Origin of the sequence: Pseudanabaena minima str. Chao 2107 (assembly GCF_051131155.1) — a bacterium.
In the GTDB taxonomy this organism is placed as follows: domain Bacteria; phylum Cyanobacteriota; class Cyanobacteriia; order Pseudanabaenales; family Pseudanabaenaceae; genus Pseudanabaena; species Pseudanabaena minima.
In genome coordinates, this window is sequence record NZ_CP159508.1 from 691,461 (window position 1) to 1,152,833 (window position 461,373).

At 41.4% G+C, this 461,373-nt stretch carries 364 protein-coding genes, 4 tRNA genes and 5 pseudogenes (2 of these 373 running past the window's edge); 180 read left to right on the plus strand and 193 right to left on the minus strand.

Features of this window, described 5'->3' with window-relative positions; all coding sequences use genetic code 11:
• Positions 1-430, plus strand: partial view of a WD40 repeat domain-containing protein gene (locus tag ABM313_RS03145; RefSeq protein ID WP_434688345.1) — the 3' portion only. It extends 71 nt beyond the left edge of the window; 430 of the gene's 501 nt are visible here — the last part of the coding sequence; the start codon falls outside the window, past its left edge; the stop codon is at positions 428-430.
• A 164-nt stretch (positions 431-594) separates the two neighbouring features.
• Here the strand turns inward: ABM313_RS03145 and ABM313_RS03150 are convergent, their stop codons facing one another.
• Both ABM313_RS03150 and ABM313_RS03155 read right to left on the minus strand, forming a co-directional pair.
• Positions 595-3,249: a response regulator gene (locus ABM313_RS03150; protein WP_434686253.1), complete on the minus strand. Its 2,655-nt coding sequence runs from the start codon at positions 3,247-3,249 to the stop codon at positions 595-597.
• An 84-nt stretch (positions 3,250-3,333) separates the two neighbouring features.
• Positions 3,334-4,962: a methyl-accepting chemotaxis protein gene (locus ABM313_RS03155; protein WP_434686254.1), complete on the minus strand. Its 1,629-nt coding sequence runs from the start codon at positions 4,960-4,962 to the stop codon at positions 3,334-3,336.
• Between the two features lie 309 nt (positions 4,963-5,271).
• On the opposite strand from ABM313_RS03155, the gene murD reads away from it, so the two are divergent.
• From murD to grxC, 3 genes are all read left to right on the plus strand, one after another.
• Complete coding sequence (murD, locus tag ABM313_RS03160) at positions 5,272-6,675, plus strand: UDP-N-acetylmuramoyl-L-alanine--D-glutamate ligase (RefSeq protein WP_434686255.1); 1,404 nt, start codon at positions 5,272-5,274, stop codon at positions 6,673-6,675.
• A gap of 21 nt (positions 6,676-6,696) precedes the next feature.
• Entirely contained in the window at positions 6,697-8,550 is a 1,854-nt protein-coding gene (locus ABM313_RS03165; protein WP_434686256.1) for a penicillin-binding transpeptidase domain-containing protein, read from the plus strand.
• A 196-nt stretch (positions 8,551-8,746) separates the two neighbouring features.
• Positions 8,747-9,004 (plus strand): glutaredoxin 3, encoded by a 258-nt coding sequence (gene grxC, locus ABM313_RS03170; protein WP_434686257.1) that lies wholly within the window; start codon positions 8,747-8,749, stop codon positions 9,002-9,004.
• Between the two features lie 41 nt (positions 9,005-9,045).
• Here the strand turns inward: grxC and ABM313_RS03175 are convergent, their stop codons facing one another.
• The 3 genes from ABM313_RS03175 to ABM313_RS03185 all read right to left on the minus strand — a co-directional run bounded on the left by ABM313_RS03175 (position 9,046) and on the right by ABM313_RS03185 (position 15,332).
• Complete coding sequence (locus tag ABM313_RS03175; protein ID WP_434686258.1) at positions 9,046-11,763, minus strand: DNA gyrase/topoisomerase IV subunit A; 2,718 nt, start codon at positions 11,761-11,763, stop codon at positions 9,046-9,048.
• Positions 11,764-11,882: 119 nt separating this feature from the next.
• The gene (locus tag ABM313_RS03180) at positions 11,883-14,552 is read right to left on the minus strand and encodes a GAF domain-containing protein (RefSeq protein ID WP_434686259.1); all 2,670 of its coding nucleotides are present in this window, start codon (positions 14,550-14,552) and stop codon (positions 11,883-11,885) included.
• Positions 14,553-14,792: 240 nt separating this feature from the next.
• The gene (locus ABM313_RS03185) at positions 14,793-15,332 is read right to left on the minus strand and encodes a shikimate kinase (protein WP_434686260.1); all 540 of its coding nucleotides are present in this window, start codon (positions 15,330-15,332) and stop codon (positions 14,793-14,795) included.
• Positions 15,333-15,807: 475 nt separating this feature from the next.
• Between ABM313_RS03185 and ABM313_RS03190 the strand changes: the two genes are divergently transcribed.
• Positions 15,808-17,349: a YcjF family protein gene (locus ABM313_RS03190; protein WP_434686261.1), complete on the plus strand. Its 1,542-nt coding sequence runs from the start codon at positions 15,808-15,810 to the stop codon at positions 17,347-17,349.
• A gap of 40 nt (positions 17,350-17,389) precedes the next feature.
• On the opposite strand, the gene psb30 is transcribed toward ABM313_RS03190, so the two are convergent.
• A complete protein-coding gene (gene psb30, locus ABM313_RS03195) occupies positions 17,390-17,530 on the minus strand; it encodes a photosystem II reaction center protein Ycf12/Psb30 (protein WP_094530094.1) in 141 nt (46 codons plus the stop codon).
• A gap of 224 nt (positions 17,531-17,754) precedes the next feature.
• Here psb30 and ABM313_RS03200 point away from each other — a divergent pair, with 224 nt between their 5' ends.
• Positions 17,755-18,648: a tetratricopeptide repeat protein gene (locus tag ABM313_RS03200; protein ID WP_434686262.1), complete on the plus strand. Its 894-nt coding sequence runs from the start codon at positions 17,755-17,757 to the stop codon at positions 18,646-18,648.
• Positions 18,649-18,794: 146 nt separating this feature from the next.
• Here ABM313_RS03200 and ABM313_RS03205 read toward each other — a convergent pair whose 3' ends face one another.
• The 7 genes from ABM313_RS03205 to ABM313_RS03235 form a co-directional block, all read right to left on the minus strand.
• The gene (locus tag ABM313_RS03205; protein ID WP_434686263.1) at positions 18,795-20,501 is read right to left on the minus strand and encodes an NAD(P)H-quinone oxidoreductase subunit 4; all 1,707 of its coding nucleotides are present in this window, start codon (positions 20,499-20,501) and stop codon (positions 18,795-18,797) included.
• Between the two features lie 491 nt (positions 20,502-20,992).
• Positions 20,993-22,705, minus strand: a complete 1,713-nt coding sequence (gene ureC, locus ABM313_RS03210; protein WP_434686264.1) for an urease subunit alpha — start codon at positions 22,703-22,705, stop codon at positions 20,993-20,995.
• Between the two features lie 4 nt (positions 22,706-22,709).
• The gene (locus ABM313_RS03215) at positions 22,710-23,021 is read right to left on the minus strand and encodes an urease subunit beta (RefSeq protein ID WP_434686265.1); all 312 of its coding nucleotides are present in this window, start codon (positions 23,019-23,021) and stop codon (positions 22,710-22,712) included.
• 114 nt (positions 23,022-23,135) lie between these two features.
• Entirely contained in the window at positions 23,136-23,780 is a 645-nt protein-coding gene (locus ABM313_RS03220) for a Uma2 family endonuclease (protein ID WP_434686266.1), read from the minus strand.
• Between the two features lie 32 nt (positions 23,781-23,812).
• Positions 23,813-24,115 (minus strand): urease subunit gamma, encoded by a 303-nt coding sequence (gene ureA, locus ABM313_RS03225; protein ID WP_126386079.1) that lies wholly within the window; start codon positions 24,113-24,115, stop codon positions 23,813-23,815.
• A gap of 121 nt (positions 24,116-24,236) precedes the next feature.
• The gene (locus tag ABM313_RS03230; RefSeq protein WP_434686267.1) at positions 24,237-25,061 is read right to left on the minus strand and encodes an urease accessory protein UreD; all 825 of its coding nucleotides are present in this window, start codon (positions 25,059-25,061) and stop codon (positions 24,237-24,239) included.
• A gap of 12 nt (positions 25,062-25,073) precedes the next feature.
• Positions 25,074-25,688, minus strand: coding sequence for a Uma2 family endonuclease (locus ABM313_RS03235; protein ID WP_434686268.1), 615 nt, complete (start codon positions 25,686-25,688; stop codon positions 25,074-25,076).
• 300 nt (positions 25,689-25,988) lie between these two features.
• Between ABM313_RS03235 and ABM313_RS03240 the strand changes: the two genes are divergently transcribed.
• Positions 25,989-26,270, plus strand: coding sequence for a hypothetical protein (locus ABM313_RS03240; protein WP_434686269.1), 282 nt, complete (start codon positions 25,989-25,991; stop codon positions 26,268-26,270).
• Between the two features lie 147 nt (positions 26,271-26,417).
• On the opposite strand, the gene urtE is transcribed toward ABM313_RS03240, so the two are convergent.
• From urtE to urtA, 5 genes are all read right to left on the minus strand, one after another.
• The gene (gene urtE, locus ABM313_RS03245) at positions 26,418-27,140 is read right to left on the minus strand and encodes an urea ABC transporter ATP-binding subunit UrtE (protein WP_434686270.1); all 723 of its coding nucleotides are present in this window, start codon (positions 27,138-27,140) and stop codon (positions 26,418-26,420) included.
• Between the two features lie 237 nt (positions 27,141-27,377).
• Positions 27,378-28,130, minus strand: a complete 753-nt coding sequence (gene urtD, locus ABM313_RS03250; RefSeq protein WP_434686271.1) for an urea ABC transporter ATP-binding protein UrtD — start codon at positions 28,128-28,130, stop codon at positions 27,378-27,380.
• Positions 28,105-29,295: an urea ABC transporter permease subunit UrtC gene (gene urtC / locus ABM313_RS03255; protein ID WP_434688347.1), complete on the minus strand. Its 1,191-nt coding sequence runs from the start codon at positions 29,293-29,295 to the stop codon at positions 28,105-28,107. Before urtC ends, urtD begins: the two co-directional genes overlap by 26 nt.
• A gap of 36 nt (positions 29,296-29,331) precedes the next feature.
• The gene (locus tag ABM313_RS03260) at positions 29,332-30,501 is read right to left on the minus strand and encodes an ABC transporter permease subunit (protein ID WP_434686272.1); all 1,170 of its coding nucleotides are present in this window, start codon (positions 30,499-30,501) and stop codon (positions 29,332-29,334) included.
• Positions 30,502-30,638: 137 nt separating this feature from the next.
• Positions 30,639-31,982, minus strand: a complete 1,344-nt coding sequence (gene urtA, locus ABM313_RS03265; RefSeq protein WP_434686273.1) for an urea ABC transporter substrate-binding protein — start codon at positions 31,980-31,982, stop codon at positions 30,639-30,641.
• Between the two features lie 583 nt (positions 31,983-32,565).
• On the opposite strand from urtA, the gene ABM313_RS03270 reads away from it, so the two are divergent.
• Both ABM313_RS03270 and nadB read left to right on the plus strand, forming a co-directional pair.
• Positions 32,566-33,249, plus strand: a complete 684-nt coding sequence (locus tag ABM313_RS03270; protein WP_434686274.1) for a hypothetical protein — start codon at positions 32,566-32,568, stop codon at positions 33,247-33,249.
• A gap of 214 nt (positions 33,250-33,463) precedes the next feature.
• Positions 33,464-35,056, plus strand: coding sequence for an L-aspartate oxidase (gene nadB / locus ABM313_RS03275; RefSeq protein ID WP_434686275.1), 1,593 nt, complete (start codon positions 33,464-33,466; stop codon positions 35,054-35,056).
• A 93-nt stretch (positions 35,057-35,149) separates the two neighbouring features.
• On the opposite strand, the gene ABM313_RS03280 is transcribed toward nadB, so the two are convergent.
• From ABM313_RS03280 to dnaB, 5 genes are all read right to left on the minus strand, one after another.
• Entirely contained in the window at positions 35,150-36,280 is a 1,131-nt protein-coding gene (locus tag ABM313_RS03280) for a CO2 hydration protein (RefSeq protein ID WP_434686276.1), read from the minus strand.
• 69 nt (positions 36,281-36,349) lie between these two features.
• Positions 36,350-38,356, minus strand: a complete 2,007-nt coding sequence (locus tag ABM313_RS03285; RefSeq protein WP_434686277.1) for an HAD family hydrolase — start codon at positions 38,354-38,356, stop codon at positions 36,350-36,352.
• A gap of 102 nt (positions 38,357-38,458) precedes the next feature.
• Positions 38,459-39,304 carry a hypothetical protein gene (locus tag ABM313_RS03290; RefSeq protein ID WP_434686278.1) on the minus strand — a complete coding sequence of 282 codons (846 nt, stop codon included), beginning with the start codon at positions 39,302-39,304 and terminating at the stop codon, positions 38,459-38,461.
• Positions 39,305-39,480: 176 nt separating this feature from the next.
• Positions 39,481-40,077, minus strand: coding sequence for an antibiotic biosynthesis monooxygenase (locus tag ABM313_RS03295; protein ID WP_434686279.1), 597 nt, complete (start codon positions 40,075-40,077; stop codon positions 39,481-39,483).
• Between the two features lie 99 nt (positions 40,078-40,176).
• On the minus strand, positions 40,177-41,559 hold the full coding sequence (gene dnaB, locus ABM313_RS03300; RefSeq protein ID WP_434686280.1) for a replicative DNA helicase: 1,383 nt from the start codon (positions 41,557-41,559) through the stop codon (positions 40,177-40,179).
• A gap of 493 nt (positions 41,560-42,052) precedes the next feature.
• Between dnaB and ABM313_RS03305 the strand changes: the two genes are divergently transcribed.
• The 5 genes from ABM313_RS03305 (at position 42,053) to ABM313_RS03325 (ending at position 46,876) form a co-directional block, all read left to right on the plus strand.
• A complete protein-coding gene (locus tag ABM313_RS03305) occupies positions 42,053-43,525 on the plus strand; it encodes a hypothetical protein (protein WP_434686281.1) in 1,473 nt (490 codons plus the stop codon).
• Positions 43,526-44,012: 487 nt separating this feature from the next.
• Positions 44,013-44,669 carry an Npun_F0813 family protein gene (locus ABM313_RS03310; protein ID WP_434686282.1) on the plus strand — a complete coding sequence of 219 codons (657 nt, stop codon included), beginning with the start codon at positions 44,013-44,015 and terminating at the stop codon, positions 44,667-44,669.
• A 115-nt stretch (positions 44,670-44,784) separates the two neighbouring features.
• On the plus strand, positions 44,785-45,726 hold the full coding sequence (locus ABM313_RS03315; RefSeq protein WP_434686283.1) for a hypothetical protein: 942 nt from the start codon (positions 44,785-44,787) through the stop codon (positions 45,724-45,726).
• A gap of 551 nt (positions 45,727-46,277) precedes the next feature.
• Positions 46,278-46,571: a hypothetical protein gene (locus ABM313_RS03320; protein ID WP_434688349.1), complete on the plus strand. Its 294-nt coding sequence runs from the start codon at positions 46,278-46,280 to the stop codon at positions 46,569-46,571.
• Positions 46,572-46,579: 8 nt separating this feature from the next.
• A complete protein-coding gene (locus tag ABM313_RS03325; RefSeq protein ID WP_434686284.1) occupies positions 46,580-46,876 on the plus strand; it encodes a hypothetical protein in 297 nt (98 codons plus the stop codon).
• A 44-nt stretch (positions 46,877-46,920) separates the two neighbouring features.
• On the opposite strand, the gene ABM313_RS03330 is transcribed toward ABM313_RS03325, so the two are convergent.
• Positions 46,921-47,613 carry a sugar transferase gene (locus ABM313_RS03330; protein WP_434686285.1) on the minus strand — a complete coding sequence of 231 codons (693 nt, stop codon included), beginning with the start codon at positions 47,611-47,613 and terminating at the stop codon, positions 46,921-46,923.
• Positions 47,614-47,654: 41 nt separating this feature from the next.
• Here ABM313_RS03330 and holA point away from each other — a divergent pair, with 41 nt between their 5' ends.
• The 3 genes from holA (at position 47,655) to infC (ending at position 50,566) form a co-directional block, all read left to right on the plus strand.
• Positions 47,655-48,638, plus strand: a complete 984-nt coding sequence (holA, locus tag ABM313_RS03335; RefSeq protein ID WP_434686286.1) for a DNA polymerase III subunit delta — start codon at positions 47,655-47,657, stop codon at positions 48,636-48,638.
• A 93-nt stretch (positions 48,639-48,731) separates the two neighbouring features.
• Positions 48,732-49,862: a 3-dehydroquinate synthase gene (gene aroB / locus ABM313_RS03340; RefSeq protein WP_434686287.1), complete on the plus strand. Its 1,131-nt coding sequence runs from the start codon at positions 48,732-48,734 to the stop codon at positions 49,860-49,862.
• 179 nt (positions 49,863-50,041) lie between these two features.
• Positions 50,042-50,566: a translation initiation factor IF-3 gene (infC, locus tag ABM313_RS03345; RefSeq protein ID WP_009627301.1), complete on the plus strand. Its 525-nt coding sequence runs from the start codon at positions 50,042-50,044 to the stop codon at positions 50,564-50,566.
• Between the two features lie 329 nt (positions 50,567-50,895).
• On the opposite strand, the gene ABM313_RS03350 is transcribed toward infC, so the two are convergent.
• Positions 50,896-51,759, minus strand: coding sequence for a hypothetical protein (locus tag ABM313_RS03350; protein WP_434686288.1), 864 nt, complete (start codon positions 51,757-51,759; stop codon positions 50,896-50,898).
• A gap of 533 nt (positions 51,760-52,292) precedes the next feature.
• Between ABM313_RS03350 and ABM313_RS03355 the strand changes: the two genes are divergently transcribed.
• From ABM313_RS03355 to ABM313_RS03385, 7 genes are all read left to right on the plus strand, one after another.
• Entirely contained in the window at positions 52,293-52,940 is a 648-nt protein-coding gene (locus ABM313_RS03355; RefSeq protein ID WP_434686289.1) for a DUF2301 domain-containing membrane protein, read from the plus strand.
• Between the two features lie 51 nt (positions 52,941-52,991).
• Positions 52,992-53,687 carry a class I SAM-dependent methyltransferase gene (locus ABM313_RS03360; protein ID WP_434686290.1) on the plus strand — a complete coding sequence of 232 codons (696 nt, stop codon included), beginning with the start codon at positions 52,992-52,994 and terminating at the stop codon, positions 53,685-53,687.
• 53 nt (positions 53,688-53,740) lie between these two features.
• Positions 53,741-54,028, plus strand: a complete 288-nt coding sequence (locus tag ABM313_RS03365; protein WP_434686291.1) for a small RNA NsiR4-regulated ssr1528 family protein — start codon at positions 53,741-53,743, stop codon at positions 54,026-54,028.
• 107 nt (positions 54,029-54,135) lie between these two features.
• Positions 54,136-54,645 (plus strand): L,D-transpeptidase, encoded by a 510-nt coding sequence (locus ABM313_RS03370; protein ID WP_434686292.1) that lies wholly within the window; start codon positions 54,136-54,138, stop codon positions 54,643-54,645.
• Positions 54,646-54,908: 263 nt separating this feature from the next.
• Positions 54,909-55,100, plus strand: a complete 192-nt coding sequence (locus ABM313_RS03375; RefSeq protein ID WP_009626231.1) for a photosystem I reaction center subunit IV — start codon at positions 54,909-54,911, stop codon at positions 55,098-55,100.
• 201 nt (positions 55,101-55,301) lie between these two features.
• Positions 55,302-56,171, plus strand: coding sequence for a DNA-formamidopyrimidine glycosylase (locus tag ABM313_RS03380; protein WP_434686293.1), 870 nt, complete (start codon positions 55,302-55,304; stop codon positions 56,169-56,171).
• Positions 56,125-56,325 carry a hypothetical protein gene (locus tag ABM313_RS03385; protein ID WP_434686294.1) on the plus strand — a complete coding sequence of 67 codons (201 nt, stop codon included), beginning with the start codon at positions 56,125-56,127 and terminating at the stop codon, positions 56,323-56,325. Before ABM313_RS03380 ends, ABM313_RS03385 begins: the two co-directional genes overlap by 47 nt.
• On the opposite strand, the gene ABM313_RS03390 is transcribed toward ABM313_RS03385, so the two are convergent.
• From ABM313_RS03390 to ABM313_RS03405, 4 genes are all read right to left on the minus strand, one after another.
• Positions 56,309-57,223, minus strand: a complete 915-nt coding sequence (locus ABM313_RS03390) for an Rpn family recombination-promoting nuclease/putative transposase (RefSeq protein WP_434686295.1) — start codon at positions 57,221-57,223, stop codon at positions 56,309-56,311. The genes ABM313_RS03385 and ABM313_RS03390 overlap by 17 nt on opposite strands.
• A 173-nt stretch (positions 57,224-57,396) precedes the next feature.
• Positions 57,397-57,645, minus strand: a complete 249-nt coding sequence (locus ABM313_RS03395; RefSeq protein WP_142656499.1) for a DUF4926 domain-containing protein — start codon at positions 57,643-57,645, stop codon at positions 57,397-57,399.
• Between the two features lie 18 nt (positions 57,646-57,663).
• Positions 57,664-57,996, minus strand: a complete 333-nt coding sequence (locus ABM313_RS03400; protein WP_434686296.1) for a DUF6883 domain-containing protein — start codon at positions 57,994-57,996, stop codon at positions 57,664-57,666.
• A 275-nt stretch (positions 57,997-58,271) separates the two neighbouring features.
• Entirely contained in the window at positions 58,272-60,623 is a 2,352-nt protein-coding gene (locus ABM313_RS03405) for an NACHT domain-containing protein (protein ID WP_434686297.1), read from the minus strand.
• A gap of 370 nt (positions 60,624-60,993) precedes the next feature.
• Between ABM313_RS03405 and ABM313_RS03410 the strand changes: the two genes are divergently transcribed.
• Complete coding sequence (locus ABM313_RS03410) at positions 60,994-61,152, plus strand: hypothetical protein (RefSeq protein WP_434686298.1); 159 nt, start codon at positions 60,994-60,996, stop codon at positions 61,150-61,152.
• Positions 61,153-61,209: 57 nt separating this feature from the next.
• On the opposite strand, the gene ABM313_RS03415 is transcribed toward ABM313_RS03410, so the two are convergent.
• A complete protein-coding gene (locus ABM313_RS03415) occupies positions 61,210-64,155 on the minus strand; it encodes a cation-translocating P-type ATPase (protein WP_434686299.1) in 2,946 nt (981 codons plus the stop codon).
• Positions 64,156-64,627: 472 nt separating this feature from the next.
• Between ABM313_RS03415 and ABM313_RS03420 the strand changes: the two genes are divergently transcribed.
• The 3 genes from ABM313_RS03420 to ABM313_RS03430 all read left to right on the plus strand — a co-directional run bounded on the left by ABM313_RS03420 (position 64,628) and on the right by ABM313_RS03430 (position 67,250).
• Entirely contained in the window at positions 64,628-66,169 is a 1,542-nt protein-coding gene (locus ABM313_RS03420) for a protein kinase domain-containing protein (RefSeq protein WP_434686300.1), read from the plus strand.
• A 132-nt stretch (positions 66,170-66,301) separates the two neighbouring features.
• Positions 66,302-66,901, plus strand: coding sequence for a hypothetical protein (locus ABM313_RS03425; protein WP_434686301.1), 600 nt, complete (start codon positions 66,302-66,304; stop codon positions 66,899-66,901).
• 190 nt (positions 66,902-67,091) lie between these two features.
• Positions 67,092-67,250 carry a hypothetical protein gene (locus ABM313_RS03430; RefSeq protein ID WP_434686302.1) on the plus strand — a complete coding sequence of 53 codons (159 nt, stop codon included), beginning with the start codon at positions 67,092-67,094 and terminating at the stop codon, positions 67,248-67,250.
• A gap of 267 nt (positions 67,251-67,517) precedes the next feature.
• Here the strand turns inward: ABM313_RS03430 and ABM313_RS03435 are convergent, their stop codons facing one another.
• Genes ABM313_RS03435 through ABM313_RS03450 form a run of 4 tightly spaced genes read right to left on the minus strand, consistent with a single transcriptional unit; the run spans position 67,518 to position 69,224 of the window.
• Positions 67,518-68,168 carry a glucosaminidase domain-containing protein gene (locus tag ABM313_RS03435; protein ID WP_434686303.1) on the minus strand — a complete coding sequence of 217 codons (651 nt, stop codon included), beginning with the start codon at positions 68,166-68,168 and terminating at the stop codon, positions 67,518-67,520.
• A gap of 21 nt (positions 68,169-68,189) precedes the next feature.
• A complete protein-coding gene (locus ABM313_RS03440; protein WP_434686304.1) occupies positions 68,190-68,372 on the minus strand; it encodes a hypothetical protein in 183 nt (60 codons plus the stop codon).
• Between the two features lie 59 nt (positions 68,373-68,431).
• The gene (locus tag ABM313_RS03445) at positions 68,432-68,818 is read right to left on the minus strand and encodes a hypothetical protein (RefSeq protein ID WP_434686305.1); all 387 of its coding nucleotides are present in this window, start codon (positions 68,816-68,818) and stop codon (positions 68,432-68,434) included.
• 10 nt (positions 68,819-68,828) lie between these two features.
• Entirely contained in the window at positions 68,829-69,224 is a 396-nt protein-coding gene (locus tag ABM313_RS03450) for a hypothetical protein (RefSeq protein WP_434686306.1), read from the minus strand.
• Positions 69,225-70,107: 883 nt separating this feature from the next.
• On the opposite strand from ABM313_RS03450, the gene ABM313_RS03455 reads away from it, so the two are divergent.
• Positions 70,108-72,234, plus strand: coding sequence for an NB-ARC domain-containing protein (locus ABM313_RS03455; protein WP_434686307.1), 2,127 nt, complete (start codon positions 70,108-70,110; stop codon positions 72,232-72,234).
• Between the two features lie 34 nt (positions 72,235-72,268).
• Here ABM313_RS03455 and ABM313_RS03460 read toward each other — a convergent pair whose 3' ends face one another.
• A complete protein-coding gene (locus tag ABM313_RS03460; protein WP_434686308.1) occupies positions 72,269-73,204 on the minus strand; it encodes an NAD-dependent epimerase/dehydratase family protein in 936 nt (311 codons plus the stop codon).
• Between the two features lie 74 nt (positions 73,205-73,278).
• Positions 73,279-74,232, minus strand: coding sequence for a type IV pilin-like G/H family protein (locus ABM313_RS03465; protein WP_434686309.1), 954 nt, complete (start codon positions 74,230-74,232; stop codon positions 73,279-73,281).
• Positions 74,233-74,857: 625 nt separating this feature from the next.
• Here ABM313_RS03465 and ABM313_RS03470 point away from each other — a divergent pair.
• Together ABM313_RS03470 and ABM313_RS03475 are read left to right on the plus strand one after the other, a co-directional pair.
• Positions 74,858-76,957 carry a helix-turn-helix domain-containing protein gene (locus tag ABM313_RS03470; RefSeq protein WP_434686310.1) on the plus strand — a complete coding sequence of 700 codons (2,100 nt, stop codon included), beginning with the start codon at positions 74,858-74,860 and terminating at the stop codon, positions 76,955-76,957.
• A gap of 173 nt (positions 76,958-77,130) precedes the next feature.
• Positions 77,131-77,478 (plus strand): type II toxin-antitoxin system RelE/ParE family toxin, encoded by a 348-nt coding sequence (locus tag ABM313_RS03475; protein WP_434686311.1) that lies wholly within the window; start codon positions 77,131-77,133, stop codon positions 77,476-77,478.
• On the opposite strand, the gene ABM313_RS03480 is transcribed toward ABM313_RS03475, so the two are convergent.
• The 4 genes from ABM313_RS03480 to ABM313_RS03495 form a co-directional block, all read right to left on the minus strand.
• Positions 77,479-77,802, minus strand: a complete 324-nt coding sequence (locus tag ABM313_RS03480; protein WP_434686312.1) for a helix-turn-helix domain-containing protein — start codon at positions 77,800-77,802, stop codon at positions 77,479-77,481.
• A 159-nt stretch (positions 77,803-77,961) separates the two neighbouring features.
• Positions 77,962-80,586 (minus strand): DEAD/DEAH box helicase, encoded by a 2,625-nt coding sequence (locus ABM313_RS03485; RefSeq protein WP_434686313.1) that lies wholly within the window; start codon positions 80,584-80,586, stop codon positions 77,962-77,964.
• Positions 80,587-80,812: 226 nt separating this feature from the next.
• A complete protein-coding gene (locus ABM313_RS03490) occupies positions 80,813-82,477 on the minus strand; it encodes a ShlB/FhaC/HecB family hemolysin secretion/activation protein (RefSeq protein ID WP_434686314.1) in 1,665 nt (554 codons plus the stop codon).
• A gap of 158 nt (positions 82,478-82,635) precedes the next feature.
• The gene (locus ABM313_RS03495) at positions 82,636-85,311 is read right to left on the minus strand and encodes a beta strand repeat-containing protein (protein WP_434686315.1); all 2,676 of its coding nucleotides are present in this window, start codon (positions 85,309-85,311) and stop codon (positions 82,636-82,638) included.
• 87 nt (positions 85,312-85,398) lie between these two features.
• Here ABM313_RS03495 and ABM313_RS03500 point away from each other — a divergent pair.
• A protein-coding gene (locus tag ABM313_RS03500) for an IS630 family transposase (protein ID WP_434683792.1) occupies positions 85,399-86,552 on the plus strand; the annotation gives its coding sequence in 2 pieces (ribosomal slippage) (positions 85,399-85,840 and positions 85,840-86,552; 1,155 coding nt in all).
• Positions 86,553-86,571: 19 nt separating this feature from the next.
• Here ABM313_RS03500 and ABM313_RS03505 read toward each other — a convergent pair.
• On the minus strand, positions 86,572-87,585 hold the full coding sequence (locus ABM313_RS03505) for a filamentous hemagglutinin N-terminal domain-containing protein (RefSeq protein ID WP_434686316.1): 1,014 nt from the start codon (positions 87,583-87,585) through the stop codon (positions 86,572-86,574).
• 625 nt (positions 87,586-88,210) lie between these two features.
• Positions 88,211-91,276 (minus strand): filamentous hemagglutinin N-terminal domain-containing protein, encoded by a 3,066-nt coding sequence (locus ABM313_RS03510; protein WP_434686317.1) that lies wholly within the window; start codon positions 91,274-91,276, stop codon positions 88,211-88,213.
• A 580-nt stretch (positions 91,277-91,856) separates the two neighbouring features.
• Here ABM313_RS03510 and ABM313_RS03515 point away from each other — a divergent pair.
• On the plus strand, positions 91,857-92,273 hold the full coding sequence (locus tag ABM313_RS03515; protein ID WP_434686318.1) for a VOC family protein: 417 nt from the start codon (positions 91,857-91,859) through the stop codon (positions 92,271-92,273).
• Positions 92,274-92,471: 198 nt separating this feature from the next.
• Positions 92,472-94,316, plus strand: a complete 1,845-nt coding sequence (modB, locus tag ABM313_RS03520) for a molybdate ABC transporter permease subunit (RefSeq protein WP_434686319.1) — start codon at positions 92,472-92,474, stop codon at positions 94,314-94,316.
• A 139-nt stretch (positions 94,317-94,455) separates the two neighbouring features.
• Here the strand turns inward: modB and ABM313_RS03525 are convergent, their stop codons facing one another.
• A complete protein-coding gene (locus tag ABM313_RS03525) occupies positions 94,456-96,207 on the minus strand; it encodes a ShlB/FhaC/HecB family hemolysin secretion/activation protein (protein WP_434686320.1) in 1,752 nt (583 codons plus the stop codon).
• Between the two features lie 96 nt (positions 96,208-96,303).
• Positions 96,304-100,485 (minus strand): CHAT domain-containing protein, encoded by a 4,182-nt coding sequence (locus ABM313_RS03530; RefSeq protein ID WP_434686321.1) that lies wholly within the window; start codon positions 100,483-100,485, stop codon positions 96,304-96,306.
• A gap of 768 nt (positions 100,486-101,253) precedes the next feature.
• Between ABM313_RS03530 and aroC the strand changes: the two genes are divergently transcribed.
• The gene (gene aroC, locus ABM313_RS03535) at positions 101,254-102,336 is read left to right on the plus strand and encodes a chorismate synthase (protein WP_434686322.1); all 1,083 of its coding nucleotides are present in this window, start codon (positions 101,254-101,256) and stop codon (positions 102,334-102,336) included.
• A gap of 60 nt (positions 102,337-102,396) precedes the next feature.
• Here aroC and ABM313_RS03540 read toward each other — a convergent pair whose 3' ends face one another.
• From ABM313_RS03540 to recJ, 3 genes are all read right to left on the minus strand, one after another.
• Positions 102,397-103,032, minus strand: a complete 636-nt coding sequence (locus ABM313_RS03540; protein WP_434686323.1) for a hypothetical protein — start codon at positions 103,030-103,032, stop codon at positions 102,397-102,399.
• A gap of 80 nt (positions 103,033-103,112) precedes the next feature.
• A complete protein-coding gene (locus ABM313_RS03545) occupies positions 103,113-103,949 on the minus strand; it encodes a hypothetical protein (RefSeq protein ID WP_434686324.1) in 837 nt (278 codons plus the stop codon).
• A 37-nt stretch (positions 103,950-103,986) separates the two neighbouring features.
• Positions 103,987-106,425, minus strand: a complete 2,439-nt coding sequence (recJ, locus tag ABM313_RS03550; RefSeq protein ID WP_434686325.1) for a single-stranded-DNA-specific exonuclease RecJ — start codon at positions 106,423-106,425, stop codon at positions 103,987-103,989.
• Positions 106,426-106,484: 59 nt separating this feature from the next.
• Here recJ and ABM313_RS03555 point away from each other — a divergent pair, with 59 nt between their 5' ends.
• The gene (locus ABM313_RS03555; protein ID WP_434686326.1) at positions 106,485-107,597 is read left to right on the plus strand and encodes a histidine kinase; all 1,113 of its coding nucleotides are present in this window, start codon (positions 106,485-106,487) and stop codon (positions 107,595-107,597) included.
• Positions 107,598-107,641: 44 nt separating this feature from the next.
• Here the strand turns inward: ABM313_RS03555 and ABM313_RS03560 are convergent, their stop codons facing one another.
• On the minus strand, positions 107,642-108,367 hold the full coding sequence (locus ABM313_RS03560) for an NnrU family protein (protein WP_434686327.1): 726 nt from the start codon (positions 108,365-108,367) through the stop codon (positions 107,642-107,644).
• Between the two features lie 70 nt (positions 108,368-108,437).
• A complete protein-coding gene (locus ABM313_RS03565; RefSeq protein ID WP_434686328.1) occupies positions 108,438-108,692 on the minus strand; it encodes a SemiSWEET transporter in 255 nt (84 codons plus the stop codon).
• A 68-nt stretch (positions 108,693-108,760) separates the two neighbouring features.
• Here ABM313_RS03565 and coaE point away from each other — a divergent pair, with 68 nt between their 5' ends.
• The gene (gene coaE / locus ABM313_RS03570; RefSeq protein WP_434686329.1) at positions 108,761-109,369 is read left to right on the plus strand and encodes a dephospho-CoA kinase; all 609 of its coding nucleotides are present in this window, start codon (positions 108,761-108,763) and stop codon (positions 109,367-109,369) included.
• Between the two features lie 111 nt (positions 109,370-109,480).
• Here the strand turns inward: coaE and secG are convergent, their stop codons facing one another.
• The 6 genes from secG to ABM313_RS03600 all read right to left on the minus strand — a co-directional run bounded on the left by secG (position 109,481) and on the right by ABM313_RS03600 (position 114,949).
• Positions 109,481-109,822, minus strand: coding sequence for a preprotein translocase subunit SecG (gene secG / locus ABM313_RS03575; protein ID WP_434686330.1), 342 nt, complete (start codon positions 109,820-109,822; stop codon positions 109,481-109,483).
• Between the two features lie 162 nt (positions 109,823-109,984).
• Positions 109,985-110,611 carry a global nitrogen regulator NtcA gene (gene ntcA, locus ABM313_RS03580; RefSeq protein ID WP_052017741.1) on the minus strand — a complete coding sequence of 209 codons (627 nt, stop codon included), beginning with the start codon at positions 110,609-110,611 and terminating at the stop codon, positions 109,985-109,987.
• Between the two features lie 661 nt (positions 110,612-111,272).
• Positions 111,273-112,271, minus strand: coding sequence for a ribose-phosphate pyrophosphokinase (locus tag ABM313_RS03585; RefSeq protein ID WP_434686331.1), 999 nt, complete (start codon positions 112,269-112,271; stop codon positions 111,273-111,275).
• Positions 112,272-112,422: 151 nt separating this feature from the next.
• Positions 112,423-113,706, minus strand: coding sequence for a cell division protein FtsZ (gene ftsZ / locus ABM313_RS03590; RefSeq protein WP_434686332.1), 1,284 nt, complete (start codon positions 113,704-113,706; stop codon positions 112,423-112,425).
• A 139-nt stretch (positions 113,707-113,845) separates the two neighbouring features.
• Positions 113,846-114,658 carry a cell division protein FtsQ/DivIB gene (locus ABM313_RS03595; RefSeq protein WP_434686333.1) on the minus strand — a complete coding sequence of 271 codons (813 nt, stop codon included), beginning with the start codon at positions 114,656-114,658 and terminating at the stop codon, positions 113,846-113,848.
• Between the two features lie 24 nt (positions 114,659-114,682).
• Entirely contained in the window at positions 114,683-114,949 is a 267-nt protein-coding gene (locus ABM313_RS03600; protein ID WP_434686334.1) for a hypothetical protein, read from the minus strand.
• 256 nt (positions 114,950-115,205) lie between these two features.
• Between ABM313_RS03600 and htpG the strand changes: the two genes are divergently transcribed.
• Entirely contained in the window at positions 115,206-117,101 is a 1,896-nt protein-coding gene (htpG, locus tag ABM313_RS03605; RefSeq protein WP_434686335.1) for a molecular chaperone HtpG, read from the plus strand.
• 222 nt (positions 117,102-117,323) lie between these two features.
• On the opposite strand, the gene truB is transcribed toward htpG, so the two are convergent.
• Positions 117,324-118,229, minus strand: a complete 906-nt coding sequence (truB, locus tag ABM313_RS03610) for a tRNA pseudouridine(55) synthase TruB (RefSeq protein WP_434686336.1) — start codon at positions 118,227-118,229, stop codon at positions 117,324-117,326.
• 423 nt (positions 118,230-118,652) lie between these two features.
• Between truB and ABM313_RS03615 the strand changes: the two genes are divergently transcribed.
• Positions 118,653-119,426 (plus strand): metallophosphoesterase family protein, encoded by a 774-nt coding sequence (locus ABM313_RS03615; RefSeq protein ID WP_434686337.1) that lies wholly within the window; start codon positions 118,653-118,655, stop codon positions 119,424-119,426.
• Positions 119,427-119,440: 14 nt separating this feature from the next.
• Here ABM313_RS03615 and aguB read toward each other — a convergent pair whose 3' ends face one another.
• Positions 119,441-120,295, minus strand: coding sequence for an N-carbamoylputrescine amidase (gene aguB / locus ABM313_RS03620; RefSeq protein WP_434686338.1), 855 nt, complete (start codon positions 120,293-120,295; stop codon positions 119,441-119,443).
• A gap of 115 nt (positions 120,296-120,410) precedes the next feature.
• On the opposite strand from aguB, the gene yidD reads away from it, so the two are divergent.
• Positions 120,411-120,659, plus strand: a complete 249-nt coding sequence (yidD, locus tag ABM313_RS03625; RefSeq protein WP_434686339.1) for a membrane protein insertion efficiency factor YidD — start codon at positions 120,411-120,413, stop codon at positions 120,657-120,659.
• Here yidD and ABM313_RS03630 read toward each other — a convergent pair.
• The 12 genes from ABM313_RS03630 to ABM313_RS03685 form a co-directional block, all read right to left on the minus strand.
• On the minus strand, positions 120,648-121,751 hold the full coding sequence (locus tag ABM313_RS03630) for a late competence development ComFB family protein (protein WP_434686340.1): 1,104 nt from the start codon (positions 121,749-121,751) through the stop codon (positions 120,648-120,650). The two genes, yidD and ABM313_RS03630, sit on opposite strands and share 12 nt — an antisense overlap.
• A 739-nt stretch (positions 121,752-122,490) precedes the next feature.
• Complete coding sequence (locus ABM313_RS03635; RefSeq protein WP_434686341.1) at positions 122,491-123,219, minus strand: winged helix-turn-helix domain-containing protein; 729 nt, start codon at positions 123,217-123,219, stop codon at positions 122,491-122,493.
• A gap of 114 nt (positions 123,220-123,333) precedes the next feature.
• On the minus strand, positions 123,334-124,836 hold the full coding sequence (locus ABM313_RS03640; protein WP_434686342.1) for a hydroxysqualene dehydroxylase: 1,503 nt from the start codon (positions 124,834-124,836) through the stop codon (positions 123,334-123,336).
• A gap of 77 nt (positions 124,837-124,913) precedes the next feature.
• A complete protein-coding gene (locus ABM313_RS03645) occupies positions 124,914-125,612 on the minus strand; it encodes a PHP domain-containing protein (protein ID WP_434686343.1) in 699 nt (232 codons plus the stop codon).
• Between the two features lie 262 nt (positions 125,613-125,874).
• Positions 125,875-126,099: a DUF2997 domain-containing protein gene (locus ABM313_RS03650; RefSeq protein ID WP_434686344.1), complete on the minus strand. Its 225-nt coding sequence runs from the start codon at positions 126,097-126,099 to the stop codon at positions 125,875-125,877.
• A gap of 191 nt (positions 126,100-126,290) precedes the next feature.
• Positions 126,291-126,914: a type I restriction endonuclease gene (locus ABM313_RS03655; RefSeq protein ID WP_434686345.1), complete on the minus strand. Its 624-nt coding sequence runs from the start codon at positions 126,912-126,914 to the stop codon at positions 126,291-126,293.
• A 28-nt stretch (positions 126,915-126,942) separates the two neighbouring features.
• Complete coding sequence (locus tag ABM313_RS03660; RefSeq protein ID WP_434686346.1) at positions 126,943-127,971, minus strand: S-layer homology domain-containing protein; 1,029 nt, start codon at positions 127,969-127,971, stop codon at positions 126,943-126,945.
• The gene (locus ABM313_RS03665) at positions 127,971-128,420 is read right to left on the minus strand and encodes a DUF29 domain-containing protein (RefSeq protein WP_434686347.1); all 450 of its coding nucleotides are present in this window, start codon (positions 128,418-128,420) and stop codon (positions 127,971-127,973) included. The genes ABM313_RS03660 and ABM313_RS03665 overlap by 1 nt, the downstream gene beginning before the upstream one ends.
• A 107-nt stretch (positions 128,421-128,527) precedes the next feature.
• Positions 128,528-130,321, minus strand: a complete 1,794-nt coding sequence (locus tag ABM313_RS03670) for a cation:proton antiporter (RefSeq protein WP_434686348.1) — start codon at positions 130,319-130,321, stop codon at positions 128,528-128,530.
• A 91-nt stretch (positions 130,322-130,412) separates the two neighbouring features.
• The gene (locus ABM313_RS03675; RefSeq protein ID WP_434688351.1) at positions 130,413-132,716 is read right to left on the minus strand and encodes a protein kinase domain-containing protein; all 2,304 of its coding nucleotides are present in this window, start codon (positions 132,714-132,716) and stop codon (positions 130,413-130,415) included.
• Between the two features lie 269 nt (positions 132,717-132,985).
• Complete coding sequence (locus ABM313_RS03680; protein ID WP_434686349.1) at positions 132,986-134,161, minus strand: NAD(P)/FAD-dependent oxidoreductase; 1,176 nt, start codon at positions 134,159-134,161, stop codon at positions 132,986-132,988.
• Complete coding sequence (locus tag ABM313_RS03685) at positions 134,154-135,533, minus strand: glycosyltransferase (protein WP_434686350.1); 1,380 nt, start codon at positions 135,531-135,533, stop codon at positions 134,154-134,156. The genes ABM313_RS03680 and ABM313_RS03685 overlap by 8 nt, the downstream gene beginning before the upstream one ends.
• A 253-nt stretch (positions 135,534-135,786) precedes the next feature.
• Between ABM313_RS03685 and sppA the strand changes: the two genes are divergently transcribed.
• A complete protein-coding gene (sppA, locus tag ABM313_RS03690; RefSeq protein WP_434686351.1) occupies positions 135,787-136,587 on the plus strand; it encodes a signal peptide peptidase SppA in 801 nt (266 codons plus the stop codon).
• 37 nt (positions 136,588-136,624) lie between these two features.
• Here the strand turns inward: sppA and ABM313_RS03695 are convergent, their stop codons facing one another.
• From ABM313_RS03695 to ABM313_RS03745, 11 genes are all read right to left on the minus strand, one after another.
• A complete protein-coding gene (locus tag ABM313_RS03695; RefSeq protein ID WP_434686352.1) occupies positions 136,625-140,890 on the minus strand; it encodes an amino acid adenylation domain-containing protein in 4,266 nt (1,421 codons plus the stop codon).
• Positions 140,887-146,001: an amino acid adenylation domain-containing protein gene (locus ABM313_RS03700; protein WP_434686353.1), complete on the minus strand. Its 5,115-nt coding sequence runs from the start codon at positions 145,999-146,001 to the stop codon at positions 140,887-140,889. Before ABM313_RS03700 ends, ABM313_RS03695 begins: the two co-directional genes overlap by 4 nt.
• A 923-nt stretch (positions 146,002-146,924) precedes the next feature.
• Positions 146,925-151,295 carry an amino acid adenylation domain-containing protein gene (locus ABM313_RS03705; RefSeq protein ID WP_434686354.1) on the minus strand — a complete coding sequence of 1,457 codons (4,371 nt, stop codon included), beginning with the start codon at positions 151,293-151,295 and terminating at the stop codon, positions 146,925-146,927.
• A 352-nt stretch (positions 151,296-151,647) separates the two neighbouring features.
• Positions 151,648-152,457 (minus strand): class I SAM-dependent methyltransferase, encoded by an 810-nt coding sequence (locus ABM313_RS03710; RefSeq protein ID WP_434686355.1) that lies wholly within the window; start codon positions 152,455-152,457, stop codon positions 151,648-151,650.
• 48 nt (positions 152,458-152,505) lie between these two features.
• Entirely contained in the window at positions 152,506-156,876 is a 4,371-nt protein-coding gene (locus ABM313_RS03715; RefSeq protein ID WP_434686356.1) for an amino acid adenylation domain-containing protein, read from the minus strand.
• A complete protein-coding gene (locus ABM313_RS03720; protein WP_434686357.1) occupies positions 156,873-160,142 on the minus strand; it encodes a non-ribosomal peptide synthetase in 3,270 nt (1,089 codons plus the stop codon). Before ABM313_RS03720 ends, ABM313_RS03715 begins: the two co-directional genes overlap by 4 nt.
• Positions 160,143-160,783: 641 nt before the next feature.
• On the minus strand, positions 160,784-162,175 hold the full coding sequence (locus ABM313_RS03725) for a hypothetical protein (RefSeq protein ID WP_434686358.1): 1,392 nt from the start codon (positions 162,173-162,175) through the stop codon (positions 160,784-160,786).
• A 197-nt stretch (positions 162,176-162,372) separates the two neighbouring features.
• Complete coding sequence (locus tag ABM313_RS03730; RefSeq protein ID WP_434686359.1) at positions 162,373-170,037, minus strand: amino acid adenylation domain-containing protein; 7,665 nt, start codon at positions 170,035-170,037, stop codon at positions 162,373-162,375.
• A 388-nt stretch (positions 170,038-170,425) separates the two neighbouring features.
• Entirely contained in the window at positions 170,426-172,021 is a 1,596-nt protein-coding gene (locus ABM313_RS03735; RefSeq protein ID WP_434686360.1) for a cryptochrome/photolyase family protein, read from the minus strand.
• 54 nt (positions 172,022-172,075) lie between these two features.
• Complete coding sequence (locus ABM313_RS03740) at positions 172,076-174,160, minus strand: M3 family metallopeptidase (RefSeq protein WP_434686361.1); 2,085 nt, start codon at positions 174,158-174,160, stop codon at positions 172,076-172,078.
• Between the two features lie 77 nt (positions 174,161-174,237).
• Positions 174,238-175,083 (minus strand): M28 family peptidase, encoded by an 846-nt coding sequence (locus ABM313_RS03745; RefSeq protein ID WP_434686362.1) that lies wholly within the window; start codon positions 175,081-175,083, stop codon positions 174,238-174,240.
• Between the two features lie 538 nt (positions 175,084-175,621).
• Here ABM313_RS03745 and ABM313_RS03750 point away from each other — a divergent pair.
• A complete protein-coding gene (locus ABM313_RS03750) occupies positions 175,622-176,359 on the plus strand; it encodes a glycoside hydrolase family 19 protein (protein ID WP_434686363.1) in 738 nt (245 codons plus the stop codon).
• Positions 176,360-176,419: 60 nt separating this feature from the next.
• On the opposite strand, the gene ABM313_RS03755 is transcribed toward ABM313_RS03750, so the two are convergent.
• Positions 176,420-176,492 (minus strand) — tRNA-Thr (locus tag ABM313_RS03755).
• 257 nt (positions 176,493-176,749) lie between these two features.
• Here ABM313_RS03755 and ABM313_RS03760 point away from each other — a divergent pair.
• Positions 176,750-177,460, plus strand: a complete 711-nt coding sequence (locus ABM313_RS03760; RefSeq protein WP_434686364.1) for a J domain-containing protein — start codon at positions 176,750-176,752, stop codon at positions 177,458-177,460.
• Between the two features lie 8 nt (positions 177,461-177,468).
• Here the strand turns inward: ABM313_RS03760 and ABM313_RS03765 are convergent, their stop codons facing one another.
• Positions 177,469-178,389: a TIGR04168 family protein gene (locus tag ABM313_RS03765; protein WP_434686365.1), complete on the minus strand. Its 921-nt coding sequence runs from the start codon at positions 178,387-178,389 to the stop codon at positions 177,469-177,471.
• Positions 178,390-178,559: 170 nt separating this feature from the next.
• On the opposite strand from ABM313_RS03765, the gene ABM313_RS03770 reads away from it, so the two are divergent.
• Positions 178,560-179,513 (plus strand): ABC transporter permease subunit, encoded by a 954-nt coding sequence (locus ABM313_RS03770; RefSeq protein ID WP_434686366.1) that lies wholly within the window; start codon positions 178,560-178,562, stop codon positions 179,511-179,513.
• 58 nt (positions 179,514-179,571) lie between these two features.
• A complete protein-coding gene (locus ABM313_RS03775) occupies positions 179,572-181,044 on the plus strand; it encodes a DASH family cryptochrome (protein WP_434686367.1) in 1,473 nt (490 codons plus the stop codon).
• Positions 181,045-181,280: 236 nt separating this feature from the next.
• On the opposite strand, the gene ABM313_RS03780 is transcribed toward ABM313_RS03775, so the two are convergent.
• Together ABM313_RS03780 and ABM313_RS03785 are read right to left on the minus strand one after the other, a co-directional pair.
• Positions 181,281-181,766, minus strand: coding sequence for a hypothetical protein (locus tag ABM313_RS03780; protein ID WP_434686368.1), 486 nt, complete (start codon positions 181,764-181,766; stop codon positions 181,281-181,283).
• Between the two features lie 36 nt (positions 181,767-181,802).
• Complete coding sequence (locus tag ABM313_RS03785; protein ID WP_434686369.1) at positions 181,803-184,484, minus strand: eCIS core domain-containing protein; 2,682 nt, start codon at positions 184,482-184,484, stop codon at positions 181,803-181,805.
• Positions 184,485-184,910: 426 nt separating this feature from the next.
• On the opposite strand from ABM313_RS03785, the gene ABM313_RS03790 reads away from it, so the two are divergent.
• The gene (locus ABM313_RS03790) at positions 184,911-185,096 is read left to right on the plus strand and encodes a hypothetical protein (protein WP_434686370.1); all 186 of its coding nucleotides are present in this window, start codon (positions 184,911-184,913) and stop codon (positions 185,094-185,096) included.
• Positions 185,097-185,188: 92 nt separating this feature from the next.
• Here ABM313_RS03790 and ABM313_RS03795 read toward each other — a convergent pair whose 3' ends face one another.
• From ABM313_RS03795 to ABM313_RS03815, 5 genes are all read right to left on the minus strand, one after another.
• On the minus strand, positions 185,189-185,995 hold the full coding sequence (locus tag ABM313_RS03795; RefSeq protein WP_434686371.1) for an IS5 family transposase: 807 nt from the start codon (positions 185,993-185,995) through the stop codon (positions 185,189-185,191).
• Between the two features lie 893 nt (positions 185,996-186,888).
• Complete coding sequence (locus tag ABM313_RS03800) at positions 186,889-187,467, minus strand: hypothetical protein (RefSeq protein ID WP_434686372.1); 579 nt, start codon at positions 187,465-187,467, stop codon at positions 186,889-186,891.
• 153 nt (positions 187,468-187,620) lie between these two features.
• The gene (locus tag ABM313_RS03805) at positions 187,621-189,666 is read right to left on the minus strand and encodes an eCIS core domain-containing protein (RefSeq protein ID WP_434686373.1); all 2,046 of its coding nucleotides are present in this window, start codon (positions 189,664-189,666) and stop codon (positions 187,621-187,623) included.
• Positions 189,667-189,891: 225 nt separating this feature from the next.
• Complete coding sequence (locus tag ABM313_RS03810; RefSeq protein WP_434686374.1) at positions 189,892-191,598, minus strand: eCIS core domain-containing protein; 1,707 nt, start codon at positions 191,596-191,598, stop codon at positions 189,892-189,894.
• A 76-nt stretch (positions 191,599-191,674) separates the two neighbouring features.
• On the minus strand, positions 191,675-192,349 hold the full coding sequence (locus tag ABM313_RS03815; RefSeq protein WP_434686375.1) for a pentapeptide repeat-containing protein: 675 nt from the start codon (positions 192,347-192,349) through the stop codon (positions 191,675-191,677).
• A gap of 142 nt (positions 192,350-192,491) precedes the next feature.
• Between ABM313_RS03815 and ABM313_RS03820 the strand changes: the two genes are divergently transcribed.
• Complete coding sequence (locus ABM313_RS03820) at positions 192,492-193,232, plus strand: energy-coupling factor ABC transporter ATP-binding protein (protein WP_434686376.1); 741 nt, start codon at positions 192,492-192,494, stop codon at positions 193,230-193,232.
• Positions 193,233-193,559: 327 nt separating this feature from the next.
• A complete protein-coding gene (locus tag ABM313_RS03825) occupies positions 193,560-195,275 on the plus strand; it encodes a tetratricopeptide repeat protein (RefSeq protein ID WP_434686377.1) in 1,716 nt (571 codons plus the stop codon).
• A gap of 57 nt (positions 195,276-195,332) precedes the next feature.
• On the opposite strand, the gene ABM313_RS03830 is transcribed toward ABM313_RS03825, so the two are convergent.
• Complete coding sequence (locus ABM313_RS03830; RefSeq protein ID WP_190575733.1) at positions 195,333-195,542, minus strand: Nif11-like leader peptide family natural product precursor; 210 nt, start codon at positions 195,540-195,542, stop codon at positions 195,333-195,335.
• Between the two features lie 124 nt (positions 195,543-195,666).
• On the opposite strand from ABM313_RS03830, the gene ABM313_RS03835 reads away from it, so the two are divergent.
• The 13 genes from ABM313_RS03835 to ABM313_RS03895 all read left to right on the plus strand — a co-directional run bounded on the left by ABM313_RS03835 (position 195,667) and on the right by ABM313_RS03895 (position 219,112).
• The gene (locus tag ABM313_RS03835) at positions 195,667-198,096 is read left to right on the plus strand and encodes a PstS family phosphate ABC transporter substrate-binding protein (protein ID WP_434686378.1); all 2,430 of its coding nucleotides are present in this window, start codon (positions 195,667-195,669) and stop codon (positions 198,094-198,096) included.
• A gap of 284 nt (positions 198,097-198,380) precedes the next feature.
• Positions 198,381-198,557: a hypothetical protein gene (locus ABM313_RS03840; protein ID WP_434686379.1), complete on the plus strand. Its 177-nt coding sequence runs from the start codon at positions 198,381-198,383 to the stop codon at positions 198,555-198,557.
• Complete coding sequence (locus tag ABM313_RS03845; RefSeq protein ID WP_434686380.1) at positions 198,554-199,063, plus strand: phage tail protein; 510 nt, start codon at positions 198,554-198,556, stop codon at positions 199,061-199,063. Before ABM313_RS03840 ends, ABM313_RS03845 begins: the two co-directional genes overlap by 4 nt.
• Before the next feature lie 3 nt (positions 199,064-199,066).
• On the plus strand, positions 199,067-207,040 hold the full coding sequence (locus ABM313_RS03850) for a hypothetical protein (RefSeq protein WP_434686381.1): 7,974 nt from the start codon (positions 199,067-199,069) through the stop codon (positions 207,038-207,040).
• Positions 207,041-207,099: 59 nt separating this feature from the next.
• The gene (locus tag ABM313_RS03855) at positions 207,100-207,537 is read left to right on the plus strand and encodes a hypothetical protein (protein ID WP_434686382.1); all 438 of its coding nucleotides are present in this window, start codon (positions 207,100-207,102) and stop codon (positions 207,535-207,537) included.
• 63 nt (positions 207,538-207,600) lie between these two features.
• On the plus strand, positions 207,601-209,493 hold the full coding sequence (locus tag ABM313_RS03860; protein ID WP_434686383.1) for a VgrG-related protein: 1,893 nt from the start codon (positions 207,601-207,603) through the stop codon (positions 209,491-209,493).
• A 31-nt stretch (positions 209,494-209,524) separates the two neighbouring features.
• Complete coding sequence (locus ABM313_RS03865) at positions 209,525-209,917, plus strand: DUF4280 domain-containing protein (RefSeq protein ID WP_434686384.1); 393 nt, start codon at positions 209,525-209,527, stop codon at positions 209,915-209,917.
• Between the two features lie 16 nt (positions 209,918-209,933).
• A complete protein-coding gene (locus ABM313_RS03870) occupies positions 209,934-210,341 on the plus strand; it encodes a GPW/gp25 family protein (RefSeq protein WP_434686385.1) in 408 nt (135 codons plus the stop codon).
• A 142-nt stretch (positions 210,342-210,483) separates the two neighbouring features.
• Positions 210,484-212,694, plus strand: a complete 2,211-nt coding sequence (locus ABM313_RS03875; protein WP_434686386.1) for a putative baseplate assembly protein — start codon at positions 210,484-210,486, stop codon at positions 212,692-212,694.
• Positions 212,695-212,724: 30 nt separating this feature from the next.
• A complete protein-coding gene (locus ABM313_RS03880) occupies positions 212,725-213,798 on the plus strand; it encodes a phage tail protein (RefSeq protein WP_434686387.1) in 1,074 nt (357 codons plus the stop codon).
• 161 nt (positions 213,799-213,959) lie between these two features.
• Positions 213,960-215,396, plus strand: a complete 1,437-nt coding sequence (locus ABM313_RS03885) for a hypothetical protein (RefSeq protein ID WP_434686388.1) — start codon at positions 213,960-213,962, stop codon at positions 215,394-215,396.
• Positions 215,397-215,435: 39 nt separating this feature from the next.
• Positions 215,436-216,824 carry a cache domain-containing protein gene (locus tag ABM313_RS03890; protein WP_434686389.1) on the plus strand — a complete coding sequence of 463 codons (1,389 nt, stop codon included), beginning with the start codon at positions 215,436-215,438 and terminating at the stop codon, positions 216,822-216,824.
• A 122-nt stretch (positions 216,825-216,946) separates the two neighbouring features.
• Positions 216,947-219,112, plus strand: a complete 2,166-nt coding sequence (locus tag ABM313_RS03895) for a hypothetical protein (RefSeq protein ID WP_434686390.1) — start codon at positions 216,947-216,949, stop codon at positions 219,110-219,112.
• Positions 219,113-219,166: 54 nt separating this feature from the next.
• Here ABM313_RS03895 and ABM313_RS03900 read toward each other — a convergent pair whose 3' ends face one another.
• Genes ABM313_RS03900 through ABM313_RS03915 form a run of 4 tightly spaced genes read right to left on the minus strand, consistent with a single transcriptional unit; the run spans position 219,167 to position 221,322 of the window.
• Positions 219,167-220,006, minus strand: a complete 840-nt coding sequence (locus ABM313_RS03900) for an SWIM zinc finger family protein (protein WP_434686391.1) — start codon at positions 220,004-220,006, stop codon at positions 219,167-219,169.
• Between the two features lie 28 nt (positions 220,007-220,034).
• Positions 220,035-220,454 (minus strand): XisI protein, encoded by a 420-nt coding sequence (locus ABM313_RS03905; protein WP_434686392.1) that lies wholly within the window; start codon positions 220,452-220,454, stop codon positions 220,035-220,037.
• Positions 220,442-220,699, minus strand: coding sequence for an element excision factor XisH family protein (locus tag ABM313_RS03910; protein ID WP_434686393.1), 258 nt, complete (start codon positions 220,697-220,699; stop codon positions 220,442-220,444). The genes ABM313_RS03905 and ABM313_RS03910 overlap by 13 nt, the downstream gene beginning before the upstream one ends.
• 26 nt (positions 220,700-220,725) lie before the next feature.
• Positions 220,726-221,322, minus strand: a complete 597-nt coding sequence (locus ABM313_RS03915) for a GUN4 domain-containing protein (RefSeq protein ID WP_434688353.1) — start codon at positions 221,320-221,322, stop codon at positions 220,726-220,728.
• Between the two features lie 546 nt (positions 221,323-221,868).
• Here ABM313_RS03915 and ABM313_RS03920 point away from each other — a divergent pair.
• Positions 221,869-222,366 (plus strand): annotated as a pseudogene (locus ABM313_RS03920) (IS66 family transposase); the annotation flags it as partial.
• A 143-nt stretch (positions 222,367-222,509) separates the two neighbouring features.
• Positions 222,510-222,734 carry an IS66 family transposase gene (locus tag ABM313_RS03925; protein ID WP_434686394.1) on the plus strand — a complete coding sequence of 75 codons (225 nt, stop codon included), beginning with the start codon at positions 222,510-222,512 and terminating at the stop codon, positions 222,732-222,734.
• Here the strand turns inward: ABM313_RS03925 and ABM313_RS03930 are convergent.
• Positions 222,714-223,841 (minus strand): CHAT domain-containing protein, encoded by a 1,128-nt coding sequence (locus tag ABM313_RS03930; RefSeq protein WP_434686395.1) that lies wholly within the window; start codon positions 223,839-223,841, stop codon positions 222,714-222,716. The genes ABM313_RS03925 and ABM313_RS03930 overlap by 21 nt on opposite strands.
• A gap of 189 nt (positions 223,842-224,030) precedes the next feature.
• Here ABM313_RS03930 and ABM313_RS03935 point away from each other — a divergent pair, with 189 nt between their 5' ends.
• Both ABM313_RS03935 and ABM313_RS03940 read left to right on the plus strand, forming a co-directional pair.
• A complete protein-coding gene (locus ABM313_RS03935; protein ID WP_434686396.1) occupies positions 224,031-224,261 on the plus strand; it encodes a type II toxin-antitoxin system Phd/YefM family antitoxin in 231 nt (76 codons plus the stop codon).
• Between the two features lie 25 nt (positions 224,262-224,286).
• On the plus strand, positions 224,287-224,652 hold the full coding sequence (locus ABM313_RS03940; RefSeq protein ID WP_434686397.1) for a type II toxin-antitoxin system VapC family toxin: 366 nt from the start codon (positions 224,287-224,289) through the stop codon (positions 224,650-224,652).
• A 63-nt stretch (positions 224,653-224,715) separates the two neighbouring features.
• Here the strand turns inward: ABM313_RS03940 and ABM313_RS03945 are convergent, their stop codons facing one another.
• The 3 genes from ABM313_RS03945 to trxA all read right to left on the minus strand — a co-directional run bounded on the left by ABM313_RS03945 (position 224,716) and on the right by trxA (position 229,929).
• Complete coding sequence (locus tag ABM313_RS03945) at positions 224,716-228,063, minus strand: DEAD/DEAH box helicase (protein WP_434686398.1); 3,348 nt, start codon at positions 228,061-228,063, stop codon at positions 224,716-224,718.
• Positions 228,064-228,335: 272 nt separating this feature from the next.
• Positions 228,336-229,463, minus strand: coding sequence for a PAS domain S-box protein (locus ABM313_RS03950; RefSeq protein WP_434686399.1), 1,128 nt, complete (start codon positions 229,461-229,463; stop codon positions 228,336-228,338).
• Between the two features lie 142 nt (positions 229,464-229,605).
• The gene (trxA, locus tag ABM313_RS03955; RefSeq protein ID WP_434686400.1) at positions 229,606-229,929 is read right to left on the minus strand and encodes a thioredoxin; all 324 of its coding nucleotides are present in this window, start codon (positions 229,927-229,929) and stop codon (positions 229,606-229,608) included.
• Positions 229,930-230,115: 186 nt separating this feature from the next.
• Between trxA and ABM313_RS03960 the strand changes: the two genes are divergently transcribed.
• From ABM313_RS03960 to ABM313_RS03970, 3 genes are all read left to right on the plus strand, one after another.
• Positions 230,116-230,505 (plus strand): recombinase family protein, encoded by a 390-nt coding sequence (locus ABM313_RS03960; protein WP_434686401.1) that lies wholly within the window; start codon positions 230,116-230,118, stop codon positions 230,503-230,505.
• Positions 230,506-230,783: 278 nt separating this feature from the next.
• Positions 230,784-232,034: a CBS domain-containing protein gene (locus tag ABM313_RS03965; RefSeq protein WP_434686402.1), complete on the plus strand. Its 1,251-nt coding sequence runs from the start codon at positions 230,784-230,786 to the stop codon at positions 232,032-232,034.
• Positions 232,035-232,144: 110 nt separating this feature from the next.
• Positions 232,145-232,603, plus strand: a complete 459-nt coding sequence (locus ABM313_RS03970) for a pentapeptide repeat-containing protein (protein WP_434686403.1) — start codon at positions 232,145-232,147, stop codon at positions 232,601-232,603.
• Here ABM313_RS03970 and ABM313_RS03975 read toward each other — a convergent pair.
• The 3 genes from ABM313_RS03975 to ABM313_RS03985 all read right to left on the minus strand — a co-directional run bounded on the left by ABM313_RS03975 (position 232,600) and on the right by ABM313_RS03985 (position 236,072).
• The gene (locus ABM313_RS03975) at positions 232,600-232,815 is read right to left on the minus strand and encodes a DUF6760 family protein (protein ID WP_434688355.1); all 216 of its coding nucleotides are present in this window, start codon (positions 232,813-232,815) and stop codon (positions 232,600-232,602) included. The two genes, ABM313_RS03970 and ABM313_RS03975, sit on opposite strands and share 4 nt — an antisense overlap.
• Positions 232,734-233,042 carry a hypothetical protein gene (locus ABM313_RS03980; RefSeq protein WP_434686404.1) on the minus strand — a complete coding sequence of 103 codons (309 nt, stop codon included), beginning with the start codon at positions 233,040-233,042 and terminating at the stop codon, positions 232,734-232,736. Before ABM313_RS03980 ends, ABM313_RS03975 begins: the two co-directional genes overlap by 82 nt.
• 129 nt (positions 233,043-233,171) lie before the next feature.
• Positions 233,172-236,072 (minus strand): transcriptional regulator, encoded by a 2,901-nt coding sequence (locus ABM313_RS03985; protein ID WP_434686405.1) that lies wholly within the window; start codon positions 236,070-236,072, stop codon positions 233,172-233,174.
• Between the two features lie 397 nt (positions 236,073-236,469).
• On the opposite strand from ABM313_RS03985, the gene ABM313_RS03990 reads away from it, so the two are divergent.
• Genes ABM313_RS03990 through ABM313_RS04000 form a run of 3 tightly spaced genes read left to right on the plus strand, consistent with a single transcriptional unit; the run spans position 236,470 to position 240,013 of the window.
• A complete protein-coding gene (locus ABM313_RS03990) occupies positions 236,470-236,691 on the plus strand; it encodes a hypothetical protein (protein ID WP_434686406.1) in 222 nt (73 codons plus the stop codon).
• A 5-nt stretch (positions 236,692-236,696) separates the two neighbouring features.
• Positions 236,697-238,700, plus strand: a complete 2,004-nt coding sequence (locus ABM313_RS03995) for an ATP-binding protein (RefSeq protein ID WP_434686407.1) — start codon at positions 236,697-236,699, stop codon at positions 238,698-238,700.
• Positions 238,691-240,013, plus strand: coding sequence for a pentapeptide repeat-containing protein (locus tag ABM313_RS04000; protein WP_434686408.1), 1,323 nt, complete (start codon positions 238,691-238,693; stop codon positions 240,011-240,013). The genes ABM313_RS03995 and ABM313_RS04000 overlap by 10 nt, the downstream gene beginning before the upstream one ends.
• 479 nt (positions 240,014-240,492) lie before the next feature.
• Here ABM313_RS04000 and bioU read toward each other — a convergent pair whose 3' ends face one another.
• Complete coding sequence (gene bioU / locus ABM313_RS04005) at positions 240,493-241,476, minus strand: (S)-8-amino-7-oxononanoate synthase BioU (RefSeq protein WP_434686409.1); 984 nt, start codon at positions 241,474-241,476, stop codon at positions 240,493-240,495.
• Between the two features lie 170 nt (positions 241,477-241,646).
• On the opposite strand from bioU, the gene ABM313_RS04010 reads away from it, so the two are divergent.
• Genes ABM313_RS04010 through ABM313_RS04020 form a run of 3 tightly spaced genes read left to right on the plus strand, consistent with a single transcriptional unit; the run spans position 241,647 to position 243,415 of the window.
• Positions 241,647-242,513: an Rpn family recombination-promoting nuclease/putative transposase gene (locus ABM313_RS04010; protein WP_434686410.1), complete on the plus strand. Its 867-nt coding sequence runs from the start codon at positions 241,647-241,649 to the stop codon at positions 242,511-242,513.
• A gap of 40 nt (positions 242,514-242,553) precedes the next feature.
• A complete protein-coding gene (locus ABM313_RS04015) occupies positions 242,554-242,883 on the plus strand; it encodes a CU044_2847 family protein (RefSeq protein ID WP_434686411.1) in 330 nt (109 codons plus the stop codon).
• The gene (locus ABM313_RS04020; RefSeq protein ID WP_434686412.1) at positions 242,876-243,415 is read left to right on the plus strand and encodes a S1 family peptidase; all 540 of its coding nucleotides are present in this window, start codon (positions 242,876-242,878) and stop codon (positions 243,413-243,415) included. Before ABM313_RS04015 ends, ABM313_RS04020 begins: the two co-directional genes overlap by 8 nt.
• Positions 243,416-243,435: 20 nt before the next feature.
• On the opposite strand, the gene ABM313_RS04025 is transcribed toward ABM313_RS04020, so the two are convergent.
• On the minus strand, positions 243,436-244,287 hold the full coding sequence (locus ABM313_RS04025; RefSeq protein WP_434684046.1) for an IS5 family transposase: 852 nt from the start codon (positions 244,285-244,287) through the stop codon (positions 243,436-243,438).
• Positions 244,288-244,411: 124 nt separating this feature from the next.
• Between ABM313_RS04025 and ABM313_RS04030 the strand changes: the two genes are divergently transcribed.
• Positions 244,412-245,368 (plus strand): hypothetical protein, encoded by a 957-nt coding sequence (locus tag ABM313_RS04030; RefSeq protein ID WP_434686413.1) that lies wholly within the window; start codon positions 244,412-244,414, stop codon positions 245,366-245,368.
• 361 nt (positions 245,369-245,729) lie between these two features.
• Here the strand turns inward: ABM313_RS04030 and ABM313_RS04035 are convergent, their stop codons facing one another.
• A complete protein-coding gene (locus tag ABM313_RS04035) occupies positions 245,730-246,335 on the minus strand; it encodes a hypothetical protein (protein ID WP_434686414.1) in 606 nt (201 codons plus the stop codon).
• A 1-nt stretch (position 246,336) separates the two neighbouring features.
• On the opposite strand from ABM313_RS04035, the gene ABM313_RS04040 reads away from it, so the two are divergent.
• The 7 genes from ABM313_RS04040 (at position 246,337) to cbiQ (ending at position 253,183) form a co-directional block, all read left to right on the plus strand.
• Positions 246,337-248,550, plus strand: a complete 2,214-nt coding sequence (locus tag ABM313_RS04040) for an AAA family ATPase (RefSeq protein ID WP_434686415.1) — start codon at positions 246,337-246,339, stop codon at positions 248,548-248,550.
• A 61-nt stretch (positions 248,551-248,611) separates the two neighbouring features.
• Entirely contained in the window at positions 248,612-248,827 is a 216-nt protein-coding gene (locus tag ABM313_RS04045) for a hypothetical protein (protein WP_434686416.1), read from the plus strand.
• A 28-nt stretch (positions 248,828-248,855) separates the two neighbouring features.
• A complete protein-coding gene (locus ABM313_RS04050) occupies positions 248,856-249,263 on the plus strand; it encodes a type II toxin-antitoxin system VapC family toxin (protein ID WP_434686417.1) in 408 nt (135 codons plus the stop codon).
• A 220-nt stretch (positions 249,264-249,483) separates the two neighbouring features.
• A complete protein-coding gene (locus tag ABM313_RS04055) occupies positions 249,484-251,175 on the plus strand; it encodes an NAD-binding protein (RefSeq protein ID WP_434686418.1) in 1,692 nt (563 codons plus the stop codon).
• A 138-nt stretch (positions 251,176-251,313) separates the two neighbouring features.
• Complete coding sequence (locus ABM313_RS04060) at positions 251,314-252,021, plus strand: energy-coupling factor ABC transporter permease (protein ID WP_434686419.1); 708 nt, start codon at positions 251,314-251,316, stop codon at positions 252,019-252,021.
• A 26-nt stretch (positions 252,022-252,047) separates the two neighbouring features.
• Entirely contained in the window at positions 252,048-252,365 is a 318-nt protein-coding gene (locus tag ABM313_RS04065; protein ID WP_434686420.1) for a PDGLE domain-containing protein, read from the plus strand.
• A gap of 14 nt (positions 252,366-252,379) precedes the next feature.
• Positions 252,380-253,183, plus strand: coding sequence for a cobalt ECF transporter T component CbiQ (gene cbiQ, locus ABM313_RS04070; protein ID WP_434688357.1), 804 nt, complete (start codon positions 252,380-252,382; stop codon positions 253,181-253,183).
• A gap of 134 nt (positions 253,184-253,317) precedes the next feature.
• On the opposite strand, the gene ABM313_RS04075 is transcribed toward cbiQ, so the two are convergent.
• A complete protein-coding gene (locus ABM313_RS04075; protein ID WP_434686421.1) occupies positions 253,318-253,944 on the minus strand; it encodes a Uma2 family endonuclease in 627 nt (208 codons plus the stop codon).
• Positions 253,945-254,048: 104 nt separating this feature from the next.
• Here ABM313_RS04075 and ABM313_RS04080 point away from each other — a divergent pair, with 104 nt between their 5' ends.
• Positions 254,049-255,149 carry a glycosyltransferase family 4 protein gene (locus ABM313_RS04080; RefSeq protein WP_434686422.1) on the plus strand — a complete coding sequence of 367 codons (1,101 nt, stop codon included), beginning with the start codon at positions 254,049-254,051 and terminating at the stop codon, positions 255,147-255,149.
• A gap of 192 nt (positions 255,150-255,341) precedes the next feature.
• Here the strand turns inward: ABM313_RS04080 and ABM313_RS04085 are convergent, their stop codons facing one another.
• A complete protein-coding gene (locus ABM313_RS04085; RefSeq protein ID WP_434688359.1) occupies positions 255,342-257,546 on the minus strand; it encodes a sigma 54-interacting transcriptional regulator in 2,205 nt (734 codons plus the stop codon).
• Positions 257,547-258,053: 507 nt separating this feature from the next.
• Between ABM313_RS04085 and ABM313_RS04090 the strand changes: the two genes are divergently transcribed.
• From ABM313_RS04090 to ABM313_RS04135, 10 genes are all read left to right on the plus strand, one after another.
• Positions 258,054-259,949 carry a response regulator gene (locus ABM313_RS04090; protein ID WP_434686423.1) on the plus strand — a complete coding sequence of 632 codons (1,896 nt, stop codon included), beginning with the start codon at positions 258,054-258,056 and terminating at the stop codon, positions 259,947-259,949.
• A gap of 118 nt (positions 259,950-260,067) precedes the next feature.
• A complete protein-coding gene (locus tag ABM313_RS04095) occupies positions 260,068-260,484 on the plus strand; it encodes a hypothetical protein (protein ID WP_434686424.1) in 417 nt (138 codons plus the stop codon).
• Between the two features lie 78 nt (positions 260,485-260,562).
• A complete protein-coding gene (locus tag ABM313_RS04100; RefSeq protein WP_434686425.1) occupies positions 260,563-260,880 on the plus strand; it encodes a hypothetical protein in 318 nt (105 codons plus the stop codon).
• Positions 260,881-260,961: 81 nt separating this feature from the next.
• Complete coding sequence (locus ABM313_RS04105) at positions 260,962-261,360, plus strand: response regulator (RefSeq protein WP_434686426.1); 399 nt, start codon at positions 260,962-260,964, stop codon at positions 261,358-261,360.
• The gene (locus ABM313_RS04110; protein WP_434686427.1) at positions 261,360-263,678 is read left to right on the plus strand and encodes an ATP-binding protein; all 2,319 of its coding nucleotides are present in this window, start codon (positions 261,360-261,362) and stop codon (positions 263,676-263,678) included. Before ABM313_RS04105 ends, ABM313_RS04110 begins: the two co-directional genes overlap by 1 nt.
• A 200-nt stretch (positions 263,679-263,878) precedes the next feature.
• A complete protein-coding gene (locus tag ABM313_RS04115; protein WP_434686428.1) occupies positions 263,879-264,373 on the plus strand; it encodes a response regulator in 495 nt (164 codons plus the stop codon).
• A gap of 18 nt (positions 264,374-264,391) precedes the next feature.
• Positions 264,392-266,839 carry an ATP-binding protein gene (locus tag ABM313_RS04120; RefSeq protein WP_434686429.1) on the plus strand — a complete coding sequence of 816 codons (2,448 nt, stop codon included), beginning with the start codon at positions 264,392-264,394 and terminating at the stop codon, positions 266,837-266,839.
• 142 nt (positions 266,840-266,981) lie between these two features.
• The gene (locus ABM313_RS04125) at positions 266,982-267,356 is read left to right on the plus strand and encodes a response regulator (protein WP_434686430.1); all 375 of its coding nucleotides are present in this window, start codon (positions 266,982-266,984) and stop codon (positions 267,354-267,356) included.
• A gap of 136 nt (positions 267,357-267,492) precedes the next feature.
• Positions 267,493-267,876 carry a response regulator gene (locus tag ABM313_RS04130; protein WP_434686431.1) on the plus strand — a complete coding sequence of 128 codons (384 nt, stop codon included), beginning with the start codon at positions 267,493-267,495 and terminating at the stop codon, positions 267,874-267,876.
• A 483-nt stretch (positions 267,877-268,359) separates the two neighbouring features.
• Positions 268,360-269,364 (plus strand): pentapeptide repeat-containing protein, encoded by a 1,005-nt coding sequence (locus ABM313_RS04135; RefSeq protein WP_434686432.1) that lies wholly within the window; start codon positions 268,360-268,362, stop codon positions 269,362-269,364.
• A gap of 40 nt (positions 269,365-269,404) precedes the next feature.
• Here ABM313_RS04135 and ABM313_RS04140 read toward each other — a convergent pair whose 3' ends face one another.
• From ABM313_RS04140 to ABM313_RS04150, 3 genes are all read right to left on the minus strand, one after another.
• Entirely contained in the window at positions 269,405-269,665 is a 261-nt protein-coding gene (locus ABM313_RS04140) for a hypothetical protein (protein ID WP_434686433.1), read from the minus strand.
• 144 nt (positions 269,666-269,809) lie between these two features.
• On the minus strand, positions 269,810-271,273 hold the full coding sequence (locus ABM313_RS04145; RefSeq protein WP_434686434.1) for a sugar transferase: 1,464 nt from the start codon (positions 271,271-271,273) through the stop codon (positions 269,810-269,812).
• A 266-nt stretch (positions 271,274-271,539) separates the two neighbouring features.
• Positions 271,540-272,316, minus strand: a complete 777-nt coding sequence (locus ABM313_RS04150; RefSeq protein WP_434686435.1) for a WecB/TagA/CpsF family glycosyltransferase — start codon at positions 272,314-272,316, stop codon at positions 271,540-271,542.
• Positions 272,317-272,406: 90 nt separating this feature from the next.
• Here ABM313_RS04150 and ABM313_RS04155 point away from each other — a divergent pair, with 90 nt between their 5' ends.
• A complete protein-coding gene (locus tag ABM313_RS04155; RefSeq protein WP_434686436.1) occupies positions 272,407-272,829 on the plus strand; it encodes a hypothetical protein in 423 nt (140 codons plus the stop codon).
• 246 nt (positions 272,830-273,075) lie between these two features.
• A complete protein-coding gene (locus ABM313_RS04160; RefSeq protein ID WP_094535383.1) occupies positions 273,076-273,288 on the plus strand; it encodes a hypothetical protein in 213 nt (70 codons plus the stop codon).
• A gap of 674 nt (positions 273,289-273,962) precedes the next feature.
• Here the strand turns inward: ABM313_RS04160 and ABM313_RS04165 are convergent.
• Together ABM313_RS04165 and nrdR are read right to left on the minus strand one after the other, a co-directional pair.
• A complete protein-coding gene (locus tag ABM313_RS04165) occupies positions 273,963-274,271 on the minus strand; it encodes a DUF3155 domain-containing protein (protein ID WP_040689531.1) in 309 nt (102 codons plus the stop codon).
• Positions 274,272-274,451: 180 nt separating this feature from the next.
• Entirely contained in the window at positions 274,452-274,904 is a 453-nt protein-coding gene (gene nrdR, locus ABM313_RS04170; protein ID WP_434686437.1) for a transcriptional regulator NrdR, read from the minus strand.
• 582 nt (positions 274,905-275,486) lie between these two features.
• Here nrdR and lipA point away from each other — a divergent pair.
• Positions 275,487-276,368: a lipoyl synthase gene (gene lipA, locus ABM313_RS04175; RefSeq protein WP_434686438.1), complete on the plus strand. Its 882-nt coding sequence runs from the start codon at positions 275,487-275,489 to the stop codon at positions 276,366-276,368.
• Here the strand turns inward: lipA and ABM313_RS04180 are convergent.
• From ABM313_RS04180 to ABM313_RS04200, 5 genes are all read right to left on the minus strand, one after another.
• Positions 276,360-279,413, minus strand: a complete 3,054-nt coding sequence (locus ABM313_RS04180; RefSeq protein ID WP_434686439.1) for a response regulator — start codon at positions 279,411-279,413, stop codon at positions 276,360-276,362. The genes lipA and ABM313_RS04180 overlap by 9 nt on opposite strands.
• Before the next feature lie 76 nt (positions 279,414-279,489).
• Positions 279,490-280,503: an ABC transporter substrate-binding protein gene (locus ABM313_RS04185; protein WP_434686440.1), complete on the minus strand. Its 1,014-nt coding sequence runs from the start codon at positions 280,501-280,503 to the stop codon at positions 279,490-279,492.
• Positions 280,504-281,724: 1,221 nt separating this feature from the next.
• Positions 281,725-284,232, minus strand: a complete 2,508-nt coding sequence (locus ABM313_RS04190) for a VIT domain-containing protein (protein ID WP_434686441.1) — start codon at positions 284,230-284,232, stop codon at positions 281,725-281,727.
• A 211-nt stretch (positions 284,233-284,443) separates the two neighbouring features.
• Positions 284,444-284,530: transfer RNA gene (locus ABM313_RS04195), tRNA-Ser, on the minus strand.
• A gap of 108 nt (positions 284,531-284,638) precedes the next feature.
• A complete protein-coding gene (locus tag ABM313_RS04200) occupies positions 284,639-285,736 on the minus strand; it encodes a WD40 repeat domain-containing protein (protein ID WP_434686442.1) in 1,098 nt (365 codons plus the stop codon).
• A 153-nt stretch (positions 285,737-285,889) separates the two neighbouring features.
• Here ABM313_RS04200 and glyA point away from each other — a divergent pair, with 153 nt between their 5' ends.
• The 3 genes from glyA to ABM313_RS04215 all read left to right on the plus strand — a co-directional run bounded on the left by glyA (position 285,890) and on the right by ABM313_RS04215 (position 287,627).
• Complete coding sequence (glyA, locus tag ABM313_RS04205; RefSeq protein WP_434686443.1) at positions 285,890-287,188, plus strand: serine hydroxymethyltransferase; 1,299 nt, start codon at positions 285,890-285,892, stop codon at positions 287,186-287,188.
• A 62-nt stretch (positions 287,189-287,250) separates the two neighbouring features.
• Positions 287,251-287,367 (plus strand): ribbon-helix-helix domain-containing protein, encoded by a 117-nt coding sequence (locus ABM313_RS04210; protein ID WP_434686444.1) that lies wholly within the window; start codon positions 287,251-287,253, stop codon positions 287,365-287,367.
• Positions 287,368-287,492: 125 nt separating this feature from the next.
• Positions 287,493-287,627: a hypothetical protein gene (locus tag ABM313_RS04215; RefSeq protein WP_434686445.1), complete on the plus strand. Its 135-nt coding sequence runs from the start codon at positions 287,493-287,495 to the stop codon at positions 287,625-287,627.
• Here the strand turns inward: ABM313_RS04215 and ABM313_RS04220 are convergent.
• On the minus strand, positions 287,611-288,510 hold the full coding sequence (locus tag ABM313_RS04220) for a hypothetical protein (protein WP_434686446.1): 900 nt from the start codon (positions 288,508-288,510) through the stop codon (positions 287,611-287,613). The two genes, ABM313_RS04215 and ABM313_RS04220, sit on opposite strands and share 17 nt — an antisense overlap.
• 2 nt (positions 288,511-288,512) lie before the next feature.
• Entirely contained in the window at positions 288,513-291,476 is a 2,964-nt protein-coding gene (locus ABM313_RS04225) for an AAA family ATPase (RefSeq protein WP_434686447.1), read from the minus strand.
• A gap of 236 nt (positions 291,477-291,712) precedes the next feature.
• Between ABM313_RS04225 and ABM313_RS04230 the strand changes: the two genes are divergently transcribed.
• Positions 291,713-293,467 carry an ABC transporter ATP-binding protein gene (locus ABM313_RS04230; protein WP_434686448.1) on the plus strand — a complete coding sequence of 585 codons (1,755 nt, stop codon included), beginning with the start codon at positions 291,713-291,715 and terminating at the stop codon, positions 293,465-293,467.
• Positions 293,468-293,545: 78 nt separating this feature from the next.
• Here ABM313_RS04230 and ABM313_RS04235 read toward each other — a convergent pair whose 3' ends face one another.
• The 5 genes from ABM313_RS04235 to ABM313_RS04255 all read right to left on the minus strand — a co-directional run bounded on the left by ABM313_RS04235 (position 293,546) and on the right by ABM313_RS04255 (position 302,253).
• Positions 293,546-295,141, minus strand: a complete 1,596-nt coding sequence (locus ABM313_RS04235; protein ID WP_434686449.1) for a diguanylate cyclase domain-containing protein — start codon at positions 295,139-295,141, stop codon at positions 293,546-293,548.
• The gene (locus ABM313_RS04240; RefSeq protein ID WP_434686450.1) at positions 295,122-296,012 is read right to left on the minus strand and encodes a FecR family protein; all 891 of its coding nucleotides are present in this window, start codon (positions 296,010-296,012) and stop codon (positions 295,122-295,124) included. The genes ABM313_RS04235 and ABM313_RS04240 overlap by 20 nt, the downstream gene beginning before the upstream one ends.
• 470 nt (positions 296,013-296,482) lie before the next feature.
• Positions 296,483-299,014, minus strand: a complete 2,532-nt coding sequence (locus ABM313_RS04245) for an EAL domain-containing protein (RefSeq protein WP_434686451.1) — start codon at positions 299,012-299,014, stop codon at positions 296,483-296,485.
• Positions 298,995-299,879, minus strand: coding sequence for a FecR family protein (locus tag ABM313_RS04250; protein WP_434686452.1), 885 nt, complete (start codon positions 299,877-299,879; stop codon positions 298,995-298,997). The genes ABM313_RS04245 and ABM313_RS04250 overlap by 20 nt, the downstream gene beginning before the upstream one ends.
• A gap of 355 nt (positions 299,880-300,234) precedes the next feature.
• Positions 300,235-302,253 carry a protein kinase domain-containing protein gene (locus ABM313_RS04255; RefSeq protein WP_434686453.1) on the minus strand — a complete coding sequence of 673 codons (2,019 nt, stop codon included), beginning with the start codon at positions 302,251-302,253 and terminating at the stop codon, positions 300,235-300,237.
• Positions 302,254-302,424: 171 nt separating this feature from the next.
• On the opposite strand from ABM313_RS04255, the gene ABM313_RS04260 reads away from it, so the two are divergent.
• Positions 302,425-303,321, plus strand: a complete 897-nt coding sequence (locus ABM313_RS04260) for a branched-chain amino acid ABC transporter permease (RefSeq protein ID WP_434686454.1) — start codon at positions 302,425-302,427, stop codon at positions 303,319-303,321.
• 181 nt (positions 303,322-303,502) lie between these two features.
• Here ABM313_RS04260 and moeB read toward each other — a convergent pair whose 3' ends face one another.
• The gene (gene moeB, locus ABM313_RS04265; RefSeq protein ID WP_434686455.1) at positions 303,503-304,675 is read right to left on the minus strand and encodes a molybdopterin-synthase adenylyltransferase MoeB; all 1,173 of its coding nucleotides are present in this window, start codon (positions 304,673-304,675) and stop codon (positions 303,503-303,505) included.
• 419 nt (positions 304,676-305,094) lie between these two features.
• Between moeB and ABM313_RS04270 the strand changes: the two genes are divergently transcribed.
• Entirely contained in the window at positions 305,095-305,349 is a 255-nt protein-coding gene (locus ABM313_RS04270) for a hypothetical protein (protein WP_434686456.1), read from the plus strand.
• Positions 305,350-305,543: 194 nt separating this feature from the next.
• Positions 305,544-305,867, plus strand: a complete 324-nt coding sequence (locus ABM313_RS04275) for a DUF1825 family protein (protein WP_094529010.1) — start codon at positions 305,544-305,546, stop codon at positions 305,865-305,867.
• A gap of 23 nt (positions 305,868-305,890) precedes the next feature.
• Here ABM313_RS04275 and ABM313_RS04280 read toward each other — a convergent pair whose 3' ends face one another.
• From ABM313_RS04280 to ABM313_RS04290, 3 genes are all read right to left on the minus strand, one after another.
• The gene (locus tag ABM313_RS04280; RefSeq protein WP_434686457.1) at positions 305,891-306,628 is read right to left on the minus strand and encodes a ComF family protein; all 738 of its coding nucleotides are present in this window, start codon (positions 306,626-306,628) and stop codon (positions 305,891-305,893) included.
• Between the two features lie 76 nt (positions 306,629-306,704).
• Complete coding sequence (locus ABM313_RS04285) at positions 306,705-307,154, minus strand: NAD(P)H-quinone oxidoreductase subunit N (RefSeq protein WP_434686458.1); 450 nt, start codon at positions 307,152-307,154, stop codon at positions 306,705-306,707.
• A gap of 246 nt (positions 307,155-307,400) precedes the next feature.
• The gene (locus tag ABM313_RS04290) at positions 307,401-307,784 is read right to left on the minus strand and encodes a hypothetical protein (RefSeq protein ID WP_434686459.1); all 384 of its coding nucleotides are present in this window, start codon (positions 307,782-307,784) and stop codon (positions 307,401-307,403) included.
• Positions 307,785-308,158: 374 nt separating this feature from the next.
• Between ABM313_RS04290 and ABM313_RS04295 the strand changes: the two genes are divergently transcribed.
• The 8 genes and pseudogenes from ABM313_RS04295 to ABM313_RS04330 all read left to right on the plus strand — a co-directional run bounded on the left by ABM313_RS04295 (position 308,159) and on the right by ABM313_RS04330 (position 316,271).
• A complete protein-coding gene (locus ABM313_RS04295; protein WP_434686460.1) occupies positions 308,159-309,493 on the plus strand; it encodes a TrkH family potassium uptake protein in 1,335 nt (444 codons plus the stop codon).
• A 276-nt stretch (positions 309,494-309,769) separates the two neighbouring features.
• A complete protein-coding gene (locus ABM313_RS04300) occupies positions 309,770-310,546 on the plus strand; it encodes a potassium channel family protein (protein WP_434686461.1) in 777 nt (258 codons plus the stop codon).
• Positions 310,547-310,819: 273 nt separating this feature from the next.
• Positions 310,820-311,212: pseudogene (locus ABM313_RS04305) on the plus strand (transposase); the annotation flags it as partial.
• 71 nt (positions 311,213-311,283) lie between these two features.
• Positions 311,284-311,784, plus strand: coding sequence for a helix-turn-helix domain-containing protein (locus ABM313_RS04310; RefSeq protein ID WP_434683803.1), 501 nt, complete (start codon positions 311,284-311,286; stop codon positions 311,782-311,784).
• Between the two features lie 2 nt (positions 311,785-311,786).
• Entirely contained in the window at positions 311,787-312,356 is a 570-nt protein-coding gene (locus ABM313_RS04315) for an IS630 family transposase (protein ID WP_434683804.1), read from the plus strand.
• Between the two features lie 8 nt (positions 312,357-312,364).
• Positions 312,365-313,555, plus strand: a pseudogene (locus ABM313_RS04320) (IS5 family transposase); the annotation flags it as partial.
• Positions 313,556-313,661: 106 nt separating this feature from the next.
• Positions 313,662-314,762: a hypothetical protein gene (locus ABM313_RS04325; RefSeq protein ID WP_434686462.1), complete on the plus strand. Its 1,101-nt coding sequence runs from the start codon at positions 313,662-313,664 to the stop codon at positions 314,760-314,762.
• 126 nt (positions 314,763-314,888) lie between these two features.
• Positions 314,889-316,271 (plus strand): UDP-N-acetylmuramoyl-tripeptide--D-alanyl-D-alanine ligase, encoded by a 1,383-nt coding sequence (locus ABM313_RS04330; protein WP_434686463.1) that lies wholly within the window; start codon positions 314,889-314,891, stop codon positions 316,269-316,271.
• Positions 316,272-316,430: 159 nt separating this feature from the next.
• Here ABM313_RS04330 and ABM313_RS04335 read toward each other — a convergent pair whose 3' ends face one another.
• The gene (locus tag ABM313_RS04335) at positions 316,431-319,631 is read right to left on the minus strand and encodes a PAS domain S-box protein (RefSeq protein ID WP_434686464.1); all 3,201 of its coding nucleotides are present in this window, start codon (positions 319,629-319,631) and stop codon (positions 316,431-316,433) included.
• Positions 319,632-321,084: 1,453 nt separating this feature from the next.
• On the opposite strand from ABM313_RS04335, the gene ABM313_RS04340 reads away from it, so the two are divergent.
• The 9 genes from ABM313_RS04340 to ABM313_RS04380 all read left to right on the plus strand — a co-directional run bounded on the left by ABM313_RS04340 (position 321,085) and on the right by ABM313_RS04380 (position 338,453).
• Entirely contained in the window at positions 321,085-322,299 is a 1,215-nt protein-coding gene (locus ABM313_RS04340) for a response regulator (protein ID WP_434686465.1), read from the plus strand.
• A gap of 76 nt (positions 322,300-322,375) precedes the next feature.
• A complete protein-coding gene (locus ABM313_RS04345) occupies positions 322,376-322,741 on the plus strand; it encodes a response regulator transcription factor (RefSeq protein ID WP_434686466.1) in 366 nt (121 codons plus the stop codon).
• 13 nt (positions 322,742-322,754) lie between these two features.
• Positions 322,755-323,276, plus strand: a complete 522-nt coding sequence (locus ABM313_RS04350) for a chemotaxis protein CheW (protein ID WP_434686467.1) — start codon at positions 322,755-322,757, stop codon at positions 323,274-323,276.
• A 62-nt stretch (positions 323,277-323,338) separates the two neighbouring features.
• Entirely contained in the window at positions 323,339-325,687 is a 2,349-nt protein-coding gene (locus ABM313_RS04355) for a methyl-accepting chemotaxis protein (protein ID WP_434686468.1), read from the plus strand.
• 78 nt (positions 325,688-325,765) lie between these two features.
• Complete coding sequence (locus ABM313_RS04360) at positions 325,766-328,378, plus strand: methyl-accepting chemotaxis protein (RefSeq protein ID WP_434686469.1); 2,613 nt, start codon at positions 325,766-325,768, stop codon at positions 328,376-328,378.
• Between the two features lie 56 nt (positions 328,379-328,434).
• A complete protein-coding gene (locus ABM313_RS04365) occupies positions 328,435-331,812 on the plus strand; it encodes a response regulator (protein ID WP_434686470.1) in 3,378 nt (1,125 codons plus the stop codon).
• An 82-nt stretch (positions 331,813-331,894) separates the two neighbouring features.
• On the plus strand, positions 331,895-332,350 hold the full coding sequence (locus ABM313_RS04370; protein ID WP_434686471.1) for a chemotaxis protein CheW: 456 nt from the start codon (positions 331,895-331,897) through the stop codon (positions 332,348-332,350).
• Positions 332,351-332,450: 100 nt separating this feature from the next.
• A complete protein-coding gene (rppA, locus tag ABM313_RS04375) occupies positions 332,451-333,134 on the plus strand; it encodes a two-component system response regulator RppA (protein ID WP_434686472.1) in 684 nt (227 codons plus the stop codon).
• A 201-nt stretch (positions 333,135-333,335) separates the two neighbouring features.
• On the plus strand, positions 333,336-338,453 hold the full coding sequence (locus tag ABM313_RS04380) for a translocation/assembly module TamB domain-containing protein (protein ID WP_434686473.1): 5,118 nt from the start codon (positions 333,336-333,338) through the stop codon (positions 338,451-338,453).
• 220 nt (positions 338,454-338,673) lie between these two features.
• Here the strand turns inward: ABM313_RS04380 and ABM313_RS04385 are convergent, their stop codons facing one another.
• The 14 genes and pseudogenes from ABM313_RS04385 to ABM313_RS04450 all read right to left on the minus strand — a co-directional run bounded on the left by ABM313_RS04385 (position 338,674) and on the right by ABM313_RS04450 (position 347,655).
• The gene (locus ABM313_RS04385; protein WP_434686474.1) at positions 338,674-339,015 is read right to left on the minus strand and encodes a nucleotidyltransferase domain-containing protein; all 342 of its coding nucleotides are present in this window, start codon (positions 339,013-339,015) and stop codon (positions 338,674-338,676) included.
• A 156-nt stretch (positions 339,016-339,171) separates the two neighbouring features.
• A complete protein-coding gene (locus tag ABM313_RS04390) occupies positions 339,172-339,453 on the minus strand; it encodes a type II toxin-antitoxin system RelE/ParE family toxin (protein ID WP_434686475.1) in 282 nt (93 codons plus the stop codon).
• Positions 339,453-339,674 carry a hypothetical protein gene (locus tag ABM313_RS04395; RefSeq protein ID WP_434686476.1) on the minus strand — a complete coding sequence of 74 codons (222 nt, stop codon included), beginning with the start codon at positions 339,672-339,674 and terminating at the stop codon, positions 339,453-339,455. The genes ABM313_RS04390 and ABM313_RS04395 overlap by 1 nt, the downstream gene beginning before the upstream one ends.
• 76 nt (positions 339,675-339,750) lie before the next feature.
• Positions 339,751-339,861: pseudogene (locus ABM313_RS04400) on the minus strand (class I SAM-dependent DNA methyltransferase); the annotation flags it as partial.
• Positions 339,862-339,879: 18 nt separating this feature from the next.
• Positions 339,880-340,053, minus strand: a complete 174-nt coding sequence (locus ABM313_RS04405) for a DUF5615 family PIN-like protein (protein WP_434686477.1) — start codon at positions 340,051-340,053, stop codon at positions 339,880-339,882.
• Positions 340,054-340,069: 16 nt separating this feature from the next.
• Positions 340,070-340,396 carry a DUF433 domain-containing protein gene (locus ABM313_RS04410; RefSeq protein WP_434686478.1) on the minus strand — a complete coding sequence of 109 codons (327 nt, stop codon included), beginning with the start codon at positions 340,394-340,396 and terminating at the stop codon, positions 340,070-340,072.
• A gap of 19 nt (positions 340,397-340,415) precedes the next feature.
• Positions 340,416-340,601 (minus strand): annotated as a pseudogene (locus ABM313_RS04415) (hypothetical protein); the annotation flags it as partial.
• Positions 340,598-341,011: a type II toxin-antitoxin system VapC family toxin gene (locus ABM313_RS04420; RefSeq protein WP_434686479.1), complete on the minus strand. Its 414-nt coding sequence runs from the start codon at positions 341,009-341,011 to the stop codon at positions 340,598-340,600. The pseudogene ABM313_RS04415 and the gene ABM313_RS04420, both read right to left, overlap by 4 nt.
• The gene (locus tag ABM313_RS04425) at positions 340,998-341,264 is read right to left on the minus strand and encodes a CopG family transcriptional regulator (protein ID WP_434686480.1); all 267 of its coding nucleotides are present in this window, start codon (positions 341,262-341,264) and stop codon (positions 340,998-341,000) included. The genes ABM313_RS04420 and ABM313_RS04425 overlap by 14 nt, the downstream gene beginning before the upstream one ends.
• Before the next feature lie 45 nt (positions 341,265-341,309).
• The gene (locus ABM313_RS04430) at positions 341,310-341,462 is read right to left on the minus strand and encodes a hypothetical protein (protein WP_434686481.1); all 153 of its coding nucleotides are present in this window, start codon (positions 341,460-341,462) and stop codon (positions 341,310-341,312) included.
• A gap of 5 nt (positions 341,463-341,467) precedes the next feature.
• On the minus strand, positions 341,468-341,878 hold the full coding sequence (locus tag ABM313_RS04435; RefSeq protein WP_434686482.1) for a type II toxin-antitoxin system VapC family toxin: 411 nt from the start codon (positions 341,876-341,878) through the stop codon (positions 341,468-341,470).
• The gene (locus tag ABM313_RS04440; protein WP_434686483.1) at positions 341,875-342,147 is read right to left on the minus strand and encodes a hypothetical protein; all 273 of its coding nucleotides are present in this window, start codon (positions 342,145-342,147) and stop codon (positions 341,875-341,877) included. The genes ABM313_RS04435 and ABM313_RS04440 overlap by 4 nt, the downstream gene beginning before the upstream one ends.
• Before the next feature lie 55 nt (positions 342,148-342,202).
• Positions 342,203-346,120, minus strand: coding sequence for a class I SAM-dependent DNA methyltransferase (locus ABM313_RS04445; RefSeq protein WP_434686484.1), 3,918 nt, complete (start codon positions 346,118-346,120; stop codon positions 342,203-342,205).
• Positions 346,121-346,395: 275 nt separating this feature from the next.
• Positions 346,396-347,655, minus strand: coding sequence for an aspartate aminotransferase family protein (locus ABM313_RS04450; RefSeq protein WP_434686485.1), 1,260 nt, complete (start codon positions 347,653-347,655; stop codon positions 346,396-346,398).
• A 199-nt stretch (positions 347,656-347,854) separates the two neighbouring features.
• Here ABM313_RS04450 and ABM313_RS04455 point away from each other — a divergent pair, with 199 nt between their 5' ends.
• The 6 genes from ABM313_RS04455 (at position 347,855) to ABM313_RS04480 (ending at position 354,623) form a co-directional block, all read left to right on the plus strand.
• Positions 347,855-349,552, plus strand: coding sequence for an adenylate/guanylate cyclase domain-containing protein (locus tag ABM313_RS04455; RefSeq protein ID WP_434686486.1), 1,698 nt, complete (start codon positions 347,855-347,857; stop codon positions 349,550-349,552).
• A 277-nt stretch (positions 349,553-349,829) separates the two neighbouring features.
• Positions 349,830-350,906, plus strand: coding sequence for a hypothetical protein (locus ABM313_RS04460; protein ID WP_434686487.1), 1,077 nt, complete (start codon positions 349,830-349,832; stop codon positions 350,904-350,906).
• A gap of 94 nt (positions 350,907-351,000) precedes the next feature.
• Positions 351,001-352,101, plus strand: coding sequence for a pentapeptide repeat-containing protein (locus ABM313_RS04465; protein ID WP_434686488.1), 1,101 nt, complete (start codon positions 351,001-351,003; stop codon positions 352,099-352,101).
• Positions 352,076-352,477: a hypothetical protein gene (locus ABM313_RS04470; RefSeq protein WP_434686489.1), complete on the plus strand. Its 402-nt coding sequence runs from the start codon at positions 352,076-352,078 to the stop codon at positions 352,475-352,477. Before ABM313_RS04465 ends, ABM313_RS04470 begins: the two co-directional genes overlap by 26 nt.
• A 127-nt stretch (positions 352,478-352,604) precedes the next feature.
• A complete protein-coding gene (locus tag ABM313_RS04475; RefSeq protein ID WP_434686490.1) occupies positions 352,605-353,108 on the plus strand; it encodes a hypothetical protein in 504 nt (167 codons plus the stop codon).
• Positions 353,109-353,219: 111 nt separating this feature from the next.
• Positions 353,220-354,623, plus strand: a complete 1,404-nt coding sequence (locus ABM313_RS04480) for a cobyrinate a,c-diamide synthase (protein WP_434686491.1) — start codon at positions 353,220-353,222, stop codon at positions 354,621-354,623.
• Between the two features lie 50 nt (positions 354,624-354,673).
• Here the strand turns inward: ABM313_RS04480 and ABM313_RS04485 are convergent, their stop codons facing one another.
• A complete protein-coding gene (locus ABM313_RS04485) occupies positions 354,674-355,642 on the minus strand; it encodes a leucine-rich repeat domain-containing protein (RefSeq protein WP_434686492.1) in 969 nt (322 codons plus the stop codon).
• 163 nt (positions 355,643-355,805) lie between these two features.
• On the opposite strand from ABM313_RS04485, the gene mnmA reads away from it, so the two are divergent.
• Positions 355,806-356,891: a tRNA 2-thiouridine(34) synthase MnmA gene (gene mnmA / locus ABM313_RS04490; protein WP_434686493.1), complete on the plus strand. Its 1,086-nt coding sequence runs from the start codon at positions 355,806-355,808 to the stop codon at positions 356,889-356,891.
• 27 nt (positions 356,892-356,918) lie between these two features.
• Here the strand turns inward: mnmA and ABM313_RS04495 are convergent, their stop codons facing one another.
• Together ABM313_RS04495 and ABM313_RS04500 are read right to left on the minus strand one after the other, a co-directional pair.
• On the minus strand, positions 356,919-357,437 hold the full coding sequence (locus ABM313_RS04495; RefSeq protein ID WP_434686494.1) for a tetratricopeptide repeat protein: 519 nt from the start codon (positions 357,435-357,437) through the stop codon (positions 356,919-356,921).
• Positions 357,438-357,800: 363 nt separating this feature from the next.
• Positions 357,801-358,478: a hypothetical protein gene (locus ABM313_RS04500; protein WP_434686495.1), complete on the minus strand. Its 678-nt coding sequence runs from the start codon at positions 358,476-358,478 to the stop codon at positions 357,801-357,803.
• 384 nt (positions 358,479-358,862) lie between these two features.
• Here ABM313_RS04500 and ABM313_RS04505 point away from each other — a divergent pair, with 384 nt between their 5' ends.
• From ABM313_RS04505 to ABM313_RS04525, 5 genes are all read left to right on the plus strand, one after another.
• On the plus strand, positions 358,863-360,533 hold the full coding sequence (locus ABM313_RS04505; RefSeq protein ID WP_434686496.1) for an NACHT domain-containing protein: 1,671 nt from the start codon (positions 358,863-358,865) through the stop codon (positions 360,531-360,533).
• 199 nt (positions 360,534-360,732) lie between these two features.
• Positions 360,733-360,806, plus strand: a tRNA-Arg gene (locus tag ABM313_RS04510).
• Positions 360,807-360,966: 160 nt separating this feature from the next.
• A complete protein-coding gene (locus ABM313_RS04515; protein WP_434686497.1) occupies positions 360,967-362,091 on the plus strand; it encodes a THUMP domain-containing class I SAM-dependent RNA methyltransferase in 1,125 nt (374 codons plus the stop codon).
• 28 nt (positions 362,092-362,119) lie between these two features.
• Positions 362,120-362,518: a nucleotidyltransferase domain-containing protein gene (locus ABM313_RS04520; RefSeq protein ID WP_434686498.1), complete on the plus strand. Its 399-nt coding sequence runs from the start codon at positions 362,120-362,122 to the stop codon at positions 362,516-362,518.
• A complete protein-coding gene (locus ABM313_RS04525; protein WP_434686499.1) occupies positions 362,515-362,667 on the plus strand; it encodes a HEPN domain-containing protein in 153 nt (50 codons plus the stop codon). The genes ABM313_RS04520 and ABM313_RS04525 overlap by 4 nt, the downstream gene beginning before the upstream one ends.
• A 3-nt stretch (positions 362,668-362,670) precedes the next feature.
• Here the strand turns inward: ABM313_RS04525 and ABM313_RS04530 are convergent, their stop codons facing one another.
• Positions 362,671-363,522, minus strand: a complete 852-nt coding sequence (locus ABM313_RS04530; RefSeq protein ID WP_434684046.1) for an IS5 family transposase — start codon at positions 363,520-363,522, stop codon at positions 362,671-362,673.
• 66 nt (positions 363,523-363,588) lie between these two features.
• On the opposite strand from ABM313_RS04530, the gene ABM313_RS04535 reads away from it, so the two are divergent.
• The 13 genes from ABM313_RS04535 to ABM313_RS04595 all read left to right on the plus strand — a co-directional run bounded on the left by ABM313_RS04535 (position 363,589) and on the right by ABM313_RS04595 (position 374,620).
• Positions 363,589-363,834: a HEPN domain-containing protein gene (locus tag ABM313_RS04535; RefSeq protein ID WP_434686500.1), complete on the plus strand. Its 246-nt coding sequence runs from the start codon at positions 363,589-363,591 to the stop codon at positions 363,832-363,834.
• Between the two features lie 150 nt (positions 363,835-363,984).
• Entirely contained in the window at positions 363,985-364,329 is a 345-nt protein-coding gene (locus ABM313_RS04540; RefSeq protein ID WP_434686501.1) for a hypothetical protein, read from the plus strand.
• A gap of 131 nt (positions 364,330-364,460) precedes the next feature.
• Positions 364,461-365,813, plus strand: coding sequence for a leucine-rich repeat domain-containing protein (locus tag ABM313_RS04545; RefSeq protein ID WP_434686502.1), 1,353 nt, complete (start codon positions 364,461-364,463; stop codon positions 365,811-365,813).
• A gap of 66 nt (positions 365,814-365,879) precedes the next feature.
• Positions 365,880-367,033 (plus strand): IS630 family transposase gene (locus ABM313_RS04550; protein ID WP_434683792.1). Its coding sequence is split into 2 segments (ribosomal slippage): positions 365,880-366,321 and positions 366,321-367,033, totalling 1,155 coding nucleotides; the frame shifts between segments, so codons are not numbered across the junction.
• A gap of 103 nt (positions 367,034-367,136) precedes the next feature.
• A complete protein-coding gene (locus ABM313_RS04555; protein WP_434686503.1) occupies positions 367,137-367,703 on the plus strand; it encodes a hypothetical protein in 567 nt (188 codons plus the stop codon).
• A 33-nt stretch (positions 367,704-367,736) separates the two neighbouring features.
• Complete coding sequence (locus ABM313_RS04560; RefSeq protein WP_434686504.1) at positions 367,737-368,207, plus strand: DUF6636 domain-containing protein; 471 nt, start codon at positions 367,737-367,739, stop codon at positions 368,205-368,207.
• A gap of 127 nt (positions 368,208-368,334) precedes the next feature.
• Positions 368,335-368,661, plus strand: coding sequence for an SH3 domain-containing protein (locus tag ABM313_RS04565; RefSeq protein ID WP_434686505.1), 327 nt, complete (start codon positions 368,335-368,337; stop codon positions 368,659-368,661).
• Between the two features lie 137 nt (positions 368,662-368,798).
• Positions 368,799-369,194: a hypothetical protein gene (locus ABM313_RS04570; protein WP_434686506.1), complete on the plus strand. Its 396-nt coding sequence runs from the start codon at positions 368,799-368,801 to the stop codon at positions 369,192-369,194.
• Between the two features lie 76 nt (positions 369,195-369,270).
• Positions 369,271-370,416 (plus strand): hypothetical protein, encoded by a 1,146-nt coding sequence (locus ABM313_RS04575; RefSeq protein ID WP_434686507.1) that lies wholly within the window; start codon positions 369,271-369,273, stop codon positions 370,414-370,416.
• Between the two features lie 109 nt (positions 370,417-370,525).
• Entirely contained in the window at positions 370,526-371,062 is a 537-nt protein-coding gene (locus ABM313_RS04580) for a hypothetical protein (protein ID WP_434686508.1), read from the plus strand.
• 45 nt (positions 371,063-371,107) lie between these two features.
• A complete protein-coding gene (locus tag ABM313_RS04585) occupies positions 371,108-371,713 on the plus strand; it encodes a hypothetical protein (RefSeq protein WP_434686509.1) in 606 nt (201 codons plus the stop codon).
• A 215-nt stretch (positions 371,714-371,928) separates the two neighbouring features.
• Positions 371,929-372,870, plus strand: a complete 942-nt coding sequence (locus ABM313_RS04590) for a hypothetical protein (RefSeq protein ID WP_434686510.1) — start codon at positions 371,929-371,931, stop codon at positions 372,868-372,870.
• A gap of 148 nt (positions 372,871-373,018) precedes the next feature.
• Positions 373,019-374,620, plus strand: coding sequence for an NAD(P)/FAD-dependent oxidoreductase (locus tag ABM313_RS04595; protein WP_434686511.1), 1,602 nt, complete (start codon positions 373,019-373,021; stop codon positions 374,618-374,620).
• A gap of 196 nt (positions 374,621-374,816) precedes the next feature.
• Here ABM313_RS04595 and ABM313_RS04600 read toward each other — a convergent pair whose 3' ends face one another.
• From ABM313_RS04600 to ABM313_RS04610, 3 genes are read right to left on the minus strand one after another with little or no spacing between them, the layout of a single operon-like run.
• Complete coding sequence (locus ABM313_RS04600) at positions 374,817-375,461, minus strand: class I SAM-dependent methyltransferase (RefSeq protein WP_434686512.1); 645 nt, start codon at positions 375,459-375,461, stop codon at positions 374,817-374,819.
• The gene (locus ABM313_RS04605) at positions 375,448-376,215 is read right to left on the minus strand and encodes a DUF4386 domain-containing protein (protein WP_434686513.1); all 768 of its coding nucleotides are present in this window, start codon (positions 376,213-376,215) and stop codon (positions 375,448-375,450) included. Before ABM313_RS04605 ends, ABM313_RS04600 begins: the two co-directional genes overlap by 14 nt.
• Positions 376,216-376,252: 37 nt before the next feature.
• The gene (locus tag ABM313_RS04610; RefSeq protein ID WP_434686514.1) at positions 376,253-376,873 is read right to left on the minus strand and encodes a hypothetical protein; all 621 of its coding nucleotides are present in this window, start codon (positions 376,871-376,873) and stop codon (positions 376,253-376,255) included.
• Positions 376,874-376,955: 82 nt separating this feature from the next.
• Here ABM313_RS04610 and ABM313_RS04615 point away from each other — a divergent pair, with 82 nt between their 5' ends.
• Both ABM313_RS04615 and cobN read left to right on the plus strand, forming a co-directional pair.
• Positions 376,956-378,005, plus strand: coding sequence for an AraC family transcriptional regulator (locus tag ABM313_RS04615; protein WP_434686515.1), 1,050 nt, complete (start codon positions 376,956-376,958; stop codon positions 378,003-378,005).
• A gap of 49 nt (positions 378,006-378,054) precedes the next feature.
• Positions 378,055-381,963: a cobaltochelatase subunit CobN gene (gene cobN, locus ABM313_RS04620; RefSeq protein ID WP_434688361.1), complete on the plus strand. Its 3,909-nt coding sequence runs from the start codon at positions 378,055-378,057 to the stop codon at positions 381,961-381,963.
• Between the two features lie 33 nt (positions 381,964-381,996).
• Here the strand turns inward: cobN and ABM313_RS04625 are convergent, their stop codons facing one another.
• The 8 genes from ABM313_RS04625 to ABM313_RS04660 form a co-directional block, all read right to left on the minus strand.
• Positions 381,997-382,404 (minus strand): putative toxin-antitoxin system toxin component, PIN family, encoded by a 408-nt coding sequence (locus ABM313_RS04625; RefSeq protein WP_434686516.1) that lies wholly within the window; start codon positions 382,402-382,404, stop codon positions 381,997-381,999.
• A complete protein-coding gene (locus ABM313_RS04630) occupies positions 382,397-382,612 on the minus strand; it encodes a hypothetical protein (protein WP_434686517.1) in 216 nt (71 codons plus the stop codon). Before ABM313_RS04630 ends, ABM313_RS04625 begins: the two co-directional genes overlap by 8 nt.
• 25 nt (positions 382,613-382,637) lie before the next feature.
• Positions 382,638-384,563: an AAA family ATPase gene (locus tag ABM313_RS04635; RefSeq protein ID WP_434686518.1), complete on the minus strand. Its 1,926-nt coding sequence runs from the start codon at positions 384,561-384,563 to the stop codon at positions 382,638-382,640.
• Between the two features lie 12 nt (positions 384,564-384,575).
• Positions 384,576-384,911, minus strand: coding sequence for an endoribonuclease MazF (mazF, locus tag ABM313_RS04640; RefSeq protein WP_434686519.1), 336 nt, complete (start codon positions 384,909-384,911; stop codon positions 384,576-384,578).
• Positions 384,905-385,147, minus strand: coding sequence for an AbrB/MazE/SpoVT family DNA-binding domain-containing protein (locus ABM313_RS04645; RefSeq protein ID WP_434686520.1), 243 nt, complete (start codon positions 385,145-385,147; stop codon positions 384,905-384,907). Before ABM313_RS04645 ends, mazF begins: the two co-directional genes overlap by 7 nt.
• A 41-nt stretch (positions 385,148-385,188) precedes the next feature.
• Entirely contained in the window at positions 385,189-385,311 is a 123-nt protein-coding gene (locus ABM313_RS04650; RefSeq protein ID WP_434686521.1) for a hypothetical protein, read from the minus strand.
• A 9-nt stretch (positions 385,312-385,320) separates the two neighbouring features.
• Positions 385,321-387,120 (minus strand): aspartate--tRNA ligase, encoded by a 1,800-nt coding sequence (gene aspS / locus ABM313_RS04655; protein ID WP_434688362.1) that lies wholly within the window; start codon positions 387,118-387,120, stop codon positions 385,321-385,323.
• A gap of 118 nt (positions 387,121-387,238) precedes the next feature.
• A complete protein-coding gene (locus tag ABM313_RS04660; protein WP_434686522.1) occupies positions 387,239-388,045 on the minus strand; it encodes a pentapeptide repeat-containing protein in 807 nt (268 codons plus the stop codon).
• Between the two features lie 78 nt (positions 388,046-388,123).
• Between ABM313_RS04660 and ABM313_RS04665 the strand changes: the two genes are divergently transcribed.
• A complete protein-coding gene (locus tag ABM313_RS04665) occupies positions 388,124-389,080 on the plus strand; it encodes an ABC transporter ATP-binding protein (protein WP_434686523.1) in 957 nt (318 codons plus the stop codon).
• Between the two features lie 132 nt (positions 389,081-389,212).
• Here the strand turns inward: ABM313_RS04665 and ABM313_RS04670 are convergent, their stop codons facing one another.
• The 6 genes from ABM313_RS04670 to ABM313_RS04695 all read right to left on the minus strand — a co-directional run bounded on the left by ABM313_RS04670 (position 389,213) and on the right by ABM313_RS04695 (position 395,889).
• Positions 389,213-391,822, minus strand: coding sequence for an EAL domain-containing protein (locus ABM313_RS04670; RefSeq protein ID WP_434686524.1), 2,610 nt, complete (start codon positions 391,820-391,822; stop codon positions 389,213-389,215).
• A gap of 510 nt (positions 391,823-392,332) precedes the next feature.
• Positions 392,333-392,560, minus strand: coding sequence for a hypothetical protein (locus ABM313_RS04675; protein WP_434686525.1), 228 nt, complete (start codon positions 392,558-392,560; stop codon positions 392,333-392,335).
• Between the two features lie 300 nt (positions 392,561-392,860).
• Positions 392,861-392,933: transfer RNA gene (locus ABM313_RS04680), tRNA-Val, on the minus strand.
• 150 nt (positions 392,934-393,083) lie between these two features.
• The gene (locus ABM313_RS04685) at positions 393,084-394,445 is read right to left on the minus strand and encodes an 8-oxoguanine deaminase (protein WP_434686526.1); all 1,362 of its coding nucleotides are present in this window, start codon (positions 394,443-394,445) and stop codon (positions 393,084-393,086) included.
• Between the two features lie 89 nt (positions 394,446-394,534).
• Positions 394,535-395,683 (minus strand): IS66 family transposase, encoded by a 1,149-nt coding sequence (gene tnpC, locus ABM313_RS04690; RefSeq protein WP_434688364.1) that lies wholly within the window; start codon positions 395,681-395,683, stop codon positions 394,535-394,537.
• Positions 395,680-395,889, minus strand: a complete 210-nt coding sequence (locus ABM313_RS04695; RefSeq protein WP_434683819.1) for a hypothetical protein — start codon at positions 395,887-395,889, stop codon at positions 395,680-395,682. Before ABM313_RS04695 ends, tnpC begins: the two co-directional genes overlap by 4 nt.
• A gap of 479 nt (positions 395,890-396,368) precedes the next feature.
• On the opposite strand from ABM313_RS04695, the gene ABM313_RS04700 reads away from it, so the two are divergent.
• Positions 396,369-397,199 carry a hypothetical protein gene (locus ABM313_RS04700; RefSeq protein WP_434686527.1) on the plus strand — a complete coding sequence of 277 codons (831 nt, stop codon included), beginning with the start codon at positions 396,369-396,371 and terminating at the stop codon, positions 397,197-397,199.
• A gap of 102 nt (positions 397,200-397,301) precedes the next feature.
• Positions 397,302-397,796: a GNAT family N-acetyltransferase gene (locus ABM313_RS04705; RefSeq protein ID WP_434686528.1), complete on the plus strand. Its 495-nt coding sequence runs from the start codon at positions 397,302-397,304 to the stop codon at positions 397,794-397,796.
• A gap of 232 nt (positions 397,797-398,028) precedes the next feature.
• On the opposite strand, the gene ABM313_RS04710 is transcribed toward ABM313_RS04705, so the two are convergent.
• Both ABM313_RS04710 and xth read right to left on the minus strand, forming a co-directional pair.
• Positions 398,029-398,475 (minus strand): pentapeptide repeat-containing protein, encoded by a 447-nt coding sequence (locus ABM313_RS04710; protein WP_434686529.1) that lies wholly within the window; start codon positions 398,473-398,475, stop codon positions 398,029-398,031.
• Between the two features lie 101 nt (positions 398,476-398,576).
• Positions 398,577-399,368, minus strand: coding sequence for an exodeoxyribonuclease III (xth, locus tag ABM313_RS04715; RefSeq protein WP_434686530.1), 792 nt, complete (start codon positions 399,366-399,368; stop codon positions 398,577-398,579).
• Between the two features lie 259 nt (positions 399,369-399,627).
• Between xth and ABM313_RS04720 the strand changes: the two genes are divergently transcribed.
• Both ABM313_RS04720 and ABM313_RS04725 read left to right on the plus strand, forming a co-directional pair.
• Entirely contained in the window at positions 399,628-399,891 is a 264-nt protein-coding gene (locus tag ABM313_RS04720) for a BolA family protein (RefSeq protein WP_094532289.1), read from the plus strand.
• Positions 399,892-399,996: 105 nt separating this feature from the next.
• On the plus strand, positions 399,997-400,920 hold the full coding sequence (locus ABM313_RS04725) for an energy-coupling factor transporter transmembrane component T family protein (protein WP_434686531.1): 924 nt from the start codon (positions 399,997-399,999) through the stop codon (positions 400,918-400,920).
• A 33-nt stretch (positions 400,921-400,953) separates the two neighbouring features.
• On the opposite strand, the gene era is transcribed toward ABM313_RS04725, so the two are convergent.
• Together era and ABM313_RS04735 are read right to left on the minus strand one after the other, a co-directional pair.
• Positions 400,954-401,862, minus strand: coding sequence for a GTPase Era (era, locus tag ABM313_RS04730; RefSeq protein WP_434688365.1), 909 nt, complete (start codon positions 401,860-401,862; stop codon positions 400,954-400,956).
• Positions 401,863-402,016: 154 nt separating this feature from the next.
• Positions 402,017-402,277 carry a chlororespiratory reduction protein 7 gene (locus ABM313_RS04735; RefSeq protein WP_434686532.1) on the minus strand — a complete coding sequence of 87 codons (261 nt, stop codon included), beginning with the start codon at positions 402,275-402,277 and terminating at the stop codon, positions 402,017-402,019.
• A 94-nt stretch (positions 402,278-402,371) separates the two neighbouring features.
• Between ABM313_RS04735 and scpB the strand changes: the two genes are divergently transcribed.
• The 3 genes from scpB (at position 402,372) to ABM313_RS04750 (ending at position 404,635) form a co-directional block, all read left to right on the plus strand.
• Positions 402,372-402,998, plus strand: coding sequence for an SMC-Scp complex subunit ScpB (scpB, locus tag ABM313_RS04740; protein WP_434686533.1), 627 nt, complete (start codon positions 402,372-402,374; stop codon positions 402,996-402,998).
• Positions 402,999-403,229: 231 nt separating this feature from the next.
• Positions 403,230-404,081 (plus strand): hypothetical protein, encoded by an 852-nt coding sequence (locus tag ABM313_RS04745; RefSeq protein WP_434686534.1) that lies wholly within the window; start codon positions 403,230-403,232, stop codon positions 404,079-404,081.
• Positions 404,082-404,302: 221 nt separating this feature from the next.
• Positions 404,303-404,635: a hypothetical protein gene (locus ABM313_RS04750; RefSeq protein ID WP_434686535.1), complete on the plus strand. Its 333-nt coding sequence runs from the start codon at positions 404,303-404,305 to the stop codon at positions 404,633-404,635.
• 116 nt (positions 404,636-404,751) lie between these two features.
• Here the strand turns inward: ABM313_RS04750 and ABM313_RS04755 are convergent, their stop codons facing one another.
• The gene (locus tag ABM313_RS04755) at positions 404,752-405,948 is read right to left on the minus strand and encodes a DNA cytosine methyltransferase (RefSeq protein ID WP_434686536.1); all 1,197 of its coding nucleotides are present in this window, start codon (positions 405,946-405,948) and stop codon (positions 404,752-404,754) included.
• Positions 405,949-406,039: 91 nt separating this feature from the next.
• Here ABM313_RS04755 and ABM313_RS04760 point away from each other — a divergent pair, with 91 nt between their 5' ends.
• The 4 genes from ABM313_RS04760 to ABM313_RS04775 all read left to right on the plus strand — a co-directional run bounded on the left by ABM313_RS04760 (position 406,040) and on the right by ABM313_RS04775 (position 409,389).
• Positions 406,040-406,243: a hypothetical protein gene (locus ABM313_RS04760; RefSeq protein ID WP_434686537.1), complete on the plus strand. Its 204-nt coding sequence runs from the start codon at positions 406,040-406,042 to the stop codon at positions 406,241-406,243.
• Positions 406,244-406,269: 26 nt separating this feature from the next.
• Positions 406,270-407,676, plus strand: a complete 1,407-nt coding sequence (locus ABM313_RS04765) for a dihydroorotase (protein ID WP_434686538.1) — start codon at positions 406,270-406,272, stop codon at positions 407,674-407,676.
• 107 nt (positions 407,677-407,783) lie between these two features.
• Positions 407,784-408,509 carry a hypothetical protein gene (locus tag ABM313_RS04770; protein WP_434686539.1) on the plus strand — a complete coding sequence of 242 codons (726 nt, stop codon included), beginning with the start codon at positions 407,784-407,786 and terminating at the stop codon, positions 408,507-408,509.
• Positions 408,510-408,579: 70 nt separating this feature from the next.
• Positions 408,580-409,389, plus strand: a complete 810-nt coding sequence (locus tag ABM313_RS04775) for a PhzF family phenazine biosynthesis protein (RefSeq protein ID WP_434686540.1) — start codon at positions 408,580-408,582, stop codon at positions 409,387-409,389.
• Between the two features lie 57 nt (positions 409,390-409,446).
• Here ABM313_RS04775 and ABM313_RS04780 read toward each other — a convergent pair whose 3' ends face one another.
• The 3 genes from ABM313_RS04780 to ABM313_RS04790 all read right to left on the minus strand — a co-directional run bounded on the left by ABM313_RS04780 (position 409,447) and on the right by ABM313_RS04790 (position 412,910).
• Positions 409,447-409,719, minus strand: a complete 273-nt coding sequence (locus ABM313_RS04780) for a hypothetical protein (RefSeq protein WP_434686541.1) — start codon at positions 409,717-409,719, stop codon at positions 409,447-409,449.
• Positions 409,720-410,296: 577 nt separating this feature from the next.
• Entirely contained in the window at positions 410,297-411,397 is a 1,101-nt protein-coding gene (locus ABM313_RS04785) for a hybrid sensor histidine kinase/response regulator (protein WP_434686542.1), read from the minus strand.
• Positions 411,398-411,647: 250 nt separating this feature from the next.
• Positions 411,648-412,910: a hybrid sensor histidine kinase/response regulator gene (locus ABM313_RS04790; protein ID WP_434686543.1), complete on the minus strand. Its 1,263-nt coding sequence runs from the start codon at positions 412,908-412,910 to the stop codon at positions 411,648-411,650.
• A gap of 202 nt (positions 412,911-413,112) precedes the next feature.
• On the opposite strand from ABM313_RS04790, the gene ABM313_RS04795 reads away from it, so the two are divergent.
• The 3 genes from ABM313_RS04795 (at position 413,113) to ABM313_RS04805 (ending at position 415,796) form a co-directional block, all read left to right on the plus strand.
• A complete protein-coding gene (locus ABM313_RS04795) occupies positions 413,113-413,865 on the plus strand; it encodes a glycosyltransferase (protein ID WP_434686544.1) in 753 nt (250 codons plus the stop codon).
• Between the two features lie 252 nt (positions 413,866-414,117).
• Positions 414,118-415,218: a murein transglycosylase A gene (gene mltA, locus ABM313_RS04800; protein WP_434688367.1), complete on the plus strand. Its 1,101-nt coding sequence runs from the start codon at positions 414,118-414,120 to the stop codon at positions 415,216-415,218.
• 317 nt (positions 415,219-415,535) lie between these two features.
• Complete coding sequence (locus ABM313_RS04805; protein WP_434686545.1) at positions 415,536-415,796, plus strand: hypothetical protein; 261 nt, start codon at positions 415,536-415,538, stop codon at positions 415,794-415,796.
• A 48-nt stretch (positions 415,797-415,844) separates the two neighbouring features.
• On the opposite strand, the gene ABM313_RS04810 is transcribed toward ABM313_RS04805, so the two are convergent.
• Both ABM313_RS04810 and ABM313_RS04815 read right to left on the minus strand, forming a co-directional pair.
• Positions 415,845-416,399, minus strand: coding sequence for a cupin domain-containing protein (locus tag ABM313_RS04810; RefSeq protein ID WP_434686546.1), 555 nt, complete (start codon positions 416,397-416,399; stop codon positions 415,845-415,847).
• Positions 416,400-416,509: 110 nt separating this feature from the next.
• Positions 416,510-417,112 (minus strand): sigma-70 family RNA polymerase sigma factor, encoded by a 603-nt coding sequence (locus ABM313_RS04815; protein ID WP_434686547.1) that lies wholly within the window; start codon positions 417,110-417,112, stop codon positions 416,510-416,512.
• Between the two features lie 136 nt (positions 417,113-417,248).
• Between ABM313_RS04815 and ABM313_RS04820 the strand changes: the two genes are divergently transcribed.
• Both ABM313_RS04820 and ABM313_RS04825 read left to right on the plus strand, forming a co-directional pair.
• A complete protein-coding gene (locus tag ABM313_RS04820; protein WP_434686548.1) occupies positions 417,249-417,899 on the plus strand; it encodes a ferritin-like domain-containing protein in 651 nt (216 codons plus the stop codon).
• A gap of 67 nt (positions 417,900-417,966) precedes the next feature.
• Positions 417,967-419,190, plus strand: coding sequence for an MFS transporter (locus ABM313_RS04825; protein WP_434686549.1), 1,224 nt, complete (start codon positions 417,967-417,969; stop codon positions 419,188-419,190).
• Between the two features lie 114 nt (positions 419,191-419,304).
• Here the strand turns inward: ABM313_RS04825 and ABM313_RS04830 are convergent, their stop codons facing one another.
• The 6 genes from ABM313_RS04830 to gvpA all read right to left on the minus strand — a co-directional run bounded on the left by ABM313_RS04830 (position 419,305) and on the right by gvpA (position 423,262).
• Entirely contained in the window at positions 419,305-419,874 is a 570-nt protein-coding gene (locus ABM313_RS04830) for an IS630 family transposase (RefSeq protein ID WP_434683804.1), read from the minus strand.
• Between the two features lie 24 nt (positions 419,875-419,898).
• The gene (locus ABM313_RS04835; RefSeq protein WP_434686550.1) at positions 419,899-420,378 is read right to left on the minus strand and encodes a helix-turn-helix domain-containing protein; all 480 of its coding nucleotides are present in this window, start codon (positions 420,376-420,378) and stop codon (positions 419,899-419,901) included.
• Positions 420,379-420,552: 174 nt separating this feature from the next.
• On the minus strand, positions 420,553-420,885 hold the full coding sequence (locus tag ABM313_RS04840; RefSeq protein ID WP_434686551.1) for a gas vesicle protein: 333 nt from the start codon (positions 420,883-420,885) through the stop codon (positions 420,553-420,555).
• Entirely contained in the window at positions 420,885-421,766 is an 882-nt protein-coding gene (gvpN, locus tag ABM313_RS04845; protein ID WP_434686552.1) for a gas vesicle protein GvpN, read from the minus strand. The genes ABM313_RS04840 and gvpN overlap by 1 nt, the downstream gene beginning before the upstream one ends.
• Positions 421,763-422,797 (minus strand): hypothetical protein, encoded by a 1,035-nt coding sequence (locus tag ABM313_RS04850; RefSeq protein WP_434686553.1) that lies wholly within the window; start codon positions 422,795-422,797, stop codon positions 421,763-421,765. Before ABM313_RS04850 ends, gvpN begins: the two co-directional genes overlap by 4 nt.
• A gap of 246 nt (positions 422,798-423,043) precedes the next feature.
• A complete protein-coding gene (gene gvpA, locus ABM313_RS04855; RefSeq protein ID WP_009626980.1) occupies positions 423,044-423,262 on the minus strand; it encodes a gas vesicle structural protein GvpA in 219 nt (72 codons plus the stop codon).
• A gap of 385 nt (positions 423,263-423,647) precedes the next feature.
• On the opposite strand from gvpA, the gene ABM313_RS04860 reads away from it, so the two are divergent.
• The 4 genes from ABM313_RS04860 (at position 423,648) to ABM313_RS04875 (ending at position 429,139) form a co-directional block, all read left to right on the plus strand.
• The gene (locus ABM313_RS04860) at positions 423,648-423,872 is read left to right on the plus strand and encodes a DUF3285 domain-containing protein (RefSeq protein WP_434686554.1); all 225 of its coding nucleotides are present in this window, start codon (positions 423,648-423,650) and stop codon (positions 423,870-423,872) included.
• A 439-nt stretch (positions 423,873-424,311) separates the two neighbouring features.
• Entirely contained in the window at positions 424,312-424,803 is a 492-nt protein-coding gene (gene ybeY / locus ABM313_RS04865; protein WP_434686555.1) for an rRNA maturation RNase YbeY, read from the plus strand.
• Positions 424,804-425,144: 341 nt separating this feature from the next.
• Entirely contained in the window at positions 425,145-425,639 is a 495-nt protein-coding gene (locus ABM313_RS04870; protein WP_434686556.1) for a diacylglycerol kinase family protein, read from the plus strand.
• A gap of 197 nt (positions 425,640-425,836) precedes the next feature.
• A complete protein-coding gene (locus tag ABM313_RS04875) occupies positions 425,837-429,139 on the plus strand; it encodes an efflux RND transporter permease subunit (RefSeq protein WP_434686557.1) in 3,303 nt (1,100 codons plus the stop codon).
• A 183-nt stretch (positions 429,140-429,322) separates the two neighbouring features.
• Here the strand turns inward: ABM313_RS04875 and ABM313_RS04880 are convergent, their stop codons facing one another.
• On the minus strand, positions 429,323-430,039 hold the full coding sequence (locus ABM313_RS04880) for a pyridoxine 5'-phosphate synthase (RefSeq protein ID WP_434686558.1): 717 nt from the start codon (positions 430,037-430,039) through the stop codon (positions 429,323-429,325).
• A gap of 309 nt (positions 430,040-430,348) precedes the next feature.
• Here ABM313_RS04880 and ABM313_RS04885 point away from each other — a divergent pair, with 309 nt between their 5' ends.
• On the plus strand, positions 430,349-431,614 hold the full coding sequence (locus tag ABM313_RS04885; RefSeq protein ID WP_434686559.1) for an aminotransferase class I/II-fold pyridoxal phosphate-dependent enzyme: 1,266 nt from the start codon (positions 430,349-430,351) through the stop codon (positions 431,612-431,614).
• A gap of 33 nt (positions 431,615-431,647) precedes the next feature.
• Here ABM313_RS04885 and ABM313_RS04890 read toward each other — a convergent pair whose 3' ends face one another.
• On the minus strand, positions 431,648-432,913 hold the full coding sequence (locus ABM313_RS04890; protein ID WP_434686560.1) for a two-component system response regulator: 1,266 nt from the start codon (positions 432,911-432,913) through the stop codon (positions 431,648-431,650).
• A 360-nt stretch (positions 432,914-433,273) separates the two neighbouring features.
• On the opposite strand from ABM313_RS04890, the gene ABM313_RS04895 reads away from it, so the two are divergent.
• Positions 433,274-434,800 carry a DUF3086 domain-containing protein gene (locus ABM313_RS04895; RefSeq protein ID WP_434686561.1) on the plus strand — a complete coding sequence of 509 codons (1,527 nt, stop codon included), beginning with the start codon at positions 433,274-433,276 and terminating at the stop codon, positions 434,798-434,800.
• A gap of 69 nt (positions 434,801-434,869) precedes the next feature.
• Here the strand turns inward: ABM313_RS04895 and ABM313_RS04900 are convergent, their stop codons facing one another.
• Positions 434,870-435,694: a Tic22 family protein gene (locus ABM313_RS04900; protein ID WP_434686562.1), complete on the minus strand. Its 825-nt coding sequence runs from the start codon at positions 435,692-435,694 to the stop codon at positions 434,870-434,872.
• Between the two features lie 486 nt (positions 435,695-436,180).
• Between ABM313_RS04900 and ABM313_RS04905 the strand changes: the two genes are divergently transcribed.
• Both ABM313_RS04905 and ABM313_RS04910 read left to right on the plus strand, forming a co-directional pair.
• Positions 436,181-437,602, plus strand: coding sequence for a GTP-binding protein (locus tag ABM313_RS04905; protein ID WP_434686563.1), 1,422 nt, complete (start codon positions 436,181-436,183; stop codon positions 437,600-437,602).
• A 70-nt stretch (positions 437,603-437,672) separates the two neighbouring features.
• Positions 437,673-438,455 (plus strand): MOSC domain-containing protein, encoded by a 783-nt coding sequence (locus ABM313_RS04910; RefSeq protein ID WP_434686564.1) that lies wholly within the window; start codon positions 437,673-437,675, stop codon positions 438,453-438,455.
• 124 nt (positions 438,456-438,579) lie between these two features.
• Here ABM313_RS04910 and ABM313_RS04915 read toward each other — a convergent pair whose 3' ends face one another.
• On the minus strand, positions 438,580-440,076 hold the full coding sequence (locus tag ABM313_RS04915) for an AAA family ATPase (protein ID WP_434686565.1): 1,497 nt from the start codon (positions 440,074-440,076) through the stop codon (positions 438,580-438,582).
• Positions 440,077-440,154: 78 nt separating this feature from the next.
• On the opposite strand from ABM313_RS04915, the gene ABM313_RS04920 reads away from it, so the two are divergent.
• From ABM313_RS04920 to ABM313_RS04930, 3 genes are all read left to right on the plus strand, one after another.
• Positions 440,155-440,718 (plus strand): Uma2 family endonuclease, encoded by a 564-nt coding sequence (locus tag ABM313_RS04920; RefSeq protein ID WP_434686566.1) that lies wholly within the window; start codon positions 440,155-440,157, stop codon positions 440,716-440,718.
• A 193-nt stretch (positions 440,719-440,911) separates the two neighbouring features.
• Positions 440,912-442,837, plus strand: coding sequence for a biosynthetic arginine decarboxylase (gene speA, locus ABM313_RS04925; RefSeq protein WP_434686567.1), 1,926 nt, complete (start codon positions 440,912-440,914; stop codon positions 442,835-442,837).
• Positions 442,838-443,280: 443 nt separating this feature from the next.
• Positions 443,281-444,492, plus strand: a complete 1,212-nt coding sequence (locus tag ABM313_RS04930; protein WP_434686568.1) for a lipid-A-disaccharide synthase-related protein — start codon at positions 443,281-443,283, stop codon at positions 444,490-444,492.
• A 60-nt stretch (positions 444,493-444,552) separates the two neighbouring features.
• On the opposite strand, the gene ABM313_RS04935 is transcribed toward ABM313_RS04930, so the two are convergent.
• Positions 444,553-445,686, minus strand: a complete 1,134-nt coding sequence (locus ABM313_RS04935; protein WP_434686569.1) for a hypothetical protein — start codon at positions 445,684-445,686, stop codon at positions 444,553-444,555.
• A gap of 86 nt (positions 445,687-445,772) precedes the next feature.
• A complete protein-coding gene (locus ABM313_RS04940; RefSeq protein WP_434686570.1) occupies positions 445,773-448,310 on the minus strand; it encodes an O-antigen ligase family protein in 2,538 nt (845 codons plus the stop codon).
• Between the two features lie 377 nt (positions 448,311-448,687).
• Here ABM313_RS04940 and ABM313_RS04945 point away from each other — a divergent pair, with 377 nt between their 5' ends.
• Complete coding sequence (locus tag ABM313_RS04945; RefSeq protein ID WP_434686571.1) at positions 448,688-449,872, plus strand: GAF domain-containing protein; 1,185 nt, start codon at positions 448,688-448,690, stop codon at positions 449,870-449,872.
• Positions 449,873-450,064: 192 nt separating this feature from the next.
• On the opposite strand, the gene ABM313_RS04950 is transcribed toward ABM313_RS04945, so the two are convergent.
• Complete coding sequence (locus ABM313_RS04950) at positions 450,065-450,262, minus strand: hypothetical protein (RefSeq protein WP_434686572.1); 198 nt, start codon at positions 450,260-450,262, stop codon at positions 450,065-450,067.
• A gap of 221 nt (positions 450,263-450,483) precedes the next feature.
• Here ABM313_RS04950 and pdhA point away from each other — a divergent pair, with 221 nt between their 5' ends.
• On the plus strand, positions 450,484-451,512 hold the full coding sequence (gene pdhA, locus ABM313_RS04955) for a pyruvate dehydrogenase (acetyl-transferring) E1 component subunit alpha (RefSeq protein ID WP_434686573.1): 1,029 nt from the start codon (positions 450,484-450,486) through the stop codon (positions 451,510-451,512).
• Between the two features lie 136 nt (positions 451,513-451,648).
• Here the strand turns inward: pdhA and ABM313_RS04960 are convergent, their stop codons facing one another.
• From ABM313_RS04960 to ABM313_RS04980, 5 genes are all read right to left on the minus strand, one after another.
• Positions 451,649-452,407, minus strand: a complete 759-nt coding sequence (locus ABM313_RS04960) for a pentapeptide repeat-containing protein (RefSeq protein WP_434686574.1) — start codon at positions 452,405-452,407, stop codon at positions 451,649-451,651.
• A gap of 62 nt (positions 452,408-452,469) precedes the next feature.
• Positions 452,470-453,387 (minus strand): NAD(+) kinase, encoded by a 918-nt coding sequence (locus ABM313_RS04965; RefSeq protein ID WP_434686575.1) that lies wholly within the window; start codon positions 453,385-453,387, stop codon positions 452,470-452,472.
• A gap of 280 nt (positions 453,388-453,667) precedes the next feature.
• On the minus strand, positions 453,668-455,209 hold the full coding sequence (locus tag ABM313_RS04970) for an ABC transporter ATP-binding protein/permease (protein WP_434686576.1): 1,542 nt from the start codon (positions 455,207-455,209) through the stop codon (positions 453,668-453,670).
• A gap of 67 nt (positions 455,210-455,276) precedes the next feature.
• The gene (locus ABM313_RS04975) at positions 455,277-455,720 is read right to left on the minus strand and encodes a hypothetical protein (RefSeq protein ID WP_434686577.1); all 444 of its coding nucleotides are present in this window, start codon (positions 455,718-455,720) and stop codon (positions 455,277-455,279) included.
• Positions 455,721-455,759: 39 nt separating this feature from the next.
• Positions 455,760-456,215 carry a hypothetical protein gene (locus ABM313_RS04980; RefSeq protein ID WP_434686578.1) on the minus strand — a complete coding sequence of 152 codons (456 nt, stop codon included), beginning with the start codon at positions 456,213-456,215 and terminating at the stop codon, positions 455,760-455,762.
• A 301-nt stretch (positions 456,216-456,516) separates the two neighbouring features.
• Here ABM313_RS04980 and mnmG point away from each other — a divergent pair, with 301 nt between their 5' ends.
• Positions 456,517-458,451: a tRNA uridine-5-carboxymethylaminomethyl(34) synthesis enzyme MnmG gene (mnmG, locus tag ABM313_RS04985; RefSeq protein ID WP_434686579.1), complete on the plus strand. Its 1,935-nt coding sequence runs from the start codon at positions 456,517-456,519 to the stop codon at positions 458,449-458,451.
• Between the two features lie 49 nt (positions 458,452-458,500).
• Here the strand turns inward: mnmG and ABM313_RS04990 are convergent, their stop codons facing one another.
• Together ABM313_RS04990 and ABM313_RS04995 are read right to left on the minus strand one after the other, a co-directional pair.
• A complete protein-coding gene (locus ABM313_RS04990; protein WP_190576610.1) occupies positions 458,501-458,770 on the minus strand; it encodes a type II toxin-antitoxin system RelE/ParE family toxin in 270 nt (89 codons plus the stop codon).
• Positions 458,763-458,978 (minus strand): hypothetical protein, encoded by a 216-nt coding sequence (locus ABM313_RS04995; protein WP_103669632.1) that lies wholly within the window; start codon positions 458,976-458,978, stop codon positions 458,763-458,765. Before ABM313_RS04995 ends, ABM313_RS04990 begins: the two co-directional genes overlap by 8 nt.
• A gap of 95 nt (positions 458,979-459,073) precedes the next feature.
• On the opposite strand from ABM313_RS04995, the gene ABM313_RS05000 reads away from it, so the two are divergent.
• Both ABM313_RS05000 and ABM313_RS05005 read left to right on the plus strand, forming a co-directional pair.
• Positions 459,074-460,696 (plus strand): GUN4 domain-containing protein, encoded by a 1,623-nt coding sequence (locus tag ABM313_RS05000; protein WP_434686580.1) that lies wholly within the window; start codon positions 459,074-459,076, stop codon positions 460,694-460,696.
• Between the two features lie 651 nt (positions 460,697-461,347).
• Positions 461,348-461,373 carry the 5' end (the start) of a transposase gene (locus ABM313_RS05005; RefSeq protein ID WP_434686581.1) on the plus strand. It continues 454 nt past the right edge of the window, so 26 of the gene's 480 nt are visible here — the first part of the coding sequence; its start codon is at positions 461,348-461,350; its stop codon lies beyond the right edge, outside the window.

Here is a 461,373-nt window from a genome sequence, read left to right on the forward strand (position 1 = left end):
AGCCAGTGGTAGCTATGATTGCTCGATTCGACTCTGGAACCCTTTAGAAAAAAAATCGAAACTTACACTTACTGGACATACAGATTATGTCAACTGTATTGCCTTTAGTCCTTTTAATGATTTACTAGCTAGCGGTAGTCGTGATGGCACGATTAGGTTATGGCGACCAGAAACAGGAACTACGATCAAAGTTCTCAAAGGACATACTGCGGGTGTTAACTCTCTTACGTTTAGTCCTAATGGCGATATTCTTGTTAGTGGTAGTAGCGATCGCTCAGTTAGATTATGGAATACGAGAGTTGGTGAGGAGATAGGAATTCTGACTGTAGGTTCACATCCAGTTCTCTGCGTACATTTCTCTAAAGATGGTAAACAGTTAGCTATGGGAAGTAGTTGGACTGACAATATTAAGATTTGGAACTGTAGCTAATACCAACGCCATTTACGTCGTGCGAAGCACGACGTAAATGGCAATATCGAACTCACGTTAATACCAATGTACAAAATAGAGTAGCCACTTTGTGTCTTGAAAACCCTTACTAAATTTGGCTTTTATCCAAATAGAGAGATGCGGCGCTTTGCGCCGCATCTCTTTTAGACAAGACTTTTTAGTTCGATTAGAGAGCTAACTTTATTGACTAATTCTAAGGTTGAGAAACCTTTAGTAAGATAATCAGTTGCCCCAAGACGACTTGTCTCACGTGACCATTCTTCTGCAAGACGAGACGAAATCACCAGAATCGGCATATCTAATCCTGCTTGACGACAGCGATCAATCAACGTGAATCCATCCATACGTGGCATCTCAATATCCGTAATTAACAGAGCAGGTTGACTGTGTCGTTGTAGCCATTGCCAAGCCTCCATACCATCATCGCAGGTTGTAATTTCATATCCTTGTGGCGACAAACTGCTTTCAATTCGGCGACGCATCAGAGCGGCATCATCTACAACTAAAATTTGCCGATCGCTAGATAGATCGAGGAAAGAAGCTGTTGACTGCGAACTAGAAATCGTGAGGCGTTCAATCCCTGACGAGAAGAAGGTTTCCACAAAGGAAAGTGCATCAATGACAGGAATCAATTTTCCGTCAGGCATCAAGCTCATACCGATTAAACCAATTGGAGCAACCAGAGGTGCAGGAATTGGATTTACTAATAGATCACTCTGTCCAACTAAGGTATCGGCAATTAACCAAACACCACGATCGCTATCTGATTGTTTAGTCCGTACAGCGATCGCTGATGGTAAAAGTATGCGGGTTTCAGTTTGTCCTTGCCAATACTGATAGAGATCGATCGCTGGTGTTTTCCCTTTCTCCTCTTGTACCTCAATGGTGTAGTCTGAGCGATCGGTCTTTTGCCAGAGTAAACTTTCAACGAGGGTAGTTGTGTAAATTTCAGAAGTAGGAACCGCAAAGGTGCGATCGCCTGCTTGCAGGAGCATACAGCGTACAAACAGATGCGGTACGGGAATCTGAATCGTAAAAGCTGTACCTTTGCCAAGTTGAGAGATAAGGCTGAGCTTGCCATTCATTAGTGCGACTTGGCTTGCCACCACATCCATACCCACACCCCGACCAGAAATATCGCTAACGACTGTAGTGGAAGTAAAGCCCGATTGACATAGGACGCTTAATAGTCGATCAGAAGTGCTGGTATCCGTCAGTGGTAATCCTTTGGATTGGGCAATTTGACTAACGCGATCAGGATCAATACCTCTACCATCATCACGAATACTGAGGTCAAACATGCTACCACGTCGTTTCAGAGACATTTCGATTTTGCCCTGTAGTGGTTTGCCTAATTTCTCTCGTTCAGGCGCGTCCTCAATGCCATGATCGTAGGAATTACGCAATAAATGTAGAAGCACAGGCTCTAAGCTGCGAAGTGTGCCTGCATCAAGTTCCAGTTGCTCACCAATAATCGTAAACTGTACGACTTTACCAACACGAGTCATTAAATCTCGTAAAATCCCTCTCGATCTAAAAGCTAAAGTTGAGAAGGGAACAAGGCGACTTTCTTCGATGGTTTGTTGGAGATTGCGTAAGCTGCGGTCAAGAGTTTGGATGCTATCGGCTGTGCGCCTTGCCGATTCACCTGTTTCTGAGCCTAGTTCAATTAAGCGCAGACTAATTTCTAGTAAGCGGTTAATGGCAGTATACCCTTGACGATAGCGCTCAACTTTTAGCCCATCTTGCTCCCCTGATGCGTCTAGCAATGCATAATCATCTTGAACTTCGCGTAATTGAGTAATGTATTGAACACTGTTTTGCGCGAGTGAGACTAGCGGCAGTAGATTGGAGTAAACCGATTGGTAGAATCCCTGTGTAGCACGAGTTGCCATTAAGGTTTCAACTAGATACTGAGATGATCGCTCTAAGCGATCAAGTGGCACAGGGATTTGAATGTCCGCCGTTGGCGAAACTGGTAAATTAGTTGTAGAAGGGACTTCATTGCCTGCGACTAAGGTCGGTTCTATGCTTACGGAGGGTGCTATTGATTCTTGTTCAATCTCAAAAATTCCACCTTGACGAGCGCTTTCTTTAACCTTTTGCAGAAATGGCATCCATTCTGCGTGCCATTGCTCACAATCTAGGCGATCGCAAAGTTCACTTCCCTTTTGTAAAAATTCATGCCAAGTTGCCGCTAAGTTTATTTCTGAGCCAATTTCTTGTAACTGGGCAATAGTTTGCTTAGCGATCTCACAAGCTTCTTGTGGAACCTCACCTGTAAGCGGTAAATCTTCGATCGCCATTTCTAGCTCAAGCGTCACCAAATCAAAACCTTGATCAGCAAATTCTTGCTGAACTTGGCGCATTTCGTTCCATTCGGGTAAATATTTAGATTGAATGCGATCGCGTAGAGTTTGAATATAGTTAACTGCGGCTTCGGGGTCGCTGAGTTCACCCATCTGAACTGCACCGATCAATAACTCACCAGCTTCAATCAAAGACTTCGCTAATTCGCCATCAGCTAGTGGTGGGGCAACATCGAGATACCGCAGATCGGAAAGAACATCCTCTAGTATCGTCGAGACTTGAAGTACCGCTTGAAAACCTACAGTAACAGAACCACCTTTAATCGTATGTACACAGCGATATAGCTGCTGAATATCTTCGCGCCAACTGGCTATGCTTAACTGATGGACAGTCTGCACATAGAGTTGCAAATATTTCTGGGTATCTAATTCAAATAGAGTACGCAGTTCTTCTTGCAGTTGTAAATCATCAAATTCAGAATTTGGCATTATTTCGCTATTCGCTATCAATTTGTGATTAGGGTTCTGCGATAACTTATCTGGGGCGAGGCAACATCACAGATAAGTTATTTGTCAGTTTACAACCTGAAATTTTTCAACTTCAATCGATTCCATCTCGTCCATTTCCGTAATCTGCGTTTCTAGCATTGGTGGTAAACGGAAAAACTGCACCCTTTCTAGTAGTTGACGAGCCAACATACCCATTTTGCCTGATTGATCACGGGTAAATTGAGCTTGAGAAGCAGAACGTTCCGCGATCGCTTCAATATCTTGGATCGAGGCTAAGCTAAATTTGACGGCTTCCGCAATTGAGCGTGATGAATCAGTTACGGCAACGCCAATTTCGGCTAGTTCCTCCGTTACAGTGGCGATGTTGGTAAATGACTGCTCCGAACTATTCACACTGTTAGTGAAGTCCGACACAAGGCTATTCACATCACGCACGTCTTGATCAATACCCGATACAACCACATCCACAAATCCCGTCCTTTGTTGCAATACCACTAGCCCCTGATTGGTTTGGGTTGCCAAGTTATTTACCTGTGAGGCGATCGCTTCAAATTCCCTTGCGACGGAGACAAATTGTTCAGGATCGCGTTGTTCTAGCGCTCTTGCTGCCACCATCGAAGCATTAGTTGCTAAAACTTGCGTTAAGGAAGCGAGGCGTTTTTGATCCAACACAAATTGTTTAGCAAGCGCCACGAATTCCCCCAGATTTTTAATTCTTTGCACCATCTGCACCGTTGCGGCTTGTAGAGACTCAATCGAAGCCGTCAAGTAAATAATTTGTTCCTCCCCTTGTCTAACTGCCGATCGCACCCTCTGCACAGCTTTGTTGGCGGCGATCGCTTGTTGCGCCGCATCTTGGGCTAACTGGTTTACGTCCTCAATTCCTAAACGGGCTTGTACCACTAAAACTTCCTGTTGCTCAGCATTTTGGGATACGGCGATCGCTAACTGCTCAAGGCGATTAGTCCGAAGAGTTACCTGTTGTGCAGTCTGCAATACGGCTGCCAGCACCTCCGCTAGCTGCTCAGATAGACGATTGAGCGTATCCGCAATTAAACCAGTCGCATGGGGACTGACCTCAGCCTTAGCTGTTAAATCACCCATCTCCAGTTCTGAAACCACATCCAACAGGTGCGAAATTTCATCTTGAAAAATATTATTTTGGGCTTCAGCCTCGACTTGAGCCGTAGACTGCTCCTGCTTGTTTTGGGCAAGGTTAAAAGTCATCTGATTAAAAATATCAGCTAATTTGCCAATTTCATCCTGTGCGCCAAGCTCCACAGTTGCACCAAAGTCCCCTGAGGCATATCGTCTGGCGATCGCTTCTAGACCCCGAATCCTCTTGCTAAGCGTACTACCGATAAATAAACCAAATAGCGCACTAATCACAATCAAAACCACTCCTAAGCCAAACACAAATAAGGTGGCATCGGACAGTTGCCTTTTTGCCTCTTGGTTGACAATCGGTGCAAGACTATTATTTAAATACAAAGCGGCGATCGCAAAGCCAACTAAGGATAAAAAGCTAGTTGAACCGATCGCAAAGAGGATTTTGGCGCTAATCGGCAAATTATTTAACCAACTGCTCTTATTGGAAGCTTGTCTAGATATCGGGGCAGCAGCAGCAACGGCAGCCTTCCTCTTTCTTTTTGCATTCGCTTTTTTGCTTGAAAAGGGAGGTTTATTTGCCATATATAAACATATTCAACAGTTTAGAAATGTCAAAGATCAGAATAGTTTGAAGTTTGCTGATTAGTAAACCGTCAATTATCTTGTCTTTTTAGGTTGGATGTTAACAACATACAGCTTTGTGTTGAAACTCTTGAGTGTGCTTCGCAACAATGTCAAAACCAATTTTAGAGTTTTCAACGCCTACGGCGTTGAAAACTCTAAAATTGGTTTTGCTGCTCTCTTAGCAGCTATAAAACAAATGTCAGCAAGTTCCTGTATTCTTGACTATTAACTTTTTAATTTAATAAATTTACCAATCAAGCGATCGCCATGCATCAAGCGTATGTACTGGGACTGGGACAGTCTGGAATTTCTGCGGCAAAACTTCTCAAAGCTGATGGCTGGCAAGTAACAGTTAGTGATAGTAACGCCAGCACCAGCTTAGAGCAACGTAAGCAAGCCTTAGAGTCAGCAGGAATTGCAGTTGAGCTTGGTGGATTTCCTGACTTTGCCCAATTAATTGAGTCGGGTCAAAGTGTGGAACTCGTCACTGTTAGTCCGGGGGTTGCTTGGGATTGCCCTGTTGTTGAACAGGCACGATCGCTCGGTATTGATACGATTGGTGAGATCGAACTAGCTTGGCGCTATCTCAAGCATATTCCTTGGGTAGGTATCACAGGAACTAACGGCAAGACGACTGTGACATCTTTGACGGCAGCAATTTTTCAGGCGGCGGGACTAAAAGCGATCGCCTGTGGCAATATTGGTTTTCCCGCTTGCGAAATAGCGTTACAGGTCTTGCATAAACAACTTAAGCCCGATTGGATTATTGCAGAGTTAAGCAGTTATCAGATTGAATCAACGCAAAATGTTAAGCCTCAAATTGGTATCTGGACAACCTTTACCCCAGATCACCTTAATCGCCACTATACCCTTGAAGCCTATCGAGATATTAAGGCAAGTTTGATCGATCAGTCCGCCCATATCGTTCTCAATGGTAATGATCCCTACTTGGAGAATTTTGGGGCAGCCATGTGGCCAAAAGCAATCTGGACAGGAATTGATGATCAGGTGGTGGAGGCGATCGCCGATGGTGCTTGCATTGACAAAGGTTGGGTTAAGTTTCGTGGTGAGCCAGTTTTTCCGATCTCCCATTGGCAGCTTTTAGGAAGTCATAATCGTCAAAATTTATTGATGTCGGTGGCTGCCGCCAAACTGGCTGGGATTGATGCAAAACATATCGATCTTGCCATCTCTAATTTTCAAGGTGTCCCCCATCGCCTTGAGCATGTGTGCTTTTATGAAGGCATTGCTTTTATTAACGACAGCAAAGCCACTAACTATGATGCTGCCGAAGTAGGCTTAAGAGCAGTCAAGCCTCCTGTGGTCTTGATCGCTGGCGGTCAACCAAAGCAAGGTGATGCAAGTGCATGGCTAGAGCAAATTCGTCAAAGAGCGATCAGCGTATTATTAATTGGAGAAGCTGCGACCTTGTTTGCAGAAATGCTCAAAGATGTAGGGTTTAAGGATTATGCCATTGTAGACACCCTTGAAAATGCTGTAAGACAAGCAGCCCATATTGCCCATAGTCGCGCTCATAACCACCCTAGTCAGCCTTTGCCAACTGTGCTATTCTCGCCTGCATGTGCTAGCTTTGACCAGTTTGCTAACTTCGAGCAACGTGGCGATCGCTTCCGCCAACTTTGCCAAGAGCTTAGCCCAGAATTTCGCTAAGAATTTCGCCAAAATATAGTCATGAACCCATCGCTTCCACCCAGAGACCTAGCCACTATTAATCTTTTTAAACGTCGCACTGTACTGATCTGGATGATTCTGGCTCTGTCGATGATGGGGTTAATTGTGCGCTTAGTTTTTTTACAGGTGGTGACATCATCTGAATTACTCGAAAAGGCGCGAAGACAGCAAATGTTTACTTTGCGACCATTTATTCCCCGTCGCACGATTACTGATCGCAAAGGTGCAGTTTTAGCTCTAGATCGCCCTGTCTACACATTATTTGCCCATCCACACCTTTATAAGGAAAAACCTGAGGTGATTGCTGAAAAGCTTGCGCCAATCCTCAGACGACCAGCCGACAAACTGCTCAGTATTCTCAGCCGTGATACTACTTCTACTCAAGTGGAGTATTGGCTATCGGAGGAGAATGCTGATCGCATTCATAATTTGCGTCTAGATGGATTAGACCTAGTCCAACAGCGCCATCGCCTCTATCCCCAACAGGATCTTGCTGCTGAACTTCTCGGCTATGTAAATGTCGATCATCGTGGTCAAGCAGGGATAGAGCTTAGTCAAGAAAAGTTATTAGAGCGAACCGATCAATCGCCCTCAGTTACCCAAGATGGTAATGGCAAGTTAATTCCTAACCGTATTCCTGCGGGAATGCTCCAAAGCGATCGCACAAGCTTGCAAATGACAATTGATTCGCGCATTCAGAGGACTGCTAGGCAAATTCTCAAGCAGCAAATGGTGAAGTTTGGTGCTAAGCGTGGCTCAGTGATTGTCATGGATGCCAGAGATGGTGGGCTGCTCACCCTTGTAACTGAGCCAACCTACGATCCTAATCGCTACTATGAGTCCGATGTCAAACTCTTCAAAAATTGGGCAGTTTCTGACCTCTACGAACCAGGTTCTACTTTTAAACCTCTCAATGTGGCGATCGCCCTCGAAGCAGGAGCAATTCAGCCTGACACAGTATTTAACGATGAAGGCGCTTTAACCATTGGCGGCTGGCCAGTCGCTAACTTTGACTACGATCAAGTGGGTGCAGTTGGACCTCTCAGTATTAGCCAAATTCTAGAGCGATCGAGCAATGTGGGTATGGTGCATATTGTCCAACGCATGAAGCCTTCAGTTTATTACGGTTGGCTAGAGCGAATTGGGCTAGGAGATATCTCTGGTATTGATTTGCCGTCGGAAACACCTAGTACCCTAAAACCCCAAGAGCAGTTCCTTGAATATGTGATCGAACCAGCAACAACTTCTTTTGGACAAGGATTCTCACTCACACCAGTTCAGATGGTGCAATTGCAAGGTATCCTCGCCAGTGGTGGTAAATTGCTCACGCCCCATGTGGTCAAAGGTTTAATTAATGAAGAAGGAGAGGAGTACTATCAGCCTAAATTACCCACGCCTCGACAGGTAATTTCGCCAGCTACGGCTCAAAGGGTTGTGGAAATGATGACTAATGTTGTCGAAAAAGGAACTGGTCTACCTGCACGTATTCCAGGATATCGAATTGCTGGCAAGACTGGTACTGCCCAAAAGGCTTCAACTACTGGTGGTGGTTATTCCAATGCCAAGATCACTAGTTTTGTCGGTATTTTTCCCGCTAAAGAGCCTCGCTATGTGGTGTTGGCAGTAATTGATGAACCCGTTGGAGCTGATGCGTTTGGTTCTACTGTAGCGGCTCCGGTTGTGAAGACAGTAATCGAGGATATCATTGTTAGTGAGGGCATTCCACCTAGTCATCCTGAAGAAGTAATCTCCAAAATTCCCATTCTCGCTGATCCAACCCCACCTCCCGACTTAAAACCTGCTCCCAATAATTCTCCTAATCCTGAGCCTAAACCACCTCGCGATCGCACTTAATATTAAAGCCCTTACTGAAAGAGTGCGTCCCGAAGGGACGCACTCTTTCAAATTAAAAGGTAAAGGGCTGCGCTTCGCGCAGCCCTTTACCTTTTAATCCTTGCGTTTGCAGGACTACCCTCAAATTTGTGAATTGATATATCGGTAGTTAAGATTTGTTAAAATGACATAGGTTAAACAAGTCTAGGAAATAGTGATGGCAAAAGTTGAGATTTATACATGGCGGATGTGTCCTTTCTGTATTAGGGCAAAACATTTACTCGATAAGAAAGGCGTAGAATACACGGAATATGTCATCGATGGGGATGAAGCAGCGCGATCGGCTATGGTAGCTAGAGGTTCTGACGGCAAACGTTCTGTCCCCCAAATTTTTATCAATGATCAGCATATTGGTGGTTGTGATGCTATCCACGCGCTAGATGCTAAGGGAAAACTTGACCCTTTGCTAGCATAAAACAATAAAAATAAAAGCCTCGCACAGCGAGGCTTTTATTTTTATTTGGCAACTACGCGAATGACTTTTTCTGATCGCACTAAGTCACTTTCACCTGCAAAAATCGAGCGCCCTTGACTATTAGGTAACTCTAGAGGAATCGCACCCAAAGGCATTTGCACAGTTCTTAAACCAATATCATTTTCTTGACCTATCAAGAAAGTTACAGGTAAATCAAGACGAGGCTTGGCGATCGCAGTCATGCTGACTAATCGATCAGCTCGCGATTGGAACTTGAAGCATTGTGAGCCAATCGCCCCTCGCACCGCAGAGCGAATATTCGCCGCCGCTATGCGTTTGGCAAAACCCTCAGCCGTAATCAAAATCAGTTCAGAATTGGGGTTATTTTGTAAATCAAGAATCGACACACCAATTTGAGTTTCTGAACTGCCTAGACGCAGAGCAATATTTCCAGCAGCGGTACGTCCAACGGTGGGAATTTGGGTTTCATCAGCTTTGAGGCGTAGGATTCTACCAGCAGAGGTGGCGATCGCTAGTTCTTGGTCTAAGCCGACAATATCAGCCCAGAATAGAGCATCATCTTCTTTAAATTTCGCAGCAATCAGTCCGCGTGCGGTCATATCGGCAAATTCAGCAAGAGGCGATCGCTTGATTTTGCCTTGACTAGACAGCAGGACTAAGCCTTCCGTTGATTCAGGATTCTTTTCCCAGACAAACTGCGACACAATGCGATCAGTACTATCGGGTAATAGTGTAATTAAAGGCGTAGCCCGTCCTTTCCCTTTGATGATAGGTACATTGGCAAGGGTAAGGGGAAACGCTCTACCTGAACTAGTCATAACGACCATTTCGCGATCGCTACGGGTGTCATAGGAAGCGATCGTCACATCATCTCCTAAATCCGCAGATTGCGAGGCTCTAGAATTAGGCTCTAGGCTTTTGATATAGCCTTTATGCGTGAGTTGAACTGTAATATCTTGCGGCTCGGCTATGGGAATATTTAGCTCAGTTGTCAGAGAAATTAAGGGAACTTCTACTGGTTTGGGTTGTTTATTAGTTGTTGATTTAGGAGATTTGCGATCGTTTACTTTCTCAGTGACATTCCCAGTGTCAAGGGTTTGCTGAATCTGGCGATCGCTTTCAGTGTTTTTAGATTTAGAACTTTTCGAGGTGGCTCTTGTTGGTTCTACTTCGTCAATGTCGGTCACTTCGATACTTTGTCGATTTCCTAGTAATTGCCATGCAAGATGCGTGCGCCTAGGGTCACTATGACGTTTTTTATGATCGCGCAATTCTTTTTTTAAGAATTTCATTAACTCGCGGCGATCGCCCAATAATCTCTCTAATCTCGAAACCTGTTGCTGTAAGGTTTCTAGTTCTTCACGGATCTTCTGTTGCTCAATTGCTGTAATTCGACGTAAAGGCATCGAGAGAATCGCTTCAGCTTGGATTTCTGACAAGGCAAATTCTGTTTGTAGATCAGTCTTAGCCAGAGCGCTATTATTCGCAAATCGGAGAATCCTGATCAGGCGATCAATATCTTGAAGAACTAGCACTAGTCCTTCCAATAGATGCGATTTTTCTTGGGCTTTTTTTAGCTCATAACGGAAGCGCTTCGCAAGGGTTTCTTCTCGAAAAGAGAGGAATTCTTGCAATAGTTCGCGCAGACTCATTTGCTTTGGTTGCGAACCTTTGAGTGCTAACAGGATCACCCCAAAATTTGATTGCAAAGCTGTTTGACGATATAGCTGATCGATAATTACTTCAGGGGCAATGTCTTTCTTTAATTCAATAACAACTCGCATCCCTGCGCGATCGCTTTCATCGCGAATATCGGAAATGCCCTCGATTTTGCCATTGTTCACTAGTTCGGCTATTTTCTCGATCCATGCCGATTTATTAACTTGATAGGGCAGTTCAGTCACAATAATTGCTTGTTTCTGGCGCTTGCCTGTACCTTTGCCCCCAAAATGCTCAACGGTCGCAACACCGCGAATCGTAACGCTACCACGTCCAGTTAAGTAAGCCTCGCGCACACCATCCTCATTCATGATGATCCCGCCTGTAGGAAAGTCTGGAGCAGGAATCAAGCTCAGTAACTGCTCGTCAGGCAAATTAGGATTATCAATTAAAGCGATCGCGCCATCGACAACTTCACTCAAATTGTGCGGCGGAATATTGGTAGCCATCCCCACAGCAATCCCTGTAGAGCCATTGAGTAATAGCATTGGCAATTGAGCAGGCAGCACGGCTGGCTCTTGCTCTGAGCCATCAAAGTTATCAACAAAATCAACAACATCTTCTTCGATTTCGCTCAGCAAAGCCTCATTACCGATCGCTGCCAAGCGACATTCGGTATAACGCATCGCCGCCGCAGGGTCATTATCGACAGAGCCAAAGTTGCCATGCCCCGCCAATAATGGGTAACGGCTGGAAAAGTCTTGCACCAAACGTACAAGGGCATCGTAAACCGATTGATCGCCGTGGGGGTGATATTTGCCCAATACGTCACCAACGACACGGGCGCACTTACGAAAGGGACGCTCTGGCACAAGTCCCAGCTCATGCATGGCATAGATAATCCTGCGATGCACAGGTTTAAGACCATCACGGGCATCAGGCAAGGCACGTCCGACAATCACGCTCATTGCGTACTCAAGGTACGAGCGCTGCATTTCTGTATGCAATGAGGTCGGTATGATATTTCCCCCGTTAGACTCCAACCCGAAATCTAGCTGTTGTTGCCCTTGCTTTGCCATAAAATCTACGAACGCTGTACAAGATAATCACGATAACAAAAACAATGTAACAGCAAAATCAATACCACATCAAAAAAGAGAGATGGTGCTTAGCACCATCTCTCTTTTTTGATGTTTATTTACTTTTCTGTCATTCTCCATACACCATCCCAGTCATCTTCAGGAGCATTTAGTAAAAAATGCTGACAACGGGTGATATGAATATTCGCCGCCTTGTTGTTTTTATCAAGTTCTAGTACCTCGGCAAACTCAGCAACGGCTTTACTAAACTTCCGCGTCAGGTAATGCTCACGGGCTGCATGGTAATGCTCAATGATGCGAGTTTGGATCTCGGTCAGTGGATCGGATTTTAAACCGATTAATTCATACACACTCACAGGCTGATTTTTGCCCTTGACTTGAATACGATCAAGTTCGCGTACCCAAATGCGATCGCTACAGAGATTGTAAGTAGTTTCGCTAATGATCGCATCTGTACCATATTGCTTACTTGCGCCCTCTAGTCGTGAACCAAGATTCACACCATCGCCGATCGCTGTAAATTCCATCCGTCTGGTAGAGCCAATATTGCCACTGATCACCGTATCAGAGTTAATACCGATGCCAATTTTGATCGTAGCCATATCGATTTCTTTTTGATTTTGTGGCTTCAGTTTTTCGATCCGCTTGACATTAAACTCCTTTAAACGATGGCGCATATCGATCGCCGTCTGTACTGCCATCCATGCATGATCAGGAATTGGCAAAGGCGAACCAAACACCGCCATAATCGCATCACCGATGTATTTATCCAGCGTGCCTTTGTAATTAAAGACTGCCTCCACCATCGTTTCAAAATATTCGTTCAACATCATTACCACGTCTTCAGCAGCAAGGGATTCTGTCAGTGTGGTGTAGCTGCGAATATCGGAGAATAATACGGAAACCTCTTTGCGATCGCCGCCCATCTTGGCATCACCACCAGCGAGAAGCTGTTCAGCTAGCTCTTGGGTCATGTAGCGATACATCGTACTTTTGAGGCGTTTCTCTTGACTAATATCTTCCATCACGACTAGAGCGCCATGAACACCTTCGCCTTCGTCTCCTTCAGACATGGTGTTAATGGAAATATTGATGCTGTGTTGTTCACCATCAGTAGAGCGCAGGGTTTGATCGGGATAATATTGCTTACGGCTTTTTTCGTCACCACCCTGCAAGCTCGTATCAAACCATTTAGTGAAATTTGCCTTTTCAATATTGATCAGTTCATACACTGATCGACCTTCTAACAGAGCATTACCGACTCCAAGTAAGTCATAGGCGCGTTCATTGGCAGCGATAATTTTGCCATGTTTATCCGTAGAGATCACGCCATCGGAAAGGCTTCGCAAAATGTCTTTTTGCATTTGCTGTTCTTGTTTGACCTTGGCGAATAGCTTGGCATTTTCTAGCGCCACACCAGCTTGAACGTTGAAGACCTTCATGAATTCTTCATCATTACTATTAAAGCTTGCCTTGAATCTTTCAGGGGAAGCTGGCCATGTGTTGGGATCATATTCAGGAAAATCGCCACGCTGAATCTTGTTAACTAATTGAGTAACACCAATTAACTCTTTGTTAGAGTTGAAAATTGGCATACAAAGCAGGCTGCAGGTGCGATAGCCATTAGCCTGATCGAATTTTTTAGAATTATCAGCATCAGGATGCTCGTAAAGGTCAAAGGGAATATTTAAGACTTCGCCTGTAATAGCCACACGACCCGCAAAACCTACGCCCATCGGTACGCGCAATTCCTTAGTTAGCCCATACTGATCGACTATTTGTGTCCAGAGATCATTGCGATCGCGATCAATTAGCCACAATGTACTGCGATCGGCATTCATCAATAACTTGGCTTCGCCCATCACCTTTTTGAGGGTAGCCTCTAGATCTAAACTTTGTCCTAGAGACATGGCTGCTTTCATCAGTGCATCGGCAGCACGTTGTTTTTGGGCTGCTGAATAAAAAGCCTGCGAGCTTTCTAAAATTAGGCGCATTGATGGTGCAAACTGAGCAAATAGAGCCTGATCTTCTTCCGTAAACCCAATGCGATCAACACTTTCTTCGAGGGGGACAGAAGGATCGTTAATTCGTAACTTATTAATTAACTGCACCACTGCAACTAGTTGATCGTTATCGTTCAACAGGGGCATGGCAAGCATGGAGTAAGTGCGATAACCAGTACGCTCAAACTGCCTTTTAGCTTGAGATGATCGCGGATCATCAAAAAAGTCAAAGGGAATATTGACAATATGACCATAGGTAGCAACTTCACCAGCGATGCTAGTTGGTTCTGTCGAAATCCGAATTTCAATATTTTTGCCATCTTCACTAGGCACATTTGTCCAGAGTTGATTTTTATCGGCATCTAATAAAAAAATCGTGGTGCGATCGGCCGAGAGCAATTCACCAATTTTGCCGCGAATTGCTTGCAGCATTTCATCAAGGATCACATCAAAGTCGGTGTTGAGCATTCCGAGTGTTTGATTGACGATCCTTAGTCGCTGCTCAACATCATTAACGACTTGGCTAAACTTTTCGGGAGTAAGTGGGGCAAGCACAGAAGCAAAATTACCTCCTGCGGTTACCGCTAAGGCACTGGAGCTGCGATCAGAACTATCTTGAAAATTAGTTAAAGCTGGGGCTGGATTGTTAGGCTTGACAGATGAAGATTCGCTTGACGATTCGCTCTCTGCAATCACATCGATCGTAGCCTCAATCGTAGCGTGGGTATCTATGGATGGTATGCGAGAAGGGGATGATGGTGTCATATCAGCACTAAGATTTTCGGTTTAGTCCCAACTTTTTAAGAGCGTTGATGCTTATCGAAGCACTCTTGTTCCACTTGCACTGTTGCTTTTGAGTTTATGCAAAGCCAATTTCGTCAAATTGAAAAAATTATCTTAGCACTCCTCAGATTGAGATCGCAAACCTAGAAACTATAGGCGGCGCGAATAAACGCCTTAAGTAAATCAACAAGATTGCGCCCTGTGGGGCGTAGTCTTGTTGATTTACTTAAGACGATCAGGAATAATTCGAGCTTGGATCATCTCGAACAGGCGATCGCTAACGGCTTCAGTGGTTTCATCCTCTGTGACCATGATCGAAATATCGGCTTGAGCATAGCGATCGCGGCGTTGGTTATAAATATCATTAAGGGTTTGTAATGGATCAGCGGTTTGTAAAAGAGGGCGTTGCTCAGATGCTGTTTTGAGACGATGGTATAAAGTCTCAACTGGGACATCAATCCAAATAACGATGCCATCGTGTAGGTGTGACCAATTGAGCGATCGCATGACGATCCCGCCACCTGTAGCCACGACTAGACGGGTATAAGCCGAGACTTGTGAAAGTACCTGTTGTTCAAGATCGCGAAATTTATCTTCACCATCATTGGCAAAAATTGCTGGAATTGATTTCCCTGCACATTGCTCAATCAGTGGGTCGGTATCTAAAAAGTTGTAACCTAGTTTTTGCGCTAAGAGTTTGCCGACGGTGCTTTTACCTGCACCCATCATCCCAATTAAAAATATATTCGTTCCGTTGAGCATTTGCCTGTATCTAAAATTTATGATGGGTAGTTTGCATTCCATCGTGACTAAAGCAATATTCTCATAGCATCAGGTTTACAAATCATCTGCGCCAACGTACTTATACGCTTTCACAAAAATATCGTCGCAATTTTGTAAATTAACGTGAGTTAGATAAAGCCATTTGCGTCGTGCGAAGCACGACGCAAGCGGAAAATTAACCTCAGATCGAGTTGGTTTCAAACTAGCTCCTAGATGTCTAAGACCCAAACAGTAAAAGCCTCGCTAAGCGAGGCTTTTACTGTTTGGGCTTTTAAAATTTTGTAGCTTATCCCAAACTCACGTTACTTCTGCTTTTTCGGTCGGAGATTGCTATAAAATTTTTATTGCTATCTTGACGATTATGGTAGAACTGTACGCTTAAGATATTTAAGATTAAATTTTCAAAAGTACGTTGTGAATGCTGAACTATCGCACAGTCTTGTCTCATAAAAATTTGACTAAAAAATGGATATTAGGTTTAGGGATTGTCAGTGTTGCCGCGATCGCCAATACCTTATTTTCTCTTGAGCATGACTGGCATTTACTGAGCATAAGCACACTGATGATCGGCGGCTCACTTTTATTTGTGAATGTGCGAAAGAGCTTTGCTGCTGGGATAGAACAACCGACAGTAATTGATCGCAGTTATCTATTTAAAGAATTACAGCAAGCACAAAAGGCGATCGCCAAAATTGCCGATCCCAGTAAGCGCATCACTTTAGAACAGCAAGCGCAGCAAATTACCAGTAATCTACAAAAAAATCATTTTCAGATCGTCGTTTTTGGTACAGGCTCCGCAGGAAAAACTTCGGTAATTAATGCCTTATTGGGACGTAAGGCAGGTAAGACGGGAGCAGCAATTGGCACAACGATCGCTCGCCAAGAATATGACTTTCAAGGAATTGATGTCTCACCTGTTGGGATAACGCCAATTCATAGTGAAAGCAAAGTAAAACGACAAATTTCTTTGCTTGATACGTCAGGGATTCAAGAAATGGGGGCAATGGGGCAACAAAGAGAAATTGAATCTTTGCAAGTCGCCCAGAATGCCGATCTGATGATTTTTGTAACGGCGGGTGATTTAACTAATAGCGAATATGGCGAACTCGAACGCCTTGCTGGCTTAGGTAAACGTGTAATTCTTGTTTTTAACAAGACGGATTTATACTTACCAAGCGATCGCGAAAATGTATTAGCTAAACTCAGAGAACGCACTCAGCATTTCTTAGCTTCCACTGATATTGTGGCGATCGCCGCTCAGCCCAGTCCCATCAAAGTACGTCAATATGCCAATGCTGAAGATTCAGTTCACAATGCCGCCATCCAAGAATGGTGGGAAGATCTACCGCCCGATGTGACTGCTTTAAAAGAACGCATTGAGACAATTCTTTCTAATGAGTGGGAAGATTTGCTAATTCACAATACCCATCTGCAAATCAAGAATTTGCTACAGGAAATCAATGGCACAATTAATCATCAACGTCGCCAAGATGCTGCCACAATTATTAATCGTTATCAATTAATCGCCGCTACGACAGTTTTTGCGAATCCTATCCCTGCGATTGATCTGCTGGCTGGAGCGGCAATCAATACCCAAATGTTGATGGATCTCAGCAAAATTTATGATCGTCCCCTCAATTTTAAGCAGGCTCAACAATTTGCGATGATCATCGCCCAGCAATTATTACAACTTGGCTGCATCGAGATCGCCAGCTCAGCGATCGCCTCTTGCTTTAAGGTAAATGCCATCACCTATGCGATCGGTGGCTCGATGCAAGCTGTTACGGCTGCTTATCTAACTCACATTGGTGGCATGAGTTTTGTGGAATATCTTGAGCAGCAAACTGAAACGCAATCTGCTCCTGCAATGACTAATGCAATGCAACAAATATGTCAAAAAACCTTTAACGCCCTACAAGGCGATCGCTTCTTTATCGATTTTGCAACTAGTATTTCCAGTCGCATCGCTAGCAAATACAGCACTTTGCGCTCATAAAAAAAGGAGGGTGCTTTGCACCCTCCTTTTTTTTGTTTAATTACAAGTCGCCACTGTTAGCAGATAACAAAAAGATAATGACGGGACCAGAAACGACAATCAGCGCTAAACAAGTTAATTGGAAAATTAGCTGAAAATTAATACTGGAAAATGCGGAAAATACAGGGTTTAGGAAGTCCATAGCGGTTTTCTTAAATATGATTAATAAATCAAACAAAAATTCTAGAGATATTCTAGCAAGCATCGCTACTCAAAAAATCTTTAAAAACCAGAAAGTTAGAGAGAGTCGCTTGGGTAATCTCTCTAATTTTCTGAGTTTTGTGAAAACCTGAAATCGGTTTTGATAAAGAAGCGCTATCATTTGAAATATATTCAAAACATTCAGAATTGGTAAGAGTTATACCTGTGCGTCATCGAATTTGGTTGTTGGCAATACTTGCATCAGTCAGCGTTGGAGCCTCTCCACTACGCGCTCAAGCTCTTCTGCCCCACACAACAAGGATCAATTTTGGAAACTTAGAAGAGCAAGCACTCAATTTGGCAAGGGAAGCAGCCCAACTCGCTCAATTTGAGCAGTACGATTTGGCATTACCTCGCGCTCGCCTAGCCGCACAACTAGCGCCCAAAGCATTTCAAACTCAAGGTATTCTCGGCAGTATCTATCTCCGCAAAGAGCAATATGCTGAAGCTATTACAGCCTTGAAATTGGCTCTTAATCTCAAAAAAGATGAGCCGACGATTTTATTCAGTTTGGGGGCTGCCTATCTCCGCAATAAAAACTATCCCGAAGCAATTAGTCACCTCAAACAAGGACTAACCCTTGAGCCAAAGTCAGCAACAGCGATGTTTGACCTAGGGAATGCTTACTTTTTGACCAAACGTTACGATGAAGCGGTGACTATTTACAACGATGTCCTAGTTCTCGATAACAAGTTTTGGGCGGCTACCAATAACATCGGTCTAGTTGAGTACGAGCGTGGCAATGTCGATCAGGCGATCGCTAAATGGCAAAACTCACTCAAGCAAGCCGAAAAAGTCGAGTTTCTTGCGGCTGAGCCAACCCTTGCCCTTGCCACGGCTTTTTATCGTAAAGGCGATCGCACTAAAGCCGTTGAGCTAGCTGTTGAAGCGATGAAAATCGATCCACGCTATGGCAAAATCCCATATCTAGTTGAAAATCTCTGGGGCGATCGGCTGATTGCTGATGTGCAAATAGTCCTGTCACAACCTCAAGTCAAGCAAATTTTAGCTGAGAGCGATCTATCAACTCGCCAAGTTCCCAAGATTCGCCGTAATTAATCCAATATCAAAAAAAGAAAGCCACACTTTGTGTGGCTTTCTTTTTGATATTGGATTAACGTCAGTTCGACTAAAGCACTTACCAATTTCTGACATTTGCGGCGTGCTTTGCACACCACAAATGGCAATATCGAACTCACGTTAATTTAGTTGTTGCTTGCTACAACTTCCTTGCTTTTAACTTCGGAAAGTCTAGGGAAAGAAGATTGCTCAGCAAAAGTTTCATTATGCCTGATCAAAGCAACCTGTTCATGGGCAAAACGCATCTGTGAATTGATTGCAGTTGTAGTTGCATCGTAGAGATTGGTTGCTATTTTAGGATAGGCTCCAATCGCAATGATCGGCACTAAAAAGCAAACTGCAATAAAAACTTCGCGAGGTCTGGCATCACTAAATTCAGCTTCACTAGGCAAAACGCAATTTGTACCGAAGCAAACTACATCTTGGTTACCTTGAGCCTTGAGACTAATGTCCGAAATATCGCAGGATGGGTTGATATCACAGGTAGGATTCGCATCGGAAGCGTAGAAAATCTGACGCAACATAGACAACAAATAAATCGGCGTGAGAATTACTCCGACTGCGGCTAGAAACACTGTCACCGTACGGAAGGTGGAGCTATAAACATCACTGGAAGTCATCCCAACAAAGATTGAGATTTCACTAGCAAACCCACTCATACCAGGAAGGGCTAGGGAAGCCAATGCCCCAACAGTAAATAGTGCAAATACCTTGGGCATTACCTTCCCGATATAACCCATCTCGGTCATTAACATCGTGTGGGTGCGATCATAAGTTACACCTGCGAGGAAGAACAACACAGAAGCAATTAAACCGTGAGAAAGCATTTGCAACATCGCGCCACTGATTCCCAAGTCAGTGAACGATGCAATCCCGATTAGCACAAATCCCATGTGCGACACCGATGAAAAAGCAAGGCGGCGTTTCATATTGACTTGGGCAAAGGAATTCACAGCACCGTAAACAATATTTATGACACCGAGCATTGCTAAAACTGGCGCAAAGTAGACATGGGCATGGTCAAGTAATCCCATATTCAGACGGATTAGACCATAACCACCCATTTTAAGTAATACACCTGCCAAAATCATCGATACGGGAGAAGATGCTTCACCGTGGGCATCAGGCAACCAAGTATGCAAAGGGAAAATTGCGAGTTTGACACCAAAGGCAATTAATAAACCTGCATAAAGTGAAAGTTCTAAAGCAAGCGGGAACTCCTTAAGAGTTAGCTCAGCCATGTCAAAGGTGAGGTTGTTGCCGTAGAGAGCCATCGCTAAGCCAGCAACTAAGATAAAAATAGATGCGGCGGCAGTATAAAGTAAAAATTTGGTAGCTGCGTACTGACGTTTCTGACCTCCCCAAATCGAAACGAGCAGATAGACGGGAATTAGTTCAACTTCCCACATGATGAAGAATAGCAATAAATCTTGGGCAACAAATACGCCGATTTGTGCAGAATAAAGCATCAACATCAAGAAGTAAAAAAGGCGTGGTTTGATATTAACTTGCCATGCAGCAAAGATGGAAAGAGTGGTGACTAGTCCTGCTAGCAGCACCAGAGGTGCAGAGATGCCATCAACTGAAACTGCCCAACTAAGACCTAATTGGGGTATCCAAGTGTACTTTTCCGCGAGTTGAAATGTCGCGCTGCTCGGATCATAGTTCTTCCAGAAGGCATAGCACATCAAAATGAAGTCTGCGATGCCTACACCTAATGCATACCAACGTACAGTTTTGCCTTCTTTGTCAGGCAGTATGGGTATGAGTAAGGAACCTACGAGGGGCAGCAGGACGATCGCGGTAAGCCAAGGAAATTGGGCTGATGTCATGTCAATGAGAATAAATACTTACTCTAGGGAATGTTAAGCATTGTACTAAACTTTACAAAGTTTTAAGCATTATTCTTTTCGATGCTTATCATTAAAACAGCAAGGGCTTTGCTTGAAGCTATCTTTATGTATTAAATCCAAGCAAGCCTAGTTCGACTAGATGCCTATAAACTACATACCTATAGCTGTGCAAAACCCGTAAAGTTGCACCCCGCAGGGGTGCAACTTTACGGGTTTTGTTAGTTTGCGCCGCAAACTACTTCTTGGGTTTGGAGCCTAACAAGAATGGCGACAGATATAAAAAACAAATTGTAGGGGCAATTCATGAATTGCCCCTACGGCTAAATTTTGCTTAATGATTCGTTGCTGATACTCCCTTCCTACGCAAGAATTAGTGGCGCAGCACGAAGACCGCACCACTAATTCTTGGGTGGGAAAGGCTAAACGATCACCTTTTGATAAAGGACGTTTATAACTGTGAAAGCGATCGCCTAAAACAAGAAATATCGCTGTGCCATTGGCAATACTGACGCTGGCTCACAGGTCAATAATTCTCCATCAGCACGAACTTCATAGGTCTCTGGATCGACTTCCATCACTGGCAACGCATCATTGAGCTTTAAATCACGTTTACTGATATTACGAGTTCCTTTAACCGTAAGTACTTGCTTCTGTAAACCTAATTGACTAGGAATACCTCTCTCCATTGCAGCTTGAGAAATGAAAGTAAAAGATGTAGGTGCGATCGCGCCGCCATAGCTGCCAAACATTGGACGCATATAGACAGGTTGAGGTGTAGGGATACTGGCATTGGCATCACCCATCTGCGCCCATGCAATGAAGCCTCCTTTCAATACCATTTCGGGCTTTACGCCAAAAAAGGCAGGATGCCAGAGAACGAGATCGGCGATTTTGCCAACTTCAATGGAACCGACATATTCAGAAATACCATGCGTGATCGCAGGATTGATCGTGTACTTTGCCACATAACGCTGTGCGCGGAAATTGTCGGCTCTGGTAGCTTCGGGACTCGCCAGCACTCCTCGCTGTACCTTCATTTTGTGAGCAGTCTGCCAAGTGCGGATAATTACTTCGCCAACCCTTCCCATAGCTTGTGAATCGGAAGAGAGCATACTAAACGCACCGATGTCGTGGAGAATATCTTCAGCAGCGATCGTTTCGCGACGGATTCTTGATTCTGCAAAGGATACATCTTCGGGAATGCTAGGATCGAGATGGTGACAGACCATTAGCATATCCAAATGTTCGTCAAGAGTATTTAAAGTATAGGGACGAGTAGGGTTTGTGGAAGAAGGAAGTACATTCGCTTCACCGCAAATCTTGATGATGTCGGGGGCGTGACCGCCGCCAGCACCTTCAGTGTGATAGGTGTGGATGACACGATTTTTAAAAGCAGCGATCGTATCTTCCACGAATCCTGCTTCATTGAGCGTGTCCGTGTGGATGGCAACCTGCACATCGTACTCATCGGCAACACCTAAACAAGTATCAATCGTGGCAGGAGTAGTTCCCCAATCTTCATGGAGTTTCAACCCAATTACCCCAGCTTCGACTTGTTCAATTAGTCCTTCGGGCTTGCTGCTATTGCCCTTACCCGAAAAACCTATATTCATCGGAAAAGCATCGGCAGCTTGCAACATTCGATAAATATTCCAAGGGCCGGGGGTGCAGGTGGTGGCATTTGTACCTACAGCAGGACCAGTGCCACCACCGATCATCGTCGTGATCCCAGAGGCGATCGCTACTTCAATTTGTTGGGGACAGATGAAATGGATATGGGTATCAATGCCGCCTGCGGTGAGAATCCTGCCTTCTCCTGCAATGATTTCTGTACCCGCACCGATAATGATGTTTACATTATCTTGAATGTAAGGATTTCCCGCCTTCCCGATCGCGACAATTTTGCCATCTTTAATCCCCACATCCGCCTTTACCACGCCCCACCAATCGAGAATTAAAGCGTTGGTAATCGCGACATCAACGGCTCCATTGGCATTGGTAATTGGTGATTGTCCCATGCCATCACGGATTACCTTACCACCACCGAATTTGACTTCATCGCCATAGGTGGTGTAGTCACGTTCCACTTCAATAAATAATTCTGTGTCAGCCAAGCGAACTTTATCACCAACGGTAGCGCCATAGGTTTCTGCGTAGGCGCGGCGGGACATTCTATAACTCATTCGTTTAATTCTCCAATTTGCCTTCTACTAAAGCATTAAATCCATAAATCTCGCGAGTACCCACATAGGGAACGAGATTTACTTCCTTTTCATCCCCCGGCTCAAAGCGGATGGAAGTTCCCGCAGGAATATCAAGGTGTGTACCTTTGGCGCGATCGCGATCAAAGATCAGCGCTCGATTAGTTTCATAGAAATGATAATGGGAACCAACTTGGATCGGGCGATCGCCTGAATTAGCAACCTTGAGCGTAGTCACTTCGCGACCCGCGTTTAATTCAATATCACCTTCTTGAGTAATGATTTCACCAACAATCATAAGTTCTTCTCCAATTAAAATTTGTTTTTTGCCATTTGAGCCTTGAGATTCCCGACTTTTTTGTTGACAGCATAGATAACTTCTGAATTTATAGAAAAATCGGGGATCTGTTTGCTAGATATTGAGGATCTCGGTAGCAGTTAAGTCCAATTCAGGAAAAGTCCGTGAAATAATTTTGTCATCTCCTGTAAATCTAGTTGTTTGATATTTACCATTTTCATCTAGCAAATTCACAAACACCGTGGGGACTTTGGGATTACCAAGAAATTCACGACTAGCGATCGCTAAATAATCCACAATCCAATATTCGGGAATACCAATCCGTTCATATTCCTCAAACTTGTCAATATAATCATCCTCCCAATTTGTAGAAATGACTTCAACAGCTAACTGAATTTTGTCACGAAATCCTTTATAGTCACTACGATTAGAGCGCCAAGATGTTGCATCAATCACACTTAAGTCAGGTACACGTCCACGCTCATTTCCGTCTTGGTCGATACTTCTTATGGGAACCGCTCTCTTAATGACATAGTTAAGAGATAATCGTTCGACTTCACGGTAAAAACGTCTATCGATAAACTCTCCAACATCGTCATGATTGCGTGTAAATGCCATCTCAAAAATCTCAACTAGCTCACCATCAATAAGTTCATAATGTCCATATTCAGGATAAACTTTTAGAAACTGCTCGAAGGTAAGTTTCGGTTCTACCTCTGTTGTTTTTTGTTGTTTCTGGGGTGTTGCGATCGCAATCATCTCAGACCTCCATAAATTATTTGGATTGCTGGTTAGCGAATAGGATTATGTACTGTCACCAGTTTAGTTCCATCAGGGAAAGTAGCTTCCACTTGCACATCATGAATCATTTCGGGAATACCTTCCATCACATCATCACGGGTGAGCAAAGTCGCGCCATAGGACATCAACTCGGCAACCGTGCGACCTTCCCTTGCTCCTTCCAAAATCTCCGCAGTGATGAAGGCGATCGCTTCAGGATAATTTAATTTCAAACCTTTAGCTTTACGACGCTCCGCTAATAATGCAGCCGTAAAAATCAATAATTTATCTTTTTCTTGAGGCGTAAGTTGCATGAATATCTACCAAACTCATTTACTTAGTTTGTGATTTTGGCTTCACCAAAATCACAAACTCACCAAACTCTAGGTATGCATTTATTGAGTTTCTAGTTTTAGCGAAGCCAAAATTAGAAACTCACCAGACTCTAGGTACGCATATTGCTCTATCCCTATAGGATACACGCAAAAGCTGCCAAATTTGTTGAAACCATTTACGTGCATCACTGGAGGAGTCCCCACAATAGCGGCAAACTAAACCTGAAAGCGATCGCGTAACTCCTGACATTCCTTGATAACTTCCCTGCTCCCAAGTAGAGCGAATCTGTGTAATTAATTCAGGTTCTACAATAGCGCCAACAAAAATAAAATTTGCAGCGATCGCATAATTATTTAAGCCATTAGGACTTCCTAACATTTCCGAATTTCCATTGAGATATTGCCGATCAATCCATAGGGGGCTTTGGTCGCGCCATACCTCCGTATGCGATCGCCAATTCCCATCTAGAAATTTCTCACCACGAGCCGTGCGCCCAAACCTGACAATTTCCCACATGGTCAATGTGGCGGCTGGTGCGAGTTCAATTCTGGTTCGCTGTCGATATTGCGCTTCGGAAAATACAATTGTCTCCTGTGGGAACCATTCCAAACTTGCCCCTTCATCGATGTGAATATGGAGATTTTGTAAAGATTCAGCGCCTGTGCTGCGATAGATTTTGCTAGCAGCAGCAGTAGTAATCAGGGCTTGGGTTTGCGGTTGTAAATGAATTTTTGCAGACAGGCGATCGCCGCCGACTAAACCACCTGCGGTATGTAAGAGAATGCAATGACAAACTTCTTCACCTTCGGGATAAAGCGATCGCTGAATTTTCCAAGGTGCTACGGTGTAATTACGGGTTAATACGGTTTGTTGATTCCGTTTCGCGAATTCTAATTCTAATTCTCCCGCCCAAGGTGAAGCCATAGGAATATCTAGTTAACTTTGTAAATTCTCTGCAATAGGAAACATAGCATCTAATGCGATCGCTACATCAGGAAATGCTTGCATAGCGATACTATCACTGCTATTCAAAACCAATTCTTCTCGATAGGTGTTTTCCTCTGGCTGACGGAAAACATAAACTTGTCGCTTTTGTAAGTCGAGAATCCAATATTCTAAAACCCGATTTTTGGCATAGATACGCGCTTTCTGCTTGCGGTCTTTAGCAATAGTTGAATCGGCTACTTCGATCAATAGATAAATATCCGACGCTTCAGGATGTCGAAAGGAATATTCATTATTATCAAATCTCACAACCGCAAGATCTGGCTCTGGTTCAGAGTCGTTGCCTAGTATTACGGGTAATTGAACGCGAATATAGGCTTTGCCTCTTAATAATTCATAAAGATGATTGGCACTGCGCTGTACACTTGCAGCATGAAATGGTCTTTGTGGACTCATACAAACAATTTTTCCTTCCAAGAGTTCGACGCGATCGTCCTCATCCAAAATTCCTGCTTCAATCATTTGGTGATAATCTGCGATCGACCAAAGATGGATTTGTGGTTCAAGTTCTTCTTCTATTTCAGGAGTAATTATAATTGCTTGCATGGTATTTCTGCTCCTTATCTATCTTGATTTTAGCAAAAAACGAAGTAAAGCTCTTGAACGTTTTGTCGCTCATCGGGATCGCTTAGCTATTAAATAACCAAGTAAAGCGTAAAAATCGTTAGGTTAAGCATGAAAAAAGAGGCTAATAGAGATAAAATTAGCAAGAATAAATTTAAAAATCTTAGTTTTGAAATTTACTCAAAAAGTACACTGTTTTGCGGTTTTACTAACAACTTACATGTTTATATCGCAGTCACAGATGAATTATAAGTTAGACCCCAACTTTAACTAGGGTTATTTATGGAAAATGAAGAATTAAAAGAGCGTCTCCAAAAATTTATTGGTTGTTTTGAGATGGTATTTGATATTGATTGGAATTACACAAAAAATTCGATTGCAGATGAATATTTGATTGATAATCATGGAACATTTCTAGATCCTTTTCCTGGAGAACACTATACTGGAGGAAAAGGGGATAACTGGGCTAATAGATCATCTTTTCTTGCTGCTTACCGAGAACTAAAAGCATTTGCTATCAGTGAAGGCTTATATAATCCAGATGAAGAACCGTGGAAAATGTAGCTTGGTTTTTCGCTCTGATCGCAGTTTGGAAGGACATTTAACTGGACTAGTCGATTACTTTATCAAGCACTTGTTTAGAAGTAAATGGAGAAGGGCTAACAAAAAAAGAGGGGGAGTGCTAAGCACTCCCCCTCTTTTTTTGTGTTTCTAAACTGCTAGGAATTTCTGAATGACTTCGTTACTGAGTTCTGAAGTTTTTCCAGAGGCGACAATGCCGCCTTTTTGCATGGCGTAATACCAATCAGCTTGGCGGACAAAGTGCAAATGCTGCTCCACAAGTAGGATCGAAATCCCAGTAGTTGCAACAATATGCTTAACTGCTGCTTCAATTTCGAGAATAATTGAAGGTTGAATTCCTTCCGTTGGTTCATCAAGAATTAATAATCTAGGCTGTCCCATCAACGCACGGGCGATCGCTAACTGTTGTTGTTGACCGCCGCTAAGGTCGCCGCCCATCCGATTGAGCATTGATTTCAACACTGGGAATAACTCGTATACCATATCCAAAAGATTTTGGCGGACGGCAGGTGTAACAGGACGCGATTCTAAACCAAGCAAGAGATTTTCTCTAACTGTCATACGGGGCATCACTTCCCGACCTTGAGGCACATAGCCCACACCCATTCTGGCGCGTTGATCGGGAGTAAATTGAGTGATTTCTTTTCCAAAAAAGGAAACATCGCCCTGTCTAGGTTTTAGTAATCCCATAATTGTTTTTAACAGAGTGGTTTTACCGACACCATTGCGCCCAATTAAGCAGACCATTTTGCCAGAAGCAACACCCATATCTACATTACGAAGAATATGGCTTTCACCATAATAAACATTGAGATTATTAATTTGTAAAATCGGATCGTAAGTTTCTTCCATAGATTACCTCTGCTTTAATACCAATTCACGAAAGTGTGACAACACTTTTGCGAATTAAAAACTAAACCCAGTAAGGGTTTTTAAAACTCGAAATGGCTACGCCATTTTGAGTTTTGGTATAAATTGGCTATTAGCTGTTAGCTATTAGTCTTTAGCTGTTAGCTATTAAATTCGTCAATTACCAATCACCAATTCCCAATCACCAAAAGCTAAAAGCTAAAAGCTAAAAGCTAATCGCTAATGCTCTTCTTCCTGTTGTCCCAAATAAACTTCAATGACTCGTGGATCGTTCTGCACTTCTTCAAAATTGCCTTCGCAAAGTACGCTACCTTGATGCAAGACTGTTACCTTCCGCGCAATTTGACGTACAAACTCCATATCATGCTCAATGACGATGATGGAATGAGTTTCTGCTAGTGACATCAAAAGTTCACCCGTTTTTTCTGTCTCTTCATCAGTCAAACCTGCAACGGGTTCGTCCACTAGCAATAGGTCAGGAGACTGGGCAATCAACATGCCGATTTCTAGCCATTGTTTTTCACCATGCGATAGAAACTCAGCTTTCATTTCTGACTTATTGATCAGTCCGATCGTCCTCAAAAGATCATTGACCTTTTGCTTTTCTACTACTGATGGTGGTTTAAACAATGTAGAGAAGACATTTTTGTTGGGATTGCTAGCTAGCTCTAAGTTCTCTCTGGGCGTGAGATTAAGGTATACGCGAGGTGTTTGAAACTTTCTCCCCACACCCATTCTGGCAATTTTATGTTCAGAAAGCGATCGCGTATTTTTGCCTTTAAATCTGACTTGACCCAGAGTAGGTTTTACCTTGCCAGTAATCACATCTAGGAATGTAGTTTTACCTGCGCCGTTTGGACCAATGATTACTCTTAGCTCACCCTGTTCCATATCAAAGTTCAAGTTATTGATAGCTTTAAACCCATCAAAACTAACGGTAACATCTTCAATTTCTAGGATTTTCCCTTTCACTTTGCACCTCTGGATCTAACTCAAGACTGGGATATGTAACTGTCGGTCTGCCAAAAAAGATTCTCTTAAATAGCAATACGCCACTAGTGCGACACCATCCGACTAAACCATCGGGCAATACCATGACCACAATCAAGAACATTGCACCTTGGAAGAATAGCCAAATTTCAGGAAATTGTTCACTCAGCAAGCTCTTAGCAAAGTTAACTAAAATTGTGCCAATTAATGCCCCGATCAATGTAGCGCGACCACCTACAGCTACCCAAATCACCATTTCAATGGAAAGAGCAATATCCATTGACTTTGGGGAAATAATTCCAGTTTGAGGTGTAAATAATGCTCCGCCAATGCCTGCTAAAACGGCTGAGATCGCAAAGACTAATACCTTAAAACCTGTGGGATCATAGCCAGAGAAGCGAGCGCGATTTTCATCATCTCTCAAAGCTACTAACAAGCGTCCGAATCTACCACTAGTTAGCCATCGACAAAGTGCATAGGCTAGTCCTAAAAAGACCACAGTTAAGATGTAAAAGACTCTTTGGGTTTCAGGAGCATTGATATCGTAGCCAAAAATGGTCTTGAAATCAGTCAGTCCATTTGTGCCATTGATCAGTTGCTGCTGTCCATTGAAGAAGTTGAAAAAGATAATCGTAGTAGCTTGAGTAAGGATTGAGAAATATACACCACGAATCCTATTTCTGAATACTAAGTATCCTAAAACTGCTCCAACGATCGCAGGAATTAAGATGATCGCTAAAACAGTAAATTGGAACGAAAAAAACGGTTCCCAGAGGGCAGGAAGTTTAGTAATTCCATACAGAGGCATAAATGCAGGTAATTTCTCAGTGGCATCGGCAGGGAATTGCAGTTTTAAGTGCATCGCGAGAGCGTATCCTCCTAAGCCAAAAAACACCCCATGACCTAGACTCAAAAGTCCAGTAAATCCCCAGATCAGATCAATTCCTAGGGCAACAATCGCCAAAGCTAAAAATCGACCTAACATGGTGATTCTAAATGCTTGACCAGTTGCACTAAAAATTGTGGGAACCACAAAAATAAGTATCATTGCGATCGCTAAGCCAACCGCAACTTCAATCCCTAGCGATCGCCAGTTCTTCTGAGAAGTCAATGGAGTTGGAATATTTTTAGGAATATCTTCTATCATGCTCATTTGTCTATTACAGGCTGATGTTCAGGACTCTTACAACTCTACTGATCGACCTTTTTGAGGGAACATACCCGCAGGTTTATATTGCAAGAAGGCAACAATCGCAAGGAAAAGCAATACCTTTGCCATGCTGGTAGTACCAAAGAAAGTAAAAAATCCCGCTACGGGACTTTGTGCACCAAACAAAGTTACAAAGGTTTGTGAACCAAATAGATAGCTGGTGATACCAATTGCCATAGCTGCTGCAATGCTTCCAACTAACTTACCAACACCGCCAACTACAACCACCATAAAAGTATCAACGATGTAGTTTTGACCAGTATTCGGACCAACTGAGCCAAGGAAACTAACTGCACAGCCCGCAACCCCAGCAAGTCCAGAACCAAGGGAAAAAGTAAGTGCGTCAACAGTTTTAGTAGGAATCCCTAGACAAGAACTCATCTGGCGGTTTTGCATAACTGCACGAATGCGTAAACCCCAAGGCGATTTCTCTAAAAATAGGTAGATACTAATTACACAAATAATTGTCAGGGCAATGATAAACAATCGAACATAGGGAAATTGGATTGAACCAATTTGCATACCACCGCGTAACCACTTTGGCGCTGTTACATCTACATTCTGCGCTCCAAACCAAGGCTGAGTTACCACAATCTTATAGGTCTGAGCCATTAATACAGCTACAGTACCTGAAATAGCTAGAGACAGAGGCAGGAGAATCGCGATCGCCCAGTTACGAATAGATTCCCAATTTGGTCTTTTCTGAAGAAACCAGACACCAACAAAATACAGAATGCTAAAAACTACTAAACCAGCCAAGATAACCCAATTGACGCTACGGACAAATTGTTGAAATATAAGGCTCACGCCCCAAGTCGCTAAAAGCGTCTCAAGCGGTCGTCCATATAGATGACGAATCACTCCTTTTTCCAAGAGAAATCCAATCCCTGCGGTCACTAGAAAAGCAGCAATTAGTGCGGCAAAAACATAAAAATCTGTCCAAGGTTCTCCCAACTTTTTGAAGCCATTCTGCACTACAAAAGTCGTATAAGCTCCAAACATCATCAGTTCGCCATGAGCCATATTAATTACGCCCATCAAACCAAATACGATCGCCAAGCCTAGTGCAGCCAGTAACAAAACAGAACCTGTACTAATGCCGTTAAATACTCCTTGAAGAAGTTGAAGAAGATTCTCTGTCATGTTTCTATCAACATTATTTATCAGTATTCGGTATTGAAATTAATAGTACAAAGTGTAGAGGCAATCCATGAATTGCCTCTACACTTTGTACTTAATGCATAAGTCTTAAGCTTTCAAACCCTTAGGCAAACAGAAGCTTATGCCTTCTTAAATTTGCCACCTTTAGCTTTGTCAGAGTAATCGCAGTAGTAGCCTTTAGTTTCTGCAACAAATTGGTTCCAAGGTAGTGGAGCCACTGCTTCTTTGGTTTCGTTGACGATCTTGAACTGACCATCGGCTGTAACTTCACCAATACGCACAAACTTGGAAAGGTGATGGCTATTTTCCATTGTAACCTTACCTTCAGGAGCATCAAAGGTTTGACCAAGAGCCGCCATTCTCACTGCTTCGAGATCGTCTGCTTTACCTGCTTTCTTGACAGCTTGTGCCCAAATATTGACAGCAATATAGCCAGCTTCCATTGGATCGTTGGTAACGCGATCTGCGCCATACTTAGCTTTGAAGGCTTCTACAAACTTCTTGTTGACTGGATTGTCAACAGTCATGAAGTAGTTCCAAGCTGCATAGTGGCCCTTCAGGAATTCAGGACCGATCGCCTTAACTTCTTCTTCAGCGATACTGACAGACATCGAAGGATATTTATCTGCGGTTAGACCAGCACCTTGCATCTGTTTAAAGAAGGCAACGTTACTATCACCATTGAGTGAGTTGTAGATTACACCACCATTTGGCAAAGCTTGTTTAATTTTGGAAATGATTGGGGTTACTTCTGAGTTACCCAGTGGCAAATAATCTTCACCAACTACCTTGCCACCCAAGGCTTCTAATTGAGCCTTAATGATTGTATTAGCAGTACGAGGGAATACATAGTCAGAGCCAACTAGGAAGAATTCTTTGCCCTTGTTCTTGAGTAACCACTCTACAGAAGGTTCAATCTGTTGGTTTGGCGCAGCACCAGTGTAGAAAATATTCTTCGAGCATTCTTGTCCTTCATATTGGACAGGATAGAAGAGTAAATGATCCTTAGATTCAAATACTGGTAGTACTGCTTTGCGACTTGCTGAAGTCCAACATCCAAATACAACTACGACCTTGTCTTGGTCAATCAATTTCTTGGCTTTTTCAGCAAATGTCGGCCAGTCGGAAGCTCCATCTTCAACGATCGCTTCAATTTGCTTACCTAGTACACCACCAGCCTTGTTAATTTCTTCGATCGCAAGTTGAGTTGCGTCTACAAGGCTCTTCTCACTGATCGCCATAGTGCCACTCAAAGAGTGCAAAATACCAACCTTAATCGTGCCACCACTAGCTGCGGCTGTGCTTGTGGCTGTAGGTGATGCAGCAGTGGTTGCAGCAGTAGTTGCAGCGGTGGTTGGGGTGGCTGTTGGGGTAGCTGGAGCACAAGCCTTGATCAGGCTACTAATTCCAAGTGCAGCAGAGCCATAAACGATGAACTTACGACGATTCATTCTCTTACTCATTAACCTTTAACGCCTCCAAACTATTGAATTCTATTAAAAAAATTGACTTAACAATCTTAGGATGGAGGTTAAACCTCACTCCTCTCACACTGATCAATCAAAGATGATAGCTTCACAATCCTGATATAGTTAACCTCAATAGGTTGTATCACAGAATACTTTTTTTGACCATTACTTTTCTGATAATTCGCTTTTAAAAGCGTTTGCGATTGAATAAAGTAACTAAACTTATTAATAATTTTGTTCCACAGTTTTTTTCAATAATTTTTAATAAAAAGTTTATTTTTTGATTCATTGTCAATACCAAACTGTTGTGAGTAGTTAAGTTTCGATAAATCAAAACTCATATTTTCTTGATGTTCACTGGTTATTTGGATATTCAAAGATATTCTTAGAGAGGCTTTTATCCAGAAACATTTAGATCATTTTTGTCCCATTTAGCCCCATTTACGAATGCAAAGCGAAAAATGCAAAGCGGCTACGACACTCTATAGCAATTTATGCTCAATCTCTGGTGGATCGGTGAATCAGTAATTGCTGTATGTCTTGGTAATAAGATTTTATACAAAGGAGAAGTTTGATCGTGTCGGAAACTCAGCAAAAGCTAAATGATCCTTCCGTTACAGTAACGATCGCTCGACGAGTTAAACCAGAATGTAAGGCAGAATTTGAAGCCTTTTTAACTGGAGTTACCAATGCTTGCGGACAATTTTCTGGCTATCTGGGCAGTAATGTTTTTCGTCCTGTCAATGTCGATGATCCAGAGTATCGCATCATTTTTAAGTTTGATCGTCTGAGCAATTTACGGCATTGGGAAGCTTCAGCCGAGCGTCAGTACTGGTTTGCGATCGCCGAACCACTTACGATTAGTCCGCCCCAGATTCAGGTACTAACTGGCTTAGAAACTTGGTTTACGCTACCAGGAAAACCCACAATTACACCACCACCTAGGTTCAAAATGGCTTTAGTAACTTGGTTGGCTGTATTCCCCTTAATTACAACTATTTCTATAATTTTTCAACGTTTTTTGGTGATACTGCCTCTAGTTTTGCGCGTGGCATTCGTAACAGCGATCGCTGTGCCAACGATGACTTATCTTCTTATGCCACAGGTGACAAGATTATTTGCATGGTGGCTTTATCCTGTTACAGAAATAACTCCATCAACAAAAGATGTTGTCCCTGCGATCGCGGACAATTCCTCAGCTATTCCTCTACCTGATTTACAATCTACTACCCTAGAAGAAAAACAACTGATACCAAATTGAAGAATTTAGGAAATGACAACCAAAGCAAGAAATTTTTGAAAAGTTTTGCTTTGCAAAACTTTTCAAAAATTTCTTGCTTTGAGTTGCTCGGTAATAGCTGTAAGTAAACCATTGAAACGGGTTTGAGATTTTAGCCTGCACTCTTAGAGCAGGACTGCGTAAGTCCAAGATCTAATGGGATAATATTCATTAATTGATAAGTTGGCTTTACTTGATGAACCAAACAAGGTTTGATGCTTTAATCATCGGCAGCGGAGCTGCTGGACTTTATACTGCCCTGCGACTCGCAGACCTAGCACCAAACTGGCAGATTGGTTTAGTGACTAAAGATAACTTGTCAACTTCAGCTAGTGATTGGGCGCAGGGTGGAATTGCCGCAGTTGTTGATAAAGATGATGCTCCCCAATTTCATGGCAAAGATACCTTAATTGCTGGTGTGGGCTTGTGTGAAGTCGAGGCAGTAGATGTATTAGTTAATGCTGCGCCTCGCCAAATTCAGAACCTAATCGCCTTAGGAGTTGATTTTGATCGCACTGAAGACGGTAGCCTTGCCTTAACTTTAGAAGCAGCTCACTCCAAACGCAGGGTATTGCACTCAGCAGATACTACAGGTCGAGCGCTAGTATCTAAGCTTGCGGCAGCCGTATTACAAAATCCTAGCATTCAAGTTTTAAGTCAAACCCTAGTTTTAGATCTCTACATGCAACAGGGGCGCTGCGGTGGTGTTTTTTATCTAGAAGAAAATCAAGAAATAGGTTGCTTAATTTCGCCAGTAGTAGTTTTGGCAACAGGTGGCGGCGCTCAGGTATTTTCGCAAAATACCAATCCGCCCTCAAGTACAGGTGATGGTGTGGCGATCGCTTGGCGAGCACGAGCCGTAATTCGGGATATGGAATTTGTGCAGTTTCATCCCACAGCCCTTGCTTTACCCAATGCTCCAAGGTTTTTAATCAGTGAGGCGGTAAGGGGTGAAGGAGCGCATTTGATTGATCATCAAGGCGATCGCTTTGCCTTTAATTATCATCCTCAAGGTGAACTGGCTCCTAGGGATGTGGTCAGTCGCGCTATATTTAACCATCTCCAGAAGACCCAAGAACCCACAGTATTTCTGGATTTACAGTCAATTTCTAGAGAGAGGATCGCCCATCGATTTCCTAATATCATCAAAATCTGTCAACAGTGGCAAATTGATATTTTCTCCACCCCAATTCCTGTCACTCCAGCCGCTCACTATTGCATGGGAGGCATTGCCGTTGATTCTTATGGAGCTACTTCTATTGAGGGACTATATGCAGTCGGCGAAACTGCTAGTACGGGTGTACATGGTGCTAATCGTTTAGCAAGTAATTCCCTATTAGAATGCTTCGTTTTTGGTGAACGATTAGCTGAACAGGTATGTTCTCAAGCAACTCAGATTTTTAAGTCTCCGAAAGCGATCGCGCCCAAAATAGAAGATCATGGCAATTTGGTAACTATTCAAAATATTAAATCTGCAATTCAAAATCTAAGTTGGCAAGCTGCGGGCATCAGTCGATTTCAATCTGATTTAGAGATAGCCCTCACCCAAATCTGCACATGGCAAGCTGAGTTAGCTCAACTTGCCGAACCGTCACGTTTATGGATTGAAACTCGAAATTTGGCTGACTATGCTTATTTATTAGTGCGATCAGCTCTATTTCGTACCGAAAGTCGCGGCGCACATTTTCGTTCTGATTTTCCTGATCCTGATCCGAGTTGGCAGGTACACACAATTATCGAAGGTCAAGAGATCAGGCGATCGCCTACTTTGTCACCCGTTGACCTCTAAAAGATAAAAGCGGCTCGATGCGCCGCTTTTATCTTTTAGAGGTCTTTTTTAGGGATAGGCGGTTTTGCCGTGCATCCCAATCCCTAATTGGTGTTATTGCAATGTATATAAACGCGATTCCGATAGACGTGCTAACCAAGGAGCCAGAAATTTGTCATTGGCTTGTCTTTCTTGAGGATCTTCAGTTTCAAAAGGATGAGGTGCTAAGCCACGCAAAGCGGCTGTTGTTACACAAAACATCGACTTTTGGAATGACAGACAAATCTTGACTAGCAAATCTTCTTCACCGCGATCGCCTTGTTGATAAACCTCATGCAAATAATCGGGCAGAAAATGCCGCATATCTTGCATGAGTAAAGTGGGTGGGATTCCTGCTCCGCCAACGGGTAAAGGATCGGCATAGAGAACACCGTAATTAAATTGTGAAATTTCTGTAGAAATTTGATGCGCCTGTGCATTGTAGGAAACTGTGCCACGAAATGGGAAGGAGCGGAAAAATACTGTTTCTACATAGGGAACCGCCGTATCCATTAAGAATTTCAAATTCGCCGATGCAGGTACGATTTCATAGTCTGCGCCATTGATTAGAACTTTGTAAGTATAAGGCACACCAGCAGCAGCAACTAAACCGTCTTGAACATGCTTAACTACATCAGGAATGCTTTTGATTTCACCACGATCATAGCGATCGCTTAATTTCAGAAACATTGGCGACATAAACGACCAGAAATATCCTAGAGCGCTATAGTAGGTCATCAAACGCACCTGCTCTAGCAGAAAATCTGGAAATAATCGATGCATCACCGCCATCAAGGGATTACGTGCACATTTAGCAGCGATCGCTAATTGGGCGCGTTGTTGAAATTCTGTGGAGTCCAAATAAGCATCTAGACCACCGCCACCATGCCAAAACATTGCTTTCATGCAATATTCTGCAAATTCAAAATTAATGCGATCGTGCCACCAGTGACGACCAAGTTTATTTAGGGAGAAATCACCATTAAAGAATTTAAAGAATGGGAAAAATGCAAGAAATTGATGCTCAGAAATATAGGTAAGATTCCTGTAATATTCACCCAGCACCACACCATAACTTTTGAGGATACCAACAACCTCTACCAAGTTGTCGTGTGAATCTGGAAGCAATGCACCACCTAATTCTAGGCGTTGTTTCACCGCAGCAAGGGCTGGTTCAATAGTTTTATTTTGACTCAATACACTCATAACCAAATTTTACAATGCTTCTGGCTAAAACCCAACAGTCAGTGAGACGGACGTATCTCGCCTTACTAACTATTTACGGCGGAGAATCAATTTTTTTAATCGCTTTAGCAGCTTGCGCTGGAAGATCGCCAGAGGTACTAATGCTTTGATCAGTGGAGAACTAACTTGCAGGCTTGCTTCACTCCATGCGTTACGATGCCGATCAAAGCCATCACTTTTAGCGATCGCATATTTAACAACATCGACTAAATGCACAGGCATTGCCCAATAAAAATGATAAAACTCATTGGGATCATCAAAAAATGGACAATCCTTAAATGCCTCTGCTTCCTCTAGCGTCGGTGATTTGTTGAAGGTAAGAAATATTTTATCTAAGGCTTCACGCAATAGTTTTGGAGAAATACAAGATAAATCCGTAGGCGATCGCTCTACGAGATGTCGCACAAACGTAATTACAGATTGCTGAAAAGCTTTTAGTCCCCAATCTAGGGCAGGTTGATTGCTGGCATGTTTTAGCAATGGCAATACAGAACCATCTGGCTGCAAAGCATAGTCAAGAGTTGTTCCTTCACAGCCCGCACAAAAAACTTCCATCGCCGAAACATAGCGATAGTCGATATCATTCCGAAGACCTACAGAGTTATTTAAGTTAAAGAAAAAAGCGAGTACCTCTCCTTTATGTTTGAGTCCACCCGTAGGTTTGTCCAAAGCAAAGTAGAAACCAACGGGCATTCTTGTACCAAATATCTCAAAAGCATTTTCTAGAGAAAGTTGCAAACTACCACGCCAACCAACATCCACCAAACCAAAGGCTTTTCCATCAAGCATTTTTTCCTGATCTAAATATGCTTTTAAAACTTCGCGTTTCTGCTTGGCAATTTGGAGAATTAATTCTTGTAAAGATGCATTCTTTTCTAGATTATTTCGTAGCGCGATTCTTTCTTTAGGAGATAGATTTTTTTGCCAAGTCTCACAGGGATATCCCAATGGCTCAAAAATTGGCTGAGCCACTTGGCAATCAAGGCACATTCGAGCTAATAAACTGTCAATCGTAAAAATAGTCGTATCGTCAAACATCCATTCCCAAAAAGCTTTGTTAATCTTTGTTAATCCCGGCATTCTTAGCGCTTGACGACTAACATAGAGATAACGTAATTCCAATTCTGGATAAATTTTCGGAGCAAGTTCCTTGGCAATTTGCAGTAACATTTCACCATCTCTTGCTAAGAAGTAAATACGAGCAAGTTGTTTTGCTTTAGCCTGTTGCAAAATCCAGATTGTATAGGCAGTTAAAATAGGCGCAGCAACGGAAGCGGCAATATCGCGAATGATTGATTCTTTCGGGGTTTTGGTGTCTTTAGTTAAGCGCGTATAGCGGGATATTCCTGCCCAAATGGAAGTGATACCATTGGTAGAATCAGCATATTTTTGTAAGATCAACTCATAGCGGTTGGGATTAGCATCATTAAAGTAAATAGAATTAAGCCCTAATGACTTAGGCACTGTGACATCGGATGTCCAGCTATTACCTATGTGAGTGACTTCTTTTGCATTTAATTGCAAATCCCCTAGCACTTTTAAAAATAAATCCCCTTTTCCTTTGGATTTTCGCCATAGGGAGGATACATATAGGCGATCGCCTTCTTGCCAAAATCCATGCTGTTTTAGTCTCGCTTCCAAAAATGCTTCAGGCAAATACATATCTGATAGAAACAAAACATGGGGGTGCGATCGCCTTGCTTGTTCTATCAATTGATAAGCTTTAGGAACAGCTATTAAATATTCTGTTTCCACCTCTAGTTCTAAATTCTTGAGTTTATCAATAGTCTCTATCGCAATTTCTAAGGTGTTTGCCATCTCGCGATAGATTTCCTCTAAACTAACCTCACCACCCTGATAAAACAAACGCGATCGCTGCTCAGACTGAATTCTCACCTCACGAAAAGTCTCAGCCGAGAAATTAATCCAACCAAACTGCAAGGCGCGATCACCACAGATTTTAAAAATTTCTGTGGGCTCACTTACTAATCTTGTGAGCAGAGTATCAAAGATGTCAAAGCTAGCTATTGGTGACATATAAAGAATGGAATAAAGAATTAAAGGTCGGTGTAGAGTTAAAAAAACAAATTTTTGGTGACCCAGCAAAGCTGCACCATCAAAAAATCGGTTTCTCTTTTCTTATATATTAGAGAAAACTGATTGCCAAAATTTATGTCTAATATCACTGACGTAATGTCGCATGGCAATTTGCTTCGATGCAAACTTGTCTGGATAGATAAACTGATCATCAACATTCATAATATATTTGTCACGCGCAAGAGGATTGCCATGATTACGTTTAATTGTTAAATTGACAATCGTTTGCTCAGAGAAATAATTGGGACGCTCTTGAAGTTTTGCCAATCTTTGTACAGATTCATCCCAATCTAAAGGCTTCTTAAATAGAATGAATCCAGCATTAATTGGTTCTTGCTGTTCGATATCTTCATAAATAAGTCGCTTGTCTAAGGAGTTTTTACAGTCAGGCAAATAATAAGTGTGCATATCTCCAGAAACTGCTAAATCAGCTAAATCAGAAGCCCCTTGAAAGAACAAGATATCTGAATCAGTGTAAAGTGTTGCATCATCAATGGGAATAGACATCAGCGCAGCTAATTTCTTACCCATAGCTTGCTGCGAAGCATATTCATAGACCGATTGAGGTAAGTCATCTCTTTGGAACTTGGTTAAGAGTTGAACATCTACACAGGGATGAACACGTTTAAGTAACTGAATACTCTTTTCAGTGTAGCTTCCATCAGACATGATCGTAAATGCTTTAGGAATTCCCACATAGCGAAGAAAAGATCTCAGACTCGCCACTTGTTCAGGTAGGTCTCTTTCGCACGATAGGGCGTAAACTTTGATCGGGACTTGACGCTCTTGGGCGATCGGAAAGCTCACTAAACTTGAAAGACTAGATTTGTAGATAGATCGAAAAAAATTACCTTGGAGCTTTGCTGAATGATAACCAATATTTACCATTTATTCCTCTTGAAGTTATCGCGATCGCTATTTAATGATTATTACATCGCAATTATAAAGCCGAAATATAGCGATCGCTAATAAAAAATAAGAAAGTCAATGGGGGTATGAAACCCAATTATTAGGATAGGCGGAGCAAAGCGCCGCCCATCCTAATCCTCATCTTTAGTAAGATATTACCTTCTTGCTTTTTTAGTTCGTTTGGATGGTGAAGGATACAGCCAAAAGGCGAGGATTTTAGTTAAATATGGCATAACTGGATAGGTCAGTAAAGCGGATACAAATATCACAGAAATGAGTAAGCTTAATAATGCAGGTAGTCCTTGCAGAAATGGGTTCAGAATCAAGTTAGCGAGCAAGATTAGGGGATATACCGTAATCACCCCAATGATTACCTGTTTATAATAGGGAGGTTCTTTAGGACTTTCTGTCTTACTTTTAGGCAAGGTAAACCATAGTTCTAATCCGTTTGGCTGATGTTGTTGCGATCGCTTAGATATAAATTCTTGAGATCTTTGCATCCATTGTTGATAGACAGGTGAAGCAAGCCAATTTTTACAATGGGCATAGTTATCAAATTTCACGATGACCACATATTCAGGATATTGATGATCGCGAGGACGAATGACTTCAACCCCTATGAATCCCTCAAATTGCTGGGCTGAATGATTGATCCCTTTTGTCCAAGCTTCATATTCTTCTATGAGATTTGGCTCAACAACCTCGGAGATGACTAAGGTGATTGGATCGCTTTGTTGTCCAAATGGTTGCATAGATTTACCACTAAATTTAGTAGGGCTGAAAAGAAATAGTTTTTATACTTCACCCTTCGCCGAGAAGCATAAAAACTTCTTCATTTTACTGTGTGTGCCTTAACTACGACTAGAAGCCATATTCTCGAATTTAGTTAAGCGTGGTTCAAATAGTAGCTTGACTGTACCAACTGGTCCATTACGATGTTTAGCAATAATAATCTCAGCTACTCCGCGATCGGGAGTTTCAGGATTGTAATATTCATCACGATATAAATTAATTACTAGATCGGCATCTTGCTCAATGCTTCCCGATTCTCTTAGATCAGATAGCATCGGACGTTTGTTAGTTCTTGCTTCTACGCCACGACTTAATTGAGATAGCGCAATTACTGGCACATTTAATTCACGGGCTAAAGCTTTGAGCGATCGCGTAATTCTTGAAATCTCTTGAACGCGATTATCGGAACCCGATCCTTCCATTAATTGTAAATAATCGATCAGAATTAGTCCCAATACTCCTCCCTTTTCCGATTGTAATCGACGAGCTTTAGAGCGTAATTCTGTAATGGGAGGATTGGGCGTGTCATCAATAAATAGAGGTAATTCCGAAAGTCCACTAATCGCCATCGCTACGGTTCCCCATTCATTTTCGCTAATTTGTCCAGTGCGGAGGCGATTACTATCGATGCCCATGTCACTGGAGCGAACTTTGGATTGACTAGCTAAAAGACGGTAAACCAACTGCTCCTTTGACATTTCCAAACTAAAAATAGCCACGGGCAATCGGTGAATTTCTGCCATTTTTCGCGCTATTTCTAACCCGAAGGCAGTTTTCCCCATTGACGGTCTGCCCGCGAGGATAATCAAATCCGATCTCTGTAAGCCATTGGTCATCGCATCAAAATCATAAAATCCTGTAATTAAACCTGTAGCGGTGGAATTACCAGTACCAAGGGAATTAAAGCGATTTTCTAATTCGTAAAAAGTTTTCGTGAGAATATCGGCAGCAGGAACCAACCCTTGTTGAGCGCGTGATTGTGTAACCGCAAAAATCTTTTGTTCCGATTGATCGAGAAGTTGTGCTAGTTCAATTTCATTACTGTAGCTAATATCGACTACACCTCTAGCGGCTTCGGCAAGCTTGCGTCGTGCGTATTTGTCCGCAACTAATTGAGCATAAAAATCAATATTTACTGCACTAACGGTGCGATCGCAGAGTTGGGCAATTTTTGTCTGACCACCGATTTTTTCGAGCATATCGCGATCGCTGAGCCATGTGGTCAAGCTCATCATGTCCGTAGGATTGGACAGGTTATGCAACATTAAGCAAGCCCGAAAAATCTCCTGATGCGCCGCAACATAAAACATTTCAGGACGCAAAGTATCTAATACTCGCGAAACTGCCTCTGGATCGATCAAGATACCACCCAAGACAGCCTCCTCCGCCTCAATGTTCTGTGGTGGCAAGCGATCGCTGATAGATTCAAAGTCTTTGCTCATATAACTTACTGACTGGTTTGCTATCTGGGGAATTTGCCTAGAAATGTAGAAGGCTGGAGTGCATTCATAATTCTAGGTTTTAATTGCAAAATTAAAACCTGAAAGGATAAACAGCATTTAGAAAACCCAAGAGAGAGTTTCGGCGAAACTCTCTCTTGGGTTTTTATTTTGTCCTAATACCAATTCACAAAAGTGTCGTCACATTTTTGTGAATTGAAACCCGAACCCGGTAAGGGTTTTAAAATCACAAAATAGCTACGCCATTTTGTGATTTTGTATAACTATTGATGGCTATATAGCGGTTCACAGTCTAGTGAAGTACGGGATTGTTTTGCCCAACAATCCTTTGTATCTCGCTTGCTTGAAAAGCGCTATATAGCAGCCCTAGGTCGTTTGTAGATTTTTTAGTGGAAGCACACCCCAATGGAGCGTGCTTCCACAAACCATTTAGGCTTGCTATAGCTATAGTAATGAGAAGTAATGAGAGATTGACATGGGATTTGAGGACGTATTTGTTTTTGCAGTGGTGGGGTGCGTAGCAATCTACCATCAGCGATCGCGACAACCCACAAACAAGCAGACCCAAATATTTGTTTTGTGGATTCTAGCAGTTGCCTTGCCAACCTTGGCGATCGCTTTGACATTCATCAATCGCACCGTTTTACCATTAATTTTTGTTGCTGTGGTATTTTTGCTTTCCACATGGATATATAGCAACTCAATCTCATCAGCCAACTCAAATCTAGCAGCTATCATCCTCGATCCCAACGAAGAAAAACAACTTAAAGACTGCTTTTTATCAAGCATTTATTATCTGACAGGTTTAGAATATCGACCTCATGAAATCTTCTGTCGTGGCAATTTGCGATCGCCAAATCCCAAATATGCTTACGAAACGATTAACCAAAATATTCAAAAAGTATTTGGCGATCGCTTTATTTGTTATTTACAAGAAAGTCCCGTAGAAAATCTGGGCTTAGATTTTGGCAAAGCGCAAGATCACCAAGAAAATACAACAAACTATTGCTTTTATGTGATCCCCAACCATCTCACCAAATCGCAACCAGCTTTAAGAGATCGCCAAAGCTGGATCTCCAGCGCAATTAGTATCTTATGTACAACTTTCACAGTATTAGTTGCTGGAGCAAATCAACGTATTGAAAACTTGAGCTTGAGAAACTTACAGCAAGGAATTCCTTACTTGCTCTGCCTAGCGAGTATCCTAATCGCAAGAGCGATCGCACAGTACTACGTTTCCAGACATTATCGATTACAACTTGCTCGCCCACTTTTCTTACCAGCTCTAGGTGGTTTTGGTTTACTAGGCACTTTAAATACCAATTTCCCTACAACTCAAGGACACCCACATCAACGCCGTTTACTGTTTGATTTAGCAGCAATTCCCACAATTGCAGCCTTAACAATATCTGTAGTCTTATTAATTTTAGGGAACTGGGTGCTGGTTCCTACGACTGCAATGGTTCCTGATCCTGCGATCGCCCCATCTTTGTTAATTCCTAATCTAGCCACCTTTGACTTCAAAAATTCAATTTTTATAACTTTACTGCAAACAATTTTTTCTATAGGCAAAACAACAAATACCACAGACACAATCATTGCTTTTTCACCTCTCACCCTAGCTGGTTGGTCTGGCTTAGCAATTAGTGCCTTACAACTAATGCCCTTTGACTTACTGGATGGTGGCAATTTGGTAATCGCCATGTTTGGGCATCGTCAAGCCGTCCAAATTGCTCGCATAGCAAGACTAGTATTACTCGCGATCGCTTTACTTACACAGCCTTGGCTGAGAATTTACAGTCTCTTGTTATTTTTATTACCTGTTCCCCGCGCACTTATTTTGAACGAAAGTATTGAAATTGGTAAAGCTCGCGATCTAATTGGCATGATTTTAATCACGATCGCTTTACTAATCATCCTACCCATACCAAAATCCATTTTGTTATGAAGAGCAGACAAATAGGCTACTTATACTGAACTCACATACATTAAAACCTATTAAAGCCTTGAGTAGTCCACAGTAATTTCTGAAAGCGTTGCTTTGCAACGCTTTCAGAAATTACTGTGAGTTTTAAGTCAACAAAATCTACTGTAATCATGCAGCAATTCTCATACCAATTTTGGTGTTTCCATCGCCCTCGGCGATGGAAACACCAAAATTGTTTTTTTGAAAGCCCGACAACGGCGTGGGCTTTCAAAAAACGATTTTTATAGTGAGAATTGCTGGTAATCACGATAAAGGATTTACAAAGCGGCATCTTTATCATTATTAATTTAGAAAAATAGAGCTTGTGAGCAGTGTAGCTGCTACTTTATTAATGTTTTATTTTAAATTTTCAAGACTTTAATGTGATTTTGGGATTATCATTAACCTTGGCATTAGGTAGCCACGATTTGTTGCTACTGGTAACATCAGTTAAGTCAGCAGTAGAGACATGTTCATCCTGAAGCGCCAAGACGTTGAAATCGTCAACGTCCAAAACCCACAAAACAAAGATCAACAAATACCGATTTTGCAATATCAGGGGCAAACATTTCGGTTACTCAACATGTTTGGCGATAATCGAGATGAGGCTTTAGCGCTTTGGCGTGACTTAACTGATAACAAAGGCAAAGCTTGCGTATTATTAGAAGAGCCTCAACGTTTTAGCGTTTGGGGCAGAGTTAAACTAGACCAACTCCCTACAGCACCTACCCAGAGTTCTTCAGCAGGTACACACCTTGTCCAAGGTTGTTTACTGATATTGCAGGCTGTATATATCGAGGTTGAAGATCTTCTTGGCGTTAGACAAGCAGGTTCTTTTAAGCAAGATTTACTGAAGTTTATGCAACAGGGTAAATTTGCTCAAAGCGAAAATATCGCCGCCTTAGAACAAGTTTTGTCAATCAACCCACTTAATAGTGTGCAAATTCCCAACTGGGATGAAAGCAAATTGCAACTTCTTCTAGGTGAAATACATCGACTAGCCTCCTCCTATTTTGGAAACAATAGTTTTGTCGATAGTGCGATCGAGGCTCTAAATGAACTACCTGAATCGTCATCCGTAACAGCTTGGCTAGCAAAAACTCCTAAGGGTAAACTCTGGAATTAATCTAAATGAATTATTTCGATGTTTTCCTTTAAAGTTATGGCTTGTAGCACAATACTTGTTATTTTCTTTCTTTAAATACTTTATTTCTTATGGTTGTAGCTAAGGTGCAAGATTCATGAGTAGAGCTAAATCTCCCTCACCATCAGGGATTTCCACGCAATCTATTGTTTGGGCAGCGATCGGATGGGCAGCCCTAGCTCTAATGTTCTACCTATTTTTTAATGCCCCAACCGATGGACCACATACAATCAAGCCTGAAGAATGCGCCAAGGCAGTAAAAGATCTATTCGTCAGACCAAATTGGTATCGATACGGAACGTACATTTTTCAAACTGTAGCGATCGCCTGTTCAGGCATATTGTGTCTACGTAACTGGCGTAGCTCCAAAATCATTAGCGGTCGAAATGTTTGGCTTGGTTTGGGCATAGGTATCTTATCTTGGGGTATTGGCAATTTAATTTTTGGTTATTTAGATTTTCAATATCAAAGTGCATTGATTGCGGGTGGAGCCAAAGGCGCTAAGGACCTAGTTGAAACCTTTCCATCAATCGCCGATATTTTCTTCACGTCAACCTACGTATTTTTGTCATGGGGAATGGCAATGTCTGTGATTGGTCGCCGACTAAATCTATATCCTAAACAATGGGCAATCGTGGGTGCTGTTGGATTTATTGGGGTCGTCGTGGCAGCTTATGTTACTTTTGGCGTAAGTGGAGAGGTTTCGCTAGATACTGGGAAAATCCTGAATATTATTTATGCCCTTGGTGATATTTGGTTACTAATTGTCGCAACCATTCTATTACTAGCTTTTTGGGGTGGTAAGGCAGCTCAATCTTGGCGCTTACTCGGCAGTGCTGGTATTGCCATGTTTTTTGGTGACTTATGGTTTAACTACAGCATCAATACTGGTATCAGCAAAGTTTGTGAAGGCAAGCAATATCAAAGTGGTGAGCCTGCTGAATTTTTCTGGATTCTTGCCTTTATTCTCTGGGGAATGGCTGCTGCTTTAGAGTTTGATTTATCTTCACGACCAACAAGTCGCAGTCGGAGAAGCTAGTTTAATCAAATAACATCAGTTCGGGTTAATTTCAAAGTATTTGCTACAGAGGATTAGTGCCGCTAATCCTCTCTAATAAAAGCCTCGCGAAGCGAGGCTTTTACTGTTTTGGCTTTTTAAAATTTCTTAGCTTATCTATAGCAGTCCTATATCATTTGTGGATTTTTTTTGGTTTGTGGAAGGACACCCCGATGGGGTGTCCTTCCACAAACCATTTAGGATTGCTATAGGACTCACATTATACCAAAACACAAAATAGCGTAGCCATTTTGTGTTTTTAAAACCCTTACTGGATTTGGTTTTCAATTCACAAAAGTGTTGCCACACTTTCGTGAATTGGTATTAGTTATAAAAATGGTAACGATAGTTCTAATAATTTTTTGGGAAGCTAAAATCCAATCATCAAAATTGTTCAACAACTCAGTAAACCTAATCAAGCAGAAAAATGGCAAAAAATCCTAATCCAATTTTTGGTAATGGCTTTATTCAAGGAACTAGTCTGGATGACGATATCTTTGGCTATTTGAATGTAGATGTAATCTAACGATATTATTTTTGGTGATGGACGGGATTCCTCAACGGGTTTATCTCCAGCTTCTGACACAGTAGATAGAATCTACGGTGAAGATGGTAATGACATTATCTACGGTGGCAATGAAGATGAACCTGTTCTTGTTTGTGCCAAAGACTTACTATATGGTGGCGCAGGTAATGACTATAGCTGTCGGCAAGTGTATGAGGACATAAAACCCAAGAATAGAATGGCGGCGCGAAGCGCCGCCATTCTATTCTTGGGTTGTGCTTTTGTCCTAACACAATCGAGGGTAGCTATATGTCTTTGGTGAAGGTGGTCATGATGTACTTGATGGTAGAACTGGTGATGATTATCTATATGCGTCTATCAGGTGCTGTTGAAGGATTTGCCAAAATTACGGACTTTAACTCAGGAGATAAAATTGAACTTAAAGGTGCAAGCAGTAACTATAGTTTGATGAGCTATAACAACAATGGCATTTCTGGCATCGGTATCTATGCAAAGCTTTCCACGGGTATAATGCAAACCCAATACAACGAATTAATTGCGGTTGTCCAAAATGTTGCACCAACATTATTAAATCTAAGCAATTCTAACCAATTCAATTATGTTTAAGTTTTTAAGCCCAAAAAGAAAGGGTTGCTTAGCAACCCTTTCTTTTAGTATGCGCCATTTCCTTTAGGAAAAATCACAACTAAAATAGTTTTAAAGATTAAATGTAGATCAAGCCAAAAGCTCATGAGTTTAACATAACTAGCATCCATCTGTACTCTCTTCGCATAAGGAATATCGTTACGCCCCGAAACTTGCCACAATCCTGCAATACCAGGTCGAACGCTGAGGACTCGGTCAATTGCTGAACCATATTTACTCAGTTCAGCTTGCACTAATGGTCTTGGACCAACAACACTCATATCCCCTATGAGTACATTCCAAAATTGGGGTAACTCATCCAAACTGGTTGTCCTTAAGAACTTACCAATTTTAGTAATCCGAGGATCATGTTTGAGTTTAAAGGATGCTTCATATTCAGCACGGCTGATTGGGCAAGCATTTAAATAATCTTCTAGTGCTTGATCTGCCCCATTAATCATGGTTCTAAACTTAATGCAATTAAATTTAGAACCATTTAAACCAACTCTAGGATGAATATATAAAACTGAACCAGGAGAGCTAATGAAAACCAATAAGGTAATTGCCAAATAAACTGGTGAAAACACAGTTAAAACAATTGATGCAAATGCGATATCAAAGACTCTTTTCCCCCAAGTTGCATAATGATCTGTACGATCTGTAACCGATTTCTTTGTACGGAGGCTAACTTGACTATTTGCTTTGCTTCTAGTAATCATCAAATCTCTACACCACACCACATAGTTGAACTAATCATACAATGCCTGTCTACTTTTATTGGGGCGATGACGACTATCAAATTTCTCAAGCAGTTAAAAAACTGATAGACACCCATATCGATCCGATGTGGCGAGATTTTAATTATGCAAAAATCAATGCTACGGGGGATCTTGAGGTAATGGACGGATTAAACCAAGCTGTGACTACGCCTTTTGGTATGGGTAGTCGTTTAACTTGGCTTGCCGATACTGCGATCGCCCAACGATGCGCGGAATCATTACTAGCAGAGTTAGAAAGAACTTTCAATCATTTACCTGTAGACTCCTACATCTTGTTTACATCATCAAATAAGCCTGATGGGAGAGCCAAATCTACCAAGTTGTTACAGAAGTATGCCCAGATTTTAGAGTTTTCGTTAATCCCTCCTTGGAAAACTGATGCGATCGCCCAATTAGTAAAACAGGCTGCCGCAGAAATTGACTTAAAAATAGCATCAGATGGCATAGATTTACTAGTTGATGCGATTGGCAATGATACTCGTCGCCTGACAATGGAATTGCAAAAGTTGCAATTATCACATTATGGAAAAACGAAGCCACTTACTGCTAAAGAGATTTCCCCATTAGTGCAAGCTTCGGCTCACAATAGTTTGCAATTAGCTAGTGCTATTCGCTCAGCAAATACGAGTCAAGCACTCTCATTGATTGCAGAACTACTGCGAAATAATGAAGTCGGTTTGCGAATTTGTGCAACTTTGGTAGGACAGTTTCGCACATGGCTCTGGATTAAACTGATGCAAGAATCGGGAGAGAGAGATGATAAGGCGATCGCCGATGCTGCGGAAATTGGTAATCCTAAGCGCATTTATTTCTTGAAGCAAGAAGTACAGGGGTTAAATAGTCAAAAGCTAATGCGATCGCTAAGTATTTTGTTGCGATTAGAAGCCGATCTCAAGCATGGCAAAGATGAAACTGCGACATTGCAAACTGCAATCATTGAGTTATGCCAAGCAATGACCAAATAAGAAAAAGCAGCGCTTCGCGCCGCTTTTTCTTATTTGCGAGATTTGAAAACATGATCGCTGCTAACATGGCAGATAGATCCTTTAATCAGAAGTATGTCCGAACATTCCGCAACAGTTACCGTTGCTCTCAATAGTGATAGCCAACCTAATCGCAGTTATGACATTGCGATCGCATCGTATAGTCTCAAAAACTTAGGCGATAAATTAGTAGAAATTGGTTTAGGCAAAAAAAGCAAAAAAATTCTCATTGTCTCGAATCCTGTCATTTATAAGCACTATGGCGAGACCGTCCAAGCATCTCTAAATAATGCGGGTTTTGATGTTGCTCATTTAATATTGCCCGCAGGTGAACGATTTAAAACTGCTAATTCACTTCAAAAGATTTATGACGCAGCACTTACACATCGTTTAGAACGCTCATCAATGATTGTCGCTCTTGGTGGTGGGGTAATTGGCGATATGTCAGGCTATGCGGCGGCGACTTGGCTACGAGGAATCGATCTCGTCCAAGTACCGACTACACTGCTAGCAATGGTAGATTCCGCGATCGGTGGAAAAACGGGAATCAACCATCCACAGGGCAAAAATCTTATCGGAGCCTTTTATCAGCCACGCCTCGTTTGGGTTGATCCTGAAGTGCTAAAAACTTTACCTGCCCGTGAATTTCGCTCAGCGATGGCAGAGGTAATTAAGTACGGCGTAATTTGGGATCGGGAATTGTTTGACCTGCTAGCCCAATGCGATCGCCTCGATCAGTTGCGCTATATTTCATCGGATTTGCTACAAACCATTTTGTACCGTTGTGCCAAAGCCAAAGCCGAAGTCGTATCTAAGGATGAAAAAGAGGGAAATCTTCGCGCCATTCTCAACTATGGTCATACAGTCGGTCACGCGATCGAATCAGTTACCAATTATCGTCTCTACAATCACGGCGAAGCCGTCGGACTAGGAATGGTCATTGCGGGTGCGATCGCTGTCGAACTGGGGCTATGGACTGAAACCGATCAAGCTCAACAGGTTGCACTTATCACCAAAACTCGATTACCACAGACTTTACCTGCTGATATTGATTTAGATGCGATTATTGAGTCCCTATCCACCGATAAAAAAGTCGAAGCAGGTCAAGTGCGCTTCATTTTGCCAACGGCAATCGGATCAGTAACGCTTAGCGATCAAGTAACTTCAGCTATGGTTAACCAAAATTTACGAAAAATGATGGCATAACACTTGACACATGAAGTGGTAGTTCGTACTATACTTAAACGTTTATGTCAAGCAAAAAACTGCTAAGCTGAAGTATATCAAACACTTAATTTGTATATATTGCTTAGCATAGGCATATATTTGTAAACCACTAGTAATTTAAACCAATACCCCCCAAGAGTCTAGACAACAGAGATTTCATGACTAAAAAGCCAATTAAAGACCTTCCCCAAATCAACGAACGCATCAGATATCCAAAAATTCGAGTCATTGATATGGAGGGGGAGCAACTCGGCATCCTAACCCCCAAAGAAGCCTTGAAGATGGCTGAAGAAAAAGAGCTAGACCTTGTATTAGTAAGTGACAAGGCTGACCCTCCTGTTTGTCGGATCATGGACTACGGCAAATTCAAGTTTGAACAAGAGAAGAAGGCGCGTGAAGCTCGCAAAAAGCAACATACATCTGATGTCAAAGAAGTAAAGATGCGCTACAAGATTGAAGAACATGATTATAAAGTGCGAATCAATCATGCTGAACGTTTCTTAAAAGAAGGTGACAAGGTTAAAGCTACTGTGATGTTCCGTGGTCGTGAGATTCAACACGTTGATCTTGCGGAAGTTTTGTTAAACCGTATGGCTAGCGATCTAGAGTCTGTTGCTGAGATTCAGCAATATCCTAAGCGCGAAGGAAGAAACATCACGATGTTGATGGCTCCTAAAAAATAGTCCAAGAGCCTTATATTTTGTTTTTAAGGCTTTTTTGACAGCCAAAAAATAGGCAGTGAATAGCTTTGCTATTCACTGCCTATTTTTTGGTAAATGAATTACCCCGCCGCAAGCGGACGGGGTATCAAATTCTTTTTTACTAGAATTTATTCACACCGCAGAGCGCTGGGGTATTTACCCTCTTTGTTCAAATAAACTCCAAAAGAGAACGACGGCGCAAAGCACCGCCGTTCTCTTTTGGGTTAATTCTATATCGCTGACCATAGCTATGAAAACCCACAAAGAACTACTCTAATTTCCTTAAATGGCAACGTTATTAGTAGGAGCGATTATGGAGCAGGTGGCAATAACGTAAATGGAGTTGTAGTTGGTTTAGGTGTTGTAGAAGGGGCAGGAGCAGCAGCGGACTCAGCAGGTTGAGTAGGATCTACAGCCCCAACAACAGGAGCACCTACAGCACGTAACACTTCGACTCCATTTTGCTGCAAAACTACAATGGGCGGCTCAGAGTTAGTGTCAATACGCTTAACTAATACTCTACCGTTGGAAATCATCTGACCTGCCCTCACATAACGAGATGTTGGCTCGCCAAAAGCATCAATAATTGCGTAAATCGTACCTGAGACTTCAACAGTACCTGTAATTTTTGTGCCTTCGGCAGCTTTGGTGTCAGGAGGGGGAGGGGGAACAAAAGTAGGACGGTTGGATGTTCGCACAACTACAGCAGCTCGAAGATTGGGTTTAACTTTGGGCTTTTCCAGCAAAGTTTCTAATTTTGGTACTGGATTGATTACAGTACTAGTAAAAGGATCGCGAGATTGCTTAGAGTTAACACCTATTTTCTGCTCTAGCTCATCAACTCTTGCTTGCTTATCAGTTATAGCAATAAGCTCCTGTGTTTTTTGACCAGCAACAAATGGAGTGTTAAAAGTCGGCGTGGCAGGGGTTTCAGCAACTTTTGGGGCAGTACTTGTAGGCGCACTACCAGCAAGAGTCGGCAATGGCTGCCCTGATTCCGCAAGCGACCTCATTTGTTCACAATCTGTCCCAGGAGCAAATTTAGCTGTTTTGACAATGCCTTGTCTGGATTCCCGTGCTGTGCTGATCGTACATTCGACTGGTGTACCCTCACCGCAAGCACTAAGGATTGTAGTAACGCTAAGAATCACGCCAGCTAGGTAATAAATACGCATAATTAAAGTTCCTCTGCTGCCTACTTGGTTTTCGGTACAGCGTCATCCGAATTTTGTCGATTTTGACTGCAAGATAGTAAAGCATTATGGTAATTTTGGCAATCATTAACAAGAGATAACATCAAGTTTCATCATAATTCTACGAGTTGTCGTCCTGTAGGTTCTATATTCCCAAGATTGGTCTTGTTATTTTTAAAAGTCCAAACAGCAAAAGCCTCGCTAAGCGAGGCTTTTGCTCCTAGAGATGGTTCGCACCGCGAATCCTCTCTAGGAGCTAGTTTGCAATTAACCTAAACTGAGTTTACATAGCGATTTGTGTAATTAGTTAACGTCAGTTCGACGAAAGTGAAAAATGGTAAGAATCGCTAAGCGATTCTTACCATTTTTCACCATTTGCGGCGTGCGAAGCACGCCGCAAATGGCTATATCAAACTCACGTTTAGTTAAAAAAATATTTAGTTGTTAAACCAGTACAAATCACTGTCAGTACATGTCCTCTATACTTTTAGTAATCGCCATTGACGGAGAAATGTGTGGAAATTGCATCTGAAGTTTATCAAGGTCAGTTTGGTGAATTTACAATTACTAAAGCCGATCGCCTTAGCGTAATGATCTATCGCAGTGCTTTGGCGATCGCGGCTTTATGTTTTAGCCTAGGAGCGATGTTAGTGCTATTGCAACCTAGCAATCCTGATATCTTAAATTGGTTAACTTGGCTATATGTTGGGTTTTCCATAGGCTTGGGTGTCGCACTTTGGACGATTCATATTTATCTGGAATTACTGCATCGAGTTTTACAAATTTTTTGGGCAATTGGCGCGATCGCTTCGGTAGGTGTAGCACTTTATTTCCCCGAACCTTTGGCGATCACTGTTTATGAGTATCCAATTGCACTGATTGGTGTTGGCTTTAGTTTTGCAGCCCTAACAGGCATTTTTTTTAAAGAGACTTTTTGTTTTAATCGCTTTGAAACTAAGTTTTTAGTGCCTTTAGTACCTGTGCTAATTCTGGGGCATTTAGTGGATTTTTTAGCTGTGGCGATCGAGCAAGGTTTCTTAGCTGCTTGGGCGGTTTTATTTATGATCTTTGCGATTCGTAAAGCAACTCAAGAAATCCCCTCAGACATTGGTGATAAGTCAGTATTTGCCTATCTTAAAGCTCAAAAGCAACAAGCAGTTTAATGCAGAGTTTTTAATCAGCGAATCGAGTCAACCTGCATAGTGGGAAACAAAATGAATAAAGCCTTTACTTCTCAGGCGGATGAATGGACAGAGTCGATCGCCACAGTGCAAAAGCGCTACGATCGCGAATATCGTAATGAGGCTTTTGATTTGCCTGAAGAGGTAGAGTCGATGCCACTGTTTCGAGAATGGGTGAGTCATACTCTGGCTAGCAAAATTGCTTCGCCGTTTTGGGAACTTGCCCAATTTCAAAAAAATCAGCGTTGTTTAGATATTGGCTGTGGAGTCAGCTTTCTAATTTATCCTTGGCGCGACTGGGAGGTATTTTTTTACGGGCAAGAAATAAGTTTTGTAGCCAAAGAAGCTCTTAACTCAAGAGGTTCACAGCTTAACTCCAAGTTGTTTAAGGGCGTTCAGCTTGGGGCAGCACACAAGCTAAGTTATGAAAATGGATTTTTCGATCGCGTGATTGCTACAGGTTTTAGTTGTTATTATCCCATTGAATACTGGAAGCTAGTTTTGCGTGAAGCAAAGCGGGTATTAAAACCCAATGGAGTGCTAATTTTTGATACGATCGCCCCTGATTTAGAATTTGCGGAAAATTGGGCAATTTTAGAAACCTATTTAGGCTCAGAGGTATTTCTCACACCGCTTAGTGAGATTACCGAGCTGGTGCAGTCAATGGGTGGCAAGATTACTGCCAAAAAAGATGGGTTGCTATTTTGTATGTATCGCGTTCAGTGGTAATTTGTTGAGAGCGGCGCAATGCGCCACTCTCAACAAGTATTTGGTTTTTATTTATGTCTGACAATTCTCAAACAACTGGTGCTGATGCGATTGACGTAGCGATCGCGAAGGGCATCGATTTTGATGGCACACCCATTGATCCTAAAAAACTTGATCTCTATAGCAGCGTTATGGCGCTTGAAGCAGGTCGTCAGCGCAGTGGCGTAACCAATACCATGCGATCGCGCATTGTCCGTATTGGCGCAAAGCATATTCCTCAAGAGGAACTCAATCAAAAATTATTGGATGCAGGCTTTGCCCCATTGAAGGAAAAAGATATTGCTTATTTTTATAACAAATAACTTTTAGAAAGGGTTCGCTTCGCGAACCTTTTCTAGTATCTACCGCCTTTTGGCGTATTTAACTAAAATTTTGGGCATAATTTCTGATACGCAACCTTGCAATCAAAATGTTTAAGTATTGGCAAACTATATCTACCGCTTTAGTCACCACTTTATGTTTAACGGGACTGGGCGGCTCGATTAACTTAATTAATTTAGATATTGCGATCGCGCAAACATCATCTCGCTCTGTACGCACTCAAGACATTGAACGTCTAAGGCGTTCTGGACGGCGCTGGATTGAAATTCGTTTGCGTAGTCAGAGACTATTGGCATGGCAGGGAAATCGACTTGTTTATGCAGTGGTCGTCTCCACTGGCAAAAGCGCTACGCCCACCCCTACAGGTATTTTTAACGTTCAGACTAAATACCCTACGGCAAGAATGCAGGGAGAGGACTACAACGTGCCTGATGTACCTCATGTGATGTACTACAGTGGCAACTATGCCATTCATGGGGCATATTGGCATCGTAGCTTTGGGATTCCGATCAGTCATGGTTGTACTAATGTTGCACCCGATCATGCTGCTTGGCTTTACCAATGGGCTTCTGTGGGTACACCTGTAGTTGTGCGTTAGCAAACAAAAAAAGGGTAGTCCTAAAAAGGAAAGGATTTATATGGTAAGGATGGGCGGCGCGAAGCGCCGCCCATCCTTACCTATCTAGCACTACCCAAAAAAAAGTACCGCCCGCTTCGCGGGCGGTACTTTTTTTGGGTAGTGCTAAATAAAACTTAACGAGCTAGAAATAGACAGAGGCGATCGCCTCACAGTAACCTAGAGACGGTATCTGTAATCATTTTATTTTTCACATTACAGTCTTTAGGAATAAGGATAAAACTATGGCAGTTGCACGTGGTTCTAAGGTTCGCATTTTGCGTAAAGAGTCCTACTGGTATCGCGAAGTCGGTACTGTGGCTTCCGTTGATAAGAGCGGCATCATTTACCCAGTGATCGTTCGCTTCGACAGCGTTAACTACTCCAACATCGCAACCAACAACTTTGCGATCGATGAAGTCGAAGAAGTCGCCTAGATTCTTCAAAACCTAAAAATGAGAAGGGGCGCATTGCGCCCCTTCTCATTTTTTACAGCAATTACCGAACAAACAAACCAAGAAATTTTTTGAAAGTATTGCTTCGCAGTACTTTCAAAAAATTTCTTGGTTTGGATTTGATTGCAAAGCGCTGTAGATTTTAGTAATTTTTTTAGTTTGAGCGTAAAGCGTTACATAATAATGCCCGAATTACCAGAAGTTGAGACGGTTCGTATCGGTTTAAATGAAAATACGTTAGGTTGGCAGATTGAGGGGGGTGAGGTACTACTACCCCGTGCGATCGCCTATCCTGAGCAGCCACAGGCTTTTTTAGAGGCTCTAATTGGGGCAGAGTTTACTAAGTGGCAACGACGGGGCAAATATTTAATCGCACAGCTTTCACAGGGTAATCAATTGGGTGTGCATTTACGGATGACGGGGAGTTTGCTTTGGTGCGATTGCGATACGGCTGTAGGTAAGCATACAAGGGTGAGGCTATTTTTAAAGGAAAAGGGAAAAGAAAAAAAAGGAAAAAAGGGAGGATTGAAGGAGTTAAGGTTTGATGATCAGCGAACCTTTGGCAAACTTTGGTGGGTTCCATCTGATCAAGAAACGGAATCGATTATGACGGGTTTGCAGAAGTTAGGTTTGGAACCTTTTGACTCTGAGTTTACCCCAGAGCATTTGGGGGCAAAGCTTAGTCGTAGTGGTCGCCCAATTAAGACTGTATTACTCGATCAGGAGACTGTTGCAGGGATTGGGAATATTTATGCTGACGAATCTTTATTCCTCGGTAAAATCCATCCTCAAAAAGCAGCAAATTCTCTCAATTCAGAACAGATCAAGGCTCTACACCAAGGAATTATTCGCTCTCTTAGTGATGGTATTGCCAAAGGTGGAACAACTTTTAGTTCTTTTCAAAATGTGGCTGGTTTGAAAGGAAACTACATTGATACGGCTTGGGTATTTCGGCGCACAGGACAGCCTTGTAATGTCTGTGGCACAGTAATTTCACGAATTAAGCTTGGCGGGAGATCGACGCACTTTTGCTCTAACTGTCAGAGTTTGTAGCGATCGCATTTCATCTCAAATTAAACAGCGATCGCCCCCTTTCCCCAAACCGCTGATCACAACTCATCTCAAACCAAACAACGATCGCCTATTTTGTCAGTCACACCAAATATTTAAAGCGATCGCCACCACATTACTTATTGATGATTGTTAATATTTTCGAGCCAATTGTTTAAATCTTCTAAACTTTCTAAATCAAACAAGACCTCACTCAAGGCATCTAGTTGTTCTTGCTCTAGCTGGGGGAACAGAACTTTAATTTCATCGGGTATGGTTCCTAGTTTGCGAGAAAGCTGTTTTAGCAAAAGCGATCGCATACCTTCTTCTCTTGCTGTTTCTATAACACCTTTCATGTCTCGATAGTACTTTAAGCTGTTTTCATAAGTATCTCTTTCCTCTTGAGAAAAGTTCGTTATCTGTGCGACTTCAAATAATTGAATAAATACATTTTCTTGCAAAGGCAAAGGTGGTTCTTCTAAGTCGGGTAGATGTTTGAGTAAAAATAGCCACTTGTCAAAATGGTCTTTTAATTGATCAATCGTTTTCTTAAACTTTGGTAATTCTACATAAATAAATTTCAACTTTTCATAAAAAACCTTGCTATCTTGATCTTTTAACTCAACGATATGCACGAAAGTATCATCGTTTTTATCTTCATCAAAAACAAAATCTAAAATGCCGATGGTATAAACAGGCATAAGCTTGTAGTTCCAATCTCCTTTTTCTGCTTGTTCTTGGATGGGAAAAGAGGCGTAGTAAATGCTGCGATCTTTAAAGTAGTTATGTTTGGCTTTCTGCATTTCGACAATGAATTTTTCGCCTTTTTCGCTTTGGCAGTAAAGATCGAAGATGGCTTTACGATCGCTTGGGCTATTGCCAAGACTTTCGGTACTGCGGTAAGTGAGATCTTTGACTCGATGTTGGGGTGGCAATATTACATTAAGGAAGTCAATCAATAGGTTTTTATTTGGCTCTGTTCCAAATAGTCGCTTGAAGCCAAAGTCTGTGAGTGGATTGATATAGCGATCGCCACTAAGACGAGGATAAAACATAGTGTTTCTACTTAACTATTTATTTACGGGAACTATGGTTTAAGACTATTTATAAATCGATTCTAACAGATCCCAAAACTCGTGCTCGCCCTCTCATTCCACAAACCAACGATCGCAAATCACCTCACCTCAAACAGCGATCGTCTCGGCTATAAAAAACATTTAAACTCAGATCATGCTGTAACTAATTGAGGTTTTGGATTAGGTAATGCTGGCTCGAAACGGAGGATCATAAATTCTTCTGGAGTTAATCCTAGAGATTCGTATGTGCGACCATTGCGATCGCTAAATTCGACTTCAAAGGCTTGACCATTGGCAAGTATCTCAACAACTGTACCAACCTGTCCGCGCCATAAATTATCTTGGGGAAGATCGATAGTTAGAGCCACGACATCTAGAAGTTTTACTGAACTTGTTAACATATTTATCAGCTCCAATGACTATAGAGGGTAGCAAGTCGTTAGTTTTGGAATATTTGAACTATGTTCAATAATCCATCCGCTCCGCAGGGTTGCATTTCTATTTTGCCATGTAATCTCAAAATCCACTGTGTATCGTTGCCCAAATCTGTCAGATCTGCCTAATTTAGCTTCATGGGTTTTGATAATCTCTAGCAGAATCAGCCTTAATTCTTCAGCATCTTCTGCTTTCATGCCAAGGATTGAGGAAAACAGTCTGGCTTTATGTTTACCGTCATCATGTTCTAGATTAAGACAGTAATCCCGTAATTTACGAATATCAACAATGGCGTTGTTGGGGTAGGGAATTAGCATATCTAGCTATGACTGTAACAATCGTCTTTATTTTGCCATGTTTGATTGTTTTATAAATGCGATCGCCCCCTCAATCCACAATCCAATGATCGCAACTCACCTCAAATCAAACAGCGATCGCCTATTTTCTCAGACACACCAAATGTTTAAAGCGATCGCACTCTCATTCCACAAACCAACGATCGCATCTCATCCCAAATCGCCTATTTTGGTTAGTCGATTCCATTTTGGCTATCAAATCACCAAACCATTAAAAATAAATCTCTTTTACCTTTTTACCTTTTACTTGACACACTTGGCAATAGCAAACTCTCCTCAATCTCTTGTCTCGTCTCACGGCGCACATAACAGTCACTCTTCAGACACTCTACTAAAAGCTGATTCGCTTCGTAATACTGCTTCAACTTATCGCGTTGCTCCTTTGTAAGTTGCCAATCATGACCAATATTGCGATGTTCGATTAATACTTGGCGAAACTCAGAAATCCATTCTTTCCCAGAAATTTTCCACCATTTCTTCCACTCTGCCTCATCTTGATTAGAGTCAGGCAAGCTATATTTTAAATCTTGCAAGTGTCTGTACAATGTATCACCAGCAATCTCCTTTACGAACTCGATAGCCTTGTTGAGGGCAAGATTAAAATACTTATCAAAATTAAGGCTAAGGGCTAGATTTAGACCGAGATTAATGGCAAAATCCATTATTTTTTCGCAAGCAAGTTCAAGAGCTCGATCAATAGTTTTTTCTATGTCAAGAGCTTTCTCAAGAGAGTCAATAAGAGCAGGATCGAGGTTAAGAAAAAATTTATCATCTTGATAACGTTGAATAGCAAGGTTAGAATCGATCTCTATGGTTGGATATAGGTTGAGGTTTATAGGGATAGTGAAGCAATAGGCACGAACGTCAAGAAGAGTGTATTCGGTTTCTAATGATCGCGATTTCTCATCTGCCCATGCTAAAAATCCCTGTAATTTCTCATCATCTGCTAATAAACTATCAATCTTTCTCTTCATCAAAAGCAATAGATCATCTGCTTCCCTTGCCATCCCGACTGACAGCAAAATCACCTCTCGCCAACGCTTGTCAGTAATATGAGTTACTAGATTTTGTAAGGCAGCTTCTAATTTGCTAGGGCTAGTGGATACGACAATCTGTCGCGCCGCAAAGTATTCATGAAAGGTCAAATGGGAGAAAGAGTAAATCCCTCTAGCGCGTTCCACAAATAGCCCATGCTGTGCCTCTATGGATTTTAATACAGCTTCGCTATCTAACTGCAACTCTTCATCATCGGTTTTCGCATTAGCAGTATTACGAATAAAGTCACAAATATAGTCCTCAAGCTGCCTTTGCTTCACGAAATAGTCGCCTCTCTCAAAGGCAGCCAAAGCAATTTGCGAGAGCATATCCTCCTTTTTCTGTACCGATAAATTCTGATAGACACTATCTCGCCTAATCCTTCTTTTTGAGTCCCATTTCCGCAACAATGCATCCAATCCTTCCTTATAAAGTTCTGAACGATTTGCAGAGAATTTTCCCGACTCTTCAAAAGCTAAACATAACAAAGTCAGCAATAATGGGCTTGTTGCTAATTGTTGAACTCGATTATTTTGTTCAAGTTTTGCTAAAAAATCCTCGGATTTAATTTCTTTCTTACAGAACCAATTTCCAGAAAAAGTAGCAATCTGTCGCTCATCAAAATCTGCTATTTCTACGTCAGTAAACTGCTCAAAAGTGTATTCTTTCGTTGCTATTCGACAAGTCACCACTACCTTGCTTTCGCTATAGTTTCGCGCAAATTCTCGAATCTCACGCAATGCCCGATCATCATATTCAGCTCGAACTTCATCTAATCCATCTAACAAAACCAAAGCCCTACCAGATTTTAAAATCGGTTCAACTTCGATATCCCATTGACTAAATTCTCCCGTCAAAAATTGCAGCAAACTCGGACGATTTTCCCGATCCGCAAAATCCTTTAAAGTTACGAAAACAGGAATAAAATCCGTAAACGCTTTCCCACTAATACAGGACATCGCCAAGAATTTTAAAAACGTAGTTTTTCCTGCCCCTGGTTTACCCAAAATCATCAACTTGCTGTGATTCCTAACCGCTTCGATTCCCTCAACCCGCTTTTGTTTAATTCCTGATAATCCCCACCGATCAAACTCTTCAATTCCACATACAGCCCTTAATTCTTCAAGATCTTTTCTTTGATTGCGGGTTATCTTCTCCAAAATATTTACGTCCGTATAAATATCACTCAAAGCGACAGGTTGCTCCATATCCAAAACCCGCATCGTCCCGCACCGCTTCTGAATATCCCCCGCACATCTCTCCCGCGCCAGTTTCACTAATGCCTCAATGTCTATACTCTCACTCTCAGTCCCTTTTCCAGACTGCGATGGAAGTTGTCTAGATATTTCTTGCCAATTAATTTCCAGTTTTTCGCAGATTGTGACGAAGATTTGACGATCTACAGGTTTACCCGTGAAGAAATTGGAAATTGTAGAGCGTGACTGTACATCAACTAATTCCATTAGCTTCTCTTGCGTTAACTTCTTAGTAGTCAAAGCAATCTTTGCGATTTCGATGCCTGCTGCTGTTGCCTTTAAAGATCGATCGCCCACAACCCAAAATCCTCACAAAACCTTACCAAATTTATTTTATCCAAATTAACCATTCGTAGGGGCATAGCATTCCTGCAAATATCCATAAATCTCACCATCATCTCCAAATCAGGAATGCTATGCCCAAACCCCTCGCAATTCACAACTATCTGCTGACTGCTTAGAGGGTTGAGCATTTGCCAAAGGAGATCGTCGCAAGAATTTGAAAACATTGCTGCAAATGCTCAACCCCTACCGAAATCTCCAAAACACCAATAAAAACATAAGTCGGACATTACACCAACACAACTCATACATTGCTCAAACTTAGCTCAGGTCGATGTTTTCAGCGATCGCATCTAAGCTAATCACATCGAATTAAATCAAAGAAATGAAAAACACCCAAACGACCGCAGCCACAACCAGCGCTAACCCCAACCTCGATATCACCCCTCTCATTATGCCCATCAGTTACTCTCTAGCTACGGTGATTGTCCTAGCAGGGCTAGGTGCTTTTCTCCGTCAACTATTCAACCTCGGCAAAGACTAGCCATGAGTGCCATTACGATCGCCTATGTACTTAACCAATAGGCGATTGCACTTCAAATCATAGCGATCGCGAATGTTTCCGCCTTCTAGCACGCAGGAACAACTTACGCAGTTCTTCCAAACCAATCAAGATTGGTGGACAGGCTAACAAAATTAACCAATGCCAATTAGTTAATGAGGCAGTTCCGAATACTTGTCTAAAGGGAGGGAAGTCGATGAAAGCGAAGAGAGCAACACATTCCACACTAATTCCTAACCAGAGCAAACTATTGTTGGACAAAGACTGACGGAAGATAGAACCCCAAGACGAACGGCAGGCAAATAAATTACCTACTTGACAAGCGACGATCGCCGCTAGAGTCATAGTTGTCGCTTGGCGATAGATACCTGTCACCGTGGGATCGGCAGTATGATTGAGAATCATCGGAGTCACTTGTTGCAAATCTGCTAACGAGTAGCCATAGCTCCACCAGACAATAAAGAATCCCAACATTGAGAGAACTGCCTCAATTACTCCTAGAAATAGATAGGCACGAATTAGTAAGGGAACATTGAGCAGAAATTCCTGTTTAGGACGGGGTGGACGATCCATAATTCCTGCTTCGGGTGTTTCCGCTCCCAAGGCGAGGGCAGGAACCATATCAGTACCCAAATCCACCGCCAGAATTTGTAAAATCGTTAGCGCAGGCGGAATCTTAAAGGCAACCATTCCTAAAAATGGCACAATTTCTGGCACATTTGAGGCAAGGATATAGGTCATGAACTTGCGAATATTCTGATAAATTGCCCGACCCTGCTCGATCGCCACCACAATCGTCGCAAAGTTATCATCTGTTAATACAATATCCGCCGCTTCCCGCGCCACATCCGTACCATTTTGTCCCATCGCAATGCCGATATTCGCGGCTCGTAAGGCAGGAGCATCATTCACCCCATCCCCTGTTACCGCCACGATTTCACCAATATCTTTATATGCTTGCACCAATCGCAATTTATGCTCAGGCGACATCCGCGCAAATACCAAGCCGAAGCGATATTTCACCACCTGTTTTAGTTGGGCATCCGAGAGATGTCCCATGCCTTCACCCGTGACCACCCGCACTTTATCGCTGACTAGTCCAATCTGACGAGCGATCGCTTCGGCAGTCAGTCCATAATCACCCGTCACCATCGTGACTTTGATACCTGCTTGATGACATTGGGCGATCGCCTTCGGTACTTCGTCACGCGGTGGATCGAACATGGCAACTAATCCAATAAAGATCAAATCCTGCTCTAAATCCTGAGCCTTGAGATCGAGCAGTTCCTGTCCTCCCTGACGTGCTGCTAAACCTAACACCCGAAATCCTTGTCTTGCCAAGTCATCATTGGCTCGGACAACTTCATCCCAATAGTCATGGGTTAACTCTTGAGATTTGCCATCGCGCAAAATCCAATGGCAATGTTTGAGAACTTCTAAGGGAGCGCCTTTGGTGAAAGCAAGATTAGGAGATGGACTTGACCATAGTTCTGAATCTTGCCAATGCAAAACCACGGTCATCATCAAGCGGCGCGAATCAAAGGGAAGTTCCCGTAAGCGGGGATATTGCTTTTGTAACTCTTCTAAATTTAGTTCTGCTTTTCCTGCCGCGACTAAGAGAGCCGCCTCGGTGGGATCACCAATTTCTTGCCAACGACTCGGCGCATTGAGATGTACCAGACGGGCATTAGAGCAAAGTGCCGAACCAATGAGTAAAACCTTGGCTTTCCAAGCAGTTTCTAAATCAGGAGGAATATTCACCTTGCCATTGCTGGGATCGTAACCAGCACCTGTAACTTCAATTAGTCTGTTAGTGAGTACATCATTAGCATCATCAGGCTTGGGATTTGGATGATCAGCTTGCGTTGGTTCTGTAGGTAGCCAGAGGTAGCGCACGGTCATTTCGTTTTTAGTTAATGTGCCAGTCTTATCAGTGCAAATTACCGTAGTCGCACTCAGAGTCTCGACTGCGGAAAGTCTTCTGACAAGCGCATTACGTCGCGCCATTCTCTTTACGCCAAGGGCTAAAGCAAGGGTTACCGTCGGCAATAAACCTTCAGGGACATTCGCGACGATAATCCCGATCGCAAAAATAAAGCTCTCAGTCACATCCATGCCAATCAGCAAGTAGCTAAGCGCAAATACCGTAGCTCCCATACCGAGGGCGATCGCGGTAATCAGCCTTACAATCCTTGCCACTTGGATTTCTAGCGTACTGGGTTCGCGCTTTACGACCGTAGTTAAATGCGCCACCTGTCCAAACTCAGTTTCGGAACCCGTCGCATAGACCACCGCTACAGCCCGACCTGCGGCTACGGTCGAGCCTGCCAACACAAGATTAGCGATTTCCGAGGGATTTACTTTTTCTTGCATGGGCTGTTCGCCTTGACGCAGCATAGTTTTACCGCCACGAATGGAAACTGCTTCACGCAGTCTCACAGGATAAGGACTTCGTGCCACAGGCAAGGATTCTCCTGTCATTACAGAAACATCAAGATATAAACTTTCGGCAGAGATTAATCTGGCATCGGCGGAAATGCGATCGCCTTCTTCCAATTGCATGACATCGCCGCGCACCAGTTCTCTTGCAGGAATTTGCTTTAATTCACCATCTCGATAAACTTTCACCTGCATCGGCAAGACTTTTTTCAATGCCGATAGTGCTTTCTCTGCTTGAAACTCTTGCCAAAAGCTGAATATCGCGTTAATCCAGATTACCGCCCAGACTGCCCAGCCCAGTTCAGGGGTACGCGAAATAAAGGCAAGAATTCCTGCTACCCATAGCAGCAGAGCCATAAAATGCGTTAATTGATCGGCAAACCTTAGCCACAATGGACGATGGGCAGGTTCAGGTAATTCGTTTGCACCAAATTTTTCTAATCTCTGTTGAGCTTCATTTTGGGATAGTCCATTAGCAGTAGTACCTAAAGATTGATATACCTCTTCAAAGGACAAAGCCCATAGTGGTTGATGAAGTGATGCCATGCTTCTACTCCTGTAGTGAAGACTACACGCTGATAGTCTGGAATTGTTGGCATAGCTAAAAACTCAAACCCTTGGTAATGGGTTACTTATAAAGCTTAAAAATATCCTTGAGTCTGCTTCACAGGACTTGAGCTTTTAGCCAAGAACTTGGCTTCTTAGTTTGGTTACCATGAACTAAATCTATCACTAGAAGCTTTCGCAAAATCTTAAGACTCTAAAACCCAAAAGAGAATGGCAGCACTTCGCGCTGCTTATTCTCTCTTGGGTTTAAATCGTGATTCGCACGCCGCAAATGGTGAACGTGTTTTAAAGACCCTCTAACGATGGCATAAGTCTAGGGCTGGCACGGGGGCGCAGTCCCTACAAGATCTAAAATTTACAGGTAGGGGCAATCCCCCCGTGGTTGCCCTGTTATGCTAGCAGCAAGAGGTTCATCATCTGAGTTCTACGTAACATCAGTTATAATGCCAATATGTTAGGCAAGCTACTCGATCGCCGCTATCGCATTATCAAAGAACTCGCTGAAGGAGGTTTTTCGCAAACTTACCTTGCGGAAGATACGCGCTTGCCAAAAAATCCCCAATGTGTCGTCAAACACCTTAATCCCACCATTGACGATCCTGTTTTTACCCAAAAGGCGCTAGAACTATTTAAAGCTGAAGCTGAAACCTTGCAGGAATTGGGAAAACATGATCTCATTCCTCAACTTTACGCATATTTTCAAGAGAATAAAGAGTTCTATCTCGTTCAAGAATTTATTGCAGGACATCCACTCAGTAAGGAAATGTCCCCTGGTAGTCAAATGGCTGAGGCGCGGGTTGCCCAAATTATTAAAGAAGTTCTAGAAATCCTACAATTTGTCCATAAATACAATGTCATTCACCGAGATATTAAACCTAGCAACTTAATCCGTCGTCATAGTGATGGCAAGCTAGTGTTGATTGACTTTGGTACTGTCAAACAAGTACAACTGGAAGTTGCTAGCGCCCACCACAAAGCAAGGGTAACCTTGCCCATTGGCACACCTGGATATATGTCCTACGAACAAGAGCGGGGTCAATCGGTATCATGTAGTGATATCTATTCCTTGGGAATGGTGGCTCTACAAGCTTTGACAGGCAAACATCCCAGTCAATTTCCAAGAGATCGCGATAATGAAATTAACTGGCGGAGCTATGCCAAAGTCAGCCGCGAATTTGCCGCAGTTTTAGATCGGATGACCCGATGCAATCCGCGCGATCGCTATCAGACAGTTGATGAAGTCTTAAGGGATATGGCGAAGCTGCCCAAATTAAGTACTGCTTCTCCCAGAATTACTGATGATAGGGATGTGGTTAAGCTCAATCCTTGGTTATTACCATCAGTGATCGCTTTACTAGCATTAGCTGGTGGAGCTTATTTGTTGACTACAGGATGGAATCCTTTCAAAAGCAACATTCTCCCTACCAGCATTCCTAGTCTTTCTATCACCACTCCTACCGCCACCCCTACGATTGCTCCTTCTCCTTCTGTTTTAGTTCAGCCTTCCGCCGCACCTGTTCCCGAACGCAAAACCAGCTATGAGCAACTGACCCTCTATCTCCAAGCCAAAAACTGGAAGGCTGCCGATCATGAAACTTATCTATTACTTCTCAAAGCAGCAGGAAGTCAATCAGATCGTGACGGAACTTTTCACCCCGATGAGTTTAATCGGATTAGTTGTGCAGATCTAGTTTTAATCGATCAACTATGGACACAGGCAAGTAATGGCAAGCAGGGGTTAACTGCCCAGAAAAAGATTTACGAAGATTTTGCTAAAGATATTCGTAAAACATACGAAAATATTGGTTGGCTCAGTCCTACTGGTGAACTTGCGATCGATACAGCCTACGATCGCCAAACTGCGCGTTGGGAATATATCGAAGGTCGTCAACCCAATTTCAAGTCTCCACCCGTTGGACATCTGCCATTTTTGCTACGCGATCCAAATAAAAATTTAGAGCGCATAGCTACTTTATATCGATGCTCATCTTAGTGATGTAACTCCAAAGCATAAAATGGCTATGCCATTTTATGCTTTGAAAACCTTTACTGGATTTGTTTTTGAATTCACAAAAGTGTGGCAATACTTTTGTGAATTGGTATAAACACTAACAAGGATAAAAACATGAGATTAAACTTGCGTAAACTAGCTCTCCTGTTGATGATTTGTAGCTCTCTTAGCTCTGTATTTTTGGCTCATCATGCGATCGCTCAAGTTGCCGAAGTCCCTAACCCTAAGCCCAATGGAGACTTTAGCACTGCCTTTCAACGTGGTAACCGAGGTTTCTATACGATTAATAAATGGTTAGTCGTGCAGTCAGCAGGATCTGGTGCAGAAGACTATGCCTTAAATTGTCGCTACACACCAAATGGACAAGTTAGATCACAAATCCTCAGAGGAGCGATCGTTACTGCGGTTTTTAAGGAACCTGTAAATTTAGGTCGCCCAGAGCCTCCTGATGCTGCTACTGATGCGATCGTTTTAGATAGCGAAGGTTCTCCTTGGCTGCGTGTTCAAGGATCACAGAATGAATTAGCCTATCCCGTTAAGCCTGTAAGTTTTGAGCAGCTAGGAGAATGCTATGTCAAGGCAAATTTGAAGTACATTGCCCCAATCAATCCTGATTCTCTGATTGGTTATAACAAAGAATCGAGTTATTGCAAGAGTCAGGCTTTATATTGTCAATCCAAACTTTTAACATGGTTATCATTGGGGCGCAGTTGAGCGTTAAAGTCTGATACCAGAGATTTTTGGAAAGTGTTGCAAAGCAACACTTTCCAAAAATCTCTGGTGCGCTTTATGCTATTGTGTTTGTAGGAATAGGCAAAAATTTAACAAATCAAGCAAATACGTTCTCAGAAGTAGTCTTTTGTGACTATTTTCTCAATGTAATGTTTTACACCAAAAAATATATATGCAAGGGAATATGCGTATCAAGTTTCACAATCAACCGTTTGTGGATCGAATTTGGCGATCGCTTTATCTTTGCATTTTTAAAAATGCTTCATTATTCATTCTCCCCCATGAAAATGAAGCAGGTCGTAAGGCGCAGTTATCCGCCGCTACATCTTGAGATACCTGTGCCTTGCTTTTACTTTCGATATTACAGCTCTTTGTGATGTGTATCTACAGTCACTTACCCAAGAATAGAGGCGGCGCTTCGCGCCGCCTCTATTCTTGGAGTTTATTTCCTAGTACAGCGACAGCTAAGTAGCTAGGCATAATTAATTACAAAGCAAAACCCGTAGAGTTGCGCCCCGTAGGGGCGCAACTCTACGGGTTTTGGTAATTTATTTTGCACAGGTACTTAGTAAGCAAGGTCAGCGCTAGCTGACCTTGCTTATGTGAAGAATCCTGACAAATCATAGAGACGACGAAGAATTGCCATAATTTTTTTGTCGTAATTGGTATCTTCTGCCCATTGTCCTGCAAGCTGACTCAGCAATGGCGCAGTACCACGCTTAACTAGACTAAACCGTGGATCAACTAGCGTTTGTACCAAAGGTTTGGTGGTGGCATAGGCTTTGAGATGTTGGATCTGCGCCCTTACCCCGATACGCCGATCGCTAAAGCTATCACCCCTAACGCCATTACCGATCGCCCCTATACCACCAAAATTATTTTGTTCGGGTTTAACATCCCCGTCAAATTGGAGAAACCCAGTTTCTAAACACATCTGACAAAATGCGATGTCATAGTTAACGCCTTCGATCGCAGCTTCTTCGCGATAGATCGCTGGCAAGTCACCATAGAGATTTAAAGGTGCTTTATTGAGCCTTAGCAGTCGTAAAAGTTGGACTTCGGAGGTAGCCCCATCGCCCATGATCCGATCCATGCTGCCAGCAAGGACACGAGAACATAATTTTTCGCGACTAGATGCTTGGGCAACTGCTGCAAAATCTTGAGCTTGAACAGAATTTTGACCAAGACGATCCAACGTAAACAATGCGATCGCCCCAGCCCCAAATTGAAGAAACTGCTTTCTTCTCATAACTGTTCTGCTCTATCTAAATTAATAGTTGACCTTGTTGTAATAAACGTTAAGTAAATTTTGTGTTTTTTGACAAGGGGGATTTGACGGATATTGAGTTCTGGGATCACTGCAACTGCGAGGATCTTGAGAGTATGCCGATGCACTGGAAGCAAATGGAACTAGCAAAGCGGAAGCAGAAAGAACTGACAGTAAAAATTTCATGGATTTAGCCTTAGTTTATAGATGAGTTAATTGGAGTGGAGTCTAAATATTTAGAGAAATCAATAAGCTCGTTGCTTGAGAAAATTCGGGATATCAAGCCCAGCTTGATTATTAACCTGCGAATTGCCTGTGTAGAGAAGGCTTTCAGAAACCGCGGATATTAGATCTGGGTCTTGAGTTGAGATTTTTGCTAAGTCAAGAAACAAGCTTTCGATCATTTGCATTGACTCAATGACGCGATGCTTGATCTTGATGCGATCGGTGGCTGACCAAAAGGATTGAGACTCCTCAATCGAGCAGTCAGTCATCAATAGCTCAATCTCATCTAGTAAATGATTTAGAGGGCGATCGCCATCTTGCTGTTGCTCGACTTCATGCTGCTGCACCAACCGAGGCTGAAAATGATGGGCATAGATCGGTGGCGTGGGGAAGGCATCACTTTGCATATTTCCTCCCTTATCGCTGTGTTACTAAGTGAGGATAAACATGAGGTGTGCGGCGATCGCCTCCACGTTCAGCTAAATGCTTAGATAAGTGCAGCTTGGGGTAGGGCAAATCTGCTAGCACCTCTAAAATGCGGCAAAAATCTCGCTGTTGCCTTCTCCCATTCAGGAATTGCGGCATTTCTGATGAATTAGAGTTTTTTTGCAAGTATTGCCGCAGATTGGCGATCGCATTCCAAAAGCTACACATTTCCTCATAGGTGCAAGCCAGTAAAAATGCTTCGATTTCATGCAGTAGCTGCGAAAAGCGATCGGCAATACTGGGTCGGATCGCAGTCTGAGATCTTTCGCTTGGGTGACTTGGTATTAATCTAAGGTGACGTTGGGGCAAATGATGGGGTGCGCTCATGTTTCAATGCCTCTGTTTGTGAGGTTATATGAGGAAAAGTCGTTTTTTGTCGGAAAACATTATTTCCCTATTGCTATATGCACTTACCAGTGATACAAGAGTTAAATATTTCTTTATATGAGGATAAGTGAGTTTAGCGGTCACAGGTTGCTTGAAGTTGTATAAATCAACTGCAATATCCCTTGTTGACAAACACAATACAGTTCAAATTTCAATTTGCACACCAGAAAAAATAGTATTTTTTGTCTGTAAATACATGAATAAAGTCAAGAATACTAATTAGTAAGATACTGAATTCTTTGTATTTACCTAATACAAAAATGGTTCACTACTTAATGAGTAGTTTAGAGGTTTTATTTGTATTAGCCTGAAAAATAACTTTCATTTAAAAGTCGTCAATTAAGTCGCTAGGATGTTGTAAAAAGTCAAAACAAGATCTTTAAATATTTTGTTTGCAAAAACAAGATTTTAAGATAAGTTTGTCTACGGGCATGGATTAGACAACACCTAAAAGGCTTTGTTTATTTAGATACATCAGAAAAGACAAGAAAAAATTGGTACATATCCAAGCCAATGTCAGACTAAATCAGGATTTAGAAAAAAGCTGGATAAATCCATTGCAAACACCAAAATTTATGTTATTTATCTAACGTGAAAAAACAAGAATATGTTGATTTAATTATCTGCAATTGCTGTAATTAGTCATTATAAAAATGTGACTTATTAGTTTGCTAGATAAATTTAGATCGCAAATAGCTCGCAAGACAAATTCAAACAAATGCAAAGCATTTATTTGAATTCTAAAGTTTGAATTCTAGAGTTAATCCCAACTTTTGCATTACTAATCCGATACCGAGACATTACATTGAGAGGAGTTACGACCATGACTACGATGACTATTGAAGATGCGATCGCAATTGTTGATGCAGCTCTACAGCACAAGCGCCTGAGTACTATTCAGGAGCAAGTATTTCGCCAAACATGGGATGGCAAAACTTACGCTGAGATTGCTGAAACTTGTGGATACGATTCTTCTTATATTCGTGACGTGGGTTATCGTCTGTGGAAAATCTTGTCCGATGCTTTTAATGAGCGAGTGACTAAGCACAATCTCCAAGTCGTAGTACGGACTCAAGCCAACAACTTTCAAGTTAAGCCATCTCAACAGGAATCAAACCAGACAAATGCTCACAATCCTCACAAATCCTTGAGTCTCGTCAATCCTCCCAATCCTGAGGCGATCGCTATGGATCTAAATACCAAGCGCTGTGATTGGGGCAATGCGATCGACACATCGATTTTTTATGGTCGTACCGAAGAACTCAGCAGGATCAAAAATTGGGTGATTGGTGATCGCTGCCGTCTTTTAGGAGTATTCGGTATGGGTGGTATTGGTAAAACTGCCTTTGCTACTAAACTCGCTGAACAGGTGCAGACAGAATTTACATTAATTGCCTGGAAATCGCTACGCAATGCGCCCACCGTAGAAACAATGCTTGCCGAATTGGTCAGCTTTTTGACCAACCAAGCGATCGCTACTTTGCCTCAAGATTTAAACAGTCTCTTGGGTATGTTCATTCCTGCATTAAAGCAATCACGCTGCTTGATTGTGTTGGACAATGTGGAATCAATCCTTCGCAGTGGCGACACCACGGGACAATATAGTGAGGGCTATGAAGGCTACGGCGAATTGTTCCGTCAAGTTGGTGAAGTACGTCATCAAAGCTGCTTGATTTTGACCAGTCGCGAAAAACCCCATGATGTATTGCCTCCCGATAGCAGCGATCGCATGGTGCGCTCTCTGCAATTGACGGGATTGAAGGAAGAAGCGCGGCAAATGTTTCAACCAGAATTGGCGATCGCCCCTGCAACTCGTAAATTGATTGATTTCTACTGTGGAAATCCTCTTGCCCTGACAGTGGTATCACGTTCGATTAACAGCATGTTCGATGGTGACATTCAAGAGTTTCTCAATCAAGATGCAAATGTGTTCGGCGATATTCGCTACCTCCTCGATCAACAATATGGTCGTCTTTCAGAACGTGAACAACAGGTAATGTATTGGCTAGCGATCGAGCGCGAACCGATCACCACCGACAATTTGCGTCAAGATATCGTGCCAATGGTTTCCAAATCTCAAATTCTGGAATCAGTGATTTCTCTACGCTGGCGATCGCTAATTGAGAAGAATGCCAATAGCTTCACGCAGCAGCCTGTGGTAATGGAATATATGACCGATCGCTTGATCGATATGGCTTACAACTCAGCAATCGAGCGTAGTCCCGAATTTTTAATGAGCTATGCCCTCGTTCAACATCGCGCCGAAGACTATATTCGCGAAACTCAGATTCGTCATATCTTGCAACCTCTGACCAATCGCCTCTTAGCTCATTATGGCAGTGTTGATACTTTACAACGTGAATTGCATAGCTTACTTGAGACTTTGCGCGATCACCAAACTGCGATCGGCTATGCCCAAGGCAATATCATGAATCTACTGCGGGCTTCGCAAACCGATCTCACTAAAAGCTTTTGTCGTTTCCCTGAGCGGGTGACAGAGCATTCTGATTTACAAATTTTAGAGAGACTGCTCGAAAGCGATCGCGCTGGTGGACTTGCCACATGGGATCACCGCATTCCTTGGGCAAATAATCCCCTCGCACAACAGACTTCCGAATCCAAAACCCAAATTCGCAGCAAAAATCTCTATTACCAATGGACAGAAGGTTCTCTCGAACAGTTGCAACAGGAACTGAAGCAGCAACCTAAATTCCGCAAGAAGTACCATGCTTGGTTAAATGAGACAGAATTTGCAGCGATCGATGCTGATTTTGAAGCCGTAAAGATTACCGACACACTCAATCAACCCGTTGATGCCAGATTGGTTTTCATTAATGAGGTCAACATTGTCGAACCTCCTGTCGGACTGCCAACACCTAGCGATCGCCGCGCCCAAGCAAGAAAGAGAAAGCAAGAGTTGCAAGCTAATCGCGCTAAAAGACTCGGCTAAATAAAAAAGCTTCCCATTGGGAAGCTTTTTTATTTTATTTAACCTCGGCAAGCAAATTCGCTAGACGGGGATACTTAGAAACTAGACCAAAGGTTTCGGGAGAGACAACATCATAGGTAAAATGACGCTGGGCAATGCAAAAACGATCCCACTCAGCAACTTCAATGCGGAATAGTTTGATCACTGTATCCACTAGCCACGGAGTTAATTCAAACTGCCAGCCAACTTTTAAGCTCAAATGTTCGCAGAATTGTGTGATTAAATCCTGTACAGTTAAACGCTGCATTCCCAAGACTAGACGTGCTGGAGATGACGGGACTGAAGGTGCAGTGAGCAAATGCGTAACGATTTGAGCGATATCGATCGCATGGACAAAATGGAAACTACCGTCGGTTTTTAAAAATCTCGCATAGGGTACATATTTGAGAATGTCCTTGAGTCCCTTGGAAAGATGGGAGTATGGCTTATCCGCAGCACCACCAAAAACAAGAGTAGGGAATACAGTAATCAGGCGATCGCGAATAATTGAATTTTCTAAAGTCTCTAGACAAGAATGTTTTGATGCGATGTAAGCTGTACCAATTTCCCCTGCTTCTTGAATAATCTGATTATGAGAATCAAGAATGCTAGCGGTAGAGAAATAGATCGCCCGTTCGCAAACCTGTGGATCGAGCATTGAAAACAACTCAATGGTTTTGTCGCGATTAACGACAAAGGCTTCTTCCCCACCCCAACCTGCGGCTGTACTCACCACAAATTCCATAGTACGAAGTAAGTCTTTGTGATTGCCGATATTCTGCATTGAATCTTCGATCACATGTACATTCGGGTGATCGCTGAGGTTGATTTGCAATTTGCGGCGATCGCGTACTAGCAGATATAGCTCATAGTCAGTTTTTGCTAAGAGTTCTTCAATCAAATAATGTCCAACACAACCACTCGCACCTGTAATAAAAACTTTTTTTGGCATTCTCTTAATAACTCTTGGATTTTAATAATGGGTAATCAAGTCATCGCTTAGCAAAGACTTGATTTCTGGCTTGATTAATAACGTGAAAGCTCGATATATCCTTCAGGACAAGTGGGATTAGAAGTTAGGTTGAATTTGGGAGGCATCTTACGGGTTGGCTTTTGACTTTCACAGATAAGAGAGCGGGCAATATCCTCCTTCATTTCAGGTGACTTTGTGATATAAACCAAGCCCGTATAGGATTTCAAATTATCTTCTTTAGCTAAAACGGTACTTTGTACAGCTTTTTTGCTATCCAAAACTACAATTTGATATGTATAGTTCTTGGATTCAGTTTCGATTCCTAAGCCTAGCTCCTCTAGTTTGTTGGTAAAGTATTCTTTTTCTAAAAAGAATGCCTGATGACCTCGATTTATAACTCCAATATAGGTTTTGGCTCCACTTTGAAGTGCGAGAGTGGCGGAAGAAACAAAGCTAGGAAACTCAATGGACGCATCCAATTTTGTGTCATTGGAAATGCGAACCAAACGAAGCATATTCGGCATTAGTACGTTACCAACAATAGCAGGTAAATTTCCTGTGTAGTTTGAGTACTGCATCGCCGCAGGCATAAATAATTGCTGGATAATTAGCTGCCCTTTCGCGTTGATTGAAAAAGTTGTTCGGGAACCGAAACCACCATGAAAAACATCTAGATATGTCTCTCCATTCAAAGAATTAATTTGATATTCTGCTGCAACTCCGATCTTTCTGGTGGGATGAATCAGATAAAGCTTGCCGTCAGAAGTAAATACCATCGTATATGGCTCTGACTCATTGTTAGGTGTTGTTAGTTGCCATGTGCCAACTAGTTTCTGGGCTTCAGCAGGTAATTCGATTGTATCAGCAGCGATCGCCTGACCGAGAGAAGCCAAGTTATTATGGGGCATGGCAAATAAAGCAGTATTCACACCACTGGCGATCGCGAGGGTGATGGTTAATTTAGTGAGCCAGCGATGGGATGAGTTTTTAAAGAGAGGATATTGCATAAGTACTAAGTATATCTAAAGACCAGTGCTTGCCAAATAATTTTACTCTTTTTGTCAAAAGGACATGGCTATTTAGGTACATCGGTTTTGCGTAATGAAGTTATAGCTTTACATCTTTAAAATCATCTATTTTCGTCAGATACACCAACTATTTAAAGCGATCGCCCCAATCTTGATCTCAAAAAAAAGATCGCATCAAGCCTCAACATGGAGAAATTTATCATTCTTGTTTCTGAGGGTGGCAACATTAAAGAGTTGAGTTTTTGGTTAGCTTGCCCCTTTTGCAATCGTCATAGAGATGTCAAGATTGAGGCGATCGCTCTAGTTATGGATGACAGAGATTTTGATGCTTTGGAGGTTAAGAGTTATTGGGTACGGGTTGGCATCCGTCGAAAGATTAAGGCGAAATTGCTCCTAATATCGAATCAAATAGCGATCACTATCTCAAAGACAATATTTTACCAGTCCGAATATACTATTTTATTAAAATATCTTATATATTTCTTTTTGTCAACTATTTTTTAGTGTATATGCTTGTATTTCCAAAGATATAAAACATTTATGCTAATTGACAAAGCTATTTTCTGCATATATGCTCTTGTATATTGAATTGAGATTGTCATCAATGTCTAAAGTATCTTTTGATTTACCCGCAAATTTGAATGAGTCCTTGTCTGAGCTAAGAAAATCCGCAGGACTAAAACAGTCTGAAGTAGCTAAGACAATGGGTGTTGATACAAGTAGAGTTTCTCGGATTGAGACTGGAGAAATCACACCTACTGATAATGAAGTTATAAGTTTCTGTAATGCTGTTGGAACCTCTGATGCTAATAATTACCTAAGTTTCTTGCGTCAAGATTGGGGAATCCTTAGAAGACCTTTTTATAATCATCCTGAAAGAGATTCTCTCCATGTAGCTGATCAATATCTACAGCTTTTGAATATGTTTCGAGAAGAGGAAGATCTTCCTCAAGTCTTGCTTAGTGAAGCGGCAATGCATGAGGCAGCAATTCGTCAAGCAGTAGAATATCTGGAATCAACTAAACACACGGTCGCTTACATTGGTGAGATTGGAGTTGGAAAAACTTCTGCCATTTGCAAGCAGACAGAACTTCTTTTGACAAAACATATTAATAAGCCTAATGAACCAGTCTTTGAAGTTTCAGGAGGAAGAACAACAGTCTGTGAAGTGCGAATTTTACAAGGACTCGAGTATGCTATTCATGTTGAACCTCTGCTAGATAGCGAAGTTTATAAACTTGCCAATGATTTTTGTGCTGGTTTTAAAGATCCTGAAAACACTTCTGAACAGAGAGGAGTATCAGAGGAAATTGCCCGAGTACTCAGAAATATGTCTGGTTTAACAGGTAAAAAGGCGAGGATGACAGTAAAAGAACTAGCAGAAAATTGTAGTAATTTAGATGAACTATACTCGGAATTTAATACTTATCTTTCTCTATCAACCAGAACCTGTAGAAAAATTGCCTATGATGCATCTTCAGATGTCCCAGCACTTGAGTGGCTGCAAGAGAACTTTAAAGAGATAAATAATGGTCGTCATCCTGATTTTTCTATACCTAGACGTATAGATGTAACTGTACCCTACAGACCATTAAAAAATATTATCAACTATGAGTTAGAGATTGTTGATACCAAAGGCATCGATGGAACTTCAATTCGTCAAGACTTAGTATCTTTCTTGGGCGATGCACGGACTATTTCATTGCTATGCACTCCTTTTCCTCAAGCTCCTGCCCCTTCAGTACAAGCACTGATTAAATATATGCGTAAGACAAACCCATCTGAATATGTCAATGAAAAACTTTGTTTACTTGTTTTACCCAAAAATGATGAAGCACTAGCAATGAAGGATGATACTGGCGAAAATGCTGAATCAGATGAAGAAGGCTACATGATTAAGCGGGCTCAAGTAGAGAAAGCTTTACAAAATATTGGAGTTAGAGAAGTAATGCCTACTTACTTTTTTAATTCTAAATCTGATGACCCCAATGTGTTGTCTGAAAATATAGGCAGGCAGATTAAGAAACTTCGATCTAGCAAGGAAGAACAGATCAAAAATGTATCAAAAGCTATTGATTACCTTATCGATAATAAAAAAGAGGTTTATTTTCAAAAAGCCAAAAAAGAGGTTTCTAAGAGATTAAAAGACTTCATGAGCGATAATTCTAATCTCCTTGACTATGATGAGAAGATTCATAGATTTTTCCTGTATGCAATTCGAGATAGTCATGCTCGCACAGTATGGGCTTCAATGCGTAGAGATGGAGATTGGGCAAACTTAGATATTTATCTAATGCTTGGAATTGGAGCTAGAGAATCTGCAAGCAAGTGTGCAAAAAAATTCAGCGCAGAAATTTCACCTCTTTTTAAAGATATTTTAGAAGACAATGAGTTGGAACCAGCTCATCAATTTGTTGAGCAATTGCGTGAAAATTTAGAATCAGACTGGCTTCAAAAATTTGTCATTTCATCACAACAAATTGGATCACAAATCTTTCGCCCTGCTCTTGAGAATAATTCTATCTGGTTGAAGTGTTCTGACTTGTACGGTCAAGGAGTATCATTTCGCGAAGAAGTACACGACAAATTTGCAGGTTGGTTTAATGACTATAATCAGCATCATCTTTATGATTTACTCAAAACCCGCATAGCTGAATCTTGGCAATCTGAAGTTTTAGATCAACTAAATAAGCTCACAGAGTAGTTATCTTTTCTCTCAATATTTAGGTGGAATTAATTAACTAGAAGATCTTGTAGCCTCAACCTTAAGATCCTTATTTGTTAAATAATTTCACCTAATGCACTTCTGATTTCATCCTTGAGTTAGCTAAAATTTGCCATCCATCATAGGAGTCCAACCTTCAAGATAATCGACTTATGAAAAAATTTGCCTTTGTAAGCGATGCTGCCGAAAGAGAATACAAAGACTTTCCAAAAGAGATTCAACAACAATTTGGAACTAGCCTAAGAGCAGTCCAAGACGACAAAAAGCCATTCTTACCAATTCAAACTATTGAAAGTATCGGTGCTGGTGTAATCGAACTTAAAATCAATGGTAGCCCAGCCTTTAGATGTGTCTACATAGCAAAATTTCTAGATACAGTTGTCGTCTTACACTCATTTGAGAAGACAACAAACGGCGTAGATCGACAAGCCATGAAAACTATCGAGAAAAGATACAAGGAACTAAAAGCTGAAATCGAAAAAATAAAAAGGCAAAAATAACTAAGCGGCTTTAGCTAAATCCCTTGTTTGGATTTTAATAGAAGCACTTTCTAAACTGCTAAAAGTAAATTCAGTCCTAAATCCGAGCTTATCAAGCATTGAAAAAAGCATATCCAAAGTAAACTTATCAATTTTTCCATTCACAATGTCCGACACACGCGGCTGAGTAACTGCTAACCTTTCAGCCGCTTCCTTTTGCGTCCAACCTTTATTTTCAATTATGTCTCTAATCATGATCGTCAAGTCAGCCTTCAAAACCGACTTACTAGCGACTTCAGGCTCCGCGATCGCATGAAACGGACTTTCGTAAAACTTGATCGACATAGTTTTGGATTACTACATATAAATTAAATGCCATCAAATTATATAAAATTTTATATAATAAGTCAAATATAGATTTGGCGATCGCCTCTTTGGCTAAACGTGAGATAACTAGTGGTCGCCATAATGACAGTTTCCAAAGAATCAATGATAAAGGGAAACTTAAATTACCTCATTTACTGGGAAGCGATCGATCATTTGTGCGGCTTGCTTAGCGGCTTGATAGATTTGCGAAGGCAAATTGGGAACATGGGGAATTTGATATAGTAAATCGATGGTGCGCCGCATTAAACGAACGATATCGCCTTCATCAAGGTTGGTATTTTGGCAAAGCTCAAACCATTCCATTCCCAAAGCCCATTGCTCCACTAAGCCTGTTAGTTCATAATCCAGCCATGCAGGAATATCCACTAAATGGCGGCGTTGGACTGGCATCAACTCGCGGCGGCGATCGCGTAACCCATCAAGAGCATCTTCAACAGTAGGAGATAGCCCGAACTTGATCCAGTTATCGGGGCGACTATTTTCGCTGACGATCGCCGCGCAGACAGTGGCGAGATGGTGGGGTGCGAGGTTGTCTAGTTCGCCTGACATCAGGCATAGGGCTAACCACAGTTCGTTTTCACCACGCAGCGCTGCCACGACCTTACCTTTGTCAGTAGGTTGCGTATCTTCAAGACATCCATAAAATTGCAAGATGTTAACGAGACTCATAAACTCTTGCCAATGCCTTTGTCGGCGTTCATTGACTACTTTTTGCTGAAACTCAATTTGGCGTTGTAATTGGTCAAGACGATTTACTTTTTTGAAAACTGCACCGCGATCGCTCATTTTCGAGACAGGATGCTGATTCATCTCTGACTCGATCGCCATCACTCGCGCTTGCTGTTTGATTACTTCAGGAGCTAATTCTGGATCTGGTAATGGGGTAATTTTTTGAGCGATCGCCAAACTAGTTTCATCGCCATCGATCGACTGTCCTGGTCTTAAGGGCAGCTTTGCGGGATAGTCGATGTCACCATCAAGTAATAAATCACTGCCAACTTGGACGATATCTTTGTAACCGACCGTATACCAACGATTATCACGACCAAGACAGACAAACCAAGGAAATTGTCCAGAACCTTGAACTTTGGCTGCAAGAACGGTGTGAATAATCAAACCTTTATTGGTGCGAATTGTGAGTGGCGAACCCGATAGCAAATAGGGTGCGTAAGATGCTAAATCATTTAAGCGCATCTCTTCTGATTGCTGTGCCAACATTTTCAAAAGTCGCTTTTCTTCACGGAGGCGATCGCGGAGTTTGTCATAAACTTCCAATTGCTTCAGATCTACAGTTGCAAGGTCAGCTTCTAACTTAGCAATCTGTTCCATTATCGATTCGAGGCTCTGGATTTGCGGCGCGAGATTAAGATCGGCAAGATACTGTCCAAAGCTACGCTCTACCAAGTCCCTAGCCTGATCAAGGGAGTGAGTTTGCAGCAAATTCATTACCATTCCATAGCTTGGCGCAAATTGACTAACTAGCGGATCGGCGCTAGAAGTCGCAAGATGAGCCGCTTCTTTTGCGCCTTCAAAGGGAGTCTGCACAGTAACAACATAGCCAACCTTATCCATACCCCGTCGTCCTGCCCTTCCGGCCATTTGCAGAAACTCTGAGGCATTAAGTAACCGATGTCCGCGATCGGTACGCTTAGAAATGCTGGAGATAACGGTAGTTCTCGCAGGCATATTAATTCCCGCCGCCAGAGTTTCCGTGGCAAATACAACTTTAATCAAACCTTGCTGAAATAACTCTTCTACAAATCCTTTCCAAGCGGGCAAAATTCCTGCATGGTGAGCGGCAATACCACGATAGAGAGCATCAATGTGGGCAGGCTTACCAATTTCGGGATTAGCGGCTATAAATGCATCAATTTGTGGCTTTAGTCTCAGTGATTCTTCTGCATTAACAAGGGAAACATTGCCCAAATCTGTCACCGATTTGTCGCAACCACGACGGCTGAAGATAAAGTAAATCGCTGGCAGCATATCACGCTGACGTAGATGCGAAATTACGGCTCCAATGGGAGGGACAATTTTATGTCTTTCTTCTTTGGATGGTGGCTTATTGGTAAGTGGCTTGAGACGAGGATTAATCTTTTGATTGGAACTATCCAATAAAGGAAAGAAACCTTTGTTATTGCAGAAAGAATGTTCAAGAGGAACAGGACGGAAATCAGAATAAATTAACTCCGTATCACCATGCACTTTATGAATCCAGTCGGTCAGTTGTTGGCTATTTGCTACGGTTGCTGAGAGCGCTACCAGTTGCACTTCCGCAGGACAATACACAATCGATTCTTCCCATACGGTTCCCCTCTGGCGATCGTTCATGTAGTGGCATTCATCTAGTACCACCACTTCCACATCCGTAAGCGAAGTGCCAACTTCACCAATCGGTGTGCCATAGAGCATATTCCGAAAAATTTCGGTAGTCATTACTAAAATCGGCGCGTCACGGTTTACAGATGTATCACCTGTGAGCAAACCAACATTATCATCGCCAAACTGATGCCGAAAATCGCGTAACTTTTGATTGGAAAGTGCCTTAAGTGGTGTGGTATAAAAAACTCGGCGATGGTCTGCCAATGCAGCATGAATTGCATATTCGCCAATTAGAGTTTTGCCTGAACCAGTTGGCGCACAAACAACGACCGACTTACCTGCTTGCAAGGCGGCGATCGCCTGTAACTGAAACGGGTCAAGTTCAAAGGGATATAGTTCTTGTGGGTCTATTGCTTGCACGCAAGTCTGCCTAAGTAAATATGCTTATAAGTTGATTAGCAACTATGATTAAAAGTTTGCTTAATCTCTTATATTAGCCTATTGCTGAGGATTGAATGAATAACCACAATTAAAAACAGCAATTCTCATTATGAAAATCGTCTTCGTGATGAGAATTGCTGTAAAAAAAGAGAGATATTGCCAAGAAATACCTCTCTTTTTGTTTTTTTAGGACAGCGATCGCTGATTAGAACAGATAGTTAGTACTGAAATAAACAGCAGCATCTTGAAGATTGTTGCCACGTCCTTGCAAGTTTATAAATGGAAGCGCAGCATCAATTCGTATCACAAAGTTTTTAATTGGCTCGATAATTACTCCAAGTCCTCCTGCAACTAGGAAGTTTTGCGACAATGAAGGTGTGGGATTATTCCCATTATTCCAAATTGCGCCGAGATCGATAAAAGGAGCTATCTGGAAAATTGCTCGCTGAGTTTCTTGATCACGAGCAGTAACTAGGCGAGTTTCGATGCTGAGGCGAATCCCATTATCTCCTGATCGTGCGTTTTGACGAAATCCTCGCAGTGATTGCCCGCCACCAATTGTGAATTGTTGAGAAGGCAGTAAGGGATTTGCAGACAATTGGGAATCAAAAGAGGCTATCAGAAGAGCATCAGAGCCAAGCACTTGAACACGTTGAGCCTGTCCAGTCCAGCTAAAAAAGCCAGCGTTAGGTATGGTTACATAGGTAGCATTAAATAATCCTGTACCAAGATTGAACTGCGATCGCAATGACCATGCGCCATCATTGTCACGCAAAATATAGTCTTGACCAAGGCGAAATACGCTGGTGGTGCTAACACCATTGGCATCAGGTCCAATTCCAAATGGGGTTGCAAGGTTCTCAAACAAGAAAGTTTGTCCTGTCTGATGTGCAAAGCCTAGAGATATGGCAAATTCTTCGCGAGGATTGCGAATCAAGGGTTGGCGATAAACGATGTCATAGAGACTGCTCGCGCCACGGATATTAAAGGCAGCAAAGTCTGGATCAGTAATTCGATAGTTATTTGGTGCATAGCGAACTGCTACTGTTCCATTCATCGGATTGACGGGTATGCTGTAGCTAAAATCGTAGAGATTAGAGCCTCCTGTGGTGCTGCGATAATAGGAAGCTGACAGCAAATCACCAAGCCCTGTAAGATTGCGATAGGTTAGCAATGCGCCCATTCGTTCGGAACCAACAGCGACAGGTGTGTAGTTGTCAAAGCTGACAGAGCCGCCAAACTGTTTTGATTCTGCTACTTCGACAACTAGTAAGCTTTTACCTGATTCGTTGCTGGGCTTAAGGCTCGAGGTTACTTTTGTAAATAGAGGATCGGCTTTTAGGAGTCGTAACTGATCTTCGACTGCGTTGGCATTGAATGGTTTGGTGATTCCCAGTTCTACTCGCGATCGCACATAGTCAGGATTGGTTTGAACAGTGCCTAAGATGTCAACCCGTTCTATTTGTCCTTCAATTGCTTTGATTTGGGCAACTCCATTAACAACGCTTTGAGGATCGCTTGGATCAAATTGAGCGGAGGATGTGATGTAGCCATTGCTGATATAAATCTGGGTGATGGCTTCGGCGGCGGCTTTGACTTGCTCTGGGCTGATAGCTTTACCTTGCAGTGGCTGAAGGATAGTTGCGATCGCTTCGGGTGTGAGGACGGTATTGCCGATTAGCTGTACTTGCTTGATGGAATTGACTTGGGCGATCGCGGTTTTGTTTACCTTGGCGGTAGTCTCTTTTGGCTTTGCATTCTTTTGGCTTAATGCGATCGTTTCAGCATAGCTGGGGAGCACAAAATATCCTGAGCTAATTACAATTGTCCATATTAAGCTCTTGAGGAAGTCTTTTGTTTGTTTTGCCATTAGTCTGCTCACACCATTTAATTATACTGTTGATATATTTCAAGTCTGTATGACAGTCTGAAATAAACTGCACGTTAAAAGATTATAACCATTAAGACTGAACAGGATAAGATATTTGGCTTACTTTTTTAAAAAATTTAACTCAAGTATCTTAGCATTTAATTCTTGAGAAACTTCGCAGGTCTAGGAGACTTACGAACCTTAAGCAGAATGTTTTTCTTGTCTTTTTTAGTTTCAAAGTTGACATCTACCAGCTCGATATATTCATCGCCAATAAATCTACCGATTGAGCGACGGATTGCTAATTTAATCACATCTTGATTGCTCGATTCATTAATGATACTGATATCAGCATCTTTCCAAATGTCTTTAGCGTCGATCGCTAAATTGCCACCATCTTTATTCATCATCTCAACGATTACGATCAGGAATCTATCAAGGCGCTGGAATTCAATATCATCGGTTGAGAGAAATGCGATCGGAGTTAATGGTGACAAAACCACCACTTTCTTCTCATCATGACGACGAGTCTCCTTATTAGGATCTATGTCTGGCTTTGTTGTAACGACTGGCGGTGTAACAACTGGCGGTGTAACGACTGGCGGTACAACGACTGGTGGTACAACGACTGGTGGTACAACGACTGGGATATTGGTTAAAGCAAAGTTGGCGGGTGTAGCGGCTCCTGATGTAGCTGTGTTGGTATAGGTGCCTGCGATCGTGTTGGCATTAACGGAAACTGTGGCGACTCCATTAGCATTGGTGGTTGCAGTTGTGCTGACAACTGCTGTTGATGCTCCAGCATTAGGTGCGGTGAAGGTGACAGTGCTATTTGGGACAACGTTGCCGAATTGGTCTCTTACTAATACTTGTAATTGATTGGCAAATGCGGTGTTGACGACTGTGCTTTGTGGTGTGCCTCCTGTGGCGGTGATGGTGGCTGGTACATCTGGGGTGTTGGTCAAAGCAAAGTTGGCGGTGTTGGATACGCCTGTAGCTGTAGCTGTGACATTATAAGTTCCCGATGTGGTGGTAGCCCTGAAAGTTCCAGCAGTGGCTATGCCTCCCGTAATTGTTACTGTGGTGGTGCTGCTCGCACCAAACAAGCCTGATGCAGCAGTATTTGGTGCGGTAAAGGTAACTGTTTCTCCATCCACAACCCCGCCATCAAAGCTGACAGTAACTCCTAAGAGATTCCCAAACAATGTGTTGACAGTAGTACTTTGTGGTGTGGTTCCGTTTATGGGAGTGAGAGTAAATCCTCTTGACTCAAATGCACCGATATCGCGAGTACCATTAACTGTAAGGATACCGCGCTGGTCAGATGTGGTAGGAATTGCTCCACCTGCTGTAGTACTTGCATCAAGGGCAATACTGTTAGGAGAAAGGGCAAATGTTTGCGTGGAACCACCATTATTGGCGAGGGTAGTGTTAATTACCGTGCTGGCTGCTCCAGTCGGAGTAATGGGCGTTACACCTGTAGTAGTTCCATTAATACCACTTGTTGCATTTTCACCAACAATGTTCGCTCCAGAAAAATTGATAGTCCCACCTGTTCTGTTGATTTCTGGATTCCCGACTGACGAATTACCGACTATGATGCTGTTAGAAATATTGGTTGTCCCATTCTCGTTAAAAATCGCTCCCTGTGGATTGGGAGTATTACCAAAAACAGTAATATTAGATATGTTAGTTGTGCCCGAGAAGTTAAAAATAATTCCTCTACCATTAGTAGTTGAATTGCCAGAAAAAGTACTATTAGAAATATTAGTCGTACCACCCTCATTAAAAATTGCTGCTCCTGCTCTATTGGCTAATGTATTGCCAGTGAAAGTACTGTTAGAGATTGTGGTTGTTGAATTCTGGCTGTAAATTACTCCAAGTATATTTGCCGAATTGTTAGAAAAGGTACTGTTAGAGATTGTGGCGGTGGCATTAAAATTTGTTATGCCGCTACCTGCGGGTGCTGAATTGTTAGAGAAGATACTGTTATCGATATTAAGTATGCCACCATTACTAATTGCTGAACCTAAACTTCCAGAATTGTTTGAGAAGATAGTTCTATTCAGGTTCAGTGTCGAGCCTGACTCGATATCTGCCCCTGCTGCATCTGAAGCGGATCTTCCATTTGTGACAGCCAAGTCATTTATGTTGACAGTACTATTGTTGCGAATATTAAAAACTCGGACAGCATTGTTACCACTAACAATAGTATTATTTGCACCTGCACCATTTACTGTCAGGTTTTTATTAATTGGAACTGTTGCGCCTAGTGTATAAGTAGTAGCAGCCAGATTCACGGTCGCGCCAGAAGCCGCTGCATCCACACCATTTTGCACTATACCTGCAACACCCACATTGACCGTAGTTGCATTACCCGTGAGCGTACCTGTTAAAGTAATCGGTGCATTGAGATTAGTGGTGGGAGCATTAAGCACTAAGCCATTTCCAGAAGCAGAATTGATCGCTGCATCGACAGTAATAAAATTAGCTGCGGTGAGGGTAACATTTCCAACGCCAAGTGCTGTCACAATTACTGAGCTATCAACAGTGCTAGCCCCTGTATTAGCATTAACTGCTGTCAAATCAGGATCAATTCCCCCAGCCGCCACCACCGTGATCGAAGTTGGATCGAGCAACCAATTACCTGATAAACCTTGTGGAGCTGAAGTATTTACCAGTGCGGTATTGCCCACAATCAAAGTATTTTTGCCAGAAGTCTCAACTAGTCCACCATTACCGCTTTGGGTTCCAGCTTTTGCCGTAATCGTGCCATCAAATTTTGTTGTATTATCTGCCCATACGATTACTTTGCCTCCATTGCCATTAGTCAATGCATCAGCGTTAATCTTACTATTTGCATCTACTGGACTGTTTCATCTAAAATAGTGCAATAGATATTGGTTTGGAGAGCCCTAATCATGGGAAGAGGAAGGCGAGATAAAGTCTATTTAACAGTAGAGGATAGAGAAAACTTAGAACAAATTAGTCGAAATGGCTATGCACCTGCAAAAAAGATCTTGCACGCCAGAATTTTACTGATGTGTGATGAAGGAAAATACAGCAAGAGAACATGGACTGATGAAGAAATAGCAGAAGCATTGCAGGTGCATAGAAACACCGTAGGTCGAATTCGCCAAAGATTTCTGCAAAAAGGTGAAAAACCTGCACTAGAGAGACAATTAAGGAAAACGCCCCCCACACCGCCCAAGGTCGATGGCTCTAGCGAAGCCCACATAATTGCTCTGTGTTGTGCAGACCCACCAGAAGGACGTGCTGAGTGGACAATCAGACTATTAACGTCAGAACTCAAGCAAAGACAAGTTATTACCGAAATTTCCGCATCAACGGTGTGGCGTACTCTAAAAAAAACGAATTACGACCTTGGAAAACCCAGAGATTTTGTATTCCCGAAAGAGATTTAGCAAGATTTGTGGCAGAAATGGAAGTCGTCCTTGACTTGTATAGCACGGAGCCATGCGAAGAAGAACCGTTGATTGCAATGGATGAAGCATCAAAGCAACTACTCGGAGAGGTTTATCCACCAATAGCGATGCAACCTGGACAAGATAAAAAAGAAGACTACCACTATGAGCGTGAAGGTGTTCAAGCCCTATTCATGTTTGTTGACCCTCATCGAGGATGGAGACGGGTGAGTAGCCGAGATAGTCGAACAAGGATAGATTGGGCTGAGGAAATACGTCAATTGTTGGATGAGGACTATCCGAATGCACGAAAAGTAAAGCTACTCAGTGATAATCTGAATACCCATAATATAGCTTCGCTGTATGAAGCATTTCCTGCACCAGAAGCTCATCGTTTAGCAAGAAGACTAGAAATTTATCATACGCCGCGTAATGGTAGTTGGTTGAATGTAGCCGAAACCGAATTGAGTGTCTTATCAAAACAATGTTTAGATAGACGGATTCCTAGCAAGGACAAACTCAAAGAGGAGATAGACGCTTGGCAAAAGTCTCGAAATCAGAATGCATCCAAAGTAATATGGAGGTTTTCGACAAGCGATGCCAGAGTCAAACTGAAACATCTTTATCCAGTATTTGAGCAAGAAGAATAACCGTATCTATTGCACTATTTTAGATGAAACAGTCCACTACCGTTGTTGATTGAGCCGTAGGTGTTGTGCCAGTACCAAGTAAATCCCCACCAACCAGTACCGTACCGCCACCGTTGATTCCATTTGCATTGATGTTGGCACTTGCTAAAGTAACATTGCTGCCCAAAACTTGAACATTACCACCATTGTTGCCCGATACATCTAAATTCCCCGAGACGATCGCTGTTCCTGCGGTTTTACCAATCAGCAAACTTGGTAAATCTACACCGCGCAACACAGGCGCATTACCAACAGTTTGTTGATCAGCGATCGGTAGTTCAAGAGAGAGCAAGCTTCCTTCACTAGTAATTTTGATAAACTTATTATCGGGAGTCGCAGCGATCGTGATGTCACCTGAAGGTGATGTGATCGTGCCTGTATTTACGGCCATACCACCAACGAGGGTCACACTTTTTCCAGTACTGACATTCAGATTCCCTTCATTGACGATAACACCTGATGAATTTGGAGTAACACTAGGCAAAGTATTTGTAAATGCATAGCCCGTGACATTACCAGTAAGGTTGCGAACCTCATCAACGCTACTATTAATTCCAAACCAGCCATTTCCCACTTGGATTCCTGACGCAGTTGTAGCCGAGAAACTGGCAGGCACATTCAAACTCGCATTTGCACCAAACACAATTCCCGCAGGATTCATGATGAATAGATTAGAGTTTCCACCCGTTACTTGAATCAATCCATTAATTAGCGAAGCTTCTCCACCCGTTACACGAGTTAAGACATTCTGAACATTTGGATTACTCAGAAAATTAGCTATTTCCCCTGAAGATAGCCCTAATTTTTGTAAACTATAAAATAAGTTGCCCCCAGCCTGTGTTCCCCCCGTAATGTTGTATTGGTTGCCTACTTGATCGACGTTTGTATTTAATCCATTAGCACCTGTAGTGATGCTCTGGGCATGAACACCATTTGCTGATGCGATTATGCCAGTTAGTAATAAGTAACTTAAACCATGTTTTAAAATGAACATAACAAAAATCTCATAGGCTGATGCTATATATTACGATAAATAACATAGCTTTTGGGTCAGCTATTAATCACAACTTCAGACCTTATAACTTGCTTATAACTTAATTATAACTTACCTATAACCTATAGAATCAAATGTCAAATGCACTCTGACTTTCATATACTTGCAAAGGAATTATTTGCTTGGAGAATCTAATTAATTTCCAGACTTAAAGAGTAGATTTTGACTGTGTTATATCGCTCTATACTAATGTCAGTCATATAGCCAATACTATAGTTCCCAGATCTATTTGAGTGTGAAGCAGTGGAGTTATTGGTGTTAAGGTCTTTATTTGATCGGGTTAGTAAATGGGGCATAATTCTCAAATAAGAAGTTGTTGATGATATTTGCTTTCCCCCGCAAAAAATACTCGCTATTCCATAGTAGCTAAAGCTATTACCCTGAGATCATGTAACACTTTTTCAGGTAACCAAATTGTCCAAAATATTCTAAGATTTGCCTAATCACAGAAAAAAGAGACCGCGCGTAGGACGGTCTCTTTTTTATAGAATTGCGATCGCAATTTGGTAGACATCTTCAGATGACTTTAGCTTTTAGTCCGCACTTTTGGGTGCAGGGCATTTACTTAATCTTTTAAGAACTTCGCAGGTTTAGGTGACTTGCGAACCTTCAGCAGAATAGTCTTATTATCTTTTTGAGCCTCAAAATTGACATCTACTAGATCGATAAATTCATTGCCAATAAACTTACCGATTGAGCGACGGATTGCTAATTTAATCACATCTTGATTGGCTGATTGATCAAAAATAATGTCTTTAGCGTCGATCGCCAAATCTCCTCCATCTTTATTCATCAACTCGACGATTACAATCAAGAATCTTTCAAGGCGTTGAAATTCAATGTCATCGGATGAGAGAAATGCTACTGGTGATAATGACGATAGCTTTAAATCTTGCTGCACATTTTGAGCAATCGTCAATTGATTTGGGTTGATTGGCAGTGTATAGGCAAAGGTCAATCCATTAGGATAACCAGCTAATGAGAATTGATTTACCCCGCCAATATTAAAGGTTATATTACTATTAGCATCGACTAAAGTTGAACCACCAGCAATATTCACAGGATCATTAAATGTGACACCAGTATTAAGAGTGACTATGCCATTGTTAGCAGCATTGTTAATGATGATGGAGGTAAAGCCATCTTTTAAAGCTGCTAAATCGTTTTTGGTCAAATCTAGGGAAGTTGTTCCAGTGTCAGCCCCAAGCCCAACTTGAATATTTTGGTTGGTATTTGCTGGTGCTAGCGCTAAGACTAAACCATTCCCAGCCACTGAATTAGCTCCGCCATTAAAGTTGATTTCGTTAGCAGTGATCGTTGTATTTTGAGTTAGAGAAAGTGCTCCATCAAAGGTGGCACTATCTCCTGACACAGAGTTCCCATTGAGAGTAATCCCTGCAGGAGATTGGAGGATAATAGGACCACCTGCGGTTGTGATATTGCCAACAGCGATCGTACCCGCACTGACAGTAGGAATAATGATGTTACTATAGGCAACTGCTGTGTTAGCAGGAATTCCGGCGGTACCGCGATAAAACTGATTTCCAATCGTTCCAGTTTGATTTTCAATTCCTGCCGAGTGTGTTCCACCATCTGAGACTGCATTAGGATAATGCACTTCTATATTATTACTACCTTCAAATAGTTTGATTTGCCAAGTCACAGGTACACCGAGAAAATGAGGTACATTTGTATATTGAGTAATGAAAGTTTGGGAGCCTGATGTTCCTAGCGTTTGATAGCGAATATTGCCTTGTGGTACGTTAAAGTCTTCCCACCAAGCTGCAATCACGCCATTAGGACCTCCTGTGCTAGGTAGTGCTTGTCCACTACAACAACCACTAGATTGAGCAGGGAGTACCGTTATAAATCCATTAGAACTAACATAGACATTGGTATAGTTAGTTCCAAAGAAACCAAAGCTGAAGCCAAGAGGAATCGCACCGCTAACTTGGTCATCACCTAATGGGATAAATGTACCTGTGCCAGAAATGTCTTGAAAGTTAAAAGTTGGTGTTGAGATGCTATATGTTGCTCCTTTAGTACCAGCAGTAGTGAAAGTGACTCCTCCAAAATTTTGAGGTGCATTGTTCGGTGCATTTTGTAAAGTTGTCAAACCTGCTCTCAAAATCAAAGATGCACTACTGGTTAACGTAGGAATGTCCGTGTCAGTCCCGACCAAGCCGACATCTGGTCCAGTGATAGTGATATTCCCTGCTGTGATGCTGCCCTTGGTTTCTACCTTTAACGATACTCCCGTATAATCGCCAAAAGTTACATCACCATTTGAGCTGATAATCGGGTCAAAGAGGCTAACAAATGTACCGAGTGCACCATCCAATTTCTTAATGGAAAACCCACCACCAGTATAAGAATGTGCATCAAAAGAAACATTGCCATTACTGATCAAATCAAGGTTGCCACCACTGATAAAGGGGGTGATATTGGAATGCTTTAACGCCCAGATATCAATGGCATTATTTCCCTGAATCTTTAAATTTCCACCTGAAATGATCGCAAGAGGTGTTTTGACACTATCCCTCATTGTCACCACATTATTCGCTTGCAGCGCCAAATTTCCTGTGGTACGAACTAAACTCTCCGCGATATTCAAATTGTTTTTGGCGACAACCGTGGCATCTTTCGCTAAAACGATTGTGTTATTCACGTTAACATTGTTGCCCGTGCCCGTTAACTTATCTGTACCAATAACCCAACTGTTGCTGACACCCAAATTATTCGTAGCGTGCAAATTTACAGTTCCTGCACGAATAAAAGCGTCTTCGACAATCACATCTCCAACTTGTGCTGAGGCGATCGCAGTTCCCGCAGTCTTGCCCGTCAGCAAACTCGGTAAATCCACACCACGCAATACAGGTGCGTTACCAGCGGCTTGACGATCAGCGATCGGCAATTCGAGAGAGAGCAAACTTCCTTCACTGGTGATTTTGATAAACTTATTATCGGGAGTCGCAGCGATCGTGATGTTGCCAGAAGGTGTTGCGATCGTGCCTGTGTTTACGACCATGCCACCAACGAGGGTCACACTTTTTCCTGCACTGACATTCAGATTCCCTTCATTTAGGATGACACCTGATGGATTTGGAGCAACACTAGGCAAAGTATTCGTAAAAGCATAGCCCGTGACATTACCCGTAAGGTTGCGAACCTCATCAACGCTGCTATTAATACCAAACCAGCCATTTCCCACTTGGATACCTGATGCAGTTGTAGCTGAGAAACTAGCAGGTACATTCAAACTTGAATTTGCACCAAACACAATTCCCGCAGGATTCATGATGAATAGATTTGAGTTCCCACCCGTTACTTGAATCAATCCATTGATTAGCGAAGCTTCTCCACCCGTTACACGAGTTAAGACATTCTGAACATTTGGATTACTCAGAAAATTGGCTATTTCCCCTGTAGATAGCCCTAATTTTTGTAAACTATAAAATAAGTTGCCACCAGCCTGTGTTCCACCCGTGATGTTGTATTGGTTGCCTACTTGATCGACATTTGTATTCAAACCATCATTTGCTGGAGTAATACTCTGGGCATAACCTCTGTTAGCTAAAGCGATTACAGATATAAATAGAAGAGCGTTGGAAAACCGCTTTGGGATCACCATATAACCTCTAAGATCTCAAGCAAGATAAGTTAAGTTAAGTTAAGATTGATATATAGCATAAAATCAAGCCCACAAATATAAAGCTGTAGCTGTATGCAAAACCTGAATTGCAACTACTAAGTAAAATACAAAAAAAATAGTTTGAATTTACTTTAATATTTCCTTTGAATTACCCTATTCTTGTGAATCTATTAAGTTACAGCGCTTTGCGCTTAATTAAACCCCAAAATTTATCTGTATTACTCAAAGCCTCAATAGGCTGTAAGTAGGCAAAAAGCACAGATTTCTTGACAAATTCTAGCAATTCAAAATGAGTTGAGAGAGTATCTAGACTCAAATAATTATTCTAAGAGATATCAGAAATTTGAATCTTTTGTTTTTTTAGTTAGGATTACTTGTTTTTGATGTGGTTACCATTCCCTCCTTGCTTAATTTTGCAATTTTTTGTCCTGTACTAAGTATATTAAGTATATTTTTATAAGATTTTTGATGGCGAGGCTTTGCCTCGCCATCAAAAATCGGTTCCTTTTCCTCACTTTATGGCAAAGTCCTAAGATATGTATTGAGGTATTAAGTAGCAATGATTGATATTGGACTGACTCACATAGCGCTTCCTGTTGCCAATATTGAAAACAGTATCAAATTTTATGCCACCTATGCAGAGATGCAGATTGTCCATCGCCGCATTGATCAAGAGTCCGAGGCTGAAGTAGTCTGGCTTAGCGATCGCACTCGTCCTTTTGTAATTGTGCTAATCCAAACCAAATCTGTACAGCCTGTTTTATCACCTTTCGCCCATCTTGGTGTTGGCTGTAGGAGTCGAGAAGCAATGGATGCGCTCTGTGCAATTGCTCGACAGGAAGGTGTACTAATACAGGAGCCAAAGGATTCTGGATATCCAATTGGCTATTGGACTTTTTTGCGAGATCCTGATGGTCACACTCTAGAACTCTCTTATGGTCAAGAAATAGGTTTAATTACTGAGCAAGATTCTTAATTATCACATTTTTGTGAATTAAACAACCAAACGCAGTCAGGGCTTTTAAAACACAAAATGGCATATAGCGCTTTTCAAGCAAGCGAGGTACAAAGGATTGTTTCCCCGCCGCAGGCGGGGAAACAATCACGAACTTTACTAGACTGTGAACCGCTATAGTCATTTTGTGTTTTGGGATAAAACTACGATTTAAAAAATATGGATTCAGTAACCGTTGATTTCTCCCCTTTGTGGATATCCCTCAAGGTCGCTACTACTGCCATCTTTTTTACATTCTTTTTAGGAATTACGGCTGCCTATACCTTGCTAAACTATCGCGGCAAATGGAAATCAGTATTTGATAGTATATTCCTCGCCCCGCTCGTGTTACCGCCCACAGTGGTTGGGTTTCTACTATTACAACTATTTGGACAATATGGCTGGATAGGGAAGTTCTTACAACTGTTCCATTTCAATATTATTTTCACTTGGTATGCTGGAGTAGTTGCATCGATCGTAGTCACGTTTCCATTAATGTATAAAACTGCTCAAGGAGCTTTCGAGCAAGTAGATGGAAATTTGCTCCAAGCCGCCAAAACCCTTGGCGCTTCTGATCTGCGCGTTTTCTGGCAAATTGCTCTACCGTTAGCCTTCCCAGGGATTTTAGCTGGGACGATGCTTGCCTTTGCTAGAGGCTTAGGTGAATTTGGCGCAACATTGATGCTAGCGGGTAATATTCCCAAGCAAACCACCACAATTCCCCTTGCCATTTATGCAGCCGTAGAAGCAGGGGAAACTCAAGAGGCTTGGCTCTGGACAGCCGTGATTTTATCTATTTCATGCTCAGCGATCGCCTTTGCCAATCTTTGGTCAAATAAAAGAGAAACGAAAAACGAAAAAGCAAAAAGCAAAAAGCAAAAAATTCAATCACCAATCACCAATTCCCAATTCCCAATCACCAATTCCCAATCACCAATTACTAATCCCCAACAAGGCTTATTCATCAATATCACCAAACAGTTACCTGAGTTTGATTTACAAATTGCTTTACATTGTGTTGATCAATCAATTGGCATTTTGGGGGCATCAGGTACAGGTAAAAGTATGCTGCTCAAATGCATTGCAGGGATGGAAACTCCATCAAGTGGGCGGATTGTAGTTAATGGGAAAGTTTTATTTGATAGTACTAAAAATATTAATTTACCTAGTCGCGATCGCCATATTGGTTTTCTATTCCAAAATTACGCCCTGTTTCCGCATCTAACGGTCGCGCAAAATATTGCCTTTGGTTTGCCTAAGGAATTACCATCATTACAAATCAAGCAAAAAGTCTCTGAACAATTACATAGCATTGAGCTACAGGGATTTAGCGATCGCTATCCTCACCAACTTTCTGGTGGACAGCAGCAAAGAGTTGCCCTAGCAAGGGCGCTAGTCAGTCAACCCGAAATCCTTCTGCTCGATGAACCATTTTCGGCATTAGATACGCATCTGCGTAGCCAAATGGAACGAGAGCTAATTTCGGCGCTTAGCAATTATCAGGGGCTGACGCTATTTGTCACTCACAACATTGAGGAAGCCTATCGCATCTGTACAAATCTGTTGATTTTAGATCATGGTCAAGTCATGCGATATGGGAAGAAGGCAGATGTTCTCGAAAACCCCTCAAATCTAGAAACAGCAAGGCTGACAGGCTGCAAAAACTTTTCACGGATAAACCTGATTTCACATCATCATGTTGAAGCGATCGATTGGGAATGTAATCTCCAAGTTAACTATGATGCTCCAAACCTGACAACCCACATAGGCATTCGCGCCCACCATATTACATTTTTAGAAAATTCAGTCAAAAGTGACTTACCAAACACGATTCCCTGTTGGTTAGTTCGTACTACAGAAACACCTCACCGTATGACTTTGTATATTAAGTTAAATAATCCTCCTGACCATGATTGGGATTATCATCTACAAGCAGAAGTATTTAAAGAAAGATGGCTTATTCTCAAGGAATATTCTCAACCGTGGCAAGTTTATTTTGATCCTAATCAACTCTTTTTAGTCTAATAACTGGCGTTACGTGGAACCATCACTCCGTCAGGTTATCGTGTATGCAGTAGGGGCGGGTTTAGGTGATAATTCTGTGCTGAAGCAAGATCTATATGTAAAACCCGCCCCTACTTTAGAAACCTCCATGTAACATCAGTTAGAAGTTTGCATTTACAGAGAAATATAATCCTGAATCTTGTAAGTTATTACCGGGGTTAGAAACATTTACCAAAGGAATTCCATAATCAAGACGTAGTAATAAGTTGCGAATTGGTTGATAGGTCGCACCTAAGCCAATTCCAAATAATGATTGTGTGGTTGGGTTAATACCTGACGTGTTCCAAATTGTGCCACCTTCGACAAAAGGTAATAGCTTGACAATCGATAGTCCTTCTTCATTACGTACTATCGGAAATTGCACCTCTACAGAAGCTTGTAGTCCGCTATCACCTGTAAGTTGACCTTGCCGATAGCCACGAATAGACTGAGGTCCACCAATACTAAAACGATTAAGAGATAGTAACTGATTTCCCGAAAACTGCATATTTAGCCGCAAAAATGCCAAGGTGTCTTTATCTTCACCCAGTCGTTGCACTCTCAACACTTGACCGACCCAATAAAAGAATCTCCCATCTGGCGAATTATCATTGCGAATCGTTGCGCCTAAAACATTCAACCCCATATTAAAAGTTGAACGTAATACCCAAGACCCAACTGGATCGCGGCTAAAATAATCTTGGCTGAAACGCAAAACTCTTGACTGCGATCGCCCGTCATCAAACTTGAAATTTTGAAAATTAAATGACCGATTGTCAAAATAGGAGCCGCTATTCTCAAAAGCTAAACTACCGCCAAGCGCAAACTCTTCACGGGGCGATCGCGTTAAAGGTTGACGGTAAGCTAGCTCATAGGTTTGGGAATCCGTGAGAATATTTAAGCTATTAAAAGGTGGCTCAGTGATCGGGTTTTGACCTGCGGAAAAATTAAATCCTAGTGTTCCGCCTTGAGGATTAATTGGATATCGATAATTAAGCTGATAAACATCAGAACTACCAGCACGAGTATACCCAACTAGAATTGAGTCGCCATTACCTGTAAGGTTAAGCTCTTGCAGATTTACGCCAAATCGATAGATTCCTGTGGAAGTATTGCCATAGTTATCAAAAAATGGACGAATACTAAAAGCTTTAGCTTCAGTAACAGTGATCTGTAAAATGCTCTGATTTGGTTGGTTGCCAGTAGTCAAATTAGCTCTAATGTCACCAATTAAGGGATCAGATCTGAGTAATTGCAGCGTATCTTCCAATTGAGCAAAGTTAAGAGGTGTTGATCCTGCAATCTGGATGCGATCGCGAATATAATCATCATTTAATTTACCTGCTAAATTGCCAGCCCGTTTCACATCAACACGTTCTAAAGATCCCTCTCGTACCTGAATTGTGACCACACCATCTTTAATATCTTGTGGCGCAAGAACAGCACGAGAAGTAATGTAATTACGCTCTTGATAGATTTGACTAATTTTATCGGCAACTTCTTGCAATTGAACGAGTGTAACGGACTTATTTTGTAATGGTGCTACTAGGGCGGCAATTTCTACTGATGTGAGAATTGAACTTCCCACAATCTCGATCCGTTTAACTGGAATCAAGACTTCATTTGGTGTTGTTGGCAAAGGTGAATCTGGTGGACTAGTGGAAGGTGATGACTGAGCAGGCGCAAGAATTGGACTCGTCGGTTTAGCTGGTAACTTTGGTTCTAGAGACGCTGGTGGACTAGTTAATGGCGAAGATATAGAGGGGACTTGAGCGTAGCTAGGCAAGCCAAGCCCACTAACTAGTAAGCTTGGTATCGAGACAATCAGCCCCTTACTACTATATTTGATTAGATCTTTTAGATTTTGATTCACCTTCACACCTCAAATTGACAACTTACATAAATCTTGTTAAAAAACTGTTTTTTGTAGGGTGGCTTCGCCAAAAAAACAGTTCTGCGAAGCCATAACTTACAACCAATTACCCACCAAAATAAAAGATGACCAAAAGAAAGGATGTCTGATATCAACATTTTCAGTACCTTTGGGCAAGGAGATCGCCGCAAAACCATCAACCCCAATAATTTGACTGTTCTCAATTTTGACTTTACCTTTTAACAAATCAAGTTGTGCTTGCCTTAAAGCTGTAGCCTTACTAAGCGCATTGGGAAAAGACTTATAAAAGCTAATCATCAAAGGTGCTGTCCCCACATCGGAAACTGCCCAAAGCGATGCAAGAATACTTCGCGCACCTGACTCTACTGCTAATCCACTAATACCAAGATTGTTGCCTACGGCAGTTTCACAGGCACTCAAGGTCAACATATCGATCACAGGTTGATCAAACCTAAGGCTAGGAATTTGATACGATCGCAACTTGCCATCCCAGAATTGAATATAGGAATCCTTAGCGCGATCTTCTAAAAATTGACCATGAGTTCCTAAATGGAGAATTCCATATTTTTCCTTACCCCGTTGCGCTTGCAAATTGGCAACTGTAAAATCGCGATCTAAAAATGTAGTTCCAGCCAATACCTGCGTACCAATCGTTCTAATCTCAACTTCTACGGCTGGTAATGCGCTTAATCCTTCTCTTGCCTCAGTTAGCCCCATGGCTAGAACACGGGTGTTTTGCCGATCGCGCTCTTCTAGCCTCGTTACCCGCAACGAGGGAATATTTGCTGAAGCATAGCGCTCCACTAAGAACTGTTTCCCATCATGAAGAGCGGCAGGAGGAATCACTCGTAAACCAGAGTCCATCACAAAGACAACCGTTTCAATCTTAAGCTCCTGTAATTGAGCATCAATTGGACGCATCACCCAGTCATAGAGTTTTTTGGCTTGGTCTAAATAGTCTAGCGAACTTGTATCCCTGAGACTGGCTCGATAATCTATCAAAGCTGTAACGATTTCCTCCTCGTTAGCATAGTTAGTGTAGCGATGAAAAGGCTTGCCCAGTTCTTTGGGTGGGATTACCAAAATTTCAATGCGATCGTTCAGCATGATTGGGTAAATCAGTACAGAAGCACTACCTGAACGTTTTGAGACATCACTGAGCAGATCTTGAGCTTGACTAATACTTAATTCTGGCGGATTTAGACTTTCTCCTAAGAAAATTCCTAGCTCAGACACATAGGCTTTCTCGATCGCTTGAAATGCTTTTTCTAAGTTTTCTTCTTTCAAGAAGCGATTAACTTCTCTTTTCATGACATCTTTAATTTCGAGCAGCGCTTGCGTCTCTATATCAGCGGAATTTACGCCAACTAAAATCTTGGGAGGCGTGAAGGTCGTGTCACCTGATGGTGCGATCGATATGTTGCCCTGAGCAAAAATACTTGTGCCAACAGGAATAATCCTACTAAGGGCTAGAGTGGAAGATCCAGTAGTGACGATACCTGCGGTTCCATTAATACTAGAATTACCAATCACAAATGGATTAAGTCCACCATGTCTCAGAAATATTGAACCGCCTGAATTACCACTATTACTGGCTGTACAAATGCTGGCTCCTGCACAGGCTGTAAACGGACTAGTCACAAATCCCAGCACTCTGATATTACCTCCAGTTGATGCGGCGAAAAAATTTCCACCTTGAATCGATCCCGAAGAATTTGCTGAATTAAAAATAATATCACCAATAGGATCGAGGCTAATATTGCCACCACTACCAAGATCACTGCTGGCATTGAGATTAGTAGTTGTAATACTATTGCGAGCGACAAAAGTAATATTACCGCCATTCCCATTAATAGAACTAGCATCAATATTACCTATAGTGGTGTTAATCGCACCACTTGAACTAGTAACTGAGATTTGACCAGCATTACCAAGTATGAAAGCTCTTGAAGTAAGATTGCTAGTTGTAATATTTCCCAGAGCTTGAAGATTTATAGCCCCCGCATTGCCAGTCTGAGTGGCGACAGTAAGTTCTCCTGCTCTAGTATCAATAGTTCCTAATTGACTAATGAGCGTAATTTGTCCCCCATTTCCTACACCATCACCAGAAGAAGCAAATATATTAGCAGTAGTTATATTATTAGATGCTCGCAGAAAAACATTTCCAGAATTGCCAATATTGGAATTCCCTGCATTTATATCTCCCAAACTAGTATTGATCGCGCCACTTGAACTCGTAAATGAAATCGAGCCAGCCGTACCATTACCACCTACATCAATAAAGGAACCTACAGCAGCTAGTGGGAAAGCTCCAAATCCAGTCCTAATATTGCCTGCTGCCTGAAACGTAATGTTTCCGCTATTTCCGATGGTAGCAACTGCATGAACTCGTCCAGAGCTAACATCGATCGCACCACTGGTACTTGTTAACGAAATATTGCCAGCATTGCCAATTAGACCACCAGAGTTTGTGGCAATGCTATAAGTATTACCAAACTCAGTAAAGGTTCCTGTCGTTTGAATATTTGCACCTGCTTGGATTGTGACATTACCACCATTCCCATTGGTAATAGAGACTGCATTAATGCTATTTAGTCTGACATCTCGACCTGCTGTGAGGTTAACATTGCCAGAATTACCAACAATAGGAACTGTCTTGAGTCCTCTAAATCCGACAATATCTCGACCTGCTGTAAAGTTAATTGCCCCCGCATTTGTAGAGATGTCACTGTTGACGTTGATATCTCTTCCGGCTTGAGCCGTCAACCCTACACCAAATATAGCAATTGTCACTGGGGTATTAAAATTAATATCATTGGTTGCTTGTAAAGTGACATTTGTTACTGCCGCATTAATAAAAGCTACATCTATTTCGTTTGCTCCGATATTAGGATCACTAAATTGATCTACATCACTCAGAGAAAAGAATGTACCAGTACCAGCAATGATATTAATATCTGTCGGATCAAGCAGTAATGTGCCTACTTTTCCATTAGCAGCTAAGGTGTTTACATTCCCTCTATAATCAAGGTTCTGTTTCCCTGATACTTCCACAAAACCTCCATCACCAGACAGAGTTCCACCCTTAGCAAGTATAGTTCCTAGAAATCTGGTAGTACGATCAGACCAAACGATCGCAGTGCCAGCATTACCACTCAAGAGCGCACTCACATCAATCTTGGAATTACGATCTACAAAAGTTCTCAATGCGTTTGGGGCTTTACCATTACCCTGAAGATCTCCACCAATAAGAACTTTTCCACCACCAAGCGCTCCAGATGCATCAATCTCAGCATTTACTAATCCCACTCTCTCTCCAAAAATCCCAACTAAGCCTCCTTTGCCAGATGAATCTGAGACATCAATCTTTCCCGATAAAATTGACATACCATTAGTCACCACAACATCAGTAGGTGACGGAGTTGCAACTAGGGCAAGTGAACCATCAGCCTTGACAATCACGCGATCTGCTTCAGGTACTTTCCCTGTGAGTAGTTCTGCTAATTTGGGTAATTCTGTAATTTTGCCATTCCAGTTAGTAGGAATAGCATTATTTGTAACTTGCAATCCTAAAACTACATCAGGCGATCGCAACTCAACTTGGCTATTTCCTGCTACAGAGGTTAAGGCAATGTTTCCACTAGGAGCCGTCAATGTGCCTGTATTGATGATGCTACCACCAGTGAAAGTAATGCTTTTACCAGTATCTACTGCTAAATCACCTTGATTGATCAGCCCTGCTGGTTGAGAGACAGCAAACCGAATCGTTTTGGGATCACCACTGGGAAAGCTGAGGGAATTTTTGTCAACATTAAAGGTTCCGTTATCAAAGCCTAAACCTGTACCTGTCGTTGCATGAAATGAACCACCAATATCTAAGCGGGCATTTTGTCCAAAGACAATTCCGTTGGGATTCATCAGATAGAGATTTGCATTGGGGAAAGCTTGACGGCTTTCAATTGTCCCTAAAACCGCAGAGGGGTTGTCACCTGTAACCCGATTGATGATGTTACGAACGTCAGCCCCATTTAATGCAGAATAGCCAGTATTAAAGGTTACACCTGACTGCGGCACATTAAATTCGCTAAAGCTATGATAAAGATTGCCACCGTTGACCGTACCTGCACCTGTTGGGGCGATCGCATTGCCATTTACTTGAGTCGCTGTACTGCCATCAACCGCAATCTGAGCTTGAGTCGAGTTGGCGATACTTAAGGATGCGATCGCTGCCAAAATCAGACAAAATCTATTTTTCATTTAACTCATACCAGATTGAAGCTAGTTTTAACTACTGTTAGAAAATTGAAGTGTGAACTATCGGCAACTCTCGAAATTAAAAATTATTGAGAAATTCTTTAACCAAAAACTATTGGAGTTAACTCTATCTTTATCTATGCAGATCATCTAACCCCAAATAGAATATTTGTGCAGCAATCTTAATTGAAATTTATATAACTGTCGCCAAGTGTATCAAGACATAAAACCCAAAAGAGAGTTGGGGCGCTTTGCGCCCCAACTCTCTTTTGGGTTTTGATTTTGTTCTAACATGACTAGCGACAGCTATAAATAAATTATTGGAGGCATTTTGAAAGTTAAGTTACCACAGACTATCTTAGCCGTAAAGAATTTTTAATCAGCAAATTTTACTATTTGTTAAACAAAATCTAAAAATTTTGTATTTCTTCAAAAGGAAAAGATAGGCTGCGCGAAGCAAAGCCTATCTTTTCCTTTTTGTATTGTTAAAACTCTTACAAGATTTGTTTTTAATTTACAGAAGTGTCGTCACACTTTCAACAATTCTCATTATGAAAACGATTTTGGTGTTTCCAGCACCAAAGGCGCTGGAAACACCAAAATCGTTTTTTTTTGAAAGCCCACCAACGGCGGGCTTTCAAAAAAAACGATTTTTATAATGAGAATTACTATCACACTTTTGTGAATTGGTATTAATAAGAGTAGGTACTATAAAATAGGGGATGATCAAACCATGGTCATCACTTATTTTTTAGAATTCAACATTTAAACATGGGTAGTACATTCGGGCATTTGTTTCGCGTCACAACTTTTGGGGAATCTCATGGCGGGGGCGTGGGCGCGATCGTCGATGGATGTCCACCACAACTTGAGCTTAGTGAAGCTGATATTCAAATTGACCTCGATCGCCGTAAACCAGGGCAAAGCAAAATCGTTACGCCTCGCCGTGAAGACGATCGCGCTCAGATCTTGTCAGGAGTATTTGAAGGTAAAACTCTTGGCACACCAATCATGATTTTGGTGCAGAACAAAGATGCTCGCAGTCAAGACTATTCGGAAATGGCTGAAAAATTCCGTCCCTCCCATGCTGATGCTACCTATCAAGCAAAATATGGCATTCGTAATTGGCAAGGCGGCGGCAGATCGTCCGCAAGGGAAACGATTGGGCGGGTTGCCGCAGGTGCGATCGCCAAAAAAATCCTCAAACAAGCCGCGGGTGTAGAAATCATCGCCTATGTTAAGCAGGTTAAGGACATGATTGCGCCTGATATTGATCCAAATACGGTGACGATGGAACAGGTAGAAAGTAATATTTTGCGCTGCCCCGATCCAGTCATGGCGGAAAAAATGATCGACTTCATCGACAAAATCCGTCGTGATGGTAATTCTGTCGGCGGTATTGTCGAATGTGTAGCCCGAAATGTACCTGTCGGTTTGGGAGATCCTGTATTTGACAAATTGGAAGCGGATCTTGCTAAAGCAGTGATGTCTTTGCCAGCCAGTAAGGGTTTTGAGATTGGTTCAGGATTTGATGGAGTTCACTTAACTGGTCGTGAGCATAACGATGAGTTCTATATGGATGGCGATCGCCTTCGCACTCGTACTAATAATTCTGGCGGTATTCAAGGTGGTATTTCCAATGGCGAAAATATCATTTTGCGGGTTGCATTCAAGCCGACAGCGACAATTTTGTTAGAACAGAAAACTGTATCCGTTGCAGGTGAAGAAACCACGCTCACAGGTCGCGGTCGTCATGATCCATGTGTATTGCCTCGCGCAGTGCCAATGGTGGAAGCGATGGTGGCTCTAGTATTGTGCGATCGCTATCTCACTCAAAAAACAGTTTCTCTATAAAACTACTATTCTCATCACGAATTGCGATCGTATATTTTTTGTAAATTGCGATCGCTTGACTTATCTAGAGCGAAAGCGCTGAATACGTTTTTGGATATCGGAAGTAATCTCTTGGATTTCGGTGATATCACTAGGAAGTAAATGTTTTTGCAATAACTTCCAAATTGGTTCTAATTCTGTAGGATATTTGAGAAGTAGCAAAAGAATGTCATTTTCGTAAATGCTGGCGCGATCGAATTTATTTTGTCGGTAAAGAGAAGGCAATGCATAAAGTTTGAGAATTAGCAGACCTTCAACAGTGACACAGCGCACAGTTAAATTGCTAAATTGCCTTGAGGTTGTGCAGTTCTTGGCGATGTATTTGAAGAGTGTATTTTGAGTCAGTAAAATGTCTACTTGAAGCTTATCAAAAGTTGCTCTGACAAAGTTTTGATTTTGATCAGCAATTGTTAACTCAGGCAGTGAGGTGAGATCTTTTTGGGAAAGTATCAGATCAATATCCTGTGTGTTGCGACCATCAACATAACTCAGTAGTGCAACACCACCAACGAGTAAATAATTAATATCCCGTTGTTGTAAAAGTGCAAATAAGCGATCAATATTCTCTGATAAACAGCCTATTCCTGACTGATCACTACCCCAATTCTTCATGTCAAATATAATTCCATTTTTGACGATTTCACTAATAGCCGTCATTATTTATACCAAAGATTAATTTTTCAAATGACTTTCTTTTAGATAAATTATTGCAAAAACAAAACTTTTTATTAGCTAACTTATTCAGCATTCTTAATGGTTTTAGGAAGACTGACAATTAACTGTTTGTTTCGTATTTTAGATATAAACTCATCAGCGTTAGAACAACCAAATGAAGTAATAATCTTATGCCATTCTAATAATTCTTGGAGGTTATCAGGGATGATCTGAAAAGATTGAGAATACTGTTGAAGAAGACTTTTAAAGGGAGAATCACGCATATTATTGATAAAGGTTGTAATGACAGTGGAAGCAACTTGACATGACCATTTAGCAACTGATTGAGTAGCAACTGCATAAATAAATGGAAGAGAAATAGAGTTTATTTCTTGGTCAGATAAAATAGCTCCATATTTTTCCATAAGCCCTTCATCATCACGATTAATAGGTATCTTGTGATCAGCAATAATTACACGATGACTTTTCAATGAAGACAGAATTGTTTGATGTTCTTCTATCAATCCATCTGTAATTTTATCTCCAGCCAATAAATGAACAAGTCGATTACGAACTCTTACAAGAAGGTTAAAACTCTGAAATGGTAGTCTTCCGTTATCAAAGGGGGTATCTGAAGTAGAGCAGCTCGCTTGAAGTAATCTTATTTCAATACTTTCCCTAGCCTGTAAAAGCGGCTCAATTACAGAAAAAAGAGATTGCGCCTCAAGATCATCTCTATCTTTTGCTAATTCAATGAGTTCATTTAGAAATGCTTCTACTGTCATGACAGAGAATGTAATAGCGATGATTGCATCATTTTGCCCACCATCTGCAAAGTTAGGCTTTTGATATCTAGATCTCTGATAGGCAGATTGAGCTATTTCAAAAAGCTTTTCGGCACTTAAGATTAGGTTGTCCATGATTTCTAATTTTATGTCATATTTCTATTACGATATCTTACCCGACATTTACAAATAATGCCGCAAGCTTTGCGATTGCAATGCCATACCACTTTTGCATTCTGAGAAGTTCTCCATCAAGCGGTAATGTCGGTGGGAAATCGCAGATATAACCTAGTTCGCGTAAAGCCGAAACGATCGCACTTGGCGAAATCCACCATTGCTGTGAGATATCTAACAGATTTAATTTTTCTGTATTCTCTAAATCAAGAGATTGAACTTGGGCGCGAAATTGCTCAATGGAAGGGACTGAAAGAATGTGCGAACCAAGATAGATATAGTCGGGTCTAGCGGTGGCGATAAGCCATTGGAGATGAGTGAATGATGGCGGTAAAGTCCATAACACAACTGCTTGATAAGAACGATCTCGTATGGGGCGATCGCAATCGACATCACCTTGAAACTTATCGGCTGGGCGATCGCATCCGTATAGTAATAATGGACGCGGCAATGGTCTTGGAGCTTCGCTGAGTTTTTGCCATTTGGGCAGTTTGGTAATTACGGGCGCAGATTTATACTGCAATTGCAAATGCTTGGGCGAATTTTGAGAACTTTCCATAGCCGTACCTGTTGCCTCGCGAATGCCAACTACTTCTAATTCTACTGAAGTTGTATCTTGCCACTGATTAGCGCGTAACTTGTAAGCAATATCCACATAATCAGGCACAGGACAATATTCTCCCCATCGCCATGCGATCGCCTTAATCTTGCCGTTACCTGTATCAAGTTCTAGAGAAAGATGTTTGACTTTATCTCTACCGCGAGTTTGCTGGGAAAGTACGCGCACATTCTGACTATAAAACACAGGATCGGGATTACCAAGTCCACAAGGTTGCAGGCGATCGCAGATTTGTAACATCGTCATCGAGATCTCGCTGAGATCTGCTAGTACATCAATATTGATTAACGGCATGATGTGACTAGGGAGAATATTTTCGCGATCGGCAAATTCTCTCAATCCATTTCGCAGCTTTTCCATATTCTCCGCAGGCAGTGTAAAGCCTCCCGCCGCCTTATGTCCACCGCCTTTGTTGCGAATATTGGCGATATATTCGAGGGAATGGAAGACGTGAAATTCAGGAATTCCCCGCACTGAGAAGCGCACAGTTGCACCTTGATGATTTGAGTCTGTTTCAGAATCTTCGCCATGAGCATCTTCATAACTCCCAATAAAGACAGGTGCGCCGTAACGTTCGACTAGGCGCGAGGCAACAATGCCAATTACGCCATGATGCCAACCATTTACCTTGGAGACTTCTTTTTCATTATTTAGAGAAGATTTCTTTTTTTTGCTTTTAACGGGAGCGATTGCATTCTGAACTTCGCGATCAACGATTACTAGAACTCTTTCTTGCTTAATATCAAAACCTTCTAACTTTTTTTTAGTCATATAAGCGATCGCTTCTTCTTCAATCTCTTTACAAAGATCTTGGCGCTTGCGATTAGTTGCCTCGCATTCTTGTGCTAAAGCGATCGCTTCACCCATTTCCTCGCAAGTTAATAGATCGATAATTACTTGGGGATTGCCAATCCGCCCGATCGCGTTAATGCGAGGACCAAGCCCAAATCCGATCGCTTCAGGTTTCAATCCTGTTTGTTTATCTTTGGCAATTCCTGTTTCGTTAATCAGCGCGATAATGCCAATTACTTTAGATTGAGATAATAATCGCAAACCTTTTTTGACTAATCGGCGATTAATTCCTGTGAGTGAAGCAAGATCAGCGATCGTACCAAGGGTAAATAATTCTAATAAGGGATTTTCTAATTCGGCACGTTTGCCAAAGCGATCGCTTAATTCCAACGCTAAGACATAGGCAACACCGACACCTGCGATCGCTGCGTAGGGTGAATTAGGATCGACGCGATATTTCGGATTGAGGATTGCAGTTGCTGGTGGAATTTTGCTAACGTCTTCGGGGACTTCGTGATGATCGGTGACAATTACAGAAATATTTAAGGATTCTGCAAGAGCGATCGCCTCATATGCGGCGATGCCATTGTCCACGGTAATGATTAATTTCACATCGCGATCGTGGCAATCCTGCACAATCCGTGCGTTAATTCCATAGCCCTCCGTCATCCGACTCGGAATTTCGTATTCCACATTGCCACCTAATAATCGCAAGGTGCGAATTAATAGAGCTGTGCTAGTCATGCCATCAACATCATAGTCACCGCAGATCGTAATGCGATCGCCATTTTTAATGGCAAGCTCAATGCGATCAATACTCGCGATTAAATCAGGAAATTCTTGTTTGGGATCAGGCAGATCTTCCAGTTCGGGATCGAGAAAAATCTTTGCAGCTTCAGGTGTATCAATACCGCGATTTAGCAAAACCTGAGCAATTATGGGCGAAAGTCCCGTAGAATTAGCGATTGTTTCTGACAAATCTGGTTGTGGAGAGAAAATCTGCCATCGCTGTTGAGGTAAAAGCATGAGAACAATAATATAATTATTAAGAATGTCTTAAAAATCCGTTGCGAGTCCGAAAACCAATGAGGACTATTCCAACATTACCTGAATCAACACTACAACTTTTACTATTTATTGACGATCGCCCTAAAGCAAAGGATTTAGTCAAGGAAGTAGAGGAATTTTTGCAACGAGAAAGTGATTGCCGTTCTGAACTGCAAATAATTAATGTTGCTAGTCAACCACAACTTGCCGAACTCTTTAAAGTCGTCATGTCTCCAGCTTTGCTCAAATTATCACCTTTACCACGTCAAACGATTGCAGGTAAAAACATAATCAAGCAATTGGAAACTAGTTGGGATACTTGGAAGCAACAGGTACTAGATCAAACAACTAATCATCCACCCGAACTTGCTCAAAATATTGACTACATGAACGAGGTGGCACGTCTTGCCGATGACGTATTTCGATTGTCACAGGAAAAAGCTGAAATCGAAGAGCAAATTCGCTTCAAGGATCGTGTGCTAGGAATGCTTGCCCATGATTTGCGGAATCCCTTAACCGCGATCTTATTGGCGATCGATACCATTGAAAAGAGTGGCGACAAAATCGAGCCGCAGATGGTTTCTCGCCTACTCAAACATGCTCGAAATAAAGCACGCGATGCCGACAGCATGATCACCGACATTCTCGAAGCAGGACGGGGGGCTAACGCCCAATTTCGCACCCAACGCCAAAAGATCCAACTCGATCAACTTTGTCATAGCGTTGTTAGCGATTTCTATTTTCACAAATGTCTGGAGGGGAAAATGCAAAAGCTGATTAAGGATATTCCCACAGACTTACCGCCTGTCTACGTCGATCAAGAAAAGATCCGTCAAGTTTTAATCAACCTGTTGGGTAATGCCACAAAATACACTCCCGAAGGCGGCAAAATAGAGCTAACGGTGATGCACCGTACAGCCCAAAAAATTGAAGTTAGTATTACCGATAACGGTCCAGGGATTCCCGCAGAAATGCGCGATCGCGTATTTGAGGAGCGCTATCGTCTAGAGCGTGATGATGAAGCTGATGGCTATGGAATTGGTTTATCCCTATGTCGCCGCATTATTACCGCTCATTATGGTCGGATCTGGGTCGATGACGCGATCGGCAAAAAAGGCAGTTGCTTCCGATTTACGCTACCAGTTTACTAAGCTTTTTAATTACGAAAAAGGCGGCGCATTGCGCCGCCTTTTTATTACCAATTCACATTTGCGGATGCCGTAATCACGATTGGGTGTAACCAGCGAAATAGCACAACCGTGATAGCAACACCTATATAAGCGGGTCGTACAAATTCTTGTAAAACTAATTTCTGCCGACCTTGGGCGATCGCCAGAAATGGCACAACCGAAGTACGTTCCTTGAGTGCCAGAAATGCCTCCCCATGACGCTTAAATAAACGATGATCGCCATGCCAAACGGCAAATGAATGGTAACTGATTAAAGCGATCGATGTCGTCAGGGCAAAGGAAGTCCCCAGCCAAAGCGTATGGGCAATGCACCAGAGCGTCATACCAATTAGTTGGGGATGACGACTGATGCGCGTGATCCCCGTCTCAAATAAATGCACTTGGGGCTTTTGGATCGCCGCAACTTCTCCCAGATTAAAAGTAGCGGGATAAAGGAATAGGAAGGCGATCGCTGATAGCCCTAAAACAAATTCATGAATGCCTGAAATGCCTTGTAGATTCCACAATTGCACGCCGTCGTAGCGATGGTTAAAGTAAAAAATAAATAGGACTACCGCAAGGGGAATACTAACCAAAGCAAACAAAACTCGGTATAGCCTCTCTCCAATTTTTGATTCTGCCCAAATTCGTAATGCTGCAAGCCCACTATGGGCGATCGCGAAAGTCAAAATCAATCCCAGCATTACAAAATGGGTGAAATAGGTTGAGAAGAAAGTGCTAAAGGAGGTCATGTTAACTAATTACGAAAATAGATAAAAAAGCAAGCGAAGGTAGCGTCATAAATTTTAACTTTTATTGCAGCTAGCCATACTTTAGTTTGAATCGCAAAATTGCGAGATTCAAAACTAGTGTGATGCCATTAGCAATATAAATTGGCGCAGCATTTACCAGTAATCCATAAATTAGCCAAAGTGTAACCCCCGCAATAAAAGTAATTAACATCGGTAAAGAAATATCTTTTGTTGATCGCGATCGCCAAATCTTGATTACTTGAGGCAAAAAAGCAAGTGTTGTCAGAGAAGCAGCCGTAAATCCAAGGAGATTGGTGAAGTCCATAGGGTACACAAATAAGCTAATTTGGGGATGTTTTGCTAAGCAAAGATCTCCAAATTGAATTAAAACACATGAAACAACGCATCATCGGCATCACAGGAGGCATTGCTACGGGGAAAACCACGGTTTCCGATTATTTACACCACACCTATGGCTTGCCAATTCTTGATGCTGATCTTTATGCTCGCCAAGCTTTAGCAGGAGATCGACTCGCGAAACTCCGCGATCGCTATGGCAAATTAATTTTTGATGATCAAGGTAATCTTGAGCGCCGCAAGTTGGGGGCGATCGTATTTGATAGCGATATTGAGCGCCAATGGCTCGAACAACTAATCCATCCCTATGTCCAAGAATGTTTAATTAGTGAAGCCAATCGCCTCTCACCATCAACTGTAGTCATGGTGATCCCTTTGCTTTTTGAAGCAAAAATGGAGAGCTTAGTGACTGAGACTTGGGCGATCACCTGTGATCCCCAGCAACAATTACAAAGACTTATGAACCGCAATCATTTGTCAGAATCTGAAGCATTGCAAAGGATTGCTAGTCAAATGTCCCAATCTGAAAAAATAGAACTAGCCGATGTCGTAATTGTTAATTCCGACAACACCGAAGAGTTGTTTTTTCAAGTTGATAATGCACTACTTAACTCACGGTCAGGAATTTTCTTAAAAATGATGTGAAGTTGTCCATGCACACACTTATCGAATCAAAGCATTTTCTTTCAGCGTGCTTTTAAATTCTAAAAAACAGGGATATGCGACACGAAGTGTCGCATATCCCTAACTTAATATCTATTGCTGAGGCTTTTCAGGAGTTGTCGCAGGTAAATTTAAGGGGATTGGCTGTGAATTAGGCACAGCATTAGTTGCAGGCGCTACTTGTGCTGGTGGTGGAGCCGTTTCAGTTGGTGTCGTAAACCAACCACCACTAAGAACTACTGTTAATCCCAAAAAAGCAGCAGTTAAAAACCAAGTCACTCGATTTAGGGCTGTTTCAGCACTTTTGGTACTAGAGAATAGCTGAGCTTGACCACTAAAGCCACCTAAACCATCACTTTTAGGACTATGCAACAAAATTAAGACCACTAAGCAAATGGCGACGATAGACCAAACTATTTTTAAAGTTCCGTACATTTCAGGTATTTTTCTTTATATATTTTTCTATAAACAGCTTAACGCATCAACAATTAGATTAAAGAACTAGATGTAATGCCTAAGCAATCATCATTATGAAACTAGTTTTGAGATTTGTAGTGCGAGGGCGCGATCAATCCCAAAACTAGTTTTGATGTTTCTTTAAGCAAATTGCTGACCCAACTCAATCGGGTTATGGACTGTAATCCGCTTTTTAGAGATCGCGATCATTTTTTGCTTTCGCAAATCACCAAGCAATCGGGTTACCGTCACTCGTGTAGAGCCGATCGCTTCAGCGATCGCCTGATGAGATAGCTTCAAATCAATCGTCACACCATCCGTCGATGGTGTACCAAAATCACGACAGAGAATCAACAAAAAGCTGACTAGTCTTGATCCCATGTCGCGATGGGCAAGCGTCTCAATCATCATCTCCGTTTGTAAAATCCGTGATGACAATCCACGCAATAAGACCATCGGCAGTTCGGGATCTTCCTTCAACGCCTTCTCTACTTGATCAATTGGGACAGATAGCAACTCAACAGGCGTAAAGGCAACTGCATGATAAAAGCGATCGGAACGATTGCCAGTAATCAATGACAAAACACCAAATACGCTATTTTCTCGTAATAGGGCAACTGTAATTTCTTCACCTGCTTCGTAAACTCTAGAAAGTTTTACTGCGCCTTTAACTAAAAAGTAAAAACGTTCCGCAGGATCACCAGGGAAAAAAATTGTCTTACCGCGTTCAAACGTTTCCGTCATGGGTGGAAACATTCCCCCATTCATTTCGCGAAAGACTTCAACAAGAGCACGGTCTGCCAATCTTATATATCCTCTTTAACCAAAAATAAAACAGTATATATAGCGCTTCATAATCTAGTAAGTTAAGGAGCAGTCTGCCCACCCAAGCTAGGAAAATAGTTCTTTGTAAATCATCTACTTGAAAATCGTTACATAGCACTTTTCAAGTAGATGATTTACAAAGCCTGTGTCCCTACAAAAGGCAGGAGCGCAAGCTTGTAACTTTGTAGACTAGAAAAAGCTATGAGGCATCATTTAGCGCTTACTAGACTAGAAAACTGGCAAAATCTCAAAATATACGATCTCAAATTGCGATCTCAAATTTTAAAGAAAGTATGCCAGCACACAATCAATTTGAGTGATATATGTTAGCTTTCAACCTAATGTACATAATGAAAGTGTATGTAGTTCCACCGTACATTGCCTTCAAAGTCGTAACTCAGGAAAGCAGTGAAAACTTTTCTAATTCGTCAAAAGTAAGTCACAAAATCAGAAAGCTTGCCTAGAAACAGAGACGAGTATTCTCACTTAAACTTACTACATAATTGCAATTTGTATCGTAGTGTACATTTTCTTGAATTAAGTATAACTGTGAAAATAATCACGACACAAAAAACTTACAGATTTAAGATATGAAGGTTGCTCCCTACCTAAACATGCTACTTACAGAAGTATCTTCGTGGACTCGCCAGATTGTCTCGCCAAGGAGGTCTGCAACTGATAACACCCTTAATTGAGGAAAATAGTTTTCTTGTCTCACAGGTGTCGAGTTAGTCACTATCACCTCTTCAAACACACCACTTGACAAGCGATCGATCGCTGGAGGTGAAAAAATAGCATGGGTTGCACAAGCATAAACCTGTCTCGCCCCCTCCTTTCTCAATAGCTTGGCTGCTTCATATATTGTGCCAGCCGTGTCAATCATGTCATCAACAAGGACAGCCGTTTTACCAGAAACATCTCCAATCACATTCATTACCTCAGCCACATTATGGCTTTGGCGACGTTTATCAATGATAGCTAGAGGAGCATCATTGAGTTTTTTAGCAAAGGCACGGGCGCGAGCTACTCCCCCTACATCTGGTGAAACCACTACCAAGTCAGGTAGCTTCTTCTCATTGAGATAATCAAATAAAACTGGAGAACCATAAACATGATCGCAAGGAATATCAAAATATCCTTGGATCTGGGCTGAGTGCAAATCCATCGCGATCACGCGATCGGCTCCAGACTGCACGATTAAGTTGGCAACTAATTTTGCGGTTATGGACTCACGTCCTGCGGTTTTGCGATCGGCCCGCGCATAGCCATAGTAAGGCATGACTGCGGTGATCTGTCTTGCTGACGCACGACGGCAGGCGTCGATCATAATCAATAATTCGGTCAAATGGTCATTTACAGGGCGACAGGTCGGTTGGATCAGATAAACATCACAACCCCGAATCGATTCCTGTACTTGCACATAGACTTCCCCGTCAGCGAAATTTTTTCGCACCATAGGCCCTAGTTCTATACCTAAATAACGGGAAATCTCTTGGGCAAGTGGCAAGTTTGCTGAGCCAGCAAACAGCCTAAGTCGGTCTTCACCGCTATTTAAAGAAGGTAGTCGGTGAAGTCCATGCCTAGTAGTCGTTAAGTGTGTCACTGCAATTTATCAGGAGGTAACATAGCCATCATTCTATTGTCAGGCTTAATCCGCTATTCGCACTATCTGTTTATGATTAAATTAGATATTTTTTCCAGACAAAATAAAATAAAAGCCATAAATCAGAAGCATAGCCTCTAATTTACGACTTTTATTTAGGTGGACGGCGGCGCTGTAAAAAATCTGGAATATCTAGTCCTGGCTTACTAAGTTTGATCTCAGACTGAGATGTAGTAGGCATGGCAGAGGTTGAGGCTCTGGTTGTCGGGCTAGGTGGTAGAGGCTGCACTTTTTTAGAAATTTGCGGTGGGATCGCTGGATGAGTTTTAGGAGCAAATCCTGTAGCAATCACTGTAATCCGAATCTCTCCATCTAACTTGGGATCAATCACTGCCCCGAAAATAATATTGGCATTTTGATCAACTACTTCGTAGATTGTCTCAGCGGCTGCGTTGACCTCATGCAGAGTCATATCCTCACCACCTGTGATGTTAAATACAACCCCACTTGCTCCTTCAACGGAGGTTTCCAGTAGAGGTGAAGAAATCGCTGTCATCGCAGCTTCTCTGGCTCTGGATTTGCCTGAACCGATGCCAATACCCATCATGGCTGAACCTGCATCTGCCATGACAGCACGAATATCAGCAAAGTCAACGTTGACTAGACCGGGGATCATGATGATGTCCGATATGCCCTGTACACCCTGACGCAGAATATCGTCAGCAACTCTAAAAGCTTCTTGGACTGGAGTTTGCTCAGAAATCACTGAGAGTAGCTTGTCGTTGGGGATCACAATTAGAGTGTCAACGCGACTCTGTAAACCAGCAATTCCTTCTTCAGCTTGCTGCCCACGTCGTCGTCCTTCAAAGGTAAACGGACGTGTGACTATACCAACTGTCAATGCACCTGCTTCTTTGGCGACCTCAGCGATGATTGGTGCAGCTCCTGTGCCAGTGCCTCCCCCCATACCTGCGGTAATAAATACTAAGTCGGCTCCTTCAACGGCAGCAGCGATATCATCACGAGACTCTTCGGCGGCTTTCTGACCGATCGCAGGATTGCCACCAGCGCCTAGACCTCTGGTCAGTTTTTGACCCATCTGAAAGCGTTTAGAAGCAGATGATTGAAGTAGTGCTTGAGCATCGGTATTAAACGACCAGAACTCTACTCCTACCACATCACTCGCGATCATGCGATTTACAGCGTTGCCGCCGCCACCACCAACACCAATTACCTTAATTTTTGCAACACTGCCCAACATGATATTATCCGCTTTTGTATCAACGCCTAACTGCTGCTTCATACGATTGTGAGAGTGACTTAGGTGTAGTCTAGAGTTATTTGAAAACTCAGAAAGTTCATCCATTTGCACGTCTACTTCTCCGTTTTCCGAACCATTTGAGTCCAAATCTGACCAGTCATTTTGAGATGTCATTTATCGAGGGATGTCATAAATAGAATCGTTTTACTGATGCTCTCTAGATTTTGCTAAGCTTAAACCCCATTCGAGTCAGAAGTTCGAGTAACAGTTTAAACCTACCAGAAAAAAATAATAATAGCCTTAAAACGACAATTTAGGATTTTGTTTCAGAAGATTTATCTTTTGTTGGCATATTCATTTCTAAAATTGGATTGCTAGGTTGGCTGATATCAATATGTCTAAAACTTTTTGATTTCAGTTTTTCGGGTAATGTCCTAAGCCGATCAAGTGTCTCTAACTGTGTGGTAAAGAGTGATGGCTTGTATGTGCCAAAATATACCAGCCCTAGCTCTGTAGTCAAAATTAGATTTGATTCATCGCGGGCATCAACTTGGGAAATTTTGACCTGACTCTGGCTAATTTGGCGATATAGCGTTGACCATTGACTGATTGATCGATTATTTGGTTCTAAGATCACGAGATTCGGTTTAGCAATATTTGATGGATAAGCTTTCGCGGACACCCATATACCTTCGGCATCCAAAAAACCTAGCTGACCTTTGCGTGTGGAGTTAGCGATAGGCAAGCGTTCTTGGACTTGAATAGTTAACTTAGAGGGAAAAATAGTGCGTGAGACTAAAACTTTAGAAACTGGGGCATTTGCTTCTAATTGGGCGGTGATCGCTTGGGGTTGAATTTGAAAAATTGATTGGGGATATTGAATCGCCAGAGATTTCTTGATGGTTTCTTTAGAGAGCAGATTATTGCCCTCTATTTCAATTTGATTCGCACTGCGTAATTGCCACTCTGGGAGCATGGCAATCCAAAGCATTGCACCCGTGAGTCCCGTGATAAATGTTAACTGCCAAATACGTTGAAAGATGCGAAGGCGGCGTTGTTTTCGCAGTTGTTTGCGGCGTGCCACATAGTCTGCCTCTCCAGTGGAGATAGGGAATTCAACCGTCATCTTTGCTCCTACCTGTTCATAGTGCTAGGAGTCAGATGATGGGCTACTAGCAAATTGTCGTTCCAGCATAGCAATGATTTCTTCGCGTCGGTTGGAAATAGCTAAGGGATCGTTGGATTTGGGGCGTAAAAACATTACTTGTTCTGTACGCTTGTAATTTGATGGTTGCTTTTTGTCTATTAAAGACTGGATAGCTTTAACAAAAAATATACCTGCACTTATTACTAAAAGTACAGACACTGAGATGTAGATAACCGCTGCGATCGCCATATCTGTAAATATTTGATTCAAAAGTGCTCATATCACAATAGAGGAGCAAATCAGGTTTTTCAACTAGAGTTACAAAAATGTATAGATTTGCTTTGCAAACCTTCATAAACCCCTGCATAAACCTAAGTAAAAAGTTAGCGCTTCGCACTAACTTTTTACAGCAAAGGTACGGAGAACGCGACAACCCTATCAGATTTGATGTTGCTATTGGTTCGGTATAATCAGGCTTGATTAACAATTCAGCAACATTTAGAAATATTTAGGAGCTTTGCGCGATATGCAAGAGCAGGGAACGATCAGCATTCATACCGAGAATATCTTTCCCATTATCAAGAAGGCTTTATATTCAGAGCGAGATATCTTCTTGCGGGAATTGATCTCTAATGCCGTAGATGCCATTAGCAAACTCAAGATGGTCTCTTATGCTGGCGAGACTAATCACTCCGCCGATCCCGAAATTGTTGTCACCATTGATAAAGAGAAAAAGACTCTAGCGATTACTGATACGGGCATCGGCATGACTGCGGATGAAGTAAAAAAATATATTAACCAAGTTGCCTTTTCTAGCGCCCAAGAATTTGCCACTAAGTACGCTAGCAGTGGTACAGGTGATCAACAAATTATTGGGAACTTTGGTTTAGGTTTTTATTCGTCATTCATGGTGGCGAGTAATGTTGAAATTGATACGAAATCCTATAAAGAGGGTGCTGAAGCAGTCCATTGGTCTTGTGATGGTTCGACCACATTTACACTAGATGACAGCGATCGCAGCAATATCGGCACAACGATCACTTTGACTTTGCAAGAAGATGCTGAGGAGTATCTAGAAGAAGCATCGATCAAACGGATGATTCGCAACTATTGCGACTTTATGCCTGTGCCGATCAAGCTCAATGATGAAGTTATCAACAAGCAAACAGCACTTTGGGACAAGTCCCCCAAATCAGTTACCAATGAAGAATATTTAGAGTTCTATCGCTATCTCTATCCTTACCAAGATGATCCTCTATTCTGGATTCATCTAAATACCGATTATCCATTTGTGATTAAGGGAATTCTTTATTTCCCCAAAATGAAAGCGGATATTGATCCTAATCGTGGACAAATCAAGTTGTTCTGTAATCATGTTTTTGTCAGCGACAATTGCGACGATGTGATTCCCAAGTTCTTGATGCCTTTGCGTGGGGCGATCGATAGTACTGATATTCCTCTGAACGTATCACGTAGCTTTTTACAAGGTGATCCCAAGGTTCGCAAGATCCAAGACTTTATTGCGAAAAAAGTAGGTGATCGCCTTACGTCTCTCTATAGCGACTCCCGCGAAGAGTTCCTGAAATGTTGGCAAGATATCAGCATCTTCATGAAGTTTGGCTCGATGAATAGTGATAAGTTCTATCAGCAAGTCAAAGAAATTTTGGTGTATGCCACCACTAGCGAAGATGAAGCAGTCAAGAGCGAAAGTGGCAATTACACTACTTTACAAGCCTATCTAGAACGCAACAAAGAAAAACACGAAAATCAAGTCTTCTATACTTCCGATCCGATCGCTCAAGGGACTTATGTAGAATTGCATAAAAACCAAGGATTAGAAGTGCTGACTTTTGATTCATTTATCGATAGTCACTTCATTAACTTCCTTGAGCGCGAATTTAAAGATATTAAATTTGCGCGTGTTGATGCAGAAATTGACGATCGCCTCGTTGACAAGGAATCAAAAACCGAAATTGTTGATCCGAAAACCAATAAAACTAAGAGCGATCATCTCCAAGATATCTTCCGTGATGCATTGAATAAGCCAAAATTGGTAATTCGTACTGAGGCTATTAAAGCGGAAGATGCTGCTTCAGCACCACCTGCAATCATTCTATTACCAGAATCTGCTCGTCGGATGCAAGAAATGATGGCGTTGATGCAACAAGGTACGGTGAGCTTCCCTGAAGATCATGTGCTGCTGGTAAATACCGCCCATCCATTAATGGAGAAGTTGATTGAGCTTGATAGCAGTCAAGTTTTAGTTGGTGGTAAATCAGAATCTACTGATCTTGCTAACCTGATTTGTACCCATGTCTATGATTTGGCGCTGATGGCACAAAAGAGTTTTGATGCTGACAGCATGAAGGGCTTCTTACAGCGCTCTAATCAATTACTAACTAAATTGACTAGCAAAATCTAATCTAAAAGAGAAAGGACGCAAAGCACCCTTTCAAACCCAAAAATGAGATGGCGGCGCGAAGCGCCGCCATCTCATTTTTGGGTTTTGATTTGTCTTGATACAAGTTGCGGCTATAGTACCAATTCACAAAAGTGTGGCGACACTTTTGTGAATTGAAAATCAAACCCAACAAGGGTTTTAAAAGCACAAAATGGCGGAACCATTTTGTGCTTTGGTATAAATCTAATTTATGGGATGTAAAACGACTATCGGTTGCATCCCAGCTTCGACAACTTCACTAACACCTAGAAAATTCTGACTCTGGTCACACATTCGTAAATAAATATTTTCTGCGCCTAAGTTAGAAAAATTATCGGGAATCGCGATCGCTTGCCCCATACACCAACGCTTTGTCTCATCTTCGTTAAGTGAAACCACAGGTAAGAAATGTAAGCCATGATCGGGAGCAAGTACTTCGAGGTTACTAGATTTTAAAAATTCTGCAATTTGCTCAAAGGTTAAACTTTTATCTAAATTAAATCCGTTACTATAAGTGCGTCTTAGTGAGGATAATGTCGCGCCATAACCCAGCTTTTCTCCTAAGTCCCGTGCGATCGAGCGAATATATGTACCTGACCCACAGGCGATCGCCACATCTAATTCTGGATATTCCCCTTCAGTCCAATTTAAGATCCGAATTTCAGTAATTTCCACGGAACGCATGGGAATATCAGACTCTGAGATCTCACCGCGCCGCGCTAGATCGTAAAGACGTTTACCATTAACTTGAATCGCACTAAACGCTGGCGGACGTTGGGTGATTTTGCCTTGAAATAAGGGCAGTAATTTTTGAATTTCTGAGAGCGTTAACTTTGGACAAGGGCGATCGCTAATTACTTCACCTGTAATGTCATCGGTATTGGTAACTAGCCCAAAGCGAATTTTGGCATCATAGGCTTTGCCCTCTGGTAAAAATCTTAGAAGTCGCGTGGCATTACCAACAGCGATCGGTAAAACCCCTGTTGCCATTGGATCAAGAGTACCGCCATGACCAATTTTCTTTTGCTTTAGTAACTTGCGCAACCGACTCACACAGTCATGAGCCGTAATAGATGGAGGCTTATCGATACTAATAAATCCATTGAACATAGAAATTACAAAAAACTGTGATGCTTGTTAATTAATACCAAAACACAAAATGGCTATGCCATTTTGTGTTTTTACGCCCCTAAAAAGCAGAAATGAGTAGCAATGCAATGTCTAGGACACACATATAGCTGTCGCCAACCCAAGAAGAGAATGGCTGCGCGAAGCGCCGTCGTTCTCTTCTTGGGTTTTACGTACTAAATTGTGATAAAGTACAAGGCTTCCAGTTATGTCAACAGACAAAATGAAGCGAAAGCAAGGAAAATCTGTCCTAAAATATAAACAGTAGATATAAAGATCAAGTTTCTTCCAAGTTGTATCTGTCTTGAAAAATATGCTAGACCGCTACACCTCATGCATACACGTCGTTAGATTTCAATACTGTGTGTTTTTAGCTTCACCATTTGTGATATGGGGTGAGATAAGTTGACTCGATTTGTATTCGGCGATATTCATGGTCAATTTGATGGCTTAATGAAGTTAATTGACTTTATTAAGTACAGTCCTGCTGACAAATTGTTTTTTTTGGGCGACTTGATAGATCGCGGCGATCGCAGTGCTGATGTTGTCCAATGGGTAATAAGCAATAATCATATTTGCCTCAAGGGAAATCATGAGCAGATGTGTCTTGATGCCTTTAGCAGTAACGAAGAATCATTGATCTGGAAGGGATGGTTATTAAATGGTGGTTCTAAAACCCTAGAGAGTTATGGAGCAGCTAACCTGCCAGAGGCACATTTGAAGTGGATGCAACAATTGCCACTTTATATGGATCTGGGTGATGTATGGCTAGTCCATGCAGGATTAAATCCCAATTTACCACTCGAATTGCAGGGGGCGGCTGAGTTTTGTTGGATTCGCGAAGAATTTCATAGTGCTACTGAGCCTTTCTTTGAAGACAAAATTATTATTACTGGCCATACGATTACCTTTGTTTTCCCAGGCGTAAAACCAGGGAATTTAGTATTGGGCAAAGGCTGGTTAGATATTGATACTGGTGGTTATCATCCTAAAAGTGGCTGGTTATCTGCTCTAGATATCGATACAGCAACTGTCTATCAATGTAATACTTTTACCCATGAGTTAAGGGTAAATTCCCTATCCGATATTACGACTGTGATTGAGCCAATGCCAACCCGATCACAAAGACTGGAGATAGGCAAGACCAACGCCGCAAAGCGACGTTGGTCTTGGGTATAAGACAGAAAGGTTTCTTAGGGTGACAATAAAATCTGATATAAATCTGGGCGGCGATCGCGGAAAAATCCAAAGGATGCGCGATTAAGTCGGACTTGATCAAGATCAAAACTAGCTAAGATCACACCTTCTTCAGTGTCGTTTAACTCGGCTACTTTATCGCCGCGATGGTTAGCAATAAAGGAATGACCATAAAAAGTTTGATTTCCCTCTAAGCCGATTCGATTAGCCGCAGCTACAGGAATTACATTACTAACGGCATGACCAATCATTGCACGTTGCCAAGGATCTTTAGTATTTAGATTTGGCTCCTCTGGCTCGGAACCGATCGCCGTGGGGTATAGCAAAATTTCGGCTCCCATCAATACCATCGCTCTAGCACATTCAGGAAACCACTGATCCCAGCAAATGCCCACGCCAATTTTGCCAAAAGCCGTATCCCAAACTTTAAAGCCTGTGTCACCACCACGAAAATAAAACTTTTCTTCATAGCCAGGTCCATCGGGAATATGGCTTTTACGATAGACTCCCAATAATGAGCCATCAGCATCAACCATAGCAAGACTGTTGTAATAGACTTGTCCTGACTTCTCAAAAAATGAGACAGGTATAACCACATTTAGTTCTTGAGCTAGCTTTTGAAAATGGGCGATCGTCGGATGTTTATCTATAGGTTGCGCCCAATCAAAAAAGTAATCGCGCTCTTCCCGACAAAAGTATGATCCTTCAAATAATTCTGGTGGCAAAATTACCTGTGCGCCTTGATAGGCTGCTTTGCTCACTAAGTCAGATATTTTGGTGACATTAGTAGCTCTATCAGCATTGAGAGACGCTTGAATAACCGCGATCGTGACAGTTTTAGGGGATGACATCAGAATATTAGGATAGAAACGTTAAAATAGAGTTACATAGCTGTTGCACTAAACCCGAAAAAGCGTGAGGTGGCGACAGCTTTATCAATAGCCTAGCGCAGTCACGAAAAAATTCATGAAAAAACTTGTCATCTTATTGATTCAGTTTTATCGATTATTTATTTCACCGCTATTTCCACCAAGGTGTCGGTTTCAGCCAACCTGTTCGCAATATGCAGTGACTGCAATCGATCGCTTTGGTTTATTTAAAGGCAGTGGGCTGACTATTAAAAGAGTATGCAGTTGTCATCCTTGGAATATGGGCGGATACGATCCTGTACCAGAACTACTAGTGCATCAAGATAATCCAACATCATTGCCTTGATGCAGATTGACATAACAATAAATCTTGGACAATCGCCACAACATTATGCAAAGTAATATCGTTGCGTCCTAATAAAGTCCGTAAATCTAAAATTGCTTGTTCGTATTCTTGAGTAAAGCGATAAGCTGCGATCGGTTGCAACTCTGTATGAGGAATCTTCAGAACTTTCATGATACCAGTCCGCACATTGCCAATGAGTTCGCGAGAAAGCTCAGAAATAGCTTTTTGTCTTAAATGCTGAAATCCACGGACACTGGTAGCATACATAACTGGCAGTCGATTGAGTGCGTAGGCTGCCACCTCGCCTTTATTAAATTGCTGATCTAGGTCAGGAGGTGTGGCTTTCCCAATTATTAGAAACACAAGATGTTCTAATACATTTATTATTCCTAATTGAGCACCTAAAGTATAGGATTCCAAGGCTCTATATTCCATTTCTAAAGCATCCTTAGCTCGTTTATCGCTAGACCACGAACCTTCGGAGGTTTTTAGATGAGAATCCCAAGCTTTTTCCAATTCTAAGCGAAAGGCTTCTTGCTGCTTTTGAACTAGCTGCTTTTGCATAAACCGTTTTGAGCTAGAAAGTACCGCTCGATGCTGGTGATTTAAATGACTAACATCTTGTAATCGAGTTTCTTCAAGCCCTTGGATTACTGTTTGATCCTCTGAATTATTGATTTGGCTAAAGTGCGTACATTGTTCAGACATTTCTCTAACAATGATGGGGACATCACGCCATCGTAAATATCTTCGCTTGAGTAGTTGATTAAGTTGATGTAATACTCCTGCACTATTTAGGAATAAATGCTTAGGCAAAGGTGTAGAGTCATGTAATGGATCGCCAAATAAAATAGCCTTAATACCATGCGTGACCGTTTGAGAAATTTGAGGATAGAGTTCATTTAAAGCATAGTCATATTGATATTTCCAGCCAATCATTGACGTGGCAAATAAAGGTGGAAGTCGATTAAGTGTGTAGGCTACGACTTCTGCAACTTTGACTTTTGGTTGTATCTCTGGGCGTAGTTCTTCGATTTGAATTCTAACTTCTTTAACAATTATCTCTTCTAAGACATTGATAAATATATGCATAACGTTCTACTTACTTAGAATTCATACTAATTAGGGTCTTAGCACTTAGTAAACAACAAAGTTTTTAATTTTATTTTCTGGATTAATTGATATGATTATCGCTAAAAAAATCAATTATTATATTAATGATATTTTTGGTATTCCCCTCAGCCATAATATGTTATATATTTCATAAAATCTGCTGATTAGACTTCATTGTTAAGGTTTAATTTATCAAACAACTATTGATAAACTAACCGTACAAATCGCTTAACTTGTTTAGTAGAATAAGAGCTTAAAAAGTCAGGAAAGCCACAAAAAAGTAGAAAAATTATAAATATTTTGTATTTAATTAACGTGAATTCGATATCGCCATTTGGGGCGTGCGAAGCACGCCCCAAATGGCGAAAAATGGTAAGAATCGCTTAGCGATTCTTACCATTTTTCGCTTTCGTCGAACTGACGTTTAATTAGTTGGAAAATCAAACACTAAAAAGAGAAAGACGGCACATTGCGCCGTCTTTCTCTTTTTAGTGTAGTTAATTATTGAAAATGAGTGGCGGTGCTTTGTGCCGCTACTCGTCTTTGGGTTTTATATCCTATAACAATTACCAATCAAACGAAACACAAGAAACTTTTTGAAAGCGTTGCAAAGCAACGCTTTCAAAAAGTTTCTTGATTTGAGCGCAAAACGCTGTAAGAAAGCAGGGAGCAGATATAAAAAATAAGGAAGAGAGTCTTCGACTCCCTTCCTTATTTTTTACCCTAAACGATAGCCGAAGCCTCTGACAGTCACAATATGCTTAGGATCACTAGGATCAACTTCAATTTTTTCGCGTAACCAACGAATATGTACATCAACAGTTTTGCTATCACCCACAAAGTCCACTCCCCAGACTTTTTCTAGTAGTTGCTCTCGTGACCATACTCGACGCGGATGGCTCATAAATAGATCAAGCAATCGAAATTCTTTGGGAGAAAGATTGATTTCCGTTTCGTTGATCGTAACCCGACACTCATCGGGATACATGGTGATATCACCAAACTTATAAACCGTAGCATTAGTTGCCACAAAATCACGACGGCTACGACGCAGCAAAGCTCGGCAGCGTGCAACAAGTTCTCGCATTCCAAAAGGTTTACTGAGGTAATCATCGGCTCCTACTTCTAAGCCAACAATCCGATCAGATTCATTACCCCTAGCACTAATCATCAATACAGGAACATTATTACCTTCGTGACGCAAAATACGGCAAAAATCTAGTCCATTTATCGATGGCAACATTACATCTAAGATTACTAAGTCTAGTCTTGCAGCAGCTTTAGCAATTTGCAAAGCACTATAACCATCTTCAGCCAGTAAAACGCTGTACCCTTCTTCACGCAAAGATAGTGCGATCGCCTCTTGAATAATCGCTTCGTCCTCCACCACTAAGACACAACCGACAGTATTTTTAGGAGTCGAGGGAGCTTGTTCTGTTAAGAGCATAAAAAAGTTTTATTAGGTTGGTCTAACCGTATCCAATTTTACATTGATTACAAGCTAATTATGTAGGCAGGTTTGAATTTTGTTGTCCTGTAGGTACAATAAAATTCAAATTTATTATGTCAGTGAGAAATTAGGAATCAAGGATTTTGCCATATTTCTTAGGGTTTGATTAAGCGATCGCGCAATCTGGATATGAGGTTCATCGGATTCAATCGGCAAAATCTGAGTCATGTTGCCATGACTAAATTGTTGAATGACTAGATTTGCTGCTTCTAAACCAGTGACATAGGCTTTTTCCTGTGACCATGAGCCGTGATTGGTAATTACCCAGTCACCACTCATATATAAATTTGGGAAACTGGTAATGGCTCTAAGCAAATGCTGATAACTGCCTGGAGCAAAATGGGTCACCGCACGAGGCAACCGAATTACACTGCTATCGACAACTTTAGCCGTCTCAAATTCTGGTAAACAAGAAGCAAGATATTTCTGAACGATCGCCACAATTTCTTGATTATCGAGGGGCAAGAATTGATTAGCATGATAAAAATCGACTTCGATCACGGAGCCAGTTTCGTCAGTATATTCATCATGGAGCGCATTGAGATCAAAAAATGTCCAGCCTGTAGTCACATCAAAGCCAAAGCAGGCATTAGATGGACGGGGAATCTTGATTTTGCGATCGAACCATAGCCTTACCGCCAATACATCGATCGCACCTAAGTTCATCAAGTTACGGAATTCCCTACGTTTTTGCAAAGCAGGGCTACTAGAGACAATTTTCTGCATTCCCGAAATGCCTACGGAAAAGATTACCGCATCGGCTTCAAAGCTTTCATTGCCACAAATTACCCCTGTAACTTTGCCAGAATGATCAACTTGGACATCACTGACGCGGCGATTAGTGAGGATTTTGCCGCCAAGCTCTTTAATGCGATCGCACCAAGGTTTAAAGATTTTTTCGCCTACAGTGCCGCGACACCAAACCACATCAAAATCTGCTTGATGCGCCAAGATAAAGTAATACAGCATTCCCAAAGCCGCCGCCGCCGAGCATTGCTCCCCAGGAGCAAATAAACCAACTAACAGCATTGGCTCGAAGGATTCGCGATAAAGCCGTTCCGATACGCCATACTGACGGAATAGTTCGCGGGCAGTGATACCGTCGTAACGCTTCCATGCGTCGTCAGAGTTATCAAAATCGACGACAGCATACATTAGAGGTAATGCTGAGAGGCGATCGCTTAATGGCAATCTCTTAAACTGCGTATAGGCAAATGTGCCAAGGGGTGAAGGTAAGCGTGGCAAGTCTTGAAAAATTGGTGATTCAACTTCTAAACCTGCGGGTGAATATTGCGCTGATCGCGTCCAAGGAGTGAAAGGCTCAAGATCTAATTCTTTGACTAGGGAGAAAATATTACGGTAGGGATACCAAAATCCATGAATTCCCGCTTCGACTGATCGTCCCTTTTCTGTTTTCCATCCTGCAACCAATCCTCCAGTTTGTGATCCCGCCTCTAATAAGGTTACGTCATAGCCTTGTTTGGTGAGTTGATAGGTTGCGCCCAATCCAGCCCAACCTGCACCAACGACGATTACTTTTGGTCTTTCGGTCATTTATTTTTTTAAGTTTTGTTGCTGTTGTGTGCAGGCAAGGGGCTCAAGCCCCTTGTTCCTGAGTTCTGAAATGTTTTTCATAGTCTCTTGCTAATCTTAAAGCCGTGGGAGTCAGTTCCACAGGTATGCATCAATCCGTGAGATTCAGCAAGATGGCGAATTTCTTCAGTCTGGCGCGGACTTGGTTTCCAAGGATCGCTATTGTCATAGCCATAATAAGTCTCTACACCATCAATTCCTAGGGCGGCGGCCGCTGGGATCAAGTCTTCAGGCGATCGCCGATATCGTGCAGGATGCGCTAATACTGCTAAACCTCCAGCCAAGTGCATTGCCTTAATCACACTAATTGCTTGATAGTCTAAACCTGCGGTAGTTTTACCCTGCAAATAGGGAAGCATCGCCTTATGTTCGGGATCAAATCCATAGCCCAGAATATGCACTTCTGTAAAAATTAGGCTGGCATTTACCTCAATGCCCGACCAAAGTGTTGGCAAAGACTGGGGATCGCTAGATTGACTGATTGAGCGATCAAGATACTTTTTGGCAATGTAGTATCCTGCGATCGCATGGTGATCGGTAATAGCAAGATCAGAGACACGTAAGGCGATCGCCTGCTGAATTAGGTCTACTGGCTGCATTTTGCCGTCAGAATGCACTGTATGTAAATGAAAATTTAACCTGTGCGGACAACTCATGGCATCAACGGATGCAAAGATTTTTCGCAGCCTCTTAGTTGCGCTCGACTCTGATATCAACAGGGGAGTTTGAATCACCATGGCAAATCTCTACATAAGCAAATCTTTAACAATTCTTAATTTCTTAATCACAATTTTACCCAGATCAGGGCGAGCATCTTAACTTTATTGAAATAAATTCTCAAACTGAGGTAATTGGCGAGCCAATTACATTTACCTGCGAGTGCCTCAATCATTACTATCGGGAAAGTTAGTAAGACTCAAGCAGCAGGTAAATTCAATAAGTTTTAGAAAACATTAGGTTCACGAATACAACCTAAATAGCACACGTATCTACAGCAAATTAGGGTAATTGATCATACTGAACTTGCTCGATCGCATTGCGGTCAAGATTTTGTCCAGAGGTCTCGTAATAACTGGATAATAATTGGCGAGTTTCGACTTTCCCTAAATTCGACTCAATTTCGGCAGTGATTGCAACGCATTCATTGCCAGATATATCAATCGCTCGCTCAACGATTTTGCCATCTTTCCCGATTAAGTACTCGATCCGTTGATACTGCGACATAATCTATATAATTTTCTCAACAATAACAATTACTAACATTCTAGCGTCTCTATATCAAAAATTGCAAAATGAAAAGTCACGCTTTTCATTTTACCCAAAAGCAGGATAGCGGCACGAAGTGCCGCTATCCTGCTTTTGGGTAAATTTTTGCTTTCGTCGAGATGCACCACTAATTCTTGGGTAAGGGGTAGTCAAATAACTAACTGACCAAGAGATTTTAAAATTTGTAGTACCTCGTATAACTGATTTTCTGACTCAGACAGGGAAAAAACTTTGGATAGGGTATAAATTGGTTCAGCTTCAGAATCTAGTTTGATAAAGCGAAATTCGCGTCCATTAGTAATCAATCCAAATCTTGTTTTGGTGGCGTTAGGGCTAGAAATCATATAAGTCAAAGCCTGCGGCAAAGCCACCATCACATCATATTGAATGCTTTTAGCTTCGATTACCAATATCCAGATTGATTGTTGTAGCACTAAGACATCAATCTGCCCTCGTACCACTTCCACTCCATCCTGAGACACTAACTCAATCGATTCTTCTAGGGTCGTATAAAAAGGTGGATCATAAAAACCTGCAAGGGAAAGCAATGGTGACAAGGTAACCATCTTGACGGTTACTTCTAGCAGTGGTCGATCCGCAAGATAAAGATATTGTTGCCTTGTGCGATCTAGTTGTTGTTTCTCAAATTCACTAAGCGGGGGAGCCGAAACTAATAAATCAGTAAAAAATGTATCGTTTCTATCTTGATGTAAGTGAAATTTATTTTTGACATCATATAAGCTGAGCTTTGAAGCCTGTAAGGTTTGAACCATAGCTTTTCTCCTGTTTCCATAATATTAATTATCTATCAGTTTCTAAAGCCTTACTAACTGATGTGCCATCCATCGCAGTACCAAAATACCAGAGGGAGGCTGCTGCTTCAGCGCGGGTAACTGGCTTCTGCGGTTGTAATAAGGTTGTAAAGCCAAAGCTGCGGCGAATGTTCGAGAGATCGCGCAGTTGAGCATCGGCAAAAATTGCACTCAAAGCATTTTCACTAATACGATCGCTATCTTTAAATCCCCATGATTGGCTAACCGACTCTAAGGTAGCACTGGGTAGTGGTTGTCTTAGATCGAGGGGAATTTTCCATTGCACAAGCTCTTCCCTTAGTAACGGATCATTAGGACGAAAGCTACCTGAGCCGCCGATTAATCCTGCATTAGCTAAGCCTTGAATGATGCCAAAATCAGGATGATTATTAGGAATATCCGTAAAACTAGCGCTATCAGTTGGTTGTGCCAGACGAATTTGGCGGCTAGGCTGATTTTTATAGAGGCGATTATTGGTTTCTAATAACCATCTGGCATATTCACGACGAGCTACTAAAATATTTGGCTTAAATTGTTGTCCAGTTTTGGGGGTGATTGTTCCTAATTGATTTAAGTCTTTAATCCAATTCTTAAGTGAAGCAGGTGCTGTGTCTAGATCACTAAATTCACCAGATTGCATTTGGGAATTAGAAAAGTTTATAAAAAATAGTTCTTTGAGCGAGTTTTTGTCTGGGGTTGTTTTTTTCAGTAAAGACTGTAGAGAGATCGCCTTCATTGCACTAGACCAGCGATCGCTACTAGTAGGAGAATTAATTGGCTTTGTTGCAGGTTTTGTTTCGGATTTTGCAGTTAGGGATGGACTGGGTGATGTGGCGATCAGTGTTGGTGGATTGGGATTTTCGGCGATCACCTCAGAAGATGATGGACTAGCAGGAGCGATCGCATTTTCCAAAGAACTGCCAATATTTGAACCTTGGCAAGCCGTGAGGAAATAAGTGGTAAGACCGAACAGCAAAAATTTGCAAGTTTTAGCAGTTAACCGAGATTTGAACTTCATCAAAATTCCACACCAATATCATCAGGAAAACTCAAGTCAAGCAACTGCTCAAGGCTATAAGGACATTCATTGGGCAAGATACTTTTCTTGATTGGGGTTTCCGCCAAAATTAGCGCTAATCCTAAGCGATATCCCTTAAGCAGGGCTCTATCTAAGTAAGATTTTAAACTAGGGTTATCTGCTAACAGATCTTGAATTTCTTCTCTTTGCAACTGAACTGTGACCTGCCAACTGCGAAATCTCTTTGTGGGTTGATACTGCCATTTCAAAAGATGTCCAATCAATACACCCAATCGATTCGATAATTCTTGCTGCTTTTGCTTACCCAAAGCCCCTATTTCCTCAACCAAATTCAACAAATCCAATCTATCTAAATGCCCTAAGGACAGAAGCTTGGACTGCTCCAATGTCCAGCCATAAAAATCTGTCTCGTATAATCCTGTATTCATAGCATTTCTCTATTTGTATTTTTAGTGGCGATTAAGATGGCAGGATTTTAGAGGTAAGGATGGGCGGCGCGGAGCGCCGCCCATCCTTACCTCTAGATTATGTTAGTTCAAGAAGCATTGCCATCTATCTCAACAAGATTGGTGGTAGGTGGCAACAGAGGCACTATTGGTAATGCACAAGCAATTTCAGGACGGAAATTCGCATAGCGGCTACGACGCACCGCAATAATTTCTGTCTGGATATCTTGAGTACTTTCACCCAGACATAGTAGTAGATGTGTAGTTAATTCCAAACTTGTCTCAAAGGTGGGATGCACTACTTCCTTCGCACCAAGTTGATAAAGAGTATCAATATCAGCATCTTTTTCGGCTCTGACTACAATATCAATTTCTGGAGAAATAGATATTGCTCTCTGCACAGCTAGTCTCGTAGCGATCGGGTCAGAAATAGCAATCAACATTGATCGCGCATGATCGATTTCTGCTTTTTCGAGAACGAATGGACTAGCGCAATTGCCGTATAGATAGGGAATATTTCGCGATCGCAGAATTTCCACCTTAGATTCTGCATCTTCAATTACCAGTACAGGATAGCCCTTAGACTGCAACAAAGTGACAATGCCCTGTCCAATCCGACCATAACCACAAACTACCACATGATCATGGAGTTCCGCATTTGCCGCAAGTTCTTGGGGCATATCCAACTTATTCATCCAAGCTTGGAGAAATGGCACTTTTTCTAGCAATTCTAAGATTTGTGGTGTTGCCTTGAGCAAGAATGGCGTAACCATTAAAGTTACGGCAGTTGTTCCTAAAATTAGTAGATATACCCGACGCGATACTAAGCCTAATTTCTGTCCTTCACTAGCTAGTACAAACGAAAATTCTCCAATTTGGGCTAAGCCTAATCCCGCAAAAATGGCAACTCGCAATGGATAGCGGAAAATACTTACTAAAGGTACGACGATTAAAAACTTGCCGATCATCACGATCGCCACAAGACTGAGAATTAATTCCCAGTTTTGGAGCAGAAATACAGGATCAATCAGCATCCCGATCGCTGCAAAAAATAAAGTCGCAAACACATCTCGCAGTGGTTCAACATAGGTGAGTGCTTGATCGGCATATTCCACCTCAGAAATCATCAAACCTGCGACGAATGCACCCATCTCGATTGATAAGCCCAACTGCTCAGTCAAAAGCGCAATCCCTAAACACAGCACGATCACGCTGAGCAAAAATAATTCGCGGCTCTCAGTACCTGCTACCCAGCGTAAAAACGGTGGAATCACCCAAATCCCTACGGCGATCGCGCCACCTGCAAATAAAGCTGTCACCGACAAAGCTTTGATTACTTCGATCCCCACTGACTCAGGATGATCCAGTGCGGGCAACACCGCCAGCATCAAACCTAATGCTAAATCTTGGATGATCAACATCCCCAGTGTTACCTGTCCCTGTGCGGACTCAGTGGCATTAGTTTCCATTAAACTTCGTAGCACCACTGCCGTTGATGACAGCGACAAAATCCCGCCGAGGAAAATCCCTTGGGTTGGGGTATCCACCCATCCTACAAATACTGATACGGCTGTAGTGAGAGCGATCGTCAGCAAAACTTGTAAACTACCACCACCGAGGGCGATCGCTCTCACCTTATTTAATTGCTTCAGCGAAAACTCAACGCCAAGGGCAAATAGCAGAAAGGCAACCCCAAACTGGGCAAGAGTTTCAACCTGAATCAATTCTTTGATCAGCCCTAAACCAGTTGGACCAACAACAATGCCGCCAAAGATGTAGCCCAACAAAACTGGTAATCGCAGAGCCGCCGCCAGTAATCCGCCAAACGAGGCTGCTGCAAGAACAGTTACTAAATCAACAATTAACCGAAAATCTTCTTGCACAGAAACCAACTAAAGAACGTTGCCACCTATACTTTAGCTTGGATTTTGCTAAACCCAAAAGAGAGTTCGGTGTGGAGCGCCGAACTCTCTTTTAGATAAACTGGCAAGTGTCATCATCGCTGCTGCGGAAGAGTAAACTTGGTTGGGTAAAGTCAGTATCATCGGATTGGGATAGGTTACCTTCCGCAGGATGAAACATTGATTTAGCCTCAATCTGGTCATATAAAGTCTTGACTGCCTGAAGAATATAACTGGCCGACTGATCGTAAGCACTGGGTTCGCTTAGCGATCGCGCTGTTTGCCAGATCAATTTTTCGACTTTCTCATAGGATGAATAGGCATAAAATAATTGACGTATCAATCCATCAAGCCCATGAGTTCTCAACTCATGCCAATTATCACGATCAGGATCAAAGGGATAGTACAGCACAGAAAAAAGTAAAATCTTTGCCCGCATAGAACTTGTAAATCGCATCAGTTCCAATCGCAAGTCAAATAGATCAACTGCAATTTGCGGATCAAAGGGGATTTTACTGAGGCTTTGATGATTGTAATGATCGGGTTGATTGATCGTGGGTACGGGTGGAGCGATTGCAGGACTGACTGATGCCAAATTATCTTCATAACTGCGATCGGGATAAAGAGGCTCTAACTTGCTGAGTAGCAAATTGCCGATCACAGCATATTCCGAAGGTTTGGACACTCTCTGCACTGACTCATGGAGTAAAGCCGTCAATTGCCCAAAAGTAGGCATAAATGATACTAACTCCCTCAAAAGGCTTGCCCAATCAATGCTATTCAGTTGACGTAAATCACTTTCCCAAACATCTTGATAAGTATAAAACAAGAGCTTTTTTAGCCGCATTTGCTGAGCATCTGTATCAATACTATGGGCTACCCATGCATAAATATCAGATTCATCGCTGAGATATGGATCTAGTAATTCATCTTCAGTAAAGCTGAACTCTTGTTCTGATGAGGCTTCCGCAATAAGTGAGTTACTGAGAGGTTCTTTTATGAAGCTATTTTGAGAAGAATCAAGCGGAGCAATCAGTTGTGCTGAACCAGCATTAATTACTAGATGATTTACTGAGTAAGCAGGAGTTTGACTAGCTGTTTGAGGATTTCGTTTAAATTGAGAAGAACTTATGGGTTCGGCAATTACTGATGCTGGTATTTGTTGATAAAGTTTAGAGGCTGCATTAAAAACTATTTTGGCAACAATCAAGTATTGACGCTGTTTTTGGACAGCGATCGTCTTCACAGATTTTACTAAGTTCTCCTTTAGGGCTTCAATATTTGGATATTGTTGATACAAGTCTTCCAGTAGTTCCACAAAACTAAAATTATTGAGACGAGTGAGATCATTTTCCAAAATACCAGTACATACCAGACATACTAGCTTCTTAGCCCTTACAGGGTCTTCGCTCATTTCAAGGTCATCTGATACTTCCTCAATCAGCTTTTCCAGAGGACTCTTATTAGTTTTTTCAGGAGGATGAGGAACTGGTGGTAATTCAGAAAGACTTAGTGGTATAGCTTCGCTAAAAATAGTCTGGGCTTGGGACTGCATTAGTAACGGTTGTAGTGCTTCCAATACATCATTTGCTGATTGATAGCGTTGGCGAAAATCAAATCGCACCATTTTATCAATTACATCTGCCAATGTAGGCGTGACTTTGGCGCGATCGCGCCAGCAAAACTCACTAGTACTGGGATCTTCAGGAATCTGATTAGGCAATACTCCCGTTAGGGCTTGGATAGCTATCACCCCGATCGCGTAGATGTCACTAGCAAACATAGTTTTGCCACTATATTGCTCATTGGGCATATATCCAGGAGAGCCAATTACCAAGCTAGAAGTATGTCCGAGTTGACTAATTGGCTGAGTGCTAACTTCTTTAACTGCACCAAAATCAATTAAGACAATTTTTTTGTCACTAGCTCGACGAATCAGATTACTGGGTTTAATGTCACGATGAATTACCTGTTGACGATGGACAAAGTCGAGGGTTGGCAAAATATCAGTGAGAAAATCAATCGTATACTGCTCTCCCAAACATTGACCACGCTTAATTTCTTGCGTCAACACATCGCCTTCAATCAATTCTTGAGCGAGAAAAAATTCTTCATCCTCTTCAAAGTGCGCTAATAAACTGGGGATACATTCATGCCGTCCCAATTTATAAAGTACTTTTGCTTCTTTATCGAATAGTTCACGGGAGATTTTTAAAATTTCTGCTTGTGATGACGCAGGCTTAAGCTGCTTGATCACACAGGTAGGGCGATCGGGCAGATATCCATCTTCTGCAATAAAGGTTTGGCTAAAGCCGCCGCCGCCAAGTTGTTTGACGATTTTGTAGCGCCCAGTCAAGGTTTTACCGAGCATAATCATTTCAGTCACTGCTAGTGTCAATATTTTTGCATTTCCTTAACGTCCTAGCAAGTTAATTTTCGTCTTCTCGCCAAATAGGCAATGAAGAGCAGCGCAAAGCGCTGCTCTTCATTGCCTATTTTTTTGAAAGTGTTGCGAAGCGACACTTTCAAAAAATAAATGAGAAGGGGAGTCATTTTGAAAAAGGGCTTGGAGACCAAGCCCCTACCTATACAAAGATGTAGGGGCTTGGTCTCCAAGCCCAAATTCCTGCTTCCACGTAACATCAGTTAAGTAATTGCTGAAAATCTTTGAGGAGAGAGTGCGGCAATGATCTCATCAGATTTGCCCTTCGCATGTTCTACAAACCTTTTCGATAGAGTCGGTACATAAACAGTGGGACTAGTGAATCCAGTGAATAGGTGGAGGTTTTCGCATTCCTTTAATGGACCAACTAGCGGTAAATTGTCACTACTAAAAGCTACTAGACAATTTCGCCATTTGCCCTTTAATTCGCCAATTTTGGGCAGAACTTTACTGACATAAGCGCGAATAGCCAATTCACTTTCGATAGGATCGATCGCTGCGTAAGGATCAGTTAAAACACGGCTAAGTTGACCAAATCTGATGCGGCGATCACAATACTGAATCGCTCCAGCATCAATCGAAGGAGGTAATAGCTCATGCCCAGCCACATCCCAAATCGCATCTTGCTCAATGTCCTTGGTTGCACCTTCTAGTTCATAACGTTTAGTATCCGCAGGCATTACCATTGATCGCAATTCGATGTCAACGGGTTCTGTATCGATCGCTTCGGCATGGGTGTAATAGATTCTGGCATGAAGTCCTGATGCTTTAAGTAGAGAGCGAGACAAGCCTCCTGCACAAACAGCTACCCGTTCACTGCGAAATTCTCCCTGTTCTGTAGTTACACCTGCGACGCGATCGCCTTCGAGTAATATTTGATTGACTTTGGTGTAAATAATTTCGCCGCCCAATTTTTGGATCGCTTGCTGATGAGCTTTAACAAAACAATTTAAGTTGATATGAGCATGGGGCAGCAGTAAAGCTCCACCAATTCCATTCACATTTAATTGTGGTTCGCGATCGCAAGCTTCTTGAGCGTTGAGCAAAGTCGGGAAAATCATGCAATTAGCATATTGCGCGAGAATAGCTTCTGGATCTGCGTCAGGTTCGAGAGTCAATAGCAAATCAATCTCACGAAACTCTGTATCCATGCCCAGTTCTTGGGAAAGTTCTCGTTGTCTAGTAATTCCCTCTTGGCAAAGTTGTTGCGTGAGAGGCGTTGAACCAGACCAGTATGAGATGCCCCCATAGCCAAGACTACTACCCCCCTGAAGTTGTTGATGCTGCTCAATTAGCAATACCGAAAAGCCAGACTTTTGCAGTTCATAGCTCAGTGATATACCTGTGATCCCTCCACCAATTACAATCCAATCATGCATGGGTTTCTATCTCTTGAAGTTCGATTTCTGTCAATATATTCTCTCCAGCACCTTGGTGCTGGGTTTTTACCCATTTTAACCGCTTCGGAAGAACACACATTCTTAGGGTGACACTGGCAATTACAGGAATCCAATGCAGCATATAAATCATTCCAGAAACTGTTTTCCAGATTGCTGATTGCCATGGCAATTGATAGGCGCGTTTCAGTCCAAAAGCCATAGTTACTGAGCTTAAAGCAAGGGAGAAGCCCGCGATCGCAGGCAGCATCGGGTTATGTCTTAATACAATCGCGGCGATCGTGTCGGGAATAAAAGCAACGGTTAGTAAATATTGATTGATATAAAACAGTGAAGCATCGAAGGTTTTCAAGAATCCCATGCGCCCACTTAGTAACAGATTTCCATAGTCAAGATAGCGCTGGAAGCCCCCCTCAGCCCAGCGATTGCGCTGATGCCATAGCTGTTTTGCCGTAACTACACCTTCTTCCTGTACCGCAGGGAAATTTAGACAGGCAATATCCCATTGACACAAATGTAGTCGAATCGTGAGGTCAAGATCATCCGTAATAGTCTGCTCATTCCACCCGCCGCAGTCTTTGAGTGCGGCAAGGCGCACAAATTGTCCATTGCCGCGCAATTCCCCTACACCACCAACCCGAATCCGTAAATCTTGCAAACACCAATCCAGAGCCATTTCGGCTGACTGTCCTGATGTCCACCAGTTCTCAGAGGCATTGGCGATCGCCTTGCGTAACTGGACAGCACCAATTTTGGGTTGTTGGAATACTGGCACAAGCGATCGCAATACATGCGCAGGTACTTGAGCATCAGCATCAAACACACCAATAAGATCGCCCTTAGTTAAACTTAAAACTTGATTTAAAGCCCCCGACTTGCCACCTTGAGCTTCATTGCCACGTCGCAGGGTCTTGAGTTGTGGATATTTCTGCTTAAGTAAGTCTAAAACTTCAGGCGTGCGATCGCTGCTATTGTCATCAACAATCCACACCTCAAAGCGATCGCTGGGATAATCAATCTGACACAAATTTTTAACTAAGTTACCAATTACGGCTTCTTCATTTTTTGCCGATGCTAATAATGAGAAAAACGGTAAATCTTGATCAGAAGTTGGCTCTGAAAAACTTGCTAAATCATTTTTAGCATTAGTTCCTGAAACAATTGGCGGTAATGGCGGCGCAAATATTAACCGCAAAGCCTGAATACTAAATAACCCTATCAGCACCCATTGACTCCAAGGGGCAAGATGCAAACCAATTGTCAATGCATAGACAATTGCCATCACAATGATCGTTTTCAGCCTGCGGCGATCGCCTCCTGTCTGAAGGCTGCTACGAAAGTCCGTCTCGTGCATTTGGGGTTTTAATATATTGCGAAATGTTTAGCTTGAATATATTTAGGATACAGCTTTTGATCATTGGTTTTTAGCTATTCTCAGAACCAATTTCAACTAGGATAGACGGCACAAAGTGCCGTCTATCCTAGTTGAAATTGTGATTTTTTGTAACTTAAGCTACTTTACATTGCCAGAAATCCAGTGTAGACAATCATTTGCGATAAGAAGCTAAGATGGTAAAAGTCAAGTCAAAATCACAACTCATAATTTAATGTTCGGCTTTCTTAAACGTAAATTTCGTAAAAAAATCGCGCGTATTGAAATCACGGGGGCGATCGGTTCTAGTACAAGGAATCGCGTTCTTGAAGCTCTTGAATTTGTGGAGGAGCAGAAATTTCCTGCGCTATTACTTCGCATTGACAGTCCTGGGGGAACCGTTGGCGACTCTCAAGAAATATATGCCGCTCTCAAGAAACTGCGCGAAAAAGTAAAAGTAGTTGCTAGTTTTGGCAATATTTCCGCTAGTGGCGGCGTATATATTGGTGTTGGGGCAGATTATATTATTTCCAATGCTGGCACGATTACAGGTAGCATCGGCGTAATTTTGCGGGGGAACAATATCGAAAAATTACTCGATAAAATTGGCGTTTCCTTTAAAGTAATCAAATCTGGTGCTTACAAAGATATTCTCTCCTTCGATCGCGAAATCACACCCGAAGAAAGAGTGATTTTGCAATCATTAATCGACAGCAGCTACAACCAGTTTGTGGAAACCGTAGCCGAAGGTCGTAAACTTAGCCCCGCTACGGTGCGATCGTTCGCTGATGGTCGAGTATTTACAGGTGAGCAAGCTGTCGAGCTAGGTTTGGTTGATCGCATTGGCACTGAAGAAGATGCAAGGTGCTATGCTGCCGAATTAGTGGGACTTGATCCCAAAACCACTAAAGTCTTTACAATTAAGCCACCAAAATCCTTTGCCAGTAAATTCTTACCTAGTGGATCAGACAGTGCGATCGCGCGTCTTCAATTTGAAGCAGAAACCAGTGGAATGCCTCTCTGGATGTGGCAATAGCAAACAAGAAGCCACTCTAGAGAGGCTTCTTGTTTACTCAAAGTAGACTTTCTGCTTTCTGAATAGCTACACCCACTTGCTCACAATAAGGATCTTCCATCAGTTCCAGATGATCACACTTAATCTGAGAGACATGAACTTCACCCCGCAATATGTTACCCCAACCGCAATAAGGAAAAAACCAAGAAAGCTCGAAGTACTTGATATCTTTTTCTCCATAAATAATCTGTTCAGTACCTATGACCAAAAGAACTTTGCCACCATACTCTTTAGGTATATAGTCTAAGACAGCTTTTGAAAGGACGTTTCGTGCTTCTTGATCAAACTCAAATTTTCTATCATTAGGCTTATTGTCTAACTCATAATCATTAAAAGTACTCTTTGAGCGCTGAATTCTAGAGATGATATACTCCCACTTATCTCTGAGAGATAGTTTTGAGAGTTTAAACAGATGGAATCTTATGGTCCCTAAGTAGAAATTAATCTTATGGGCAAATCGATAAATTCTTGATACACCTATAGAGTCTGAGTCAATTAACGTTACTAGGTCTACTTTCTTACCAAGCTTTTGTAACCTTTGAGCCATTTCCAATGCTACTAAGCCGTTATAGCACCACCCTCCTAAGGAATAAGATTCACAAGATGACACGCTAAGTAGTTCATCCACTAATAAAGACGCAATTACTGAAATATAGTCATTATAGGAATTCATGGAATCTGAAAGGCTAGCCCCTGGCATGACATATAAAGGTCTCTTAAGATTTAGTTTTTTGCCAGTTCTACCTTCCCCAATCCATATAAATGGTTGAGAAGTGGTTTGCGTATCTGGCAAAATATTAATAATTAATCCACGCTTACCCAAGCGCAACCCAGCTTTACCTGCACTATGAGAAAGCAAAGCTCTATAGTCATCAATACTTAAACCTAGACAAAGATCCTGTTCATCGATTGTCTCAGATGGCTTGTCATCAATCAGTTCAGCAATTTCAGCTATGGAACTGATTTTAAACAAGGATGATAGAGGAATCTGGCAATTGAAAGCCTTCTCTATTTCTGACACTAGGCGTATAGACAATAGAGAATGCCCACCCAAATCAAAAAAGTTCTCATTAATACCAACTCGTTCTATTCCCAGTACGTCAGCCCAGATCTTAGCTAAGATTTCTTCCGTATAATTGCGAGGTGGAACAAAATCTTGATCTAATTGGATACTAGATATATCTGGAGCAGGTAAGCTTCGATAATCAATTTTGCCATTAGAAGTTATGGGAATTGCGTCCAAAAACACAAAAGCACTGGGTATCATGTAATTGGGTAAGCGCTCTTGCAAAAAAGTTTTGAAGTCTATAAATTGAGCTTGCTCTTGTTCTATGACAACATATGCTATAAGTTTTTTATCGCCAAGACTATCTTCTCTAGCTGTGACAACTGTTGCTTGGACTTTGGGATGTTGAGACAGAATAGATTCTATTTCCCCGATCTCGATACGGAACCCACGAATTTTAACTTGGCTATCAACACGTCCTAGAAATTCGATATTACCATCATGTTTGTATCGAGCAAAGTCGCCAGTTTTATAGATTCGTCCTGCACCAAATGGATTAGGAATAAATTTTTCTTCGGTTAACTCCTCTCGATTAAGATAACCTCTGGCTAAACCATCACCACCAATGCATATTTCCCCTGAAACACCAATTGGAACTGGCTGAAGATAACTATCAAGAAGATAGATTTGCGTATTCCCAATCGGTTTCCCGATGGGGATTGATTGAATAGAATTACCCAGTTGTCGAGGAATTTGATAACAACAAGCAAAAGTTGTGCTTTCCGTTGGTCCATATCCATTGATGATCTGCGTCGATGGTAAAGCTTTAATAGCTCTCTCAATATGATTAACTGAAAGGGCTTCACCACCTGTGAGTAAGTGGCAAACGCCTTCTAAAGCTCTAGGATCTGTATCAATAATTGAGTTGAAAAGAGCAGATGTTAGCCACATCGTAGTAATACTGTGTTTCTGAATCACTTCTCTCAAATCTTTAGCTGTAGGTACTCTCACTGGAGAAAGTACACACTGAGCGCCAAATAATAAAGCCCCCCAAATTTCTAAAGTGGAAGCATCAAAAGATATAGGAGCCATTTGGATGAACTTATTTTTGGCATTAAAGTTAATGTAATTCACCCCAAACAACAGTCTAGTTACGCCACGATGGGGAGTTACGACACCTTTTGGCTTACCTGTAGAACCTGACGTGTAATTTATATAGGCGATATTATCCGAATTAGCACTACATATGGGTGTTTCTTGAGATTCTTTACTAATTTTAGAGTAATCTTCATCGCCGCAAATAACTACTAGCTTCTTCGTAGGTAATTTCTCAACTAGTTGCTTTTGTGTTAATAGAACCTTAATCTGAGCATCCTCTAACATATATTCAATTCTTTCTTGAGGATAGCTAGGATCTAAAGGCACATATGCACCACCTGCCTTGAGAATGCCTAACAAATCCACTATCATTTCTAAAGATCTTTCTACACAAATACCAACTAGTACATCAGGTTTTACATCTAATTTCTGCAAGTAATGTGCAAGCTGATTAGCTCTATTATTCAGTTCTCGATAGGTAAGTTGCTGGTCTTGGAAGGAAATAGCGATCGCATCGGGGGTAAGTTCCACCTGTTTTTCAAATAATTGATGAATACATTTGTCTTGAGGATAATCTGTAAATGTATTATTCCATTCGATCAATAGCTTGTGTCGTTCTTTATCAGTTAGCATAGGCAACTGATCAATTGACTGGTTAGGATTGGAGACAATACCTTCCAATAGAATTTGGAAGTGTTCACGCATTCTCTCAATGGTGTCAGCCTCAAACAGATCGATGTTATAAGTCCATGATGCGACCAGTACATCACCTTTTTCCTCTACTGAAAGATCTAAATCAAATTTTGCCGTTGATGCGTCTATTCTGACAAACTCTGTCTCTAAGCCTAGTAGCTGCTCGGTTTGAGAAGGTGTGTTTTGGAGAACAAACATGACTTGAAATAGCGGGCTGTAGCTTAATGAACGTTCGGGATTGAGTTCTTCTACTAGTTTCTCAAATGGTAAGTCTTGGTGAGCATAGGCATCTAATGTAGTTGTACGTACTTTTGATAGCAGTTCTTTAAAGCTAGGATTCCCTGATAGGTCGTTTCGTAATACTAAAGTATTCACAAAAAAACCTATTAATTCTTCTATCTCAATTTGATTTCTTCCCGCGATCGCAGAGCCAACCACAATATCGTCTTGTCGGCTGTAGCGATGCATTAAGACTTGGAATGCCGCCAGCAAAGTCATGTACAATGTCACTCCTTCTTGACGACAAAGCTGGTTGATGGCTGCACTCAAGCTTGATAGTAGGATGTGAGTCTGCCTTGCGCCACGATAGGTCTGTAATGATGGTCGAGGGTGATCTGTGGGTAATTCTAGTAGTGGGTTTGCGTTTGCTAGTTGCTGCTTCCAATAATTCAGTTGTTTTGCTAGCACTTCACCTGATAGCCATTGTCTCTGCCAAACTGCATAGTCAGCATACTGAATCGGTAATGGTGATAAGGGATTTGGTTTACCTTCTAAGAATGCTAAGTATAGTTGAGTCAATTGTTCCCACATGATCGCCTTCGACCACCCGTCAGAGGCGATGTGGTGTTTGACTAGCAGCAAAATCTGTGCAGAAGAAGATAGCTGCAATAAACATCCCCTTAGCATTAGGTCAGATGCAAGATTAAATGGGTATTGGCTTTCTTGCTGTAGAACTTTTTGAATTTGAGCTTCCTGTTCTACTGACTCATATTGTTGTAGCTCAATAATTTTTAGATTTACTGGACGAGGTGCAGCGATAATTTGAATCGGGTTGCCATTCTCAGAAATTATATAGTTTGTGCGTAATATCTCATGATGGGAAACTATGCCATCAAGGGCTTGCTGGAGAACATCGACCTTAAGGTCTCCCTGAAAACGTATTGCTTCTGATAAGTTATAGAATGAGCTATTGGATTCTAGTTGGTCTAAGAACCATAATCTTTGCTGAGCAAAGGACAATGGCAATGGTTGAGTTCGTGAAGTAGGCTGTACAATCGCAGGAGTTACTTTTTCTGAGGCATTATTACTCTGCAATAGGGCAATAATTTCTGCTTTGCGTTCAGCTAATTCCGATCGCATCTGGGGTGTTAGTACATCTTTAGGGGCATTGCATCGGAGTTTGTCTCCATCTGTAGAGAGCTGAACACCTAAATGACGCAATTCCGATAAAAACTCTAAAGTGTTCACAGTTCAAATTCCTCCATCTCATCCATTTGATTTGTTGTAGAATCGGTATTAGTTTGTTGAACTTCGGTAAGCCAAAGCAATGTTTTGATACGATCGCCTAACTGAGCGATCGTTGGTTGTTCAAACAAAACCTTTAAAGGTATTTCAATCGAGAATACTTGGCGACACCTTGAAATCACTTGAATTGCCAACAGGGAATGCCCACCTAAGTCAAAGAAATTGTCATGAATACCAATTCGCTTTACACCTAGTACGTCAGCCCAGATATTAACCAAGCTTTCTTCCATCGCATTACTAGGTGCAACAAACTCAGTGTCTAATTGCAGACTAGATGGATCGGGTGCAGGCAAGCTTCGATAATCTATTTTGCCATTAGGAGTGATCGGCATTGATTCTAAGAAAACAAATGCACTCGGTATCATGTAATTGGGTAGATGCTCTTGCAGAAAATTCCTCAGATCAGTGACTTGAGGTTGCACTTGATCAGCAACAATATAGGCGACAAGTCTTTTGTTGCTGGGGCTATCTTCTCTGGCAGTGACAACCGTTGCTCGAATATTGGGGTGTTGAGACAGAACAGTTTCGATCTCTCCTAACTCGATACGGAAACCACGAATTTTGACTTGATTATCAATGCGCCCAAGATATTCAATATTGCCATCTGATAAATAACGCGCTAAATCACCAGTTTTATAAAGGCGGCTCCCTACTTCTATACTGAAGGCATTAGGAATAAATTGCTCATTTGTTAGTTCTGGACGGTTGAGGTAGCCTCTTGCCAAGCTGTCCCCACCTATATAGAGTTCTCCTGATACTCCGATGGGGACTGGTTGTAAATGTGTATCAAGAATATAGGTTTGTAGGTGAGCAAGGGGGCGACCAATTGGCACTTCACCATTGATGTCAATCGTATTTGGGACTCGATACAATGTGGCACTAACAGTTGTTTCCGTCGGTCCATAGGCATTAATTAGTTGCAAGCGATCGCTCTTTCCAGATTTGACAATGTATTTTTGCCAAGATCTGACTGGTTCAGGTAGCACTTTTTCACCACCAATTAGAACTAGTCTTAAAGATTCTGGTAAAGGCAGTTCGCTGACATTCAACTCGGCAACTAAATCATGCCAGTAAGCGGTGGGTAGATTAATTACAGTTAGCTGCAAATCATTGCAGGCTTGAAAAAATGTTCGTAAGTCAGATAGCATCTCATCGTTACGTAATACCAATGTTGCCCCTGTACATAGAGAGGGATATATTTCTTCAACTGCTACATCAAAATTGATCGAAGCAAACTGGAGCAAGCGATCATCTGAGGTAATTTGATATTCGGAAATAATCGTTTGCGTAAATCTTGTCAAAGCCTGATGACTAATCATTACACCCTTGGGCTTACCTGTGGAACCAGAAGTATAGATCACATAGGCTAGATTTTCTCCTGTATTAGTTCTGATGGGATTTTCTCGGCTGCACACAGCAATTTTTTCCCAGTCTGAATCAAGATAGACAACTTCAGCTTGATGAAAGGGTAATTGCGTTCGCCACTTGTTTTGAGTTAGTAGCACGGAGATATTCGCATCAGCAATCATGTAAGACAAGCGATCGCTGGGATAGGCAGGATCAAGGGGAATATAGGCGGCTCCAGCTTTAAGCACGCCTAGGATTGCCACAATCATGTCTAGGGAACGTTCTAGAGATATACCTACAAATTGATCGGCTGCTACACCGAGCGATCGCAAATAATGAGCTAACTGATTGGCTTTGCTATTTAGTTCTCGATAGGTAAGGCGTTGTGACTCAAACAATACTGCAACTGCTTCTGGTGTGCGTTCAGTCTGTTGCTCAAATAAATGTTGAACCCATTCTTGAGTATATTCTGTCGGATGATGATTCCATGATGATAGTAACTGTTCTTGCTCTGATTTTGTCAGCAAAGGTAACTGTGAAACTACCTGTTCAGGATTGGCAACTATCCCTTCTAGTAAAGTTTGGAAATTCCCAGCTATCCGCTCAATCGTAGAAGGTTTGAATAAATCTGTCTTGTAGTTCCATACAGCAATTAGTTCACTTGCACCTTCCTCTAAAACAGTTACATCCAAATCAAACTTTACAGTTTTGCTTTCTATCGGGAAGGAGCTTGCAGTTAAGGCAGCAAATTCCCTTTGCCATGTAGGAGATTTCTCAACCGAAAACATAACTTGAAATATAGGGTTATAGGCTAAAGATCGCTCTGGCTGAAGCTCTTCCACCAGTTTATCAAAGTGTAAATCTTGATAAGAATAAGCTTCTAGAGTTGTAGACCGTACTTTTGCCAACAATTGTCGAAAACTTGGATCACCAGATAGGTCAGTCCGTAATACTACAGTATTTACAAAAAAGCCTATTAGTCTTTCCACTTCAGCACGATTACGTCCAGCAATTGGCGAACCCACAAGAATATCTTCTTGCCCTGTATACCGATACAATAAAGTCTGGAATGCTGCCAGCAAAAGCATATACAAAGTCACACCTTCACGACGACAAAACTCTCTTAATGAGAAACTAAGCTTTTCGGGAAGTGGAACTGAGTGAATTTTGGCACGATAGCTTTGAACTACAGGACGCGAAAAATCTGTGGGTAATTCTAAAACTGGATTTACGTTTGCTAGCTGCTGTTTCCAATATTGAAGTTGTTGATCTAATACTTTTCCTGACAGCCATTCTCTCTGCCAAACCGTAAAATCAGCGTATTGAATAAGTAGTTCTGGCAAGGGATTGTCTTGACATGTAACGAAGGCTTGATATAGTTGAGTCAGTTCTTCCCAGAGAATTCCCATTGACCAAGCATCTGCGGCAATATGATGAATGACTAGCAACAGGATATGTTTTTGTGGCGCAAGTTGCAGCAAACAGCCCCTTAGCATTGTATCTAAAGCCAGATTGAAAGGTCGTTGGCTTTCTTGTTGTAATATTTTTTGAGCCTGAGTTTTCTGTTCTATTTCTGCATAGTTCTGCAAATCAATTATAGTTAATTCTATTGATTTGGGAGCATTGATGACTTGCACAGGGTTGCCATTTTCGGCAATATAACTAGTACGAATAATTTCATGGCGTATAGCGATCGCATCAAGAGCTTGCTGCAACACCTCTACTTGGAGTTCGCCGATTAACTGAAAAGCATCTTGGATGTTATACAAAGAGCTATTTGGCTCTAATTGATCCAAAATCCATAGGCGTTGCTGAGCAAAAGACAATTTTATATTAGTGGATTCATTTCTTGGAGTTATTGTCTGAGACGCTAATAAATCAGGATCTTGGAGCTTCAGTTCAGTGATGATTAGAGCGAGTTCAGCAATTGTCGAATTCGCAAATAGATGCCAGAAGGTAACTTCAACGGAGAAAACTTGACGACATCTTGAAATCAATTGGATCGCCAACAGAGAATGTCCGCCGAGATCAAAAAAGTTGTCATGAATGCTTACTTTGGGGAGCTGGAATAGTTTAGTCCAAATCGTGACTAAGATCTCTTCAGTAGCATTACGTGGCTCCACAAAATCATCATATGTGGATGCTGCTATCTGTTGTAGTGACGGTAAAGCAAGGCGATTGATTTTTCCGTTGGGTGTTATGGGCAATGATTCCAAAAATACAAAGAAAGATGGAACCATATAGGTAGGAAGCTTTTTAAGTAAATTTTGCCGAAGTTCGCGAATAGAAGGACGGCAACCATCTGCAAGAACGATATAGGCAATCAGTTGCTTTGCTCCTGTAGCATCGTCATCGACAATGATCGCAGAAGCTTTAACCATGCCAGAATCAAATAGAGCCATTTCAATTTCGCTAATCTCAATACGATAGCCTCGGATCTTTACCTGAAGGTCTTTTCTGCCCAAAGTCCACAAACAACCATTTGCATCAATGCGTCCTAAATCACCTGTAAAGTAAAAGCGATCGCCATTGCTATGGGTTACAAACTTTTCTCTTGTAAGTTCTTCCTTTTGCCAATAGCCTAAAGCAAGATACTGACTCTTAACAACAATTTCACCAACTTCACCCCTAGCGACTTCCATGCGATTTTCGTCCACGATTAGGACTTCTACATCATCTATAGGATAGCCCGCAGGTACAACACTGCTATCAAATTGGGTTTGCTTATCAGAAGAAAGACAGCAAATCGTTCCTGCCTCAGTAGAACCGATACCAGTGAAAAGAAGTGTATTAGCACTGCAATATTTTTGATACAGAATGAACTCTCGCCTTAACACCATTTCGCCCCCTAAAATCAATAGGCGAAGATGGGGAAACTGTTCTACTTCCGCCAAACAACTCACAAAACTCCGAAAAATTGTCGGAATCGTATGCATTATGGTAATTTCTTCACGCACAAGTAGCTTCTCTAACTCTTCTAAGCCATGCTTTTGGATATTGAGAGGATAAAGGGCTGCACCAGAAAGCAAAGCATTAAGAATTCCCCTAAGCGCTCCCATGACACTGCAAGAATACAACAAAGTCATTCGATCTGTTGGTGAAATCTGATAGGTATGAATCTGATTTCTGATGTTATGAAACAAGTTGTGTTGACTCTGAAATACGCCTTTTGGATTGCCCGTCGAGCCACTCGTATACAAAATGTAGGCAGGGGTCTCTGGGGGTATGTCGAGATCGAGGTTATCTCTAGAAGTATTTTGATCAATGTTGTCGATATTAAATACGTTTAACCTGCCTTGTGCAAGATCATTGGCTAAGCTCAGGTTTTGCGTGTTGGAGACAATCATTACCGCTTGGGAATCTTGGATAATATAGATTAATCGCGCCAGAGGGAAAGTTGGATCTAAAGGTACATAGGTTTTGCCTATTTTCAGCATGGCAAACATTCCTGCAATAAATGCTGCTCCTGTGTCTAAGAGTAGGGCAATTACTTCTGTAGCTTGTCCTTGCTGATGGAGAACTGCTCTTGCCAAAAGATTGGCATCTTTATTGAGGCGATCATAGGTAATTTGTTCTTGCTTGGTCTTGATTGCCAGATGATTGGGATACTTCTTAACTAGCTGTTGAAATCGACTAGGAATAGACTGCTCCAGAAAGTCGTTCTGGTCAGTTAAGGATGTTGCCGTTTCTTCGGTAGGTAAAGACATCAGGATTTCTCTGGGATGTTACTAGGTTGGAAATGTATAGCCCTAAAATTATGTCTGGAGCAATGTGTGAATACAATCCGTAGAAGAAGTATAATTGCTCTCCTTTCCTAGGGGGTACATTAATGAATGTAATTTCAATTTGGGCAATAGTGAGGAAACCAACAATACTTTAAACTTTACTCTAATCATTGCTAGTTACTGATTAACCTACGCGTCAGAAATCCATAAACCAACTAAAAGCAAGTAACTACTATAACTGTTTATTCTTAATAAACTGATAATTCTTAATTAAGTTAGAATCAATTTGTTAACATTAAAATACTTTACCAAAAATAGTGTCTATATTAAAGCTAGATATTATTTATAGTATCTATAGTTTTTTAGTAGTTTTTTAGTAATGGTTACTAGAAAGCAAAAGTTTATAAAAGTAGTGTAATTATATTCTAATTTTATAAGTTAAGGCAAGATATTAATTAAAAAATATTTAAGAACTCAATAAAAATTAATTTTAAGTTCGGTTAAACGAAATTAAAAAATGTTAGAAATCGCTTAGCAATCTCTAACATTTTTCGACATTTGTGTCATGCAAAGCAAGACACAAATGGTTATATAGCAATCCTAAATGGTTTGTGGAAGGACACCCCTTCGGGGTGTCCTTCCACAAACCCAAAAAATCCACAAATGATATAGGACTGCTATATGTTTTATTGCTATGGCAATGCAAGTTTTACTCAGATACTTGTGAATTAAAAACTCAATCTAAGGAGGATTTTAAAAGCGCAAAATAGCCTATCTATTTTGTAATTTAGAATAAAACTGTAAATCGTTTACAGGTGAGAAACTAGTCAAATGTGAGGTAGAAATCTAAAGATAAGATATTGTAATTCGTGCAATATCTTATCTATAAACAGCAGATGTATTTATTAACGAAATTCTTTAGAAGCAGTCCAAATAATCTGCCCAATCTTCTCAGCATTTTGCTTCATACCTACATCAGCATGGGCGCAGTCAAGCTTATGTAATTCAACTTTTCCTGCTATTAATTTCTCCCACCCATAATAAGGGAATAGCCACGATAGATCCGTCCAAAGCACATCTTTTGTCCCTGATTTTAGTCCAGTCTTTGTAGGTGCAGTTAGCACAACTCTTCCCGAGTAGCCTTTAGAAGTATGATTTCTGGATACTTGAGCAATAGACTCCCATGCTTGAGGTAATATGCGATCATACTCATTTAAAGGTCTCTTGGGTTTAGGAAGAGATTGCGTAGTCAAAGATTGACTTAACTCTCGCTCACTCTCAGGCTTACTGATCTCTTCCTTAGCATTGAATGAAAACAGTTTCTCAATAATATATTTACCTTTGTCAGCCAGTGATAGTGGTAGCAATTGCATGAAATGGAATTTAAGTATACTAAGTTTGAGATCGAGTTGACGTAATTTATAGTAGGTTTTAGATGGTCCTGGCTTGTCGATTATCGCTAGGAAAGAAACTTTTTTACCCTTATTTTGTAATTGGTGAGCTACTTCCATTGCAACGATGCCTTCATAGCAGTTCCCTCCAATCAGGTAGGATCCATCTTGAGGAACTGAAAGGAGTTCATCAACTATTACTGAAGCGATCGCTTCAATATAGTTTTCTGTGGAATGTAGCGGTGTCCAACTACCGCCAGGTATCGTATACACAGGCTGATGCAATCCCAAATTCTTACTAAAATCAGTGTAACCAATCCAAACAAACGGCTTCGATGATTGCATCTCAGTTGGAGGAACTTCTATGATTAAGCCTCGCTTGCCGATATGCTTACCAATCCGACCACCACATAGAGATAGAAAAGCTCGATAGTCTTCAATACTAAGTCCCGTAGGAACATCTTCAGTTAATATTGTTTCCGAAGGTTTTTCGCGCATCCACTTCGCAATTTCGGCGATCGTTCCCATCTCAAAGAATGAGGAAAGTGGGAAATGGTAATTAAAGACTCTTTCTATTTCCGTAACTAAACGGACTGATAGAAGTGAGTTACCTCCTAGCTCAAAGAAGTTGGCATTCACACTTATTTCGTTCACACCTAAAAGCTTTTGCCATATGGTTGCTAGTTGTTGCTCTAGCTCATCACGAGGCGAAATCACTTCGATATCCCCTAGCTTATCTACATCCAAATTGAGTAAGGCTCGACGATCCACCTTGCCATTTGCTGTTAGAGGTAAGGCATCTAAAACAACAAAGCTAGAAGGCACCATATAGGATGGTAGCTTGCGTTGAAGAAATCTCCTTAAATCTTCAACATCAATCACCTGATCAGGTTTAGAACTGAGATAGGCAACTAAAATCTTGAAGCCATTCGGTGCATCTTGACATAACACAATAGAATTATTAACAGCAGGATACTGTTCTAATTGTGTCTCAACTTCGAGAGGTTCAACCCGAAAGCCGCGAATTTTAATTTGAAAATCAGATCGACCAATAAACCCGATATTGCCATCGGGTAAATAATAAGCAGTATCTCCTGTTTTATAGAGACGATCTTGGGGATTCTTAGAGAACGGATTACGAATAAATCGCTCAGCGGTAATATCTGGACGATTTAAGTAACCACGACTCAGACCAACTCCGCCAATGTACAGTTCACCATTCACTCCAATAGGGCAGGGTTGTAAATTAAGATCTAAAACGTAGGTCTGAAGATTAGCGATCGCTCGACCGATAGGAATTTCAGAGTCAGCAGGAAGATCATTCTCGGAGCTACAGGGATCGTAGATTGTGGCTGTAACAGTTGCTTCAGTGGGACCATAAGCATTGAGCCATCTAGGATAATCCCCGACCAGCGATCGCCATTTTTGGTAGGTAGCTTTAGAAACTTTCTCTCCTCCCACAATTACGAGACGGAGCTTTTCGGAAAGCGCATGATTTAAAATCGACATACCACTAACCATTTCATTCCAAAAAGCTGTTGGTAGGTTAATTACTGTAATTGCCTGTTGGTTAAGGCTATCAATGAACTTAGTAATAGAGTTATAAACCTCAGACTGAGCTAAAACGACAGTTGCCCCATTCAGCAAGGTAGGGAAAATTTCTTCAATAGCAACATCAAAACTAATATTGGAAAACTGTAAAACTCGGTCTTGAGCATTTAACTCATATACTTTGCCAACTGCTAGACAGTGGTTAACCATACTACGATGAGAGATAGTAACGCCCTTGGGTTCTCCTGTTGAGCCAGATGTGTAAATGACATATGCCAAGTTATCTGGGGTCATCGCAATCAAGGGATTATCGTTACTATGCTGAGCAATCGCTTCCCATTCGGTATCTAGAGGAACTATTCTAAAATCATAATCTGAGAAAGAACCAAGCAGATTAGACTGAGTTAAAATCAAAGAAACCTGAGCATTACGTAATTTAGATGCTCGGCGCTCATGGGGATATTCTGGACTGAGGGGAATATAGGCTCCACCAGCCTTAAGTGTACCAAGCATGGCAATCAGCATATCTATTGATCGCTCTACACAGATGGCAACCAAGGTCTCTATACCAATGCCCTGAGATTGTAAATATTGAGCCAGTTGATTGGCGCGGCTATTAAGTTCGCGATAGGTTAGTTTATCATCTTTATCAATAACAGCGATCGCCTCAGGAGATTTCTCTACTTGAGTTTCAAATAATTGATGAATGCAAAATTCTGGAATTGGGGTTTGGGTTTTATTCCACTCATACAAGATCTTTTCTAGTTCTAGATTTGTTAAAAGTGGTAGCTCAGAAATTTTCTGATCAGGATTAGCGACAATTCCTTCTAAAAGATTCTCAAGATGGACGAGCATTCGAGAAATTGTACTGGATTCAAATAGGTCTGCATTATAATCAAATACCATCCCTAGCCCTTCATCTTGCTCCCGCATGACTAAAATCAAGTCGTACTTGGTTTTGCCATGATAAATATAACCAAATAGGGAAGTGATCGTCAGGTCAGGAAGCTTTACAGAAGCCATACCACGACCATTTGACCAAGGGGGATTGAGCGCAAATTTAACCTGAAACAAAGGCGATCGACTATGGCTTAGCCCTGGAGGTAGTTCTTCTACGAGTTTCTCAAAGGGTAGATCCTGATGTGCATTTGCTTCCAGTGATGCTTCACGGACTCGTTTAAAAAGTTCTCTAAAAGTCGGATTGCCATCAAAATTAATGCGTTGAATTAAGGTATTAGAGAAAAACCCAACTACGCCTTCAGTTTCAACTTCACCTCGACCTGCACTAGCAAAACTAATCAGAATATCATTTTGTTGTGAATACCGATGTAGCAATGTCTCAAAGGCAGCGATCAGAGTCATGAACAGCGTCCCTCCCAACTTTTGACTTAAGTTGTTGAGGCTTTCATTGAGAGACTTAGGCAACATGCGCGCACGGCGATCGCCTCGATAAGTTTGCACTATCGGTGGACGAGGATGATCGGTAGGTAACTTAACTGTAGATAGAGAACCTTCTAGTTTTTGCTTCCAGTAGTTAATCTGGGATTCGAGAACCTCTCCTTGCAGCCATTGACGTTGCCAATGGGCAAAATCAACGTATTGAATTGCTAATTCCTTCAAAGGGGAAGGCTTGCCTTCAATAAAAGCAGCATAGATTGCAGTGAGATCTTGATAAAAAACATCGGAGGAAGCACCATCACAAATAATACAGTGCATATTCCAAACTAGCAGATATTCATCATCACTCAACTGTAGGAGCAGAACCCGCAATATAGGTCCCTGTGCTAGATTGAAGGGACGACGAGCTTCTTCAGTAGCTAGTCGTAGTGCCTCTGCGTCACGCTCTTCCAGTGGGAGATGTCGCAGATCAACTACAGGCAGAGTAAGATTGACATCAGGTTCAATCACCTGTGTTGGTTGATCACCTACTGGCGGAAAGCGCGTTCTCAATACTTCATGGCGAAGAGCTACAGCTTGCAGACTTTTCTCTAACAGTGGAACATTGAGAGCTCCATTAAATCTAACCACGACAGGAACGTTGTTAGAAGAGCTATCAGGTTCAAATTGGTGTAAATACCAAAGGCGCTGCTGACCAAAGGACAAGGGCAAAGTGCCATTGCGATCAATCTTGACAATAGGAGGAAGCTGAGAACAGTTGGTTCCCGTGGCTTGACGTAGGAACTGAACAATTTCTGCCTTACGATTTTTGATCTCAGCTAAAAGTTCAGGTGTGACTGCATCTTTAGCAGCTCGATAGCGTAAGCGATCGCCTTCCAGCCAAAGGTGAACATCTTTCTGGATTAAATCAAACAATAAAGCATCAAGTGTTTTCATAGCTCGCCCTCTTCATAAAGCTCCTACAGACTGCTTTGGTCTGCTTCCGCACTTTGTCTCGCCCGAGTTAATTACTGATGTTACGTGGAAGTTTCTAAGACTCTCACCGATGGCAGCCCCTCACCCTTTGGGCGAGGGGAACAAGAATTTTTTGTGTTTTGCTCCCCCTCTCCTCTCTAAGAGAGGAGGCTGGGGGGGTGAGGGCAATCTTTGTTCTACGTAACATCAGTTAATTATGTAAAAAATATAACTGATGTATATAGATGAATCGCAAAATTCCAGAATATATCAAGATCTATGTCAGTCTAATTTGATACATCCTTTCTAGCCTTTACAATTTGATACATCCTTTCTAGCCTTTACAATTTGATACAGCCTTTCTAGCCTTTACAATAAATGCCATATATGGCCATTTAAATCGTCCTCTGATGATATTGTCTAAAGTTTTACTTAGTTTTATTTTTAGCTGATGCGGAATTCTCCATTCTAAAAAGTAGGGATAGATATTTAGCCCAAAACGAGATGTGCCAATATTTTGTAACTGCTTTGAGTTCAATAAAGCCACAATAGATTTTTCATCAAATGGTCTACTCAAATCATCATAGCTTTCTGCTTGAATGTCGCGACCCTTAATTTTTTTGACAAGCTTTGCCCTTAGTCTTCTATGCCAAGCAAAAAAGCTGTTTTTGTTCATTAATGACATGATAATTTGTCCATTCGGTTTTAAAACTCTAATCATCTCTGCAAGAGATTCATCGATTTCGTCTCGAGGAACATACTCTAAAGCTCCCATACAAAGCACTACATCAAAGAAAGCATCAGGGAATTCCAGCTTTTGAAGCTTGCCAACAGAAAAGTGTGTAGAACTTAGATGACCAAAATTATTGATACATTCTTCGATCATCTTTTCGGAAATATCAATTCCAAAAAATTCAAATCCTTTCTCTATGGAATATTTAGCCATCATTCCAGGACCACAACCAACATCTAAGATTGTTGCTTGATCGTATTTATTTAATGATTCAAGAACTATTTCTAAGCGTCGATTAAAAAAATAGGAAAAGAAAGATCCATCATTATAAGCATTAGCATATCCCTCAGCAACTGAATCAAAGTGAGTAGAGACTTTCTGATCTAGATCTGGATTATTTAAGTTGTTCATCAAATTTATGATTAATTTCTATCTATATATAGGACAAAAAATTGAACTCTAACGAAACTCTTCAGTAGCTTCCCAGATGATCTGACCAATCTGCTCAGCATTTTTCCTCGCACCTACATCGGCATGAGCGCAGTTAAGTTTATGTAATGAAACTTTTCCTGTTAATAGCTTCCCCCACCCACAATAGGGAAATAGCCACGATAGATCAGTCCAAAGCACATCTTTTTTTCCTGATTTTAGTCCAGTCATTTTAGGTGCAGTTAGCACAACTCTTCCCGAATAGCCTTTAGGAGTATGGTTTATTGATACTTGATCAATCGACTTCCATGCTTGAGGTAATATGCGGTCATATTCATTCGACGGTCTTTGGGGCTTAGCAAAAGACTGCTTGGTCAGAGATTGGCTTAACTCTCGCTCACTCTCAGGTTTATTTAACTCTTCTGTCACATTAAAGAAAAACAACCTTTCGGAGATATACTTACCTTTTTCAGCCAAAGACAGTGGCAAGAATTGCATGAGATGAAATTTAAGTATGCAAAGTTTGAGATCGAGTTTGCACAACCAGTCATGTATTTTAGATGGACCCTCTCTATCAATTATTGCAAGGAAATCAACCTTTTTACCCCTATTCTGTAATTGGTTCGCTACTTCCATCGCCACAAGCCCTTCATAGCAGTTCCCTCCTATCAAGTAAGGTTCATCTTGCGGAATTGAGAGTAGCTCATCAACTATTACTGAGGCGATCGCTTCAATATAGTTTTCTGTGGAATGTAATGGAGTCCAACTACTACCAGGTATGGTATACACAGGTTGGGGCAACCCTAAATTCTTGCCAAAATCAATGTAACCAATCCAAACAAAAGGACGAGATGATTTCAGTTCGGTTGGAAGAATTTTTACAATTAAGCCTCGCTTGCCAATATGTTTGCCAACTCGACCACCACATAGGGATAGAAAAGCCCGATAGTCTTCTAAATTAAGCCCTATGGGAACGTCTTCAGGTGATATTATTTCAGAAGGTTTTTCACGCATCCACTTTGCTATTTTGGCGATTGTTCCCATTTCAAAGAAGGAGGATAATGGGAAATTATAGTTAAAGACTCTTTCTATTTCCGTAACTAAACGGACTGACAGAAGTGAATTACCTCCTAGCTCGAAGAAATTGGCATTCACACTTATTTCATTCATACCTAAAAGCTTTTGCCATATAGATGCTAGTCGTTGCTCTAGTTCATCACGAGGTGAAACTACTTCTGCTTCTTCTAGTCTATCTGTACCTAAATTAGGTAAAGCTTGACGATCCACATTGCCATTTGCGGTCAGAGGTAAGGTATCTAAAATGACAAAACTAGTAGGTATCATATAGGATGGTAGGCTAGTTTGGAGAATGCCCTTTAGCTCTTCAACATCAATCACTTGGTCAGGTTTAGAACTGAGATAGGCAACTAAAATCTTGTAGCCATTCGGTGATTCCTGACATACCACAACTGATTTACTGACGGCAGGGTACTTTTCCAATTGAGTCTCAATCTCGAGGGGTTCAACCCGAAAGCCGCGAATTTTAATTTGAAAATCAGATCGACCAATAAACCCGATATTGCCATCGGGTAAATAATAAGCAGTATCTCCTGTTTTATAGAGACGATCTTGGGGATTCTTAGAGAACGGATTACGAATAAATCGCTCAGCGGTAATATCTGGACGATTTAAGTAACCACGACTCAGACCAACTCCGCCAATGTACAGTTCACCATTCACTCCAATAGGGCAGGGTTGTAAATTAAGATCTAAAACGTAGGTCTGAAGATTAGCGATCGCTCGACCGATAGGAATTTCAGAGTCAGCAGGAAGATCATTCTCGGAGCTACAGGGATCGTAGATTGTGGCTGTAACAGTTGCTTCAGTGGGACCATAAGCATTGAGCCATCTAGGATAATCCCCGACCAGCGATCGCCATTTTTGGTAGGTAGCTTTAGAAACTTTCTCTCCTCCCACAATTACTAGGCGGAGGCTTGCTGGAAGTGAATAATCTAAAATTGACATACCACTAACCATTTCATTCCAAAAAGCTGTGGGTATATTAATGACTGTAATTGCTTGTTGAGCAAGACTATCAATGAACTTAGTAATAGAGTTGTAAACCTCAGGCTGAGCTAAAATCAAAGTGCCGCCCTTTAGCCAAGTTGGGAAAGTTTCTTCTATCGCGGCATCGAAACTAATATTTGAAAATTGCCAAACTCGGTCTTGAGTATTTAACTCATATACTTTGCCAACTGCTAGACAATGGTTGACCATACTGCGGTGAGAAATGGTAACACCCGTAGGTTCGCCTGTGGGACTTGATATGTAAGTGACGTATGCCAAGTTATCAGGCTCTATTGAAGTTAGGAGGTTATCACTACTACACTTGGCAAGCACTTCCAAGTTAATATCTAGGCAAAACACTCTAAAACCGTAATCTGATAGAGAATCCAGCAGATTAGCCTGCGTTATAATAAAAGAAACTTGAGCATTACGTAATTTAGATAGTCGCCGACCATGGGGATAATCGGGATTTAAAGGTATATAGGTTCCACCAGCTTTGAGTACACCAAGCATTGCAATTAGCATATTTGCTGATCGCTCTATACAGATGGCAACCATAGTCTCTGTGCCAACGCCCTGAGATTGCAGATAGTGAGCTAGTTGATTGGCACGGCTGTTCAATTCACGATAAGTTAGTTTCTCATCCATAGCAATAAATGCGATCGCATCTGGATTCTGAACAACTTGGGATTCAAATAACTGATGAATGCAAAGTTCTGGAATTGGGACGTTGTTATTATTCCATTCAGATAAAATCTGCTGCTTTTCTGGAGTTGTCAGCATTGGTAGAACAGCTATCTTCTGCTCAGGATTAGCGACAATACCTTCTAGTAGAGTTTGAAAATGCCCCATCATTCTGGCAATTGTACTGGACTCAAACAATTCGGCATTATAACCAATAACCATTTCCAGACCATCGTCTTGCTCTCTCATGGCTAGAGCTAGGTCATATTTAGTCTCGCCATTATCGATGTAATTTATCAATGGTGTGATTGTCAAGTCAGGAAGTTGCACAGGAGCCATACCACGTCCATTAGACCAAGGTGGGTTAAGTGCAAATTTTATTTGAAATAGAGGAGATCTACTACGGGTAAGCTCTGGAGGCAATTCTTCAATTAATTTTTCAAAGGGCAGGTCTTGATGCATATTGGCTTCGAGAGAAGCCTCACGCACGCGCTCAAAAAGTTCTCGGAAAGTCAGATCCCCCTCAAAGTTAATGCGTTGAACTAGGGTGTTGGAGAAGAACCCCACTACTCTCTCAGTTTCTATATGACTTCGACTAGCACTAGCAAATGTAATCAGAATATCTTTCTGCTGAGAGTACCGATGCAATAAAATCTCAAATGTAGCAATCAGAACCATAAATAATGTTCCTCCTAGCTTCTGACTCAAGCTAGTGAGATCGGCATTTAATGATTTTGACAATACTCGCGCACTGATTTCACTACGATAGGTCTGAACTAAGTGAGGACGAGGATGATCGGTTGGTAACTGAATAGCTGAAAGAGGTCCTTGTAATTTCTGCTTCCAATAATTAAGTTGGGATTCTAAAACTTCACCTTGAAGCCAATTACGTTGCCAATTTGCAAAATCAACATATTGAATTGAGAGTTCTGGTAAAGGTGAGTCTTGATTATTCGCATAAGCAGTATAAAGAGTGTTGAAATCTTGATAGAAAACATCAGATGATGCTGCATCACAAACTATATTGTGTATATTAAAGACAAGCAGATGTTCAACATCAGTCAATTGTAAGAGCAACACTCGGATCATTGGGCCAGTTTCCAAATTGAAGGGGCATTGCGCCAATGATGTAGCTCTTTTTCGAGCCTCTGCATCACGATATTCGGTAGGAACTAGCCTGAGATCCTCCACTGACATGGCAATATCTACTTCAGGTAAAATTACTTGAGTAGGTTGTCCATTTAGAGATGGAAATATAGTTCGCAGCACTTCATGGCGAGCAATCACCGAATGTAAACTTTTTTCAAGTGCTGAGACGTTTAGTATACCTCTAAAACTAAACACAACAGACATATTATTGGAAGTGCTATCAGGTTCAAATTGATAAAGATACCAAAGGCGCTGTTGTGCAAAAGACAGAGGTAATGAGGTATTGCGATCAATCTTTTCAATTGGAGGCAACTGTGAGCTACTGGTTTGCGTAGCTTGACGCAGGAACTGGACAATTTCAGCTTTGTGACTTTTAATCTCAGCTAAAAGTTCAGGTGTGACAGCATCTTTGGCAGCTCGATAGCGTAAGCGATCTCCTTCTAGCCAAAGATGAACATCTTTCTGGCTTAAATCAAACAACAAAGCATCAAGTGTCTTCATAGCTCGCCCTCTTCATAAAGATCCGAAAGACTGGTTTGGGCTGCTTCCACACTTTGTTTTGCCCAAATTAATGTTGTAACTCGCTCTCCCAAATCACCTATAGTAGGAACTTCAAAGAAAGTACGCAAAGACAGTTCAACGGCAAAGCTCTTCCGCAACCTTGCAATGATTTGAGTTGCTAATAGAGAATGTCCACCTAGCTCAAAGAAATTGTCATGGATACCAACTTTCTCTAGGTTCAGTACTTGTGCCCAGACATCAGCAATCTGTTGTTCTATTGGGTTTCGAGGTGGAACATAATTTTGCTGATTAAGGTTTGTACCGTCAGGTGCTGGCAGTTCTTTACGAGCAATCTTACCATTGGGGGACAATGGCAAAGATTCCATAGAGACAAAAGCATTAGGAACCATATAGTCAGGTAGCTTTTGTTTAAAAAAGTTACGCAACTCAGTTACAGAAACTTCTTGTCCTGGGATTGGCACAAAATAAGCTACTATCCGCTTATCAGCAGGTTTATCTTCTCGCAGAATGACAACTGACTTTTGGATAGTTGGATATTGACTGAGAACTGCTTCCACCTCACCAAGTTCAATCCGAAATCCGCGAATTTTCACTTGATTATCAATTCGACCCAGAAACTCGATATTACCATCGGCAAAATAGCGAGCTAGGTCACCAGTTTTATAGAGTTTTGCCCCTGATTGACTGCTAAATGGATTGGGAACAAACCTCTCATTTGTTAACTCAGGACGATTAAAGTAACCCGATGCTATACCATCTCCACCAATGTATATTTCGCCGATCGCCCCAATGGGCATAGGTTGCAATTGGGGGTTCAATATATAAACCTGTGTGTTGTTAATGGGACGACCAATTGGCACAGAGTTACCTATAGTTTTTGCATCTTCAATGGGATAACAACAGGTAAACGTGGTGCTTTCGGTGGGACCATAACCGTTAATCAACTCACAGTTGGGCAAAGCTTCTCGAAAACGCTGGACATGATTTACGGAAAGCACATCTCCGCCAGCTAATAACTGTTTTAACGGACGTAGCGATTCAAGTTGTTCATCCACCATCAGATGGAATAAGCCAGCAGTAAGCCAGATAATCGTGACTTGATAGCGTTCGATCACCTGACCTAATTCGGCAAGTGAGGGTTTGTCCGATGGGAATAAAACTAACCGCGCACCATTTAGTAATGCCCCCCAAACTTCAAAGGTGGAGGCATCAAAAGCAAGAGGAGCTAATTGGAGAAAGATTTGCTCAGGGCTAAAATCAGCATAATTAGCACTCTTTACCAGTCTTACTACTCCTCGATGAACAACACTTACACCCTTCGGAACACCAGTTGATCCAGAAGTGTAGATCACATAGGCAAGATTGTCTGGAGTGACATTGCAAGTGGGATTTTCTTGGCTTTGTAAAGCGATCGCTTGCCAATCCGTATCTAAGCAAACAACTTGGGCATTACTAGGCGGAAGCTGCTCCACCAATTTTTGCTGTGTAAGTAGAACAGACACCTGAGTATCTGCCACCATAAATGCTAATCGTTCTGGAGGATAGGAAGGATCGAGTGGGACATATGCACCGCCAGCCTTCAAAATACCGAGAATGCCAATGATTGTTTCTAGTGATCGCTCAATGTAAATGCCGACTAAACTATCAGCGCCAATACCCAAGCCTCTTAAGTAGTGCGCCAGTTGGTTTGCCCGACAGTTTAGCTCTTGATAGCTAAGCTGTTCGTTCTCAAAAATCACAACGATCGCGTCTGGAGTAGCAAGTACTTGTGCTTCAAATACCTCTTGAATTGAAGAATTACGAGGATAATCTACTGGAGCTTGATTCCATGATGTTAGTTGCTGTAGCTCAGTTTCTGGTAAGAGCGGTAAACGGTCAATAGTGGTATCAGGAGCAGCCACAATCCCAATCAATAGGGTCTCAAACTCCGCCAAGCGACGACGAATCGTTGCGGCATCAAACAAGTTGGTGTTGTATTGGCACTCTAAAGTAACCTTGCCGCGCAACTCTGTGGCATTAATAAATATTTCAAAGTTCTCATAACTACGAGGATTAGTAGAGAACTCTACTTTGAGATCTTCAAACAATAGGCGATCGTTATCTAACCCTTGATCAAGGTTAAATGTAATCGGTACAAGTGGAATGCGGCTGGTATCGCGAGGGATTGCCAATTTTTCTACTAAACTACCAAAGGTAAATAATTGGTGATCGTAGGCATCCAAAATGACTGGTCGGCGTATCTGTAAGTAGTCACTGAATGCTTGTGTTCCATCCACCCAACTCTTTAAAGGGAGCAAATTGACACAGTGACTTACTAGCTGATAGTTTCCTGTTGCAGCCTGTCCAGCCGCAGGAATTCCCACCATAATTTCATTGCTTCCAGTTAACCGATGCAGAAACACCTCAAAGCTGGTCAACAAAGTAGTTGTAAAACTACATCCTAGCTTGTTTCCCAATTGCTTTAAATTGCTAACTAGAGCAGGATCTAAGTCCCAATCTTCACGAGCAGCATTGAAAGTGCGAACTGGTGGACGAGGGCGATCGGTGGGAAAGTCTAAAACAGGAATAGAATCAGAAAACTGGTTTAGCCAATATGCTTCGGTCTCGATTTCTTCTTCACTACCCTTAGCTTCTTGTTGGGCGATCGCATATTCACTAAAGTTTTCTGGTTCTTCTAATTCAGGCGTTTCTCCATTTTTTAGAGCCGTATACAATTTACCAAGATCGGTCATCAACACAGCCCAAGACCAGCCATCACAGATAATGTGATGTGCTGTCAGTAATAGAAGATTTTCCTGATCTTGAGTCTTAATTAGCTGTACCCGAATCAATGGACCATGCTCAAGGTCAAATGGAGTCTCTACAGCTTGCTTTAGCAAATCCGCTAACTTAGTATCTCGTTCTCCCGAATCCAATCCAGAAAGATCGACTTCTGGAATTTCAAGATTGAGTGAAGCTACAATACAAAGATTAATTCCATCTGGGCTAAATGTTGTTCTCAAAGCTTCATGGCGAAGGACTAGCTCTTGCAAAGCTAACCGTAAAGCATCAGTATTAAGTATTCCTCTTAACCACAACTTCTGTGATTCATTGTAGGCACAGTTAGCATCACTACCCATTTGCACTGAAGCCCAAATTTCTTTTTGAGATTCGGTCGCTGGTGCTGTTAAAAGTAATTCTCCATCTGCGAAAGGATTAAAGTCAACAGTAGTAAATTTGGGTTGAGTACCTGATGGAGAATTCATAATTTATACTTCCTATTAATGATTTACGATGACAATAATTGAGAATCTTATGTATTTTTCTTACTTTAATTTTTTTGATACAAAGATAATCTACTTTTACAATACAGCAGTAATCATGAGTAAATATACTATCTATATTTTCTCATGATTACTGCTGTATTGTAAAGCTTGAAGAGAAAATCATACATTTAGCGCCAATTCACAAACGTATTATTACACTTTCACAAATTATAAATAAGTTAAACTAATGGTTTTACAACCAAGAAATGGCTATGCAATTTCTTGGTTGTATATAAGTAGCAAGTTCTTAAATAATGCAGGATTTAATTTCATATATTAAGTTGGTAATAAATAGCAATGATTGAGTTATATCAAACCACAAGATGGCTAAGCCATCTTGTGGTTTGATATAACTTAGAGATAAATTAAAGAACCTCATTTAGCACTCTTTCTTATTATTTTTAATGATTAACAAAAGAATTTGTATTTCTAAAATCTGGTGTGATTCATCTAATATATTTTTAAAATGGATTTGTCAATTCAATTTCTACTAACTATCCCCTACTCAATATAGAAATTAGTGTCATCCAATGAATAAAGAATGTTATACTACAAAACCAAATACTATTATTTATTCATTGCTAAGGAAGTATACTTACAGACTGAGAAATATTTTCACCTAAACTATTGAATGCTGATACTGCATAGCTAGCATTTTCTCCAGCAGCTTTATCTCGAAACTCAAGCACTACATGTGGATATATGGGAGCATCACCACCATCGCGTTCCTGTCCCTGTAATGTTGCGATTAGAGTATTGTTACGATAAACCCGAAATTTTGGCAATCCATTTTCAAGATCTGGGACAAAATCCCAATTTAAGACAACTTCAGTTGTTCCGACTCTTGTAACATGCAAATCAGTTGGTGCATCAGGCTTTCGAGTTGGAGAAACTCTGTCTGGATAGCAACTTTCATGTAGATATGGTACACCTAAGAGACTAACAAGGGCTTTATTTGAACAAATACGATACCTAATCTTCTCAAATAAATTTGGATTGGAAACGTATGCTTGCCATTTATATGCGGTTTCTTCATTTGGTAGCCATGCTGCATGTAAAGGATCTCCTTTGTATTTACTGACTGGAGCTATTTCATGGGTATCTGGATTAGCCAACCAACCTTGAGATGCCTCAAGTTGACGGAGTTTTTGACTATCTTTTGTCAGCCGAGTAGTTAAGATCGAGTCCAAGTAAGGAATGGCGATAAGCCTTGTATCGGTAGATCCATGCCCCATATCCGCTTCTAGAGCAAGACCCCAAAGCGCACCAGCTTTTCTAAACCGAGAGAAAACTTGTCTGGGTAGGTCAAGCCCATCACTAAAATAGAACGTGCCAACTGCTTCGTCAGCGCCTAAAGCATACAGAACTGGCATTCCCAAAACATTTGGACTGATATCGGAGGCAAGAAGTTTATTAGGTTCTGAAAGAGAGATATTAGCGCCACCTCCTCGCATAGCTATTAAAGCAATCGTGCGATCGGGGTATTTGTGAGACATTTGTACAGCCCAGTCGGCTCCACCAGAATATCCCCAGAGTACCCATGGGGTCTCACCTAATTCGGGATGTCGACTCTTTTGCCCTAATACATGAAGAGATTTTAGAAATGCATTTTCTGAGCCTCGGTCAATGACAGCCCAACTATCGCAAGGATCAGCAGGCGGGATTCCAACTGTTTGATATTTAGTTCCGAGAATTGCTAGTTGATGCTTAATTGCTAGGGCTTGCCAGTGTAAATCGTTCGCGTAAACAAGCCCCATATCTGTAGCATCATCACCACCACATCCATGCTGCCTAACAATCACACCACGAACTGTTTCTACTCCGTTGGGAATCCATATTCGATAATTGGCTAAAATATGATTGGCTGTATCAGTTATTGGAACTGATGTTTCGTAATAGATGCCACGCTCAAGACTATTTTTTTGTCCAGTAGATATAGCTGATTGTTCTGGCAATGGCTGAGGAACAGACAACAGCCATTTTATCCATCCTAAGTGAAGCAGAAGTGTAGTTAAAGTGGCTAAAAGGAAAATTACAACAAGTTTCCATTTGATGTGAATAGCAAATGGGATGAATGGCAGTCGCATAACAGACAAAATCCTATTGAAAAACTGAACAAAGAGACATCTTGATATGCTGGTGCATATCAAGATGTCAATGCGGCATGTCTTTACGAAACACCTCCAAGTTGCAAATATTTACCGGGATTATCTAGATCAGGAATATACCAAGCAGGATTACCTTCGGGATCTCGTCCCAAACGAGCCCCTGGTTGGGGTGGACGATTGCGATCAAAGCCGCCATTATTGCCGTTAGCAACATTCTTAGGCTGTGGTAAAAATCCAATCATCTGCATTTCGGCAACAGTATCTTTAAAGGCTCTGATCACAAATTCAATATCAGCGTCGGAGTGAGATAGTGTAAAGAAGCAAGGACGATGATCCCAGACATGGACACCTTTTTCGCGCAATAAATAGAATATCAAGCTGGCATAAGGACTTTCATGGGGATAGTTGATATAGAAATAAGAACTAAAGTGAGCAATCTCAATTGGCGCTTCAATTTGCTTGAAGTATTGGTTGAGATGAGTTGCAAATTTACTGACCTTATCGGCAAGCGATCGCTGCAACTCTGGTCCACCTGCCTTAAGTTTATGGAGCACAGCCTCGGCTGCGGCTAGCGCCATAGGATGACGGACAAAGGTTCCTGCAAAGAAGGTAACTCCAACTTCAGGAATAGAGTTATCACCATATTGCCAGAATCCACCGTCAAGGGCATCCATATATTCAGCTTTACCCGCTACAATCCCAATCGGTAATCCGCCCCCAACCACTTTTCCGTAAGTTGCCATGTCAGCTTGGATATTAAAGTAAGCCTGAGCACCACCTGGGTGAACGCGGAAGCCTGTCACAACTTCATCAAAGATGTATGCGGTTCCAGATTGCTCAGTTAAAGTCCGCAAATCTTGCAAAAACTCTTTGGGTTGGAGGTTTGGATCACGGCTGCGAACTGGTTCCACTAAAATTGCGGCCAAATCATCGGCGCGATCGCGCAGAATCTGTAAAGACTCAGGCGTGTTGTAATCCAATACCAGCAGATTCTCAAACATGCAGGGCAAAATCCCAGGAGCTGCGGGCAAGGTTTTAAGCTTGGGTCCTTGGCGATAGAGCACCTCGTCAAACGTACCGTGATAATCCCCAGCAAAGGTCGCCACGAGATCGCGTCCTGTAACTGTCCGAGCTAGACGTAAGGTTGCCATTACCGCTTCCGAACCCGTGTTACAAAATGCTACTCGTTCCATGCCTGTAAATTCGGCAACAAGTTTGGCAACTTTACCTGCTAGAGGAGTTTGTGGTCCAATTTCAATGCCCTTATCCAGCTGTGCTTTTACCGCTTCTGTCACGAAGTCTGGTGACCAACCAAAGAAATTCAACCCAAAGCCATTGGTGATATCCACATATTCGTTACCATCGACATCCCAGAGCTTGGAACCAGATGCGCGATCGGTTACAATCGGATACACCATTTCTTTAAACAATGGTGTAAATCCCGAAACTGTGCGTGGATCGGCAAGGTATTTACGATGCTCCTGCGTCTGCCGTTTTGATTCTTGAGTCCGAGCGATATAACGGGCAATGATGCGATCAAGGGCTTTTTGCTGTTCCGCTGTTAACGCGGCAGTGACCGACTTTTCGATCTTAGCTCCAGGTCCAAAGTTTTTGCGTGGTTTAGGTTCCTCCGCCTCAGTAACTGTTGCAACTTCTGCCTTGATTGGCACAGCCGCAGGTGCTGGCTGTGCAGGAGGTGCTGCTGGAGGAGCAACCGTTTGAACTACAGGTGCAGCGATCGCAGGACTAATCGTTCCACCTGTTTGACTGAGTAGCTGCAATTGTTGCGCCATAATTTGCAGTTGCTGAGCCACCACAGATTGCATCGTACCAGCCATTTCAGGACTTAGAGAAGGCAGTACAGTGCCATTGTTATGATTGCCATTGGCAGGAATAGGTTGTCCGACAAAATTAGACATGGCTGGAGTATAGGTAGAGATCGGTGTGGGATTAGCAACTAAAGTTGCAGCAGCAGGTGCAGGTACAGCAGGGGACGCAGGGGTAGAGACAACTTCTACTGGAGTTGCTGCGATAGGGGTGGGAGCAGGAAATGCATCTGGGGGAAGCGATCGCAGTACAAAGTCAGACAACGTATCGAGATTGGGATAATCTTCCAGTAAATGTCGAAAAGTGATTTTAACCTTGAACTTCTTTTTCAAAGCCATGGCAACTTGGGTGAGAGAAAGAGAATCCAGTCCCATTTCCAAGAATGTTGTTGTGCCATCATTACCATCAATTTCTAGCCCTGAGGTGGTTTCTAGAACTTCTTGAAGTTGGGGGATAAGTTGTTGCTTACGAGCTTCAGTCATAATATGCGCTTGCACCTCTATATTGGGCGTAGAATTGGGTTGTAAAGATGGGATGGGTGGGAGTGATTGAATTTCGACGGTGGGCTGAATTGGGATTGGTTCAGCAGGTGGGGGCAGGGGAAGCGTTGGTTCAATCGTTGGTTTCGGATCGATCCAATAGCGCTTGCGCTCAAATGGATATGTGGGTAGTGGGATGCGATGTCGGTATTCATCAGCATAAAACTTGGCTCTGTCAAGATCAACCCCAGCCAGCCAAAGTTGCCCGATCGCCTGCAATATGGCAAACCATTCGGCATCGTTATCGGCGGTGCTACCCAAGGAGGAAATTGCAATTTGACGTTTGATGTCTTTTGCCTGTTGTCGCGCTAATGTTGCGGTTGTGGTACGAGGACCTACTTCAAGTAAAACCCTTGCAGGCTGCTCCCATAGCTTTTTAGCACCCTCGGCAAACCGAACTGTAGCGCGTAAATGGCTAGCCCAATACATGGGGTCAGTAGCTTGAGCATCGGTGATCCATTCTGTTGTTACCGTTGACACAAAAGGAATTTTGGGTGGCGATAACTGAACCGTTTTGACCATTTCAGCGAATGGCTCAATAATTGGGTCCATCATTGGCGAGTGGAAAGCGTGGGAGGTATGTAATGTTCGACAAACAATCTCCTCGGCTTCCAGTTGTTGCTGCAAGTTATTAACTACATCAGTTGGTCCCGCCACAACACAAAGCGAAGCCCCATTTACTGCCGCGATCGCTAGGTCATCACTCAGACGCTTTTGCAACACCTCTGCAGGTAAGCGCACTGAGAGCATGGAACCACTGGGCAATGCGCCCATCATCCTTGCGCGAGTCGCAACGAGTTTTAGCCCATCTTCTAGAGAAAACACACCCGATAAACATGCGGCAACAAATTCGCCAATGCTATGTCCAATCATCGCTGCGGGGCGAACACCCCAACTTTGCCAGAGAAGTGCCAGAGCGTACTCAATCGTGAATAAGGCTGGTTGAGTGTATTGAGTCTGCCGCAATAAAGCTGTGGCGGCTTCATCGTTACCATCGTTGCTCTGGGGTGGATAGATGACTTGCAGAAGATCTCGATCTAGCAAAGGACGGAGAATCTCCGCACAGCGATTGACTGCATCCCGAAATACGATTTCATGCTCGTAGAAATACTTGCCCATGTTAAGGTACTGCGAACCCTGCCCAGGAAACATGAACACCACATCTGGGTTGCGAATTTCACTTAATCTTGTGGCACTGCGATTCACATCAAGAGATTCTAATATCGCGATCGCATCTAAGCGATCGCGACAAACGACGAAACGACGATGATTGTAAGCTTTTCTGCCATGATCTAGGGTATAAGCTACATCGGCTAAGTTCGTCTCAAGATTGCGCGTGAAGTATTCCTTGAGGTTTGTCGTGGACTGCTCTAGAGCAGTACTAGTTTTTGCCGACAACCGCAATAACTGAAAGGGACGAGAAGGACTAGAGACTTCCACTAATGGAGCTTCTTCTAAAACGACATGGGCATTTGTGCCGCCCACACCAAAGGAACTTACGCCAGCCCTGCGAGGTGTCTCGCCAGCCGTCCAATCAACGAGTTTGTTATTGACATAGAAAGGACTATTCGCGAAGTCAATTTCTGGATTAGGTGATTCAAAGTTGAGGCTAGGTGGAATTTTTTTGTAATAAAGCGCTAGGGCAGTTTTGATCAGTCCTGTTACTCCAGCCGCCGCAACTAAATGCCCAAAGTTACTTTTAACTGAACCGATCGCACAGAATTGGGTAGCATCGGTCTGAGTGCGAAAAGCCTGAGTGAGAGCCTCAATTTCGATGGGGTCGCCCAATGGAGTTGCGGTTCCATGAGTTTCAATATAAGAGATGGTGTCAGGATGGAAACCAGCCGAAGCTTGCGCCATAGTGATTGCTCCCGCCTGTCCATTAACGCTTGGTGCAGTGAAGCTCACCTTATCCGTACCATCATTATTCATGCCTACGCCTTTAATCACGGCGTAGATGCGATCGCCATCATCTAAGGCTTCTTCCAATCTCTTCAGTATGACAATACCCGCACCACTGTTAAACATGGTTCCTTGAGCATTAGCATCAAAGGGACGGCAACGCCCATCAGGGGAAAGCATACTACCTTCTTGGTAGAGATAGCCTCGATTTTGAGGTGTGGTAATGGAAATCCCCCCCGCTAGGGCAATATCACATTGATTACTCATTAATCCCTGAAATGCTTGAATCACAGCAACTAGAGATGTTGAGCAAGCGGTATTAATGCTGAGGCTAGGACCCGTTAGCCCCAATTTGTAGGAGGTGCGCGTAGTGACAAAGTCCTTTTCATTGGCTAGCATCGTTTGAAATTCACCCAGTCGGTTGATGATTTCAGGACGACCGCAGATGTGATGCTCAAAGTATGTATTTTGACCAGAGCCAGCATATAACCCGATTGCACCATCGTAGGATTCAGGCATATAGCCCGCATTTTCCAAAGCTGTATAGGCTAACTCTAGAAATACTCTTGCCTGTGGGTCAAGAACTTCGGCTTCTCTGGGACTAATTCCAAAGAAACTTGCATCAAAGGTTTCGGCTCCATCAATTATGCCCCTAACACGAACATAGTTAGGGTCAGTACGTAATTCGACATCAACACTTGGATCGATTTCTGCATCAGTAAAAGTAGTGCAGGATTCTATCCCATTACAGAGATTCTGCCACAGGGCTTCGACAGTATCCGCACCTGGAAAGCGCCCAACCATGCCAATAATTGCGATGCCATCAGAGTTAATCTTTGGTGCTTTTTGCAGGAGGCGATCGCGTTGTTTATTTTTTTGTTGCGGTTGCTCTAACTGTTTATGTTCTTCGCGATCGAGATACTGGGCAAATGTGCGGATAGTTGGATATTGATAAAGCTTGACAGCACGGAATTCAGAACCTAGCTGTTTTTGGACTCTTGTCACCATCTGTAAGCCAAGCAGCGACGTGCCACCGATGTCAAAGAAATTGTCTTCAATCCCAACCTGCTCTAAGCCCAAAACACTACACCAGATTTCGGCAAGTATCCGTTCTTTGGGAGTATTGGGTGCAATAAAGTTATCCCCAACTCCCATAGAGACAGGTGCTGGTAAAGCACGACGATCCGCTTTCCCATTAGGCGTGAGAGGGATTTTGTCTAAGACGATAATCGCCGCAGGAATCATGTAATCAGCTAATTGATCTTGTAAATAAGACTTAATTAGATTGATGTTGGGTGATTGCTCAGATTTTGGTGTTATATAAGCAACCAGTCGCTTACTGCCCACAACGTCCTCACGCACAATCACTACAGCATCCCGCACGCTTTCATGATGGCTTAAAGCTGCCTCTATTTCACCTAATTCAATGCGGAAACCACGAATCTTTACTTGATTATCTAGCCTTTCAACAAACTCAATCGTGCCATCGGGGAGCCATCGCACCCGATCGCCTGTCTTATAGAGCCGTTTTGGAGAATCAGCACTGAATGGATCGGGAATAAATTTCTCAGCAGTTAGGTCGGGACGATTGATATACTCACGCGCTAGTCCCGCCCCACCAACATGAAGTTCCCCCAAGACACCAATGGGAACAGGCTCACCATGAGCATCGAGAATATAAACCTGAGTGTTAGCTATCGGTCTACCAATGGGAACTGATGTCACTTGATCGCCCAATGGTCGAGGAATGCGGTAGCAACAAGTGAATGTCGTATTTTCCGTAGGACCATATCCATTAATTAGCTGTGTCTCAGGAAGATGTTTTTGCGCGAGCCGAATAAAGCTTGGAGAGAGCGCCTCACCACCCGTGAGTAGTTCTTTCACTCCTAAAAGAGATTCAGGAGATTCCGCAATGATCGTGTTAAACAATGCGGCAGTCAGCCACATGGTGGTAACACCGTAAGTTTGAATAACTGTTTTCAAGTCTTGGGGATCGGGAATGCCATCACTGGGGAATAAAACACAGCAACCACCATGCAGCAACGCTCCCCAAATCTCTAAAGTAGCAGCATCAAAGGAAATAGGTGCTAGTTGTAATAAAGTTTGATTGCCATCTAGCTCTGTAAAACTAGTACCAAATACTAGTCTGGAAACAGCTCGGTGCGGAATGGCAACTCCCTTGGGACGACCAGTAGAGCCTGAAGTGTAGTTAACATATGCCAAGCTATCAGCATTGACCTGTGTTGCCTCTGGAATACTTTCGGCAATCTCCTTCCCCCAATCCGTTTCCAGACAAATAATATGTGATTGAGTAGGAGGTAGGCGATCGCGTAGATGTGACTGCGTAATTAATACGGGAGCTTGAGTGTCCTCTAGCATAAAAGCAATTCGCTCTTGCGGATAAGCTGGATCAAGAGGAACGTAAACTCCACCTGCTTTAAGAATTCCGATAATAGCGATGATCGTCTCAATCGATCTTTCTATACACATCGCCACAAATGTTTCTGCACCTACTCCAAGACGCTGTAGCTCACAAGCAAGAATATTCGCACGTCTGTCTAATTCTTTATAAGTCAGTCTTATTGGAACTTCCGCATTAATGGATGGCAGAATTAAAGCAATCTTGTCAGGAGATTTTGCTACCTGCTCTGCAAAGATCTGATGAATTGTGTGGTCTGAAGGGTAGGTTGCTTGCGTATTGTTCCACTCAATCAATATCTGATGACGCTCGACAGTAGTTAACATTGGCAAACTTGCAAGTTTCTGCTCAGGATTCGTGACCAGACCTTCTATCAAGGTTTGTAGATGCCCCAAAAGACGATTAATTGCAACTTCTTGAAAACGGTTGCGATCGTATCTAAGCTGCAATGTCAAATTTGTTTCTACCTTTACACCAAGAGTAATTGGGGAGTCAGGTATTGCCACAGACACTTGCTCTAGATCATCCAATATTATCAAGGTCTCAAACAGTGACATGCCTACGGGAATATCACTCCATGCTTGAATTTGACTTAGAGACACTTGAGAATATGTTTGAACAATCTTCCACTGTTCTTGAATCTGGAGTAGCCAAGCTAGACAAGTTAGAATTGATGTGTCAGCATTAATTGTGAGACGAAAGGGGATGGGTCGATTTTTTTTATTCTCTTCATCTGATATTAGAGTGGTTGAGATAGGCTGAAAGCCAAAAACAATATCTTCATTTCCACTGTAGCGATGGAGAAGTAAAGCCCAAACCCCTTGCAATATTGATGTAATATCTAGATTTTGTTCGCGAATAAACTTATTAAAAATAGAAGTTGCGGATTCATTGAGGCAAGCAATAGTTGTCTGATACTCGGGTACTGAAAGATGCTCTCTAACCCTTACAGAATCACCACCCAAAAATGTGCTTGCATTGACACCCTTTAGAAACTGCTTCCAGAAATGCTCTTGGCTAGTCAAAGAAGATTTTGACATTGATTCTGTATGTTTAACATCCATTTCAGCGCTTATTTCCATCAGAAGTCACAATGAATAGCATGTAAGGTTAAATGTAATTGAGTATACTTAATAAATTTAGAATACTCTCAAGTTAAAATTAGAATTTAGCATTTTATATCACATTTGTAAATCCATAGTTATTTAGAAATTTGGAGAAAGACGGGGTAATAAAGTTATAGAAGTTATAGGAAAGTTATAGATAGGTTATTCAGTTGTTTTTGGGTTAACTCTATACTCGCTACGTAGCTATAGTCTAGACGGTAAGATATCTATCATGATTTCAAATCATAACTGACTTATACTAAAAACCAAATTTGTTATGTAAAGAAACCTTACGTAATTTAATAATTATTTCAAATCATAGCTATTCAGAATAGCTACGTTTGAGGTTCTTTATAAAATAAATTGATGAGTTTCTAATGGCTATTTTTTCATCATCGGTTTTGTTTTCATAAGCATGAATCATTAGTGACACCCTGCCATTCTCGATAAAGCTATCCCGATGCTGATCGACAAAATTCCAGTACAGATAATTAAAAGGACAAGCAGAGTTACCCGTTTTTTGCTTCACATCATAGGTGCATTGTGAGCAGCAATTACTCATTTTGTTAATGTAATTTCCCCCTGATACATAGGGTTTGGAGGCAAGTATGCCACCATCAGCAAAGGTAGACATGCCTAAAACATTAGGAAGCTCAACCCATTCGTAGGCATCGACATAGGCAAGCCAAAACCAATGGTTTAGCTGATGCGGATCTGTATTTGTGAGATTGCTAAAGTTACTTAAGACCATTAGTCTCTGAATATGATGTGAATAGCCGTAATTTAGAACATTAGTGACAGCATCTTTTAAACAGATTAAATCGGTATTAGCATCCCAATAAAGTTGCGGTAAATTATTAAAAAATTCAAAATAATTACTCTCTCGTACTTGTGGCATTTGTGCTTCATAGTAAACACGCACATATTCACGCCATCCTAAAATTTGGCGAATAAAACCCTCAACGGAGTTAAGAGGAGCAATGTTCTGCTCATAGGCTACGATCGCCATTTTGCAGAGTTCCTGTGGCAACAACAAGCCATTGTTAAGATAGATTGATAACACAGAATGAAATAAAAAGGGTGCACCAACTTTGATAGCATCTTCATAAGCGCCAAAATTTGCCAAGCGGGTTCCGATGAATAATTGAGCTAGTTCTAGGGCGCGATCGCGAGTTACAGCATAGCCAAATTGGTCTAGGTTTCCTAACGCATTAGGTAAGTATTGGTTGACCAACTCGATGACTTCCTTAGTAATTGCATCAGGTTCCACTTCAGGAACTGTGGGAATCACAGTATTTTTTGGTAAAGCTTTACGATTCTCTTTGTCATAGTTCCAATTGCCACCGACTGGCTTGCCATCTGCCATCAAGTAGCCAGTTTGCTTACGAAGTTCTCGATAGAAAGTTTCTAAGCGATATCCTTTTTTGATTTTTGGCTTAAATTTTTCAGCATCCGCAATAAAAAAGCGATTGGGAAGTATTTCGAGGCGATCGCTAAATTGATCATTTAACGCCAACATCTGCGATCGTGTATCCCATTCTGATGGCTGCATATAGGTAAGCTTAATCTGAGGGTATTGCGTCAAGAAATCTGCGATCGCCTCAGCATGAAACCCTTCGGTAAACAAATTTAGTACAGGAAAGCCTTGTTGATGACAGGCGATCGTAAAGTGCCTCTGAGCACTCAGTATATAAACTAATTTTTGCTTATGGTGAGGAATAAATGTGGCATATTTCAGAGATTCGACAAAGATTAATAATGGCTTTTGCGCGAGTAATTCTTTGGGGAATACATCTAGATTTAGTTGATCATGCAGGATAAATAGGACGCGATTGCTATTGTTTAATTGCTGTTCTATCTTTTCTGAAATTGGGTAGTTTTCTATTTGCGAGAGAAATTCACGGGCAGTTTCTAGCATAAATATCGAATTACATATAATAAAGGCGTTGCATTGCAACGCCTTTATTATAGATTAGACCTTTGCTAAACCGCTATGACGGAGTAATGGTGCAGTGCTAGGTTCACGTCCTCGGAAGGTTTTGAATACTTCCATCGGATGCTTGCTACCACCGAGGGCAAGAACTGTATCGCGATAGAGTCTACCTGTTGAAGCGATCGCCTGTTCATTTTCCAGTCCTGCTTCCTCAAAAGCGGCAAAGGCATCAGCGCTGAGGACTTCCGCCCACTTGTAGCTGTAATAACCTGCGGCATAGCCTCCCGCAAAGATATGACCAAAAGAACATAGGAAATTATCTTCTGGCAAAGGTGGAATTACCATTGTGGTTTCCGCAAGGCGAGATCGCAATTGCATTGGAGTTTCCGATCCGCCGACTTCATAGCGATGGTGCAACTCTATATCAACAAGGCTGAAATGCAACTGACGGAGCATACCTGAACCACTCATGTAGTTTTTGGAGTCAACCAGCTTTTGGAAGTAGCTCTCGGGAAGGGTTTCACCTGTCTCATAATGCTTTGCCATACCAAACAAGGTAGCGCGATCGTAACACCAGTTTTCCATAAATTGACTGGGCAGTTCTACTGCATCCCATTCAACGTTATTAATGCCTGATGCTCCTGAATAGTCAACCTTTGTCAACATATGCTGCAAGCCATGTCCAAACTCATGAAAGAGGGTTTCCACTTCACCAAAAGTCATTAGGCTAGGCTTACCATCAACAGGGGGAGACTGATTACAAATCAGATAGGCAACAGGTAAACGAGTAATCGTCTTACCCTCTTCGGTCACCTTAGCACGTCCGATGCAATCATTCATCCATGCCCCACCACGCTTTTCCGCAGGACGACTGTAGGGATCGAGATAAAAATAAGCGATCGCCTCATTACTCTCATTCTGAATCTCAAAGAAACGGACACTCTCATGCCAAATTGGAGCTTTGCCATCCGCAGGTACTACGGTAACTCCAAATAAGCGATTTACAAGAGTAAAGAGACCTTCGAGAACTTTTGGCAAGGGGAAATAGGGACGTAATTCTTCAACGGTAAAGTTGAACTTGGTTTCACGCTGACGTTCTGACCAGTAAGCCGTATCCCAATGCTTCAGTTCTTCTGTTTCGCCTTGAGCCTTAGCAAATTCCTTTAATTCTGCAAATTCTGTAACGGCGGCAGTGTAACTTGATTGGCGCAATTCTTCCAGCAATTTCTCAACAGCATCGACATTGGGAGCCATTTTCCGAGCAAGACTTAATTCTGCATAGGTAGAGTAGCCGAGTAAATTTGCCTTTTGTTTACGCAATTCGAGAATGCGATCAATTAATGGAGAATTGTCAAATTCACCACTTGCGGCGCGACTAACAAAGGCACGATAGAGTTTCTCTCGCAAATCACGACGACGGCTATGTTGCATAAATGGTACATAGCTAGGGTAGTCAAGGGTGATACACCAAGGACCATCTTCAGGTGTGGCTTTATCATCGCCATCTAGACGAGATGCTTGAGCAGCCTGAGCTAACAGACTCGGAGGCAAACCTTCAATCTCTTCAGGTTTGTTCAGGGTCATACTAAATTCTTTGGTGGCATCAAGCACATGATTAGAGAAGTTAGTGGAGAGTTCAGCAAGTTCCATTTGAATCGCATTAAACTTTTCTTTGGCTTCACCTTCCAAACCAACGCCTGATAGTTCTGCATCACGAATGGCAGCTTCAACAATACGTTTTTGAGCTGGTTCGAGACTGTCCCACTCTGATGATCCGTAAATTGCCTTATAAGCTTTATATACTGGCTGGCTCTGACTAAAGCGGTTAAAAAATTCGATGACCTTGGGCTGCACTACTTTGTGAGCTTCACGCAAGGCTGCACTATTTTTTACACTCAATAAATGCTCGATCGCACCCCATGCCCATCCAATGCGCTCAGTTAGACGTTCTAGCGGCTCGACTAGCCCTGACCATGTAGGCTGGCGGTTTGCTTCTAGTTCAGTCAATCCCGCGCTAGTTTCTTCAAGCAATTGGGTGATCGCAGGAATCACATGTTCAGAATTGATGTCTGGAAATGGTGGTAAACCTTTGCCAATCAAGAGCGGATTAGTAACTTCACCCATAAATCATTCTTAAGTTTTGTAAACAACTATATTGATTATATATCAATGCAGAGTCAGGACTAATGGCGGCTGATGCATTAATTTAGGGCGGCTATTCCTACAATTAGTCCTTGACAAACTTGAGTGAGAAATTCTAAATCAAGAGTCTCTAGCCGATCGCTACTTTTGTGATAATGCGGATTTCGCATATTCGCGGTATCGGTAACCATCAAAGCTTTGTAGCCAGCATCCCAAAAAGGAGCATGATCGCTGCGGCGAGTATCGGGTATTGCTAAGCCGCGCCAACCTGCGGGTAGCCATTCACAGGGAACCATAGATTTCATGTGATGCTGTAAATGGACCAGATCGGGAATTGTGGGAATGCTACCAATAAGTCCAATAAAGTCACCTGTATTGGGATAGAACTTGTCTAATCCTGCGGGATAGTGCTGTGAATTGGGAGTGCGATCGCAATAGCCCAACATCTCCAAAGAAATCATCAGACGTATTTTTTGGTTTTTCTGCTTAAGCTTATCTGCATAAGCAGCACTGCCTAACAATCCATATTCCTCCATATCAAAGGCAATTAATTGAATGGGATATTTAATAGGATTTTCTGAGAAATATGCAGCGAGTTCGAGAAGTACCGCAACACCTGAGCCATTATCATCTGCACCCACACAGCCCGCTACCGTATCGTAATGTGCGCCAATAATCAAAGGCGATCGCTTTTTAGAAGAATTAGACTCAATTTGCAAAATTAAGTTCTGATGAATATTGCCATTGACTTCAAAATCATGGATGAGAACTTCACCAAATTTTGCAAAATGCGATCGGATATATTCACGAGCAAATAAATGCCCAGCCGATGCATAGTAAGGATTACGCTCTATCACCAATCTTTCTAGATGCTGGATTAATCGAAATTGTAGGGTTTTCATCATTGATCACGAATAACTTACAGCGTTTTGCGCTGACTTAGAATTTAGAAATATTTTTGAAAGCGGCGCTTTGCGCCGCTTTCAAAAATATTTCTGTATTACTTAAAACTTCAATAAACTGTACAGTGTTTTGCACTTTCCAAAAAACTAGGAAATTTTTAAAAATGTTGCTTTGAAACATTTTTAAAAATTTCTTGTACTATAGCTGTCTCTATTCTTTTTAAGACATAAAACCTAAATAATATGAGGCGGCGCTTCGCGCCGCCTCATATTATTTAGGTTTTGTTTTGTCCTGATATAAGTGGTTATAGTTATGTATCAAGTCTAAACAGGATGTCTCGTCAATGGATATCTAAAGAAGTTTCAGTGCCTGAGCTTATAAGAAAGATTGTCTCAAAAGTTGTTAGTACAAAAAAATTGGAGAAATATTTTTTAAGGATTTAGAAAATCATAATTGGTTAATATTTTTGCATTTACAAAAACAACACAAGAAGCTGATAATTATTGTATTAGTCATTGTGGTAATCATGATATGGGAATAATGAAAGCTAAGGTTGCGACTAAACTGAAGGTACGCCCAGTGGATTCGTCACAACTCACAAAACCTAACGAGACTATTGATGTAGCAGTGGGTAAAACCTATGGATTTGATAAGTTTGAGCCTGCTGAAAATGGACATCTAAAAGTTACATTGGCGGCTAGCAGTGGAACTTTTTTTGTGTTTCCACCGCATTGGGATGGTTTAGAGCCTGATGTTCCCCAAATTGTTAGTAAAAAGCAAGCTGATGCCTTCTTTGGTAGGCAAATTAGTGATGTCCAACTGCAAGATTTAAATTCTTGTCTTGTTCGGTACAAGATTACTACTGCACCTAGATTACGACATTTTCTTAGTCAAATTGCCCATGAGTCAGGTGGATTGCAATATACGCAGGAAATCGCCAGTGGTGCAGACTATGAAGGTCGAGCGGATTTGGGCAATGTGAATCCAGGAGACGGACCCAAGTATAAAGGGGCTGGGGTGATTCAGCTTACGGGACGCGCTAATTACCAAGCGTTTAGTAAGGCGATCGGCGATCCTAAAGTGATGGATGGAGTTGCCTATGTTGCGTCGAAGTATCCATTTACTAGTGCTGGTTTTTGGTGGGACAATAATAAGATGAATGCTTTGTGCGATCGCGGGGCAACGGTTAAAGAGGTAACCTTGCGGGTGAATGGTGGCTATAACGGACTGGAGGATCGCCAACAATATTACGACAAAGCTTGTGGCATCTTTGCCTAATTCATGCCTAAATTTTGAATAAAAAAGCACTGCATTGCAGTGCTTTTTTATTCAAAGGTAAGCTGGGGACGAGACTCGAACTCGTGACCTACTGATTACAAATCAGTTGCTCTACCAACTGAGCTACACCAGCAAATTTAATCCTTTGATACAATAACAGACGTGCGATCGCTTTAGCAACATTTATCGTAAAAGTCTGTGGGTTTATGTTCTAAGCAGATGATGACTTTAGCTGTCAAGTGGTTGACGTTCACAGAATATCCCTACAAAATGCTTAGTAGGAAAAGTTTTACTCTGCTTAGAAACAATATTTCGACAACATCGAAATCCTCAGATATTCGGCATGAAAAACAGAAAATATCATCGCAAACGTAGATTAATCATAAGGACATGGCTAGGACAAGCGATCGCACCCAACAGACAAATCATTATAAAACTCTGAGAATTAGCTATAGCGCTGCCCCTGCTGAGGTCAAAAGCGCTTACCGTGGTCTGGTCAAAGAATTTCACCCCGATTGCAATCATCATCTCGATAATCATGATGATATAGCCTCGATCAATCTTGCTTACGAAGTCCTTAGCAACCCCCAATCTCGCGCCCATTACGATCGCAGTCTTGGCATTAAACACTCGCCTAATGGTGTATCTCAACAGGGAGTGAAGCGATCGCCATCCAAGCGAGAAACCCACCTCAACGAAGATCAGAAGCTTGATCGCTGGTTTAAGCAAGTGTACGAGCCAATTACCGAAATGCTCGAAGTGATTTTGGATAGTCTAGATGAGCAGATCGACGATCTCGCAGCTGATCCCTACGATGATGGATTGATGGAAGATTTTGAGGACTATATTGATGAATGTCGTGGCTCCTATGCTAAGGCACAGATTTTCTTTCGGGCTTTCCCAAATCCTGCTTCGGCAGCAGGGATTGCTAGCTATCTATACCACTGTCTCAATGCGATCAGTGATGGAATTGAAGAATTAAACTACTTCACTCTAAATTTTGACGATCACCATTTGCACACAGGACAAGAACTATGGCGCAGGGCTGACGAAATGCGTTATTGTGCTCAAATGGCAATGGAAAATTTGCAAACAGGTTAAATTTGACTTTAAACTGTTTGCAGGGTGCGCTGCAACAGAATATTCTCTTTAACTACCTGACAGTACGAATTGAGCCATACAAGAGATATTTGGGTAATCTTGCCAGATTCTAAGGTGACGATGGAAAAGTTACGATACTCCCCGTTATAGCTTTTGACAATTCTTGGTGTACATGCTGCGTTAAGAAAAACTGTCCCCTTCTCGTTAGTCACAAGTACTTCACGAGTACGGTGAGAATTAAGCCGTAAATGGTGATGCATATGTCCAAAGGTAACTAGAGAGACTGTTTTGAGCATTTGATAGGATTTAGAAATTGCTTCCGTAAAGTCTGGATCGCCATAGTCACCACCACCAGCTTTCCAATCTTTCCCACAAATGGAATGTTCTTCATTTCCCAATCCAAAAGGACCATTATGCCCTAGAAAAATTATATTTTCATAGGCAGTGTTGGCTACAGATTCAACAATCCGTTGCGTCGATTCGGCAAAACTTTTAACATTAAAGCGATCGCTATAAAATGCTGCTTTCTTCCATCTAGAACTTCCCCAACTAAAGGGACGCGCCCCAACTACTGAAAGATTTAATGCAGGAAAGTCTAACCAACTATAACCAACATGGATCTTACCTAAAATATCTAATTGCTGCTGCACGCGATCTTCCCTAGTGCGATCGTAAGGACATTTCTTTTTGTTAGGCTTCTTGTGATTATCTGAGGCACTGTACCAAGCATCATGATTACCCAAAATCACGGCTTTCGGCATATCAAGATTCGCGATCGCCTTTACAACTTCCACCGATTCATTGCCAATATCACCGACAAATAGAACTAGATCGACACCTAAAGACTGAAGGGCTAAGCGATCTTCAACAGGCTGCCATAAATCATGAATATCGCCAACTACAGCTATTTTGACCGATGACTTGGGCATGAGGCAGATACTTAGGGGTAGTAGATTAGTAGTATAGCAAGCCAATAAAAAAACAAACCCAGTAAGGGTTTTAAAAACACAAAATGGCGTAGCCATTTTGCGTTTTGGTATAAGCTAAGCGCCGACTATACTAAACTTAAATTTAATCCAGATTGGGAGTGCTTCAAGCCATGTCCGCAAGTAATGGGAGCTTCGTAACAAGTTTACAAACTAATTTCAAAAGAAATTTCTGGAATTGGCGCACGATCGCTCAGTTAATTTTTTTAGCGATCGTAATTACTTGCAGTATTTTGGCATGGAATACCCTAGCCAGAAATATGCGAAATTCTGGGCTAGCAATTAGTTTTGACTTTCTAGGTGATCCTGCTTCCTTTGATATTGCCGACTCCCCTTTTCCCTATAAAGCTTCGGATAGCTATACTAAAGCCCTACAGGTTGGGTTACTTAACTCTCTAAAAGCGATCGCTGTTAGTATCATTTCTGCAACTGTCGTTGGTGTCACGGTTGGCGTATCACGGCTATCAAGTAACTGGCTACTCAAGCAACTTGCCCGTGTTTATGTAGAAGTCCTCCGCAATACGCCCCTACTGTTACAACTATTTTTCTGGTATTCGGCAATCTTTTTAACACTTCCATCCGCTAGCGATCGCATCTCCCTAGGATTCGCCACTCTTGCCAAAGATGGGATCACGATCGCCGCTTTAAAAATGACCCTGAGTTCTGAATTTTGCGCTCTAGTCTTAGGATTGACGATGTTTTCCAGTGCTTTCATTGCAGAAATTGTCCGTGGTGGGATTCTCTCAGTTCCTAAAGGACAAACGGAAGCAGCTAAAGCTCTGGGATTAACGAATTTTCAAACGATGCGAAAAATCGTATTACCCCAAGCATTACGGGTCATCATTCCGTCACTGACTAGTCAGTATGTGAATATTGCTAAAAATTCTAGTCTGGCGATCGCGATCGGTTATACCGATATTTATCGCATCGCTTCAACCACAATTAATCAGACAGGAAGACCTGTAAATGTAATTTTGATTATCATGGGCGTATATCTAGCCATGAGTCTGACTATTTCCGCAAGTATGAATTTACTAAATCGTCAGTTCCAAATTGTTGAACGCTAAAACTGATAGAGGGAGACGTTTTGCGCCCCCTCTATCAGTTCGCAATTATAGTAGTAGTATGAATAGTCAAAATATTTTAGTTTGGTTCCGCAATGACTTGCGATCGCATGATTGCGAAACTTTATATCGAGCGTCCCAAGATGCTCAAATGACAGGCGCACAGATATTTCCTGTCTATTGCTTTGATCATGCTCACTTTGATAAAACTTACTTTGGATTTGAGAAAACAGGCGCATTTCGCGCGAAATTTCTGATCGAGAGTGTGACAAACTTACGGGAAAATTTGCGATCGCTTAATTCTAATCTAATTGTCCGCATCGGTAATCCCAATCAAATTTTGACTGAACTAGCGCAGCAATTAGGAATTAAATCAATCTACTACCATGCAGAAGTCACTACTGAAGAGAAAAATCTAGAAGATCAATTACGTTCTATTTTCAAAAAACAGAACGTAAATTTTAAAAGCTTCTGGGGAAGTACGTTATTGCATCCAAATGATTTACCCTTTGAAATTGCTAATCTTCCTGAACTCTTTACCAATTTTCGTAAACAGGTTGAAGCTAATCTCACAATTCGGGAAACTTGTCCTATACCCCAAAATCTTCCTAAGTTACCAGAAAGTGTTGATATTGGCGAAATTCCCACTTTAGACACATTAGGACTCAAAGAACCAATACCATGTGATCGCGCAGTATTACAGTTTAAAGGCGGCGAAACTAAAGCCCTAAAACGACTTGAACATTATTTTTGGACTAGCGATCGCCTCCAAGTTTATAAGCAAACTCGCAATGGAATGCTCCATGCAGATGACTCTTCTAAATTCTCACCTTGGCTTGCCTTGGGTTGTCTCAGTCCGCGATATATCTATGAGCAGGTTAAAAAATATGAAAGCGATCGCCTTGCTAATGACTCGACTTATTGGCTAATCTTTGAGTTGTTATGGCGCGATTATTTCCGCTTCGTTGCCGCAAAATATGGAAACAAGTTATTCCATCGCATCGGTTTACGCGGCATAAACATACCTTGGAAGCAAGACTGGAAGCGCTTTGAAATCTGGCAAACAGGAAATACAGGTTTCCCTTTAGTGGATGCGAATATGCGCGAACTAGCAGCTACGGGCTTTATGTCCAATCGTGGTCGTCAAAATGTCTCAAGTTTTCTCACCAAAAACCTTGGTATTGATTGGCGCATGGGAGCGGAATGGTTTGAATCTCGACTGATCGATTACGATCCTTGCAGTAACTGGGGAAATTGGAACTATACTGCAGGAATTGGGAATGATGCTAGAGGATTCCGATTTTTTAATATCAATAAGCAATCACAGGACTACGATCCGCAAGGGGAATATGTCAAACATTGGTTGCCAGAGCTTACAGATCTTCCTGCCAGTAAAGTGCATCAACCTTGGAAACTTTTACCAATTGAGCAAAAACGTTTTCGCGTTCGCCTGGGGGTTGACTATCCCCATCCTGTAGTTGATTTGTTTACTTCAGCAAAAGTAAACGAAGAAATTTATAAGAATGCATTCTAGGTTCACACAGATAATTTTTTAAATAGCAAAATGACGCGCAGTAAGATAACGTGAGTTCGACGCAAATGGCTATATCGAACTCACGTTTATTTTAACGTGAGTTCGATATAGAGCAAATTTTCAGTAGCATAGCAAAGCCGTAACATTAAAATCAGTTTTATGCTCAATTGGCGATCGCTAATTACCGATTTTTAGATCATAAAATATAAAGGTAAAGGGATCGCCACTACACAGATTCAAGAGTCAGCCCAAGTTGTACAATACCCAACTTTAAGTTTACCCTCGCCAAATTCTGGAGGTAATTCAACCGATTGCTTGACGTATAGAGCAAACCAACTTTCGGTATTTAGGAGTGGATGCTCTGATTGATTCTGATTGATTGTTTGGAGATGTTGCGATAGTGCATTGAGTGTTTTAATTTTGGTGGAAATCTCAAATATGAACGATGGATCTAGCTTCGTTTCAATTTCAACATCGATATCAGGTTCTAGCTTGCCGCCAAAAACTTGACCACGTACATTTGGATGAAGGTGAAATAATTCATTAATATTAATGTGATGATATGTTTCAGGACTGACGAGGAAAGTCAGAAAGCATCCGACAATATTTTCGGTACCATCTAAGAGATCGGCTGCTAGTTCTAATATATTAACTGTAATCAAATTACCTTTGCGATCGCGCATTTGCAGTTGGCAATCTAATGGATGATGCAATGTTTTCATACTTTATTATCCTCAAACTAACGAGTCAGGTGACATTTATTTTGCAGGGGGCTTTCTGAATTTCTTCTTTGTTTTCGCTAGAAATTCTTTCTTGTCTTTTTCATCGGTCAATTTGTCATATTCACCTTTCTCAGATTCATTGAGTTCTTTAGCAGTTTTATTCCTAAGCTGAAGTTCGAGCTTAGTTTCTGGATTAATAACCCAATCTCCACCTTTCTCATATTTCATAGTGAAAAGACGACTTAGGGTTTCTTGCTTAATTGAGAGCAAATCTATTGCATTTTGTTGCACTTCTAATATCCGATCTACTAACATCATCGTACCAGCCTTGACATAATCTACCTGTATCTCTTGAGAAATTCCCGTCTTCCTGATGCGATCGCCATTGTCATCTTTCTGAGCATCTCCTGGTTTGTATTTTGCTTTATATCCCAATCTCAGTCCTATCTCTCCACTACTTCCAGAGAAACCTTGGATTTCGTTAAGCGATTTCCCTTTAGCAAATGGCTCTAATTGCTTGCCTGTAAGATTAGCAATACTGACTGCTGACATTGATGCATCTGAGCCAATAGATAACAACGAACCCATGACCCGTGGATTATCTTCATAGTCATTTCTCTGCGAAGATAGAATATTGGTAGCAACTCCATTTATAAATTGACCAATCAGTTCGGGCAGACCACCAAGCAGGTTCCTTTGCACTGGTATTAAAACTTGCATACCAGCTTCAAAAGAAGCCTCATCTAGCCTGTCCTCTTTCTTTTTAAAGTCTTTCATTTTAAATGTCTTTTCCTTGGGATCGGCAAGAAATATAAACTTACCTTTACCAGTAAATTTAAAAATCCCAACTTTCCCTTCGGCTGGAATCTCAACTTGGACAACCGTTCGACCTATTTTCTTTTGAGCATCTCCTCTACCCTGATACTCGTGGATATCGCCAATCTCCCCACTTTGTTTCTTCCTGCTTTCTGTGATTGATTTATTATCATACCTAGTCCCATAAGATCCTTTAACTCCAACTTTCCCGGACAGACCAACACCTCCAACATCTTTGATCCCTCCCGAAGCAGTTCCTCCTCCAACAAGACCAGTTTCGACAAAATTCTTTTTAGGCTGTCCTTTGTCATCCAATCCAAAAGAATCCTTTTCAACTTTTGAAGCCCATCTCTCTGCTCGTTTATAACCAACACTAGTTGTAGTTCCACCCCACATATAATTTGACATTTCTACAGGTAGCACTTTTGATTCAACAAAGCGTCGGTAAATGGCGTAAGAAATCATTCTCATTACCATTTTACTATCTTCACCTTCAGACTCAAAGTACCCCCCAATCTCAGCTTTTAGTTCGGCAAGTCCTGCAAACTTAGCACCTCCAGTAACTGTAAGTTCGCACCTTGTGTTAAGCTGCTTTGCTTTTTTTCGTTCATTTTGACAAACTAGGTGAAACCCAACAAATCCAGTGCCTGATGGATCGCAAGGAATCTTAAGTTCAATTTCCAGTTTACTCTTGTCAGCTAGATTAGGAACAGAAGCATCGATCAAATGACCGAATTTTTCCAGCGAAGACTTCATATTGCCTTCGTGCTTTTCTTTGATCTTTGTAAGATTTCCTTCACGATTACTCTTGTCAAGTTCTAAAGAGCCGCCAGTCGTGTTTGTTTTATCCAGAATATCCGTCTCAATTTTATTGAGTTTCGGGATCTCTTCTGTATCAAGATGGTTAAGGAAATCTTTCATGCCTAACATGCGAGTACTTCTAGATTTATCTCCAGTATGATCCTCTATCCAGTTATTGACATGTTCTCTGATTTCTTTAGCGAGATCCTGTGACGACTTTAAATCCTTTGTACTATAAGGATTTAGCTTGCCATACTGAACGATCAAATCTTCAATACTTTTGATGGTCTTTCCTCTTCTATCAAGCACTCCATCTTTGGTACGTTCGCGAAATGTCTTTTTATTCCAAAGCCTCTGAACTTTATTGCTAGAAATATCCTGAATTTGACTAACTTGAATAGATTTAGACAAAGGTTTACGTTGCAATCTTTGCCCATTTTGCTGCACGACGTGAGTCAACTCATGAGCAATCAACTCCTGCCCACCTCTACTGTTTGGATCGTAAGTACCTTGACTAAAGAATAGATCCTGCCCTGTTGTAAAAGCCTTGGCTTGAATTGACTTATTTAATTGGTTAGACTTAGAGTCAGCGTGTACTTTTACACCGCTAAAGTTTGCTCCCATAGCTTGTCCCATTTTTTCTTGCAGCCCAGTATCTAACGGTTGACCGCTTCCTCTTGCCTGTTGAATAGAGGATTCTAAATTAGTCGATGCTTCTCCACCACCAATGTTTTCGTACTTTTGCACCAGAGATTTCATTTGCAGTTCTTCCGCATCTGGCACCTCCTCTCTTTGAATAGCAGAGATTGTAGGTTTCATCTGCAAATCTTCTTCTGGGATCTCCTCTCTTTGGATAGATTTAGCTTGTAATGGCGAGTTAATCTGCTGAACAACTTGTTTTGCCGTACGATCTGCTTCCTGCTCATACTTGTCATTCGGCTCACCAATATTAAGTTTTGTCTGGATCGGATTGTCTCTCCTCAGAGACCGAACTTCCTTTAACCGATTATGCGATTTTCTTTGAATAGGTTCAGTAGATTCACTGGTTGGTGTAGAGATTAGTTTTTCAAGTAAACTTCCAGAAGAACTCGTTTTAGCCATACCTATTGAATCCGACTTTTCTAAAGACTCTGTGTTGGCGGATTCAGATGGGGCAAACGGTCTAGTTTGAAGATTTATAGTTAATGGCTTATCTGAAGATTCGGATTGAGAGGAATTGCTCTTTATTAATCTCATATAAATAGGAACTATTTTTTTAGTTGTAAATTTGGAATATTGCTAAAAAGCTTGAAAGAGCGTGTAGCATCTAGCAATACCAACACAAACTATCAATTCCAACTATTATTAAGCTAATCGTCTCAGAATTTCGTTAAGCCTTTATATGTAAATTAAGTATCCAATTCATAATGAGAATTGCTGTATCAGCAGGATAGTAATTAACATTTAGTCGTGTTCATCTTACTATAGTGTTCTGAAAGTCTGTGTTATCTGGCACACATTACAGTAAATAGTATGTGACTTTTATATTTGACCTCAGTTCAATCTCACAATATATTTCAGTCGATGTTGAATGCTTATGCAGCCGTCTTGATAGCAAATGGAGCGATTGATTGGGATACAGTTTTTGGTGCAAAGACCATTATCCCGTCACGAATGTGGGATGGAATAGTTATTGGTGAGTCTACAGTTATGTTTTACATTTGGATATTATGAATGGAAAGATTTGGATTCAGTAAAACATGACGGAAATAAGGGTTGCTCAAGAATTAGTATATTTATGGGTGACTTAGAGAGTGTTTGAGAAGTTAAGCGAGGCGTTTAAGGAGGATATGAATCATGCCGACATAGAAAAAAGCCTCAGAAGTTTCAGGTAAAAGTTCGTATTCTCTGTTCAAGCGTCGAAACCGAGAAAACCAAGCAAAAGTACGCTCAACCACCCAACGCTTCTGTTGGACGACAAACCCCTTTTGCCCAGCAGCAGGAACAACCACTTGTAAACACCAGTAAAAAGTATGCAGAATAGCCATAATGAAAGCTTGCCCCCTATAGCCACGATCCACCCAAATCGTTGACAGACGGGGAAAATGGTCACGAATTTGGTTGATTTTTTCTAAAAGCATAACTGCCCCCTTGCGATCATCGAGATTCGCCGCACTAACTACCACCATCAATAGCAAACCCAATGTGTCCACCAAAATATGTCGTTTTCTCCCATTGACCAGCTTGTTACCATCAATACCAACTGCTTCAGGTGATGCTAATCGACTAGCGATTTTGGTTGATTGGCTGTCAATACAACCCGCACTGGGCGTTGCTTCTCTTCCTTCACTGACTCGATACCATTGTTGCAATTTAGCATTTATCTCTTGCCATGTGTTGGTAATTCGCCAATGTCGAAAGTAATGATAGACAGTTTGCCATACGGGAAAGTCATGGGGCAGCATTCGCCATGCACAGCCTGCGGCGTTAATGTAGAAAATACCATTGAGTACTGCTCTAATATCTACGGTTCTCTTTCTGCCTCCTGTTCCTGCGGCGGGTATCAAGTCTTTTACCACTTCCCACTGACTATCAGTTAAGTCTGTGGGGTATGATTTCTTTGTTGCTTCCATAGGTCTGTCTTTGTTTTTCTATATTGACAGGCTATACCTTTGGGAGCTTTTTTATACCTTTTTTACCCCCGAAAACTTCTCAAACACGCTCTTAAGAGAATATTTTATTGGGTTTTAAGTCTTCTGAAATGCTTGAATATACTGGCTATGAAGTTGCTTAAGAGCGATCGCATCAGCTAAAAATCAATGACTAGAACTGCGATCGCCTATTGCCAATTTTGAAAATGAGAAATTATAAAAAGTAGGTTGGGCGGAGCGACAGCGCTACCCAACAGTCAATCTCATTGTTATAATGCCTGTTGGGTTTCATTCTTCAACCTAACCTATGGGATCGTGATCGCTCTAAAGGTGGCATATTTTATACACAAAATCGTATCAGTTTACATGGACGAACTTTTTAGATGTGGAAGTTTCGCAGTATGTTCATGGATGCCGATCACCACCAATCGTAATTAGAAAATCTCAATAAAAGTTCCGATAGCATAATGTCTAAAATTAAACGCAATCCGCGCATTATCCCGAACAAACATTTTTTGCATTGTATCAGGCTGGATGAGCTTCCATGATTATTTAATGTATTACTAGGACAAATGAGCCTTGTTAGACCGATTCCTTTCCCTGCAAGCGATTTAGCAAGATTTACCAACTGGCATCATACTCGTCATACTAGGAATTACAGGTTAGTGGCAAATTTCGGGGTGATCGGACTTAGGCACGATTGATGATGTGGCAAAATTAGATCTATTTTATTTTTATATAGACTATTAGCCATTAAATTTTTGATCTCGAAATCTTAGTTTAAAGAGTTAGATTGGTTCTATTTGGGAAAGGAGCGTATTAAAAATTAAGTGATAATAAGCAATGAAGTCCTTCATTGCTTGTTGTCACTTCAACTATGTTGTTTTAAAAATAGACAAAGCTGATCTTACAGAATCAAACGATTGCTCCCATCTAATTGGGACATCAGATTTGTTTTCAGGAGTAATCAATTTATCAAGAATCATCCATTTTGCTCCATAAAAACTACTGTCTTGCACAATAAGACGTTTACCCAATACAGGACTATCATCCTGCTGCTGAGACAATTCAACCGATTTAATTAAAGTCTCTGCCATCTTAAAAGTATTAACAATGTTGTCCCTTTCTGAATCTCTGTCTTCAAAAGTTCCACCCCATCCTAATTGTAGAAATAGAGCTAATGAATCCCTTACAAGATAATAATGCAGAGCGTAAGAGTTAAATCCGTATCCACTAGTTCCAAATAATAAATAATCGGATACAGGTTTTGTCATAACATCCTTTACAAATAAATCAATATCATACAAATCTCTAGTCTCTTGATAGGAACCATAGATCGAGTCAGATATTTGCAAGATGTTTTCACTCATTTCATGGGGAATAAAAGGAACTGGTAAATTCATGCCAGTAAAGTATTTCTCGATTTGCTGGAAGTTAATACTATTTGTATTCATTATTGCATTTAGATAGTTTGTGTGTGTTTGTTATTTCATTTGCTACTATATCTACTATATTTTTAATTTATCTACTTACTCTTAAATAAGCTCGTAATCTCTAAAAAATATACTTAGCGAATTCTAATTAATCTAATTAATTTATAAATGAAACTACTTGTCTTGCCATTCATCATTTCCTTTTAGTCTATTACTTTTTTCGCTGATCAATTTTTGCAAATACTTTGCTAATGAATTTAGACGACTTATGGTCGAGTTAATCTCTTCATCGCTTAGTAGATCTTGCAAAGCATCTCTTAGCACATTCGGATTAGATGACAGATCCACAATTTTTTGGGCGAATTCACTGTCAATTTCCTCAAGCTCCTGTGCAAACTTACCAGCAACAAGTTGGTGGGCAAACTGACCGTAGTCTTGAGCGTAATCTATATCCTTATAGTTTTTGCCAAAAGCTATATCGTTATCTATACCCTTTACTCCGATCGCCTTATTCTGTTCGTCCAGTTCAACAATGTAATTACCATAGTGTCTATCTACTTGTCCAGCGATGATATCCAGTAGGAAGAGATTGGATAATGCATGTCTTGTAATACCACTATTCAATATTGCTTGAAGGGCGGAAGCTTCTGAATCTCCTTCATTTGTATCTTTGTTTCGCGCTTGCTTGATTTTCGTGCTGAGATCTTTTCCTGATTTACCAACAGCTGCCTGCATCAGCAAACCCGCTTCTCCATTAAATTTGGCTTTAAACGTCGGTGGAATAACATTTGCGTTCAGTAATTGGTCTAGTCGATACATAGCGATATTACGCTCAACAAACTTAGGGTCTTTTTCTGGAATCCCAGAACCACCTTTTTCTGCTCCTCTATGACGACTATTGACCTTATCCTCATCCACTTGAGCCTTAAAGTATCCTTCAAATTCTCCTCCCTCAACTGTTTTTAGATCACCAGTTTTATTTTTGCGCACCCCAAACTTATATTTGAGTTTGGAAACTTCACTCATTTGACCATCACTGTCAATTTTTCCACCAGTCGGCTGGTTAACATCCTCATCAAATGCGTCATCTTGCAAATTGTCTAAGGACAAGAGCAAGTTGTCAATTTCGTTTTTGACTTCCTGAATCAGTCTTGTAACATATTTCTTCCGACTACTTGTATTGGAGTCTGGTGAGTTTTCCCACGCTTCAGCTATGTTGAGGATCTGTTCTAAAAATGTCAATTTGTCTGCCTCAGTATTTGCATTCTCATATGCATCTAAACCTTGCTTGAGCTTTACAAAGACCTGAGCGCTTTTACCTTTACGCGCAGTTAATTTAGTCTTTTTCTTGAAAGAAGCAGCAGATATAAGTCTCTGCACTGATTCAGGGGCAGTACTCACATTGGGAACATTAGCGCCTTTCCCATTCTGTTGGACAACATGAGTGAGTTCATGGGCAATTAGTTCTTGACCACTTTTACTGCTTGGATCATAGGCTCCTTGCCGAAAGAAAACATCGTGTCCTGTCGTAAAAGCTTTCGCTTGAATCGATTGATTTAATTGATCTGAATGTGAATCTGTGTGAACCTTTACGCCGCTAAAGTCTGCTCCCATAGCCTGACCCATCGACTGTTGCAGATCAGTATCTAGAGACTGACCACCACCCCTTGCACTCTGAATTGATGACTCTAAGTCAGTTGATGCTTCTCCGCCACCAAGATTTTCGTGTCTCTGCACTAAAGACTTCATTTGCAATTCTTCCTCTTCTTCCATTGATTCTCGCTGGATTGAAGAGATTGGTTTCATCTGCAATTCTTCCTCTTCTTCCATTGATTCTCGTTGGACAGATTGATCCTGAGTTGGCGAATTTATCTGCTGAATAACTTTAGATGCAGTTGCATCAGCTTCCTGCTCATACTTATCATTTGGTTCACCTATACTCAGCTTAGACTGGATCACCATCCGCTTGGTTTGAAGCGGCTTCATCATCAAGCGGTTCATTGTTTTTGCTTGGACTGGTGTATCAGACAATTCATTGCTGCGCTGACTAATTATTTTTTCTAGAAAATTCTCAGTGTATCCAGATGATCGAAACGTAGCATTTTCATTCAAATCGGTCTGAAGTGACGCGAAGCCTCTAGTTTGTAAATATGTTGCTTTGGGTTGGACTGAAGTCGTGATTTGGGAAGGCTTTTTTTCGTTGTCGTAAGTACGCGACATATCACTAACCCCTATATTTACTTACTTAGAAACTTCATGTATTTGATATTGTATATTCTTGCACAATCAAAAAACTTTAACGACAATTCTGATCATTTGCAGCACCATCTTGCAGAGCCGTGTTACATAACTTTATATTTGCCAAATTTACTATAGCCAGAAATAGAGAATTTTCGTTATAAGTATTTATACTTAAGCATAATTGAGATGCTCCCTGTGAAGACTTTACAATACATCTTGCTCTGGCATTTCTTCCCAAGGAATATTCCATGTAGAAGCATCTGTTCCAGCTATTACAAAATTCATCAATTCCTTACCGTGTACAAAATATGTCACCTGATTCCCAGGAATTCCACCTGATTTAATGAACTCAAATTGAGGTTCGTAAGGATTCGGTAATCCTAGATCATCAAAATGCTTATTTACGTCAGTAAATGTTTGCGGATCTACAGTAGTATCTATTTTGTAGAAGTATTTGTTTAATAATCCTTGCAAAAGTGTCGGATCTTTTGCAAAATTTAAGTTCCCAGAAGTAGAGACATATTGACTATGTTTTTTTGCTCCCGACCCAGCTTTTCCTGATTCACCAGTTGGAGCATCTGCCCTATCATTTGCAAGGACTTGATTCACATGTTCAACTATAGTAATATTTCCCCCTGCATTCCAAGGTTGAAAACCAACTTTGCCAATTACTGCTGGCAGTCTTTCATCCATGCGATATACACTATCTGGGAGAGGTGTACGATCACGCAGTCTCCAAGCCGCAAGTTCGTTAGTTGCATTTTTTAAAAGTGCTTTGACACCCGCAATTCTTTTCTTTGCTTTTTTCTCTGGTGCAGATAGATATTCGTTACAAGCACTGATTAATTCCGTTAGCCCTACCGACCTAGAAGATGCTCCATGACATTTTTTCAGAGCATTATCAATTTTTACAACATTATTTCTTTTTCCTGAAAATGCGCTATCGCTTTTATTTAAGAATTCTGCTTCTGTCATTAACTTTCTTTGAATAGTGCTTCTGTTTTGCTGAACTACATGGGTTAGTTCATGAGCAATTAACTCCTGTCCTCCTTTGCTACTAGGATTGTATTCTCCTTGCCGAAAGAATACATCTTGCCCAGTTGTGAATGCTTTCGACTGAATTGAGTGATTTAATTGATCGGATTGCGTATCTGTATGAACTTTTACAGCGCTAAAATCCGCTCCCATTGCCTGCCCCATCTTATTCTGGAGACTCGCATCTAGTGACTGCCCCCCCCCGCGCGCCCTCTGAATCGAAGACTCTAAATCAGTTGATGCTTCTCCCCCACCAAGATTTTCACGTCTTTGCTCCAAAGACTTCATTTGCAATTCTTCATTCTCTTCTTCTGTTGACTCTTCTCGTTGGATTGAAGAAATTGGCTTCATCTGCAATTCTTCATCTTCTACTTCTACTTCTTCTACTTCTTCATCCTCATCCTCATCCATCTCTTCTTCCATGTCCCATGCTCGTTGAATGGAAGATATTGGTTTCATTTGCAATTCTTCATTCTCTTCTTCCATCGACTCTTCTCGTTGGACAGATTGATCCTGAGTTGGCGAATTTATCTGCTGAACAACTTTAGATGCAGTTGCATCAGCTTCCTGCTCATACTTATCATTTGGCTCACCAATACTCAACTTAGCTTGGATCGTCGCAATCCGCTTAGCTTGAAGTGTCTTCAAGCGGTTTATTGGTTTTGCTTGGACTGGCGTACCAGACGGCTCAATGCTGCCCTGATTTATTATTTTTTCAAGAAGATTATCACCATTTCTAGATGACCGAGAGATAGCATCTTCGTCCAAATCCATTTGAAGTGGTGCGAAATCTCTAGTTTGTAAAAATGATGTTGCTGGTTGGACTGAAGTCGTCGATTGGGAAGGTCTTTTTGCGAAATCGGATGTACGCGACATGTCACTAACCCCTCAATTTACTTACTGAGTATGCGTATATTTTTGATATTGCATATTCTCGCATAATCAAAAAAAATTAACGACAATTTTGATTGTTGATCGCTCCATCTTGCAGAGTGGTGTTACATAACTTAGCATTCTGTAAATTTGTATTTACTAATGATGCATTTTCTAGATCTGCGTCAACTAAATTTGCTTCACTGAGATTAGCCTTTTCAAAATTGGCAAATTCTAGCTTGGCATTAGTGAGATTTGCTTTGAGTAAATTTGCACCTTCAAGATCGACAAATTGACGTACTGAAGTGAAGGGATCAACATAGCCCTCAGCATAGGTGTCAGTAAGGTTCGACTCTTGAAGGTTACTTTGCCTAAAAGAGGCTTCAAGCAAATGTGTATTGCTAAGGTTAGCCCCCTGCAAGTTTGCTTGCCCGAAGTTAGCGAGGCGTAAATCTGCATAACTAAGATCAGCATAGGTAAGATTTGCGTCCTGTAAGTTTGCTCCTCTAAGATCAACGCTACGCAGATTAGCCCCTTGGAGATTAGCTTTATTTAAATCTGCACCAATTAGTTTCAGTCCATTCAGATCTGTATTTTGCAAATTGCAACCCTGACAACGATTAGTTTCAATCAAGCGTTGGCGATTTAAAGTTTGAATGCGATCGCTACTAGGATCTGCCAAGGATGATGAGGAAAATGCAATTCCAATAAGTATAAACACTCCTGAAAATAATGCTTTAGAGGAAATACTCATTTTTAGACTCCCAATCTTAAGTAGTGAAATTCTATCGCGACTATCATTAAACCCCAAAAATCTAGCGCGATCGCCTTACTATTGGATACGTTATGCTCAACTCTATTATTTGGAGTAATGCGTGCTCTAGATAAAACATAATATGCACCATAATCCTATCTCTATTGAAAGCCTCAGTTATATATATCCTGATGGTATTCAAGCTTTAAAAGGGATCGATCTCCAGATTGCTGCGACCGAAAAGGTTGCGATCGTGGGCGCGAATGGATCGGGGAAATCAACATTATTACTGCACCTCAATGGCATTCTCATGCCTCAGCAAGGAGAAATCGTGATTGGGGAAATGCTGGTAACACCTCATAATCTATTGGCAATCAGGAATTTTGTTGGTTTGGTGTTTCAGAATCCAGACGATCAGCTATTTATGCCTACGGTTTGGGAAGATGTTGCCTTTGGTCCAATGAATCAAGGACTTAAAGGAACTGAGTTAAAAATTCGCGTATCGGAAGCCCTAGTATCTGTCGGGCTTGATGTCACTAAATATGCTGAGCGTCTATCCCATAATCTCTCTGGTGGAGAAAAAAAACGGGTGGCGATCGCAGGAGTCTTAGCGATGCAACCACAGGTCTTAGTATTTGATGAGCCATCTGCCCAACTCGATCCGCGATCGCGGCGACAATTAATCCAGCTTTTACAAACCTTGCCAGAAACCCAGTTAATAGCTACCCACGATCTTGATCTTGTGTTGGAATTATGCGATCGCACGATCGTATTGAGTGAGGGGAAAGTTGTTTATGATGGAAATACGAAACAGGTTCTTAGCGATCGCGAATTTTTGCTAGCACATTCTTTAGAAATGCCACTCAGCCTCAATAGCAAATGAATGCGGCGCTTCGCGCCGCATTCATTTGCTTCGGGTTTTATGTCCTAATTAGCTGGAATTAAAACCCAAAAAACTGTGGCGCACGCGCAGCGTGCGCCACAGTTTTTTGGGTTTTATATGTAATTTTGCCTAGCTACTTATTCTAAACAGCAGGAACTCCATCGAAAATATAATGATAAATTAATGTAGATATAGCGCTCCTAAATGGGTTGTAAGATTTGGAGAGTGTTAAGAGTGCGCGCCGAAGGGACTCACTCTCACGATCTATTTAGGATTGCTATATGAAAAGTTGTCATCACTATTTTGGTGGCGACTTGTTCTAAATCTGTGATTGAAAACTTGGGATTACCAATGATTTTGCGTTCTTTATTTCAGTCAGTCAAGCAAGGTAAACGCTTTTGGTTGCTCATGATTGTGCTGCTAAACTTGCCGATCGCATCTGTATCTGTACCAATGGCGATCGCCCAAGAAAAGTTACAGGACTTTGACTATTGGGCTTCACTCTGTAGTTCTCTGGTCAAGTCGCGTAAATATAAGGAGGCGGTTGAGGCTTGCAATCAGGCTATTACCTTAAATACTAATGAGCCGATCGCATGGCTAGAACGTGGTGATGCAATGGTTGGTTTAGCAATGTATACCGAAGCAGTCGTGTCCTACGATCGCTTTATTAAGTTGCAACCAGATAATTCAGGAGCCTTAGCCAAACGCTGTGGGGCTTTGAATGAGTTAGAACGCTATGAAGATGCGATCGCCTCCTGTGAGTTGGCTCTCCGTCTTGATCAAAACTGGGCTGATGCCTCACCCGCAATGGTGTGGTATATCCAAGGGGCGTTGTTAAAACGGGCGGGAAAACTTGCTGAGGCACTAGAATCCCTTGAACTAGCAATTCGATCAAATCCTAATTATTCTCTTGCCCTAACCGAACGCTGTGATATTTTTGTCTCTCTTGATCGAGCTGCTGATGCCATCCAAGACTGTGATCGCGCAATCAAGGTAAATGCTAATTGGGGCAAGGCGACACCTGCGATCGCTTGGAAAACTAAGGGGAAAGTCCAGAATCAGTTAAAACGCTTTGATGAAGCCCTTTTTTCCTACGATAAAGCTGTGGCGATCGAGCCAACCAATGCTCAGGCATGGGCTGAGCAGGGGATGATTTTATGGAGATTGGGACGTTACGCCGAAGCTTTGGCTTCACAAGAATGGGCGCTTAAGGCTAAAGAAAAATATTCCCTCGCCTTGGCTAATTCCTGTGCAGCACTCAACCAACTTCGCCAATATAAAGAGGCTCTAGCTGCCTGCAACTCAGCGCTCCAAGAAGGTGATCAACAGTGGGACTATCTTGGTCCTGCTTGGGCATGGGATCAACGAGCTAATGCTCTTAATGGTTTAGGCAAATATGAAGAGGCACTTGCTTCCGCAAATCGGGCGATCGCGCTTCAGCCAAGCCAAGCTAGTTTTTGGGGCAATCGAGCAGCTACTCTTTGGGCGTTGGGACGTTTTGATCTAGCACTTTCCTCGACAAATCAAGCGATCGCTCTTAATCAAAATTCATCTACGGCATGGTTTAATCATGGACGTATTCTGGCTTCCCTAGGGCGTACCGAAGAAGCGTTAAAAGCCTATGACAAAGCGATCGAAGGCGATGCCAATATTGGTAGTCAAATCTTTCTTGCTGATATTTGGACAAATAAATCTGCTTTATTATGGCGGCTCAATCGGTTTCAGGAATCCTTGATAGCAAGTCAACAAGCATTGGGGATCAATCCTAAATCAGACACAGCTTGGTTTAATCGTGGTTTGGCACTCATGTCGCTTGGACGCAATGCTGAAGCCGCTAATGCTTATAGTCGGGCGATCGCGATCGATGTCAAAAATGCAGACTATTGGACAGGTCGAGGCTTAGCCCTACTAGCTCTAAATAGTAATGCTGATGCACTGGTTGCCTTTGATCAAGCTCTTAAACTTAATCCTAATCAGACTCAAGCCACGATCAATAAGGCGATCGCGATCGAGCGTTTAAAACCTAAGCCAGCAAAACCATAGCGTATAGAGAGGTCGCTTTGCGCCCTCTCTATACCTGTGATTGCAACGTGCTATAAGCTAAATACCAGGAATTTCTGAAAGGTGACACTTTAATTCTTCAACCTCAAAGTTAGTCATCTGTTGCCATTCTTCGATCGTGAAGTCATACCCCTCAGCTTTCGCCATTTCCACAAAACTTTCAAGATCAGGTGCTTGATTTAGCTTTGCTTTGAGGAGGGAATCTGTTTTGGCGGCTCGATAGAGACGAGCCACTTGCTCTCTTGCCATAACCTTGATTAGGGGTAAAGTGGTGAGATATGCTTTGGACAAGAATGTATAAACAATGCAAACTTTGCCACAAATCACACCTGTGTAATTGATAATAGTCTAGCAAGAATAAGGCAAGCAATCTATGGCAAGGAAAGCTCCAAATATTTGGCAGAAATTCTGGAAACGTGTCACTGACGTTTGGAGGCAGTTTCTTAGCACTATTGACGGGCTGATTGGTAATAAGTTTGTTGAATTTTTAAACAAAACTGTCCCCACGCCCTTACGATTTCTAATTCCCTTTCTTAAGGATGATTTAGGCATTGAGCCACCTTCAATTACTTCTTTTAAGGGTATAGGGCTACCTGAAAAGATCGAGACTAAAGAAGTTTTAAAAGAAATTGCAGTTGATCAAAGGGTAGGGACAATTTGGCAAATTAAGCCACAATTTTTGCGATATCAATGTCAAGAATCAAATCCATTTCGGTGCGAATATCCTCACGAAACCGTCACCGATAATCCCAACAATAAATATTGTAAAAAATGTCAATTCCCAGCAAGCCTGCCACCTGAAGTTAAAATTCGTGGTAGAAACGGTGTTTATGAAGTAGACAACTATATTGGCATTCGTGGTACTGGGCGCATCTATAGCGCAACCAAACTCACAGACGGGGAAACATTTTTATTGAAAGAATATGTCATTCCCAAAAAATATTTTAATGAGCAGGAAACTAGAGCTTGCAAACGCAACTTTGAAGCCTCGTCAGAAATGAAGCTCTCAGACGGTAGAAAACAAGACTCGCGGTTGATTACCCCCATAGAAGCGATCGCCGACGCTCGTGAAGAGCGATGTTATGTAATTTTGCAAAAAAATGATGAAGCAATCTCCCTAGCTGAATACTTAGCTATCCATGGTGCGATGAGTAACTGGCAGGTGAAATCTTTTCTCAATCAAGCTTTACAAACCCTTGAGTCACTACATTCACAGAAATATCGATTACGTTCTGGAGTGGTGACTTCAGACTTACCTCACGGGAACTTAACTTTTTATAGCATTGCGATCAGATCAGATTTTCAGGGATTTACCGTCTATCTCAATGATATGGCGCTTTGGGAAGATCGTTTTTATCCACCCGACGTGAAAACACCTGCCTATTCTATCAATCGTGATCTTGAAGACTTGGGCTATATTGCTTTCTATCTCTTAAAAGGTGGTGTCATCGATTTAGAAAATCGTACTTGTTTAAATCCCCATGACCTAAATCATTGGGGTGATAAGGTTAATCTAGGACTGAAAAAATTTATTCAAAACTTAATCGGTTTTGGGGAAACTAGTTATAACAGTGCAGAAGTGGCAAGGAGAGCGTTATTGCGTATACCTATTGAACGCGAGGCTCTATTAGAATTTATTGACCAAGAGGAAGTTGCACCAGTTAAGAAGAATTGGTGGGGATGGCTGACAAAAAAAGTAATTGCGATCGCGATCGGGGTGATTCTATTATTGCTACTGCTTTTCTTGCTATATTTCTGGTTAACTCAACCACCCAAAGCCGCCAACCTCAATTTGCCTTGCTGTATTAATCAAATATCTGACATTCCTGAAGGTAAGTTTACCTACACGGCTGATAAGAATGGCACTTGGAATTACACACTTTTACAAAATAATTTGATTGCTAAAGGATCAACTCTCGAAGAAGAACTGCAAAAACGTCAACCAAAACTACAGCTTAACTATCAACCTGTAGATGTTGATAAAATTACTGAGAAAGGTGTCGATAAGACTTCCAATCAATTTCCGATCGCTCAATTACAATCTAACCAAGCCGATTTTGCCATTTCTAGTGTGCCTGATAATCTAGGCGGTGGCTTTATAACTCAAGATATTGCCTACGACGGCTTAACGGTGTTTGTCGCTTTTAGTTATGCCCAACGCAATAACAGCTTACCAACTGCACTGCAAGGTAAGATCACCTTTGCCCAATTACGCCAACTTTATACAGGGGAAATTATTAATTGGCGACAGTTGGGAGGACCAAACTTGCCTGTAAAACTCTACATGCCCCTAGATGATGAATCGATCAGGATTTTTGAGAAACGGGTACTAAAAGACGAATCCGCGATCGCTACTTTCCGACAGCTTGCTCAAGAAGGAAATAATGGCATTACCTCACTATCTATTTTTGATTCACTGCGGCGCGTAATTCAAGACTTTGAAGATCGCAACATTGGCAGTATTTCCTTTGGCTCAATTAGTCAGGTTTTTGGGCAATGCTCCGTCTATCCACTGACGATAGCCGATGATAACAAATCCTTTGTTGCACCATTAGTTTGGCAAACTGGCAAGGCAATTACGCCCGATGTTGATCTTTGTAATGAGAAAGGTAGTTATACCCAAAACTACAGTGATTTTATAAATAAAGTTTATCCCCTTGCTTATCCAATTTCAGTAGTTTATACCCGCGATAACCGCCGAATACCGATCGCCGAACGTTTTGTTTCGATTATGCGAACCGAGGAAGCTCAAAATTTACTAAAGCAAACTGGGCTAATCCCTCTAAAATTCCCGATTAAATAAAAAGTAAAAAAGCGAGTGACGGACGCGAATCATCAACACTCGCTTTTTTATTTTGTATTAGCACCAAAGCCCAAAAGTATCATCACATCAAGCCCAAAGCGCTGTAACTAGCTCAACATAATTAAAACCTAAACCCAGAAGTTGTCCCGCCCACTACGCGGGCGAGACAGCTTTCTAGGTTTACTTATGCCTAGCTACTTAGTGCAGTTGGCAACCAATGTATAATGTAAACTGGATATGATATGCGCTTGGTTATACGTTTACATATACATGGTAAATCGTTGATGGAAAAATATTCTGACCAACCCAAAGAAGAAGCCGAACTTGCTAAGTTTGCTGCCAAAGTTTTAAATGAACCCTTGCAAATCAGATTACTTAGCGATCGGGTTTATGAACTGCTCACAAATGAATTACGACAACAAAAAGAACGCGTTGGTAGAAATTATGAGGGAAGATTATGACAAACAGTAGTAGGTTTGCTAGAGCCGAATCATACGTTACAACCAATCATTTTTATGTGGAAATGTTGCCAACCGCAACAATTGTTGCAGGATTCACGGAATGTTCTGGATTAAGCGCAAGCGTTGATACAGATAAATTTTTTGAAGGAGGAGTTAACGATCAAAAGCGAATATTGCTAAAACAGACTTCTTTTACGGAAGTAACACTTAAGCATGGTGTAACAAATGACTTAAGTTTCTGGAAATGGTTTACGGCAACAACTAACCGTAGAAGAAATATCCGAATTTTACTTTTCAATCAAGCTGGTGAGACAAGACAATGCTGGACATTGATTGGAGCAGTTCCTGTTGGTTGGACTGCTCCATCACTTCAGGCAGACGGCAATTCTGTTGCTATTGAAGAACTAAAGTTGGCGATCGAAGGTTTAACCGTATCTTTTGAGGGCGGTGGAGCAGCGACAGTAGTTACAAGAAATTCTGCAAGTGGTTCTTTCCCTAGTTCTTAGACCATGACTGAAAATATCGAAATCCCTTTTGAGGCAAATAAAGATGGAGATATACCTGAAGATCTTCCATTAGGCAATTATACGCCCCTGCTTGTACCGCCATCTCTTGGGCAGTCATTTTTACAACCAAAATTTATCTATCCTTTAGGGGCAGTCTCATTAGTAAATCCCGATAATTTAGCGGCTGAAAATGATTTTGAGCAACTGAATAATACCTTTGATAATTCTCCTTTTTTTGATCAACCTTTACAATCAGATTCTCTAAGTAGGGTTGATAGTCAAGCTACAAATCAACCTAATATCCAAACAAAGGCTGTTACTTCTAAAAATAATCCACAGAGGCAAGTACAAACTGAGCGATCGCCAATTGATTCTCCTAAAAGCAACTCAATTCAACGGCAAACCCTAGATTCTTATCAAGCACAATCCCTTAATTCCCAAAATTTATCAAGTCAAGAATTTAGTGTAAATCCTACATCAGATCATAATTTTCAGACAAGTTTAGATGCAAATATATTAGAGAATACATCTATTCAAAGATCTGAAGATCTATCGTCAACTATCAATGTCACTAATTCAAAAAGTGATCGCACTGAGCGAATTCAAAGTCAAATCCAAAGAACTTCTGAGCCTTCTTCAACAAGTAGCCCAAATCCTCAATTGCCATTAAATTCTAACTTGCCTTTTTTAGAGACAAATATTGAGCAAAGTAATCCAAGTAATCAAGATAAATTAGTTCAAAGACAGACAGATGAAAGGCAAACAGATGAAACTAATTTAGCTTTTACAAATATTGATCTTTTAGTGGGCAATCGCCCTAATCAAACAGAATCTAATTTATTTACGGTTGATACTCCTCAATCTCCTCAAACTGATGTAGTACAAAGACAATCTGATAGTTCCACAACCAATATTCAAAACCCACAAATTCAATTAAATTCTGATTTGCCTATTGCAAACATTGATACAGGTAATAATCTAGCTGGCGATCTCAATCTTCAACCAGAGTCTAGTTTTGTTAATGCCAATAATGCCAATAATATTTCTCAAACTGCACAAGTCTCACAAGCTAATACTCTACAGAGGCAAGCTAATAATTTTCCTGTAAATAATATTTTTCAAGCTGATCTTACTCAGCCAATTCAAAGACAGACTGATTCGTCTATCTCTAATAGCGAAATTTCTACAGACAATAATACTCAGCCAAGTCAAGACCCTTCAGAATATCCCATTTTAGATAATGTTGCTGACAGCGATCGCACCATTCAGCAACAATTTGAATTATCTCCTGTCGATAGAATCCAGATTCCCCAGACCGATGAAATACAGAGACAACTTGATATAGCGTTGGTAGATAATATTTCTCAAGGTGATCTCACGCAACAAATTCAAAGGCAAACTGATTTATCTCCCTCTGGAAATACTGCAAGTATTAACACGCAACAAATTCAAAGATTTGCTGAATCTCCAGTTTTAGATAATATTTCACAAAGCGATCGCACTATCCAGAGAGAATCTCGCTTATCTAGTGTTGATAATACACAATCTTCTCAATCAGATTCTCTACAGCAACAATCTCGTATTTCTTCTGATGTCTCTAATGAGAATACTATTCCTGAAGTTAATCGTACTATTCAGCGAGAATCTAATTTAGCTGCTACTGATACAACCCAATCACCTCAGACTGATGCGATAAGAACCCAATCTAATATTTCAGTAGATGATTTTTCTCAAGGCGATCGCTCTATTCAAAGAGAGTCTCTAGGAACAGTTACCGATATTACACGGTCTGACGAAATACGAAGACAATCTGATGTTAATCATATTTCTCAAGAAGATTACACTCAACAAATCCAAAGACAGTCACAGCCAGATATTGCTACTGTTGATAGTTCCGTAAACAACAATATTCAGTCAATCTCAAAACCATCTGAATCTCCTATTACTAAATCTTCTCTTGCTGATAATGTTGTTGAGAGCGATCGCTCTCTGCAAATTCAAAGACAACCTGATCTAACTATCTCTGATAGCAGTAATTCTACAAGCAGCAATATTCAACCAATTCAAAGACAACCTGAGACTCCTATTTCAGATAACAGTTTTTCTCAAAGCGATCGTACTATTAACCGAGAAACTGATTTAGCTCCTACTAATCTTGGGCAAGATTCTCAGAATTATGACATACAAAGACAAACTGATATTTCGTTGGTAGATAGTCCTTCTAAAAGCGATCGCGCTACTCCACAAGAATCTAATTTGTCAGATAATAATGTTACTCAATCTGTTGCAAATGATGAGATACAGAGAAAATCAGATGTTTTTACTGTAGATAATTCTCCTCAAAGCGATCGCACTATTCAAAGAGCGTCTGAATTATCTACTGTTGAGCCTACACAGATTTCTCAGCCTACTCAAATACAGAGACAGACTGATATTACTTCGATAGAGCCCCCCCCTACAATCAACAGCACTCAGTCAGTTCACAGATTTTCTGAACCTCCTATTGCTTCTGAAAGCGATCGTGCTATTCAACTATCATCTACTTTGTCAAATATTGATATTGGTCAATCATCCCAGAATACTAGTATCCAGAGGCAAACTGATCAAACTAATATTGCAGATTTACCTGAATCGGATAGTTCTCCTACAAGCAATAACTCTCAGCAAATTCAAAGCTCTTTTGAACCTGCTGTCTTAAAAAATATTCCTGAAAGCGATCGCATTATTCAGCGGCAACCTGAGTCGGAGCCTACTGATAGAACAATATTCCCAACTGATGAAACACAGAGACAACTTGATGTTTCAGTAGCTAATAACGTCTCAGGAAGTGAACATATCCAACCAATTCAAAGACAACCTGATACATCTATCTCTAATGATAATCTTCCCTATGAAAACATTCAGTCAATCCCAAGAACTTCTGAACCTCCTGTTTTAGATAATATCAATCAAGATAATCGTCGCAATATTCAAAGAGAAACAGATTTAACTTCTCCTGCGGATATTAGTCAAGATATTCAGACTAATGAAATACAGAGACAAACTGATGGTTTAGAAGCAAATAGTATTCCTGAAAAAGATATTCAACTATCTTCTACTGATATAACACAAACTCCCCTAACTGATAATGTTCAGAGACAACCTGATTTGTTTGCAGTAGATAATAATATTGCTAGAGATAGTCGCACTCAACAAATTCAAACAAGACCTGATTTATCAACCTCTGATATTTCCACAAACAGAGACTCACAACAATTTCAAAGATTTAGTGATACTGATATTTCTACCGTAGATCAGATCTCTGAAGGCATTCAACGCAAATCTAGTTTATCTCCTGATCTTAACCAATTTCGACAAACTGATGCGATCCAGAAAGAAACTGATGTTTCGGTAATTGGTAGCATTGATCAAAGCGATCGCTCTATTCAACGAGAATTTGATTTTTCCCCTACAGATGACATTACACAATCTCTATTAACTGATTCTTTACAGAGAGAATCAGTTAATGCTCAAGTAGATAATAGTATTTTCTCAAATGAAACTACTCAACAAATCCAAAGACAGGCTGATCTAAATATCTCCGATCGCAATTCTGAAAATGACAACATTCAGCCAACCCAAAAAACTTCTAAATCTCCTGCTTTAGATCATATTACTCAAGATAATCACACTATTCAAAGAGAAGCAGATTTATCTCCTATTGATAGTACGCAAGTTCTCCAACCTAATGAAATACAGAGACAAACTAACATTTCAGACGTAGAAAGTATTGCTCAAGGTGATCTTCCTATTCAAAGAAGTGCAGATTTATCTCCTACTAATAGTCCACAAACACCCCAAATTGATATTATTCAAAGACAGCCTAATACTTCTACAGTAGATCATAGTACCTCTGGCTCTCCTCACACTCAACAAATCCAAAGAACATCTGATTTGTCTGACTCAGATATTATTCCTAACAGTAACATTCAGCAAGCTGTAATAGTTTCAGAATCTCCCATTTTAGATAGTCTTTCAAGAAGTGATCGTACTCAACAAATTCAAACAAAACCTGAAGTATCGACCTCTGATATTTCCACAAACAGGGATTCGCAACAAATTCAAAGAATTGATGATACTGATATTTCTACTGTAGATAGTATCTCTGAGTCCATACAACAAAAAACTGATAACTCTGCAATAGATGCGATTTCTCAAGGCGATCGCACTATTCAGCAAAGAACTGACTTATTCAATAATTTTAATAATATTGAGATTCCCCAATCGCCACAAATTAATGACATACAGAGACAACCTGATGTTGCAATAAATATTGCTCAAGAAGATCTTTCTCAACATATCCAACAAACTGACTCGTCTATTTCTAATAGTAATACTACAGCCAGCCCTGTCGAACAAATCCAGAGAGAATCTGATGTTTCTACTATAGACATTAAGCAAAATCTTCAGACTAACGAACTACAGAGACAAACTGAGCTTTCAGATAGTATTTCTCAAGGCGATCGCTCTGAAGAAATTCAAAGTAATTCTGATTTATCACCCACAGATAGCAAGCAAAGCTCTCAAGCTAATGTTATTCAGAAACACCCTGATATCTCTACAGTCAGCAACAGTATTTCCGAAGATAGTCTCACTCAACAAATTCAAAGAACATCTGATTTACCTAACTCAGATATTGCTACTAACAGCAACATTCAGCAAATTTCAGGGGTTTCTGAATCTCCTGTTTTAGATAGTCTTTCACAAGGCGATCGCACACAGAAAATTCAAACAAAACCCGATATATCGACTTCTGATATTTCCACCAATAGAGAGCTACAACTAATTCAAAGATTTGTTAATACTGATATTTCTAATGTGGATATTAATTCTGAAAATATTCAAAGAAGAATTGACTCAACTCCTGTCGAGCTTACACAATCTCAAGCTGATGAAACACAGAGACAGCCTAATATTTCGTTTGCGGATAATACTACCCAAAGCAATCTCTCTGTTCAGAGAGAGGCTAACTTATTTAGTAATGTTGATACTATACAATCACCACAAACTAATGGCATACAAGAGCCATCAAATATTTCAATAGATAGTACTACTCAAGAAAGTATTGTTCAAAAGACACAACAAGCTAGCCCATTTATTGCTGATAGCATTGATATCAGCAATCCTGTTCAACCGATTCAGAGAGAAGCTGTTGTAGATCATGCCGATCAAAGCGATCGCACTATTCAGAGAGAGCCAGATTTATCGCCTACTGATGGCACGCAAATCCCTCAGACTAATGAAATACAGAGACAAACAGACAGTTCAGAAGTAGATAGTATTGCTCAAAGCGATCAACCTATTCAAAGCAAAGCTGATTTATTACCTAATGATAGTACATCAACTAATCCTCAAGCTAATGTTATTCAGAGACATCCTGATATTTCTACAGTAGATCACAACACTCAACAAATTCAAAGAACATCCAATTTACCTGACTTAGATATTACTTCTAACAGCACTATTCAACAAACTGTCAGAGATTCTGAATCTCCTATTTTAAATAGTATTACTGAAAGAGATCGCCCACAACAAATTCAAAGGACATCTGATTTACCTAACTCAGATATTGCTAATAACAGCAACATTCAGCAAATTTCAGGGTTTTCTGAATCTCCTGTTTTAGATAATCTTTCTTCACAAAGCGATCGCTCACAACAAATTCAAACAAACCCTGATGTATCGACTTCTGATATTTCCACCAATAGAGATCCACAACAAATTCAAAGATTTGTTGATGCTGATATTTCTAATGTGGATATTAATTCTGAAAATATTCAAAGAAGAATTGACTCAACTCCTGTTGAGATTACACAATCTCAATCTGATGCAACACAGAGGCAGACTGATATTTCTTTAGCAAATAATGCTGACCAAGGCGATCGCACTATTCAGAGAAAAAATGACTTATTTAATAATAAGGACTTGCCTATTTCTGATAGCAATGCTAATCAACAAATTCAGAGGGATATTTTTACAGATCATACTGACCAAAGCAATCGCAACGATATTCAGAGAGAAAATAATTTGTCTGACGTATCTGCTATGAATATTGAGCAAGACTTTCAGACTAATAAAATACAGAGACAACCTGATATTTCATCAGTAAATCATAATGACCAAGGTGATCGCAATCAACAAATTCAAAGACAGTCTGACGTTTCCATAGATAAAAATATTCAACCAGTTACAAATTTTGCTGATTCCCCTATTTTAGACAGTGTTTCTCAAAGCGATCGCAATATTCAAAGAAATACTGATTTACCACCTACTAATATTACACAAACTTCCCAAACTGATGGTATTCAGAGACAATCTGATGTTTCCACAGTAGACATTAATATTTCTGGAGATAATCGCGCACAACAGATTCAAACAAAAGCTGATTTATCGACCTCTAATATTCCCACAGATATAGATTTGCAACCAATTCAAAGATTTAGTGACGCTGATATTTCTACTGTAGATATTAATTCTGATTTTTCATCTGTTGATATTACACAATCGCCTCAAGCTAATGACATACAGAGACAATCTAATATTTTACAAGGAGATCTCACTAAACAAACTCAACAGAGCGATTCACCTATTGATGCAATACAGAGACAGTCTGATATTTCAGCAACAGATATTCCTCAGAGCAATCACGCTATTCAACAAGAATCTAATTTATCAACTGTTAATATTGAAAATGCTATTACAAGATCTCCTCAAGGTGAAGCAATACAGACACATTCTGATGTTTCTATAGTAGATAATATATCCGAAAATAATTCTATTATCCAAAGAGAATCGGATAAATTAGATGTTGATATTACGCAATCTTCTGTAACTAATGATAGACAAAATCAATTACAAAGTGGATTACAAAGAGAAATTTCTGATTCTAAAGTAGATAATATTTCTCCAGTTGATCACATCCAACAAATTCAAAGAGATTTAGATCCCTCAGAAGTAAATAATGCAGATCGTACTTTATCAATCGATCATACTAATTCAATTCAAAGATCTGCTGATTTAGTTGATCTAAATCCTGAAGCAACTTTTCAAATGTCAGATAATTTAGAGCATAATAATCTTCAACAAATACAGAAAAAATCTGACCCGAAATCTAATCTCACTACTCCCAAGAAAGATGACGCCATTAATAACCAAGCTCCTGTAGAGCAAAATGACAATCAAACAATCATTCAAATGTTAGCTGATCCTAGTAATACTCAGGATTTACAACTTCCCAAAGCCATTAAAAATCTTGCTCATACTAATTACTTAGGCAATTCATTGTTACTACCATCATCCCAAATACCTAGCCCCATGACATCACAAACAATACAGCGATCACAAACAAATCGACGAGATCGACCTGCTCAAGGCAATTTGCCCAATAGTTTAGACAACTTGGCTCAAACAATTCAACCGAAACTAGACAACAATTCTGACAATAGCAATAGTCAAACAAGTTCTATGGGGTGGTCAAACATATCAGAATTGTTAGCAAACTTACCACCTCCAAAGGCGAGTTCATCTAAAAGCTCACTAAATAAACAAACAACTAATACTAGCGATCGCAGTCCTCTCGCAACTAGCCACTCAAGTTCGTCAACAAGTTCTACTAGCAATCAAACAACTATTCAGCGATCGGCTGATAGTCCTACTAGCGATAATGATCAAGACTTATACTTAACCCCAACAGGATTACAAAAAGGAAATCCCAACAAAATTACAAATACTCGATCTAATACAATTCAACGCGAACTTGCATCTGATACTTTGCCAGAAGCTCAAGTTTCAGTTAATACCAATCATAGTTATAATGCCGAGAACTTTGCCGAAAATCTTGAAACCCTTGCTCAAGAGATATATATTTTATTAAAGCATCGCTTAGAAACAGAAAGGGAACGACAGGGAACGAGATATCAAGGAAGATTACCTTGGTAATTCAAAGCTTTAATCAGTTATTTTAGAGATTTTTTCAGAAACTTTTAGGTAAACAGATTATGACACTCGTTAAAGCAATGCTCACCACTACCGATGCAGGTGCTGTAGCCATCAATTTCCAATTTAACCCCGAAAGTTTGTCGTTTTCGAGAACGGTTAATTGGAAAGTAGAAGATGGTGCATATACCGCAGCAGGTTTTCCAAAAGTTTCTTACTCCAATCGAGGTGCGGAAACTTTGAAGTTGTCAAATTTATGGTTTGATACTTATGAATACCCAACCAAAACAAGTGTTCTCGATCTCATCTCGCCGATCATCAAATCCACAGAAATTGCAGGATCATTAAAACGTCCACCCGTATATATATTTGCTTGGGGAGAACAATATCTTAAATGTGTTGTCACCAACATTAGCTATGATCTAACCATGTTTCTCGCCGATGGTACTCCTGTCAGGGCTAAGGTAAGCATTGATCTCCAAGAAGTTGATGACATTTAAGTTAGTTGATGACATTTAGAAATATTCCCAACAACACTTTTTTATTAATAACTAAAATTACCAATGCCAGCAACATATAGATCTCAGTTTTCCCTTACAATAGATGGAACTTCTGCTTCCGAAGATTTGATTGCCGATATTTTACAAGTATCCGCCGAAGAAAGCCTGCATCAACTCGGCATGTTTACACTGATCATTAGTAATAATTACTTCTATGGTGATAGCACAGTACCTTGGAAGCATATGAGCAAATTTGCGATCGGTAAAAAAGTCAAGATTGGATTCACCGCCAGCACCACAGAAGACCCTGACTTTGACGATGCATCGTCTGCATATGTCTTAGAAGGTGAAATTACTGCCATAGAAACAGATTTTACGGCAGACGCTAAGGCTCCGATTATCATTCGTGGCTATGACGTTGCCCATCGCTTACATAGAGGTCGGCACAATCGTTCTTTCATAAAAATGAGTGACAGCGATATTGTCAAAAAACTAGCTGGTGAATCTGGCATTGCAATTGGGACGATCACCGCAACTACCCCAATCCATGAATATGTATTCCAAGAGAATCAAACGAATATGGAATTTTTGCAGGAACGCGCAGCACGCAATGGTTTTGAGCTATATATGCAAGATGGGAAGTTAAATTTTCGTAAATCCACAAAAGGTGCAGAGATATCTCTTAAATGGTTAAAAGATCTATCTAGCTTTCGAGTCCGTGTTACGGGGGCAGAGCAAGTTAACTCGGTTGAAGTAAGAGGCTGGGACTACAAGACAAAAAAAGCGATCGTTTCTACAGCATCCACTGAGTCAGTAATTACCAGCAATACTAGCGGTAAAGGCAGTTCAACTAGTAGTGCATTTACTGGTAAGCCCACTGCTCCGAAAGTGATTGTTGTCGATCAGCCAATTTTTAGCGCTGCTGAAGCTCAAAAAATCGCTCAATCTTTATGTGATGAATTAGGGGGCGAATTTGTCAATGCCGATGCAAAAGGCACTGGTAATCCCTTAATCAGGGCAGGTAAGGTCATAAAGCTAACTGACATGGGCAACTATAGTGGTAGTTATTATGTTACCGAAACTCATCATTTATTTCAGAATCGAACGTACATTACCCATTTCAGCGTGCGCGGTCTGCGTGGTGGCGATTTGTATTCCATTTTGTCATCCAAGACTCATTTGCAACCAGGTCAAACCATGTTGGTTGGTATAGTTACAAACAATAATGATCCTGACCAATGCGGAAGGGTCAAAGTTAAATTTCCGACGCTTACCGAGGAACACGAAAGCAACTGGGCTAGGGTTGTAGGCGTGGGCGCAGGTTCAAATAGAGGTTTTGACTGTCTTCCAGAAATAAATGATGAGGTTTTAGTAGCTTTTGAGCATGGTGATATTCATCGACCTTATGTAATCGGTGGAGTATGGAATGGTACTGACGCACCACCTGAGGCTGTAGCCGAAAGTGTTGCAAGCGGTAAAGTCCGTTTACGAACTTTTAAGACTCGCCTTGGACATAAGTTACAGTTTGTTGAGGAAGACAAAGGGGCTACCAAAAAAGGAATCTATATTAATACTGTTGGCGGACATAATCTTAGAATTAATGACAGCGACAAATTTGTTGAACTCGAAACTACTGGTGGTCACAAATTTCGGACTGATGATAGTAGTAAGGTAATTAGTCTCACTTCAACGGGAGATATAACGGTTAAAACTGGTACATCTGGGACAGCTAAAGATTTAACGATTAATGCGGCTAATATGACCTTAACCGCAACAACCAACATTACGCTTAAAGTGGGTAGTAACAAAATAGTGATTTCTAACACAGGTGTAGTAATTGAAGGAACGCAAGTACAGATTAAAGGTACGGCTACAGCCAAAATGGAAGCCCCAATGGTTAATGTCGAAGCTACTGGAATCAATACAATTAAAGGTAGTTTAGTTAAGATTAATTAGTGTGATTAATTAATATTTTTAAGAAGTAATTATGGGACAACAAGTAGTTTTAAGTGGAATACTTCAATGTAGTTTTGGCGCTGCACCAGTTCCGCTCGTGGTCACTCCTGAGAAGCTCGTCCTTGCGGGAAATCTTCCCGCTGCGAATATTATGGATCATATACCAATCAAGAATATTCCTTCATTTGGACTTTGTAGAGCACCGCTCAATCCTGCGGTTATTGCTGCGACTGCCCTCCCAGTACCTGGAGTGCCAAAACCAGCACCTTGTGTACCAGTAACACCTGCTCCTTGGATTGTTGGAGCGCCAACTGTCTTAATTGGTAATTTTCCTGCGCTTAACAATTCTTCAAAGTGTATGTGTGTTTGGGGTGGGGTGATTTCAATTAATTATGCTGGACAGGCAACAGTACAGATTCCATAAGCAACTATTAGCAAACATGAGTGATTTAGAAAGAGACTATCTGGGTAGGGGAATTTCGTTCCCTTTACGGATTAATGTTCAAGGTGAACTAAAAACTGATGGTGGCGATCGCAACTTGGAAGAGTCGATCGCCACAATTCTAAATACAAAGTTAGGAGAGCGAGTATATCGCCCTAATTTTGGCAGTCGCTTATCGGATCTCACTTTTGCGCCGATGAATCCACAGACAATCTTGCTAGCCAGAATCTATGTTGAGGAAGCATTGAATAGATGGGAACCTAGGATTAAGGTTACAGGAGTTTATGCAGAGCCTGATCCAATTAGAGGACGTTTAGATCTAAAAATCCTCTATGAAATAAAGGAGAGCCATGACCGTCGTAGCATGGTTTATCCGTTTTATTTACTACCCCCCAATGGCAATTAAAGAACCGATTTTTTATGGCATGTCTTTGCCGTGCCACAAAAATTGGCTTTAACTTTTTGAAATAATTTGGTATTTAATCGCGAAGGGTAAACATAGCTAGTAAAATCAAAACATCGCCAAATTCACCGAAGAGCATTGTGTAATGACGAAAGAGTTTGATTTTCTTCCCAATTTGCCAAAATCTGATCTTGACGATCGCACCTTTGCAGAATTGGTGAATGAGTGTCTTCTCAGAATCCCGCGCTATTGTCCAGAATGGACAAATTATAACCCTAGCGATCCAGGTGTTACTCTGATTGAATTATTTGCTTGGTTAACCGATCAGATGTTGATGCGGTTTAATCAAGTACCGCGACGTAACTATGTTGCTTTTTTAGAATTATTAGGGATTCGCTTACAGCCACCTGCACCTGCTCAAACAGAGGTAACTTTTTATCTGAGTGCCTCTTTACCAGAACCCTATACAATTCCTGCGGGGATTGAAGTTGCTACGCTGCGAACTGAAACTGAAGATGCGATCATCTTTAGTACCGATCAACCTCTGGTAATTGGGAATCCCCGCATTTTACATTTACTAGCTGCACCTAGAGCCGAAGAAAATCCTGAGTTTTTACGAGATTTACTCTTAGATGTATGGACAGAGGATCGCGAAGAGGGTTGGTCTGGGCAGGAAATTGCCCTATTTAGTGAACCACCTCAACCAAATAATTGTTTCTATGTAGTGTTTGATGGAGAGCAACCGATCAATGGTAATGTAGTAGCCCTCAACTTGAAGGGAGAATCAGCAACAACGACAGGGATTAATCCTAATAATCCACCTCGATTTTGGGAAGCATGGAATGGCAATGCATGGCAACCTGTACTCCAAAAAGAAAGTGACGATCACACGAAAGGATTTAGTTTTAGTGAATTAGCCAATGAAGGGATAAATCCTTTGCAGGGTGCAGAAGTAATCTTTCATTTGCCTCTAACATGGGAAGTGACACAGTTTTCGACTTATCGAGGGCGGTGGTTACGCTGTAGCTACGTCGAACCAACAGCTAATCAGTCAGCCTATAGCCGATCGCCACATATTATTGGCATGGCAGCAAGAGCGATCGGGGGAACGGTCAAGGCAACTCAATGTCATGCCTTAGTAAATGAAGTTTTGGGAGAGAGTAATGGCAAATCAGGGCAGGTGTTTCAACTAATGCACCACCCAGTATTGCCTCGTCAAGCTGATGAATATCTCCTAATTACCCCCCCCATTGGACTGCCACAAATATGGCACGAAGTTGCCGACTTTTCTGAGTCTACAGAAAGTGATCCGCACTATATTATCGATTCTACTTCAGGGCAAGTTCAATTTGGTCCTTTTGTGCAAACTCCCAATTATCAGAGTCAGCACACATTGCAACGTTTACGGATTCAAGGTGAACCGATGCAAAGAGTGGTGTCGGATCAGACCAAGGCGATCGCCATGAATACGAAGTCAACTGGTACTCAATATGGCGCAGTTCCCCCAAAAGGCTCAATCATTCAAATGGTGAAATATCGTACAGGTGGAGGGTTTCGCGGTAATGTACAGCGCGGCAGTTTGCGAATAGCCAAAAATGCTATCCCCTATGTAGCCAGTTTAACCAACCATATTTCAGCTAGTAATGGCGTTGACGCGGAATCCCTTGATGATGTGGCGGTGCGCGTCCCCAAAATGCTCCGAACTCGCGATCGCGCCATTACCCAGACAGATTTTGAATACTTGACCATGATTGCAGGAGATGGTGCTGTAGCTCGCGTCATCTGTGCACCTACTCGGAGGCAAGAGGCGGGAACTGTAAAGTTGCTGGTTGTCCCTAGAGTCCGCACTGAAAGCATTGAGCAAGGACAAGGGATTGCTCCTGATCAGTTCATCTTAACCAAGCCTCTAATTGATCGAGTATCGAACTATCTCGATGAACGGAAGATGCTAGGCATCCAAATTCAACTAGACCAACCTGAATATGTCGGGGTCTGTGTCCAGACTGAGATTGCCCTAGAGTCTTCCTATAGCAATCCACAGGTGCAGCAAGATATTGTTCGTCAGCTTAAGGTAATGCTCTATCGCTTTCTGAATCCGATTACGGGTGGAGTTAGTGGGCAAGGTTGGGAGTTTGGTCGTCCTGTTTATCCATCTGATATTGTCAAACTGTTACAAAATTTTCAAGGTGTGCGCTTTTTAGGTACAGTACAACTATTTGAGTTGCGCTATGAAAATGGCGAATGGATAAGAAGACTCGCACCACAACCAATGATTGACCCAGGTTCAGTTGGATTGATCTGCTCTTGGCGCAGTCCTAGATTACGCTCTAGCCATGTGATTAATATTGTCAGTTAAGCCCATGACAACATCTAAACACCACCTCCTATGACTCAAAAAAGTAAGCTCCAAGCACTAAGCATTCGTTTAATTTCAATGAAGTCTCCTGATGCCAATGAAGAGACTTTAGCCAGTGCTGATAATTTGGGAAGTCCGCAGGACAATCTGTTACGAGCTAATAGTGATAATGTGCGATCGCCTACTAAATGCAAACTGCTGGTTAATCCCCATGAACCGAGTGAGATTGTAGTCAAGCTCAAAAACTCTAGTAATCGATCGCTTCTAACCAACTTGCGTGTCGAAGGGGACTTCCCAACAGATTGGCTTCAAATTGGGATGGAAGGGAATGAATTGCCTCCCTATGCAGAGATGGAAGCTGTACTCTATTTTCAAGTTCCTGCGGACTTTTTTGAAAAACAAGAAGCGATCGTGCAAGGGCAGCCCCTCACAATTAATTATCAAGGGCAGTTACAAATTTATGGTGGTTATGCGAGTTCTAATTCAGATTCAGAATTTTCACCTAGACTAGAATTATTTGATATTGAGCCATTTCGGCTTTATGTGCGTCCACCTAGTTTATATCTGGACTTCTTACCTGATGCTTACCGTGAAGTAGATTTTGTAGGACGCTTGCTGAAGATCTTTGAAGAAGCCCTAGAACCCGATGTGCAGATTTTAGACTCACTCTGGGCTTATCTCGACCCAATGCTAGCACCTGAAACTATGTTGCCATTTCTAGCCCATTGGGTGGGCTGGGAAACATCACCAAATCTTGATATTGAGCGACAACGCTACTTAATCAAGCAAGCAATGCAGATTTATCGTTGGCGTGGAACTCGTCGGGGGCTACGCTTTTATATCCATTTGTTTACAGGGTTACCCCTCGATGAGCATTTACCTGAAGCAGAAAAGCACATTAGTATTTTTGAAATTACAGGACGAGGTTTTGTGCTTGGCGAAGCTATCCTCGGACAAAATGCTTCAACAGGCGGGGGGAAACCCTTTCATTTTGTGGTGAGAATTCGTAACGATTTACAAAATAGCCTTGACTTACCACTTATCCACCGAATTATCGACCGTGAAAAACCTGTTTTTTGTACCTACGATCTAGAAGTTATTTAAAGATGTCATTCACAAAGCGACTGTATCTTCAAACTCTGAGAATGTATAGCAATCCTAAATGGGTTGTGAGAATGCGCCCCTTCGGGGCGCATTCTCACAACCTCCTAAATCTTAATAACTCAATTAATTGATAAAAAATCACTAAAACACACTAAAAACCTATGAATGACTTTCCCTATCCCACAATCAAATCCTTTGAACGACTACAGGTATCAGATGGATTAATGATCAATAGTGAACGATGGAGACTTGCTCATGAATATCATCAACATCGACAAAATGTACAGTATCAGTCTCTCTTTTTACCAGGAATTATCTGTGGCTTAGGAGTTGCTCCGATCGCTGCACCTGAGAACTTACCTGCCAAATTTCGGGATGGACGTTGGGTGCAAATTCAACCAGGGATGGCGATTGATCTACAAGGTAATTTTATTGTTGTGCCAACTCCTCTCGATTTTCGGATTTCCACGACTGCTTACGATGCCGAGATTACAACCGTTTATCTAGTTCTTAGTTATGTCGATCCCGCTAAACTCAAACGGGCTAATGGCAATGAGGTACTGGTAGAAACCTTTAGAGTCAATGAGAAAACCGACTTACCCCTTGAAACAGATATTGAAATCTGTCGGATTGCGATCGCAGAAGGGAAGTTGGAAATCCAAAAGCCGATGGATATATTTTCTCCCAATGTGTCTCAGTTAGATATGCGCTACCGTTTACAAGCTCAAATTCGTCCCAAAAACTTGGTTCGAGTAGCAACTTTCAGCGACAATCAACAAAACACCATTCAAGAAAATCTCCATTTTCTCGGACAATCTTTATCCAGTCTTGCACCGAGCTTTAGCATAATTGAGCCAATCAGTAAGCTAGATATTAATGCTGAACTAACATTGAGTCATCTCAGTACCTACCATCTCATTTGTCTAACCCATGCCCAAGTTTTAACCATTAATGATGCTACACAGTTATCTTTACGAGAATACATTGCTATGGGTGGTGTCGTACTGATCGAAGCCTCAATTCGGAATAGCCAGTTGGAAAATCTATTGGAAATTTATAATGAACTCCAAAATGCTAACAACAAGCTCAAAAAAACTAGCCAATCGCAATCAATGGCTCAACAAGCTGATCAATCAAGTATTCAAGCAGAACTATTATCTGAGTTAGAAGCGATCGCGATCGAAATCAATTCGTCTACGCAAGATTTTCTTAATTCTTTTCGCAGTAGGCTTCCTATGGAAACACCGATGCAAATATTTTCTGATTTGGAGCGCACTCACCCTCTCCGTAGTCAGCCGTTTATTCTCCCAAATTTGTCAGCGCTCCTCCAGCAACCAATGCAGATTCTCACAAATGGGGGTGTAGTTGTCATACTAGGACAACTATCACCTATCTGGAGTGGTCAGTCAGATCAAGGCTTAACGAGAGAAACTATTCGCAATTGCCAAGAATTGGGGATTAATATTCTCAACTATGCTGCTCAACGCTATGGAATGTATCAAGCCATGCAAGTAAATCCTCAATACCAAAACAACCTTAATCTGCAACCAGAATCCGATCAACGCCGTATAACCAATATGGTTGATACCCTCCCATAGAACATCTAGATATTCACATTTATCCAAGGTTATTTATCCATGTCTTCGATTCGTCAAGTTTTTCCCATTGTTCTAAGCATTCAAATTACTGTGGCAGTTGGTATCACAGGTTGGATTTCATTTAATAGTAGTGAACGTGCTGTCCAGAAGCTAACTCGTCAACTTTGTGATAATTTAAATTTACGGGTTGAACAACAAATTACTTCCTATCTAGAGGAGTCAGTACGAATTAATCAGTCATTAACTACTGCCCTTAGTAACGGCAGTATTAACCCGAATGATATTAGTCAAGTTCAGAAAGATGTTTTTAATAAAGCAAGGGAACTAAATATCCAGAACATTTTGTTTTATGGTAATGAAAGCGGAACTATGGTTGGCATCGAGCGCTACATTGGCTCCGATTTTTTGCTGCGTATTCGTGAGGATGGGATTAGTCCTAATCGCCCCACCTATGTACTAAGTGGTAATGGAGTACGCGGCAAATTGATCACAAATGAAGTATATGACCACCGAACCCGTCCGTGGTATATTGCCGCTAAGCAGTCTGGTAGGGCAATTTGGAGTTCGATTTTTGTTAGTACCACTGATGGTGAACTGACTACTACCAAAGCAACACCAATTTATAACGCTAGTGGCAATATACAGGGTGTAGTAGGCATTAATATTTCACTAAAACAAATTAAGCAGTTCATGTTACAAACTCGCCCTTCGGAGCGATGGAACGTATTTTTAGTTGAGGGCAACGGTACACTGGTTGCATCTACGTCCGAAGCTCCAGTCTTTGAGAAAAATGGCAATGTAGTTAAGCGTTTTGAGGCTTCTCAAAGTCAAGATCCTAAACTAAAGAATGCTGGGCTAGCTATTCAACAACAGTTTGGTGGATTTCAAAGCCTTCAAGACGCTCAAGTAATTGAGTTTGAGTTTAATGGTGAAAAATATATTGTTAGTACTCATAAGTTGAATCAAGACTTGCAACTAGATTGGTCAGTTGGGATTATCGTGCCAAAGTCAATTTTCATGCAGGAGATTGATACAAATAACCGAGTCACTTTAATTATTATTGTGATTATGTTGGGGGCAAATATTTTGATCGGTTTGGCGATCGCCACATGGCTTTTACGACCAATTAAAGATCTGATGACTGCGGCAAAGGAAATCGAAGAGGAATCTTTTAATCCTGAGGAATTGGCTTCAGTGGCTCAGCGTCAGGATGAACTGGGACAAATGGCGCGAGTATTTCAAGAGATGGGAAGTACCATTGCTGAACGACAAAATGGTATGAAGAGTCAACTTAGTAAACTGCGCGCCGAAAAAGATGAAGCTAAAAAAGCGGCGATCGCATCGCAAATGGGACAGACTAATTCAGTAGAATCACTTCTGAGCCGTGCTAGAGCATTAAGAATAGGCGAAACCTCGCGTCGTTCTTAGACCCAATTTTGTCGTAGACAAAATGAAAATCGCAAACCTTTACTGTAGTTATTTTTAGATTTAGCAAATGAACAAGTACGCATTTGCCAAACGCTATCAGAGAAACCTAGGAGAATACGGCGATGTCCGCAAATCAAATCGGCTTAGAGATACCTCAAAAAGAACTAAATTTTAAAATCGGTTCTACAAAAAATTCTTTTCCTGTAGTTGTTGTTAATGATAGCAATCAGTTCTCTAGCTTTCAGATTGAACTCATTGCCGCAGGTGCAGATATTCAAGAAGTTGGCTATGAATGGTATACGATTTCCCCTGATGTGAGTGTGAAGATCCCCCCAGGAGATTTGGTCGAGTTTGTGGTTTCGATTATTGAAACCCCGATCTCAGGATTTACAGGGATTATGAATATTACAGTTCGGGCTTTTTCAATCGAATTACGCGAAGAAAATCGTGAAGTATTACGCATCAATCTCCAAGAAGGCGCAGGGCGATCAATTTTAAAGGCTGAAATACCTGCTCAAAAACTTCAAGCTATGCCCCTTGACGATCTAGAAATTCCTATCTTAATTGGGAATCCCAGTCAGCAAAATACAAATGTAACCTTAACCTGCCGTGATCTGCCAGATTCATGGTTTCCTAGGGGCAATACTCAACAGTTTACAGTCAAGGCTGGGGCGCAGTTTCGAGCTTCCTTTATATGTAATTTGCCATTTGATCATGATGCGATCGCCAAATCCTATCCTTTCACTATTGATATTTCCCATACTAATGGCTTACCTTCTCAATTAACATCGAGCTTAGAAGTATTGCCAAAAGGTGAGTTAGCCGTAGTTTGTTTACCAAGATTACAGACTATCCCCGCTAAGCGATCGTGGAAGTTATGGTGGAAGTTTTGGCAATCCTCACCCGCGATATTTACGCTCACAGCCGACAATGCTAGCAACCTTCCTCAAAAAATTAGCTTTGATCTAGAGAATGTTAATTCTAATGATTATGAAGACTTTTCCTTTGAAGTGTCACCCAATGATGCGGAAATTGAACCATTCAGTAAAAATGATCTCCAGCTTCAAGTTGATAAATCTCGACCTTGGGTGGGAGCATCTCAAAAATTAAATCTTTTAATTAAGGCAAACTGGCAAGATACAAGGGTTAACACCATTGATGAAGTCCAAGCGATTGAAGTTGTTGTTAAACCAGTAGTTCCACTTTTCTTAATAATTCTGATTTTAGCAATTCTTCTCTTTGTCATTGGCTGGTTGTCTGGCTTTAATCCTAACAATCCATTTCCACCTCATCAGGGAGCAGTTACATCTGTTCAGTATGATGGTATCGGAGACAATGCGATTAGTAGTTCTAACGATCGCACAATCCGTAAGTGGAATGTATCGGGATTTTATCGCCCGTTTGTTGGTTTTGATCTAGGTACTTTGACAGAAGCTCAAAAAGCTATTCGTACAGTTCGCTATCGTCCTGTTAATAATAATTTTGTAGCGTCAGGACTAGAAAATGGTGAAATCCAGATTTTGGATAGTCAATCCGAAAATCAACGTCCGATCGCCACATTTACTAATCAAGCAGATGATCGCGTATTTAGCTTAGAGTATACCCTTGACTCGAGAACCTTATTTAGTGGTCATGGGAGTGGCACAGTATTACGATGGGATCTCCAAAATTTATTTACCAATCCGCCCACCCAACCGAGTCAGATCAAGAAATTTGATTTTGCAGTTATTGCGATCGCTCTAGTTGGACAAGATGACAGCACTTTAGCGATCGCTGGACGTTATAACCAACTTGTACTTTGGAACTGGGTCAACAATACAGTTAAGCAAATCCCCTATCCCAATGTCGGTGGTCAAGATGACTATATCCAGAGTATTTCTGTACCAGATCTCAAACGCAATTTACTGGCTACAGCCGACAATCAGGGCTATATGTCAGTTTGGGATCTCAGTACCTGTTTGCAAAGCAATCGCCCTTGTCAATTAGTCGATGGCTGGAAAGATGCTCATAATTCTAAACCTGTGCGTTCAGTTGCCTTCAGTTCCCAAGGTTGCTATTTAGTAAGTGGTGGTGACGATGGTCAAACAAAACTATGGGCTTTAACTGCCAATGGTAAACGTACCAGTAATATTAATGGCAAAACTTTAGAGACTAATCGTTCTTCAGTTAGTGCTGTCGATATCCATTTGATTGGGAAGGATATTGTGACGATAAGCGGAACAACGGAAGGAAGAGTACTTGGGCAAAAAACAGAACGACTTTTTAATCTAGGATGCGATGTTAAGTAGTTAATAAAAAAGTTTAAAAGTGTGGCTTTGCCACACTTTTAAACTTTTTTATTGCTATAATAGTGCTGAGTTCTTGTTTTTTACGCGATCATAGAGTGTTTCCATCGTTTCAATAAAAGAGCTATCCTTTTTCCAGAAGGGAGGATTATCACCTTGTTTTTTGATAGCGATCGCCGACACACTCGCAGGAGCAGCAAAGGGAATTGCTTGTGGTAGGCGCTTTTGTCCCTGCCAAAATTGTTTGAGGGTAGGAGTTTCTGTAATCGCTACAGTTTGCGGCTTCGTGAAGTATGAGGTTGCTACTTCTGGCTCAAGGGTGCGATCGCCTAATTCTGATGCGAGGGCTTTGCCGAGAGGCGATTTGATTAATTCTGCTTGTAGATCTTCTTTAGAGATGCCGCGCATCTCGAATAACAAAAACGGATTTTGATCGAGTTCGCCCGATAGTCGGTAACATAGCCCTGCAATATGTTTGCAAGGATTGGAATAGTCGGGACAGGAACATTCCGTATGAAAGTCTTTGCTGCTATAGGGCAGTAGATGTTTGCCAACGGCGGTAAAACTATCTTCAATATTTTTAGGTACTTCATTGAGCAGTAATCTAGCGACTACGCTTGCCTTGGAGGACATATTAGCAATGATTTTTGTCCAGTCTTTGGCAGCGATCGCGGTCATTTTTACTTCAGTTCCATAGAGTGGTTCTTTATAGACTCCAAAATAAGGATTGACGTTACCGCGAATCGTGGCGGTGGCAAGTCCTTTCGTAATATCGAAATGGAGAATGCGACTGTCTCCAGAATAGGCGCGACCACGTTGGAGCCTACCTGAATCGGTGAAAGATTCGAGAGCGCTAATGAATTTTTGACCCCACCATGTCCGACTATGTTTTGCCATTGTTTTACTTTTTGATAATTAATGTGAATTATAGCTCTAGTCCTTGTTTGCGATATTTATCAATCAATAGATTTGTAAATTCATTTTGTGGTTGCTGAGATGCTGAACTGATCTTCTTTTTTGCAGCAACTAATTCACGGATACGAGGTGATTGTAGTCCTAGCACCATGTCGTCTTCGGGGATGCCTTTAGCAATAAGTTCTTGATCGACAAATATTTCAGTGGCGTTATGTTGCAGCCAAACTTTGTTATCAATAATATCAATCTGCATAGGACAGCCGTAAATTCGCCTTGCGCCTTGCCAACCAACATGAACTAACAAGTAGCGGTCACGTTGTTCATCAAATACTAATTCGGCAGTGACGTTTTCATAAGGTGAGACGCTTTCTTGGGCATATTCTTCGAGAAAGGTACGCACGATTTGGCGATAATGTTCTACTCGATCCATTGTTCTATCTCCTCTTTTTCTGTATTGTAAACAAGCAGCTTAACTTGAAAACGGGCGATCGCGGTTTTGACTGGCTCAAAGCGAAAAAATGCTTCGTAAGTTTCAAAGGGAACGGCTAAGTAGAGAATGCGATCGCGATCTTCTAATTCTAAAACAATTTGATAGTTGAGGAACTGTCCCAATGCTGTATGAAATTGGGAAATTGCTGAACCTCCAAAAAAGTTGTAAAAGTATAGTAACTGCACTTAAAGGTATTATTGATTGGACTCAGTTATAAGCATTCCCATAGGCTAGCTACATCACAAATGCCAGTGCTTTTACCAACAAATGATTGTATAGAATCAGAATCTTCGTTAATTAAAGAACAGTTAACATTATAGAGGATAAAGTCTTTATAGCTGTTCCAAGAAGGTGAATCTCGTAATAACCAAGAATGTCCCAAATATGGTAGATGCCCTAGAGTCATTTGAGGATTTATCCAATTAATAGTTTCGTAATTTGTCCAGTATTCATTACAGTATTCCTGCTCTCCTGAAGTAAAACACCAACCAAATTGCCTTCCCAATTTTCCAAACATATCATTTCCCAACCCTTCTCCATTAATATTGACTATATTTCTCTGTATACTGAAACCCAAAGTAGATTCACTATAGTTAACCCACAATTGATCTATTAGTTTAACAACTTCTCTACTTTTAACTTCAGTTATGATATTTTGTATGTCTGAACCAGAGAGCCATCCTTTATGTTTGGAATCGCCAAGTGCCAATAACAAGCCTATTGTTTGAGAATTTGCTTCTTGCCATTTTTGTCTTTGTAAGAAGTACTCCAGCTTTTTCCAATTTTTGCTTAAGTGTAAAAACGTAATAGCTCAACGTAGGAAAATTGACAAAGGGGCAAAAGCTGATAAATTAAAGAAATGAAAGAACTACCCAACCTAAAAGAACTAACAGACGAGGCAAAAGAAGCCTTGATAGTTAAGTTATGGGAAGAACTACAAAAACTACAGAAGCAGTTAGAAAAGAAACCAAAGAAGACTTCAAAGAACTCAAGTTTGCCACCAGCCAAAGGATTTAAAGCGGAAATCAATAATCCAGAAGAAACAGAAGGCAAACGAGCAGGAAGTATAGGAAGAGATGGAGGAGGTCGTCAACTGAGTGAAAATCCAGACCAAACGCTCAAAGCAACTGTAAAAAGTTGTGCAGAATGTGGGAAAGAGATCGCTGAATCAATGCAGGTATTACTGGAACGATACGACAAGATCGATATACCACCAATCAAGCCCATCGTTACCAGAATCGAAAGGTATGGATGCAAGTGTGAGCATTGTGGACAGGAACAAATCGCAGCATTACCCGTAGGACTTGAAGTAGGAAGTCCCTTTGGAGAAAGAATAGCTGCCCTAGTGACAACGATGAGATACAGTCACGGTATAAGCTATGGAAGAATGCAGCAAATGCTGAGTGAAGTATTTGGCTTAGAGATATCAGAAGGAGGTATCGCCAATCTCTTAACAAGGGTGAAAGGACAACTAGAGTCGGAGGTGACAGGAATACTCCAAGCCCTAAAAACATCTCGTCTAGTATGCAGTGACGAAACCAGAGCAAGGGTAAACGGTAAAAATCAATGGGAATGGGTATTTCAGAACGAACAAGTATGTTTTCATATCATCCGACCGTCTAGAGGCGCAGATGTCATCGCCGAAGTGATGGCAGAGCATCAACCAGAGGTGTGGGTATCAGATTTGTTTAGCGCCCAAAAGACCAATCCAGCGACAGAATGGCAAGTTTGTCTTGCCCATCAACTCAGAGATTGTCAGTATGGAATTGATGCAGGAGACCAGATTTTCTCTGGCAGGATGAAAAAGCTGCTGCTACGAGCTTTGGTGCTGCGAAGGCGATGGTCGGATTTAGCTGACTCTACTCGTTATCAATATCGATGTCGATTGTATCGAGACCTCGACAATATTTTAGCTCTGTTACCTACTCAAGAAGATGGACTTAGATTACAGAAGCGATATCTAGAATTACGAGAAACTTATTTTTTTTTCTGTTTTTGGATGACCACACCATCCCGCCAACTAATAACTCTAGCGAACAGGCTTTACGTTGGAGTGTCATTTTTAGAAAAGTTACGAATGGTTTTCGCTCCGATTGGGGGCGTGACTTATTTGCGGCTGTTCGTTCCATTGTCAATACTGGAAAAAGACAAGGCTTTTCTGCTTTTGAGTCCATTCTTATCGCTTTGAATCCTCTCAAATCATTGTTTTCTATAGGTTGAGCAATTACGTAAAAACTTAGCATCAATTGGTATTTCTGAATACTCAGTGTTTATGCATTCCTTTACTATCTCAATGTTTTTAAATAATCTGTTCTGAATTGAGAAAGTAAAATCTGAGTCAGTTTCTTGGACATGGTTGTAATCAGAGATTGCACCTTTTTTATCTCCTAATCGTAATCTCACTAGTCCGCGATTGTAGTAGGCTTTGACGAGTTCAGGTTGGAGGCAAATCGCTTCTGTGTAGTCGTCAAGCGCTCCCAAATTATGTCCTCGATTTTGTTTTTCGAGAGCACGATTAAAATATTCAGTAGCCGATAGAGAGCGTTGAGGATTTGGAGAAGAAAGAGTGGTTTGCGATGGAACGGGAGAAAATGATTCACCTTTCTTTCTTAAAACGAGAATTTGCGATGCTTCATTGTTAGCCAGATCGAACTCGATCGCCACCTTTCCCCATTTAAAAGCACTTTCATAACCCTTCCCCGCCCCGATCGCATCATAAAACCCCTGCGAAAACTTAATCGCCACATTATCCGCCACCCGATCTCGCATCCCAATCGTAAACGGAATATTTGCTGATATCGCATCACCCTGCACATCCGAATAACAAGCATTCAACACCACACATTCCAGATGTTCATCGCAAAGCTGCAACAAATTAGCCAATGGTTGCGCGGGAACAAATTTAATTTCATTGCTGCTAGTCGAATGCGATCGCACCTCTCCACTATCCGAACGATAGATCGCCCCCACCGACTCATCACTTACAAATAACAGCCCCTTCTCTCCCGCACCATGACCGCTAAAATGCAAAACGTGCGGTTCTAAATCCAACAAAGCGCGACGCAATTCTGAAGGGGTAGCCGCTAGACAATATTCCACCACAAAATTACCGCTTTTGCGGGATCTCTTTAATGCCTCTTTAATAGTTTTTACCTCATGGTCTAACTTCAGAGGAGAAGACCCCAAAGGATTAGCCGCTACCACCAAAATTCTGACGTGATCGCCTGATTTCTCTAACCGTTCCGCAATCCCAATATTGAGGTTCTGCACATTCACAGTACCGCCCTGCACGTTAATACCAATTTTTTCAGCTAAGGGATCGGTCATAATATTAAGACTGTCGGATGACTATATTATCGTTAGATTTTGAGTGGATTACAAGTATTTGGACAATTAGCAAAAGTAAAATCTAACTGAGTCAGTGATCGTCTCAACATCAAACACCTGAGACAAGCTAAAATCAAACCAAACCTAAACCTAAAAAATATACCCAATCGGGTTCACCCCAAAACAGGTATGAAATATCTGAACGTCCAAGAAGTTAACCCTTCCCTTGCTGCAATTGTTAATGAAGTTTCAGTTAACCAATCTGAAATTGTGATCACTCGCAATGGCATCCCCCTAGCCAAAATCGTTCCCTACACTACCTCTCGGATTAAACATTACCCACTTCGAGGAATGCCAATTACAATCTCTGCTGACTTTGACGAACCCATGTCCGATCTATGGGAAGCACTAAACGAATGATTTTACTCGATACCCATGTTTGGCTATGGTTACTGCACAATCCCAGCCAACTATCAGAAAAAGCACAAGAGCAATTTCTATCGAAGAAGATCGTGATGGCTTATTGGTTTCAGCTATTTCTGTATGGGAAATTGCCGTTAAAGCCAGTCTTGGAAAATTAGACATTCCTCTCTCTATCGATGAATGGTATCAATTAGCCAAAAGTCATTCTGGAATAATTGTTGAACCTTTAGATCCATTAGATGCGATCGCAAGCAGTCTTCTACCAGAGCCATTTCACAAAGACCCAGCCGATAGAATTTTAGTAGCGATCGCTCGACGATATCAAATTCCACTTGTAACCTGTGATGCCAAAATTTTAAATTATCCCCACTTAGAGACAATTTGGTAGCGATCGCCTAGAACTAGTTCTTCAGTAATCTCATTTATTTTCGCATAAAAACTTTTTAATTCATTAATCCATAATTGCACTCTTATTCAAAGCAATAAGCTGCTTGAACTTGTCGTTGTCTATCTCCGTGAGCCAAGACTCATCCGCGCCGACGATCGCACCAGCCAGTTTCTTTTTGTCCTCAATCATTTGATCGATGCGCTCCTCTAAGGAACCGATAGTTATGAATTTATGGACAAAAACATTTTTCTTCTGCCCAATCCGAAAGGCGCGATCGGTGGCTTGGTCTTCAACGGCGGGATTCCACCAGCGATCGAAGTGGAAGACGTGATTTGCCTTGGTGAGCGTGATACCGACACCACCAGCCTTGAGCGAAAGAACAAATACCGAAGGCTCAGTTTCAGGATCTTGGAACTCCGTAATCATCCGTTCGCGTTTATCGCGATTTGTGCCACCGTGAATATAGTAGGTGTTGTAATGCAGCTTTTGACGGACGTATTTTTCTAGAGCATCACCGATTTCTGTGAATTGAGTAAAGATTAAGATGCTTTCTCCTTCGGAAATTACTTCTTCCATCATCTCGGTCAAACGGCTAAGCTTATGCGATCGCTCGGTTGTGAAGTCGCTACCATCTTGCAAAAATTGACGGGGGTGATTGCAAATTTGCTTGAGTTTTAATAATGTCGAAAGGATTAAGCCCTTGCGTTGAATCCCTTCCACTTCATTGAGTTGTTTTTCTACATCTCTCACCACTACTTCATAAAGTGATGCTTGCTCTTTAGTGAGGTTGGTGTAGAGCTTTTGTTCGATTTTATCGGGTAGATCTTTAATGATCGATTGATCGGTTTTGACGCGCCTGAGAATAAATGGCTCGACTAGTTTTTTTAATACGCCTGCTTGAATTTGATCATTATTCTTTTGGATTGGTGTTTCAAAGGATTTTTTAAACTGGGCTTCTTTGCCCAAATAGTTGGGATTTAGGAAGTTGAAAATTGACCATAAATCCAGCAGCCGATTCTCAACAGGTGTACCTGTGAGGGCGAGGCGGTGTTTGGCCTCGAGTTTGAGAATTGCCTTGGCTTGAGCAGCTTTGGGGTTTTTGATGTTTTGGGCTTCATCAATCACAATCCGATGCCAGTTCATACTGCTAAACATGGCTTCGTCTTTGCGAATGAGAGTGAAGGAAGTAATAATCAAATCATGGGTTTGGCAAATATCCTGAAAAGCTTGAGCATTTTGGGTGCGATCGCTACCATGATGCACGATCGCACGTAAATGTGGCGCAAACTTCTCGATTTCTTTTTGCCAGTTACCGACAACGGATGTTGGTGCAATCAGTAACGTGGGCGGAATCTCATTTATCGATACAACGGCAGGAACAACTTTTTGGGATTTCGCTGTTTTTGTTGTTTTCTTGGCTTTCGTCGGCTGGGCAACTTCACCAATGGCGGCTCGCTCATTCACCAACCTAGCGATAATCTGTACCGTCTTTCCTAAACCCATATCATCGGCTAGACAACCATTTAAACCTAGACCTTCTAAATATTGCAACCATGCCACACCGCGTTTTTGATATTCGCGTAGAGTTCCATTAAGTTGCGGTGGATTTTCGATTGGTTCAAATTGCTGTTTATCCTGTAATTTTGACAGCATCTCTGAGAGGGTACTGTTGCGATCGACTTCCCAATCAGGATCAGTGGCAGTTAACTTCATCAGGTCAATCAGACTCATTGCCGATGTGCCTTGCCCCTGTTTTTGCCAGAAGGTGAGCATCTCTTGCATTTTGTCGCGATCGAGTTCGATCCATTCGCCACGAAACTTAACTAGAGGTGCTTTATCATTAACTAGCTGTTCCCATTCCTTTGCAGAAACAATTTCATCACCGATCGCTAATTCGTACTGATACTCCACCAGTTGCTCAAAACCAAAGTAGCTCTTGGCTTGAGTTTTGCTACTAGTAGCACTTTTTCCAGAACCTTTGAGCTTGATTTTTGCCTTGCGTCTACCCACAGGTGTCCACCAAGCAGGGACAACCACTTTGTATCCAGCATCTTCTAAAACCCAAGCTGATTCTTTCAGAAATTCAAAGGCTTGGTCAAGATTGAGACTTAAACCAACTGGGCGATCGGTTTCTAAGCCTTGCCAAATCGGATTATAGATTCTGGCAGCATAGCCAAGATTTAGTAATAAATTTTGCTCAAACTCTTTACCAAATTGCTTTTCAAGAGCTTTCTTTTTAGCTGCTGTCATTGTCCAATAATCGACTAGTGGCAACTTCAGCGATGGATCTTGTTTAGGCGCAACTTGAAATTGCAGTTGCCAAGTTTCCTCTTCCTTAAATGGAGCTTGGAGTTGAAAGCAAAGATAGAATGTGGAATCGGATTGGGTGCGTTTGATTTTTTGTTGCCATGCTTGCCATTGTTGGTACTCCTCTAATGCTGCGTCACCAGCAATCATCGAATCACCAAAGCGATCAGCAGAAAAATCTAAACCTCTATGTAATAAGGAATCAAATACTTGCTTATCAAATTGGGCGGTGGTTGGGGTATTAGTGATGATGCTATGCAGAATTGATTCTGAAAAATGCTGTAATAGGGTGCGGCGATCGCAAAATAATGGTTGAGAATTAAGTTCGCTAAATCCTGAAACACATGCTAGGGGCATATATTCCAAATACTGCTGTAACTCTTCTTCGTATTTCTCAGAAACAATCTCCCAAGCTGGATAAATCTCAAATTTTGCTGTTTGACTTGCTGTTTTTTTGGATTTTGCAGAAGTTTTCGTGGCTTTACCTTCAAGTTCTCGATACTTAAAGGAAGGTATATATTGATCCTTGAGAATAATCTGTTTAAAGACTTGAGTGTAGTGATACCAAAATAGTAAATCAGAGCCTAGCTGTACTTCCGCAAGATTATTGATCGCGATGAAATGTAAATCATTTAACAATTTGATAACATTAATTGCTCGACGATATCTATAACTACCTATTTTGACGGAAGTAGTCACTTGATAACAATCAATTTGCCAATACTTTAGCTCAAAATCTTCAGGATTATCGATTTCTAAATATCGTGCTGATTCTAGAGATGGTAATGGTTGATTATCGCTGGTTGGCAAAAGAAAATATTGAGGAAAGATAATCTTTTCCTTTTCGTATCTTTTATTATGTGGTTCTTCTAAAAGATCATCCTTGATAGCTAGATCTTTATAGAGAAACAACTTTAAGTCTGACTCATCCAAACTCGCAGGATGTTTTGCGATCGCCCCAGATGCTTGTACCGTTTTGGATGATTTACGCTTGGTTGTGGCGATCGCCTTCGGTTCAGTGGTCTCTACCCAAATATAAAAATTGCCAGTCTGGATAAAGTCATTATCATGATCATGAATCCAAGTACCATGCAGAATTTTCATATTACTATCACAAAAAACTAGAATTCTTTAAAAGAGATGCTTTGCGGTGTTTTTAAAGAATATCTTGATTCTGGTTTTAGCGTAAAGTGTTATAGCCTAATATATATAGCAATGTAAGAGATAGCTCGGACAAAAATCAAAACCCAAAAGAAGAGTGGCGGCGCTTCGCGCCGCCACTCTTCTTTTGGGTTTGATGTCCTAAGCAAAACTTACATTGCTATATATATCAAACCCTAGTCATTTGGAGCAATTTTGTTTTTTTTGAATGACTTTTATAAATATCCAACGTCAGCTTTAGAGAAATCTAAAATGTCATTGATTAGTTTCAATAGATGATTTTCTCCATGTTCAATTGTTTGTAATGCTCTAATCTGTTTTTGATTGAGGGAGCCATATACCTCCTCCTGCAAATTCTCTACTAATCCTAAAATAACGCTCAGTGAAGTACGAAGTTCGTAGCTCATGTTGGCAAGAAACTCATCTTTTGTCCAATGGGTCTGAGCTAACTCTTGATGAACATTCGATAAGGCTTTATTAAACTCATGAAGTCTGACCTTGGCAAGTTTGCGATCTCTAATGGCGTAGGCTAAAGCAATGCGATCGCTAATATCCCTCAGCACTCCCTGTATACCAATCACATCTCCGAGTGAATTCCTAGCAGGATTGACGTTAGAGGATACCCAAATAAAACTATCATCGCTTTTGTAATGGCGAAACTTTATTGGTACATCTCTTTTTTTACTGGGATCAAGAACTCGCTCAATACTTTTTTTAAAGCGGAGGCGATCGCCTAAATGAATAAGATCAATCATCGATTTACCAATCCAGTCAGCAGGTTGCCACCCAAATAGATCTTGAAATTGAGGCGAGAGATAAATAAAGTTACCTTCTAGATTAATTGACCAAATTAAATCATTTGAACACTCTAAAAAATTATAAAATTTCTCGCAACCTTCGGCGATGATTTCTTCTGCTCTCTTCCGCAAACTCAGTGCATCAGAAATTGTATTAATTAAGCGGATTCTCTCAAATAAATGATCAAGTGATTGGACTAATCGCTGTGAAGTCAAATATTCCTTAATCAAATAGTCTTGAATACCATTTTTGGAAGCTTGAGCCGCAGTATATTCATCAATTTGTTTTGTCAACAAAAGAGTCGGCAGCAGAGCTATTTGTCCTTGTTGATTCATCCAGTTGAGAAATTCTAGACCATGATCATCGGTTAATGACAAGCCAAGCAAAATAGCATCAGTCTTCTTTTGTGTACATATATCTTTAGCCTTCTCTAAATTATCTGTTTCTAATATTAGATAAGTATGAGGACGTTCGCTATTGAGGTAGCGAAGATATTTACGCCGATCTATTTCAGAATCATCAACAATCAAGAGGGTAGTGATCATAGAGATTAGCTAATTTAATATGAAGAAAACTCGAACAAAGTATAGAAAAGATCATGAATACTAGATATTTTTAAGGAATGCAGCACCCGAAGGGTGCATCATTCCTTAAACCATTTAGGGATGATATTAATAAGAAATCAGCCTATAGATGTTTATCTAAAGTTTTACTAAACTCTTCATAGGTCTTGACTCCAATCATCGTCTCAACTAATTCTCCATCTTTAAAGAATAGGACGGCTGGAATACTTTTCAACCCAAATTCCTTAGCTAAAGGTTTATTTCCATCAATGTCTAATTTCATGACTTGAGCGCGATCGCTATAATTTGCCGCAAGTTGATCAATCAATGGAGCAATTACCTTACAAGGACCACACCAAGTTGCTGTGCAGTCTACGACAAGTAGAGAAGTCTTTGCTCGTAGAGTTTCAAATTCAGTTTGGTCTTGGATAAAAACTGCTGTACTCATAAATTTTTTTTATTGCTTTTTATTATTTTTAGAGGAAAGATAGATTAAGACAGGTTAATATTGTGTCAGAAAGTGGGTTAGACTAAGTTTTAAAGGGGGGAATAGAACCTTTAAATGGCATTATTCAGTATTGTCACATTTTCATGAGCGCAATAAATTTATTTTAATTATTTTATTTTTATAGCCATGACAGAAAACGGGTTAGAAGGACTGTCTGTTTGGGAAAGACTAGAACGTGGTAGACGCGCTAAGGCTGCATCAGGGGGATATGCAGGTTATGGTTCGCCTGCGTTTGGACAGCGATCGCTAGATGGAGAGTTGGTGGAAGATCCTGAAGAGGTTCAAGTAGTTGAACTAATTCGTCGCCACCACAAATCAGGCAAGTCATTACAGAAGATCGCTGATTGGTTAAATCATCAGGGTTACACCACTAAACGAGGACAAACGTGGAAGCGAATTTCTGTAAAGCGAGTTTTAGATCGCTTGTATGGAAAGACTGCCAGAATTTCTGAAGTCTCAACTCAAAATGAAACCCAAGATCAAACTGAAACCCAAACTGATAATCAATCTTGTTAGCTAAATATCGATTCACCATTATCATAATATAAACTATATACAGATATAAATTTATCGATTTTATTGTAACATCTGTCGATTATATACCGATATAGGCTTAAACTCAATATCGTTTTTACACTTGAGGCTGAAAAATGTTACATTTGTCTTGGTAAGTAACTACATCCACATGATTAAAGCCCAAAACTATCCCTGTGCAAACTTTTCAGGAATCTAAGATTGAGGGTGTTTACTGAGCTACTTATCTGCCTGCTGATCTGATCGCAATTAATTTGACCATGCAATTTGACACTCCGCTTGATTGGATTCCTAGTTTAACTAGTGTAATTGAATATTCTCCTTTGATCGTGACACCACAGACACCTCTAGTTGATGCGATCGCGATGATTAGTCAAGCACATTATCCTAGTTGTTCTTTACTTAATTCAGATATTTCCGAATCCCAATCTGATCTATTAAATTCATGTTCTCAGTTAACGCAACTTGAGGTTAGAACAAGTTGCGTTTTGGTGAAGCAAGATCAAGATTTAGTTGGCATTTTAACAGCCCGAGACGTGGTGAGACTGACCGCCCAAGAAGTTGACTTTCAAAATGCTACGGTTGGCGATTTCATGACCACACCAATTGTGACAATGCCACAACGATCCGTAGGAGATATATTTGCTGCATTATTTTTATTTCGCCGTTACCAAATTCGACATTTGCCTCTAGTAGATGATCAAGGGGATCTGATCGGCGTGATTTCCCATGAGGGCATTCAGCATATTCTCCGTCCTGCCAATCTTCTCCGCTTTCGGCGTGTTGCTGATGTAATGACTACTCAGGTAATCTATGCATCTATAGACACTCCAGTTTTAGATCTAGCCTATTTAATGTCAAAGCATCTCGTTAGCTGTGTGGTTATCACTCAGACCGATGAAGAAGACAATCAACGTCCTGTGGGAATTGTTACTGAGCGAGATATTGTCCAGTTCCACGCATTTCAGATTAATCTAGCCACTACAGAGGCGCAAACGGTGATGAGTTCACCACTTTTTTTACTCAGTCCCGATGATTCATTGTGGACAGCCCATCAAGAAATGAAAAAACGTCGCGTCGGTCGAATGGTCGTCTCATGGAATTGGGGGCAAAGCTTAGGAATCGTTACCCAAACCAGTTTATTAAAGATATTTGATCCGATGGAAATGTACGGCGTAATTGAGAATATGCAAAAGACAATTCAACAACTACAGACTGAATCTCCAGAATCTGCTGAAACAATTGCACCTGAAGATAACAATCTACCAAAATCTTTGTCAAGTGCGCCTGTTGTAAGTTCAGTTGATCGTATAGATTCAATAATATCTCGTGTCTATACAACGATTCAACAGTTAATCAATAACTTTGATTTATCAAATGAAGAAATGCGATCGCAACTTAATGCAGTTCTTGACGATCTTCAACCTTTGAAACCATCATCTTTGACTGCTATCCCAGAAAAAGAAAGTGAAAAGAATGTTACTCCTTTGCAATCTAGTATATTGTTTTAGAGGCTCCATTGTAAAACAAGGAACCAAATTTTTGATGGCGCAGCAAAGCCACACCATCAAAAATCTGTTCCCTATTAAATTGCAGAATCCTAGACTGTGTAGGAATGCCAATGTTACATAACTACTTTTTATTAGGCGCGATCGCCTTGCCCTTATATTTTTCATTAGCTCCAACGGCGATCGCTGATCCTGTTAGCCAATTGCTAGAAACTAGAGCTTGTCCAGAATGTGAGTTAAGTAATGCTAATCTCTCTGAGGCTAAGCTTAATGGAGCAAATCTGAGCTTAGCAAAAATGCGGGCTGTCGATTTGCGTAAGGCTAACTTAATTGGTGCAAATTTGATCGGCGCTTATTTAAAAGATGCCAATTTTCAGGACGCAAATCTGCGCTGGGCAAACTTCACTAATGCTGACTTAGAGAATGTGGACTTTCGTGGTGCAGACTTGCGGGGAGCCAAGTTTAGTGCAGCTTTATTAAAGGATATTAATTCTCAAAAAAGTATCTTTTGTCGCACGATTATGTCTGACGGTAAGCTGAATAATCGTGATTGTCGATTATCAGGCGATTAGCGTAAGCGCATAATCTCATTGACCCAACGCAAGCGTTCGGCATGGGTAAGGTTGAGAATGTCCTCCCTTGACCAATGGAAGTAAAAAGCAATGAAGGCTACCTCCTCGTATAATCTCTCCGAGGGGTAGCCTATAACTCCCCCGATGTGGTCACATTTTGAGGTTGTAAACTTCCAAATAGATTTTGTAAATAGAGAAAATCTGGCAAAAATAGTTGCTCTAGTTGTTGGGCGGTAACTTTATTTAAAGTACCTAATTTAGCGATCGCTTGAACCAACAATAAAAAGACAAGATCATTATCTGGATTACGTCTAGACAAATCCTGCACAATCATCTCATCTTTAGCGGTCAACAGTTTCATTTTGCCCTGAGTATGCACTTCTCCATTGACATCAATTAATCCTTTAGGCAACTTAAAATCAAATTCTTCAACAATCATAATTAATTAATTTCAAAGATACTGTCTATGTTTTAAGGTTTAAATCCCTCCCAGTCCCCCTTAAAAAGGGGGGAGAATTTTCTTCTTCCCCCTTTTTAAGGGGGATTGAGGGGGATCTTTAGTAGCATTTTATTTTTGGCTTGGTGGAACCTCCGAAGGGGTGAGGATGCCGCCAGATCGCTGGTTTGGAGATGTGTTTGGAATTAACGGAGAGTCAATCTCAGGAACATCGGGAGGTAAAGCGATCGGAGGAGTTTCTTCAGGTTTAGGAGCTGGTGGTGGCGCGATCGTCTGGATAATGAAGGAGCGCATAATCACCTGCCCATCAGGATTGTTCACTTTAAGGATATAGGTTACTTCTGCGGACTTGGGACTTAGGGGTAAAGCTAGCTGTCCGACAGCAGCAATGTTACCAGGAGCAGGAAGTAAATCGATTTTTGCCGCAGCCGAAGCCTCGACTTTCCAAGACAAAGTGAGAATGGTGGGAATATCAGGATTGAGATTGAAGGAATATTGGGGTAATGCATCCTGTCCATTTACCTTCAGTTCAAGAATCTTGGCAGGATAGGGCGCGATTTTGGTAACTTCAGTTTTTTTAGTAACTAGAACTGCCTTAGGATCAACGGGTGGCTTGCTCGGCACGATCGCTAACTCGAAAATGTAATTACCTGAAGCCTTGGCTTCGGTTGGTACATTTTTACAAACCATTTGATCATTGGAAATAGTGCAGTAAGGACGTAGCGATCGCGGCAAGCCTTCAGTGAATACAAAACGCAATGGGGGACTCTTGACTTCACCTTCAGGGGATCTGCCAACAAGGGTTAATTCCCTAACTTGGCTAGTGTTAGATATACTCCAATTGAGTCGAACTTCGTTATCCAGATCAGGCTTAGGTCTGACTATTCTTGGATTGGCTGCACCCTGAGAGATGCCAATTGCCGTATAGAATACCTGTTTTTCCAAAGCGATCGCGATCGAACTTGGCTCTGTAAAATTAGGAGCTTTGGCAACATTTTCAGGTTTAGGCTCGGTTGGGGCAGGAGTTGCAGGAGCACTTCCCGATGGCGCAGCTTGGACAGGTGCAGGTGCAATGGTTGGTAAAACTGGCTTGGATTCTGTGTAGAGAGGCTTAGTTGAGGCAAACTCCAAAATCTCAGCCTGAGGAACTGGCTCTACTAAAATCTTGGTGGTTTTAACCAAGGGAATAGTGCGAGTTTTCGGATTTTTTGATGATAGGTTCATCTGAAAAATATACTGACTAGGCTTACGCGCATCAGTTGGGACGTTTTGACACAACAACTCGCGATCAATCACACAATAGTCTTTTAACTCTGGAGGAATTCCCTTGCTAAAGTTATAAACAACAGGTTGACTGAGGAGTTTATCATCCGTTGAAAGTCCTTCTACTTTGATTTCTCGTAACAACTCAGGATAAGTGATTCGCCAACGTAAGCGAATTGCTTCATTAGAAGCTTCTCTATAGGTGGATGCCTCGGATGTGAACTCGATCGCCTGTGGCACATCGGGTGGCCTAAAGAAGAACCACCAAATCAAAAAGATGATGGTTCCAATTAAGCCCAAAATTCCAATAATCAGTAAAACAAATTGCCACCAAGGACGGGCTGGCAGCAATAAATTACCAAGATAGCGATCATTAGCCAGTAGTGCGCCCTGCTTATCTTCAACTTCGATGATGAAATTTAGATAGCGATCGCTTAAAAACCGTGGCTTACATTTTTTGGTGGGTTCGACTTCGATATTGATCCTTGCCGTTCCATAGGGAGAGATTTTAATTTCTTCATTGGTCAAGGTATAGAGCAACAATCCATCTTGTTCAGGGCTACTAGTTCTGAGGATTAATTCACGTGCAATGTTGCCATTACTTTTAAAGCGCATCTCATAAAGTGAAGGCTGATTGACAACCCTCGTTAGCAAAGTCACCAGTTGAATATCGAGTTGATAGGTTGGCAGAATCTCAAAATAAGCAATATCTAATAACGTTAAGTCGGGATTGTTATCAGAATGAACACGAATTGTTGGCGCATAAATTCCCGCCCAAACATCCATAGGCGGCTTGAAAATTATCGTGACTTGTCCTTGGGTGTCAGGGTTGAGGGGTAAGCCTTCTGCGGCTTCGACCACACCCACAAGCGCCAAGCCTTCAGGATAGTAAATTGAAACCCATTTCGGATCTAGGTCGGGAACTGTAACCCGAAAGCGATCGACCCGTTCGGAACGATTAGAGACGGAAATGAGAACTTGCCAGATTTCCCCCGATCGCAAGGGATGGGGATTGTCAGATGAGGTACGCGGCAGAGTGACAAAAGTAGGATCATTGACTCTAACTACTTCTTGGATTGAAGGGAGAACAATAACCTTACCCTTGTATTGGATTGGGGTATGTTCTGGATAATGCTGGGGCGCATCAATAATTAAGGTGTAGTTATATTCATCGGGGAAAGTCGTTGGTGGTACTTGAATCAGGAATACGACTTCGCAGCTTTGCCCCACACTCAGCGCTAAGCTCTCTGACGGAAAAGCACACCAAGGATAAATCGAGCTAGAGTCTTGATCAAGTGCCATACTGATTACAGCACTGCGATCGCCCTGATTGGTGACTGTGACACACAATTCAAAACTTTCGCCTGTAGTAATTGATACTGTCCCTGATGGGTTGAGAATAATTGATAACGGTCGGACTGCCGATGAGACCGACGATATTGCGTCTAAGGTTTCAGTACTTTGTTGACGACGAAAATCAATTTCGTAGTATGTGACACCTTGAATTTGGCGTGATTCAAGAAAACCTTGGCTGATTAAATCTGTAACCTCAGCACGGGTCTCTTCTAGTTCCGCTTCAATATAAGCAGCGATCGCCTCCAACGGTGACTGTCGTTGGCGCATAATCCAATTAATAATTTGCTGTTGCCGCGTGGATAGGGTCAATATATCCACCATATTCATTCCTGCATTTTGCTCGGTGGCACTATTATCGGCGTTTGAGGCAAATATGGTTGGTTCACTCCTCATATCTATTGTGCAGGATTTTTTGTGAATAGGACAAAGGCTATACTAAGAATACAACCCAATGCATTCTGAAAAGTTTAAGGAATGACAAATTGTTGAATTGATAGGTGTGATAAGCAGAAATGATACAGCCATTTAAGCTTAAACAAGGTCATAATTTGCCATAAGATTATGATATAGAAGATCGTGATTTGCTGACAATCTATTCATACAAACTATTAATACAAAAGTCCCTTCATTAAATTTATGGGGCTTTTGTGAGCATGTCGTTATGGTGAGGGCTTCGGCATAAAATAAGGAACAGGTTTTGATGGCACGGCAAAACCGCGCCATCAAAACCTGTTCCTTGCAAGCAGTATTATTAAGCAACCAGAAATATCGTCAAACTGAGTAGCAAATCATGAATGAAGATGAAACTAAACAACGTCTAAATCTGGAAATGGAGACCATAAGTGTCAATAAACTCACAGAATTAGGAAACCTTGCCGTATCAATGGGTTTAATTGCTGGGCATGGATTTCATGGGGGTAAGTATGAGATTTTGCGGCAAGGAGAGGCGATTTTGCTACCAGTTAACGAGGCGGAGACCTATCTGGAGCAAATAATCAAAACGGTAACTTAAAAAGCATGATCGTATCGTCAAAAACACCAATCATCACCACCAAGTGGCTAAAGCAAAGCCAACAGGTTCTATTTTCGGCGATCGCTGAGATTCGCTCAACCTTAGAACAAAAAATTGCAGAAAAAAAAGGTGAGATTTTAGAAGCTCAAGTTGGATCTAAGCCACCAAAACCTCAAATTGATAGTCATCTCCAACGACTCTGTGAAAATTTTAGTCTTTCTGAGTTTGAAAGAGATGTGCTGTTGCTATGTGCAGGCATGGAATTTGATCCAAACTGGGGACTGCTTTGTGCTGAAATTGCCAATGACCACAAACAAGCCTATCCTACCTTTAGTCTAGCGATGGCTCTACTAGATCATGCTGACTGGTCAGCCCTCTCGCCAGCCGCAAATTTACGTCGATGGCATTTAGTAGAGATTGGGGCAGGAAATGCGCTTACATCTAGTCCCTTACGAATTAATGAACGAATTTTGCATTATTTGATGGGAGATCAGCATCTTGATGAACACTTGCTCAAACTTTTAGAACCTGTAGTTGCTAATTCTGTCCAGATTGATTCCCATCAACAAATCATGAAGCAGGCGCTCGCCACATGGCTAAATGCCTCTGAGGACGACGGATTAGAAACTTTACCAGTATTGCAACTATGTGGCGAAGATGTCGCTAGTAAAATGGCGATCGCTGCTGATGTTTGTATAGATTTGGGATTAAATCTCTATAAAATACCTGCTAGTCTGCTGCCCCATGATTTAAATAATCTTCAGCTCATTGCTCAGCTATGCGATCGCGAATATACGCTGAGTGATACAGCTCTATTACTAGACTGCGATCGCGATGAAGCTCCCAATCCAAATCAAGATATGGCGATCGGCTATCTGATCGAAATTCTGCAATGTCCGATGATTATTAGCAGTCAAAGCCGTCGCCGCCAACATCAACGGACAATCATTACCTTTGATGTGCAATCTCCTTCGATTAATGAGCAGCAAACACTGTGGGAAGAATCTCTCCGCGATCTAGATAGCGACATCAAAGAGTCACTCAATGCTTCCATTCATGAACTCGTCTCTTATTTTAACCTCTCGCCCACGCATATTTACAACGCCTCTCTCAAAGCTAAAAGCTCACATAAACTACAATCTAACCATACCTTCCATCAAACCCTCTGGAACGCCTGTCGCGCTCAGTCTCGCCCTCGACTCAATGAACTGGCTCAAAGCGTAGAAACTAATGCCACTTGGGAAGATCTGATTTTGCCGCCTAAGGAAAAATTCGTACTGCATGACATTGCTGCCCATGTACGTCAACGTTTAACCGTCTACGAAAAATGGGGATTTGCAGGCAGGAGTCGTCGTGGATTGGGGATTAGCGCTCTGTTTGCTGGTACAAGTGGCACTGGTAAAACGATGGCAGCGGAAGTTTTGGGCAATGAATTACAGCTTGATGTCTATCGCATTGATCTCAGTTCGGTAATTGACAAATATATTGGCGAAACTGAGAAAAATCTCAAACGTATTTTTGATGCTGCGGAAGGTGGTGGCGTAATTCTGCTCTTTGATGAAGCCGATGCGCTCTTTGGGAAGCGCACTGAAGTTAAGGACAGTCACGATCGCCATGCTAATGTCGGGGTTAGCTATCTGCTACAAAGAATGGAAGCCTATCGCGGCTTGGCAGTTCTCACCACTAACCTGAAAAACTCCCTCGATCAAGCTTTTTTAAGGCGCTTACGTTTTGTGATTCAGTTTCCCTTTCCCGATGCGGAGCAACGTGCTGAAATTTGGCGTAGAGCTTTCCCTCAAAAAACACCAATACTCGATCTAGATTATGTGAAACTTGGTAAACTCAGTGTTGCGGGTGGTAATATTCGCAATATTGCCCTTAACTCAGCTTTTATTGCGGCAGATCTCAATGAACCTGTGCAGATGAAACATATCTTGCAAGCTGCAAAAATTGAGTATATTAAACTCGAAAAACCAATGATGGATGCGGAGATAAAAGGATGGGTATAGGCAAAAAGGCGATCGCTATTTCTGCTCTCATCGTCATCACGACAGCGACATCAGTGATGGCAGCTAATCAAAGTCACGTCGATCAATTGATTAAAACTAAAGAATGTTCAGAATGTGACCTGCCTGATGCCAGACTTGCAGGAGCCGACTTGATCAATGCCAATATTAGGGATGCCGATCTTCGTAAAGCTGATATGCGTGGGGCAAAGCTAGATGGGGCAAAGTTTATGCGCGCAAATATGTTAGGTGCGGATCTGCGCTTTGCTCTGCTATCGGGGGCTGATTTTTTGAATACAAATTTGCTAGAAGCAAAACTTGAAGGGGCTAATCTTTTTCGAGCCAATCTCAAATATGCCAATCTTGAACGCTCTATTCTCAATCAAGCTTCCTTCAAAAATGCTGACTTACAATTCGCAAAATTAATTAGTGCAAAAGTCGATGGAGCTACTTTTGAGAATGCTAATCTCAGACTTGCGGATCTAGAAAAAGCGGATCTTACTAATTCACGTTTAAAAAGAGCAAACCTCCGTAGGGCAAACTTTAGTGAAGTAAATCTCACAAGGGCAAATCTAGAAGGGGCAAGTCTAGAAGGAACTACCTTTGCAGGAGCAAATCTATTCCATACCGATCTGCGATCGAGCAAGATTGATAGTGATACTTTTTTTGATCCTAAGTGGTTTCTAGTCTGGAAAATTGTCAATCAGCGCACTGAAGGTCAAACTCTGGTCGCAGCCGATCTATCGGGTGGGAATTTTGAGAAGGCGAATCTGGCAGGAGTTAATTTGGAAGATGCAAACTTCACTCAAGCCTATCTATTCATTACGAACCTCAGACGCAGTAATCTAGTACGTGTCAAGTTTAATGATGCGAATCTCCGCTATGCCGATTTAACTAAGGCAAATCTCACTGAAGCTGACTTTAAAGGAGCACAACTTTCTGATGCGAAGCTAGAAGGAGCAAACCTCCGCCTTGCTAATTTGCGGGAAAGCATTATTAATGAGGAGACAATTCTTGATCGCAAGTGGCGGGTAGTTTGGGAAATTGTCAATCGTGGTGGTGAAGATCGCAATCTTAGGGGCTTCGATCTATCGGGTGCGAATTTACGTTTAGCAAGGTTGCGAGGAGCGCAGTTAGTGGAGGCCGATCTTAATCAATCAGACTTACGTGGAGCAGATTTTGTCGGCGCAAATTTACAACGGGCAAATCTCTCAGGGGCGAATCTCACGGGCGCGAATTTGCGGGGTGCGGTGTTGCAGGGTGCAAATTTTTGTGGCGCAACAATGCCCGATGGCACTGTCGGTAAATGCAAGTAAGAGATGCTTGATCGCTTAGCTTACTCTCACTGCGTTTGCCTAAACCTTTAGCCAAGCAAAAATATCATTAGCGTTAACCTGCCAAGTCTTTAGCCCTGTCAAGACAGGTAATGCCTTTTGTTTTTAATTCATAAAAGTGTTGTCACACTTTCATGAATGGGGATAAGTCATCAACAGAAACCTATAAATGTACAGATCCCCGACTTTTTATAGCTATAGTAACCTGTATCAGGACAAATCAAAAACCAAATAGTGTGAGGCGGCACTTCGCGCCGCCTCACACTATTTGGTTTTTATGTCCTAACAAGCATGGGGACAGCTATATAAGCAAGCAAAGACAATTTGCGAATTCACAAAAAAAGTCGGAGATCTTCACCAGTGCTTTTTAAGTTTTCATATGCCTAGCTACTTATTATTAAAGCGCGTTACGCTTTCGCTAACGCGCCCTACAAATATGCTTCTAGATTCCAAATATAAACTTAGCGAACAAACGCAGGCATTACTTCGGCAGCCGTCATCAAACCATAAATACCGCGTTGATGGAACTGTTTACCCGCTTTGAGATAGCCAAATGCGGGTCCACAGACATTTGCTGCCATGCTGGTTTCATCACCAAGGGTGAAAGTATGGGTGGAGATTTTGCCCTCAAAGGTGCGTCCAGTCAGCTTCATATTGGTGCTGAGAGGCTTCTTCGGATTACGGGTATCAACTACGCCGCCAACGGTGACGCGATCGCGATCGCAAATTCCTACACGCTCGAGCATAATGTCATCGGCATGTTCCATATTTTCCAACGAGATTAACCCATTGGTCTTTTCAAGCAGAGCCTCTACTTCCACATCACTCATCGCTTGAGCCATATCAACTGTATAACCAGACATATGGGCGATATCTTCGCGGATGGTGGCACGGTAGGCGTTCCAGTTGGCAATGCCTACCCCGAAGGTAATCTCGACCTTGTGAACTTCCGCAAAGCTCTGAGCGGCGATCGCTGCGGCGGCTGTCAATAATCCGGGGGTTGCGCCACAACCAGACATATAGGTAATGCCTGCGGCTTCTAGGTCGGGGGCAAGGGCAATCATTTGCTCAACGGCACTAGTGCGTTTGATCGCGTCCACTAGCACACCCTTCCAACCTGAAGCGATGAATTGCTTAGCCACGCTTGCCATGAAGGTATTAGGCAGGTTTGGCAATGCAAGGAAATAACCATCAACATCCTTGGCGGTAGCGATCGCTGCCGCAATGCTGTCTTGAGTAAGAGTACCTACTCCTTCGAGATAGCCCAGTGAGCCTTTGTTTTGATAAGTGGCGATCGCCTTGTTAGCATCTAGCCCCTGTGGGTCATAGGCAAAGCCTTCTTTGTCGGCAGCTACGACTAGCTGCATTTCTTGCTTAGCGCTAAGCAATTTCGCCGCCGCTTGCCCTAATCCACCAAATCCTAAAATTCCAACTTTTAATGTCATTTAAGTTTAACTTCGTTTTTCGCTATGGGAGTTTACAATTCTGATGCGATCCTTTAATGTGCCATATTTTCGGACACACTGGCACAAAAGAACCAGATTTTTGATGGTGCGGCTTTGCCGCACCATCAAAAATTGGCTGACTTGATTGCTGCGTGATAAGCTAATCAGCGATGAAAACCGATACCCTCTTTTATCAACTCTTCCAATCATTCCATACGCTACTCTTTGAGCTAATTGATCGCCCAATTTCAGAAGCAGAAGGCTATCAATTCAGTACTGCTGAAATCAAAGAGAAAGCATTTCGGTTTGATGGCATCTTCTTGCCTACAGTCAACGATAAGCCAATCTTCTTTCTGGAAGTCCAATTTCAACCAAAAAATGACTTTTACTGGGAATTTCTGTCAGAAATATTTCTATATCTCAATCAATTTCGTCCAAGCAATAAATGGCAAGCTGTAGCCATTTTCGCTAAGCGCAATTGTGAACCAGAAATCGTCGATCATGTGCAGGAGATGATCACTTCTAACCGAATCATCCGTGTTTATCTGGAAGATTGGCTAAATCAAGAGGCAAATTCCCTGACTATTGCCATAATTCAACTAATATTAGCTCCAGAAAACAAAGCTCCCGAACTTGCAAGACAAATCAACGAAAAAGTCCACCAAGAACCAAACCCAGATTTACAAGACCAAGTAGTAAAATTTATAGAGACGGTACTTGTCTATAAGTTCCCCAAGTTAAGTCGTCAGGAGATCGAAGCCATGTTTACATACAACGATTTGAAAAACACTCGTGTTTATCAAGAGGCAAAGCAAGAGGGTAAGCAAGAGGGGTTGCAGTTAGGTAAGCAAGAGGGTTTGCAGAGACAAGTCGCGATGTTGGTAAGGATGCTAACCCGCAAGTTTGGGAAATTAAGCCCTAGAACAAAAAATAGGATTACAAAATTGTCGGTGACACAGTTAGAAAACCTTGCCGAAGTTATCTTTGATTTGCAAACTGTTGCGGATTTAAATACTTGGTTGCGTAACAATGGATAAAAATAAAATCTAACGCTTTAGTAATCGAGAGCAGTAAATTATGTCAGACGATCGCACTCAGAATATTCCCGTCAAGCTTGAGGATGGCACGATCATTCTGGTTGAGGTAACGCAAACTGGGCGTGAAGATGTGGCGAATGAAGCCAGTAAGTTTAAAGCGGTAACTGATGCGCTCGGCGGAATTGTCCAAGCGATCGCCGAACCGATTAATCGCGCAAGACCAAATAAAGCAACGGTGAAGTTTGGCATGGAGTTAGCGGTTGAGGCTGGTCAATTAACGGCTGTACTGGTCAAAGGCGGTGGTAAAGCAAATCTGGAAATTTCTCTGGAATGGACAAAGGAAGCTGGGACGGTGAAAACCATTGGCTAGTCTCAGTCCAGACAATCTTAAGACTTGTACGGTGAAGCTAAGTATTGATAATACTCACGGTACAGGTTTCTTTGTATCGTCTGGACTGATTTTGACTTGTCATCATGTGGTTAAAAATGCTGGCGATCGCCCGATTAAGGTGAGATGGCAAAACCAAGAGGATTTTGCAGTAGCGACGGTTTTGCAGTCTTTTCCTGATCCTGTCGATCTGGCTTTGTTGCAATTTGAGACGGCGGAGACCTTGCCTTGTGTGGAGTTAGATGGGGCGATCGCTGCTTTTGACGATCTTTTTGCATACGGATATCCTGATAACGACTCCAATGGTGCGCCTGTAACGTTTCGTTGCGATGGATTTAACGGTGATGTGCCACAGAAGATCAAGTTTAGTGATAACAGAGTGCGTCCTGGGCTAAGTGGTGCGCCGTTGCTCAATCCTGCTACGGGTAAGGTTTGCGGGGTTGTGAAATATACGGAAGATCGCAGTTTGCCTTTGGGTGGTGGTGGGATTCCGATCGCGACAGTTTTTGAATAGACCTCTTGCAGAACTGAAAATTAATCCAGAGCAGAGAAAGTTTTAGAAGCAACAAGAGCGACTTCAAAGTTATAAATGGCAGCAATCAAATTACAACGCAAACCAAAACGACGACGACGATTACGATAAGGTAAAGAGAGAATCTTAAAAATCTTCAAGCGACGATTAACATGCTCAATCGCAATACGTTGACGTGCAAGTTGGCGATTACAACGCTTATCTTCCTTGGATAATGAGCCATTTTGAGGCTTTTTGATAGGAATTTGCGAGTTAGGATGCAACTTTTGTAAGCCTTGATAACCCTTGTCTGCCAAACCTTGTGTCTGTGCGTGAAAATGAACTCCACTTGCCTTGAATAATGAGAAATCATGCTGCTTGCCCTTACCGTAAGCGGTACAAACTATCTTGAAATTAGTCAGATCGACCACCAATTGGGCTTTGAGGGCATGATGCTTTTTCTTACCGCTATAAAAATGTTTCTGGTGATATTTAGGGCGCTCAACCTTTGTCTCAGTTACATCAATGGCAATTATGGCTGGAGCCTTCTCCTGCCACAATGACTTTTTTCCTGCTAACCGAAACTTTTTCGATTTAATTAAGACATTTTCTACTTTTTTGACGATGCGGCAAATCGTCGATTCTGACACTTCCCAGTCGCTAGCAATATGAAAATAGGTGCGATATTCACGCCAATACTGCAAAGTAACCAATATTTGGTCTTCTAGACTTAGCTTTGGTTCTACACCACCTTGTCCTTTGCTTTGGGCTGCTTGTTGCATTAGCTCCGTCATTTGCGCAAATGTTTCTCTTCTTACCCCAAATAACCGTTTAAATTCTGTCGCTGATAGATTTTGACTGGCTTCGTATTTCATCGCTTAATTTGAGATCTGATAAAAAGCTTATAAATCTAACATGTTTTTGGTTCTGCAAGAGGTCTAATATTTTCCCGATCTTGCGACTCTAAATCGTCAGTTTCACCAGCAGCAACGGGGTGATGTGAATCCGTTTCAGTATGGTGCGCCTGTGTCGCCTGATCGCTTTTATGGTCGGGTGAGTGCGATCGCGGATGTCAAAAATCGGATTGGGGCAATTTCGGCGCAATGTGTGAATATTGTGGGGTTGCGGCGTAGTGGGAAGAGTTCGTTTTTGCGCTATATCAAGGAGCGTCCGCAGGTTTTCTTTCAGGATTCGCAACAGCCGTTAATTGTGTCGTTGGATTTGCAAAATTCTAAATTTCACGATCATTATGGGCTGATGGAAGGGTTGAGGCGTGGCATTAAGGCACAAGTGGGGACAGAGCCTTGGGGTAGGAGTGATAATATCGATCCCTATGAGGTCGAGGATGCTTTGCTGGAACTGAAGGAGGAGGGTTATCGGTTGATAGTGATTTTGGATGAGTTGGAGAGTATTGGTTATCGGTTGGATAAGTTTCAAGATTGGGGTGCAGATTGGAGATCTAAGGCTTCAGCGGGTTGGTTTACGCTGGTGTTTGCGAGTCGGCATCCGCTTGATCAGATTTATCGAAATTTGGGAGCGACTTCGCCATTTGGGAATATTTTTAGTACGACGGTGTTGGGGGCGTTGGAGGTTGAGGCATGGGAGAAGTTATTGCGGGATGGGTTTTCTAGTTGTGGGACGGATACGCTGAATTTGGTTAATAATTTAGCGGGGCGGTTGCCTTTTTATACTCAGATGGCGGCGGCTTTACTTTGGCAGCATGGTGATGTGGAAGTGGTAAAAAGGGAGTTTTTGTTTCAGGTGCATTCGCATTGGACAGGGATTTGGCATGAACTGTCTGATTTGGAACGTCAGGCTTTGAGAGTGGCGGCGGGGAAATCTGGAAGTGTGGTGACCCGTGAGACGCGGGATTTGTTGCAACGGTATGGGTTGTTGGGAACTGATGGAGAGTTGTTTAGTAATGAGTTTGCAGAGTTTGTGCGAGGTCAGCGATGATTGAGACTTTAAAAGTATGGCTAAAAGAAACTTGGGAGTTATGGTATTGGGCGATGTTTTATCCTTCACGGTTGCAGCAGAGGATGAATGAATGGAGTCCAGCACCAGTACAAGAAGGTAAGCGTTTGGATACCACTTTTCAAGATATTTTGCTATTTAATCTTAATAGACGATTCCTCGTGCAATTCCTACAAGTTGTTTGCTTCTTTGGTTTACTCTTTGCTTTTACAATTTTATTAAAGGGACAGATTTGGGATTGGTTCTTAATACCTATCATTCTTTTGGCAGCCTATAGTGTGGGCTTTTGTTTTTTACCCATAGGCTTGCACATACCGTTATTTTTTAACATAATTTATTTGGTTCAGCCTAGCTTTTTTATATCTACTTTACACAAATTTGTAGAAATATTACCCCCGCTTTCACAAATTGGTTTGGGTGTGATTCTTAGCTCTTTAGGAATGATAATAACTACAATTTTAGGGATAAGGTATCTAGAACAAGAAAAACATTTTATTGGTAGAAGTATACTAATCACTGGTAGCACGATTAGCATTTTAATTGGCTGTTGGATAGGAAATCCGAACTTGTTTTTTGTATTGTTAACGTCTTTAACAAATGTTTGTCTTGGCTTGTTTTTATCTTCTCGGACAGATTGTTTAACATCAAGTGATAGTTGGATATTTGTTTGGTTTGATATTGCATTCTCTGTTTCATTTGGCATTTTGTTTAGCATTTCTTTCAATACTGGGGGTATTGTTGGTGGCGTTGTTGGTGGCATTGTTAGCGGTGTCTTTACAGTCATTATCGTTAGGATATACTTATTTATATTGGATATTGGAATTTTCGAGGTGGGTATAGCATTCATCAATGAAGCTCGAGACTTTTTGTCTGACAATGCTGAGAGTTTTGGAGAAAATTGTGGAAACTTTTTTGGGAGCTTTGTTGCAGTTATCACCGCACTCATCATAATGTTTTCTTACTCTGCTTCAGGTGCTGGTGATACAACATCCTTTGCAGACATAATTGGAAGGATAATTGCAGGGAGTGGTGCAGGTATCCTTATAGGACTCATTGCAGGTTGCATTTTGAGGTTTGCCTTTACAGCAATTATGATCATCAGTAGTTATACAGTTTTCATTGCAGGTTCTGTTGCAGGTTTCGTTGGGGCTGTGTCTCTGATTGCTGTTGGGACTACTGTTGGGACTACTGTTGGGACTGCTGTTGGAATTGCTGTTGGAATTGTTGTTGGGGGCGGACTTATAGTTATTAGCAACTTACCTTTACTTTGGTTTTTCCTAATTTGCTGGTTTGTTTCGGCTAGTTTTTCTCCAAATCGACAACAATGGTCAGTAATATTGATTACTAGTACTTTTGCCGCATTGGGAATCGAATATCACGGCTGGCTCATTGTTACTGCTATTCCAGTTGTTCTCGCAGGATACTATAGAATTTTGGACTTCTTCTTTTTCGAGTTCCTCAGTGAACTTCCAGTCCTAAGCCTATCCTTACTCCGTTATCCTCTTCCAATCGATGTAACCTGGCAATTAAGACACTTACCACCCTTTACAAGTGAACTGCTTTGGTTGCCTATCACCAATCATGATCGCCTATTAGTCGCCACATTTCAGGAAGATCTAGATGAAGCTTTATGCATCTTTAAAGCCATCCAATCCCAACCCCTTTTCGGATATCAAACTACAATTAATCGTGCCTTACCTCAAATTATTGCCGACCAAATTGCCAAAGTTAATACCATTCACGAACTCATTGCCACAGTATCACTAAACCACCCAACTTTACCAATCTTAGTTCCTTCACTCTACCAAACTGGAGAAACCCAGATAGAAATACCTAAAATCGTCGAAATCTTCCCCAATTTCTATATAATTGCCCAAGACATCAAAACGGCTTTGGAAATTAGTAATATTGGTTTGCGCAAACGTAGTCTGGAACGTATTAAAGAACAACTTATACTTCTAAGCAAACAACTTTCTGGCTTGATCAAACCTCAATCCATCGAACGTTGGCAGACCGTTATTGATCGTTGGCAAACCATCATTCAAATAGAGATAGATCTGTTAACACAACAGTTTCAGCCCCCAACAATCCAGAATCCCTTTGAATTTGGCAAACCCCTTGGAAAGGATAGCAGCAAATTGTTTAAAGGACGTACTACCTTTGCTGAAGAGATCGTTCGCCAGATTCTTGATGCAAAACTTCATACCATTGTCCTTTATGGTCCTCGACGCTGTGGTAAAAGCTCATTCCTGCTCAATTTACACCATCTTTTATCCAGTGACATTTTGCCAGTTTACATCGACCTTCAAAGCCTATCCTCACTCCAAAGCGAAGCTGATTTCTGTTTTGCCATAGTCCGTAATATCTATCGCGAAGCCAAAGTTCAACAAATAAGTTTACCTATCCATCCTAATCGTGAAGAATTTCATCGTGGTCCCTACCCCCACCTAGAAGATTGGCTTTATGCAGCACTGACACAATTAGCAGGTAAGCGTATTCTGATCAATTTCGATGAATTTGAAGCGATCAGTAGGGCAATGGAACAGGGACGCATTACCACCAATCTCTTTGACGAACTCCGTAGCCTCATCCAACATTGGGATCGCCTCAGTTTCCTCTTCTCTGGAGTCCAAACCCTAGACGAACTCGGAACCAATTGGAGCAGCTACTTCATTAGCGCCATGCCCATCGAGATGACCTACCTCAACCCCGACGAAGCCAGAGAACTACTCCTAAATCCCGACCCCGAATTCGCCCTCGAATACGACACAGGCATCGTAGACCAAATCCTTACCCTCACCCGTTGCCATCCCTACCTCCTCCAACTCCTCGGCTGGGTACTCGTGCAACTAGCCAACACCACTCACACCCAACTCGTCACCCCCACACTCCTCCAATCCGCCATCCCCGAAGCCTACATCAAAGGCATCGGCTACTTCACCAACGTTTGGGAACAATTCACAGGCACAACCCCCACCGAAATCACCGCAGGACAGCAACAACTCCTAGCCCTAGCCCAAGGACAACAACCCCACCCCACCAACGAGTCAGCCCAAAAATCTCTCCAAAGAATGCTCCGCTATCACATCATCGAAAAAATCGATAACCAATACAAATTTGAAGTCCCCTTAATCGAACGCTGGGTCAGAGAGAAGTCAACCTGAATATTTGTTAGCCTGTGGCAAAATGAGAGGGTAGCGATCGCGAAATTTTGGAGGTTAACCCATGCTCAAAACTGTACAGGGAATTTATAAAAATGGGCAAATTCGTCTCGCTGAAGTGCCACAAGGCATTCGCGAAAGCACTGTATTTGTTACCTTTCTAGAAAATAAGATTACTACTTGGTCAGATCTAATTTTGCAACATCAAGGTTTTGCCGAAAGTATTACCTTTGAGTCCTATCGAGATGAGCTACTGCCACCCCAAGACATAACGCTTTAAATTTGCTTGAATTTATAAATTTTTATTTATGCGATATTTACTAGATACTTGTGTAGTCAGCGACTTTGTAAAAGGTGAAGCAAAAACATCACAAAAATTAAAGTCAGTTTCTCCTGAAGATATTGCTGTTTCAGCGATAACGTCTATGGAACTGAAATATGGATTAGCCAATAATCCACAGCGTGCAGTCAAAATTCAACCCCTAATAGACTCATTTCTGAGTTCTGTTAGCATTTTGACTTTTGGCGAAGAAGAAGCAAAGCAAACTGCTCAAATTAGGAATTTCCTAAAACAGGCTGGAACACCAATAGGAGCTTATGATGTCCTCATTGGGGCAACAGCAATAACACATAATCTAATTCTTGTAACTGCTAACGTTCGCGAATTTGAAAGAATCCCAAATCTGCAAATTCAGAACTGGCGGAATGACAAATGATAATGCAATATCCTCAACCATCTTCTTCTAAGAGCGATCACTCGATGGCAGAATTATGAAAGTAGCGATCGCCCCTCATATTTCCAGTCAGGAGTAGTTTTAGCTTTTGTTTCACTTTTTATCTAACTGATTCGTGTTATCAGCTACAGTCACAATGTCATCGATAGCTCACAATAGTTACGATAGTTCTATGGGTAGCGATCGCGATCGCGTATAAGCAATGAAACCCCGCATTATCATCTGTGGTCTGGATCGAACGGGTTACAAAATTTTGAGCCTGCTGAAACAGCAAGGTTGTCTCGTTGTGGGCATACACGATCGCCCAATTCATCAAGCTGATGCCGAAATTATTATTGGTGATTTGGCGGCGGCGGAGACATTGCTTGCCGCAGGAATTCGCGATGCTCAGACCTTAATTTTGGCAGGAGCCGATGAGACTCGCAACCTATCAATTTTGATGCAAGCAAGGGTACTTAATCCCCATGTCAGAATTATTAATCGGTTGTTTAACTCCAGTTTAGGCGTGCGTCTAGACTTGACCTTGCCCAATCATTTGACCATGAGTGTCGCGGCTCTCGCTGCGCCTGTATTTGCCTTTAGTGCGATGGGAAGTCAGGCGATCGGGCAACTGCGCCTATTTAACCAGACTTGGCCGATTCATGAAGAATATATTGATGATCATCATCCTTGGTTTGGGAAACCCTTGTCCGAGTTTTGGGAAGATCGATCGCGCATGTTGATCTATTACCTACCCTATGACGAGAGCAAAGTCGATCTAGTGAGCGCCGTGTTAAATGGTCGAACTCTGCAAATTGGCGATCGGCTCTTGCTTGGCACTCAGCCCAGCGTCAGAACTGCATCGCGACCAGTCTTGCAGAAAATATCTAAACTCTTTATGAGCTTTCGGCATTTTCATGAGCATGGACGTGCCGTTCTATTTACAGCGATCGCTCTATTGCTAACAATTTTTTCGGCAACGGTGGTATACACCAGTTTTCAAATGAAGATTTCTTTAGTGGATGCGCTCTATTTTTCGGTAGGGATGATTACAGGAGCGGGTGGCAACGAGCAAGTTGTGGAACATTCCCCTGATAGCATCAAAGTTTTTACAATCATCATGATGCTGATTGGTACGGCGGTAATTGGAATTTTTTATGCAATTTTAAATGATTTTATTCTCGGTTCAAGACTGAGAAACTTTTGGGATGCAGCGCGAGTTCCACAGCGCAATCACATTGTTGTGTGTGGTTTAGGAAGTGTTGGTGTACAAACAGCAATGCAACTAGTCAGCTATGGCTATGAAGTTCTCGTGATTGAGCGGGATCTCAATAATCGCTTCTTAGATACGGTGCGATCGCATGGTATCCCCGTCATTCATGGTGATGCAAGTTTACCAACTACTCTTAAGGCTGCCAATCTTGAAAAAGCAGAAAGTCTACTTGCTGTCACCAGTAACGACACGGCAAATTTAGAAATTGCACTGAATGCTAAGGGAATTGCCCCACGGTGTCGGGTGGTTGTGCGTTACGACGATCCCTACTATGCCAGCATGGCGCAGGAAGTATTTGATTTTGAAGCAGTTCTCAGTCCTCCTGAAATTGCGGCTCCTGCCTTTGCTTCTTCGGCACTAGGTGGACGTATTCTTGGCAATGGCATTGTTGCTGATAGCCTCTGGGTAGCGATCGCCACTATGATTACGCCCAATCATCCCTTCTGTGGAAAACCTGTCCGCGAAGCCTCCATGACCGCAGATTTTGTGCCTCTCTATATCGAAACTTCTTGCCAAACCATTCATGGATGGAACTTATTGGAAGCCTCTTTAAGTGCAGGCGATATTCTCTATTTGACGATGCCAGCAGCGAAATTAGAACAACTATGGCGAGTTGCTCCTTTTCAAGTAGCGGTTAGCTAGACGGGCTGTATTGTCGGTATTATCCACATTAATTTTCTGTTATTTTGGATGCGAAACTAGCCAAAGATCTTTATCATAATGAGGAGTGACGCTTCACGTCACTCCTCATTATGATAAAGATCAACTTATGGAGTGTAGATGTTTTCGTTCCCAGTACATTTAGCAATGCATATTCCCGATGGCTACCTCAGCTTGCCAGTGAGTTTAGTTACAGGAGGTATCGCGATCGCCTTAATTGCGCTCTCTCTTAATCGTGTGCAATCAGAATATAAAGAACGTACTGTTCCGCTTATGGGTGTGAGTGCTGCCTTTATCTTTGCCGCACAGATGATCAACTTCCCGATTGTAGGGGGGACATCTGGACACCTAATGGGTGGAACTCTTGCTGGGATTTTGCTTGGTCCTTGGGCTGGCTCGCTAGTTATGTCAGTGGTTTTCATCGTGCAGACCATCATGTTTCAGGATGGTGGGCTAACTGCGTTAGGAGCCAATATCACAATCATGGGACTAATGGGAACCTTTGGTGGTTATTACCTTTATCGAGTGATTCGTTTTTTGATTGGTCGTAATACATGGTTAGGTATGAGTGTTAGCACAGCGATCGCTTCATGGACAAGTGTGGTCGTAGCGGCGGCAGTTTGTGCGGTGCTTCTGGCTCTATCGGATACAGTTCCCTTAGCTTTGGGAATGACGGCAATGCTATCTTGGCACTTCATGATTGGTATTGGTGAGGCATTTATCACCCTTGCTGTGACTAGTTTTATCTGGAAAACTCGTCCTGAACTGATTTATGATGCGCCTCATCACCTCGCTCCTCAGTCATCTCCTAATGGGAGAGAAGAATAAAATATTTCCACAAGTACCATAAACAAATGCATAAAAAAAATATTTTTATATTTTTAGGATTAGCCTTGTCTTTGAGTATTGCAGCATTCCTATCACCCTTTGCTAGCAAAGATCCAGATGGATTAGATCGAGTTGCTCAAGACTTAAAATTTGAAGAAAAAGCGACTGAAAACCCACCTACAAAACAACTTCCCTTCTCACAGGTTTTTGAAGAATATTCGATCAAAGCAGTTCCTAATGAGAAGGTATCGACGGCTCTCGCAGGTATCACAGGTACATTAGTCGTATTTGGCTTAGCATGGGGTATTGGAAAGCTTGCAATACGCAAATCTGAACCAAAATAAAAGCTGGGTCTATGCTGCTCCATATTCATCTAACAGAATCAAGCGATCGCCAGTCTCAAACCCAGAGCGATCGCTTAAATATATGGAATCAATTGGCTGTGCATACACGATTGCTCTGTATATTTCTACTGGTATTTGCGATCGCTTTAACGGCTATGGGCAGATGGTGGACTTGGGCGCTATATGCAGCCATGACTTTGCCTATTCTCTATTGGAGTAAGGTCGATTTAGGAGTTCTTGCCAAGCGCATGGCGATCGAGTTAATGTTTATTAGCGTCATTCTGTTAGGAACCCTATTTCGTGGTGGTGGTCAAGTAATTTGGCAATGGGGCTGGTTACAAATTACTACTAATGGATTAATGATTTTAGGAAGCGTGAGTATCAAAGCTTATCTATCGTTACTTCTATTAAATATTCTTACTCTCAGTACTTCCGTTCCCTTATTACTTCAAGCTCTAGTCACTCTCAAAATGCCTCCATTGCTAATTAGCATTCTTGCTTCCATGTATCGCTATATCAATGTGCTAATTAATGAGTTCAATGCCATGCGTCGTGCGGCTAATGCTCGTAACTTTGACCCGCGCAATCTCTACAACTATCAACGCAGCGATCGCGCATGGCAACGACAGGTATTAGGTAACATGCTTGGTGTCCTGTTTATCCGTACCTACGATCGCGGCGATCGCATTTATCAGGCGATGCTGGCACGCGGCTATCAAGGCACACCGATGATACTGGAATCAGCTACAGGCAATTGGCGCGATCGTCTAGCCATTGCTTGCGTTCTGGTCGTAATTCTATGTGGGGCACTAATTTAAAATCCAATAAACCAAGAACTCAAGTTCTTGGCTAAAAGCTCAAGTCCACTGAAGTGGACTACAGAATACTATTAATTAACCCGTTTCAACGGGTTTGAGCTTTTAGACCGCACTTGAGTGCAGGGCTATTGCTTTTAAATCATTTCTATGGCAGCTTGGAATATATCATCAGTCATCAAATTTAGTTCGGGCAAAATATCAGATTCAACCCTTTTACCCGCAGTAAATAGAAATAGCTGATACTCTCCTTCGATTAACTTACAAACTGTCACAGTAGGCTGCTTTGGCTTGCCAATATGTCTTACTGCTCCTAGAGCTAAATAGTCTACGATCCAATATTCAGCAATTCCCATAGCTTCATATTCTGCTAATTTCACCGCATAATCATTACGCCAATTGGTACTTACCACCTCAATTACTAAAGGTACAGTCTTTCCATTTTGAATTACTGAAGACTTTTGCCAGAGAGACTCATTGCCTAATTCCCGCCGATCTATAACCACTACATCAGGAATAAACCCTGTCTCCGCCATTTCTGGCTTTAATAAACACATCCTACTAACACGATAGTTAGAATGGTTATTGCGAACCTCTAAAGTTAGCTCCTCAGACAAAAAACTACTAGCTAATTCATGATCACCTATAGGCATCATTTCTCTAACCACTCCTCTATATAGCTCATAGCGCCTACCGTCTTCGGGATACCAATCGATAAACTCTTCAAAAGTCATGCGATCGCAGTCAACTAGTGCTTGTACCATTGCCCATACCTCTAACTTTTGGGTTTTGACTTGCCTCGATTATAACTGGTATAACTAAGTTCAATTTGCTGAAACCCTAGCAAACAATGTAATCAACACATACAGTGAAAAAACACATTCTCTTCATTTTGCCTTACCTTAATCAAGGTGGTACAGAAAAACAAGCTCTTAGTCTGATTAAAGGACTTGGCGATCGCTACAAAATATCGCTATTAGCCCCAGATGGCAAAGGCGCACCCCAGTTTCGAGCTTTACCAATCTTGCAGCGTGCCTATACCAAGTGGGAGATCAATTTTTTCAAAGGTTTTCCCGAACTGATCTCAGCAATTAAGGAAATCCAAAAAGAACAAGCGATCGATCTTGTACATATTCATGGCGCTCATGAATTAATGTTATCTGTACATTTAGCATTAAGAAAAGTTCCGATTCTCTTTACGGTGCATGGCTATCATGGAGCAGGAGCGAAATTTAGTTATCAAATGTCCTGCTGGTTTAGTAATTGGTTATCCGATCGCGTAATTTGTGTTTGTGAAGCTGAGCATAATCTTTTACGTGAATTAGGACTAAGTAAAAAGAAGCTCCATTTAATTTATAACGGAGTCAAAGAGCCAATTCTCGATTTTGATAAATCATTAGAACTTTCTCAAAAGTTTCAGCTAGATCCTGCGAGTCAAATCATTCTTGGGACAGCCGCGCGACTAGACGAGGCAAAGGGCTTAACCTATTTACTTCAGGCTTTTGCCAAATTACAAGGAGATAACCTCCGCTTAGTCATCGCTGGGAATGGTGAGTTAGAAGCTTCTCTTAAGCAGGAAGCTCAGGATTTAGGGATCGGCGATCGCGTGATTTTTACGGGCTATCTCGAAGACTTACCCAACTTGATGGAACTCTTTGATATTTTTGTATTGCCGTCGCTACAAGAGGCTTGCAGTCTTGCCTGTGCAGAAGCGATGTCGCAAGGAAAGCCCGTAGTTGGTACTTGTGTGGGAGGCATTGCTGAGCAGGTCAGCGATCGCCAAACAGGTTTTATTGTCATGCCCCGCGATCCTGATAGTTTGGCAGCTAAGCTGGCAGAACTGATTGCTGATCGAGACTTACGCGATCGCTTTGCGAAGAATGGTTACAGTCGCTATCGTCAACTTTTTTCCAATGAAATCATGCTCGAAAAAACTGCTCAACTATACGATCAAATGATCGAGAAATAAAAAAGAAGAGAGATGATGCGAAGCATCATCTCTCTTCTTTAGAAACCATTTAAGAATTGTAATTTTGCCCCCCTACCCCCCAATTCTGGGGGGAACCATATTTAAGTCCCCCAGAATTGGGGGATTTAGGGGGCTAAACACCGAGAGCTTTAAACAAGATTTTAAGTATCATGTGATTCTTAAATGGGTTCTTTAAGCAGGGACAACAATAATTAGCCATAAGGCGATCGCTAAAACCAAGGTACCCATGTGCTGAGGAAGTAGCGATCGCCAAGTTTGTCGCCCAATCTTTTGGGTCAAAGCCCATGTCAACAGCACAGAGAAAATTAACGTTGTTCCTTGCAGAAACTCAATTACCGCAGGGTGAGCGATGAAAATTGGCAGACTAGATCCATCTAGTCCAAAGGTTGCCCAACTCACTGGTAATATTCGCCCCGCTTCTTGGAGAAACAAGCGTAAATAATGCGCCAGATTTGCTCCCAAAACTAAGGGCAAATATCCATAGGCAAGTTGGATAAATGGTCTAGGCTTGTAGGTGGTAATACCATAGGGAAGCTGATAATCTTGGCAATTCTTTTTCCAGATGATGGTCAGCCAATAGAGCGATCGCATAATTCCATGAGCAGCTAAGGGAATTAGCGCCGCAACTATTAAAATGAGTAGCGATACGGCTAAATGGGGCAAGAGAAATTCGTTGCTATTCGGCAAACCTAATGCTGTTTCAATTTCTGACAATCGATGCAAAAATGCGCCACCCAGCAATAACAATAGCAGTGCGACTTCATAGGTACGCGGAACATGGGTTGTCCATAATTCGATCGCAGGAGGTCGGAGATTGAACTCCACCGATCGATGGGGACATGCCTTGAGACAAGTCATACATAAAACACAGTCGCGATTCTCTTGCAACTGAGCAGGATGGGAATAAAGTGGACATCCATTGGTTTCTAATCCTTCACCTTTTTGAATGCCACCTTTATAGCATTGATAGGTTGTACATTCGGCTGAACAGGTTCCTTGCTGAGCGCGTAATTCTGTCATTGAGAGTTTGGCAAATAACCCATTCATGCCACCAATCGGACAGAGATAGCGACACCAGTACCGACGCTCAAAAATGAGGGAACAGATCATTGCTCCAGCGGTAATCAATAGTAATAAATATGCCGAGAGATAGGCTGTATTTTGTAAGTCCCAAAGTTCTTCCCAAAGATAAATCAACACAAATAGACCAAATAAGAACCATCCTCCCCAACGTTCTGCCCAGTCTCGATTCCAAGATTTAAGTTGACGGGGAAATAGCCATAAAGAGAGCTTCTGCACAACTTCACCATAAATCATAAATGGGCAGATGGAACACCATAGTCGTCCCACAAAGGGAAAGCTAATTAAGATTAATGGCCACCACCATGCCCAAAAAAAGTTAAGCGCAATATTGCGATCGCGGGTTTGGGGTGCTAAAAACAGGGTTGCGACAACAAGCGCAAAAAAGGTGAAGGTAAATCCATAGTTAATGCGATCAGGAAACCAGTCACTGCGTAAGAATCGGCGCAGATTAGGATCGGCATTGAGCAGATTAAACCGAAATTTTTTGCCCTTAGGTTGGGTTGACCAAAATACCGATTCATCTAGCGATCGCGCACCCTGTGACTGCAATATTGCCCGTTCCACCAGTAATTGCAGTTCTTTGAGATTACCTGTGAAGTCATGGCTTTGGAGACTGCGTAGAGCTTCAGCAGTAATCGTAGGCTTGGGAATGCCGCGATCGCGACAGAACAGACTGATGTAATACTCTACATGGGGTTTAATATCAACCTTGCGTACTCTTAAGGATGGAACCTTAATCGAATGTTTAACATGGGATTCACAAGCTGATTGACGTTTCTCAGAAACCATAATGATCCTTGCTTCACAGATCAGCGGTGGATCAGTTTCATCACTGCCGACTTGCCTGAAGGTTCCATTTTCTAGAAGTTGGGTGATCTGCGGAATCAGTTCTTTTGGTAACTCTTGAATATTATTTAAAAGAAGAGTTCCCTTTCCTAAATATGTTAATAAACCATGATTCTTACCTGCTCGCCCAAATAAATCTGCACCACTAGTTTGAATAAGACTACAATTTACTTTCGCGATCGCTTCTCGTCGGTATGCCGAATTAAAATGAATTAGAGCTGCAATATTGTCTTTATCTAGTCCTGGCTCGCCCAGAATCAATACTGGTTGTCGATCTTCACTCGCCTTTTTAATCTCTTGGCGTAATCTTGTGGCATAGCGACTCTTGCCAATAATTCCTCGCTCAGCCTTAGTAATCAAGTAGGGCTGCAACACCTGCAATCGCTCTTGTATCCACTCTAGAGAAGTTTCAGAATAACTGGAAGACATAATTCTTAACAGGCTCATGCTATTGCCAACTAGAGTATACTCTTTCGACTGCAACATAAAACTGTAAGCAAAGATGGCGCGAAACGCCACCAAAGCCAAACCCAGCAAGCCCCAAAGTGGCGGCGCAGCGCGCCGCCACTTTGGGGCTTGCTGTATCAAATCATGTCTTCATTATTTCCCCATTTTCTTTGTTGATAATGTTGAGTCAGCCAATAGATAAACTTAGGAGCGAAGGATTCGCGGAAGTTTCTAAGATCTTCACCTCTAGCCCATCTCCCAAAAGGCTAAGGTGTACAAACAAGTCAAACTGTCTACGTTTGAAAGTTTAGATCCCCCCCAGCCCCCCTTAAAAAGGGGGAAGAACTTTCTTCTTCCCCCTTTTTAAGGGGGATTGAGGGGGATCATTAGTAACTCACGCTATAGCTGATAATTGTGTGTACACCCTAGCCTTGTGGGAGAGGGGGGCTGGGGGGTGAGGATTTCACGTAACATCAATTACATTTATCATTTTGATAGGAGAGAACTTTGAAGATTTTATTAGTTGAAGATGATTTGCACTCTGCGGCAATACTCTTACAACTACTCGCAGGATCTCCTTACGCCATTGATGCGGTAGCCGATGCAAAAACGGCTTGGCAATATGTGGAAACCTACGATTATGACCTGATCATTCTCGATGTAATCCTGCCTGATAGTGATGGTATTGGTTTATGTGCCAAGCTTCGCAACGAAGGCTACACCACTCCTGTGTTGTTGCTGACGGCGAAGGATAGTACGAGCGATCGCGTGATGGGGTTAGAAGCAGGAGCCGATGACTATGTGGTTAAGCCCTATCACTTTCAGGAATTGGTAGCCAGAATTCGGGCGCTATTACGTCGCTACCATGAGAGCGATACCCTCATTCAAGAATTTATGTGGGATGACTTGCGGCTTGATCTTAAGACGAATACTGTTACTTATAAGCAAAAACCTTTACGGTTAACTCAAAAGGAATATGGATTATTAGAAATATTTCTTAGACATCCACAACAGATATTTAGCCGTAGTGCTTTGATCGATCAGGTGTGGTCGGCGGGAGAGTTTCCCAGTGATGAGGCGGTGACTACACATATTAAGGGATTACGACAGAAGTTGAAGGCGGCGGGATTGCAGACAGATCCCATTGAGACTTTATATGGATTGGGTTATCGTCTCAAAGCTGCTCCTGTAGATATATCTGATTCTGTGCAAAAGCCTGCTGAGCCTGTGGTGAGCAGTCCTCTAGCTGAAAAACCTGTAATTGACGAAGACATTTCGCCACTCGATAAGGCTCGAATACAGGAAGTAATTGCGATTATGGCTCAGAAATTAATCGCGAGTTTGCCAGAGACGATCGCTATGTTCCGTCGAGTAGCGATCGCTTTAGCGCAGGACGAGTTGGACAAGGATCTGCGTTATGAAGGATATATGCAAGCGCATCGACTGATTGGCTCCTTGGGTTCCTTAGGATTTCCTGAAGAATCAGCGATCGCCCGTCAGCTTGAAAAAATGCTCCATAGCGAGTTCTCTTTGTCTATCTTTGATGCAGATTTGCTACAGCAATTGGTTACCAAGCTTGAACAGATTACCCTAAACTCACCACCAATCTCTACTGGGCAAACCTTAGACCCATCTGATTATTCGTCATTACCTTTATTATTAATTGTTGATGATGATGTTCCATTTACACAGGAGATACAACTGGAGGCAGAAACTTGGGGAATGCGGGTACAAGCAGCGTTTGATCTGAAAACTGCTAGAGAGAAAATTGCGAAGGAAGTACCTGATGTAATTCTGCTAGATATTACGTTTCCTAATTCTAGTGAGAACGGGCTGAGTTTTTTAGATGAACTGGCTCAGAGAGAGACACAAATTCCGACGGTAATGATCACCGCTACGAGTGGATTGAGCGATCGCGTGACGGCAGCACGTAAGGGCAGTTGCTCATTTATCGAGAAACCTACTTCTACAGAAGAAATACTGAATACAGTGTCGCAGGTCTTATCTCAAAGGTATAGCGATCGCCCGAAGGTGATGATTGTTGATGACGATCCAAATACACTCATAATCTTGCGGCAATTACTAAAACGGTATGATGTTGAGGTGACGACTTTGCAAGATTCTAAGCAGTTTTGGCAAATCTTAGAGTCAACTTGTCCTGATCTGTTAATTTTAGATTTGCTCATGCCTTACTATAGTGGGCTTGATTTGTGCCAAACAGTGCGAACGTCTGCTCGCTGGCATGATTTACCAATCGTGTTTTTATCGTCTCAGAGCGATCGCGAAACAATTCGGCAATTATTTATCGCGGGTGCTGATGATTATCTGAGTAAGCCAGTTGTGGAGAGTGATTTGTACACACGCATTCTCAGCCGTTTAGATCGCGGTCGTCTCTATAGATAAAAATCAGGTTGCAATCAACTTAATCTCCTCAGATTGTCCTCATTTTTGGTTGTTATTTATATTAGAAGCTATTGAGACTGGATTCAGATATTAACTATATTTATAAGCAATTTATAATATGAAAATATTCGAGCAATTTTATGAATGCCCTGTTACTGGTCAAAACTCCACAATTTGGCAGCTAAAATGCCATGTATGCATTATCCATCGACAATTTGGACAGCCAGTTGTGATCGTTTCTGTACAGAACTGCGAGATTGGTTGGTTTATTCCTGCTCAGCTTGAAGAACTTGCCACCCAAATAGTTCAGACGTTTCAGCTTAACCCTAATCGTCTACTTTGGATTGAACGTGACCCCCACTACGCTAGTCGCCCCATCAATACAGAATATAGCGAAGTTTCTTTTGATTGGCATGAAGGGGTTGCCACTAATGCTAGATGGAAGGCGATTACTAATGAAGCCGTAGAATCTCTCAGTGCCAAAGAATTTACAGGGAATCGCACTTACCTCAATTCTGAACTCGTAAGCGCTTAACTAACATCCGTGAGATCTATGTGATCCATATGCGATCTTTTACCTTCTGTAATTAACTATTACTAGCGAGATACTCTCATGTCTAAAACCTTCGTTAAAGTAACATTGATGATTGCTGTGGAAGAAGTTGATAATTTTCTTAGCGATTATCCCAATTGCTTGCATCCAGAATATTCCACACTTGCCGAATTTCAACCCAAGATATCCAATGCGGAACTACGGCAGCGATCACTAGAGCATATTACCCGTCACATTCCCAAGCGTTATGAGGTAATTGATTGTGCGAGGGAAAGTCCCGACAAACCCAAAATGCCCTACAGCGTTTTGGAACAAGGGTTACAGATTAAAGCGCTCGTGCAAGATGGCATTTTTCAAATTTTGCCAGAGTATGTATAAAAATCAGATCTTGGCATCAGATTGTCCTCATTTTTGTATTTTATGATCAGCGCATTACAGTCAGAGGAAATCTTAAATTTTATGGCTCAACCAATATCAACACTTACGCATACCAAAACCATCCTGTTAATTGATGATGATGAGATGAGTCGTTGGTTAGTGCAGTTATGTTTAGAAAATTTCGTTAATTGGCAAATACAAGTCGCGATTTCTGGCAAAGCAGGTCTAGCAGCGATCACACAGGCAGAACCTGATGTGATATTGCTAGATATTATGATGCCAGATATGGATGGATTTACTTTTATGCAAAAATTAAAAGCAGATAAGCTACACGCACATATCCCGATTGTTGCTCTGACATCCTCTACTAGCAGGTTTCGTTATCAAACATTTATCGATTTAGGATGTCAAGGTGTCATTAGTAAACCCTTTAATCCAATCACCCTTGGTTCAAAAATTTCTCAGATATTAGGTTGGTAATGAATACATTTTTAAGACAGGTCGATCATAATTTCGATGAATCTGAAGCGGTTAATCTGACTAACTGCGATCGCGAACCGATTCATATTCCTAGTTTGATTCAGCCCCATGGACTATTGTTCGTACTCACCGAGCCAGATTTGCGGATTGCTCAGGTGAGTGCTAATTCCCTTGAGATTTTGGGAATGGCGACCGATGATTTACTCGATCGCCCCTTAGCAGAATTTACAGGCGAAGAACTGATTAAATCGATTCAGGCTTGTCTCGATCGCAATTTTGAATCTCCCAACCCTCTGCGTGTTGACTTTTGCCAATTGGTGGATCACTTGCCTAGAGCTTTTAATGGCATTGTGCATCGCGCCCCTACAGGTGAAATTGTCCTAGAACTAGAACCTTGGGAATCATCATCGGGAAGTGATTTTTTTCAGTTCTATCACCAAATCAAACATAATCTTGCCAAAATCCAGACCGCCCAAGACTTAACCGCATTATGCGATTTAGTAGTAAAGGAAGTACAAGCCCTAACGGGATTTGATCGCGTTATGATCTATCGCTTTAGTGAGCAGGGGGATGGAACTGTGATTGCAGAAACCAAACAGCCTGACCTAGAGACATTTCTAGGGCTGCGATATCCTGACTCAGACATTCCAAAACAAGCGAAACATCTCTACACCCTCAACTGGTTGCGCTTAATTCCAGATGTGAATTATCAACCCACAGGTTTAGTCAGTCATGGACTCCCAGAAGCGGCATCCCCCCTACAAAACGCCCCCCTTGACATGAGTTACTGTGCCTTGCGATCGGTTTCGCCAATTCATATTGAATATCTGCAAAATATGGGGGTGACAGCTTCGATGTCTGTCTCTCTAATTCAAAACAAAAAATTGTGGGGATTGATCGCCTGTCACCATTACACGCCTAAATTTGTTCCTTATGAGACTCGGACTATCTGTGAATTTTTGGGGCAGTTGATGTCTACGGAGTTAGCCAATAAAGAAGCTAACGAAAATCTGGATTACAAACTCCATCTCAAAACAATTCAAGGTCAGTTTGTAGAACGTTTGACCAAAGTCACGGAATTTGTGGATGAACTCGACCATGATCACGAAGCGTTATTAAATCTTACGGCTGCTCAAGGTGCGGCGATTTGCGATGGCGATCGCCTGATTTTGATTGGTGAGACTCCCGATGAGCTAGCCATAAAATCTTTGCTAACTTGGCTAGAGGATCACTTTGAGCAGGATCTTTTTGTTACCGATGCCTTGTCTACTCTTTATCCTGAAATGACTGAATATCAGGCGATCGCCAGTGGCTTAATGGCGATCGCTATTTCTAAAATCCAGCACCGATATGTTCTCTGGTTCCGTCCTGAACAGTTGCAAACCGTGACTTGGGCAGGCGATCGCGATAAATCCACACAAATCGCTGAAGATGGCAGTATTCTTCTCCTGCCGCGTCAATCCTTTGCTGCTTGGAAAGAAATCGTAAGCGGCAAGTCTAACCCTTGGTTGTCCTGTGAAGTGGATAGCGCGATCGAACTGCGACAGACAATCGTGGATATTGTTTTGCGTCAAGCTGATGAACTCGCCAAGATCAACACAGATCTAGAGCGTAGTAACAGTGAACTCGATGCCTTTGCCTACATTGCTTCCCATGATTTAAAAGAACCTTTGCGCGGGATTCATAACTATGCCACTTTCTTGTTAGAAGACTATGGCGAAATTCTTAAGAGTGATGGAGCCGACAAACTGCATACATTGGTGAAACTGACTAAACGGATGGAAGCATTGATCGAGTCTTTGCTGAAGTTCTCACGGTTAAGTCGTCAGGAGTTACAAATGGAACCCCTCAATCTCAATCACTTATTGCAAAATGTGAGAGAACTATTTGCGATGAATCCGCAATGGCAAGACTGCAAGATTCAAATCCCTCGATCGCTACCGATGGTAATGGGCGATCGCCTTTTGATCGAAGAGATTTTTATTAATTTAATTACCAATGCCTTTAAATACAATGAAAGTCCTGAAAAAATAGTAGAAATTGACTGGCTTGCGGAGGAGCCGAAATCGCCTTTGGTGACAGTCTATGTGCGTGATAATGGTATTGGCATCCGAGAGAAGCATTTGGAATCAATCTTTCAAATCTTCAAACGATTAAATGCACCTAACAAATATGGTGGTGGTACGGGTGCTGGGCTAACCATTGTCCGCAAGATTGTGGAAAGGCACAAAGGTAATATTCAAGTACAATCTATCTATGGACAAGGAACCACGGTTTCTTTTACCCTACCTGCGAATGATTTCAATAATGCTGTTTAGATATGAAAAAATCTAAAAAATCCCCCTCAATCCCCCTTAAAAAGGGGGAAGAAGAAAATTCTCCCCCCTTTTTAAGGGGGGCTGGGGGGATCTAAACCATCAAACGTAGACAGAGCGACTTGTGTTCAGGGTAGCCTTTTCAAGGGGGCTGGGGGGATCTAAGCAATTCTCAATATATATATTAGTTTTTACGACCATTTATGAATAATCTCTTAACTTCTCCTTGGGATGACCTCACCCATCCCATCATTCTCATCGTTGAAGATAGCGATGAAGACTTCTATATGTTTATGAGAGCCACGCAAAGTCTCGATGAGTTACAGCGATCGCTTTATCGTTTTTTACGATTTGAAAATGGTGATGAGGTTCTTGATTACCTATTTCGTCGAGACGAATATGAAAACCTCAAGGCTCCTTTACCTGTTGCCATGCTGCTCGATCTCAACTTACCGGGAACCGATGGTCGAGACATCATTCAGCAAGTCAAACAAACAAAACATTTGCGAACTTTGCCAATTATTGTCTTGACCACATCCAGTAGTCAACGCGATATTCAAACCTGTTACGAGAATGGAACCAACTGCTATACCCTCAAACCTATGGGCGTTGCCGCCATGCAAAAAACTATTCAAACCTTATTTCAGCATTGGTTCCAAGTTGCGGTGCTACCTAGCTACGGACAGTTCACCACCTGAAATCTCGGGTGAAATCTTATGATCTCGACATCATCTCCCTCAGACTCCGCCATTAGCATTTTGATTGTCGATGATTCGGCGGAAGATCGCGCTACTTACATGCGCTATCTGCGATCGGATACTCGCCACTATACTTTTTTGGAAGCCGAAACCCTAGAGCAAAGCATAGATTTATGGCGATCGCAAGATCCCGATATTGTCCTCATTGATTATTTTTTGCCCGATGGCGAAGGCTGGGAGTTGCTAGCCGCAATGGGAGAGAGTGATCTTGTGCCAAAGCTAGCGGCGATCATTTTAACTGGACATGATGGCAATGAACAGACTATCCTCCAAACAATGCGGTTAGGAGCAGCCGACTATCTAGTTAAGCGAGAAGTTACTGCCTTATCTCTATGTACCCGTGTTGGACAGGTATGCGATCACATCATGCTTACTCGTCAACTCAAGCGATCGCAGGAGCAAGAACTTTTAATTGCCAAAATCTCGCTACATATTCGGCAATACAATAGTTTAAAAGAAATTCTCAATACAAGTGTCCAAGAAGTACGCGCCTTTTTAAAAGCCGATCGCACCGTCATTTATCAGTTCAATCCTGATTTTAGTGGCATGGTCGTCGCTGAGTCAGTCTTTCCACCTTGGGAAACCTGTCTGCACCGACAACTCAGTGACGAATATTTTCCTGAAAATGTGGGAGGAGAATATCGACAAGGGAGAATCTTTGTGGCTCCTGATATATATCAGGCAAATCTTAGTGAATGTCATTTGCAAATGCTAGCCAGCTTTCCCACAAGGGCAAGCCTGATCGTACCAATCCTTCGCCCCAATGATAAAGATAATCCTCTATGGGGTTTGCTCTGTACCTATCAATGTTTTGAGCCGCGTGTTTGGCAGGAGTCAGATATTCGCTTACTTCAGCAATTATCCGTACAGTTAGCGATCGCGATCCAACAAGCAGAACTCTATCACAATCTCCAGATGAACAATGCCGAATTAGAAAATCGGATTGCTGAGCGCACTGCCGAACTTTTTAAACGTCAACAGGAATTTGTTGCCATTGTCGAGAATTCCCCTAACGTGATCTTGCGTCTCGATCGCCAAATGCGTCACCTCTATATCAATTCGATCGCCGAAGTAAAATCAGGCATCCCTGCCGCCGCCTTTGTGGGCAAAACCAGCCGTGAGTTAGGATTACCCTCAAAGAACGTGGATATAGCAGAATCCATTGTCAAAAAGTTATTGGCAACAGGGGAAAAACAGCAGTATGAGATTGATTTTCCATCACTATCAGGATGTGAATATTACCAAGTAGAAGCTATTCCTGAATACGATATCGCGGGAGAAATTGCCACGGTGCTAATGGTATTTACCGACATCACCGCTAAGAAACTCAATGAAATCGCCCTCACCGAAGCAAACCGCCGTTGGCAATCTCTATTAGATAATGTGCGCCTCATTGTGGTGGGACTAAACTCTGAGGGAATCGTGGAATATGTGAATCCATTTTTTCTAGATTCCGCAGGTTATCAGTTAGAAGAAGTCATCGGCAAAAATTGGTTTTCTTGCTTTTTACCACATATTGAACAAGAGGTAGTAGAATCGGCTTTCTTCGGCTCACCCATCAGTGACGATAACTTCTATAAATATTATCAAAACTCCATTGTCACCAAAACAGGCGAGGAAAGAATAATCGCTTGGAACAATACGATCCTTCGCAATCAAAATGAGGAAGTTATTGGCTCAATGAGTATTGGTGAAGATATTACTGAAAAGTTAAAGGTTGAGCGCATCAAAGATGAATTTATTTCCATTGTTAGCCACGAGCTACGTACACCCTTAACATCAATTCGGGGTGCGTTAGGACTGCTTGCATCAGGTGTATTAGCCAACAAACCCGAAGTTGCCAAGAATATGATCGATATTGCGGCGATCGACATTGAGAGGTTAGTCCGTCTGGTCAATGATATTTTGGACTTAGAGCGCTTAGAATCTAATAAAGTAAACCTTGATCGTCAATGGCATGATACAGCACACCTATGTCATCAAGCCGTCGAAACCATGCAAGCGATCGCTACCGAAAGCCAAATCCAAATCTTAGCTGAATGTAAATCCTTCCAAATTTTTGCTGATAGCGATCGCCTTGTCCAAACCCTTGTTAATTTACTAAGTAATGCGATTAAGTTCTCACCACCACAAAGCCAAGTTGAAATCAGAATCGAATCTCTTGCGGAGGAAATTATGTTTCATGTCAGTGATCGAGGTCGCGGCATTCCCGAAAAGTACTTAGAAAGCATCTTTGGGCGTTTTAACCAAGTCGATGCTTCCGATTCTCGACAGAAAGGAGGCACAGGTTTAGGTTTAGCCATTTGCCAAAGTATTGTTCAGCAACATGGTGGCAGAATATGGGCTGAAAGTAAATTATTAGAAGGAAGTACGTTTTCATTCACAATTCCACACCAAAGAAAATAAGAAAAATCCCCCTCAATCCCCCTTGTAAAGGGGGAAGAAGAAAAGAAAATTCTCCCCCCTTTACAAGGGGGGCTGGGGGAGATCTAAACCTCAAACCTTAAATAGAAAGAATTAGAACAACATTATTCAGAAATTTATAATTATGCTCACTAAATCGATTTTACTAATTGATGACGAGCCAAATCTGGCTCAAGTCATAGCGGTTTGTTTAGAAAGCTTTAAAGGATGGAAAGTCCAAATCGCCAACTCTGGCAAAGCAGGGCTTAGCATTGTCGAATCCCTCAAGCCAGACGTAATTCTCCTTGATGTAATGATGCCTGAAATGGATGGCATTACTGTCTTTCAGCATCTCCAACAAAATCTCAATACTCAAAAAATTCCTGTAATTCTATTAACCGCTAAGGTACAAGCAAGCGATCGCGCCAGATTTGCTCAACTAAATATCGCAGGAACGATCGCCAAACCCTTTGAGCCACTGCAAATTGCCGATCAAATTGCCCAGCTTTTAAAGTGGTAGCTGAAGATTTTCTGTGGCGTGGCTTAGCCACGCCACAGAAAATCTTAAATCTCATCTCCCTCAGAATATCCTCATTTTTATTCTCTAAACTAAATTCAAATTGTAATTAGAAGCTGAATTGTGCTTCACAGTCCCAATGGAAAATACATCTAAAAAAACAGTTTTATTAATAGATGATGATGAATATATTTGCAAAATTGTCGAGACTTGTGTAGAAATGTTTAGTGACTGGCAACCAGTAACCGTCCCTTGCTGCGAAGAAGGTTTAGCAGCCGTTGAAAATATCCAACCTGATGTAATTTTGCTAGATATGATCATGCCAAACATGGATGGATTTGCTTTTCTTAAAAATTTGCAAGCCCATCCTGAATTTGCTAATGTTCCAGTTGTTTTATTAACTGGTCGCGTTGACCTCACCGAATCTCAAAAAATTGCTCAGTTAGGAGTCAAAGGTGCGATCGCCAAACCCTTCAATCCTGTTCAAATTGTTTCTCAACTGAAGCACATTTTAGATTGGTAATTATAGCCAAGATGAAATGTGGTGCGAAGCAGCACATTTCATCTTGGCTATAAGACAGCGACAATTATAGCTGTCGCCATGCTTGAAAACAAATAGTGTGAGGCGGCGCGAAGCGCCGCCTCACACTATTTGTTTTTTGATTTGTCCTGATAAGTACCTGTGCAAAATAAATTACCAAAACCCGTAAAGTTGCGCCCCTGCGGGGCGCAACTTTACGGGTTTTGCTTTGTAATTAATTATGCCTAGCTACTTACAGGTGGCTATAGCTACCCTAATTACTGATTTTTTCTTGTTTCGCCAAGTATTGATTAATGGGAGCATAACCCTCTAAATAACCGCTACATCCTTTAATACCAAAACACAAAATAGCGTAGCCATTTTGTGTTTTTAAAACCCTTACTGGATTTGGTTTTCAATTCACAAAAGTGTTGCCACACTTTCGTGAATTGGTATAAAGAGATCTGGCGTAAAAGGAAGAGACATATGGGAAACTCAGAACATCTTGCAATACTGAAACAAGGAGTAGCCAGTTGGAATAGATGGCGACAAGAAAATCCTGAGATTATTCCCAATCTAAGTGGTACTAACTTGAGACGAGCCAATCTCCGTGAAGCAGATTTGAGTGGAGTAAATTTACGTTGGGCGAATCTAAGTAATGCTAATTTATTAGGTGCAAATCTAAGTGGCTCTGATTTGGTGAAGGCAAATTTACGAGAGGCTGATTTATACAAGGCAAATCTCAAAGATGCAGAAGTAAATGGAGCCTATTTGAGTAAGGCACATCTACGAGAAGCTTCTTTGCAAAGATGTGATCTAAGTCTGGCAAACCTTCAGGGAGCCGATCTGACTAGAGCCTATTTTAATGGTGCGAACTTGAGTGGTGCAGACTTAGATGCAAGTGACTTGAGTAATGCTAGTTTAAGTGAGACAAACTTAAGTAATGCCATTTTAAGTAATGTCAATCTGACCAATGCCGATCTTCGTCGTAGTGATTTGACCAATGCAAATTTAGAATTTGCCGATCTCAGTAATACCAATCTCTCAGACTCAAAACTATGTACCGCAAATTTAAGTAATGCTAACTTGCAAGAATGTGACTTGAGTAATGTGGCTATTAATCAAGCTAATTTAAGTTATGCCAATTTATGTGATGCAATTCTCAGCAACGCCAATCTAAGTAATACTAATTTAAGTCATTCCAATCTCAAAAATGCAGTTCTGAGCAATGCGATTTTGAGTGATGCAAATTTGAGTGATAGTAACTTAGAAGATGCAATTTTAAGTGATGCAATTTTAAGTAATGCTAATTTGAATGGAGCAATTCTGACAGGAGCGCAACTTATCTCAGCAAAATTAGATGCTGCTTTTTTGATTGGCACTAACTTAGTCAAAGCGAATTTACGCCTTGCTAATCTAAATGGAGTAAGTTTATCTGAAGCAAATCTATTCGGAACAATTATGCCTGATGGTTCCGTACATAATCACTAATAAAGGCGATGGTGCGAAGCACCATCGCCTTTATTAGTGATTATTCCTTTGGTTTGCCAGCAACATCACCATCGCCGTCAATGTCACGACCAGTCAAACTTTCTAGAGCATCAACTGCCTTGCCTGCGGAATCTTTGGCGATCACACCAACATCTGTATTCAGCACATCGGAAACCTTTTTAGCATTTTCTTCGCCAATAGCACCTTCAACCTTGTCTTTGATGCCTTCAGCTACTTCCCCAGCCTTTTGCTGTAAGCCACTTACAAATCCACCAATTCCAGATTTTTGTTCTTCGCTCATTTTCACTAACTCTGTATAGAGTTTAAGTTGATTTACCCTAGCATTATAGTCATGTAAGTCTAAAAATTTATGTTTTTTGCAACACTATGTAAAAATATGGGACGTGAAAACTTTGCAGCGCAAAGTTTTTACGTCCATTAGAGATTAATAAGCACCTTTACCAAACAAAATTAAACGTAAAGTCTCAATCAGAATCTCTAAATCGAAGTTTAATGACCAGCGATCTATATAAAACAGATCTAACTTTGCCACATCATCAATAGTATCTAAATCCGATCGCCCCGAAATTTGCCATAACCCTGTAATCCCTGGCATAACTAGATGGCGCGTATGATGCCAATTGGTAAATCTCGCCACGTCCCTAACAGGCAAAGGTCTGGGACCAACAAGACTCATCTGTCCAAGTAAAACATTAAATAGTTGTGGAAGCTCGTCAAGACTAGTACAGCGTAAAAAATGACCAATTGGAATAATGCGTGGATCACGTTCAATTTTGAACATGACACCATCGGAACTTTTGTTAAGATGCTCTAGTTCAGCTTGTCGGCGATCAGCATCCATAAACATGCTACGAAATTTCCACATGCGGAATGATTGCCCCTGTAGTCCTACTCGATCTTGAGTGTAGAATATACTCCCTTTGGAACTGGTCTTAATGGCGATCGCTATTCCTATAAATACAGGCGATAAGACAATCAATCCGATAAATGCCGCAACCAAATCTAAACAGCGCTTAAAGATATATTCCCAGTTTGCCAGCAGTGACGACTCAATCCGAATCATCGGCATTGATGCAAAAATCTCTGGAGTACCACGTCGATGTAGCAGCATTAAGCTAGATGGTATTAACCTTAGCCCTATTCCTGCATTACGGAGTTGCCAATATAATTGAGAAGCTAGTTGAGTTTCGGGTAATCCTTCTGCTATTACTTCCTTTGCTCCAGAATTAATAATACATTGCATGGAGTGTGAGGTATTAGCGAGGGAAGAGGTAAGCACCCCAACCACTTTGTAACCTGTCCTTTTTTCGATAATGTTAGCTAAGTAAGAAAGGCGATCGCTAGGTGCAATGATAAACACAGGTGTATGAATTCTGGCGATCGGAAACTGGTCGAAGAGCAAAGTCAATAGCAATCGTAATCCGATAATCATGATCACACTACCAACCCATGCTGGGAAAAATAGCGATCGCGGAGCATCCACTGTAGGGTCGTGAAAATAACTGATCACCAAGGAAGCCATATAGACACTGCTAATAACTTGGGCTTGCTTTACGTAGTTGCGCCATTGGGACTCACCTCGATAAAAGTTGTGATAAGCAAATAATGTGACGATCGCCGCCGCAAAAGCCCAAAACAACCCTGTTAATCCTGCAAATTCTCCCCAATTCAGTTCTGGTGGCAAAGGCGAAAAGCCTTGCTTCAGGTTCCAAGATACTCTCCAAGCGATACCTAACCCCAAGATATCGCTAGTAATTAGTAATAGCGATCGCAACCAGTTGAACTCGCCCATAGACCATTTGCGCTGATTGCCAGCCCGAATGTCATATTTTTTGACATGCTTATCGGATTGTTTCTTAGCTGATTGGCGATCGCTACTCACTCTCATATCCCTCTTCTGCTCTTAACCTGATTGTGCATCACAAATTTTTCTTATTAAGTCTCAGTTCATTTATCTTGCCCAAACTCGGAATTAGTTTGGACATGTATGGTACTAAATGAGTTGAGAGAGGCTTCGACTTCGCTCAGCCAGCGTGTACTGCTGGCTGAGCGAAGTCGAAGCCCTATTTTTTAAGACTGCAAATGATTTCACCACTTGCATATTAAGACAAAATCCAATCCCAAAAGATGAATGGCGGCGCACCGCACCGCCATTCATCTTTTGGGATCTTGAAAAATTCGGCGTAAATGTTGGAGGCAAAACAAAATTACAAAGCAGGGATTATTAATCAAATAACGCTGCCACAAACGTGCTGGCTCTTGACTAAAGCGATATAACCACTCCAAGCCGATCGCCATCATCCAACGTGGAGCTTGTGAAATCTTGCCACTATGAAAATCAAAGGCAGCACCAACCCCAACCATTACAGCATCCAAGTGATGATGGGCGTGGCTCATCCAAAATTCCTGCTTAGGACAACCAAGCGCGATAAATACAACTTTTGCACCCGACTTAGCAATAAGTTGCATATCTTCAGTTAGTTGTGATTCAAAGTTAGGATCATTAATCTCGAAATATGGTGGGGCATGTTTACCCGCGATCGCCAAATCTGGAAAGCGAGATTTTAAGTTCTGCTCTAATTTGTTAAGTGTTTCGACCGTTGCGCCAAATAAATAAATAGATATATTTTCCTGTGCTGCGCGATCGCATAGAGCCAGCATCAAATCTGGTCCATAGACTCGCTGTTGATCTTTTACTCCTAGCGATCGCAAGCCCCATACCAGTGGCATTCCGTCAGGGGTTACAATTTCCGCGTTAGCTAATACTTGGCGATAGCTATGATTCCAGTAAGCCGTCATCACCACATGAACGTTAGCCGCCACAATATAACTAGATTGATTTTGCTGAGCAAGCAATGTAATGCGATCGCAAGTATCTACATAGCTAGTCGTGTCAATCCCCACATCAATAATCGATATACGCTGGCTCATAAGTACAGTTTTGGGCTGGTGAGTTTTGATGCCACTTTATGCTAATATCGCTAAGGCAAAAAATACGGCTTTGGAGTTTTGATTCGCTCAATGAATACAGAAATTGCAGAAGATTTATTCACTCAAGGTTTAGAACGCTACAAGCAAGGTGAATCTGCGGCAACCTTAATTCCTGTGTTTGAAAAAGTATGCGATCGTCAGCCCAAAGTTGCTAGCGGCTGGATTTGTTTGTCTTGGTTATATTTGCTAGACAATAACGCTAAACTTGCTGTCAAGGCAGCGCAAAAAGCTGTCAAAATTGCCCCCGAAGATCCTCAAGGTCATATTAATTTGGCGATCGCGATGCTAGAGCTATCTCAGAAGGGTGTCCGCGAGCAAGTTGAAGCTGCTCAAAACTGGCTAATGATTTTGAAAGATATTAAGCCAGAAATTGTTGAGAATTTTGAAGAGGGGCTGCGTCGTCGCCCAGACTGGAAAGCCCTTGAAAAGGTTAGAGATTGGGTATTGAATTAATCTATAATCGGCAATTTCTGGTTAATTTCTGTTTATTGTCAAAATTTGTTAATAGAAATCTATTGAATACAGCAAATAACTTTATCTAACATTACATAACTTCATACCTATTGCTTTTATGTCAGAAAAACTTAACACATGATTTTTGTCAAGGGTGTTAGGCTACCTAAATATAAATAACTGAAGCTGCTAATTTTTTAATTACAGTTAAGTGTCAATTTTTTTATTTAGAAGGAAGTTAATAAAATGATCTTAGAAAACGTTAGAGTTAAGCCCGACACCCGCAACCACAAAGGCTTCTTTGTGCTAGAGGCTTCCTACAAACTGGTTAATATCGATGGTAATGGTTGGGCTTTGATTTGTTTAGATGACTATGCTTGTCATTACGTCGATCCTGATGACCTGAAGTTGCCTAGAGGTTGGAAAAAAACAACTAGTAATGAAGTTGTAAACGCTTAGCGAACAACTTCTTGGGGTTTCCTCTATGCTTGACATTGAAGATCGATCAACTACTAAGTTAAATAAACCAAATTTTAAATAAAAAAGAGCAAACTTAGGTTTGCTCTTTTTTATTTAACGTGATTTCGATATAGCCATTTGCAGCGTACTTCGCACAACGCAAATGGCAAAAAATGGTAAAAGCCTCGCGAAGCGAGGCTTTTACCATTTTGGCTACTAGAGATGGTTCGCGCCGCGAACCATCTCTAGTAGCTTTGCAACTAACTCGAACTGAGGTTCTATTAGCTCAGAAAAAACAAAAAGCAGATGAATGCTTCACGCTCATCTGCTTTTTTGTCGAATTATCAAAAAAACCAAAAGTGAAATGAAATGCCACTTCTGGAAGATGTAATAAAAGAATTCAACAGTTAATATTTATACCGACAAATAAAATCCCCATTTTCAGTTACTTGGGTAACTGTGAATTTCTTAAGTATATTTAATAAGACAACCAATCAAATACACTTACGTAGATATCTACTTTTTACAGCAATTTACAAATAAACTCCAACACATTCTAATGTTTCACGATGAAAATCGCTTTTAGAAAAGATAAGCGTTCATAAATATAAAGTGCTGCAAAAGTGGAACCGAAAAAGCGAGATTTTTTGTTGCTCTGTTAGACTGATAAAAACTTATCTACATCCAGCTAGTGCAACTTCTCTTTCTTCGGGTGGTTTAAGGCTAGGGAACAAGAAGTGATTTTCTTCAACATACTGTGCTCCGAATAGTCCTTTTTCTGCCCAGAAGTATCGATCTGTTGTATGTTCGTTACGTCTTACAAGCAACAGTGCTGGAGGAAGAATGCCATGTGTATGAATGTACTTACGTGCAGCCGTCACAGGCTTATCTTCACCGCTATCGATACTAAATTGAGGAATATGTTCTAGGATTTTGCGCCCTTCTTGGCGACGTCTACTCTTCCGCTTACGTCTCCTTGCCAAATCAATACCTCCTAATTTAGACCCTGAAATGCGATCGGGATTACAAAAACATTGTTATTATAGCTAGGGTAAATAAGAAATTTCAACTTTTCTTTACAAATTTTTGTCACTAGCGTTTTTGTGTACCACAGCCTGATACAGTATTTGGTCAATTTCTTGCAAGTAAATCTAAAAATATTGTTAATTTGCGGCAAAATGATTTAAAGCTTCAGCAAAATCTCGTACCCCTTTAAACTGTCGATATACTGAAGCAAATCTCACATAGGCAACTTCGCTAACATCTTGTAAGTATTGCAACACCATTTCTCCAATTTCTACGCTTGATACTTGATGGCGATCGCGTACTTGTAATTGCGCTTCGATTTCATCAATGATTGATTCTAGAGTTGTTTGTAATACGCCCGTTTTCTCACAGGCACGAATCATACCTCGCAAAAGCTTGGAGCGATCAAAGGACTCACTGGCTCCATCCCGTTTCACAACAGTGATTGGCACAAACTCGATGCGTTCGTAGGTGGTAAACCGACGCTGACAATTAAGACATTCGCGCCTGCGTCGAATACTACAGCCTGCCTCTGCCGAACGAGATTCTAAAACGCGGCTATCGGTATGCTGACAAAACGGACAGAGCATGACATATCTCAAAATGTGGTGTTTGCAATAGAGAGAGCTAGCAAAGCTTTACTCTATCTATATAACTGTAAATTATAGTGGGCAGCAATTACCTATAAAAAGAACAAGAGATTTTTTGAAAGCGTTGCAAAGTAACGCTTTCAAAAAATCTCTTGTTACAGCTGATGTTACGTGGAACTCAGATAATGAAACTCTTGCTGCTAGCATAACAGGGCAACCACGGGGGGATTGCCCCTACCTGTAAATTTTATATCTTGTAAGGGCTGCGCCCCCGTGCCAGCCCTAGACTTACGCCATCGCAAGAATTCCTTCCACGTAACATCAGTTAAAGGTTTGAGTAATACTGTCTTGCCAATCTCAAAGTAGATCTAGCGATATTTGGAGGGTTATGAGAGTGCGCCCCGAAGGGGCGCACTCTCATAACCCCTTTAAGATTGTCATAGTAAAGCCCAAGAATTAGTGGTGCAGCGCGAAGCGCCGCACCACTAATTCTTGGATGGGAAAGGAGTAATTGCGTTAAAATACAAAACGTTACAAAAATTGCATGATCTGCATAAGCTAGATCTTTAGGTAATCACAAATATGGCGGTCAAACCAGATTGGTTGCGGGTTAAAGCCCCACAGTGGGAGCGTGTTGGCAATGTTAAAGAAGTCTTGCGTGACTTGGGACTAAATACTGTTTGCGAAGAAGCATCTTGTCCAAACATTGGTGAATGCTTTAACCAAGGTACTGCCACCTTTTTGATTATGGGGCCAGCTTGTACTCGCGCTTGTCCTTACTGCGATATTGACTTTGAGAAGAAGCCTCAAGCTCTTGATCCGATGGAACCCATTAATTTGGGTGAAGCGGTGCAAAGGATGAATCTAAAGCATGTCGTCGTTACTTCCGTTAACCGTGATGATTTACCCGATGGGGGAGCATCTCAGTTTGTGCGATGCATTGAAGAAATCCGCAAATTGATGCCACAAACTACAATTGAGCTGCTGATTCCCGATCTTTGTGCTAATTGGGAAGCTTTAGAGACAATTTTGGCGGCGCGTCCTCATGTGCTTAATCACAATACAGAGACTGTGCCACGGCTTTATCGTCGCGTGCGTCCACAGGGAGAATATCAGCGTAGTTTAGAGCTACTGCGTCGCGCTCGTGAAATCGCACCTTGGGTCTATACCAAGTCGGGGATTATGGTGGGCATGAGCGAAACCAATGAAGAGGTTTTGGAAGTGATGCGTGATTTGAGAGCAGTGGATTGCGATATTATTACCATCGGTCAATATTTACAACCTTCGGCGAAACATTTAACTTTGCATGAATTTGTCACGCCTGAGCAGTTTGAATCATGGCGAATCGCTGGAGAGAAAATGGGATTTTTACAGGTAGTATCTTCACCGCTTACGCGCAGTTCTTACCATGCAGAACAAGTCCAAGCATTAATGAAGTTGTATCCTAAAAATTTGTCAGTGTAGGATAGCTAAATTCTGAGACTTATCATGCTTTACTAAAAGCTGTTGGATTTTATCGGCCAGTTGCTTCAACTTAACGGGCTTGGTTAAATATTCGTTAGCCCCCACTTTTAGGCATTTTTCATGATCGCCTTCCATTGCTAGAGCAGTCAGGGCAATTATGGGAATAGGCGCAGTTTGCGAGTCAGCACGAATCAGACTAATCGCCTCCAACCCGTCCATCTTCGGCATTTGAATGTCCATGATGATGATATCTGGAGATTGCTCTTTTGCCTTGGCAACTGCTTCTTCTCCATTTTTAGCGATCGCTATCCGATAATTGATCGCAGTCAGATAGGATTTAAATGTTTGGATATTTGCTTCGTTGTCTTCAGCAAGCAGAATAAGCGGCGCGATCGCCATCTCATTATTTACTTTGAGTGGTGATGAAGTGCTTGCAACTGGCTCAGATGCGATCGCGACAGTAGACTGCTGCATTTCATAGGGCAGAGCCACAGTGAATCGACTACATTGTCCAACTACACTCTCAGCCATGACCATACCACCATGAAGTTCAACTATTTGCTTGACTAGAGCAAGTCCTAAACCAGTGCCTTCGTACTGACGGTTGAGATTGCTACTAACCTGTATAAAGGGCTGAAAAAGACGTTGCAAGTCACTAGCGGCAATACCTATGCCAGTATCCAATACTTGAAATACTATCATCGGCAAATTCATTGTTCTGATTTGTTGGGGAATCACGGCTTCTCCTTGCCATGTATCACCTTGACCAAAGGCAACTAGAAGACTTATATGTCCTTCACTAGGAGTAAATTTGACAGCATTGGTGAGTAAATTAATCAACACCTGCCTGATCCGACGCTCTTCAACCTTGATATTGTTTATATTTTGGGGAATGCTACTGGCAACTTGTATTCTCTTTTGAAATGCTAGCTGTTTGACAAAGACCAAACTGGAATTACAGAGATTTTGGACTGAGACTAATTCCACATGGAGTTCCATCATTCCTGATGAGATTTTTGAGAGATCGAGAATATCGTTAATTAGGGATAGAAGATGTGTACCACTTGATTCCACTGTGCCGATCGCACTTAATTGCTTGTCATTTAATGTGCCTAAAAGCTGCTCTTTCAAAACCTCTGATAGCCCCAATATGGAATTGAGCGGCGTGCGGAGTTCGTGGCTCATGTTGGCAAGAAACTCGTCCTTGAGCTTAGTAGCTTTAAGGAGTTCATCATTGACTCTGAGTAGCTCTGCTTCAGTTTGTTTGCGGATCAATAAATCAGCTTGAGTCTGCTGATAAAGATCCGCTTGTTGAACAGCGATCGCTAGTTGGTTGGCAATTTGTTTTACGAAATCAATTTCCATCTCCTCCCACTTGCGAGGACTATCACATTGATGAATGCATAGCAATCCCCATAATTTATCAGACTTCAGCAACGGCACAACCAGATTTGCACATATTTGAAATTGTGATAAGACCTGAATATGGCAATCGCTTAGCCCTGCATTATGAATATCACTGACAGACTGTATTTTGCCTTGTTCATACAATGGGGCATATTGCTCTCCAAAACAATGATCGTGGATTTTGACTGTCATTGCAGATATAAATTTAGGCAAGACTGATTCGGCTACGAATTCTCCATCATTAAATTTAGAGTCAGGATAGAACTCGAAAATACCAACGCGATCCGCCTTCAGAAAGCTCCTGATTTCCTCCACAGTAGTCTGAAAAATAGTTTTAAGATCGAGAGTTTTTCTTATGTTTTGAGTGATTTCTCGGATCACAAATTCTCGTTCTGCTTGTTTACGAATTAATCTTTCTGCTTGTTTAATTTCCTCAATATCAGTAATCGTGCCGAGCGCTCCGATTACTTGATTTTTATCATCCAGTACTTTCTCACCGCGTGATAAAAACCAATGGGGCTTACCATCAGCATTAAGAAGACGATGTTCACAAGAGAACTCCGAAGTCTCTCCTTCTAAATGTATCTGAAATGTATTTCTAAAAAGTTCGCGATCGTCAATGTGAATATTTGTTAGCCAATCATCAAAGTGAATTGGGACTTGACAACCATCATAGCCAAGCCATTCTTTAACCCCGCACTCTAAAACAAATATACCTGTCTGAGCATCCCAATCCCATATCCATACTTTAGCGGCGTTAGTAGCTAATTCATAGTGTTGGGCAATCTCTGCATATTTCCTCTCAGCGATATCCAACTCCATCTGTTTATAATCTTTTACTTCCTCCAAGACTGAAGCCAATGTCGAACCTAAAAAACCAATTTCATTGTTAGGTAAAACAGGCAAAATAAATTTTTCCTGTTTTTCATTATCCGCGATCGCTAACTGAATCTTTGCTAAAGGGCTGAGTACTAAATGACGAATTAACCAACCCATAAATAGTAAAATTACTACGCCACTAAATGACATCGCCAAGATCGACCATAAAGCATTTTTCAACGCTTCATTTTCCATTGCTTGGAGATCCATCGCTACGATCACCACGCCACGATATTTATTTGATTGTGATGGCTTTTGGGATGGATTTTTCCTTAACTCATTAAATACATTGCTAGTAAAAGGCAAAAATTGAACTATGACAGATTTTCCTTCTAAAGTAGTATGGATATCTACTGCTGTGCCATTATGCGATGCTTGCTGCAAATGGGAAACAAACGCAGGGTGAAAATCTGCATAGGCAATATTTGTCCCCATCAGATCCAGCTTACGACTATGGGCAAGTAAATTACCACTAGGATCAACTATTGATATCTCTACTACTGCTGGCAGTGTGGCATAGTTCTGGATAAGCCGTTCTAAGAGAAAGGTTTCATCGTCTTCAATCAACCCTTCACTAGCAAATTCAATCCCCTGAGTAATCGTTTTAGCGCGTTGGTGTACTTGCTCATCTAAATTAAATTTGAGAGATATATAGATAATAGATAAAGCAGTCACTCCTATCACCGCTAGGGATAGACCAAACCCAAGCAGTAATTGCTTAGAGATTCTGTGCTTAGGGGATTGAATGAGTTTTTTCATGATTATACAAAGCCGATATCTCGAAGATAGATTGAGAATTCGTGCACTTTATTGCAGTTTTCCTATGATGGTGATTTTATGTTTTATGCCCCTGCCAATTATTACTGGCTTTTTTGACTAGCTCACCATTAATCTTTATATCATTGCGTATATCTCGACCGTGGCGAGGATCTGATAACAACAATTCACGAGTCTTTAGATAAGCATCTTGTAAGCGCCCACCTTCAAACATGCGCCGATTCATCGCTAGGTCACCTTTTTTTAGACCTTTATAGTCTTCAGCAAATGCTTCAGTTGTCATCCCAAGTTGTTTGGCAATTGAGGCAAAAACTTCCTGTGGTTTAGTCTCCACGGCAGCGATCGCATCAAACCAAGTCTCAATAAAACGCACTAGCTCATCCTGTTTAGCAGTGATGAGATTAGATCGGGTTGCTAAACCATCAATTACAAGACTATCTACATCTGCTGTGGTGTAAATGACCTTACCTCCCACAGCTTTAGCAGTGCTTTGCATCAAAGGTTCCCATAGGGTAGCTGCACTGATCTCGCCTTTTTTAAGCATGTTTACTGCTCGTTCATTGATCACATCGATAACTTCTACATCTTCTGGTTTCATTTGATTTGCTTGAAGCGCTTCGAGTAAAATCAAATGTGAAACAGTACTGAATTTGGCACTGACTTTTTTGCCTTTCAAATCTTTTACGGAGCTGATATCAGGACTTGCAGCAATTCCATCGGAGCCAGCAGAAACATCGACAACCATCACAACAACAGGCTTATCATCGGAAGTATCAACTTGCATTACTTCTGGCAAAGGTACAAAACTCGCTTCTTGAGAACCACGCATCGTGGCTCGGATGTTATCTTGCTGATTGAGAAATTTGACAAGCTCTACATCTAAACCATGCTTGCGAAACAGCCCCGCCTCTTTGGCGTACAAAGCAATTTGATAACCAGCCCAACTATTTAGCCCCACCTTAAATGGTTTTAATGCTCCCGCTTGATTCAAACTACAACCTTTGATTGCGATCGCAGTTAAGGCAGTAATCAGAATGATGATTACAAACCTAAAAAGATTATTTAATTTCATGTTTTTGTCATTACTAACCAAATTTAATATTTGTACTTTTCTTCCTCCCCTTGCAACTACAGCAGTGTAATTGTTTAAATGCCCTTCATCTTCTACTAACAAATGATCATTATTTATAGTTATAAAGTGATTCTCATAGTATTAGATGTTACATAGTTCAGAAGATTTTTTTAATTCTTCTAAACTTCAAGAAAGCACACAAAACTGTAAATAGTCTCTTAAGAGGAACTGAGAATAATGAGGAATTTTACTGCTGGAGTTCATTCAATTAGATACAGCGCTTTGCACTGAATTAAAACTCCAGTTGCCTTGAGAAATTTTTAAAAGGTAATTTCGCAACTCTTTCAAAAATTTCTCTGTAATACTTGAAGTCTCAACAGGCTCTATTGCAAATCACCTAAGCAAAAAATGAATGATTATTACTTTTGCAAGTTAATCATTCATTATAAATTTTATAGAGGAACGTACAACCCAGCCTAGAATCTAGCGATTTCTAGACTACACGAAAGTGCCTAATTAAATGCGACGTATCTAAATAAATTCCATACCCACGGTTAACTCAAATTACTACATAAAACTCATATACAAATCATAAAAACCATAAGGTTTTGCCGATTTCTAATTGATTTATGTATCCTATTCCCTGTATTTACAATAACATAGACGCTCGCAAAAAGATCCACATATTGCACATATATAACAATGAGTAATATAGCAATCCTAAATGGTTTGTGGAAGGACACCCCATTGGGGTGTCCTTCCACAAACCCAAAAAATCCACAAATGATATAGGACTGCTATATAAGTTTTACTAAAAACATGAAAATACAAAAGATAAATGGCGGGGCTTCGCACCACCATTTATCTTTTGTATTTTGAGCAGATGCCTAGATCACGCTTTATACCAAAGTACAAAATGGCATAGCCATTTTGTGTTTCTAAAACCCTCACTGGGTTTGGTTTTTAATTTACAAAAGTATGGCAGCACTTTCATGAATTGGTCTTATCTACTCATTACCTAAACAAGGTAGTTCAAAGCGCCACCTTGTTAAAAAAACGTCAGTTCGACGAAATCGAAAAATGGTAAAAATCGCTAAGCGATTTTTACCATTTTTCGCCATTTGCGGCGTGCGAAGCACGCCGCAAATGGTGATATCGAACTCACGTTAAAAAACATACAGTTGCGCCCCGCAGGGGCGCAACTGTATGTTTTTTTAACATTTATGCTTTTATACTTAATGTCAGACGCATCGTACCTTTTGCTGTCGATGGCAAGACAACGTTTTGCAGCGATCGCTTGATCATCTCCACAAGATTTTTGTCTTTTACGGTCGAAGCGACATCATCCAGTACAAACCTTGTCAATCTACCATTTTGGATGGGAATCTCTAAAACTATAGTGCCTTTGAATCCAGATGGAAGATTGATTGACTGCAATTGTTGAGCGATCGCTTGCTTAGCAAGATTTGCATCTACACCTGTAAGCCCTGTGATATTGACCACTTGCACCTGTGAGTTAGGTGCTTGTTTGCTTACCGTCGTAGGTTCCGCAGGACTATTTGCACCATCAATACCAGTTCTCAGTCTTAGGTTAAGCTGATCACTGCCAGTAACGGCTCCTCCTTGCAATCTTCCAGAAGTGATAAAAGATTGTTGTGGTAAAGCTGAAGGAATTGGAGCCGCAGGTTTGAGAGTTTGATTATTTGCCATCTCTCCTGATGTCATACCAAAATCGACACCCTGAGGCAATTCGACAGGAACTTGAACAGTCATTTTGCTACCATCAGGATTGACACGCACTTCATCACTCACAGCGACAAAGGCGGTGTACTGCGATAGTAAGCGATAGTTGAGCGCGGTCTGGGTAACTGCGTCAACCAGAGACTTGACTTCACCACCAAACATTTGATTCATTAAGTCTTTAATGCGGGCGCGTCCCCATAGCTGGGCAATGCCAAGATTGCTATTGACATCATCAAAATTCACGTTAAGGGTTTGTTCGTAGCGTTCACCACCTGCGGCAATACCTGTGATTTTGAGCTTGCCATTAACGCGATCGCCTTTTTTCCCAAACAGAACTAAAGGTTGCTCAGCAAACAAGTCGGGAACGTTGCTGGGATAGATTTCGGGAACTGCACCCTCTCCTTCCCATTTCACTTGAATATTTGTGAGCACAGGATTATTAATCTGACGGAAGAATTTTTCGGCAACTTCTTGAGTTGGCTCATCTTGACGTACTACTTGCGCTGTGCCTCTTCCCATTTCGGCAACTCGCTCCAGCAAGTAGCGGTTGACAGAACTACCAACGCCAAAACTGTAGAGACGATTCCCTGGTTTGAGATTTTTCTGCACGGCTGCGATTACTTCGTTGTCATTGCCAATGTATCCATCCGTAATCAAGACCACACTGCGAATCCGTCCATCCGATGCAGTGGGAAATTTTGTCACCGCATTGATGCCATTCATTAATTCTGTACCACCGTTCGCATCGACTTGATCGATGTATTTCATTGCTTTCTGGCGGTTAATAGCGTTGTTTTGTAAAGGATAGCTCGAAAGCTGACGAGTGGTGTTAGAGAAGTCAATTATTGTAAATGTATCGTTAGGATTCAATCCATTGATAAACCGACGCATCAGTTCTCTTGATTTGATAATCGGATCACCTGATTGAGAACCTGATGTATCCATCAAGAAGACAACATCCTTCGGCACGATTTGGTCAGCGCGATAGGCGATCGCTGGAATCAAATAGGTAGCAAAATGTGAGCCTTGATCGGTATTTGTAGTGAGAACCGTAGGAACTGTGCGATCACCACTGACTTTGTAGCGCACAATCAAGTCTTTGTTGGGAATGTTATCGCCAGAGGCAAGTTTTAGCTGCACAGTTTCGCCATTGTTCTGGACATCAATGCGATGAGAAGTAGAGTAAAGATTACGAATGGGAACACCTGCATCAATTTGCAGACTGACAGTAATATCATTGCCCGATCGCGTTTCAGGTCGCAGGACAGGAGGATTAATCCGTGAAGCATCGGGAACTTGGATTGTATTGCCCTTAGGATCGATCAATTGTCCTGGGATATAGCGAGGACCTACCACCATCGGAAATACAAATTCATAATCACCCTGTTCAAATTTCAAGCTTTCGGTGTAGCGAATTGTCACCTTAATTTGTTCCCCAGGTTTAATATTTGCCAGAGACTGCGTGAAGATATTATCGCGTTCTTGCTCTAGTAAACCTGCGGTACGTCCTTCTTTTCTGGCTTGATCATAGATTTCTTTGGCTTCTTCCCTTTTTTTGATATCACCTTTAATCACGCGATCGCCGATCTTTATTTCCATATCATCGACAGCCGCTTGATCGGGCAATGGAAATACATAGATAGCTTCTAGTGGTTTGTCATAGGGATTCTGAAAAGTTTGGGTGACTTCCACTCGCGAAATGTTGCCAGATATTTTTCCTTTGACATCAGTATTGGTCAGGGTAAAAGCTTGTTGCTTGCGATCTGATGTTTGCACATATAGCCCACTGACAGGACGATCTTTGGTTGATTCATTGCTAGAACGGCGATCGCTGACTGGTTCCATAGTTCCTGATTTGACCATTGAGCTAGGAGTTGGCAAAGGTTGATTCGTTGGGTTGGACTGAGCCAATGTACGGTGGGCAATCACACCTGCAAAGGCGATCGTCAAAGGGATAGCTATGTAGATAGGCTTGATCGATTTCATGGTAATTCGCTCCTCATTGCCTACTGCATCCTTAAGCTAAACAGTTCGGCAAGGTATTAATATTTCCTAGGATTGAGTCTCCCACCAATATTGATGGTTAGTTTCTCAGTTGCAATTTTCGTAACAACAAAAATCAAAATGGTGGCAAAAAGCATTTTTTGGCACATAAAAAAGCGGTTGCTGCTAGGCAGTAACCGCTTTTTTGTACTTACGGAGAGGGGGAGATTCGAACTCCCGTTAGGTGTGACCCTAAATCTGATTTCGAGTCAGACGCATTCAACCACTCTGCCACCTCTCCAAATATCTTTTGTAGCGTCTTTGGTAAGCAAAGCAGTTGTAATGATATCACGGTATGTGTGATTTAAAACCAAGAAAGTAAAAGGCAGCACGAAGTGCTGCCTTTTACTTACCGAAACCCTTTACCCTGTGATGATTCAGTCCAGAGCATTAGTTCTCCATCAGCATTGGCGGCGGCTAACTTTTTGCCCTGTGGTTGCCATTGCAAAGCGGTGATCTCACCCATTGGCGTTTCTAAAGCCTGTACCCAATCCTTCGCATTTTTCCAAATCGCAATCCTGCCATTTTCATCGGCTGAGGCAAGGACTTCGGTCTTGGGCTTAAAGGCAACAAAGCCCACGGTGCTGTTATGACCTTTGATCACTTCACCTTCCCAGCCAATATTCAGATCAGGGTGCTTTTCCCACACGACTACATCAGAACCGCTAGAGGAAGACAGTAGCGGCGAAGTTTTGCTAGCAGACCAATCAAAGGAGCGAATCTTACCTGGAAAGCCCTGCATTCGCCAAGGAGAAGCATCAAAGTCAGTACCTAACCATTGCATCACCACCACCAAGTTATCGAGGGTACTTGCTACCAGATATTCTCCTGCACGATCCCAAACTAGTTTGGCAGTCGCAGTCGGCATTTCAAACTGAACTGGATCTTCGTACCAATCTTTAGCTGACCAGACTTTAAGCCCACCATCACCACCAACGGAGAGATACTCACCGCTCGGATGCCATGCGATCGCTAAAACCGTTGACTGCTCAAAATGCAAAGTCGTGACAATATCCAGAGTCTCCGCACTCCAGATCTGCACATATTTGCCGAAGCTAAAGGCAAATTCGGGGCGAGTAGGATGCCAAACCAGATGCTCGATCCATGTTTTGCCAAGATCAAGCGTTGCGGCGATCGCTGGTTGCTCCCCATCTAATTTCCATACACGCACCTTGCCATCTTGACCTCCTGCCGCCAGCCAGAGACTATCTGCCGAAAAGTCCAGACAATCTACCGAAACTTCCGTTAGTCCTTGTAATTCCGTTTGCTTGGTGGCAAGATTATGTCCTGCGATCACCTCATCAAAAAGGACAATTTCACCTGATGCAGTGGCAGCGGCAAGATATTTGCTATTGGGTGACCAAGCGATCGCGGTGATATATTCACTGAGCGTGATTTGTGATTGAGGTTTAGGGTTGAGGATTAGAGTTGTCTTCGGCTTGGGCATAGTGATTGTTTTTTGTCTGCATATGGATTTTAACTCAGTGCAAAGCGCTACCTATCACCGCGTGCTAGCATAATTTGATGGGTGTTTTTGTTCCTGCTAACCCAGCACCGCTTTAAACCAAATTTCAGACAATCAGCACAGAAGCTTAGCAAAATGACCAACTTGTTTCCCATCCTCGCCGCATCCGATCCCCTTGTCGCAGGCTTTATCGGCAAAGAAATCGAGAGACAGCGCAATAATATCGAATTAATTGCCAGCGAAAATTTTACATCCCTTGCGGTTATGGCAGCACAGGGATCAGTATTGACCAACAAATATGCCGAAGGACTACCTAACAAGCGCTATTACGGTGGTTGTGAATTTGTAGACGAGATCGAATCGATCGCCATTGAGCGCATCAAAGAATTATTTGGTGCAGCCCATGCGAATGTCCAGCCCCACTCTGGCGCACAGGCAAACTTCGCGGTATTCCTAACCCTGCTCAAACCAGGGGATACCTTCTTGGGCATGGACTTGTCCCATGGCGGTCATTTGACCCACGGCTCACCTGTGAATGTGTCAGGACTCTGGTTTAACAAAGTCCATTACGGCTTAAATAAAGAAACTGAGCAGTTAGATTTTGATTTAATTCGCGATCTTGCCTTGCAACATAAGCCCAAATTAATTATCTGTGGTTACTCGGCATATCCAAGGATTATTGATTTTGCTAAGTTCCGTGCGATCGCTGATGAAGTGGGCGCATACCTGATGGCAGATATCGCTCACATTGCGGGATTAGTTGCCTCTGGACATCACCCTAACCCTATTCCCTATTGCGATGTTGTCACTACTACCACCCACAAAACTCTGCGTGGTCCTCGTGGTGGTTTGATCATGACTCGTGATGCTGCCCTTGGTAAGAAATTTGATAAGTCAGTTTTCCCTGGCTCGCAAGGTGGTCCCCTCGAACATGTGATTGCCGCAAAAGCTGTCGCCTTTGGTGAAGCATTGCGTCCTGAGTTTAAAACTTATTCTGGACAAGTAATTGCGAACTCACAAGCTCTTGCCGCTCAATTACAAGAACGTGGTTTGAAACTGGTTTCCAATGGTACTGACAACCACTTGTTGCTGGTCGATCTCCGCTCTATCGGTATGACTGGCAAGGTTGCTGACCTATTAGTAAGTGGTATCAATATCACTGCTAACAAAAATACAGTTCCCTTCGATCCTGAATCACCTTTTGTGACCAGTGGTTTGCGTCTCGGCTCTCCTGCGATGACTTCTCGCGGATTGAAGGAAGTTGACTTCCGCGAAATTGGTAATATCATTGCCGATCGCCTACTAAGCCCAGACAGTGATACTGTTCAAGCGGATTGCATTGCTAGAGTTCAAGCTCTATGCGATCGCTTCCCTCTCTATCCTGAACTAGAGTATCCGACAATTAATGCCAAAGAACCTGCTCTAGCAGTCTAATCTCAAATAGAAAGGGACGCAAAGCCTCCCTTTCTCTTTTGATAGGCACATATTGAACGTTTATGAATGTAAGTTTCTCAATACCTAAAGAACTAGAATCTTATGTTGAAGTCCAGATTCAGTCTGGGAATTATGCCAATGTAGGAGATTATTTTCTATCTTTGTTGCAGCAAGATTGATAGCGAAAGGAAGCTCAAACTAAACTAGCTAGTTTGTTGCAAGAATGGCTAGACTCGGAAGCTGAACCCTTAACCACTACTTACTGGAAAGATTTGCGGCGATCAGTATTGGGTCAATAATGAGTATGGCTTTTCAAGAGATTGTAAGAGATCGCGCAACTCAAGATATCAGACGACAAGCAAATTATATTCTGGCAAACGGTAATCAAGAAAAGGATTTTTTAAGGATTTATACGATCGCCGCTAGTCATCAAGGTTAGAAAGAAGATCTTGAAATATCTCGCATTTTTTCTGAAGCCACTCAATTGTGAAACCTTTTTGTCGCAATATGCTCAAATAAGCCGCAGTATATGGTTGACTACCTTTAAAGACACCAATAAGCTCTTCATAGCATTTGATTATTTCTTGATAAGCTTGCCTTTCTGAATAGGTTGGATCACCAGTTTTTTGTAGTGCTTCGTATAGTTCCGTAACCATAGTGTTAGTGATTCTGCGTATCTTTTTTCGTTCGTCAACTAACTGCTCTCGCTCATTAAGCCTAAAAAGCTTGATACACATTGCACCCCGAAGACTGTCATTTACAGGAGACATAATCCCAGTGTGGGGATCAACAGATAGATGAAGCTCTGGATTATCATCTTCTAATTCGCTGATTGGATTAATCAGTAGGGGTTTTTCGTTGATTTCCTCATTAGGAGCTTGAGCGTGTCGTCCAACAACGGGAAAGAGTGTACTTTTAGGCTGATTACATATTGCACAAGAAGGAAGTAGATTGCGCCAATCATAGGCTAACCAGTAATAGCCAGGGTGGGGTTCCCCTGTATCAATTCCATTCTCATCCTTTAAATTAATCACTTTACGATTCTCATCCATAATTCCTGCCTTGGGGCGAAAATGCTCGACTTGAGGATATTGGTTGTCTTTAATTGGGCTTTCACAATAGGTACAGCGACCGTAAAATGGTGCGCCTTTAGTAACAAAATAGCTCTTTTTAATACTATCTCTTTTGTATAGTTTCTCGTTAATTTTTGGGTTTTCGCCTTTAGTAACTGAATCTATCGCCTTTTGGGTTTCCTCTTGACAGTCACGAATCCACTTTTTCCAGATGTCACTATCTGGCTCCTGAACAAAGATTTTCCTCACCTCTAAGCCCTCTGATTAGAAAGCTGTTGTAGGTGTTTATTAATCTCTAGCTCTAGCAATTCAGGTGTAATATCGCTTGCTGTTTTCTCAATAGCAGATTCCACTTCTCGCCTGATTAACCTTTCTGTAGCATTTTCCCCATCTTGAAGGCTTTCTTGCAACTTTTCTCGTAATTCTTGCAATTCAATTTCTTCTAGTTCTGTTAGCTCAGTATGACCAAGTAGTTCAGAGTAGCGATCAATATCAGTCAAACTGCCTTGATTACGGCTGGTAAATAGACCAAAAGCCTCTGAAGTCAGTACCTGATCGGCACGTTTACCATATAGTTCTTCCTTGTTAATCAGCTTAGCTTGAACCCCATTCTCAGGGCTACGATCTAGTTTCACTAGAAGACCACTATCAATATCAGCGACTCCTGAAGCTGCTAGAGGTGTATGCGTCGAAGCAATAATTTGAGTATTAGGAAACATCTCATGCAAACGCTGCACAAAGTGACGCTGCCAGAGAGGATGTAAATGCTGTTCAATTTCATCAATGAGTAGAATGCCGCCAATATTTCCGTTTTCTGTTAGTCGATTGGCATGAACCGCCCAACCCATAAAATCAAGCAACCATTGGCTAGTGCTACGATAGCCATCACTGAGCGCGGCAAGTGGCTGTCTACCCCAAGGTCCATCGACTTCAATACCGCGATCGCTGTAATGAAACTGATATTCGGCATGGTCATCAAGCATCAGCACTTTGAGTAATTGTTGTTCAATTTGCTTGCGGACTTCATCGCTGCGCCGCCGTAAAACTATTTCTGGATCTTGAAAAGAGACTTGGGAGGTAAACAAGGATTGCACAGCATCAAGGGTACGGTAGCCTTCATGGTTTGTGTAAGTTTGGGTAGTACGATTTGCTCCGTAACCACATACAAAAATATCTGACCACAGAAAATCAATTTCTGGATCAATTTTCTGAGTAACAATTTCACTATCTTCTGATTGCCTAATGATTTTCGTAGTAATCGTATAAGTATGTGTCTGTTCCTCTTGATCAAGATGCTTTAAAGAATCATTATTAGGATTGAGTTTTAGAGCAATCTCAATTATCTCATCTAACTTAGTTGACTTTTCTGCCCACTTAATTAATTCTTCAACTTGCTCAGCCAAACCTTGATAAGGAGATATTGCATTAGGATCTATATTCAAAGAATCTCTAAGTATTGAAAGCTTAGAATTTGTAGGGAAAGCATTAAGCAAAGCCCTGTATAAGCGTTGTGATTTTAGTAATGGAGTTTTTGTTTTTGAGATATCACGTAATACTATCTTGATAGAACCTTCATCAGCCCCCTGCCGAATGAAACCTCCAGACAAAGACTGAATGATCGCTGATGCATCACTTGGGTTACTGATTCCTATTGCTACACTTCTTAGTAATGTTGTTTTTCCTGCTGCATTATCCCCTAATACCATGAGCCAGTTTGATACACTATCACCCTCAAAGAGACTGATATTTAAGTATTCAAAGCAACGAATATTAATTAACTCTATTTCTGAAATCAATAAGTTTCGCCAAACTTGCCCCATTAATGTTTGATTCTGCGAAATCCCATTTTTTATCTTACTTAACTTTGACTTCAGATTTTTAAGAGCGCGTTGAAAAGAATCTATTTGTATGATAGTTGGATGAGGATAGTACCAACATTTTTCTTCACTATATTCTAAAACTGACATATTAGAAATGAGTATTTGTCCAATATCATCTTTTGAAAATTGTTTGAATACATAAATATAGGCAAGTGTAGAGTAATGTTGTTCAGAAATCACACGTTCGAAAGTAAACTGAAGTTGCTTAATGACATAGTTAACATCCTCAATTTGAATGCTTTCATGCCCTCGACCAATAGCTGTTACACAAGCTTCACGAACCATTTGTATTAATTGACGAATGTGACCTCCACTAAAGCGAATTAGTTCAATTAAAACATTTTCAACCGCAAAGACTTTTTTTATATTAATACGCTTTCCAATTAAACTTACTAGGGCATGGATACCTTGTAAATTGTGATTTAGTTGGCTTTGTCCAGTCTTAAACTCATAAATACTTACTATCGGTAGAATTGATGGTTTGTTAAAGCTATTAGCAATACCTTGTGATGAATACACAGCCGAAATTGGTACAGTGTAAATAACATTTGTTCGCAGGTCTTGCAATTGAGAAGCATGGTCAAAAAATAAATTGCTTGCCACATTGGGAGAACAGCGATCAAGGTTGTCAAAAATCAACAAAATCCCTTTACATTCTGGTTGCTGATGTCTTATTTTTTGTGTAGCATCATCAAGTAGAAGATTAATTATAAATTTTAATCTTGAGGAGTCTGTTTTTAGGACATTGCGAATATATTTTTTGCCTTGTGGACTACCTTTAATTTGTGAAGTTAGCTTGGCAAGGAGTTTAGATAAAAAAGGAATTGGAAATAGGCTTTCGACAGCCAATGTCACTTCCTCTGCTAGAGAAATCGAACTTTCGACAGTCTGTTCCGTTTCCAGTGTAATATCTGAAAACCAATCCTCAAGATCTTTAAGAATACCTCGATCTAACTGAATTCCTAATTTGCGTAACGCATACTCCACATACTGAGCAACCAACAGATATAGATCGGTATATTCCACATCGCTAATATCAGTCACTTCATCGGTTTCTAGATAAATAACGTGATATTGCGATCGCCAATTTCTTTCTAACAGACGCAACTCAGTACTTTTACCGCAGCCGCGATGCCCTGTGAATAAAATCGTGCTAAATTCCTGCTCATCCTGCAAATCAAGCATCGTGCTGATATTGATCATCGACTCACTCTTACGAGCTTCTCCTAGCTGGGCGTAATAGCGATCAAGATCATCACCTTCCAAAGGCTTTACATCACATACGCGATAGGCTGTACGCAAATCTGTCGCAGGTTGTAATGGCAAGGAAGACATAGGTTTACTGATTGAGATTTGAGGTATAAAAGTTGCTATCAGGTTGCATATTGACTTTAACTCAATTGCACACCCCTTTTCTCATATTGTAGTTTAGCAATGCATTCAGACTAAGCTTTGATATTTTGCATTAGCCGATCGCGCTAACTACCTGCAAAAGCATGAAAAGCAATACTTTATTTTCGCAAAGGCTTACTAGGCAAGCTTTTGTCAAAATCAAGTAATATGGATATATTATGGCGCGATCGCAATTTCAAAATCTCACAAATTACCTCCGTCCCTACTGGAGTGACTTAGCCGTTGGTACTATTGCCCTTCTAGTGGCAAATATGCTTGGCACATATATTCCTTGGCTGATCAGAGTCGCAGTTGACGATCTTAGTAAGATTCAGGCTATCGATTCTCAACATCTGATGCAATATGTGTGGCTGATCATTGGATTGTCATCACTGATGTGGGTCATTCGTATGGCATCGCGTGTGTGGATTTTTGGGATTGGACGCAAAATTGAGTACAGCCTCAAGCAACAAATTTTCGAGCATTTACTCAAACTGCCACCAAGCTACTTTGCCAACAATTCCGCAGGTGAGACGATCAGCATTGTCACTAGCGATGTCGAAAATATTCGCCGACTGATGGGGTTTGCCCTGCTCAGCATTATTAACTCAGTATTTGTATATAGTCTGACATTGCCCGCAATGATCGTGATCGATCCGATGCTAACTTTGCTATCAGTCTCTGTTTATCCGATCATGTTGGTGATTGTGCAGAGCTTTAGCGGTCAGTTGCGTGATGAACAGTTAGAAGTGCAAGAAGAACTATCAAATGTCAGTTCGCTTTTGCAAGAAGATCTCAACGGTATGGCACTGATCAAAACCTATGCTCAGGAAGAGAACGAAAGAGGAGCTTTCAGCAAATTAAACGATCGCTTACTGGATGCTAATTTACGAATGGCGCGTAGTCGCAATATCTTATTTCCACTACTGGGTGGAATTGCCAGTATCAGCTTTTTGGTATTGATTTGGTTTGGTGGCGAAAGATTAGCAAATCCAGCGAATACTACCTTTAAAGTTGGCGATTTGCTAACCCTGATTATTTATGTAGAGCGGCTAATTTTCCCGACAGCAATTTTAGGATTTGTAATGGTTACTTATCAACGTGGATTGGTAAGTATCGGAAGGATTCAAGGTATTCTCGATCTGCCCCCAGCAATCGTTGATCAAGGAGATGCGATCGCTCTTTCTAAGGAGGATGTTACAGGCAAAATTGAAGCAAGGGATCTAACTTTTACCTATGATGGTTCTCATCAACCTGCACTCAATCAGATTAACTTTACTATCTATCCAAGTGAAACTGTTGCTGTTTTAGGAACCGTTGGCTCTGGTAAATCAACCCTTGCTAGTGCCTTGATGCGTTTAGTTCCTATTCCTTCTGATCAAATCTTTATTGATGGCGTAGATATTACGAAGATGCGGATAGAGGATCTGCGTGCGATTATCTCATTTGTACCGCAGGACAGTTTCTTATTCAGTGCAACGATGCGTGACAACATTCGTTATGGGAAGCCTCAAGCCTTTGATCATGAAGTGGAGAACTTTGCCAGACAAGCACGGATCGAACAAGAGATTCTGAAGTTTCCCAAGCAATATGACACACTAGTTGGAGAAAGGGGAATTACCCTCTCAGGTGGTCAGAGACAGCGCACTGCTTTAGCGAGAGCATTATTGGTAGACACACCAATTTTAGTACTAGACGATGCCCTCTCTAGTGTGGATAATCAGACAGCAACAGGTATTTTAGGCAATCTTCCTAAGAACAAAACAGTAATATTTATTACCCACAATCTATCGGCAGCATCAACATGCGATCGCATCATTCTGATGGATGCAGGCAAAATTGTTCAAGTAGGGACTCATACTGAGTTATTAGCTGAGTCTCAACTCTATCAAAAGCTCTGGAATCAGCACAAGCTCGAAACTGCAATCAAGTAGTTCGATATAGCCATTTGCGGCTTGCGAAGCACGAAAAATCAAAAATAGAAACGGCGGCGCTTCGCGCCGCCGTTTCTATTAGATCAAAGCATCAAAAACTTGATAGCATGACTTACCAAGGGATTTTGCTTGATACATAGCAATATCAGCATCAGCAAGGATATCTTTGGGAGTTTGATAGGATTCAACACTAAAAGCCATACCCATACTCATAGAAATGGTGATCTCGTTCCCATCAAGCCAACAAGTTGGAGCCATCACCGCTTGAATTCTTTCAATCGTCGTAATTGCTTCTTCCTTTTCCTTGAGATTTTCTAGCAAAACCACAAACTCGTCACCACCCAACCTAGCAGCAGTATCACCCGAGCGAATTGAGGCACTTAAGCGGTTTGCGACTTCAATCAATAGGCGATCGCCGTTCAAATGCCCTAGGTTATCGTTAATGGCTTTGAATCCATCTAAATCCACCAAAATAACTGCAAATAGATATCCATATCTTTGATAGAGAGAAATCGCATGATTAATGCGATCGGTGAGTAAAATGCGGTTGGCTAAGCCCGTCAGATGATCATGAAAAGCTTCATAGGTAAGCTTAGAGTTTATTTGTTGCAAATGTTGCCTTGCTTCGATTTGATTCTGGACAATACTGAATAGTCCAATAGACATAACTAGGGCGATCGGCATAGCTACTGGTAGCCAATAGCCAAATGTGTAGAAGCCAAAAGCACAGACTCCCCAACCACCAGAGATGACTAGCACAATTATTATTTGTTTAAAAGTTTTACTTTGCCCAAGTATCCAAGCTAGCACCATGCCAACTACTAGCATTAATCCCCAAGTCAAATGTATTTCAGGAACTCGTAACTGATTCTGCTGTAAAAGATTTTGGAGAATGTTGGCATGTAAATGGACACTATGAGCGGGATCATTTCCATCAAAAGGCGTGACCAATGCATCATTGCCTGTAGCAGTTACACCTACAAGAACAATCTTATTTTGGAAAGTATTTAGAGGAATCCGCTCTTCAATTACATCGACAAAGGAATATTGGCGCATTTGTTGAGGGCGGTATGTCCAGTTGATGCAAAATGTCACATCTGGGTTTGGCATTGGTACATTTCCCCAGACGAGGTTATAGGCTTGTAAGGTAGCCATTGCTAGGGAAGGCGTATCATCTTTGTACAATTCTGTCCAACGCACGATCCCATCACTGCTTTTAGGCTCAAGGATGTGTCCTGAGCCGATCGCTACTTCCGCTAGCTGTGGAACTGGTAGTAACTTTTTGCCCTGAGCATTCCATGCTTGAGATAAAACAACATGTCTATTGTCAGACATCACTTTGGCTAACAATACATCAGCAGAACTAGACTCTGACCAAATTAAATTAATTGCAACTGTACTCACTTTAGCTTTAGTGAGTTTTTGGAGTAATGGTATATAGCGATCGCGAGTCCAGGGAAAGCGTCCTAATTTTTCGATACTGACATCATCGATCGCAATAATTACTAAACGCTCATCCCAATTGCGATCAATGCGCCAATTTGTAAACCGATTATAGACAAAGTATTCAAGGGGTTGAAAAGCACCCAAGTTAAATAAAATGGCGATGATTACCGTCGAGAATGTCCAAGGGATAGATTTTTGTACTATACGTTTAGAAAATAACCAGTTCATAGATACGTTGTTTTCCCAAAGGATTGGAGACGATAACCTTAATCTCAGTTCTATATATTGAATTAGTGGTTAATACAGCCCTAAATTGACCATTTCGATCAACAACTTGCTCAACTCCATCAATTGATACTGTATTGGCAAAATCAACCTGTCCGCTCAGAATCACTTGGCGATCGCCATTTTCAAACTGCTTGAAGACTTGATACTCCAGATCATTATTGTCCTGAATAGGCACTGGCTGCGAAGGTGGCTCTCCTAATATGGTCTGATTTTGGAATCCTTTATCTACTAAGACCTCTACTTTTTGGGCTTCAGTCATTACTGAACCCTCAAAGGTAGAGAGGATCGAGCGACCATCATCCTTTACATTTAACACATATTCTGTGCCTCTAACTCCCGTAACGACAGCAGGAGTATGAATATTGAATCGTGAACTAGGGTTAGAGAATCGTCGAATTTGTAGGCGTACTTGTCCTTTAGGTACTTGTAAAATTGTAATTCTTCCATCGTCGCTAGTAACTTTTAGTTCATCTATACGAACTACTGTCCGCTCAGCAACATTAACAAAGCCGATACCTGTATCAACACTTAACACGGCTGTTGATTTCCCGTCTGTGACAATTTCATCACCAATTGTCGAAAGGCGATCGCCTCTTCGCGCAGGACGATTGGTGTTTTGATTGCGTAAAAAAACTTTGCCCCGCACTTGCTCTACTTGTAAATATCGGTTTGTTTTTACTTGTAACTGAGATTGGGCAACACTCAGGTCAACTTTTCCGAATAGTCCTAAAATTAAAGCTGCACTACCATAGCTAAAAATTCTAAAAAACTTTTTAGTAGATAAGTTTTTTGTGAGGATAGTGCTTGTCATCTGTAAATGAAAAAATTAAATGTAGTGATAAAGTGTAAATCACAAGAAATCTTAAAGGAAATCTATTCTACTAAATAAGATCAGAATCTTTATTAAATTAGTATATTGAAGTCTATGATAATAAGACCAAGTATAAGATTTAGATTTCCTTTGTAGACTTATTTGCCAACTTTCTTAATATACCAAACTAATGTCTAAGTTGGCGATATTTTACAGTTTGTTTTGGTATAAAACCTTACTGAGTTTGATGGTTAATTCATACAAGTGTTGTTACGTTTTTGTGAATTGATATTATAGCTGTCGCCTTTCTTGTTAGGAGATAAAAAAACAAATAGTGTGAGGAGACGCTTCGTGCCTCCCCACACTATTACAGGAGGCTATAGCTATATATAAGCTTTGCAAACAAAAAACAATCAAGAAATTTCTTGATTGTTTTTTGTTTGTGATAATTAAAGCTCACAGAATGATGATCATGTTGTTTGAAAGATTGCTTCGATCGCCGCAACATCGAGAGGTCGGAATAGAAAATAACCTTGACCATCACCTTCTTCACTCAGTAGATCTTGCAAATAATTTAACTGAGCTAAGTTTTCAATACCTTCTGCAACAATATGCGCTTTGACACTCTGCGCTAAAGAAATGATTGCCTGAAGAATTTCCATCCCATTTGTATTTGCATGAATATTATTAACAAATGAACGATCTATTTTTAAGCCATCGAAAGGGAATTTATGCAGATAGGCAAGCGAAGAGTATCCTGTACCGAAATCATCTATATAAATATGAATTCCTGCTTGTCGCATCTGATTAAGAATACCTACTGCAAAATCAGGATTTTCCATAATTGAACTTTCCGTCAACTCAATTTTGAGATGCTTAGGAGCTAGTTGAGTTTGTTGGAGGATACTCAGACATTTTTCTAGAACATCATCTTGTGCTAGTTGTTTAGTAGATAGATTGACACTAACGGTAATATCCCTAGCCTTAGTAAAGCGTTGATGCCAAGATTTGATCTGTAAGCAAGCATTTCGCATAATCCAATCACCGATAGGAATGATTAGCCCCGTTTCTTCAGCGAGGGGAATAAACTGAGTCGGTGATATCAATCCACGCTCAGGATGCTTCCAACGAATTAGAGCTTCTAATCCCACAATCTGCATATCGTTAAGTGAAAGAATTGGTTGATAGTAAATTAGAAATTCTTGGTGATCTTGATTATTCGGATCTTGACTGAGAGCTACAGCTTTGCGGAGATCCTTCTCAAGTTGTAAGCGTTCGAGAACTCTTTCTCTCATAGAAATATCGAAAACCTTATTGCAAGCATTACCTAGCTTTTTGGCATAAAACATAGCTGTATCTGCATCTCGTAATAGGATTTCAGGAGAAATCGTTTCAGGAGCGTCATAACTGTTGAAGCCATTAACTAAATGGAACTTAATGCCAATATTAGCAACAATCTCAATGTCATGATCATTAATTTTAAATGTTTTTTGGAGATTGATTTGAATGCGATCACCAATAGCGATCGCCTCTTGTTCATTTCGCAAATTTTCTAGTAAAATCACAAACTCAGCACCACCAAACCTCGCAATTGATGAAGTATTTGGAACAGAATCTTGCAAGCATTTGCTGACTTCAATTAGTAATAGATTTCCAATCGGATGACCAAAGGTATCATTAATATTTTTAAATCGATCTAAATTAATCCAAAGAATCGCAATGAGATGTTGACGATTTTCGCTTTGAGAAGATACATTTTGGGAATAGAGTAGATTTTGTAACCGATTCTCAATTAATGTGCGGTTGTACAGTCCTGTTAAGTGATCATGGGTAGATTTATATAAAATTTGAGCATCGGCGATCTTTAGAGAACGGTACATTTGCCAACGCTCTTGTAAAGCGATCGCAAAACCTGTGAGGAGAAACATCAAAATAGGAATAGCTAAATCGATCAAGTAGTTAGCTGTAAAAGCAATAAACGCAATAACGAGCCATATTCCAGACAACGCAAAGGCACTGATACCACCAGTCCATAAATTCTGCCTAGGTAAAATCAAGCCAATGAACAGACTCCCCAATAAAGCAAAGCTCCAGATATAGGAAGGTTTAGCAACTGTAAGAGAATTTTTTTGCAATAGATTTTGCAAAACCATAGCGTGTAAATGAACTCCACTGGCAGGAGGATTACGATCAAAAGGAGTCGCTAAATTATCAATTCCTGAGGCTGTGACTCCAACTAAGACAATTTTGTTTTGGAAAGATGAAGCAGGGACTTTACCATCAATGACATCAATGAAAGAAACTTGAGGAATGCCACTGATTCGCTTTGTCCAATTAATTGATAATGGCTGGTTTAACTCTGGTAATAGGGTGACAGCAGCAGTAGTTAGATCATAGGCTTGTAAGATCGCCACCCCTAAAGTGGGAATATCTTGGATCTGCAAATCAATTTGACGCACGATACCATCCGCATCTTCACGTTTAAGAATATGACCAATTGCCACCGATGCATTACCAATAGAGGTGATCGGCAGTAGTGGTTTTCCCGACTTATCCCAAGCCATAGCCAGAACAACCTTCTGATATCTCGCAAGGGCTGACGCTAATTGCTGATCAGCAGGAGTTGCCTCAGACCATAAAATATCAAAACCAACTGCACTGGCTTCAGTTTTTTCAAGTTTGGATAAAAGCTGGACATAGCGATCGCGTGACCATGGAAATCTGCCAACTTTGCTAATGCTCTGATCGTCAATGGCAATAATTACCACGCGCTCATCCCAGGGGCGATCGCCCCTCCAGTTAGTAAAATTGTTGTAAGCCCAAAATTCGATCGGCTGTGAAATCCCCAAATGAAGCAGGGGGATTAAGACGATTGTGGCAAATATCGTGGGTAAAGCTTTGAACAGCAGACAGGCTAAACGCGACTGTATGCGTTTAGGACGATGATTTGTTAATAATTTAGAAAATAATCGAGAAATAAACTCAGAGAATGGGGATCTCATAAACTTGTATCTTTCCCGTAGAGGTTTCCACCGTTACTTTCACTTTTAGACTTGAAGGTGCAGGTAATTGTAGAGAAAACTTTCCACTGCGATCTAAAGACTGTTCTAGTCCATCTACCTTAACAGTATTAAAAGGATTAGTGTAACCTACCAAAAAAACAGTACGTCCAGCACCCGATGTTTGTCGATTAATTGCATATCTTAAGCTTGCATCATTACTAATCGGGACAGGGTTTGAAGGAGGTTCACCAACAAATGTTATATTTTGAAAGCCTGCATTAACCATTTTTGTCTGATTTCTAGCAGTTGTCGCCACACTACCCTCAAAGGTAGTAAGTACCATACTGCCGTTCGGTTTAGAAGTTATACTATACCTTGTACCCCTCACTCCACTTATACCCGCAGGGGTCTGAATATTTAGCTGAGAACCACGATTGGTAAATTTACGAATCTGTAATCTTGCCTTACCGCGGGGGACAAACAAATTGGTGATTCTGCCATTATCAGAGGCAATCCGAAAAGAACGGATTTGAATAGTTGTATTTTCTTCTACATAGATTGACCCCACACCTGTATCCACGCTCAAAATTGCCGAACTATTTGCACCTGTCGAAATTTCGTCACTGGTGGTTTGCAAGCGATCACCAACTTTTGCCGCACGATTTGCATAGTTATATAAGTTGCGATACTTAACAGTTCCCATAACTTTATCAACTTTTAACCATTGGTCAGTGCGGACTTGAATAGCCTTTTGAGCCTCAGTTTTTTGCTGATCTTGAGGTAATAAAATAGTTCCTAAGACATTAATTAAAATACCTAAACAAGTAATAAGAGCTAGATTGAGCTTTTTTCGTTTTTGAAGCATTTTGAATGCATTGTGCTACTTACTAAAAATTTACCATGTATAGCAATCCTAAATGATTAGTGGAAGAACAGTGCTTAAGCCAAAATGAAGGAAGGCGACGCAAAGCTCTGCCTTCCACCATTTTGGCTTTGATGTGCCCTAGCTAACCTCAATTCTGGTTAACGTCAGTTCAACGAAAGTAGAGAATGGTAAGAATCTCTGCCATTTGCGGCGTGCGAAGCACACCGCAAATGGCTATATTAATCTTAGGTCTCTAGGAGCCAAAATATTAAAATCCTCGCTTCGCGGGGCTTTTAATATTTTGGCTTTTAAAGTTTTGTAGCTTATCCCAAACTCGCGCTGATATTATCGTTACTCAAGGATTAGGTATTTCCCAAACATTTATATTTTTATCTTGGCTACTACTAATTAATTTAAGATTGTCAGCAGAGATGGCTAGAGAAGTTACCAAATCTGTATGACCAATCAAGTTCCAAGTTGAAGATTGCGTTTGGAGATTCCATAACCGAATGGAATTTGGACTATCTTTGCCGCCACTAAAAAGATATTTCCCATCGCTTGTAATGGCGATCGCACTGACCACATCCTTATAGTTATCTAATGTAAATTCCTGTTTGCCCGACTCAATATCCCACACCCGAATCATCTGATCATTACCACCACTAATCACTTGCTTCCCGTTGGGAGTGATTAATACACAATTAACTCCCTGCAAAGAACCTTCTAAAATTTGTAAAGTTTCGCCAGTACTAACATTCCAAACTCGTAAAGTTTTGTCGCGACTAGCACTAACAGCTAATTTGCCATCGCTGGAAATCGCAACACCCCAAATTTTATCAGTATGCCCCTTTAGCGATCGCAGCAGCTTACCTGTCGAAATTTGCCAAAGATTAACAGTATTGTCATAGCTACCACTGACCAACAGATCTTTAGTAGGGGATATCGCTAAGTTATTAATCAGGTTGGTATGACCACTCAGAGTTTTGAGGACTTTGCCTGAAGTGATATCAATAATCTTAATATTTTTATCTTGTCCTGCGGTGATAATCTGGCGATCAGATAGAAAGACTACCGATCTTACCCAGCCACCTTGATCTTTGATTTCTTTAACTGGACTGGTCTTATCCCCATCTAATTCCCAAAGTTTGACAGTCCCATCATCACTAGCACTAGCGATTACCTTGCCATTAGGACTAAGTGCGACATTCTGAACGGCATCTGTATGTCCTTGCAAAAATTTTGTCGGATTCAGACGTTTCTTTTGAAATACTGGTAATTGAATACTAATGTCTTCAAAATTGCCGATCGCCGAAATCTTAATTACTGTGCCAATACTCAGCCCCATACAAGCAGCAATCAACACAGATACTGTTAGCAAAATCGGTGAAGTTGGTTTACGGGTTGATTCTTTGATCGCCTGTTTAATTGCTTTCCGCTTAGCCTTCGTTTTGTCATGGGGCGCAAGTCTATCAATCTGTTCAATTTCTCTAAGAATCTTTAAAATTGCTTCGCAGTTAATGGGACGATCGCTAGGCTTGCGAGCAATCATTACATCTATGAGATCAGCTAACTCCTCCGAAATTTCAGGTGCATAGGATCGCCAATCAAACATATCGCGATCGGGATTGTAAGTATCAAGGGGATATTTGCCAGTGACCAAATGGATCATTGTGCAGCCAAGGGCATAAAAATCTGACTGTGGTACAGCAAATCCTTTTTCTTGTTCGGGCGCAGTATATCCAACTGAGCAAATACTAGTCACGCCTTGCAAGCCACCAACCTTGGCAAGATAGGTATGTGTAGCTTCGCGAGCAGTTCCAAAATCAATTAATACTAGCTGTCCTGAAGGAGACAGCATAATATTTGCAGGCTTGATATCACGATGAAAATATTTGTTGTGATGAACTACAGCAAGAATATCCACTAATTGCCGCAGCCAAACGAGCGCTCGTTTTTGGGCGATCGGCTTCTTTTCACGTTGATTGATCCATTGTTCGAGGTTTAGACCCTCGATTTTTTGCATGACAATACCATGCAACATTGTCCCGTTTTCGAGGGTGTGATGCACATAGGTCTCAATTTTTGGAATCCCCGCATGTTCAATCTGTCCTAATACAAAAGCTTCTTGCTGAAACAGTGATACAGCTTTACTATCAGCATTCAATTCCTGCTTCAAAATCTTCAGGATTTTGGGTTTACCTGCGGGATCGGTGGCTTCGTACACCACTCCGAAGCCACCAGCATCGCTTAATAATTTGGTGACTGTATAACAATTATCAACCAGTAATTCGGAGCCGCATCCTTGACAAGTTGGGTAATTGTCATTGTCAGGATGGTTAGGAGTAGGACAATTAGGATTAATGCATAGACGCATGGTGTTTTAAAGCATAGCAGTCTAGACTTACTATATCGCTAGCGCAGTCAATTTATAGCAAACCCATAAAAGTAGAAGGATGCTTAAGGGCTTTAAAAACAAAAAATGGCTCAGCTATTTTTTGTTTTGATATAGAAACCATCTACCTTATATGGTTAAGTCAATTTATTTATGATCGAATACATCTCGACACTTTTCATTAATGCGGCTATCTTTGCCCTGTTTAGTTTAGGACTAAATCTACAGTGGGGATTTGCAGGGCTGGTTAACTTTGGGCATGTGGCGTTTATGACGGTCGGAGCCTATACAACCGTATTGCTGACCCTCAATGGTGTGCCTTGGTTTTTAGCCTTTCTGATTGCCGCCGCGATCGCAGGGTTGCTTGGCATTATCATTGGCAGCACCGCCTTAAAATTGCGAGAAGACTATTTGGGGATCGTTACCATCGGTGTGTCAGAGATGGTCCGTCTATTCGTGAACAATGAAGAATGGCTGACCAAAGGCACAAGAGGCGTGCAGGATTTTCCGCTTCCTTTAGTTAATTTAGTCTCGCGCCAGTATTATTCATTTGTGTTAGCGGCTCTTTTGCTAGTGGTCGTGGCGGTGGTGTATTGGCGCTTAGAGTGGTTAGTGCGATCGCCTTGGGGAAGAGTTCTTAAAGCCATCCGTGAAGATGAGGAAGTAGTCAAAGCGCTTGGCAAAAATGTATTTTGGTACAAGTTACAAGCCTTTGCGATCGGTGGAGCGATCGGTGGTCTTGCGGGATCTTTTTATGCTTGGCAATTAACCACTGTTTATCCTGACAACTTTATTCCTTTAATCACATTCCAAGCTTGGACAATTGTGACTATTGGCGGTGCTGGCAATAACCTTGGTGTAATCCTTGGCGCAGCAATTTTTCAGTTTTACAATGCCATCCCACGTTTTTTGCCAGAACAAATTCGTGCTGATGGCGGTCGATTTGAAGCAATTCAGCTAATCTTGATCGGCGTTACCTTAATTTTGTTAATGGTATGGCGACCACAGGGAATTTTAGGTAACAAAAAAGAATTAACTTTAAATCGCTAGCCACAAACTGCCAATTAATTCAACGTGTCGATATAGCCATTTGCGGCGGGCGAAGCCCACCGCAAATGGCGAAAAATGGTAAGAATCTCTTAGCGATTCTTACCATTTTCCGCTTTCGTCGAACTGACGTTAATTCATTACAGTAACTAAACAAGAGAGGGCGCTTCGCGCCCTCTCTTGTTTAGTATTTAGGAATCGAAGGATCGATTTGATCACTCCATGCGTTAATACCGCCCTGTACATTGATCCCATCAATACCAGCTTGCTTAAGAATGCCAAGCGCCTTCATCGATCGCCCGCCCATTTTGCAATGTGCGATCAACTTATGCCCATTGAGCAAAGACTTGACCTTCTCTACACCATTACCATTTTCAATTTCTGGCAAAGGTACTAGTACAGTATTCGGAATTCTGCCAATTTCCCATTCATTGGGGTTGCGGACATCAATGATTACATAATCTGATGCACCAGCATCAATGATTTCCTTGAGGTCTTTAACAGTAATTTCAGCGATCGCTTTTTGTGATTCCATCTCGGTTTCTTTTTGTTGAGGAATACCACAGAACATCTGGTAATCAATCAATTCTTCGATTACAGGACGGACTGGGTTAGGACGCAGCTTGAGTTCTCGGAAAGTCATCTTTAAGGCATCGTAAAGTAACAAACGCCCACTCAAAGTATTTCCCTGTCCCAGAATAATCTTGACAGTTTCAGTAGCTTGGATCACCCCAATGATTCCGGGTAAAATCCCTAACACACCACCTTCAGCACATGAGGGAACCAACCCCGGTGGTGGTGGCTCTGGATAGAGATCGCGATAGTTAGGACCACCTTCATAATTGAAGACGGTAGCCTGTCCTTCAAAGCGGAAAATTGAGCCGTAGACATTAGGCTTATTTAGCAATACACAGGCATCATTGACGAGATAGCGCGTCGGGAAGTTATCCGTACCATCCACAACAATGTCATAGGGAGCCATGATCTCCAAAGCATTTGCTGAAGATAGCTGCGTATTGTACAAATCAATTTGGCAATGGGGATTGATTTCCAAGATCCTCGCTTTTGCTGATTCGATCTTGGGTTTACCGACCCAGCTAGTGCCATGAATAACTTGACGCTGAAGATTGGAGGTATCCACCACATCGAAGTCCACGATGCCAATGCGTCCGATCCCTGCGGCAGCAAGGTATAACAACAAGGGCGCACCCAAGCCACCCGTACCGATGCACAGTACGCTAGCAGCCTTGAGACGCTTTTGTCCTTCTACGCCAACCTCAGGCAAGATCAGGTGACGTGAGTAGCGCTCGTAGTCATCTTGGGTGAGTTGAATCGAATTTGGGTCTGGGTTGAGCATGATTAAATAAATCGCACTTTGGATGCGTAAGCGATCGCTTACGCTAATTTGGCGTGTTTTTGTATTTCTATTGTAGTTTCCTAGTTTACGCTTTAAGTAGCTAGGTGCAACTAAATATAAAACCCTAAAAACTACGGCGCACGCACAGCGTGTGCCGTAGTTTTTAACTCTGGTTTCTAATTATGCTCAGCTATTTAAGTAGCTAGGCGCAATTAAATACAAAACCCTAAAAACTGTGGCGCACGCGCCGCGTGCGCCACAGTTTTTGTCTCTGGTTTTTAATTATGCTCAGCTACTTAATGCAATGTTGTATCTTTGTTGCAGTTGGTTTAACTGCCATAACTACGATCTAAGATTTACAAAAGTTTAGATTACAAAAAATTAAAGTGTGACTGAATCCACGCATTATTATGGAGCTTATGGATACCCCTTACATTTATTACATTCCGATTTACCCTGATGATGATAATTGCGAAACGCTCATGCACTTATTCATTGGTAAACCTGGACTAGACAATGAAATCCTCACCCTATTAGAAACCCTTGACAATCGTGAACATGATGGCGAAGCCGTAGACTATGTGCACGAGTTGGAAGACAAATTTGACTTAAAGCGAGTTTCAGTTAGATTTTTGCCGCGAAAACGCGAGCGCGCAGTGCCAATTATGACTTAAACCATAAAGTTTTTGCGAAGCAAAAACTTTATGGTCAATAAAGCCCAAAGAGTATGACAGTGCAAAGCACCGCCATACTCTTTGGGCTTTTTATAGTGATATCCCCACTTCGGTTAATTTCTGTAAAGTTGACCTAGCTTGTAAAATTAGAATGGATGTAAGAAAAATAGATGTAAGTAAAGCAGAGCATTAAAATGGCATTTTTTGATTCTGAAATTGTTCAACACGAAGCCCGCAATCTATTTCAAGATTACCAAGCCTTAACTCAGCTTGGCGGTAGTTATGGCAAGTTTGATCGCGAAGGCAAAATTCTCTTTATTGAAAAGATGGAAGAGATGATGGATCGCTATAAGATTTTTATGAAGCGGTTTGAATTGTCCGATGACTTTATGGCGCAGATGACCCTCAAGCAATTGGAAAATCAGTTAGGCAATTTTGGCATCACGCCCCAGCAGATGTTTGATCAGATGAACATCACTCTTGAGAAGATGAAATCTGAACTGGAACTTCATAATTAGCTTTTTTAGCTATTATCTTTTAGCTATTGGCTTTTAAATTGTGGGCGTGCAATCACAATCACACCGCACACTGTCATTTTACTGGTAGCAAGAGTGGCGATCGCTTCGCGGATAGTCGCACCAGTAGTATAAATATCATCAAATAGAATTATTGAGCGCGAGTTTGTCTGTTGAGAAACTTGGACTGAGGGAACTTTAAAAGCTTTAGATAAATTTTGCTCACGCTCTTGGATACTTTTGGTCTGCATTTGCGCCTTAGTATCCTTGACCCGTTGCAACAGTTGGGGGGCACATTGGATTGCGGTCAAATCACAAAAACGACGGGCGAGAATTTCAGCCTGATTAAATCCTCGCGATTTTAATTTGCTGTCATGAAGGGGAATCGGAATCACGGCAAGTTTTTTACACTTTTGAGTCAATTCTTGAACATCTGGCGATCGCTTCCATCTTTCAGCTATTTTTTCAGCGATCACTTCCATAATTTCAGGATGATTTTCATATTTGCAAGCAGCGATTCCCCGTTTCAATGTGCCATCGTAAATTCCCCAGCTATAAAGTGGAATCTTTGGAGTAATGGGATGATCTTTTTGTAAAAATTCTGGTGATTGATAAGCAGTAATTTGCCGATCGCAGTCTTTACATAAAATGCGATCAGCAGGACGTTGACACAACGGACAATTGGCTTGCCAAAGGGAATCTGTAACGACATTGGCTAAGCGATCAATCCTTAAACCTTTGCTAATTGATGTGAACCAGTTCATGATTTTGGGATAATCGCTTAATAGATAGTTGCGGCGCGAAGCGCCGCAACTATCTATTATTTTTTTGACTAAAAAGTTAAGCCGCAACTGCTTGCTTGAGCGGTTGCCAAGTGACTTGGCGATCGCTCGCAGTTTCAATCACGATTTTTACACGCGGATCGCGATCGGGAATCTGGCTTAAGGTCTCTAGCTCTTGCTTGGAGAGATACCTACCTTCAATCAGCCACACGACTAAGCCCTTAGACTTTGCAGGCAAAGCATCAAGACGAAATTGGATCGCAGGAGGGATGAAATATGTGCGAATCTCAGTTTTACCAAGGTGAGAAGGACGAACACCATGAACATCCGTCAGATAACTACTTATATCGCCTAAACCACGCGCCGTAATAAAGAGAATTTCATAACCTGCATTCTTCAAGCGCAGTTGGTAGCGACCTTCATAACCACCTTCAGGAGGAACTCGCATTGCTAAAGCACCTGCTTTCTCTAGGTCTTTGACAATTTTATCGGTTGCAATCAAGGGCATGGTGACATCCTAGTCTAAATGATCAATATACAGCTAACAGTATTTTATACCAAAACACAAAATGACTACGCCATTTTGTGTTTTTAAAACCCTTACTGGGTTTGGTTTTTAATCCATACCTATAGCGCTCGTTGTGAGAATGCGCCCCTTCGGGGCGCATTCTCACAACGAGCGCTATAGAAAGCAAAAGGATGCGCTTCGCGCATCCTTTTGCTTTCTGTAAATTTGTTCAGTGTCAAGCGCTGATTAGTCAATGACTTGGACATCAATATCAATCGTGCCTGGTGGGGTAAGCCGTACAAATTTATTTTGCTGTTCTTGCAAGGGTTCGCCACAGCTAGGGCATTGAAACTGACTTGATTTTGAAGCATTAAAAGTCGCAGCACATACAGGACAATCTGCGGTAACGATGCTGCGCTTAATCCACCATTGCAAACCAAAAAAGGCAACTACAGGGACAACTGTAACTAGACCTATCAAGATGAAGAAGGAGTTAACTAACCAACCTAGCCCGATCGCACTAAAAGCCCAAAAAACAAGCATAGTTGTCAGCCAAAAGCGCACACCTGACCAGCGATCGTCTCCACCGCCGCCATTGGGAAAATTATTGCCAAATGTGTAGTATTTCATGAGTTTCAGTCCCTGTATTTACCCTTTATTTGCATGTAGCGATCGTAACACTCTTATCTGATCTTGCCCTTCTGTTCTTGGGTATGGTTAACCATAACCTCAGTTCGGGTTAATTTTAAACTGGTTTCTAGCGAGGGTTCGCCCTGCGAACCCTTGCTAGAAACCAAAACAGTAAAAGCCTTGCGAAGTGAGGCTTTTACTGTTTTGGTTCCTAAAATTTTGTAGCTTATCCCGAACTCACGTTAACCATAAAATGGCAGCGCAAAGTGCCGTGATATTTAGTTGAGATGGACATTAAGTAAAACTTGCATTGCCATAGGTCTGAACGCTATAGAATTAATTTTGTAAATTTTGGATCTATTTGCGGAACCAACGTGAACCCTGCTAGAACAATTTGTCTTGGCTTCTTAGCTGTAATCACTTTCGGCGCATTTTTACTAATGCTACCCATATCTTCTAGCAGTGGTAATTGGTCTAATCCAATAACTTCTCTGTTTACATCCACCTCGGCTGTGTGTGTTACAGGACTATCGGTTGTGGATGTGGGTAAATTTTATTCCTTCTGGGGACAACTATTTTTAGTGATATTAGTCCAAGTAGGTGGCTTGGGCTATATGACGGCGACTTCAGTACTAATGATACTAATTGGGCGTAGGTTTAGTCTGCGTGACAAGGTGACCTTGCAACAGTCCCTAGATACCAATGGCATACGTGGAGGACTGCAATTGGTAAAGTCAATCATTGCTGTGACCATGCTATTTGAGCTAACTGGAGTATTGGTTCTCATTCCCATCTTTAATCAAAAGATGAGCTTCATCGATAGCGTTTGGCAGGCAATTTTTCATAGTATCAATGCTTTTAACAACGCAGGATTTAGCCTCTTTACTGATAACTTAATGAGCTATGTGAATACGCCAGTAGTCAGCATTATTATTGGCTTACTGATTATCTTTGGTGGTATTGGCTATCAGGTGATTTTAGAAGGTTATCTGTGGTTAAGAACCAAATTTTCACGCGATCGCGAATATATTTCCTTTAGCCTAACTTTTTGTGTTGCCGTTAGTACGACGATCGCCTTGATATTGTTTGGAACTATATTTTTCTGGTTAACAGAATTTAGTAATAATGAAACCTTAGGTAAATTGCCATTATTTGATCAGATTATCGGTGCTTGGTTTCAGTCGGTAACTACGCGCACGGCTGGGTTTAACACCATTGATAATGGCAAAATGACAGTCACTGGGCTATTTATCACGATCGCTCTCATGTTTATTGGGGCAAGCCCTGGTGGAACGGGTGGCGGCATTAAAACCACGACAGCAAGAATTTTAGCTAGCTGTACGAGTGCTGCTTTGCAAGGTCGAGATGAGGTGACCATGTTCAAACTCCAAGTTCCAAACGGTCTGATTTTAAAGGCTGTTGGTGTGGCTGTGGGTTCATTGTTTACCGTGATTTGCTCAACAGGTTTACTATCGCTGACCGATCGCAATATCAGCTTTATTAGTATCCTGTTTGAATCCACTTCAGCCTTTGCAACAGTGGGCTTATCAACAGGGATCACATCCTCTTTATCTTGGGCTGGACAACTTGTAATAATTGCAACCATGTATATTGGGAGAGTTGGCATATTACTACTGATGGCAGCAATATTTACTGATACTCGTCCGAGTCTGATTAAATATCCCAAAGAGTCAATGCTAGTCGGTTGACTTACAAAAAGCTTCGCTAAGAGTGTATTTGAGAAGTTTTGCTTTAGCCTCCCTAGCTCCCAGTTCTGGGAGGAACCAGATTAAATTCCTTCAGAATTGGCTGATTTAGCGGGCGTAAACATTGTTTCTAGCTCAAAATTTTATATTGACTTCTCAAACAATCTCTAAGCAATCCCTTGAGTAATATGTAAAATTGGATTTTGTGAATGGCATTGCTCAGCAATGCTATTCACAAAATCCAAACTTAAATCACAATGCAGAATATAGGAAAATTTTGTGGATATATCTTCTTTGAGCTTTTTTCGCAGTCTACGTCATGAGAATAAACAATTTGCTGTAATTGGCTTAGGTCGATTTGGAAGATCGGTATGTTCTACTCTTGATCGATTGGGACATGAAGTATTAGCTGCTGACAAAGATGAAGAGAGTGTTTGTCACGTACGAGCCAATAACCTAGCAGCACATTGTATTCAGCTAGATTCCACTAATCCACTCGCACTTAAAGAATCTGGAATTCTCGAAATTGATACGGTGATTGTGGCGATCGGTAATTTTTTAGAAGAGAGTATTATTACTACCCTTAATGTCAAAGAAGCAGGTGTAAAACATGTAATTGCCAAGGCTTCATCAGAAATCCATGGCACATTGCTCAAAAAAGTGGGAGCCGATCTCGTTGTTTATCCTGAAGCGGAAATGGGAAGAGCTTTGGCGCGATCGCTCACGCAACGAGGAATTCTAGAACGCTTTGAACTCGATCCAGATAATAGTATTGTCGAAGTCATGGTTCCTGAAGAATTTGACGGCAAAACAATTCTTGAACTCAAGCTGCGTGGACACTATGGTGTAAATGTGATCGCGGTTAGCCATGATCAAAAGTTTGAAATTAACCCCGATCCTAACCAAAAGCTCCTTAAAGGCTCAGCGATCGTGGTGATTGGTAGTAACAAAAATATCAGTCGTCTTCCGATTTCCTGCGACTTGTTCAATAATGATGGAACTTCCGTCACCACTCAATTACCATTGCATCAATCATCAGAAGTGAAACTCAAATAGAAAAAGATAGATCTAGCTTCTTCAAGTTTAATGACTGGTGCAGATTCCAATAAGACTCAAATATTTGAGCTTTATGAATGAATTTGTACTTCGCATTCGCTTGGCATTGTTTATGCTCACATCTTAAAAGATTGGAAATCTAATCCTGATAAGTAGGGCTTACTGAAAAAGCAAGAAAAGCATACAAGCAAAGGTTTCTAAGGAGAACGAAAACAGATAAAATGCAAGAAAAAGCAAGAAAAGCTAGAAAAACCCTTGCACCAATAAAATTGCATGTACCGACAATCCCCCACAGGACAGCTATCATTCGAGAACTTCTACTTACCATTTGGCGGCAAACTATCAGGAGAAAATCGATGGGTAAGATTAGCAGAACTAGTGCCGTGGGAAGAATTTGAGAATGAATATGCAGAACAATTTAGCGAAGGACAAGGAGCACCAGCAAAACCATTTCGGATAGCACTTGGGGCGCTGATCATCAAAGAGAAGCTAGGAACAAGTGACGAAGAGACAGTAGAACAAATTCGTGAGAATCCATATTTACAATACTTCCTAGGCTTATCAGAGTACAGCGACAACGCCCCATTTGAAGCAAGCATGATGGTACATTTCCGCAAGCGATTGAATCTAGAGATCGTGGGCAGAATCAACGAACGGATTGTGAAGCCTCCTAATACCAAAACACAAAGAAGAGGCAACAGATGATATAAGAGAAAAAGGAGAAAGAGGATAACAAAATGGCAGGGGTATATAGATTAGAAATAAGTGAAAGCGAAGAAGAGCTAAAAGAGATGCTAGGGCGGCAGAAAACAGGCTCAGATAAAGAACGAGTGCAAGTATTGTACTTACTGAAAAGCAAGCAAGCTGGCACAGTGCAAGCCGCCGCTCAACTAATCGGGAGAAACCGTAGCACAGTGCAAGAGTGGATCAGAGGATATCGAGAGGGAGGAATAGCAGGAATACTAAGCCATAAACCAAGAGTAGGCAGAATACCCAAAATCCCAGATTGGGCGCAAAAAGCACTGGACAAACAACTGCAACAGGAAAAAGGATTTAATAGCTACGGAGAGATACGACAATGGCTACAGGAAAAACTAGGAATCGAAAGTACCTATAAAAATGTGCATGACTTGGTGCATTACCGAATGAAGGCAAAACCAAAGGTAGCCCGTCCCTATAGCGCCAGTCAAAACCAAGGGCAACGCGAGGAATATAAAAAAAACTCTCGGATAACCTAGCCATGGTGGCATGGTATGCCGTGACCGTGTTGGGATTAACGGGAAAAGTCCGATTCTTTTGTCAAGACGAAACAAGGATTGGTTTGAAAACCATCAGTGGTCGTAAAATAACGGCTCGTGGGGTCAAACCCAAGGCAAAAGTCCAGTGGCAGTTTCAGGCTACATGGTTATACGGCATCGTCGAACCTGCGACGGGAGAAAGCTTTTTCTATGAATTTAGTCATCTCAACACTGACTGTTTTCAAATATTTCTAGACCTTGTATCAGAGAAATTTGCAGACAGCATAATTATCTTGCAAGTTGATCAGGCTGGTTGTCATCGGGCTAAGCGTTTACGATTACCTCACAATATCATTTTGATATTTCAGCCTGCTCATTCTCCAGAATTAAACCCAATTGAGCGGGTTTGGCTACATTTGAAGCAAGGGTTGAGATTTTCTTTACCCAAAAATATGGATGAGTTGCGGCTTTTGGTCAAGAATCGTCTCTCCGAAATGACTAAATCTGTAATTGCTTCTCTTGTCGGTAGAGATTCCATACTGGATGCTCTATCTGTTGCCTCTCTTTTGTGATTTGGTATAAAGAGTCGGGACAAAAAGAGAAGGAAGCAAAGCAGTACAAGAAAGAAGAAAGAGAAGAGATAGAAGAGAAGTTAGAAGAGCAGAATATAGAAAAGGAACAGAAAGAACCAGAACCAGCAAACCAAGGAAAATTGCTGCTAGATGCAACAGTCGCGCCATCCGACATCCGTTATCCCACTGACATCAAACTGTTGAACGAAGCAAGAGAACAAACGGAAATAGTGATTGATGCTCTTTACCAACAAGTGAAAGAACAATTAGCGAAGAAACCACGCACCTATCGCCGTGAAGCAAGGACAGCGTATCTCCAAATTGCCAAACAACGCCAACCCAATCGTAAAAGGATTCGCAAAGCATTGCGCCAACAGTTGGGATATGTGCGTCGCAATCTTGCCCATATTGACACTCTAATTGCCGCAGGGGCAAAGCTATCGGAATTGAAGAGGAGTCTCTATCGGAACTTGCTAGTCGTCAGTGAAGTATATCGGCAACAACAATGGATGTACGAGCAAGGTGGTCATCGCATAGATGACCGCATCGTCAGTATTACGCAACCTCATGTACGTCCGATTGTCAGAGGTAAGGCAGGAACACCTGTGGAGTTTGGCGCTAAACTCTCAGTTAGTTGTGTCGATGGTCATGCCTTTCTCGACCATCTCAGTTGGGATAACTTCAATGAATCGGGGGATTTGCAGCAACAAGTAGCATTGTTTAAATCTCGCTTTGGACATTATCCTGAAGCGGTTTACGTTGACCAGATTTACCGCACTCGCAGCAATCGCGCCTATTGTCGAAATCTCGGTATTCGGATTACGGCTCCGCCTTTGGGCAGACCTGTACCCGATGAGTTGGCGGCTATTCGCAAGCAGACTCTCGAAGATGCTAAGGTTCGCAATCAAATTGAAGGTAAGTTTGGACTGGCTAAACGACGGTTCAGTCTAAATCGCGTCATGTCCAAGTTGGCAAATACATCGGAAACGGCGATCGCTATCACTTTCTTGGTGATGAATTTGGAAGCGCTGCTCAAGCAGCTTGCTTTTTTCGGTTTGTCTTGGTTTATCTTTTGCTGGCAACTCTTTGTTCTTCCTTCTTGGAAACCCCTTTTTAACTTTAATTCTTTTTCTTGGCAATTTCCTTGTAGACACTCAAAGTATTATCCCCTTCCTCTTTGCCCACTACTTTTCCCTTAGTCTCTTTTTCAGCAAGCCCTAAGTATTTTAACTAAACCTTAATTATTTTGGGTACAAGAAATATAATGGGAGTAATTTAAAAAAAGTTTTTACTTTCGGAGTCTAAATGATCAGACATACCCTTGTAGATAATCTAGCGGAAGATTTTCACAATGTTAGCAGTGCTTCTGTTCCGACTCTCGCGAATATTTGGGCAAAGAAGTATATTCAAAATCTGCAAGCGGATTCACCCAAGCAAGATATTAAATCTAATAATTTGGGGGAGATTCTCTCACCAGAGAGACGTAAAACTACTGCGGCAAATTTATTGCAGTCTTTACGGTTTTCCAGCGCTCAAGCATGGGCGAAGACCGAGAATCTGCTGATGGGGCAGTTGCAAGCCCACGGTATTTCCGCAGATTTAATTGATCCTTGGCAAATCGCCACAGACTCTCGTTTTTTATTGGAGCAAGCTCTCAATATATACACAGAGAATTCGCATTCTCGACTAGTCCAAATAGACTTGAACACCGATGGACAGAATCTGAAGCTAGAAAGTCACACACAACTACCTACAGTTGGTCAGCTTTCCGTAGCGATCGCCCAAAGTGTTGGAAAGATTCGCAAAAAATACACGTCGGTTGATCCAAGGGCGATCGGGTTTGTGAGTATGCAGTTTCATTACAGTGGACAGCTACTGCTCGATTCACTGCCACCCCTAGAAAAACTGATGGTAAACTCCTACTTCAAAGTCATTGATGATCATCTCTACATGCCTTTGCAAAGATGTTACGAAGCGGCTGGGAATTTGGAATATGAGGATACCGCGTTAGTGTCGGTGCGTCATTTGCTGACATTAACCAGTGAAATTGCGCGGCAAGTTTCTCAGAAAACCCTGATCATGCATTCTGACTATCAGTGCCATAGTGGGGTGCTGAGTTCACCTCAAGTTCGTATTTCGAGCTTACGAGATATTGAGATGTTCCAAGTTTATCTTTGTCTCTGTGCGCTAGAAAAAAGCGTTTCTTCAATTCAGCAAGAGCTTTTTCCTCTCTGTGTCATGCTCTATCCACCTTTAAAAGTTAGTTGGGAACTAGTACGCACTTTATTGAGATTACTTGCTCAAGAAATGCATAATCATCTTGCTAAAGAGCATGTCCAAGAGTTTGAGCCATATCTCACAATTTTGAATGAAATGTTTGGTGATGATGTGCTGCCTGAAGCCTGATAATAATAAAGCTAATGATATTAAGCTTATTACCTTAATAAGGAAGCCATGCTTTGTATGGCTTTCTTGTTAAGGTCAGGCTTTCAATCCTCAGCTTAGAACAGCTACGAACAGAAAAAATTAAGCATGACCTGTATTTGTACGATTAGCCAAGCGATCGCCATCACATCGGCAACGGTTGCCAATATTGACGAAAACGCGCAAAACAAAGAGATAAGAGGCGTTATTTCCGATAGTCGCAAACTCAAAGCTGGTGAGTTATTTGTGGCTCTAATAGGCGAAAATTTCGATGGTCATGGGTTTGTAGCTCAGGCGATCGCCCAAGGCGCAGTAGCAGCGATCGTTAGTCGTGAATGGGCTAGCTCCATTGCTGCCACAGGTTTGCCTGTACTAGCAGTTGACGATACGATCGCAGCTTATCAAGATCTAGCTCGCTGGTGGCGATCGCAGTTTTCAAACCCAGTCGTAGCAATTACTGGCTCCGTGGGCAAAACTACCACTAAAGAAATTATTGCGAGTATGTTGGCTTGCTACGTCACTGACGATCATCGAGTCCACAAGAGTCAGGCTAATCATAATAATGATATTGGTGTAGCGCAAACCTTAATGGCGATCAACCCTGATCAGGATGATTTTGTAGTCGTAGAGATGGGAATGCGTGGTTTAGGTGAAATTGAGCGTCTTGCGAAAACGGCTTTGCCAACCGTAAGTGTAATTACCAATGTTGGGACAGCGCATATTGGGAGATTGGGCTCAAGGGAGGCGATCGCCCAAGCTAAATGTGAACTTTTAGCGGAGACACCTCCCACTGGCACGGTTGTTTTAAATGCAAGTAATCCTCTTTTACTGGAAACTGCAAGCAAGGTTTGGGAGGGGAAAACACTTACCTATGGTTTAGGAACTGGCGATATCAATGGGGAACTGATTGATAATCAGTTACAGGTAGAGGGTTTAACATGGGAATTACCCTTACCAGGTCGGCATAATGCTTTAAATTTTTTGGCAGGTTTAGCCGTTCTCAAGGCTTTAAATCTTGACTGGGCTAGAACAACACAAGGGTTAGGGAAACTCGATCTACCCTTTGGCAGAGCACAATTATACGAGTTACCTCAAGATGTGATCATTCTTGATGAGACTTATAACGCTTCCCCTGAAGGAATGTTGGCAGCTCTAAGACAACTTGCGGATATGCCTGCCAAGCGTCATTGGGCAGTATTGGGAACGATGAAGGAATTGGGAGAAATGTCTACTCAATTACATCGTCAAGTTGGTGAAGCGATTAGTAAATTGGGAATTGAAGGAGCGATTATCTTGACCGATGGCGAGGCAGATGCCATTTTAGCGGGAGCCAATGGATCGTTAAAATATGCGATCGCTTGTCAGTCCTATGAAGATATCACGCAGACGCTTTTACAGAAAGTCAAAAGTGGCGATCGGATTCTCTTTAAGGCTTCGCGATCGGTGGGTATGGATCAAGTGGTCAAAGCATTCCGCCAAACTTGGCAATAGTTTGCTTTAACCCAAAAGAATAATTGGCGGCGCGAAGCGCCGCCAATTATTCTTTTGGGTTTATGTCCTAGTTTTGCGCTTAAACCCAAGCAAGAAATTTTTTGAACGTGTTGCTTTGCAACACGTTCAAAAAATTTCTTGCTGTAATGCGTAGCACCATTAATTACGTTTTTTCTGGAGTTGTTGTTGAATAATTTTAACTAGATGAGATAGTTTCACAGGTTTAGCGAGATATTCATTCGCACCAACTGCTAAACATTTTTCGCGATCGCCTTCCATAGCAAGAGCAGTTAAAGCAACAATTGGAACATGGTTAATATTTGGATTTGCCCGAATCTGGGCGATCGCGCTAATCCCATCTAGGACTGGCATTTGAATATCCATTAGAACTAGATCGGGCTTTTGATCAATAATCATATCAATCGCCTCTTGACCATTAGTGGCAAAAATTAGCCGATATCCTCGACAAGTTAAATAATTAGAGAAGGTTTCAATATTAATTGGATTATCATCTGCTAGCAAAATCGAAGCATCAGCTGATAAACTGTTCTCTAAAATATTCTCTAAACTGTTATCTAGGTTGTTTATATATTGATGATCGTCAGCTAAATCATTAATGGGACTGATATTCTCTAAGTTAACGCTCTCTCTATAGGGCACAATTATCGAAAAACAACTTCCCTCGCCAACTTGACTAGTGACATTCACAGATCCACCATGCAGTTCTGCAATTTGTTTGACTAGAGTAAGTCCTAGTCCTGTACCTGCATATTGACGGTTTAGACTACTATCAATCTGAACAAAAGCTTGAAATAACTTACTAATATCTGTTGGAGAAATACCAATACCTGTGTCGATTATGGAGAAAACTAGTGCATAGGAACATTTGACAGTTAATTCTGATGATTTTGATGTTTCTATTTTCTGAAGTTTCACTTCTAAGGAGACTTTTCCATCTTTTGGAGTGAACTTAACCGCATTGCTGAGCAGATTAATCAAAGCTTGCCTCATTCGACGCTCATCAGCTAAAAATGTCTGAATATTAGGTGCGATCGCCAATTTAAGCTGAATATTTTTCTGGTTGGCTACTTGCTTGACAAAGTTGAGACTAGATTTACAAAGATACTCTACTTCTACAGAGCTAAGTTCCAAATCTAATTTACCTGCACCAATTTTAGCAACATCCAAAATGTCATTAATTAAAGCCAATAGATGACGACCACTAGTTTCAATTAGAGATAGCGATCGCATCTGTCGTTCATTGAGATCACCAAATACTGTCGTCATCAAGCCTTCAGACATACCCAAAATTGCATTGAGTGGTGTGCGGAGTTCATGGCTCATATTGGCCAGAAACTCATCTTTGAGCTTAGTTGCTCTCGCTAGCTCAGCATTGGTTTCTATTAATTGTTGATTGGCGCACTGAAGCTCTTGAGTACGTTGCTCAACCCTAGACTCTAATTGCTGATTGAGTTGATAGAGGGCTTCGATCGCTTCTTGGCGTTCAATTTCTGTACTACGCAAAGATTCTTCAGCTTGTTTGCGATCGCTAATATCTTCAATAACACCAACAAAAAGTGGCGGCTGACCGACTTCATCTAAGATTTTAGAACTAGTTGTTCTCACCCATAGCATCTTGCCATCTCGATGTAAAAGACGCTTTTCCATTTGATAGCCTTCACTTTCTCCAGATAGGACTTGAGTACGCAACCTCAAGTTATCTTCGATGTCTTCAGGCAGCATATTGTCAGTAAATCGCATTAACTGCAATTCACTTTCAGAATAGCCAACCATTTGTTGATAGAAAGGGTTAGTCCGCACAAATCTACCGTTAGCATCAGTAATCGCCATACCCACAACTGAACGCTCAAACATTGCACTTAACAGAGATTCACTGGCTCTCAAGCGTTGTTCACTCTGTTGTAAAGCTATGGTTGCAATTTTGCGATCGCTGATGTCTTCGGCGACCGCCGCAATTTGCTCAATGTTCCCTTGGGAATTTTTTAAAGGAAAGCACCGTCCCCATATCCATCGAATTTCTCCATCAGGACGCACAATCCGATACTCTTCACTAAAGGCTCCACTATCAGCAGTGAAAGCATGAGCTTGATTAATTCTATCTATATCTTCAGGATGAATCGATTGCATCCATACATTAGGATTTTGATATAAATTCTCACTTGGTTGCCCCCATATTTCTGAGTATCTAGGACTTACATACACAACTTTATTAGATCGAGCTTCACGAATAACGATCACCGCTCGATTATGGTCAGCAAATTGACGAAACATATTATCACTATCAGCTAGTGCAGATGTCCTTTCTTGTACTTGACTCTCTAATAACTTATTCTGATTTTGGAGTATTTCTAGTTTCTCTTGCTCTAGACAAGACATTTTTGATTCTAGGACAGAGACTAATTTATAAATCTCAGTTGGTTGCAGTGTCCTTAGTAGATCACTTTGACCGATGATTCCCTCCATTTGTCCATCGCTATTAGTAACTATTAAATGATTAATCATCTGCTCTTGCATAGTCTCCCGCACTGCCCACAATGTCTCATCTCGACTGACTGTTGCTACAGGGAAGCTCATGACAACATCTACAGATGTTGTTACTAGATCTAACTCTAGAGCCAGATACTGAACGATATCGCCTTCAGTAACAATGCCTACAGGATATAAACCACCATCACACTCTGAGACAATTACTACCGAGCTAACTTTCTGTTGTAACATCAAGTTCGCAATTTTTGAGACTGAAGTTGTAGGCTTTGCATAAACTACATCGGTAATCATTACCTCTCTAACCTGACGTAAGCGCAACATATCAATAGGTCGCAACAACTGCCGCAAACTCTCATGGGTAAGCAACCCAACGACTTCACCATGATCATTTACTAGGGGTAAATGTCGAATGCTATAACGATGGAAGCGGTTAATCGGCACCAGTATATCGGTAAATTCCCATTCCAATAGTGACTGTACTGGATATGTCATCACCTCAAAGATCGCCGTTTCAATTAGATTACATGTTGAATTTTGGAATGGATTTTGATCTATTTGCTCTAAATTTCGTTCTAAGTTGTCTAGATTAGCATTTTGTCCACAAAGCTTAATCAGATCACGTTCTGTCAAAATCCCAATTAGTTTTTTTTCTTCAGTTACTAAAATGCAACTATTCTGAGCATGTGCTAATTGTAAATTTGTCGCTGAGTCAATTTCGCATAGTAGATCGCAAGCTTGACTACCTACACTCATCAAGGCGATCGCATCTGCAACTGTCGCATTTGCTGAGATCGTTAAGGGAGAACGGATGATTGCCTGTTCAAGCGAAACTTCCTGACTATTAGCATACATAGGCACAACCGCAGAATTTTATAAAATTTATATCTAAACATCCCTTAGCCAAATTCTACTTTAAGTTCATAAGTTTTTGTTTGGAATTTCAAAATTGCTACGAAGAATTTTGCTGCTCTATCATTACCTCAAATAAATAAAGGTAGCATTTCGTACTACTTTTATTTATTTGGGTTTTATATCCTAAGTACGATAAAGTCGATTTTTTAAGATATTTGTCATATATTTGTTGTATTTTTCATTTGTCTTGTTTAGATAAATTACCAAAAATTAGAGATTGTAACTATGGCAATTTATATCTTGATTATGACAAGATGTAAATCTAAAAACCTGACTGGAACTTTACTAGAACTACTTTTTCATAGTTTATGAATATACTCATAGGCGATGCAGCGTTTTGCGCTTTCTCAAAACCTAGATAAATTTTGAGGAAACTTGCGAAGCAAGCTTTCTCAAAATTTATCTGTACTACACAAACCCTAAATAGGCTTTAAATCTAAGCAATAAATCACTTTTTATGTATAATCACTTTCCAATCATACTGTTACAAATGTTACTAAGCTTCAGTTAATAACCTAATCAATTCTGAAACTTATTAACTATTCTTAGCTAGATATTTGGGCAATGAATACTATTGGTAAACCTATCACAAAAATAATCCTAATAATAAAATCCTAAGTCATATGAATTGACTTTTGGTTTAATACGTTTTCTTGACAAAACCTTCAGTCTAATTTAAAGTCACTGATGATTTTTATATTGGATGCTTTTATATAACAGTAAGTGAATTAGTATACCGAGTTATCAATAGGTGATATTAGTCTAGTAAAACACCAAAATACTATTCAATGAAAGGCATGAGTAAGTAGTTTTAAAATTGTGTTAGAGGGATAGCATACCCCAAATTTTTGCTATACCTCTAAGTATTCATAGTTAATGTATCTAGTTAGTTACTTTAGCTATGATGCTAAAAAATACAACTTCTTAAAACAAACCAAGTAAGCTAATTCTCTGCACCTTAAAAATTAAAAAACACAATTTTTATGTCTGTCTTTAACAAATTAGACTTGTTTTAATCAGTCAAAAAGAATAAGAAACATAATCTTTTGCTTCAAAGCTTGTTTTACAATTTAGGTTTGGATCAAGCAATATAAATTAATTTCCATAAAATTATAGTAGTGAGAATTTCTAAATAATTGTTTACCAGAGAGCAAAAAAATAATTCCTATAGTATAGTAGTAACTCTGAAATGAGTCTTCTAAAACTCACTCAAGCGAGAAAATTTACTTTAAAGTTATCTTTGTTACCTTTGTAAATATATCTGTAATATTCTATAGTTAGTTAATGATTGTTTTGTGATTACCCTAGAAAGTAAAATAAATATTTATGCTGATAGTTAGTAAAGAGAAATGAACATATCCTAATTGCCAGTGATTCTCGTGACCGATTGTACATGTTACTTACCAGACTTGCTCAAGTGGATACATCAGCCCAATTGCAACCTAAATTTATTCAAGATTTGAAGCAGATACATGTTCTGTTTCAACAGGCTACAGGCGAATTGTTGGTCACTGGGGATCAAGAAGAAGATCCTGTATGGAACGTGTATTTTTATTTAGGGCGGTTAGTGTATGCAACAGGGGGCAAGCATCGCGTTCGACGGCTGGCAAGAGCAATCCGTCAGCATTCACCTCATGTAAATATTCAAGAATTGCTCGCCCAAGCCCAGCCCACGAAGGAAGCTTGGGAGCTAAAGATCATCGAGCAAGCTATTCAAGACCATCTACTGACAACTGAACAGGCGCGGGCAATCATCCAAGCGAGTATTCATGAGGTGTTTTATAGTTTAAGCGAACAAAAACAGCCGAAATCATCTTGGAAACCCCTAGAAGCTCTGGCATTTAAACCAATTGTTGCTTTGCCTGCGGTACAGACTTTAGATAATGTTGTTGCCGCCCAAATGAGGTGGCAGCAGGCAGGGTTATCCCATGTACAGAATATGATTCAGGGATTCTCTTTTGATTTAGCCCCCTATATAGCTAATCCAGATCAGTTAGATGTGATGCTCAAAGCTGACGCAATTTCAGTCAAAACCTATAAAACTCTTAAGAAAATTTTAAATGGCAAGAACACTCTGTGGGATATGTCGATTATTATGCATTGCTCCATGATTGCCGTGATGCGATCGCTGTTGCCTCTGGTGGTAGATGGAATTGTCGCTTTTCAAGAGGTTGAGGATTGGACTTCCCCAAATTGGAAATTACCCAATAAGCCCAAGGATGTCCCGCTTAGAGGTTTAATAGCTTGTATTGATGACAGTCCTCAAGTGGCAATCGAAATGCGTCGCATCCTTGAACCTTTGGGCTATGAAGTTCTGGGAATTACTGACCCCTTACAAAGTGTTAGTACTTTATTACAACGTAAGCCTGATTTGATTTTTCTGGATTTGATTATGCCTAATACTAATGGCTATGAACTATGTACTTTTCTCCGAAAAACTACCACATTTCAGGAAATCCCTATTGTAATTTTGACGGGACGCGATGGGATGATTGATCGAGTAAGAGCTAAAATGGCTGGTTCATCGGATTTTTTGAGTAAGCCACCAGATCCTGCAAAAGTTCTGCAAATGCTGCGAAAGTTTTTGCAAATACCTGAAACTATCTAGTTTGCAGAAATGCTCAATCAACTCAATTCATCAAAACAGTAAATAAAACAGTAAAAGTAAAGGAAACAATTTAGATATGAGTACGATTTTAGTGGTCGAAGACACAATGACCCAAGCAGAGATTATTACAGGAAGTCTCAAAAATGCTGGTTTTAATACGATCTTGGCGATGAGTGGTAATGAAGCTAGAGCAAAGATTAGTCAACAGAAGCCTAGTGCCATTGTTTTGGATGTGGTGTTACCTAATGAAAGTGGATTTGAATTGTGCCGAGATCTCAAAGACAAACCTGAAACAAAAGATATTCCGATCATCCTTTGTTCAACCAAAAGTGGCGAGATGGACAAGTTTTGGGGCATGAAACAAGGAGCTTCGGCTTATCTAACTAAACCTGTAGATGTTGCTGAACTGATCCGCACGATTAAATTATTAGTAAAAGATTAGGAAGGCGATCGCCATGACAAATCAGACGATTGGCAGTCAGAAAAATTTAAATCCGCTAGCTAAATCCCAGACTACGACTGAACAGTTTCTGTCTTTTTGTTTGGAGCCAGAGCAGCAAGCCTTACTGCCTACACATCAGTTATTAGAAATTGTTAAGGCTAATTTGTCACAAATAACGGCGATCGCAGGTTTGGACAAGAGTGTCATGGGGATATATAACTGGCGTGGAGATGTGATTTGGGTGGTCGATTTGGCTAGCCTATTGGGGTATAAACCTCTCTATGCACAGGAATATGAGCAGGAAAAATTTCAGGACAAGTGTCATATCATATTTATGCGTAGCCAAGATAATGTTATTGGCTTTGCTGTTTCACATGTAGGGCAGATGTTGAAATGTGATATTTCTAAAATCCAAACTTCAGCACTCATATTTGCAAATCCAGCAATGATGCAAGTTTGTCGGGGGTACTGGTTGAGTAGTAGTAACGAGACATTTTTGGTGCTTGATGGCGATGCGATCGCCCAGATTATCTAGACATAGATCAGTTTTATTTTGAGATTTTTTAATATTTTTGAGATTATTACGGAGAATCAGCGATGTTGACACAAGATAACCAACCCAAAAATCAACCTCAAGCATCAAACAATAACGGCGGCAATATAAATAATAATGCTGAAGCTATTAGCCAGACAGAGGTAATTTCTCTAGAAAATTTACTAGAAGACGCACCAGACAATCCACAAGATAAAAAATCCAAGAAATGGGGCTGGCGATCGCTATCTTTGCAATCTAAATCAACAGTTCTGGCGATTCTGATTGGCTCATTTCCCGTTTTGCTGGTCGGAATTGCAGGATATTTAATTGCTGACAATACTGTGACAACACAGGTGAGGACTAGTCACACACAGGCTTCTAATTCAACGGCAGACAAAATATCTAGATTTATGTTTGAACGTTATGGTGATGCACAGGTGTTGGCGAACCTGCCAATTTTTACTGACCCTAAAGTGCGAAAAATTTATAGTACGGCTGAGCGATCAGAAATTTTAACAAAATATGCCGAGAATTATGGGGTTTACGACAGTATTGCCGTATTTGATTTGCAGGGTAATACTCTTGTACAGATGCGTGGTGGAGCCCCTATTAGTAACTATAGTGATCGCCCCTACTTCCAAGAAGCAATCAAAACTGGAAAGGCGGTTCTCAACCCACCTGCATTATCGAAGTCTTCAGGCAAGGTCTCTATTGAAATTGCTGCCCCAATTAGAGATACTGAAACTAATCAAATTATCGGGGCGTTAAGAACTCGTATTCCTGTTAAAGTCATTGAGGATCTAGTCTCTACGACTAATAAGAATAGTGGATATAAAATTGTTGATGCCAAAGGCATAATTTTTGTCTCTCGCGACAAAGCTGTAGTTGGGAAACCTCTAACAGAGGCATTTGAAGGGATTAACAGTTTAATAACCAATAACAAGGCGGATTCTAAAACTTCTATAAAGTCTACCGATGGGAGTTTTAAATTAGTTGGTTATGCTCCCACACCTGAACTAACTGGATTGCCTAGCCTAAATTGGAAATTTATATTAACTGCTGACGAAGGCGTTGCCTTTCAAGCAGTATCAGAGTTGTCTTTGGTGTTTTTGCTTGGTGGTCTAATCTCGGCTGTAGTTGTAGGTTTAATCGCAGCTTGGTTAGCTAATCGCGCCGTGAAACCAATTCAAAATGCTGCTAAAGTCGTAGCTAAAATCGGGCAGGGTGATCTCGATACTCGTTTAGAAGTTACCAGTGAAGACGAGCTAGGGATACTATGCAGTAACATCAACGGGATGACAGAGCAACTTAAGTATCTGAGTGAAGTCCAGCAACAAGAAGCAGGAAGATTAGAAAATGCTCGTCAAGAAGCAAGAGCCGAAGCGGATGAACGGGCTGAACAACAGAAACAAGAAAAAGAATTTTTGCAACGCCGTGCATTAGAGCTACTGATGGAAGTAGATCCTGTTAGCCGAGGTGACTTGACGATTCGAGCTAATGTTACGGCTGATGAGGTGGGGACGATCGCTGACTCCTACAACGCAATTATTCGTAACTTACGGAAACTGGTACTAGATGTACAAGCTGCATCCCAATCCGTAACCCAAACTGCTTCAAGTAATGAAATGTCTGTGCGATCAGTATCTAATGAAGCTCAGAAACAGTCAGTATCAATCAACTCGGCGCTACAGGAAATTCAGGTCATGGCTGAGTCTAGTCGAGGTGTAGAAACTAAAGCCAAACAAGCAGAACAAGGGATGCAGATGGCGGTAGCAGTTCTCCAAGAAGGTGACGAAGCGATGAACCGAACAGTTGAAGGTATTTCCGAAATCCGTGAAACTGTTTCGGAAACTGCGAAGAAGGTCAAACGTTTAGGTGAGACTTCGCAGAAGATTTCGCGAATTGTTAACTTAATCAGTAACTTTGCTGCCCAAACGAACTTGTTAGCTCTGAATGCGGCGATCGAAGCAGCCCGTGCAGGTGAAGAAGGACGAGGATTTAGTGTAGTTGCGGAAGAGGTACGCGACCTTGCTGAACAGTCTGCTACATCAACGGCGGAAATTGAGCAGCTTGTAGAAGAGATTCAATCCCAGACTAACGAAGTAGTTGCGGCAATGGAGACTGGTACTGAGCAAGTAGTCACAGGGACAAAGCTAGTCCAAAATGCTCGTGAAAAACTGACTCAGATTGCAATGGTAAGTAAGCAGGTTAACTCAATTGTGCGTGAAATTGCGATCGCTGCGGATAGCCAAACTAGAACTTCAGATCGTATGGGTCAGACAATGCAAGATGTTGCTGCGATCGCCGAGGATACCTCAAAACAGTCTGAAGATGTAGCGCGATCATTCTCTGAGCTATTGCAGGTTGCTCAAGATTTACAGGTAAGTGTGTCTCAGTTCAAAGTCGCTTAGGTTGAGGCTAGTCAAGTAGAACTACTGACTAGCCTACTTAATTAAATATGGATTTGATTATAGATTTTAGAGATTATTATGTTAACTAAAGATAAGCCAGAAATTCCTTCCTCTGAGAATCCAGAGCAAATTTCCCCACAAAGATCAATTACTAGAATCTCATTACCAGAGAGAACTACATCTCTATCTAAAGCCAAAGTTCCCTTCTGGAAATTACCAACTCAAATTTGGAATAACTTGAGTGTAAGGTGGAAGTTGTCGATTGTGCTGCTATTAGCTTCAGGTTTGCCAGTATTAATCGTCACCCAAATTCTTGTCAAATCTTCAGAACAAGCTTCTCTTAAAGAACTACGAACTTCAGTTCAGGAAAAAGGTTCGTTCTTTGTTTCAGAATATGTAATGTGGACAAACAACGAGGCTAAACAGGATGCGGAAGCGATCGCCAAAGCGGTCGAATCGAATAGTTTTGACCTCAACGATGCTACAGAACTAGCAGCCAAACGAGCTAGTCTACAACCATTATTGCAAGTGAGCAGTGAAGGTGTTGATCCAGAATCCATTAAAAATGTGAAGATTGTCACAGATAGCCGTGGGCGCATTATTGAAGGTAATACGCTCATCCTTGACGAAGATTTTAGCAAGTTCCCATTACTTGCGCCCAGAGATCAAAAAGATCAACTAGAACTAATTCCTCAGCTATACAAACAGGGAACGATCCCCGCAGGTAGCAATTTGGCAAATTTACCAATTGTCAAAAATGCGATCGCTACAGGCAACCCGATGTACGGCATCGAACTAGTAAAACCATCAGATTTGAAGGAATTAGGACTAGAAGCCCCTGCTAATATCGGAATTCGCAATCAAGCAATCCAAGGACTTGCGGAAGTTAAGCAGCCAGCACCCTTAGGAACTTACGAAATTGAGCAGGGTAAGTCTGGACTGATTAGCATGGCAGTATACCCCATCAAAGTTAAGGGCAAAATCGTTGGTACAGCCGTGGTGGGAGCATTACTCAATCGTAACTATGGCATCGTAGACAAGTTCTCAAAACGCTACAATATGCCCACTGCGACGATCTTCGCTCAAGATTGGCGCATTACCACCAACGTTCCTTACTTTGATCCCAGTACACAAAAAACAGACAAGACTAGAGCGATCGGCACACGTTCATCCCGTGAGGTTTCTAGTGCTGTCCTCAAACAAGGCACGGAATATGTCGGGGAAACCAATATCACAGGTATTAACTATCTGACATTCTATGCCCCTCTTTACGATCATCGTAAGCTAATTGATGGTAATGCTAAGCCTGTTGGTATGGCTTATGTAGGTCGCCCTCTGTCAGAAATTCAAGAATTTATTGGTAGCCTATCCAATGTAGGTTATGCGATCGGCGGGATCTCAATTCTTGTCGCTGGTGCGATCGGTATTATTGTTGCCATTTCATTTGCACGTCCTCTACGTCTTTTGTCTAGTTTCACCCAAAAGATTGGTACTGGGGAAGTTAGCGAACGTTTAACAGATAGCGATCGCCGTGATGAAATTGGGACTTTATCACAAGAGTTAAATAACATGGCGGAGCAGCTAGAAGTTCTAATTGCAGAAAAGCAACTAGAGGCTGAACGCATTGCTGAAGCCAGACAAGAAGCTACTCAGGCTGAAGCAGAACTACGAATTCAAGAACAAAAGCGAGCCACAGAGTTTCTGCAAAAACGAGCATTGGAATTGCTGATCGAAGTTGATCCCATCAGTCGTGGCGACTTAACGATTCGCGCTAAAGTAACAGAAGATGAGATTGGGACGATCGCTGACTCCTATAACGCCACCATTAGAAACCTTCGCAAGTTAGTAATAGAAGTTCAATCTGCCTCTCAGTCCGTTTCTCAAACCGTTTTGCAAAATCAACCAACTATGCAAAACGTATCTGATGGAGCCACGGAGCAGGTAGTTGCAATTTCTCAAACCCTTGAGCGTATCCAAACACTCACCGAATTGATCGCAGGTGTAGAGATGCGTGCAGTCCAAGCCGAAGCACAAGTAGAATCAGCCAACCAAGCATTGCTTGAAGGTGATGTGGCGATGAACAGTACCGTTGAAGGTTTCACCGCAATTCGCGAAACTGTATCAGAAACTGCCGAAAAAGTGCAACAGTTGGGAGAAGCATCACAAAAGATCTCGAAGGTCGTCAAACTGATTAGTGGCTTTGCCAGCCAGACAAATATGCTCGCTCTCAATGCTTCAATTGAAGCCGCAAGAGCTGGTGAAGAAGGTCAAGGCTTTGGGGTAGTTGCCAACGAAGTACGAGCGCTTGCTCAACGCTCAGCAAAAGCTACCACTGAAATTCGACAATTAATTGAAGAAATCCAATCCCAAGTTAACGATCTGGTTAAGGCAATGGCGTTGGGGACAAAACAAGTGAACAGTGGCGCACAATTGGTTGAAGAAACTCGCCAAAAACTGACGGATATTTCGGCTTCCAGTCAACAGGTTAACCAACTCGTAAAAGAAATCTCTCAAGCAGCCGCTTTGCAATCACAAACCTCGAATCAAGCTAGCCAAACAATTCAAAACGTAGCTGCGATCGCTACTTCTAACTCTAGTTATGCCCAAAAACTGAATGATGCCTTTAGTGAGTTACTCCAAGTTGCTGAAGAGTTGCAAGTTAGCGTCGCTCAGTTTAAAGTCAGCGCTTAGAATCTATTAAAGAGAATCAGGACAGAGAATCAGTCACAAGCAGCAGGATAGCAGCCATGTATAGTACAGAAACAGAAATTCACGATCAAGCCTATCAATTTTTTAAGCAAGAAGCGCCTGAATTTTTGCAAACGATTGAGGCTGGGTTGCTATCTCTGCGCGAAGACCGAAGTACTGCGAATATTCATGCGATTATGCGTGCCGCGCACTCCATTAAAGGAGGCTCAGCTAGCCTTAATCTAGAAGGCATTAAAACCATCGCCCATCAATTGGAAGATGTCTTCCGATCGCTATATCGTTTTGAAGGCGAGATTGATGCCGATGTGGAAGGATTGTTATTACAGGCTTACGACTGTTTGCGGTTACCATTAATGGATCAACTGCAATCAGGACATTACGAATCGTCTTCAGCGATCGCTGCTGCCGAACCTGTATTTGAAGTCCTAAAGATGTATTTGGGGGATACGGATGAAGATGTTGAATTGCCGACAGCAGCCGAGTTAGGCGTAGATATTGTGCAGATCGTTTTTGAAGGCGATGTCCAACAGGGAATTGTACGGTTGCAAAATGTCCTTGCGAACCCTGAAGGCGTACCTGTGACAGGGGAGATTCGAGCGCAAATAGAAGTATTTAGCGGGATTGGCGAACTATTAAATTTGTCTGGATTTAAAGCGATCGCCCAAGCGACATTAGAAGCTCTCGAACATAATCCTGATAATCCTATTTTAGTAGGAAAAGTGGCGATCGCTAATTTTGAGACAGCCCGTGCTGAGGTTTTGGCAGGCGATCGCACTCAAGGTGGGCAACTCAGTCAAGAGTTAATCGCTCTGACAAAATCATCACCTTCTCAAGTTATTCAAGATCAGGCAAGTCAACCAACAACAATGACAACTTTGTTGGAACCATCTCCTTTTGAGGTCGAGGAGTTTGATAATGCTGATGATTGGTTCCTATCTTTAGAAAATGAACTAAATGAGATTAAATTTCCAGAACCTCAGCTAGATATAAATCCAGAAGCTCAACTAAAAACGCAAAAAGAGTTAGTCTCGGATAATTTTTTCCTAGAACCAGATCTAGAAGCTGATCTAGATATCTTTGCAGCCAATCAAGAATTTGAGCGTCTTGATGATATCTCGGAAATTAATGCAATTAATTCAGAGCTATTGAAGGAAATACCTGAAGTTGACAACTTTGAAGATTTTGATGATGTAGATATCGATCAGCTAGATCTAGATCAAAGCTTTGATATTTTTTCCACTTCACCATCTTCACCATCTTCACCATCAAATTTAGAAGCCGATAATAAACCTCTAAGCAAAAATGATTCTGATGATGTATCAGATATATCTGGATTATCTAATTTCTTTGAATCCACAAAGCCTTCACCAACCGAGCAACCTTCTTCTGCATTAGCTAGTTCTACACAGCCTCCCAAGCAGACACTAGCCAACTACGTTCCCAAAAAAACTGTCAGTATTCCCACAACCGCCACGCCTTACATCGCCGAAACCATTAGAGTCGATTTGCCTAGATTAGATCGATTGAATAATTTTTCTAGTGAATTAGTAACACAAGAGAATGCCTCAGTCCTTCAAAATCAGCAGCTTCAATCCAAAATTGAGCGCATTCAAAAACAATTCAAAAGCTTTGATCAACTGTCTAAAAATCTTCAAACTTGGCTAGATAAAGCGCAGCGATCGCAAGTTAGAACGCAAGAGCTAACTGTGGATTCTTCTCGTCTTAATGCTATTCCCACTAATTTTTCTGCTTCGGCTAGTCTACTAGCAGATTTCGATCCATTACAAATGGATTCCTATGGTCATCTGCATAGCTTTATCCAAGAAGCGCTTGAAGATATTGCTCAAATGGATGAAGGAATGCGCGACATGAAGGTTTTAATGCAGCAGACGCAGCAAACTCAACGACGCAAACAGCAAATCCTCAAGCAATTACGGTATGACCTCTTGTGGTCAAGGATGTTGCCCTTGGGCGACATCCTCAGCGGCTTACCGCGCATGGTGCGGGAGATGTCCAATAAATATAACAAACAGGTCAATCTTAAACTATTTGGTACTGGTACATTAGTTGATAAGTCTGTGCTAGAAAAACTTTATGATCCCTTTGTACATTTAGTTCGCAATGCTTTTGATCATGGTACCGAGTCTACTCAAAAACGTCTAGATCTTGGCAAGCCTTTGATTGCTACCATTGAAATTCGTGCTTATTATCGTGGTAATCAAACCTATATCGAAATCAAGGATGATGGTCAAGGCATTGACCCCGCGAAGATTAAAGCTAAAGCGATCGCAACTGGTTTATTGGAATTAGAAAAAGCAGATCAGATCACTAACGAAGATGTTTATCAGTTTTTGTTCGAGCCTAGTTTTTCGACGGCAGAAGTCGTTTCTGAGTTGTCAGGTCGAGGGATGGGACTATCTACTGTTCAAGAACAAGTCCGCAGCCTTAAAGGCTCAATTGAAATCAAGTCAGAAATAGGGCAAGGTACAACTTTTACAATTAAATTGCCGCTCACTTTGAGTATTGCCAAGCTGATGATCTTCAGCATTCAAGATCGGTTATTGGCGATCGCCATCGATACTTTATTGGGAATTGTCACTATTGATGCTCAAGAAATCCAAGTCATCCAAGGCAGAGAGTTTTACCACTTTGAAGATCGGTTAATTCCTTTATATCCCACTGACCTATTTGCAGATGGTTATCCATTGCCCAAACAACCCTTGGATATATTTAATGCTGACTCATTCACTGAAGAAGATCAGACTACCTTGCTACTATTTTCCAATGGGGATCAAATTGTGGCTCTACCGATAGATCGAGTACTCAACGAGCAGGAATTAGCAGTTAAGCCTTTTGGCAAAGCGATCGCACCACCACCCTATCTTTATGGTTGTACCGTATTGGGCAATGGCACACTTGTACCTGTAATTGATACTTCAGCTTTGTTCTCGATCAAGCATTCATCTCAGAAAACGATGGGAGAATATTTGTCTACTAATAACGCTAGTTCTACCCCAACATTACTAGAATCTAAACCAAAACCAGTCCAAAGAAAAACGCTCCTGATTGTGGACGATTCACTCACTGCTCGCCAAGCACTTTATATGACTTTAGAAAAGTTTGGCTATCAAGTATTGCAAGCAGGGGATGGACGTGAGGCGATCGAGCAACTTACAAGATCCTCTGAAATTCAAGCTGTATTATGCGATGTGGAAATGCCAAACATGAATGGATTTGAATTCTTAGCAGCCTGTCGTAAAGATCCTCGCTATCTAAATATTCCCATTGTCATGCTCACTTCTCGCAGTGGCGCTAAACATCGCGGTGTTGCTCAGATGCTCGGAGCTTCAGGGTATCTCACCAAACCCTATTTAGAGCAAGAACTATTCAAAACTATTCAAAGTCTCCTCGTATAGCTCGATGAACAAGGGGCTTACCCCCCTTGTCTGTGACCCACCATCCTGAGACTTGCGATATACGAAATTATAATTAACTACAATGCTTAGCAACAAAAAGAAAGAAGAAACTCTCAAATTCCTGATCTTCTCAATGGGAAATCTCAATTTAGCGATGGGAATTGATAGTGTAGTGCGAATTATCCCTCTGCCCAAAATTCATCGCAGTGGTAATAAACTATTGGGAATAACGACCTATGAGGATCAAGAAGTTTTAGTGATTGATTTATATAAGCAAATTTATAATCAAGAGACAAATCTAGCTAAAGGTTTTTTGGTGATTTTTGCAGGTAAATATAGCTTGTATGGTATTACGATCACCGCTTTGCCTAATGTAGAAGACGTTCCTGTGCATAAGTTACAGCCAGTACCATCCGAATATCGCGATCGCGACACGCTCGGCATTGCTAGTCACATGATGCAAGTTTCCATTAAAAAGTCTGATCCGCAAACTGTATTTTTGCTAGATTCAGAACTATTACTGAAAATGGCAAGTTAGGGACACTTAGTCAAATTCAGAACCGATTTTTGGTAGCGCGGCAAAGCCGCGCTACCAAAAATCGGTTCTATAATTAAAGTTGCGGCAATGATGGAGATTTATGCGAATCTTATTGGTAGATGATGAAGAAGAACTCGCCGAACCATTACAACGGATTTTGACAAATCAGGGTTATGCGGTTGATAGTGCTAATAGTGGCGATCGCGGATGGGAATTAGCTCAGACAGGTGGTTATGACCTGTTGATTTTGGATTGGATGATGCCAGAGAAATCAGGAGTCGAAATTTGCAACCAATTGCGCCAAAAAGGAGATAGCACCCCAGTTCTGATTCTCACAGCCAAAGATACTCTCGATGATCGCGTGACAGGGCTAGATAGTGGAGCCGATGACTATCTAGTTAAGCCCTTTGAATTAAGAGAATTGCTAGCACGAGTAAGAGCTTTACTGCGCCGTGCGCCATCACCGATCGCCCTAACTAGTGAACCTGCAAAATTAAGTTACGGAGATTTGGAACTTGATCGCGATAATCAAGTCGTATATCGAGATCAAGTGGCGATCGCTTTAACTGAGAGAGAATATCAACTCTTAGAGTATTTCATGCTGCATCCCAACCAATTATTGAGTCATGAGCAAATCTCACAACATCTGTGGAAAGAAGGAGAAGACAATCCAACGAGTAATGCGCTCGCCGCACAGATCAAGTTATTGCGCCGCAAAATTGATCGCGATCGCCAAATTTCTTTGATCAATACGGTGTATGGCAAAGGCTATCGTTTTGGCTAATGCTTATTACCGCGCCTTCGACGCGGTAATAAGCATTACGGGCTTTTGAGGTACTGAACTGTAATGGTTGAGCTTTACTTGGTAAATAAAAGCTGATATTTTTTAAAAGCTTTGCTTAGCAAGGCTTTTAAAATTGGCAACCCGCTACAAGGCGAACATATGTAAAATGGTGTCGTGAGGGCATCAATGGAGTGAAAAATTGTGGGACAGGCTCAACTACCGCCGCAGAGACCAATCAACTCTACATTCGCCAAAAATTTAGGGCGTGTAGGTGTGGGACTTGCGATCGCATTTACAGCAACCAGCTTAGGTGCTTTTTGGTATGGACGCTATTTTTTAAATGAGCAATTGTCACCGCTATTACAAACTGAGCTTACTAAGTCTCTCAAGCGTCCTTTACAGCTAGGCAAAGTTGAGCGAGTTAGCTTTTCGAGTATCAGGTTTGGTAGATCGATTGTGCCACCAACCGATCAGGAAGCAAACTTTTTAGCAGTTGAAGCGCTCGAAGTTAAGGTTGACCTTTGGAGTTATTTGACCCGTCGCCAGATTGGTCTAGATGCGATCGCCGAGCAGCCACAGGTATTTCTAAAGCAGGACGTTACAGGTTTACTGCAATTACCCAAGCTCACGCCACCAGAGCCACAAACCAAAGAAGGCTTTGTAGATCTACGGACAGTCACCTTTCGTGATGCCCAGATCACCATCCAAACGATCGCCAAAGGAGAGCTAGTATCTCTCAGTCAAGTGCAGATCGATAGCAATTGGAAAATCACCGATCCCAACAATCAAAGTTTGAAAATGAATGGTAAGGGGCGCGTCACTTTACCAAATCTTGCGGCGATCGCTGCCCCACCAAATCCAGAACAATTAAAAAAGGCGATCGAGACTGCCAGCGCTGACAAAGAAGGCGATAAGGGCAGTGTCATTTTTGCAGTTGACTGGGATTTGACCAAGGGACAAGGGACAGTTGATCTCAAGTCTCAGAAATTACAGGTTGCCTCAGTTCAAGGATTTGCAGTTAACTTGCCCGTAGAAATTCAGCAAGGGTTACTTGATGCCGAGGCGACGATCTCTCTAATTGCGGAGAAAGAGAGTCCCACTATATCGGTTACCGCCCAACTGAGTGACGGGGCAATTAAGTCTCCACAATTAACCAAACCGATTACCGAAATTTCAGGACAGCTTAACTTTGATGGTAATGATGCAACCATTAAGGAGTTTTCCGCAAATTATGGCTTGTTGACCACAACTGTTGATGGCACGTTTAATCAACAAAAGGGCTTTAACTTAAATTTCACCAGTGCCATACTGGATCTCGCGAAAGGGCTTGAAAGTTTTGACATCAAAGCTCCTGTGGCGATCGCAGGTGAGGTGAAGCTCGCAGGAAAACTCACGGGAACAGCACAAAAACCATCTCTATCGGTCAACATTACTACCCCTAAAGCCGTTACCTTTGATCGAGTAACCGTTGATCGCTTCTTAGCAACGATCGAACTCAAAGATCTCAATACGCTCCAAATCAAGAAAGTCCAAGCTGCATCCACAGGCGCAACTCTCACAGGTGAAGGACAAATTCGCTTACCTCAAAAAAATCAACCTGCGGAAATTCTATTTACCTCTAGCCTTGTGGGAGTTGCCGAAGAATTTACCAAGCTATATGGCGCGAAACTGCCCATCACCATTGGGCAAATTACGAGTTCCTTACAAATTACTGGTGCTTTAGCAAATCCGCAAATTTTGGCGCAAATCGAGGCTCCTAATGCCACCTATCCTGCAAGAGGAGAGGTGTTTCTGGCGGATGGATTAGCCACCATTCGGAATACAAGGGTTCGCTTTCCCATTGGTGAGGTTGGGCTAGCAGGTACTTACAATATTGTCAGTGGTGCATGGAAATCCCAATTAAATAGTAATGGCATTCCATTATCAGCTTTTCTCATGAACCAGAAAGGTATCCTCGAAGGGTTGATCAACTTGCGAAGCGATCGCGGTGGGTTTTCATTAGGTGATATTACTGCTGATGGCGTTGTGCGATTACCGCAAGGGTTAACCGAAGTTCCTGATGCGATCGTTGCCAATCTCACATGGGATGGCAGGAATTTACTTGTACCATCCTTACAAGTTGGTAACTATCTAACCGCCAATGGTCGAGTTGATCTTGCTTTTCCCAATAATTCACTTAAGGAATTTCCTACAGGGATTGCAGGAATTAATCTCGATCTGATTTCGCGCAATGTGAATATCAATCGCTTAGCAACCCTCTCTAGTGCTATACCTGCTCAAGCATCAGGAATCTTCAACTTTCGCGGCAACCTCTCTGGGGCGATCGATCAGCTTAAGATCGCGGGAGCCTTGCAACTGGATAATGTCGATCTAGCTTCTTTCGGTTCTAGTTTCGCTAAACAAGGACTAGTAGCTCCTTCACGCGGTTCACTAGATTTTGATGGCACAATTAATGGTGACTTGGCAGCACCAAGACTAGTTGGAAATCTACAAGTAGCTAGTTTGAAAGTCAATCAAATCGAACTTGATAAGCTGACCTTTAATGGTGCTTTAAATGGAATTGGTAGTGTCATTCAGGCGACAGGTGATTTGCTCCTAGCAGGACTGAGAGTTGATAAATTAGCTTTCGATCCACGATTAGAAGGTAAGCTCAATTTTGACGGCAATCAAGGCTTAAATGTTGATTTACGTGGAAAACGCGATCGCATTGCCGCTCGTCTAGATAGTGCTTTTCGTCCCATTGATTTTAATGTGAACTTAGGTGAGTCTACGGCGACAGGTAGACGTTTTGAGAATAATCCCCGTCGTTTACAAGTAGCAATCAATAATATCCCCCTTGCCCTAGCTGCTTCTCTCGCAGGACAAAACGATGTCAGTGGCAAGCTATCCAGTAATCTCATTGTTGATTTTACCAATAATCCCTCAGCATCAGGTGAGGTTATAGTAGAGCGTCCTCGCTTTGGGCGAGTGTTAGCAGAACGAGCGATCGCTAAAATCACTTACGCCAATGGTGTTTTGGATGTTAAAGATGGGAATTTAAGTGTTCGGCAGGGAGAAGTTAATAATGAGTATAAATTCAATCTGACCTACAATCCTAAAGCTGAAGATCCGATCGCAGGAGCCGTCGAAGTTGCTCAAGGTCGAGTTCAAGATGTATTTGCCACATTGCAATGGGCAAATATTGTCGATGTTACGCAAGGACTTACCTTTGCGAAAAATAGAGCAGTAGAATTACAGCCCTTAGAAGCAATCAGATTGATGGGAGAGCCTCTGTACAAACAGTTGCAATATCTCACTCAAATCGAACTGCGACAGGAACAGCAGGAAACCGTTGATTCCGCTCGCAATTTTAATCTGCCACCACTCACGGATTTTCGTGGTGACATTAAGGGCAAAGTCACCTTTGGATTTAACAAACGAAGGGGTATTCGTGTTGGATTTAATCTAGTCGGCAAAAAATTTGAGTATGGAAAATTTGCTGTTGACGACATTCAAGTAGAAGGACGTTATGCCTTTGGTGTTTTCAATATTGCTAAAGCAAATTTCCAGTCAGACAAGAGCTATGCACGTATTACAAAGGCAAGAATTAGACTGACTCCTTCATCAAATCCATTATTCCGATTCCGTGAACAAAGTGGCGAAATTGAATTAAAAGATTTTCCCATTGAATCTTTAAGACCATTGCCATTTTTTAGCGCAATTCCCTTTGATTTGACTGGAAAAGTTAACGGCAATCTCTCCATCTCTGGTACTACTTTATTAGATTTAGGAGTTAAAGGACAATTGAGCCTAGCCGATGGCTCCGTTAACCGTCAACCAATTGATTTTGTGGCAGTGAAGTTTAACTATGACAAGTTAAATATTAATTTCAATGCCAATATGAAGGTCGCAGGTAAGGATTCTGTTGTCGCTTCGGGTAATTTTGGTGTTTTTGGCATCTTTGACGTGAAGCTCGATGTTAAGGATGAAGGCATTGCCTTTATCAATATATTCAATCAGCCTGTACGTTGGGTAAGTGGTAAAGGCAATATCAATCTCACAGCAAATGGAACCTTTAGAGATCCAAAAATCGCTGGGAAGATGACGGTTAATAATGCCAAGGTTAAAATCGCAGGCTTACCAGGAGATTTTACCGAAGTTCAAGGTGTGATTGACTTCACTCGCGATCGCCTAATCAGTAATATCACTAGCAACTTTAGCGAAGGTAAACTCGCTTTAACAGGTATTCTCCCCATTAGTAACCCTAATCTAATCCCAACAGATAGTCCAGAGTATCAACAAGCCCTTGCTATCAACGCAGATAGGCTCAAACTAAATATTCGGGATATTAGTTCTGACAACTTTAATAGTCGAGTTATCGTTAGAGGGGCACTATTAGCGCCAGTAATTACAGGTGAAGTGGCACTAGGGGAGGGGCGACTGGTCATCGGTAATGATGCTGACCCCAATAGTTCGACCGCAGCTAATGATGACAGCAATTTAGCAGATGTCGCCTTTGATCGTCTCGCAGTTAAATTACAAAACATGCAAGTGACTCGCTTTCCCATATTTAATTTCTTGGGAGAAGGAACACTAATTGTGAATGGAACCTTCCTCAAACCAGAGCCAGCAGGTAAAATCAATATTTCACGCGGACAGTTCAATGCAATTTCAACAAGGTTCCGTCTCGATCGTGCCTATGAAAACTTTGTCGAGTTTAAACCTGCTCAAGGATTAAATCCAACTCTCAATGTCCGTGTTTCTGGCGCTGTGGCTGAGATTACCCGCGTACCGATCAATTCCAATCGTCCCGACGATTTGTTCCGTCCCAACGAAGTTCCCGTTAGCAATTTGGGGGCGCAGAAGACTTTACGAGTCCAAGCTAGTGTTACGGGTACAGCGCTTGCGCCAGATATTCGTCTTTCCAGTAGTCCACCTCGTAGCCAAGCAGAAATCATAGCCCTAATAGGTGGTGGCGTTTTACAACAACAGGGCGGATCTGACCCTGCTTCAGCGCTGGCGAGTTTTGCAGGTGGTACAGTTCTCAACTTCCTTCAAGATGCGATCGGTGATGCATTGAATCTTGCTGAGTTTAATCTCAGTCCAGTTACTACTAATACTTCAGGTAATAGCAGCACGGGCACATTAGGTCTGTCGGCTGAGGCTGCGATCGATGTCAGCAACAGTTTCTCGGTCGCTCTCCAACGAATTATTAATGATTCCACCCAACCGACTAATTTTTCTGTACGTTATCGTGTTGACCCAAATATTCTATTGCGCGGCAACTATGGTACTGATGGCAGTACAGGTATCTCAATCGAGTATGAAAATCGTTTTTAGAATTTTGATGCTCTAGAGGTTCAGGGTTTGACAAAAATCGCCAATATTTGCCATAACAATTAAGATGTTTCTATATTTTCTGATAACAATAATGCTTGAGCAGAGTAGTACATGGCATAGTAAGCACGAGATAATCAAGTGCGATAACGTTGACCTGTAAATAAAAACTCAGCAGTTTCTAAGTCTTCAAAAGCTAAATTTATTAGTTGATTGATCTCATTCATAGTTTAATTCCCTCTCGTTTAGCTACTCTTACTAAGGAAATAGAAGATGATGTAAATTCTGATTTAGATACAGGGACAATTGAAATTAGCTCTCCATATTTATCAATAAAATAAAATTTTATATCAGATGTTTTATGTACTTCTTTGGCTACATCAATGGGATCTTCGAGAACAGTCATGATATCAATATCAGAGTCTGAGGTTGCTTCTCCTCTTGCCTGTGAACCAAATAAAATCAAGGAATATAATTGCTGACCATAAAGGTTAACTAAGTTTATTTTTAGTTCAACAAGTAATTTATGTAATTTGGGGCTAATAGTATTTTGTGGATAAGTCATTGCTTTTACCTCCTATTCTATTTTAATTGCTGCATATTCTTGTTCTGTTAGTTCAAATTCTGGGTCGATGATTTTTACTTCTTCATAGGTGAGTTGATAGAGTTTGTAAACTAAGCGATCGCCTTTTCTAATTCACTGATATCAGCATGGCGATCGCTAGTAGACTTCATCGTGAGTACCGATATCAAGTAGGACTATTGCTTCTGTCTGTTCTTCAGAAATTTCTATAGTAAATAGAATTCTACAGTCATAGCCACAGGAACAGGCTTTTAATCCTGATAGTTTTCCCTGTAGTGAATGAGTACTTAATTGAGTTGCAAAAACGTCCTCTTTCATTAATTGTAATATTTGAATTAGCTTTGGTTCAAGTTGGGAGTTACGCTTGACAAATTTCCGAAATGCTCGTTTAAATTTTGGTGTTAAAACTAGTTCTCTCATTAGTCTTCTGCCAAAGTTGCTTTTAGTTCAGAAATTATGTCTTCTATGGGTTGAGGTTTTAGCTCTCCACGATGAAAGGCAGCGATCGCCTCTTTGGCATCTTGAGCAATTTCCTCTCGTCGGGCTTCAATCATTTGATTCTTAACGATTTCTAAAAGCATTTCTCTTTGCTCAATTGAAAGCTGATTAACTGTTAAAATTGCTTCTTCTAATGTAACCATTTTAGTTCTCCTAATAAGTTTAAATATCTTGATTATAGCCAAATCTCAATTTTTTTTCACTTTTTCTTTCTACTTTTTACTTGTTACCTTTCTCTACTATTTTAATCTCTTCTTCTGTCAACTCATAAAGTTGATAAACTAAAGCGTTGATCGCCTTTTCTAGTTTGCTCGTATCTGCATGGCGATCGCCTTACAGTTGACAGTTTTATATCGATGGTAATTTGATTCTAATGAGTTGTTTTTCTATAGTCTCAAATTGAGAGAGATGATTATGTATGGCTTGGGCAATTTTTTCCCAGTTGGTGTTACTTTTACAAATCACGATGCCTTTATGTTGAGGAGTTTGAGTATGTAAACGAAGGAAATTGCTCATCTGCATAGAGTTTGAACATTATCTAATCTGCCTCGTTTTCAAGGATTGCTGTGGCAATTTCTTGAGGATGGCTTTCGGCGTATATCCAAGCATTTGCTAGATCAACGGCGTTTAGGGTTGGATATGCTTCTAATATTTTTGCGTCGCTAAGCCCTTGTTGTTGGTAGCTGACTAATAGCCAAACGGGGATTCTGGTGTTACGGATACAGGCATCACCGCCACATACGTTTAATGTTTTCTCAATGCCGTGCCAACTATTTAATAGGCTGTTGAGAATTAGTTGAAATGCTTGAGATTTTTCTGTGGGTGAGAGTGCGAGTAGTTGGGGTTCTAGTTCTTTAAGTGTCATAGTTTTTTAAATTGGATATTTACAAATTGATTCTACTTTTTCCTTTTGACTTTCTAATTTTTCCTTGTCCCCTCTCTCCTTCTACTATTTTAATCTCTTCTTCTGTTAACTCATAAAGTTGATAAACCAAATCGTCGATCGCTTTTTCTAATTCGCTCGTATCAGCATTAGGATCGCCTTTTTTAGCAGTGAGAATTTTATTTACTGTAAAAGGTTTTGAAATGGTTGAGTATTTTTCCAGCGATAGGTATTGAAATCTCGATAATCTACTGACAAGATCCGACCGTGACCTAGTTCTTCTGCGAGAATGACTAGTGAGGCATCGGCTAAGTCCATTGGGAGATTGGCGTATTTTTGCATAAGTTGGGCGATTTTTTGGGCGTGATCGGGTTGCAGATTGAATGTCTCGAAGGCTCCATTCGCTAATGACTCCATAAATTTAGATTGAGCGAGTACTCCTTTTCTTTTTAGCAATAGATAGCAGGTTTCTGTGACAACACACCATGTTGTGATTAGTTGTTCATCAATTTCTCTTAATTTTTGTCTGGCGGCTTGGTGATGGGTGTCTTGTTGATCGGCTAGGGCTAACCAAAATCCTGTATCAGCGATGATCATATTTAGCCTCAAGTTCATTTGCTAGGACTTGTTTGTAGTTTGTGGATAGGTCACTTTCAACGGAGCAGCATCCGATAAATCCTGATTCTTCAAGAATTTCAAAGGATGTTTTTTGCTTTTGATGTTTGAGTTTTTGATAGTAGGAATCTATGGCATCCCGCAAAATATCGGATAGTGTCTGGTTGGTTTGTTGCTGGATATATGTGAGTTTGTCGGTGGTTGCTGGATCGATTTGGGTATTAATTTGTGACATTGTGGTTTCCTCTTTTGATTAGATTTTTAGCTCATATCAAGAGTTTTACTCTATTCTAATTGCTGTGTATTCTTGTTCTGTTAGTGCAAATTCTGGATCGATCGCTTTTACTTCGTCATAGGTGAGTTGATAGAGTTTATAGACTAAGTTATCGATCGCCTTTTCTAATTCGCTCGTATCAGCATGGTGATCGCTCATTAGGTTTATCTCAGTAAGGCGATAAATCCTGCTTGCTCAAAATGTTTATCATAGGCGATCGCTTCTAATATATTTTGTTGCTGCATGATTTGAAATGATGTGCAATCTGTGTGACTCCAAGCTTGATCGGGACGTTGATCGTATAACTCAAGAGCATTTTGAAATAGTGTGTCAGTTTGCAAAATCACTTCGATTTCAGGATTTGTAAATGCGTGTTTGATGAATCTAACGGCTTTTTGTCGATAGGATTTACCTTTGCTAGAGAAGGCGTTGAGGAGTTCAGTGAATACCATTTCACTGGTAACTATGGGCGTTGAGATTAAGGAAATTGATATTTGTCGAGCTTTTTGATGTAGGTCATCATCGGGATTGAGTAGGGCGATCCAGTAGCCTGTGTCTGCAAATACTTTTTTCATAATTCTTCTTTAGGGCTACCATATAGATAATGATCTAGATTTTTGGCAAGGTCTTTGGGAATATTTGTTTCTGTTGGTGTTTCAGCATTGACTTGATCGATAAAGCTCAAAAAATCTGGAATATTGGCTTCTTTAGTTTTTTGAATAGATTCTTGTTTGGGGATTTCGTTGGTTCGGGTTTTGATGAACAGTAAGAAGTTTAAGACTTCGCGTATTAAAAAGTCTGGGGCTTGGTCGAGTTCATGAATTAGTTGTTCTTTGTCTGACATGGTGATTACTCCTATTGTTTTTTGTTTGTGGATTTTTTTATCTATATCACAGGCTCTACTCCATTTTAATTGCTGTGTATTCTTGTTCTGTTATTTCAAATTCTGGATCGATGATTTTTACTTCTTCATAGGTGAGTTGATAGAGTTTGTAAACTAATTTATTGATCGCCTTTTCTAAGTCGCTCGTATCAGCTTTAGGATCGCCTTTTTTAGCATCAAGACATTTCTGCACAAGTTTTTCTATTGCTGTACGTTGTGGTTTGGTCACAGTAGCGATAGGAATTTGAGAAATATAGGACGTTTGCATCGCATATGTTCCACCAGCCATTTTCCCAACAATTTGATTAAGAAAAAACCATACTATATTTGAATTTAAAATAGCCAAAAGATAGTAATTAGAATTAGGTATCAAGAAAGTTTTATTATTAGAATAAAACTTTTCTTCATCCCAAGCAAAAGCTTGATAAGTAGCTATTTCTTGATATAAAATTTTAGGCTGCTCAAATTCTTGCCAATAAGTAGCCGCACATCTTTGTAAAGCGTACCATTCATATCTGACACCTGTTTCAGCTTTATTTCTTGCAGATAGTTGATCTTTGAATTGAAGTAAATGTTTATAGACTGCGGGATATTTTTTTGTAAATTCTTTTTCTGCATTTTCAGATGCACCTGTAATAGATGAATCTTCATGTAATGGGAAATGCCAAGGTATAAATAGTAAATATTGATCAGCAAAATCAACGTTCCATCTTTTAACATCTCGACCCCGTAGGAAAGGCTTAATAACTTCGGCAGAAGAAGGATGCTCGTTAATTAATCTGTCACGGGTTGCGCGATCAATAATAAAAGCTTCGTTAAATCCTGTCTTAATTCCATAATAAAATTTACCGTTTACATATTCATCTAAAGGCTTACCAGCATTTCGTAATTTAGCTAATAAATCAAAGTTTTGAGAAGACTCTAAACGCCAACCGTCAGGCTTTAAGTTCTCTTGTGAGATCGTCAAACCATCTTTCTCTAATACTGTTGCAAATTGAGCAATATCTTGTTTTTTGGTTTCATCCCATGCCAAAGCTTGCACTTGATTATTTTCAGATTTTGCTTTGCTTAAAGTAATGATGCTTGGATAGGCGATTGCTTCCTCAAAAACAGGATAATCACCAAAATCAATTAAGTTATGAATAGTTGTTGAATCTGTCAAAAATTGGCGTAATTTCTCACCATAGCCAGCCCGAAAATATTTATTTGAAGAGATATAAGTTAAATGACCTTTTGCTTTTAATAAATTTAAACCCAACTCATAGAAATAAACAAATAAATCAGCAACGCCTGTATAACATTGATAATTTTGCTGCAAAGTTGGTTTTAATTCTTTAATCTCTTCTTGTCGAATATATGGCGGATTTCCAATAATTGAATCAAACCCAACGAAATCACCATTATTATTCAAAACCTCAGGAAACTCAAACCGCCACTCCAAGGCATTCTCATAGAGCCGACCGCTTTCAATATCCTCAATCTCTGCACTTAACTTATCAATCTCATTATTTAACTTATTAACCCTCTTCTCCCTTACCTTAATCTCTGCCTTAGTCTCCTCAAATAACAAAGTCTGATTTTCCACACTATAAAGCTCCGCTTGCAACTGCCGTAACTTCACCTTCTTAGGATCACCAGCCAACAAAGTCGAACTAAAACCCGCCTTAATCTTTGCGATCAAACCTTCCATTTCTCGCTTTTGCGCCTTACTTTCCGCACTGCGATAAGTCTGCACCGCATTCCGATACTGCTCAATACTAAACTTCTGCTTCTGCAAAACCTGCTTCACATCCACATCCAACCCAAACCGACTAATCAAAGAATTCCCACACTTGATATTAATGTCGATATTTGGCAAAGTTTCGAGATCCCCCCTACCCCCCCTTGCAAAGGGGGGAAAAGAATTTTCTTTATTCTCCCCCCTTTTTAAGGGGGGCTGGGGGGGATCAATCCTAATTGACGCTTGAGGCGGATCAACCCTGTAATAAGCATTCTTCAAAAGCTCAATCCACAACCGCAAACGGCAAATAGTCACAGAATTAGGATTAATATCCACCCCAAACAAACAACTCTCAATAATCGTCTGCTTCTCATGAAACAACGCCTCCTGCACACGCTGTTTCTCCGCATTATTCGGATGATAAGCAAACAACTTGCCTTCATCATCGTAAACCAATAACTTATCATTCCGCACTTCCACCCGATAATCTTTTAGCGACTTACCAGAGCGATCCAATAAAACACGCAATTCACTCTTAATCGCAATCATCTCATTCAAAGCCGAAACCAAGAAATGCCCCGAACCCACCGCAGGATCGCAAATCTTGAGACTGTTAATAATTGCATTCGCCTCTTTCTTATCCTCAATCCTCTCATACAAATCGTCAAGACTCTGACAACTCCAGCCCTTCACCTCATTAAACTTCTGCACCACCGCCCGCCGTATCGTCTCCCGACACATATACATCGTAATGAAACTCGGCGTATAAAAAGACCCATCCTTATAGCCATTAATCTTCTCAAAAATCAATCCCAACACCGAAGCATTAATTAGCTTCTCACTATCTTCCTGCGTATCCTCCAACTCATCGCGATCAAACTTATACGCATCCAAAAACTCAAACAAATAAGCCAACGCATTCAACTCACCCGATCGCCTATTCCCATTACCATCCTTCAGCACCGTCCCGCTAAAAATTGGCAAATCCCGATCCTTGAGATTGCTAATCACAATCGTTTGCTGCTCCGTCTCCGTTGGCTCAAATAGCGAACTATTCAAATAAGGCACATTCGCAAAAGCTACTTTAACCTTTGCCTCGCGCCTATCCTGCTCTCTTGCCAACACATCAAAAAACAAACTATCCAGATCATCATAGTTCTGTACCTTGGCAAGATTCAGAAAAGCAAATTCGCGATCGCCTTGATGATATTTAATTAACTGCGCCTCCAATAACTTTAAAAACAAAATCCGATTAATCCAATTAATCGACAGCCGCAGCGCCACATTAAACAGCCTCTCTTCGTAACTATCCCCAAACTCTTCAGGCTTCTTTAACTGCGAAATCTTATCCAAACTATCCAAACGACTAATCGCATTCTCAATCAAAGAACCATCATGGCGATCGCTTTCCGTCATCCGCCCAATTAACTTCTTGCCCCCTGACTTCGTTTCCGTCAAACCAATGATATACAGCAACTCATTATAAAAAGGCTTATTTAAACTATTGCTGTCGTTAGCAAAGGGCAACTTCAACAAATGCTCAGGTGAAAGAACCTTGTAAAGATCAATCAAATCTGAATTCTCAAGATCGCGCAAATCAAAATGCGTGAACTTAATGCGATCAATTACCTTAGCGATCGCAGGTTCCGCAATCTGCTTATAAAAAAAGTCCGTTGTTGTCCCACTCAGCCGCCCCGCCTCAAAATCCTGAAAATTCTTAACTAACTCCTTATCACCAAAAAACAACTCCTCAAAAATCTTCGCATCAAAAATAAACCACTCATAAACATTCGTCACCACCAAATGCTTAACCCCAACATTTCCATGCGTCACCCGCTCACGCAAAAAATATAAAACCAACTGCTGAAAAGCCTTTCGATTGAGATTATCTACCCTTGGCATCTCCACACTATTAGTTTTAGTTGGCTTCTTTGTCTCAAAGATCACCCCAACCGCACTATCCGCCCCCTTGTCATTGTGAATGACTAGATCGCTATTTTCCTTCGTATTAATGAAATAGAGATCGCCATAAAAGCTCTTTTTTAAAAAATCACTCAGCAGATTTTTATTAAACTCTTCATCCTTTTTGCTGTCACACAAAGCAAGCATCCGCCCCAAATTAGCCTTAAATTCCTGAATATTGTCAGCATCAGGCTTCATTTTTAAATACGTCTTATTTAATGCTTGCTTGAGTTCGAGCTTATTGACGATCATGAAACTTTACGTCTAGTGAAATTATCGGCTAATGCCATTATGCCTAATTTAGCAGCTAGCGATCACGCCAAATTGTTTGGTATAGCAGCGCAAGAGATAGCTATAAGATTAGTGGCAGCGCGAAGCGCTGCCACTAATCTTTTTGGTTTTATGTCCTAAGCAAAACTTACATTGCTATTCACAACCTTGAATACAGTAAGAACATCACTAATAGAACTTAGTGATGTTCTTACTGTGCTGAAATCGTTCACTTTTGAGTTAAATAATGATTCAGATTAGAAACTTGCGATCGCCTGTTCGACAATGGCTAGTGCTTGATCAATCTCCTCAGCCGAGACAATTAGTGGAGGCACAAAGCGCACCACCTTTACACCCGCAGGCACTAATAACAAACCATGCTCAATTCCTGCGGCAACCACATCACGGGCTTGGATTTGGCTAGATTCTTGTAAAACTAAACCATCGATCAAGCCCCAGCCACGTACTGAAGCTATGTGCTGGGGATAGCGATCGCAAATAGCTTGCAATCCAGTCCGCAGTTGTTGACCACGCTCTCTGGCATTGGCGATCAGATTATCCTTGACCATCGTGTTGCAAACCGACAGAGCCACGGCACAGGCAAATGGATTACCGCCAAAGGTACTTGCATGATCCCCAGCCTCAAACACATCACAATGAGCCTTACACATCATCGCTCCGATGGGAATACCGCCGCCTAAGCCCTTTGCCGAGGTGAAGATATCGGGTTGAATGCCGAGATTTTCATAACCCCAGAGCATTCCACTGCGTCCCATACCCACTTGGACTTCATCAATAATTAACAGGATTTTTTTCTCATCACAAATTTCCCGAATACGTGAAAAATAGGCGCGATCGCCAGGATTGACACCACCTTCTCCTTGCAATGGTTCGAGCATGATCGCGCAGAGTCTACCTTCATATTTTTTGACGGCATCTTCGAGGGCAGCGATATTGTTGTAAGGAATATAGTCAAAACCTTGGACGAGGGGCGCAAAATTCTTGTGATATTTGGGCTGACCTGTAGCGGTAACGGTGGCGAGAGTGCGTCCGTGAAAACTAGCATTTGCCGTCAAAATTAAAGGGTCTTCGATACCGAGCTTGGTATGGGCATATTTACGCGCTAGCTTAATTGCCCCTTCATTTGCCTCAGCACCAGAGTTACAGAAAAATGCTTTGTCCGCACAGGAGTTTTGTACCAGCCATTTAGCCAATTGACCTTGGGGTGCAAAATAAAACAAATTAGAGGCATGGTGCAAAGTTTGGATTTGCTCAGTTACCGCTTTGACCATTGCAGGATGTGCGTGTCCCAACGTACAAGTAGCAATGCCAGCCACAAAATCTAAATATTCTTTGCCTGTACTGTCCCAGACTCGGCAACCTGTGCCGCGTTCTAGCGCGATCGGAAAGCGAGCATAGGTACTCATCACATATTGATTAAACTCAGCGATCGCATCAGTTGCGACTTGTGGATCAGCCTGAACTTGAGATTGTACTTCTAGCGTAGTTGGCGACATGGATAAAAATGTGATAATGCTGTTAATTTCATTATGAATGATATGAGAGTTTTCACAGGTACGTCTGTAGTGGAATTAGCGAATAAACCCAAATTTTTTATTGAAAGTTTTGCTTTGCAAAACTTTCAATAAAAAATTTGGGTTTTACTTCAGCGCTTTGCGCTGTAATGATATTCCAGTAGTCGCAGCAAATAAAAATATGCCATACATTATTCAAAATCAAGGTACTCCCCATGAGCGCGTCTGCGATCTAAAACATGGTGTAAATACGATCGGACGAGGACTAGATAATAGTATTGTCGTAGAGGATGATGCTCGGAGTCTGTCACGCCATCATGCGGAAATTCAGGTAACGGATAAAGGGCTATATGTTACCGATTTGAATAGTAGTAATGGCACTTTTGTTAATCAGGTCAAAATTATTCAACAAAAGCTAAATCATGGTGATTTGGTGCAGTTTGGTAGTGTTGTATTTCGATTAGTTGATGAATCTCAATCTGGCGCAGCTTCTGGAGCTAACCTGACTAATCAAAATGCAATTCCCAATTCAGGTTTGTCGATTTTAATGCGCGTTTCTCCAGAGAAATCTCGTGTGAACATGCAAGATTTGCTGCAACAGCAGAAGCTAGCAACCTCAGGATCGGTACTAATGATTCAAGGTACAGATGAGGTGCAGAGGACATCGGCAAAGTTGCGAGTTTTGCTGGAGGTCAGCCAAGAATTAGCCTCTCCAGAAGCCTACTCAGCTCTACCTGAAAAGATTTTAGAATTATTACTAAAAATTATGTCAGTCGATCGCGCTGTACTATTGCTGATCGACGAGAAGACAGGACAGCTAGAACCCAAAGCCTACAAATTTAGTAATCCCAATGCGACGGCTGACCTTGATTTTTATAGTCGTAAAATTACTAACTTTGTTTTGAAACAAGGCGATGCCATTATTAGTGATGATGCTTCGCTCGATCGCCGTTTTGATAGTTCCCAGTCAATTATTCAGCAATCGATCCAAGCAGCGATGTGTGCGCCGTTAAAGCCAAGGGATCAAGCGATCGGCGTATTGTATGTGGATAATCTATCGCGTGGTCATGCTTATCATAAAGAAGATCTAGAATTTTTGAGTAGTTTGGCAAATCAGGCGGCGATCGCGATCGAAAATGCCCATCTTTATCGCAATATGCAATCAGAAGTAATCCGTCGCACCAAATTAGAGCGATTTTTCCCTGCCGCCGTTAGCAAAAAAATTGAAGAAGGATGGGACTTAAATCGGATTATTGAAACAGAGGTAACTGCTTTATTTTCTGATATTAGCGGCTTTACTGAGATGACCGCACCCATGCAGCCCCGTAAAGTTTTAGAATTCTTGAACGAATATTTCAAGGTGATGGTTGAAGATATTGTCTTCCCCTTTGGTGGCACATTAGAGAAATATATTGCGGATGCTCTTTTAGCAGTCTGGGGTTCACCCTATCAAAAGGAAGATGACGCAGTGATGGCTGTGAATGCAGCGATCGCTATGCAATGGGCAATGAAACAATTAAATGAAGATTGGACAGAACAAGGACGCGATTTGCAAATCCAGATTCACATTGGACTCAATACAGGCATGGTTGCCGCAGGCAATATTGGCTCTGAGAACCTGATTCAGTACACCAATATTGGTGACACGATGAATGTGGCTAGCCGCATTTGCACAGCCGCCAAAGCAGGAGAGGTATTTATTTCTGAAAGTACAAAAAACAAGATTTCTAGCTTAAGTCTACCTTTGGAAAAGCTGGATTTGATGAAAGTAAAGGGTAAAGAAGAGCCATTACAGTTATATCGAGTGCTTTGGGAAAATGTTGATGTTAGGGAAATGATTAGCAACATCAAAACAAGTTTTTCGGCTGGAGTCTCCTAGCGAAGCAAGTTTTGCTTCAACCCTCAAGAGTGGCGGCGCGAAGCGCCGCCACTCTTGAGGATTTGGACAGCTATAGGACAAAATCAAAAAAAAAAGAGAAAAGCGGTGCTTCGCATATATTTTCTTTTTTAACGATCCAAAGCAGGAATTTTTTTAAATGTTGCAAAGCAACATTTAAAAAAATTCCTGCTTTGGATTTGAGCGCAAAGCGCTGGATGTTGCATTAATAGCTTGCTCCTGTATAATTCATTCCTAATTTACAGAGCTTATTTTCTATATGGTTACCAACCTTGTCAAACCACTAGCGGACAACTTTTGGAGTGAATACAACATTCGTTTAGAGCCTTGGAGTATGGGCTATGATGCGCCTGTCAGCATCAATCCTGAAGAAATTCCCACTAGTGACAAGGTAAATACTGAAGTTGAATTTGATAATGGTGAATGGCAACCAATTAGGGCAGCGATCGCCCCTGAACTTCCTAATCAAATTTTGTTTATAGATGGGAGATTACGCCTTGATGCGAGCTTTTTAGGTCGGCGAGATGATGAGATATTGTATGGAGCTTTTGCGACGATTTCGGTGGGGGCGGTATTAGTTGATCGCACGATCAGTAGAGCTAAATGTGTAGCAACAGAAGTGACCAGAATTATTGCCCTAGGAGGGAATTTAACTCCGCCAGTCACGTCAATCCCGTGTCCTGTTAGTGGTCGAGGTGATTTGAAGTATGATCGCTGCCTGACTAGTAGTAGCAATCAACCAGATACACCCTCTCAACTAGTGCAAAGCGAAATGCTTGATGAAGAACTACGGATTGCTAATGCCCTCTCATTAAACAAAGAATTAATTAAAGAGAATACGCTAATCGTCCGTGATGGACCTTTGCTCTATCGGGTTTATCAGACTCCCTACGATACAATTGGCTATGTAAAAACGATGGGTAAAACTTATCTCAAAGGAGACAATGCCCAAGTCATGAGATCGCTAAAAGTGGGAGAGCGCACACCGATTTTTCGGATTTCTAAAGCCAATGATTCCAATCTTAGTTGGTATTTGCGATCGGGTAGTAAAGATCTGAACTTTAAAAAGCTGGGCTATCATGACCTACATGGGATTATTCGCATCGATCTGGATGGTGCAATTCCCCTTGAACGTGCTAAGGCGATCGCCGATCAAAGCACCTATTTAATTCCTCAATATGCCTCGCATCCTACCCGTGATCCCCGTGCGCCGCAAAACCTTACCCCAGTGGGAGCTTTAGAAAAAGAGCTTGGGCGGAGAATGGGAAGCCGCGAACTAATTTCGCGGCGATTACGTAATTTTTTAGCTGATTCTGCTAGTTTTCAGTCGCTCTAGAACACACAATATTTTTTGTAGTGCGGCGAAGCCGCGCCACAAAAAAATTGGTTCTTTATTGTAAGATTAGCAAGATTAAACAGAATTAACTAGATTGGCTCCATCAAATTCTCGAATTAAAGTATTTTTCTTAGTCATCGCTGCGATCGCTGCGATGATGTCCCTCATCGCCATGTATCTAGAGCGCGATGAACTAGTGTATATCGGGCTTGGCATCATCACGACGATTATCCTGCCAATTCTCTTACCACCATTCCTAACGGCGATCGCCGAGTCACCACTAGGAAAACGGTGGGATATTTCTCTATCGGTTATACTTGCAGGAGTCACAATATTAATGGCAGCCCATGTCACTGAGTTTGATGCCGCTTTTGCACGATGGTTTGACAGCCTGAAATGGGATGCTTTAGGAGCAGTAGGGCAGATTTTAATCGCGATTTTGGCGGTGTGGGTAGCTTGGCGACAAAATGAAATTTCTGAAGAATTAACTGGTCAACAAAATGTCATTACCCAACAGCAAACCATAGATTCCTATTTCCAAGGGATCTCTGATCTCGTTCTTGATCCGCAGGGACAATTGGAAGACTGGCCGTTAGAAAGAGCGATCGCCCAAGCTCGAACCGCAGCATTGCTGGGTGGCTGTGATGCTGACGGACGTGCGAAAATTATTCGATTCCTATCTAGTGCCAATCTTTTAACTCCACTTAAACGCGATGGCTTGCTCGGTCGTCCGATTTTGGATGGAACTGGTGGCTATGTCGTCGATTTGGCTAATGGAGTAAGGGTAGTTAATTTGGGAATGATGCTTGCTGGTCGTGATGTTTGCAATACGGATTTGCGAAATGCGGATTTGAGTGGAGCGAACTTGATTAAGACAAATTTTGTGAATTGCGATCTTACGGGTTCAAACCTCGTGGGGGCGATCTTAGCTAAGGCAAACTTGCGCGGTACAGATCTCAGTCGAGTGAGGCTATTTTATGGCAAGCTAGAAACTGCTTCCCCCCGCGATCGCCAACATCTCCCCAACTTTGAAACAGGGGAATATACAGGCGCAGTAGTAGAAGATGCGGACTTTAGCAAGGCGATCGATTTATCCGAAGAATCACGTCAATATCTCTGTGCATGGTGTGGCAAAAAATCTCGTAAAACTATCCCAGGAGGCTGTGAAGATGTACCAAATAGATTGGGGCGCTAAAAGTTGTCAAGCTTCACAACGCCAAAATTTATCACCGCAAAGCAGAAATCACAGATTAGCGATCGCCACTTTCTTGAGTGTCCAGATCTCTACCCTGACAATGATGCCGATGCTTAGTTTTGCCGAAACCCAGTCAAAACCATCTGTGCTGGAAGATATACCCGAAGAAGTTTTACGTGCAGAGATCTATACCGATGCGCGATCGCCGATCGATGGCAAACAACTCTCGGCAGCCGAATACACTGAACTCATGGAAAAACTGCGATCGCTCGACAGTATCCCTCCTGAAGATTTAGTCTCGCCAAAGGTACGCGAAGTGATCGGTCTATTAAAGCTTCGTAAATTCCTAAAACAGTTTATTCCATTTATTCCATAGGTAGAGATAAAAAATAGCGCGAGTGTAGAGTCTCGGATAAATGGTAGTTTAGCATTGTATAGCTAGGTTTCATTTGCTGATGCAATGTAGAGACAATCTCTAAAATAGTAAAACTCACAAATCTATAATGCTTTCACAATCAGAAATCAGTCAACCAATACCTTTGTGGGTTGATATTATAGTCAAATTAACTCCATCAATAATTACTCTAATGGTGGGAAGTATTGGCACTTACATTGCATATAATCAATACCGAACGGCTAAAGATAAACTACGCCTTGACCTCTTCGAGAAACGTCTTGCAGCCTACGAAAAACTACAGGAGTATTTCATGTTTGTTTTTCAATTTGGTCGTGTTGATGGGCAAGCAATACAAATTTTAGGCGAAGCTCGTTATAAGTCTAGGTTTCTTTTTGGAGATGATATAACAAAACATATTGATGAAGTCTTGGATAAAGCATTAAAAATCCAAGAACTTGATTTCAAGCTCAAAGATTCGCATTCACTTCCAATTGGAGAAGAACGCAAACGAGTAGCCGAAGAACTTAGAGATATTCTTATATGGAATTCTGATCAGCAGATATCTTCACCAGAGAGATATGCTAAATATCTACAATTCCATGTGAATTAAAACTTAAATAATAATTAAAAGATACAGGGGAAATAGCGCGATTTACATTTGTTGGAAAATATAAATTATTGCGACAGTTTATTTCATAACTAGAATCAAAAAGTACTATAAATGGCAATTATCATCGCAGGTGAGCGTAGTGGTGTAGGCAAGACCACCGTAACTTTGGCACTACTAGCAGCAATGAAAGCGCGATCGCCATCTGCTAAATCTCCAGTGCAATCTTTTAAAGTGGGACCTGACTACATCGATCCCATGTTCCATTCCTACATCACAGGGCTACCCTGTCGCAATCTCGATCCTGTTCTTACTTCTGAATCTTATGTAAAGGAATGTTTTGCAAAACATAGCCAGAAAGCTGAATATGCACTCATCGAAGGGGTGATGGGGCTATTTGATGGTGCAACAGGCAAAGATGATACTGCTAGTACTGCTCATGTCGCAAGGCTGCTAAATGCTCCAGTAGTCCTAATTCTTAACTGTGCTAGTACTTCGCGTTCCATTGCAGCGATCGCGCATGGATATCGCACCTTCGATCCACGTATTCACATTGCAGGCGTTGTGCTTAATCGTGTTGGTAGCGATCGCCATTTAGAGTTATTAACCCAAGCTCTAGAACCATTAAATTTACCAATCCTAGGTGTTCTCCGTCGTCAAGACGATATCTCCATTCCCGATCGCCATCTAGGACTAGTTCCCACTGCGGAAATGTCTAATCTCGATGGCATTATTGAGCGGTTAGCCTATTTAGGAGAGACTTGCTTTGATTGGGAGAAATTGTTGCCATTGATGTCAAGCCCTCACCCCCCAGCCCCCTCTCCCTTTGGGAGAGGGGGAGCAGAAATACTGCTCTCCCATCCCCATGCGAGAGGGGCTGGGGGTGAGGGCATCCGTATTGCGATCGCGCAAGATCGTGCTTTCAGTTTTTACTATGCTGATAATCTCGATTTGTTTAGAGAAATGGGTGCGGAGTTAATTTCTTGGAGTCCCATTAGCGATCGCACCTTGCCAGAAAATATCCAAGGCTTATATTTTGGCGGTGGTTTTCCTGAAGTGTTTGCCAGCGAATTAGCCGAAAATAAAAACGCTAGAGCGTCCGTTCACAATGCGATTACATCAGGCTTACCAACCTATGCCGAATGTGGAGGACTAATGTATCTGTGCGATCGCATTGTTGATTTTCAGGAACAGTCATTCCCAATGGTGAATATTTTCCCGACAGCGGCAAAAATGGGCAAGCGACTAACTTTGGGATATCGTCAGGCGATCGCCTTGCAAGATAGTCCCTTAGTTAATAAAGGCGATCGAGTCTGGGGACACGAGTTTCATCGCTCATCTTTAACCGAAATCTGTGATCGTCCCTTGTATTCTCTACAAGGCTATGACTCACATTTACAATATTCATCGGAAGGATGGCAACGCTATCAAGTTCATGCTTCCTATACCCATATCCATTTCGGCGCACAAACGCACTTATTAGAGCATTTTTTGGTCAGATGTCGCCATTCTTGTTAGGCTCAAAAGAAGAAGGCGGCACAAAGATTCGCCTTCTTCTTTTGGGATGATTAATAAAATCTACAAATAGAATCTGGTTTGACTGGACAAGCTTTAATCGATAGATCTTTGGAAAGTTCGAGCCTAGATAAATTAGTTAAACCTGATAGTACCTTTAAATTATTAATGCGATTTTTATACAAATTTAGTCTTCTCAATTTAGTCAGACTTGCCAGAGGCTGCACATCACTAATCTGATTTTCATCGATTTCTAACCTAGTCAAATTAGTCAAGCGTGCCAAAGGCTTTAAATTACTGATTTTGTTGCCAGACAGGTAGAGTGTTTGCAAATTAGCCAACGATTCAAGAGGCTTAATATCTATAATTTGATTGACAACCAAACTAAGATATGAAAGATTTTTTAGATTTTTAAGAGGTTTAATATCTACAATTTGATTGTCACTCAGAACAAGGTACGACAATTTATCTAAGGATTCGAGAGGCTGAAGATCGCTAATTTTATTCTTCCATAGATCGAGTTGAGATAAATTCTTTAACCTTGCTAGAGGTTTTAGATCAATGATTTGATTATTGCTTAGCTTAAGCTCGGTTAAATTTGTTAACTCCGATAGAGGCTGAAGATCGCTGATTTGATTACCTTCAATGCTTTCTATATTGAGTCTAGTTAATTTTTTGAGACTTGCTAGAGGTTTAAGATCTCTAATTTGATTACTTTGGATGTCTATCGAAGTGACATTCTTCAAACTGCCTAGTGGCTGAAGATCGCTGATTTGACTGTCGAAAAGGCGGATGGATGTTAGGCGATTTAATCTCGTGTCAGCTAACTTACAGTTTTGAGTTTCAGCATTTACTAGTAATACTTCAATTGTTTTTCTAGTTTCAGGAGATAGAGATTTTTTTTGGAGACACCATTTTTCAAAGCTTTGATTATTACTTGGACTTACTTCTGCTTGTACAGCCTGAGCAGCTAGTAAAATCGCAGTGGAAGATAGAACAATGAAAGACCAAAAAGATTTCATGGTGACAATATTAATTACGACACTAATTACAATTTCAGGATTTTAGAGCCTTTTTAAAAGAATGTACAGAATTGCCATGTTACTCGTTTTTTAAGCGATCGCTTGCCACAAACCTCATAGCTCTTTGCGATACAATTTAGGTTGAATAGTTCGATCGCAGCAAATGTCAAACGCAGAAATCTTAGAAAAAAAGACAGAAAAAGTCGTAGTCGGTTTATCGGGCGGAGTTGATAGCTCCGTTGCTGCTGCACTATTACATCGGTCTGGATACGATGTAACAGGTTTGACGCTGTGGTTAATGCGTGGCAAAGGACAATGCTGTTCAGAAGGTATGGTTGATGCCGCTCGTCTATGTGAAGAATTAGGCATTCATCATGAAATTGTTGATAGTCGCGATGTCTTTGAACAAAATATTATCAATTATCTAGTCACAGGCTATGCAGCAGGAGCTACGCCTTTACCATGTTCACGATGCAACAAAGCCGTAAAGTTCATGCCAATGATGACCTATGCCCGCGAAAAATTAGGCATCAATAAAATCGCGACTGGACATTATGCCAAGCTAAACTTTAATCCTGAATCGGGACGCTACGAATTGCGCCGTGCCGTTGATGAAAATAAGGATCAGTCATATTTTCTCTATGAAGTCGGACAAGAAGAACTAAGCTGCTGTATTTTTCCCTTGGGCGATACAACTAAAGTCGAAACTCGCAAAATTGCTGCTGAGTTTGGCTTAGCCACTGCCGAAAAGCCCGAAAGTATGGACTTATGCTTAGTCGAAGCCAATGGCTCGATGAAAGCCTTTCTCGATAAATATCTCACACCCGTCCAAGGCAAGATCGTCGATACGAATGGCAATGTTTTGGGTGAACATGATGGTACTTATCACTACACCATCGGACAACGCAAAGGGTTAGGCGTAGCGGCAGCGCATCCTTTGTATGTGATTGCGCTCGATCCTGTCAAGAATGAAGTTATTGTGGGCGATCGCTCAGAAGCCCATGAGAAAGAATGCACGATCAATCAAGTCAACTGGGTATCACTTGCCCCTACAGATATTCCATTTACTGCCGAAGTGCAAGTACGCTATCGTACTGAGCCTGCACCTGCCACTGTAATTCCCCTCGAAGGCAATCGCGCTAGGATTGTCTTTGACGAGCCACAATTTAGCATTACTCCAGGTCAAGCAGCAGTCTTTTATCATGGTGACCTGTTACTTGGTGGTGGACTAATCGAAGCTAAGCAATAAAGAAGGGACGCTTTGCGTCCCTTCTTTTTAGGCTGTTGGTACTACTTGTTTGCGTAAAGAATTTAAGCGGCGTGTTGCGGTTTCATTCTTGTCATCCAGTTTTACGACTTGTTCATACATCTCGATCGCTTGAGGTAGTAGCTTTTTCTTCTCATAGGCATGACCAAGATTATTAATAGCCGTTACGTAACCTTCTTGCAAAGCGATTGCTTCTTTATAATTTTTGATCGCTAGATCGTACTGTTCTTGTGAGAAATAGGAAAATCCCAGCGCGTTATAAACCTCAGGAATATTCTCACCGCCTTCTTTCAGCGCCTTATTAAATAGCACAATGGCTTGAGCATAGAGCTTTTTTCGCAAATAGACACTACCAAGTTGGTAATAGTCTTCGGGTGTACCTTTTTCCTTTTGGAGCTTAGGTTGGAGGTCAGAAATTACATTTTCTAAACTACGGGCTTTCAAAATCTGGCGGATAACTAACCAGCTAACCCCAGCTAGCAGCACCACTAATGCCCCAAGGTATGCGATCGCTAATGTACTATCCATAAATATTTACTAATTTCAATCAATTTTATTAATACAGTTTTTCTATCATTGCACTCTAGCAATTTGTTTAGGTGGTTTAAAAAGTAATTTTTAACAAAAAACTGAAATGCTTCTTGCAAATATCGTTTATACGAGGGTTCCTGTGCCTTTAATGATTGGTATGAGTTGACGATTGACTCCCTGTCGATAAGCAATTTGCGAAAAAGCTCTTTTGAGGGGGCTTACTTTTTCTGTTACAGTCCACAGGATAAACTGATAGGGTAAATTTAGGGCATTTGCTAAGATATAGATTTAGTTGTTTGACAATTAATTTATATCTTAGCAAATGATTGTGTAGCATCAAAAATCAGGCTCAGTCAGTGATCACACTCCTAAGTTAGAGCTTTTACCATATATCTCTTTAAGTTTTTTAGTGAAATTTTCTTTTGCATCAAGCTTAAATTTTAACAAGAGTGCAGAAAGAGTTCTTTGTATGTGGAGTGTTGGATCTTCTTTAGATGACAAACCCTGTCTTAAGCCCTCTACTGATGGCTGAATATTGGCAAATAATCTTTTAGATGCATTCGCTTCTTCTAATAGATCAGCTAAACTTTGTCCATTAATAAGATAGAACAATCGTAAATGTTCCCTAGACTCCTCAATTTTTGTTTGCATTGTTCCTGCGATTTGAGTGGCAAAAGTTTCAGGGTTTTCCAATGTGATAGTTGGATTTGTCTTCACAGTCATAACCCACTCAGTTATAAGGAAACTTAAGTGCCCAGTGTACAAAGTGTACATACACAATGCTTCTTCAAATGATAAAATTTTAGACCTATTCTTAATAAAGTCTACATCAGCACCTAGTGTTTTGATGCTAGAGCCTAATGTATCGACTTTGACATTTATTTTCTTGTCTAGTTGGAGAACTTTAAATACTAGGTAGAACTGAACAGCAAAAAGAATTGCACTCAGGGCTACACCACTTCCTAACAACTGCGGATTTTGTAGAAGGAAAAGGAGTATATCTTTAGTGGCGTTTATTAATACAGGAGAGTTTTCCATATATTACTCAACAAACAAAAATTACTTAATTAGAATTTACACAAGAAGTCTTAGAAGTAAGATAAACAAACTAGTTCAGCACTAGGTAAGATCTCACCATCAATGCACCAGTAACACCAGCAACAGTAAAGTTTTGTACGGTTGAGCTTGCTTAAGATTGCTGTGATTCGCTAGAATATAGTCCTCTCTCCGATTAAACTGAGCAGAAGATTAGATAATATAAAAGACAGATTTTCATAAAAATAAAACTTTATAAAAATGCCTCTTGCTTTGCTGTTGTAACCATGTTCCAACAAATTGCAGAACAAATTACAGGGCTAGCAAATTCCATTGATATCGCAACGATACCGACAAGATCTTCTCAACATTTCGTAACAAATCTGAATGGGGCTCCCTGAAATGAATCACGGTACAAATAAAAGTTGTTTGACTAGACAAGCCCTTGAAGCCCTTAAAGTTTTAGTATTAATACCTAGCAACTCTGAGGGAAGTGGTAATGCAACTTATGATCCATCAGTTATCGCCTCTGATGTAGAGATTGATCGTGAAACTGTAGAAAGAATTCTGGGGAAACCTGGATTCGGACAGAATTGTCAACCAGCACAACTGGAAAAGATTCGGAAGCTTCTTACAAGATATAATCTTCCAGCAGATGCCAAATCTAAAAACTTCTGCACTAATCAGGAGAGATGCTGCTCTGAGAAGATTGCTGAAAATGAAAAGCCTCTTTTTATTAAAAATGGTTCTAACAAAGGAACTATTGAATTGATCCAAGAAATGCGAAATAGCATTAAAGATATTATTAAAGAGACTTGTGGGAAGCTAAGAATTTTAATCATGTCAGAGCCTGTTGATTTAGACAAAATCTACATCAATCTACAAATCACTGAGGCTTTAAAAGGGAATCGTTTGGCAGTTCCAAAACCTTTTGAAGGCGAATTGAAAAATAAGCATCTACGCCTTCTTGTAACTGGTGGTATTGGATCTGGCAAAACTACATACTTAAAGAATCTAGCCATTACTTGTATTGATGGAGTTATACTGCCAAACCAACTGCCAATCCATATTGTTTTAAGGGAATATATTGAGATCGGTAAAGGGAATGATTTACTTGAGTTTATTGCAAGTAAGTATAAGCTGGATGAATCTCAACTTAAAAAACTATTGAACGAGGAAAGTGGCGATGAATGTGATAAGTGTCTCTTCCTTTTTGATGGGTTAGATCAGGTCTCAGAAGTTAATCGAGATCTCCTGATTGAAACAGTTAGAGAGTTTGTACAAAAATATCCAAACAATGACTACATCATCTCTTGTCGCAAAATTTCAGACATGCCTCTACTAGAAAATTTTGAGATTGCAGAACTAAATGAGATGGATGACTCTATGATCGAAGAATTTCTTGAAAAACGGATAAAAGCTCTGCCAGAAAAACTTGATGATCAGCGTGTAGTTTCTGCTCCAGATCTTATTAATTTTCTCAATAAAAAGGATAATGAAAAAATAAAGGACTTGTGCAAAACACCTTTAATGCTTGCATTAATTTGCCTAGAGTATCATGCAAAAGATATAAATCACCTTAATAAGAATAAGTGGTCTATTGTTCAAGAGGCTGTCAATCTATGGCTAGAGAAATGGAATATCCAACAAGGTACTAAATTACTAAGTATTATCTCAACTCTTTTTATTGAGAATCTTTTGGCATATATTGCATATAAAACATTTGAGGATAATAATCTTTATCTTTCAAAAGAGAAACTGAAAAAATATATTCGTGATTACAATTATAGCTATCGTTTGCCCCCAGACCGATATTCTCTAGATGAGTATACTGATAGTGCTTTTGAAGCTTTAGAAGCTGTCTATGGAGTCACCTTGAAGCGGAATAACAACTTGTATTCTTTTCCTCATGTTATTTTTAGAAATTATTTTGGGATCCTTTATATTGGTCGAAATTTTCCTTCTTTAAAAGATTTTAAAGAAAATGTGGGGAATAGTAGCTCTAATTGGGACAATCTCATGAATGATGCAGAAGAAGCTTTTCTAGTTTTATTTTGAGAAAGCAATGCATTGATTTAAAATCTAGATTCCTTTTATATCATGATTGATCATAACATTTCAGCTAAGAGTCATGATTTTTTCTTCTAGTTTTATAGATTAGTAATTGATTTGAAATAAATTTTTCTAGTAACTTCTTTAAATAAATATTCCCAAAAGACAAAGTTTTGTTGTAATATAATAAACCGTGAAATTGTTTGGGCTAGTAGCTCAGTTGTATAGAGCAATCGCCTTCTAAGCGATCGGTCGATGGTTAGAGTCCATCCTAGCCTGTTTATATCAACACACAAAATGGCGTAGCCGTTTTGTGTGTTGAAAACCATTACAGGGTTCAGTTTTTAATTCACAAAAGTGTTGTCACACTTTTGTGAATTGCTATTATATATGTATATATGCGATGCAAAGCACCGCATATATACTCTGGATTTTAAAGATGAATCAATACTTTGCAACTGTGGCGAGAGGTTTAGAAGCACTCGCAGCACAGGAATTAGAACAACTGGGCGCACATGCAGTTGAGGCAGGATTTTGTGGTGTGAGCTTTGAAGGCGATCGCACTTTGCTTTATCGGGTCAATCTTTGGGCGCGGCTACCATTTCGGATCTTGATGCATCTCGATCAATTTGATTGCCTTGATGCTGATGATCTTTATCAAGGAATCAAAGCGATCGACTGGTCAGAATTTCTCACTCCTGAAATGACTTTATCGGTGAATGCAACTGGCAAAAATGATCACCTCAACCATACGCATTTCACGGCTTTACAGGTAAAAAATGCGATCGTCGATCAGCAGAAGAAGAAATTTGGCGAGCGATCGGATGTGGATGTACAGGAAGCGGATGTCCGAATCGGTGTGCATATTGATGACAATGGTTGCACGGTCAGTCTCGATAGCTCTGGCAATAGCTTGCACCGTCGCGGCTATCGTCCTGCTGTTGGCGCTGCTCCCCTGAAAGAATCCCTCGCTGCTGCCCTAATCCAGATGTCAGGTTGGCAACCCGACCAAATGTTTTACGATCCCCTCTGTGGTTCGGGAACTTTGCCCTTAGAAGCTAGTTTAAAAGCCTTGAATATCGCCCCTGGAATGTTTCGTGATCATTTTGGCTTTGAGACTTGGTTAGATTTTGATCAAGAGCTTTTAGCCAAATTAATTCAAGAAGCTGATGATAATCGTTTGGATGCTTTGCCTGCGCCAATCTGGGGTAGCGATCGCAATCCTGAAGTGGTGGATCAAGCAATTATCAATGCCAAAAACTGTGGCTTATCCAATCATGTCTATTTCTCGGCTCTCGACCTTGCGGAAGTAGTTGCCCCTGCTGATAGTGGCGTTCTCTTCTGCAATCCTCCCTATGGTGAGAGATTAGGACGTGATAGTGATTTGGGTGCTTTTTATAAGCAGTTAGGGAATGTTCTCAAACAACGTTTTAAGGGATGGACGGCTTTTGTCTTGAGTGGCAATAAGCAACTATCACAAACAATTGGATTGAAATGTGCTGAACGAACAGCCGTACTTAATGGAGCTTTGCCCTGTCAGTTAATGAAGTACGAGTTATATTAGAATTAGCATCAAAGATCCAGAGGTAAGGATGGGCGGCGCTTCGCGCCGCCCATCCTTACCTCTGGATCACTACCCCAAAAACATAGGCGATATGATGAAGACTATTGAAAATAAGCAATTATCAGATTTACTAATCGAGTTAAAAGCTAGGTTAGTAGAGCTATATGGCGATCGCTTATTTTCTTTGATTCTATTTGGTTCGCAAGCAAGGGGAGAGGCTACTTCTGATTCTGATATTGACGTGATGACAGTCCTTGATGATCCTGTAAATGTAGCCGAGGAAATATACAGAATGTCTGATATTGGTTGGCACTTTATGGATAAATATGGTGAATTAGTTTCAATTATTCCTACTGCGAAGTCCGCCTTTTTAGATTCTGCAATTTCTTTTATTCGAGTGGTAAAGCGGGAAGGTATTGAGATATGAGTGAAATCTCTAAACTGTTGAGCTTATCCTCCGAGGATTTAGAAACAGCAGAACTTTTACATGAGGCAAAGCGTTATCGTTCTTGTATATCTCGTGCTTATTATGCGATGTATTATGCTGCTCAGGCATTAGACCTCTTGCAGAACTGAAAATTAATCCAGAGCAGAGAAAGTTTTAGAAGCAACAAGAGCGACTTCAAAGTTATAAATGGCAGCAATCAAATTACAACGCAAACCAAAACGACGACGACGATTACGATAAGGTAAAGAGAGAATCTTAAAAATCTTCAAGCGACGATTAACATGCTCAATCGCAATACGTTGACGTGCAAGTTGGCGATTACAACGCTTATCTTCCTTGGATAATGAGCCATTTTGAGGCTTTTTGATAGGAATTTGCGAGTTAGGATGCAACTTTTGTAAGCCTTGATAACCCTTGTCTGCCAAACCTTGTGTCTGTGCGTGAAAATGAACTCCACTTGCCTTGAATAATGAGAAATCATGCTGCTTGCCCTTACCGTAAGCGGTACAAACTATCTTGAAATTAGTCAGATCGACCACCAATTGGGCTTTGAGGGCATGATGCTTTTTCTTACCGCTATAAAAATGTTTCTGGTGATATTTAGGGCGCTCAACCTTTGTCTCAGTTACATCAATGGCAATTATGGCTGGAGCCTTCTCCTGCCACAATGACTTTTTTCCTGCTAACCGAAACTTTTTCGATTTAATTAAGACATTTTCTACTTTTTTGACGATGCGGCAAATCGTCGATTCTGACACTTCCCAGTCGCTAGCAATATGAAAATAGGTGCGATATTCACGCCAATACTGCAAAGTAACCAATATTTGGTCTTCTAGACTTAGCTTTGGTTCTACACCACCTTGTCCTTTGCTTTGGGCTGCTTGTTGCATTAGCTCCGTCATTTGCGCAAATGTTTCTCTTCTTACCCCAAATAACCGTTTAAATTCTGTCGCTGATAGATTTTGACTGGCTTCGTATTTCATCGCTTAATTTGAGATCTGATAAAAAGCTTATAAATCTAACATGTTTTTGGTTCTGCAAGAGGTCTATTGCTGCTTTCAGAAGGTTTAGATACTTCTACTCATAAAGGAGTGATCAAATTGATAAACCTACATTTTGCTCATACAGGAAAGCTTTCCCTAGATATTGCTAAGCTCCTGAAAAGTACTTATGATCTGAGACAATCGGGTGATTATAGTACCAATTTTGTAGCTGATGAGATAATTGCTAATAGGGCGATCGCTGATGCAAAAACTTTTATTGCTGAGATTAGAAAGATTTTGCTAGATAAATAGCCTTATAAAGTGGATATTTGGGAATAAAGCTATCAAATTTAATGAAAACTATAGGTAATTTTTTTGATTGTTGGTGACCTTGATCACCAATCAGACTTACTGATCATAGCTACAATAATGAAAGTAAAATGCAAACAAAGCTTAAAAATTGTGAAATTCATTTCAATTGGGGTTATTTCCGCGATCGCCGCCTTATCTATTCCATTTTCAGCTCAGGCAGACAGTAGAAAAGCCTATTGTGAATATTATCCTAATGGTTCTAGAAGACCTACAGTATCTATGCCCTGTGTGTTTTCGATGAGTCAAGGCAATATCGGGATTCGATGGGAAGATGGAGTGTCTGATTATTTCTTGCAGAGTCGCGATCGCCCTATGGTCTATACCGATGAACGCGGTGGAATTGTCTATCAGCAAAGGGGCGAAGAACAAGCCGATGGCACTAGCGTCAGAATCATGAAAATGGAAAATGGCTCTATTTATATCTGGGGAAGTTAGCAAATTTTTTAAGAAATTTAGCAACTTTCCGAATTTTTCTCATGTCAATTATGGATATCGGTTAAGATTTCGCTAATTGTTATAACAATAAAATCTCGGCTTAGCAATAAAAAACTCAATAAAGTATAAAGATGCGTACATTCCCTCTGTCAGTTTTGTCAACTGTCGCCTTCATTGCTTCATTCCCCGTTCTCACTGCTGAAGCCTCTCCCAAAACCTTCGAGCAATGGTGTCAACAAAAAGATTCTCTGCCTGCTGCTAAAAAGAATACTGTTGAAGCTCTACTGAAACAGGCTGAGACTCAAGACTGTAAGGCTGCTAGTCAGAAGTTGAACAGTCTTGATGAGCTATGGCTTTCTAACGAAGAGATTACAGATGTAGAACCTCTTGCCAATTTGACAAAGCTTACTAAACTGAGTTTATTCGGCAATAAAGTCGAAGATATCTCTCCCTTAGCAAAACTGACTTTGTTGAGTGATCTCAATCTAACTGGCAATGAGATTAAAGATATCCGACCTCTTTCCAACTTGACAAAGCTCACCAAACTGGGTTTATTCAACAATAAAGTTGAAGATATCGCTCCTTTGGCAAAACTGACTTTATTGAGTGAACTCGATCTAGGCTTCAATGAGATTAAAGACATTAGACTTCTTGCTAACTTGACAAAGCTCACCAAACTGGGTTTATTCAGTAGTAAAGTCGAAGACATCGCTCCTTTGGCAAAACTGACTTTATTGAGTGAACTCGATCTAGGCTTCAATGAGATTAAAGACATTAGACTTCTTGCTAACTTGACAAAGCTCACCAAACTGGGTTTATTCAGTAGTAAAGTCGAAGACATCGCTCCTTTGGCAAAACTGACTTTGTTGAGTAATCTCGATCTAGGCGGCAATGCGATCAAAGACATTCGACCTCTTGCCAACTTGACAAAGCTCACCAAACTGGGGCTACTCAACAATCAAGTCAAAGACATCGCTCCTTTGGCAAAACTGACTTTGTTGAGTGATCTCGATATATCTGGCAATGAGATCAAAGACATTAGACTTCTTGCTAATTTTACGAAGCTCACTAAACTGAGTTTATCCAACAACAAAATCGAAGACATCACTCCTTTATCAAAACTGACTTCTTTAACCGATCTTGATTTAAGTAGAAATCAGGTCAAAGATATTAGACTTATCGCTGGACTAAAAAATCTGGAATCACTCTCAATTGCTAGGCTGAACATCAGCGATATTAAACCACTTTCTACCTTGACTAACTTGTTAATTCTTCAATTGCATGACAATCAGATCACCGATGTTACACCAATTGCGAATTTGACTAAGTTGTCTTCTTTGGACTTATCTGGAAATCCCGTCAAGAGTCTCAAGCCTCTATCTAATCTGAAATCCTTAGAAATTCTCAATCTATCTAAATCTCGATTCAAACCAGCAGATTGTCCCTTGCAGCCTGCTTCGATCTGCCAGTTTGTTGATGACTAGCTAGATTTGTAGTGGACTGTTTCATCTAAAATAGTGCAATAGATATTGGTTTGGAGAGCCCTAATCATGGGAAGAGGAAGGCGAGATAAAGTCTATTTAACAGTAGAGGATAGAGAAAACTTAGAACAAATTAGTCGAAATGGCTATGCACCTGCAAAAAAGATCTTGCACGCCAGAATTTTACTGATGTGTGATGAAGGAAAATACAGCAAGAGAACATGGACTGATGAAGAAATAGCAGAAGCATTGCAGGTGCATAGAAACACCGTAGGTCGAATTCGCCAAAGATTTCTGCAAAAAGGTGAAAAACCTGCACTAGAGAGACAATTAAGGAAAACGCCCCCCACACCGCCCAAGGTCGATGGCTCTAGCGAAGCCCACATAATTGCTCTGTGTTGTGCAGACCCACCAGAAGGACGTGCTGAGTGGACAATCAGACTATTAACGTCAGAACTCAAGCAAAGACAAGTTATTACCGAAATTTCCGCATCAACGGTGTGGCGTACTCTAAAAAAAACGAATTACGACCTTGGAAAACCCAGAGATTTTGTATTCCCGAAAGAGATTTAGCAAGATTTGTGGCAGAAATGGAAGTCGTCCTTGACTTGTATAGCACGGAGCCATGCGAAGAAGAACCGTTGATTGCAATGGATGAAGCATCAAAGCAACTACTCGGAGAGGTTTATCCACCAATAGCGATGCAACCTGGACAAGATAAAAAAGAAGACTACCACTATGAGCGTGAAGGTGTTCAAGCCCTATTCATGTTTGTTGACCCTCATCGAGGATGGAGACGGGTGAGTAGCCGAGATAGTCGAACAAGGATAGATTGGGCTGAGGAAATACGTCAATTGTTGGATGAGGACTATCCGAATGCACGAAAAGTAAAGCTACTCAGTGATAATCTGAATACCCATAATATAGCTTCGCTGTATGAAGCATTTCCTGCACCAGAAGCTCATCGTTTAGCAAGAAGACTAGAAATTTATCATACGCCGCGTAATGGTAGTTGGTTGAATGTAGCCGAAACCGAATTGAGTGTCTTATCAAAACAATGTTTAGATAGACGGATTCCTAGCAAGGACAAACTCAAAGAGGAGATAGACGCTTGGCAAAAGTCTCGAAATCAGAATGCATCCAAAGTAATATGGAGGTTTTCGACAAGCGATGCCAGAGTCAAACTGAAACATCTTTATCCAGTATTTGAGCAAGAAGAATAACCGTATCTATTGCACTATTTTAGATGAAACAGTCCAGTAGGATGCGTTAATGAAGCGTAACGTATCTTCCTTTTTATCCTCAATTCTAAATATTAATAGAACCATGCTCATCTCCAAAATCAAGCTATTTGGATTAATAGCTCTTGGCTATTCACTGATTTCCTTGGGACAGGCTCAGGCAGCAACCAGACCTAGCGACACATCCAAAGTGATCGCTCAGTCAACTATCGCATCCAATTCAACAACTTCCTTCCTTCCATCGGGCAAACTTAAGCAGCAATCGGAACTAACTCCAGAACAATCACGGAAGATGCGATCGAGAAGTCCCTATGGATACGCGATCATTACCTATTGGATTAATGGCGATCGCTTCTTGAAACAAGAACAATTTGATAGCGCGATCGCCCAGTTCCGCAAAGCCGCCGATGCTTCCAATGTTTTCAAACGCACAGATATTCCAGCCGCGCAAAATTTGCGATTGAAACAATGTGCGATCGCTGGTTCTGAGGCGAGATTGCAAGGGGCGATCGCCGCACGGGACTTCTATAAAAAGAATTACCGCAGACAATCGGCTGGCGATGAAGCATTAGCAGTCTATCAAAGAGTCTTTAACTCCTCCTATGAACAAGCGGAGGCAAAAAATCCGCAAGTTGCATCAGGTTGTCCCTAATCACCACTTCTTGAAAATACAACTTTCTCAACAATGACCAAAATTAGTATTTCCTGTTTGTCAGTTTTAGCAACTGTTACATCCCTGCTTTTCTCCATAAATTTCCAAGCGGAAGCATTGCCCCAAAATGCCCCTGCGATCGCCCAGTCATCAGAGGATTCTTTTAGCAGTAACGGTTTCATCATGCCTAGTAAAAATATTTACTGCGTAATCTATGGCGATCGCCTGCGTTGTGAGATTGTCAGCCAATTGAAACCGATGCCACCAGAGCCAGCATCCTGTGGTTTGGATTGGGGCGGTGGCTTATCTTTACCCAAAGTTGGTAAGCCAGAGGTAAATTGTGTTGGCGATACCATCTATTCACCAAACTACAAAACCTTGGCGTATGGCAAGACTTGGAGCAAAGGCGGCTTTGTCTGCAAATCTCGCAGCAATGGGCTGACCTGTACCAATCCTAAAGGCAACGGCTTCTTTTTAAATCGCGAAGAATGGAAGATTTTTTAAGTAAATCTTTGTCTGTCATTGTTTAGGACTTACGCAATGGGTAGGTGTGGCGCGGTCTTCGCCCGCGCCACACCTACCCCAAGCCTAACTAGTATCAAGATAAATACATAAAACCAAGTCCAAATCTATGAAATTAACTAAAATTCTGTCAGCAATCATTGTCCCTCTCATCTCGTTTGCACCTAATTTTACGGCGATCGCCAATGCTCAGAGCGATACTCCGAGAGCTTTTCGAGGACGTTGCGTTGCTGAAATTCTTGGTCAAGAAAAGGGATCACGGGTAAATATGCGCTCTGCTCCTGGAGTTGATTCTGAGATCGTTGGCTATGTCTTAGTGGGACAACGAGTAGCCCAACTGTATTACAGCATTAGCGGGTATTCACCCATCGTGCAGAAAAGTGACAGGGAAGGGGTGTCTTGGGATTATGTGGAGTACCTTGCCCAGTCAAACTAGAGGCTGGATTGCGTCGTATTTACTTGATCAGACATGCGCTAGTGCGAAACACCCTTTTTATGACATGCGCTAGCGCGAAACACCCTTTTGATCAAACTTAACACTCAAATTCTCAACCTTCTCAAACAATAATCACTATGATCTTCTCCAAATTCAAACTATTCGGTTTACTTGCTACTCTTGCTGTTCCCTTTGCTGCTCAAGCTTCTGTCGAAACAGCGATCGCCCAATCTCAGGATGATTCAACAAAAACAATAGTGGCACAGCAAACCGCAGAACCTTTCCACTCTGGAATGAGACAAGGCATTATGTACAGCGTTTACATACATGAAAAGCAAGACTTAGGTGGCAATCGTTGGCGCTTTCGTACTAGGGCTGAGTACAGCCAAGGAAAGGACTACTACAGTCCGTGGCGCACGGCAGACTGTAATGAATCTTCAATCGATGGCAAAATCATTCCTGCGATCGCTAGATACGGCGCTGAAGAAGGTGAGGCAAGTCTGATACGTGCTATTTGCGAATTACCAAGGTGATTTTCAGGCGAAAAATTTAGTAACACTGATCACGCGGTATTAACAAATAATTTCTTGCCATTCTCAAAAAAACAATATGACATTCTTAAAAACCAAACTCTTCGGTTTTCTTGCCCTTAGCTGCTCACTAATTTCCTGTGGACAGCCTCAAGCAAATGCACCCACTGCCACATCTAATGCAACACCTATTGCCACATCTAGCGCGATCGCCCAAACAACCACTGCCCCCCCAACCCCAATTGCTGAAAAAACACCAGAAGCGGCGGCGAATGGTCATAGTCTAGTTAATTCTTTTAAGGGAAAGCTTGATTCTCTTGGTATCAAAATTGCGCTTCCCACCTATGTCCCGCAAGGGTTTTGGATTGCGGCGGTCAGAACTGAACCCTGCCGTCAGGGAGACACGGTTGATGCTAACGGGGTTTGCCGCTTTGGTCCCGAATATACAGTGATATATCGCAATTCCCAAGATCATTGCTTTACGGTTGAGGCGACTGGCGGCGGTCTGGGTGGTCCTAGTAGTCGCTATACCCGTGCTGTTAGGAGCAAGATTTTTGACAAGGTGGATGTCATGATTGGCACTGGTAATGACCAACCGATAACAGATGCGATCGCTAATACTCCTCAAGAATTACGGACTGATTACGCAGGTAATTCGCCTTTTTACGCCGTGAGAACTATCAAAAGCCAAGCCGCTAGTTGGATTGATGCCGCGATTATTTGTAGTGACGCGGTTCACATGACTCCCAATGAGTTTATCAAAATTGTGGAGTCCCTAGATTGGCTACCACAATCAACATCTTCGGTGTCTTCATCGCCTTCTCAAGAAGAAGTTGAAGAAAACGCACAAAGGCAGTTTGAGAAGATTTCTAAGCAGTCTTGCGATCTCCAGACCAAAGATGAAAAATCCGTTCGTTATATGATCTGCTCTGTGCAGGGAATTAATAATCAACCTAGAGTCATCTCAGCATCGTCCTCACTTATTGAAGCGGGTGATGGCATTAGCTATTGGTTTGCCGAAGATGGCGCAGTGGTGGCTATTCGCTTTTTTCACACAGGTGAGATCTTTCTTTTTTCTGGCGATCGCCTAGTCGCTGAACTAACCATGAGCAGTCAGGCGTTCCAAAGGAGAAGCGCTAAACAAGGGTTTACAAATGAACAACGCAATAGACTAGAGGATTTGGCAAAAAATAGAGGTATAGATATTATCTCTAGGTTTAAGTAGGATATTTGGAACAAATTAACTAATTTAGTTTCAAATAGCTGTAATTAGCCTAAAAGCAATTTTTTCTCGCATTCCCTACCAATTTATCCAAATCTACCTAGTTTACACAATGAAAATCTCTCAACTTTTAGCAATTCCTTTACTCGCTGCCCTTGCTATTCCACTTGCTGCTCAAGCTTCTATCGAAACTTCCCAATCTCAAGTATCTACAACAAAATCACTTGTAGCCCAGCAGTCTACAGATACCAATGCTGAAGCTTTGCTTGAAGAAATTACCGAACTCCAAAAGCGACCCTGTGATGGCTACAACAGGACGGTCACAAAGGGAGTTAATACGTACAACATTTGTGGCAGTCGTGCTGGTGGACGTGGATCTTCACCACAACTCTCTGCTGCATCACAGTCTAGTAATGTTGTTGAGGCTAGTGTCCTCTATACTTACCACTACAACGGCAAAGTGGCGGCGATTACCTATTTTGAAGGCGATGGTTTTAGCACACTCGCTTTTGATCGGAGGGGAAAGTTGCAAGCAGAATTAACTAATAGCAGTTCCTCTTTGCGAACTACCTTTACTAAAACAGAACGCGATCGCCTCGAAAAACTTGCTAGGGAAGGTGGAACGAATATTCTCTCTAAATTCAAATAAATGTGCCTTCGTTTCATCTTCCATCAACATCATCACAAATCACCCATGAAAAACGCTATCTGTCTCTCCTTAGCTGTCAGCCTTACTAGCCTGCTCCCCGCAGCTTTTCCTGCCCATGCCCAGAGTGGTCACAACCTCCTCAGTGCTAGTCAAAAAGCATCCCTCAAATCCCTCGGTATCAAGGTCGCTATTCCCAAGTATGTGCCTCAAGGCTTTCGAGTCGCAGCGATCAGAACTGAGCCATGTCGTGCTGGCGATCAAAGAGATGCGAATGGAGTTTGTCGTTTTGGACCTGACTATACGGTGTTATATCGCAATTCTCAAAATCACTGTTTTGTAGTCCGTGCGACTGGCGGTGGTATTGGTGGTCCTAGTGGTCAATACACCCGTGCTGTCGATACCAACCTTTTGGGCAAGGTGGATGTTAATGTTGGCATAGGTATGGGTGAGCCGATTACAGAAGCGATCGCCAATACTCCCCAAGCAAATCTCTGGACTTTTCCCGCAGGTAACTCACCCTTTTACGCGGTGGCAACCCGTCAAGGCAGAGGCGATCAAATTGACTCCACTGCTACCTGTAGCACAAGAGCCCATATGACTCCCAATAAGTTTATAAAAATTGTGCAATCCCTAGAATGGCTACCACAATAAATACCTCTGGTATAGCGGTTTTCAAGCGAGTGCATACTCATTTGAAAACCAAAAAACAATCACAATAAGAGTTTTAAGTTTTCATTTTGCCTACGGCAAAATGAAAACTCCTATATCTTCAACCTTTTCTCAAGAAGAACTGGAAGAAAATGGTAGTTTGACAAGAGGCATCTAGAAAAATCAACCAATTACTACACAACAGAAAAACCTAAAACATGAAATTCATCCCCATCAGTATAATTTCTGCTTCGCTTCTATTGGGCGCTCCCTTGACAGTTCAAGCCAATACCAATAAGGCTGAATCTTTGCACAAAGCCTTTGAGGAGATTGACAAACAGTCTTGTGACGATCGCAAATCAGTCGTTGAGAAAAGCTTGGTATATAGTGCTTGTACTGCCAATGTAGGAGGTCGCGATCAATTTAGGTTTATTTCTGTATCATCAAGTATTGTTGAAACTGGGGATGGAATTGGCTATTGGTATTACCCCAATGGGAAGGTGGTGGCAATTCGCTTTTTCCATACCGATGAGCTATTTATGTTTGATGGTGACGGCAAGCTGCAAGCGGAATTAATCCGCGCCCAAAAGGTGATGGTCAATGGTCAAGAGCAGTTTCAAAATCGCTCCATCCGCACTAATTTTGATCAAGAGGAACGCGATCGCCTCGAAAAACTTGCTAAAGGTGGCGGAGAGGATATTCTCTCTAAATTCAGATCTAAATCTAAACAGATGGCTCCTAAAACAGTCGGTACAGCCAATCTATGTAACAAAGCCATCAGACAAGGCACTATCCGTTTAGAATCCATTCCCAATGTGACAATAGTGACACGCAATACTAAATTTGCTCCACTGCTCAGCCCTTATCCAAATGTCGAAGCTGGACTTAATCGCCGCTACACATTTGCTCTGAGTGGTAGCGGAGTTGCGAATGTATGGAAAGCGCCTGAAATGAGGCTTGAGATTGCACGGCAGATTATCAACAGTTGCGCTGGTGTAGCTGCGGTTACTTTTGCACGTAATGGCACGGGTGAATCTGGGACTGTAGGACTGTTTCCTGATGGCTCAATTAAGCCATTTGCCTGCGCTGGAGACTTTGATCCGCGCACTCGCAAGAGAATACCACCCATAACTTGGGGACGGCAGGCTTGCGATATCTAATTCTCTCCCCAAGGAAAGCGATCGCTTTCCTTGGGGAGGTTTAGTTTTTTAGCTATAGCAAAGCAACAGATATCAGAAAAAGTCACGCTTTGCGTGGCTTTTTCTTCGGAGCTTAGTATAGTTATAGAGCTTACAAATTTTATTGACCATGTTACGAATTACCGAAATTAAGCTTCCACTCGATCATCCTGAAGATGCTCTGAAATTAGCAATTCTCAAAAAGCTGCAAATTAAGCCTGAAGAATTAACTAGTTATTCTATTTTTAAGCGCAGTTATGATGCTCGTAAGAAGACAGATATTTATTTGGTTTATATCGTTGATGTCGAAACTACTTTAGAGAAGCAATTAAGCGATCGCTTGTCTAAAGATCCTCATGTTAAGCCCACACCTGACATGAGCTATAAGTATATAGCCAAGGCTCCCAATAGTTTAAAAACTCGCCCAATTGTAATTGGGATGGGACCAGCAGGGATGTTTGCTGGGCTAATGTTGGCGCAAATGGGATTTCGACCCATTATCTTAGAAAGAGGTAAAGCAGTACGCGATCGCACGGCGGATACCTTTAACTTTTGGAAGGGAAGAACCGAATTTAATCCTGAATCTAATGCTCAATTTGGTGAAGGCGGTGCAGGCACTTTCTCCGATGGGAAACTCTACAGCCAAGTCAAAGATCCGCAACATTATGGGCGTAAAGTTCTTACTGAATTTGTAAATGCAGGTGCATCTCCTGAAATTCTCTACATCAATAAACCCCATATTGGCACGCTTAAACTAGTCGGCATCGTTCAAAGTTTTCGTGCTCAAATTCAAGCTCTCGGTGGGGAAATTCGCTTTCAAAGTCGAGTGGAAGATATTGACATTCAAGACGGTAAAGCGAGAGGTGTCACCCTTGCTAATGGTGAATATATTGCTAGTAATCATATCGTTCTTGCTGTTGGTCATAGCGCCCGTGACACCTTCCAAATGCTCTACGATCGCGGCGTATATATTGAAGCCAAGCCTTTCTCGATTGGTTTTCGGATTGAACATCCACAAACTCTGATCGATCAAGCGAGATTTGGCAATTACGCAGGAAATAAAATTTTAGGTGCTGCTGATTATAAGTTAGTTCACCATTGTCAGAATGGACGTTCTGTTTATAGCTTCTGTATGTGTCCTGGGGGACTAGTTGTGGCGGCAACTTCTGAGGTTGGGCGGGTAGTTACGAATGGCATGAGTCAATATTCGCGTAATGAGCGGAATGCCAATAGCGGAATCGTGGTGGGAATTACGCCCGACGATTATCCAGAGCATCCCCTTGCTGGCATTGATTTTCAGCGTCGCCTCGAATCTCGCGCCTTTGAGCTTGGTGGTGGAACCTATGCTGCTCCAGCCCAACTTGTGGGTGATTTTCTTGCCAACCGTCCTTCTCAAGATCTTGGTAAAGTTCATCCTTCCTATGCACCTAATGTGAATTTATGCGATTTGAGTGAAAGTTTGCCTGACTATGCGATCGCTGCAATTCGTGAGGCTTTACCTGCTTTTAACAAACAAATCAAAGGTTTTGCGATGGAAGATGCGATGCTTACGGGTGTGGAAACGCGCACTTCTTCACCGATTCGGATTAAACGTAATGAGAAATATCAGAGTCTCAATGTGGAAGGGCTTTTTCCTGCAGGAGAGGGCGCTGGCTATGCAGGCGGGATTCTCTCGGCAGGGATTGATGGGATTAAAGTCGCTGAGGCTGTAGCGTTGAGTATGAAAGGCTGAAACCTCAACGCATATGTCCTAGTCAATACAAGTCGCTGTCATCTGGACTGTTTTGCCGCAGCTCTAAAGGGCTTTGGTACTTTAAGTCTTATGCAGGCGAAGAGGATCACTTCCAGTTAACGAGTATTAACTTTGAAGGTAAATTTGCATCTCTGTATGAAGATGTGGCTTTTTAGACGAAATGGTGGCTTATAAACTAAGACTTCAGCGCAGCAGTTGCAATCGTACAAAAGAATTCTTGGTGGCGATCGCTGTATCCTGTAATGGTAGTGACATTTACAAATCCAGCCATTTTTAAGGCTGCCTCTATCTCTGAAACTTCATAGCCAATGAAACCATGGTCGGCAAACTTTTGCTTTTCCAAAAAATCTTTAGAATTGTAACTGAGTAATAATTCGCCATCATCAGCTAAAACTCTGAAGCATTCACGGAAAACCTTACTAAGCTCTGTCCAAAAATAAATGGTGTTGACTGAGCAGATTTTGTTGACATATCTATCTGCAAAAGGTAATTGCATCGCATCGGCTAAATAGAGTTCTATTTCACTTTTATTGATTTGAGTGCGAAATTTATGCTCACAGAGATCTAAGGCATCCTGTGATTGCTCAACGCCCGCAATTAGCTGGGGCAGAGCGGTATTGGCAATTTTCTCGATTAAGTAGCCGCCACCAAAGCCAATTTCAAGAACGCGATCATCTGCTTGTAAGTTGAGATGTTGCAAAACAAGATCGTTCATCATGGCATTGTTACTATTGAGAAACCTGATCAATAATTTGCCAAACCAGCCCTTAGGAAAGCCAAGTTGACTAGCCAAAAAAGCACGAAATTTATTGATGATCATTGTTTTTTGTTGGTTTGGGATTTGCGAATTTATCAAGATGTTCAAGCTTTGCAGGAGATACCAACAGTAACGAGAACCCCACAATCAACAGCCATATTTCCCAAAGTATAAAGCCAATCGGTGTTAACTCAATCGCGAGAATAGATGGTATTGCAGTGGCGAGAAGTTCGGTTTGTCCAATCAATAACATTGGCGTTGTCATCATTCCGTACCAAGCAACCCAACGCTTAAAGATTGGCGATCGCAACATGGCAATTCCTACACCAATTGTCCAGCCAATTAGAAGAGTTTGTCCTAAATGTTCACCAATCACAACCCCGCCATACTGATGTACTGCTTGATAAACAACTTTTACCGCTTCGCGAGTAGCTACACTTGAGACTGAATCGACATACAAATTTGCCAGTAACGGAACCACAAATACCCAACGCATTAAACCCACTGCCTGAAGTACGCCTGAAAGACATCCCATCGCCGTAGCGATCGCTAAATAAGGTGAACCTTGGCGATCAATAATCTTATGTAGCAGAATACTAGCAGGGATGAATAATAGAGCCGACAAACCAAAGGTAAACCACGTCAAAATTAGTTGTAACCCACCAGCATGAAACTTAGTCAGGACATCACCAATTGGTTTACGCAAAATGTCGTCATATTCAAAAATTTGTGTTAAGCGAATGTATGGAACATTTAAAAATATAACCAATAGAACCAAGAAGATTCCTGTATAACGAACAAAATGTAAACGATTCATTGTTAATCCTTATCAATTTTATCTATCTACACAAAAGTTAGAAGCTATAACCAATACCAAGCAAAAGCCCCATATCTGCCTTGCGATCGCTTGGTAAACCAACATTCAACTGCACAGTTCCCGTGATATTTCTGGATAGCGGTACATCCACTCCACCTGTGACGTGGGGAGCAATTTTTAACCCATCTTCATTTCTAAGCATCACACCACCACCGATAAAAGGCGATAAAACAATCTGCTGAGAAGTTGCATCACGGATGGGAAAGTCAACTGTAAGATTCGAGGAAGAAGATGAAATTCCAGTTCCAAAAATCACTGTGTTATTGTGCATAGACAAGTTGTCAGTAAAGATTGTTTTAGAGAAAAGTGAAAACCCACTAGTGCCTAATGCTGAGGTGTTGCCACTTATCCCAATTGAACCACCAACACCAATATAACCACGCTGGCGAATGGCTTCTGTTGTAAGCTTTCTCAGTTCTGATTCTTTTGAATCAGATTGTGAAATTTTATTTACTGGTGATTGGGAAAAAGTTTGAGATTGAGATTCTTGAACAAGGAAAATGCTACCTGTCAAAATCGTAGAAACAATTAATAATGAAATTTTTTTAGGTTGAATATATTTGTAAATCATGGGTTTGCGTGAGGTGGTAATTTCCATTGCTGTTAAATTAAAGCTAAGACTTTTTGCTAAAATCCAACATGACGTAACACGCCAGAAAATTGACTTTTGATGCCAAGTTATGGGAAAAGTAATTTCCGATCCAAGTCAAGAAAACCATCAAGAGGCGAAATTTTCAGTAGCGATCGCTCGTGATATTTTGCAGTATGTCGCAGCGCAAGGGGTCGATTTGCAAGATATTTACCGTTCAACCAAGATTGAATCAGCTTGGCTAGAAGACCCTGATCGCCAAATCTCAGGAGAATTGCTCAAGCATTTGTGGCGAGAAGCGATTATCAAAACAGGCGATCGCGATCTTGGTTTGCATATTGGGGAAGCTTTTGACTTGCCAGCGATCGGGCTTCTTGGCTATGTTTTACTGAATTGCAAACACTATGGACAGGTTCTCGAAAAACTATCGCAATACACTCGTCTTTTTAGTCAGGGCATAGCCATTCATCATCATATTTTGGATGGTTTCGTATGTTGCGACTGCAAAATTGTTGGAGGGGTCAAAAATTATCTCCTAGATGAGCCGAGACATCCTATTGAAAGCACATTTTCAGCCTTGTATAAAGCCACTCAAAAGCTTACAGGGAAAAGCTTACAACTTCATGATGTTTGGTTTCAACATAATGCTCCATCAGATTGTTCTGAACATGAGCGCATTTTCCAAAGTCAAGTGAAATTTTCGCAATCAATTAACAGAATGATTTTTTCAGCAGATGTCCTTAATTGGGAAGTGCGATCGGCTAATGCAAACTTGCTTTCAATGTTTGAAAGCCATGCAAGCAAAATGCTCACAAATCTATCTAAAGATTCCAAATTCAGTCATAAAGTGATCAAAATAATTGTTCAGAATTTGCATGGGGAAGCGCCGCCAATTGAGATGATCGCGCATACCTTGATGCTTAGTGTGCGACAACTTCAGAGAGAACTACAAATTGAGAACACATCCTATCAACAAATTCTTGATGATACTCGCAAGGAAATAGCCTTAAAACATATTCAAAACGAGCAAACTTCAATTCACGATTTGGCTTTTTTATTAGGATTCTCCGAGCCAAGTGCCTTTTATCGCGCTTTTAAAAGATGGACAGGACAGACTCCTCGTAGTTATCGCTCCGCTTAAATGAAAGCTACTATAATGATTGAGCCGACTATTGCCATTTGGATCGCTAATGCATCGTATTGCCACTATTTCAGGAGGCTGGAACCAGTCCACCGACAGCGTTATTTTTGTTGATCAGCAACCTGCACCGATTGTGATCATCACGGCTGCGGATACGGATATTCAAACCCTTGCGGCGGCTACGGCAAACTTACCTGAAGATTTTCCACAGATTAGGGTGGTGAATGTCTTGCAATTGCAGCAACAAATCGCGATCGATACCTATGCTGAGGAGGTTTTGGCGATCGCTAAGGTAATTATTGTGCGCTTAATTGGGGGACAGTCTTACTGGAGCTATGGCTTAGAAGTGGTTAAGGAAACCGTAGCAAATACGGGCGCAGTATTGATTGTGTTACCAGGGGATGAGCGTCCAGATCCGAGCTTAACAAGCCATTCCACAACTTCGCTAACTTTGGTGAATCAGGCTTGGCAATATTTCATCGAAGCAGGGGTTAGTAATTATCAGAATTTATTGAAGTTTATTGCGAAAGAATTTTTAGATATTGCATCAGAATATGAACTTCCGCAATCAGTGCCTCGGATTGGGATATTTGATTCCCCACAACTCCCCTTGAGACAGGGGGGAGAATTTTTTTCTTCCCCCTTTTTAAGGGGGATTGAGGGGGATCTCGGACTAGTGGCGATTCTTTTTTATCGCGCTCATTACTTGTCGGGAAATACGGGAGCGATCGCTGCTTTATGTGAATCATTGCGAGAACGTAAGCTCAAACCTTTACCCATTTATGTTTCATCCTTAAAGGAGCCTGATGTACAAGCAGAGTTAATTCGCTATTGCTTGCCTGAATCTGGTCAAAAAGTTGATGTGATTTTGAATACGACTAGCTTCTCTTTGGCAAGTTTAAAAACGGATACGCCGCAAGTTGATCTTTGGGAAGCTTTGAACGTGCCTGTATTTCAGGTGATTTTTAGTGGTGGACTGAAGAAAACTTGGGCAAATGGTACACAGGGACTAAATCCTCGCGATATGGCGATGAATGTGGTCTTGCCTGAAGTCGATGGCAGGATTATTACGAGGGCAGTTTCCTTTAAAGCGATGCAGGGACAGAATCTCGCTTTGCAAACTGAGGTGTTGACCTATGAACCTGTGCGATCGCGGATTAATTTTGTAGCAGATCTGGCGGCGAAATGGATACAGCTAAAGCATACGGATGTAGGCGATCGCAAAATTGCGCTGATTCTTGCCAATTATCCTAACCGTGATGGCAGATTAGCCAATGGAGTCGGTTTAGATACGCCCGCCAGTTGTTTAGAGATTCTCAAGGCTCTGCGAAGTTCAGGCTATAGCGTTGGTGAGATTCCTGAAACTAGCGATGAATTGATGAAGCTTTTAACTACTGGTGTAACCAACGATCTCGAATCCTTTGGAATGCGTCAGATTAATCAATCTTTAGCGTTAGAAGATTATCAAAACTATTTCCAGAGTTTGCCTGAACCCGTGCAAAATGGAATTCAGACAAGATGGAATCAGCCGAAGTGCGATAAAGAATTTGCGATCGCTGGTATGCAGTTCGGCAATATTTTTGTCGGTATTCAGCCATCACGGGGCTACGATCTCGATCCTACGCTCAATTATCACGCCCCTGATTTAGAGCCAACCCATGACTATATGGCTTTCTATCATTGGGTGCGCGACAAGTTTAACGCCCATGCGATCGCCCATATCGGCAAACATGGCAATCTCGAATGGCTCCCCGGTAAGAGCGTGGCTCTATCGGAAAATTGCTATCCTGAAGCTGCCTTTGGTGCGATGCCCCATTTCTATCCTTTTATTGTTAACGATCCAGGGGAAGGCTCTCAGGCAAAAAGGCGATCGCAAGCAGTCATTCTCGATCATCTCACTCCACCCATGACTCGTGCTGAGTTGTATGGTGGTTTGCAGCAATTGGAAGGCTTGATTGACGAATATTACGAAGCGGAAACTCTCGATCCTTCACGTTTGGGCATGATTCGCGATCGCCTCATCGAAACCATCAAACAGGAAAATCTCTATCATGATTTAGGAATTTCCCTAGATCGTTTGGAGGATTCGCTAAATACAATTCTCACGACAGCCGATGGTTATCTTTGTGAAATTAAGGAGGCGCAAATTCGCGATGGTTTACATATTTTCGGGCAATGCCCAGAAGGTCGGCAGTTAAGGGATTTGGTAGTAGCGATCGCCCGTAATCCGACAGCTAATCGTTTGGGACTGACAAGGGCGATCGCGCAGGATTGGGGTTTAGATTTTGATCCGTTGACTGCGGATTTAGGCGAGTTACTTGTAGCAAATTCGCATCCATGTCTAGCAAATTGTCGGATTATTGGCGATGCAGTGGAAGTTATAGAGGAATACGCGGCGGAGTTGGTAGCAGAAATCTTTGAAGAGATCCCCCCTACCCCCCTTGCAAAGGGGGGCGAGCTTCCAATCAAAGAGATTTATGCTAGTAGCAAAAAGTCTGAAGTCCCCCTTTATAAGGGGGATTTAGGGGGATCTTTTAGAGATTTAAAAATTGAAGAGATTCCCTCTATCCCCCTTGCAAAGGGAGGTGAGACTGTAAAAGAATTAACATGGATTCGCGATCGCCTTCTCCCATCTCTCTACAAAACTAAGCAAGAAATCACAAATCTCCTGCGCGGACTCAATGGCGAATATGTGCCTAGTGGCGCGTCAGGTGCACCGACAAGGGGCAGACCTGAAGTATTACCCACAGGACGGAATTTCTATTCGGTGGATATTAGGGCAGTACCAACGGAAACCGCTTGGGATATTGGGCGCAAGGCTGCGGATGTGTTGATTGAAACCTATACGCAAGAGCATGGTGAATATCCGCAAACCTTGGGGCTATCGATTTGGGGAACTTCCACCATGCGAACGGGTGGTGATGATCTTGCGGAAGCGCTGGCTTTATTGGGAGTACAACCTGTTTGGGATGGTGTATCGCGGCGCGTGATTGATTTTGAGATTTTGCCTTTATCAATCCTCGGTCGTCCTCGTGTGGATGTGACCTTAAGGATTTCAGGATTCTTTCGAGATGCGTTCCCAAATCTGATCGATTTATTTGATAGTGCGGTGAATGCGGTTGCGAATCTTGATGAATCTGCCGAACAGAATCCCTTAGCGGCAAAAGTTCAAGCAGAATCCGCACAGTGGCAAAGAGAAGGATTAACTGTAGAACAAGCCCAAGAGCGATCGCGTTATCGAGTGTTCGGCTCTAAACCAAGTGCCTATGGTGCGGGGTTGCAGGGTTTAATCGAGTCACAAAACTGGGAAAACGAGCAGGATTTAGCCCGTGCCTATATCAATTGGAGCGCCTACGCCTACACCAGCAAATCTGAGGGCAAATCTGCTCCTGAAGCCTTTAATCAACGCCTCGGCAATATGCAAATTGTGCTGCAAAATCAGGACAATCGAGAGCATGACATTCTCGATTCCGATGATTATTACCAGTTTCAGGGTGGTATGACAGCGGCAATCAAATCCATATCTGGCAATGCTCCAGAGGTGTACTTTGGCGATAATTCACGCATGGCTCAGCCCAAGGTTCGCAAATTGAGCGAAGAGATTGCGCGAGTTTATCGATCGCGTGTTGTTAATCCCAAATGGATAGCAGGAGCAATGCGTCACGGCTATAAGGGAGCCTTTGAGATGTCGGCAACGCTTGATTATCTGTTTGCCTATGATGCTACGACTAACTGCGTTTCCGACTTCATGTATGAGGGTGTTGCGGAGGCATATATTTTTAATCCTGAAGTCCAGAATTTTATTAAATCCAGCAATCCTTGGGCGTTGCGAGATATGTCAGAACGTTTGCTGGAAGCGAATCAGCGTGGGATGTGGCAAGATGTGACTGCGGATATGTTGGATCGCTTAAAGGCGATCGCTAATGATGCCGAAGGTGCGATCGAATCTCAGACCTAACTGTCTATAGCTAACTTTGCGATCGCCAATTCACTACAAACTCAAATAATCTGATACAGAAATAATTGCAATATCTTGAAACGGATTTAGTACAAGCAAATCTTGATCGCCAGTGATGATGTAATTTGCATTCCCATTGACAGCTAGTTCTAAGAACTTATCATCTTTGCGATCGCGACAAGCTGTAATTTTTTGAACGATTTGCACATTTTCTACAATTGCTAAAAAGTCATTGAGAAATTCATTACGCAATTTTTTTGATGAATATCTATCGAACTTAGGACGATTAAAAATGTCTGTAAGTTCTCCAAGAATTTCATTAGACATGAGAATTTGTCCAGTAATAGATGCTTTGTCAAGGGCTTGTCTTGGGGTAGATCCCTTAAACAGAGCAGCGCTTAAAATTACATTAGAGTCAAGGACTATCCTGATTTTACTCATCGATGATTGCCTGTAAAATCTCTGGAGTTAATCCATTCGCTACAGCCTCATCACTCAGTCTATCCATTGTGTTTTGTAATTTACTGATTTTCAATGCTTGTCTCATCCATTGATTGAGCCATGCTTGAATCTGTTGTTGTTGTTCTGGTTGTGAAGATTGAAATGCTTGGGCAATGTCTTCATCTATTTGAATAGCGATTGTTTTCATGTTTTTTATCCTCATTTATTTAATTTTAAGAATTCTTGTTTTGAGTGATTATATGGTCAAAAACTTTCTCGCAGAGAATTTTAATTTTGGGATAGTTGTTTAACGACCATTTAGTATCTTGCATAAATTTGACGGCATCATCACAGAATGTACCTTTTGCTTTGATGGTTCCAGATTTTTCAGCAAAAACTGGCTTCTCTAGTGGCTGTGGTAAAAGGCTATCAAGATACTTTCCTAAAGGAATCTTAGGCTTTGAATATTTTTTATGTTCGATAGAATTTATATCTACTTGATGTTTCTCAAACTTATTGGCAACTATTTCTCTTAGTATTTCAACTGGTAGAAGGTTCTCAATTTCCTTTACTTCAAGAAGATAAAACCTTTCGCCTAGCATGTTGGTATAAACTTGCTTGCGATCGCCTTTTGTGGCTACATCACCATCGGCTATAAGAAAGGCATGGGCGCAAACATAACTAGCTTTAATCTCTTTTGTTTCTTTTTCATCTGGATCAAAACTCCAATGGGTTAAATTTGCACCTTGATATTCTACAAATGAGTAATGGTAATCTTCTTTGAGTTTAATTAACTGCCTATATTTTTCAGGATCGCCATGCTCTAACTCATCAATATATTTTTTCATATAAGCTTTGAGATATAGTCGATCTGTTTTACCTTCAACCCAAATTGTTGCGTTGGTAATAAAGACAGATGAGTTTCTTACTCCTAAGTCAAGTAGTATCTGTCTATCGCTTGGTGAGGATGGACGAATATGAAACTGTGGTTGAGTACCTTCGTGTTTAGAGAAATGGAATACTGAGATATTGGCAAAGTCAATTGTCATATCTAGAAAATGATTGGAATGTGAAGTGATAAAATATTGATGCTGATCAAATTTTGATAATACTTCTAAGAATGAGCGTTGCAATGATGGATGCATAAACATATCAGGTTCTTCTATAAAGAAAAGACATCTTTCTTTTTCTGTAAAAATATTAAATGTACAGATAATTAGATTTTGTAAGCCATCACCTAATTCATAAATAGGATATTGAGGCTCCTCACCAATTTTGATGTGGACTACCTTGGGGCTTTTCTCTTTTGGTATTAATGTAACTGGTTTACTTTCAAAAAAATTAGCTGACAAAAAAGCTTCAAATTCTTTAACTAGTTTTCTCTCTTCAGGTTCACCAAGTAATTTTTCTTTGAGACTTTGATATAACTCAAGTCCCGTAAATATTTGCATCTTATCAGTGAGCGAATCACTACTTCTAAAATAGTCCCATTTTGTTCTGTCCCCATAGAAGTTTTTATGTTGATCATCAACATCCAAAGGACGCATTCCTCGAAGTATAGGTATATAGTATCTTTTTTCACTTCCTAAACTTAAATTAGCATCAATGTCATCTAAGTATCTTCTATATTTAATCCCAATATCACGAAGTTTATTTCCTGTATTTATAACGCTTTCAGGAAAGCCTCCAACTGTATTGGTAGGTCTAGCTCCTTGATAACTAGCTATGCTATAAGCTCCTTGTTTAAATTCACGATTAGCTAAATTTTCTAGTTTTTCTTTTAATATGTTATACGTTGAATTATCAGCAGAGATAAATTGTTTATGTTCAGAATCAAAAGATAAAAATATCCCTGTAATATAATCTGAATTAAATTCTAAGACTGATGTAACTGGAAATGAAAAAACTTCTCTAAACTCTTTATCTAATCTATCGATTAATTCCCAAAAATCATTCTCTTTGTAAATGTTTGTATTATAGGAAAATTCCTGAAGAGAAAATAAAGCTCGAAGAAGTCTGCTCTTACCAGTGTTATTTGCCCCTATAAAAATATTTACTAAAGATAATGGTGAAATCGAATTAGGATAACCAATTCGATATTTTAAAAATAGCTCTTCTGAAGGTAAAAGTATTTCAGCATATCTAATTTTTTCTGCCATATAGTTTAAGTACTAGGTTAATAACGTCTCAACTTTGCCAATAACTTCATTAATAATATTTTCTGAAGCTTTCTCAATAAAATCAACCCTTCTCGCTTGCCAATCTAAACTCTTAATCTGATCCGCAAGAATCACTCCCTTAGTCTTAGTGTCCGTGAGTAGAACCTCAAACTTCCATCCCTTAGTTTTAGTAGTAATTGGACACAGCAAAGCCAAATTTGACCTTTGATTATAGGCGATCGGTGAAATCACAAAAGCAGGACGATGCCCAGATTGTTCATGTCCAGCCTGTGGATCGAAATCTAGCCAGACAATATCACCACGATCAGGGATGTATAGATTTACCATGCTTCATTCCCAACAGCCACACCCGTAGAAACTTCTGCATGGAGATGCTCGGAAGTCATCCCATCCAGCAATTCCTCCAGAGTATATTTTTTACGTCGATGCGGTGTCAAAACAATCTTGCCATCAACAATCTCAATATTGATTTCGCTTCCAGCTTGAATTTGCACCTGTTCAGCTATAGCTTGAGGAATGCGTACAGCTAAACTATTACCCCACTTAGCGATCGCGGCAGTCATAAAAATCACCGTCAATGTATCTATATTGTATCTACATTAGCTTAATTTACGATCTTTTGGTTTCTTTGAAGCGATCGCCTCGCTAATTCGTGAAGATGGATATAGGCGATCGCAAATATCTCAAGATAGCGATCGCATAAACAAAGAAGGTGAGTAATGCTCACCTTCTTTGTTTATGCGTTAGTTTTAGCAGGAGGTAATGACAACTTAACATGTAGCTCTTTCAATTGCGAGTCATCCACACCTGATGGCGCATCGGTCAAGAGGTCGCGTGCTTGCTGAGTTTTCGGGAAGGCAATCACATCTCGAATTGAGTCTGCACCAGCAATCAACATCACTAAACGATCCAGTCCAAAAGCCAGACCACCATGAGGAGGAGTCCCGTATTCAAAGGCTTCCATTAGGAATCCAAACTTCTCCTTTGCCTGTTCATCGCTTAGCCCGATCGCCGCAAATACTTTCTCTTGGACTTCGCGCTTGTGAATCCGAATACTACCACCACCAATCTCTGTGCCATTGAGTACAAGGTCATAGGCTTGGGCGATCGTATTGACATCAATGGATTGACCATCAGCGATATCCTCAACACGAGGCGAGGTAAAGGGATGGTGCAGTGCCTCCAATCTTTTCTCATCAGCATTCCACTCAAACATCGGGAAGTCTGTGATCCAAACAAAATTGAGCTTGCTATGATCGATTAGTCCCAACTCATGACCGAGGGCTAAACGTAGACGATAGAGCGATTCATTGACGATCGCCTTTTCACCAGCACCAAACAATAGAATCGTGCCTGCGGTTGCGCCTGTTCGTTCTAGCAGTTCATTCTTAACTTCTTCGGTAAGGCTATCTTTGAGAGCGCCGATGGTATCGATTACACCACCTTCACGCACACGGATAAAGGCTAAGCCCTTTGCGCCATATTGGGCAACGAGATTGGATAAATCCCCACCTGGTTTGATGCGGGTATTAGAAATCGCTTCATCGCCACCGATGACAGGTAGCACTTTGATAATGCCACCATTGGCGACGGTGTTGGCAAATACTTTAAATCCTGAATTGGCAAACAAATCAGTGACATTGACTAATTCCATACCAAAGCGAGTATCAGGGCGATCGCAACCATAGCGATCCATAGAGTCGGCATAGGTGAGACGAGGGAAATCACCAAGTTCTACACCTTTAACGGTTTTGAAAATGTAGCGAATCAGGTTTTCATTTAGCTCAATGATTTCTTCTTGGGACATGAAACTCATTTCCATATCCAGTTGCGTAAATTCAGGCTGACGGTCAGCGCGAAGATCTTCATCGCGGAAACATCGAGCAATTTGATAGTAGCGATCGCATCCGCCCACCATCAGCAATTGCTTAAATAACTGAGGCGATTGTGGCAAAGCATACCATTGACCAGCATTCACACGGCTGGGTACGAGGTAATCCCGCGCTCCTTCAGGAGTAGAACGACAAAGGATTGGTGTTTCCACTTCCATAAAGCCATATTCATCTTCAAGGAAGCGGCGAATTGATTTGACAACTTCAAAGCGGAGTTTGAGATTATTGGCTAAGCGATCGCCACGCATATCGAGATAGCGATATTTCAGACGCAATTCTTCTTTAATCGTGTCAGCTTCCGAAATTAGGAAGGGTAACGGCTTGCTGACAGCATTCAATAATTCAATGGATTCTGCATAGATTTCGATTTCACCTGTGGCTAGTTTCGGATTAAGCGATTCGTCAGGACGCTTAGAAACTTTACCAATGATCCTGACCACATACTCATTTCGCATTTCACCTGCGAGGTCATAGGAGGCAGGAGTACGTTGGGGATCGCTGACGATTTGCAGGATTCCTGTGCGATCGCGCAAATCTAAAAAGATCACACCACCATGATCCCGTCTGCGATCGATCCAACCGCACAAGCTAACTGTTTGTCCGATATGTTCGGCATTGAGGTGACCGCAATAGTTGCTACGCATCATGATGTTATTGGCGAAACTTTAGATAAAAAAGTGAAAATTGTAATTTTGACCATTTACTATCATAGCTTGTAAAGGATTCAAAACTTAACAAAACTAAAGTTGGTGTTGCTAAGCACTATCTTTCGTTCTTTTGGAATTTTTTCAAAAACTTTTCTAGTTCATCCGTTTGGTAATTAGCATCATGAGGATATCTTTCTCGCTGTGGTTTCCAATATAAATAGTCACATTGAGAATTTGTAAATTGAGTATGCCCATCAAGCAACCATCCATCAATAAAGATACCTGTCAGCAAAGCGAAGGAAAAATCTGTATGCTCAATCAAAGCATGACTAAAATTGGCATCGGTTAAATTAGCCTTTTTGAAAGAAGTTCCAGTTCTATTCTGAATTGATGCGATCAACCACTTGTAAAGATAAAAAGTGATGACCGCCGAAATAATCATTGGTATTAAAAAAAAGAACGCCCCTGTAAAGCTGATGAAAGTAAACCCTAGCGTTAGTCCAGTCATCATTGCTAATAAAATACCAAGGCTTGCATCACCAAATAAATTAGTGATTTTAGCGAATTTTTCAAAAACAAGAGATTGTAACATCAGTAAAACAAAAGGAATAATACTGGCAAGAAAGCCACTTATTTTTCTGTAGCTATCTCCGAACCAGCCAAATAGAATGCTGTCAATCCCGACGATCACCAGACTAAAGGCAATCATAGCGATCGCGCCAATAATTACTGTGAGAATGGAAGTATTGATTTGTTTTTGAGTCTGCCCTGTAACAACACGCTCAAAATTTGTCCCAACTAAAATCGCCTTTGTAAAATCACATCCCCGCAAATCTGAACCACTAAAATCGGCTCCAGTCAGATCAAGCCCCACAAAAGATTGATCTTGCAAATTTTGGTTGTTATAGTTTGGTAGGTTCATACTTCAACTTGTGTAGGCAATATCTTCACAATTTGCTAAGGTGAAGGTTAACATAGCTGTAACTTTTAGATCAATCTCATGACAGCAGTACCGACGGTTCGCACTCACCGATTGACAAAACAGTTTGATAATCACGTTGCAGTCAATCATATCGATTTACAGATTGATCGCGGTGAAGTCTATGGACTGATTGGACCAAATGGCGCAGGTAAGACCACATTAATTCGGATGCTTGCGGCTGCCGAAGAACCCACCGCAGGTGAAATCTATATTAACGGGGCGCGTTTTTTGCGTGGTCAAAATAATCCTGAACTGAAGCGACAACTAGGATATTTGCCCGATGATTTTCCACTTTACGACGATCTAACCGTTTGGGATTATCTCGATTACTTTGCACGTTTGTACTTTTTACGAGATGCACAGCGATCGCAGAGATTGCATGAAGTGATCGAGCTAGTGGAGTTAGAACAGAAAAAGAATGAACTAATTGCCTCACTCTCAAGAGGGATGAAACAACGGCTCAGCCTTGCACGCAGCATCATTCACAATCCAACTTTGCTATTACTTGACGAGCCTGTATCAGGACTTGATCCCTTAGCGCGAGTACAGGTTCGCAATATTATCAAGTCTTTGCAACAACAAGGAATGACGATCCTGATTTCATCACATATCTTGAGCGATCTTGCAGAAATCTGCACATCAATTGGAATTATGGAGCTAGGTCGTTTAGTTGAAAGCTCGCGACTGCAAGCACTATACGATCGCAGTAACCAAGATCAACAACAGATTATGATCTCCACATTAGGCAAAATTAAAGATCTAGAAGCAGTTTTAAAACAGTCAGAATTAGTGCAGGAATTAGAAGTTCTAGCTGATGCTGCCATGATAAGAGTGAGGTTTGCAGGGAGTCTTGAAGACTGTGCAGCTTTACTCAAATCTCTAATTGAGGCAGGTATTCCCATTTCCAATTTTCATCGCACTCAGGAAACTCTAGAAAATATTTTCTTAAAACTAGGTTATAAACAAACCAGCTAATATAAACCAAAGCCCAAGAAGAGAGTGGCGGCGCTTCGCGCCTCCACCCACTTCTTGGGCTTTATATGTCCTAAGCAAAACTTGATTTGCTATACAAAACATAAAATGGCTACGCCATTTTGTGTTTTGATACTACTCTGTTGTTGGGGAAATTGCGATCGCATTAACACTATTGGCAATTACCTGTTCAGCCGCAGGTGCAGTTAGAGGTCGCGAAAATAGATATCCTTGACCAAACTCACAACCTAATTTTTTTAAAATTTCCACCTGCTGTTGAGTTTCTACACCTTCAGCAACAACACTCATATTCAAGGTATGCGCCAACATCGTTATCGTCCGCACAATTTCGATGTTTTCTCCGCCCTCCGTCATTTGATCCACAAAGGCTCGATCTATTTTGAGAATGTTAATTGGGAAACGATGTAAATAGCTAAGGGAAGAATATCCTTGCCCAAAATCATCAATACTCAATTGAATATTTCTCGCCCTTAATTGAGCTAATTTATTAATCGTTTGTTCTCCTTGATCCATCAATGTGCTTTCGGTAATTTCTAAACGAATAGAACTGCCATCAATGCCAGTTTCCGCCAGAATGACATCAAGTTTCTCTAACACATCTGGTTCACGAATTTGATGACTAGCCAAATTGATGCTCATCTTTAAATTAGCCGCTTCAGGAAATTTATGCAGCCAAGTTTTTAGTTGATGACATGCTTCTTTTAAAACCCAGTCACCGACTGCCACAATCAATCCTGTATCTTCGGCAAGGGGAATAAACTCTATGGGAGAGATAAAACCACGTTTGGGATTCTTCCAGCGAATGAGTGCTTCAAATCCTGATAACTTATCTGTTTCTAAGGAGACTATTGGCTGATAGTAAAGCTCAAATTCCTGATGCTCAAGGGCATAATGGAGTTCACTCTCTAATTGCGTTAATCTCAGGGTCTGCTCATACATCTCCTGATCGAAGAGAACATAACGTCCTTTTCCTGAGGATTTAGCGCGATACATGGCAATATCAGCATCCCTCAACAAATCAACACAATTATCATAATCAGGCGTACTGATCACAATGCCAATGCTCGCGCTTGGGAAAACGGCTTCACCTTTGATGATCACAGGAGAAAGGAACTTGTTGAGAATGCGCTCGGCAACTATTAATGCTTCACTCACATCTTGAATATCATCAACGAGAATTGTAAATTCATCTCCCCCAAGGCGAGCCACTGTATCAATGGAACGTAAGCAACTTTGCAAAATCTCCGCGATCGCCTGCAAAAATAGATCGCCCACATTATGTCCGAGGCTATCGTTAATCATTTTGAAGCGATCTAAGTCAATAAAAAAGATTGCAAATAGATAACTAGAATGACGTTTACTATACTTGATGGCATGTTCTACCCGATCCATAAATAGATTGCGATTGGGTAACCCCGTTAAAGCATCATGGGAAGCATCATGGGCAAGTAGCTCGATCGAGTCGGAAAGTGCAGAATTCAGTTCTTGTAGTCGTGAAACGTACATATAGCTCTGCATCACTAACATCGAGCCAATATAAGTCAACAGAGCAGGTGCGATCGGTATCCACCAACCCGACAAGAACAGTACATAGCTTCCCCCAACAAGAAACCCTGTGCATAAAATCACTGTACCAGTTAAAAAAATTAAGCGTCTAGTTGAAAAGATCCAAATAATTGATGCCCCAATGATCGCCCAACCAGCTATCCAGATTTCTTCCCAAAGATCGGACCAAACTCTAAACAGAGGACGATTTTCAAGTGCTGCTCCCAAGATCAATTTGACAATATTTGCTTGAAATTCTACTCCCGACATTTGAGCGGGCGAGGTAATAAAATTACTGCTATAGGGGGTATAAAAAACGTCATTGAGGCTTCCAGCTTGAGGACCAATTAAGACAATGCGATCGCGCATTAGCTGAGGATCGATGCGATTTTCTAGCACATCTTCAAGGGAGATGTAGCGAAACTTTTGAGAGGAGCCATGATAGTTCATCAGAACTTGATATCCACCAGCATCAATCCGAATATATCCACCATCAGTACTTTCTAAAGGCTGAAAAATCGCTTCGCCAAGCTTTAAGAATCCAGATTCTGATGACTTCGGTTCTATCCCTCTATCTTTTAAATATCTAAGAGCGATCGCTAAACCTAAACTTGGTAAACCCTCATTACCGTCAGGCATCGGATAAAGTAAAGCGCGACGCAATCTACCGTCAGGATCAACAATTACATCATTCGCCGATACTTGACCTAATGCCTTTAAAGCAGGTGGTGGATCAATAACTGTACTAAAGCGATCGCCAATACTTTTTTCAATGCCTATCAAATTGGGAGTGGTTTTGAATATCTGTTCTAATTCTGCGTAACCATCTCCCACAGGAATATCTCGATACAGGTCTAAGCCAATCACCTTGGGCTTTTGATCGCGGATTTTACTCAAAATTCGGGCAAGGATGCGGTCAGATGCGGGCCAATTGCCTAGATAGCGAATATCTGATTCTTGCACACCAACGATAATAATTCTTTCATCTACTGGCTCAGGAGGTCGCATTTGGATGTACAGGTCAAATGCAGCCCATTCAATCGGTTGTAACCAGCCTAGCCAGCGTAGTCCAAATACTAACAGGTAGATACTTCCACTCGACAGGAAAAAACCTCCCCACTGTTGAAATCTAAGTGGCAATTTTTCCCAATTTGACTTTAAAGTTTTAATAGCGATCATCTAACGAAGTTTAGTTGCACTTGCTTGCTTAAACCTAACTTTTTATCGTAATTCCTGAGGGGTCTACAAGTTAAAGTAAGATCAGAACCGCTAAGTTTTAATACTGAAATCAAATCGCATTGATCCTACCAAATTAATGCTTTGATGTATGCAAGCTCTTTGTCGTAAGTCCCATAATACCAACTTACAAAGGTGTGCCTAACATTTTTGTAAATTAAAAAACAAACCCAGTGAGGTCTGTAGAAACGAAAAAGGGCGAGACTATGTTTTGCCATAAAACAGTATTTTCCCTATCAGATCAAAAAAGAAGGACACGTATAACGTGTCCTTCTTTTTTGAAATTAAGCATTATGGCTGTTTCTCTATATCCTTTAAATGAACTAATGTACATGATAAGTTAAGGCTAACAATCTACCTTTCCTTGATGCTTAACTACTAATAATTCAATAACAATATCTATTGAAAGTTAGAAGTCAATAAATAAATGTATGACAAGATAGGCAGCACAGGTTACAAAATCAAGTCCTGTAAGGGTTGTGCATGAGAAGATGTAGGCACAACTTTAAAGAGTAGGCGGGAGCCACCTCCTTGAGTACGTTGTGGTTTAGGGCGATCAGATGGTGTATATCCTGCTTGGTAATTTGCTAAAGCAAATTCTGGTTGACCGACAACAAATATTATCCCCCCGATGAAGGCAACCGAAGCTGGCAGAATATCTTTGTATGACTTAAACAACATATAAATTCTGGCTCTTAAGCTACGATCAGATTTTACCTGATTTACTGGAAAAATATTACTTTATATAACTTTCTAATAACCTTTTATAGTTTCATAATGCCTCAAAAAGTTTTTCAAGTAATTATATACCTATAACTTAAGCTTAATTTTATCTTGTTAAAGTTATGCAAAGCAATGTTACGGAAATATTTTCACAACTAAAATATTTCCATTATCACTAGTGGAAATATTTTAGTTGTGAAAGTATTATTTTTGTGTTACAAAAATAATACTACGAAATCAATGAGGCTTTTATTCTAATGGGCGCTGAGGGACTCGAACCCCCGACATTCTCGGTGTAAACGAGACGCTCTACCAACTGAGCTAAGCGCCCTTTCATTTGGTCTGTTTTTTTGACCTCACTAAATATAACAGATAGTGATCACATTTAGTCAACTTTTTTATAAGTAATTTTCAAAATTAATCTTTGGCATTTCTCAAGGCAATAAAAAAGGACGCAAAGCGTCCTTTTTTATTGTTTTTTCTACTTATTGACAAGTTGGTAAGCAATTTTGTTAGTACGCTCGATCAGCATTGGCAAATCAAGGGTAGTCAATTGACCACGATCAACGACTTTACGACCATTGATAAAGCTGTAATCAACCGATGGCACAGGACAAAATATTAGGGCAGCTACCAGATCATGATGTGCGCCTGCAAACTGCGATCGCTCAATATCAATGGCAATAAAATCTGCTGCCATATTTGGGGCGATCGCCCCAATGTCATCTCTGCCCAAAACCTTAGCTCCACCAAGGGTTGCTACTTCCAAGATCTCTCTAGCACTCATTGATGTGGGATCACACTCATTGACCCTTGCGAGCAAAAAGGCAGTTCGCGCTTCTTGTAACAGGTTGCCAGTGTCATTAGAAGCCGAACCATCTACACCTAAACCCACAGGCACATTATGATTTAGCATTTTTCTGATGGGGGCGATGCCACTACCTAGGCGCGTATTGCTACAGGGACAATGCGCCACCCCTGTCCCCGTGCGTCCAAATTTTGCGATCGAATCATCACTCAATTTCACACAATGGGCGTGCCACACATCATCACCCAACCAGCCAACTGACTCAGCATAATCTCCAGGTATTTTGCCAAATTTAGCGAGGCTATAGTCTACATCAGACTTATTTTCGGCAAGATGGGTATGCAATCTCACACTGGTATAGGCTCTCGCCATTTTTGCCGATTCGATCATCAAATCTGGGGACACGGAAAATGGGGAACAGGGTGCGAGAGTCATGCGTAACATGGAAAGGCGTGAAGGGTCGTGATACTGCTCGATTAATCTTTGCGAGTCTTTAAGAATGTCAGCTTCCTTCTCAACTAAAGCATCAGGTGGAAGTCCGCCTTGACTCTCGCCAACACTCATACTGCCTCGGCTAGCATGAAATCGCATCCCGATTTCTTGTATGCCAGCTATTTCGTCATCCAATTTGCAATCATTGGGATAGATATAAAGATGATCGCTAGCAGTTGTGCAACCAGATAGAATCAGTTCGGCTGCTGCCATCTGAGCGCTGATATAAATACTTTCAGAAGTAAGATTCCCCCAAATTGGGTATAGAGTTTGCAACCAGTTAAACAGGGTACAATTTTGTGCGGCGGGGATAACTTTGGTAAGAACTTGATAGAAATGATGATGAGTATTAACTAGCCCTGGTAGGACAATATGTTTTCCATTTAAGTCCAATACTTCATCGGCGTTTTGAGGTAACTCGGCGGTGAGTCCCACCTGCTCAATCACATTATCTCTCACAAATATCGCTGCATTATGGAGCTCTCGGCGATCGCTATCCATAGTGACTAAGGTATGGATATTTTTGACTAGAAGTGTGGGCATAGATTCCGATGAATTTAAAATGTGATTCTTAATTTTTACATTAGAATTTAGTAACTAATTGTCATAGTTATAACCTTTTACGTAATTGCTCAACCTATAGAAAACAATGATTTGAGAGGATTCAAAGCGATAAGAATGGACTCAAAAGCAGAAAAGCCTTGTCTTTTTCCAGTATTGACAATGGAACGAACAGCCGCAAATAAGTCACGCCCCCAATCGGAGCGAAAACCATTCGTAACTTTTCTAAAAATGACACTCCAACGTAAAGCCTGTTCGCTAGAGTTATTAGTTGGCGGGATGGTGTGGTCATCCAAAAACAGAAATAAGTTTTCTCGTAATTCTAGATATCGCTTCTGTAATCTAAGTCCATCTTCTTGAGTAGGTAACAGAGCTAAAATATTGTCGAGGTCTCGATACAATCGACATCGATATTGATAACGAGTAGAGTCAGCTAAATCCGACCATCGCCTTCGCAGCACCAAAGCTCGTAGCAGCAGCTTTTTCATCCTGCCAGAGAAAATCTGGTCTCCTGCATCAATTCCATACTGACAATCTCTGAGTTGATGGGCAAGACAAACTTGCCATTCTGTCGCTGGATTGGTCTTTTGGGCGCTAAACAAATCTGATACCCACACCTCTGGTTGATGCTCTGCCATCACTTCGGCGATGACATCTGCGCCTCTAGACGGTCGGATGATATGAAAACATACTTGTTCGTTCTGAAATACCCATTCCCATTGATTTTTACCGTTTACCCTTGCTCTGGTTTCGTCACTGCATACTAGACGAGATGTTTTTAGGGCTTGGAGTATTCCTGTCACCTCCGACTCTAGTTGTCCTTTCACCCTTGTTAAGAGATTGGCGATACCTCCTTCTGATATCTCTAAGCCAAATACTTCACTCAGCATTTGCTGCATTCTTCCATAGCTTATACCGTGACTGTATCTCATCGTTGTCACTAGGGCAGCTATTCTTTCTCCAAAGGGACTTCCTACTTCAAGTCCTACGGGTAATGCTGCGATTTGTTCCTGTCCACAATGCTCACACTTGCATCCATACCTTTCGATTCTGGTAACGATGGGCTTGATTGGTGGTATATCGATCTTGTCGTATCGTTCCAGTAATACCTGCATTGATTCAGCGATCTCTTTCCCACATTCTGCACAACTTTTTACAGTTGCTTTGAGCGTTTGGTCTGGATTTTCACTCAGTTGACGACCTCCTCCATCTCTTCCTATACTTCCTGCTCGTTTGCCTTCTGTTTTTCTGGATTATTGATTTCCGCTTTAAATCCTTTGGCTGGTGGCAAACTTGAGTTCTTTGAAGTCTTCTTTGGTTTCTTTTCTAACTGCTTCTGTAGTTTTTGTAGTTCTTCCCATAACTTAACTATCAAGGCTTCTTTTGCCTCGTCTGTTAGTTCTTTTAGGTTGGGTAGTTCTTTCATTTCTTTAATTTATCAGCTTTTGCCCCTTTGTCAATTTTCCTACGTTGAGCTATTACCCTTTTACATAGCTTTGCGTCTAAATCCCAACCAAGAGACTGATGGAGGTGCGGTGAAGTAACATCATATTTTCGCTCATCTCGGCAAATAGGTGGAATCAGGAAAAAGAAGCCGACGAAGGAAGTCAACATCAATCCAACAGGGAAGTTCTCAACAATCTCGTCATGTCTTAATATCAATCTCCTGAGTACAGGACAAAAAATTGCCAAAGTAGAGAGAAAGGGTTCTTATATAAAGATAACCACATCAACCATAAAATACGGCTATAACTAAATATGTATTCATTGCAAAACCGCTATAGTAAATATAGCAGTCCTATATCATTTGTGGATTTTTGTGGTTTGTGGAAGGACACCCCATCGGGGTGTCCTTCCACAAACCATTTAGGATTGCTATAGCAGATTTGTTAGAGGTATCCTGTCATGAGTAATGATACAGAGCGATCGCTGTTAAATAGTCTTCATGCTTATGTGAATCGTTTTGATACATCGAATTCTCGTGAAGATCTCCTTGCGATCGCGAGTTCAATTTTGACCTTTCAACAAAAGCAAGGAAGTAATGTCAAGATCGAGTCTAATCAAACTGAAGCTTTAATTCAGCAAGTGGTCAATCAGTTTCAATCAGAACCTCTATCTCCTGTTATTGATGCAACTGCTGATACATTGGTGCAAGAAGTAAACCAATGGCGACAGTCGTTAGAAGAGCGGGTACTCAACACCCTTAATGCTTATGCTCGGAAGGTTCACCCTAATCAACTACAGAATTTACTGCCAGAGACAATTTTATCTATTCTTCCTTTAGTGGAAAACGTCCAACTGCGTAAATCAGAAGCTGAGTCTTTAATTCGGCAGGTAGAATCAAAATTTAATTGGAATAGGGAATTAGCGCAGGTAATTGATCCGAAATTTGTAGCGATCGCAGATAAATTGGTACAGCTATCAAAGTTCGGTGACTTAAAGAAATTACTACAAGACTCTCTCTTAGGAAATCGAGATCTAATTAATAGCTCTCTTGAGAATGTAACCGAATCGCTTGTAGAAAGCGAACTAGCTAAAATTATCGGCAGTAATACCCTGCATATGGATATTGACGTTGATGCTCAGAAACTAATGGTCAAGCAGGTAACACTCAAGCTTAATGTTTTACAGCCTTCGGCAACACCTTCAAAGAGTAATGAGGAAATTGCTACCCAAATGGATGCCGAAATTGAGCGTTTCAAAGCATCTCGACCAATTCCATTTCGTTTGTTTTAGCATGTATAGCTTGAACAAAAAGCAAAACCACTAAGATAAGTGGCGGCGCTTCGCGCCGCCACTTATCTTAGTGGTTTTATATTGCTATATACTCTTTAAATTATGACTCCAGTTCAATTTGTAATCCGTCCTGCAACTATTGCGGACACATCAGCTATTTTTTCGTTGATTTTGGCACTCGCTGACTATGAAAAGCTCACTGATAAAGTGACAGGCAATATCGAATCTTTGCAAACAGATCTGTTTGGTCAAAATCCCTGTATAGAAGCGATCATAGCGGAGATAGAGCCAAATCAAATTGTAGGATTTGCCTTGTTTTTTACTAGCTATTCCACTTTCTTAACCCGTCGCGGCATTTATTTAGAAGATTTATTTGTGCTGTCTGAGTATCGTGGTATGGGTATTGGCAAAGCGCTAATCTCCAATCTTGCTCAAATTGCAGTATCTAGAGGTTATGGTCGCTTTGAGTGGTCAGTTTTAGATTGGAATGAACCTGCGATCGCCTTTTATACTCGCATTGGCGCAGAGATTCTTCCAGATTGGCGTATTTGTAGAGTTACAGGTGATGCATTAGAGCATCTTGCTAACAACCAATAAAGGCGGTGCAAAGCGCCACCTTTATTTACACCACAAGAGTTTTTGAAAAAGTTAGGACTTACGTATTAGCCTTGCACTCAAGTGCAGGCTAAAAGCTCAAACCCGTTGAAACGGGTTAATCCAAACTGCTCTGTAGTCCACTTCAGTGGACTTTAGCTTTTAGCCAAGAACTTGAGTTCTTGGTTCATTTGCTTTCTCAAAACTCTTGGTTTGGGTTTGAGCGCAAAGCGCTTTAACAATCACGATTTGATGTTAATCCACTGGGCAAAACTGTCTTACAGAGCTTTGCTTTGGCTAATTGCGCTTCCGATATATTGGCACTAGTAAGGACAGCTTCAGTAAAATCTGTTTTATCAAAGATAGCGTTGGAAAAGTTAGCTAAAAACATTTTAGTGTGTTTGAAGTTAGCATAACTTAGATTCGCTCCACTAAGATTAGCCCGACTAAGATTAGAGAAAGTGATACTCGCACCGACTAAATTTGCTCTACTGAGATCAGCGGCGAGTAAATATGTATAGTCTAAGTTACTCACTGGCAGATAAGCTCCAGTTAAATCGCAAACTTGACAGTTTCTAGTGGTTTGTAGTTGGACAACTTGGCTAGGATTCAAAGCCCATGCTGGCAAGGGAAACAAAAATAAAATGAGTAGCACGATCGCCAAAAAGATGCGGTATTTCATATCTAAAGATCTCTATATTTACATCTATTAACAAATCCAATTTTTGACGGCGCAGCTTTGCCGCACCGTCAAAAACGACTAAGCTCTAAAAACATTATCATCTAATCAATTGTCACAATTACAGGCGTGTGATCGCTAGGCTGAGTAAGTTTGCGTGGTTCTATATCAATTACACAGGCTGTAGCTTTCTCATATAGAGACTCTGTTAAGAAGTGATAATCAATCCGCCAGCCACGATTGCGTTGAAATCCTCCAGAACGATAATCCCACCAGCTATAGTAACCACCACCAGATTCAAATTTCCGAAATATATCTTTAAAGCCAAGGTTTAAAACTTCCGCAAGAGCTTCTCGCTCTATATCCGTGGACATCACCTTGTTTTCGCGTCCTTTGGGATCGTAAATATCCAAATCAGCGATCGCCACATTAAAATCGCCACAAATCAGCACTTTGGTATTTTTATCTAGCAAGGCTTGCAAATATGCTTTTAATAGCTTTAGCCAACGCAATTTATAAGCATATTTCTCACTTCCCACTTCTGAGCCATTGGGGACATACATATTCACGAGCTGGACATCGCCACATTTAGCAGTGATGAGACGTTTCTGCTCATCTAAACTGGGATCATCAATTTCGCCTAATACTGATGCAAAACCCGTTTGGATATCCTGTAAAGGCGATCGCGAGATCATCGCTACACCGTTATAGGATTTTTGTCCATAAATGTAGGTTTGGTAGCCTAAGTCTGTAAATGGCGTATGGGGGAAGTCTGTGTCGATTACCTTAGTTTCTTGTAAGCACAACACATCAACTTCAGAATTGGCTTGTAACCAATCACAAACATGGGTGATTCTTGTGCGAACTGAGTTAACATTCCAAGTGGCAATTTTCATAGAGCTTTTCTTTAAAATCCTGAAGATGATATGCACAAAATGTTGCTTATCTTACAGCGCTTTGTGCTTAAACCCAAACCCGTAAGGTTGCGCCCCTATAGGGCGCAACCTTGCGGGTTTGATCAAAACATTATCGAGATAACTTATTTGGACTTTTAGGTTGAAGCTGTGGCTTTGCAACAGTTTCAACCTAAGGATTATGGTTCATGTCACAATGTGAATAGTAATTTATATTTTCTAAACATTGAGTTTGCCCAGCATGATTTCCCATAACAATATCGCCGAATTAATTCGCGCCGCTTTACCTAATGCCAAAGTTCAGGTTGAAGATCCTAATCATGATGGTCAACATTTTGCAGCGATCGTTGTTGCTGAGCAATTTGAAGGCTTATCGATGATTAAGCAACACAAACTCGTCTATGGGGCTATCCAAGAGCATCTCGATACTGGCGCAATTCACGCATTGCAACTAAAGACCTATAGCTTATCCCAATGGGAAAGTATGCAGGTTCAGGTTAACTAATCGAAAGTTGCGGCGCTTTGCGCCGCAACTTTCGATTTGGTTTTACAGCGTTTTTGGTATATTGGAAACTGCAAGAATAAAAGCCCCGAAAAATATCAGAATATAGTGGATATACTGCGATCGCTTCCTATCGGACTCTACCTCGAACAGCCGATCACATGGTTACATCGACTCGATCCACGCATCAAACTGTTTGGACTACTCACTTTTTTACTATCGCCCATTCAAGCTAATGAGCCTTGGCGCATAGCGATCGCCGTTTTATTAATCATCCTGACCTTAGCTTCACAAATTCCCATGCGAGTTTGGAAACAGCAAATGGGGATTTTGCTATTACTTTCCTTTATGACTTTAGCGATCGCCACCATTTCCCCTGATGGTTTTAATATCACTGTCCAGCCGCGCCGCCCGATCCCTGACGTAAATATCACCACTACTCAAACTCAAAACACGCCATCACTAACAATCAAACTTCCTCAACCAACCTCCTATAGTTATGTAGTTTGGAAGGCTGGCAGTATTACGGTTACTCGCAAATCTCTGGATTTAGGTGTGCGCGTTTGTACATTGATTTTCACCTATCTCTACGCACCAACTCTATTTTTGCTAGTCACGGCTCCTGAAGAAATCACAGCCGCGATCGCCGCGATTTTTGCTCCATTAAAATTCTTGAAAGTTCCTGTTGTTGAAATTGTCCTGACGCTAACACTTGCACTACGATTTGTACCCTTGGTTTTAGAGGAAGTTCAAAACCTAGGTCGAGCAATGCGAACTCGTTCAATTAATTGGAAAAGGCTGGGTTTTAAGCGCACTACTCAAATTTGGCTAATTCTTGCTGAGCGACTGATTGACAATCTATTCATCCGCGCTGAGCAGACGGCAAGCGCTATGCAAGTACGAGGCTTTACATCTCCCAATACTCACGTTGTCGTTTGGAATCCTCTCAAATTCTTTCCTCGCGATATAGTGTTACTAATTCTCTTAGTCGCAATGTGGGGTGTCAGAATTTACTATGGCAACGAGTTCTAAAAAGAAGAGAATTGCTTTACAATTCTCTTCTTTTTATTCTACGCGATAGCCCAGATCTGACAGTTGAAATCGTGATGAGCGCCATTTGGGCTGAACTTTAACAAACATTTCCAAATGCACAGAACCCATAATCATCTTCTGCATTTGCAGTCTTGCCTGAGTCCCAATCTCTTTAAGCATTTGTCCCTTTTTGCCAATGAGAATTCCCTTTTGCGAATCTCGTTCTACATGAATCGTTGCCATAACCCTTGTGATTTTCGGCTGCTCATCTACTTGATCGATACTGATCGCTACAGAATGCGGAATCTCTTCGCGAGTAAGCAAGAGAATCTGTTCACGAATTAGCTCACCCATAATGAATCGCTCAGGCTGATCGGTGACTAAATCAGGTGGATAGTAATAGGGCCCAAAGGGCAAGCGATCGCACATCATTGTCTGCAAGGCTTCTAATCCTTCCCCCGTGACCGATGAGAACTTGGCAACTTGCCAACCATGCTCCTCAGCAAAGCTCTCATAGCTAGTGAAAGTATCTCCCGAATCATCATTAAGAATATCGATTTTATTGATACCCAAAATCGTTGGAACGTTGCTCTGTAAGATTGTTTCGGCAACAAAGCGATCGCCTGTTCCCATGCGATCGCTACCATCAACCAGCAAAACTGTCATATCCACTGAAGAGATCGCACCGATCGCATTTTTGACAATGGTTTGACCGAGTAAATGGTGGGGTTTATGAATTCCAGGAGTATCGACAAGGACGATTTGGGCTTCAGGTAATGTCAAAATACCGCGCAGACGATTGCGTGTAGTTTGGGCAACAGGCGAAGTGATCGCAATCTTTTGACCGATGAGGGCATTGAGCAGCGTAGACTTGCCAACATTTGGTCGTCCTACTAATGCTACAAAGCCCGATTTAAAACCTTCGCCCGATTCTGGAATCATGATTATTTGCGATCGCTGTATTTGAGATAGGAAATGATTATATCCTGCCATAAATGTGAACATGGGCATTCCTAACGCTCATTCTTGACGGTACAAAGCAATGCTCTTTGGGGCTAGTCCATAGACAATCAGCTTTGTTCTTTCTTCACCATGCTTATTTATCGAGGCGGACGACGTACCATTGCCATGTGCCGCGATCGCCACAGTCAAGATCGCAAGCAGTTTTAATCAAGCGCTGGACTTGCTCGTTAATTGTGGTGAGGTTTTGTAAATCGGTGGGGAGATCTTGATGCTCGATCTCAACAAGCAGATCATGCAAAATTTGTTCTAATTCTGGCTGATTAACAAACCGCTCTTGCATATCTGGAGGCAGCACCACATAAGTGTCTTCGTAGTACATCATGCTGCTTGGCATATGGTTTCTCGGCTTGTGAAATTTTTTGTTTAAGAGTATAAAAAGAGCGTAAAAGTGGCGCTATGCACCGCCTATACTCGGTTAAAATTTTAGCATGACGAATGTATTGCCTTTTGAACAACCTATTGATCCTGTAGATGCAGACGAACTAGAGCCTGAAGAGTTTTTTGAGCTTGAAGAAAACTTTGAGGCTGAGCCACTGTCTTTATCTATGGAGGGATTTGAGCAGACAGAACTGCCGATCGCCAATAATCTCAAGCAAAAAGTAGAAGCGGTTTTATATTTGAAGGGGCAACCGATGAATTTGGCTGCGATCGCTGAAGCTCTGGGTTGTGAGATTGAGGATGCCGAAATGGGTCTGATCGATTTAATCTCCGAGTATGCCCATCGCGATAGTGCTTTAGAAATTGTGGAAACCGATATAGGTTTTTCGCTCAGACTGCGATCGGAGTTTGGGGATTTGGTGCATAAGCTCATTCCTGTGGATTTGGGGCGTGGAGCTTTGCGGACTTTGGCAGCGATCGCGTTGAAAAAAAATATCGTCCAGTCAGAGTTGATCGAGTTGCGAGGGGCGGGAGCCTATCAGCATGTGCAGGAATTAGTTGAGCAGGGATTTGTCAGAAAGAAAAGACAAGCAGATGGAGGGCGATCGTCGGTTTTGCAAGTAACTACCAAGTTTCATCAATATTTTGAAATCGATGATTTAACCAAATTGATTTAGTCTAGAAATTCTCATTATGAATTCTTAATTTTTAGCATCTAAAGACAAGTTAAAGTAAGATTGTTATAATGAGAATTTCTGTTTTCAAATAGGTTTAAGATTGGGTGTATTTTAAGGTTTAAGATTGGGCATCTTTATAAAATTTAAGATTGATTCTCTACCGATCACTTCGTCAATCAGAATTGTTGGCAACATTTTTCATGGGAAACAAAAAATCACTTTGTTTATTATATGTATAAGCTCGAAATCAAACTTGACGGTAAATTTATCAACAATTTTTCTACTGGTTCTATCTATGATTTGATTTTTATTGACTTGGAATTTTGGCCAGATTATGTTAATGGGAAAGCAACACAAAGAATATATGGATACACGCTAACTCGTATTCTAAAAACAAGTAAGCAACAATATATAAAAGTTGAATTTTTGGAATTTGAATATGAGGAAGAGGAACTTATCAAGGAGATTATCAGAGATATTGATAATTTGAATAATAAAATCTTTATTGGCTTCAATATAATAAATAGTGATTTGGTCACATTAAGAAGAAGGCTAAAAGCTTTATCCATACAGACAAATTACAGTAAATTAAATATTTTTGATTTCCGAAAATATTCCGATCTCAAAGGATATAAAGGCTTAAATGGTCTATTTGAATATTTAGAAATAAAGGTAAATAAAAAAATTGATGGAAGCTATTTTCACAAAAATCCTAAAAAAGTGTTTTTGAAAAAAAAAGGCTGGACAGATATTTTATTAACTATGTTTGAATATTGTTTGGAAGATGCTGCTGGTTACTTTGAGATTATTTCAAATTGGCATAATAAAAATTCCCTGATAACTAAAGATATGATTTCATACGAGTTATTAGGGTACTCAGCTAAAGAAGAAAAATTATCCTTACAGTCAATACAATTACAAGATAAAGTAGAAGAAAAAACAGGAGAAGAAATCTCAACTATAGAAGATATACAATCTAGTGAAATTCAACTTATTACTACTCTTACAGTAGCAGATTTAGAAAATTTAATCGTTAAAGTTGTACAGAAAGTTATTCAACAAGAGTTAAACAAGCTCAAGTAAAAGCAATTCTCATTATAAAAGAAGATATGTAAATAAGTGTGTGTAGATTATTATATTTGTAAACTGAAAGCGTAGCAATTCTCACTATGGAAGTTTTATTGCAATTTAGGTTGATCTATTGAGTATAGTCTCAATAATTATCTTTGAAAAGCTTATTTCCTTCGATCAAAATTTGACAGCTTAGGAAAGCATAAAAGTCATGCCCCAGAGATGAAATTACCATGCAGCACAAAAAGCAAGATCAAAAGGCTTTTGAAGACAAAGTGGAAATTGATATTAATAGTTTGTACGATTTTTATGGGGGTAAATATTGTTACTATATTCAGATTGGCGGGTATGGGTTTTATCACCTTAAACGAGATGTCCTCTCTTTAGGTACGCCACAATTTGATTGTAAAATGAATTTGAGATTGAGAGCTAAAACTATCCACAGCAGTCCAGTTTATAAATATGGATTCTACGCAGTTTTAAAAGTAGATAAAATGGGAAAAATCAAAAAGTCTTGTTATGATCTTGAACAAAAAGATGGACGTGAATTTCCACCGATTATCTAATTTTTAATTGCGCCAAAGGAAGGAAATGTAGGGGCAACTCATGAATTGCCCCTACGGTGAAATAAAGGGTTTAAGATGGGTTTTGTATAAGCCATAATTTTAATGTGCTATCCAACTTAAAATAATGCAAGCTGATTAGATTGTTCAATTTGATTGTCTTTCTTGGCAGATCTGTTAAAAGCATTTTCTCTATAAGAAAATGCTTTGGCTCTAATTGATTGAATGTCTTCAATGGAGTTAGTTACTTCCATATTGTTTTTCATTGAATCTAACATAAGTATCGACTCACCCAAAGCTTTTGCGAGAAGCGGTGGAACAGCATTGCCAATTTGTCGCCACTGTTGGGTTACAGTGCCACAGAAAAAATAATTAGCTGGAAAGGACTGAATTGCGGCGGCTTCTCTAGCAGTTAAATAGCGATTTTCAACTGGATGATAGTATGTGGTTCGACTAGTGTTAATTGTATTTGCACAATCATCGCGATCTAAACGATTTAATTTAGCTTCTCTAAAGCGCTCTTCATGAATACTTGACCAATCGACATCAAACCATAGATTTTCAGGTAAATATGCTAACTGATCTTTCTTATATCTGACACTTTTTCCTTCAGGTATATGGCTAATTCTTTCTCTTTCTAAATCATTAGCTATTTGTGATCGCTTGATATCATGATTTAAAATTTCATTATTTGATTTTAGTAAATTATCAAAAGCCCATCCTACAGTTCGAGGCAAAGGTAAATCTTGAAGATCTTGATCTGAATCTTTAAAAACTTTATCTGGATAAATGTTTTTTACACCAAAGCGATTACCTAAAAAAATAGTCCGTCTTCTTCTTTCTGGAACTCCATAATGATGTGCTGATAAAACTTTAACATCAAGGGTATAGCCTAAATCTGTAAAGCTTTTAATTATTGCTTTTAAGACATTTTCATTTCTTTTGGATAAAAGACCTGTCACATTTTCAACAATGATGTAATCAGGTTTTAAGGCTTCTACTATTCGGAGAAACTCAAGAAATAGAAAGTTACGCTCGTCTAGATGATCGTTTTGTCCAATTGTAGAAAAGCCTTGACAAGGTGGCCCCCCGCAAATTAAGTCAACCTTTTGATAATCAATTATTTCTTGAATTTGCTGGTTAGATATCTCGCGAATATCACCAGCGATCGCTTTAGCCTGTGGATGATTATGCTGAAAAGTTTCAATAGCGGCGCGATCGTGATCAATTCCCAGCAGGCAAGACCAACCAGCCATTTCTAACCCGCAAGACATTCCACCTGCGCCAGAGAATAAATCTATAAATGTTTTTTTCATGTTTATGCGGGAATAAGCTAATTAGCCAATTTTTAAATTATATACTTAGCCGTGATACGATGAAGATTATTAATTTATTGCTAAGTTAAAAATGGCGCAAACACAGAGGAAGCCTGTATATGTTTTGCCAGAACATCACGATATTCTAAGACGCATTGCCTATGAGCAGCGTTGTAATCTATCTGATGTATTGGATGCTGTGCTAGAAAATGCAGATTGGGAAGTAGTTGAAAAAAAGGCTAAAAACAAACCTTTGCAAAGAGCTAATGAAAGAGGTAGTGCTTCCAACACTTGAGCTAGTTCAGTAAATATTTTTAATTTATGTATAGAGATTTTATTTTGAGCATATTAATTAGACAAAGTACGATTATCCTGCCCGATCGCCAAACGTTAGTAGGTGATGTCTATATTCAACATGGCAAAATTGTGGCGATCGCCCCAAACCTCAACCTCGACGATCTAAATGCTGATGAACAACCTTTAGAAATCATCGAAGCAAGAGGATTGACTTTGCTAGCAGGAGTGATCGATCCGCAGGTGCATTTTCGGGAACCAGGATTAGAGCATAAAGAGGATTTGCGATCGGCGAGTCATGCTTGCGCCAAGGGTGGTGTGACCAGCTTTTTAGAAATGCCGAATACTCGTCCACTCACGATTACCCAAGCTGCCCTAGATGACAAGCTCAGTCGAGCGGCTAGTAAATGTGTGGTTAATTATGGCTTTTTTATTGGGGCGACGGGTGAAGTTTTGCCTGATTTATTAACAGCGAATCCTACCTGTGGCATCAAGATATTTATGGGATCGATGCATGGGGCTTTGCTAGTCGATCAAGAGGAAATATTGGATCGGATTTTTTCGCAGGGTGATCGCCTAATTGCAGTCCATGCGGAAGATCAGGCAAGAATTGCTCAACGTCGCAAGAAATTTGCTGGTAGCAAAGAGCCTGCACTGCACTCGATCATTCAAGATAATCAAGCAGCACTCAATGCCACCCAACTCGCAGTCAAACTGTCTAAGAAATATCAAAGACGACTGCATATTTTGCATATGTCCACTGCGGAAGAAGCAGAATTTTTGCGCCAAGATAAGCCTGAATGGGTGACAGCCGAAGTGACTCCGCAGCATTTATTCATGAATATTAGTGCCTACGAAAAGATTGGTTCCCTCGCCCAGATGAACCCACCCTTGCGATCGCCTCACGATCAAGAAGTGCTCTGGCAAGCTCTACTTGATGGCGTGATTGACTTTATTGCGACTGACCATGCACCCCACACCTTAGCTGAGAAAGGTTTTGCGGCTAGCGAAGACTTACCATCTCCTCAATCTGAGAAATCCTCAAAGGATACCGTCTTATTAGAACCAGCCAACGTACCATCGGGAATGCCGGGGGTGGAAACATCTTTACCACTCATGCTGACGCAAGCGGCTCAGGGACGTTGCTCCGTGCATCAGGTAAGCCAATGGATGAGTGCTAATGTTGCTAAGGCTTACAAAATTGCCAATAAGGGAGAAATTCGGATTGGCTGGGATGCGGACTTAGTTTTAGTTGATCTTGATAATTACAAGCCTGTGCGAAATGAAGATTTGTTGACAAAATGTGGTTGGAGTTCCTTTGAAGGATGGGAACTTACAGGCTGGGCGGTGACCACAATTGTTGGAGGACAAGTTGTGTATGCTAATGGCAAAGTCAATCCTGATGTGCGTGGTCAAGCATTACAGTTTGGTTAAGAAGATAAGATGCGGCGCGAAGCGCCGCATCTTATCTTTGGTTTAGCTTGTAAGGCGACAGCTATAACTGCTATAAACTATCTGGGTTTGCTTTAGGGCGCAACATTATGTTTCTTCTGCGAAAAATATCGATCAGGCTATCGGTTTTATTACTATCAGCGATCGCCACAGGATTATTTGCAGCCTGTAGCAACTCTGGGACTGGTAATAACTTTTCGATGCCCGCGAATGATACTACCAAAGTTTCCCCTCCACCTGCGCCGACAAACACCGCAACCACAACTCCTTCACCAACTAGTATCCCTACAGCGACTCCTAAGCCTACCGTCACCCCTATCAATTTACCCGAACTAGAAATAAAAGAACTTGAACCTTACAAACATCGTTCAGGAATTTTGGAAATGGATGTGCCAAAGGGATGGAAGTTAATTGATAAAAGTCAAACAGGTGAATTACTGTTGACTTGGAATGAACAAGCGGGAAGAGCTACTATTTCCACCAATATTTTTGTACCTCCTAGCGAAATTCCTGAAAATCGTTTGAGCGATGTTTTTGCAGTAATTATTAAAGGAATGTATGGCAATCAGACTGATTTTGAGATGTTAGCTCCTGTAGTTGAGTCAACGGGGAACATTGTGATTACGTGGACATCGACAGTGACAATTAACAACCAGAAAATTAAATTTCAAGCTAATAGTAAATTGCAGCGTCGCAATAACAAGCTGATAATTTTCACTTTTGGGGTGATCGAGCCAAAGTTTGCAGAATTAAAAGATTACTTCATGAAAATATCGAACAATCAGGTTATAGATGCCAGTCTAGCGATTCCTTAGACTCAAAATTAAGCCCCATAGTTAAAAACTATGCATCGGTTTATTTACCTCAAAATTTTAAAAAGACCATATGCAACTCGCGATCGCTATTATTGACGCATTTACGAATCAACCATTTCGCGGTAATCCTGCGGCAACGATCTTAGTTGACCAATTTCCTGAAGATGCTCAAATGCAGCAAATTGCCGCTGAAATCAATCTCTCGGAAACAGCCTTTGTCAAACCCTTAAAGCAAAATCACTTCCACTTGCGATGGTTTACCCCCAAGCAAGAAGTGCCTCTCTGTGGTCATGCTACCCTTGCGATCGCCCATTATCTGCGTGAACTGTCAACGATTTCTACGGATGTACCACTTGTTTTCTCAACCCTTAGCGGCGATCTTCACATTAGCTTTGAAGAAAGTTTAATTGTGATGGATTTTCCAGCAGTTTTATATAAAAATTGCTCAGCGCGATCGCAACAAGTATTAGCAGAGATATTTTGTGATCAATCCTATGAAGTGCTTGGACAAGCTGACGACTATATCGCCGTAGTTTTGAGTTCTGAAGAAGCAATCCAAAATTTTCAACCCCAATATGATCGCATTGCCCAATTAGATGGTTTTGGATTTATTGTTACCGCGATCGCAGATCCAGAGCAGCCCTATGACTTTGTATCCCGATTTTTTGCACCGAAAGCAGGAATTCCTGAAGATCCAGTCACTGGCTCCGCCCATTGCAGTCTTACACCCTATTGGGCAAAACGACTTAGTAAAAGCCATCTCAAAGCCAAACAATTATCAGCGCGTACAGGTGAACTCCAAGTTAGCGATCACGGTACTAGGGTTTTGATCAAAGGTGAAGCCATAACCTTTTTGCGTGGTCAGATCACAAATAGATAAAGGTGGCGCGAAGCGCCGCCTTTATCTATTTGTATGGTCTAAGCTAAATTTGCATTGCTATAGATTTAGAAAGCAATCCTCAAAATCCATTGATTCAGCGTTAGTCGATTCAGAGAAATACCACCATAGGGATACGCGATCTCCTTCATCAACAATGATTGAGAGCATCCCCAAATCTAAGTCACGACGACAGGCGGCGATCGCTTCCTGTTGATTTACATGAACATCAATTGGCAAGAAAGTTTTTCCTAAATAACTAATTCCTTTCTCATTGCCCCAAGGTGTTGAGAAATTAGTCATTTGAATTTCAGATAAAGATAGAATAATCATAACTAGCTGACACAGGACGCTCTTCACATCTCTTATGTTCAACTAATTAGCTTTAGCAAACTGTGATGACTCACTGGTTTGACTTGTGACAGTTTTAAGTATAAACACGTGACTTCAATCACCTATATATAGCTACAGTCACTTGTGTTAAGACACAATCAAAACCCAAGAGACGAATGGCGGCGCTTCGCGCCGCCATTCGTCTCTTGGGTTTTATGTCCTAATACAACGTGAGTTCGATATAGCCATTTGCGGCGGGCAAAGCCCGCCGCAAATGGCGGAAAATGGTAAGAATCGCTTAGCGATTCTTACCATTTTCCGCTTTCGTCGAACTGACGTTAATACACTTGGCGACAGCTATAGCAATCCTAAATGGTTTGTGGAAGGACACCCCATCGGGGTGTCCTTCCACAAACCAAAAAAATCCACAAATGATATAGGACTGCTATATATAGCCGATCCTAAATGATGAGTTGTAATATTTGGAGGGTAGTGGTGCATTCTCACAACCCTTTTAGGATTGCTATAAACCCAAAATAAGAGTGGCGGCGCTTCGCGCTGCTACTCTTATTCTGGGCTACTTATGATTGATTAAAGGTAAAAAAGCTCTTACTACAGTTAGCTCATAGGGAACGCTTTCAATTTCTAACCTACCACCATGCAGATCAAGCAATCGCTTGGCGATCGCTAAGCCTAGTCCAGTCCCCTGCTGAATATAGAGTTTTTTCTCAAATTTGATATACGCACCAAAATTAGCGATCTGTTCTGGTTCAATCCCCTGACCATGATCAGTTACACTCAAACAAAATTCTTTGTCATCATAACTTCCTAAAACATTCACCTCAGTCCCTTCAGGAGAAAACTTGAACCCATTATCCACAAGTTCCTTAACAATTACAGTCAAGTAGGAGTCTGAGATATGGATACTGGCATCTTTAATATCAACATGCAAATCAGAAATCCGATTATAGTGTTCGGCAATCTTCTTAGCGCAACTAGCAATCTCAAGATCAACAAAAGTTGATTTACTATTGCGGATTTGGTTTATCCATTCTGTATTGTTCTCCGTAGACTCTAACTCGGCATACATCAGAAATTTTTTGACCATTTCATGCATATCTCGCCCCGCTTTCCGAATACGCTTACCAATATCTGGTACTTCATGGGCTTGCATAGCATGATAATTTTTGACCAAAATATCCGCCAAACCCATGACTTCGATCGCAGGGAACAACAACTGATGGGGTAGTGACTTAGAGATATTGCCACGCAAGTTAGCTAACTCTTGTTTGTAATAACTATTAATTATTTCTTGTTTTTTGAACTGGGCATTGATCGCCCCCAATAGCTCATCCCTAGTAAAAGGTTTAGTCAAATAATCATCTGATCCCAATTCCATACCCTGACGAAAATCATTTTTGTCAGACTTGGCACTGAGAAATATAAAAGGGATTGTGGTTGTCGCAGGATTATTACGAAGAGCTGCGATAACTCCATATCCATCAATTTCAGGCATCATAATATCGCAGATGATCAAGCTGGGAATATTTTGCTGAGCCATCTCTAAACCAGCACGTCCATTATCGGCACTGATCACCATATATCCCTCGGCTTGCAGCATTCTAGAGGTGTTTAGCAAGACGTTTGGATTATCTTCGATGAGGAGAATTTTTTTCATGCTAGATAGCTAATATCTTTAAGCAACATTATACCGACAGCGATTGATAGTAAATCTAAGACATAATACATAGAAATCCATAGAAAATATTAAAATTCACATCTAAAACCAATGAAATTAAGGCACAGCACAATCTCAAATATAAGGTGCAGTGCAAAGCACTACATCTTATATTTTGGGATGCTCAGTTTTAACAAGGCTGATAACAGCTATAGATTTGACTAGAATTAAGCTCTTTAAAATTGGCAAATTATTGATCTAGAAGTCCTTTGTCAGAAATTGGTAAAATCACTGTAAATTTAGTGCCAATATCTAACTGACTTTCTACAGATATTGAGCCATCGTGAATATCAATACAGTTTTTAACAATCGATAGTCCTAATCCAGTACCAGGTAATATTCCCACATTTTTACCACGATGGAATGCCCCGAATAGATGCTCTAAATCCTCTTCAGGAATGCCAATACCATGATCACTAATGATAAAAATTACCTGATCCTTCTCGACAGTAAGTTGAAAGTCAACTATTTTATTTTGTGGAGAATATTTAATTGCGTTTGTGAGGAGATTAGTCAAGATTTGGCGCAATAATTTCTCATCCATTTTCACAATTAGCGGTGGGAGATTGTTTTGAAGATGAGGGTTTTCAATTGATATATTATTTGAAGATATATAAATAAATGAATTAAGAATATAATCTTGAGCAAAAGTTCTTTGCATCTGACGTAACAGTTGGCTACAAAAGCTTAAAAGATCAAATTTAGTCAGATTTAATTTTGCCTTGTTTGTATTACTTCGACTCAGAAATAATACATCCTCCATCAGCTCTGTCATATGTTTAACTTCTGATTGGATTTGATGCAGTTGTTCAACCTGTTCTTCTTTTGTCCATTCGTAATATTCCAACAACTCTGATGCACTTTGAATCGTTGTTAGCGGTGTACGGAATTCATGGGAAACTACTGATATAAAGTCCGTTTTCATTTGACTAAGTTCGCGTTCATGTTTAAGCGATCGCGATAATACCTCAGCCGAAAGTTGTAACTGTTCATTCTGCTCTTGCAGCTTTTTTTGTAATGAACATAGTCGCAAGTGTGTTTCGATGCGAGCTAATACTTCAATTAACTGAAACGGTTTGCTAATATAGTCTACCCCACCTACAGAGAATGCTTCTACTTTCTCAGATGGCTCTTCGATCGAACTGATAAAAATAATTGGGATATCTTTAGTTAATGGATTAGATTTTAATCTTGTACATACTTCATAGCCATTAATATCAGGCATCCGAATGTCTAATAAAATAATGTCAGGTAATAGCTGGTTAACTTGATCTAATGCTTCTAATCCACTAGTAGCTTGTTGTACTTTATAACCTTGCCTAACTAACATCAATGATAAAAGTTGAATATTATAAATAGTGTCATCAACTATGAGAACAGAAGCATTGTTTATCTGTTGAGAGTTTTCAAATTGATCGATTTGTTCAGGTTGATTTAAGCTTTGATTTGTCATAATTGATGCCTTTATTTTATCGCTATACTTTTTGATAATATTTCTTAATAGGTTAAATAAGATTTAAAGTGAGCTTTTATACTCCACTCAAATTTTCAATTAAATGTATTGCTATCCTAATTCATTTGAAAGATTAAAATAATTTGGGAAAGGTCTCGCCTTTGGGACGACATTTCCTAAATTATTTAGGATTGCTATACTTATGCGCTTGTCTATAATTTTGCCTTGTCTTAATGAAATTCGGCATGGGTATTTAGACCGAATTCTCAAAAACTTAGCTGATCAATTGGTTCCTAAAAATTGTGAAAAAGAAATTATTGCTGTGGCTAGCGCCAGTGATGATGGGACTGAGCTAGTTTTGGAATCCTATGCAACCCGATCGCCTGAAATCCAAGTTGTGCGATCGCTTGCCAACAATCGCGCCCAAAGGCTAAATGATGGGATTGCTGCCAGTACAGGCGACATAATTTTGCTACACCATCCTGCAACACTTTTGCCTGAAGGTATTGCCTTGCAACTAATTGAGCAGAGTTTAGGATCTGGCGGTGATTGGGGAGGATTTTGTCATAGTTTTGATTCTGCACATTGGTTATTGGACTTTACGTCTTGGTATTCTAATAATGTACGTCTTAGACAAAAAGGCATCGTCTATCTTGATCACTGTCCGTTTATAAAGCGCCAAGTTTTAGCTGAAATTGGACATGTGCCCGATCTCGATATTTTTGAGGACACTGTGTTAAGCGATCGCCTATGTCAATTCTCAAAGCCAGTGCTAGCCCAAGGCAAGGTAATTACCTCCGCAAGGCGGTTTCATCAGAGGGGAATATATCGTCATGCAATGCTTAATCAATTGTTAAAAATTTGCTATCACTTCAACATTGATCCAAGTTGGCTCAATCGTTTGTATGAACAAAAGGCTAGTATTAACGTCAAGTATGATGAGCAAGTCAAATAAAACCCGAATATTAAATGAGCGTAAATTACTCATTTAATATTCGGGTTTTGGATTGTTGATTAGCAAAGACTATTTAATGAGGAGTTTTTAAGGGTGATTGGTTCCCATAGTTTCGGCAAAAGTAAATATGACCAATTAAGCAAGACCAAGCGATTTCCAAAGCAAAAGTCTTGGACAGCGACCCTATATCGGGGTGGGGATATCTTATTTGCAACTTGGGTCGGGCTGATCTGTGCCGTGCCACCTTGCTATATGCAAACCCATTTTCAAAGCCCTGCCGAAGCAGCCGAACTAAAACTTGCTCAAGCTATAGTACCGATTGCCCCCAGAGCGGTTAATCCGCTTACCCTTGATATTACTGACGATCTCTTAGAAAGCGATCGCCCTAATCTCTTGCAGGCGATTGATCATAGTATTCAATATATTCGCACTCCATCGGCTGCTAAACGCTATCCTGTGGCAGGCATTAGTCAAGAGTTGATGGAGCGAAGCTTGGTTAGGTTTCGTCGGCTTGTGCAGGTATCTCGCACTGCCAAAGATTTACAGCAAGCAGTAAATCGCGAATTTGTTCTCTATCAGTCAGTTGGAAATGATGGTAAAGGTGCCGTCCAGTTTACAGGCTATTACGAAGCAGTATATAAGGCAAGCCGTACTCGCACCGATAAATTTAAATATCCGCTCTATCGACTACCACCTGACTTTGATCGGTGGCAATCGCCCCATCCCACCCGTGCCATGCTCGAAGGTAGTAAGCGGTTAGCAGGATTGGAAATCGCATGGTTAAGCGATCGCTTCCAAGCGTTCTTAGTGCATGTGCAAGGTTCCGCAAGATTTGAACTACCTGATGGCAACTTATTGACCGTTGGCTATGCAGGTAAAACCGATCAGCCCTATCGCTCAGTTGGGGCTGAGCTAGTTCGTGATGGCAAGATGCGTCTCGAGGATGTGACTTTACAAACCTTGATCGAATATTTTCAAAAAAATCCCCAAGATTTAGTCATGTATCTAAATCGTAACCCTAGCTTTGTCTTTTTCCGCGAAACCAATGGTAAGCCCGCAACTGGCAGTCTAGGAGTACCAGTCATTGCAGAGCGCTCAATTGCCACCGACAAAAAAATCTTCCCCTCTGGCGGTATTGCACTGATCCGTACTGAAATTCCCTTTGAAAATCCCACCACAGGTAAACTCGAACTTCGCCAAGTGCAGCGTTTTGCCCTTGATCAAGATACTGGTGGTGCAATTCGTGGGGCAGGTCGTGTGGATATTTTTATGGGTACAGGCGATCAGGCTAAACAACGAGCTGGGCTAATCAAAGGTGATGGCGAATTATATTATCTTGTATTAAAGAAATAAATCATTCCATCACAAGCGATCGGAGGATCAAATTCTTTTTTATTAGAGAATATACTCACACCGCAAAATGGTGTGGCATGTATCCTCTCATAGCAATTCATGAAAGGGTCGCCACACTATAGCCATTTGTGGTGTGCTTCGCACGCCGCAAATGGCAGACAATAGCAACTTATTGTTCGCTTTCGTCGAACTGACGGTAAAAACACAACATGGCTTATCTATTTTGTGTTTTGGGACTAGTTAAATGAAAAAAAAATTCAAGAAGGGTTCCGTGCCGTATTTCTTGAAAATATTGCCTGTGATAGTTGGAGAAGTTTATGCCACAAGTCAATCCTTTTACGATCAGAATGCAAGTTGCAAGGATGTTTGAGCAAGGTCAATCATTATTTGCAGAACTCAAAGTCCAAGACTGGCTCAAAGAGCGCAATCATAATCCTAAGGATTATGTAATTTGCTTCCATCAAAAAATGGCTCCCGTCGGCTCTAATTCGTCAGTGATAATAGAGATAGAACTCAAGCGTAAAGATGGTCAGCCAGTTGATGAATGGTTATTACAGGAAATTAATCGCCAAAGCTAAAGACTTAATCTGCACAAAATCTAGTTGAAAAGCTTCTGGCAAGGAGATTTAAAGAAAAACGTCATCTAAAGATGTGCGAACAAAAAACATGCAACCTGCGATCGCATAGGGTGAATGCATAGAACCAGCCGCCGAATAAATATGATCACCAGCCTTGTAGGTAATGCCGCGATCGATTAACTCGCCTTCGATCATAAAAATTTCTTCCCCAATAGCATGATGATGTAGTGGATAAGAAACATCTACTTCTGCACGAATTAAAGCAGATATTTCTCGTTGATCACGATCAACATTTATTACAGCCATCACTAAACCTTGGACAGGATGCTTCCGCCATTTGAGTTCTGTTGATCGCTTTGACATAATATCTAAAACTTCAGCTTCTATCTGAATACGCTTGAGTAACCTCTGTTTGAGATTGACAGGCACTGTCAGAGATGGCTGAGCATAAGCAAGAGTTGCGGCAACGTCCTGTAGCGATCGCAATTCTTGCTCTATTGCAGGTGATGTGGCGGCGAGTTCCTCTATAAATTGCATTTCTTGAGGGGTGCTCGCTGTAAGTGCAGTTAGTGCTAATAGGTCATTGATGTCTTCTTGGTTCATGCAGTTTAGTTCCCCATTCTCAAGCTTTTAGTTTTTTGAATTTTCTTAATTTGCTGTTTAGCTTTATATTGCTTTGCATTATGGCTGTTCTTGATTTTTGTTAGCGTTCCCTAAAAACTAAACCATTCATCACCAATCATTTCTCGTAACTTTTTTAGTCCTAGACGAATGCGAGTTTTTACAGTACCAAGGGAAATACCTGTCTTTGCTGCAATTTCACTATGACTAAGCCCTGAAAAATAGGCAAGTTCCAATGCTAGACGTTGTTCAGCAGGAAGATTGTCGAGACAAGATTTAATGTAAATACTTCTCTCTTGGATCATCGCATCATTTTCAGGACTGTCTGTCTGCCAATGCATTGTCAATGCATCTTCAGAAGCGTTGACAACTTTATCCAACCTTGCCTGATTGCGTAAGCGATCTAAAGCGCGGCTACGGGTCAGCATAAATAACCATGTATCTACTCTCGCCTTTTGAGGATTGTAGTTTTTGGCAATTTTCCATACTTGAGTGAATACGTCTAAAACTATCTCTTCGGATTCCTCTGAAGATTTAAGAATGCGATAGGCGATCGCATAAATGACCCTAGAATAGCGATCATAAAGTAGTGATAGTGACGCTTGATCGCCATTAGCAATTTGATGAATAAGTGCAACTTCATCAAGTCTACTTTCATAATCAATTTTCAAAACTTGGCGATCGCATGAATCCAATGCTAGATCCTCTCCGTATTCTTATACAAATCAGCGAACACTAAAATTTCTAGCTTTAGTTCAATTAGAAACTATTTATCGCGATCGCTGATTCAACGCAACTGACCTTCAACTATATAACATCACAATAAAAACCATGTCTAGACCAGAACAATCTTCAGGTTCAGCTTCGCGCCGACAATTAATCAAAGTTGGTTTGTTTGGGGCGATGGGTATTGCGAGTGCAGCAGCAGTTCCAGAAGTTATGGCGAAGATGCCAAACAAGAAAGATGTCATGAGCGACATCAAAGTTTTGAATAATGCCTTGTTTTATGAGCATCAAGCAATTTGGGCCTATGGGTTTGCCGCAGGTAAACTTACCAATAGTAATGTGGGTAAAGCAGTTTTAGCGATCGCCTTAGCCAACCAAGCTGATCATAAAGCTCATCGAGACTTGCTTACTAGTGTGGTTAAGCAGCTAGGTGGTGTGCCTGTGATGGCAAAGACTGAATATCTCAAAACCGTTACCCCTTATATCGAAAAAGGTGAGGGGAATTTGGACTCTGATGTGAATATTGCTAAGCTTGCCCTTGCCTTGGAAGTAGATGCGGCGATCGCCTATGGACTGGAAGTTGCAACCCTCAAAAATCCTGATCTCATTACCGCAGGTGCAAGTATTGGCTCCACTGAAGCGTCCCATGCAACCGTAATTCGGGCTGCATTTCAATCCTTGGGCGTAAGTCTCAATGTAGTACCTGCACCTTTTGTCAGTAAAGATACCCGTGATGCTTGGATTATCAAAGTGTAAATAATTGAAAAAAAGCCTTGCAAAGCAAGGCTTTTTTTCAATTGTGCGGTTTTCTCTGGAGTGAAACATGAATGTTACAACTAACGCTCACATCAATTCCCCAACCAAAATTATTTGGCGACAAGTTTGGGGGCTAGCCGCGTTATTAGCAGCAATTACCTTCAGTTGGATTGCCTATGGATTTTATCAGCCCAAAATTTTGGCAAGGATTGGATTTGTTGATTTAGCTCTATGGTTAGGCATTTTTCAGGGTTTACTTGGCGCGATTGTTGAACCAGTTGTAGGCTGGTTTTCTGATCGTGTTCTGAGACGTTTTGGAAGCCGATTACCTCTAATTGTTGTGGGCGTGACTTTAGCAGGACTAATTTTTGTGATTGTTTCGTGGCTAGTTGAAACGCAACTCTCAGAGGGAATGCGCTGGATCGTGCCTGTGCTAATGACAGTTTGGGTGATTGCGATGATTATCTTTCGCGGTCCTGCGATCGCTTTGTTACAGGGATTTGCGCCAACTAATCAATTACCTAAAGCCAATGCTGTTTTGGCTCTTGTCTTGGCTATTACTAGTGCAACTAGCCCGATTTTAGGATTGCTCCTCAAACAGATTGGTGCATCCATGACTTTTATCTTGGGAGCGATCGCTCTATTAATGGGTTCAGTACTTCTGTGGTCATCAAGCCCTCGCCACCTAGTCACAGCCACAAGTCCAGAAGTCTCTACTCCAAAAGCAATTACAAAATCTGTGGTTATGTATGCTTTACCTTTTGTGGTTGGACTAGGTTCTGGGTTAGAGATTAATTTGCTACTCCATGTCTTACCCCATAGTCTTTTTCAGGCAATTGGCAATCTTTCCGTTGAATATGTCCAATCGGGAATTCTATTAGTTGCTGGGCTGTCTACATTACCTTTGCGATCGCTATTTCGCAGACAAAAAGTAATATGGGGAATGGGACTAGGATTAGCGGCGATCGCTAGTTGTCTTACGCTAATATTACTGAGCCAAAATGGTATTTATTTAATAGCGATTGGAGCGATCGCCTCCGTTGCTCTTGGTTTAGTCTTGACTAATACGATTCCCCTTGCGCTATCTATGGTTGATCCTAGTCAGGCAGGATTCGGAACAGGACTATATTTTGGTGGTAGTGGTATGGCAACCGCTCTATTTGCAGGTTTAGTTGTAACTCAAGGAGAAATTCTTCCCCTCTATGGAGCTATGCTAAGCATATTTGCTTTGGTGATCTCTGTACTCTGTTTGAATAATACCAAATCACAAAATGGCGTAGCCATTTTGTGATTTTAAAACCCTTACTGGGTTTGGTTTTTAATTCCCGAAAGTGTAGCCACACTTTCGGGAATTGGTATAAGTTCGCACATAGTCACTAAGTAGTCAAGCATAAGTAATACCAAATCACAAAAGAGAGGCAACAGATAGAGCATCCAGTATGGAATCTCTACCGACAAGAGAAGCAATTACAGATTTAGTCATTTCGGAGAGACGATTCTTGACCAAAAGCCGCAACTCATCCATATTTTTGGGTAAAGAAAATCTCAACCCTTGCTTCAAATGTAGCCAAACCCGCTCAATTGGGTTTAATTCTGGAGAATGAGCAGGCTGAAATATCAAAATGATATTGTGAGGTAATCGTAAACGCTTAGCCCGATGACAACCAGCCTGATCAACTTGCAAGATAATTATGCTGTCTGCAAATTTCTCTGATACAAGGTCTAGAAATATTTGAAAACAGTCAGTGTTGAGATGACTAAATTCATAGAAAAAGCTTTCTCCCGTCGCAGGTTCGACGATGCCGTATAACCATGTAGCCTGAAACTGCCACTGGACTTTTGCCTTGGGTTTGACCCCACGAGCCGTTATTTTACGACCACTGATGGTTTTCAAACCAATCCTTGTTTCGTCTTGACAAAAGAATCGGACTTTTCCCGTTAATCCCAACACGGTCACGGCATACCATGCCACCATGGCTAGGTTATCCGAGAGTTTTTTTTATATATTCTCGCGTTGCCCTTGGTTTTGACTGGCGCTATAGGGACGGGCTACCTTTGGTTTTGCCTTCATTCGGTAATGCACCAAGTCATGCACATTTTTATAGGTACTTTCGATTCCTAGTTTTTCCTGTAGCCATTGTCGTATCTCTCCGTAGCTATTAAATCCTTTTTCCTGTTGCAGTTGTTTGTCCAGTGCTTTTTGCGCCCAATCTGGGATTTTGGGTATTCTGCCTACTCTTGGTTTATGGCTTAGTATTCCTGCTATTCCTCCCTCTCGATATCCTCTGATCCACTCTTGCACTGTGCTACGGTTTCTCCCGATTAGTTGAGCGGCGGCTTGCACTGTGCCAGCTTGCTTGCTTTTCAGTAAGTACAATACTTGCACTCGTTCTTTATCTGAGCCTGTTTTCTGCCGCCCTAGCATCTCTTTTAGCTCTTCTTCGCTTTCACTTATTTCTAATCTATATACCCCTGCCATTTTGTTATCCTCTTTCTCCTTTTTCTCTTATATCATCTGTTGCCTCTTCTTTGTGTTTTGGTATAAACTTAAAACCCATATTCCTGTGCCGCCCACGTAGCGGGCGGCACAGGAATATGGGTTTTGTTTATAACTATGCCGAGATGCTTAGAAGCTTAGCTTTCTTTAGTGTTTTTAGTTGTTGCCTTCTAACTGCTTCACTGCGGCTAGTTCTCTTTCTAAGAGATTGACTCGTTCTAGCAATTGTTGATTAGATGCAAGTAGCTCTTGAGTTCTTGAAGACAAATAGGGATCTGACTCCCACCAGTTAATGCCAATCTCTTTTGCTTTATCAACGGAAGCAACTAACAAACGAATCCTGATGCTCAGCAATTCCACACTGCCTACGGACACTGTGATATCACCAGCAATGACGATTCCCTTGTCTAATACTCTTTCTAGAATATCCGCAAGGGAAGAGCCAGTTGTGCTGGTTTTAATTGCTTGAGGTTTCAGCGCTTGAGACATTAAGGTATTTGATCCAATAATTTAGCGAGTCCGAGTTCTGATTCAGGCTTACCATCACCATAGCGAGAAATTAGGACATCAAAGCAGAGATCTCGAAAGTCATCATCTTTGCCAGACACAGGAATCTCATGCTCATGACAAATTTTACCAATCAGTAGACAGGCTCGTAAGCTCGACGCTTTACTACATTCCACCTGACGACGAAAGCCACGAATTAAGTTGATTAATTTCAAAGCTTGAGTGCGATCTAGTCCAACCCGATTTACCAAAATTTGCTTTTCGGTTTCCACATCGGCTTCGCCAACGTTAATCGTGATCATCCGATCAAGTAGCGCATCTTGAGTGGGATGAACTCCTGCATATTCCTCAGGATTAGAAGTAAAAATGGCACGAAACATTGGATGTACGCGCACATATTCTGATTGAGAACTATCTGGTGGCAAGACAATCAGCTTTTCTTCAAGGGCGCTGAGCAGAACGTTATTTACCTCTGGGCGCGATCGGTTGAACTCATCGTAAATTAACGTAAATCCTTCTTTAGCCGCCAAGGTAAGGCGTGAATCTGACCAGCTTTGACGCAAATCATCTTCAACTTTTAGAACGGAGTGGATATAGTTATCGACAACTTTTTTGCGAGTATAGCCTGAGTTAGAGCCGATCAGTTGTGACGATCGCAGATCCTCATCACCATAGATCAACACCATTGGTCTACCAACTAACCCCGCAAGATGCATTGCCAATGTCGTTTTACCAGTACCCGCAGGTCCACGCAAATGGATTGCAAAACCAGACTGTAAATAGCGCAGCGCCCGACGAACTATTTGCTTGGTGAAGTCAGTGCTAACAAACTGACGAGCATTAGCATGGAGAACTGTGGTCATGTTGAGGAGCCTTCTGCCATTTGCAGCAGGGTATTAAGGATATCCGAAGGATCAACTTTCAAAGTGTTGGCTCCTTGAGCTAGTAGATCTCTGACCGTATCGCGATCATTGACAACTTCTAGCAGACTAGAGTTTGTCGATAGTTGGGCAACGTAGTCAACCACAAATTGCTCGATTTTGCCAGCAGGTTTAGGTGCTTCTTTGGCTTCGACGGGTTTGGCGATCGCAGGTTCGGGTGCTGAAGTAACTACACTTTCAGATTTAGTATTTTTCTTTTTGGGTTTAGAACTGGAACTTTCTGAGGCATCAGGAGACTTTGTGGTGTCTTCCTGCTTTGGCTTGGCAACAGGTGGGTTAACCACAGCAGTACGAGAGCCTGACCAAACTGAATTGGTGAGATTAGAACGAAAAGCTTTTAATTTTAGAGCTTGGGCTTCAGCTTCAGCAAGGCGACTTGCCTCAATTTGCGCTAACGACGCTTTGACATTAGCTACGCGATCGCTAAATTCTTGCGATCTTTGTTGTGCATCGACAGTTGCATTGGTAAGACGGGTTTTAGTTAGATCGTCTAGTTGCATTTTTGTCAAAGCAGCACGATCTTGAACTAGTTGTTGGCGTTGCGCTAGGCTCGCTTGACCAGCTCGAATCCGAGCTTTGCGAACATGTTTTAGCTGCGATCGCATTTTAAAGGTACGAGTTCTGACCTCTTGGGCGCGTTGCTCACTATCTTCTGCGGCTTGCTCAGTACGAGTAGTATTAAGAGTCTCCAAGTATTCCGATACTTGAGCCGCCCGATCTTGAATCTCTTCCCTCCGAGATTCTAAGGCATTTTCAGCGATCGCTTGTCTGCCTTGTTCCCACGCAAGGCGAGTTTGCTCAGCATGAGCTAAATATTTTGCAGTCGCTTCTGCTTGAGCTTGCAAATCTCTTTCTCTTTGATCCTTTGCTAATTGCTGTTCAGCCAAAAAATCCGCTCTATCTTGTAACCGTCTCTGTCTTGCTTCTGCAAATTCTTGCATCAAAGAAGCCATAACGTTAACCTCAAATTCACTCTTTCAAATCAAAATTCTAAACTAAACTTTCTCAGCGCCGCAATTTTCAAGTTTCATAAAATAGTCCCCCTTCCCACCGTATAACTACCCTGCCAAAAATCTATTGCTTTGTCAGCAAGAAACTGACAAGATAGTTTTTAGTGTGAAGGGGGTAGAAAAGAAATCGGTAGGCTAATAATCTATTGTTTAGTGACTTACTACTAGCATTGCTAGTGGCAAATTTTACTAAGCAGCAGGTACTGCCGCCGATGCTGTTAGTCCAACAGCTTCAGCATACTTAAGGTATGTTTCCACTGAGGCGATAACAACACGAGCTTCGATTGATAATAGTTCGATTCCCACCAAAGAGACTCTCACCCATGCATCAATGACAATGCCCTTATCCAAAATACGATCGATGACTTCCGCTAGACTAGAGGAAGAGTTGACTTTCTCGACTGCCATAGTAATATTCTCCTTGAGTTAACTATGTTAGGCATATAAATTCTGCCTGTGCAAACTGTACTATACAACAGCAAAATTACTTATACTTATTTTGTATTAATTCTTTTGCATTTGCTTATCTTTCTCTATAGAGAGAACATGTCTAATTTTATAAGATATTGTGAATATTGATGATAAACTTTCTTTAAGAGGATGCAATTAAAACAGAAATATTTTTTTCTGTCGATTACCAACGATGATCGATTGCTAAAACTATGGGCTAACTAAAAGTAATTAATACAGTAAATTAACTTGAAGAAAATAGATTACAGGCTTTTAGAACTAGCTATTTTTTTGAAATTACTTTAAAATTAATATTGAATATATACTAATTCTTGATTAATCCATGAATAGCGATTCTAATAATTTATCTAATTCCAGATCAAACAATACTAGTAGTCAAGCAAACAATCAAGCCTTTAATGCTAACAATCAAAAAGAGCAAGACAGTTTTGTAAAACTTGCGATGAGGAATATGGTCAAGAAAGGTAGCACATCTCTATTCCATTTCTTTTTGACAGTCTTTGGGGTGATTGGAGCTTTACTAGGATTGGCAATCATCTTTCACTAGGAATTTGATCATGCTTGCTCAATCAAACTAGTCAATGAGAGTCATGCTTTAGATCAAAAGTTAGTAAAATATTAAAAATAACAAGTTTAGAGAATTGACAAAGCAAATAAATTCTTTTGCATTCTCATATTCGTAGGTTGGTTGTTAAAGATTGCTGTTCATAAATTAATTTGTTTCTTTGTCTGTACATACTTTAAACAATCACAATCAATTGATTGTGATTGTGATTGTTTCGTTGACCAGACTCGAATCTTTATAAAGCCTAATTTATTTGTAGACAGCAAATTAAATTTTCTCTTTAAAGAAAATGACAAAAGTTGCTATGTATCATGCATGACCAACTTTTGCGGACAAGTTGAATTGGTTCTTGAATTAAGAATGTCACAAGTTGCTAATTTTTTGTAGTTTTTTGTTGTTTAGCTGATGGGACTGTAGAGCGTTGAGTATTGATTTGTATTGTGAAATCTATCCTGAAGTTGCTGACTGCCATCCAATCACCGTAGAGCAATGGCAGGAATGGTTTGCTAAATGGGAAACCTATCTTGTTTCTGAACAGGCGATCGCGGATGGAGAGTATGAGCTATCACTTGCCGTTACTGACGATTTGACAATTCAACAGTTAAATTTGCAATACCGTCAACAGGATCGTCCAACTGATGTTTTGTCTTTTGCATCTTTAGAGTCCGATATTCCAGAGATTCCCAATGATGACTCTGGTTATATTGAACCAACTTATTTAGGAGATATCATCATTTCTCAAACCACAGCAATTTTTCAGGCTGAGGAACGCGGTCATTCGCTAACCTATGAACTCGCTTGGCTAGCAGCACATGGTTTGTTACATTTACTCGGTTGGGATCACCCTGACGATGAAAGTTTAGAGGTCATGCTAAAGCAACAAGATCTGATGTTGCAGCTAATTTCGTTGTGACAATATTAGAGGTGCGCCTCTAAGTCAACCTCAGTTTGGATTAATTTCAAACTGTCTTGGTAGAAAGGGGGCGTTCCGCGCCCCCTTTCTACCAAGACAGTAAAAGCTTCACGAAGCTTTTACTGTCTTAGCTTTTAAAATTTTGCAGATTATCCCGAAATCACGATAAGTTATGGTCAGAGATTCGCTCTAACCATAACTTATCGCTCCTAAATCAATGTAAAAATTAGTAAACAATTACTTAAGTATTTTTGTCCGTAATTTGAGTAAACTGATTCTCTAGCGTTAGAATCTTTGAAGTTTTTGGCAACTGCTGGCAAAGTCTATTGGAAATAATCTCCATGAACAACGATTTACCGCTATCAAGACTATTTTTGTTTAAATCGCCTTTCTTAACTGAGCAAATGACAAAGACTGATGATTTGGAAACACCTGAGCAGACTTCTGCTCAACGTAGTGATTCTTTTCAAATTGCCACAAATTTACTACTCAGTTTTCAATATGCTGGACAGGGTGTTGGCTATGCTTTTCGTACTCAGAGAAATTTTCGGATTCATTTGATTATTGGCGCGATCGCCTTATCTCTGAGTCTTTACTTTCACCTTTCCGCCGTTGCCTGCTCGATTATTAGTTTGACGATCGCCTTAGTTTTGGTGCTGGAGCTGTTGAATACAGCTTTGGAAGCGGTAGTCGATTTGACTGTGGGACGTGAGTTTCATCAGTTAGCCAAAATTGCTAAGGATTGTGCGGCTGGTGCGGTGCTAATTGCCGCGATCGCTGCTTTGATGATTGCTAGCGTGCTATTATTGCCCAATATTTTGTCAGTATTCTTCTAAAGTTTAAAGGAATTATTTACAACCCTTCTATCGGTTTATACCAATTCACAAAAGTGTCTTCACAATTTTGTGAGTTAAACACCAAATCCAATCAAGGTTTTAAAAACACAAAATGGCATAGTCATTTTGTGTTTTGATATTACAGCAGTCGGTGGCTAGGCTTACTTCCGAAACTATTAATTCCTAAATCTCTGACCATGCTGCTATCAATTTCTGACTTTTTTATCAGACGACCCGTATTTGCGACAGTTTGCTCTGTTGTGATCACATTATTGGGAGCAGCTTGTATTTTCTTGTTGCCTGTTGCTCAGTATCCTGAAATTACACCTCCCAAAGTTACTGTTAGTGCTAACTATGTTGGTGCTAATGCGGAAGTTGTAGAATCTACAGTTACGAACATTCTTGAAAGAGAACTAAATGGAATTGAAGGAGTCCGCTACATTACTTCCACTAGCGCTAATAATGGAACTAGTTCCGTTGATTTGGTCTTCGATTTAGGTAAGAATAAAGATCTCGCAGCCGTTGATGTGCAGAATCGTGTTTCTACGGTGGAGTCGCAGCTACCAGGACCAGTGCAGCAAACTGGCGTAAGAGTTAGTAAAGAATCTTCAGGTTTCCTATTTGCGATCGGTGTATATGCTGAAAAAGGAGAATATGACGATCTCTATTTGAGTAACTATGCTGATCTTTATATTGTTGATGCGATTAAAAAGGTTAAAGGTGTTGGGAACGTTATCATCTTTGGTGAACGTAAATATGCCATGCGTGTTTGGTTAGATCCCAATCGCCTATCGGCGCGAGGACTGACTGCTCAAGATGTCGTATCGGCAATTCAGCAGCAAAACTTACAGGTGGGTGTTGGTCAAATTGGACAGCAGCCCAATTTACCTGATCAGCAGTATCAACTTTCAATTTCAGCAACGGGAAGATTAAAAAGTACAGAAGAGTTTTCGGAAATTGTAATTAGAACCGCTAGTGATGGCTCACCAATCAAACTGCGTGATGTTGGTCGAGTGGAATTGGGAGCAGAAAATTATGGCTCGTCATTACGATTTAATGGAACTAGAGGTATCGGTTTAGGTGTATCCCAGTTACCTGATGCTAATGCTTTAGACGTTGCCCATGCCGTCAAGAAAGCGCTGGAGGAGTTAAAACCTAGTTTTCCTCCAGGGTTAAATTATGAGGTAGCTTTTGACACAACTACTTTTATCGAAGCTGGTACGGAAGAAGTACTTATATCGCTCTTAATTGCGATCGCTTTAGTCATCCTAATTATCTTTTTGTTCCTGCAAAACTGGCGATCGACCTTAATCCCTGCTGTTGCTATTCCTGTGGCTCTAATTGGGACATTTATTTTTATCAAACTCCTCAATTTCAATATCAATACCCTGACTCTTTTTGGTTTGACTCTTGCTACTGGATTGGTGGTTGATGATGCGATCGTGGTGGTTGAAGATATCACCCGTCGCATTCAAGAAAAAGGAGAGAACCCCATCCAAGCCGCGATCGAGTCCATGAATGAATTACAGGGCGCGGTAATTGCTAGTTCCTTGGTGCTGATTGCTGTATTTGTCCCTGTTGCTTTTTTCCCAGGCACGACTGGGCAATTGTATAAACAATTTGCGCTGACGATCGCCTTTTCGATCACAGTTTCCACTTTTAATGCGCTGACACTTTCGCCAACCTTAGCAGCTTTATTGCTGAAGCAAGAGCAACTACGGAGCAATTGGTTTTTTGATCGGGTGAATTGGGTAATTGATGGTACAAGGCATAACTATCAGTGGTTAGTTACGAAATCAACTAATTTCAAAGGGATTGTAATGATCTTCTTTGTGATCTCCCTTTTTATGACCTATTGGATTTATACAATTGTTCCTAGAGGCTTTTTACCACAAGAAGATCAGGGCTATTTTATTACCATCGTTCAAGCTCCTGAAGGCGTATCCCTCAACTACACCGAAAAGGTGTTAGAGAATATTGAAGGGATCATGCGTCGTAAAGATGAAAAGGGTGAACCTGTTTATCCTGAAATTGCGAATATTTTTGCAGTTGGAGGATTTAGTTTTAGTGGAAACACCCCTAATAATGGGATCGTATTTGCAACGCTAAAGCCTTGGAAAGAGCGATCGCGATCGGCAGATAGCATCATTGGTGGTATGGTTCCTCAACCCTTTGGATTATTACCTGAATTAATTTCCATTAAAGAAGCTTTTGTCATCCCCTTTCCGCCACCAGCAATTCAAGGGCTGAGTAATTATGGTGGTTTTGAGTTCCAATTACAGGATAAAGCAAACCAAGGTTTTCCAGAAATTGAGCAAACGATGGGAGCTTTGTTAGGTAGAGCAAGTACCTATCCCGATCCTAGTCGCCCAATGCTGGCAGGATTACGCCCCAATTTCAATGGCAATACGCCACAACTAACAGTGGAAGTTGATCGTATTAAAGCAAATGCTTTACAAGTCTCTTTACAAGATATTTACAGTACTTTGCAGACTTTATTGGGTTCGCAATATGTCAATGACTTCAATACCTTTGGTAGAACCTATCGCGTTTATGTCCAAGCTGATGCTAAGTTCCGTTCTAATCCTGACGATATCAATAAACTTTATGTGCGATCGCAAACAGGACAGATTATTCCCCTCAGCAATTTGGTAAAAGTGACCCAAACTGTTGGTCCCTCGATTATCAATCACTATAATCTTTTCCGTTCCATCCAAATTACTGGCAATACCGCTCCTGGAGTCAGTTCTGGACAAGCGATCGATATTATGGGTAAGCTTGCTAAAGAAGTGCTCCCTAAGAGTTTTGGTTATGAATGGTCAGGATTATCTCTTGAAGAAATTGGCTCTGGTAATAGTGCCTTCTTTATTTTCGGTTTAGGTATTGTATTTGTATTTTTAGTGCTCGCTGCTCAATACGAAAACTATATTGACCCAACCATCATCATGCTCACTGTTCCACTTGCAGTTTTGGGAGCGCTCTTAGCAGTGATGTTTCGAGGTCTATTCAATCCTAATTTTGTCAATGATGTATATACCCAAATTGGTTTGGTGATGCTGATTGGTATGGCAAGTAAAAATGCGATTTTGATTGTGGAATTTGCTAACCAATTACAGGAGCAGGGATTGAGCATTACCAAAGCAGCAATCGAGGCTTCGCAGCAACGGTTGCGCCCAATTCTGATGACTGCTTTCTCTACAATTATCGGTATTTTCCCTCTGGTAATTGCTACAGGAGCAGGGGCAGCAGCTCGGCAGTCAATTGGCACTGCGGTCATGGGTGGTATGTGTGTAGCGACTTTGTTGAGTCTATTTATCGTTCCGATTCTATACATTGTCGTTAAGAAAATTGAGGAACGGATGAAGATCGGTTTACATCGTCCTAAGCATAGCGAACTAGCGATCGCCGCCGAGTTTTATGAAGGTGGTTTGCATGGCGACTCTTTGAATGGCAATCATTCGGCTGAAGACTATCAAGAAGATAATAGTCCGAAGCCTTAGTTGTCACTAGGACTTACTACGCAAATAAACCAAGAACTCAAGTTCTTGGCTAAAAGCTCAAGTCCACTGAAGTGGACTACAGAATAATTTAAATTAACCCGTTGAAACGGGTTTGAGCTTTTAGCCCGCACTTGAGTGCAGGGCTACTAATCATAAAAGAAGGGGCGCGAAGCGCCCCTTCTTTTATGGATTTATTAATTCTTTCATTTCACGAATTGCTCTTTCTAAGCCAACTAATACAGCCCGACTGATAATGCTATGTCCAATATTTAATTCCTCCATTCCAGCAATTTGAGCCACCGCACGGGTATTCCAATAGGTTAGACCATGCCCTGAGTTGAGCCTCATTCCTAGCTCGATCGCTAATGCTCCACCTTTAGTTAATACTCCTAACTCCCGTTTAAGCTCTTCTTCATTTTTAGCATTGGCATAAGTACCCGTATGTAACTCTACTAATTTTGCACCAGTTCTTGCCGAAGCTTGAATTTGTTCTGTTTCTGCATCGACGAATAAACTGACAGGGATACCTGCTCCTTGTAATTGGTGGACAAATTTACCTAAGCGATCGCATTGGGCTTTCACATTTAATCCGCCCTCAGTTGTAATTTCTTCACGACGTTCAGGTACGAGCGTAATGTAGTCAGGCTTCACATCAAGAGCGATCGCGACCATTTCAGGAGTAGCCGCCATTTCTAAATTTAGGCGAGTCCTTACAGTTTGCCGCAGTAGACGTACATCACGCTCTTGGATATGACGACGGTCTTCACGCAAATGTACAGTAATACCATCAGCACCTGCTAGCTCGGCGATTACAGCCGCAGCCACAGGATCTGGTTCAGTCCCTCGACGAGCTTGGCGAATAGTAGCAATATGGTCGATATTTACTCCTAGCGTAGGCAAGGCTTTTTCCTCAAAAAATTTAAAAATATATTATTGCTAAGGATGACAGAATTTTAGGGTTAGGATGGGCAGCGCTTCGCACTGCCTATCCTAATCTCTTAAAATATGAATATTTCATAGTGAAGTAAGAGATTCGTGTTTCTCTCTTATTTTGGAAACACTAATTCATAACTTCATATGATACTAGAACAAATTTAAGCCTAGAGAGCAAAAGCAGCATTTTCTATCTTTATTTAGTTTCTAGGCTTGCTAGACAAAATCATTCATCTTCGCGTAGGATCATAAGCCGCCAAAAAAAATCCGAAATAAATGACCTCTGACAAAATGAAGTTGCTGGTTGCAAAAGCCGTTACTGCTCTTGCACCGACTTTTAACCAAATCGATCTCCATGTAAAAAACAATCTCGAAAGGGTTTTACAAGCTTTTCGCGATCGCCGTGTGGGAGCGCATCACTTTGCGAGTGTGTCAGGTTATGGACATGGAGATATGGGGCGCGATGTTTTGGATGAGGTTTTCGCACAAGTAATGGGAGCAGAATCTGCTGCGGTGCGCGTGCAATTTGTTTCAGGAACCCATGCGATCGCCTGTTGCTTATTTGGGATTTTGCGCCCTTTAGATGAGTTACTATCGGTTGTGGGTGCGCCTTATGACACTCTCGAAGAAGTGATTGGCTATCCCCTTACCACTGACAGTGAAGGAACAGCCTACGCAGGTTCACTCAAAGATTTTGGTATTACCTATCGTCAAGTAGAACTCACACCCGAAGGAAATGTAAATTGGGAGGCTCTGGCAAAAGCAGTCAAACCTCAGACTCGTATGGTGTTAATCCAGAGATCCTGTGGCTATGCATGGCGGCAAAGCCTTTCCATTGAAGATATTGAAAAAATTATCAAATTAGTCAAACAGCAAAATCCAAATACTGTCTGCTTTGTTGATAATTGTTATGGTGAATTTATTAGCGATCGCGAACCAACATCTGTTGGAGCCGATATCATCGCAGGCTCTCTAATTAAAAATCCTGGTGGCACGATCGCTACTGCAGGTGGCTATGTGGCGGGCAAAGCTGAATATGTGGAACTAGCTGCTCAAAGGCTTACTGCCCCTGGGATTGGACGTGAAGGTGGAGCAACTTTTGATCTCAATCGATTGCTCTTTCAAGGGCTATTTCTTGCACCGCAAATGGTTGGGGAAGCAATGAAAAGCAGTCATCTCGCCGCCTATGTGTTTGATCAATTGGGTTACAAAGTTAAGCCGCTTCCCTTTGAGCCTCGTCGTGACATCATTCAAGCGATTCAACTCGGAAATCCCCAAACACTAATTGAATTTTGTCGCAATCTTCAGCGATTCTCACCAATTGATTCCTATGTTGATCCAATTCCTGGGGAAATGCCTGGTTACGTTAGTCAGTTGGTTATGGCAGGTGGTACTTTCATCGATGGTAGTACCTTGGAGCTATCAGCAGATGGTCCTTTACGTGAACCTTATACAGTATTTCTTCAAGGTGGAACCCATTGGACACATGTAGCGATCGCCCTTGAAAATTTCCAAATTGATGATTTATCACAAGCACAATAAACAATTAGTGGTGCGTGGCTTTGCCACGCACCACTAATTGTTTATTGTGCTTCCAAATGTTGTATTACTTGCTAGCAGATTAGAAGCTGGTTCAGGTTCGAGTGGCTCCGAGAATAAATAGCCTTGACCGAAGCATTCGTCTAGAGAAGAATTAAATAAAGTTTTTAACATTGCTAATTGTAGAGGTGTCTCTATACCTTCAACCACAACACTCTTTCCTAACGTAAAAGCTAATGTCCCGATTGCTTTGACAATAATCCATTCTTCATTGTTAATAAAGGAACGATCTATTTTGAGAATGTCAATAGGAAAATCAGTTAGCCTTCTCAGTGATGAATAGCCTGTGCCAAAATCATCAATACAGAACTGAATTCCTAAATCTTTAAGCTGGTGGAGAATTTGTAAAGTGCGATCGCGATCGCCCATGACTGTACTCTCAGTTATTTCTAGTTTGAGACAATGTGGACTGATCTGATATTCACTTAAAATCTCACGAACATATTCCACTAAATTAAACTCTGACAGTTGCTTTGTCGATACATTTACACTCATCGTTAAATTAGTGTAATTAGGTAAAGATTGCTGCCAAACTTGTAATTGTTGACAAGCAGTACTTAACACCCACCGCCCAACTGGATAAATTAAATCTGTTTTTTCGATAAGATCAATAAAATGAATAGGAGAAAGTAAACCTCGCTCTGGATGTTGCCAGCGAATTAAAGCCTCAAAACCAGTGATTAAATCAGTCTGAAAATTAACAATTGGCTGATAGAACAATCTCAAAGCTTGACAATCTATAGATTCTTTTACCTCTGAGTATAAATCCCAGCTAAATCCCGTTAGCGTAGAAATCTCTTTCTGTAAACTAATATTTTGAGTTTCTAAGAGCTTAGTTTGTTCTAAAAGTTGTGCTTGTAAGGAACTTACTCGTAAATGAGTTTCTACCCTTGCCAGTACTTCAATTAAATGAAATGGTTTATTAATAAAATCAATACCACCTATAGCAAATGCTTCTACTTTCTCTTCTACATTTTCAATTGCACTAATGAAAATGATGGGTATTTGCTGAGTAATTGGATTATTCTTAAGATTACTACAAACTTCGTATCCATCCATTTTAGGCATCTTGATATCTAATAAAATCAAGTTTGGTATCCTTGTGTTGGCAAGCTCGATTGCTTCGATTCCATTTGTAGCTTCCAAAACCGAGTAGCCTTGATTAGCCAGCATAATTGATAGAATTTGCAAGTTATATCGGGTATCATCAACAACAAGAATAGTAATATTACTTTTATTCATTAGAAACGGAAGATTTAACCAATCAATTATTAATCATATAGCATTTCCCCTTTCTGTTATAGCGTTTTGCAAATGATTGCATACTCATTTGCAAAACAAAAAATAATCACTATAAGGGTTGAGTTTTTCCATTTTGTCGTAACCAAAATAAAAACCGCTGTAGTTGTAGATTAACATGAGAAAAATGTGGTTGTTAATGAGAGCCTGTTGATGAGAGGCTAAGGTCTTACACTTATTCATAAAAGTAGGATGTCAAAACTTAGATAGTAAAACTTGGCAATATGTTTTCAGTAACCTCATAGATATTCGCTATATTAAAAATTGGTATAAAATAGGTAAGCACGATGCGATGAGAACTTTATGGAGTCCGATCAGTTGTCTGTAGAAGAAAATTTACAGGAAAGTTTACAAGAAAATTTAGATCCATCTCACCAAGGAGAATCCCCTGAAGCGATCGCGATGTTAGCTAATAATGGCGCAGTCAATGAGGTCGATGAATTTATCGATGAGTCTATAGATGAAAATGAAAATATTCAGATAGAACAAGCTACAACCGACAAAAGCCTTGAGCAATCCCTTGGCTTTGAAGGTAAGGACATGGAGACTGAGGTGTTTATCGCAGCAACTAGTGCAGAACTTGAACAAGAAACTCAGCCACAAGGAAGTTTAGATACCTCAGAAATATTAACAATCATTGATCAACTAAAGCAAGAAGAGTCTGAACTTAGAGCAGAGCTAGATCTTCTTAAAACAGCCAAGTCTAAAATTTTACAAGACCAGTTAGATGATTTACAGGCAGGTATTATTCGCTTAGCCCAAGCTGATGTTGCTCGACTCGAATATCAAAAGCAAGAATTGCAATCGGCGATCGCTGTTCTGGAAAAGCGAAAGGAACGTCTTGATAAAGAAATGACTAGTACCTATGCAGGTACATCCCAAGACATTGCAATTCGTGTGCAGGGATTTAAAGACTATCTTGTGGGTAGTTTGCAAGACTTGGTGGCTAGTGCGGAAAAATTAAATCTTGTTGCAACCTCTACTCAGCCTGTAGTGGAAACAATCCTCCCTCAAGAAAAGCAACCATCCAAAGAACCTGAACCATTACGACTGTCTGAGCAAACTTTTGCAGAATATAAACAACGGGTTGATCAGCTTCTAGATCGTTATCGTACCCTGCCTGATTACTACGGACCAGCATGGAAACTCAGACGTACTTTTGAACAAGTCCATGCCGATCGCGTTTCTAAGTGGTTTTTTGAGCAGTCTGGACGTGGCGCAATCCGCACGATGGGAACACGGTTACAAAATATTCTCGTCACCTCAGCATCTATCTCTGTCTTAAAAGCTATTTATGGTGAAAAATTGCGAGTACTAGTCCTTGCAACTTCCCCCGAACGTCTAGGCGAATGGCGACGTGGTTTTCAAGATTGTCTAGGCTTGACCAGAGAGCATTTTGGTTCTGATAAAGGGATTGCTTTGTTTGAAGATCCTGAACCTTTAGCAACTAAAGGCGATCGCCTTGTCAAAGAAGGGCTAAACCCCCTAGTGGTTATTGATGAATCTGAAGAATTGATCTCGGTAGATTTGCTGCGGTTTCCTCTGTTGATAGCTTTTGGCGGTGCACCTGAAGCGAAACCTGCGGCTCCCTCAGCTTATATGAATCGTGATAGTAACCGCGAAAGCCAAAACAATCGTGATTACGTCCGTGAGTCACCACGCGACAATCCGCGAGACATGGGGCGCAACTATGCTCCTAAAGAACGAGATAATCGTGATTATGGTTCACGGGATTATTCAAGTCGTAATTATGGCGATCGCGATCCTCGTGATACTGGCTATGGAAATAGTCGTGGGCGTAACAATCAAGATTCTGATTGGGACTGGTAAAAAAAAGAGCAGTGCATCGGCGCTCCTCTTTTTTGTAAATAATAAAAAAGGGCGCGTCGCGCCCTTTTTTTATTTCTTAGCAGGAGTTGCTTGCGGTGCTAGCTGAGGTGTTGCTGATTGCTTAGTATTTTTGAGAATATACTCAAAAGAAGTGCGTGATGGCACAAACTGGAAGCGCTCAACTTCGGGGTTGGGTTTATTGTCCTTTGACACCATCGAGTCTAGGACTTGGAACAATGAAGCAACTTGGATCTTGGTTGCTTTAGCTACATCGGGTTGATCTTTACTAGCGCGATCAAGCAGGTTTTGCAAATCGGTTTTATCCAAAAAGAAAGGTACAACTTGCTCCTTTTTGCCATTTTGATCAATGCTCATGGTTAGCAAGCCTTGGTTATTGGCTTGACCACCGATTGCAAAGAAAACAGGCACATTCGGAATTTTGTCTGCTGCAATGCCTTGAGCCGTCAGAATTGTCCTTGCTGAGTCAATACTGGCTCTAGAAGGGATAAACTGGAAAACGACCTTTTTATCTTTATTTTCACGAATTACTTTATAGGCATCATTCATCGATCGCACAATGATCTGAGCCTTTTTGCCAATTTCAGGATTCGATTTTTGGACTTGACTGAGCATCATTTGGGCTTCGTCAGGACCAAGGAAGAAGAACAAAAGCTGGCTATCATCGGGTTTAGCATTTGGTTGTTGAGGAACCGCACCTAAAAGAGGTGAGCCTTTATCATCAGTAATCGTGAAAACAGGAATACTGCCCAATCTCTCCAAAACTTGGGCTTCGGTGAGGGCTTCAGCTTTGAGAGTAAATATGGGACTAACAGCGATCGCCCCTGCGACACCTGCGGTGGCTGCTAGATTAACCAACGACTTGAATACGGACATATTTCTCCTAGCTACAATACTATTTATGAGGTTTATTTGAGATTTAGAATGCAAACAACTCTATGAACGAGCCTTGAAAGGGTAAAAGTCAAACGTAATTATTGTCCGAAAGTAACTTTCTGGCAACTGTAACAATATCTCACTTAAAAAGACAACCTTTTTATACCAGTTTCAGACTAGTTTGTGAGTAAATTGTTACCCTCTAAGACTCGAATATCATAAGTATAGTTCCTCAAATCCAGAAGTGAAGTGGCGGCGCGAAGTACTACAACTTCACTTAATAAAACGTAGGATGGGTTAGCGATCGCGTAATTCACGAAAGATTTGCCCCACTTGCGTGCGACAAAAACTAAACCCCGTAAGGGTTATCCCAAAACTAAAAATGTCATAGCAATTTTTAGTTTTGGGATAACCCATAATTATTTATTAAGATGCGTTAAACACATCCTACAAATAATTAAGCCTTCTTCCTTACCTAGCGATGTTATGCCACAAGACGAAAACTTTCTTAGCTTTGATGAAATTTTTGAGGAGTTGAATTATCGCCAAGCGCAGCGCACATTACGAGATATTGTCGCAAATTTGGACTTGTCAGAACGTGAGCGGCGTGGACTAGAGGAACCACTCGAAGAGCTACAGCAAATGTTAGACAAGTTAGAGCGCCAAGTTCTGCAAATAGCAGTATTTGGTATGGTGGGGCGAGGTAAATCATCGGTACTCAATGCACTCATGGGTGGGCAAGTTTTCGAGACTGGTCCCTTGCATGGTGTAACTACAAATCGGCAAGCCGCCGAGTGGCAAATATCACGAGAAGCCATGCAAACTAATGGTGATCGCACCATCCTCAAAGCATCATTTCAAGGACGTGGTGAGGCAAGAATCGAATTAATCGATACTCCTGGGATTGATGAAGTTGATGGGGAAGGTCGTGCGGAACTTGCCAAACGGATCGCACAACAGGCGGATTTAATTCTGTTTATCGTGGCGGGAGATATTACTAAGGTTGAATATGATGCGCTTTCGGAACTGCGAGGGGCGAGTAAACCAATTTTGCTGGTATTTAACAAAATTGACCAATATCCCCCTGAAGATCGGCTCGCTATCTATGCCAAAATCTGTGACGATCGCGTAAAAGAGCTATTAACCCAAGATGAAATTGTGATGACGGCTGCATCGCCGCTTGTGGCTAAGGCTGTCCGACAGCCTGATGGCTCTTTTGAGGCGGAACTAGTTACAGGTAAGCCGCAAATTGAAGATTTAAAGATCAAAATTCTGGAAGTACTTGATCGTGAAGGTAAATCTCTCATCGCGCTAAATACAATGATGTTTGCGGATATGGTGCAGGAGCGAGTGGTTCAACGCAAAATGTTTGTGCGCGATCGTCAAGCCAATCGCATCATCTGGAATTGCGTGATCACCCAAGCAGTTGCGATCGCGGTTAATCCCTTCACTGTAGTAGATGTAATTACCAGCGCTATTATCGATGTCTCGATGATCGTGGCGCTATCCAAGCTTTACGGCATAAATATGAGCAACCGTGGCGCAATTTCACTGATGCAAAAAATAGCGATTGGTATGGGTGGCATCAGCGCCAGTGAATTTCTGGCTACCTTCGGCTTAAGTTCTCTTAAAGGTTTGCTGGGTATTGCCACGCCTGTGACAGGTGGTTTAACTCTGGGTGGTTATGTGTCAGTTGCGATCGCCCAAGCAGGTGTAGCAGGCTTCTCGACCTATGCCCTAGGGCTAGTCACCAAGGAATATCTCGCCAATGGAGCATCATGGGGCGCAGATGGTCCTAAAGCAGTTGTGAAACGTATCTTAGAAACCATTGATGAAGATTCGATCTTGGCAAGAATCAAGGATGAACTTCGTGCCAAAATCGATCTCCGCCGACTCCGAAAAATCTAGATTTGTGAAATTAATGATAATTTAGGTTCAGAGTTTGATTTTAATATCAAAAAATCACTTCATCATTTTTATGGCAAAGCTAAGTAAAATCCTGATTTTCCCCGTCAAATCGCTAGATCCGATCGCTTTAGATGAAGTCGAAATATCTGAAGGTGGAGCATTAAAAGGCGATCGCGAATTTGCCATGTTTGATAAAAGCGGAAAATACATCAATGCTAAGCGCTATCCCAAAATTCATTTAATTAGGGCAAAGTACGAACTAGGCGATCGGTTAGTGCATTTACAAATCCAAGAGCAACAAGAAGTATTCACTTTCCATTTAGATCAAGATCGAACTGCGCTTACTGATTGGTTAAGTACATTTTTTGAGCAGCCTGTAGAAATTCGGCAAAATACTATTAATGGGTTTCCCGATGATCCTGAAGCTTGGGGCGCAACTGTAATCTCCGAGTCAACTCTTACAACTGTGCAAAGTTGGTATACAAGTTCTCAAATCAGCCTTGAGCAAATTCGTCGACGCTTCCGTACCAATTTAGAAATAGCTGATACCGAACCATTTTGGGAAGATCATTTATTTGCGAAATCTGGTGAAACGGTTCCTTTTAAAATTGGTGATGTTCAATTTCTCGGCACAAATCCCTGTCAGCGTTGCCCAGTGCCTACCCGTGACATCTTCACGGGCGAAGTTTATCCTGAATTTCAAAAAATTTTCACTCGTCAACGAGAAGCAACTTTACCGATGAATATAGAACGATCGCGTTTCAATCATTTCTATCGTCTAGCACTAAATACACGCATTCCTTTAACAGAAGCTGGCAAGATTCTAAAAATAGGCGATTCTGTTAGTAAGTAGCTGGACAGAAGAAGCTAAAATTGAGATCTCCGACTTTTTCTTTGCTAGCACTTATAAATTTTGATAAGCAAAGAAAAAGTCGGAGATCTGGGCTTTTACTCAAACCATTTGCCGCGCTTAGTTTTTACTTGTTGAAAACATTCTGTCTGGAAGCTAGCCTTGCTTTACCTGAAGCTGCCCATTCTTGCAAAACCTGAATTTCCTGTTGAGCCGTTTGTGCTAGTGGCACAATTTGACTAGCCGCTTCGAGAATGTCATCGGTGGTGAAGTCACGATTTTGACTAAAGCCAATGTGCATCGCTTCGATGATCCCCTGTTCAATCTCTGCACCTGAGAAATCGGGAGTTTCATAGGCGAGGCGATCAATATCGTAGGCGCGAGTATTGTGCGGACGGTATTTGCTGAGATGCACCGCAAAAATCTGCGATCGCTCCTCTTGGTTGGGCAAACCCACGAAAAACACCTCATCGAATCGACCTTTACGCAAGAGTTCAGGAGGCAAAGCACGAATATTATTCGCAGTTGCCACTACAAATACAGGTGAAGTCTTTTCCGCCATCCATGTTAAGAAAGTTCCAAAAACACGATTTGTTGTTCCTGAATCGCCGCGACCTTCCACACCTGAGAATGCTTTGTCAATCTCATCGATCCACAATACGCAGGGAGAAAGGGCTTCCGCTAGCTGAATCATTTGTCTGGTGCGGGATTCGCTCTCGCCAACTAGTCCCGCAAACAGACGACCAACATCGAGACGTAATAGGGGTAAATGCCAGTGGTGAGAAATTGCCTTGGCGGTGAGGGATTTGCCTGTACCTTGAATTCCTGCTAATAGCAAACCTCTGGGATGGGGTAAGCCATATTTACGGGCGCGATCGCTAAAGGCTCCACCTCTTCTTAATAACCATTCTTTGAGATTATCCAAACCACCGATATCGCTAATTTCTGTAGTTGATGGATAGAATTCTAAAATCTGGGTTTGGCGAATACTTTGGCGCTTTTCTTCGAGAATTAGTTCCACATCTTTGGGACTAAGGCGACCATTTTCAGCGATCGCTTTGGCTAATACTCGTCTGATGCGCTCTAGAGATAGACCTTGACTAGCACGGACTAAATCATCGATCGCCTGTTTATTTAATTGCAGATCGTTGCCTGAGTTTGTGGAATTGGCAATTTGTTCAATTTCGATTTTTAGTTCGCTAGGATTGGGAAGTGGAAATTCAAGAATTGAAAAAAATTCACTGAGACTATCGGGAATACTAATCTGTGAAGCAATGACAATAATATTTTGCGCTTCGCTTTTGAGCTTACGGGCAAGATTTTTGAGCTTACGGGCGATCGCCACATCATCGAGAAAGCGATCGAAATCTCGCAGTACAAACACCGCACCCTTGGGGATTTTATCCACAAATTCTAAAGCTTGGAGAGGATTGCGTTTACCTGCCCCTGCATCGTTAGGATTGGACTGATAGCCATCGACAAAATCCCAAATAAACACACTACGACCGAGGGATTTTGCCACATTAGTAATCACGGCTTCGACCCGTTCTTCTTCGGCTGAAGGTATATAAATCAAAGGATAACGGGCGCGGAGGGTCAGATTTAATTCAGCTTCAAAATTCATTGATCAGTAAGCCGTGAGTAAAACGCTAGAATATCTACAGCCTATAATCTACAGCAAACTATAGCAATAGTGGCGGCGATGGTTCAAACTCCAACTAAATCTTTGACCCTTACTGAGTTTCTGTCTCTCCCTGAAACTAAGCCTGCTAGCGAATTTATTGATGGTGAAATCATTCAAAAGCCTATGCCTCAAGGGAAACACAGTACTTTACAACTTGATCTGGGTTCTAGCATTAACTTAGCGCTCAAGACTCAACGCATTGCTCGCGCCTACTCAGAATTGCGCTGTACCTTTGGTGGCAGGTCAATTGTCCCCGATATTTCCGTATTTATTTGGGAGCATATTCCCCGCGATCGCGATGGTAAAGTCGCCAATATTTTTGAAATTGCTCCAGACTGGACAATTGAAATTCTTTCGCCCGATCAAAGCCAAACTAAAGTCATTCGCAATATTCTGCATTGCCTCAGTCATGGCTCACAGATGGGTTGGTTAATCGATCCCAATGAAGAGATTGTGTTTGTCTATTTTGGCGATCGCACCTTAGCCATATTTGAAGATAAAAGCGCAGTTTTACCAGTCCCAGATTTTGCAAAGGGATTAAATCTTACCGTTGGTCAATTGTTTAGTTGGTTAGAAATGTAGCTAAAGCAAAGCTTGATATTGTTAAGCACAGGCGGCACTTTGCTATGCCTAATCTTACCTGTTTGTTCAAAAAGATCTAGACGAATTATGGGCTTAGCACCTAGATTTAGTTGATAGTGCTAAAGTTGATACGGTCAGCTTAAAGCGCCGCCTATTCCAGCATGTAGATCAAGGTTTGTAGGGTTTATTAACAATGTTGCAAGAGATTCAGTTACCTGTTGTTGCCGATGCAAAAAAGTGGACTATTCAAGACAGTGAAGCACTTTATCGGATCAATGGCTGGGGGGAACCTTATTTTAGTATTAACGAGGCTGGTCACGTAACTGTCTCCCCCAAAGGCGATCGCGGTGGCTGTATTGACCTGTTTGAACTGGTGAATGATCTCAAACAAAGGGGATTGCGATCGCCGATCCTAGTCAGATTTTCGGATATTCTCGCCGATCGCATTGAGCGCTTAAACTCCACCTTTGCCAAGGCGATCGCCCGTTATAACTACAATGGCGTTTATCGTGGCGTTTTTCCTGTCAAAGTCAATCAGCAAAGGCAATTGGTGGAAGAAATTGCTAAATATGGAAAACCCTTCCAATTTGGTTTGGAAGCAGGTTCTAAACCCGAATTGCTCATTGCTCTTGCCACCCTACGCACCCCTGGTTCATTGCTGATTTGTAATGGGTACAAGGATGCGGAATATATTGAGACGGCTCTATTAGCGCGAAAACTGGGACAAAATACGATCATTGTGATCGAGCAGCTAGAAGAAGTAGAGATGATCATTCGTGCTGCCACAAAGTTGGGAATTGCGCCTGTGGTTGGTGTACGCGCTAAACTAAGTGCTAAGGGTCTAGGACATTGGGAAGACTCCACAGGCGATCGCGCTAAGTTTGGTTTGAGCATGTGGGAAATTCTCGAAACCGTCGAACTGTTGGAAGCCGCAAATATGTTGGATTCCCTCAAGTTACTGCACTTCCACATTGGTTCGCAAATTAGTAATATCAGCACGATCAAAGATGCATTGCGGGAAGCGGGACAAATCTATGTGCAGCTTGCGAATCTAGGCGCACCGATGGGTCATCTCGATGTTGGTGGTGGTTTGGGCGTAGATTACGACGGTTCTAAAACGAATTTCTACGCTTCTAAGAACTACAGTATGCAGAACTATGCCTACGATATTGTCGCCGCAATTAAGGACGCTTGTGCTGAAAAGGGAATTCCTGTACCCACCTTAACGAGCGAAAGTGGTCGGGCGATCGCCTCTCATCAATCGGTCTTAATCTTTGATGTAGTCGGCATTAGTGGCACACCAACTCAACCCATTGAGCCATTAAAAGAAGATGAGCATCTCATTGTCCGTAATCTCTTTGAGGCGTTGGAAAATATCAATGAGAATAACTATCAAGAGATTTATCATGATGCGGTGCAGTTCAATCAAGAAGCAATTAGCTTGTTTTCCTTTGGCTATCTGAGCTTAAAGCAACGGGCAAGGGTTGAGCGACTGTTCTGGGAATGTTGCGATCGCATTCTTAAAGTGACTCGCAAACTAAATTATGTACCCGATGATCTTGAAGACTTAGAAAGAGCAATGGCTCTGACTTACTATTGTAATTTTTCAGTATTTCAGTCTGCTCCTGATAGTTGGGCGATCGATCAACTCTTCCCGATCATGCCAATCCATCGTCTCAATGAAGAGCCACTCTGTCGTGGCACGATCGCCGATCTTACCTGTGACAGTGATGGCAAAATTGATCGTTTTATCGATTTGCGTGATGTCAAATCTGTGCTTGAATTACACCCCTTTATTGCCGAAGAGCCTTATTTCCTAGCTTTATTTCTCGGTGGAGCCTACCAAGAAATTCTTGGTGATTTGCATAATTTGTTTGGTGATACTGATGCCGTACATATCCATGCAACTCCGACTGGGTATAAGGTTGAGCATGTAATTAAGGGGGACTCTATGACTGAGGTATTAGCCTATGTCCAGTACAATCGTGACTCAATGCTAGAGAATATTCGCCAAGAAACTGAACGTGCTCTCCAAGAAAAGCAAATCACTCTCGATGAAGCAAGGTTGTTTTTACAGAAGTACGAGCATTGCCTAAATGGTTACACCTATTTAAGCTAATCAAAACCCAAGAGTGTTGTGGTGGGCGAAGCCCACCACAACACTCTTGGGTTTTCTTCAGTTCCAATCAAGAAATGGCGTAGCCATTTCTTGATTTAAAACCCTTACTGGGTTTGGTTTTCAATTCACGAAAGTGTTACAACACTTTCGTGAATTGCTATTAAGCATAATGTCGCAGTTTCTACTAAAGTTACATTAGCCCAATAATGATTTGCCGTACTCCTAGAACAGTAAACCATTAACTGATGTTACGCAGGACATAGATGATGAATCTCTTGTTGGTAGCGAAGTAGGGCAACCACGGGGGGATTGCCCCTACCTGAATAATTCATGTTCTGTAGGGGCTGCGCCCCCGTGCCAGCCCTAAAACTCAGCTATCAAAGTTCTATCTGTGTAAGGTGAGTTATTAACTCAGAATTGTAAATTAGATTGTTTGGTAAAACGTGGAAATTTTATGTATCAGTAACGGACATGGTGAAGATATCATCGCTGCCCGTATCTGCATTGAACTAGAAAAGTTAGGATTTTCAGCGATCGCCTTGCCGCTTGTGGGTGTGGGACATGCCTATGCTAAAGCCAATATCCCGATCGTCGAAAAATTTACACAGGCGATGCCATCGGGGGGATTTGTCCGCATGGATAGCCGTCAGTTAGCCCGTGATGTTAAAAGTGGATTGGTGGGGCTGACTCGTAAACAATTGGGCTTTGTGTGGAAATGGTCTCGCGAAAACCGCAGAAGCAAACGGTTAATTTTAGCGGTAGGTGATATTGTGCCATTGCTATTTGCATGGTTACCATCCCAGTTTGGCGGTTGTAATTTTGTGTTTGTCGCCACAGCTAAGTCAGAATATTACTGGCGCGATCGCAAAAGTAATTTACCCCATGTCAAAAAGCCTTTTGGCGGCTCGATCTTTTTTCCTTGGGAACGCGCTTTGATGAATAGCGATCGCTGTAAGGCGATATTTGTCCGTGATCTGTTAACTGCCGAGATCTTAAATCAAGACTTTAAACTACCTGCGGTTTATCTCGGTAACTCGATGATGGATGGGCTGGAACCTAAGGGGCTTAATTTTGGTATTGGTGAAGATGAATGGGCGGTAGCAATTTTACCTGGTTCGCGATCGCCTGAAGCCTATGAAAACTGGATGACCTTGATGCTTTGCGCTCAAGTTGTTTCCCGTGCGATTCCCCATAATGTCCATTTCTTAGTAGCGATCGCCCCAGATTTGGATATAGAAGTCATCGGACAGAGCATCATTCAAAAGGGTTGGCTACGCATTGATGAAACTACCTTTAAGGTACAGAATGCGCGACTAATTCTCTTACAAGATGGCTTTAGTGATTGTCTTCATCAATGTCATTTAGGTTTAGCTATGGCGGGAACTGCGACGGAGCAGATGGTTGGTTTAGGTAAGCCTGTAATTACGATCGCAGGAAATGGTCCTCAATTCACGCGCAAATTTGCCGAAGAACAAGCGGATTTATTAGGATGTTCGATTAACTTGATCGAAAAACCTGCTCAAGTTGCCGATGTTCTCAATGAGATTTTGCAAGATCCTGATTACTTTCAAGAAGTAAGTCGTAATGGCGAGGAGCGTATGGGGCAAGCAGGAGCATCGGCACGAATCGCTAAATATATTAGTGATTTAAGCTAACGTCAATTTTTCGCCATTTGCGCCGCGCGAAGCGCGGCGCAAATGGCTATATCGATCACGTTAAGCTAAGAAACTCACCCCAAAAAGAATAAAACCTAAAAGTAAGCTGGTGGCATTAGTGAGTAAACTGAGTAATCCAGCTTGCTTTAAGGATAGTTGCCCCAGACTTAGAGTGGATATCAACCATGCTTCATAGACTACCGCAAAAATTTCAGAAACTGGCAATGTAAAACGATAGGGAATTCCTTCGGCGATCGGAATTCGATTTCCGTAACCAAACCAAAGTGCGATAAAGCCGCCAAGGATATTCATGCTGACAAAAATAAGCAAAGAGAAGAAGACAATTTTTTTAGAGGAGTCTTGGCGAATTACTTGCATAGCAAAGCCGTAGAAGAAAGCTACAACTAAGGAACTAATTCCAAAATAGCGTCCTAAGAGAATTTGAAATGGTTCCAAAGATGGAAAAAATGACCAAACTACTGGATAGCTAAATAGATTGACCATTGCGATCGCCATCAATACTCTAAAAATCTTTGCTTGGGATGCTTTGCGCCACCATAAAACAACTGCACCTACCAATAGTTCAGAGGTAATTGTCAGAAGCCATCCAGTCAAGAACATCTGACTTGTATATTCTTGAACAGGCGTTAAAATAAAATATGCAAGTTTGTTCTCTTCCTGAATTACTTGTAAAGAGTCCTGATTAACTAGCACTTGCCAAACACCACTATGAGGGAAAGATGCAGTTTTTTCTTTGGGATCTTTTAAAAGCGTAGGGCTTAGACGTAAGCGATCGGAGAACTGTCCAATTAGGCTAAACCATCTATTGGGATCATCTTGAGGTTTAGTTTTATCTATGGGGAAAGTATTAACCAGATCGCTAACCAATAAGCAGCGATCGCTAGCACAGTTAAATTGATAGCTATTATCTAAATTCAAGGCAATGGCAGGGGACTTTAAACAGCCTACATCACGACATTCACCATATTGGATAAACAATCTTGGCTGTTCACAGGTAGCTGTATTGCATTCAACTATCTGTAAACCTTGTAGGGTTTGTTTACCTACTGGATAAGCGAATGTAAACCAGTTCATCGGAGGTGGCGGCGGAGCATTAGCGCTAGCAGATGAAGCGAATAGAACAATCATCGCGATCGTCAAAATCCCAATCAATTTCGACAACTTCCATTTCATAGATTAATAGCCAAGTTTTGCTAAAATCAGAACTTCCGAAAACAAAAAGAAAGTTGCTTCGCAACTTTCTTTTGAGTATAGCGATCTTAAGAGAATAAATCTTTAAGAAAAAGTGATATCTCAGCGCGTTCACTAACATTAAAGAAGTCAAGGGGAACCACTCCATCTAAGTGACGGCTAACTACACCAAAGCCCACTCTTGCCCTGCGATAGTTGATTACTAACGGACTATTCGTGGGTAAAGGGAATCGTAGCCAAGCATCAAAACTTGGAGCCTGCGCCATGCGATCGCTCATTGCTTTGACGATCGCTGCTGAACGCTCATCAGGTAAACTACTCGTCGCAAATACATAGGCGCGTTCTAGTAACTTGTCTCGCAAATTAGGATTTAACCATGCCGAAATGATCATTTCTAAAGGGGTTTGGGGATTTTGCTTGACTGATTGCAAAGCGTTGGTGTCGTTGGCGATCGCATTAGCAAGGAGAACTGCGGTGGGATTACCCGTTTGCTGGAGTTCGTTAACTGCATTAGGATTACCATTCCACCATTGTAAGGCGGCAAAATTTAAGGCTTTTTGGGGATTACCACGATAGCTAGTTTCCAGATTGGCTAATACTTGCGGATAAAGACTCTGAAAAGGTGCGTCTTTCCAGAGTGGGCTAGTAATAAAAATAGGATCGTTAATTACTTCCGTCGTCATAGCAGCGATCGCTTCAGATTGTTTTCCTTGGCGCAATAGACTGATACCTAAACCAAAGGAAAGCGATCGCTTGTTAGGAACAAGTTCTAACCCTCGGCGGAAATAAGTTTCTGCCGCTTGAGCAGAAGCGAGATCAGTTTCTCGAAGACTTAGCCATGCTGCAGCGTTATACCCTGCTTCGTTATGAGGATTAGACGCGATTGATGTTTTGATCCATGCCAAGCCTTCTTTTTGCCATGCGGATGACTGTGGTAAATTTGGATAGTTGACCGCGAGATCGGCTAAATTCCAACCCAACTGATAGGAATAGTAGGGTTCCCAAGGAGCAAGTTGATGTGCAAATTTAAGCCGATCTTGGAACTTATCAACGGCGGCGATCGCTTCAGGTAAAAACTCTGGTTTGGCGGCTGCTAAATCTATTCTTGCTGTTGATAGATAAATAAATCCTACACTCGATGATTGCCAAGCGATATTCACAGGAACCAGCCATGCGATCGCTGCTCCCAAATAAACTGTGGCAATAATTGCTAACCAGAGGCGTGGCTGTTTTTGATGACCAAGACTAATTAACTCCCCCGTATGTACTTGCCCTAAGTAAGCAAGACTAGCAAATACAATCACCAAGCTGCCACTAATGGCAGGCACATCAAGCTGATAGTCCGTAATCGCTAACATGCCATAACCGATCAGACTACCAAACAAACCATAGGATATCGCCTGTATTTCTGGATTAGCTTGCCAACTACGAGATCTGTGCAATTTGATAAATAGAGAAATAAGCGCGATCAGTAAAAACACAAAGGTAATTACTGCACCGATCCCCAGTTCCGCCCAAAGATGCACAGGCGTACTATGTAACTGAAATAAAAGCTCAGCTTCACGTCCCGCCCATTGTGGACGGTATTGCTGATAGAGCATGACTGCCGAGCCTGCGCCCGCACCAAATAGCCAATGCTCTAAGCCAATCCGCCAACCCACGTCCGCAGCGATCGCTCTAAATAGTAACTCGCCTGATCCTTGAGTAGGGTTAGCAAAACTAGAAATTAGTCCTGATATAAGCGATCTCAAGCGATTATTTGTAGAAATTAAAAATGCTACCAAAGCGATCGCCCCACCACCGCCTAAAGCTACTAAACCGCGATTGCTACGATTGCGAAAGAAAGCCACGACAATTCCATACAAAACAATTGCTCCCAGTCCTAGAAATCCGCCCCGCGAACTGGTGGTATACAAATCAATCAACCCTAATCCGATCGCCGTTAACCACAGCGATCTCCATATCCCTGTCTGCGCGATCGCTAAACTCGCAAAAATCGGCAAGACTAGCATCAAAAATCCTGCCACATAGTTTTGATGTCCCATTGGAGCCCAATTGCGAGACTGCAAATCTGAAAAATCGTAACTAAGATTTAGTCCCCATTGATTAAGCTTGGCAAAATTAGCCAATTGTGGCAGCCATGATCGGGTAATCCACAAAAATAAACTTGCAATAATTACTGCAAATCCTAATAAGCCTTGAAATCGTAAAATTTTGGATAATTGCAAACCCGAATTCTTGGGGATTGCAGTTTCTGTATTTGAAGCGACATGCAAAAAATTATTCGTCACATACAGTGCAATAAAATAGCCAAATGCAGTCAGGCTATACCACATACCCTGATTTGGAAACCGTGAAAACATGGTTGATAAGCACAGTGTTACAAATCCAGCACCGATCGCCCAGTCCAAGCCACTACCTAATAAATAAAATGGTTTCTCACGCCGCCATAGATTTAGTAAGCCTGCGATCGCAAAGCATAATAAGCCAACTTGCCACAGCAGCACCCAAGGAAAAGCCACCATCTGGGTACTACTATCGGGGAGCAGCGTGAATAAAATATAGGCGGCGATGCCTAACTGGACGATTAACCGACCTGTATTCATAAAATTTGGTGAACTGATTTCACAAAATAATCAGCAAATAGCGTTGTGAACGGTACAAGCTTAGATTATGTCAGTAATTCCCGTGATGAAACCGATTTTGGTGTTCCCACGCTTAAGGCACTGGGAACACCAAAATCGGTTTTTTGAATGTAATACCAAAGCACAAAATGGCTCCGCCATTTTGTGCTTTTAAAACCCTTGTTGGGTTTGATTTTCAATTCACAAAAGTGTCGCCACACTTTTGTGAATTGGTATAAGCTGTATGCCTGCTTTCAAAAAACCGATTTTTATAATGAGAATTGCCATGGATTCGATTTCATCCGTACGAAAAATCCTAAAATAGAGATATTATGGCGATCGCTGATACTTAGCAACTTATGAACGGGGTTCCTGCTTTTCTTGATCCTACTGAAAAATTGAAATGTGAATCAATTGCCACAGCAATGTCTTCTAGCAGTAGTCCTGAAGAGTTGTTAAAAATTTTTTTAACCAGTTTAGGAGATCTCTTAGATGTCAATCGTGTAGCAATTTGTCAGTTCACAAACCAAGACGAGGGGATTGTATTAGTAGAAGCAATTTCTCCTAATATTCAAAGCATAAAAAATCAAACCTATCCAATTTCTTATTTTGGAGTGGATTCTCTCCAAAATTATCCACGCGATCGCCCTGTAAAGCTATCAAATGTCGCTCAAATACCTGAAATATATAGCGTCCATCAAAGTTGGCATGCCACTCAGGTTAAGGCGATGATGTCAGCGCCAATTTTGTTTGGTTCATTGACTGCACTTAATCAAATATGGGGATTAGCATTTGTCCAACAATGCGATCGCATCAGACAATGGCAGCCTCAAGAGGCTTATTTTTTATCTGAGTTATCTCAAGTTTTAGGTCAATGTTTACAGTCTTGGGAATTAAGTTTGCGATCGCCCACATTCTTGCAATCATCGCTTGTGTATGGTCAATCTATCGATGACTCTCAGGATCTAGAAGAACTGATCGTCAGAAGAGTCGAACTATCCAATGATTCAGAAGTTATACAAGTCCAACCAGAATCAAACACAGATGATATTGCCGTATCTAATGACTTCATTTTGTCCGACGATGAAGAGAACGAAATATTAGATAGAAGTCGCATCAGAAATAGTGACACTTCTATCAATCAAGCCATTAATCTGGCGATGCAAAAGCTAGAACAAAAAAACTTATATAGCTCTAGTCCTTATCCTCGTGTTTTTGCTGCCATAGATATGCCCCAAGATATCTACGGTGTTGATTTGGAATCCACAACTCTAGAGGATGTACTAGAAAGCTGTGTTCAAGATCCAACTCAAGTTCAGCCACAGACAAAAGTTGATTATTTGCAACAACGAGTTGGCGAACTGATCGAAAGTATGCAGCAAAAATTAGATGAAATTGCCGAGCTTCAGAAACAAGTACAAGAGTTAACTGCGTCCCAACAGGAATTTCGGCGAATATTGCTAGATTTACAATCCGAAAACTTGACCCAAAACATCAAAGATGCGGTTATCGAAATGTATCGATCCCTAACATCAAACCAATAAAACTTTGAGAAAGTATCGCTTCGCGATACTTTCTCAAAGTTTTATTGAGTTACATTGCCTAGAACAAATTGAGGGAGGATTTGGAGACCAAATCTCTACATTTTTTTAAGGTAGGGGCTTGGTCTCCAAGCCCAAATCCCTACATTTTTTTAAAAAATAGGGGCTTGGTCTCCAAGCCCCTATTTTTGTTATTTAATTGCGAGTGACAACTGCCTCAATATGAGCAGTTTTCGTTTTTACATTTGTGGTGGCATCAACTTGGCTTTCAACAGAGGCGATCGCCCAACGCAGTGGTTCACCATGTTTAGCTAGTTCTTGCTCAACAGTTTTAGCGATCGCTTCTTGATTTTCATTAATCTCAATTTCCGCAGTAATAAAATGGGTAGTCATTGCATTTGCTCTTTTAATTTGATAGTAATTTATGTGTGACGGCTGTGCTGCCACACAATTTTAATTAATGGATAGAATTGTATAGCGCATCGAAGCAAACTAGAAGATGAGTGGCGACGCGAAGCGTCGCCACTCATCTTCAACAAAACTAGCGACAGCTAGACATTCACTGCTAGACTAAACAAAAGAAAAATTTAACGATTAGCACACTTACTGAATCGATGCCTCAAGACACTGTTGCGACTGTTTCGACTTCTGCACTCAAGATCACCACAGACGAAGCTCTCACCATTTATGAAGACATGGTGCTAGGGCGTACTTTCGAGGATAAGTGCGCGGAAATGTATTATCGCGGAAGAATGTTTGGGTTTGTGCATTTGTATAACGGTCAAGAAGCCGTTGCTACTGGTGTCATCAAAGCAATGCGTCCTGATGACTATGTATGCAGCACCTACCGCGATCATGTTCATGCACTCAGTGCAGGTGTCACCGCCAATGAAGTCATGGCAGAACTGTTTGGTAAAGAGACAGGATGCAGTAAAGGTCGTGGCGGCTCGATGCATATTTTCTCAGCCAAGAATAACTTTTTAGGGGGATATGCTTTCGTTGCAGAGGGAATTCCCGTTGCATCGGGTGCAGCATTTCAGTCCAAATATCGCCGCGAAGTGATGGGTGATCCCAATGCTGATCAGGTAACGGCTTGCTTCTTTGGAGATGGCGCAAGTAATAATGGTCAATTTTATGAAACCTTAAATATGGCAGCTTTGTGGAAGTTGCCAATCATTTTTGTGATTGAAAACAATGATTGGGCGATCGGCATGAAGCATCATCGCGCCACTTCTGATGTACGGATTCATAAGAAAGCAGAAGCTTTTGGGATGCCTGGTTTTGAAGTTGATGGGATGGACGTTTTGGCAGTTCGGGAGCGCACTCAAGAAGCGATCCGTCGTGCCCGTGCTGGTGAAGGACCTACTGTTTTGGAATGCATGACCTATCGCTTTAGAGGTCACTCTCTGGCTGACCCTGACGAGTTACGCAGTAAGGAAGATAAGGATAAATGGTTTGGTCGCGATCCGATTAAAATTTTTGCGAGTCGTGTGCTTGAGCATGGCTTGGTAGAAGAAAGCCAGTTAAAAGCGATCGACAAAAAAATCCGTGATGTGGTCGAGGAATGTGTCCGCTTTGCTGAAACCTCACCTGAGCCAGATCCCAAAGATCTATTTCGCTATCAATTTGCAGAAGACGAATAAAAAAAGGAGCGCTAAGCGCTCCTTTTTTTATATAGCTGTAGTCAAGTGTATTAGGACAAATCAAAACCCAAATAGTGTGAGGCGGCGCGAAGCACCGCCTCACACTATTTGGGTTTCCTAACAAGAATGGCGACAGCTATAACTTACAACGGGATATTTGAGCTTGCTCCCAATCAACGTCAAGCATGATTGCGTTGGAAAAATCACAATTAACTAAAGAGGCTTTGTGAAAAGATGCTTTGGTTAGATCGGCATACTGAAATTTTGTGCCTGTAGTTGTGCGCGATGTATTGATTGTGAGACGAAATAAATACAAACTGCCAAAAATTTGTAATGGCTCGATCGCTAAAAATATTAATAGGGCAGTAAAAACGTTAAACCTCAATGAACTGGCGATCGCATTAAACGCACCAGCAACTAATATCTTGCTGAATGTTGAACCAAAGAAACCAGTCACAAAGGCTATGGTTAGGGAAATAGCAATGGCTGTCAAAGTTCCTTTTCTACCTGAGATCACAAAACTAGCTGTGAAAGTGATCGCAAAACTAACAGCAAACACCACGATCGCCACAATGGCTACCCAATAAACTGTTTCACGATTGACAAATGCTAAACCAAAAATGAAAGCAATCACAAAGCAGATCAGCAATATGGTGGCAATCAGTGCCGTACCCGCAAACATTAGCGCCATTACAAACGAGACAATCCCAGCGATCGCTTTTTGACGTTGGCTCGTGCCAGCCCGCACATTAGCAAAATTGGCAGCTTTAAGTTGAGAGCGATAAAAATTGCATCCACGAATATCCGCGCCGCTAAAGTCAGCACCGACTAGGTTTTTACTTTTAAAGGAGCGATCGCGCAAATCTTGATTTGCAAAGTTAAGACTTTGACCCATAGCGCCTGTTATAAGCTAATAAAGTTAGATAGGAGCTTTGCACCTCTCTAATCTTATGAATTTTAAGTCAATTCGCCCAAGGTTGGCTTAGAAATATGTGGAAGTCCCCAGCCTAACTTTTCACGCAAGACTTTAAAGAACTCGCCTTTCTGCAAGCGGATAAACCTTGCAGGATATTGCGATCGCTCCACCTCAACGCGATATTCTGGATATATATAACATCCAGCATTACCGTCAACAACTAACACTAAACGATGACGATTAGCGGGTGTGACGATCGCCTTCTCGGTATTGGCAAAGACTAAAGCTCGTGATGCCATTGAATGAGCGCAAATGGGAATAAGCTGAAATACGGGAATCCCTGGTTCAATCACGGGACCACCTGCGGAAAGTGCATAGGCAGTTGAGCCTGTAGGTGTGGAAATAATCACCCCATCTGCTGCAATATCGACGGGTAGGTGACGACCAATCTGCACTTCAAAATGACACATACTAGTCAAGGGTTCGCGATGTAGTACCATTTCGTTTAACGATAGGGCTTCCCAGAGCAAGCCTTGGCTATCGTAGACGCGCACCGTCATCATCGATCGCTGCTCAACTACATATTGTCCCTCGACGACTTGGGAGATCGCTTCTTCCCAGTCAGTTAAATAGGTTTCTGTTAAAAAACCCATATGTCCTGTATTGACATTTAATACTGGCAAACCCAGTGGGGCAATTTGACGACAGGCTGATAGTACTGTCCCATCGCCGCCCAAAGCCACTGCAAACATGACCTCACGATCAAATCCTAATGGCACTAAACTCTCGATCAAGGTGTGACAAACAGGAGCATCTGGCTTGCCATAGCCCAAAATGCCGCCATTGCCTGTCGCCATAACAGTCTGGATACCGCGCTTTTCTAGCCATAACTTCATATCCAAGGCTACACGCTCAGCGACAGGTTTTGAGTCGTTGTAAATAATTCCGACTTTTGGCACGCTCAATGACTACCTAGATTATTTCAAAAATTTTTGTCAGTTTTGTAATTATAGCCTTTAGCTCTTGGCTTTTAGCTTGTGATAAGTTGTGGAAATATTAAAGTTTATTCAGCATTTATTCAGTAATTCCCATGGATTGCTGCAAGTTTTTGTAGTTGTTGCTTTAACTTTTAACGTCAGTTCGACGAAAGCGGAAAATGGTAAGAATCGCTCAGCAATTCTTACCATTTTCCGCCATTTTTGGTGGCTTGGCGAAGCCAAGCCACCAAAAATCTCTTCCTTACTCCACATTCTGATCGCGTTGGTATGCCCAACTAGCAAGCAAGCCAAAAGCACAACCCGTCCATAACAGCCAAACCACATGCAGCCAAAAATAGCCGTCGTTGGTCTGTCCTGCTGACCACATTACTAGTTGTCCATAGTGATAGAAAGGCGAATAGGCGATCGCATCTTGAATAACCTGCGGAACAGGTAAGGGCAAACCACAAGTAAACAAGGCGATCGGAATAGCTAAACCAGCAATGGAATCCACACTTTTGGGATTGACCAGATAGCCTAAAGCCAAGCCAAAAATCGTAAATGGAATACTGCCAAGCAGCAAACTTGTAAATTCTAGCGATCGCTGTGCCAAGGACTGATCGACACCCAGTTTCCAAGCGCCCAGTCCCAAGATTAGTAGGAGACTCACCGCTGAGATTACCAACGACATCACCACCTTCGCAGATAGGTAGGTAAAGGGATGCAAAGGAGTAACCCGCAATAGCTTCAGCCAACCCTCGACCCGTTCTACGGCAACTCGCTTGCCCGTGCGCTCAAAGGCGATCGTTAGCAAACTCAGTCCCGCAAAGAAAACTGCTCCCAACATACCCAAGCGCTCATCTGGTGGAAACAAGGCGATCGCACTGGAAAAGAGCAAGATGCCGATCACGTAGGTGGGGGTTCGCCATAACTGTAATGACTCCGCCCATAGTTGCGGCAAAAAACCTCGCGATAGACTGCCATTCCCATAGGGCAAAGTTGAGGAATTCTTTGCTGGCATATTATCAGTCTCAAGGATCGCGTTCTCGGAGCTTGTCGTTGGGGAGTAATAGAACAATGGGACACCACCTTTCGACATTCCTACTTGTTTTCTCTCAGGTTTTTTCTCAGTAACGGGTGTGTTTGGCGGTTTGGCGATCGCACTCTGGCGATCTTCATGAATGCGACCATGATCCAAAGTAATTGTTCTAGTTGCGAGGCTGATTAACTCCTTCCAGTCGGCTTGATTGTTCGTCACCATCAAAACGGTTTTGCCTTTGGATACACAGAGCCGCAGTTGCTTCCAGAAGTCAGCATAACCCTCTGGATCAAGGTTACGCGTCGGTTCGTCTAACACCAGCAGATCGGGCTTGCCAGCTAAGGCTAAGGCAAATAACAGTCGTTGTTCCTGTCCACCCGATAGATTTGCCGCCCAGTCGTTGTGCTTTCCTGCTAAGTTCACCGTATTGAGAATCTCTTCGGTAGCAAGCGCATCGGGATAATAACTACGCACCAGATCGATCAGCTCTTTAACCGTCAGATTTTTGGGTGGGCTCACCTTCTGTAACACCACACCTACGCGCGTCTTCGCCGATGGCAGTAGTGGCGATCGCCCCAACAGCATTGCTGTTCCTGTATCTGGTTGTAATAAGCCGAGAATGACGTTGAGCAAGGTGGTTTTACCCGCGCCATTCGTGCCACGCAGGACGATAAATTCTCCTTGGCGAACAGTCAAACTGATCTCTTGAAGAATAGATTTCTGTCCAAAACGTTTAGAAACATTTTGCAGTTCGATAAAGTGCATGATTTCCGTGCTTGCATAGTCAAAAACTGTAGCGGTTTTGATTTTGCCCTAGGCAAAATCAAAGGTATCAATGCATGAATTGGCTGACGATCCAACCAACCACAAATCCTGCCCCAACTGCCACCATCACGGAGGTTCCAAACGCTGTAGTTAATACAAGTACGGTAGCGGCGCTGGCTCCTAGAGCCAAAATTACAGGCACAGTAGCTACTGGTGCGATCGGGTTGCAGCTACTAAAACTCAAGATGCAGTTGTTACTTCCTTTGTTCGCAAATAAAAACATGGTCAGCACCAGTACGCCAATTAACCCAGCGACAAGGAGGCGATTGCCAGACAGAGCTGCCCAACGCGCTGACAGTTCTGATAGGAGAGAAGTGCTTTGAGCATCATCAGAAGCGACATCTTTTGCCTGTAGTTCGGGTGATGGGGCTGTAACTTGGGCGGGTTGAGTGGGCTGGACAGCTTTACTGGCTCCAGACATGCTGGTATTCGGTTTGGAGGAAGACTGCATAGATATACCTCGTGAGGTCGAAGTGATAACTTTTACACTTTACGAGACACTTGCCGCTTTGATGAAAAATTTAACGAAAAACCACACTGCTACACCAATACCAACCGTGACGATCGCAGGTGCTCCTGCTACAGCAGAGACGATCGCTACGGCTGTGCCAGATGCAACGCCGATGGTATTGGGGTTGATGATGTCGCTAGTTGGGCGATCGCTGCTAGCAGGAACGTGGGGATCTTGCGGCTTAGAATTGGTGCGATCGCTATGGGTCAACCAATTGGCAATGGGCGATCGCGATGCGGTATCCTGATCTTTTTGCGGTTGGCACTTAGCAGTCAATGTGTTGTTCCAAGCAATGATCGGTGCACAGGAATGTTGAATTTCCCAAGTAATTCCACTCAGTAAAAGCGTCCACAGTAAAAATAGAACCCAGACAATGGCGTTTGTAGCGATCGCTTGTTTAGGTAAAACTTGTGGGGATTCTACAACAGGCTGCATGGCTTGGGGCAATGGTTGAGTTGTCCTAAATCATAATCGCAATCCTATTCTCTTGAGTTGCGATCGCCAGTTCCTTAACAAAAACTTGCAAATGCTAACCCCTTTACGCTTTCACCGATAAATTGTCCCTGCGGTGCGAGTTTAGGGCAAAGCATTCCCAAATTAAAATTATCTAAAAACTTATAGATTTCCGTGGGAATGCTAAGCCCATACAAGACGTAATCGTCATGGATCGCGAATAAGTTATGACACTAATGATTTTGGGCTAGAATACAGTTTTGTTGGTCTGGGCTGTCAAACAATGAGCGAGAATATACAGGGTGTAATCAATTCAGCTAATCAAGTTCAGTTTCTTGATGAATTTGAAGTTGTCGTCGTTGGTGCAGGACATGCAGGCTGTGAAGCCGCCCTCGCCTCGGCACGCATGGGCTGCAAAACCTTACTCCTCACCCTCAACCTCGATCGCATTGCATGGCAACCCTGTAACCCCGCCGTTGGTGGTCCCGCCAAATCGCAACTCGTCCATGAAGTCGATGCCCTCGGCGGCGAAATTGCCAAAATCACCGATCGCACCTATTTACAAAAACGTATCCTCAACAGTTCACGGGGACCCGCCGTCTGGGCATTGCGAGCGCAAACCGACAAGCGCGAATATGCTGCGGAAATGAAAGCTGTAGTTGAGAATGAGCCGAATCTCTCCGTGCGTGAAGGCACAGTAATTAACGTTTTGCTAGACCCTAACCAAGCAATTATTGGAGTCGAAACTCAGTTTGGTGTGGGCTATGCTTGCAAAGCCGTCATCCTGACCACAGGTACATTTCTCAATGGCAAAATCTGGGTGGGCAATCGCTCCATGTCCGCTGGTCGGGCTGGAGAATTCGCGGTCTCAGGACTTACAGAAACCCTCAATGCCTTGGGATTTGTCACCGATCGCCTCAAAACAGGCACACCAGCACGAGTCGATCGCCGCAGCGTGGACTATAGCAAAATGGAAGTGCAACCTTCGGATACTGAGCATAATTGGTTCAGCTTCGATCCGAGTGCATGGGTAGAACGAGAGCAAATGAATTGCTATTTAACTCGTACTACTGCCGAAACCCATAAAATTATTCGTGATAATTTGCATCTCACGCCCGTCTATGGCGGCTTTATCGATGCAAAGGGTCCGCGCTATTGTCCAAGCATCGAAGATAAAATTGTGCGTTTCGCCGATAAAGAGAGTCATCAAATTTTTATCGAGCCAGAAGGTCGGACGATCCCTGAACTCTATATTCAAGGCTTCTCAACGGGAATGCCTGAGAATATTCAATTGCAAATGCTGAGAACTCTCCCTGGACTCGAAAATTGTCATATGCTTCGTGCTGCCTATGCCGTCGAATACGACTATATTCCTGCGACTCAGTGCTATCCCACCTTGATGACCAAATTAATCGAAGGTCTATTTTGTGCGGGTCAAATTAATGGAACCACTGGTTACGAAGAAGCAGCGGCACAAGGGCTGATTGCGGGGATGAATGCGGCTCTATTTGCGAAGGGTAAAGAGATGGTGGTATTACCTCGCGCCAGTAGCTATATCGGTACGCTGATCGATGATCTCTGCACTAAGGAATTGCGTGAACCCTATCGCATGTTGACCAGTCGTTCCGAATATCGCTTGATTTTGCGATCAGATAACGCCGATCGCCGACTTACTCCGATTGGACGCGAGATTGGCTTGGTCGATGATCGTCGTTGGCAATTGTTCTGTGATAAGCAAGAGCGTGTTTATGCAGAAGTGGAGCGTCTGAATGGAACTCGCGTTAAGGAAAAGGATGAACTTGGGCAAAGAATCACCGCCGAAACAGGAGAAATAATTCGTGGTGCGATTACGCTTTCGGATCTATTGCGTCGTCCTAAGTTTAACTACGCGGAATTAATTCACTACGGTTTAGCCGATCCAAATTTGAATCGTTTTGAACGTCTGGCTGCGGAAATTGAAGTGAAGTATGTGGGCTATATCCAACGTCAAGAACATCAAATTGAGGAGGTTGCTAAGCATAGCGATCGCAAGTTGCCAACGGACATTGATTACAATGCGATCGAGACTCTTTCTAAGGAATCAAGAGAGAAGTTGAGTAAGATTCGTCCGATGACGATTGGACAGGCTAGCCGTATTGGTGGGGTGAATCCTGCGGATGTGAATGCGTTGCTGGTGTATTTAGAGATTCAACATCGGATTGCAGCGAAGACAAGATAATTAGTTTTAGCGATCGCCCTAAACACCATGACTCAAGAGTGCATTGAGTCTAATAAACATCATCATGAGTACCAAGATCGATTAACAAAACTTTGGTATCGGATAGAAATCTAAAAACTAATCTCTGCTCATAGTTGATGCTGATTGACCAAGAGCCTGCAAGATTTCCAACTAGGCTATGGGTTTTTAATGATGGATGAAATGGATCATTTTTGAACAGTTCAAGTTTTTGTTGAAATCGAGCAACGAGTTCAGGATGCTTTTTGCGCCATTTCTTTAAGATTCGCGCAAATGATTCATCCCAAGTTAGTTCAATCATCGCTAGAATCCATCATGAGATCTTCAATAGAACCTGTGCGAACTTTACCAAGTCGATAGTTTTCTTCGGCTTCTTGAATTCTTAAGGCAATTTGTTTTCTGCGTAGTTCGACCATTCTTTTTTGCAAGGTTTCGACTACAAATAGTTGATCTTCAAAGTCAAGAACCGATATAGCTTCTAAAATATTGCCGACTGTTAATGTTTGCATACAACTTGGATCAATTTTCAATGTTGTTACTTTACGATCATACCAATTTATTTTGATTAGTTTACAATGCTTGAAATGCGATCGCCCTAAGCACCATGACTCAAGAGCCAGAATCTCAACAAAATAGCAACGGTAAACGACGGATCAAGATTTATCGACGCACTTATGACTTGCCTGTACTCGGTGGCGAAAACTTAGACGAACTACAAAACGCGATCAAAAGTGGTAGCGAAGCATTGCAGCGTGGCTACATCATTAAAAAGGTACGTCAACAAGTGATGGTAGAGCAGAAAGGGGGCTTCTTAGGTATGAGTAAAAAGCTTGTACCGAAATTTATTGAAGAGACAGTAAAACAGGAATTAAAGTTTGAAGAAAGATTTCAACAACTTGATAGCCTCGTTAAAAATTACGATGCTGTTATTGCATCCCTAACTGAGCATCAAGATGATTATCAGGAATTTTTTGGGCAGTTAGCTGACGAGATCCGCGAAATTGTTACTCTTAAATGCCAAGAAATTGCCAGCGTGGAACAGGATCGTCTTGAAGTTGAACAGATCGCTCAAGCCGATTGGGACGATGACTTACTACAGATTACCGCTCAACAAAAGATTGAAATTTTAGAAACCGCTAAGACAATTGGCTATGCAGCGATCTTAATGCTCAAAAAGTTGGATCTGATGAGTCTTAGTTTAAATAAAATTGCTAACGATCAACAGACTCAAAAACAAGTCTTAGAAAGCATGGTTAAAAAGCTGTCAGGGCAGAAAAAAGCATATGAGGTACAATTAAAAATTAAACGTTTGCAAGATGAGGCAAAGGAGTTAGCTAATATAGCTCTCAATTTTGAAGACTATATGAAAAAGTTCATGGGTTCTTTTCAAACCTTGTTAGGTAACGTTGCTAACGTGGATAAGGAACTTTCTGGAGCAATGCAGGAGATTAAGCAGATTGCCGAAATGACGATGAATCAACAGTCTGCTACCTTACCAATGAATGATCGCTCTTCTCAAAAAATCCTTGATTTCCTTGTGGCTAGCGATCTGAAAAAGGAGCGTTTAATTGAAGCTTTAGAACAAGCCAAAAATTTGAATAGCCAAGTTGATTTTGATCAACAACTTAAAGATGCTTCTCCAAGTCTTTCTTTAGCTGATTGTTTAGACAATATCCAAACCTACGTTCAATTTGAACTAAAGCCGATCTTGAATGTCAGAGCAGAAAGAGAGAAACAAAAACAGGCTGAACAGGAAGCTAAATTAAAAAAGTTTCAGAAGCTGGAGAAGTATCTCAAAAATCAACAATGGTATGAGGCGGATCAGGAAACTTGGAAATTGATGCTCAAGGTAACGAATCGGGAGGAAAAAAGATATTTAGAGTTAGATAATATTAGAAATTTTCCTTGCGAGGATTTATTAACCTTAGATCGCCTGTGGGTGGAATATAGCAAGAAACATGGATTTGAGTTTGGCTTTAGTGTCCAGAAGCAGATTTATGTCGAGTGTGGTGGTAAGCTAGATTTTAGTTATCCTAGTAATGAGATTTGGGATAAATTTTGCGATCGCACTGCATGGAAAAGCGAGGGTATGTTGGTGAACTATCCCCAACCATTTTTTAAGAATAATTTAATGAATGTAAATGGACACCTCCCATGGATGGTGGATCGAGAGTGTCCGTTCATGATGACGCATCCGCTACATATTTTCTCGCATCAAGACTTGTGAAGTCTAAGGCATAAACGTTTCACACTTCTATTAACTTTTGTAAACAGACAATTAACTACGACATAATGCACCTTTCCAAGATCCGTTACCTGTCACCAGCCTCCTCACCATCACCACCATCATTTTCCGAAAATTTCTGGCAATCTGTTTTCGTAGAGGCAAAACATTCCCGCAGAAATTTATGATTTTGCAGATCCTCTCAAATCGGGAATGCTCTGCCCTAAGCCTCCAACATTGACCAAAATTTCTAAACCGCAGAGATAAATTATTCTTTACAGCAAAGAGGGTAGAGCATTTGCGTACAGAGATTTTCGTGATAATTTACAAATATCAGCGCAAATGCTCTACCCCTACATTTGTATTGTTCTGTGGTGATGTGTATTTGATGATTAATGCCACAATTTAAAACAACAAAATCATCGTAGGGGCAGAGCATTCCCGCAGAAATTTATGATTTTGTAGATCCTTTTAAATCGGGAATGCTCTGCCCTAAACCTCCAACATTCATCGATCATTCTCAAACCGCAGGGATAAATTATCGGTGACAGCCAAGAGGGTAGAGCATTTGCGTATAAAGATTTCGGTGATAATTTACAAATATTGGCGCAAATGCTCTACCCCTACATTTGCCATATTTGCCACATTTATTTTATGTCTTACAATCCTGAAATTCATCA

Excerpts from the sequence above, each read along its gene's own strand:
- ABM313_RS03150 (WP_434686253.1), bottom strand. The coding sequence starts at position 3,249 with ATGCCAAATTCTGAATTTGATGATTTACAACTGCAAGAAGAACTGCGT.
- ABM313_RS03155 (WP_434686254.1), bottom strand. The coding sequence starts at position 4,962 with ATGGCAAATAAACCTCCCTTTTCAAGCAAAAAAGCGAATGCAAAAAGA.
- murD (WP_434686255.1), top strand. The coding sequence starts at position 5,272 with ATGCATCAAGCGTATGTACTGGGACTGGGACAGTCTGGAATTTCTGCG.
- ABM313_RS03165 (WP_434686256.1), top strand. The coding sequence starts at position 6,697 with ATGAACCCATCGCTTCCACCCAGAGACCTAGCCACTATTAATCTTTTT.
- grxC (WP_434686257.1), top strand. The coding sequence starts at position 8,747 with ATGGCAAAAGTTGAGATTTATACATGGCGGATGTGTCCTTTCTGTATT.
- ABM313_RS03175 (WP_434686258.1), bottom strand. The coding sequence starts at position 11,763 with ATGGCAAAGCAAGGGCAACAACAGCTAGATTTCGGGTTGGAGTCTAAC.
- ABM313_RS03180 (WP_434686259.1), bottom strand. The coding sequence starts at position 14,552 with ATGACACCATCATCCCCTTCTCGCATACCATCCATAGATACCCACGCT.
- ABM313_RS03185 (WP_434686260.1), bottom strand. The coding sequence starts at position 15,332 with ATGCTCAACGGAACGAATATATTTTTAATTGGGATGATGGGTGCAGGT.
- psb30 (WP_094530094.1), bottom strand. The coding sequence starts at position 17,530 with ATGGACTTCCTAAACCCTGTATTTTCCGCATTTTCCAGTATTAATTTT.
- ABM313_RS03205 (WP_434686263.1), bottom strand. The coding sequence starts at position 20,501 with ATGACATCAGCCCAATTTCCTTGGCTTACCGCGATCGTCCTGCTGCCC.
- ureC (WP_434686264.1), bottom strand. The coding sequence starts at position 22,705 with ATGAGTTATAGAATGTCCCGCCGCGCCTACGCAGAAACCTATGGCGCT.
- ABM313_RS03215 (WP_434686265.1), bottom strand. The coding sequence starts at position 23,021 with ATGATTGTTGGTGAAATCATTACTCAAGAAGGTGATATTGAATTAAAC.
- ABM313_RS03220 (WP_434686266.1), bottom strand. The coding sequence starts at position 23,780 with ATGATTGCGATCGCAACACCCCAGAAACAACAAAAAACAACAGAGGTA.
- ureA (WP_126386079.1), bottom strand. The coding sequence starts at position 24,115 with ATGCAACTTACGCCTCAAGAAAAAGATAAATTATTGATTTTTACGGCT.
- ABM313_RS03230 (WP_434686267.1), bottom strand. The coding sequence starts at position 25,061 with ATGGCTTCACCTTGGGCGGGAGAATTAGAATTAGAATTCGCGAAACGG.
- ABM313_RS03235 (WP_434686268.1), bottom strand. The coding sequence starts at position 25,688 with ATGCAAGCAATTATAATTACTCCTGAAATAGAAGAAGAACTTGAACCA.
- ABM313_RS03240 (WP_434686269.1), top strand. The coding sequence starts at position 25,989 with ATGGAAAATGAAGAATTAAAAGAGCGTCTCCAAAAATTTATTGGTTGT.
- urtE (WP_434686270.1), bottom strand. The coding sequence starts at position 27,140 with ATGGAAGAAACTTACGATCCGATTTTACAAATTAATAATCTCAATGTT.
- urtC (WP_434688347.1), bottom strand. The coding sequence starts at position 29,295 with ATGATAGAAGATATTCCTAAAAATATTCCAACTCCATTGACTTCTCAG.
- ABM313_RS03260 (WP_434686272.1), bottom strand. The coding sequence starts at position 30,501 with ATGACAGAGAATCTTCTTCAACTTCTTCAAGGAGTATTTAACGGCATT.
- urtA (WP_434686273.1), bottom strand. The coding sequence starts at position 31,982 with ATGAGTAAGAGAATGAATCGTCGTAAGTTCATCGTTTATGGCTCTGCT.
- nadB (WP_434686275.1), top strand. The coding sequence starts at position 33,464 with ATGAACCAAACAAGGTTTGATGCTTTAATCATCGGCAGCGGAGCTGCT.
- ABM313_RS03280 (WP_434686276.1), bottom strand. The coding sequence starts at position 36,280 with ATGAGTGTATTGAGTCAAAATAAAACTATTGAACCAGCCCTTGCTGCG.
- ABM313_RS03285 (WP_434686277.1), bottom strand. The coding sequence starts at position 38,356 with ATGTCACCAATAGCTAGCTTTGACATCTTTGATACTCTGCTCACAAGA.
- ABM313_RS03290 (WP_434686278.1), bottom strand. The coding sequence starts at position 39,304 with ATGGTAAATATTGGTTATCATTCAGCAAAGCTCCAAGGTAATTTTTTT.
- ABM313_RS03295 (WP_434686279.1), bottom strand. The coding sequence starts at position 40,077 with ATGCAACCATTTGGACAACAAAGCGATCCAATCACCTTAGTCATCTCC.
- dnaB (WP_434686280.1), bottom strand. The coding sequence starts at position 41,559 with ATGAGCAAAGACTTTGAATCTATCAGCGATCGCTTGCCACCACAGAAC.
- ABM313_RS03305 (WP_434686281.1), top strand. The coding sequence starts at position 42,053 with ATGGGATTTGAGGACGTATTTGTTTTTGCAGTGGTGGGGTGCGTAGCA.
- ABM313_RS03310 (WP_434686282.1), top strand. The coding sequence starts at position 44,013 with ATGTTCATCCTGAAGCGCCAAGACGTTGAAATCGTCAACGTCCAAAAC.
- ABM313_RS03315 (WP_434686283.1), top strand. The coding sequence starts at position 44,785 with ATGAGTAGAGCTAAATCTCCCTCACCATCAGGGATTTCCACGCAATCT.
- ABM313_RS03325 (WP_434686284.1), top strand. The coding sequence starts at position 46,580 with ATGATGTACTTGATGGTAGAACTGGTGATGATTATCTATATGCGTCTA.
- ABM313_RS03330 (WP_434686285.1), bottom strand. The coding sequence starts at position 47,613 with ATGATTACTAGAAGCAAAGCAAATAGTCAAGTTAGCCTCCGTACAAAG.
- holA (WP_434686286.1), top strand. The coding sequence starts at position 47,655 with ATGCCTGTCTACTTTTATTGGGGCGATGACGACTATCAAATTTCTCAA.
- aroB (WP_434686287.1), top strand. The coding sequence starts at position 48,732 with ATGTCCGAACATTCCGCAACAGTTACCGTTGCTCTCAATAGTGATAGC.
- infC (WP_009627301.1), top strand. The coding sequence starts at position 50,042 with ATGACTAAAAAGCCAATTAAAGACCTTCCCCAAATCAACGAACGCATC.
- ABM313_RS03350 (WP_434686288.1), bottom strand. The coding sequence starts at position 51,759 with ATGCGTATTTATTACCTAGCTGGCGTGATTCTTAGCGTTACTACAATC.
- ABM313_RS03360 (WP_434686290.1), top strand. The coding sequence starts at position 52,992 with ATGAATAAAGCCTTTACTTCTCAGGCGGATGAATGGACAGAGTCGATC.
- ABM313_RS03365 (WP_434686291.1), top strand. The coding sequence starts at position 53,741 with ATGTCTGACAATTCTCAAACAACTGGTGCTGATGCGATTGACGTAGCG.
- ABM313_RS03370 (WP_434686292.1), top strand. The coding sequence starts at position 54,136 with ATGTTTAAGTATTGGCAAACTATATCTACCGCTTTAGTCACCACTTTA.
- ABM313_RS03375 (WP_009626231.1), top strand. The coding sequence starts at position 54,909 with ATGGCAGTTGCACGTGGTTCTAAGGTTCGCATTTTGCGTAAAGAGTCC.
- ABM313_RS03380 (WP_434686293.1), top strand. The coding sequence starts at position 55,302 with ATGCCCGAATTACCAGAAGTTGAGACGGTTCGTATCGGTTTAAATGAA.
- ABM313_RS03390 (WP_434686295.1), bottom strand. The coding sequence starts at position 57,223 with ATGTTTTATCCTCGTCTTAGTGGCGATCGCTATATCAATCCACTCACA.
- ABM313_RS03395 (WP_142656499.1), bottom strand. The coding sequence starts at position 57,645 with ATGTTAACAAGTTCAGTAAAACTTCTAGATGTCGTGGCTCTAACTATC.
- ABM313_RS03400 (WP_434686296.1), bottom strand. The coding sequence starts at position 57,996 with ATGCTAATTCCCTACCCCAACAACGCCATTGTTGATATTCGTAAATTA.
- ABM313_RS03410 (WP_434686298.1), top strand. The coding sequence starts at position 60,994 with ATGAAAAACACCCAAACGACCGCAGCCACAACCAGCGCTAACCCCAAC.
- ABM313_RS03415 (WP_434686299.1), bottom strand. The coding sequence starts at position 64,155 with ATGGCATCACTTCATCAACCACTATGGGCTTTGTCCTTTGAAGAGGTA.
- ABM313_RS03420 (WP_434686300.1), top strand. The coding sequence starts at position 64,628 with ATGTTAGGCAAGCTACTCGATCGCCGCTATCGCATTATCAAAGAACTC.
- ABM313_RS03425 (WP_434686301.1), top strand. The coding sequence starts at position 66,302 with ATGAGATTAAACTTGCGTAAACTAGCTCTCCTGTTGATGATTTGTAGC.
- ABM313_RS03430 (WP_434686302.1), top strand. The coding sequence starts at position 67,092 with ATGCAAGGGAATATGCGTATCAAGTTTCACAATCAACCGTTTGTGGAT.
- ABM313_RS03435 (WP_434686303.1), bottom strand. The coding sequence starts at position 68,168 with ATGAGAAGAAAGCAGTTTCTTCAATTTGGGGCTGGGGCGATCGCATTG.
- ABM313_RS03440 (WP_434686304.1), bottom strand. The coding sequence starts at position 68,372 with ATGAAATTTTTACTGTCAGTTCTTTCTGCTTCCGCTTTGCTAGTTCCA.
- ABM313_RS03445 (WP_434686305.1), bottom strand. The coding sequence starts at position 68,818 with ATGCAAAGTGATGCCTTCCCCACGCCACCGATCTATGCCCATCATTTT.
- ABM313_RS03450 (WP_434686306.1), bottom strand. The coding sequence starts at position 69,224 with ATGAGCGCACCCCATCATTTGCCCCAACGTCACCTTAGATTAATACCA.
- ABM313_RS03455 (WP_434686307.1), top strand. The coding sequence starts at position 70,108 with ATGACTACGATGACTATTGAAGATGCGATCGCAATTGTTGATGCAGCT.
- ABM313_RS03460 (WP_434686308.1), bottom strand. The coding sequence starts at position 73,204 with ATGCCAAAAAAAGTTTTTATTACAGGTGCGAGTGGTTGTGTTGGACAT.
- ABM313_RS03465 (WP_434686309.1), bottom strand. The coding sequence starts at position 74,232 with ATGCAATATCCTCTCTTTAAAAACTCATCCCATCGCTGGCTCACTAAA.
- ABM313_RS03470 (WP_434686310.1), top strand. The coding sequence starts at position 74,858 with ATGTCTAAAGTATCTTTTGATTTACCCGCAAATTTGAATGAGTCCTTG.
- ABM313_RS03475 (WP_434686311.1), top strand. The coding sequence starts at position 77,131 with ATGAAAAAATTTGCCTTTGTAAGCGATGCTGCCGAAAGAGAATACAAA.
- ABM313_RS03480 (WP_434686312.1), bottom strand. The coding sequence starts at position 77,802 with ATGTCGATCAAGTTTTACGAAAGTCCGTTTCATGCGATCGCGGAGCCT.
- ABM313_RS03490 (WP_434686314.1), bottom strand. The coding sequence starts at position 82,477 with ATGGCAAAACAAACAAAAGACTTCCTCAAGAGCTTAATATGGACAATT.
- ABM313_RS03505 (WP_434686316.1), bottom strand. The coding sequence starts at position 87,585 with ATGTTCATTTTAAAACATGGTTTAAGTTACTTATTACTAACTGGCATA.
- ABM313_RS03510 (WP_434686317.1), bottom strand. The coding sequence starts at position 91,276 with ATGGTGATCCCAAAGCGGTTTTCCAACGCTCTTCTATTTATATCTGTA.
- ABM313_RS03515 (WP_434686318.1), top strand. The coding sequence starts at position 91,857 with ATGATTGATATTGGACTGACTCACATAGCGCTTCCTGTTGCCAATATT.
- modB (WP_434686319.1), top strand. The coding sequence starts at position 92,472 with ATGGATTCAGTAACCGTTGATTTCTCCCCTTTGTGGATATCCCTCAAG.
- ABM313_RS03530 (WP_434686321.1), bottom strand. The coding sequence starts at position 100,485 with ATGAAAAATAGATTTTGTCTGATTTTGGCAGCGATCGCATCCTTAAGT.
- aroC (WP_434686322.1), top strand. The coding sequence starts at position 101,254 with ATGGGTAGTACATTCGGGCATTTGTTTCGCGTCACAACTTTTGGGGAA.
- ABM313_RS03540 (WP_434686323.1), bottom strand. The coding sequence starts at position 103,032 with ATGACGGCTATTAGTGAAATCGTCAAAAATGGAATTATATTTGACATG.
- ABM313_RS03545 (WP_434686324.1), bottom strand. The coding sequence starts at position 103,949 with ATGGACAACCTAATCTTAAGTGCCGAAAAGCTTTTTGAAATAGCTCAA.
- recJ (WP_434686325.1), bottom strand. The coding sequence starts at position 106,425 with ATGCTTTTACCTCAACAGCGATGGCAGATTTTCTCTCCACAACCAGAT.
- ABM313_RS03555 (WP_434686326.1), top strand. The coding sequence starts at position 106,485 with ATGAGGACTATTCCAACATTACCTGAATCAACACTACAACTTTTACTA.
- ABM313_RS03560 (WP_434686327.1), bottom strand. The coding sequence starts at position 108,367 with ATGACCTCCTTTAGCACTTTCTTCTCAACCTATTTCACCCATTTTGTA.
- ABM313_RS03565 (WP_434686328.1), bottom strand. The coding sequence starts at position 108,692 with ATGGACTTCACCAATCTCCTTGGATTTACGGCTGCTTCTCTGACAACA.
- coaE (WP_434686329.1), top strand. The coding sequence starts at position 108,761 with ATGAAACAACGCATCATCGGCATCACAGGAGGCATTGCTACGGGGAAA.
- secG (WP_434686330.1), bottom strand. The coding sequence starts at position 109,822 with ATGTACGGAACTTTAAAAATAGTTTGGTCTATCGTCGCCATTTGCTTA.
- ntcA (WP_052017741.1), bottom strand. The coding sequence starts at position 110,611 with ATGAATGGGGGAATGTTTCCACCCATGACGGAAACGTTTGAACGCGGT.
- ftsZ (WP_434686332.1), bottom strand. The coding sequence starts at position 113,706 with ATGACATCTCAAAATGACTGGTCAGATTTGGACTCAAATGGTTCGGAA.
- ABM313_RS03595 (WP_434686333.1), bottom strand. The coding sequence starts at position 114,658 with ATGACGGTTGAATTCCCTATCTCCACTGGAGAGGCAGACTATGTGGCA.
- htpG (WP_434686335.1), top strand. The coding sequence starts at position 115,206 with ATGCAAGAGCAGGGAACGATCAGCATTCATACCGAGAATATCTTTCCC.
- truB (WP_434686336.1), bottom strand. The coding sequence starts at position 118,229 with ATGTTCAATGGATTTATTAGTATCGATAAGCCTCCATCTATTACGGCT.
- aguB (WP_434686338.1), bottom strand. The coding sequence starts at position 120,295 with ATGTCATCCCCTAAAACTGTCACGATCGCGGTTATTCAAGCGTCTCTC.
- yidD (WP_434686339.1), top strand. The coding sequence starts at position 120,411 with ATGAAAAAACTTGTCATCTTATTGATTCAGTTTTATCGATTATTTATT.
- ABM313_RS03630 (WP_434686340.1), bottom strand. The coding sequence starts at position 121,751 with ATGCATATATTTATCAATGTCTTAGAAGAGATAATTGTTAAAGAAGTT.
- ABM313_RS03635 (WP_434686341.1), bottom strand. The coding sequence starts at position 123,219 with ATGCTCTTAACAGAACAAGCTCCCTCGACTCCTAAAAATACTGTCGGT.
- ABM313_RS03640 (WP_434686342.1), bottom strand. The coding sequence starts at position 124,836 with ATGACCGAAAGACCAAAAGTAATCGTCGTTGGTGCAGGTTGGGCTGGA.
- ABM313_RS03645 (WP_434686343.1), bottom strand. The coding sequence starts at position 125,612 with ATGGTGATTCAAACTCCCCTGTTGATATCAGAGTCGAGCGCAACTAAG.
- ABM313_RS03650 (WP_434686344.1), bottom strand. The coding sequence starts at position 126,099 with ATGTCGCAGTATCAACGGATCGAGTACTTAATCGGGAAAGATGGCAAA.
- ABM313_RS03655 (WP_434686345.1), bottom strand. The coding sequence starts at position 126,914 with ATGGTTCAAACCTTACAGGCTTCAAAGCTCAGCTTATATGATGTCAAA.
- ABM313_RS03660 (WP_434686346.1), bottom strand. The coding sequence starts at position 127,971 with ATGAAGTTCAAATCTCGGTTAACTGCTAAAACTTGCAAATTTTTGCTG.
- ABM313_RS03665 (WP_434686347.1), bottom strand. The coding sequence starts at position 128,420 with ATGAATACAGGATTATACGAGACAGATTTTTATGGCTGGACATTGGAG.
- ABM313_RS03675 (WP_434688351.1), bottom strand. The coding sequence starts at position 132,716 with ATGATTATGCTCGGTAAAACCTTGACTGGGCGCTACAAAATCGTCAAA.
- ABM313_RS03680 (WP_434686349.1), bottom strand. The coding sequence starts at position 134,161 with ATGCATGATTGGATTGTAATTGGTGGAGGGATCACAGGTATATCACTG.
- ABM313_RS03685 (WP_434686350.1), bottom strand. The coding sequence starts at position 135,533 with ATGCACGAGACGGACTTTCGTAGCAGCCTTCAGACAGGAGGCGATCGC.
- sppA (WP_434686351.1), top strand. The coding sequence starts at position 135,787 with ATGTTCGGCTTTCTTAAACGTAAATTTCGTAAAAAAATCGCGCGTATT.
- ABM313_RS03700 (WP_434686353.1), bottom strand. The coding sequence starts at position 146,001 with ATGTCTTTACCTACCGAAGAAACGGCAACATCCTTAACTGACCAGAAC.
- ABM313_RS03705 (WP_434686354.1), bottom strand. The coding sequence starts at position 151,295 with ATGAAAACACTTGATGCTTTATTGTTTGATTTAATCCAGAAAGATGTT.
- ABM313_RS03710 (WP_434686355.1), bottom strand. The coding sequence starts at position 152,457 with ATGAACAACTTAAATAATCCAGATCTAGATCAGAAAGTCTCTACTCAC.
- ABM313_RS03715 (WP_434686356.1), bottom strand. The coding sequence starts at position 156,876 with ATGAAGACACTTGATGCTTTGTTGTTTGATTTAAGCCAGAAAGATGTT.
- ABM313_RS03720 (WP_434686357.1), bottom strand. The coding sequence starts at position 160,142 with ATGAATTCTCCATCAGGTACTCAACCCAAATTTACTACTGTTGACTTT.
- ABM313_RS03730 (WP_434686359.1), bottom strand. The coding sequence starts at position 170,037 with ATGTCAAAATCTTCTTTGACTAGCCAAGAGCATTTCTGGAAGCAGTTT.
- ABM313_RS03735 (WP_434686360.1), bottom strand. The coding sequence starts at position 172,021 with ATGCTAGAAACTGCCCGTGAATTTCTCTCGCAAATAGAAAACTACCCA.
- ABM313_RS03740 (WP_434686361.1), bottom strand. The coding sequence starts at position 174,160 with ATGGGTGAAGTTACTAATCCGCTCTTGATTGGCAAAGGTTTACCACCA.
- ABM313_RS03745 (WP_434686362.1), bottom strand. The coding sequence starts at position 175,083 with ATGATGAAAACCCTACAATTTCGATTAATCCAGCATCTAGAAAGATTG.
- ABM313_RS03750 (WP_434686363.1), top strand. The coding sequence starts at position 175,622 with ATGAAAGCTAAGGTTGCGACTAAACTGAAGGTACGCCCAGTGGATTCG.
- ABM313_RS03760 (WP_434686364.1), top strand. The coding sequence starts at position 176,750 with ATGGCTAGGACAAGCGATCGCACCCAACAGACAAATCATTATAAAACT.
- ABM313_RS03765 (WP_434686365.1), bottom strand. The coding sequence starts at position 178,389 with ATGCCCAAGTCATCGGTCAAAATAGCTGTAGTTGGCGATATTCATGAT.
- ABM313_RS03770 (WP_434686366.1), top strand. The coding sequence starts at position 178,560 with ATGTCCGCAAGTAATGGGAGCTTCGTAACAAGTTTACAAACTAATTTC.
- ABM313_RS03775 (WP_434686367.1), top strand. The coding sequence starts at position 179,572 with ATGAATAGTCAAAATATTTTAGTTTGGTTCCGCAATGACTTGCGATCG.
- ABM313_RS03780 (WP_434686368.1), bottom strand. The coding sequence starts at position 181,766 with ATGAAAACATTGCATCATCCATTAGATTGCCAACTGCAAATGCGCGAT.
- ABM313_RS03785 (WP_434686369.1), bottom strand. The coding sequence starts at position 184,484 with ATGGCTAAAACGAGTTCTTCTGGAAGTTTACTTGAAAAACTAATCTCT.
- ABM313_RS03795 (WP_434686371.1), bottom strand. The coding sequence starts at position 185,995 with ATGGAAGCAACAAAGAAATCATACCCCACAGACTTAACTGATAGTCAG.
- ABM313_RS03800 (WP_434686372.1), bottom strand. The coding sequence starts at position 187,467 with ATGAATACAAATAGTATTAACTTCCAGCAAATCGAGAAATACTTTACT.
- ABM313_RS03805 (WP_434686373.1), bottom strand. The coding sequence starts at position 189,666 with ATGTCGCGTACTTACGACAACGAAAAAAAGCCTTCCCAAATCACGACT.
- ABM313_RS03810 (WP_434686374.1), bottom strand. The coding sequence starts at position 191,598 with ATGTCGCGTACATCCGATTTCGCAAAAAGACCTTCCCAATCGACGACT.
- ABM313_RS03815 (WP_434686375.1), bottom strand. The coding sequence starts at position 192,349 with ATGAGTATTTCCTCTAAAGCATTATTTTCAGGAGTGTTTATACTTATT.
- ABM313_RS03820 (WP_434686376.1), top strand. The coding sequence starts at position 192,492 with ATGCACCATAATCCTATCTCTATTGAAAGCCTCAGTTATATATATCCT.
- ABM313_RS03830 (WP_190575733.1), bottom strand. The coding sequence starts at position 195,542 with ATGGCAAGAGAGCAAGTGGCTCGTCTCTATCGAGCCGCCAAAACAGAT.
- ABM313_RS03835 (WP_434686378.1), top strand. The coding sequence starts at position 195,667 with ATGGCAAGGAAAGCTCCAAATATTTGGCAGAAATTCTGGAAACGTGTC.
- ABM313_RS03840 (WP_434686379.1), top strand. The coding sequence starts at position 198,381 with ATGGAAAAATATTCTGACCAACCCAAAGAAGAAGCCGAACTTGCTAAG.
- ABM313_RS03845 (WP_434686380.1), top strand. The coding sequence starts at position 198,554 with ATGACAAACAGTAGTAGGTTTGCTAGAGCCGAATCATACGTTACAACC.
- ABM313_RS03850 (WP_434686381.1), top strand. The coding sequence starts at position 199,067 with ATGACTGAAAATATCGAAATCCCTTTTGAGGCAAATAAAGATGGAGAT.
- ABM313_RS03855 (WP_434686382.1), top strand. The coding sequence starts at position 207,100 with ATGACACTCGTTAAAGCAATGCTCACCACTACCGATGCAGGTGCTGTA.
- ABM313_RS03860 (WP_434686383.1), top strand. The coding sequence starts at position 207,601 with ATGCCAGCAACATATAGATCTCAGTTTTCCCTTACAATAGATGGAACT.
- ABM313_RS03865 (WP_434686384.1), top strand. The coding sequence starts at position 209,525 with ATGGGACAACAAGTAGTTTTAAGTGGAATACTTCAATGTAGTTTTGGC.
- ABM313_RS03870 (WP_434686385.1), top strand. The coding sequence starts at position 209,934 with ATGAGTGATTTAGAAAGAGACTATCTGGGTAGGGGAATTTCGTTCCCT.
- ABM313_RS03875 (WP_434686386.1), top strand. The coding sequence starts at position 210,484 with ATGACGAAAGAGTTTGATTTTCTTCCCAATTTGCCAAAATCTGATCTT.
- ABM313_RS03880 (WP_434686387.1), top strand. The coding sequence starts at position 212,725 with ATGACTCAAAAAAGTAAGCTCCAAGCACTAAGCATTCGTTTAATTTCA.
- ABM313_RS03885 (WP_434686388.1), top strand. The coding sequence starts at position 213,960 with ATGAATGACTTTCCCTATCCCACAATCAAATCCTTTGAACGACTACAG.
- ABM313_RS03890 (WP_434686389.1), top strand. The coding sequence starts at position 215,436 with ATGTCTTCGATTCGTCAAGTTTTTCCCATTGTTCTAAGCATTCAAATT.
- ABM313_RS03895 (WP_434686390.1), top strand. The coding sequence starts at position 216,947 with ATGTCCGCAAATCAAATCGGCTTAGAGATACCTCAAAAAGAACTAAAT.
- ABM313_RS03900 (WP_434686391.1), bottom strand. The coding sequence starts at position 220,006 with ATGGCAAAACATAGTCGGACATGGTGGGGTCAAAAATTCATTAGCGCT.
- ABM313_RS03905 (WP_434686392.1), bottom strand. The coding sequence starts at position 220,454 with ATGGATCGAGTAGAACATTATCGCCAAATCGTGCGTACCTTTCTCGAA.
- ABM313_RS03930 (WP_434686395.1), bottom strand. The coding sequence starts at position 223,841 with ATGACCGATCCCTTAGCTGAAAAAATTGGTATTAACGTGCAGGGCGGT.
- ABM313_RS03935 (WP_434686396.1), top strand. The coding sequence starts at position 224,031 with ATGAAATATCTGAACGTCCAAGAAGTTAACCCTTCCCTTGCTGCAATT.
- ABM313_RS03940 (WP_434686397.1), top strand. The coding sequence starts at position 224,287 with ATGGTTACTGCACAATCCCAGCCAACTATCAGAAAAAGCACAAGAGCA.
- ABM313_RS03945 (WP_434686398.1), bottom strand. The coding sequence starts at position 228,063 with ATGAAAATTCTGCATGGTACTTGGATTCATGATCATGATAATGACTTT.
- ABM313_RS03950 (WP_434686399.1), bottom strand. The coding sequence starts at position 229,463 with ATGATCACTACCCTCTTGATTGTTGATGATTCTGAAATAGATCGGCGT.
- trxA (WP_434686400.1), bottom strand. The coding sequence starts at position 229,929 with ATGAGTACAGCAGTTTTTATCCAAGACCAAACTGAATTTGAAACTCTA.
- ABM313_RS03960 (WP_434686401.1), top strand. The coding sequence starts at position 230,116 with ATGACAGAAAACGGGTTAGAAGGACTGTCTGTTTGGGAAAGACTAGAA.
- ABM313_RS03965 (WP_434686402.1), top strand. The coding sequence starts at position 230,784 with ATGCAATTTGACACTCCGCTTGATTGGATTCCTAGTTTAACTAGTGTA.
- ABM313_RS03970 (WP_434686403.1), top strand. The coding sequence starts at position 232,145 with ATGTTACATAACTACTTTTTATTAGGCGCGATCGCCTTGCCCTTATAT.
- ABM313_RS03980 (WP_434686404.1), bottom strand. The coding sequence starts at position 233,042 with ATGATTGTTGAAGAATTTGATTTTAAGTTGCCTAAAGGATTAATTGAT.
- ABM313_RS03985 (WP_434686405.1), bottom strand. The coding sequence starts at position 236,072 with ATGAGGAGTGAACCAACCATATTTGCCTCAAACGCCGATAATAGTGCC.
- ABM313_RS03990 (WP_434686406.1), top strand. The coding sequence starts at position 236,470 with ATGAATGAAGATGAAACTAAACAACGTCTAAATCTGGAAATGGAGACC.
- ABM313_RS03995 (WP_434686407.1), top strand. The coding sequence starts at position 236,697 with ATGATCGTATCGTCAAAAACACCAATCATCACCACCAAGTGGCTAAAG.
- ABM313_RS04000 (WP_434686408.1), top strand. The coding sequence starts at position 238,691 with ATGGGTATAGGCAAAAAGGCGATCGCTATTTCTGCTCTCATCGTCATC.
- bioU (WP_434686409.1), bottom strand. The coding sequence starts at position 241,476 with ATGACATTAAAAGTTGGAATTTTAGGATTTGGTGGATTAGGGCAAGCG.
- ABM313_RS04010 (WP_434686410.1), top strand. The coding sequence starts at position 241,647 with ATGAAAACCGATACCCTCTTTTATCAACTCTTCCAATCATTCCATACG.
- ABM313_RS04015 (WP_434686411.1), top strand. The coding sequence starts at position 242,554 with ATGTCAGACGATCGCACTCAGAATATTCCCGTCAAGCTTGAGGATGGC.
- ABM313_RS04025 (WP_434684046.1), bottom strand. The coding sequence starts at position 244,287 with ATGAAATACGAAGCCAGTCAAAATCTATCAGCGACAGAATTTAAACGG.
- ABM313_RS04035 (WP_434686414.1), bottom strand. The coding sequence starts at position 246,335 with ATGATGAGTGCGGTGATAACTGCAACAAAGCTCCCAAAAAAGTTTCCA.
- ABM313_RS04040 (WP_434686415.1), top strand. The coding sequence starts at position 246,337 with ATGTTTTCTTACTCTGCTTCAGGTGCTGGTGATACAACATCCTTTGCA.
- ABM313_RS04045 (WP_434686416.1), top strand. The coding sequence starts at position 248,612 with ATGCTCAAAACTGTACAGGGAATTTATAAAAATGGGCAAATTCGTCTC.
- ABM313_RS04050 (WP_434686417.1), top strand. The coding sequence starts at position 248,856 with ATGCGATATTTACTAGATACTTGTGTAGTCAGCGACTTTGTAAAAGGT.
- ABM313_RS04055 (WP_434686418.1), top strand. The coding sequence starts at position 249,484 with ATGAAACCCCGCATTATCATCTGTGGTCTGGATCGAACGGGTTACAAA.
- ABM313_RS04060 (WP_434686419.1), top strand. The coding sequence starts at position 251,314 with ATGTTTTCGTTCCCAGTACATTTAGCAATGCATATTCCCGATGGCTAC.
- ABM313_RS04065 (WP_434686420.1), top strand. The coding sequence starts at position 252,048 with ATGCATAAAAAAAATATTTTTATATTTTTAGGATTAGCCTTGTCTTTG.
- ABM313_RS04075 (WP_434686421.1), bottom strand. The coding sequence starts at position 253,944 with ATGGTACAAGCACTAGTTGACTGCGATCGCATGACTTTTGAAGAGTTT.
- ABM313_RS04085 (WP_434688359.1), bottom strand. The coding sequence starts at position 257,546 with ATGAGCCTGTTAAGAATTATGTCTTCCAGTTATTCTGAAACTTCTCTA.
- ABM313_RS04095 (WP_434686424.1), top strand. The coding sequence starts at position 260,068 with ATGAAAATATTCGAGCAATTTTATGAATGCCCTGTTACTGGTCAAAAC.
- ABM313_RS04100 (WP_434686425.1), top strand. The coding sequence starts at position 260,563 with ATGTCTAAAACCTTCGTTAAAGTAACATTGATGATTGCTGTGGAAGAA.
- ABM313_RS04105 (WP_434686426.1), top strand. The coding sequence starts at position 260,962 with ATGGCTCAACCAATATCAACACTTACGCATACCAAAACCATCCTGTTA.
- ABM313_RS04110 (WP_434686427.1), top strand. The coding sequence starts at position 261,360 with ATGAATACATTTTTAAGACAGGTCGATCATAATTTCGATGAATCTGAA.
- ABM313_RS04115 (WP_434686428.1), top strand. The coding sequence starts at position 263,879 with ATGAATAATCTCTTAACTTCTCCTTGGGATGACCTCACCCATCCCATC.
- ABM313_RS04120 (WP_434686429.1), top strand. The coding sequence starts at position 264,392 with ATGATCTCGACATCATCTCCCTCAGACTCCGCCATTAGCATTTTGATT.
- ABM313_RS04125 (WP_434686430.1), top strand. The coding sequence starts at position 266,982 with ATGCTCACTAAATCGATTTTACTAATTGATGACGAGCCAAATCTGGCT.
- ABM313_RS04130 (WP_434686431.1), top strand. The coding sequence starts at position 267,493 with ATGGAAAATACATCTAAAAAAACAGTTTTATTAATAGATGATGATGAA.
- ABM313_RS04135 (WP_434686432.1), top strand. The coding sequence starts at position 268,360 with ATGGGAAACTCAGAACATCTTGCAATACTGAAACAAGGAGTAGCCAGT.
- ABM313_RS04140 (WP_434686433.1), bottom strand. The coding sequence starts at position 269,665 with ATGAGCGAAGAACAAAAATCTGGAATTGGTGGATTTGTAAGTGGCTTA.
- ABM313_RS04145 (WP_434686434.1), bottom strand. The coding sequence starts at position 271,273 with ATGAGAGTGAGTAGCGATCGCCAATCAGCTAAGAAACAATCCGATAAG.
- ABM313_RS04150 (WP_434686435.1), bottom strand. The coding sequence starts at position 272,316 with ATGAGCCAGCGTATATCGATTATTGATGTGGGGATTGACACGACTAGC.
- ABM313_RS04155 (WP_434686436.1), top strand. The coding sequence starts at position 272,407 with ATGAATACAGAAATTGCAGAAGATTTATTCACTCAAGGTTTAGAACGC.
- ABM313_RS04160 (WP_094535383.1), top strand. The coding sequence starts at position 273,076 with ATGATCTTAGAAAACGTTAGAGTTAAGCCCGACACCCGCAACCACAAA.
- nrdR (WP_434686437.1), bottom strand. The coding sequence starts at position 274,904 with ATGCTCTGTCCGTTTTGTCAGCATACCGATAGCCGCGTTTTAGAATCT.
- lipA (WP_434686438.1), top strand. The coding sequence starts at position 275,487 with ATGGCGGTCAAACCAGATTGGTTGCGGGTTAAAGCCCCACAGTGGGAG.
- ABM313_RS04180 (WP_434686439.1), bottom strand. The coding sequence starts at position 279,413 with ATGAAAAAACTCATTCAATCCCCTAAGCACAGAATCTCTAAGCAATTA.
- ABM313_RS04185 (WP_434686440.1), bottom strand. The coding sequence starts at position 280,503 with ATGAAATTAAATAATCTTTTTAGGTTTGTAATCATCATTCTGATTACT.
- ABM313_RS04190 (WP_434686441.1), bottom strand. The coding sequence starts at position 284,232 with ATGAAATCGATCAAGCCTATCTACATAGCTATCCCTTTGACGATCGCC.
- ABM313_RS04200 (WP_434686442.1), bottom strand. The coding sequence starts at position 285,736 with ATGCCCAAGCCGAAGACAACTCTAATCCTCAACCCTAAACCTCAATCA.
- glyA (WP_434686443.1), top strand. The coding sequence starts at position 285,890 with ATGACCAACTTGTTTCCCATCCTCGCCGCATCCGATCCCCTTGTCGCA.
- ABM313_RS04210 (WP_434686444.1), top strand. The coding sequence starts at position 287,251 with ATGAATGTAAGTTTCTCAATACCTAAAGAACTAGAATCTTATGTTGAA.
- ABM313_RS04215 (WP_434686445.1), top strand. The coding sequence starts at position 287,493 with ATGGCTTTTCAAGAGATTGTAAGAGATCGCGCAACTCAAGATATCAGA.
- ABM313_RS04225 (WP_434686447.1), bottom strand. The coding sequence starts at position 291,476 with ATGTCTTCCTTGCCATTACAACCTGCGACAGATTTGCGTACAGCCTAT.
- ABM313_RS04230 (WP_434686448.1), top strand. The coding sequence starts at position 291,713 with ATGGCGCGATCGCAATTTCAAAATCTCACAAATTACCTCCGTCCCTAC.
- ABM313_RS04235 (WP_434686449.1), bottom strand. The coding sequence starts at position 295,141 with ATGAACTGGTTATTTTCTAAACGTATAGTACAAAAATCTATCCCTTGG.
- ABM313_RS04240 (WP_434686450.1), bottom strand. The coding sequence starts at position 296,012 with ATGACAAGCACTATCCTCACAAAAAACTTATCTACTAAAAAGTTTTTT.
- ABM313_RS04245 (WP_434686451.1), bottom strand. The coding sequence starts at position 299,014 with ATGAGATCCCCATTCTCTGAGTTTATTTCTCGATTATTTTCTAAATTA.
- ABM313_RS04250 (WP_434686452.1), bottom strand. The coding sequence starts at position 299,879 with ATGCTTCAAAAACGAAAAAAGCTCAATCTAGCTCTTATTACTTGTTTA.
- ABM313_RS04255 (WP_434686453.1), bottom strand. The coding sequence starts at position 302,253 with ATGCGTCTATGCATTAATCCTAATTGTCCTACTCCTAACCATCCTGAC.
- ABM313_RS04260 (WP_434686454.1), top strand. The coding sequence starts at position 302,425 with ATGATCGAATACATCTCGACACTTTTCATTAATGCGGCTATCTTTGCC.
- moeB (WP_434686455.1), bottom strand. The coding sequence starts at position 304,675 with ATGCTCAACCCAGACCCAAATTCGATTCAACTCACCCAAGATGACTAC.
- ABM313_RS04270 (WP_434686456.1), top strand. The coding sequence starts at position 305,095 with ATGGATACCCCTTACATTTATTACATTCCGATTTACCCTGATGATGAT.
- ABM313_RS04275 (WP_094529010.1), top strand. The coding sequence starts at position 305,544 with ATGGCATTTTTTGATTCTGAAATTGTTCAACACGAAGCCCGCAATCTA.
- ABM313_RS04280 (WP_434686457.1), bottom strand. The coding sequence starts at position 306,628 with ATGAACTGGTTCACATCAATTAGCAAAGGTTTAAGGATTGATCGCTTA.
- ABM313_RS04285 (WP_434686458.1), bottom strand. The coding sequence starts at position 307,154 with ATGCCCTTGATTGCAACCGATAAAATTGTCAAAGACCTAGAGAAAGCA.
- ABM313_RS04290 (WP_434686459.1), bottom strand. The coding sequence starts at position 307,784 with ATGAAATACTACACATTTGGCAATAATTTTCCCAATGGCGGCGGTGGA.
- ABM313_RS04310 (WP_434683803.1), top strand. The coding sequence starts at position 311,284 with ATGGCAGGGGTATATAGATTAGAAATAAGTGAAAGCGAAGAAGAGCTA.
- ABM313_RS04315 (WP_434683804.1), top strand. The coding sequence starts at position 311,787 with ATGGTGGCATGGTATGCCGTGACCGTGTTGGGATTAACGGGAAAAGTC.
- ABM313_RS04325 (WP_434686462.1), top strand. The coding sequence starts at position 313,662 with ATGATCAGACATACCCTTGTAGATAATCTAGCGGAAGATTTTCACAAT.
- ABM313_RS04330 (WP_434686463.1), top strand. The coding sequence starts at position 314,889 with ATGACCTGTATTTGTACGATTAGCCAAGCGATCGCCATCACATCGGCA.
- ABM313_RS04335 (WP_434686464.1), bottom strand. The coding sequence starts at position 319,631 with ATGTATGCTAATAGTCAGGAAGTTTCGCTTGAACAGGCAATCATCCGT.
- ABM313_RS04340 (WP_434686465.1), top strand. The coding sequence starts at position 321,085 with ATGTTACTTACCAGACTTGCTCAAGTGGATACATCAGCCCAATTGCAA.
- ABM313_RS04345 (WP_434686466.1), top strand. The coding sequence starts at position 322,376 with ATGAGTACGATTTTAGTGGTCGAAGACACAATGACCCAAGCAGAGATT.
- ABM313_RS04350 (WP_434686467.1), top strand. The coding sequence starts at position 322,755 with ATGACAAATCAGACGATTGGCAGTCAGAAAAATTTAAATCCGCTAGCT.
- ABM313_RS04355 (WP_434686468.1), top strand. The coding sequence starts at position 323,339 with ATGTTGACACAAGATAACCAACCCAAAAATCAACCTCAAGCATCAAAC.
- ABM313_RS04360 (WP_434686469.1), top strand. The coding sequence starts at position 325,766 with ATGTTAACTAAAGATAAGCCAGAAATTCCTTCCTCTGAGAATCCAGAG.
- ABM313_RS04365 (WP_434686470.1), top strand. The coding sequence starts at position 328,435 with ATGTATAGTACAGAAACAGAAATTCACGATCAAGCCTATCAATTTTTT.
- ABM313_RS04370 (WP_434686471.1), top strand. The coding sequence starts at position 331,895 with ATGCTTAGCAACAAAAAGAAAGAAGAAACTCTCAAATTCCTGATCTTC.
- rppA (WP_434686472.1), top strand. The coding sequence starts at position 332,451 with ATGCGAATCTTATTGGTAGATGATGAAGAAGAACTCGCCGAACCATTA.
- ABM313_RS04385 (WP_434686474.1), bottom strand. The coding sequence starts at position 339,015 with ATGACTTATCCACAAAATACTATTAGCCCCAAATTACATAAATTACTT.
- ABM313_RS04390 (WP_434686475.1), bottom strand. The coding sequence starts at position 339,453 with ATGAGAGAACTAGTTTTAACACCAAAATTTAAACGAGCATTTCGGAAA.
- ABM313_RS04395 (WP_434686476.1), bottom strand. The coding sequence starts at position 339,674 with ATGGTTACATTAGAAGAAGCAATTTTAACAGTTAATCAGCTTTCAATT.
- ABM313_RS04405 (WP_434686477.1), bottom strand. The coding sequence starts at position 340,053 with ATGCAGATGAGCAATTTCCTTCGTTTACATACTCAAACTCCTCAACAT.
- ABM313_RS04410 (WP_434686478.1), bottom strand. The coding sequence starts at position 340,396 with ATGACACTTAAAGAACTAGAACCCCAACTACTCGCACTCTCACCCACA.
- ABM313_RS04420 (WP_434686479.1), bottom strand. The coding sequence starts at position 341,011 with ATGATCATCGCTGATACAGGATTTTGGTTAGCCCTAGCCGATCAACAA.
- ABM313_RS04425 (WP_434686480.1), bottom strand. The coding sequence starts at position 341,264 with ATGTCACAAATTAATACCCAAATCGATCCAGCAACCACCGACAAACTC.
- ABM313_RS04430 (WP_434686481.1), bottom strand. The coding sequence starts at position 341,462 with ATGAGCGATCACCATGCTGATACGAGCGAATTAGAAAAGGCGATCGAT.
- ABM313_RS04435 (WP_434686482.1), bottom strand. The coding sequence starts at position 341,878 with ATGAAAAAAGTATTTGCAGACACAGGCTACTGGATCGCCCTACTCAAT.
- ABM313_RS04440 (WP_434686483.1), bottom strand. The coding sequence starts at position 342,147 with ATGTCAGACAAAGAACAACTAATTCATGAACTCGACCAAGCCCCAGAC.
- ABM313_RS04445 (WP_434686484.1), bottom strand. The coding sequence starts at position 346,120 with ATGATCGTCAATAAGCTCGAACTCAAGCAAGCATTAAATAAGACGTAT.
- ABM313_RS04450 (WP_434686485.1), bottom strand. The coding sequence starts at position 347,655 with ATGTCGCCAACTACGCTAGAAGTACAATCTCAAGTTCAGGCTGATCCA.
- ABM313_RS04455 (WP_434686486.1), top strand. The coding sequence starts at position 347,855 with ATGCCATACATTATTCAAAATCAAGGTACTCCCCATGAGCGCGTCTGC.
- ABM313_RS04460 (WP_434686487.1), top strand. The coding sequence starts at position 349,830 with ATGGTTACCAACCTTGTCAAACCACTAGCGGACAACTTTTGGAGTGAA.
- ABM313_RS04470 (WP_434686489.1), top strand. The coding sequence starts at position 352,076 with ATGTACCAAATAGATTGGGGCGCTAAAAGTTGTCAAGCTTCACAACGC.
- ABM313_RS04475 (WP_434686490.1), top strand. The coding sequence starts at position 352,605 with ATGCTTTCACAATCAGAAATCAGTCAACCAATACCTTTGTGGGTTGAT.
- ABM313_RS04480 (WP_434686491.1), top strand. The coding sequence starts at position 353,220 with ATGGCAATTATCATCGCAGGTGAGCGTAGTGGTGTAGGCAAGACCACC.
- ABM313_RS04485 (WP_434686492.1), bottom strand. The coding sequence starts at position 355,642 with ATGAAATCTTTTTGGTCTTTCATTGTTCTATCTTCCACTGCGATTTTA.
- mnmA (WP_434686493.1), top strand. The coding sequence starts at position 355,806 with ATGTCAAACGCAGAAATCTTAGAAAAAAAGACAGAAAAAGTCGTAGTC.
- ABM313_RS04495 (WP_434686494.1), bottom strand. The coding sequence starts at position 357,437 with ATGGATAGTACATTAGCGATCGCATACCTTGGGGCATTAGTGGTGCTG.
- ABM313_RS04500 (WP_434686495.1), bottom strand. The coding sequence starts at position 358,478 with ATGGAAAACTCTCCTGTATTAATAAACGCCACTAAAGATATACTCCTT.
- ABM313_RS04505 (WP_434686496.1), top strand. The coding sequence starts at position 358,863 with ATGGGGCTCCCTGAAATGAATCACGGTACAAATAAAAGTTGTTTGACT.
- ABM313_RS04515 (WP_434686497.1), top strand. The coding sequence starts at position 360,967 with ATGAATCAATACTTTGCAACTGTGGCGAGAGGTTTAGAAGCACTCGCA.
- ABM313_RS04520 (WP_434686498.1), top strand. The coding sequence starts at position 362,120 with ATGGGCGGCGCTTCGCGCCGCCCATCCTTACCTCTGGATCACTACCCC.
- ABM313_RS04525 (WP_434686499.1), top strand. The coding sequence starts at position 362,515 with ATGAGTGAAATCTCTAAACTGTTGAGCTTATCCTCCGAGGATTTAGAA.
- ABM313_RS04530 (WP_434684046.1), bottom strand. The coding sequence starts at position 363,522 with ATGAAATACGAAGCCAGTCAAAATCTATCAGCGACAGAATTTAAACGG.
- ABM313_RS04545 (WP_434686502.1), top strand. The coding sequence starts at position 364,461 with ATGCGTACATTCCCTCTGTCAGTTTTGTCAACTGTCGCCTTCATTGCT.
- ABM313_RS04555 (WP_434686503.1), top strand. The coding sequence starts at position 367,137 with ATGCTCATCTCCAAAATCAAGCTATTTGGATTAATAGCTCTTGGCTAT.
- ABM313_RS04560 (WP_434686504.1), top strand. The coding sequence starts at position 367,737 with ATGACCAAAATTAGTATTTCCTGTTTGTCAGTTTTAGCAACTGTTACA.
- ABM313_RS04565 (WP_434686505.1), top strand. The coding sequence starts at position 368,335 with ATGAAATTAACTAAAATTCTGTCAGCAATCATTGTCCCTCTCATCTCG.
- ABM313_RS04570 (WP_434686506.1), top strand. The coding sequence starts at position 368,799 with ATGATCTTCTCCAAATTCAAACTATTCGGTTTACTTGCTACTCTTGCT.
- ABM313_RS04575 (WP_434686507.1), top strand. The coding sequence starts at position 369,271 with ATGACATTCTTAAAAACCAAACTCTTCGGTTTTCTTGCCCTTAGCTGC.
- ABM313_RS04580 (WP_434686508.1), top strand. The coding sequence starts at position 370,526 with ATGAAAATCTCTCAACTTTTAGCAATTCCTTTACTCGCTGCCCTTGCT.
- ABM313_RS04585 (WP_434686509.1), top strand. The coding sequence starts at position 371,108 with ATGAAAAACGCTATCTGTCTCTCCTTAGCTGTCAGCCTTACTAGCCTG.
- ABM313_RS04590 (WP_434686510.1), top strand. The coding sequence starts at position 371,929 with ATGAAATTCATCCCCATCAGTATAATTTCTGCTTCGCTTCTATTGGGC.
- ABM313_RS04595 (WP_434686511.1), top strand. The coding sequence starts at position 373,019 with ATGTTACGAATTACCGAAATTAAGCTTCCACTCGATCATCCTGAAGAT.
- ABM313_RS04600 (WP_434686512.1), bottom strand. The coding sequence starts at position 375,461 with ATGATCATCAATAAATTTCGTGCTTTTTTGGCTAGTCAACTTGGCTTT.
- ABM313_RS04605 (WP_434686513.1), bottom strand. The coding sequence starts at position 376,215 with ATGAATCGTTTACATTTTGTTCGTTATACAGGAATCTTCTTGGTTCTA.
- ABM313_RS04610 (WP_434686514.1), bottom strand. The coding sequence starts at position 376,873 with ATGGAAATTACCACCTCACGCAAACCCATGATTTACAAATATATTCAA.
- ABM313_RS04615 (WP_434686515.1), top strand. The coding sequence starts at position 376,956 with ATGGGAAAAGTAATTTCCGATCCAAGTCAAGAAAACCATCAAGAGGCG.
- cobN (WP_434688361.1), top strand. The coding sequence starts at position 378,055 with ATGCATCGTATTGCCACTATTTCAGGAGGCTGGAACCAGTCCACCGAC.
- ABM313_RS04625 (WP_434686516.1), bottom strand. The coding sequence starts at position 382,404 with ATGAGTAAAATCAGGATAGTCCTTGACTCTAATGTAATTTTAAGCGCT.
- ABM313_RS04630 (WP_434686517.1), bottom strand. The coding sequence starts at position 382,612 with ATGAAAACAATCGCTATTCAAATAGATGAAGACATTGCCCAAGCATTT.
- ABM313_RS04635 (WP_434686518.1), bottom strand. The coding sequence starts at position 384,563 with ATGGCAGAAAAAATTAGATATGCTGAAATACTTTTACCTTCAGAAGAG.
- mazF (WP_434686519.1), bottom strand. The coding sequence starts at position 384,911 with ATGGTAAATCTATACATCCCTGATCGTGGTGATATTGTCTGGCTAGAT.
- ABM313_RS04645 (WP_434686520.1), bottom strand. The coding sequence starts at position 385,147 with ATGACTGCCGCGATCGCTAAGTGGGGTAATAGTTTAGCTGTACGCATT.
- aspS (WP_434688362.1), bottom strand. The coding sequence starts at position 387,120 with ATGCGTAGCAACTATTGCGGTCACCTCAATGCCGAACATATCGGACAA.
- ABM313_RS04660 (WP_434686522.1), bottom strand. The coding sequence starts at position 388,045 with ATGAACCTACCAAACTATAACAACCAAAATTTGCAAGATCAATCTTTT.
- ABM313_RS04665 (WP_434686523.1), top strand. The coding sequence starts at position 388,124 with ATGACAGCAGTACCGACGGTTCGCACTCACCGATTGACAAAACAGTTT.
- ABM313_RS04670 (WP_434686524.1), bottom strand. The coding sequence starts at position 391,822 with ATGATCGCTATTAAAACTTTAAAGTCAAATTGGGAAAAATTGCCACTT.
- ABM313_RS04675 (WP_434686525.1), bottom strand. The coding sequence starts at position 392,560 with ATGTTGTTTAAGTCATACAAAGATATTCTGCCAGCTTCGGTTGCCTTC.
- ABM313_RS04685 (WP_434686526.1), bottom strand. The coding sequence starts at position 394,445 with ATGCCCACACTTCTAGTCAAAAATATCCATACCTTAGTCACTATGGAT.
- ABM313_RS04695 (WP_434683819.1), bottom strand. The coding sequence starts at position 395,889 with ATGAAAGAACTACCCAACCTAAAAGAACTAACAGACGAGGCAAAAGAA.
- ABM313_RS04700 (WP_434686527.1), top strand. The coding sequence starts at position 396,369 with ATGAGTAATGATACAGAGCGATCGCTGTTAAATAGTCTTCATGCTTAT.
- ABM313_RS04705 (WP_434686528.1), top strand. The coding sequence starts at position 397,302 with ATGACTCCAGTTCAATTTGTAATCCGTCCTGCAACTATTGCGGACACA.
- ABM313_RS04710 (WP_434686529.1), bottom strand. The coding sequence starts at position 398,475 with ATGAAATACCGCATCTTTTTGGCGATCGTGCTACTCATTTTATTTTTG.
- xth (WP_434686530.1), bottom strand. The coding sequence starts at position 399,368 with ATGAAAATTGCCACTTGGAATGTTAACTCAGTTCGCACAAGAATCACC.
- ABM313_RS04720 (WP_094532289.1), top strand. The coding sequence starts at position 399,628 with ATGATTTCCCATAACAATATCGCCGAATTAATTCGCGCCGCTTTACCT.
- era (WP_434688365.1), bottom strand. The coding sequence starts at position 401,862 with ATGATTCCAGAATCGGGCGAAGGTTTTAAATCGGGCTTTGTAGCATTA.
- ABM313_RS04735 (WP_434686532.1), bottom strand. The coding sequence starts at position 402,277 with ATGCCAAGCAGCATGATGTACTACGAAGACACTTATGTGGTGCTGCCT.
- scpB (WP_434686533.1), top strand. The coding sequence starts at position 402,372 with ATGACGAATGTATTGCCTTTTGAACAACCTATTGATCCTGTAGATGCA.
- ABM313_RS04745 (WP_434686534.1), top strand. The coding sequence starts at position 403,230 with ATGTATAAGCTCGAAATCAAACTTGACGGTAAATTTATCAACAATTTT.
- ABM313_RS04750 (WP_434686535.1), top strand. The coding sequence starts at position 404,303 with ATGCAGCACAAAAAGCAAGATCAAAAGGCTTTTGAAGACAAAGTGGAA.
- ABM313_RS04755 (WP_434686536.1), bottom strand. The coding sequence starts at position 405,948 with ATGAAAAAAACATTTATAGATTTATTCTCTGGCGCAGGTGGAATGTCT.
- ABM313_RS04760 (WP_434686537.1), top strand. The coding sequence starts at position 406,040 with ATGGCGCAAACACAGAGGAAGCCTGTATATGTTTTGCCAGAACATCAC.
- ABM313_RS04765 (WP_434686538.1), top strand. The coding sequence starts at position 406,270 with ATGTATAGAGATTTTATTTTGAGCATATTAATTAGACAAAGTACGATT.
- ABM313_RS04770 (WP_434686539.1), top strand. The coding sequence starts at position 407,784 with ATGTTTCTTCTGCGAAAAATATCGATCAGGCTATCGGTTTTATTACTA.
- ABM313_RS04775 (WP_434686540.1), top strand. The coding sequence starts at position 408,580 with ATGCAACTCGCGATCGCTATTATTGACGCATTTACGAATCAACCATTT.
- ABM313_RS04780 (WP_434686541.1), bottom strand. The coding sequence starts at position 409,719 with ATGATTATTCTATCTTTATCTGAAATTCAAATGACTAATTTCTCAACA.
- ABM313_RS04785 (WP_434686542.1), bottom strand. The coding sequence starts at position 411,397 with ATGAAAAAAATTCTCCTCATCGAAGATAATCCAAACGTCTTGCTAAAC.
- ABM313_RS04790 (WP_434686543.1), bottom strand. The coding sequence starts at position 412,910 with ATGACAAATCAAAGCTTAAATCAACCTGAACAAATCGATCAATTTGAA.
- ABM313_RS04795 (WP_434686544.1), top strand. The coding sequence starts at position 413,113 with ATGCGCTTGTCTATAATTTTGCCTTGTCTTAATGAAATTCGGCATGGG.
- mltA (WP_434688367.1), top strand. The coding sequence starts at position 414,118 with ATGCAAACCCATTTTCAAAGCCCTGCCGAAGCAGCCGAACTAAAACTT.
- ABM313_RS04805 (WP_434686545.1), top strand. The coding sequence starts at position 415,536 with ATGCCACAAGTCAATCCTTTTACGATCAGAATGCAAGTTGCAAGGATG.
- ABM313_RS04810 (WP_434686546.1), bottom strand. The coding sequence starts at position 416,399 with ATGAACCAAGAAGACATCAATGACCTATTAGCACTAACTGCACTTACA.
- ABM313_RS04820 (WP_434686548.1), top strand. The coding sequence starts at position 417,249 with ATGTCTAGACCAGAACAATCTTCAGGTTCAGCTTCGCGCCGACAATTA.
- ABM313_RS04825 (WP_434686549.1), top strand. The coding sequence starts at position 417,967 with ATGAATGTTACAACTAACGCTCACATCAATTCCCCAACCAAAATTATT.
- ABM313_RS04830 (WP_434683804.1), bottom strand. The coding sequence starts at position 419,874 with ATGGTGGCATGGTATGCCGTGACCGTGTTGGGATTAACGGGAAAAGTC.
- ABM313_RS04835 (WP_434686550.1), bottom strand. The coding sequence starts at position 420,378 with ATGGCAGGGGTATATAGATTAGAAATAAGTGAAAGCGAAGAAGAGCTA.
- ABM313_RS04840 (WP_434686551.1), bottom strand. The coding sequence starts at position 420,885 with ATGTCTCAAGCGCTGAAACCTCAAGCAATTAAAACCAGCACAACTGGC.
- gvpN (WP_434686552.1), bottom strand. The coding sequence starts at position 421,766 with ATGACCACAGTTCTCCATGCTAATGCTCGTCAGTTTGTTAGCACTGAC.
- ABM313_RS04850 (WP_434686553.1), bottom strand. The coding sequence starts at position 422,797 with ATGGCTTCTTTGATGCAAGAATTTGCAGAAGCAAGACAGAGACGGTTA.
- gvpA (WP_009626980.1), bottom strand. The coding sequence starts at position 423,262 with ATGGCAGTCGAGAAAGTCAACTCTTCCTCTAGTCTAGCGGAAGTCATC.
- ABM313_RS04860 (WP_434686554.1), top strand. The coding sequence starts at position 423,648 with ATGAATAGCGATTCTAATAATTTATCTAATTCCAGATCAAACAATACT.
- ABM313_RS04870 (WP_434686556.1), top strand. The coding sequence starts at position 425,145 with ATGAACAACGATTTACCGCTATCAAGACTATTTTTGTTTAAATCGCCT.
- ABM313_RS04875 (WP_434686557.1), top strand. The coding sequence starts at position 425,837 with ATGCTGCTATCAATTTCTGACTTTTTTATCAGACGACCCGTATTTGCG.
- ABM313_RS04885 (WP_434686559.1), top strand. The coding sequence starts at position 430,349 with ATGACCTCTGACAAAATGAAGTTGCTGGTTGCAAAAGCCGTTACTGCT.
- ABM313_RS04890 (WP_434686560.1), bottom strand. The coding sequence starts at position 432,913 with ATGAATAAAAGTAATATTACTATTCTTGTTGTTGATGATACCCGATAT.
- ABM313_RS04895 (WP_434686561.1), top strand. The coding sequence starts at position 433,274 with ATGGAGTCCGATCAGTTGTCTGTAGAAGAAAATTTACAGGAAAGTTTA.
- ABM313_RS04900 (WP_434686562.1), bottom strand. The coding sequence starts at position 435,694 with ATGTCCGTATTCAAGTCGTTGGTTAATCTAGCAGCCACCGCAGGTGTC.
- ABM313_RS04905 (WP_434686563.1), top strand. The coding sequence starts at position 436,181 with ATGCCACAAGACGAAAACTTTCTTAGCTTTGATGAAATTTTTGAGGAG.
- ABM313_RS04910 (WP_434686564.1), top strand. The coding sequence starts at position 437,673 with ATGGCAAAGCTAAGTAAAATCCTGATTTTCCCCGTCAAATCGCTAGAT.
- ABM313_RS04915 (WP_434686565.1), bottom strand. The coding sequence starts at position 440,076 with ATGAATTTTGAAGCTGAATTAAATCTGACCCTCCGCGCCCGTTATCCT.
- ABM313_RS04920 (WP_434686566.1), top strand. The coding sequence starts at position 440,155 with ATGGTTCAAACTCCAACTAAATCTTTGACCCTTACTGAGTTTCTGTCT.
- speA (WP_434686567.1), top strand. The coding sequence starts at position 440,912 with ATGTTGCAAGAGATTCAGTTACCTGTTGTTGCCGATGCAAAAAAGTGG.
- ABM313_RS04935 (WP_434686569.1), bottom strand. The coding sequence starts at position 445,686 with ATGAAATGGAAGTTGTCGAAATTGATTGGGATTTTGACGATCGCGATG.
- ABM313_RS04940 (WP_434686570.1), bottom strand. The coding sequence starts at position 448,310 with ATGAATACAGGTCGGTTAATCGTCCAGTTAGGCATCGCCGCCTATATT.
- ABM313_RS04945 (WP_434686571.1), top strand. The coding sequence starts at position 448,688 with ATGAACGGGGTTCCTGCTTTTCTTGATCCTACTGAAAAATTGAAATGT.
- ABM313_RS04950 (WP_434686572.1), bottom strand. The coding sequence starts at position 450,262 with ATGACTACCCATTTTATTACTGCGGAAATTGAGATTAATGAAAATCAA.
- pdhA (WP_434686573.1), top strand. The coding sequence starts at position 450,484 with ATGCCTCAAGACACTGTTGCGACTGTTTCGACTTCTGCACTCAAGATC.
- ABM313_RS04960 (WP_434686574.1), bottom strand. The coding sequence starts at position 452,407 with ATGGGTCAAAGTCTTAACTTTGCAAATCAAGATTTGCGCGATCGCTCC.
- ABM313_RS04970 (WP_434686576.1), bottom strand. The coding sequence starts at position 455,209 with ATGCACTTTATCGAACTGCAAAATGTTTCTAAACGTTTTGGACAGAAA.
- ABM313_RS04975 (WP_434686577.1), bottom strand. The coding sequence starts at position 455,720 with ATGCAGTCTTCCTCCAAACCGAATACCAGCATGTCTGGAGCCAGTAAA.
- ABM313_RS04980 (WP_434686578.1), bottom strand. The coding sequence starts at position 456,215 with ATGCAGCCTGTTGTAGAATCCCCACAAGTTTTACCTAAACAAGCGATC.
- mnmG (WP_434686579.1), top strand. The coding sequence starts at position 456,517 with ATGAGCGAGAATATACAGGGTGTAATCAATTCAGCTAATCAAGTTCAG.
- ABM313_RS04990 (WP_190576610.1), bottom strand. The coding sequence starts at position 458,770 with ATGATTGAACTAACTTGGGATGAATCATTTGCGCGAATCTTAAAGAAA.
- ABM313_RS04995 (WP_103669632.1), bottom strand. The coding sequence starts at position 458,978 with ATGCAAACATTAACAGTCGGCAATATTTTAGAAGCTATATCGGTTCTT.
- ABM313_RS05000 (WP_434686580.1), top strand. The coding sequence starts at position 459,074 with ATGACTCAAGAGCCAGAATCTCAACAAAATAGCAACGGTAAACGACGG.